Below are 447,780 nucleotides of genomic sequence, written 5' to 3'. Positions count from 1 at the left end.
CGGCTACGTCACCCGGCTGATCGGGCTTGGCCTGGTCGACCTCGACGAAGAGGTCCCGGCGCTGGAGACGCAGTACGAGATCCTGATGACGGACGAGACCGTGCGCGACGCGGAGAAGCACGTCAAGCGGGCGAAGTTCGTCAAACGGACGATCCACGTCTCGCGCCTCGGCGCGGAGTTCTGGCAGGCCTGCGACCCGAGCCTCGGCTGACCCCATGGGGTCGTTCCTCGCCGGCATCGTCGCCGACTTCGCCCAGCACTGGCCCCTCTACGTCTCGATCCCGATCGTCGCGGCCCTGATCGGCTACGGCACCAAGCTCGTCGCCATCCGGATGATGTTCCAGCCGGTGGAGTTCATCGGCGTCAAGCCGTTCTTCGGCTGGCAGGGCATCGTGCCGAAGCGCGCCGCGCGGATGGCGAGCATCGCCTGCGACACGATGACCGAGCAGCTGATCAAGCCGGCCGAGGTCGTCGCGCGGCTGGACGCCGGCCGGATCGCCCAGGAGATCGAGAAACCGCTGCTCGCGGGCGTCGAGGACATCGTGCGCGAGGTCGCCGGGCACTACCAGCCGGGGCTCTGGGAGTCGCTCCCGGTGCGGGTGCAGCGGCTGGTGATCGAGCGCGTCCAGCACGAGTCGCCGCGGATGGTCGCCGCCGTGCTCGACCTGATCAAGTCCGATGTGGACAGTGTGTTCGACCTCAAGGGCATGGTGGTCACCAGCCTGGTCAAGGACAAGCGGCTGCTCAACCGGATCTTCCAGGAGGCCGGCGCGCAGGAGTTCAAGTTCATCGCGCGCTCGGGCCTGGTCTTCGGCGGCGCGATCGGCGTCATCCAGATGATCGCCTGGGTCCTGTTCAAGTTTCCGCTGATCATGCCGGTGTTCGGCCTGTTCACGGGCTGGTTCACCGACTGGCTCGCGCTGCGGATGATCTTCTACCCCATCGAGCCGAAGAAGTACTTCGGCGTCGAGTGGCAGGGCCTGTTCCTGAAACGGCGCAAGGAAGTCGCGGAGGCGTACGGCGAGCTGATCGCGAAGGAGATCATCACCCCGCACAACGTCATCGAGGCGATCCTGCACGGCCCGCTGTCCGACCGCGTCCTCGCGCTGATCCAGCGCCAGCTGGACGACGAACTCGGCAGCGTCGCGCGGCCGCTGGTGGTGTTCGCCGTGGGCAGCCGCAGGTACCAGGACATGAAGCTCTCGATCGCGTCGCAGATCATGAACCGCCTGCCGGAAACGATGCGCTACATCGAGGACTACGCGGCGGACGCGATGGACATCCGCAACGTGCTGGTGTCGAAGATGAAGGAGCTGTCCCCGCACGAGTTCGAGCGCCTCCTGCGCCCGGCCTTCGAGCAGGACGAATGGATCCTCATCGCGACGGGCGCGTTCCTGGGTTTCGCGGTCGGTGAGGCACAGGTCCTGCTCCTGGAGCACTTGGCGGCTTAGGCGTCGTACGCGCGCCTCGCCGCGCCCACCTTCTCCCGGTGCTTGGCCGCCCAAGCGGAGAGGGCGTGCAACGGCTCGTCCAGCTCCGCGGCGTGCTCGGTCATCGTGTACTCCACCCGCGGCGGGACCTCCGGGTAGACCTTCCGCGTCACCAAGCCGTTGCGCTCCAAGCCGCGCAAGGTCAGGGACAGCATCCGCCGGGAGACGCCGTCGAGGGCGCGCTCCAGTTCGCTGAACCGCCGGGGGCCGTCGCCGAGCCGGACGAGCACCCGGATCGCCCACTTGTCGCCCACCAGGTCCAGCACCTCGCGCAGGGAGCACATGTCGGCCGGAGGAGTTTCGGTGTTGTCCATCGTCCTGACCTCGTTCGTAACAGTCGTGTGCCGTCGTACCAGGAAAGTGCCGTCTTCCAGCGGAAACGCCGCCGGTCCACGATCGATTCCGAGCCAACCGAAAGGAAGCGGAGAAATGACGAAGACAGTGCGGTTCGCCGCCGAGGGCGGACCGGAAGTGCTGGAGCTCGTGGACGTCGACCTCGGCGCGCCGGGTCCCGGCGAACTGCGGCTGCGGGTCGAGGCGATCGGGCTCAACCGGGCCGAGGCGATGTTCCGCTCCGGCACCTACTTCGAGCGCCCGGACGAGTTCCCGGCCAAGCTCGGCTACTCGGCGTCCGGGATCATCGAGGCCGTCGGCGACGGCGTCACGGAGTTCGCCGCCGGGGACGCGGTCAGCACGGTCGCGGGCTTCTCGATGCGGAACTACGGCGTCTACGGCGAAGCGGCGGTCGTGCCCGCGTCGGCGGTGCTCCGGCGCCCGGAAGGGCTCGACGCCACCGAAACCGTCGCGCTGTGGGGGCCGTTCCTCACCGCGTACGGCGCGATCGTCGACGAAGGACACGTGCGCCCCGGCGACTTCGTGCTGATCACGGCGGCGTCGAGCAGTGTCGGCCTCGCGACGATCGACGTCGTCAACCACATCGGCGCGATCCCGCTCGCCGCGACGCGCACCGCGGCGAAGAAGCAGCGGCTGCTGGACGCGGGCGCGGCGCACGTGATCGTCACCGGCGACGAGGATGTCGCCGCCCGCACCCGCGAGGTCACCGGCGGCCACGGCGCGGACTTCGTCTTCGACGCGGTCGCCGGCCCCGGCGTGCGCGCGCTGTCCGACGCGACGGCGCCGGGCGGCACGCTGGTCGTCTACGGCGCGCTCGACGTCCCCGAGACGCCGTTCCCGCTGTGGACCCCGCCGACCATGCGGATGTTCAACGCGTTCGAGCTGACCATGAACCCCGAACGCCTCGACCGGGCCGGCCACTTCATCCGGGCCGGCGTCCGCGCGGGCACCTTCCGGCCCCGCGTGGACCGGACGTTCGACCTCACCGACGTCGCCGAGTCGCACCGGTACCTCGAGGCGAACGGCCAGTTCGGCAAGGTGGTGGTCACGGTGGGCGGCTGACAGGCCGATCGAGGTCCACCCGAACGGCCGTACACCTGTACGTATCCCCGCGCTCACCTCGCGCCTCTAATGTGCGTCGGGACTACTACGGGCAGGGGAGCCCATGGCTGAGACAGCGGAACCGTGGCAGCAGGAGATCCGCCTGGCCATGACCATGGTCGGCGGCTCCAGCCTCGCGATCTGGATGGGCGGCGTCGCCGCCGAGACCTCGCAGCTGCTGCGGGAGTCCCGGGGCGACACCGAGGCGGGGCTCTACCGCGGGCTGCTGGACCTGTTGCGCGCCAAGGTGTCGATCGACGTCCTGACCGGCACCAGCGCCGGCGGGATCAACGCGGCCTGCCTCGGGCTGGCGGAGGCGTTCGGCTCGACGCCGCAGGTGCTGCGCGACACCTGGATCGAGACCGGCTCCCTGGAGAACCTGATCCGCGACCCGCTGGAGCGGGAGCCGCGGTCGATCCTGGACGGCGACCGCGTCCTGCTCGGTGACGTGAAGCGGGCGCTGCAGGCGATCGCCGGGTACGGCAAGCCGCCCGCCGAACCACCGGACGTCACGGTGCTGCTCACCGGCACGATGGTCGACGGCGAGACGACCCGGTTCGACGACGCGCTGGGGAACCTGGTGCGCGACACCGAACACCGGATGCTCTTCCGCTTCGAAGGTCCACTGTGGACGAACGGGGTGGAGGGGCCGCTGGCGCTCGCCGCGCGCTCCACCGCCTCGTTCCCCGGCGCGTTCGAGCTGTCCCGGATGCCGATCGGCACCGAGGTCGCCGACGAGCTGCACCCCGACATGACCGCCTACACCGACCTGACCCGGTCGCACTGGCTGACCGACGGCGGGGTGCTGCTCAACAAGCCGCTGCGGCCGGCGCTGCGGGAGATCTTCGAGCGCCCGTCCCACTCGGACGTCCGGCGGCTGCTGCTCTACGTCGTGCCGACCGGCGAACGGGACACCGTCGCGATCGACTGCGACCCGGTGAACCCGCCGCTGCTGTCGAGCGCGATGAGCAGGGTCGTCTCGACGGTGATGAGCCAGTCGATCAGTGCCGAGCTGGAGGAGCTGACCCGGCACAACGACGCCGTCGTCCGCACCCGCGACACCCGCGTCTCGCTGGCCGCGCTCGGGCTGCGCGGCGGCCCGGCGGCGCTGGTCGACCACCGGCTGGCGACGGCGTACCTGGACCGGCGGACGGCCGAGGACGCCGCCGAGCTGGTCCAGGTGGCGACCCGCCGGTACGCACTGTCCGACGTGGACACCGAGGACCGCGAGTGGGCGTCGGGGATGTCGCAGCAGCTGCGCAGTGTCGCCGTCGAGGGGCTCAAGACCGGCATCCCGCCCGAACCGCCGTCGGCCGGCGTGAGCGTGCCCGAGCTGGTCGCCTACCGCACGAGCGCGCTCGACGACGCCGTGGCGACCGGGCTGCAGCTGATCAACGCGGGGTTCCGGCTCGGGCCGGACCCGGCGGAGGCCCAGGTGCTCAACAACGCGCGAGCCGGGCTGCACGCGGCGCGGCGGACGTCGGCGCGGGGCGTGCGGCTGGCGCAGTGGATCGCCGCGCACGACGGGCCCGGCGCGAGCAGCACCCTCGAGGTCTGGATCCGCGAGCTCGCGCGGGAGTGGGCCGGGCTCGGCCGCTCGGACGCGGTCGCGCAGGCCTGGCCGATGGTCGTCGCGGCCTTGCGAGCCGCGGCGCCGACGTTGCGGGCACTGGCCACGGCGAAACCGGACGACGCCGACACGGTCACCACCCTGCTGGACTGGCTGGACCTCGGCACCGGGAGCGACGACGTCGTCCAGGCGCGGCTGCTCGGCCTGCACGTCGCGACGCGCGGGCTGCTCGCCCAGGCGCCGTCGGTCGACCAGCGGGTCGAGCTCGTGCAGGTCAGCGCCGATTCCCGGACGCTGCTGGACCTGAAGCGGCGCCGGTCGGGGGACAAGCTGACCGGGCTGCAGGCGGACTACTTCGGCGCGTTCTACAAGGCGTCGTGGCGGGCCAGCGACTGGATGTGGGGCCGCGTCGACGGCGCCGGCTGGCTGGTGCAGTGCCTGCTCGACCCGGCGCGGCTGGAGACCCTGCGCGACCTCGCCGGACCCGAGGCGTTCCGAGCCGAGGTCGTCACGGCCTTCGGGCCGCTCTGGCGCGCGCCCGACCGGGCCGACAACGGCGAACCCGCCGAGCTGCAGCAGCTCACCGGTCAGCTCGACGCCGAACTGGCGTTCCTCGGGCTGGACTCTTCGCTGAACCCGGTCGGTTTCGGGACCGAACGCCCGATCAGCATGCCGGTGACGGCCATGGTGCTGGCGCGGTCGCGCCAGGCCGAGATCGCCGCCGAGGAGCTGCCGGTCGTCTCCCTCGCGGCGCGGTTCGACCACCAGGACGAATCCGGCATCGGTGCCGCGCTCGCCCAGCTCGGGAGCCCGAAGCGCCAGGGCGACGCGGGCGCACAGCGGGAGTTCCAGGCCTGCCGGGTCTCGGCCGAGCGGCTCGCCGGGGAGCAGGGCACCGCGCGCCTGACCCGGACGGTGGTCGCGCTGGGTGCCGCCACGGTGAACGCCGGCACGGTCGCGTTCCGGCTGCCCGCGGGCTGGCCGCAGACGGTCGCGCGCATCCTGCGGACCGTCAGCCGTGTCGCGGCGAGGATCGCGGGGCACGCGTCACGCGCGGGAGCGGCCGGCTCGATCGTGGCCGCGGCGCTCACCCTGCTGGCCGGGGTGGTGATCGGCGGCAACGGCAGTGTGGTGCTGTCGTGGATCGGCCTGCCCGTGCTCGCCGGCGCGGTCGTCTACCTGGCGACGGCGGTCCTCACGATGGGCCGCGCCCCGCGCCGGGCGTTCACCGTGCTGGGGGCGCTGGCCGTGGTGGCTCTCCTGCTCGCGGCGTTCCTGCCCCCGATCGCGCGGCCGTTCTTCGGCTGGCTCGGCAACGTGGTGGCCGGCTGGCGCCGCGGCGAGGGTGCGGTGTGGTGGCTGGTCGTGTCCGGGCTGCTCATCCTCCCGGCGGTGGTGATGCCGGTGAGCGCCGTCTGGCGGCGGCTCCGGCACCGCCGTCAGGCCTGATGCCGTCACTTTCACGTGAAACCGACGTGAGGTCGGCCACCCGGATTCGGCCCGGCGCCTTGCGATCTTCGCGCCGGGGGTTCATGGTGCGGGTACGTCGTCCACCACGGGTGCGCGACCAGGACGGGCGTGTGCCCCGGAACTTTCCTGATCAAACACGTTTGTGGGACTCCTCACCGGGTACTCCACGTCGCCCCAGGTCATCGCGGGGGTCGTGAGCTGCGTCGCTGGCGGGCGGAAAATTCTCTGTTACGTTTCCTGAGTATGTCCGTAACGCACTTGATCGAATCGCCGACCAAGGCGGACGGCGCGGAGCTGTGGCGAATCGCGCGTGATTCCGCCAAGCTCGATCTCAACTCGCCGTACGCATACATGCTGTGGTGCCGCGATTTCGCCGAGACATCGGTGGTCGCGCGCGAGGACGGCAGGGCGGTCGGATTCGTCATCGCCTACCGCCGTCCCGGCGAGCCCGAGGCCGCGCTCGTCTGGCAGGTCGCGGTCGACGCGTCGCAACGAGGGAAGGGCCTGGCCGGGGCTCTGCTCGACGCGTTGTACACGCGGCTCACGGCGCAGGGGGTGCGCTACCTCGAGACCACCATCACCCCGGACAACGAAGCGTCCATCCGGCTGTTCACGTCGTTCGCGAAGCGCTGGAACGCCACGGTGGAAACCAGCGTGCTGTTCGGCGGGGACGAATTCCCCGAAGCCGGGCACCTGGCCGAAGAGCTTTACCGCATCGGTCCGCTATCGGTACGCAAAGATCCGGGCGAGTAGGAGAAAAGAAACGTCATGAGCATCTTCGAAGAGCTCGAATCGGAAGTACGCAGTTACAGCCGCGGCTGGCCGGTCGTGTTCGACCGCGCGCAGGGCAGCTGGCTGTACGACGAAAGCGGCAAGGGCTACCTCGACTTCTTCGCCGGCGCGGGAGCGCTCAACTACGGGCACAACAACCCGGCGCTGAAGCAGGCTCTGGTCGACTACATCCAGCGTGACGGCGTCATCCACGCGCTGGACATGTACACCGTGGCCAAGCGCGACTTCCTGCAGACCTTCCGCGACAAGATCCTCGACCCGCGGAACATGAACTACAAGGTCGTGTTCCCGGGTCCGGGTGGCGCCAACGCCGTCGAGGCCGCGCTGAAGCTCGCGCGGAAGGTGACCGGCAAGGAGTCGGTCATCAACTTCACCAACGCCTTCCACGGCATGACGCTCGGCGCGCTGTCGGTCACCGGCAACTCGATGAAGCGCGGCGCCGCGGGCATCCCGCTGGTGCACGCCACGCCGATGCCGTACGACGCGTACTTCGACGGCGCCATGCCGGACTTCCTCTACTTCGAGAAGCTCCTCGAGGACTCCGGCAGCGGGCTCAACGAGCCGGCCGCGGTGATCGTCGAAGGCGTCCAGGGCGAGGGCGGCATCAACGCCGCGCGCCTGGAGTGGCTGAAGGGTCTCGACGACCTCTGCAAGCGCCACAACATCCTGCTGATCCTCGACGACGTCCAGATGGGCTGCGGCCGCACCGGCCCGTTCTTCAGCTTCGAGGACGCCGGGATCTCGCCGGACATCGTCTGCCTGTCGAAGTCGATCGGCGGCTACGGCCTGCCGATGGCGCTGACGCTGATCAAGCCGGAGCTCGACGTCTGGGAGCCGGGTGAGCACAACGGCACCTTCCGCGGCATCAGCCCGGCGTTCGTCACCGCCACCGAGGCGATCAACGTCTACTGGAGCGACGACGAGCTCGAGAAGTCGACCAAGGCCAAGGGGGAGCGCATCGCCAGCGCGTTCTCCGGGCTGATCGAGGCCTACCCCGAGGCCAAGCTGGTCGCGAAGGGCCGCGGACTGGCGCGTGGCCTGGAGTTCGAAAACGGCGACCTGGCCGGGCGCGTCTGCGCCGAGGCCTTCGCCCGCGGCCTGCTCATGGAGACGTCCGGTCCGGACGGCGAGGTCATGAAGCTGCTGCCGCCCCTGACCCTGACCGACGACGAGCTGACGCAGGGTCTGTCCATCATCGACGAGTCCGTCAAGGCCGTCCTGAGCAAGTAAGGGAGAACGACGTGCTCGTTCGCACGCTCGACGAGGTGACCGACACCGACGCCGACATCAAGACCGAGAACTGGCGCAGCAAGCGCATCATCCTGGCGAAGGAGGGTGTCGGCTTCTCTGTGCACGAGACCACGCTCTACGCCGGGACCGTCAACGACTTCTGGTACGCGAACCACATCGAGGCCGTGTTCATCACCTCGGGCGAGGGTGAGATCGAGGACCTCGCCACCGGCAAGGTGTACGAGCTCAAGCCCGGCACGCTGTACCTGCTCAACGACCACGACAAGCACCAGGTCCGACCGCGCACCGAGATCAAGTGCGTGTGCGTGTTCAACCCCCCGGTGACCGGCCGCGAGGTGCACGACGAGAACGGCGTCTACCCGCTGATCACCGAGGAATCGTAAGCAGAACCGGAGAGGACACAGGAGGCGAAGCCCGTGACGCTGACGGACACCCGGGTCGACGACCGCTACCCGACCCGGATCACCGGTACGCCGGAACACCTTCCGCGCGTGCACCCCACGGTGTGGGGTACGGAGACCGACGGTCCGATCGACGCCGCAACGCTGGCGAACCACGAGGCCCGCGGCTACACCGTGGTCGACGACCTGCTGTCGGTCGGCGAGGTCCAGGCGTACTGGCAGGAGCTGGTGCGGCTGTCCGCGGACCGCGAGCTGGCCCGGGACGAGCGCGTGATCACCGAGGCGCGGACCGGCGAGGTCCGGTCGATCTTCGACGTCCACGTGCTCTCGGACCTGATCTCGGAGCTGGTGCGCGACCCGCGCGTGCTCGACCGGGCGCGTCAGCTGCTCGGCTCCGACGTCTACGTCCACCAGAGCCGGGTGAACTACATGCCCGGGTTCAAGGGCAGCGGGTTCTACTGGCACTCGGACTTCGAAACCTGGCACGCGGAGGACGGCATGCCGTCCCCGCGCGCGGTCAGCTGCTCCATCGCGCTGACGGACAACTACCCGTTCAACGGCGGCCTGATGATCATGCCGGGCTCGCACCGGACGTTCGTCCAGTGCGCCGGTGAGACGCCGGAGGGCAACTACAAGAGCTCCCTCAAGGACCAGCGGGTGGGCGTGCCGAACGAGGACGACATCACGAAGATGGCGGCCGAGCACGGCATCGACCAGTTCACCGGGCAGGCCGGGTCGGCCCTGTGGTTCGACTCGAACGTCATGCACGGCTCGGGGAACAACATCACCCCGTACCCGCGCTCGAACATCTTCCTGGTGTTCAACAGCGTGGAGAACGCCCTGAACGAGCCGTACGCCGCGAGCGCACCGCGCCCGGCCTTCATCGCGGGCCGCGACGCAACACCGATCTCGCGCTGACTCGCCCCTCCGAGCGGCCAACACACTGGCTTGTGTGTTGGCCGCTTTGGTGTGTCTGTCGGCTTTTCGGGGCCGGCACGGCGAACCGGCGGCAACCCGCCGGTGACTGATCCGGTGCGCTTTGTTACCGTGTCGCCACCGCGCGGGCGTGTGGCCCGCGCGACAGACGTCTTCGCGGACGACCGGCGGGTGCTTCGCTCGGGGTGAGCCCACCCAGCCCGGTCGCTCACGGCGACGGCGGGCGGACCGCGCCCCCTGGCGGCCCGGCCGGAGTTCCACGCACGACCCCGCACCAGCGGATCGGGACCGATGGTGCGGGGTCGTGTCATGTCCGCGGGAAGTCGCACGGGTGTCTCGCCCCCGCTGCGGAATCCGCAGAGCCACGAACTTCCTGGTGAAGGGCCTGCGACGTGCACGACCGGGTGGTATTCGTCAGGTGGCGATCACGGTAAGTTCACCGTGAACCCCGGGGAGGTGGGCGCGAGCATGGCCGAAATCCGCTTCCAGCTGCTCGGGCCCGTCCAGCTCTTCGCCGACGACGTCCCCGTCCCCATCGGCGGGCCTGGCGTCCGCGGCCTGGTCGCGCTCCTCGCCCTGCAGCCCGGCAAGGTCGTCGCGCTCGACGACATCATCGACGCGCTCTGGGGGCACGACCCACCCGCGACCGCCCGGACCATCGTCCACGGCAACGTGTCCCACCTGCGCCGGGTGCTGCGCGAACTCCGAGGGGACGCGAACATCCTCACCACACCGCCGGGCTACCGGCTGGTGGTCGAGCCCGGCCGGATCGACGTCCACCGGGCGCGGGCCCTCCTCGAGCGCGCGTCCGTGGCCAGTCCCGAGGCCGCGGCCGCGCTGCTGGCCGAAGCACTCGCGCTGTGGCAGGGGCCGGTGCTGGGCGGGGTGCCCGAGTCCGTCCGGGCGCCCGAGCTGGCGGAGCTGCGCCGGGCCGTGCACGGCGCCCGCGTCGACGCGGACCTGAACCTCGGCCGGCACGCCGAGGTGATCGTCGAGCTCAGCCCGATCGCCGATCCCCTGGAGGAGCGCACCGCCGGCCGGCTCATGCGGGCGCTGTACCACGCCGGGCGCCGCGGGGACGCGCTCGAGCTGTACCGGACCGTCTCCCGCGCCACCGTCAACACCCTGGGTGTCGAACCCGGCGCCGAGCTCCGCTGGCTCCACGAGCGGATCCTCCACGACGACCTGGCGGCGCCGGTCGAAGAGCACGCGAAGGCGATCTCCCAGCTGCCCGCCGCGGTGCCGAGCCTCGCCGGGCGCACCGACGAGCTGGCCTGGCTCGACGCGCTGGTCACCCGCGCCGAAGCCGGCGAGACCACGATCGCCGTGGTCACCGGCACCGCCGGGGTCGGCAAGAGCACGCTGGTCGTCTGGTGGGCCCACCGCGTGGCGCCCCGGTTCCCGGACGGCGTGCTGTTCGCCTCGCTGCGCGGCTTCGACCCGCACCACCCGCCGCTGGAGCCGGCCGAGCTGCTCACGCAGTTCCTGCTCGGCCTGGGTGTCGAGACCGCGAAGATCCCGGAGCTGCTGCACGAGCGCGTCGCGCTGTACCGCTCGCTGATCGCCGGGCGCCGGATGCTGGTGCTGCTCGACGACGCCCGCACCGCCGAGCAGGTACGTCCGCTGCTGCCGCCGAGCGCGCGCACGATGACGGTGGTGACCAGCCGCTCGCGCCTCGACGGGCTCGCGGTGTCGAACGTGGCCAAGCAGCGCGTGCTCGGCACGCTCGCCCCCGGCGACGCCGTCCGGCTGATCGAGGAGCTGGCCGGGCCGGCGGGCCACAACCACACGCTCGCGCGGCTGTGCGGCTACCTCCCGCTCGCGCTGCGGATCGCCGGGGCCCGGTTGTCGGCGAGCCCGCAGCGCACCGCGGAGGAGCTCGTCGACGAGCTCGGCAACGAGCGCACGCGGCTGGCCGGGCTGCAGGTCGACGGCGCCGACGACGGCGTGCGCGCGGCGTTCGACGTCTCCTTCCGCGGCCTGCCGGACGAGATCGCCGAGACGTTCCTGCAGCTGGGCGGGGTGCCCGGGGTGATGGTCGGGCCGCACCTGATGGCCGCCGTCGCGCAGATCCCGGTGGCCGAGGCCCGCCGCCGGCTGCGCGCGCTGGCCGCGCACAACCTCATCGAAGAGACCGCCCGCGACGCCTTCGTCCCGCACGACCTCGTCTGGCTCTACCTGCGCGAATTGGCCGAGCAGGGGCTCGACGAGAAGGAACGCGAAGCGACGCTCGGCGGGACGATCCGCTACTACCAGGCGGTGACCGACCGGGCGCGGCGCCGGCTCGCCCGCGTCGCCGACCGGCTCGACTTCTCCGGCGTGCTCACCGACGACGTGCTGCCGCCGCTGCCGGGCTTCGCCGAGGCGCAGGCGTGGTTCGCGGCCGAGTGGCCGAACCTGCTGGCGGTGCTCGACGCCGCGTACGCCGCGGGCCGCCACGACGACGTCTGGCAGCTGGCCCTGCTCGGCCACACCTACCGCGTCGCGAGCCCGCTGCTCGACGAGTGGACGCGGATGGCCGACCTCGGCGTCGCCGCCGCGGAGGCCGCCGGCGACGTCGCCGGGCAGTGCTGGCTGCGGCTCGCGCGCACCGAGATCGCGCTGACCTTCGAGCTGCCGGGAGCCGGTCTCGCCGACGCCGAGCGGGCGCGGGAGCTGGCCGCCGGGCTCGGGGACAGCCGGCTCGCCACCGCGGCCGACCTTCAGCTCGGCCGTGCGCTGAGCCGCCTCGGCGACCACGAGAAGGCCGTCGAGCGGCTGCGCCAAGCCGTCGCGGCGGCCGGCGGCGACACCGTGCTGCTCGGGCAGGCGCTCAGCAGCTGCGCGGAGGCGGAGAAGCGGGCGGACCGGTTCCCCGACGCGCTCGGCCACCAGCTCGCCGCGCTGCGGATCGACCGCGAACTGGGCCACGACGACCGGGTCGCCGGCTCGCTCGGCACCCTGGCCGAGCTGAGCCTCCTGGCCGGTGACCAGCTCGCGGCCGAGCGCTACGCCTGGGAGGCGATCGAGCTCGCCGTCGGTCGCGAGTTCGTCACGCGCGAAGGCGCGTTGCGGCTGACCCTCGGGCGCGTTTTACGGGCGAAAGGCGACGTGGACGGCGCGCGGGAACAGCTCGCGATGTCCGTCCGCATTTACGAGCGGGTGCACCCCAAGCTCGTCGGGGAAGTGCGCGGCGAACTCGCCGAACTGCAGTGATGAATGGGCGCGTCCGCCGCGTTTCGACAGGTCAGCGGCGGTGATCCACATTTGTGGGGAAGTTCGCTTGTTGCGAATGGGTCACGGCCCGCGTCGAGCCGGACAATCCTTAGTGGATTCTTAGTGCCCGCCTCCGCCGTCCGCGTAGGTTCGGCGGTGCCGGCGGAGCCCTCGGGGAGGGGGCAGGCTCTGCCGCCGGCGCCAGGCCCCGCGGGGGAAACCCCGGCCGGGGCGGGAGCCGCCGTGAGCGGCTCGTGGCGGGCCGGCCGGCCGAGATGGGGGTAGGCCGGCCGGTCGCCAGGCTCAGCCCACGTTCGCCGTGCAGAGCGCGATCGTCGTCCCGCTGTTCTCCGCGACCTTCTTGCCGTCGACGGAAATGGAACACGCGATATCGTTGTAGGTTTGCGAATTGCGGGTGTCCGCGGTGAGCGTCAGCAAATAGGAACCATTGTTGTAAGAGGCCTGGCCGCGCCAGGCGTCGGTGCTCGCGGGCGCGTTTTCCGTGCGCTGGTCGCTGAGGCTGCCGTAGCGCACGGTCGCGCCGCCGGCGGAGGTCACCTCGAAGACCACGGTGTGCTTGTCCCCGCCCGCCGCGGGCATGTGCAGGCCGGAGGCGCCGCCGCCCAGGAACGTCGAGTAGAGCAGCATCCCGGCGGTCGCGAGCAGCGCCACGACCGAGACGGCGGTGGCGGTGATCGCCAGCCCGCGGTCGCCCACGGTGCCCTTCTTGACCTGGACCAGCCCGATGACGCCCAGGACCAGCCCGATCCCGCCCAGGGGCCACGCGACGAACCCGATGTCCGGGACAAAAGCGATGATCAGGGCAGCTGTCCCGAGCAGCAGGCCGACGATCGCCAGGATGTTCCGTGCGGGTCTCGCGTTCGCTTGACGACGCTCCGTGGCCGTCACCGGCGGCGCCGGCCTGCTGCCGTGGCGCGCGGTGGTCGGCGGGTACTGCGGGTCGGTCATCATGCGTGCCCCTTCGGGTGGGAGTGCGACGACGTTAACCCATAAGTGTCCGCCAGAACGAAATTGTTACATTCTGGAAAAAGTCATTGTCCCACCATTTCGCGTCAGGTATCGGTATTTCCTGACAACGCGCGCAGGGTGTGGCCAGGTGATCAATGGGGAGAATATCGGAGCTCCCACTGTTCGACGCGGACTATCGCGACCTCACGGCCGGTATCGTAAATACCGTACGGACATCCCGACACCGCCGTGAGGCCTACGACGAGTGGCGGGTCGGGTGCGCAGTGCGAACCCCGTATATCGGACTTCTCAGTCGAAAAGACTCACTTCGGGAGTGATTTCGAGGAGCTCGAACACCGGACGGCCGCGCCGGCCGTCGATCGTGGTGGTCCGCACGACCCGCAGCCGCGCGGTCACCGGGTGGTCGAGGTTCTCCTTGATCTGGTCCAGCAGGTCCTCGGCCACCGCGCCCTGGATGGTCCCGCCCGACTCGCGGTCGAGGTAGAAGATCCGGCGCCGGGTGCGCACGCCGTCGAGCCGCCCGCGCACCGTCTCGTAGCCGACGGCCTCCCGCGACTCCCGGAGGCTGCCCTGCAGGATCCGCGCCTGCTCGGTGGTCATGCTGCGGGTGACCTGCTCGCCCGCGGTCGGCGTCAGGGCCATCCCGATGCCGGCGTTCTTCGCGACGGCGTTGACGATGTCGCTGACGGCGTTGCGGACGGTGTCGCGCTGCAGCAGCACGGCGTCGAGCGCGCCGTCGTCCGAGCCGTTGGCCGGCAGGAAGTCGCACAGCTCCTTCACGGCCCGCTCGGACAGCGTTTCGATGCCGTCCACGATCAGCGCGTCGTCGGCGACGTCGAGCTCGGGGAAGCCGAAGAAGATCGCGTTGCCCGCCTGGCCGCGCTGGATCAGCGGCGCCTTGTCCCGGTCGGCCTGCTGGACGATGGTGACCTCGCCCGACGGGTTCCGGATGATGTGCCCGATCTTCGCCGTCGCGTCCTGCAGCGCCCGGCTGATGTCGGAGAAGGTGTAGGCGTCGATGTGCTGCTCGCCGATCACCGAGACGTGCAGCAGCGGCGAGCGGGACGTCCGCTCGAACTTGGCGTTCGCCGCCATCGCCGACGCGCGCGCCAGGTCGTCCAGCCAGGTGCCGCCGGGGATCTCGTCGGCGATGCGCCGGAACTCGTTCCTCACCAGATCATCTCCGGGTAGCCCTTGCCGCCTTCGGCCCAGACCTCGGCCCAGGTGTCCTCGTCGCCGGGGCGGCAGAGGAAGCCGTCCAGCATGCCGCCGACCGGCTGCACCTGGTCGAGGTACATCGCGGGCTGCCCGACGATCACGCCGCGCAGGGTGAGCAGGCCGTAGAGCGCCGAGCGGCCCTCGTCGTCGAGCCGCTTCAGCGCACCCCACTCGTCCGGGATGAGGACGACGTCGAGGCCGCGCGGCGGGTGCGCGGTGCGGGTGACGAGCTCGCCGCCGATCCACGCCCGCCCGGACGGCATGATCCGGCGCGCGACGCCGAGGTAGCTGTTGAGCGCACTGAACAGGATCTCGCGGTCGTTCTGGTGCGGGGCGTCGAAGACCAGGCGCTCGTAGACGTCGGCGAGGTCGCAGGCGTGGCGGCCCGGCGGCAGAACCTGCTGGGGCGTCCAATGGGGGAGCGCCACGCCACCCCTCCTCAGCCTCGCTCACAGTGCGTAGCCGAATTTACCAGGATGGGTGTCAGCCACCGCGCCCAGGCTGGTGCGGGGCCTGCGGCCACTGGTGGGTGGCGTCGGGCAGGTCGTCCGCTTCGGGCCAGGCCGGTTCCTCCTCGACCGGCCAGTCCTCGGCCTGCGGCCCGCGTTGCGGCGGCAGCGGGAGGTGCCCTTCGCGGTGGCCGGCGGGTTCGGGGGTGTCGTCGTCGTAGCGGGACTCTTCGGTCGGCTGGAAGGTCGTGGCCGGGATGAACTGGGTTTGCTCGGCTTCGTGGTAGGGCTCGGGTTCGTATGCGTATTCGGGTTCTTGCCGGGTGGGCTGGGGGCGCTGCGCCGTCCGCGTCGTCCGCAGGACGAGCCACGAGGAGAGCGCGCCGAGGGCGAAGGCGACGATCAGCCACAGCCAGATCTGCCCGAACAGCCACACCATGCTCGCTCACCCCTTCAGACGACGGTGATTTCGACGCGCCGGTCTTCGCCGCCGGTCGCGGGCCGGGTGTCACCCAGCCCGCGCGACGTCACGCGCCCGGCCGTCAGCCCGTTGGACGTGAGGATCCGCGCGACGGCCCTGGCGCGGTCCCGGGAGAGTTTCAGCGCGGCGCTCTCGCCGCCGGGGCCACGCGCGACGTGCCCGGTGACGCGGTACCGGAAGGCGGACGGCGACTTGGCGAGCGCGATCCCGACGTCCCGCGCGGCCTGCTCGCCTTCCGGGGTGAGCCGCGCGGTGTCCGGCACGAAGCTGATGGGCGCCTCGGCGAGCATCCGGTCGATCTCGGCCTGCACGCCGGCCTTGTCGGTGGGCGGCGGCGCGGTCGTGGTGGTGGTCGGCGGCGGGCTCGGAGTGCTGGGTGTGGTCGTCGGCCGTGGTGTTGTCTGACTGGGGCTGGGGGCCACGGGGATGACGTCACCGGAGATCTGCGCGGCCCGCACGCCGTCGACGTTCTGGACGACTTCGAGGGCTTTCAGTGCCTTGTCGGGCGGGAAGCCGCTGAGGGTGGCATCCCGGCCGTCGAAGCTGACCTGGCCTGGGGGCAGCCCCGCGGCGGCGAGCGCGGCCTGCGCGTCGGCGGCGAGGTCGCGCTGGATGCTCCCGGACTGCGCCCAGGTCACGACCCCCGCCAGCAGTGCCGTGACCAGCACCGCGATCGGGATCAGCCGGATCCAGCCACGCCCACCGGACATGAAGCGACTGTAAGCCGGGGCACGCTGGTTGGCGACCCGGGAGACCCATCAGTCCACAAGTTGTCCCCAGCCGAGTCGACTTGTGGACAACTGGCGGAGCGGTGATCGCTTGACCACTTTCCGTCGGATCCTGCCGCTACGCTGGAGACGGGCGGCCCCCCTTGGGAGTGGCGGGGTATGTCTGTTGGGTCACCAGGGGCGGTGTTCGCAGGGGGTGCGTCTTCGGCGGCGGGTGTTCGCGGTGCGGGTGAGTCTTCGGGTGGATGTTCGCGGTTCGGGTGAGTTTTCGTGGCTCTTGCGCCCGGGATCGGGTGTTCGGCAGGGCTCAGGGCCGGTCTTCAGCCGTTATGTGGCGCGGGAGGACTTGACGTTCGCAGTCAGGACGAATCTCGGTGGGTCCGAGCCGAGCCGAGCCGAGCCGAGCCGAGCCGAGCCGAGCCGAGCCGAGCCGAGCCGAGCCGAGCCGAGCCGAGCCGAGCCGAGCCGAGGGCCGAGAGGGCCGAGAGCCGAGAGGGCCAGGAGTCGGGCCCGCAGCGAGAAGCCGCGAGCCGAGAAGCTCGCAGTCGTGAAGCTGAGAAGGCAGGAAGCCGCGAGCCAAGAGGTCCGCAAGCGGCGCCCGCAGCCAAGAAGCCGTGGGCCAGGAAGCCGCGAGCCGAGGAGCCCGCAGCCAAAGAAGGAAACTCAGCTCGCCTGCTGCTGCTGCTGATGCGGCGTGTTCTCCGCGACCTCGAGCACCTCGAGCGGCACCAGCGGCGAAAGCTGCGGCCGCTTCGGCGACAGGCCGTCGCCCATCGACTGGCCTCGCAGCTGGCGGCGGATCCAGGGCAGCAGGTGCACCTTCGTCCACGCCAGGTCCGAGCGGCGCGAGTCGATCCAGCGGCTGGGCACAGCCTCGTCGGGCCACGGCTCGCGCCAGTCGCCCTCCAGCGGGATGCCCAGGACCTCCGCCGACTTCATGGCGATGCGGCGGTGGGCCTCCGGGGAGAAGTGGAGGCGGTCGTCGCTCCAGGCTCGGCGGTCGTGCAGCGGGCCCATCGTCCAGAGGTCGACCATGCGCGCTCCGTAGCGCTCCGCGATGGCCCACAGGTGCGTGTTGTAGATCGCCACCTTGCCGCGCAGCACCGACATCACGGACAGGACCTTGGTGTCGGGGCCGTTGAAGATCAGCACCGGGATCCCGGCCTCGCGCAGCTTCGCGACACCCTCTTCGAACCGCTCGACGACGGCCTCGACGTCGGCGCCCGGGACGATGATGTCGTTGCCGCCGGCGCAGAGCGTGACCAGGTCGGGCTTCAGTTCCAGGGCGATCGGGAGCTGCTCGTCCATGATCTCGTCGAGCATCTTGCCCCGCAGGGACAGGTTCGCGTACCGGAAATCGGACCGACCGGCCGCCAGGATCTCCGCGAGCCGATCGGCCCAGCCCCGGAACGAGCCGTCCGGCAACGCGTCGTTGAGCCCCTCGGTGAAGCTGTCACCGATCGCCACATAGCTGTCGAATCCGTACACGTTGGGTCCCCTTCCCGTCCTGCGGCCGACACACCCCGACATATAGTTGTACACCCCAACTAACGAATCGGGACGCGCCCCCGCGGCGCGCCTGCAGCCACCGTGGGTTCAGCCAGGGGTAACAGTGTCTTCTCTTGTCGGCCTTCTGCGCTTCTGTATTACGCAGTCTTCACCTTCGGCATGCCGTGAAACAGCACACTCGGAGGTAAATCCGGCACCCGATGTGGCGAAGCTCTCCCCCATCAGGGCGTCGAGGGCGTGATCCGGCAGTCTGGACACGTGTCCGAACAACCCCGTGAGTCGCTCGCGCAGATCCTCGGCGGCCGCCGGGGCGCGCTCGACGCCAGCATCCCGCCGGTCGCCTTCGTCGTGGGCTGGCTCGCGGCCGGCCAGTCCATCGCGTGGGGTGCCGGCGCCGCCATCGCGGTCGCCGTCGCGCTCGGCATCTTCCGGTTCGCCCGCGGCGGGAAGATCCGCGCGCTGGTCGTCAGCCTCGCCGCCGTCGTCGCGGCCGCGCTGATCGCCCTGCACACCGGCCGCGCCCAGGACTTCTTCCTGCTGCAGTTGATGTCCAATGTGGCCAGCGCACTGCTCTGGGCGGCCAGCATCGTGATCCGCTGGCCGCTGCTCGGCGTCGTGGTCGGCCTGGTGCTCGGCCAGAAGACGCGCTGGCGCCGTGACCCGGTGCTGCTCAAGGCGTACTCGAGGGCCAGCTGGGTGTGGGTGTTCGGCCAGTACGTCCTGCGCGTGGTCGTCTACGGCCTGCTGTGGTGGTCCGGCCAGGTGATCGCGCTCGGCGTGGCCCGCACGGTGCTGTCGTGGCCGCTCGTCGCGCTGACCGTGGCGGTCAGTGGCTGGGTGCTCTACCGCGCGTTGCCGCCGGAGCATCCCGGGCTGCGCTTGGCCCCCGAAAGCCGGGCGGACGACGTACCCGGGACATAAGGCGGCCCCCGGCGAGGGGGGAGGGTCCGGGGGCCGGTGCCCACGTTACCCGGACTACCCGGGTTCAGTCGACGTTTTGGCGGTTTCACACGGCGTTTTGCTCAATTTCTCAGGGGATGCCCGGGAATACTGGTCTAACCACCCCTTCGCCGAAAGCGTCCACCGCGGCCAGCCAAGCGGCCCCGAGCACGCCATCGGAGCTGGTCAGCACCTCGAGACCGGCCAGCCCGCGCCGCACGAGCGCGCCGACCGGGCTGGTGCCCGTCAAAACCGAGCCGACGAGGACGACGGGGGTCGATTCGCCGGGTTCGCGCGCGGCGAGGGCGTTCGCGACCAGAAGTTCGGCGGCGCGGGCCACGATCCCGGCCGCCGCGGGCTCGCCGGCGTCGTGCGCCGCGCTCACCAACGGGGCGAACCGGGCCAGCCGCACCGGCGCTTCGGCGTTGGCGTTCGTGATGAGCGCCCGCGACGCGGCGAGGCGCTGCGCGTCGGTCCGGACGTCCACTCCGGACGGTCCGAGCGCGGCGGTGAGCACGGCCGCCGGGAGGCCGTCGAGTGACAGGCCGCGCCCGAGTGCCTCCAAAGTGGAACGAACGGCTTCGCGGCCGAGCCAGAACGCCGACCCCTCGTCACCGAGCAGCCAGCCGTAACCACCCGCCGTGCCGGCGAGCCGCCGCTTCCGGATCCGGCCCGCGATCGAGCCGGTGCCGGCGACGAGGACCGTCCCGTCCGGCGCCGAGGTCGCCGACGCGTACGCCACTTCGGCGTCCGCCACGACCCGGACCGTGGTGAGCCCGAGCCGCGCCCACGTGCTTTCGAACACCGCGGACACCGCCGGGTCGCTCAGCTTGCTGACCCCGGCCATGCCGACGACGCAGGCGCGCACGGCGCCGGGGTTGTGCACCCCGAGTGCCTCGGTGATCGTGCCGGCGATCCGGCCCGCGGCGACCTCGGGTGCGTGGGCGTTGGGGTTGGCGCCGTCGCCGCGCCCGGTGCCGAGTACGACGCCGGCGGCGTCGACCAGTGCGGCCCTGGTCGACGTACCGCCGGCGTCGACGCCGATGGCGAAGCTCACCGGGTCTTGGTCACCTTCAGCAGGCCGCGCGGGCTGTCCGGGTCGCCGCCGCGGGCGAGCGACAGGCCGAGCGCGATCCGCTGGATCGGCAGGATCTCCAGGATCGGCGCCAGCTCCTCGACCGTCGGCGCGACGTCGATGCGCAGCGACGCCGGCACCTCCGAGGCGGCCGAGCCGACGGCGAGGACGTCAGCGCCGCGCTTGCCGACGGCCTCGAGGACCTCGTGCATCGCCTGGCCGCCGTGCCCCTTGCTGGTCACCGCGAGCACGGCGGTCTCGCCGTCCACCGCCGCGACCGGGCCGTGCAGCAGGTCCGCGCCGCTGTACGCGCGGGCGGCCAGGTAGCTGGTCTCCGCGAGCTTGAGCGAGCCTTCGAGCGCGGACGCGTAGGAGTAGCCGCGGCCCGTCGTGAGAACGCGGTCCACGAAGCGGTACCGGTCGACCGCGCTCTGGACACCCTCGGCGGCGCCGTCGAGGGTCTGCTGCGCCAGTTCGCCGATCTTCTCGGCGTCGGCCGCCTTGCCGCCGCGCACCGCGTCGATGAGCAGGTAGAGCGCCATCAGCGTGGCCGAGTACGTCTTGGTCGCGGCGACGGCCTTCTCGAGACCGGCGCCGATGTCGACGCCGAGCTCCGACGCCGCGCGCAGCGGCGAGTCGGGCGTGTTGGTGACGGACACCGTCAGCGCGCCCTGGCGCCGGGCCGTTTCGGTCACCTCGATCAGGTCAGGTGAACCACCGCTCTGGCTGACCGTGACGAACAGCACGTCCCGCAGATCGGGCCGGGCGCCGTACAGGGTCGCCGTGGACGGGGAGACAAGACCAGCCGGAAGGCCGAGCAGTACCTCGATCAGGTACTTCGCATACAACGCTGCGTGGTCACTCGATCCACGCGCGGCGAGCAAAGCGAAGCGCGGGGGGCGTTGTGAGATCTTTTCCGCCACCCCGGCGATTTCCGCCTGACGCTCGACCAGTCCCGCCAGGACGTCCGGCTGCTGGGCGATCTCCGCGGCCATGTGCTCGCCGGGCCGTTGTTCGGTCATCATTTTCCTCTCCACCTCCGGCATTATGTACCGGACTCAGGCGGCGTCGGTCAGGTCTAGACCAATGTTAGTGGGGCGGCGGGTTTGGGGAAAAGGGTACGTTTCTTACGGGGACGTGGCGTGTTATGAGGGAAGACATAGGGAGTCGGGCATGTTGGAGACCACCACCACGGGCGAGGCGGGCGTCGTCGCCGGGATGCGCGGGCAGCGCGAGCCCAAGTACTGGGCACTGAAACAGCACCTCCTCGACCTGCTCGACGTGCTTCCGCCCGGATCGCCGATCCCGACGGAACGCGCGCTCGCCGGGGAGTTCACGGTCTCCCGCACCACCGTGCGCCAGGCGCTGGCCGACCTGACCGCCGAGGGCCGCCTGCACCGGGTGCAGGGAAAAGGCACCTTCGCGGCCGAGCCGAAGCTCGCGCAGCGGCTGCAGCTGTCCTCCTACACCGAGGACATGCGCAAGCAGGGCCTGAAGCCGTCGTCCAAGCTCCTGGAAGTCGAAGAGCTTCCGGTCGAGGGCGATCTGGCGAAACTGCTCGGAATCCGGACGGGCGCGAAAATTCTTCGCCTTCGACGGCTTCGACTGGCGGATTCCCAGCCGATGGCGCTCGAGACGACGCACCTGCCGCTCGGCCGTTTCCGCGGGCTGCGCAAGCACGTCTCGGCGGGCGGATCGTTGTACGCCGTTCTGCGTGAGCACTACGGCGTGGAACTCGAACGCGCGGAGGAGACGATCGAGACGTCGCTCGCCGGGCCGCAGGAGGCGGAGATGCTCGGGGCGGACGTCGGCATGCCGGTGCTGATGCTGACGCGGCACTCGTTCGCCACCGACGGTAAGCCGGTGGAGTTCGCCCGCGCGATCTACCGGGGGGACCGCTACAAGTTCGTCACGACGCTGATGCCGTAGCCCCTCGGTTGACGGCGGTCTCCGGGCGCGGTGGAGTGTGCTGGTGACAGCCACCGAAGACACCGGGATCCGGTGGGGGACGCACGCCGCGCGCGGCGTGCTCGCGACGACCATCCTCGGTTCCGGCATGGCGATGCTCGACGGCACGATCGTCAACGTCGCCCTGCCCCGCATCGGCACCGAGCTGGGCGCGTCCGTCGCCGGGCTGCAGTGGATCCTCGACGGTTACATGCTGGCGCTCGCCGCCCTGATCCTGGTCGCCGGCTCGCTCGGCGACCGGTACGGCCGGCGCCGCATGTACCTCATCGGCGTCGTCTGGTTCGGCGTCGCGTCGGGCCTGTGTGCCGCCGCGACGTCGACGGAGATGCTCGTCGCGACGCGCATCCTGCAGGGTGTCGGCGGCGCGCTCCTGACCCCCGGGTCGCTGGCGATCCTCCAGTCCTCCTTCGCGCACGACGCGCGCGCCCGCGCGATCGGCGCCTGGTCCGGCCTCGGCGGCATCGCGGCCGCCGCCGGGCCGCTGCTCGGCGGTGTCCTGGTGCAGGTGTGGTCGTGGCGGCTGGCGTTCCTGATCAACGTGCCGATCGCGGTCGCCGTCGTCCTCATGGCCCGGAGGTTCGTCCCCGAATCACGCGACGAGCAGGCGACCGGGCACCCGGACTTCGGGGCCGCCGCGCTCGGCGCGATCGGCCTCGCCGGGATCACCGGCGCGCTGGTGGAAGCGCCCGGCCGCGGCATCGGCGACCCGATCGTGCTGGTCGCGGGCGTGCTGGGCATTGCCGGGCTCGCGGCGTTCGTCTTCGTCCAGCACCGCTCGCGGGAACCGCTGGTGCCGCCGTCGCTGTTCCGCGACCGGACGTTCACCCTGTCCAACGCGCTGACCTTCGCCATGTACGCGGCGCTCGGCGGCGTGATGATGCTGCTGGTCATGCAGCTGCAGGTGTCGCTCGGCTACTCGCCCACCGCGGCCGGCCTGGCCGGGCTGCCGCTCACGGTGATCATGCTGCTGCTGTCGGGCCGGTCGGGCGCGCTCGCGCAGCGCATCGGCCCACGGACACAGCTGGTGGTCGGCCCGATCGTGGTCGGCATCGGGATGCTGCTGATGCTGCGCATCGCCCCCGGCGCGTCCTACCTCGGCGCCGTGCTGCCCGCGGTCACGGTGTTCGGGCTGGGCCTGGCGACGGTGGTGGCCCCGGTGACCGCGACGGTGCTCGCCGCGGCCCCGGACCGCTACGCCGGGGTCGCCTCCGGCGTCAACAACGCGATCGCCCGCTCCGGCGGGCTCCTGGCGGTGGCGGTGCTGCCCGCCGCGGCCGGGCTGACCGGCGAGGCGTACGCCGACCCGGTGGCGCTGACGGCGGGCTGGCGGACGGCGTTGATCATCTGCGCGGTCCTGGCCGTCGCGGGCGGGCTGATCGCGCTGGGCATCCACAACGGCGTGCTGGAGCCGCCGACGCCCGCGCCTCCGGTGGCGGACGAGTCGCCCCACCTGGGTGAGTGCTTCCACTGCGGGGTCGAGGGCCCGCCGACCCACGTGCGCGGCGGCGCTCCCGCCCCGGCCGCCGGAGACTGACCGGGCAGCTCAGGCCAGGATCTCGGCGAACAGCGCGGGGTCGACGTTGCCGCCGGAGACGATCGCGACCGTGCGGCCGGTGGGCAGCTCGCCGGCGTGGTGCAGGTAGGCCGCCGTCGTCACCGCGCCGCTGGGCTCGGCCACCAGGCGGGCCTTCCGCGCCAGCGTGCGGACCGCGTCGCGGATCTCGTCCTCGGTGACCGTGACCATGGCGTCGACGACCTTCGTGAGGTGCGCGAAGGTCAGCTCGGACGGCTGTGCGCGCAGGCCGTCGGCGACGGTGCGGGCGCGGTCGGCCATCGGCCAGTCGACCTGACGGCCCAGGCGCAGCCCCTCGGCCGTGTCGCCGGCCAGCGCGGGCTCGACGCCGACGACCTTCGCCCGCGGGCAGCGCGCCTTGATCGCGGTGCCGACGCCGGAGGCCAGCCCGCCGCCGCTCACCGGCACCAGCACGACCTCGACGTCCGGCAGGTCTTCGGCGATCTCCAGGCCCGCCGTGCCCTGCCCGGCGATGACCGCCGCGTCGTCGAAGGGGGCGACGAGGGTCAGCCCGCGTTCGGCGGCCAGTTCGTGCGCTTTGGCCTCGTGCTCGCCGATCGGCACCTCGATCACCTCGGCGCCGTAGGAACGGGTGGCCTCGACCTTGATCCGCGGCGCGCTGTCCGGCACGACGATCACCGCGGGCACGCCGAACCGCTGCGCCGCGTACGCGACGGCTTGCGCGTGGTTGCCACTCGAGTAGGCGATGACACCGCGGGCGCGCGCCTCGTCGTCCAGGGTGCCGATCGCGTTGAACGCGCCGCGCACCTTGAACGCGCCGATCGGTTGCAGACTTTCGGGTTTGAGCCACAGGGACTTGTGGGGATCCCACGTTTGGAGCAACAGCGGCGTGCGCACGGCGACACCCTCGACGCGCTTCGCGGCGGCCTCGATGTCAGAGATCGTCACCAGTTCCATGTGCCGAGTATGTCAAGAAACTGTTCGATTTACACTGTCCATAGTAGACAGTCAACGTGGCGCTCCTCACGCCGTGGCAACGCGGGGAGTTTCCCGTGCGCCTTACACGTTGGACAGGGGAGAAGACTTACTACCGGATCGGGATCATGAGCAAGGAGAACGCAGCGACTTCCGAAGTGAAGGAAGAAAAGTCGGGCTTGCGCATCGCGCAGGTGATGGCGGCGGCGCTCGCGGCGGTGACCGCGGCGCTGCTCGGATCGACCCTCGGCGTCGCGGGCACGGTGGTCGGCGCGGGCGTGGCGAGCGTGATCACCACGGTCGGCGGCGAGGTGTACCTGCGCTCGTTGCAGCGCACCCGCGCGGCCGCGCTGAGGGCCCGCCAGCTGGCGACGTCGGGGATCCGCCGCCGGGGCGGTGCCGAGGTGGCCTTGACCGAACAACCGACGGTGCAGCTGCCGAAGCCCGGCGAGGAGGGGCCGCCGGCGGACGAACCGGGCCGGCTGCGCAAACTGCGCTGGCCGTTGATCATCGGCACCAGCGTGGTGGCGTTCGCGGTGGCGATCCTGGCGATGGTCAGCGTGGACGCGGCCACCGGCGGCAAGGTGGCGGGCGGCACGGGCGCAGGCATCGGCAAGATCTTCGGCGGCGGCTCGGGTCAGCCGGACAAGACCCCGGTGACCACCCCGGCAACGTCGACGGACGACACGCAGAACTCGCCGACCCCGACCCCGTCCACGACGGAGTCGAACACCCCGCCGACAACCTCGTCGGAGTCGCCGACCACAACGCCGACGACCCCGAGCACGACGTCCCAGAAGCCGTCGACCTCGGCGGCACCCCCGACCAGCCAGGGCGCGGCTTCAACTCCGACGCCGTAGATCCGTGAAGGCCTCCTTACCGGCCATAAGAGCCGGTAAGGAGGCCTTCACAGGCTTCAGGCCGGGTAAGACCAGGCTGTGACGACGCCTTGAGCAGTGTCCTCCGAGGGGCCGTTGTCGACCGGAGCCAGCCAGGCCGTGGTGAGGGTCACGACCGCCGTGAGGGCCGCGCCGACCAGCATCAACCGGTGCGGCGGCTTCGGCCGGTCGGGGATCTCCACTGGCGTGGGTCCCACGATGATCAGCTCGTCCTTCTTCTGGCGGACCGGCAGGGCGCTGCCACGATCACCATCGCCGACGGTCAACTCGGCGAGCGCTGGGCTTCCGCCCGGCGAAGCTGTCGGCGCGAAGATCGACTCGCGGTTGGCGAGCCAGGTGTTGACGAGGTCGAGCCGCGAGCGGAGGTCGACACGCCGCGCCCCGGTGTCTTCGACCTCGGGAACGGCCCGGCGCCTGAACTCCTCGCGGTCGAGATCGCCTGGGGGCAGGCCGAACCAGGTCCAGGCTAGTTCGACGGCACGCAGCGAGTCGGCGAAGGTGCGCTGCCGGAGTGTCTCGGCGTGGTTCGTCAACTTGTCCGCGGCGACGAGGGCGCTGTGCGCGGCCTCCCGTTCGGCGGCCACCCGACCCTGGGCTCGCTTGATGCGGCCGGTGATCTCGTCGATCACCGTTCGCTCGATCTCCAGCCGGTCACCCAGCAGATTCCCCCGGCAGTACAGACGTGCCATCTGGACCACGACGCAGCCGAGGATCAGGCCGATCACGATGCCGAACAGGACGGCTTCGTAGACCGGCAGATCCGCCTGCCGGGCGAGCCAGGCGACTCGGACGCCGCCGATCATCGCGACGGCCGCGGCCACCCCGACCAGCCCGTAGTAGGCGTGTGAGTACTGCTGGTCGGCTTCGGCGATCTCGTCGGTGGTCGGCGCCGGGCGTTCCGGCCCCGAGCGGCCGTGCCGGAACGGGCGGTTGTAGTCCGCCGCGGCACCGCGGCGGTCGACGCTCAACCGTTCGGCGTTGACGAATGTGCGCGCCGCCCACTCGATGGCCAGCACCTGCAGGCTCACCATGCCGAGCCCGATCGCCCAGCGGAGCGCGTTGTCCGAGCCGCTGGTGAACGACAGGTTCAGCAGCGGCTTCCACAGGAGGATCGCGTCCATCACGCCCAGCAGGGTCGAGGCGAGGATCCGCCATGCTTTCTCCCAGCTGCGCTGGGTGTGCCGCGAGTCGCCTTCGGCACTGCGTTGGCGGGCCAGCTGCTCGTCCTGGTGGTGGATGGCCTGGATCCGCCGCCCGTCGATCTTCTCGCCGTCGGGGCCGGTAACCGGGTCGTTCAGGATCCCGCTGGCGTGTTCGATCGTGTCGACCGCTTCGGCGAGGTGCTTGGCGGCCTCGAGGTCCTGTTCGGCCGCGCGGTCGTCGGTCGGGGCCGAGTACTCCAGCGCCTGCGCGTGGCAGGTCGCGGCGGCGTTCTGGACCGCGCCGGCCGCGGTGTCCGCCAGCGGCCGGTCAAGGTCCGGCTTGCCAGTCGTCGGGTCTATCACGGTGAGGTAGGTAGCAGCGGCCGCCGTCCAGACGCCCTCGTCGGTGGAGCCGAGGGCCATCGCGGCAGGTCTCGGCAGGTCGGTTACGCGAAATGTGCCCTTCGGCAGGCCGGGGTAGGCCGCCAGCGGCACGTCGGGCGTGTCGGTCACGAATTCTCCGTTTCTCAAGAGCGGGCGACGAGCTTGATGACGACCACTCGCTGCGCCGGCGACGTGGCGTCCTGACCAGGCGTGGCGAGTTCGTCAAATCCCACGCCGGACGCCGTGATGTCGCCGGCCGGGATTCCCTGGTCGCGAAGCAGCTGCGCGACGGCTTCGGCGCGCTTCGCCGAGGTGTCGCGCGCGCCGGCGGGGTCGCCGTAGCGGGCGCAATAGCCGGTGACGTTGATCCGGGACTTCCCGTGCTTTTCCCGGTACAGCTGGGCGGCTTGCGCGGCCACCGCTGTCGCGGCCGGGCGGTCGATCAGCTCCGCGCTGTCGGGCGCGAACGCCGCCTCGTCGATTCGGGGATCGTCCGTTTTGACCGGCGGCGGTGGGGGCGTGAACGGGATGATCGGCGGGACCACCGAGGCGTTCGGCCAGGCGCCGGTCGTTCCGTTGTCGTGGATCGGGTCGGCGATTTGCGCGCCGAGGTGATCGGCGAGGGTGGTGGTGAACTTTTCGCGCCAAGATTCGGATCGCGGATCGAGCGGCCGCTGTTCCGCGCCCACCGGGGTCAAAAGGACGATGTGTAAATCGACCCCCTGCAGATCCAGATCTTTCAGCGGGGTCTTCAGCACTTCGTCGACGGCCTGCTCGGGATCCGCGCCGGCACTCAGCGACGAGATCGTGAGCGGATCGAGGGAGCCGGTCAGCACTGTGCTCGTCAGCCAGACCTCGGCCTGCCCGGTCCGCGCGGCCTCGTCCGCGGCGGCGTGCAACGCGGCGTACAAGGAAAAGCCCGTCGGACTGACCGCGGCTTTCCCCATGCGTCCGGCGATGTCCTTGACGATCTTGTCGACATTGGACGCCTGCTGCCGGCCGTCGTCGACCTTTCCGTTCCCGCGGTCGAGGTCCAGCCCGATGTCGTTCGCGACGTTAACCGCCTGCTCGCCGACGGCATAGGCGGTGAGTTTGGCGCCGCCGTCCTTACCGGCCTGGCGAAGGCGATCGCGCAACGCGCGCGGCAGGGCGCCGGGGGAATGGGTGGTCTTTTCCGCCAGCCACACCAGATCCGTGTTCTTGCCCGGCTCCGCGACCTGGTTCAGCACGACCACGATCGCGACGAACAGTAGCACCGCGCCGGCGAAGACCGCCATGATGCGAGCGCCCTTGGAGATCGAGCGTTTCGGCGAGGTGGCCGTCTCGTAGTCGTAGATTTTCACGAATCCTCCGTGCGGCCCCTGTTGCCGTTGCTTCGGGGTTCCGCACGGAGGTCGGTGTTCGGCCGAACGCCGTTACTCCGTGCTTTCTACAAATGGCCCGATCGGGTAAACCCGAAGCGGGTGGGATGAAGATCTGATTTCACCAGTAACAAATGTGCGGGTTCGACCGAACCTGTTCTCTCAGATCAGGTGGGACCGCAGTTCCCGCGCCGCCGCAGCCGGATCCTCGGCCTCCGTGATAGCCCGGACCACCACGATCCTCGACGCCCCGGCCGCCAGCACCTCCGGCAACCTCGGCACGTCGATGCCGCCGATGGCGAACCAAGGCCGGGACGGAGCGGCAGCGGCCACCGAACGGACCAGGTCCAGCCCCGGTGCCGAACGCCCCGGCTTGGTCGGCGTCGGCCAGCAGGGGCCTGTGCAGAAGTAGTCCACGCCCGGCTCGGCAGCCGCGGCCGAAGCCTGCGGGACGGAGTGCGTCGAACGGCCGATCACCACCTCGTCGCCGAGGATCCGGCGGGCCAGGGGCACCGGGATGTCGTCCTGGCCCAGGTGCAGCACGTCCGCGCCGACCGCCAGGGCCACGTCCGCTCGGTCGTTCACCGAGAGCAGTGCTCCGTGGCGGGCGCACGCTTCCGCCAGCACCTCCAGGGCCGCGATCTCGCCCGCGGCTTCCAGGGCGCCCGTTTTGTCGCGCAGCTGAATGATGTCGACGCCGCCGGACAGGGCCGCGTCGGCGAACGACGCCAGGTCGCCGCGGGTCGTTCGGGCGTCCGTGCACAGGTACAGGCGCGCGGTGTCGAGGCGGGCGCGGATCTTGTCACCGGAGAGGGCGGGCATAGCGGCGACCGTACCCGGCCGGCCAAAAGCGCCGTTGCCACGAAAGCCATCCGGCGTGACCGTGGTTGGACTGGCAACGAACGGCACAGTAGGGTGAACGGGTCCGCACGGGAGCCCGAGGCAACGGGCTGAGAGGGAGCTGCCGCTCCGACCGTGGAACCTGATCCGGGTCATGCCGGCGCAGGGAGCGTGATCCCATGACGAACACCTTGGCCGTGGTCGGTGCCGGCGTGATCGGCCTGTCCGCGGCGTGGCGGGCGGCCACGCAAGGCCACGCGGTCACCGTCTACGACCCCGAACCCGTGCGCGGCGGTGCGTCCTGGCTGGCCGGCGGCATGCTCGCCCCGGTGACCGAAGCCTGGCCGGGTGAGGAGGACGTCCTCGCCCTCGGCGAAGAGTCGCTGCGCCGCTGGCCCGCTTTCGCGCGCGACCTCGTCGACGAGGGCGTCGACCCGGGCCTGGCCGAGCACGGGACGCTGGTCGTCGCCTTCGACAGCGCCGACGCCGGTCACCTCGACATCCTCGCCGGCTACCTGCACTCCCTCGGCCGCGCGGCCGAACGCCTGACCGGACGCGAGACCAAGCGGCTCGAGCCCGGCGTCGGTTCCGTCCGAAGTGGACTCCACGTGCCCGGCGACCTGGCCGTGGACAACCGGAAACTGCTCAACGCGCTGTACGCGGCGTGCGTCAACCACCAGGTCCGGTTCGTCCGCGAACGCGTCGGAACGATCCCGGACGCCGACGCCGTCGTGCTCGCCGCCGGCGCCTGGACCGGACGGCTCCACCCGCAGCTCGCCGACGCCGTCCGCCCGCTCAAGGGCGAGATCCTCCGCCTCAAGCCCCGCCGCGGCTGCCTGCCGCCGCCGACCCGCACCGTCCGGGCCGTGGTCGAAGGCCGGCCGATCTACCTGGTCCCGCGCGGCGACCAGGAGCTCGTCCTCGGCGCGACGCAGTACGAAGCGGGCTTCGACCAGGCCGTCACCGCGCGCGGTGTCCGTGAGCTGATCGAGGGCGCCGAGCGCGTCTTCCCGGCGATCACCGAGTACGAGCTGGCCGAGACGGCCGCCGGCCTGCGCGCCGGCAGCCGCGACGCGCTGCCGTACCTCGGTGTCCTGGACGACGGCGTCTACGCCGCGACCGGGCACCACCGCAACGGCCTGTTGCTGGCCCCGGTGACCGCGGACGCCGTGGTCGCCTGGCTCGCGGGGGAGAAGCCGCCCGAAGGCGTCGAAGCGGCTTCGCCCGCCCGCCTGTCCCGGAAGGAGCACGTGTGATGGAGATCAAGCTCAACGGCCGGTGGACGGAGTTCCCGGACGACGCCACCGTGGCCGACGTCCTCGACGCCGCCGGCGGACAGCGGCCCGGGATCGCCGTCGCGGTCGACGGCGTCGTCGTCCGCCGGGGCGACTGGGCCACCACCGCCGTGCCCAAGGGCGCGGCGTTCGACGTGCTCACCGCCGTCCAGGGAGGCTGAAGTGGACGAAGCACCGCTCGTCATCGGCACGCACAAGCTGTCGTCACGGCTGATCATCGGCACCGGCGGCGCGGCGAACCTCGCCGTGCTCGAACGCGCGCTGGTCGCGTCCGGCACCGAACTGACCACCGTCGCGATGCGACGCGCCGACGCCGAAGGCGGCTCCGGCGTGCTCGAACTCTTGAAAAGGCTCGGGATCCAGCTGCTGCCGAACACCGCGGGCTGCCGTACGGCGGCCGAAGCGGTGCTCACGGCGCGCTTGGCGCGCGAGGCGCTTGATACCGATCTCATCAAGCTCGAGGTGCACGCGGACGACCGGACGCTGCTCCCGGACCCCGTCGAAACCCTGGACGCGGCCGAGCAGCTGGCCGCCGACGGCTTCACCGTGTTCGTTTACACGAACGACGACCCGGTGCTCGCGCTGCGCCTGGAGGAGGCCGGCTGCGCGGCCGTGATGCCGCTGGGTGCGCCGATCGGCACCGGCCTCGGGATCCGTAATCCGCACAACATCGAGCTGATCGTTTCGCGAGCGGGTGTGCCGGTGATCCTCGACGCCGGAATCGGCACCGCGTCGGACGCCACGCTGGCGATGGAGCTGGGCTGCGACGCCGTCCTGCTGTCCACGGCCGTCACCCGGGCCAGTGATCCCGAACGGATGGCCGCGGCGATGCGCTCGGCCGTCGTCGCCGGACGCCTGGCCCGCGGCGCCGGGCGGGTGCCGCAGCGCTTCTGGGCCCAGGCGTCGAGCCCGCCGCGCTGACCGCCGGCGCCTTAACACCGAACCCGCACCGGGAACCCGTAAAGTGGACCGAACTTTCCGGCGCACCCGCGCACGGGTGAGGCAGAAGGAGCCAGCCGTGACCACATCGGTCCAGGACACCTCGGGCAGGTTGTACCTCGCGGTGGGCAGGCTGTCGCGATCGCTGCGCCAGGCCGGTGTGCCGGGCCCCGGCCACGGCGCGATCTCCGCACTGGCGACCCTGGTGCACGCCGGTCAGCTCCGGCTCGGCGATCTCGCCGCCAAGGAGGGCGTCGCCGCGGCGACCATGTCGCGGATCATCGCGTCCCTGGTCGAGGCCGGGTACGTCAGCCGCGAGTCCGACCCGGTCGACCGGCGGGCGTGGCTGGCGAAGGCGACCGAAGAAGGCGAGCGGCTCGTCTCCGGCGTCCGGTCGACACGGGTGCAGGAGCTGAACCGGCGGCTGGATCGCCTGTCACCCGAGCACCGCGAAGCGCTGACGACGGCGCTTCCGGCGCTCGAAGCCCTGATCGCCGACGAAGACCGCTAAGCCGGGGGCGGCAGCCGCCGGGTGATCCGGTCGAAGAGCTCTCCCAGCGGCTCGCCGACGTCCCGGCCGAACTCGGTCAGCCCGTAGGTGACCTGCGGCGGTGTCGTCGGCTCGACGCGCCGCCAGATCAGGCCGTCCTCGACCAGCGCCCGCAGGGACTGGGCGAGCATCTTCTCGCTGATCCCTTCGATGCTCTCGCGCAGCTCGAAGAACCTGAGGTCGTTGCTCTGCAACGAGATCAGCACCCAGATGCCCCACCGGCTGGTCACGTGGTCGACCACCTCGCGGGCGGCGCACGCGGTGTGAAACACCTCATACCGCGGCTTGGTCTCGTCCTGGGTGAGCTGCGCGCCTCCGGTCACGTAGGGAGCTTACCCAGAGGTATGTCCTTACCAAAAGTTAGCCCGGCTCCTAGCGTTCCCGAGCACCGAAGACATCGGACGAAGGAGCAGAACATGATCGTGGTGACCGGAGCTACCGGGAACATCGGCCGGCCGTTGACACGGGCGCTGGCCGAGGCGGGGCAGCAGGTGACGGCGGTGTCGCGGCACGCCGCGGCGTTCCCGGACGGCGTCCGCCACGTGGTGGCCGACCTGGCCGAGCCCGCCGGCCTGGAGCCGGCGCTCGCCGGGGCGAAGGCGTTGTTCCTGCTGCTGTCCGGCGACCTGCACGCCGTCGGCGCCGACCCGGCCGACATCGTCCGCACGGCCGCCGCCAGTGGGGTCCGTAAGGTCGTCCTGCTGTCCACGCTGGGCGTGGCGACCAGGCCCTTCGGCACGACACGGATCGCGATGCGCGCGCTGGAGGACGCCGTGCGCGAGTCCGGTGCGGACTGGAGCATCCTGCGGCCGGGCGGCTTCGCCTCCAACGCCCTGTGGTGGGCCGAGTCCGTCCGCACCCAGCGGGTTGTCGCCGCGCCCTTCGGGGACACCGGGGTGCCGGTCGTCGACCCGGTGGACATCGGCGAGGTCGCGGCGGCCTGCCTGCTGGACGACCGGCACACCGGCGAGGTCTACGAGCTGACCGGGCCGGCGGTGATCACGCCACGCGGGCAGACGGCGGCCATCGCCGGCGCACTGGGCTCGCCGGTGCGGTTCCACGAGCTCACCCGCGCCGAGGCCAAGGCCGGCATGACCCGGAGCATGCCGGCTGAGCTCGCCGACGACACCCTGGACATCCTCGGCTCGCCGAGCCCGGCCGAGCTGCGGGTCAGCCCGGACGTCGAGCGGGTGCTCGGCCGGGCCCCGCGCTCGTTCGCCGACTGGGCCGCCGAGAACGTCGCCGCGTTCCGTTAAGCGGCCTGCTCACGTCGCAGCTCGGCGAGCTCCGCGCGCACGGCGCGGAGCTCTTCGAGGATCTCGCGGTTGGCCTCGGCCTGCGTCGCGGCCTGTTTGGCCTCTTCCTCGCGGATGTCCTGCCGCAGCTCGTCTTCCATGCCGCTGACCACGACGGCGATGAAGAGGTTCAGCACCGCGAAGCTGGACACCAGGATGTAGACGACGAAGAAGATCCAGGCCATCGGCGCCTGCCGCATGATCTCCTTCGCGATGTCCGGCCACGCCTCGCCGGTCATCACCTGGAACAACGTGAACAGCGACGTCCCGAGGTCGCCGAAGTTCTCGGGCGAGATGACGCCGAACAGCTTGGTCGCCATCACACCCGCGACGAAGATGATCAGCGCGAGCAGCGCGGCGATCGACGCCATGCCGGGGATCGCCGCGAGCAGCCCGGAGACGACCTTCCGCATCGACGGCACCACGGAGATCAGCCGCAGCACCCGAAGCACGCGCAGTGACCGCAGCACCGCGAACGGCCCGGTCGCCGGGATCACCGCGATGCCGACGACCAGCAGGTCGAAGACGTTCCAGCTGTCGCGGAAGAACCCGCCGCGGTAGGCGTAGAACTTCGCCAGCAGCTCGGCGACGAAGATGCCGAGCGCGATGTGGTCGAGGGTGTGCAGGAGGCCGCCGTAGCCGTCGATCAGCGACGTCGACGTCTCCATGCCGAGGGTGGCCGCGTTGAACACGATCACGGCGATGATGAAGTTCTGGAAGCGGCGGTCCTCGAGGAACTTCGCCACCCGCTGGCGCCCGGTCAAGGCCGTCCCCCGTTGTGGTCAAGGATCAGTAAACGAGGAAAGGGTAACCGGGCGGGTACTCAACGCTCTTCGGGTGCCAGCCGCCAGAAGGCCGAGACCGGGCCGACCTTGGCGCCCATCGGGTACGCGTGCTCGACGGCGTGGGACACGAACCACTTGCCGTAGCGGGCCGCCTCGACCACGGACATGCCCTTCGCCAGCCCCGCGGTCAGCGCCGAGGCCATGGTGTCGCCCGCGCCGTGCGTGTGCTGGGTCGGGTACCGCTCACCGGGCAGCTCCACGAACGTCGAGCCGTCGAAGAGCAGGTCGACGCACTCGGGGTCGGCCTGCAGGTGACCGCTCTTGACCAGGACGTACTTCGGGCCCATGCGGTGCAGCACCACGGCCGCGGTGTGCATGCCTTCGCGGTCCTTCACCGTCATCCCCGTGAGCAGGCGGACCTCGTCGAGGTTCGGCGTCAGCACCGTCGCGCGCGGCAGGAGCTCGTCACGCAGGGCGTGCAGGCCCGCGTCGTCGAACAGCGGGTGGCCGTGCATCGACGCCGCCACGGGGTCGACGACGAACGGGATCTTCTCGTCGCGGCCGATCTCCGCCTTGTCGCACGCGGCCGCGACGGCGTTGATGATCTCCGCGGACGCCAGCATGCCCGTCTTGGCCGCGCCGACCCCCATGTCCGCCGCGACGGCCTCGATCTGCCCGGCCACGATGTGCGGCGGCAGGTCCGCGCGGTCGTGCACGCCCAGGGTGTTCTGCACCGTGACGGCGGTGACGGCGACCAGGCCGTGGACGCCGCAGGTGAGGAACGTGCGCAGGTCCGCCTGCAGACCGGCGGCGCCGCCGGAGTCCGATCCGGCGATGGTCAACGCGGTGGGCGGGCTCGTGGTCATGGGTTTCCCGACTTCTGGTCTAGGCCAATCGGCCGCTTTTCCTTCATCAGCAGTCAACCACGGTGGCACATTGTGTGAGCTACTCACCAGTTACGAGCGAAGGAGCCTGGATGAAGCTCTTCTCGGTGGTACTCCTCACGGCCGCTCTCGCGCTCTCCGGGGCGACCGCCGCCCACGCGGACGGCCCGAAGCTCTCCCACGTCACGACCGTCGGCGTGCACAACACGTACGACCCGGCGGCCTACGACTACCTGGCCCGGGCGCTCGACGCCGGCTCGTCGCTCATCGAGCTCGACGTCTGGCCCGACTTCATCACCCACGAGTGGAAGGTCAGCCACTCGAACCCGTTGGGGAACAGCAACAACTGCGTCGCGGCGACGTCGGCGGCGCAGCTGTACACCGGCGGGAAGAACAAGAACCTGGAGTACTGCCTCGACGACATCCGGATCTGGCTCGCCGCCCACCCGGGCCACCCGCCGCTCACGCTCAAGCTGGAGATGAAGACCGGCTTCTCGGACAACACCGGCATGGGCCCGGACGAGCTGGACGCGACGTTCCGCTCGCACCTGGGCAGCGTCGCGTTCCGCCCGGCGGAGCTGCTCGGGAGTTACGGCACGCTCGACGACGCGGCCAAGGCGGACAACTGGCCGTCCGTGGACGCGCTGCGGGGCCGGGTGATCACCGAGATCATCCCGGGCACGGTGGAGGAGCAGAACCCGACCGACACGCTGCACACGGACGTCGAGTACGCGCGTTACCTGGTCGGGCTCAAGAACGCGGGCAAGCTCGGCGACGCGAACATCTTCCCGACCGTGCACGGCGCGGCCGGTGGTGACCCGCGGGACAAGTACACCGCCGACCTCAAGCCGTGGTTCGTGGTCTTCGACGGTGACGCGAACGCGTGGGTCACCCAGACCGGGCCGGGCTGGTACGACACCAACCACTACTACGTCGTGATGACCGACGGCCAGAACGTCGCGCCGGCCATCGACGCCCACAACCCGACGGTCGAGCAGGCCAACCAGCGCGTCGCGGACCTGGCGAAGCAGCACGCGTCGGTGGTCACGTCCGACTGGACCGGGCTCACGACGGTGCTGCCCCAGGTGCTCGCCAGGGGTTAGACGGTCAGCACGAGCTTCCCGGAAACCCGGCCGGACTCACCCAGCTCGTGCGCCTTCGCGACGTCTTCCAGCGGGAAGGTCCGCTCGACGCGGACCTTCAGCTGACCGGCCTCGATCAGCTCGACGAGGCCGGTCAGCCCGCCGCGGTCCGGTTCGACGAGGATCCGTTCCGTGCGCACGTTCCGTTCGGCCGCCGCCTTTTCGACCCGGTCGCCGACACCGCTGGGCACGCCGATCAGCAGGCCGCCTTCGTTGATCGCGGGCAGCCAGCGCAGGTCGCTCTCCTCGCCGACCAGTCCGAAGTAGACGTCCACATCGGACGCCGTCGCGGCTTCGTCGTGGTAGTCGATCGGCTCGTCGACGCCGAGTTCGCGCAGCAGGTCGTGCTTGCCCGCGCTGGCCGTGCCGAGCACGTGCGCGCCGCGCGCCTTGGCGAGCTGCACCGCGAGGTGGCCGACCCCGCCCGCGGCGGCGTCGACGAACACCCGCTGTCCCGCTTGGACGTTCCCGACGTCGACCAGGCCCTGCCAGGCGGTCAGCCCGGCCAGCGGCAACGCGGCGGCCTCGGCGAACGACAGCCCGGCGGGCTTGCGCACGAAGTGCCGCGACGGCGCGGTGACGTACTCCGCGTAGCCGTTCGCCGGGCGCGGGAACCAGGGCATGCCCAGGACTTCGTCACCCTGCCGGACGCCGGTCGCGCCGAAACCGGTCTCCTCGACGACACCCGCGACGTCCCAGCCGACGGTGAACGGCGGCTCGCCGAGGAACCCGCCGCCGGCGCGCACCTTCCAGTCGACCGGGTTGATCCCGGCGGCGTGCACCCGCACCAGGACCTCCGTGGGCCCGGGTTCCGGCCGCGGTGCTTCGGTGACGGTCAGCACCTCCGGCCCGCCGAGTGCCTGCTGGGTCACGATGCGCATCACTGTCTCTCCTTCGTTCCGGGGTCGGCTCCTATACTCGGATGGGTAGGAACTTTTCGCTAGAAGGCACTTATTCGTAAAGTAGGTACCTGATGGAAACCACCTGTGACCAGGACGGACCCTGGGACGTTTATCTCCGCAGCTGTCCGTGCCGTGACGTGCTGGATCTGCTGGCCAACAAGTGGACGGCCCTGGTGCTGGGCGCGCTGGCCCGCGGCCCGCACCGGTTCGGCGAGCTGCGCCGGGCGGTCGACGGCATCAGCCAGAAGATGCTGACCCAGAACCTGCGCCAGCTGGAGCGCGACGGTTTCCTGACGCGCACGGTCTACCCGACGACTCCGCCGACGGTGGAGTACGCGCTCACGGACATGGGCGGCGAGGTCGGCGCGCACCTGATCGCGCTGAGCGCGTGGTCGCAGGCCAACTTCGACCGCATCCGCGCGTCGCGCCAGTCCTACGACGGCCGGGAGCTGCAGCCGGTCCGCTGATGGCTCACCGGGTTTCGCCGGGCGTTCACCTCTTCGTCTTCGTGGCTCCCTAACCTCCGGGTAACTCATCCGAACCAATTTCCTGGAGGGTTCATGCGGAGACTGTTCTGCCTGGTCACAGCGTTGGTCGCGGCCGCGGGGCTGACGACCGGCGTCGCCGAAGGGGCGGCCAAAACGCCCAAAGTGCTGGTGATCGGGCTCGACGGCACGCGGTTCGACAAGCTCCTGGCCGCCGACACGCCGAACGTGCACGCGCTCGTCCAGCGCGGGTATTCGTCGCGCAGCTCGCTCTACGGCAGCGGGATGGCGCCGACGCTCAGCGGTCCCGGCTGGTCGTCGATCCTCACCGGCGTCTGGCCCGACAAGCACCTGGTCAAGGACAACGCGTTCACCGGCAACAACCTGGCCGCGTACCCGAGCTGGCTCGCGCGCGCCGAGACGGCGAACCCGGCGCTGGACACCTACGCGGCCGTCGACTGGAAGCCGATCGGGGACAAGATCCTGCGGACCGGCCAGGACCGCAAGTACGTCCTGGACGGCGACTCCGCCGGGTACGAGAACACCGACCCGCAGCTCGCGGCGGACGCCGAGAAGCACCTGAAGCAGGACAAGGCCGACGCGTCGTTCGTCTACTTCGGAGAGACGGACGAGGACGGCCACGCCCACGGCGCGGATTCGCCGGAGTACGCGGCAACCCTGCGCTCGGACGACGCGTACCTCGGCCGGCTGCTGGCGGCGATCAGCGCGCGGCCAACCTATGCGTCCGAAGACTGGCTGGTCATGCTGACCACCGACCACGGCCACACCGGCCCGGGCGGCCACGGCGGTGACAGCCCCGAGGAGCGCATGACGTTCGTGGTGGCGGCGGGCGGCGCGGTGCCGCCGGGAACACCCGCGGTGGCGCCGAAGATCGTGGACATCGCGCCGACGGCGTTGCGGCACCTGGGAATTCCGCTTTCCCTGGACGGTTACGCGCTGGGTGCGGTGCCGGTGGACCCGTTCGACTCGGCGATCTTGAAGCCGCGGGTGGACGAAACCGGCGTCCCGGCTTCGGTGCTCGGCTGGACGCACGAGGCGCCGTCGGGCTGGACGGTCCGCAACGCTTCGGCCATGCCCGCGGGTGTGACGGAGTGGCAGGGCTGGGCGTTCACGAACGACGACTTCTGGACGCGCACCGCGCCCGGGCAGGAGCGGGAGGCGAACGTGCGGTCCCGGGGTGTGTTCGCGGTGGCGGACCCGGACGAGTGGGACGACAAGGGCTCACCGTCTTCGTCGGGTACCTTCGATTCTTCCCTGGTTTCGCCGGCTCTCACGGTGTCCGGCAAGTCCATTGTGGACATCAGGTTCGTCTCGCACTACCGCCAGGACGGCACCCAGCGCGGCGCCCTCACGGTCTCCTTCGACGGCGGCCCGGAGAAGCCGCTCCTGGCCTACGGCCCGGAATCCTCGTCCGCAAACCGAGGCGGCGACGTCCTGTCCCAGCCGACAGCGACGTCGGTGGCGGTCCCGGCGGGCGCCCGTTCGGCCCGGTTCACGTGGCGCCTCTACGCGGCGGGCAACAACTGGTACTGGGCGGTCGACGCCCCGCGCCTGACGGCCCGCTGAGCGCGCCGGTGGGGCCGGCTCACGCGCCGGGCCGGTCCCACCAGTGCCGCTGCTCGATGTCGGACCTCCGTCAGGGGTTGGCCCTTCTCCGCAGCTTCGTCGCGAACGTGCTACGTGCGGCCGAGGTGCGGAGTGAACCACCCAGGGCGATCAGTTCGAAGTGCGGGCGCGCCACGACCGCACACCGTCCTGTTCGCCAGCCGCGGAAATCACCGTCCCAAGCGATCTTGGTTGGGTGGGGCCAACTCGCGTTCGGCCAATGTGGCGAGCATCCCGGCCACCGTGTGGTCCGGCGGCGGCTTCAGCAGCCCGCGCTCGCACGTGCGTTGAGCCCGCGCAGCCTGCCATGGCTGGTCGTGAGTGGTAATTCGGGTTAGAACCCTAATTGCCACTCACGACGGGCCGAGCACCCAGAACGGCGACACCGGGCCAACTCCCGCGCCCAGTGGGTAGGACTCCGCCACGCAGCGCTCGATGAACTTCTTGCCCGCCGCCACCGCGTCCGGTACCGAAGCACCCTTCGCCAGCGATGACGTGATCGCCGAGGCCATCGTGTCGCCGCCGCCGTGGGTGTTTTCCGTCTGGTAGCGGGGGCCGCTGAGCGAGATGAACGCGTCGCCGTTCGTCAGCAGGTCCACGCACGTGCTGCCCGTCATGTGGCCGCCCTTGACCAGGACCCACCGGGATCCGAAGGCCAGCAGTGCCTCCGCGGCGGAGCGCTGGGTGGTCGCGTCGGAAACCGAGATGCCCGTCAGCAGGCGGACCTCGTCCAGGTTCGGGGTGATCAGCGTCGCGCGGGGGAACAGCTCCGTGCGGATCGCCTCCAGGGCGTCTTCGCGCAGCAGGGCGTGGCCGGTCATCGACGCCGCCACCGGGTCGACCACCAGCGGGATGTCACCGCCGACTTCGTCCAGCGTCTTGGCCACCGCGCGGATGATCTCCGCCGTGGCCAGCATGCCCGTCTTCGCCGCACCCACGCCCATGTCGGACGCCACCGCCTTGATCTGCGCGGCGACGACGTCGGCCGGGATCTCGGTGAAACCCTGGACGCCCAACGAGTTCTGCACGGTGACGGCGGTCAGCGCGACCAGGCCGTGCACGCCGTTCGCGAAGAACGTGCGCAGGTCCGCCTGGATGCCCGCACCACCGCCGGAGTCGGATCCGGCGATGGTGAGGGCGGTGGGCGGAGTCACGGCTGCACCACGGGCAGGTAGACCTGGCCGCCGGACTCGGTGAACTCCGCCGACTTCGAAGCCATGCCGGCCTCGATGGCCTCCACAGTGGACAGTCCGTGCTCCTCGGCGTACTTGCGGACGTCCTGCGTGATCCGCATCGAGCAGAACTTCGGCCCGCACATCGAGCAGAAGTGCGCGGTCTTGGCGGGCTCCGCGGGCAGTGTCTCGTCGTGGAACGACCGCGCGGTGTCGGGGTCCAAAGACAGGTTGAACTGGTCGTTCCAGCGGAACTCGAAGCGGGCCTTCGACAGCTCGTCGTCCCACTCCTGCGCGTACTGGTGGCCCTTGGCCAGGTCGGCGGCGTGCGCGGCGATCTTGTACGTGATCACGCCGGTCTTGACGTCGTCGCGGTTCGGCAGGCCCAGGTGCTCCTTCGGCGTGACGTAACACAGCATCGCCGTGCCGTACCAGCCGATCTGCGCCGCGCCGATGGCCGAGGTGATGTGGTCGTAGGCCGGCGCGATGTCCGTCGTGAGCGGACCGAGGGTGTAGAACGGTGCCTCGCCGCAGAGCCGTTCTTCGAGCTCGACGTTCTCCTTGATCTTGTGCATCGGCACGTGGCCAGGGCCTTCGATCATCACCTGGACGTCGTGCGAGCGCGCGATGTGGGTCAGCTCACCAAGGGTCTCCAGCTCGGCGAACTGCGCGCGGTCGTTGGCGTCGGCGATCGAGCCCGGCCGCAGGCCGTCGCCCAGGGAGAACGTGACGTCGTACTGGCGCAGCAGCTCGCAGAGTTCCTCGAAGTGGGTGTACAAAAAGGACTCCTGGTGGTGCGCGAGGCACCACGCGGCCATGATCGAGCCGCCGCGGCTGACGATGCCGGTGACGCGCCGCGCGGTCAGCGGGATGTAGCGCAGCAGCACGCCGGCGTGCACGGTGACGTAGTCGACACCTTGCTCGCACTGCTCGACGATGGTGTCGCGGTAGACCTCCCACGACAGCTTTTCCGGTTCTCCGTCGACCTTTTCGAGCGCCTGGTAGATCGGCACGGTGCCGACCGGCACCGGCGAGTTGCGGATGATCCACTCGCGCGTCTCGTGGATCCGCTTGCCGGTGGAGAGGTCCATGATGGTGTCGGCACCCCAGCGGGTGGCCCACACCATCTTGTCGACCTCTTCCTCGACCGACGACCAGACGGCCGAGTTGCCCATGTTGGCGTTGATCTTCACCAGGAAGTTCTTGCCGATGATCATTGGCTCGGACTCGGGGTGCCTGCGGTTGACCGGGATCACCGCGCGGCCGCTCGCGACCTCGGCGCGCACGAACTCCGGTTCGACGCGCTCGCGCGCCGCGATGTACTCCATTTCCCTGGTGACGACGCCTTGTTTGGCCCAGCCGAGCTGCGTGTTGTGCTCCCGGCCGTCGGCCCAGCCGGCCCGCAGCCGGTGCAGTCCACTGTGGACGTCGATGGTGGCTTCCGGATCCGTGTACGGGCCCGAAGTGTCGTAGACGTCGAAGTGTTCCCCGTTGGAGAGGTCGATCCGGCGGGCGGGAACACGCAGTCCGGATTCGGTCTGGTGGTACACCTTGTGCGATCCGGTGATCGGACCCGTGGTGACGGAGACGTGCTTGTTCTCCAGCGTTGTCAACGACTTTCACTCCCTACGCCGGCATTACCCGGTCAGGTTCATGCGGTCGGTGACACCTGGGACAAATCCCCAGTCACCCTCTCAGCCCGCCATGGCGCGAGCTCCCGCGTTGTGGTGTTGTGCCACCGACCATGCCACGCCGGGGCGTGAGACTCAAGTCCGGTCACCTCACCCGACCAGTTCGGCGGGTGTGGCGTAGACGTCGACCATGGCTCCGTTGCGCAGCACGGTGATCGGCAGCGGGGTGCCGATCACTTCGGCGAACAGCTGCCGCTGGATGCCCTGCGCGTCCGAGACGCGGGTGCGGCCGACGGTCAGCACGAGGTCGCCCGCCCGCAGCCCGGCGCGCTCGGCGGGCCCGCCGGAGACCACTTCGCGCACCCGCAGCCCGGCCTCCTGCCCGGTCCGCTCGGCGATGTCGTCGGGCAGTGGCGCGGGCACGCCGACAACGCCGAGGTACGCGCGCCGCACCCGGCCTTCGACGACGAGGGTGTTGATGATCCGCCGCGTCGTCGAGTTGATCGGCACGGCGAGCCCGAGCCCGACCCCGGCGACCGCGGTGTTGACCCCGACGACGCGGCCGGCGGAGTCGGCGAGCGCGCCGCCGGAGTTGCCCGGGTTGAGCGCGGCGTCGGTCTGGATGACGTCCTCGATCACCCGGCCGGCGCGGCCGTGGCGCACCGGGAGCGCCCGGCCGAGCGCGCTGACGACCCCCGCGGTGACCGAGCCGGAGAAGCCGAGCGGGCTGCCGATCGCGACGACGAGCTGCCCGACGACCAGGTTGTCGGCGTCCCCGAGCACGGCGGCGGACGGCGTCTCGTCACGCGCCCGCAGCACGGCGAGGTCGGACAGCGGATCGGCACCGACGACGTCGAAGCGTGCCTCGCTGCCGTCGGCGAAGGTCGCGACGCCTTGTCGTTCGCCGTCGACGACGTGCGCGTTCGTCAGCAGGTAACCGTCGTCGGCGAAGACGACCGCGGAGCCGCTGCCGCGCCCGAGCTGAACCCCGGCGACGTGCGGGGTGACGGTCTTGGCGACCGTGCTGACCGCGCGCGAATAGGCGTCCATCGCCTCGTCCATGAAGTACCTCGATTACACCGTTGCAGATACTTCAAGTGTGCGCCGGTTACCGCGGGAAGTCCGTTCGCTGGTCGAGAACCCCGGACCAGTGACGGTCAGTGGTTCACCGATTCGGACCATGCGCCGGTGAAGGATCGGCGAGACACTGCCTGTCGCTTCTGTAACGGTGCAGAGGCGACATCACTGTGGGGTTGATATGCGCAAACTCATGGTCTCGGCCCTTGCCGGGCTGCTGGTCACCGGCCTGATACCGGCGACCGCGGCGGCGCAGGGGGAGGCTCCCGGCGCGCCCGGCGTCCATCCCAGCTGGCTACCCGCGAACAAGACCGGCTTCGGCACGGCCCACGATCGCGGCAGCAACGTCTGGTTCACGCTCCAGGGCGGCCAGCTGTCCGAGGTCTACTACCCGGACCTGTCCACGCCCAGCGTCCGCTCGATGGACTTCGTCGTCACCGACGGGCGCAGCTTCGCCGTCGCCGGCAACACGACCAAGTCGCAGCAGGTCCGGCGGACCGACGACGACAGCCTCACCTACGAGCAGACCATCACCGATGACCAGCACCGGTGGCGGCTGCGCAAGACCTACGTCACCGACCCGGCCGCGACGACCGTGCTGGTGGACGTCGACTTCCAGTCGCTCACCGGCCGGCCGTACCAGCTCTACGCGGTCGCCGACCCGGACCTGACCAACGACGGCTCCGACGACTCGGCCGCGCGCAAGGGGGACGCGCTCACCGCGTCGGACGCCACCAACGCCGCCGCCCTCACCGCCAAGCCCGGCTTCACGCGCACGAGCGTCGGTTACGCGGGCGCGTCCGACGGCGGCACCCAGCTCGCGAAGACGTTCAAGCTCGCGACCTACGACACCGCCGGCCACGGCAACGTAGTGCTCACCGGGCAGACCGCGGCCGACGGCGTGCGCACCCGGCACGTCACCCTCGCGCTCGGCATGGGCGCGAAGGCGGCCGACGCGCTCGGCAACGCGCAGGCCTCGCAGCGACGCGGTTTCGGCGCCATCACCCGCGCCTACGACCGCGGCTGGGAGCAGTACCTGCGCGGGGTGAGCAAACCGCCGTCGTCGCTGAAGACCGACAGCGAGCGCGACCTCTACAAGGCGTCGATGCTGACGCTGGCCGCGAGCGAGGACAAGCACCACCCGGGCGCGTTCATCGCGTCGCCGAGCATGCCGTGGCGGTTCGGGAACAACGACCCGGAGTGGTCGCCGTCCGGCACCTACCACCTGGTCTGGCCGCGCGACCTCTACCAGATCGCGACCGGCCTGGCCGCCGGCGGCGACACGGCGGCCGCGAGCCGCGCGGTGACCTACATGTTCGGCACGCAGCAGCAGGCCGACGGGCACCTGCCGCAGAACAGCCGCGTCGACGGCGTGCCGTACTGGACGTCGGTCCAGCTCGACGAAACCGCTTTCCCGATCGTGCTGGCCCAGCAGCTCGGGCGCAACGACGTCTGGCCCGGCGTGCGCAAGGCGGCCGACTTCCTGTTGTCCTACAAGGGTCCTGACGGCCAGGCGGCGCCGTGGACCCAGCAGGAGCGCTGGGAGGAGCAGGACGGCTGGTCCCCGTCGACCATCGCCTCGGTGATCGCCGGGCTCGTGTGCGCCGCGGACATCGCGTCGCACAACGGCGCGGCCGCCGACGCCAAGAGGTACCTCGCCGCGGCCGACAAGTTCAAGGCCGACCTGCCGAAGCAGACGATCACCACGAACGGGCCGCTGTCGAAGGACCCGTACTTCGTCCGGCTCACCAAGGACGGCAACGCCAACGCCGGAACGACGTACAACCTCGGCAACTCCAGCGTGACGATGGACCAGCGCGCGGTCACCGACGCCGGGTTCCTCGACCTGGTGCGCCTCGGCATCTACCGCGCCGACGACCCGGTGATCGTCAACAGCGTGCGCGTCACGGACAAGGAGATCTCGTTCACCACGCCGACGGGCCAGTTCTGGCACCGCTACACGAAGGACGGCTACGGCGAGCAGGCCGACGGTTCACCGTGGGACTACACGTTCCCGGCCGGGAGCCGCACGACGTTCGGCCGGCTGTGGCCGCTGCTGGCCGGCGAACGCGGTGAGTACGAACTGACGCTGGGCCAGCCCGGCGCGGCAGCGCGGCGGCTGCGTGACCTCGGCCGCGTGAGCAGCTCGGCGGAGACCATGCCGGAGCAGGTGTGGGACGAGAACCCGCCGTCGGGCCAGACGGGGTTCCCGGCCGGCACCCCGAACACCTCGGCGACACCGCTGGCCTGGACGCACGCGCAGTACGTCCGCCTGGCCCAGGACGTCAAGGCGGGCGCGACCCTCGAAACCCCGCGCGTGGTCCGCTGCCACTTCCTGGGTTGCTGAAAGCCGTGAAGGCCACATTGAGGGACTCAGAGTCCCTCAATGTGGCCTTCACGGACTTGGAGGTCAGATGACGGCGCCGTCGTCTTCCGGGGTGCGTGGGGGGAGCCACGAGAGGCCGGGGACGCCCCACTTGTTGGACTTCAGCATCTTCTTCGCGGCGCGGGCGTGGCGCCCGACGAGCCGGTCGAGGTAGATGTAGCCGTCGAGGTGGTCGGTCTCGTGCTGCAGGCAGCGCGCGAAGTAGCCGGTGCCCTCGACCTCGATCGGGTTGCCTTCGATGTCGGAGCCGGTCACCTTCGCCCACGACGCGCGACCCGTCGGGTACGACTCGCCGGGCGCCGAGAGGCAGCCCTCCCAGTCGTCGTCCGGGTCCGGCATGGTCTCCGGGATCTCCGACGTCTCGAGCTTCGGGTTGACGACGACGCCCTTGTGGCGCACGCCCTCGTCGTCCGGGCAGTCGTAGACGAACACCCGCAGGTCGAGGCCGATCTGGTTGGCGGCCAGGCCGACACCCTCGGCGGCGTACATCGTCTCGAACATGTCGTCGGTGAGGATGCGCAGCTGCTCGTCGAACTCGGTGATCTCCCGAGTCGGGTTGTGCAGTACGGGGTCGCCGGCGATCCGGATGGCGTGGACGGTCACGAGCGGGCAGTTTAGTCGGACCCTTCTGGTAGACCTGCATCAGACCGTGACGCGCCGGTGTCGATGCCCACGTCGGCGTGCGGATCCGTGGTTGAATGACGCCCGCGGAAGAGCTAGGTCATGATCGCCATGTCGCCCGATTGAGAGGGACTCGGATGGACGCCGCGGAGTCGATGGCTGAGCCGCAGCCGTCGCCGCCGAAGCCCGTGCCCGGCCTGACCGAACGCGAGGTCGAGATCCTCGCCTTCGAGCGTCAGTGGTGGCGACACGCCGGGGCGAAGGAGAACGCCATCCGCGAGCGCTTCGAAGTCTCCACCACGCGCTACTACCAGCTGCTGAACAAGCTGCTGGAGAAGCCGGAGGCGATCGAAGCCGACCCGATGCTGGTGAAGCGGCTGCGCAAGACGCGCGCCGCCCGGCAACGCAAACGTGGCGCACGGCGACTGGGGATCGAGCTGAAATGAGCGTGTTTTCGGGAATGTCCCGGCCGATGAAGGCCGCGGGCGTCGCGCTGATCGGTGTCGCGATCATCGCCGCCGTCATCGGCGGGATCTCCGCGTTGAGTGGTGGCGGGTCGAACGAAGCCGGGCCGAGCGGTACGCCCAGCACCCAGCCCGGCACACCGCCGGGCGGGCCGTCGTCGCCGACGTCACCCACGTCGTCGACCCCGCCGCCGTCGACCACGCCCAGCCCGACGTCGTCCACACCGCCCTCACCGGGCCAGCCGACTCCCGGCCAGCCGACGTCGGGGCAGCCGGGCCAGCCCGGCGACCAGCAGACGTCCAACAAGTGGGTCACCGTCCGGGTGTTCAACAACTCGACGATCAAGGGCCTCGCGGCGCGGGCGAAGGACGACTTCGCCGGCTCGGGCTGGAACGTCACCGAGGTCAGCAACTACTCGCAGGGCATCATCCCGGCGACCACGGCCTACTACCGGCCGGGCACCGACGAGGAGGCCGCGGCCAAGCAGCTGGCGCAGGAGTTCGGCTTCAAGGCCGAGCCCCGGTTCCAGGGGATACAGGACGCGAGCCCGGGCGTGATCGTCATCGTGACGAACAACTACGAGTCCGGCCACAAGGGCAGCTGACGAGCCTTTGCCGAAGGGGCGCCACCCGCGGGTGGCGCCCCTTCGCGCTTTTCAGTCCCCGGCCTGGACGTGGGCGTAGGCCTCGAGGGCCGCGAGCTGGGCCGGGTCCAGGCTCGGCCGGACCTTCGTGCGGGCCGTGTCGAGGTGGGCCGCGGTGACCTCGTGGGCCTCCAGAGACTCGCGCATCGCCGTCAACGCCGCTTCGCGGATCAGGGCCGCGCAGTCGGCCGCCGAATAACCGTCCAGAGTGGACGCCACCGCGGCCAGGTCCACGTCGGCGGCCAGCGGGGTGTTCTTCGAGGTCGCCAGCAGGATCGCGGTGCGGGCCTCGGCGTCCGGCGGCGGCACGTAGACGCGGCGCTCCAGCCGTCCGGGCCGCAGCAGCGCCGGGTCGACCAGCTCGGGCCGGTTGGTCGCGCCGAGCACGACGACCTCGCGCATCGGCTCGACACCGTCCAATTCGGTCAGCAGGGCCGCGACCACGCGGTCGGCGACGCCGGAGTCCGACGACTGGCCGCGGCGCGGGGCCAGCGCGTCGATCTCGTCGAGGAAGATCAGCGACGGCGCGGCCTCGGCGGCGCGGCGGAACAGCTCCCGCACCGCGCGCTCCGACTCGCCGACCCACTTGTCCATCAGCTCGGCGCCCTTGACCGCGAACACGTTGAGCGCGCCGGTGCCGGCCAGTGCCCGCACCAGGAACGTCTTGCCGCCGCCGGGCGGCCCGTAGAGCAGCACCCCGCGCGGCGGTGCGACGCCGAGCCGGGCGAACGAGTCCGGGTACCGCAGCGGCCACAGCACCGTCTCGGTGAGGGACTGCTTGACGTCGACCATGTTGCCGACGTCGTCCAGCGTCAGCCCGCCGGTGGCCAGGTTGTCCGAAGTGGACAGCGACACCGGTCGGACGGTGGTCAGCGCCGCCTCGAGGTCCTGCTGCGAGACGCGCGGCTCGTCCTCTTCACGCTGCCGCAGCGCCGCCCGCAGGGCCGCGTCCCGGCGCAGGGCGATCAGGTCCGCCGCGACGAACCCCGGCGTCCGCTCGGCGAGCGCGCCGCAGTCGATGCCCGGCTCGAGCGGGACGTCACGCAGCAGGACGTTCAGCAGCTCACGGCGGGTTTTCGCGTCCGGAAGGGCCAGGCCCAGCTCACGGTCCAGCAGGTCCGCGGCCCGCAGGCGTGGATCGGCGGACTCGGCGCGGGCCGTCGTCGCGACCACGGCGAGGCGGTCGCGGCGCAGGGCCGCGCGCAGCTCCTCGAGCACGATCGTCGCCACCGGCGGCGGGGTGGTCGCGGGCAGCAGCGCGTCGACGTCGGTGATCAGCAGCACGGCGGGGCCCGCGGCGGCGCGGATCGCCTCGCGCAGGCGGGCCACCGCGACGTTCGGGTCCAGCACGGCGAGGTTGGGCGCGGCCACCGGGACGACCTTGACGTCCTCGGCCTGCGCCACCGAACGCACCAGCGTGGCCTTGCCGACGCCTTCCGGGCCGGACAGCAGCACGCCGAGGTGGGTCGGCGCGCCCAGCTTCGCCAGCAGCTCCGGCCGGTGGAAGGCCAGGTCGAACCACTCGGAAAGCTTGCGGGCGGCCGCTTCGCCGCCGATCAGGTCGGCCACCGGCACGGCCGGCTCGGCGACCTCCGCGACCGCCACCTCGTCCTCGACGATCTCGGCGTCGATCCACTCCTCGGCCGCGGTGACGGCGGTGGTGCGGACGAGCGCGGTCGCCGTCCGCGGCGCGGCGGGCTCGGCCGCGGGCCGGGCGCCGTCGCGCCAGACGACCACTGTGGACGGTCCAACCGCGACGGTGCCGGCGGGCTCGGTCGCGGTGACGGTCAGCAGTTCGTTGGTCCAGGTCGCGCCGATGGCCCGCGACAGCTGGCCGCGCAGCCCGGCGGCGTCCGACCCGGGCTGCGGCGCGAGGTCCTGGGGCAGCAGGGAAACGGCGTCCCCGACGGTCAGGACCTTGCCGATCAGGGCGAGGCGCAGCATGTGCGGGCTGACCGAGGTGCTGGCCAGCCGCGACCCCGCGACGGTCACCGTCCGCGCCGCCGACACCTCGGCCGGCGCGACGACGACCTCGGCGCCCTCGGTGACGCCGAGGTTCGACATCGTGACGTCGTCGGTGAGCAGCACCCCGGGCACGCCGGCCTCGTCGGCGGGCGCGGCGAGCGCGGCGCTGACGCGGGCGCCGGTCAGGTGCACCGCGTCCCAGGCCCGCAGGCCCAGCGCGTCGAGGACCTCGGGGTGCAGCCGGACGACACCGCGGCGGGTGTCCAGCGCGGACGGCGTGTGCCGGACGGTCAGCGTGATCTGGGGGTGGCTCACGCCGTTCACCCTAGCGATGCGGAGCGCTCCCACGCGTCGGAGCGGGGGTGATATCCAGCCGGCATCGTGTCGTCCACCTGAGTACGCGTGTCGTCCCGTCAGGTACGCGTGTCGTCCATTCCGATCGAGCCCGGGCGTACCCGGACGGACGACACGCGTACCCCGGTGGACGACACGCGTACCTGGATGGACGACACGGTTACTTGCGGCGCAGGCCGATCTGACGCCAGGAGCGGCGGCGCTGGCCGTCGCCGTTGGCGGAGCCGTTTTCGCGCGGGCCCCGGGGGGTGCGGACGTACTCGCCGTTGCGGGGGAGGCGGACCGCGCGCATCGCGGCGCCCGCGACGCGGCGGCGCAGCGGCGGGCGCAGGCCGAGGCGGCGCTGGGAGCGGGCCCGGCGGATCGCCCGGCGCTCGCGCGGCGGGACCGTCCAGGCTTCGGGGTGCGCGGCCAGCCAGCGGCTGCGGTAGACCGAGTACGGGATGTGCGCCAGGTACAGGATCATCGCGACGATCAGCGCGACCAGCGGGAACTGGATGATCGCCGCCGCCAGCAGGGCGACGCCGATCAGCAGCGGCGCGATCGCCCTCGCCGGGGCCTTGACCGTCTTCAGCGAGAGCGTCGGGATCCGGCTGATCAGCAGGGCCGCGATGGCGATCGTCCACGCCCAGACGACCCACTGGGACGACCACCAGCCGCCGCCCCACTGCAGCCAGGCGACCAGCGGCAGCATCGCGAGCAGGCCACCCGCCGGCGCCGGGACGCCGACGAAGAACTCGCTGGAGTACGGCGGCTGCTCGGTGTCGTCCAGCAGTGTGTTGAACCGGGCGAGCCGCAGGATCATGCAGACGGCGAAGATCAGCGACGCCACCCAGCCGATCCGGTCCGCGCCCGCCTGCCAGACGTAGATGACCAGCGCCGGCGCGACGCCGAAGGAGATGCCGTCGGACAGCGAGTCCAGCTCCGCGCCCATCTTCGACGTCGCGTCGAGCAGGCGGGCGATCCGGCCGTCCAGGCTGTCGAGCACCGCGGCGATGCCGATCGAGGCGATCGCCATCGAGTAGTTCTTCGTCAGCGCGAACTGCACCGCCGACAGCCCGGCGCACAGCGCCAGCACGGTGATGGCGTTCGGCAGCAGCCGGACACCGGGGGTGGTCGTGGTCACGCGGACCATGGGGTCAGCCTTCCGAGCGCGAGGCGGGGAGTTCGGCGATCACCGTCTCGCCGCCGACCGTCCGCTGGCCCTTCGCGACCAGCACCCGGGAGCCCGGCGGGAGGTAGAGGTCGACCCGCGAGCCGAAGCGGATGATGCCGTACGTCGCGGCGGCGCCGACCTTGTCGCCCTCGCGGATCTCGCACAGGATGCGGCGCGCGACGAGCCCGGCGATCTGCACGACGACGAGCTCGTGGCCGTCCTCGGTGCGCATCAGCACGGAGTTGCGTTCGTTGTCCTCGCTCGCCTTGTCCAGGTCCGCGGAGAGGAACTTGCCCGGCCGGTAGGCGACGCGCTCGATCACGCCGTTCGCCGGCACGCGCTGGACGTGCACGTCGAACACCGAGAGGAACACCGACACGCGCATCCGCGGCTCGGCGGGCAGGCCGAGCTCGGCGGGCGGGACGGCTTCCTCGATCAGGGAGACGAGACCGTCGGCCGAGGCCAGCGCGACGCCGTCACGCGGCGGCGGGACCCGCTTCGGCTCGCGGAAGAACGCGGCCATCGCCACGGTCGTGAGCGCGCCGAGGACGCCGAGGCGCTTGGAGAACCGGCGGGCGACCAGCGTCGCGACCGCGCCACCCGCCACGAACGGGCGACCGGCCGGGTGCATCGGCGGCAGCGTTTCGCGGGCGAGCTGGAGGGCGTGGGCGACGGGATTGCCGGCGGATTCCGGCCGGGTGCCGCTCATGGTCGGGTCCCCTGGTTTCGTGTCGTGAGGGCGGGTGACGCCGGGGTTCCGGCGGCCGCGTACGGGCGCCACCACGCTACCGCTGCCCCAGGTGGGGGTCTGGTCGGGTCCGTCCGGGTCCTCCGCGAGGGTGTCCCCGCGATGGGTGGGAGCGACCACATCCCGGTAACGGATGGTCGAAGTCTGCGATAACTCTGGGTAGTTGATGCCGTCTGACCTGTGAGGACCGATGACCGATCGCCGCGATCCCGCCGAAGCCCGGCTCGCCGAGCTGCTCGGTGCGTGGCGCCGGGACGTCGCCGAGGGGCCGTTGCCGTCCCTCGTCGATCCGGATCACGCGGTGGACGTCGTCCTCGAGGCCAAGAGGCAGGCGCTGAGACGAAGCCGGGTGCATGCACCCCCCGACGGCGCATGCACCCGGCCCCGGAACCAGGGCGTGCGAGAAGCGCCGAACGACGTACTTTAGCCGCCGGAACCGTGTTGACCACTGTTCATCAGGCAAACGTTACGAACGATCACCCGAGCGACGGCCGATACCGCTCACGAGCCGCAGGATCGCCAGCAGCGCGACGGCGCCCAGGATGGCCACGCCGAAGCTGGGGAAGTCGAAGTCGAACGACTTCGCCTGGCCGGTCGCAAGCCGGTAGATCAGGCCGCCCAAGGCCGCGCCGACCACGCCGACGAGCACGCTGACCAGGCATCCCTGCCGGCGCCGGTCCCGCCCGCCGACCACGAGGTTGGCGGCCCAGCCGACGAGCGCGCCGAAGATGACCCATGCGACGAAACCCATGGCGGGAGTTTACGCGAGCATACGCACAAGAGGCATTGCACAAGAGTACTTGTACAACTACTCTTGTGCGTCATGACCGACGACATCCGGGAGATCCGGGACTCCAAGGTGCTGGCCGCCATGTCGCACCCGCTGCGCCGCCGGCTCCTGGAGCTGCTGCACCTCGACGGCCCCGCGACGGCGTCGATGCTCGCGGCCAAGACGGACCAGGCGGTGGGCAACGTCAGCCACCACATGAAGGTCCTGTCCGCCGCGAAGCTGGTGGAGGTGGCGCCGGAACTGGCTCGTGACCAGCGAGAACGCTGGTGGCGGCGCAGCGCCAAGACCCTCCGGTGGGCCGCCGAGAGCTTCCCCGGCGACCCGATCGCCGAAGCGGCCGAGGTGCTCGTGCTCGACCACCAGGTGGCGATCGCCCGCGACTGGATCGCCCAGCGTGAGACCTACCCCGAACAGTGGCAGGGCGGCCCGTTCAGCATCGACACGTGGGTGCGGCTCTCGCGTGCGGAGATGGACGAGCTGAACGCGCGGGTCCTGCTGCTGATCAGCGAGTTCGAAGACCGCGTCGAACCCGGTGACGGCGTCGAGCGGCGCCCGGTCTTCTTCGCCGCGCGGGCGTCGCTGGGCCGGCCGTGAAAGGGCTCTGGGGGAGCCGCGACTTCCGCCTGCTGTGGACCGGCGAGACCACCAGCATGCTCGGCAGCATGGTCGCGAGCACGGCGTTGCCGCTGGTCGCGGTGGTCACGCTCGGGGCGAGCACGTTCCAGGTCGCGCTGCTGACGGCGGTGGCCTGGCTGCCGTGGCTGGTGATCGGCCTGCCCGCCGGCGCCTGGGTCGACCGGCTGCCGAAGCGCCCGGTGATGCTGGCCTGCAACACGGTGTCGATGGCGGTGTTCGGCAGCGTCCCGCTCGCCGCCGTGCTCGGGCTGCTGACCATGCCGTACCTGCTGGCCGCCGCTCTCCTCGGCGGGGTCACGAAGGTGTTCTTCAGCCTCGCCTACAAGGCTTACCTGCCTGCGCTGGTCGGCCCCGGTGACCTGCTCGAAGGGAACGCGAAGCTGCAGGGCAGCGAGTCCGCGACGCAGGTCGCCGGGCCGGGCCTGGCCGGGTTGCTGGCGCAGGCGTTCGGCCCGGTCAGCGGGATCCTGGCGGACGCGGTCAGCTTTGGCGTCTCCGTGCTGTGCGTGCGGGCGATCAAGGTGCGCGAAACCGTCGTCCCGGTCGAGCGGACGCCGTTGCGCAGCCAGATCGCCGAAGGCCTGCGGTTCGTCCTCGGCGACCGCTACCTGCGGACGCTGATGACGTTCGGCGCCGTCTCGAACCTCGCGCTCACCGGGTACCAGGCCATCCAGATCGTGTTCCTGTCCCGCACGCTCGGCGCCGCGCCCGGCCTGGTCGGGCTGGTACTGACGGTCGCCGCGACCGGCGGGGTCTTCGGGGCCGCGCTGGCCGGGCGGCTCGGCGCCCGCTTCGGCACCGCCCGCGCGTTCCTGCTGTGCGAGGTGGGCGCGGCGCCGATGCTGCTGCTCGGCCCGCTGAGCGGCCCCGGCCGGGGACTCGTGCTGTTCGTCGTCGCGGAGTTCGGGGTCTGCGCGGGTGTCGTCGCGTCGAACGTGCTGACCACGACGTTCCGGCAGCGCTACTGCCCGCCGGAGCTGTTCGGCCGGATCACCTCGACGACGTCGATCGTCAACTACGGCACGATCCCGCCGGCCGGGGTCCTCGGCGGCGTGCTGGGCGAGGCGATCGGCGTCCGCGAGACGCTCTGGGTGATGTCCGCGGTGCTGATCGCGGCGCTCGCGATGCTGGCGCCGCTGGCTCGGCTGCGCGACTTCCCGGTCACAGCAGCAGGACGTCCACCTCGTCGCCAACCGCTGCCGACGTGACGTCTTCCGGCAGCACGATCAGGCAGTTGGCCTGGGTGAACGCGGCCAGCAGGTGCGACCCCGGCCCGCCGCGTGGGCCGACCTCCCCGGTGACCTCCCGCCCGGCCTGCGTGAACACGCCGCGGCGGTACTGGCGGCGCCCGGCGGGCGAGCTCATCTCCTCGGTCAGCTGGGCCCGCACCCGGCGGCGGGAGACGTCGGTGTGGCCGAGCGCGGCCAGCAGCGCCGGGCGCAGGAACGCCTCGAACGACACCAGCACGCTCACCGGGTTGCCGGGCAGCGTCACGACCGGCACGCCCTGCCAGCGTCCGCAGCCCTGCGGCCCGCCCGGCTGCATCGCGACCTTCGCGAACTCGACACCCTGCCCGGTGAGCGCGTCCTTCACGACCTCGTACGCGCCCGCGCTGACCCCGCCGGAGGTGACCAGCAGGTCGGCGCCGGCCAGCCGCGGCTCGATGACCTTGCGGAACTCCTCGACGTCGTCGACCACGCTGCGGACGACCTCGACCTCGCAGCCGAGCTCGCGCAGCGCGGCGGCCAGCATCACGCTGTTGGACTCGTAGATCTGGCCGTGGCGCAGCGGCGCCGGCGCGTCGATCAGCTCGGTGCCGGTGGAGGCGACGAGCACCCGCAGCGGCCGGTGCACCCGCACCTCGGCGAGCCCGACCGCGGCGGCCAGGCCCAGGTGCGAGTGCCCCAGCACCGTCCCGGCGGGCAGCGCGACGGTGCCGGCGACGACGTCCTCGCCGGTCCGCCGGATGTGCGCGCCTTCGCGGGCTTCGGCGGTGATCGTCACGGTCTCGGTGCCGCCGTCGGTGTCCTCGACCATCACGACGGCGTCCGCGCCCGGCGGCAGCGGCGCGCCGGTCATGATCCGGTGCGCGGTGCCGGGTTCGAGCGTCCCGACGTCGACCCGGCCCGCCGGGATGTCGTCGGCCACCGGCAGCGTCACCGGGGAGGTGGCCACGTCGGCGGCGCGGACGGCGTAACCGTCCATCGCGGAGTTGTCGAACGGTGGCAGGGACACGCCCGCCAGCACGTCTTCGGCCAGGACGAGGCCGGCCGCGGCGGCGAGGGGCAGGGCGGTGGCGGGAGCGGTGCCGAGGAGCGCGGTGATCCGCTCCCGGTAGTCGTCGACGGAGATCACCGGACCATCCTCCCCCCTCCGAGGGGGCGTGCAAGACTCTCGCTCGTCTGAGAGCACGCCAACGGGGAGTACGCATGCAGGTCCGAGTCCGCAACCAGCCTTCGTTCGCCGTCGCCCGGCTGATGCTGGCGCCCGGGGAACCGTGCCAGGTGGAGTCCGGCGCGATGATGGCCACGAGCTACGGCGTGCAGGTCCAGTCCCAGGCGCAGGGCGGCATCATGAAGGGCCTCGGCCGCGCCTTCCTCTCCGGCGAGTCCTTCTTCATCTCCACCTTCACCGCGCCGCAGAACGGCGGCTGGGTCGACGTCGCGGCCAACCTGCCCGGCGACATCCAGGTGATCCCGCTCGACGGCCGCACCGGCTGGGCCGTCACGCGCGGCTGCTGGCTCGCGTCGTCGCACGGCGTGCAGACCGAGACCAAGTGGGGCGGCATGAAGAACCTGATGGGCGGCGAGGGCGGCTTCTTGACGCACGCCACCGGTCAGGGCGAGCTGCTCGTCAGCTGTTACGGCGCGGTCGAGACCATGACCCTGCAGCCGGGCGAGATGGTCACCGTCGACACCGGGCACGTCGTCGCGTACGCCGACACCGTGCAGTACCAGATCCGGAAGGTCGCGACGGGCATCATCCAGTCCATGAAGAGCGGTGAAGGCCTCGTCTTCGACTTCGTCGGCCCCGGCCAGATCATGACGCAGACGCGCAACCCGTCCGCGCTGATCAGCTGGATCATCTCGCACGTCCCGTCCCGCTGATGCGCGTCCAGACCCGGCACACGCCCGGCTTCGGCGTCGCCCGCGTGCTGCTCGACCCGGGCGAGGCCGTGCACGCCGCGCCCGAGACGCTGCTCGCGAGCCGCTTCGGCGTCACCGAGACGGCGGCGGGCCGCGGCGGCGCCCGCGCGGGCAGGACGACGGCGGCCGTCTACACGGCACCGTCCGACGGCGGCTGGATCGACTTCGCGCCGCTGCGTCCCGGTGACGTCTACCCGCTGGAGCTGCGCGGCGGCACGGGCTGGTCGGTGCACCGCGAGGCCGTGCTGGTGCGGCCCTCGGCCGTCCGGCACGACACCGGCTGGGCGCCGCTGCAACAGCTCTTCGGCGCCGACGCGGGATTCCTCGACCACTACAGCGGAACCGGGGCGCTCGTGCTGGCCGCGCCCGGCCCGGTCGACGCGTTCGAGCTCGCCCAGGGCGAGCTGGTCACGGTCCGGCCGGACTACCTCCTGGCCTACCCGGACACGATCCAGTGCCGGCTGCGCGCACTCGACCCTGGCGGGCCGCAGTCGGTGCGCACGGGAGAGGGATTGGCGGTCGACTTCGCCGGTCCCGGGACGGTGCTCGTGCATGCGCGTAACCGTCGCCTTTCGGGCACGTGATCTTCAGACGAATTGCCCATTGCCGGGGGGAATAATTCCGGTAGCGTGATTGTCACTCGCGCCGCTGTCCCTAGCTGGGCCAGCGGATCCTTGTGTGCTGAGGGAGGGCGCCGTGGCTGTCGGCACCGTCAAATGGTTCAACTCGGAAAAGGGCTACGGGTTCATCGAATCCACCGAAGGACCGGACGTGTTCGTCCACTATTCGGCCATTCAGGCTGACGGATTCCGCACTTTGGACGAAGGCGATCGCGTCGAGTTCGAAGTCCAGTCCGGGCGGGACGGCCGGAGTCAGGCCGCGGACGTGCGGAAGGTGTCGTAGTAACCCGAGTTGACCTGTTGGGCGAACCCCCGGCAGCCGCCGAACCTGGGACGTTAGGCTGCCGGGCGTGACAGGCGATGTGTCGGGGGACCTCACCGGTCGCCGGCTGGGCAACTACCGCATCGACGGAGTGCTCGGCAAGGGCGGCATGAGCGTGACCTACAAGGCCACGGACGTGCGCCTGGGCCGGAAGGTGGCGCTGAAGGTCATCGGCGACCACCTCGGTACCGACGCCGAGTTCCGCGAGCGGTTCGTCGACGAGGCGCGCAACACCTCCGCGATCGACCACGCCAATGTCGTGCCGCTGTACGACTTCGGCGAGCTCGACGGCATGCTCTACATCGCCATGCGGATGGTCGACGGCGGTGACCTCGCCGGCCTGATCGCGGGCGGCCCGATCGCGCCCGCGCGCACGCTGACCATGCTCGACCAGGTCGCGGACGCGCTCGACACCCTGCACAACCGTGGTCTGGTCCACCTGGACGTCAAGCCGGCCAACGTGCTCGTGACGAAGAAGGAGACGTCGCGCGAGCACGTGTACGTCGCCGACTTCGGGCTGACGCGCCGCGGCGCGACCGGCCACCGCACCCGCGGCGGCGACTTCCTCGGCTCGCCCACCTACGCGGCGCCGGAGCACCTGCGCGGCGAGCCGCTGGACGGGCGCACCGACCAGTACGCGCTGACGTGCGTCCTCTACGCCTGCCTCACCGGCAGCCCGCCCTTCAAGGGCGACGTGCCGACGGTGATCAAGGGCCACCTCAACGGCGAGCCGCCGGCCATCTCCCGGGCCGTCGCCCTGCCGCCGGCCATCGACGAGGTCATCCGCAAGGGCATGGCCAAGAGCCCGGCGGACCGCTACCCCAGCTGCGTCGAGATGATCGCGGCCGCCCGCCGCGCCCTCGGTGCCCAGGCGACGTCGGACACCCCGCCCGGGCCCCCGGGGACGAATTCGGGTGGAGTTCCCGCGCCGCAGCGCCATGGTCAGGTACAACAAGGGCCGCACCAGACCACGGCACCGCAGGGAGAGGGGGCCCCCGTGCACCCGTACGGAGGACAGCAGCAGCCCGGTTACGGGCAGCAGCCGGGGCCGCAGGGCCCTGGTGGCCCGCCGCCGCAGGGCCCGCCGCCCGGCTACGGCTACCCCCAGCAGGGCCCGCCGCAGGGGATGCCCCAGGGCATGCCCCCGCAGGGCAGGCCGCCCCAGGGGTACGGCTACCCGCAGCAGCAGGGCATGCCGCAGGGCCCGCCGCCCGGTTACGGCCCGCCCGGTGACCCGATGCGCCTGCGCCCGCCGATGCCGGCGGGCGGCGCGGGCGCGTTCGACCAGACGAAGAGCGGCGGCGGCGCCAAGTGGATCTTCATCGTCATCGGCGCGCTCGTGGTGATCGGCGCGATCGTGACGGCGATCATCCTCTTCAGCGGCGGCGACAGCGGCGGTGGCGCCCAGACGACCGCCCCGAACATCCCGGTCGGCCCCGGCGCCTCCCAGGGCAACCCGACGTCCTCGCTCAACGCGCCCCCGACGTCGATCTCCATCAAGCCGAGCTCCTGAATCCGTACGGCGCTGAGCAGGCCTTCTTGCACTCTCCCCCTGAGAGTGCTAAACACGGCATTGGCACTCGACGCCGTTGAGTGCCAGGCGCGCGGTCACCGATCGCGTGCTTGAAGGTCGGGACGGTGAGGCTGAACCCCACCCGGGTCCAGTCGTCCGTCGCGGGCACCGAGCCTGGCCGAGGAAAGAGTCCTGCTGCCGCCGCTGCAAGCAACTGTGACACCAAACAGCGCAGCGCGGCGGTGGCGCCCAATACCGGAGGACCACACCGCAATGGCCAAACTGATCGCGTTCGACGAGGACGCCCGCCGCGGTCTTGAGCGCGGCTTGAACATCCTCGCCGAAGCCGTCAAGGTGACCCTCGGCCCGCGGGGCCGGAACGTCGTGCTCGAGAAGAAGTGGGGCGCGCCGACCATCACCAACGACGGTGTCTCCATCGCCAAGGAGATCGAGCTCGAGGACCCGTGGGAGAAGATCGGGGCCGAGCTCGTCAAGGAAGTTGCCAAGAAGACCGACGACGTCGCGGGTGACGGCACCACCACCGCCACCGTGCTCGCCCAGGCCCTGGTCAAGGAAGGCCTGCGCAACGTCGCGGCCGGAGCCGACCCGATCAGCCTGAAGCGTGGCATCGAGGCGGCCGTCGAGGCCATCATCGAGCAGCTGCACAAGGCCGCCGTCCAGATCGAGACCAAGGAGCAGATCGCTGCTACCGCCTCGATCTCGGCCGCTGACCGCACCATCGGCGAGCTGATCGCCGAGGCGCTGGACAAGGTCGGCAAGGAAGGCGTCGTCACCGTCGAGGAGAGCAACACCTTCGGTCTCGAGCTCGAGCTCACCGAGGGCATGCGCTTCGACAAGGGCTACATCTCGGGCTACTTCGTGACGGACCCGGAGCGTCAGGAAGCCGAGCTGGAGGACCCCTACATCCTCCTCTTCGGTTCCAAGATCTCCACCGTCAAGGACGTCCTGCCGCTGCTGGAGAAGGTCATCCAGTCCGGCAAGCCGCTGCTGATCATCGCCGAGGACGTCGAGGGCGAGGCCCTGGCCACCCTCATCGTCAACAAGATGCGCGGCACCTTCAAGTCCGTCGCCGTCAAGGCCCCGGGCTTCGGTGACCGCCGCAAGGCGATCCTGCAGGACATCGCGATCCTGACCGGTGGCCAGGTCATCAGCGAGGACGTCGGCCTCAAGCTGGAGAACGCCGACCTGTCGCTGCTGGGCAAGGCGCGCAAGGCCGTCATCACCAAGGACGAGACGACCATCGTCGAGGGTGCGGGCGACGCCGACCAGATCCAGGGTCGCGTCAACCAGATCCGCGCCGAGATCGAGAACTCGGACTCGGACTACGACCGCGAGAAGCTCCAGGAGCGTCTGGCGAAGCTGGCCGGCGGCGTGGCCGTCATCAAGGCCGGTGCCGCCACCGAGGTCGAGCTGAAGGAGCGCAAGCACCGCATCGAGGATGCCGTGCGCAACGCCAAGGCCGCCGTCGAAGAGGGCATCGTCGCCGGTGGTGGCGTCGCTCTCATCCAGGCTGCCGAGGCGGCCTTCGCCGGTCTGAAGCTCGAGGGCGATGAGGCCACTGGGGCCAACATCGTCAAGGTGGCCGTCGAGGCCCCGCTCAAGCAGATCGCGATCAACGCCGGCCTCGAGGGCGGCGTCGTCGTGGAGAAGGTCAAGGGTCTGCCGCAGGGGCACGGCCTGAACGCCGCCACGGGTGTCTACGAGGACCTGCTCGCCGCCGGCGTGCCGGACCCGACGAAGGTCACCCGCTCCGCGCTGCAGAACGCCGCCTCCATCGCGGCGCTGTTCCTGACCACCGAGGCCGTCGTGGCGGACAAGCCGGAGAAGGCTTCGGCCGCTCCCGCCGACCCGTCCGGTGGCATGGGTGGCATGGACTTCTGAGTTCGGTCGCTTCACCGGGAAAGCCCGGTCCGCTTCGGCGGGCCGGGCTTTTCTTTGCTCGCTATGGTTTGGTGAAGAACCAGATGGCGAAGGCGCCGACGATGACGACACCGAGCGCGAGCACGCCGAGGCCCCCGAGCCAGGCGGTGCTCGCTTCTTCCGCTTCCAGCGCGACGACGATCGCGCCGATCCCGGTGAGCAGGATCCAGATCGCCGCCGCGGCGGCGGTGTAGAGCACGGTCCGGGTGACGCTCGGGCTGCCGGTGTCGTTGAAGGCGAGCGCGAAGAAGGCGGCGAAGGCGGTCAGCCCCAGTCCGGCGAGCAGGTAAAGCCCGCCGAGGACTCCCACGACGACCTTCGCGGCCGTCCGGCTGGCGGTGTTCCCTTGATCCACGAGCGCGAACCCTAACCCCTCGAACGGGGTTCGCGGAGGTCATTTCGGCCGGTCAGCCCAGGCTGCTACGCCGAACGGCCCGGACGTCCCCTGGCGTCCGGGCCGCTGTTCGGCACACCCCGTGATCGTCCGGCGGGCACCGGTTCCCCCTGCGAATCGGCGCCCGCCCCGGTCAGGAGTCTTCTTCGGGCGTCAGGATCGCGGCCGCGATGTAGATCGGGATGGCGATGCCGACGGAGAGGAAAACGGCGGCGACGAGCCCGATGCGCAGCACGTTCGCGTCGATGCCGAGGTACTGGGACCAGCCACCGCAGACGCCGGTGAGCATCTTGTCGGTACGGCTGCGGCGGACCTTCTTGGTTTCCGGGGTGTACACGCTGTTCGTCATGCACCAATGTTCGCCCGCCGGGGGCGCCGGGCACATCGGGAAGGGCCCGGATCCGGACCCTGAACTCGGCCTCGGGGAAAACCAGGTGCCCACCCGGATCCGGGGCCGGTACACCTTCGGACCAGGGAACACGACAGCCCCGAGTTCACCGAGCAGTACGTCTACCGCACCCATCCGGAAGGTGTGCGCTCCGGACCCGGCGACCTCGACCTCAGCGTCTACTCGCTGCGCAAGTGGGTCCGGCTGGCGCCGAGCGGCAATCCCCCGATCCTGCTGCCGCTGTTCGCGCCGGACGCGGAGATCGTCCGGATCACCGATCTCGGCCAGGAGCTGCGCGCGAACGATCGTTTCCCCGCAGGCCGGCCCGCGGCTTCGACACGAAGTACGCGACGCACATGGTTCGCCTGGGCGTCCAGGTGTCGAGCTGCTCGAGACGGGCCGGATGACGCTACCGACCGCCGAGCCGTGAGGTTCGTGGCTGCGCGATCTCCGACGGGGCAAGCACACGCAGGCCGAAGCCGTTGCAACGGCTCAGGTCGACGAGTTGTCCCCAGGCCGGTCGAGATGTGGACAAGTCGCCACCGAAAACCGGTTTATCCGGCTTTCGTCGGTGGTCGCCGATACGCTGGACACGGGGCTGCCCCCCAGGGAGCGGCGGGGGATGTCTGGTTCCGCTGGGTGGCTTCGCCGGTGCAAAGCAGGTCAGGGCAACAGGGCGCGGACCCTCGCCAGCCGGGCTTCCCAGGCGGCTCGAACTTCGGCCGGGGCGTCGTAGGCGTCCGTCGGCTCCGGGGGCGTTCGCGGGACCGGGAGGTAACCGTCCACAGGGGACAGTGGGTCCGCGCAGACGTCGCCCTCCAGCAAGGAGATCGTGCCCAGGCCGCACGCGAATTCCAGTTCCGGGAGGGCGCCGGCCAGTGCGAGGCCCGCGGCCAGGCCGACGCTCGTCTCCACCGCCGACGACACCACGCACGGCAGGCCGCACGCTTCGGCGACCTCCAGCGCCCGGCGGACGCCGCCGAGGGGGGAGACCTTCAGCACCGCGATGTCCGCCGCTCCGGCGACCGCGACCTTCAGCGGGTCCTCCGCGCGGCGGATCGACTCGTCCGCGGCGATGCGGACCGACACCCGGCGGCGGACCGCGGCGAGGTCGTCGATCGTCGGGCACGGCTGTTCCGCGTACTCCAGGCCGCCCGCCGCCTTGTCGAGGTCGGTGATCGCGCGGATCGCCGTGTCGACGTCCCACGCCATGTTGGCGTCGACGCGGATCGCGCCCGCCGGGCCGAGTGCGTCGCGGACCGCCTCGACCCGGGCGCAGTCGTCCGAGAGCGATGATCGGGTGTCCGCCACCTTCACCTTCGCCGTGCGGCAGCCCGACGCCTTGACCAGCTCGTACGCCTTCTCCGCGCCGACCACCGGCACCGTCGTGTTCACCTCGACACGGTCGCGGACCGGCGCCGGCCAGCCGAGCTCACTGGCTTCGACGGCCGCGTGCAGCCACGGCAGGCTCTCGGCGTCCGAGTAGTCGGCGAACGGGCAGAACTCGCCCCAGCCCGCCGGGCCGGGCAGCAGCACACCCTCCCGGACCGTGATGCCGCGGAAACGGTTGCGCAGGGGAATCGCGTAGACCTTCATCACCGCCGATCATGCCACCGTCCCACCTCGGGTCATCAGCGCGTTTCCCGACAGGATGAGCCGGTGGTCCTCGATTTCCGCCTGCCGGGGCCGGCCGAGGTCACGTTCCGGCCTAGCTGGGCTGGCCCGGGAGGGCTGGGTCCGGTCGGTGCGGTTGCTGACGGAGCTGGGGCACCCCGATGCGGATGACGTGAGAGCCAAGGTGGCGGCTTTGGTGGGCGCGCCGAGCTGAGAGGCGTGGCGGAGCTGAGCGCAGGGGAATGTGGCGCTGTGGCGGCTGCTCTGCTCTGTGCTTGCCGCTGGCTCGAAGAAGTTCTGCGGCGTGTTGGGTCGACGAGGTCGGTGCGCGAAGTCCGAGGAGATCGTGCGGCAGATTTTGTCCGTAGAGGCAGCCGAGAGTCGGCGAGCTGCAGGTTTCGGCGCACGCGAGCCGGCGGGTTGTGTGGCGCGGAGCCCGGCGAGCTTTCGTGCGCGGAAGCCGAGGTCCGCGGTGCGGCGAGCGGTGAGGTTCTGCTCGGGCGAGGTTGTGCGACGCGAAGACCGCTGGGGGCGGGATGGTGTGCGGCGGACCGCCCGCGTGCCGACCCCCAGTGACAGCACGCAAGTCGGTTCCCGCCTTTCACCCAAGCCGATTGCGCTCACTGTTTTGTCGGCGGGCTCACTCCAAGCAGCTCGGCCAGGGCCTCGGCGTTGCGTGGGGCCTCCACCTTGACGTCGTTGTCGAAGTAGACGTGGACGTCTCGCTTTCCGTTGTCGTGCCAGGTACGGATCTTCTCCGCCCACTCGCGCAGTGCGCGGTCCGAGTAGCCGCTGACGTACAGCTCCTCGGCGCCGTGCAGGCGGACGTAGGCGAAGTCGGCCGTCTGGTCTTCCAGGAACGGCCACTTTCCCGCTGTGTCGGCGACCACCAGGGCGATCCCGTGCTCCCGTAGCAGTTCCGTCGCCGCGGGTTCGGTGAAACTCGGGTGCCGGACCTCCAGCGCGTGCTGTAGCGGCCGGTGCTCCCCGGCCTCCAAGTACGGCTTCGCCTTCAGCTTGTCGTCGTGCTTCTTCGCCAGTTCGGCCGCTTCGGTGGTCGTGCGCGGCAGGAGGGCGAAGAAGTTCACGAGCCGGTCGGGGTCGAACGTGAGCCGGGGTGGCAGCTGCCAGAGGAACGGGCCCAGCTTTGCGCCCAGCGCCAGCACGCCGGACGCGTAGAAGTTGGCCAGCGACGCTTCGACGTCGCGCAGCTGTTTCATGTGCGTGATGAAGCGGCCGCCCTTCACCGCGAAGAGGAAGCCGGACGGGGTCTCGTCGAACCACGCGCGGTACCGCTCCGGGCGCTGCAGCGAGTAGAACGAGCCGTTGAGCTCGACCGCGCTCAGCCGCCGCGACAGGTATTCGAGCTCCCGCCGCTGCGCCAGCCCCGGCGGGTAGAAGTCCCCGCGCCAGGGCGGGTAGCGCCAGCCCGACGTCCCGATCCGGATTTCGGCGATCGTTCTCACCGCCTTCCCGCGTTCGGTGATGCCCGCTCGCCGGCACCCCCAAACGCGCCCGCGCGGCCGCCGTCCGGACCAGTGGACCATCGGACGGGACAGCTGACCCAACTTGGCGGACGGACGTCTCACCGGCCCTTTGACGTGTCTGCTCATCGACCCGCCTGACAGTGGTGGCCCCGCCCCGCCGGTGACCGGTCTCCTTCTCGCCCTCTCATGCCCAGGAGGGCTGTCGGTGTGTCGCAGGCGTGCGTCTCGGGCCGGGTGCGCGCGCCGCGCGGGGTGGTGGCTGTGGGTTGCGGGGGTGTGGTGCCGGGTGGCCGCCGAGATCGGGTGCTGGTGTGGGTTGTCGCGGTGGAAAGGGCTGTGGATGTCGCGCGGGCGTACGCGTCGGGTCCGGTGCGCGCGCCGCGCGGGGCGGTGGGTGTGGAGGGCGGCCGCCCGTGTCGGGTGATCGCGGGGGTTCTCATGCCCAGGAGAACCGCCAGTGCCGCGACTGCACCAGATCCGACGCGTACTCGCGCAGGTTGCCTGGCTGGGCCGCGAACGTCGGCAGGCTGAACGCCCGGTGCTCCGCCGCCACCGACAGCGCCCTGGCCTGGTTGCGGGGCGGGGCCGACACCGACAGCTCGATGGCGTCGAACCCCAGCACCACCAGCGTCGCCCCGAAGCGGTCTTCCCAGCTGCGCAGCACCGCCGACAGTTCGGCGACCTGGTCGGTGCACTTGATCATGCCCGTCCAGCCCAGCAGGGCCGGGATGTCCGCGGGCCGCTCGGTTTGGACCAGGCCGAGCCGGTGCGGGGCGCGCGTGGCCAGGATCGAGCCGGTGTTGCCCGCCTCGGCCAGCGGGTCGGAGCGGCGCGGGCTGCGCTTGGCCAGCCCGGGGAACCGCGCGGTGAAGGGGCGCAGGCAGGCGCCGTCGCAGCAGGAGCCGTCCCACCAGCGGTCGAGGACCATGGCCGGGTCGGCCGACGCGACCCGGTGGCCGGCCGGGGCGAGGCGGCCGCGGTCGTCGATCCAGTCCTCGCCGTTCGCCGCGAAGCGCTGGTCGTGCGGGATCAGCACCGGCCACAGCCCGGACCGCTCGAACTCGGCCACGCAGCCCAGGTAGCGCTCGGGCCGGGTCAGGGGCAGGTCGGACACCCACAGCCTGCCGTGCCACGACCCCGGTGGCAGGGTCTGGACCGGCGGCGCGGGGGTACCGGGGCGGAGCGGTGCGATCGTCATGACGTCCCCTCGAACTTGTGTTCGGCTGGTGCATGTCGAACAGTAGTTCGAGGGTCTGACAATTTCCAGCGTCCGGCCCGCTCATCCGTTCGAGTGAATCCGGAAAACCGCAGGTCAGGAAGCTGCACGAGACGTGTGTGGCGGAAGTTGTTCCTGTGACGATGCGCTGGGCCGAACGGGGACGCCGAGGCCGCCGAACGCGAGCGGCGCGCCCGTCGGGGCACGCTGGGAGCCGTGATCGACGACTTCGCGAAGGATTACCTGCACGGCGACCTGCGAGAGATCCGGGAAGTGAAGCTCGACGGCCTGTCCGAGTACGACATCCGCTGACCGCGACCAACCTCTTCGGCCTGGTCAAGCACCGAGCACGAGACGGATGAGGAGATCACCGGCCGCTACCAGCGCGTCTGGGCGCACTCCGACACGACGATCGCCGCGCCGGTCGACGCGCCCCGGCCACGTGTCCCGGTGGCCGTGGCCGGAAGTCATGCTCTTCCACCAGGCGTTCTGGGAGGCCAGACGCGCGGAGGTCGACCGGGCGGCGAGGGCCGCCGGCCCGGTCGACCCATGAGCGTCAGAGCGGCCGGAGCAGGTCGTCCGCGTCCACGATGTGGTACGCGTAGCCCTGCTCCGCCAGGAACCGCTGGCGGTGTGCCGCGTACTCCGTGTCGACCGTGTCCCTCGAGACGATCGAGTAGAAGTGGGCCTGGCGCCCGTCGCCCTTGGGGCGCAGGAGGCGGCCGAGGCGCTGGGCCTCCTCCTGCCGCGAGCCGAACGTGCCGGAGACCTGGATCGCCACCGAGGCCTCGGGCAGGTCGATCGAGAAGTTCGCGACCTTCGACACGACGAGCGTGCGGATCTCGCCCCGGCGGAACTTGTCGAACAGCTCCTCGCGTTCCTTGTTCCGGGTGGAGCCCTGGATCACCGGGGCGTCGAGCTCGTCGCCGAGCATCTCCAGCTGGTCGAGGTACGCGCCGATGACCAGCGTCGGCTCGCCCGCGTGCTTCTCGACGATCGACTTGATCACCGGGGTCTTCGTCTGCGCCGTCGCCGCCAGCTTGTAGCGCTCGTCGGCCTCGGCCGTCGCGTAGCCGAGGCGCTCGGCGTCGGTCAGCGTGACGCGGACCTCGGTGCACTCCGCCGGCGCGATCCAGCCCTGTGCCTCGATGTCGCGCCACGGCACGTCGTAGCGCTTCGGCCCGATCAGCGAGAAGACGTCGCCCTCGCGGCCGTCCTCGCGCACCAGCGTCGCCGTCAAGCCGAGACGCCGCCGGGACTGCAGGTCCGCGGTCATCCGGAACACCGGCGCGGGCAGCAGGTGGACCTCGTCGTAGACGACCAGGCCCCAGTCGCGCGAGTCGAACAGCTCCAGGTGCCGGTACTCGCCCTTGGTCTTGCGGGTGACGACCTGGTACGTCGCGATGGTGACCGGCCGGATCTCCTTCTTCTCGCCGGAGTACTCGCCGATCTCCTCCTCGGTCAGCGACGTCCGCGCGATGAGCTCACGCTTCCACTGCCGGCCGGCGACCGTGTTCGTCACCAGGATCAGCGTCGTGGCCTGGGCCTTCGCCATGGCCGCGGCGCCGACCAGCGTCTTGCCGGCGCCGCACGGCAGCACGACGACGCCGGAGCCGCCGGCCCAGAACGCCTCCGCGGCCATCCGCTGGTAGTCGCGCAGCTGCCAGTCCGCCTCGTCGAGGGCGATCGGGTGCGCTTCGCCGTCGACGTACCCGGCGAGGTCCTCGGCCGGCCAGCCGACCTTCAGCAGCGCCTGCTTGAGCCGCCCGCGCTCGGACGGGTGGACGATCACGGTGTCGTCGTCGATCTTCGCGCCCAGCATCGGGCTGATCTTCTTGTTGCGCGAGACCTCGGTGAGGACCGCGCGGTCGGTGGTCGACATCACCAGGCCGTGGGCCGGGTGGTTGGCGATCTGCAGCCGCCCGAACCGGCCCATGACGTCGACGACGTCGATCAGCAGCGGCTGCGGCACCGGGAAGCGCGAGTACGTCGTCAGCGCGTCGACGACCTGCTCGGCGTCGTGTCCCGCGGCGCGCGCGTTCCACAAGGCCAGGGGGGTGATGCGGTAGGTGTGGACGTGCTCCGGGGCGCGTTCGAGCTCGGCGAACGGCGCGATCGCGACGCGCGCGTCGTCGGCCTGGGGGTTGTCGACCTCCAGGAGCACGGTCTTGTCGGACTGGACGATCAGCGGGCCATCAGTCACAACTACTGTTATACGTGCCTCGCTCCGGCCCGCTCCTGTCGCGGGTCCGCCGGTGGGACGATATGCCGAGGGGATCACTGGAGGGCACGTTGACCACACCACCGTCCGACGACAACCCGTTCCGGACGCCGGACTACGCGACGACGCCGCGGTCCGTGCCGATGCCGGGGGCGCCGATGCCGGGGGCACCGCAGCAGCCGGGGATTCCGCACTGGTTCAGCGTGAAGGTGCGGATCACGCTCATCGCGTGCGTCGTCCTCGCGCTGGCGATCGGCTCGCTGGGCGCGCTGAGCATCGTGTGGATCCACCAGGCCGGGCCGCCGTCGGACGGCGACTGCCTCTACCTGTCGCGGGAGAGCGGCGACAACCTCGCCTACCACCGCGTCGGCTGCGGTGAGAACAGCGCCACGTTCAAGGTCGAAGACAGCTACCGCGGTGCTTTCCGCTGCGGTGGCGGCGACTACGTGCGGTTCCAGATCACCGGCACCGGGTCGAGCACCGAGCGGACCCTCTGCCTGGCCCTGAACGTCGACCCCGGTGACTGCCTGCGCGACGTCGACGACGAGGCCACGGTCAGCAAGGTGAGCTGCACCGACCCCACGGCCCAGGAACGCGTCGAGGTCCTCTCCGGCTACCAGCGCGACGACAAGTGCGAAGGCGCCGACAAGGTCCTGTCCTACGTCGGCCCGCCGTCCCGCACGGTGTGCCTGATCCAGACCGGCGAGAACATCTAGCCGAACCACCGGCCCAGCTCGCCGGGCTCGGCGGCGTAGCCGTCGGGGCGGACCAGCAGCAGCCGGCCGCGGTACCCGGCGTCGTCGGTGGCCGCGCGCACGAAGCCGACCTGGCCCGTGAAGCCGGCCGGTTCCGGGTGGTCGCCGAGGTCGAGGAGCAGGCCGCGGCCGCTGTGCAGGAGCGCGGAGAGCCGGGTCGCGCCGCCGTCCGTCGTCAGGTCGAGGTCCGGGACGCGCCACGCGCCGGGGTAGCCCTGGGCGAGCCCGGACATGAGCCCGCTGAAGTAGCGGTTCCCGTCCGGTGTCCGCATCAGGTCGACGACGATCTCGCGCAGCGCTTCGACGTTCTCGCTGCGGTCCGGCGCCGTGAACACGCGCTGCGCGGCCGTGTGCCGCAGCACCCGCCCGGCCGCCGGGTGGCGTTCGTCGTGGTAGCTGTCGAGCAGCCCGGACGGCGCCGTGCCGCGGACGGTCGCGGCCAGCTTCCAGCCGAGGTTCATCGCGTCCTGGACGCCGAGGTTGAGCCCCTGGCCGCCGAGCGGCGGGTGGATGTGCGCGGCGTCGCCCGCGAAGAGCACACGGCCGTGCCGGTAGCGCTCCAGCTGCCGTGTGGCGTCGTTGAACCGCGAAGCGCCGTACAGCTCGCCCAGGCGCGTCTCGACGCCGTACAGGGCCGTCAGGGCCTTGGTGACCTCGGCGTCCGTCACCGGTGCTTCACGGCCGGGCTGCTCCGCCGTGGCGCCGAAGACGAACCGGTGGGTGCCGTCGCCGAGCGGGGTGAGCATCGCCCAGTACCCGTTCGCCTGGCGCGTCACCTGGCTGAAGTGCGCCACCCGCGGCGGGACGAGGTCGGACGCCGACGCGAGCCGGAGGTGCGCGAGCGTGGCGACGTGGGTCCCGGTGCGGCCGGGGAAGGGCAGGCCGAGCAGCTTGCGGACGGTGCTGTGCGCACCGTCGCAGGCCACCAGCCAGCCGGCCCGGAGCCCGTCGACGGTGACGCCGTCCTCATCGGCTTCGACGGCGCGCACCTCGTGGCCGCGCCGGATGACCGCGCCGTGCTTGACGGCGTGTTCGGCCAGCATCGCCTCGACGTCGTCCTGGCTCCGGTTGAGCACCCGCGGGTGGCGGGTGCGCCAGACGCGGTGGTCCAGCTCGACCGGGAGCCCGGCGAAGTGGCCGTTCAGGCCCTCGGCCGCGCCGTCCGCCGGGTCGAGGCCACGCAGGTCCAGCAGCTCGGCGGTCCGCGGCTGCAGCCCGCCGGCCCGTGGCAGGCCCGGCCCGTCGCGGCGGTCCAGGACGGTCACCGAAACCCCGGCGAGGGCGAGTTCGGCCGCGGTGGTCAGGCCGGCCGGCCCGGCGCCGGCGACAAGGACGTCCATCGTGCACTCCTCAAGTAGACTGAGTGCAAAAGTAGACCAAGTGAAGAAAAGTTAGTAACTGTTTTGATCGGGCAGGAGCGACTGGACGTCGAGGCGGTTCGCCAGCTGGCCCGAGTTGTGCATCAGGTCCGCCACGCGCTGGAGCCGGATGCCGTTGAGCGACACCGGGTACGAGCCGAGGGAGATCAACGACGCCGTCGTCGTGTCGATGTCGGAGAACGTCGGGAGCGAGTCGCGGACGATGGCCGGGTCGGACGCGCTCTGCTGGGCCGCGCCCAGCGCCGTGCGGAACGCCGCGAGCGTGCGCGGGTTGGCCTCCGCGAACGGCTTCGCGGCCGCGTAACCGGACAGCGGGAAGTCGAGCGTCGCCCCGCGGGCGCCGTCGGCGAGGATGTGTGCGCCCAGGTCCTTCTCGGCGCGGGTGATGTACGGCTCGGCCATCAGCGCCGCGTCCGCGTCGCCCGCCTGCAGCGACTGCGGCATCTGGTCGAACGGCACCTGCTTGAACTTGATCTTCGCGACGTCGACGCCCGCGGTGCCCAGCACCGAGCGCGCGGCGAGCGCACCGATGTCGTCGAGCATGTTGACGGCGATCTCCGGGGCCTTCTTGGCCGTCGGCACGGTGTAGTCGGAACCCGGCAACGTGACCAAGGCCATGGTGTTCGGGCCGGACGTGTACGCCTCGCCCTGCAGTTGCAGGGGCTGGCCGCCGGCCGCCGCGCGGAACATCGCGATGTCGCTGGCGAACGTGACGTCGAGGTCGCCGGAGGCCAGCTTGGCCAGGCCGTCACCGGCGCCGAGCTCCACGAGCTGCACCTTCAGGCCCGCCGGGCCGAACTTCCCGGCCCCGACGGCGATGCGCAGCGGGGCCGTGTCGATGGCGTTGCCCACACCGACACGCAGAGTGGTCCGTTCCAATGGCGGTGGCGCGGCCGTCGAACCGGAATTGAACAGGCTGCAGCCCGAAGTCGCCAGCAGCGCCGCTACCAGCGGAATCGTCAGTCTGCGTCTGATCATGAACCTTCACCTACCGCGAGAATCTGGTTCTCGTGCTGGATCGTATGGTCCGCGCCCCATACGATCGCGGGCAGGGCCGTATCGCGCCAGCGCGGCTTTCGGATCTTCATGAAGCGGGCTACCGTTCAGTAGGTTCGAGGTGTCGGTAGGTCCGCGGGTTCCTCCCGCGGTGGAAAAGGAAACCAGGTGACCCGTCGCGACAAGCGTCCCCGCAAGGGTGGCGAGGCGGCGGATCCGCGTCCGGCCGGTGGCCGCTGGCGACTGCGGAACTGGCGCCTCGGCACCAAGCTCTTCGCCGTCCTGCTCATTCCCGCGCTGGCGGTGATCGCGCTCGTCGGCCTCCGGATCAGTTCGGACCTGCGTGACGCGCAGCAGCTCGCGGAGTTCGCCACGCGCGGCCGCGTCGACAGCACCGTCGCCGAAGCCATCCACGAACTCCAGCGCGAGCGCGACCTCACCGTCCGGTTCGTCGCGCAGAACCGCCAGGGTGACACCGCCGACCTCGCCGGCCAGCGCAAACGCGTCGACCAGGCGATCGGGACGTTCGAACGGACGCTGGCCGACAGCAAGCCCCGCCTCGACGCGAAGGCCGCGGACAGCCTGCAGCAGACCGACGACCGGCTGCGCGTGCTCGGCGGCCTCCGGTTCTCCGCGGAGCACTCCGCGTTCCCGGCCGACGCCGTGCTGCGCTCCTACAGCGAGCTGATCTCCGGCCTGCTCGACATCAGCGACTCGGCCGCCGCCGACGTCTCGGACCCCGAGCTCGCGCGGTTGCGCTTGGCGGGCAACGCACTGGCCCGGATCAAGGACCAGATGTCGGTCAAGCGCGCGGTGATGGCGGAGGCGCTCGCCGAGGGCACGCTGAGCCGCGACCGCACGCGCGCGCTGCTCGGCGCGGAAGCCGAGCTCGACGCCGCGCACAACGACTACCGCACCTTCGCGACCCCTGACCAGCAGCGGATGTTCGACGACACGGTGATCGGCCTGGTCGTCGACATCGGCAACGACATCGTCGAATCCGCGCTCACCCGCACCGAAAACGGCCAGAACCTCTCCGGCCTCGACCCGAACCAGTGGGACACCTCGGCGACGCACACGGTGAACCTGGCCCACCAGGTGCAGCAGGCTTTGCTCGTCCAGTTGCAGGAACGCACCGACACCCTCGCGTCGCAGGCCCGCACCGCGGCGCTCTGGGACGGCGGGGCCGTGCTCGCCGTGCTGCTCGTCGCGGGTGTGCTGTCGGTCGTCATCGCGCGTTCCCTGTTGCGCCCCTTGCGGATCCTGCGCCGCACGGCGCTGGAGGTGGCCGAGCACCGGCTGCCGGCGGCGGTGCAGGGCCTGCTCACCGACCCCGAGCCCGCGCCGGAGAACCTCCGCAAGCGCCTCGCCGTCGCGCCGGTGCCGGTGTTCACCCGCGAAGAGGTCGGCCAGGTGGCGCGCGCGTTCGACGCGGTGCACGGCGAAGCCGTCCGGCTGGCGGGCGAACAGGCGATGCTGCGCGAGAACGTCAACGCGATGTTCGTCAACCTCTCGCAGCGGAGCCAGGACCTCGTCGAACGGCAGCTCTCGGTGCTCGACCGGATGGAGGCCGACGAGCAGGACCCGGACACCCTCGCCGGGCTGTTCGAGCTCGACCACCTGGCGACGCGGATGCGGCGCAACAGCGAGAACCTGCTGGTGCTGTCGGGGCACGACTCCGTGCGCGGGGACGACGGCGCGGTCGCGGCCGACGAGATCGTCGGCGCCGCGCTTTCGGAGGTCGAGCACTACCAGCGCATCGAGCTCGGCCCGGCGCCGCAGGTCGCGGTCCGCGGCGAGGCCGTCAACGACCTCGTGCACGTCGTTTCGGAACTGCTGGAGAACGCGACGCGCTACTCCGGCGACGGCACGGTCACCGTGGGCAGCGCCGAAACCCACGACGGCGACTGGCAGATCGAGATCACCGACCACGGCGCCGGCATGCCGCAGGCCGAGATCGACCGGACCAACGCGCGGCTGGCGAACCCGCCGGACGTCGACGTCGAGGTGTCGCGCCGGATGGGCCTGTACGTGGTCGCGACGCTCGCCAAGCGGCACCGCATCGACGTCCGGCTGAGCGCCGCCGACCGCACCGGGCTGGTCGCGACGGTGCTGGTGCCCGCCGCGCTGATCGTCGAACTGCCACCCCTGCCCGCGCCGCCGCCGCCCGCCGAGCCGCCGGCCGCCCCGGAGCCCGAGCTGCTGGCGCCGCTGGCCCCGCTCACGCAGCCGGAACCGGAGCCTGAGGGGCCGGAAGAGCTGACGCCGCCGTCGATCGAGGCCGGCCCGCCGCGCCGCGCACCGGTGGTGGCGCGCGAGCACGCCCCGGAGTGGCCCACCGCGGAAGACGACATCCACCTGGACTTCGACGCTCCGACCGAGCGGATGCCCGCCTACCGCGACGTCCTGTCCCGCTGGTTCGACGCCTCCGCGCCGCCCGAGCAGCCGCGCCGGGCGGCGGAACCGCGCCCGGTCGCCGAGGAACCGCGGCCGGTCGAACCCGAACCGCGGCACGCGCTGTCCTCCGGGCTGCCGGCCCGCGAACCCGCGCCGGTGCCCCCGCCACCGCCGCCCCCGCCGCCGTTCTTCCCGGTGGCCGCCGGGCCGAACCCCGACGACGAGGACACCGACCCGCAGTTCCCGCCCGTCGCCCCGCCGGCCGTGCTCGCGCAGCCGTCCGCCGCGATCGAGCCGGAGTACCAGTGGCCGACGCCCGCGGAGCTCGAGCAGGAGGACGGCGCCGAGGACACCTGGCCGTTCCTGCAGCCCGCGGATTCGGCCGCCAGCCCGGGAGCGGTGCCGGAGCAGCGGCCGATACTCTCTCTTTCCCCGGAAGCGGTGCGCGAACGGATGACGAGCCTGCAGGGCGGCTTCCGGCGAGGGCGGCACGCGAGGGGAGAAGACACCCGGAACCAGTGAAACGGATGAGGCATGAGCTCGAAGACGCCCCTGCTGGAAGTGATCGCGCTGGACGCGGCGGACGCCGAAGGCGCGCAGGCGGGCGGGGCGGACCGCCTCGAACTGGTCGCGGACATGGCCCAGGACGGCCTGACGCCCTCGCTGGAGACGTTGCGTGACGTCCGGTCGGCGACCGACCTCCCGATCCGGGTCATGCTGCGGGACAACGGTTCCTTCGCCGCCGGCGACATCGAGGGCCTGCGCGCCGACACGGCCCGGCTGATCGACGCGGGCGCACGCGAGTTCGTCTTCGGCTTCCTGAACTTCGACAGCGAAATCGACCTCGACGCGTGCGAAGCACTCATCAAGGAGATCGACGGCCTGCCCTGGACGTTCCACCGTGCCATCGACCGTACGCGCGACCCGCTGCGCGCGTACGACCAACTCGCTTCGCTGGGCTGTGACACCGTGCTCGCCGCGGGCCACCCGAACGGCGTCGGCAGTGGTCTGTCGGTGCTGCAACGGCTCGCGCAGCGTGAGACCGGACCGGAGCTGCTCGTCGGCGGCGGCCTGCGCGCCCAGCAGGTGCACCTCCTGCGGGCGGGCGGGGTGCGCGGGTTCCACGTCGGCAGCGCCGTGCGGCCCGGTGGCTGGCAGTCGCCGGTCGACGCTGAATCGGTTCGCAACTGGGTGGAACTCGTCAAGGCCTGATCGAACTGCGGAATTCTGCGGCGGATCGGAGGACGATAACGAGATCCGCCGAACGGCAGTGCGCACTCCGGTAAGCGATTCCCGCTCGATGAAATTGCATTTCGAAAGTGCAGGAGCCGGACGCGGGTTGCGCGTGCAAGTGCACGCGCATCTCCGGGTTATGACCTGGTTGGCGGCTGATTTGCGGCCGAGCCACTGGCTACGGTTGTTCCGCATTTCGCGATCTGGCCATGTTCAGGAATCGTTCTGCAAGTGCAGGAGGCGGCGCTGTGTGCGCGCGTATTCAGTTCAAGACGAGCTCGTTGCGAGACCGGCAAGAACCGAAGAACACGACCGTCCGGTGGATCTCGGCCGCGTGGGGGCGGCTGAATACCCGGGAATACCGGGCCGCCGCGCCGGGAACAAGCCGGAAGGTCGAATCGTGACCAGTGCGATACCGCGGCAGCGCGGAACCGGAACCCCCGAAGACGAGTACGCCCGGCTGGGGCTCGGCGGCTCGCTCGCCCTCACCGGCCTCCTGGCCGCGGTCAAGATCGCGGAAACCGCCACGGGTGTGGTGCTCACCGCCGCCGGCGTACTGCCCGGCGCCAACCCCCCGAAGGAGCGGCCTGAGGCCTGGCCCGGAGGGCAATGACCGGGAGCTGCCAGTAGCGGTGGCTCTCTAGGAGACGGAGGGCTGCCATGACGGGCAGTGACGGCCGGGAGGACCCGCGCGCCGTGCGTGTGGGACTCACCGACGTGCGACGGCTCGAGGAGGCCGTCGCGGAACTCCGGGCCCGGGACTACCGCTACGGCGGCGGGTCCTGCGCCGAGGCGATCGAGGCACGCTTGCCGGACGCGGCGGAGCTGCTGAACGGCACGATGCGGGACGCGGTCCTGGTGCGGCTGTGCACCGTCGTCGCCGACCTGTACAACCTGGCCGGCTGGACGAGTTTCGACGAGGACCGGCCCGCGGCCGCGCTGGCCGCGTTCGCGCGGGCGCTGGAGCTGGCCGTCGAAGCCGGGAACCACGACCTGCAGGCCAACATCCACTACCGCACCGGGCGGCTGCACCTGCACTACGGCGCGGTCGACGCGGCGCTGGCGGAGTTCGCGCGGGGGCGGGAGGCGGCGCTGCGGGCGCGTTCCCCGCGGGCGCAGGCGATCCTGTCGGCCAACCAGGCGTGGGCCTACGCGAAGAAGGCCGACGTCGCCGCGGCGCTGACGTACCTGCGCCGCGCCCGTACCGAGTTCGCGGCCGCCGACGAGACCGAGGTGTCGCCGTGGGCCGCGTTCTTCGGGGCCAACGACATGGCGGCGATGGCCGGCACGGTGCACGGGGAGCTGGCCCAGGTGGTCGACGTGCGGCACGGCCGCGACGGGATCCGCGCGCTCACCGACGCGATCGCCGGTTACGGCCCCGACATGACGCGAAGCCGGGGCCTGACGGTGATCTGGCTGGCCACCGTGCACGCGCTGGACGGCGATCTCGACGTCGCCGCCCGCACCGGGCAGGAGGCCATCGAGCTGGCCGGCGCGCTGCGGTCACCGCGGACACGGCAGCGGCTGCGCACGCTCTCGGCCGCGGCCCGCCGCTTCACCGGCGACGCGCACGCCCGGGAGATCGTCGAGCGCATCGACGAGCTACCGCACTGACATTCCTCCTGGAGCGGCCAGCACGACGCCTCGAAGCGGCCAAGGCGGTGCCCGGAGCGGGATCTCGGCGCGGGTGGCGAACGCCGGAACCGGCATTGCCTGAACTCCGTACCGATATCCCGACACTTCGGACAATAATCGGATTGCCATGAAGAGGTAAACCCGCCGGAAAACGAAAATGGGAACCGCGAAACGGCAGACAAAAGTAGGTTCCTTGCCGCGAGATCGGCTTCTTATGCTTCTCGGCAACCTGCGGCGAGCATTCCGCGCAGGCCCGGTCCCCACCGCCGAGAGGAATTCTCCCATGCGCTTGCGCAAGCTCGTCGCGGCCGCTGTGCCGCTGCCTGCGTTGCTCGGCCTCGCCGTGGCCGTCCCGGCCGCCGCGGCGTCGGAACCCCTGGTCACGCTGGCCGACTCCGCCGCGCCACTGGTCAACAGCGACCGCACCGGTGACGTCGCCGGCGCGCAGCAGATCACCGCGGCGCTCTCGCTGAAACTGCACAACCAGCAGGCGCTGGAAAAGTTCCTCGCCGATGTGCAGAACCCGGCTTCGCCGCAATACCACCACTTCCTCACACCGGCGCAGTTCAATGCCGAGTTCGGTCCGACGCAGGCCGACGTCGACAAGGCCGTCTCATTCCTCGGGAAGGCGGGGGCCACCGGGATCGAGGTTTCCGGCAACCGGCAGGCCGTCACGTTCAGCGGTTCGGCGGCGCAGCTCGAGGCGGCGTTCCACACCCGGATCGGGACCTACCACGACAAGTCGTCCGGCCGGAACTTCTTCGCCAACGACGCCGCGCCGACCGTGTCCGCGGACGTCTCGGGGGTCGTGGCGAACGTCGTCGGCCTGGACAACCACGCCGTGCGGACGCACTCCGCCAAGGCCGCGCAGCCCAACGTCGTCAAGTCCGTCACCCCGCCGATCCTCAAGACCGCCTACGGCACCAGTGGTCTCTCGGCGACCGGCAGCGGCGTGAAGGTCGGGTTCGTCGAGTTCGACGGCTACAAGAAGGCCGACGTCACCAAGTACGACAGCACGTACGGCCTCTCGGCGGGCACGGTGACCACGGTCCCGGTCAGCGGCGCGAACTACGACTCGGCACCCGGTGACGGCCAGATCGAGGTCGAGCTGGACATCGAGGTCGTGCACGCGCTGGCCGCCGCGGCCAACGACTACGTCTACGAGGCGCCCAACTCGAGCGCCGGCGAGCTGGCGATGTACCAGAAGATCGCGTCGGACCACACGGTCAACGTCGTCTCGATCTCCTGGGGCGCCTGCGAATCCGCCGAGGGATCGAGCGCGGCGAACAGCGTCAGCAACGCGATCGCGACCGGCACCGCGGAGGGCATCTCGTACTTCGCGGCGGCGGGCGACGACGGCACGACCGACTGCTACCGCCAGACCGGTTCGACGGCGAAGGCCGTGGACTTCCCGGCGTCCAGCCCGAACGTGACGGGGGTCGGCGGTACGCAGCTGACCGTGACGTCCTCGAACGCCTACAGCAGTGAGAAGGCGTGGAACGACGGCGCGTCCAACGGCTCCACGGGCGGCGGCATCTCGACGGTCTTCACCGCGCCGTCGTGGCAGTCCGCGCAGAGCACGACCAAGCGCAAGGTCCCGGACGTCTCGGCGGACGCGGCCAGCGGCTCGGGTTACTACATCTACACGGCGGGTGCCTGGGAGACGGTCTGGGGCACGTCGGGCGCGGCCCCGCTGTGGGCGGCGTTCGCCACGCTGCAGAACCAGGTCCACGGCGGCGGGCTCGGCAACCTGAACCCGAAGTTCTACTCGATCGGCAACGGTTCCTCGTACGGCACGGGCTTCCACGACGTGACGACGGGCAACAACACCCTGCACGGCACGACCGGCTTCACCGCCGGCACGGGCTACGACCAGGTGACCGGCTGGGGCTCCTTCAAGGGCTCGGGTCTGTCCGGCCTGATCGGCTGAGGTCCAGGTAGGTCCGTGAAGGCCACCTTGAGGGACGCTGAGTCCCTCAAGGTGGCCTTCACGGCTTTTCGGTGGTTTCATTCGCGGCGCGGACGGCTAGCCTGGGGGCATGATCAAGCGCACGGTGCTGGACGCCTCCCGCGAGCTCCTCCGGGAACTCGGCCTCACCACGGTTTTCGGCAACCCCGGAACCACCGAGGTGCCCTTCCTCACCGACTGGCCGGACGACTTCTACTACATCCTGGGGCTGCAGGAGTCCGCCGTCGTGGCGATGGCCGACGCCTACTCCCAGGCCACGCGCCAGGCCGTGCTGGTCAACCTGCACTCCGCGGGCGGTGTCGGGCACGCGCTCGGCAGCGTGTTCACCGCCTACCGCAACCGGACGCCGCTGATCATCGTCGCCGGGCAGCAGGCTCGGGCGCTGCTCCCGCACGATCCCTTCCTCGGCGCGATGGACGCCGCCGAATTCCCCAAGCCGTACGTGAAGTGGTCCATCGAGCCCGCCACCGCCGAGGACGTCCCGGCCGCGCTCGCGCGGGCCTACCACGTCGCGACGCAGGCGCCGTCCGGTCCGGTCTTCGTGTCCGTTCCGGCCGACGACTGGACCGCCACGACCGAGCGCCCGATCGTCTCCCGCCCGCGGATCCGCGGCTTCGCACCGGATCCCGAGTCGATCGCCGAGGCCGCCGCCGCGCTCGCCGCCGCCGAACGGCCGGGCATCGTCGTCGGCGGGGCCGTCGACCAGGACGGCGCGGTAGAGGAGGCCGTCGCGCTCGCCGAACGGCTCAACGCCGGCGTGTGGGTCGCGCCGATGTCCTTCCGGTGCTCGTTTCCCGAGAACCACCCGCTGTTCCAAGGGTTCCTGGACCCCGAGCGCGGCGCGATCTCGGACAAGCTGGCCGCGCACGACCTCGTCGTCGTGCTCGGCGCGCCCGCCTTCACCTACCACGTCGAGCGCGGCCGGGGTGAGGCTCCGCTGCCGCCGCTGCTGATCGTCAGTGACGACGAGCAGATCCTCGCGCGCGCCTTCGAAGGCACCGCCATCCGCACCACGCCGAAGCTCGGCATCCGGGCGCTGGCCGACGCCGTCGGCGAGACGAGCCGTCCCGCGCCCGCGCCGCGGCAGCGGCCCGCGAAGCCGGACGGCAGCGTGCTCACCGGGGCGTACGTCTACGCGACCCTCGCGGACCTGCTGCCGGAGGACGCCGTGGTCGTCGAGGAGACGCCCAGCCACCGCGGTGCCCTGCACGACCACCTGCCCATCACCTCGACCGACATGGGCTTCCTCACGATGGCCAGCGGCACGCTCGGCTACGGCGTGCCCGGCGCGGTCGGCGCGGCGCTCGCCCGGCCGGACCGCACGGTCGTCGGTGTCGTCGGGGACGGTTCGAGCATGTACGGCATCCAGGCGCTCTGGACGGCCGCGCGCCAGGAGCTGCCGGTGACGATCGTGATCCTCGACAACACCGAGTACGCGGCGGTCCGCATCCTGGGTGACGCGATCGGCGGCGCCAAGCTCCCGGGCACCCAGCTGGGCGGGATCGACTTCTCGGCGCTGGCCGCGAGCATGGGCTGCCAGGGCATCGCGATCACCGAGCCGGCGGCGCTGGCCCCGGCCCTGACGGCCGCGCTGGCCGACAAGCGCCCGACGCTCGTGCACGTCCGGGTCGTCCCGGAGAACTCGACGATCTACTGACGGAAACCGGCGGCCACGGCGGGAAACCAACCCCGCCGCGGCCGCCGAGTGTCCGAAGTGGACTTTCCCGTCAGCGCCGGGACCGCGGCCTGGCCGGCTGCACCTTGGCCTGCTCGGCCATCGCCCATTCCGCCGCGTCGGACGCCGCCTTGGCGGCCTCGTCCGGGGTGCCGCCGTGCAGCAGCCGCGCCACTTCGCCGCGCAGCGTCACGAACTCCAGCGATTCGCGGGTCGCGATCTGGTCCCGGTCGGCGGGCAGGTCCACCCGCAGGTCCGCGACGATCGAGGCTGGCGACTTCGACAGCACCAGCACCCGGTCGGACAGGTAGACGCTCTCGTCGATGTCGTGCGTGACGACGAGGATGGTCGTGCCCTGCTCCCGCTGCACCCGCCGGGTGAGGTCTTCGAGCTCGAACCGCGTCTGCGCGTCGACCGACGCGAACGGCTCGTCCATCAGCAGCAGCGACGGGCGGCTGGCCAGCGCGCGGGCGATCGAGACCCGCTGCTGCATGCCGCCGGACAGCTGCCACGGGTACTTCCCGCCGACGTCCGCGAGGCCGACGTGCTCCAGCGCCTCGGCGGCCCGCTGGCGCCGCTCGGAACGCGAGATCGAGCGCCACCGCAACGGGAACTCGACGTTCTTCTGCACCGAGAGCCACGGGAACAGCGACCGGCTGTAGTCCTGGAACACGACGGCGAGGTCGTCCGGCACGCCGTCGACGCGGTCGCCGTGCAGGCTCACCGTGCCTTCGGTCGCCGGGGTCAGCCCGGCGACGCAGCGCAGCAGCGTCGACTTGCCGCAGCCGGACGGGCCGACGATGCTGGCCAGCTGCCCGGCTTCGACGGTGAACGAGAGGTTGTTCACCGCGGTGTGCGCCTTGGCGCCGGAGCCGTACCGGTGACTGACGCCGGACACTTCGAGCATGGTTGACATTGAGGGCCTTTCCACCGTCAGTCGCGGCCGAGGCGGGCCGGCTGCCAGGCCAGCACCCGTCGTTCCGCGGCCAGGAAGATCGTGTTGAAGACGTAGCCGAGGATCCCGAGCAGCACCAGCCAGGACCACATGGTCGGGAAGTCGAAGTCCTGCTGGGCGTTCAGCAATGAACGCCCGATGCCGAAGGAGGAGCCGACCAGTTCGGAGACCACCATCAGGAGCAGCGCGATGGACAGGCTCACCCGCAGCCCGGCGAAGATCTTCGGCGCGGCCGCGGGGAGCACGACCATGCTGATCCAGTACGCCTTGGGCGTGCGGAACGACCGCGCCGTCTCCACCTTGACCTGGTCGACCGAGCGGACGCCGTCGACCGAGTTGAGCAGCACCGGCCAGATCGCGCCGAAGATGATCGATCCGATCTGCATGCCCGAGCTCAGCCCGAACAGCACCACGAACACCGGGATCAGCGTCGGCGGCGGGATCGAGCGGAAGAAGGCGAACAGCGGCCCGAGGTAGTCCATCGCCTTCGCAGACCGGCCGACCAGCACCCCGAGGACGATACCGACCACGGACGCCAGTGCCCAGCCGCCGAGCATGTGACTCAGGCTGGGGACCACGTTGTCGAACACCGCGTCGGTGAGGAAGAGGTGGTCCGCGGGGCCGGAGAACCACAGGTTCACCGCGCGGGCCGCGATCTCCGACGGCGGCGGGAAGAACTTGCTGCCGGCCGCGCGGGCGGCGAACTCCCAGAGCACCACGAGGATCGCGAAGAGCAGCCAGTTGCGCAGGACCGCCGTCGCGCCGCGGACGGCGCGCCTGCCGACGCGTCCGGAAAGGGTCGCCGCGGTCACGCGATCGCCTCCCGGTCCACCGTGCTCCAGCGGAACATCCGCTTGCCCACCTGCTCGAGTCCTTCGTTGATGAGGTAGCCCAGCACGCCGGCCACGACGGTCCCGGCCAGCACGAGGTCGAACCGGGTCGAACCGGTGCTGGCGACCAGGATGAAGTTGCCGAGGCCGACTTCGGAGCCGGCCAGGAACTCGGTGCTGACGACGGCGATCAGCGCGATGGTCGCCGACAGCCGGACACCGGTGAAGATGAACGGCGCGGTGAACGGCAGCGCGACCGACGAGAGGATCCGGAACCGGCTGGTCCCGCTCGCCCGCGCGGTCTCCATCAGCACCGGGTCGATCTCGCTCAGCCCGTAGATGGTGTTGAACATGATCGGCCACAGGGCGGCGTACACCGCGAGGGTGATCTTCGCTTCCGGGCCGGAGCCGATCACCAGCAGCACCAGCGGGATGAGCGCGGCGACCGGGATCGGCCGGAGGAATTCGACGATCGCGGCGGTGGCGTTGCGCAGCACCGGGACGCTGCCCAGCAGCAGTCCGGCGGGCACGCCGATGACCACGGCGATCAGGATGGCGATGAACCAGGCCAGCATCGTCGCGACGACGTCGCGGACGAAGGAGGGGTCACCGAGCAGTTGCCCGACGGTCACGAGGACGACGCTGGGCGGCGGGAAGAACGTCTTGCTGACCAGGCCGGTCTGGACGACGACCTCCCAGAGCAGGAGGAAGCCGACCAGACCGGCCAGGTTGCGGAGCAGTTTGGTCACGACGTCGTCAGCCGGCGCTCGCCTGGGGGGCGATCATCGGTGCGGCCTCGACGGCCGTTGTGATGGCACCCAGCTGGAGCAGGAGGTCGGGGACGCGCTGCATGCGCCGGGCGTCCAGGACCGAGCCGTAACCGGGGATGGTCAGCAGCTTCGCGGTGTCCTGGTCGATCTTCGCGTACTTGACGAGCAGCGGCTCGACCTTCGACCGGTCGGCGATCGCGTCGCGGGTGGCCTTTTGCATCGCGCGCTGGAAGGCGGCGAGGGTCTTCGGGTTCGACTGGACCCACTTCTTGGTGGCGCCGTAGCCGGTCAGCGGGAAGTCCTGGCTGGCACCGGTGTTGATGTCGATCACCGGGGTGGCGCCGACGTTCTTGGCGGCCTGGGTGATGAACGGCTCCGGCAGGTAGGCGGCGTCGACCTGGCCGGACCCCAGCGCGGCCGCGATGTTCGGCAGGGCCAGCGGGACCCAGACGACCTTGTCCGACGGCACGCCGTGGTCCTTCATCACGGACTTCGTCAGCAGGTCGGAGGCCGTGTTCTTGGCCGTGATGGCGATTCGCCTGCCGGCGAGGTCGCCGACCGTCTTCACCGGGGAGTTCGGCACGGTGACGATGGCGTTGCTCTTGGCGTTCACCGAGGAGCCGTCGGCGACGAGCTGCATGTCGGCCGCGCCCGTGCTCTTCGCGATGAAGAACGGCGTGTAGGTGGAGAGCGCGATGTCGGCTTCGCCGGAGATCGACTTGGTCATCGACGCCTGGCCGCTGGCCGCCACGACGGACTTGACCTCAAGGCCCTCGGCCTTGAAGTAGCCGCCGTCCTGGGCGAGCCAGAACGGGCCGAGGTCGGTCGTGGGCAGGATCGACACCGTGAGGTTCGTCTTCTCCAGTCCACCGCCCCCGTTCGACGACGGGGTGTTCGAGCTGTCCGAGCCGAGCGCACTGCAGCCGGTGAGGGCTGTGGCGGCCGCGGCGGTGAGGGCGAGCCCGAGCACGGCGCGGCGAGTCCGAACCCGGCCGCTGCTCACGGCGTTTCCAAGCAAGGCCTGCTCCTTGACGACGGTGACGGTGGGTGTACCGAATCCAGCGGAAGTGCGTGACTGATTGTCCGAGCCACGCGGGCCACTGTAGAGAACGTGACAGCCCGCTCACAACGGGTAGAAGCAATACCCGGGAGAGTGGTGCGCGTCACTCTTTAGGATTCTGGTCTAGACCCACTGCTCCACTCGCCGTAGCTGAATACCCAGCGTAGGGCCAGAAACTGGAAAAAGAGATCACCAGCTGTACGTCTACTGAGCGAACGCTGTGCAACATCCTGCGCGTGTTGTCGGGAGGGTTACATCTTCCCCGGCCGTTCGCTACCCTCTGCACCTGCGGGGAGGATTCAACCTCCGATGTAGTGAGAGAGAGTGCCTGGATGGCCGATCAAGACGACCCGCTTCGGTCTACCAGGACACGCTGTGCTTTTCCTGAGAGATTCGCCCCCGCAGCAGAGACCACAGCCAGGCCGGGCACAACCGCCGCGCCGGTGGGATAAGGCCGACCAGACCGATGCAAGACCAGCGCAGGGACCCGACCGTGATGCTCCAGCTGAACCGATTCCGTCCGGGAGGACGGCGTTCGGGCACCCCCGTCGAAGACGATCTTTTCACCCGTACGGGTAGCGTCTCGCGCTGGGCTCCGACCGACCGGCCGTGGCGCCGGTATGCCAGGAGCGTGCGTACGAGTGGCTGAGGAGAACGTGATGCGCCCTGGCGGGCGCTGGACCGACCAGGGCTTTACGAGCACAAACGATGATGGTGGTGCGGCGGTGCCGAACGAAGACGCCGCGGGGGTGGGAGGGACCCCTGCGCAGTCGCCCGGAGGAGATCCGGGGAAGAAGTCCGGGTTTTTCTCCGGCATGCGTGACTGGCGGCTGCGGTCGAAGCTGGCCGCGGTCCTGATCATCCCGACCCTGACCGCGTCGGTGCTGGGGGCACTGCGCGTGGTCGACGACGCCCAGCAGGCGGCGGAGTTCCAGCGCACGGCCGACCAGGTCGCGTTCGCGGTCAAGGTCACCACGGTGGTGCACGAGCTGCAGAACGAGCGCGCGCTGGCCGTGGCCCGGATCGCGTCGGGCAACACGTTGCTGCAGACGGGCCTGGACTCGGAGATCGCCAAGGTCGACCGCGAGGTCGCCGATCTGAAGAACTCCGCGTCCGGTCTCAAGAACGACGACCAGGCGACGTCCGACCGCTACGCCCGCGGCATCCAGCGCCTCGACGCGCTGCGTCCGCTGCGCGCGGCCTACGGCGCGCAGAACGGCCTGCCGGACATCACCGTCATGACGGCCTACTCCGGCATCATCGACGCGCTGATCGAGCTCGGCCGCGAGGTGACCACCGCGGTCACCGACCGGGACGTGCTCCGCCTCGGCACGAGCACGCAGGCCATCAGCGAGGCCAAGGAGTTCACCGTCCGCTCGGACGCCGACCTGCAGATCGCGGCGTACCGGACGACCTTCCCCGGTGACCTCCTCGACCAGACGCGTGCGTCGGCCTCCAGTGCGGACGCCTCGGTCATCTCGTTCCTGGCGAACGCCGACGACGACCAGCGGCAGCTCTACAACGACACCTACTCCGGCCCGGAGGTCGACGACCGGCGGCGGATCCAGACCAACGCCTTCGCCTTCGCCCAGCAGGGTGACGCACCGAGCATCGACCCGTCGGTGCTGAGCAAGGACAGCACGGTCTCGGCGGACAAGCTGCACGCCGTCGAGTCGAACCTGCTGGCCCAGCTGAAGACCCGCGCGGACGACCTGGCCACCTCGGCCGTCAACTCCGCCTGGATCGGCGGTGCCATCGTGCTCGCCGCGCTGGCCGCCGCGATCGCGCTGATGCTCATCGTCGCCCGCCTGATGCTGCGCCCGCTGCGGGTGCTGCGGAAGAGCGCGCTGGACATCGCGTACACCCGGCTGCCCGAAACCGTGCAGGGGATCCTCGACGACCCGGACCCCGTCGGCGCCTCGAAGCGAGCCGTCCAGCCGGTGCCGGTCACCTCTCGCGACGAGATCGGCGAGGTGGCGCGCTCGTTCGACATCGTCCACGAGCAGGCCGTCAAGATGGCCGCCGAGCAGGCCCTCCTGCGCGAGAACGTCAACGGCATCTTCGTGAACCTCTCGCGCCGGTCGCAGCGGCTGGTGGAACGCCAGCTCGGCGTCATCGACCGGCTCGAGGCCGACGAGCAGGACCCGGACCACTTGGCCAGCCTGTTCGAGCTCGACCACCTGGCCACCCGGCTGCGCCGCAACGGTGAGTCCCTGCTGGTGCTCTCCGGCGCCGGCCTGGCCAAGTCCGTGCCCAAGCCGGTGCCGGCCGCCGACGTCATCGGCGCCGCGGTGTCCGAGATCGAGCAGTACGCCCGGATCGAGGTCGGCATCGTGCCCGACGTCGCGGTCCAGGGCCTCGCGATCCACGACCTCGTGCACGTCCTCGCCGAGCTGCTCGACAACGCGACCTACTTCTCCGAGCCGGAGACGAAGGTCATCGTGCGGGCGGTCGTCACCCGCCGGAAGGCGCTGGCCATCCAGGTCACCGACCACGGTGTCGGCATGAGCGACGAGCGGCTGGCCGAGGTCAACGCGCGGCTCGCCGAGCCGCCGGACCTGGACGTGTCGGTGACCCGGCGAATGGGTCTGTACGTGGTCTCGCGGCTGGCCAAGCGCCACGGCATCGAGGTCCGGCTGCGCGAGAACGAGGACATCGAGGGCGGCGTCATCGCCCGCGTCGTCGTCCCGGCGGAGCTGCTCACCCACCTCCGCCCGGGCCAGCGGCAGCAGACCCAGACGCCGCCGCCGGCGAACCGGTCCGAGACGTCGATGTCGCTGCCGAGCATCCCGGTCCCGTCGATGCCCGACTTCGACCAGACGCAGAGCTACGCGAAGACCCCGCCGCCACCGCCTCCGCCGCCGGCCCCGCCGTCGCACCCCCCGGTGCCGAGCCAGGGCGGGCTGGTCCCGCTGGACCAGCCGATCAGCCTGGACGACCTGGTCAGCGGCGGCCGCGCGGCCGGACCGTTCCTGTCCCCGGAGCTCCCGAAGCCGGAGACGCCCGCGTGGCCGACCGCCGAGGACCTGGCCCCGCTGACGCCGTCGGCGAACGGCGACGGGGCGAGCCACAGCGCGGACACGCAGTTCCAGCCGCTGGTGCTGCCCAAGCGCGAGCCGAAGTACGTGCCGCCGGAGGAGCCGCCCCAGGCGCCGCCCCCGGTCCCGGACGTCGGCCAGTCGGCGCTCGAGGACGATGTACCCACCCGGCGGCTGCCGATCTACCAGTCGGTGCTGTCACGCTGGTTCAGTGAGGGCGACGAAGCGGGTGCGGCCGATCCGGTGCCGTCGCAGGCCGACGCCGGCGACGACCCGATGCTGCCGCCGCTCACCGGCCCCGCCGACGAGCCGCGGTACGAGCAGCCCCACCGGGAGCCCGTCCGTCATCGGGAACCCGTCCGCGAACGGGAGCCGGAGCCCGCTCCGGAACCCGAACGGGTGGACGAGCTGCTGCCGACCGCGGCGACGCGGCACCCATTGCTCCCGCCCGACGACGGCTGGCACAGCGCCTCCGACGAAGGCTGGAACGCGGCTCAGTCGCTGCTCGAGGCCAAGGACGAGGAGATCACCCCGGCCGGGCTGCCCAAACGCGTCCCGAACGCCTACCTGGTGCCGGGGTCGATCAACAGCCCTTCGTCCGACGGACCGGCGCAGAACAACTTCGCGGACAACACCGGTGGCCGACCCGGAACGGGTGTGATCACCCGCTCGGCGTCCACGGCGCGGAGCAGGATGGCAAGCTTCCAGCGTGGGTACACGTCCGGGCGGCACGCGTTGAAGGAACGCACCGACGACGGGCTGGAAGGCAGTGGCGTTCCGATGAATGGCAACACCACAGACAGCAGTGAGGAGTGAAAGTGACACGGGCGGGTGCAATGCAGCCGGGTGGCTCCGCGCAGCCGGGTGGCTCCGCGCAGGCCAAGGCGGGTAATTCCGGCAGCTTCGCTTGGCTGATCACGGATTTCGTGCACCGGGTGCCCGGCGCGGCCCACGCGGTCGTGGTGTCGGCCGACGGTCTGCTCTTGGCGGCCTCCCGGGGCCTCCCGAAGGACCGGGCGGACCAGCTGGCGGCCGTCGCGTCGGGGCTCACCAGCCTCGCGCGGGGCGCGGCCAAGGTGTTCGAAGGTGGCACGGTCGCGCAGACCGTGGTCGAGATGGCCAACGGCTTCCTCTTCCTCATGTCGGTCTCCGACGGCTCTTGTCTCGCGGTGCTCGGGTCGCCCGAAAGCGACATCGGCTTGGTCGTCTACGAGATGACCCTGCTGGTGGAGCGGGTCGGCCAGCAGCTGACACCGGAGATGCGCGCGCAACTGCAGGGCGCAGCGGTCCGCCGCTGAGGACCGGGGAACCGAGGAGAGAGCCGTGGATGACGGGCGCTTGAGGGGCGATGGCCGGCTCGGTGACGACTTCTCCGGCGGGTGGTCCGAGCAGCCGGGACCGGACGACGGCCGGGAGGACTGGCAGTCCTTCCGGGAACGAGTCGACCGCGAGTGGCGGACGCGCCGGGTACAGGCCTCCGACAGCGACCCCGTCCGGGAGCCGCCGAACTGGCTGACCGACAGCAACGCGGGGCAGGAGCCGATCCGGCCCATCCAGGCCGGCAGCAACGAGTACCGCGACCGGCTGCTCGGCGGCCCGGGTGCGGAGCTGTTCGGTGGCGCGAGCGGGCCGCTGTACGACGCGGCGGACTTCGCCGCGTACAGCAACGGCCGCGATCGCGACTACTCGTCGGGACCGGACTCCGGGGAGCTGGCCGCGGCGTTGCCGCGTCAGGCCCACCAGGAGTACGTCGACGAGCCGCCGGCGACCGAGATGGAGACTTCGGGCCTGGTCCGGCCGTACTTCCGGACCAGAGGCCGGACGAAGGCGACCCTCGATCTCGCGATCGAGGCGCTGATCTCGACCAGCGAACAGGGCCGGATGCTCGACCGGGTCCGGGTACCCGAGCACCGGTCGATCTGCGACCTGTGCCTCGACACCCGGTCGGTGGCCGAGGTGGCGGCGCTGCTGCGGCTGCCGCTCGGCGTGGTGCGGGTGTTGATTGGTGACGTGGCGGGGCTCGGGCTGGTGCTGGTGCACTCCAGCAACCAGAACGTGGGCGACCGGCCGAGTATCGAGTTCATGGAAAGGGTGCTCAGTGGGCTTCGGAGAATTTGACTCCGACGCGAACGCGCCGCAGGTGACGGGTCCGACCTCGTCGGCCAAGATCGTGGTCGCCGGCGGGTTCGGTTCGGGGAAGACAACGTTGGTCGGGGCGATCTCCGAGATCGACCCGCTGACCACCGAGGCCATGATGACCGAGGCCAGCGTCGGACACGACGACACCTCGGCCACGCCCAACAAGACCACCACCACCGTGGCGATGGACTTCGGGCGTATTTCCCTGGACTCGGACCTGGTGCTGTACGTGTTCGGCACACCGGGTCAGCACCGGTTCTGGTTCATGTGGGACGACCTGGCGGTCGGCGCCATCGGCGCGGTCGTGCTGGTGGACACGCGGCGGCTCGCCGACGCGTTCCCCTCGATCGACTTCTTCTAGAACCGGAAGCTGCCCTACGTCGTGGCGATCAACTGCTTCGACCGGTTGCTGCACCACCAGATCGAGGACGTCCGGCACGCGCTGACCATCGCGCCGTCGGTCCCGATCATGGCGTGTGACGCGCGCGAGCGCGACTCCGCCAAGCAGGTGCTCATCTCGGTCGTCCAGCACGCGATCGCGCACGATTCGGCGTTGCGCGCGGGATAGCCCGATGACGCCCCGAACCGGATGCGGCCGTTGGGGTGAACTCCGCGTGCTTCACCCACTTCGGGGAGTGCGGCGGCCGTCCGGAGCAGTGCCGAGCGCCGCGGTTTCGGTACCGTCGAGGACGGGGCCGCCCGGCCGGGCCCCTGGAAACCCGGCTGACCTGCGTGAACGTCCCGTCCTCTCGGGTCGTGCCCGCGGTCGCGGAGCGTCCGGCGAACGTGTGGACCCGTCCGGGTCGATGCGGTGCGCAGTCGTGCGCACACGTAGGGTGCGCAGCGGTCATCCGGTGGTCGGCTCGACACCACCGGCGGTGCGAATACGCTTTACGGAGGCGTCGTCGACCGGCCGTGCCGGCCACTCCGGGGTGCGGCGCGCGGCGCCGCACGAGCAAGGAGGGGCAGTAGTGACGGCATCCGGCCAGGGCACATTCGGCTGGCTCATCACGGACTTCGTGCGCCGGGTACCCGGCGCCGCCCACGGCGTCCTGGTGTCCGCCGACGGTCTGCTGCTGGCGCCGTCGGAAGGCCTTCCCCAGGAGCGCGCCGAGCAGCTGTCCGCGGTGGCCTCCGGACTGATCAGCCTGACGCACGGAGCCGCACGCTGTTTCGAAGCGGGCGGGGTCAACCAGACCGTGGTGGAGATGGAGCGCGGGTACTTGTTCCTGATGTCCGTTTCGGACGGGTCGTCGCTGGCGATCCTGGCCGCGCCGACGTGCGACATCGGCACGGTCGCCTACGAGATGACCCTGCTCGTCGAGCGGGTCGGCCAGCAGATCACCCCCGAGCTGCGCGCGCAGCTGCAGGGCGGCGTGCGTGGGTAGGACACGATGAGGATTTCGGGATTCGACGATCCGGACTCCACCGGCTGGGACGCACTGCACCGCGGCACCGAACGTGAGGGTTTCGACTCGCCGAGCAAGTTCGACATGTCGACGTTGTCGACCATCATGCCGCGACGCCGCCCGGCCCAGCCCGCGCCACCTTCGCAGCCGAAACCGGACCCGCAGGGCTACACCGACGAGGACACCCGCGAGTGGGGTTCCTCCGCGTCGTCGGTCGAAGACGACGGTTATGCCGACGGCTACGACCCCGACCAGCCGGAATGGCAGGACGAGGAGTCGTACGAGCCGGAGCCGCCGCCGGTGGAGACCTGGACGCCGCCGCGTGGCGCCGGCCGGTCCCCGGCCCCGCGCCCGCCCGCGCCCCGGCCGCCGGCCCCGCGCCCGCCCGTCGCCCGGCCGCCCCGCGCCCAGGCCGCGCCCCCGCCGTCATGGGCCCCGCCGGTCGACCCGCGGACGGGCTGGACACCCCCGCCGGACCCGGAGACCCGCTGGATCCCGCAGGCCGAGCCGTACGGCTACGAAGAACCGGCCTGGACCGAGCCGGCCGTGCGCGCGGCGAACCCGGTGCGGGTGGGCTCGGCGGGTTCGCGGGTGCGCCCGTACACCCGCACGGGCGGCCGCACCCGGTCCGACCACAACCTCGCGCTGGAGGCACTGGTCTCGACGTCCGACGACGGCCGCCGCTACCGCGGCGTCCGGTCGGTCGAGCACCGCCGGATCTGCGACCTCTGCCTGGACACGCGGTCGATCGCGGAGATCGCCGCGCACCTGCGCCTGCCGCTGGGCGTGGTGAAGGTGCTGGTCGGCGACATGGCCGACATCGGCCTGGTGCTGGTCCACCACACGGAACTGATCCTGGGCGACCGCTCGTCCCGCGACTTCATGGAACGCGTCCTGGCCGGCCTGCGGGCCCTCTGAGGACGCATCTTTCTCGGCGAAAGCTCGGCCCCCGGTGGGTTCGAAGCCGAGCTTTCCCTAGGAAAGATGCGTCTCGGGTGAGCGCTAGTCCTCGACCAGGGCCGCCGACGTGATGCGGTGCAGCGAGTAGCGCTCGTTGTTCTCGCCTTCGAGGATCCCGCCGCCGACGCGGATCGGGCGGACCACGCGCTGGCTGGCGGTGCCGCGGGAGTCGACGAAGCCGATCCAGACCTCGCGGCGTTCCAGCGTGGCGCGGGACAGCAGCTCGAGCGTCGCCGACGTGTCCGCGCCGCCGCCGCGATGGGCCTGGACCGTCGAACCGCGGCGGCGGGCCGTGGCCGCGTCACCCGCGCGCAGGTTGGAGACGATCCGCTCCGCCTGGTCGTCGGTCAGCACCGCCTGCTCACCCGGGTTGCGGCGGGCCGCGCGGGCCTTCGCCGGCAGCCGGCGACCGCCCGGGCGGATGTCGACGACGCGGCCGTCCGGACCCTCCGCGGCCGGGGCGAACCCGGCCCCGCGCAGCCCGGCCAGCACCTCGTGCAGCGGGTCCGGGCTGATCACGACGGTCGGCGCGATCAGCCGCAGGTCGTGCTCCGCCGCGATCGGGTGGGCCAGCACCTCGGCCAGCAGGGCCTCGTCGTCGCACCGCAGGAACGACGCCGCGACCCCGCCGCGCAGCCGTCCGTGCCGCCGCGCGACGTCGTCGATCAGGTAGCTCAGCCCCTGCGGCACCGGCGTCGCCGACTTGGCCTTGAACAGCGCGTGCAGCTCGTCCGCCGTCCGGCCGGTGTCGAGCGCGCGCCGCACCGAGCCTTCGGTGATCCGGTAGACGGTGGCGTGCCCGGCCGATTCGATGTCGGCGACCGCGTCCATCTCGGTGGCCAGCTCGGGCTCCAGCGGACCCGGCGCGACCACCGTCAGGTCGGCCTGCAGCAGCACGCGGTCGACCGGCGCGGGCAGCGCGTCCAGGATCGCCTCGACGGCGGCCGGGCGGTCGTCGGCCAGCAGTGCCCGCGTCGCCGTCGTGACGCCGCCGAGCCCGACCAGGCCGAGCGCGCTCGCCTCGGCCATGGTCCAGCGCACCGTGTCGTCCCGCAGGCGCCCGCCGCGTCGCGGGGCGCGCCAGGCCAGCACGGCGACCAGCTCGTCGGTGCTCTTCACCCCGGCGCCCGCGGGCAGGTCGGCCAGCGCGGTCAGCACCCGGCGCCGCGCGACCGGCGCCAGCGGCCGCCGCAGCTCCTCCGAAAGCGGCGCGACCGGCTTGTCCTTGGCGTCGCGGCCGCCGGCGAGCCCGGGCAGCCGCGGCAGCTCCAGCCACGCCTGCGCGAGCGTCATCCACCGCTGGGCGGTCGGCGACGCGAGCCAGGAGTCGGTCAGCGTCGTCGGTACCCACTCGGGCACGGTCGTCTCGCTGTCCGCGACGAGCCCGGCCCCGACGGCCAGCTCGGCCAGCAGCGTCGCCTGCGTCTCGTCGATCTCGAGGTCCTTGGCCACCTTCTTCAGCTCACGCACGCCGAGGCCGCCCGACTTGAGCACCGGCGGCGGCGACGCCGACCACGCGCGCAGCAGGGATTCGGTGTGGCGCAGGAACTCCATCGCCTCGCCGGCCGCGGCTTCGTCCAAAGTGGACGCCCGGTGCGGGTGCACCGGCAGCTCGGGCTCGGTGAGCGCGCCGGGTGCGAACACCCCGCCGCGCACCGCGATCCCGAGCTCGCGCGGCAGCTCGACGGTCTGGTCGTCGCGCCGCAGCAGCAGCCCGCGGGCGAGCAGCTTCTGCACCGGCGTCCCGGCCTTCTCCAGCGCGAGGTCGATCCCGGCGTCGCGGGTGCGGCCGATCGGCGGACCCGCGGCCAGCGCGTTCAGCACCCCGCGTTCGTCGTCGGGCAGCTCGGCCAGCCGCGCCTCGAGGTCCTCGCCGGCCAGGGCGGGCGACGACGTGCCGAGCCCGGCCGGGAACGGCCCGAGCGCCTCCCGGACCGCGGGCGGCACGCGCAGCGCGTCGTCCGGGCCCCAGGCGAGCACGCGGGCGCGGAGCCGGGCCAGCGGCGCGGTGATGTCGGTGCCGACCAGTTTCGCGACGTCCTCGACCGGCACCGGGTCGTGGTCGGCGCCGGCCAGCAGGCACGCCTCGAGGACGGCCAGGGTGAGCGTGTCGAGGTCTTCGCAGGCACGCGCGACGGAACCCGGCGTGCCGGCCCGGGTGGCCAGCACGGTGCTGTCGGAGGGCGGTGGCGTCGACAGGTCGCGACGCGTGCGGAGGAGCTCCGCGAGCACGTCGTCGGACTCCGCGCGCAGCCAGTCCGCCAAGGAGGTCGCGGGCATAGAAGGCCAGGGTACCGGGCGGTTGGCCGGGGCCGCCCGGGCTCGGGCAGACTGTCCCCCGAGAGCTTCCGGGGGTCCGGGTGGCGGAGCCCCCGGCCGGGGCGAAGCCCCGAGTGTTTCCGGAACAGAGCACGGCTGTGTGGGAGGACGTTGTGGCCAAGGGCGAGAAGAAGCACAAGGGTGTCGACCCGACCTGGCCGGGCGAGGCCGGTGAGCACCCCGTGACCGAACTGGCGGCGGACCGCCAGGGCGCGCTGTCGCCGTTCGGGGACCTCACGTTCCCGCTCGACACGGTGCCCTACGTGCACCCCGAGACCGAGATCAACCGCTGACCCCAGGGGCCGGCCCGGCCTGAAGCAGGCCGCGCCCCGGAGCGGCTCGCAACCGTCCCCACGAGGCCGTGCGGCCGTGACTGTGGGCGGGTCGGCAACCAGCGGCATAGTTACTGGTCAGTACTGGTATCGGGCCTTCGTGAGGGTGGTCACGGGAGTAGGTTCGCTCCCGTCCCAACCGACTTTTCCCACGCGGGGGTAAGTGCCATGCCGGTTCCCGGTCCCGGATATTCGATCACCGTCCGGGTCGAGGCTCCGGCCTCGACCAGTGCGGCCGGTGACCTCACCACGGCCGTCGGGCGGGTCGGCGGGGTGCTGACCGCGTTCGACGTCGTCGAGTCCCACTCCGACTCGATCGTGGTCGACATCAGCGCCAACGCGCTGTCGGAGAACCACGCGAACGACATCACGCAGACGCTCGACTCGCTGCCCGGCGTGAAGGTCCGCAAGGTCTCCGACCGGACGTTCCTGATCCACCTCGGCGGCAAGATCGAGGTCACCCCCAAGGTCGCGCTCCGCAACCGTGACGACCTCTCCCGCGCCTACACCCCGGGTGTCGCCCGCGTCTGCCAGGCGATCGCCGCGAACCCCGAGGACGCGCGCCGGCTGACCATCAAGCGCAACACCGTCGCCGTCGTCACCGACGGCTCCGCGGTGCTCGGCCTGGGCAACATCGGCCCGGCCGCCGCGCTGCCGGTGATGGAGGGCAAGGCGGCGCTGTTCAAGAAGTTCGCCGACGTCGACGCCTGGCCGGTCTGCCTGGACACCCAGGACACCGAGGAGATCATCAAGATCGTCAAGGCGATCGCGCCGGTGTACGCCGGGATCAACCTCGAGGACATCGCCGCCCCGCGCTGCTTCGAGATCGAGAAGCGGCTGCGTGAGCAGCTGGACATCCCGGTGTTCCACGACGACCAGCACGGCACCGCGATCGTGGTCGTCGCCGCGCTGCGCAACGCCTTGCGCGTGGTCGGCAAGAACATCGAGGACTGCAAGATCGTGGTCAGCGGCGTCGGCGCGGCCGGCTCGGCGATCATCCGGCTGCTGCTGCGCAAGAACCCGGGCGACATCGTCGCCGCGGACATCGACGGCATCGTCCACTCCGCCCGCGGCAACCTCGACGACAACCTCGCGTGGATCGCGTCGCACACGAACAAGGACCAGGTCAGCGGCACGCTGCACGAAGCGCTGGCTGGCGCGGACGTGTTCATCGGCGTCTCGGCGCCCAACCTCTTCGGCGCCGAGCAGGTCGCGACCATGAAGGACGACGCGGTCGTCTTCGCGCTGGCCAACCCGGACCCGGAGATCGACCCGCTGGAGGCGCAGCAGCACGCCGCCGTCGTCGCCACCGGCCGCAGCGACTTCCCGAACCAGATCAACAACGTGCTGGCCTTCCCGGGGGTCTTCCGCGGCCTGCTCGACGCGCACGCGCACAACATCGACGACGAGATGCTGCTGGCCGCGTCCGACGCGATCGCCGACGTCGTGGACAGCGGCATGCTCAACGCGTCGTTCATCGTGCCGAGCGTGTTCGACAGCGCGGTGGCGCCCGCGGTCGCCGAGGCGGTGCGCAAGGCCGTCCGCGCCGAGCGCTGAGCCCGTCCCGGGGCTTCCGGCCGGTGGCCCCGGAAGTAGCCTCGGCTGGTGAGTGAACTCAGCCACGTCGACGGGACCGGCGCCGCCCGGATGGTCGACGTCTCCGGCAAGACCGCCACCGCGCGGACCGCGCTCGCCGCCGGAACCGTGCGGACCACCGCCGAGGTGCTCCGGCTGCTGGCGAGCGACGGCCTCCCCAAGGGCGACGCGCTGGCCACCGCCCGGATCGCCGGGATCATGGGCGCGAAACGGGTGCCCGAGCTGATCCCGCTGTGCCACCAGATCGCGCTGTCCGGCGTGAAGGTGGAGTTCGAGCTGGGCGAGGCCGAGGTCGGGATCCGCGCGACCGCCAAGACCACCGACGTCACCGGCGTCGAGATGGAGGCGCTGACCGCGGTGGCCGTGGCCGGGCTGACCCTGCACGACATGATCAAGGCCGTCGACCCGGCGGCGACGCTGGACGAGGTCCGCCTGCTCCGCAAGGACGGCGGCAAGACCGGGACCTGGGAGCGGCCGTGAAGCGCAGTGCGCGGGTGATCGTGGCGTCCAACCGCGCCGCGAAGGGGATTTACGAGGACAAGACCGGCCCGGTGATCGTGGCCTGGCTGGCCGACCGCGGGTACGACGTCCCGGCGCCGGTCGTGGTCGAGGACGGCGACCCGGTCGGGGTGGCGCTGCGGGCCGCGCTGGCCGACGGCGTGGCCGTCGTGCTCACCACCGGCGGCACCGGGATCTCCCCGACCGACCGCACCCCGGACGTCACGCGGGCGGCCCTGGACCACGAGCTGCCGGGCGTCGCGGACGCGATCCGCGCGGCCGGCCTCCCCAAGGTGCCCACAGCGGTCCTCTCGCGTGGTGTGGCGGGAGTTGCGGGGAGGACCCTCATCGTGAACCTTCCGGGCTCCAGCGGCGGCGTGAGGGACGGTTTGGGGGTCCTCGACGGCATCCTGGACCACGCCGTCGACCAGCTGGCCGGCGGCGACCACCCGCGCTCGCCCGCTTCGGGCCCGGCGGTCCGCGTCGCGCGGGCCGTGGTGACCGGCGAAACCCTCTCGGTGGAGGAGCACGCCCGCCTGGTCGAGGACGACGCGGCGGGCGCGGTGGTGACGTTCGCCGGGGTCGTCCGCGACCACGACGGCGGCAAGGGCGTCCGCGACCTGACCTACGAGGGCCACCCGAGCGCGAGCCAGGTCATCGCGGAGGTCGTGGCGGACCTGTCAGCCCGCTGGACCGGCGTCCGGGCCGTCGCGGTCAGCCACCGCATCGGCGCGCTGACCATCGGCGACGTGGCGCTGGCGGTCGCCGTCGCGGCCGAGCACCGGGGCCAGGCGTTCGCGGCGTGCGCGGAGGTGGTGGACGAGGTCAAGGCCCGCCTCCCGGTCTGGAAGCACCAGCACTTCACCGACGGCACCGACGAATGGGTCAACTCGCCCTGACGGGTTCGAGGCGGAAGACCGCGACGCGGTCGGCGGCCGTCACGAGGCCCAGCTTGACGAACATGGGCACACCGTGGGGCACCTCGCGCGGGAAGGCGCGCACGACGTCGCGGCGGCGGCGTTCGGCGTCAACGCGACGACGACGGCGATCCAGCGGCTGATCCACGCCGGTCACCTGACGAGAAAAACCGACGCCGATGATCGGCGCCGGGCGGTGGTGGAGCTGACCGCGCGTGCGGTGGCCCTGCTGGAAGAGGTCTACGGCCCGGTCGAGCGGGCCGGGCGCGAGCTGCTCGAGCGCTACTCGGCGGCGGAGCTCGCGTTCATCGTCGACCTGCTGCGGCGCGGCGAGCGCATGCAGCTCGCGGAGGCGCGCCGGGTCCGGGAGAGATGACACGAACCCTCCACCGCCCGGGGGATTGGCGGTGGAGGGTTCGTGTGTCACGGCTCGAGGCCGGACCTACGCATCACTGCGCGATCGTCACTTGGTGGCGATCTTCTGCCCGACGAGGATCATGTCCGCGTTCGGGATGTACTTCGCGTTCAGGTCCTGCAGCTTCTGGTAGCCGCCCTGGACGTTGAACTGCTTGGCGATCTTCGACAGCGTGTCGCCCGCCACGACGGTGTAGTTGCCCGCCGGGTTCGAGCTGCTCACGCCGGCCGCCTGGGTCGGCGCCGCCTGCTTCGGGGTCGCCTGCTTCGGCGCCGCCGGGGTGCTCTTCTTCGGGGTCACCTTCTTGGGCGTGGTGGTCTTCGCGGTCCGCGGGGCCGTCGACGAACCGCCGCCGCCCTTCTTGCCGCAGACCGGCCAGGCGCCGATGCCCTGGCCCTGCAGGACGCGCTCGGCCACGGCGATCTGCTGCTCGCGGGACGCGCCCTGAGCGCTGCCGGTGCCGCCGTAGGCCTTCCAGGTGCTCTGCGTGAACTGCAGGCCGCCGTAGTAGCCGTTGCCGGTGTTGATGCTCCAGTTGCCGCCGCTCTCACACTGCGCGATGGCGTCCCAGTTCGTCGCCGACGCGGGGGTCGCGGCGATTGCGAGGGGAGCGCCGACCGCGATACCCGCGATGGCGACGCGAGCGACGGTGCGGGTGGCAGCGGACATCTTGCGGTGCTTGCCTCGGTAAGACATCTGAATGCTTCTCAGGCTTCCCTGCGCCTACGAGACTTGTGCTGAGGGTCAGGATCGGGGTCCTGGCGCCGGCCCTCTCAGACCGGCAGACGGCTCCGACGCACGACGCGTCGTCCTCGTCCCCTCGTCCCTGTCCGGAAATGCTTTCGCTCGGGGTATGGGTCCGGGGATCCGTCGGACAGGGCTAGGCGCTACGGATTCCCGGTGTTGCGTTGACTGGTCGGGGCCAGCCGATTAGCGACGGTACGTAACGAAGGCCGTGATCGGAAATTATTCGAGGCGTGACCTACGTCACAGTAACAGCACGCAACCCCTGCCGATACGGGTGTTAGTGCAGGTCAGAGGGCCGTTATCTGCCCGTTTCCTAGCCGAGACAAAACACGGATCGTGAGGCTTGCATCACGTGTTTTGCGTAGCGAATGGCCCATTCGTACCGCCTGGATCACCAATGAAGCGCGCATCTTATGGGGCCTCTCGGCGGTTCGCCAGACTTGACAACGGCGCCTCATGTACCCCACGAGTCACTCCAGTCCCACCTGTTCGAGCGGTTTGCGGCCACGGTCGGAGGCGTCCGGCCCGGCGGGTCGGGCCAGGTCGGACGACGGACTGCGACCAGCCAGGCGAAACGGGTCACCGGACGGGGTGGAGTCGATCTTGTATTGAGCCTCCCGCGAACGCCCGGAAGCGACGACACGCCACGCCGAGGGCTCGGATCCGTGTCGGCGAGCGGTCGGCTGCCGTACCTGAGTGGTCGGCCCGCGTACGGGGCGGGCGAACTCACGTTCCGGGACGAACGGCTCGCGCGACTGGGCGGACGCCTCGCGTGCCCGGGGGTCGGCTCGCGTACTTGGAGGGTCGGCTCACCCGTCGCGAGGGGTGGCGCACCTATCTATAGGGGCGACGCGTCCGACAGGAAGGGGCGAGGCGGCCATCAGGAGGGGCGTCGCGTCCGACAGAGAGGGCGACGCGGTCATCGGGAGGGGGCGGCGCGACCGCCGGGAGGCGCCGCAGTCGCCGGGAGGGCGCCGCGGCTGCCGGGGAGGGTTCGCGGTAGCCGGGAGGAGCGACGCGGCGCCGGGGAGATGCAGCGCGAGTGGAGGGAGGGCGGCGCACCTATCTATAAGGTCGAGGCGGCACCCGGGAAGGCGGCGCTGTCGCCGGGGAGCAGCGCGAGGGCGGCGCACTCATCTTGAGAGGGCGGCGCACGTATGTATAGAAGGCGACGCGGCCGCTCGATAGGGGCGCCGCGTCCGCCAGGAGGGGCGAGGCGGCCATCGGGACGGGCAGTGCCCGTGTCGGGAGACGGCGCACCTACTCCGGGAGGGTGGCGCACCTGTGTATAGAAGGCGACGCCGCCGCCCTATAGACGGCGACACGACCGCCGGGAGGGCGACACCGGCGTCCGGAGGGGCATCGCGCGTGATTGGGAGGGCATCACGTGTGATTGAAGGGACGACACCCCTGTGTATGGGTGTGTCAGCCGCCGGCGAAGGGCGGGAGGACGTCCAGCTCGGCGCCGTCCTTCAGGGGGCGGGTCAGGTCGCGGACCGCGATGCCGTCGAGCAGGTAGCTGACCGCGTCCAGGACCCGCGGCAGCTTCTCCGGGTGGAGGCGGCGCAGCTCGGCCACGGCGTCGGCGACGGTGGCGCCCGAAGGCAGCTGCACCTTCTCCTCTTCCTCACCGGCTGCGGCACGCGCCGCCGCGAAGTACCGGACCACGATGGTCAGGGTCGTCATCTCAGCCGCCGATCGCGCTCATCGGCCGGATCGGCTGTGCGAACCCGGCGTCGTTGATCTCGTGCCCCGCGAGCTTCCCCCACATTGTCGCGCGCCAGGCGTCCGCCACTTCTTCGTCGCGCACACCCGCGCGCAGGAGGGCCCGCAGGTCGGTCTCGTCGTTGCTGAACAGGCAGGAGCGCACCGCGCCGTCCGCGGTCAGCCGGGTCCGCTCGCAGGCCGAGCAGAACGGCCGGGTCACCGACGCGATCACGCCGACGTCGCCGGGGCCGCCGTCGACCAGCCAGCGCTCGGCCGGCGCGCCGCCCCGCGCCACCGGGAACGGGCTCAGCGAGAACGCCTCGCCCAGCATCCCGAGGATCTCCGACGCGGTGATCATCTCGCCGCGGTTCCAGCCGTGCTGGGCGTCGAGCGGCATCTGCTCGATGAACCGCAGGTGGTAGCCCTCGGCGAGGCAGAACTTCAGCAGCGGCACGGCTTCGGTGTCGTTGACGCCCCGCATCAGCACGGCGTTGACCTTGACCGGCGACATCCCGGCGTCGCGCGCGGCGGCCATGCCGTCCAGCACGTGCGAGAGCCGGTCGCGCCGGGTGATCTCCAGGAAGGTCGCGGGGTCGACGGTGTCGAGCGACACGTTGATCCGGGCGAGCCCGGCCGCGGCCAGGGCTGGAGCGCGCTTCGCCAGGCCGATCCCGTTGGTGGTCATGGACAGCCGGGGCCGCGGCTCGAGCGCCGTGATCCGCGCCACGAGGTCCTCGAGACCCGGCCGCAGCAGCGGTTCACCGCCGGTGAGCCGGATGTCGGTGACGCCCAGCGTCTCGACGGCGATCCGCATCAGCCGGACCAGCTCGTCGTCGCTCAGGACCTGCTCGCCCGGCATCCAGTCGAGGCCTTCGGCGGGCATGCAGTAGGTACAGCGCAGATTGCACCGGTCCGTCAGGGAAACCCGCAGATCGGTGGCCACCCGGCCGAAGGTGTCGATGAGTCGTGGGTTCTCGGGTCTGGGCACACGAGAGGAACCTCGTGTACCGGGGACGCGAGGAAACCCGAGATCCACTGCCGTCATTACGCACAGCCTAACTCTGGATCGCGCGAAGTGAGGTGATCGCTAGGATACTTTGCGGAGTGAGTGGTTCAGCGGCCGAACTACTCCTACGGCACACCGGGAGAAGGACGCGTGATGTCGAGCACGACGGAAAAGCCGTACCCGGTCTCCGAAGCGGAACTCTTCCGCTTCGCGGAATTGGGTCGCGAAAGCAGTACTCTGACCGTACTCCGGCACGCGAGGATCGCCGAGCGGATGGGCCTGTCCGGCACCGATCACAAGACGTTCGACCTGGTCGGACAGGCCGACGGACCGCTCACCGCGGGCCGGATCGCCGAGCTCACCGGGCTGTCGACCGGCGCGGTCACGGGTGTCATCGACCGGCTGGAGAAGGTCGGGCTGGTCCGCCGCGTGCGCGACCCCGAGGACCGGCGGAAGGTCCTCGTCGAGGTCGTGCCGGGGGCCGCCGACCGCTACGCGCCCCTCTTCCAGTCGGCCTTCGACGGACTTCGCGAGTTGCTCGCGCAGTTCTCACCGGCCGAGCGAAAAGTCGTCGAGCGTTATCAGAATGTCATGCTCGAACAGCTGCGCACCGAGATCATGCACAATTCGCGCCCCGCATAGCTTTTCCTCAACTGCGGCGATAATGTCTGCGTCATGCCGCAATTTCGGTTGTCCGAGGCAGCACGCCTCCTCGGGGTCAGTGACGACACCGTGCGCCGCTGGGTGCGCGCGGGCCAGCTGACCGCCACCGACGACGCCGCCGGCCGCAAGGTCGTGGACGGCGCCCAGCTGGCCGGGTTCGCCCGTGCCCAGGCGAGCGGCCCCGACGACCCGTCCGCGGTCGGCCGCTCCGCCCGCAACAAGTTCGTCGGGCTGGTCACCGAGGTCGTCGCCGACAAGGTGATGGCCCAGGTGGAACTGCAGTGCGGGGCACACCGCGTGGTGTCCCTGATGAGTACGGAAGCCGTCCGCGAGCTGGGCCTGCGCCCAGGGGTGCTCGCGGTCGCGGTGGTCAAGGCGACCACTGTCGTGGTGGAGACACCGGAAGGAAGTCGATGAACAAGCCCGCTTTTCGGGGGTCCGGGTGGCGAAGCCCCCGGCCCGGGGCGAAGCCCCGGTTGTCACAGCTTGCTCTTGCCGTTGCGGCCGTCGCCCTGTTCGCGGGCGCGTGCAGCAGCTCGGACGAGCCCAGCACGCAGACCGGCGGGTCGTCGGTCACCGCACCCGCGCCCAAGGGCACCGGCGACGCCGGCGGCACGCTGACCGTGTTCGCCGCCGCGTCCCTCACCGAGTCGTTCACCGCGCTCGGCAAGGAGTTCGAGGCCCAGCACCCCGGCGTGACCGTGAAGTTCAGCTTCGCCGGTTCGTCCGGTTTGGTCCAGCAGCTGACCAACGGCGCGAAGGCCGACGTGTTCGCCTCCGCCGACCAGACCAACATGGACAAGGCCGTGCAGGGCGGGGTGATCGACGGCCAGCCGACCGTGTTCGCCACCAACAAGCTCGCCATCGCCGTCGCCCCGGGCAACCCCAAGGGCATCAAGTCCTTCGCCGACCTGAACAAGGCCGGGCTGACCGTGGTGACCTGCGCCGCGCAGGTGCCGTGCGGCTCCGCGACCAAGAAGGTCGAGACGAGCACCGGTGTCACGCTCAAGCCGAAGAGCGAGGAGCAGGACGTCAAGCAGGTGCTGGCCAAGGTCCAGTCCGGCGACGCCGACGCGGGCCTGGTCTACGTCACCGACGCCACCTCGGCCGCGGGCAAGGTCGACAAGGTCGACTTCCCCGAGGCGAGCGGCGCGATCAACAACTACCCGATCGCCGTGGTCAAGGGCGGCCAGAGTGCCCTGGCCAAGGAGTTCGACGACTTCGTGCTCGGCACGGAGGGCAAGACCGAGCTGACCAAGGTCGGGTTCGGCCCTGCGGCGTGACCGTCTCGCGAACGGCCGGCCGGGGCGTTCCCCGGCCGGCCGTTCGCGGGTTCCGTGGGTGCTCGCCGTGCCCGCCACGCTCGCGCTGGCGCTGGTCGTGCTCCCCGTCGTCGGGCTGCTGGTGCGCTCCGACCTCACGCGCTTCCCCTCGCTGATCGTCACGCCGTCGTCGCTGCACGCGCTGCGGCTGTCGCTGATCACCGCCGCGCTGTCCACTGTGGCCTGCGTGCTGCTCGGGGTGCCGCTGGCCGTCGTGCTCGCCCGCGCCCGGTTCGCCGGCGTCCGCCTGCTTCGCTCGATCGTGCTGCTCCCGCTGGTGCTGCCGCCGGTCGTCGGCGGGCTCGCGCTGCTCTACCTGCTCGGCCGCAAGGGCTTCCTCGGCATGCTGATCACCACGCTGACCGGGGAGTCGGTGCCGTTCACCACGACCGCGGTGGTCATCGCGCAGACGTTCGTCGCGATGCCGTTCCTCGTGGTCAGCCTCGAAGGGGCGCTGCGCGGCTCCGGCGACCGCTTCGAGCAGGTCGCCGCGACGCTCGGCGCGCGGCCCTGGACCGTCTTCCGCCGGGTCACCCTGCCGCTGCTGCTGCCCGCCCTCGGCTCCGGCGTCGTCCTCAGCTTCGCCCGCGCGCTCGGCGAGTTCGGCGCGACGATCACCTTCGCCGGCAGCCTCGAGGACGTCACGCGCACGCTGCCGCTCGAGGTCTACACGCAGGCCGAAGTGGACGTCGACAGCGCGGTGGCGCTCGCCCTGCTGCTCATCGTCGTGGCGGTCGTCGTGATCGCCGTCGCGCGCCCGCGCTCGTGGGAAGGCGGCCTGCGATGAGCCTGGCCGCGCGGATCGACGTCGTCCGCGGCTCGTTCGAGCTGTCGGTGGACCTCGACGTGCCCACCGGGACGGTGCTGGCGCTGCTGGGCCCGAACGGTTCCGGCAAGTCGACGGTGCTGGGCTGCCTGGCCGGGCTGGTCGCGCCCCGGTCCGCGGAGATCACCGTGGCCGGGCGTTCACTGGCCGAGCTGGCACCGCACCGGCGGGGCATCGGGCTGCTCTCGCAGGACGCCCTGCTCTTCCCGCACCTGTCCGCAGTGGACAACGTCGCCTTCTCGCCGCGCTCGACCGGCGCCGGCCGCCGCGCCGCCCGCGACCTCGCCTACTTCTGGCTGGCCGAAGTGGACGCCGTCGGGCTCGCCGACCGGCGCCCCGGCCAGCTGTCCGGCGGGCAGGCCCAGCGGGTCGCGATCGCCAGGGCGCTCGCCGCCCAGCCGGACCTCCTGCTGCTCGACGAGCCGTTCGCCGCCCTCGACGTCGACGCCGCGCCCGCCATCCGCGGCCTGCTGCGACGGGTCCTGAAGACCGGCCCCACGACCGTCCTGGTGACGCACGACCCGCTCGACGCGCTCGCGCTCGCCGACCACGTCGCGGTGATGAACGACGGCCGGATCGTCGAACACGGCCCGACCCGTGACGTGCTGTCCGCCCCGCGAACGGCGTTCACCGCACGGATCGCCGGCCTCAACCTGGTTGCCGGCACGGCGGTCGAAGGCGGCCTGCGGACGCCTTCGGGTGACGTCGTTTCCGGCATCCCGGCGTCCGACGTGGTCCAGGGCGAGTCGGCCGTCGCGGTGTTCCCGCCGAACGCCGTCGCGGTCTACCCGCACGACGGCGACCACCGGGGGAGCCCGCGCAACACGGCCGACGCCGTCGTCGCGGCGCTGGAACCGCACGGGCCGGTGATCCGCGTGCGGGCCGAGGCCGGCGGTTGGGCGCACGGCCTCACCGCCGACCTCACCCCGGCCGCCGTGGCCGAGCTCGCGCTGGAGCCCGGCTCGGCGGTGACGCTGTCGGTGAAGGCCGCGACCGTGAGCGTGCACCCGGCCGCGACCTCCTGACCCGGCCGCTCAGCCGTCGTGGTGGTGGCCGCCGCCCGGGTGGACGTCGAACTTCGCCACCTCCGGCGGGTGCACGACGAACGGCCGCATCATGCCTTCGTCCTCGTGGTCGAGGATGTGGCAGTGGTACATGAACTCGCCGGTGCCGCCGCCGAACCGCCCGGCCACGCTCACCCACTGGCCGGGGTTCACGATGATCGTGTCCTTCCAGCCCTCTTCGTACTTCTCCAGCGCGACGTCGGTGAACCCGGTGAGCGGCGCGGTCGTCCGCGCCGACGCCTGGTCGAACGTCGTGGTGAAGGCCCGGCGGAAGAGCGCCTGGAACTCCGTCAGGTGGATGTGGATCGGGTGTGCCGGCCCGCCGTTCGCGACGTGCAGGATGTTCCACACCGCCCACCGGTCGTGGTCGATGAAGATGCCGGTGGTGTCGTCGAACGTCTTCCCGATCATCCGGAACGTCCGCAGCGGCCCGGCCGGGTCCTGCAGCTGGATGATCCCCTCACCGCCGGGGTCGGGGGTGTCCAGCTCCTCGAGGTCCCACATCTCCGGGTGGCCCTCGGTGTTGAGCAGCAGCGCGACCCAGACGTGGTCGTGGTCCTCCGGCAGCGTCGAGCCGTGCACCAGCCGCGTGTAGGACGTCGAGATCTTCTCCGGCAGCCGGAACGGGTCGTGCTTCGCGCGGGCGTCGACGCGGAACTCCATCAGGTCCGGCTCGACCGTGCCGAGCCGCGGGTCGGCGTTGCGCAGCTTGAGCCCGCGGCCCTTGAAGCTGCTGAAGTCGATCAGCACGTCGAAGCGCTCGGCCGGGGCCACGGTCAGGCCGGCCGCGGGCAGCGCCGCGGGCGCGGGCAGCAGGCCGCCGTCGGTGCCGATCAGGCGGACGGCGTCGTTCACCGGCTGGTTGTCCTCGTCGACCAGGTTGAGCGTGTAGAACCGCGAGTTGGCCGCGTTGAGCAGCCGGAAGCGGTACCACCGCGCCTCGACGTCCAGGTGCGGCCAGATCACGCCGTTGACCAGGTTGAACGGGCCGGTGAACGGGATCATCGGGCCGTTCGGCACCACCGGGACCTTGAACAGCAGCTGCCCGGTGAGCGCGCCGGTCGCCGGGTCGGTGTCCAGGTTGCGGTCGGTGATGATCAGCGGGATCTCGTGGTCGCCGTGCGGCAGGTCGAGCGCGTCCTCCTCGTCGTCGCGGATCAGGTACATCCCGGCGAGGCCCGTGTGGACGTTGAAGCGCGTGATCGCCATGGCGTGGTCGTGGTACCAGAGCGGCATCGCGGGCTGGACGTTCTGGTACTCGGTCAGCTGCGAAGTGCCCTTGAGGCCGGCGTTGTGCGCCCAGCCGTCGTTGCCGGCGTTGGTGCGTGCGCCGTGCAGGTGCACCACCGTCCACGACGGCAGGTCGGCGACCCCCTCGATGACCGAGTAGCCCGGGCGGTCCAGCTCACGGCCCGGGCGGCTGGCCGGCGCGTCCGTCACCGGGCCCTGAACGGCGACGAGCGGAAACTCGCCGTCGATTTCGTTCGACCACGAAATCCGCAGTTGTTTGCCGGTGCGCACCTCGATTGTCGGACCCGGGAAATGGCCCGCGTACGTCCACAACGTGCTCGGTGGCAATTGTGAGTGCAACCGCTGGTGCTTCACGACCAGCGGAATGGTGATCACGTCGTGGCCCCAGGAATGCGGCCGGAGCGCCGGCGGAACGCGCAGCGGGTCGAGGAACTTGGTGAGACCCCAGTTCGGCGCGGTGATCGGCCCGGTCGTCGCCGGGCGCTCGATGATTTCGGTCATGCGTTTTCTCCCCCTCGCTGTGCGGGGGCAGGACGAATTGCGCCACGACGTTTCCGCCGGCGACGTGCGAAGTAATTCCCCCGAACCCCCTCGTGTGCCGGGCACGCGACTCCCCTCGCGATACCCGCAATTCCCACTGTATCGCTTTTCGGTGAAGAACGCAGGTGTCTCGCGCGCGTGATAGGTTTCGCCCATGGATGAGCGCCGGTGGACGTATCTCTCCGACATGGACGGCGTCCTGGTGAAGGAGGAGCACCTCGTTCCCGGGGCGGACGAGTTCCTCGCCGAGCTGAAGTCGAACGGCATCGACTTCCTGGTGCTGACGAACAACTCGATCTACACCCCGCGCGACCTGCGGGCCCGGCTGGAGCGCACCGGGCTCGACATCCCCGAGGAGTCGATCTGGACCTCGGCGCTGGCGACGGCGAAGTTCCTCTCGTCGCAGCGGCCGAACGGTTCGGCGTACGTCATCGGTGAAGCGGGCCTGACCACGGCGCTGCACGAGGTCGGGTACGTCCTGACCGAGCGCGACCCGGACTACGTCGTCCTCGGCGAGACCCGCACGTACAGCTTCAGCGCCATCACGCGGGCGATCCGGCTGATCGAGGGCGGCGCGAAGTTCATCGCGACCAACCCGGACGCGACCGGCCCGAGCGTCGAGGGCTCGATGCCCGCCACCGGTTCCGTCGCGGCGCTGATCGAGAAGGCCACCGGGCGCTCGCCGTACTACGTCGGCAAGCCGAACCCGCTGATGATGCGCTCGGCGCTGCGCCGATTGGGTGCGCATTCGGAGTCGACGCTGATGATCGGCGACCGGATGGACACCGACGTGCATTCGGGCATCGAAGCCGGCCTGCAGACGATTCTGGTGCTCACCGGCATATCCACCCGGGAGTCGGCCGAACGCTATCCGTACCGGCCGACCCTGGTGATCGACTCCATCGCCGACCTGATCGGGCGAACCGCGGACCCGTTCGGCGAAGGCTGATCGACGTCGAAACGGAAGCAGGGCTTATCGTCAGCGGATGAGCAACTCCACGTACGTTGTCGGCGACGTGCACGGCCACCGGGATGAACTGGCCGATGCTCTGCGCGCCGAGGGGTTGGTGGACGACGAAGACAACTGGTCAGGGGGCGAGGACCAGCTGTGGTTCCTCGGTGACTTCGTCGACCGCGGCCCGGACGGGGTCGGCGCGATCGACCTGGTGATGCAGCTCGAGAAGCAGGCGGCCGACGCCGGTGGCCTGGTGCAGACGCTGCTGGGCAACCACGAGATCCTCGCGCTCGGCATGTACCACTTCGGCGACGAGCCCGTGCCGTCCGACTTCGGACCGCGCAGCTTCGCCCGCAGCTGGGAGATCAACGGTGGCCTGCTTTCCGACCAGGACCGGCTGACCCCGGAGCACATCGAGTGGCTGGCCGCGCGCCCGCTCGCCGCGCTGGCCGCCGATCACCTGCTCCTGCACTCGGACACGCTGGAGTACCTCGACTGGGGGGATTCGGTCGAGGCGATCAACGAGTCCGCCCGCGAGATCCTCACCGGGTCGGACATCGAGTCGTGGTGGGACGTCTGGCGCCGGATGACGACGCGCTACGCGTTCCGCGGCCCGGAAGGTGAGGAAAACGCCCAGAAGCTGATGGACGCGCTGGGCGGGTCGCGGATCGTCCACGGGCACAGCGTCATCGCCGACCAGCTGGGCATCCACCCGACGCAGATCGACGGCCCGTTCCTGTACGCCGGGGGCAAGGCGCTGGGCGTGGACGGCGGCCTGTTCGTCGGCGGCCCGTGCCTGGTGGTGCCGCTGCCGTACGAGCCGGAGCCGTGATCAGGGGAGCTCGACGATCTCCTTGCCGAGCGGCATCAGGGACACCGGGATCATCTTGAAGTTCGCCACGCCCAGCGGGATGCCGATGATCGTGACGCACAGCGCGATGCCCGTGAAGACGTGCCCGATCGCCAGCCACAGCCCGGCGAAGAGGAACCAGATGACGTTGCCGAGGAACGACGGCGCGCCCGCGTCACGGCGGTCGACCACCGTGCGGCCGAACGGCCAGAGCGCGTAGCGCGCGATCCGGAACGACGCGAGCCCGAACGGGATCGTGATGATCAGGATGCAGCAGATCACGCCCGCGACCAGGTAACCCAACGCCATCCAGAAGCCACACAGCACGAGCCAGATGATGTTCAGCAGCGTACGCATCAGACGTGCAGCTCCCCGCTCACGACGGTCACGGCCTGGCCGGACAGGTGGACCCGGTCGCCGTCCTGGCGCGTCCGGACGATCCCGCCGCGCGCCGACGCCTGCTCACCGGTGAGCTCGGTCTTGTTCAGTCGCCCGGACCAGTAGGGCGACAGGATGCAGTGCGCCGAGCCGGTGACGGGGTCTTCGTCGACACCGACGCCGGGCCCGAAGAACCGGCTGACGTAGTCGACGCCGTCGACGTCCCCCGCGGCGGTGACCAGCAACCGGCCCTTCCAGGTGGCCTTCAGCTCGTCGAGACGGGGCTCGAGGGTCCGGACCGCCTTGGCGTCCGGGAGGACGGCGAAGAGGTTGTCGACCCCGCGACCGGTGCGTTCGATCTCGACGCCGGGGAGGATCGCGGACAGGTCGTCGTCGGTGTCGGCGGGCGGGTCGGAGGGGAAGTCCAGCTCGACCCAGCCGTCGGCGGCTTTCGCGCGCAGCTCACCGCTGAGGGTGGTGTAGACCTGCTCACCGCCGAGGACGTGCGTGGTGGCGACGGTGGCGTGCCCGCACAGCGCGACTTCGGCCGCTGGGGTGAACCACCGCAACGACTTCGGGCCCTCGCCTGTGGTGACCACGAAGGCGGTCTCGGAGTGCCGCATCTCCGCGGCGACCGCCTGCATCCAGGCCGGCTCGGCGGGCGCGTCGAGGAGCACGACCCCGGCGGAGTTCCCGGCGAAGGCCCGGTCGGTGAAGGCGTCGACGATGAAGAAGCGCATGCTTCCACTGTATCCAGGCCTTTTGCCCTGGTGGTGGTGACGCTTTTCTCGCGGGACCAGGGCAACCCCTTAAGGGTCCTTGGGGTCAGGGCTCGCCGATGGTCGGCCGCACGATCTTCTCGCCGTCCGGCCCGCGTTCCGGCTTGAGGTCGAAGAGGTCTTCCTCGAGTTGGATCTTGTTCTTGTGTTCCTTGTCGTCTTCCTTCTTCTTGCCGGCACCGGCCGGCCCCGCGGCGGCTCCCCCTTTGCCCTTCGCCGCGGCGGCCGCGGTAGCCCCGCGCTCAAGCCGTTCGCCGGTGCCCTTGGTGCCGGTTTTGCCGCCCTCACCCGCGGTTTCCTTCGGCCCGCCGGTGGCCCCGCCACCGGAAACCCGCGACCCGGCAAAGCCACTACCGGCCCGCCCGACACCGGACTTGCCCCGCGTGATGTCCCCACCGGCACCGCCGGCCCCGGGCGCACCGCCCGGAGGGATGGCGAGCCCGTCGGGCCCCATTCGCGGAAAGGCGCTGGGCGCCGGAGCCCCGCGGAACCCGGTGTTGCCGCCGCCGAAGCCGCCGATGTTCCCGGTCCCGCTGGCGGTCCCCGGCCCCACGAAGGTGCTGGGCGGCGTCGTCGCCGGAGGTGTGGTGCCGGGGAAGCCGCCGCTGGTCCCGCCGGTACCGCCGACCCCGCTGAAGCCGCCCGTCCCACCGGTTCCGCCGGTGCCGCCGAGGGTGGGGGTGCCGGTGAAGCTGGTGCTGCTGGTGCCGTGGAACCCGCTGGCGGTGGTGCCGTCGCTGGCCCCCAGCTGAGGCGGCGGCGAGTAGGTCGGCTGGGTGCTGGCGGTCTCGTGGTAGGTGCCGTCGAGGCCCTGCAGAACCTGCACGGCCTGCTGGTGCGCGGCATCGGCCTGCTGCTGCTTCGCGGCGACGCCGTTCATCGTGTTGCTCATGCCGACCAGATCGCCCGAGTTGTACTGCTGCTTCGCCTTGTCCATCTCGGCTTGCTGGTTGAACCCAGTGGGCTCGGGCATGTTCGTCTTGGCGTAATGCGCCGCGGCTGACTGCTGGGAGTAATGGTTCGACGCCAGCTGCATCGCGTTGCCGGTCTCCTCGGTATGACCGGCTGTGCTCTGGAAGAACGTGTTCGCCTGGTCGGCCGCCGGTCCCTGCCACTGCCCGCCGGCCGCCGTGGCGGCGTCACGGAACTGGTTCGAGGCGTCAGCCAGCCAGTTGCCGTAGACGTTCGCGACCTTGCTGCGGTCGTTGATGCCCTCAATGTCGAGGTCTTTGTGCACCATGTCGTACAGCACCTCGTGAGGGCTGTTCGCGTAGTTCTCGCCGGGGGCCGGTGCGTCGCCCCGCAGGTTCTGGCCTTGCTGCAGGAGCTTTCCCTGCGCGACCGAGTAGTCCGACGCGGCCTTCTCGGTCAGTCGCTGGCCGTCTCCGCCGTGGCCTTGGAGCTTCTGTTCGGTGGACGCGTAGTAGTCACCCTCGGACTGGCGATGCTGCGCCCGGTGCGGCTGACTCATGACAGGTCTCCGTCTCAGTTCTTCGGCAGTAGTGGCTCGACCTTCGCGGCGATTTCCTCGACCTGCTTGCAGGCGGTCGCGGTGTCCGATCCGGAGCTGATCACCAGCAAGGCCCGTGAGTCCTGCTTGACTTGGAACCGGATCGCGCATTGCCCCGGCGAGTGCTGGGGTTCGCGCTCCTCGACTGCTGGGCGCCCGTTGACGTTCCCGTCACTCGCTTGCTCGGGGTTGGTGACGTTGTCCTTGTAGTTGCCTCCGGCTTGCAAGGAGAGCCCAACGGTCACCCCCGGCGTGTTGCCGGAAGTGTCCTTGGAAGCGCCACAAGTATCTTTCGCGTCCGCGATCGTCGGAGCGGCCTTGGGGAAACCTTGCCCGGTCAAGACCTGGTCGAGAACCGTGCACGGGCTCAGTCCGGCGAAAGGGTTGCCCGGATCGCCGGCTGCGCTGCCCGAGGTGGGCGCGGAGGTTCCCGAGCCAGACTGGCTGGGGTTCGCTTGGCCGCCGACCTGGCTCGTGCATGCGGTCAAGCCGAGGGTGAGGATCAGCGCGGCGGTCGCGACCGAAGTGCGTCGTACGGTCACTACGCCTGCAGCCCCTTGTTGAGTTCGGCGAACGTCATGCTGTGGGTGTCCTCGGTTTCGCGGTAATTCTTGCGAGCGATGACCATCGCTTCACGAGCCTGCTGGACGCCATCACGCATCCGGATGAGGTTGGGGATCAGCGACTCCTCGTCGCCGTCGGCCACCTTCACGTTGAAGTCGGCGACAGCTTTGGCGTATTCGCTGCTGCCCATTTTGGCCGGGTTACCCAAAATGTAGACCTCGTGGATCATCCGGTTGTAGCCGTCGAGGAAGAAGTCGCATGCCTTGATGTAGGCCTGGAAGCCCTCTTCGTTGACCGCGAAGTGGCCGCCCTCGGCCAGCGACTTGAGGTTGTGGCCGCCTTCCGAGACCCGCTTGGCGGCCTCGGAATCCACTGGGCCGTCGACCAGGCCTGAGAGGAAGTTCGAACCGGCGTCGCCGGCCGCCGCTGGTGGGGGTGTGAACGTTCCCGGTGCGCCGAACTGTGAGCCGCCCATGACGCCCTCCCCGTCGTCCTGGGACCACCCAGCGTGGTCCCTCTGCACTGTACTAGTGACGAAGGGCCGGTGTCAGTGGCTCGCGCCACGCGCCTCGTGGAGCCAGGTGCGCAGGTGAGAACCATCCGAAGGGATGAACCGCAACCGCTCCTCGCCGCCGGGGAGCGGGTCGGTGAACATGAGGAAACGGCCGCCGTCGTTGTCGACGAAAGTGGCCGTCCCGACCGGGTGCAGGGCACCTTGACCGTGCCGGACCGACAGCTCGAACGTGCCGTACCGGTGCAGCGGCCAGGCGGAGAACGCGGCGGCCGCGTCGAGATCGCGGCGGGCCATCGACGGGCCGCGGACGAACGTCAGCTCCGCCAGGGGCACCGGCGGGTAGCTCGGCAGCATGCCGACCACCAGGTCGACCAGGCGATCTGGACGGCTCTGGGCAAACAGGACTTCTTCACCCGCAAGTTCCGAAAAGACGCCCAGGCCGTGGCCGATCGTCGCTCGGTAAAGCACCTGCCGTCCGTCCGCCAGCTCCGCCGCTCGGACGATGATCAGGACCTCCGGCTGGGTCCACGACCTCAGGGTCTGCTCGACCTCGATGTCCAGCTTGTCCGGGCCCGCCAGGCCTCGCGCCCGCAGGGACTCCCAGGACGCGGCCGCCAGGCGGTCGTGTTCCTCCAGGGTGTGGCCGGCGCTGCGGATCTCGAACGGGTGCCAGCTCGCCGGGAGACCGGTTCGCCGGACCGCGACGTCGACCTCGTTCAGCCCCAGGGCGAATTCCTCCGGCACAGTGCCGAGCGTAGCGGAACCGGCACCGGGCGCTCAGATGTCCAGCTGCCGCACGCCCGTCTCGCGCTGCGGTACCTGGCTGGCCGTCGCGCGCCCCCGCAGCCGGACTATCTCGTGTGGCTGCAGGCCCACCGCGACGCCGAACGCCTCCACGTCCGGGAAGCCGCCCTGACGCCGGCGCAGCTCCAGTGCCTGGTTCACCCGCTCGGGAGTCATTCCCTGCAGGCGCGCCAGCTCCGGGCCCGCGGCCGCGTTGACATCAACCGGAGGAACAGGCGGCGGAGCCGAAACAACAGCAGGCGGCGGCGCCAGCACCGGCGCATCAACCGGGACGTACGTCTCGACGATGTCGTTCTGCCGCACGTCGCGCGTCGCCAGCCCTAGGGTGAACACGCCCGTCCCGGCCGCTGTCCGCATCGCGACGCCGCCCCGGGCCACCGACAGGATCCGCAGGTCGGTCGCGATCACCGTGCTGCGCTCGTTGAACGTCGTGCCCACCGGGCGCAGCAGCCGGGCCCTGGTGCCGACCGTCAGCAGGTTGTTCGTCCGCCCGTCCGGCACCTCGACGGCGGCCACGACCGAGCCGTTGCCCAGGTCCGTGACGCCGTGGACGTGCGCGGTGCCCTCCCGGCGTTCCAGGTGGTCGTGAGACGGCTCCTCGTACGCCGTCAGCGCGTCGCCGGCCATCGGCGGGACGTCGCACTGGAAGCCGAGCAGCACCGTGCCCGGTTGCCCGGCCGGCAACTCCGGCAACGGTCCGGCCGGGCCGAACAGACCCAGCACCCGCATCGGCTGGCCGACCGGACGGCCGCCGCGGAACAGCCCGGTCAACGCGCCGAAACGCAGCACGCCACGCTCCAAGCGCACCTGTACGTGGAAGCCGGTCAGCTGGTCGTACGCCGGGGCGAGCACCGCGGCGGTACCGAGGAAACGGCTGGTGTCCGGCCCGACCGTGTCGTCCGTGTACAGCTCCAGCGCGTCGCCGGGGCCGAGGTCGGTGCGTCCGACCGCGACGAAGACGTCCTTCAGGAACCCGGCGTCGGTCACCGGCTCGACGTCGCTGGAGAAGAACTTCTTCCGCACCATGATCCCGAGGCGCAGGTTGTCCGCGAGGATCCGGTCGGCCCGCTTCAGCCGCGCGCGGGCGCCGCGGGCCGCCCGACCCGCGCTCACCTGGCCGCCGGGCAGCTCACCGAGGCCGGGCAGGGTGACGCTGGCGTTGAGCGCCTTGCCGAACTCGATCAGCCCGACCCTGACCTCGGTCACGACGTGGCGGCCAGGGTGACGCTGATCGACTGGTCGGCGTTGGTCCGCTCGGACTCGACGCGCATACCGGACTGTGCCGCGCGCTCCTTCAGCCGCGTGAGCACCGCCCGCTGCACCTCCGCGCCGTACGCCTCGTCGACGGACAGCACGAGCCGCTCGGCCTCGGCGGGCGTCAGGCCGGGGCCGTCGACGTGTGCCACCTGGACGCCGTCCGGGCCGTAGCCGAACGCGATCCGCCGGCCCTCCCACGCGCCGACGACGGAGGTGCCGTCGTCGGTGACCTGGGCGCGCAGCCCGGACAGCGCACGGGCCAGCAGGTCGCGGTGCCGCATCCGGGTCCGCACGACGACGACGCCGGGTTGCGCCTGCGTGTGCGCGGCGATGGTGGCGGCGTTGAGCTGGGCCAGCGCTTCGCTGCGCAGCTTGAGCGTGACGCTCATCGGTGATCCCCTTCGAGCAGCGCTTCCAGGACTTCGGTGGTGGCGAACCCGTTCAGCTCGATCGCACCGTCCGGGGCGATCGTCAGTTCCAGGCGGTTCGGGGTGGCGAAGATCGACTCGTCGTACCGGTCGGTCAGGAAGTGGAACCGCTGGTTGACCGAGCCGACCCACGGCCGCGTGGGCTCCGGCCGGTCGGCCAGAAACGGCCCGTCCACCAGCAGGTCCGTCGCATCGAGCAGCGCCGACGGCGGTAGGTCTTCGAGGACGTGGCCGGTGAACGTCATCACGGACAGCCCTTCCGAGCGCACCGCGGAAGCGAACGCGCCCAAGGGTTCCGGCTGGTCGAACGGCTCTCCGCCGAGCAGCGTGACGCCTTCGATGCCCTCGACAGCCAGGACACGCGAAACCAGCTCCTGCCAAGGCAACAGCGTGCCGCCACGGGTCGTCCACGTCTGCGGGTTGAAGCAGCCGGGGCAGCGCACCGAGCAGCCCTGCGTCCACACCGCGCACCGCAGGCCGGGCCCTTCGGCGGCGGTGACGTCGACGATCCGGTGCAGGTTCAGGAGTTCCATTGCGTCTGCTGCTGCGAAGCCGTGTTCTCCGCCTGCGCGGACGTGCGCCGGTAGTCCTCGGTGAACTCCGACGTCTCCGTCTCGGCGCCGAGCAGGTCCTCCAGCAGCGGGATGTAGTCGAGGCACTTCGAGCCGGTCACGCCGTGCGTCTCCGCACTGATCGAGCCGTCCTTGGCGATGGTCACGGTCACCCGGTGCGTCATACGTCGATCGCCCTTCCCCTCGATGGTTCCGGTCGTGGCAGCGGCTCGGGAGCGACGGCCGCGGCGACGGTGTCGTTGTCCGTGGCGGCCACCGCGCGGGTCTCCGCCCACTGCCGGATGGCCAGGATCTCGTCGGCCTGGGTGACCGACAGCGGCACCGTCGACTTCACCGCCCGCACCAGGTCGTCGCGGCGCAGCGGGCGCTTCTCGGCGAACGCGTCGACGAGCCCGGACAGCACGGCCTGCTCGATCTCCGCGCCGCTGTAGCCCGCGCTGACGTCGGCGAGCTCGGCGTACAGCGCGTCGTCGACCTTCAGTTCGCTGCGCACGAAATCGTCCGTGACGCGCTTGTTCAGGTGGATCCGCCAGATCGCGGCGCGTTCCGGCGTCGAGGGCAGGTCGACGAAGAAGATCTCGTCGAACCGGCCCTTGCGGAGGAATTCGGGCGGCAGCGAGTCGACCTGGTTCGCCGTCGCCATCACGAACACCGGCGCCGTCTTCTCCTGCATCCAGGACAGGAACGTGCCGAACACGCGTCGCGCGGTGCCGCCGTCACCGCCGCCGCCCGCGCCCGCGAGGCCCTTCTCGATCTCGTCGACCCAGAGCACGCAGGGCGCGATGCCCTCGGCGGTGCGGATGACCGTGCGCATGTTCTTTTCGCTGGAGCCGACCAGCCCGGCGAAGACGCGGCCGAGGTCGAGGCGCAGCAACGGCAGCCGCCACATGTTCGCGACGCACACCGCGGAGAGGCTCTTGCCGCAGCCCGGGACCCCGGACAACAGCAGGCCCTTCGGCGCGGCCAGGTTGTACGCCGACGCGGCGGGCGTCCAGGTGCCGGTGCGCTTGGTCAGCCAGCGCTTGAGCCGGTCCAGCCCGCCGACGGCGTCGAACCCGGTCTCCGCCGGCACGATGTCGAGCATCCCGGACCGGCGGACGGCCTGGCGCTTCTCGGCGAGGATCAGCTCCAGGTCGCTGGGGTCGAGGCCGCCGCCCTCGACCAGGGCCCTGGCGAAGGCGTTTTCGGCCTCCGGCAACGTCAGCCCGCGCGCGGCGGCGACGATCATGTCCCGGTCGTCGCGGTCGATGCTGATCCGGACGTGCTGGCGGTGCGCGGCGACCATGCCGTCCAGCAGCTCGCCGATCTGGCGCGGGTCGGGCAGCGGGAAGTCGACGACGGTGGCGTCGTGCTCCAGCTCGGGCGGCACGGGCAGCGACGGCGACACCAGGATCAGGCTCAGCGGCACCGGGCGGGTCTTGAACGCGGACGCGAGCTCACGCAGCCGCCGCACGACCTCCGGATCGGGCCGGTGCCCGCCCTCGGAAACCAGCGACGGGTGCAGGTCGGCGAAGACGAAGACGGCGGGCTCGCTCCAGCCGTAGACCCGCTCGAGCGCGGCCGACGCGCTGCGGGTGTCGGCGATCGGCGGACCACCCGCCGGGGCCAGCCCGGTGGTCGACGACCAGACGTACACCCGGCGCGGCGTGCGCAGCCGGGCGCCGTCCTCCGCGACCGCGCGGATCTCCCGCACGACCCGCTGCTCTTCGTGCGTCTCGACGACCAGCAGCGGGTACCGAGCTTGCAGCAACTGGGTCAGCTCGTCGCGAAACCCCTGGCCGGCCATCGATCGCCCCCTCGAAGTCCGTCCGGATGCTACCAGCGGCCGGATCTCGAAACGGCCCCGAGCAGTCGCGACGGAGGCGTTCGGTTCATAGACTCACCTGGCCCGACGAAGACGTCCAAGGGAGCCACCATGCCTGACGCGCCCGCCCTGCCGAGTTACGGTTCGGGGATCTCGGAGGCCCCGCTGCTCGGGGACACCATCGGCGACAACTTCGACCGGACGGTGGCGGCGCACGGCGACCGTGACGCGCTGGTCGACCGGTACGCCGGGCGCCGGTGGACCTACCGCGAGCTGGCCGCCGAGGTGAACGCCCTGGCGCTGGGGCTGCTCGCGCAGGGCGTCGGCAAGGGCGACCGGGTCGGTATCTGGTCGCCGAACCGTGCCGAGTGGACGTTCCTGCAGTACGCGACGGCCAAGATCGGCGCGATCCTGGTGAACATCAACCCCGCGTACCGCTCGCACGAACTGGAGTACGTGCTCAACCAGGCCAGCGTGAAGCTGCTGGTCGCCTCGGACAAGTTCAAGACGTCCGACTACCCCGCGATGGTCGACGAGGTGCGGGAGAAGTGCGCGCGGCTGGAGCACGTCGTGCTGCTCGGCGGCGAGAGCTGGCAGGCGCTGATGGACGCCGGCTGGCAGGGCGACCCGGCTTCGCTGGTTGAGAAGCAGGCCGCCCTCTCGGCCGACGACCCGATCAACATCCAGTACACCTCGGGCACGACCGGCTTCCCCAAGGGCGCCACCCTCAGCCACCACAACATCCTCAACAACGGCTACTTCGTCGGCGAGCTGTGCAACTACACCGAAGCCGACAAGGTATGCATCCCGGTGCCCTTCTACCACTGCTTCGGCATGGTGATGGGCAACCTGGCGTGCACCAGCCACGGCGCCTGCATGGTCATCCCGGCCCCGGCGTTCGACCCGAAGGCGACCCTCGAGGCCGTGGCGGCCGAGCAGTGCACGTCGCTCTACGGCGTGCCGACGATGTTCATCGCCGAGCTGAACCACCCCGACTTCGCGAGCTTCGACCTGTCGTCGCTGCGGACCGGGATCATGGCCGGCTCGCCGTGCCCGGTCGAGGTGATGAAGCAGGTCATCGACCGGATGGGCATGACCGAGGTGTCGATCTGCTACGGCATGACCGAGACGTCCCCGGTGTCCACGCAGACGCGCGCGGACGACTCGGTCGAGCGCCGCGTGTCGACGGTCGGGCGGGTCGGGCCGCACCTGGAGGTGAAGGTCGTCGACCCGGAGACCGGGCTGACGGTGCCGCGCGGTGAGCCGGGCGAGCTGTGCACGCGCGGGTATTCGGTGATGCTCGGGTACTGGGAGCAGCCGGACAAGACGGCCGAGGCGATCGACGCGGCCCGCTGGATGCACACCGGCGACCTGGCGGTGATGGACGACGACGGCTACGTCAACATCACCGGCCGCATCAAGGACATGGTCATCCGCGGCGGGGAAAACCTGTACCCGCGCGAGATCGAGGAGTTCCTCTACACGCACCCGGACATCCTCGACGCGCAGGTCGTCGGCGTCCCGGACGAGAAGTACGGCGAAGAGCTGATGGCGTGGGTCCGCATGCGCGAAGGCGCGGAGCCGTTGACGGCGGAGAAGGTGCGCGAGTTCTGCGAAGGCAAGCTGGCGCGCTACAAGGTCCCGCGGTACGTGCACGTCGTCGAGGAGTTCCCGATGACGGTGACGGGCAAGGTCCGCAAGGTCGAGATGCGGGAGAAGTCGATCACGTTGCTGGGCTTGGAAGCCGCGGCTTCGGCGAAGCACGCCTGAAAGCCGTGAGGGGCACCCTCAAGGACAGATGGTGCCCCTCACGGCAAAGCGCCTCAGGAGACGGCGGCCGCGGCCTCCGCGATCGCCTTCTCGTCCTCTTCGCCGAACGTGTCCTCCAGCTGCTCCGGCGAGTAGTCCAGGTCGATCTGCTCCACCGGCATGCCGCGCGCCGACTCGATCGCGCCCAGGCGCCGCTGTGCCCGGTCGGCCGCGTACCGGATGATCTCCTCCGGGTCGTTGTCGAACGGCACTTCCTCGAACTGGTCCTGCACCCACTGGATCATGTTGAGCGCGTGGGGAAGCAGCTCGCCCATCCGCTGCTGCACGGCGTCCCACAGCGAGTCGTCCGCGGCGACGTGGCGGCGGCAGGTGAACGTGCCCCAAGCCATGTGCCGGCGCTCGTCGTCGCCGATGCGGCGGACCAGTTCCTGCATGCCCGGCAGGATGTCGTGCTGGGTGCAGATCAGCTGCCACGAGTAGTAGCCGGTCAGCGCGAGGCTGCCTTCGATGACGTGGTTGTACGTCACGCTCGCGCGGATCTGGTTGAGCGGGCTCGGATCGTCTTCCAGCGCCCGCAACGACTGTGGCAGCTCCTCGTAGAACAGCTTGCGGTAGTGCGGGTTCTCCGCGACGTACGGGTGCAGGTCCTCGGTCAGCCCGACGGCGTCCATCCAGCGCCGGAACACTTCCGTGTGCTTGGCCTCCTCGAAGCAGAACTGCGTCAGGTACATCTCGTCGCCGAACCGGCCGGTCGACGACATCGCCCGCATGAACGGCTGGATGTCCTCGGTGACGGCTTCTTCGCCGGCGATGAACTGGGCGACCAGGTACGTCGTGCTTCGCTGCTGCTCCGGGTTGAGGGTGTCCCAGCCTTCGCGTTCGTGGCTGAAGTCGATGTCCGCCGGGTTCCAGAACTTCTTGTTGCCCTTGGCGAACAGCCGCAGCGGGAACGAGTCCCAGTTCAGGCCGCCCTTGCGCAGCGAGGAGAAGCCGGTCCGCAGTTCGGCGAGCGTGTCGGTCATCGTGTCACTCCATTGTGGACGAATGGTGGACGAAATGGCGGATGGCGGGAGCCAGCACGGCGGTGACGGCGTCGGCCGCCTCCGCCGCGGAGTGCGTGGGAAGCACCAGGTGCGACAGTGAAAGCCGCACGACGGTCTCGGCGAGCAGGGCGGCCGATGCGGCGGTGAGTCCCGGTTCCAGCTCGCGGTACTGCTCGGCGGCCAGTTCGGCGGCCGCGGTCAGGATCGGCTCGCCCTTGGTCGTCAGCAGCGGCAGCAGGTCCTCACCCGCTTCGGTGCCGAGCGCCGCCGCGACCAGGCGGTTCTCCCGGGCGTGCTCGATCGTGTAGACGACGGCGCAGTGGATGCCGGCCAGCAGGCCGCCCGCCGTCTCGAACCGCTGCCGGATCCCGTCGAGGAACTCCGCCGCGGTCCGCAGCGCCACCGCCTGGGCCAGCGCCGCCTTGTTGCCGAACTCGTTGTAGACGGTCTGCCTGCTGACGCCGGCCTTCGCCGCGACGTCGGCCATCCGCAGCGCGGCGTAACCCCGGTCCGGGAGCAGGTCGCCGGCGGCGTCGAGCAGCGCTTCGCGGAGGGACGCCCTGGTCCGGTCAGTGAAGCTGGTCACACCCTCACCTTGACACAGATCGCTCCGCTGTCAAGACGCTGTACATGATCGGTCTACGTGTAAATCCGTCGGTGGTGGCAGATACGGTGCAGGTGTGGGCATCACGGTGGGCTTCGACCTCGACATGACTCTGATCGACGCGCGGCCGGGCATGGCCGCGGCGATGAACGCGCTCGGCGCCGAGTCCGGCCTGCCGCTGGACGGCGACGCGTTCGCGGCCAACCTCGGCCCGCCCCTCGACGACATCCTGCGCGGCTTCGAGGCGCCCGAGGAACGCATCCCCGGGCTCGTCGACCGGTTCCGCGCGCTGTACCCGGACATGGTCGTGCCGAGCACGGTCGCGCTGCCGGGCGCGGTCGAGTCGCTGCGCGCGGTCCGGGCCGCGGGCGGGCGCACGCTCGTCGTCACCGGCAAGTACGGCCCCAACGCGCAGCTGCACGTGGACGCGCTCGGCCTGGACGTCGACGAGGTCGTCGGCGAGCTGTGGTCCACGCGGAAGGCCGAGGCGCTCCTGGCGCACGACGCGCGGGTGTATGTCGGAGATCACGCCGGTGACGTCCGCGGCGCGCTCGCCGCCCGGGCGGTCGCGGTGGGCGTCACGACAGGTCCGTGTGACCGCGCCCTGCTGCTCAGCGAAGGCGCGGACGTGGTGTTCGAGTCCCTGACGGAGTTCCCGGACTGGTTCGAACGGACTTTCGCGGCCGTGCCTTAGCTCTTGGCGCGCGCTTCCCGGACCAGGGCGATCAGGCCGAGGAGCAGACCCAGCGGCGTGATGATCCCGGCGCCGGCCGAGAGCCAGATCGGCAGGTTCTCCAGACCGGCGGCGAACATGATGAACACCGTCAGGACGGCGAGCATGCCGAGGCCGAAGAGGCCGATGCCGATCCGCATGAGGAACGGTTTACCGGGGGCGGCCACGGCGGCCTCCTTTGTCGCGGTCGTCATGAAGCAGAGGGTATCCGCCGGTATCGACTTCTCCCCAGGGCATGTGGCGAGATACGCTTCCAGAAGCGCGCCCTGGGTACGCCCACCGGGCGCGTTCGTCGTGAGCGGGACAGCAGAAGGACTGGTGAGGGAAGTGCCGACCGGCAAGGTCAAGTGGTACGACGTGGAGAAGGGGTTCGGCTTCGTCACGCAGGACGATGGTGGCGCCGACGTCTACATCCGCAAGGCCGCGCTGCCGCAGGGCGTCGAGGGGCTCAAGGCCGGGCAGCGGCTCGAGTTCGGCGTCGCCGACGGCCGCCGCGGGCCGCAGGCGCTCTCCGTCCGGCTGCTCGACCCGCCGCCGTCCGTCGCCGAGGCGCGCCGTCGCCCGGCCGAGGAGCTGCACGGCCTGATCGAGGACATGATCAAGCTGATCGAGCTGAAGGTGCAGCCGGACCTGCGGCGCAACCGCTACCCGGACAAGAAGAACACCAAGCAGATCGGCGAGATCATGCGCGCCGTCGCCCGGGACCTCGACCCCTAAACCGCCGTCAGGCTTGCGGCTGGTCCAGCCGCAGTCCCCAGACGTCGCTGGGCAGCAGGCCCGATTCGCCGGTGCCCGCGTTGAGCACGGCCGTGTACTTCTGCACGTCGACCGCCGAGATGCGGTCGGCGGGTGTCGGCGGGGTGACCGTGTAGGCGTAGCGGTCCAGCGACGTGAACGGGATCGGGTCGCTCTGCTTGAACTCACCCTGCGGCGTGACGTACTCGTAGACGATCTGCCACGGCGCCCCGGCGACCTCGCCGGGCACCGAGATCTGCACCGGCTTGCCCGGCCGGACCTTCAGCGTCCGTGCCGAGCCCTTGGCGCTGCACGGCTGCGCGAGCTGCTGCGAGTAGTCGCAGGTGAGCACCGGCGTGGTGGTGATCGTGTGGCCGTCGGCGTAGAAGGTGACCTCGGCCGGGCCGGGTGCCGAACAGCCGGTCAGCACCGCGAACCCACCGGCCGCAAGCAGGGCCACCACCCGGGAACGTCGCATGGGCCGGAGCCTACCGGCGGGCCCTCGGGTCCCCGGGCACGCCCTGGGCGGGGAAGCTGCCGGTCGGCTCGGGGCGCAGCGGGCGGTCGCCGCCGAGGCCCGGCACGAGCGAGCCGCCGCGGCGCACCAGGTACGTCTGGGTCATCCCGACCGCCAGCAGGATCGTGATCACCATGAAGCCGATCCAGTAGGTCGGCGGCAGCAGCAGCCCGACCGCGCCGCCGAAGCACCAGGCCAGCTGCAGCACGGTCTCCGAGCGGCCGAACGCCGACGCGCGCGACTCCTCGGGCAGGTCCTCCTGGATCACGGCGTCGAGGCTGATCTTCGCCAGTGCGCTGGCCGTCGCGCCGACCAGGCCGACGATGGCCGCCGTCGCCAGGCCGGGCAGCAGCGTCGCCACCAGCGCGGCGAGCACGCAGCCCGCCACGCAGCCGACGATCACCTGGTCCGGGCTGCCGAAGCTCAGCCGCGAGCCCAGCGCGTTGCCGAGGAACCCGCCGGCCCCGGCCGCGGCGCCGATGATCCCCAGCAGCAGGAGCTGCATGAACGGGCTGTGCCCGGTGCCCTCGGTCTGGGCCTTCACCGCGAACGCGGCGAACATCATCAGGAAGCCGGTGAGCACGCGCACCGAGCCGTTGCCCCACAGCGCGACGACGATGTGGCGCCCCAGCGGCTGCCGTCGTTTCTTCTCGGTCGGGTGCGCCGAAAGCGACGTCGGGACCTCACCCTCGGTCGCCTCGACCCAGGCCGGGATCCGCATCGACTGCACGGCCGCGGCGACGCAGATCAGCGCGGTGAACCACAGCGCGCCCGCGGAGCCGGAGATCGCGTTGATGCCGCTGGCCACCGCGCCGAACACACCGGCGGCGACCAGGCCGAACGTCGTCAGCCGCGCGTTCGTCTTGGACAGCGTGATCTCGGACGGCAGCACCCGGGGTGTCACCGCGGCCTTGAGCACGGTGAACGACTTCGAGAGCACCATCATCCCGAGCGCGGCCGGGTAGAGCAGCCAGTCGTCGAAGTGCAGCGCCATCACGACGGCCATCAGGCCCTGGCCGATCGACGACGCGCACATCGCCAGCCGCCGGCCGCGCTGCACCTTGTCGAGCGCCGGCCCGATCACCGGCGCGACCAGCGCGAACGGCGCGATCGTGATGAGCAGGTAGAGCGCCACCTTGCCCTTGCTCTCGCCGCTGGTCGCGGCGAAGAACAGGGTGTTGGCCAGCGCGATCGCCATCGCCGCGTCGCTGGCGTAGTTCAGCATCACGGCGTAGGTCAGCGAGGTGAGGCCGGACTTTTCGGCGCCGTCGGCCTTCGTCGCGCGCTGGAAGGCGCCGACGGCCTGGCCGGTCAGCTGCCGGCTGCGCATCGCCGCCACCCGCGTGACGGTGATCTTCTTCGGCAGCTTCGGCGTGCCACCCGGGGTGCGCGGTTCCTCACGCGGCGGCAGGGGTTCGGGCTCCGGCGGACGCGGCTCACCCGCGTAGCCACCGGTGTCGTAGTGCTCGTATTCGCCGCTGCCGGGACGCCGTTCCCCCTGGTAGAAGCCACTGGGATCGCGCCGGACCGGCTCGGTGCGGTTCGGGTCGTGGGCCGGCGGGTACGGCCGGGCGCCGCGCGGCGGCGGTGGCTGGTGCCTGGTCGGCGCGGCGGCGGTCGGGGCCTCGTTCGCGTCGGGGACGAACCCGGCGCGCGGCGGCTCGCGCCTGGGCGGCTCGTAGCGGGGCTGTTCCTGCCGCGGCGGTGACGGCGGGACGGGCCGTTCGACGCGAGTCGGGGCCGGGCGGTCGACCCGGGTGGGCGCGGCCTCCTGCCAGGACCGGGCCTGCGCCGCGCCGGGCTCCGGCGTCCAGCGCCGTTTGCTCTTCCGGCCGCGCTGCTGACCCGGCCGGCCGCGAGTGCCGTCGGAGTCGGAGCGGGAGCCGAAGAGTGCCACGTGACCAATCCTGCCTTACCCGGGGGCCGCGCCGCCTGCTCATCCGTGCTTTAGGGGTGTTGCGGGACGAACCTCACCCGGAACGTGACCTGCCACTGCTTGCCGGTGAGCAGGAATTCATCGGTGCCCGGCACGGCGGCGATTCCGTTGAGCACGGCCTCCGGGTCGGTCACTTTGGCCTGCGCACGAAGCTGACCTGCGTCGATCGTTCCGGTGACGTGCCCGTTGGCGGCGTCGATCCGCAGAATGGTGTCGGTGTGCCAAACGTTTGCGTAGACGTCGCCGCCGACGCACTCCAGCTCGTTGAGCTGATCACGGCCGACGTCGACGCTGCCGGTGACGGCGAAGGTCTTCGGGTCGCGGAAGGTCAGCGCCGACGAGCCGTTGCTCATCACCAGCCGTCCGCTGTCCTGGTGGCACAGACCCCAGCCCTCACCCTGGAACGGCACCTGCCGCAGCTCGGCGAGGGTCTTCGTGTCGCGTTCGATCGCGAAGCCGTCCTGCCAGGTGAGCTGCCAGAGCGTCGGGCCGAGGACGGTGACGCCCTCGCCGAACAGCGGCGCCGGCAGCGTGGCCGTCGTCGTGGGTGGTCCGCCGGGCGGCCCCGCGGTCAGCTGCGACTGGCCGGACAGGCCGGTGCTCTCGTAGAGTGTGCCGCCCGCGAACTCGAGGCCTTCGGTGAACGCGGCGGGGTCGTGCGGCAGCGTCGAGACCACCTGGACGGTCAGTTGTTCCGCTCCCGGCGGGGTGCCGGGGGCGTTGGCACAGCCGCCGAGCGCGGCGGCCAGCAGCAGCGTGGTGATGATCGGCGTGCGCACGTTGAACAGCCTGGCACGGGCGCCGCGGGTGCGTGCGGCACAATTGGCCGCATGACTCTGCTGCTGACCCTGGACGACGGCTCCGTGCAGCGCAAACTCGCCGAAGCGGTGGGTTTCGCGCGTGCCGCGGTGCTGGAGGAAGCGCCCGAGGAGCAGATCGGTGCCCACGTCGGCGTCGGCCGGGAGGACGCGGTCTCGGCGAGTCATCTGTTCGAAGCCCAGGTGCCCGGTTATCGCGGCTGGCGCTGGTCGGTGACGGTCGCCCTGGCGGGCGACGACGAGCCGGTGACGGTGAGCGAGGTCGTCCTGGTGCCCGGCCCGGAGGCGCGGATCGCGCCGGCGTGGGTCCCGTGGGAGCGCCGGGTCCGGGCGGGTGACCTGGGCGTCGGCGACATCTTCCCGACGGACGCCAACGACCCCCGCCTCGCCCCGGCGTACCTCCAGTCGGACGACCCGGCGGTGGAGGAGGTGGCGCGCGAGACGGGCCTGGGCCGCATCCACGTCCTGTCCCGCTACGGCCGCGAAGACGCGGCCACCCGCTGGCACAGCGGCGAGTTCGGCCCGCGGTCGGACATGGCCCGCTCGGCGCCGGGGGTCTGCGGAACGTGCGGTTTCTTCGTCCCGCTGGCGGGCTCCCTGCGCGGCGGCTTCGGAGTGTGCACGAACGACATCGCCCCGGCGGACGGCCACGTGGTCGACGTCGAGTACGGCTGCGGAGCGCACTCCGAGGTGGAGGTCGAGGTGACCTCCTCGATCCCGGTGGCCGAGCTGGTCTACGACGACTCCTTGCTGGACTTCGACCCGGCGCCGGTTGAGCCCGAGCCGGCGCCTGCCGCTCCCGCGCCTGCTGCCTCCGACGTCTCCGGCACGGTGGCGCCTCCGACGGTGGCCGAGGTCGAGGCGGTCGCCGTGGTGGAGGCCACGGAAGCGGTGGAGTCCCCGGCCGCCGAGTCCGAGACGGCTCTGGCGGAGTCGGACCTGTCACCGGCGGAGGTCGAGCCGGAACTGGCGGCCGAGCCGCAGACCGAGGAAGCCAAGGTCGCCGAGCCGGACGCGACGGCGGCGGCTGCCGAGCCGGTGGCGGCTGCCGAGTCAGCAACGACGGCGACACCGGAAGCGGAGGCCGCTCCGGTGACCGCCGGGGCTGACTCAGTCGTGGCTGAGCCGGTGACGGCGGAAGCCGAGCCGACTGAGGTCGTCCCGGCGACGGGCGAGACCGAATCCGCTGCCGCTGGATCGGTGGCTGACTCGATTGTGGCTGAGCGGGCGGCGGCGGAAGGCGAGCCGGGTGAGGTTGTCCCGGCGACGGGCGAGACCGAATCCGGTGCCGCTGGGTCGGTGGCTGACTCGATTGTGGCTGAGCCGGTGGCGGCGGAAGCCGAGCCGACTGAGGTCGTCCAGGTGACCGCTGAGTCTGGCTCGGTGGCAGCCGAAGGCGATTCAACGGTGGCTGAGTCGACGGCGGGGGCCGAGTCGGCTGAGGTTGTCCCGGTGGCGGCTGAGTCTGGCTCGGTGGCAGCCGAGCGCGATTCGGCAGTGGCTGAGGCCGGGCCCGAGGTTGACCCGGTGACCGCCGAGAGTGGCTCGGTGGCAGCCGAGAGCGACTCGATTGTGGCTGAGCCGGTGGCGGCGGAAGCCGAGCCAGCGGTTTCGGAGCCAAGCTGGGCCGAGGCGTCTGCCGGGTCCCGGTCGGTTGTGCCTGAGGCCGAGCCGTTGGTGGCTGAGACGATCCCGTCCGCGGCGACCGATGCTGAGCCGCTGGGGAGCTCCGGGACTGAGCAGGGTGCCGTTGCCGAGCAGACCGAAGCCGTTTCGCCGGAAAGCCGGACCTTCGCGGCTGAGCCCCAAGCGGTCGTCGAGCCGGTTTCGCCGGAGGTGGTGGCCGAATCCGTGGTCGCCGACTCGCCGGAGGCTGTGGGCGAGGGTTTGGAGTCGACCCAGCGCGAAGATGCCGATGTGGTCGAGGAACAGTCCGCTGAGCCGGTTTCGCCGGAAGCAGTGGGCGAGGCTTCGGAGCCGACCCAGCGCGAAGTGACCGGTGTGGTCGACGAGCAGTCCGCTGGGCCGGTTTCGCCGGAGGTGGCCGGACCCGTGGTCGCCGACTCGTCGGAGGCTGTGGGCGAGGGTTCGGAGTCGACCCGGCGCGAAGAGACCGAGCCGCAGGCGGCTGACGAGGCCGCCGTCGCCGGCTCTGCAGCCGAAGAGGAGCGGGTTGATGTTGCCGAGTTGCCCGCCTCGACCCCCGAAGCTCGGGAAACCACGGTGGGTGAGGCCGGTGCGGCCGAGCTTTCCGTGGTGACCGCCGAGACGGTCTCGTCCGAGGCCGAGGCGACCGATCCGGCTGTCGGGTCGGCCGCGGCCGGTGACGAGGTCGAGGTGCCGGAAGCTGTGCTGACCGACTCCGTTGTCACCGAGACTGCCGAGCTGCGGTCCGAGGCCGAGCCTGTTCAGGGCGAACTGACCTATGCGGTGGTGACCGAGCCGAAGCAGCCCGCGAGTGCCGATTCGGCCGAAGCAACGGCCGAAGACGCCACCGAGACCGATCACCGCAGCGAACAGTGACGGAGCCGGCGCCTGAGCCGTGCGATCCCTTCGGCACCGCGCGGCTTCGGGACGCGACCCTGCGCTCCTGGCAGGACTCGCCCACCCGGCTCACCGAGGACACCAACGTCGAACGCGACCTGCGCGTCGGGGCCTATCGGGATCGGCTCTTCGTCGAGCTCGCTCAGAACGCCGCCGACGCCGCCATGGCTGCCGGTGTGCCCGGGCGCGTCAAAGCGTCGCTTGTGGACGGTCAGCTTCGGTTTGCCAACACCGGTGCTCCGCTCGACGCTCGTGGGGTTGCTTCCCTCGCGTCGTTGCGGGCGTCGGGGAAGACCGGCGACACTGTCGGCCGGTTCGGGGTCGGGTTTGCCGCTGTGCGTACGGTTTCCGACGAGCCTCAGGTGCTGAGCACCACCGGCGGTGTCGTCTTCTCCGCCGATCGCACCCGGGAAGCCGCTGGGATCGCGGGTGACGTACCTGTACTGCGCCTGCCGTGGCCGACTGAAACCGTTGTCCCAGAAGGTTTTGACACCGAGGTTCGCCTGCCGTTGCGGGACGACGTCGACGGGCAAGCTCTTCTTGGCGAGCTGAGCAAGGACGTCGGCGACCTTCTGCTCGCTCTGCCGTGGCTCGCCGAGTTCGATGTGGACGGTCGCGTTTGGACTCGCACCGCAGATCAGGACGTGGTCGAGATTCGGGGGCCGGCCACGGAAACCCGGTGGCTGACTCATCGCGGTGACGTCGTCTGGGCTGTCCCGGTCGACGCGGACGGCACCCCGATTCCGCTTGAGGAAGACGTTCTCCGCGCACCGACCCCGACCGACGACGGGCTGTCGTTGCCCGCCCGGTTGCTTGCGCCCGTGCCGGTCGAACCGTCGCGACGCCGGGCGCTGCCCGGGCCGGAACTGAAGCAGGCGCTGGAGAAGGCCGCCGGGGAGTACGTCGAACTCGTCCGGCGGCTGCCGCCGGAGCACCGGTTCGCGCTGGTGCCCGTACCGGGGTTCCCGAAGTCCACAGTGGACGCGCAGCTGCGTGAAGACGTCCTGACGGTCCTGTCCAACGAGCCGTGGTTGTCCACTCAGGACGGCCGCGAGGTGTCCGGTCGGCAGGCGCGAGTGCTCGACGTCGACGTGCCCGGCCTGCCTGCGTTGCTGACGGACGTCTTTCCCGGCCTGCTCGACGACGCCCCGAACGTGCTCAAAGCCGTTGCGGTGCAAGTGATCAGCATCGAAGAGGTGCTGGAGACGCTCACCGGAACCAGCCGGGAACCCGGCTGGTGGCGGGATGTCTACAAAGCACTGAACATCGCCTTCGAGTCCCATGCGCTTGCCGCAAGCAGGCTCGACGGCCTGCCCGTGCCGCTCTCCGACGGGCGTACGCTGCCCGGCGCGCGGGGGAGCCTGCTCGTCGACGGCTCGGCCGAGCTGCTCGAGTTGTTGTCCGATGTGGACATTCCGGGGCTGCGGCTCGTGCACCCCGCGGCGTCGCACCCGTTGCTGGAACGCTTGGGTGCCAAGCACGCCGACGCGCGGGAGCTGCTCAACGCCGACCAGTTGCGTGACGCCGTCGAGCGCAGCGTCGAGGACGTGCGGTCCGGTTTGGACGGAACGACCCTCGCCGGTGCGGTCCTCCGGCTCATCGCCGACTGCGGTGACGATGCTCCACAGTGGACCGGCGCGCTCGCGTTGCCCGCCACCGACACCTGGCGTCGCGCGGACGAACTCGTCCTGCCGAACTCGCCCCTCATCGACATCTTCGACGAAGAGGTCTTCGAGGAGGACGGCACGCTCGACGTCCTCGACGAGGACTTCGCCGAGGACTGGCCGTCCGAGACGCTGAAGGCCGTCGGCGTGCTCGACTCGTTCGCGCTGGTGCAGGACGACGAGCCGCACGAACCCGACCACGACCTCCCGGACGAGGAAGCCTGGTGGGACGCGCGGACCGAGCCGCCGTCGACCCTGGTCGCGATCAGGGACCTCGACCTCGTCGCCGACGACTCGTGGCCCGCGGCGCTGCGCCTGCTCGCGGCGCGGCCCGAGACGTGGCACGCCCTGCGCCTGCCCGGCGGGCACGCGGCCTGGTGGATCGCGCAGTACGCCGTGCTCGGCGGCCTGGCGCCGAACGAGTGGCGGCTGCCGGACGCGGACCTCGCCGGGCTCTACGACGAGGTCCCCGACGTCGGCCTCACCGAGGACCTCCTCAAAACCGCCGGTGTGCGCAGGGATCTCACGCTGTCCACAGTGGACGAGGCGAGCGACGTCCTGCGCCGGCTCGGCGACCCGGATCGCACGATCTCACCCGGCCTGATCACGCGCGCCTACGACGCCGTCGTCGAGTCCGGGTTCCAGCCGGCCGCCCCGGACGCCGTCCGGGCCGCGGACGGCTCCGTTGTCGAAGACGCGGTCGTCCTGGACGTGCCGTGGTTCGCCGGGGCGCTCGAACCGGACCAGTACGTCGTCGCGCCCGAGGAGCCGGACAGGCTGGCGGACCTGCTCGACCTGCCGCTGGCCAGCACCACCCCCGCCGAGGTCATCACCGAGGGCGAGTACGCGCCGTGGGCCGAGCTGCCCGCGCTCAAGCTCGTCGCCGACCAGCTCGGGATCCCGCTGCCCGACGGCGGTGTGCTGGTGCACGACCCGCTGACCGTGTCGATCCAGGTCACCGAGCACGACGTCCAGTGGTGGTCCGACGACCGGCTGCACGCGGCCGACACGTCGGAGGGCCTGGCCCGCGCGTTCGCCTGGGCGACCGGGCGCTGGCCGGACCGGCACCTCATCACCGCGCTGCTCGACGACCCGTCGCCGCGGACTCTCCTGGCGTAAGGAACTAGACCCGCTGCGCGGAGCGAGAGCCGCGGCGGGCGGCGGCGCGCTGCCACAGGATGATCGCCATCCCGACGAACCCGAGCACGAACCCGGACAGCGCCGTCTGCACCCACAGCCCCGAAGTCGTGAAGAAGAGCACCACCAGCGCGACAGTCCAGATCGCGGTGCCTACGATCACCACCGGTGTCAGGTCGGTCAGCCTCTTGGGCAGCTCCGGCGTGTGCCGCAACGAGCCCGTAACCTCCGGTGGATTGCTCGGATCACTCACGAGGTGCAGGGTACTCCGCAGCAGCGACAGAATGGGCAGGGCGAATGGCGGAGCAGGAGACGACTCCCACCGGGACGCCGGAGGCGACCGGCACCGGGACGTCCACACTGGACCGGTTCTTCAAGATCACCGAGCGGGGGTCGACCGTCCCGCGTGAACTGCGCGGCGGCCTGGTCACCTTCGTGACGATGGCCTACATCGTGGTGCTGAATCCGCTGATCATCGGCAGTTTCGCGCCGGACGACGCGGCCGCGCACAAGGACCTGCTCGGCGGGATCCTGCCGGTGCCGCAGGTCGCCGCCGTCACCGCGCTGGTCGCCGGGGTCATGACGATCCTGATGGGCCTGGTCGCGAACTACCCGTTCGCCATCGCCACCGGCCTCGGCATCAACAGCCTGGTCGCGGTCACCATCGCCCCGCAGATGACCTGGCCCGAAGCGATGGGCCTGGTCGTCATCGAGGGCGTCATCATCGTCGCGCTCGTGCTCACCGGCTTCCGCACGGCGGTGTTCAAGGCCGTGCCGGCGTCGCTGAAGTCCGCGATCGCCGTCGGCATCGGCGTGTTCATCTGCTTGATCGGCCTGGTGGACGCCGGGTTCGTGCGGCGGCTGCCGGACGACGCGCACACCACCGTCCCGGTCGGCCTCGGCATCAACGGCTCGATCGCGTCGTGGCCGACCGCGGTGTTCGTCGTCGGCCTGCTGATCACCGGCATCCTGGTCGTGCGCAAGGTCAAGGGCGCGATCCTCATCGGCGTACTGTCCTCGACGGTGCTGGCCATCGTGGTCGAGGCGATCGTCAAGGCCGGGCCGTCCAAGGGCACGAACCCGAAGGGCTGGAACCTCGGCTACCCGGCGCTGCCGGACCAGGTGGTCGGCCTGCCGAACCTCTCGCTCGTCGGTGACGTCTCGTTCGGCGCCTGGACGCGGCTGCCGATCATCACCGTCGTTCTGCTGGTCTTCACGCTGGTGCTGGCCGACTTCTTCGACGCCATGGGCACCATGACCGGCCTGGGCAAGGAAGCCGGGCTGATCACGAAGGACGGCCAGCTGCCCAACGTCGGCAAGGCGCTGTTCGTCGAGGGCCTCGCGGGCGCGGCCGGCGGGTTCGGCTCGGCCAGCTCGAACACGGTGTTCGTCGAATCGGCGGCCGGCATCGCCGAAGGCGCCCGGACGGGCCTGGCGAACGTCATCACCGGCGTGCTGTTCATCGCCGCGATGTTCCTGACGCCGCTCTACCAGGTGGTGCCGGTCGAGGCGGCCGCGCCGGCGCTGGTCGTGGTCGGCGCGATGCTGATGGCGCAGGTGCGCGACATCGACTTCACCGACTACTCGATCGCGCTGCCCGCGTTTCTGACCATCGTCGTCATGCCGTTCACGTACTCGATCGCGAACGGCATCGGCGCCGGCTTCGTCAGCTACGTCGTGATCCGCGCGGCCACCGGCAAGGCCCGCCAGGTGCACCCGCTGATGTGGGTGATCGCGGTGGCGTTCGTCGCGTACTTCGCGGTCGGCCCGATCCAGGCGGCGTTCAGCTGATCTTCAGGGCTTTGTCGAGGACGCTCCGGTCACGCTCGAAATCCGCGGCCGGGGCCTCGAACCGGATTGTCACCAGCGCATCACCGGCGCCGAGGCCGACCACGGTCACCCGCCGCGCGACGCCGGCGCGTTCGTAGGTGAAGTCCCATTCCGCGGTGTCCCGTTCGGCGATCGGGGCGTGCTCGGCGACTGTGCCGCCTTGCCGGCCGAGCGTCGCCCGGAGTCCGCTCAACGCGTCTTCCTGCGTGATCGGCACCCGGTCGGTCTCGAGCAGGAGGTCGCCCCGCCGGAAGCTCGCCCGCTCGTGGTCGCGGGTCACGGCCCAGTCCGATGGCACCGGTATCTCGATCGCCGAGTCGGGGGCGTCCCGGTAGACCTCGAGTGCGCCTTGGACGATCGACGGTGGCGGCGTCGACGCCGGCGGCGCGGCCGCCGGCGCTTCGCCGCCACCGCCCCAGAACTGGGCCACCACGATGGCCACGATCGCCGCGCCGACCACGGCCGAGCCTGCCAGTTTCCTGTTCATCGGACCCCCAGGTTCCTCTGTCGGGAAGGACGCGCGGCCCTCTCCCGGGTTGCGGGTTGACGGAGATCACCTGAAGGGATGAAGTTTCGTAAGGTATGCTAACTATATGTCCGGCGACACGCACGAACGCTCCTTGGCGAGCCGTCTGCGTCTCGCGGTGGTCCGGCTCAACCGCCGGCTGCGGGCACAGCGCGTCGGGGACGATCTGACGTTGACGCAGGTCGCCGCGCTGTCCACCTTGCACAAGTGCGGTGCACTGACCCCCGGGCAGCTCGCCGCGAAGGAAGGCGTCCAGCCGCCCTCGATGACGAGGGTGATCGCCGCGCTCGAGGAGATGAAGTTCGTCGAGCGGCGGCCGCACCCGACCGACGGCCGGCAGGCCATCGTCGAGTTGTCCGAGAGCGGGCTGGCCTACGTTCAGCGGGCCATCTCCGTCCGGGAGGCGTGGCTGGACAGGCAATTGGCGGAGCTCGGCGACGAAGAGCGTGAAGTGCTCTCGAAAGCCGCCGAAATCATCGACAGGATGGCGGGGAACTAACCACGGTGACCACCACGGGTAGCGAAACAGAACGATCGATCGAAACCACTGCTACCCGGAAGACGGCACCACCACTGCCGTCCGCGTCACCACCGTCCGAAGTCGTGCCCCAGCGCCGCGGCGGCATGTTCGCCTCCCTGCGGATCCGCAACTACCGGTTGTTCTTCACCGGTCAGGTCATCTCGAACATCGGCACCTGGATGCAGCGCATCGCCCAGGACTGGCTGGTGTTCACCCTCAGCGGCAACAACCCCATCGCCCTCGGTGTCGCGGTCGCGCTGCAGTTCGCGCCGACGCTGTTCCTCTCGCTGTGGGCCGGCGTCCTCGCCGACCGCGTCGACAAGCGGCGCCTGCTGACCTGGATCCAGGCGGTGGCGTGCTCGCAGGCCGTGGTGCTCGGGGTGCTCGACCTGACCGGGCTCGTGGCGCTGTGGCAGGTCTACGTCCTGTGCTTCACGCTCGGCACCACGGCGGCGCTCGAAGTGCCGACGCGGCAGTCGTTCGTCGCCGAGATGGTCGGGCGCGACCAGATCGCGAACGCCGTCGCGCTCAACTCCTCGATCTTCAACATGGCCCGCATCGTCGGACCGGCGATCGCCGGGTTCGCCATCACCTGGATCGGCACCGGCTGGCTGTTCATCGCGAACGCGGCCAGCACGGTCGCCGTCATCACCGGGCTGATCCTGATGAACCCGGCCAAGCTGTTCCGCGTCGCGGCGGTGCCGCGCGAGAAGGGCCAGCTCGCCGAGGGCCTGCGGTACGTCCGCCGGCGCTCGGACCTGATGACGGTGATGGTGCTGGTGCTGTTCGTCAGCACGTTCGGCATCACGTACTTCAGCTCGCTGCCGATCGTCGCGGCGAACGTCTTCCACACCGCCGCCGACGGCTACGGCCTCCTCTCGACGCTCGTCGCGGTCGGCACGTTCACCGGCGCGATCATGTCGGCCCGCCGCGGCACGAAGGGCCGGCCGCGGGTGCGCCTGATGCTGGTGTCGGCCTTCTTCCTGGGCGTGTTCGAGCTGATCACGGCGTTCATGCCGAACTACCTGACGTTCGGCCTGGGCCTGATCCCGCTCGGCTTCGCCACGATGACGTTCCTCAACACGGCGAACTCCCTGGTGCAGACGTCGGTCAGCCCGGAGATGCGCGGCCGCGTGATGGGCCTGTACGTGCTGGTCCTGATCGGCGGCAACCCGATCGGCGGCCCGATGGTCGGCTGGATGGCCCAGGCGTTCGGCGGGCGGTCTCCCTTCTACATCGGCGGCGCGGTCTCGGCGCTGGCCGCGGTGGTCTGCGCGATCGTGCTGATCCGGCGGGGTGGCGTGTCGTGGCCGGTGCGGCGCGGGTTCGGGCTGCGGGTGCTGAAGCGGGCGAAGGTCTAGCGGCCGGCTTGCGCACCCAGCCGGTCGGCTCGCGTACCCGGATCGTCGGCTCGTCAGCGGCCGAGCAGCCCCGAGACCATCGACTCGGCCCACGCCCGAAGCTCCTCGTCGGACTTCCGTGGGGACGTCCAGGCGAGCTCGACCTGCTGGGGTGACGCGTCGCCGAGCCGGATCACCACCCGCGGGTTGTCGACCAGCGCGGGCCTGCCACGGATCCGGTCGGGGAAGTCCCTGGTGCAGCAGTCGTCGCTCGACGCCTGGACGCCGAGGTCGTCCTCGCGGTGTTCGCACTTGCCGCCCTGCTTCGGCACGAACTCGGTGAGCGGCCGCTGGGTGCTCTGGGCCAGCAGGGAACAGAGCTGCCACGCGATCATCGGGGTCGAGGCGTCGACGATGCCGCTGCCGGGGGTCGGCCCGACCGTGCGGGGCGGGATCGAGTCGTCGTAGGACACCTGCGGCAGTGCCGGCCCGGGGGCCGTGACCGCGTTGACGATCCCGTCGCCGAGGTTCTGGGCCAGGGCGCGCAGATCACGGGCCGTCTGGTCCCAGGTGTCCTGGGAAACGGAGATCTCCAAGACCGGTTTCGACCAGCTCGGCGCGCTTGGCCCCAGCAACCGGACGACGACGCTCGCGTCCTTCCCGTACCGCGACTGGTACGAAGTGGCGGGACGGCCGCCGACGGTGACCTGCTCCGGCGCCTCACCGGAGCGGACCAGCGTGCCGTCGCCGAGCTTGGCCGAAACCCGGAGCGTCGTGGTGACGACCTGGCAGCCGAAGATCACGTTGACTTCGCGGAGGACCGGTCCGCCGAGCAGCTTCGCCCAGGTCGGTTCGGGCAGGGACGAGCACAGGACGTGACTCGCCGTGTAGTCGGGCAGAGCGGCGACCATCTCCCCGGTCGGCATCGGCACCGCGCGGACCGCCTCCGCACCCTGTTCCGGCCACGGGCTCGGCAGGGTCGTCGGCGGGGCGGGCAGCGAGACCGGCGGAAACACGATGCGCCACGCCAGCCACGCCCCGCCACCGAGCAAGGTGACGAAGGCGAGGACGGCGACGACGATCAGCGCCGCGGTACGGGTGGAGTTCCCCCTTGTGTTCACGCTGTGACCGTATCGCCACGCACCGACAGAAATGGCCGGTTTCTGCAGTCAGGGTCACTCGAACGAGTGAGATCCGGGTCTCCACGGGAGACCCCTTGTCCGAGTGGTGAGGTTAGGCTAACCTCATACATGTCCGCTTCGTGGTGGGAGCGGCAGTCAGTTCGGGAACGGACGGAGCCCCGACCCTGGGAACCCCAGGCCGGGGCTCCGTTCATCGACGGGTCAGGGCAGTGTCGGGCTGAGCGAAGGGCTCGTCAAGGGGTTCTCACCCGGGAGCGTGGGCAGGCGCTGCAGCGCCATCCCGAAGTACACCCGGTAGGCCGTGCGCACCGCGTCGTCGCCGCTCAGGGGGACCTCGTGGCGGACGCCGTCGACCGTTTCGATCAGCTTGGCGCCCGAGAGCGTCACGCGGCCCTGGGACGTCGGGCGGGAGCACGTCAGCGACCGGGTGAAGTGCGATTCCGGGGACGTCGACTGCCACCACGCCATCGGCACGAAGTCCGCGAGCGGGCGCGGGCGGTGCTCCAGCCGGTACTGCGGCTTCCCGTCCAGCAGGACGTCGACGTCGCCGTACGGCGCGTCCAGCACCAGGAAGTCGCCCTCGGGGTCGGCCTGGGCGTCCACACCGGACAGGCGCAGCGGGTGCCGGGCGAACCGGCCGAAACCGACGTCGAGCAGCCACGGCTCGTCGAGCTCGACGACGACCGCGGCGTGGTCCAGCGGCGGGCCCAGCGAGCCGTCCGGGCGGAACACCTGCGCCGCGTGCAGCGAAGCGTGGTACCCGAGCTCGCACAGCAGGGCGGCGAACAGGCCGTTGAGCTCATAGCAGAACCCGCCGCGGCGGCGTTCCACGATCTTGCCGAACAGCGCCTCCTCGGTGAGCTCGATCGGCTCGCCGAGGTGGACGCTCAGGTTTTCGAAGGGGACCGCCGCCAGGTGCCGTTCCTGCAGGGTGCGCAGCGTCGCGAGGTCGGCCGCCGCGGGCCGTGCGACGCCCAGCCGGGCCAGATACGCGTCAACGTCCATGGCTCAAGCCAAACACCTCGACCGCACTCGAGGTCAAGGGAATTCACCCGCAGACGAAAACGGGGCCCTCCACAGTGGAGGACCCCGTTCGCGAACCGCGTGCTCAGCCGAGCAGCAGGCCGTTGCCGCCGGCGACGGCGTTGTCGAAGCGCTTGCTGATCTCGGCCCAGTTGAAGATGTTCCACAGGGCCTCGACGTACTTCGGCTTCACGTTCTTGTAGTCCAGGTAGAACGCGTGCTCCCAGACGTCGACCAGCAGGATCGGCACGGTCGGCAGGATCAGGTTGTTGTGGTGGTCGCGCAGCTGCTGGGTGATCAGCGTCTTGCCGATCGGGTCCCAGGAGAGCGCGCCCCAGCCGTTGCCCTGGATCGTGGTCGAGACGGCGGTGAACTGCGCCTTGAACTTGTCGAAGGACCCGAAGGCCTCGTCGATCGCGGCGGCCAGCTCGCCGGTCGGCTTGTCGCCGCCTTCCGGCGACAGGATCTTCCACCACACGACGTGGTTGGCGTGGCCGGCCAGGTTGAAGGCCAGCGTCGTCTCGAGACCGACGATGTTGCCGAAGTCCCCGGCGTCGCGGGCTTCCGCGATCTTGTCGAGGGTGTCGTTCGCGCCCTTGACGTAGGTCGCGTGGTGCTTGCTGTGGTGCAGCTCGTTGATCTCGCCGGAGATGTGGGGCGCCAGGGCGCTGTAGTCGTAGTCGAGATCGGGGAGCTCGTAGCGGGCCATTGGCCCTCCTTCTGTCTTCGACACAAGTTTCCGGTATCGAACCTAGTAGCACACACCCCTACGCGGCGAGCGGGGGCGCGTGGTCGTCACTGCGTGGGACGACCGGTTCGACAGTGGCGTACCCGAGGGCGCACCACCCGAAACCGAGCCTGCAACCTGGACCTAACTGGAGGTCAACGGCCTGTGACGACGGTCATTCAGGCGGTGCGGAACTCGTCCAGGCGCTGGGCCAGCTCGTCGAACACCGCGACGTTGCACTCGAACGCCACCAGTGTCTCGTCGATCACCCGGGTGCGCTCGGTGTCGCTCCACGGGGCGTTGTCCAGCTTCGCCCGGTAGGCGTCGCGGAACCTCGGGGCGCTGCCGATGCCCTCGAAGTGGTAGAAGAGCGTGCCCGCGTCGGCGACGTCGTACGTCTTCTCCAGCAGGCGCCGGATGGCCTGGCCGCCCGCGATGTCGCCGAGGTAGCGCGTGTAGTGGTGGGCGACGTACCCGCCGGCCCACGACGACGCCTCTTCGACGCGCGCGACGTACGCCTGCGTCGAGGCCAGGGGCGAGATCGCCGAGCGCCAGCCCGGGCCGGCGAGGTGGGCCAGGTCGAGCTCCAGGTTGGGCAGCCGCCGCAGCTCGTCGAAGACGAACTCGCCGCCCACCGGGTCGGCCGCCATCCGGTCGCTCGCCGCCTCGATCGCGCTGTAGATGAAGTAGTACTGGATCGCCAGCTGGGTGTAGCCGTCCTGCGACAGCTCGCCGCCCAGCAGGGCGCGCATGTACGTCGAGTAGTTCGCCTTCTCGTGCACCTGCAGCGTCGAGGCGCGCAGCGCCGCCGAGAACGGACGGGTGTCCAGGTCCGTGGTCACCGACATGGAGGGCCTCCCGGCGATCGATCTGACACACTGTCAGAAAGAGCCTAAGCCATAAGACGTGGTAAGGCTACCCTAAATCTCTTGCGCGCCGACCGCTCGGAGCACGAACCGGACGGCCGCCTCCACGAAGTCGTCGCGCTGCTCCGGCGGCCCCTCGACCAGGGCGCGGTTGCCCAGCGCGGCGGTGATCATCGCGATCTGCACGTCCGGGTCCTCGGCGGGCCAGCGCCCCAGGTCGACCCCGCCGGTGAGGATCGCGCGCAGCCGGTCGGTGATCGGGTCGGCGTGCGCGCTGATCCGCCGGTACGCCGCGGGCGCCAGCGCCGACGCGAGGGCCGTGCCCGGCGGCATGTGGTACTCGGCCAGCACGCGCAGCTGGAGCCGGACGAACGTGCCGAGCTGGTCCACCGGGTCGGCCTGGGCCTCGACGGCTTCGGTCAGCCGCGTGACGTACCGGGCGGCTTCGTCCTCGACGAAGGCGACGAGCAGGCTCTCCTTGTCCGGGAAGTGGTTGTACAGCGCGCTCCGGCCGACCCCGGCCGCGGCGGCGACCCCGGTGAGCGAGATCGCGTCGAAGCCGCGTTCGTACAGCTGGGCACGCAGGACGTCGAAGACGCGCGCGCGGACTTCGCGTCGGTGCGCCTCCAGCGACCCACCGAGAATCTTCGGCATCGCCCCAGGCTACTGCGCGGATCAGTCGTCCACGGGCCATGTGTGCACGGGCTCGCCCACTTCCGACAGCTCCAGGTACCGCCCGAGCATCCGGGTCAGCGCCTCCTCCCGGTCGAGGCCGCGCTCCTCCGCGCGCACGACGTACTCGCGCTGCCAGGTCGCCCCGGTCCGCCGCGCGAGGCACCGGCGCTCGATGATCCCGAGGTAGCGCTCGCGGGCCTCGTCGGAGACGTCGGAGCGGCGCAGCCCTTCGTGGGCCAGCGGGAGCAGCACGCGCAGCGCGAGCTCGTCCGGCGGGATCCAGCCGATGCCCGGCCAGTACAGCTGCGCTTCGAAGCCGCGTCGTGCGCCGGCGTACAGGTTTTCCTCCGCCGCCTGGAACGACATCTGGCTCCACACCGGGCGTTCGGCCTCGGCGAGCGCGCGCTGGGCGCCGTAGAAGAACGCCGCGTTCGCCACGGTGTCGACGACCGTCGGCCCGGCGGGCAGGACGCGGTTTTCGATGCGCAGGTGCGGCAGGCCGTCGACGACGTCGTAGACCGGGCGGTTCCAGCGCCAGATGGTGCCGTTGTGCATGCGCAGCTCGGTGAGCTTCGGCGCCTGGCCGGCGTCGAGGGCTTCGATCGGGTCCTCGGCGTCGGTTTCCGGGAGCAGGCCGGGGAAGTAGCGGACGTTCTCCTCGAACAGGTCGAAGATCGACGTGATCCAGCGCTCGCCGAACCACACGCGCGGCCGGACGCCCTGGTTCTTCAGCTCTTCGGGGCGGGTGTCGGTCGCCTGCAGGAACAACGGGATGCGCGTCTCCTGCCAGAGCGCCTTGCCCAGCAGGAACGGCGAGTTCGCGGCGAGCGCGATCTGCAGCCCGGCCAGGCACTGCGCGGCGTTCCAGTGCGCGGCGAATTCCTCCGGCGCCACCTGCAGGTGCAGCTGCACGCTCGTGCACGCCGCTTCCGGAAGGATGGATTCCGCATAGCTGCGCAGGCGTTCCGGTTGCTGGCCCGGCAGCGCCGAGCCCTCCATCGCCAGCACGGTCCGTTCGCCGCGCGCGGCGAAGATCTGGTCGTTCAGCGTGGCGTACCGGGATTTGTTGGTGAGCCACTTCTGGTCGAAGTGCTCGTGCTTCAACGTCGGCAGGATGCCGATCATGGCCACCGACGACCCGGTGTCACGGGCCTTCGCCGACGCTGTGCCCAGGTACGCGCGGAGGTCGTCTTCGAGCTGGAGCGCCGAATCGCCGGCCAGCGGCCGCGGCGGCACGTTCAGCTCGAGGTTGTGCTGGCCCAGTTCGGTGGTGAACGACGGGTCGTCGAGCGCCTCCAGCACCGCGGTGTTCGTCATCGACGGGCGCAGCTCGCGGTCGACCAGGTTCAGCTCGACTTCGAGCCCGATGTTCTTGCGCGGGAAGGAGAAACTGCCGTCGGTGAGCATCCGGGCCAACGTGTCGAGACAGCGCTGCACCTTGCGGCGATACCGTCCTCGATCGAGCGTGTTGAACGGTTGTGCCGCCAGGTCCATCCCCATGACCATCCCTGCTTTGCGTCGGCGTGGAACTAGTACGTGTTTCAGGTTCCCGGCGGATAACCGTTTCACAGCGGTTGAATCCGTGCTAGCGGCCAAACTGGTGCTGTCCGTCACCAGGAGTTAACCGACAGCAAAATGAACCCGTTCGTACCAGAGCCGGGTGGACGTTCGGACCAGTGAGCCGCCCGGCAAGCGGATGACACACTGTGCGGATGGCCGTGATCCACACCGATGATCGGGACGACCCGAGACTCGACGACTTCCGCGACCTGTCCACTGCGGACCGCCGCCCGGACCGGCCTGGTGGCAAGGGACTCGTCATCGCCGAGGGCACCGTCGTGGTGTCCCGCCTGCTGGCTTCCCGGTACCCCGTACGGGCTCTGCTGGGCGTTGAACGGCGTTTCGCCGAGCTGGCCGGAGATCTCGCCGGGGCGGACGTGCCGCAGTACGTCACGTCCGCGGAGACGATGGCCGACGTCGTCGGCTTCCACCTCAACCGCGGCATCCTCGCGGTCGCCGACCGGCCGGCGCCGCTGACGGTTTCCGACGTGGTGACCGGCGCCGGCACGATCGCGGTGCTGGAAGGCGTGGGGGACCACGAAAACCTCGGCGCGCTGTTCCGCAACGCGGCCGCGCTCGGCGTCGGCGGCGTGCTGCTCGGGCCCGGCTGCTCCGACCCGCTGTACCGGCGCAGCGTGCGCGTTTCCATGGGACACGTCCTGCGCGTGCCCTTCGGGTACCTGACGGACTGGCCGGGCGGGCTCGACGACCTGCGGGCGCGCGGGTTCGCCGTCGCCGCGTTCACCCCGCGCCCCGGCTCGGTCCCACTGCGTGAACTGCGCGAGCACGCGCCCGGTCCGGTGGCCCTGCTCTTCGGCGCGGAGGGGCCGGGACTGACCGAATCCGCGCTCGCCGCTGCTGATCACGCGGTGCGGATACCCATGCCGGCCGGAGTCGACTCCCTCAATATCGCCACGGCCGCCGCCGTCGCCTTCTACGAGCTGGCGTCGGGTGACTAAGGTGCCACCTAGTGTTTCGGGGGACTCGGGCGGCGTGAAGGGACACCATGGAGCTGCGGATCCGCGGCGAGCGCGCGGTGCTGGCCGGGCCCGGTGGTGAGCAGGCGCGCGAGGTGGACCCGTACAAGCTCGCGATCGGCGGCGATCTGGCGCAGGCGCTGCACGAGTGGGCGCGGGTGGCGTCCGCCGTCTCCGCCGACTCGGGGGAGGAAGCGGCCGCCGTCGTCTCCCAGCGCGGCCGCCAGCTGGCCGGGCGGCTGGCCGCGGTGATGGGCACGGCCGTGCGGTTCGTCGACCCGGTGACCGGCGCCGACACCGTCGTCGAGCCGCCGCCGCGGCGGTCCGAAACGGGGCGGAAGCTGATCCGGACCGTGCTGGGGCCGCCGGGACCGCCCGGGGAACCGACCCCGTGGCTGACCGGGCTGACCATCTCGGCGTTCATCGCCGCCGTCGTCGTGGTGGCGATGCTGGCGCTGGCGACGAGTCTGGAGCGCGAGACCGGCGGCTGGCTCGTGCTGGTGGGGGCGGTGATCGTCACGGTCGGGATCGGGCCCTCGGTGTGGCTGATCCGCCGCACCCCGATCTTGCGCTGGGCGGCCTACGGCGCGGCCGGCGGCGTGCTGATCGCCTGGGTCGGCGTGCTGGTGATCGCCTTCAGCGGCGCCTGACGTAGGTGACCAGCGCGCCCTGGGCCCGGGTCGCGGTCTGGGTGCCGAAGACGTAACCGCGTGACGCGGCGATCTGGCGGACCAGCTCGGGCGAGACGCCGAACGGGCCGGAGAAGAACGTGACGCCGGCCCGGCCGGTGAACTCCTTCGCCAGCCAGGCGACCCGCGTCGAGCGGGGGAAGATCCGGAGCACCCACGCCAGCGGCACGATCCCCGCGACCGCCAGCGGGAAACCGATCGCGAACAGGCGGGTGTCCCCGGTGATCGCCTCGGTCACGCCGCTGCCGCCGACGCAGAGCAGCACCCAGGCCGCCGGGGCCAGGAAGCCGACGAACGACATCCGGAACCTCCGCCCGGGCGGCAGGGGCGCCGCGGGTTCGCGGCGCAGGAGCAGGAGCCGGTCCGTCGAGTCGGCGAACTCGCCGGCCGGGAACAGGCCTTCGCGGCCCGCGATCTCGGTGATCCGGGACGGCGGCAACTTCGCGTGCCGGACGCTCAGCCACAGCTCGTCCCGGCGGTGGAGGTGGTCGCGCAGCCACTGCTCGCGTCCGGGCGCCTCGGTGATCGGTTCGGCCACGGACGGCAGTGCCGGTGCGGGGGTGCCGAACACCAGACCGGGACGGCACTTCACGAAGAGGAAGGAGTCGGTGGTGCGGCCCGTGGCGTACGGGCCGCCGTAGAAGTAGCCGTACCGCGAAGCGACCTCGCCGAGCAGGTCCGGGGACAGTGCCGGCGGGAACGGCACGGCCACCTGCTGGGCGCCCGTGAACGGCGCGTCCAGCCAGTGCAGCCGCGGCGACCGGCCGACGACGACCCGCAGCACGAACAGCGCCGCGACCAGGACCGTGGCGGCGCCCGCGACGAGCAGCAGCGGCGGCCAGGCCGTCCGGTCGAGCAGTCCCCAGGCGCCCGCGGCCGTGATGCTCGCGGCGAACGCCGTGGCCAGCGCGTACTGCATCCCGCGATAGGTGATCCGCTGGGCCGTTCGCGGTCGCAGCTCCTCGTCCGGCAGGCCGGCCCGGCGCAGCAGCATCAGCCGGTCGGTCGGATCGCTCGCCTCCGCCACCACGGTCATCCCGGCGGCCGAGGCGGCCGAGGCGACGTCCGCGCGGGCCAGCTTAAGCCGCCGCAGACTCGCCCAGAACTGCTCCTGCCCGGCGAGCAGCCGGTCGAGCCGGCGCCGGTCGGCGGCGGTGCCCGGACCGCGGTCGAAGTGGGGCGGGAAGAAGCCGGGTGCGAACTCGAAGCGGAGGAAACCCGCCTGGTCGGGAGGGGTTTCGCGGTACCGGCGCCCGAGCGCGGCCTGTCGCACTTCGTGCGCTTGCAGGCCCCACTGCTGCGGGGAGACCTGGACGACGGGCGTGCCGGAAAAGGCGCGGAACCGCAGTTCACCGAGCCGGACCAGGTGCGCCTGCCCGGCCGGTGGTGCCGCTGTCGTCATCGCGCTTCATCACCGTACATGATCGATCCCTCCCTCAGCGTGACATCGTAAAGGAGGCCGGGAGAACGGGGATACTGGCGCGATGGAGCAGCTGGACGCGTTGCGGAAGCTCTGCCTCGCCCTGCCGGAGGCGACCGAGCGGCTCAGCCACGGCTCGCCGGCGTGGTTCGTGCGCGGCAAAAAGACCTTCGTCATGTTCGCCGACGACCACCACGGCGACGGCAGGCTCGCCTTCTGGTGCCCGGCGCCCGCCGGGGTGCAGGAGGAGCTGGTGCGCACCGAGGCGGAGCGGTTCTTCAAACCGCCGTACGTCGGGCCGCGCGGCTGGCTGGGCGTGCGGCTGGACGTTGACCTCGACTGGGCCGAGGTCGAGCGGATCGTGCGGGAGGCCTACCGCGTGGTGGCGCCGAAAACCCTCGCGGCGCTGGTGGACTAACCGCGCTGCGAGCGGACCCCGAGCAGCACGTCCTCCCAGGACGGCACGATCGGATGATTCTTTTTGGCCTTCGGCCGCGCCGGCTCCTCCGCGCTCGCCGTCTCCTCTTCGGGGTCGGCCGGGACGCGGGGGATCTCGCGGGTGTCGTCGTCCGGGTCCGGCTCGGCGGCCGGCAGCTCGGCGTGCTCCGGCGCCACCGAGTCCAGCGTCGGCTGGAACTCCGCGTCGCGGGCCGGGTTGAGCGCGCGGACCGTCCGGGGCGGGCGGTAGGCGTTCGGGTCGAGCAGGACCTCGGCGTTCTCGTCGAGCGCCGTCACCGTGCCACCGTGCGCCCCCGGCGAGAACGCCCAGTGCGCGCGGTTGTCGGAGCGCCCGGCCTTCCAGCGCAGCACGACGACCCAGCGGCCGTCGTCGCCCTTCCAGGAGTCCCAGGTGGCCTGGGAGTAGTCGTGCCCGCGCACGCCGAAGCCGTACGCGACGACCTCGCCGAGCGTCTGCACGTCCGGGCCGTCTTCACGGACCGGGTGCGCGCTCTGCGCGAGCTCGGCGGTGCGGGACCGCTCGAGCAGCACGGGGTAGGCGTAGCGCTCGACGCGCTGCTCCGAGATCCCGGCGCCGCTCGCGACTTGCTGGACTGATTCGCCGGCGCGGATTCGCGCCTGGATCTCGCGTGGCCGCATCTGGCTCTCCAACTCGATTTCGATCTGGCCGAGGCGGGTGATGTCACCCCGCGCCGCCGCGCGCAGTCTCTCATCGGCCGGGAGGAGGAATTGCGTACGGCTCGCCGGGTCTTCGCACACGATGGACTTACCGTCCTCGTGCAACCCGACCACTCGCAGCGTGCGCATTGTTCGCCTTCCCCGATGCTTCACCGTTGTGGGTGCCCACGTTAGAACGGCGCGTCGGCTTGACGTGCGAGGCGCGCCGAGTCTTCACCCAAGTGACCACTCTTCATTTCGTGACTCTCGCATCATCCGTGCCCTGGTCAGCGGCATCCGTGTGACACGCCGACCACGCAAAGTCACGATCGAGTGGATCGCCACGGTCGTCGTTGCCAAGTTTTCACCATCTGGCCCAACGTCGCTGGGCCCTGTGGTTGTTGGGACTGGTGTGACTACTGAGACGCGTGGGACGTCGCGGGGTTGCCGCTCACGAGGGCAGGTGGACGGTCACCGTGAGGCCGCCTCGTTTGCCGGGCTGGGCCTCGGCGGTGCCGCCGTGGGCGTGGGCGACCGAACGGACGATCGACAACCCGAGTCCCGCGTTGGCACGTGTCTCCCGTCCGCGCGTGGCGGAGGTCGGCGGGGCGGCGAGAGCCGGCCGGTCGCTCGACCTGCCGGGTGGCGGGAGGGCGGCGGTGCGAGCGCTGGGCGCTGATCTCACGAAGGCAGGCAGACCGAAGCCGCCGCGTTTGCCGGGTTGGGCTTCGGTGGTGCCGCCGTGGGCGTGGGCGACCGAACGGACGATCAAGAGCCCGAGTCCCGCCTCCGCCCAGCCCGTCCGCGCGCCGGAGGGCTGGGCGAGGCGGCGGGCCGGGTGCTGCGCGCTGATCTCATGAAGGCGGCAGGCGGACGGTCACGGTCAGGCCGCCGCGTTTGCCGGGCTGGGCTTCAGCGGTGCCGCCGTGGGCGTGGGCGACCGAACGGACGATCGAGAGCCCGAGTCCCGCGTTGCGGGTGTCGCCCGTCCGCTCGGCGCCGTTGATCCGGCGGAACGGCTCGAAGAGCGTCGGGACGGCTTCCGGTGGGACCACCGGGCCCGAGTTGCGGACCTCCAGCGCCGGGTCGCCGCGGACCTCGGCGTACACCCAGCCGCCCTTGGCGTTGTACGTGATCGCGTTGACCAGCAGGTTCGTCACCAACCGCTCCAGCAGCACCGGGTCGCCCGCCACCGTGCGCGGCCGGAGCCGGGTCTCCACCTTGACGCCCGCCGACTCCGCCTGGGCCGAGGTGGCCCGGACGACCGACGCGACGACCTGGTCGAGCCGGACCGGGGTGCGCGCGGTCAGGCCGCGGTCGCTGCGGGCCAGCACCAGCAGGCCCTCGATCATCCGCTCGCTGCGCTCGTTGGTGTGCAGCAGGTGCGTGCCGAGTTTCCGCAGCTCCGGCGCGACTTCGGGGTCGGCCATCGCGACCTCGATCAGCGTCCGCTGCACCGCCAGGGGCGTCCGCAGCTCGTGGGACGCGTTCGCGACGAACCGCTTCTGGCTGTCGAACGACTCCGCGAGCCGGTCGAGCATGCCGTCGAAGGTGTCGGCCAGCTCCTTCAGCTCGTCGGGCGGGCCTTCGAGGTTGATCCGCCGGTCGAGTTTGCCCGCTTCGAGCCGCCGCGCGGCCGACGTGATGTCGTGCAGCGGCCGCAGCGCCCGGCCCGCCATCAGCCAGCCGAACAGGACGGCGAGCGCCGCCGTCGCCACGAGCGCGATCGCCGAGTTGACGACCAGGGTGGACAGCGTCGAGGACCGGTACTCGTCCAGCGAGCCGCTGACCAGCCGCACGGCCGTGCCGGCCGGCGCCATGACCGTGTTGTCAGGGATCCCGTACGCCGCGTCGGCCGAGCCGAGGGACGCCGTCGCGAACCGGGCCGGGTCCGGCAGCGTGCCCTGCACCAGCAGGTAGTCGATGACGACGAGGACCAGCCCGGCCAGCAGGAACAGCCCGCCGTACCAGGCGGTCAGCTTCGTCCGGACCGACAGCGCGTTCACGGCGTGCCGAACCGGTAGCCGGCGCCGGGCACCGTCTCGATCACCGGCGGGTCGCCGAGCTTGCGGCGCAACGTCATCACCGCGACGCGCACCGCGTTGGTGAACGGGTCGGCGTGCTCGTCCCACGCCTTGTCCAGCAGGTCCTCGGCGCTCACCACCGTGCCCTCGGCCCGCATCAGCACTTCCAGCACGGCGAACTCCTTCGGCGAGAGCTGCAGGAACCGGCCGTCGCGCGCGGCCTGGTGCCGGGGCAGGTCCAGCACGACGCCGTCGCGCTGCAGCACCGGGGGCAACGCGGGCCGCGCGCGCCGGGACAGCGCCTGCACCCTCGCGACCAGCTCGGCGAACGCGAACGGCTTGGTCAGGTAGTCGTCGGCGCCGAGGCCCAGCCCGGCGACCCGGTCGGTGACGTCGGCGGCGGCCGTCAGCATCAGCACCCGCGCCTCGCCGCCCGCCGCGACGACCGCGGCGCACACCTGGTCGCCGTGCACCTTCGGCAGGTCGCGGTCGAGGACGACGACGTCGTAGCCGTGCACCCCGACCCGCTCGAGGGCCTGTTCGCCGTCGTAACAGACGTCGACGGCCATCGCGAAGCGGCGGAGGCCCTCCGCGACCGAGTCGGCGAGCAGCCGCTCGTCCTCCACCACCAGCACACGCACCCGCCCAGTCTGCCCAGGCGGGCCATAAGCCCCGCATAAGCGACTTCGCTTAGCGCGCCGGAATCCCCCGATCCGTAGACCTGACGACCTGACCGGAGGAAAGGAGCGAGCGATGCGAACACGCCTGACCGTCATCGCGGCGATCGGCGCCGCGGTGCTGCTCGCGGGGTGCGGGGCCAAGCCGGACGACGCGTCGAAGGTGGCCTCGATCTCGGGGCCGTCCTCGTCGGCCCCGGCCAAGGCCGCGGACAACAAGAGCGATGAGGACAAGATGCGCGACTTCGCCAAGTGCATGCGCGAGCACGGCGTCGACATGCCCGACCCGAAGCCGGCCGGGGACGGCGGCGGCATGGCGATCACGCTCGGGGGTGACGCCAAGGACGCGGGGAAGTTCGACGGGGCGCAGAAAGCCTGCAAGAGCCTCATGCCCAACGGCGGTGAGATGAAGCCGCCGAGTCCCGAAGAGCTCGACAAGATGCGCAAGGACGCCAAGTGCATGCGGGACCACGGCATCGACATGCCGGACCCCGACCCGTCCGGCAAGGGCGCCACGCGGATGGGCGGCCCGGGCGACGACCCGTCGAAGTTCGAGGCCGCCGCGAAGGCGTGCGGGATCGGCGTCTCCATGCACGCGGCACCGGCGGAGCCCGCGAAGTGACCATGGAAACCGAACTCAAGCCACGACGCCGTGGCCGCGCCCGCTGGTTCATCGCCGCGGCGGTGCTCGTCGTGGTGGTGGGCACCGGCTCCGCCGTGGTCCTGACGCGCGTCTCCTCCGCCACGTCGGTGCCGGAGGCGGCTCCGCCGTCCGTCGAAACCGCGGAGGTGGCCAAGACCGACCTCAGCGAAGAGGAGGAGGCCGACGGCACCCTCGGTTACGGCGAGGAGTCCTCGGTCGCCGGCCGCAAGCCCGGCACGATCACCTCGCTGCCGGCCGCCGGCGCGGTCCTCACCCGCTGCCAGGCGGTGTACGGCGTCGACGCGAAGCCGGTGCCGCTGTTCTACGGCACGCTGCCGTTCTACCGCGACCTCGCCCAGGGCGCGGCCGACGGTGCCGACGTCAAGCAGCTCGAGGAGAACCTCAAGGCGTGCGGTTACGGCGGGTTCGGCACGCCGGACAAGAAGTTCACCTCGGCGACGGCGGCCGCGCTGAAGAAGTGGCAGAAGGCGCTGGGGCTGGACCAGACCGGCGCGTTCGGCCAGGGCGACGTCGTGCTCGCCGCGGGTGAGCTGCGGGTGTCCGCGCTCGCGGCGAAGCTCGGCTCACCGGCCCAGGGCGAGGTGCTGAAGACCACCGGCACCGTCCGCTCGGTGCAGGTCAAGCTGGACGCGGCCAAGCAGGACCTCGCCCAGCAGGGCGCGAAGGCGTCCGTGACGATCAACGGGAAGACGTCGAAGGGCACGATCACCGACGTCGGGAAGTCCGCGGTCGAGGGCAAGGACGGCGCGGGCCAGGACGACGGCAAGCCCAAGATCACCGTGACCGTCCGGCTCGACGACCCGGCCGTCGCCGGCACGCTCGACTCCGCCCCGGCGACCGTCCGGTTCACCAAGGACGTCCACTCCGGGGTGCTCGCGGTGCCGGTCGGCGCGCTGCTCGCGCTCGCCGAAGGCGGTTACGCCGTCGAGGTCGACGAGAACGGCAAGCGACGGCTCGTCGCCGTCCAAACCGGACTGTTCAGCGGCGGCAAGGTCGAGGTCAGCGGTAACGGCCTGGCCGCGGGCATGCGGGTGGTGACGACGTCGTGACGCCCGTCCTGCGCGTCCACGAGGCCACGCGCACCTACCCCGGCGGGGTCGCCGCGCTCGACGGCGTCTCGCTTTCCCTGGAAGACGGCGAGATGGTCGCGATCGTCGGGCCGTCCGGGTCCGGGAAGTCCACGCTGCTGCACCTGATGGGCACGCTCGACCGGCCGTCCGCGGGCCGGGTCGAGCTGCGCGGCCACGACGTCGCCGAGCTGTCGGACCGGAAGGTCTCGGCGCTGCGCTCGCGCTGGATCGGGTTCGTGTTCCAGCAGTTCTTCCTCGACGAAGGGATGAGCGCGGTGGACAACGTCTGCACCGGCCTGCTCTACGCCGGGGTGCCGCGGCGACGGCGGCGCTCGCGGGCGCTGGCCGCGCTCGAGCGCGTCGGGCTGGGGCACCGGGCGTGGCACCGGCCCGGCGAGCTGTCCGGCGGGGAACGCCAGCGCGTCGCGATCGCCAGGGCGGTCGTGAACAACCCGGCGATCCTGTTGGCCGACGAGCCGACCGGCAACCTCGACACCGGTACCGGCGCGGCGGTGCTCTCCTTGCTCGGCGAGCTGTCCGCGGACGGCACGACGATCGTGGTGATCACCCACGACCGCGAGATCGCGGCGGGCATGCCGCGGCGGATCGAGCTGCTGGACGGGCGCCTGCGCCTCGACACCGGCCTGGTGGGTGCGCGATGACGCTGGTGACGTTGCCGGAACCCGCCCGGCTCAAGCCACCGGACGTCGTCGCGCTCGGCGCCCACGGCATGCGGACGCGCCCGGTGCGTGCCGTGCTTTCCGCGCTGGGCATCGCGATCGGCGTCGCGGCGATGGTCGCGGTGCTGGCGATCCCGGCGTCCGGCGCGCAGGCGCTGCACGACCGGCTGGCCGCGCTCGGTACCAACCTGCTCACCGCCGGGCCTGGTCAGACGTTGTTCGGGGACAACGCGACCCTGCCGGACGACGCCGTCTCGATGGCGAAGCGGATCGGGCCGGTGACGGCGGCGACCGGCACCGGGACGACGTCGGCGAGCGTACGGCGCAGCGACCGGATCCCGGTGGACGAGACGTCCGGGCTCGCCGTCTACGCGGCACGCCCGGACCTGCTCGGGGTGCTGGGCGGGAAGGTGCGGTCGGGGGCGTTTCTGGCGCCGGGCAACCAGAACTACCCGGTGACGGTGCTCGGGGCGCAGGCCGCCGCGCGCCTCGGCATCGACCACGTCGACCCGGCGCGGCCGCCGCAGGTGCTGATCGGCACGGAGTGGTTCACCGTCGCCGGGATCCTCGGGCCGATGCCCCTGGCGCCGGAGATCGAGCGGTCGGCGCTGGTCGGCTGGGACGTCGCGAAGCGGCTCCTCGGCTTCGACGGTCATCCGTCCACTGTGTACGTCCGGGCGAAAGAGTCCGAAGTGGACGGTGTGCGGTCGGTGCTGGGCGCGACGCTGAACCCGCAGGCGCCCAACGAGGTCGAGGTCAGGCGCCCGTCGGACGCGCTCGCCGCGCAGAAGCTCACCGACAACACCTACAGCGCGCTGTTCCTCGGTCTCGGTGGCGTCGCGCTGCTCGTCGGCGGGGTCGGGGTGGCGAACACGATGGTCATCTCGGTGCTGGAACGGCGTCGGGAGATCGGCCTGCGGCGCGCGCTCGGGGCCACGAAACGGCAGGTGCGCGGGCAGTTCCTGGCCGAGTCGGTGCTGCTGTCCGGGCTCGGCGGCCTGGCCGGCGTCGTCACGGGGGTGCTGGTGACCGCGGGGTACGCGCTGAGCCAGGGCTGGCCGGCCGTGCTGCCGGTCGGCGCGCTGGCGGGCGGGGTCGGCGTCGCGGCCCTGGTCGGGGCGGTCGCCGGGGCGTACCCGGCGGTCCGCGCGGCGCGGCTCGCCCCCACGCGGGCCCTCGCCTGAAGACGGCACTTTCACGTGAAAAGCGACGAGGAGGAACCCTCCGGATCACTTTCACGTGAAAGTGCCGCACCGGCGCTACCTTCGCCCGTGCTCTGCACCGGAATTGAGCACGGGGAAAGATTCCCGACCGCGGCCCGCGGCGTTGAATACCGATCACATCGTTGATCGAAGGGCGGCTGCCGTGGTGCGAGTCGAGGCGAACAGACGAGACTTCCTTCGCTGGCTTGCCACGGCGGGTGCGGGGCTCGCCGCCGCGGGGATCACCCCGTCGCTCTTCGCCCAGGAAGCCGCCGCGGCCGGCACGGACGTCGTGGTGGTGCTCGGGGCCACGGTCGTCGACGGCACCGACGCCCTCGCCCGGCCGCACTCGGCGGTCGTCCTCGTCGGCGACCGGATCGCCTGGGTCGGCCCGGCCGCCGAGGTGCCGCACCACGCCGGGGCCACGGTCGTCGACGGCCGCGGGCGCTACGTCATCCCCGGCCTGTGGGACATGCACGCCCACGGCATCGACTACGAGCAGCTGGCGCCGCCGATGTTCCTGGCCAACGGCGTCACCGGCATCCGCGAGATGCAGGGGTACGCCGAGAACCGCGCCACCCGCGACAGGATCGTCCGCGGCGAGCTGCTCGGCCCGCGGATCGCCCTCGCCAGCGCGATCCTCGACGGCCCGGTCAGCCTGCTCGGCCCGCCGATCACCCAGGTCGCGACGCCGGAGGAGGGCCGTGCGGCCGTCCGGACCGCCCTCGCGCAGGGCTCCGACTTCGTCAAGACCTACTTCTACCTGCCGAAGGACGTCTACCTGGCGATCGCCGACGAGTGCCGCCGCGTCGGCCTCCCGTTCGCCGGCCACTGGCCGTACCGGCTTCCCCAGCTCGACGCCGCGAAAGCCGGGCAGCGCAGCTTCGAGCACAACTTCGGCGTGCCCATCCACACGTCCAGCCGTCGTGACGAGATCCTGGCCCGCCTCGACGCGACGCCGTTCGACCCGGACGCGCCGCGCGACTTCTTCAACCTCGCCCGCGAGCTCGACCGGCAGGCGGCCCAGGCCTACGACCCCGCCGTCGCGGAACGCCACTTCGCCGGGCTCAAGGCACTGGACTGCTGGATGAGCCCGACGTTCGCCGTCAACCGCGTGATCTCGCGGCCGTCCGACGCCTACACGCACGACCCGCGGCTCAAGTACGTCTCCCCGGACATCCTCGGCTACTGGGTCGAGCACCTCCCGCTGTTCACGCCGGTCACGTCCGAGCAGATCGCCCAGCAGGAGGTCTACTTCGAAGCGCAGCTGCGGCTGGTCGGCGCCGCGCACCGGGCCGGGGTGGGCGTCATCGGCGGCACCGACTGCCTGAACCCGTACGTCTACCCGGGGTTCAGCCTCCACGACGAGCTCGACTTCCTCGTCGAAGCCGGCCTCTCGCCGCGGCGGGCGCTGCAGACGGTGACGCGCGACGCCGCGCGGTTCCTCGGCCGCGAGTCGACCACCGGCACCGTCACCGCGGGCAAGGTCGCGGACCTGGTGCTGCTCGACGCCAACCCGCTCACCGACATCCGCGCGGTCCGCCGGATCAACACCGTCGTCACGGCGGGCCGGGTGCTCGACCGGGCGCGGCTGGACCGCATGCTGGCCGACGTCGTCACCGCGGCGAAGCAGCCGCGGACGGCCGCGAACAGCAGGTCAGTGGGCTTGCCGGTGCGTGGCTGCTGCTGAGCGCCCGGTAATCTCGGCCGGTCGAAGACCTGGCTGAGGGGGACGCGTGGTGTTGGCGGGGCGGCTTTTCGGGGGTTCCGGGTGGCGGAGCCCCCGGCCCGGGGCGAAGCCCCGGATGTCACAGTGGTCGGGGCGGAAGCTCGCGTGGGTGCTGGCCGTGCTCGAGATCGCGGCCGTCCTGCTGGTGCTCGTGCTGAAGCGGTTCGACGGTCTCGACCTGGAGGTCTACCTGGGCGGCGCGAGGGCGCTGGCCCAGCAGGGCTCGCCGTACGACGCCTGGGTGCCGACCACGCACCAGATCCTGCTGCCGTTCACCTACACGCCGTTCGCGGCGGCGGTGTTCCTGCCGGGCACGCTGCTGCCGTTCGCGGTGACGATGAAGCTGGTCAGCATCGCTTCGATCGTCGCCACCGGCGTGGTCGCCTACCTCTACATCGCGACGCTCAACGGTTCCCTGACCGACCCGTCGAAGGTCCACGGCCGGGCGGTGGCGGCGCTCGTCGCGATCGTCGCGCAGCTGGCCGGCGCCCTGCTCGAGCCGGTGCGCTCGACGCTCGGCTTCGGGCAGATCAACGCGCTGCTCATGCTGCTGGTGGTGCTCGACGTCCTGCTGCCGGGCCGGCGCGGGCGGACGAAGGGCCTGCTGATCGGCGTGGCCGCGGCGATCAAGCTGACGCCGGCGGTGTTCGTCGTCTACTTCCTCTTCCGCCGCGACTTCAAGTCGGCCGCGCGGGTGGTCGCCGGCTTCGTGGCGGCCGGCGCGCTGCTGTGGCTGATCCGGCCGTCGGCGTCCTTCACGTACTGGACGAAGCTCGTCTTCGACGCGGGCCGCATCGGCGGGGTCGACTACGTCGGCAACCAGTCGCTGCGCGGCCTGGTGACGCGGATCGGCCTGCCGGAGACCGCCGGGAACGCCGGGTGGCTGCTGGCCGCGCTCGCCGTGATGGCCGTGGTCGCGGTGGTGATCGTGCGGGCGGCCGAGCCGGTGCTGGGGCTGACGGCGTGCGCGCTCGGCGGGCTGCTCGTGTCGCCGATCTCGTGGACCCACCACTGGACGTGGTGCGTCCCGATCCTGGTGCTGGCCGGGTACTACGGCGTCCGTTCTCGGCGGACCGACCGCGTGGTGACGTGGTGGGCGGGCGCGGTCGTCGTGGCCGGGCTGGCGCTGTTCATCGCCGGCCCGATGTGGTTCGCCCCGCGCCCGGCGTCCTCGGTCGGCTGGTGGCTCGCGACGGAGTCCTACGAACTCTTCGGTCTGGCTCTGCTGGTCCTGGCGGCTTTCGCTGCCCCTCGCCTGAAAGCCGTGAAGGCCACCTTGAGGGACTCAGAGTCCCTCAAGGTGGCCTTCACGGACTAAAGCGGTCGGATCAGCCCAGGCGCTCGACGACGTACTCGATGCTCTGCGTGAGCTTCGAGACGTCGTCCGGGTCGATGGCCGGGAACAGGCCGACGCGCAGCTGGTTGCGGCCCAGCTTGCGGTACGGCTCGGTGTCGACGATCCCGTTGGCGCGCAGCACCTTCGCCACCGCGGCGGCGTCGACCTCGTCGGTGAAGTCGACCGTGCCGACGACCTGCGAGCGCAGCTCCGGGTCCTTCACGAACGGCGTGGTGTAGCTCGTCTTCTCGGCCCACTCGTACAGCCGCGACGACGAGTCCTTCGTGCGCGCGGTGGTCCACTCGAGGCCGCCCTGGCCGTTCATCCACTCGATCTGCTCGGCGAGCAGGAACAGCGTGGCCACGGCCGGGGTGTTGTACGTCTGGTCCTTGCGCGAGTTGTCCAGCGCGGTGGTCAGCGACAGGAACTCCGGGATCCAGCGGTCGCCGCCGCCGATCTCGCCGATCCGCTCGACCGCGGCGGGCGAGGCCAGCGCGATCCACAGGCCGCCGTCCGCGGCGAACGACTTCTGCGGCGCGAAGTAGTAGACGTCGAAGTCCTCGGCCTTGACCGGGAGGCCGCCGGCGCCGGAGGTGGCGTCGATCGCGACGAGCGCGTCACCGGAGCCTTCGGGACGGCGGACCGGGACGGCGACCCCGGTCGACGTCTCGTTGTGCGCCCAGCCGACCAGGTCCGCGCCGGCTTCGTAGGCGATGTCCGGCGCGCTACCCGCGTCGGCCTTGACGACGATCGGGTCGGCCAGGAACGGCGCGCCCTTGGTGACGGAGGCGAACTTCGAGGAGAACTCGCCGTAGGTGAAGTGCTGCGAGCGCTCGCGGACGAGGCCGAACGCGGCGGCGTCCCAGAAGGCCGTGGTGCCGCCGTTGCCGAGGATCACCTCGTAGCCCTCGGGGAGGGAGAACAGCTCGGACAGCCCGGCCCGGACGCGCCCGACGAGCGACTTGACCGGCTTCTGCCGGTGCGACGTGCCGAGGTAGGTGGAGCCGGACTCCGCCAGGGCGCTCAGCTGCTCGGCGCGGACCTTCGACGGTCCGCAGCCGAAGCGGCCGTCGGCCGGCTTGAGGTCTGCGGGGATGGTCAACTCAGCGTCGGTCATGTGGCCAGTCTCTCAGGTCGGGACTGGGCAGGTCGAAGCGGTGCGGAACTGTCCGGTATGTGGAATCACCGCTGTTCCGGGCAGCGGGACGGCGACCGTTTCGCCGGAAATCCGGTTTTCGCCGCCCTCCATGATCGATAGTTTCACCCGCCGGAGGAGGTGATCGCAGGTGCGCCGGACAGTAGGTGTCGTGGCATGGCTGCTGGCGGCCGCCGGGATCGGGTACGGGTTGGCAGCGCACCCGCCGCACGGCGCCGACGTCGCGTACGCCGCGGTGTTCCTCACGCTCTTCCTCGGGGTGACGGTCTACGGCCTGACCCGTCTCCGGCCGCTTCGGCCGGTGCAGCGACGCGCGTCCTTGCGACGCCGGCTGCTGGCCGCCACCGCGGCGGTCTGGACGGTCGCCGTCTTCGCCGTCGGCCTCGAGGTCGTGACGATCGTCGTCAACGGTGGCTGGCTGCCGTGGCTCCTGCCGGTCCCCGCCCTGATCGCCGTGACGGCGCTCGCCCTGTGGCGATCGGACCTCGCCGGCCCGGCGCGGTGCCTGGCGAGCGACGACTGGACGCCGGTCGCGGCCGCGGCCCTCGACGTCCGCGCCGGCGAACCGGTCGACGGCTGGATGGTGCTGCCGGGCGACTGGCGGACCAGGTTCCACCTGCCCGCCGTCCCGGCCGACATCGCCGAGGAGTTGCGTGACCGACGGCGTCTTTGGCTCGCCGGCTGGCCCTCGGACCACCTCGTGGTGGGCCTTCCGGCGGGTGACGGCTGCGCGATCGGCCTCGTGGGCGTCCACCGTGACCGTAAAAACACGGGTCCCAGCGCTCCGGCCCGCCGGTAGCTTTCCTTGCCATGAAGACAGTGCAGCAGAGCTTCCCGGTGCCGCCCGAGGTGCTCTGGAACGCCCTCCCCGCCGGGGTCGCGGCGGTCGGCGGACAGGGTCCGTACTACGAGCCGCACCGCGGGTTCGTGTCCTTCCGCACCGGGATGAGCCTGCTCAGCTGGGGCCAGGAGATCACCGCGACGGTCGCGCCGTCCGGCGGGGGATCGACGCTCACCGTCCAGACCAACCTGAAGTTCGGCTTGTACGACTGGGGCGAGGGCAAGCGCGTCGCCCACCGGTTCTCCGCCGCCGTCGCCTTCTCGGCGGGCACGGCGGCGCTGGCCTGAGGGCCCCGCTCACCTCGACTGGGGGTGTGAGCGGGGCCCCTCCTCAGCGCTCAGCGCCAGCCGTCGACGCCGCCCGGCACCGGCGCGGCCGGGTCGTACGGCGTGCGCGTGAAGACGAACGTCGCCAGGTCGAGGTGGGTCGCGACGCCATCGCCGTCGCGGCCCACCTTGAGCGTCTCGCCGGAGTAGTAGCCGTCGAGGCCGAGGTAGGTGTCCTTGTCCGTCTCGCGGAAGCGCGAGCCCCGGCCGGGCCCCTCGGCCGGGGACAGCAGGAGCAGGCCGTCACCCTGGATCCGCAGGTGGTACGGCGTCGGGCCCCAGTGCCAGAGCCCGGTCAGCGCCAGCAGGGCTGGGTCCACAGTGGACGGTTGCCACTCCGCGGGCAGGCGCGGCTCCAGCTCGTCGGTCATCGTGATGAGGTCCAGGGCCAGCGGCGTGATGCCGACCCCGGACGTCGAGTTCGCCAGCACCAGCGCGCCGGTCCCCGCGACCGGGTCGACCAGGGACGCGGCGAGGAACCCGGGCATCGAGCCGGTGTGCCCGGCCAGCCGGCGGCCCTGGTAGCGCACCAGCATCAGGCCGAGCCCGAACCCGGTGGTCCAGACGTCGGTGTCGTCGACGGTCACCATCGTGCGCATCTGCTCGAGCGTGTCCGGGCTGAGCACGCCGCCGGTGTGGCCGCCGAGGAACGACGTCCAACGGCCCAGATCGGCCGCCGTGGACCACAGCTGCCCGGCGGGCGCCATCGCGCCGGCGTCGGGGCTGGGCTCCGGCAGCAGGACGTCGGCGAAGGGGTGCACGGCGAAACCGTCGGCGTGCGCGCCGACCGGGTGCGGGGTGGTGCGGGTCATCCCGAGCGGGGCGAGGATCTCCTCGTTCAGCACGGACAGCCAGTCCTTGCCGCGGTGGCGGGCGATGAGCTCGCCGAGCACGCCGTAACCGACGTTCGAGTAGTGGAACTTCGCCCCGGGCCGGTGCTTGGTCGCGCCGTCGGCGAGGCTGCCGACGAGCGCGTCCCAGTCGGCGCCGGGGGTGCGCTCCCACCACTGGCCGGGCGACTCGGACGTCAGGCCGGAGGTGTGGGAGAGCAGCTGGGCGACGGTCGCGGCGCCGAACGGCGTGCCCGGGACGTGCCGCTCGAGCGGGTCGTTGAGGTCCAGCAGGCCTTCGTCGCGCAGCCGCATGACGGCGGTGGCGACGAGGGTCTTGGTGATCGAGCCCAGCCGGTACTGGGTGTCGGTGCCGGGCACGTCGCCCCCGACGCGCCCGCGGCTCCCGGACCAGACGATCTCCCCGTCCCGCACCACGGCGGCCACCAGCGACGGAGCCCGGCAGGTCGCCTGCTCGCGGGCGATCCGGCGGAGCAGGGCGTGTTCGGTCGACTCAAGCATGCGGGCATTCTGCCGCGCGACGCTCAGGTGAGCAGGTTCCGGGCCATCGCCGTGGTCACGGCGGCCGTGCGGTCCGACACACCGAGCTTGCCGAACGTCCGGAGCAGGTGCGTCTTCACCGTCGCCTCGCTGATGTGCAGCGCGCGGCCGATGTCCGCGTTCGTGCCGCCCTTCGCGACCAGGCGCAGCACCTCCACCTCGCGCGCCGACAGCGTCTGCGGCTCCGGGTTGCGGACGCGGTTGACCAGCTTGCCCGCCACCGACGGCGCCAGCACCGTCTCGCCGCGTGACGCCGCGCGGATCGCGTTCGCCAGCTCCGTGCGGGACGCGTCCTTCAGCAGGTAGCCGGACGCGCCGGCCTCGACCGCGCGCAGGATGTCCGCGTCCGTCTCGTACGTCGTGAGCACGACGATCCGGCGTGACGGCTGCTCATGCAGGATCCGCCTGGTCGCGCCGACGCCGTCCAGGCCGGGCATCCGCAGGTCCATCAGCACGACGTCCGGCTGCGCGACGCGGTCGAGCGCGACGGCTTCGTCCCCGGAGCCCGCTTCGCCCACGACCGTCAGGTCGGGTTCGGCTTCGAGCATGCCGCGCAGCCCTTCGCGGACGACGGGGTGGTCGTCGACGAGCATGATGCGGATCACGCGGGCACCTCCAGGGTCAGTTCGGTGCCGTCGGCGCCGCTGCGGACGCTCAGCGTCCCACCCACCTGTTCCGCACGGGACCGCATGCCCCGCAAGCCGAACCCGGTGACGCGGTCCGGGTCGAACCCGGCGCCGTCGTCCCGGACGTCCAGCCGGACCGCGTCGTCCACAAGGGACAGCCGGACCACCACCGCGCCGGCCGTCGCGTGCCGCCGGACGTTGTTCAGCGCCTCCTGCGCCCCGCGCAGCAGGACCACCTCGGCGGCCATGGCCAGCGCGGGCAGGTCACTGTCCACTTCGTACCGGACGGCCAGCCCGGTCTCGTCGCCGAGCCGATCGGTCAGCCGGCGGACGGCGTCGACGAGGGAGCCGCTCGTGAGGTCGTCCGGCGCGAGCGCGGCGACCATCGTGCGGGCCTCGGCGAGGTTCTCCCGCGCGGTGCGGGCGGCCAGTTCGGCGTGCCGCCGCGCCGCCGCCGGGTCGGTGTCCACTTCGGACTCGATGGCCTGGGCGAGGGTGACGATGCTGGTGAAGCCCTGGGCCAGCGTGTCGTGGATTTCGCGGGCGAGCCGCTCGCGCTCGGCCGCCGTGCCCGCCTCGCGGGAGAGCCGGGAGACCTCGGCCTGGCTCTCCTCCAGCCGGTCGATTAGGTCGGCGCGTGCCCGGCTCTCCTCGATGACGTGCAGGATGAACTTGCCGGACAGCACCCCGAACACGACGAGGATCGCGGTCATCGGCAGCAGGATGTGCAGCACCGGGCCCTTGAGCCCGTTGTTGACGATCGACGCCGCGGGGCTGAACAGGATCGTCGCCGTGGTCAGCACCGCCGCGGGCCGGAACTCGAGGGTCATGAACAGCAGCGGGCAGGCCATGAACAGGATGAAGCTGGCCGTGGTGTTGGCGAGCACCGCGGTCGCGACCAGCAGCACGACCAGGCCGGCGAACGCCCAGAGCTGCTGCGCGTGCCCGTCGTCGCGGACGATCCCGCGGCCCCAGAACAGGTACACCAGCACGAGCGCGGTGAGCGCCCCGACGGCCACGACGCTGCGGACCGGATCGGTCTCGTCCAGCAGCACCAGGACGGTCGTGGCGACGTACGCCACCGCGAAGAGGATCTCCCAGAGCCAGTTGAACCGGTCCCAGGCGTCGCTCACTTCCCGTCGGTCCACCGGAAGCTCAGCCGCGCCAGCACCAGCCCCGCCACGCACCAGATCCCCAGCACCAGCGCCACCCGAGGCAGTTCCCATGAGCCAGCCATCTCCATTCCGACCGCGCCATCCGGCAGGAACACCGACCGGAAGCCCTGGCAGATCCATTTGAGCGGGAAGAACGACGCGATGTCCACCATGATCTTCGGCAGGTTCGTGATCGGCGTGACGAACACGCCGGAGATGAACTGCAGCACCAGGTACAGCATCTGCACCACGGCCACCGCGCCGGTGGTGGATTTTGCGAGCGAGCTGAGCGCGATCCCGAGCAGCGTGCACGACACGATGCCGAGCACGAACACCCACAGCAGCGTCAGCCACTTCGAAGGCTCGGTCGGCAGTTTCAGCCCGAAGAGCAGCATGCTGACGGCGACCATCAGCACGGTCTGGGCCAGGCTGGACACCGCGACCAGCACCATCTTGCCGATGAAGTAGGACGACGACGGCATCGGCGTGCCGCGCAAGCGCTTGAGCGCGCCGGTCTCCCGGTCGGCCGAGACACCGGTGGCGATGCTGTTGAACGACGTCGAGACGATGCCCGAACCGATCATCCCGGCGGCGAGCAGCTGCCCCGACGTGACGCCGGCCAGCGCGGTCGGACCGTCCAGGATGGACCCGAGCAGGATCATCAGCACGGCGGGCAGGGAGAAGGTGAAGACCACCTGTTCCTTGTGCCGGAAGAACTGCCGCAGCTCGGTGCCGCCGCGGGCCAGGCCCAGCGTGAGTGGGCCGGGCAGGGCGAGGGTGGTCATGCCATGTCTCCGATCAGGTCCAGGTAGATGTCCTCCAGGCTGGGCCTGGTCACGGTGAGGTTCGCCAGCTCGCGCCCGCCCGCGGAGAGCTGGTTGACCAGCTTGGTCGGGTACGCGGTGCGCTCGGTGTGCTCACCGCGCTCGTCGGTCCAGTGCACGGTGGCCTCGGCACTGGCCCGGCCCCCGAGGTTCTGCGGCGTGTCCTGCGCGACGATCTCCCCGCGCGCGATCACCGCGACCCGGTCGGCGAGCGCCTCGGCCTCGTCGAGGTAGTGGGTGGTGAGCAGGATGGTCGTGCCCTCACCGGCGAGGTCGCTGATCAGGGACCAAAAATGACGCCGCGCCTCGGGGTCGAAGCCCGTCGTGGGCTCGTCGAGGAAGAGCAGTTCAGGCCGTCCGATGATGCCGAGCGCGACGTCGACCCGCCGCCGTTGCCCACCGGAAAGCGACTTGACCCGCGACTTGGCCTTCTCGGTGAGCCCGACCTTCTCGATCACCTCATCGGGATCGCGCGGGTCGGGGTAGTACTTCGCGAAGTGCCGCACGGTCTCGGCGACGCTCAGTTCAGCCGCATCATTTGCGGTCTGCAAGACGATGCCGATCTTGGAGCGCCATTCCCGCCCGGCCTTGCCGGGGTCCTCGCCGAGCACGGTGACTTCGCCGCTGGTCCGCTGTCGGTGACCCTCGAGAATCTCGACGGTGGTGGTCTTCCCGGCCCCGTTCGGTCCGAGCAGGGAGAACACCTCACCCGGCGCGATGTCCAGATCAAGGCCGGCCACCGCGAGGTGACCGGGGTACTGCTTGCGCAGGCCGCGCACGCTCACTGCTGTGGTCATGGGTTCAGCTTGGTCCTCGGAGGCGCGGATTCCGACCAACGCGCGGCTGAACCTGGCTGTCAGCCGATCGGTGGACAGAGTTGTCGGCTGGGTTGCTTTGTGTGTCTCTGACCTGGGCTTTTGGCCTGGTTTTGGGTTGGGTGCCGGTGGGCCCGCTCGCGGCTGGTCCGGCGCGAGTGGCCCTTTCGCGCGGTTCTGGTCGCGGCGCGATGGGCCCTTTCGTGGCTCCGATCCCGGCGCGGGTGGCCCGTTGGTGCCTTTTCGGGCGCGAGTGGCCCTTTCGCGTCGCTCCGATCCCGGTGTGAGTGGTCCGTTGGTGCCCTATCGGGCGCGAGCGGCCCTCTCGTGCTGCTCCGACCCCGCTGCGAGTGGCCCGTTGGCGCTCTGCCGTGCGCGTGAGTGGCCCGTTCATTTCGGACCGGGCGCGAGCGGCCCTTTCGCGTCGCTCCGATCCCAGCGCGAGTGGCCCGTTGGTGCCTTTCGGGCGCGAGTGGCCCTTTCGCGTTGCTCCGATCCCAGCGCGATTGGTCCGTTGGCGCTCTGCCGTGCGCGTGAGTGGCCCGTTCGTTTCGGACCGGGCGTGAGTGGCCCTTTCACGAGCGGCCCGCTGGTGTCACATCTGACGCGAACGGTCCGTTCATGCCGTTCCAATCCCGGTACGAGTGGTCGTTGGGGCCCTGCCAGGCGCGAGTGGCCCTTTCGAGCCGGTCCAGCCCGGCGCGGGTGGGCCGTTCGTGCCCCATCAGGCGCGAACGGCCCGTTCGCGCCGTCCCAAACCCGGCCCGACCCCAACCGACCACCTCGACATCACCGATCCGTGGAGCACCTCCCCGGCGCGCCGCCTTGCAAGATCGCTCATGGTTTCCCGTGGAACCACAAAAACGCTGTCATACAAGGAAAATGCACGAACGGCGACCATCCGGTAGCCCCCGCAAGGGTGAATGATCAGCCGCCGTCTTATTGACAAGTTGTCTAACATGACAGAATGCCTCACACGTGGGTGACAGCCAGCGACGGTGTCCGCCTCTCGGTCGAGATCGACGGCCGTGATGACGGCCCCACGGTCGTGCTCGTGCACGGCTATCCCGACAACAGCTCGATGTGGGACGGCGTCAAAGCCGAGCTGCGCGGCAAGCACCGCGTGGTCACCTACGACGTTCGCGGGGCCGGACAGTCGGGCAAGCCGTCAGGACGCTCGTCCTATCGGCTGGACCAGCTGGCCGATGACCTCAAGGCCGTCGTCGACGAGGTGCAGCCGAATGGCAGAGTGCACCTGCTGGCCCACGACTGGGGGTCCATCCAGACCTGGCACGCCGTCACCGGCGATGGCCTGCGCGGACGCGTCGCGTCCTTCACCTCGGTCTCCGGGCCGAGCCTCGACCACGCCGGCGCGTGGTTCCGCGCTCAGCTGACCCGCCCGTCGCCGAAGAAGATCAAGAACGCGCTCACCCAGTTCCTGCACTCCTGGTACATCCTCGCGTTCCAGCTCCCGTTCCTCCCGCCGCTGCTCTGGCGCACCGGCATCATGCCCGCGCAGATCGCCCGGATGGACCCCGGCGCCGCGAAGCCGAGCACCAAGGACGGCGTCAACGGCCTCGAGCTGTACCGCGCGAACATGTTCACCCGGCTGAGCCGCCCGACTCCTCGTAACGCCGACGTCCCGGTGCAGGTGCTGGCCCCGACCGGCGACGCCTTCGTCACGACGCCGCTGCAGACCGAGATCGCCGAATGGGTCCCCGACCTGCGGGTTCGCCGGATCGTCGGGACGCACTGGGTGACCCGCACCAAGCCGAAGGTCATCGCGGACGCCGCCGCCGAGTTGATCGAGTACGCCGAAAACGGCGCCGAGAGCCGCGCTCTCCGGAAGGCGAAAGTCGGACCGAAACAAGGCCGGTTCGCGCACCGGCTGGTCGTCGTGACCGGCGCGGGCAGCGGCATCGGCCGCGCCACCGCGCTCGCCTTCGCCGACGAGGGCGCCGACGTCGTCATCACCGACATCGATCCGAACGCGGCCGCGGAGACCGTGAAACTCCTGCAGGACAAGGGGGTCGACGCCGCCGAGTACACAGTGGACTCCAGTGACGGCCCCGCCGTGCACCGGTTCGCCGAGCGGGTCAAGGCCGAGCACGGCGTGCCGGACATCGTGGTCAACAACGCCGGGATCGGCATGTCCGGATCGTTCCTCGACACGTCCGTCGAGGACTGGGAACGCGTCATCGACGTCAACCTCTGGGGGGTCATCCACGGCTGCCGCGCGTTCGCGCCGATGCTCGCCGAGCGGGCCGAAGGCGGCCAGATCGTCAACCTGGCGTCCGCCGCGGCCTACCTGCCGTCGAAGATCCTTTCCGCTTACGCCACCACGAAATTCGCCGTGCTGACGCTGAGCGTCTGCCTGCGCGCCGAGCTCGCCGCGGACCGCATCGGCGTCACGGCCGTGTGCCCGGGCATCGTCAAGACCAACATCACCAACACCACGCGGTTCGTCGGGGTGTCCGAAGAGGAGCAACGGCGGCGGCAGAAGGAAAGCTCGAAGCTGTACGCGCGCCGCGGATTCGGGCCGGAGGGCGTCGCGAAGGACATCCTGCGGGCGGTGGAGAAGAACACGGCGATCGCACCGTCCACTCCGGAGTCGAAGGTCGCGCTGGTCCTTTCGCGACTGACGCCGGGGCTGCTGCGAGCGGCGGCGAAGCTGGACGTCACCCCTTGACCGTCCGCCGGCCGCGGCGGATGTCGCCGCAGGCCCGCCGCGACGACCTGATCCGCGCCGCGCTCGACCTCTTCGGGTCACGGCCGCCGGAACTGGTCACGGTGGACGACATCGTCGCGGCGGCCGAGGTGTCGCGGCCGTTGTTCTACCGGTACTTCCCCAACCTGCGCGAACTCCAGGTCGAGGCGCTGCGCACCGTCACCGACGGGTTGATCGACGGCCTCGCCGGGCTCGACGAGGGGCCGCCGGAGGTGCGGTTGCGCGCGGCCGTCCGCGGCCTGATCGACGTCGCGGACAACTACCGCGCGGGCTACATCGCCTTGCTGCGCAGTGGATCCGTGATCGCGACGTCCGAAACGGACGCGGCGATCGACGCCGTCCGCAACCGCGCGGTCGCCCTGATCCTCGACGCGCTCGACGTCACGGACCCGTCGCCGTTGCTGCTGCTGACCCTGCGTTGCTGGACGGCGGTCGTCGAAGGCGCGCTGCTGAGCTGGCTCCAAGAACGCACGGTGCCCCGCGAATCCCTGGACGGCTGGCTCGTCGACCAGCTCACCGCGATGCTCGCCGCCACCGACGCGCACGAGCGGGGCTGACCCCGCGTCAGCCCCGCTCGCGGCGGTCAGTGCTTGGTGACCAGTTCCCAGCCTTCGACGTCTTCCGGCGTGCGCGGCGCCGGGCCGACGTACTTGGCCGACGGCCGCACCAGGCGTCCGGTCCGCTTCTGCTCCAGGATGTGCGCGGCCCAGCCGGCGGTGCGCGCCGAGCTGAACATCGACGGCATCATGTGCGGCGGGACCTGCGCGAAGTCCAGGATCACGGCGGCCCAGAACTCGACGTTCGTCTCGATCGGGTGATCCGGACGCCGCTCGCGCAGCTCCTTCAGCGCGGCCTGCTCCAGCGCCGCGGCGACCTCGTAGCGCTCGGCACCCAGTTCCTGGCAGGTGCGCCGCAGCACGCGGGCCCGCGGGTCCTCCGCGCGGTAGACGCGGTGGCCGAAGCCCATCAGCCGCTCCTTGCGGTCGAGGATGCCCTTGACCAGGCCGGCGGCGTCACCGGTGCGTTCGACTTCTTCGATCATCGGCAGCACGCGCGCCGGGGCGCCGCCGTGCAGCGGGCCGGACATCGCGCCGATCGCGCCGGACATGGCCGCCGCGACGTCAGCGCCGGTCGAGGCGATGACGCGGGCGGTGAAGGTCGACGCGTTGAGGCCGTGCTCGGCGGCCGACACCCAGTAGGCGTCCAGCGCCCGGACGTGGGCCGGGTCCGGCTCGCCGCGCCAGCGGACCAGGAAGCGCTCGGTGATCGACTGGGCCTCGTCGACGCGGGCCTGCGGGACGGCCGGCTGGCCGATGCCGCGAGCCGACTGCGCGACGTACGACAGGGCCATCACCGAGGCGCGGGCCAGCTGCTCACGGGCCTCTTCGTCGGTGATGTCGAGCAGCGGGCGGTAGCCCCAGATCGGCGCCAGCATGGCCAGCGCGGCCTGGACGTCGACCCGGACGTCGCCGGTGTGCACCGGCAGCGGGAACGGCTCGGCGGGCGGGAGGCCGTGGCCGAACCGGCCGTCCACGAGAAGACCCCATACGTCGCCGAAGGTCACCTTTCCGGCGAGGTCTTCGATGTCGACGCCGCGGTAGCGCAGCGCACCGCCGTCCCGGTCGGGTTCGGCGATTTCGGTGTGGAAGGCGACAACGCCCTCCAGACCCGGTCGGAAGCCGTCGTCGGGTTGGCCGGACGGCTGTGGCTTGCTGATCGTGGAGGTAGTCACTGTTTCGCGAAACCTTTCGGTGCGCTTTCTTCCCCGGCTGGTCGCGCTGACGGGATACGCACGGAAAGCGCGCGCACCATCGCACGGATGGATAGACCTTGCTCCCTCGATCGCCGGGGGGCAATCGAAAGAAGCGGTGGTTTCGGTCACGATTACGAGAACGATTCAGTCACGCAGGACGTCCGGCCGGAGAATTTTCGCCACCGACTGTGACGAAGCCCAGGTAAATCCTGTGTTTCCGAACCGGGCGCCGCCGTGGTCCGGGTGATAGACCTAGCTGATGCACCTCAGCCCGCAGGAGCGCGACAAGCTGCTGATCCACGTGGCGGCGGACGTCGCGCGGAAGCGGCTGGACCGCGGGGTCCGGCTCAACTACCCGGAGGCGGTCGCGCTGATCACCGATCACGTCCTCGAAGGCGCCCGCGACGGCCGCACGGTCAGCGAGCTGGTCGCCAGCGGCCGGACCGTGCTCGGCCGGGCCCAGGTCCTCGACGGCGTGCCCGAGATGGTCGACTCCGTGCAGGTCGAGGCCACGTTCCCGGACGGCACGAAGCTCGTCACCGTGCACGACCCGATCGTCTGAGGGGGACCTCGATGCGTCCAGGCGAGATCATCCCCGGCGACGAGCCGGTGGAGCTGAACCCGGGCCGCGAGCGCGTCCGGCTGCTCGTGCGCAACCTCGGCGACCGGCCGGTGCAGGTCGGCTCGCACTACCACTTCGCGGCCGTGAACCCGGGCCTCGAGTTCGACCGCGACGCCGCCCGCGGGCACCGGCTCGACGTCCCGGCCGGCACGTCGGTGCGGTTCGAGCCGGGCGTCGAACGTGAGGTCGACCTCGTTCCGCTCGCCGGGGCCCGTCGCGTACCGGGGCTGCGGTCCGAATTTTCGGGAGATTTCTGATGCCGCAGATCGACCGCGAGCGCTACGCGGAACTGTTCGGCCCGACCACCGGCGACCGGATCCGGCTCGCCGACACCGACCTCCTGATCGAGGTCACCGAGGACCGCTCGATGGGCCCGGGCGGCTCCGGCGACGAGGTCCTCTTCGGCGGCGGCAAGGTGATCCGCGAGTCAATGGGCCAGGGCATGGCGACCCGCGCCGAGGGTGCGCCGGACCTGATCATCACCGGCGCCGTCATCCTCGACCACTGGGGCGTCGTCAAGGCCGACGTCGGCGTGCGGGACGGCCGGATCGTCGGGATCGGCAAGGCGGGCAACCCGGACACGATGGACGGCGTCGACCCGGCGCTCGTCATCGGCCCGTCGACCGAAGTGCTGTCCGGCAACGGCAAGATCCTCACCGCGGGCGGCATCGACTGCCACGTCCACTTCATCTGCCCGCAGCTCGTCGACACCGCACTCGCCGCCGGGCTGACCACTTTGGTCGGTGGCGGCACCGGGCCGAACGAGGGCACGAAGGCCACCACCGTGACGCCCGGCGCGTGGAACCTCGGCCGGATGCTGTCCGCCATGGACGGTTACCCGGTCAACGTCCTGTTGCTGGGCAAGGGGAACACCGTCCGGCACGAGGCGCTGCGCGAGCAGCTGGCCGCCGGCGCGGGCGGGTTCAAGCTGCACGAGGACTGGGGCACGACACCCGCCGCGATCGACGCCTGCCTGACCGTGGCCGACGAATCCGGCGTCCAGGTGGCCATCCACACGGACACGCTGAACGAGGCCGGCTTTCTGGAGTCCACTGTGGACGCCATCGGCGGCCGCTCGATCAACGCGTACCACACCGAAGGTGCCGGCGGCGGGCACGCGCCGGACATCATCCAGGTCGTCTCGCTGCCGAACATCCTGCCGTCGTCGACCAACCCGACCCGGCCGCACACCGCGAACACCCTCGACGAGCACCTCGACATGCTGGTGGTCTGCCACCACCTCAACCCGTCGGTGCCCGAGGACCTCGCGTTCGCCGAGAGCCGGATCCGGCCGACGACCATCGCGGCCGAGGACGTCCTGCACGACATGGGCGCGATCTCGATGATGAGTTCGGACTCGCAGGCGATGGGCCGGATCGGCGAGGTGATCATCCGGACCTGGCAGACCGCGCACGTGATGAAACGGCGCCGCGGCGCGCTGCCCGGCGACGGCGCGGCCGACAACCTGCGTGCCCGCCGTTACGTCGCCAAGTACACGATCAACCCGGCCATCGCGCACGGCATGGAGACCGAGATCGGCTCGGTCGAGGTGGGCAAGCTGGCCGACCTGGTGCTGTGGGAGCCGAAGTTCTTCGGGGTCCGGCCGCACGTGGTGTTGAAGGGCGGTTTCCCCGCGTGGGCGGCGATGGGTGACGCGAACGCGTCCATCCCGACGCCGCAGCCGGTCATGGCCCGGCCGATGTTCGGCGCCAACATCGGCGCCGCGCTGAGCCTGCACTTCGTCGCACCATCCGCTTTGGACAGTGGTTTGCGGGAGACCTTCGGCATCACGCGGCCGCTGGTCGCCGTGTCGAACACCCGAGTGCGGACCAAGGCGGACATGGTGCTCAACGACGCCACGCCGGACGTCCGGGTCGAGCCGGACAGCTTCGCGGTGCACGTCGACGGTGAGCTGATCGAGCCGCAGCCGGTGACCGAACTGCCGATGGCCCAACGGTACTTCTTGTTCTGATGGACCTTTCGGCACTCATCCTCGCGGACTCGCGCTTCCCCGGCGGCGGGCACGTTCACAGTGGCGGGCTCGAAGAAGCCGTCGCGCGAAAACTGATTCAGTCCACAAGCGACCTCCCGGGGTTCCTTTCCGGACGGTTGCGGACGGCGGGCCTGCTGGCGGCGGTTTTCGCTGCGGCGTCGGCTCATGCGGCTTCGCGGTCCGTCGCGAGTGGACACTGGGCCCGGCTGGACGCCGAGCTGGACGCGCGGACGCCCTCGCTCGCGCAGCGCGAGGCGTCGCGGGCGCAGGGCCGGGGAACCGCGCGGGCCGGGCGGATCTCCTGGCCGTCACCGGTGCTTTCCTCGCTGCTGGCGGAAACTCCCCGGCCCCACCATCCGATCGTGCTGGGCGCGCTGGTCGGGGTCGCGGGCGGTTCGCCGCACGACGCCGCGATGGCTGTCGCCTACCTGGCGGTGAGCGGGCCAGCCAGCGCGGCGGTGCGGTTGCTGGGGCTGGACCCGTTCGCCGTCAACGCCGTCGTCGCGCGGCTCGACCTGCGGTCGGTGTGCGAGACCGCGGCGGCGGTGGCGGGCGACGACCCGGCGTCGCTGCCGTCACCCGGATCGCCCGGGTTGGATCTGTTCGCCGAGGCGCACGCCCGGCATCACCAGGAAGAGGTGCGTCTCTTTGCCAGCTGAAGGTCACGGCCACGGGCACTTTCACGAGGTCAACTTCGATCCGACGGCCGCCGAGCCCGACCACTACGACGCGGCGCCGACGGCCGGGCGTGCGTACCGGATCGGCATCGGCGGCCCGGTCGGTTCGGGCAAGACGGCGCTGACCGCGGCGCTGTGCCGGGCGCTGGGCGACGAGATCCAGCTCGCGGTGGTGACGAACGACATCTACACGACCGAGGACGCGGACTTCCTGCGTCGCGCGGGTGTGCTCGACCCGGAGCGGATCGAGGCGGTGCAGACCGGCGCGTGCCCGCACACGGCGATCCGCGACGACATCACCGCGAACCTCGACGCCGTCGAGCGCCTGGAAGAGAAGTTCCCGGGGTTGGATCTGGTGATCATCGAGAGCGGCGGCGACAACCTGACCGCGGTGTTCAGCCGCGGCCTGGCCGACAGTCAGGTGTTCGTGGTCGACGTCGCGGGCGGCGACAAGGTGCCGCGCAAGGGTGGCCCCGGCGTCACGACGGCGGACCTGCTGGTGATCAACAAGATCGACATCGCCCACCTGGTCGGCGCGGACATGGACGTGATGACGTCGGACGCCCACCGGATGCGCGGCGAGCTGCCGGTGATCACCCAGTCCCTTGTGGACACTCCGGACGCGCCGGCGGTGGCCGGCTGGGTCCGGTCATTGCTCCCGGTCCGCGCCGGGTGAAGGCCCACGCCCGGCTGACCGCGTGCTTCGACGGCTCACGCACGATCCTGCGCGAGCTGCGTTCGATGGCCCCGCTGACGCTGTTCCCGCGCCGTGGCGGCGGCCGGACGGCGGTGGTCCACCTGGTCAACTCGGCGACGTCCCCGTTGGGCGGCGACGACCTCCTCCTGACGATCCACGTCGGCCCGGGAGCGTCGCTGCGGCTCTCGGGTGTCGCGGCTACTTTGGCGCTGCCCGGCCTGCACGGCGAAGGTTCGCTGTCCACAGTGGACATCTCGGTGGCGGAGGGCGGTTCACTGGAGTACCTCCCGGAGCCGACGGTCATCACCGCCCGGGCCCGGCACACGGCCGTCTTCCGGGCGTCCCTGGCGGACGACGCTTACCTGCACACGCGCGAGGTCCTGGTGCTGGGCCGGGCGAACGAGAAGCCGGGCGCACTCACGACGTCCCAGCAGGTCACGCGCGGTGCGGTGCCGGTACTGCGCCAGACGCTGACGATCGGCGACCCCGCGCTGGACGCCAGCCTGGCCCACCTGGCGGGCCGCCGGGTCCTGGCCACGGACCTGGTGATCGGCGGCCAGGAGTTGCCGGCGGCCTCGGGTGAGTGGTGGTCCCGCACGCCCCTCGCCGCGGGCGGCACCCTCACAACCTCTCTGGCCCCGGACGCGGTCACGGCGTTGGCGCCCCTGTCGTGAGGGGCACCCCATGGACTTAAGAGCCATGAGGGCGCCCCTCACGGCCTGCGGAACCCGGTGTCGCCGTGCTGAGGTCCCGGGCGGACGCGGCTATTGCGAGCGCGGAGTCCGGCATCGCAGAAGTACATGGGCGCAGCGGGCCTCGACGTGCCGCCGCTCGCCGGGGAAGGCCCCCTGCGCCGTCCCCGGCGAGCGGAAGTTGTCGAAGATCGCTCCGCGAAGGCGGTTGCGCGAGCGGGATGCGCTTGTTCTCGATACCGTGCGCCGGCGGGTTCGGGGAGCGAATCCCGCGGAGCCATTGGTAATGAAGATTTTCACAATTTACTCACCCGGGTAGGATCTGGCAATCCCTCGGAAGGAGGAGAGAATCGGTGGCTCGCACGTACGGCGGGGTCGCGCCCGAGCAACGTCGTGCCGACCGTCGTCAGCGGCTGCTCGTGGCCGGCCTCGAGTTGTTCACCTCCACCGGTTTCCGGCACACCAAGATCACCGAGATGTGCGCGCGGGCGGGGGTGTCGACGCGGAACTTCTACGAGGAGTTCTCGAGCAAGGAGGACGTGCTCCGCACCCTCCACGACCAGATCAACAGCCTGGCGCTCGCGCACGTCACCGCGGAGCTCGACAAGGTCGCCGACGCCGACGCGCTCACCCGCATCTCGAAGCTGCTGGACGTCTTCATCGCGACGGTCACCGTGGATCCCCGGATGCCGCGCCTCAACTACGTCGAAGCGGTCGGCGTCAGCCCCGAGCTGGAGGCGCAGCACCAGGTGTGGGTCGACCGCTGGGCGAACTTCATCGCCGCCGAGGCTAGCCGCGCCGCGGAGCACGGCGTCGCGCCCGTGCGGGACTACCGGCTGACGGCGATCGCGCTGGTCGGAGCGGGTACCGGGCTGCTGCGTGAATGGCAGGCGCACGATCCGCCGCTGCCGGTCGAAGAGATCGGCGCGGAGTTCCGCGCGATGATGCTGTCGGCCATCATGCGGCCCGTCAAAATCTTGGACATCGAGGGCAACCGCGGCGCCTCTTCCGACGTTGAAGAGTCGAGCCGGGAGGGGGGCCCGGGGGGAACCCGGCCAACGTGAAGGCCCGCTCACCTGCTGCGGACGCAGGTGAGCGGGCCTTCTCGGACTTTACGCCTGGCGCGGTGCGGGCATCCCCAGCGAAACGGGGCCCGTCTCCTGGCACAGGTCGTGGCAGCTGTTGTCGAGCGTGCAGCACAGCGAACAGATCGGCCCGCTCTGCTTGGCGCAGTCGGCGACGTCCGGCAGTTCGTACGGATCACCGCAGACCGAGCAGGTGTACGTCGCCAGCAGGTCGACGTCCTGCTCCGGCCCGGACACGGTGTTCGGCCGGGCCAGGTAGTACTTCCCGCGCGTCACCACCGCGAGTGTCGGCACTCCCGCGATCGCGATGACCAGCGCGAGCAACGGGCTGAACGCGGCCAGGAACTGTCCGAAGGCACCGAAGTACGCCGCGATCGACACCGCCGAGGCGACGAGCATCGAGCCGAAGCCGACCGGGTTGATCTTGTGCAGGTAGGCCCGTTTGAATTCGATGTACTTCGGCGAGAGCCCGAGCGGCTTCGCGATCACCAGGTCCGCGCACACCGCGCCGATCCAGGCGATCGCGACGTTCGAGTAGAAGCCCAGGATCTTGTTCAGGAAGCCGAACGCGCCGAACTCCATCAGCGCGAGCGCGATCCCGCAGTTCACCAGCACGTACCAGACGCGGCCCGGGTGCTTGTGCAGCACGCGGGAGAAGAAGTTCGCGAACGACAGCGAGCCCGAGTACGCGTTGGTCGTGTTGATCTTGATCTGCGAGACGACGACGAACAGCGCGGCGAACGTCAGCGCGACCGGCCCGAGAGCCGGCTTGACCGCTTCGACGTACGGCGCGATCGGCTCGAGCGCGGCCGTCTTGCCGACGACGCCGAGCGCGAGGAACGCCAGCAGCGCGCCGCCGATCTGCTTCGCGGCCCCGAGGATCACCCAGCCGGGCCCGGCGGCGAGCACCGCGGTCCACCAGGACCGCTTGTTCTCCGCCGTCTTCTCCGGCATGAACCGCAGGTAGTCGGCCTGCTCGCCGATCTGCCCGATCAGCGACAGCGCGACACCCATGCCGAAGCCGAACCCGATCGCCGAGAACCCGGATCCGGCACCTTCCGTGCCGCCGAAGGCCGCGAAGTCGGCGAAGCGGCCCGGCTCGCGGACGAGCACGACGACGAACGGCAGTACCAGGCCGGCGAGCCACAGCGGCTGCGTCCAGGTCTGCATCTTCGCCACCGCGCCCATGCCGTAGAGCGCGAACGGCAGCACGATCAGCGTGGCGATGAGGTAGCCGACGGCCAGCGGGATGCCGAGGGCGAGCTCGAAGGCCTGGCCCATGATCGAGCCTTCGAGCGAGAAGAAGATGACCGTGAAGCTCGCGTAGACGAGCGAAGTGAGCGTCGACCCGAAGTAGCCGAAGCCGGCTCCGCGGGTCAGGAGGTCCATGTCCACTCCGGACTTCGCGCAGGCGGCCGCGATGGGCACGCCGGTCGTGAAGATGACGACGGCGGCGGCGAGGATCGCCAGCACCCCGGAGGTGAAGCCGTAGGAGAGCACGATGCTGGCGCCGATCGCGAAGTCGGCGAGGTAGGCGATGCCGCCCAGCGCCGTCGTCGCGACCACGAACGGTGACCATTTCCGGAACGAATGAGCGGCGAAGCGCAGTGAGTAGTCCTCGCGGTTTTCGTTTGCCGCGAGCGGTGCGTACGTACGTTTCGGGGGAGCCGTTTCGGGGGTGCCTTCTTCGGCGTTCGACAGGATCTCGGTCATGCCTGCCTCCGGGGTGGTGGGGAACGGGCCGAAGATAGGCGCGTCCTTTATCGATCCCGGTCCAGGAGGTAACACGGGCGTAAATGCTTGCTGACGGGCGGTTACGCCCCGATGGCGCGAAGGTCGTGTCGGGAGTCACCGTTCAGTGGGTTCCGTTGCAGCTCGCGAGGCCCTAACGTCACCTGGACCCAAGTGTCAGGGCCCCGACCGGGTACGGAGGTTTGGCGATGATGCCGGAGATCGAGGACAAGGTGGAAGACGCCGTAGTACGCCTGCCCGGGATGCGCGTCGCCTACGACGGCGCCGCGTTCGACGAGTCTGCCCTGGCGGCCACGTGGACCGACCAGTTGCAGGGCTGGCTGAACCAGGCCGTCGCCGCCGGGATCGCCGAACCCAACGCGATGGTGCTCGCGACCGCGGACGCCGAAGGCCGCCCGTCGTCGCGCACCGTGCTGTGCAAGGGCCTCGACGAGCGGGGTGTCGTGTTCTACACGAACTACACCTCGGCGAAGAGCCACGACCTGACGGCGACGCGCTACGCGTCGGTGACGTTCCCCTGGTACGCGCTGCACCGCCAGGTCCACGTCCGCGGCGAGGTCGAGAAGGTCGGCGTCAAGGAGACGGCGGAGTACTGGGCGCAGCGGCCGCGCGGCTCGCAGCTCGGCGCCTGGGCGTCGCCGCAGTCCCGCGTCGTCGACGGGCGCCGCGCCCTGGACACCGCGCTGAACGGCATCGAGCGGCGCTTCGCCGACGTCGAGCAGATCCCGGCCCCGCCGCACTGGGGCGGCTGGCGGATCCGGCCCGACCTCGTCGAGTTCTGGCAGGGCCGCGAGGACCGCATGCACGACCGCCTCCGCTACATGCGCCACGAGGACGGCTGGAACATCGAGCGCGTCGCGCCGTAGTTCGTTTCTTCCGAAGGGCCCTCGCCACGGCGGGGGCCCTTCGGCGTCCGGCGACGAAAATCACGCGCCCCGGGATAGTTAGCCGAGCTAAGCTCGTTGGTTGTGAGTGATCAACCGGGGACGTTGCCGCCCCGCACGGGCGTACGCGGGCTCCTCGGTCGCATCATCGTCGACACCCGGCCGCTGAAGATCCCGGCCTTCCGCCGGCTGTGGCTGTCCACTGTGGTCACCGCGATCGGCACCCAGCTGACCGCCGTCGCCGTGCCCAAGCAGGTCTTCGACATCACGGGCTCGTCGGCGTACGTCGGCCTCAGCGGCCTCGTCGCGCTCGTCCCGCTGCTCGTCTTCGGCCTCTGGGGCGGGGCCATCGCCGACGCCGTCGACCGGCGGAAACTCCTGTTCGTCACGAACGTCGGGGTCGCGATCACGTCCGCGCTGCTCTGGCTGCAGGCGTTCATGAACTTCGGCTCGGTGTGGCTGGTGCTCGGCCTGCTGGCCGTCAACCAGGCGTTCTTCGCGATCAACATGCCGACCCGCGGCGCCGTCGTCGCCCGGCTGGTGCCGGCCGAGCTGCTGCCGTCGGCGAACGCGCTGAGCACCACGATGTCGACGTTCGGTGCCGTGTTCGGCCCGCTGCTGGCCGGGGCGCTGATCCCCGTCCTCGGCCTCTCGACGCTCTACCTGATCGACGTCGTCGCCCTGACGATCACGCTCTTCGCGGTCTGGCGGCTGCCGTCGATCCCGCCGCTGAACGGGCCGTCGCGGCGGGCCGGCGTCCGCGACGTCGTCGACGGCTTCCGGTACCTCGCCGGGCAGAAGATCCTGCTGGCCTCGTTCGTCGCGGACATCATCGCGATGGTCTTCGGGATGCCGCGCGCGCTGATCCCGGAGATGGCCGAGCGCACGTTCGGCGACCCGCCCGGCGGCGGTCCCGCGCTCGGCTGGCTCTACGCGGCGCTGCCCGCGGGCGCGATGCTGATCGGGCTGTTCTCCGGCTGGCTGACGCGCATCCACCGCCAGGGTGTCGCGGTCGTCATCTCGATCTGCGCGTGGGGCGCGGCGGTCGCGGCGTTCGGGCTCGCGCACTCGCTGTGGCTCGCGGTCGTCTTCATGGCGGCGGCCGGCGCCGCGGACATGGTCAGCGCCGTCTACCGGATGGCGATCCTGCAGACCGCGACCACCGACGAGATGCGCGGCCGGCTCCAGGGCGTGTTCACCGTGGTCGTCGCCGGCGGGCCGCGGATCGCCGACCTCACCCACGGCTGGGGTGCCGCCGTGTTCGGCACCGCGGCCACGGCGACCGTCGGCGGGCTGCTGGTGATCGTGCTGGTCCTGGCCTCGATGCTGGTGCTCCCGGCGTTCTGGCGGTACCGGGCGCCGACCGCTTAGGCCGTTCGGACTAAGGTGCGGGCATGCGTAAGCTCGCCGTCGTTTTGGTCGCTTTTGCCACTTTGACCGCCTGCTCGTCCGGATCCCAGCCGGCTCCGGCGCCCCGCTCGTCGTCACCCGCGCCGAAGCCGACGCCGACGCACGATCCGAACGCCACGGCCGCGTCGCTCGACCCGTGCAAGATCCTGCCCGCCGACGCCGTCTCGAAGGCGCTGTTCCTGGACAACCTCACCGCGGTCGCCGGCCCGTCGCAGGACAACGCGGCCAACGGCGGCAAGTCGCGCAGCTGCGAGTACAAGCTCGGTGACAAGGCCGCCGGCGCGCTCGCCGTGACGCGCTTCGAAGGCCGCGAGGGGAAGCCGGCCGAGATGGTCGCGTCGATCAAGAAGGGCAAGGCGGGCGCGCGGGACGTCGCCGGGTTCGCCGACGGCGCGGTCTACTACGTCGACGAGCAGAAGACGGCGACCCTCGCATCGGCGAAGGTCGTGTCCGGGACGCCCGTGCTGATCAACTACACCGGCCCGGCGAAGATGACGCCGGAGCAGATGGCCCCGCTGGTCAAGACCGCCCTCGCGGCGAGCTGATCAGGCCCAGCCGACGAGCTGCAGGCCGGCCTCCGGCAGCTGCTTCAACGCGGGCCGCGTGATCGCGCCGGGTGTGGTGGGTGAGTCGAACCATTCGCCCCGCGTCGACTGGTAGAGCACGGTGGCCCGGTCCGGCGCGGCGGCGGTTTTGCTGATCCGCGGCTCGGACCGCTCGACGAGCTTGGTGAGCTGCGCGCCGCCGCCGCCGAGCTTCAGCCGCGCGAGCACGCCGTGTGCGTCGGTGCCGGTGGCGGCGGACATCAGCGCGGTGGTGGCGTCGAGCGCCGTGACCAGGTGGTAGCGGGTGCCGGCGTCGTCGTAGGTCGCGTAGGCGAGCGCGCCGGCGGAGTCGGTCAGGTAGGCCAGGGCGCCGGCGCGGTGGACGTTCTTCCAGGTGAGCACGCCACCCTGCGGGTCGGGCCACCAGGCTTGGCCGTGCTGGTCGTCCGGCGGCACGACGTCGGCTTCCTTCGTGTTCTGACCGGGCCGGGTGTAGTCGGTGGAGTAGACGGCCTTGCCGTCGTCGAAGTACAGCTTGGTCCCGGCCGGGCCGAACCGCGGGTTCCGGAAACCCGGCACGGCGCCGGTGCGTTCGTAGCGCCGATCGCGCTTGTTCAGCTTGAAGACGTCGACCTCGCCGCCGGTCTCGAGGGTGGCGTAGCGCCCGTCGGGGGAGACGAGGTCGAGCTTGGTGGCCGGCCCGTCGAACCGGGACGGCGAGGTGTCGTGTCCGGGCAGCGGCAGGGTGGTCTTCACGGCGCCGGTGGCGGGATCGGCGAAAACGACGTCGTCGTGCCCGGCCCCGCGCTGGAGCAGCACGACCCCGGAGAGGTCGAGCGGCACCGGATCCGGGGTGGCCGCGGGAGCGGGTGGCGTGCCACTCCCGCACGCCGTCACCAGGAGGGCGAGCAGCACCACGCACCCCATCCGCGCCACCATCGGCTCTCCCGTCGTCCGCGGCTCAGATGCGGCGGGAGAACGTCCGGTTCCCTCGGCTTCACCGGATCATCGGCGCAGGGCGGCCAGTTCCACCGGGCTGTGGGCCGAGAACACCGTCACCTCGTCCTGGTGGTCCTTCACCAGTTCCTGCAGCCGGGCCAGGTTCTCCAGGCGGGCTTCGCGCTTCGTCTGGACGAGGTTCTGGAACACCGTCATGCCCGGCGGGCAGTGCGGGGCGACCGGGTCGAGCTGGCCGTGGAAGAAGTACGCGTCGCCGGCGTGCAGGAGCCAGCCGTCACCCGTGTCGATCGCGACCCCGGTGTGGCCGAGCGTGTGGCCGGTCAGCGGGACCAGCAGGATCTCCTCCGGCAGGCCCTTCAGCGATCGGACCGCCTCGAAGCCGAACCAGGGCTCGCCCGTCTCGTCGTAGGTGCTCCACAGTGGACGGTGGGCGAACTGGGCCGCGCGGTAGCGGTACTTCTCGGCCGCGTTCGACGGGGCCGTCGCCGCCCGGCGCTCCTCGGTGCGGACGTGCACCGCCGCGTTCGGGAAGTCCGCCAGCCCGCCCGCGTGGTCGACGTCCAGGTGGGTCGGCACGATGTGGCGGACGTCGGCCGGGTCGAGGCCGAGCGCCTCGATCTGCGCGACCGCCGTCTCGGCCTGCGAGAGCCGGGCGCCGACCATCGCCAGGAACGGCCGGCCCAGCCACTTGCCGGGCTGGGCGACCCCCTGGGTGCCGAACCCGGTGTCGACCAGGACCAGGCCGTCGCCGGTCTCGATCAGCAGGCAGTGGGCGACGAGTTCCGCCCGCCGCAGCAGCCCGGGCTCGCCGTCGAGCAGCTTGCCGCCCGTGGGGCGCATCGTGCCGCAGTTGAAGTGGTGCACCTTCATACGCTGCTCCTGGTGCTCAGCCGGAGGAACTGGGTCTCGTCGTGCGCGGCGAACACGCTCACCTCGTCGCCGTGCTCCTGAACAAGCTGTCGCAGGCGGGCGTGGTTGTCCAGCCGGGCGCCCTTCACCGTCTCCATGTGGCCCTCGAACCACTTCAGGCCGGGCGGGCAGTGCGGCGCGGCCGGGTCGACCTGGCCGTGGAAGAAGAACGAGTCGCCCGCGTTGAGCAGCCACCCGCTGCCGGTGTCGACGGCGACCCCGGCGTGTCCGCGGGTGTGCCCGCCGAGCGGGATCAGCAGGATCTCGTCGGTCAGGCCGTCCAGCCGCCGGACGGCGCCGAAGCCGAACCACGGTTCCCCGGTGTCCGCATAGGACGTCCACTGTGGACCATGGCTGAACTGGATCGCCCGGTAGCGCCCGCGTTCCGCGGCGTCACGTGGTGACCGCAGGGCCCGCAGCTCCTCGGCGTAGACGTGCACCCGGGCCCACGGGAAGTCGATGAGGCCGCCCGCGTGGTCGAGGTCGAGGTGGGTCAGCACGATGTCCCGGACGTCGGCGGGGTCGAAGCCGAGCGCCCGGATCTGCGTGATCGCGGGCAGGGCGGCGTCCGCGACCGGGTTCGACTGCCGGACGAACCCGGTGCCGAGCCAGGCCTCGCGGTCGACGGCGGCCGGCGTGCCCGTGCCGGTCTCGACCAGCACCAGCCCGGTGGCCGTCTCCAGGAGCAGGCAGTGGCAGACCATGGTGGCGCGGCGGAACAGGCCCGGCCGGCCGTCGACCAGCTTGCCGCCGAGCGGGCGCATGGTCCCGCAGTTCAGGTGGTGGACGCGCATCAGGAGAACTCCCGGTCGAGGGTGGTGTGCAGGTGGGCGGCGACGGCCCGCAGCGGGGCGACGTCGCGGCGGGTGCGGGCCAGCAGCAGCCCGCCTTCGACGGCGGCGAGCACGACGGTGCCCAGCTCGTCGGCGCGGTCCGGCCCGAGTCCTTGCGCGGCAAGGTAATCGGTGAGGATGTCGTGCCAAGCCGAGTAGCCGTCCGCGCAGGCCTCGCGGATCGGCTCGCTCTCGGCGGCGGCGTCCAGCGCGACCGTCGCAAGTGGACAACCGCGCTGGAAGTCCGACTCGGTGAGGAAGTTCGCGAGCGCGTCGACGACCCGGTCGATCGCGGTCGCGACGTCCGGGGCGTCGGTGACGACCGCGCGGAGCAACGCGCCGGTGCGTGCACTGGACAGCCGGACGGCCTCGGCGGCCAGTTGTTCCTTGCCGCCGGGGAAGTGGAAGTAGAGCGACCCCTTCGGCGCACCCCCGGCCGTCGTCAGCTGGGTGAGGCCGGTGGCGTGGTAACCCTGCGAGTGAAACAGGTCGGCGGCGGTGTCGAGCATCCGCTGCCGCGTGTCGGTGCGGCGAACCATGGAAGGGACCGTAGCTCAAACTATGACGACCGGTCTAGTGAGTAACGCTGAAAAGCCGGTCTGCGGCCATCCGGGTGAGGCTGCTGGTCTGACCGAGCGGTAGAGCGCATCATCACTAAGCGTGAGCGAATCCGACTTCGTGGCACTGCCGGGTGGTGTTTGCCGAGAGCTGCCCAGGACCGCCGTCACCTCGCGGCGGCGCATCACCGTGACGCTCGTGCTGCGCCGGCGTTCGTCAATCCCTGACCAGCTCATCGAGGGTCCGGACACTCTCGGACGAGAGCTGTTCGCCGAGCGGCACGGGGCCGACCCGGTCGACGTCGAGATCGTCCGCGCGTCCCTGAAGGGCCTCGGGCTGGAGGCCGGGGAGAGCGATCTCGGTACACGGAAAGTAATCGTTTCGGCTCAGCGCGGGACCCTCGTCCGGGCCTTCGGGACCAAGCTGCACGTCGTCCACGACGGCGAGCGCGTCCGAACGGGTGAGTTGTGGATCCCGGCCGAGCTCGACGGGATCGTCGTCGCGGTGCTCGGCCTCGACGACGGGCCCGGCGAGTTCCTGACCACCCTGGCCGCCGCGGTGCACGCCGAGCCGACCCCGCCGGTGCTCGACCTGGGCGACGATCTCGCGGACGAGGACTGGACCGGGCAGGAACGCGCGGTGCTGGCCGACGTGCTGGCGGACGCGGCGGCGCTGGGCATCAAGGTCGTGCCGCCGCGTCGGTAAGGTCGTCCGCATGGGCAACCCGACCGGTCAGCAGTTCGAGATCACCCGCGGCAACGCGCGCGCCGTCGTCACCGAGATCGGTGCGGGCCTGCGCGCGTTCGAAGTCGGCGGAGTGCCGTACGTCGAGGAATTCCCCGAAGACGCGAAGCCGCCGAAGGGCGCCGGCCAGGTGCTGCTGCCCTGGCCGAACCGGACCAAGGCCGGCAAGTGGACGTTCCAGGGTGCGGAGCAGCAGCTCGAGATCACCGAGGAGGCGCGCGGCAACGCCATCCACGGCCTGACCCGCCACCTCGAGTGGGAGCTGCTCGAGCACGCCGAGTCGTCGATCACCATGGCCGTCGACGTCGCGGTGCAGCCGGGGTGGCCGGTGCCGCTGCGCGCGACGATCACCTACGACCTCGCGCCGCGCGAGCTGACCATCACGCACGAGATCCGCAACGAGGGTGAGCAGCCGATCGGCGTCGGCGTCGGCACGCACCCGTACTTCCGGATCGGCGACGTCCCGACCGACGAGCTGACCCTCACGCTGCCCGCGAGCCGCGTCCGGCCGTACCTCGGCGACGAGCAGATGCCGTATTCGCCGGAGCAGGACGTCGAGGGCACCGAGTACGACTTCCGCAGTGGCCGGATGCTCGAAGGCGTCGACCTGGACACCGCGTTCGGCGGTCTTTCGGCGGCCGAAGACGGGCTGCACCACTTCGTCCTCGCGCACGGCGACCAGCAGCTGCTGGTCTGGACCGGCCCGGACTTCCACTGGGCGCAGGTCTTCACCCCGGACGACCTGGTCGGCCGCGGCCGCGCCGTCGCGATCGAGCCGATGACCTGCCCGGCCGACGCCCTCAACACCGGCACCGACCTGCTGGAGCTGGATCCGGCGGCGTCGTGGTCGGGCAGCTGGGGCATCCGGGTCAGGTGAAGCCGCTTCGCCTGGGCGTCGCCGACGCGGGCGAAGTGCTGACGCTGCAACGCGCGGCGTACGTCACCGAAGCTCGCGCCCACGACGACCTCGACCTGCCGCCGCTGCTGGAAACCCTCGCCGAGACGCGCGCGGCGCTGCTGGGTCTTTCGTGGGGCTTCCGGGACGCGGGCCGGCTGATCGCGTCGGTGCGTTTGACGGTGACGGACCACGTCGGGGTGATCGGCCGCCTGGTCGTGGCCCCCGACCGGCAGGGCTCCGGCCTCGGCGCCTTGATGCTGCGCGCCGCGGAGGACCTGGCTCCGCCCGCGGTGACGCTGTTCCGGCTGTACACGGGCTCGGGCAGCGTGGTTCCCCTGCGCCTGTACGCGAAGCACGGCTATCGCGAAACGCACCGGACGCCCGAGAACAACCACGAATTGGTGCATCTGGAGAAGGCCAGGGTTCCGTAGGCTGCTCCGGTGCAGACGGTGTCGTTCTGGCAGGCCTGGGGGCTGTGGTTCGACGGCCGGTCCGTGGCGGGTTACCAGATGTGGGGCTTGCCGGTGCTCTGGTGGGGCCGGATCGGCAAGCTCGGCCAGTTCACCGGCGGGCTGGTGGCGATCATCGACATCGTGGGCGTCGCCCGGATCACGGCGTGGGGCGAGCGGCTGCGGGCCAGGCCGATCGAAGGCTCTCGCAAGACACTCGCCGAGGCCTGGCGGCGGCGGGCCGACATCTACCGCGACGTGTACCGGGACATCGTCGACGACGTGGCTCGCCGGTCCGCGGCGAGGAAGCCCCACCTGTACCCGCGCGGCGGCCCCAAGAAGCGGCAGCTCGAGCCCGAAGCCCTCCGGGTGAAGCGGATCCTGTGGACCGTCTTCGGCGTCCTGATCGCGGCGGCCTGGGCACTGATCATCTGGTCCGAAATCGCCGGGGGCCCGGCGCCGCAGCGCACCGAGGACGGTCTCGCCTGGTACTGGTGGGTGCTGGCCATCGTCGGCGTGATCGTCTTCGCGTTCACCTGGTACTGGATCCTGATGGCCGTGCTGGCCGGGTTCTCCATGGCGGCGAACCTGCTCGCCCGCGCGTTCCCGCTGGTCGTCTACGGCTTGTTCGTCTGGCCGCCGCTCGTGCTGCTTCGCGGCCCGCAGCCCGATCGGTCGCTGCGCGTCATCGGCGTCTTGCTGGTCGTCGCGGGATTCGGGCTCGATCTGCTGGCGAGCTGAGCCCCGCGTCGCGGCGCCCCGGCCAGTTCGTTAGCGTGGCGAACTATGGCGAAGGCAATTGTCGGGGGCTACGTCGTCCCCATCGACGGTGATCCCATCGACGGCGGCACGGTCCTGATCGACGACGGCAGGATCGTCGCCGTCGGCACCGAGGCCGACGTCGACATCCCGGAGGACGCCGAACTGGTCGACGCGGCCGGCACCTGGGTGCTGCCCGGCTTCATCGACGCCCACGCCCACCTCGGCGTCCACGAGGACGGCGAAGGCTGGGCCGGCAACGACACCAACGAGATGACCGACCCGAACGGTGCCCGCTTCCGCGCCGTCGACGGCATCGACCCGTACGAGCCCGGTTTCGACGACGCGCTCGCCGGCGGGGTCACGAGCGTCGTCATCAAGCCCGGGTCGGGCAACCCGATCGGCGGCCAGACGATCGGCGTCAAGACCTGGGGCCGCAGTATCCTCGACATGATCTTCGCGGAGCACGTCAGCGTGAAGAGCGCGCTCGGCGAGAACCCGAAGCGCGTGTACGGCGAGAAGAAGCAGACGCCGTCGACGCGGCTGGGGGTCGCCGCGATCCTGCGCGAGGCGTTCACGAAGGCCCGCAACTACCAGGCGAAGCGCGACCACGCGGCGTCCGAGGGCAAGCCGCACGAGGTCGACCTGACAATGGAGACGCTGTCGAAGGTCCTCGACGGCGAGCTGTACTGGGACCAGCACGTGCACCGCGCGGACGACATCGTGACGGCCATCCGGCTCGCCGACGAGTTCGGCTACAAGCTGGTGATCAACCACGGCACCGAAGGCCACCTGATCGCGGACCTGCTGGCCTCGCGCGACGTCCCCGTCATCCTCGGGCCGCTGTTCACCACGAAGTCCAAGGTCGAGCTGCGCAACCGCACGCTCCGCTCCGCCGGCATCCTGGCCCGCGCGGGCGTCAAGATCGCGATCACCACCGACCACCCGGTGATCCCGATCAACTTCCTGGTCTACCAGGCGGCGCTGGCGGTCAAGGACGGTCTCGACCCGCACACGGCCCTGCGTTCGCTGACGGTCAACCCGGCTGAGATGCTGGGGCTGGACAGTCGGATCGGCTCGCTGAAGCCGGGCCTGGACGCGGACGTCGTCCTCTGGTCCGGCGACCCGCTGGACGTGATGAACCGCGCCCTGCGGGTCTTCGTCCGCGGCGCCGAGGTGTACCACTTCGACGAGCAGCGGGGCGAAGGCGTATCGGCGGACCGCCGCTACCGCGAGTCCCGCTGACCGTCCCCCAAGCGGACGGACGACACGCCGGTTACCGGGCGGTTCCGGCGTGTCGTCCGTCTATTTTCGTTCATGAGAGCAGGGCGTCGAGGTCGAGTTTGACGGGGAACGGGACGTCGGTCGTGAAGGTGCCGGTGACCGCGGCGGCGTCCTGGTAGCCGAATTCTCCGGCCTGGTGACAGGCGACCAGGGAGACCGGTTCGGTGATGTCGACGATCCAGTAGTGCGGGATCCCTGCGTCGGCGTATTCGTCGTGCTTCACCTGGTAGTCGGTGCGTTTTGAGCCCGGCGACATGACCTCGGCCACCACGGCTACCTCGTCGGCGCGAAGCATGTCGCCGTCCCGACGGACACGGGCGACCGCAGCTCTCTCGACGATCACCAAGTCGGGGCGGCGGGAAAAGCCAGGTCTGCCCGGCGGAACCAGACCGAGGCTCACGTCGGTTTCGGGCACGACGCGGAGGTGGCCCGGCAACTGCCCGGCGAGTTGCTGCCCCAGCTCGAACACGACGATGTTGTGCTCGGTCTTGGGACTGGGCGACATCACGACGCGACCCTCCACGAGTTCGGTGAAACCGGAGTCGGTTTCACCGAGCGCCGCGTACTCCTCGATCGTCAGCAGGTGATCGGGGATCTCCCACCGGCGGGCAGGTTCCGGCTGGGGAAGTGCAGTCACAGCTTCTCCTCACGTCGCCGGAATTGTCTCACGGCCCAAGTTCAACCATGAGTAACCGTATTCTTACTCTTCGTGAGACACCTTTCCCTCGACCGGGTCAAGATCATGACGGGACATCGGTCGTGAAGGTGCCGGTGACCGCGGCGGCGTCCATGTAGCCCTGGCACGCGACCAGCGAGAACGTCGCAGCCGAGCTCGGACGGCCCTGGGGATAGAGTCGGCGGGCCAGCTGAAGGGCCGCCAGCAGACGATTCATGACAGCAGCGCGTCCAGATCGAGCTTGACCGGGAACGGGACGTCCGCCGTGAAGGTGCCGGTGACCGCCGCCGCGTCCTGGTAGCCGCGGCACGCGACGAGCGAGACCGGCTCGTCCAGGTCGATGATCCAGTAGTGCGGGATGCCGGCGTCGGCGTATTCGTCGTGCTTCACGCGGTAGTCGGTGCGCCGGGAACCCGGTGACACGATCTCGATGACCACCGCCACCTCGCCGGCGCGGATCATGGCGTGTCGGGTGATCGCGGCCCGGGCGAAGACCAGCAGGTCCGGGCGGCGGGCGAAGCCGGGTTCGCCGCGAGGTGAAAGGCGCAGGTCCAGGTCACTGCCGAGGACGAAGGCGAGGTCGCGCGGCAACTGCCGTTCGAGCTGTGCCGCCAGCCGGCACGCGGCCAGGTTGTGCCGCCGGCCGGCGCCGGGTGAGGGCACCACGCGGCCTTCCACGAGTTCGGTGAAACCGCGGTCGGTGTCACCGAGCGCCGCGTATTCCTCGACGGTCAGCAGATGGCCAGGCATGCGAAAAACCGTATCCGTACCCGGCGTGCGACACCCCTAATCAGGTCAGGCGTGCTTCAGCTCCCGGGCGATGACCATGCGCTGGATCTGGTTCGTCCCTTCGAAGATCTGCGGCACCTTCGCCTCCCGCATGTACCGCTCCACCGGGAAGTCCCGCGTGTAACCCGCCCCGCCGAGGACCTGGACCGCGTCCGTGGTCACCTTCATCGCGCCGTCCGTCGCGACCAGCTTGGCGATCGACGCCTGCCGCTGGAACGGCATCCCGCGGTCGCGTCGCCGGGCTGCGTCCAGGTACGTCGCGCGCGACGACTCGACCGTGGCCGCCATGTCCGCCAGCAGGAACTCGACGCCCTGGAAGTCGATGATCGGGCGGCCGAACTGGGAGCGGCCCTTCGCGTAGGAAACCGCTTCGTCCAGGGCCGCCTGCGCCAAGCCCACCGCGCACGCCGCGATGCCGAGACGGCCGGAGCTGAGGGACGACAACGCGATTCGCAGTCCCTGTCCCTCCGAACCGATGAGGCGAGAGGCGGGGACCGCGGCGTTGTCGAAGATCAGCTGGGCCGTCGGCGAGCCCGTGAGGCCCATCTTGCGCTCGCGCGGCGCCGCCGAGAGGCCGGGTGTCGAGCCGTCGACCAGCAGGCAGGAAATCTCCTGCTCGCTCGTGCGGACCATCGTCGTGTAGAAGTCCGCCACACCCGCGTGGGTGATCCACGCCTTCGTGCCGTTGACGACGTAGTCCGCGCCGTCCAGACGTGCGCGTGTCGACAAAGCGGCCGCGTCCGAGCCCGCCTGGGTCTCCGACAGGGCGTACGCGCCGAGCAGCCCCCCTTCGAGCATGTCCGGCAGCCACTCGTCGCGCTGCTCGTCGGTGCCCCAGTTCGCCAGGCCGTAGCAGGACATCGTGTGCACCGAGAGGCCGACGCCGACCGTCATCCAGGCGGCCGCGATCTCCTCGAGCACCTGCAGGTACACCTCGTACGGCACGTCGCCGCCGCCCCAGCGCTCCGCGTACGGCAGCCCCAGCAGCCCGGACTTGCCGAGCAGCCGGAACTGCTCACGCGGGAACCGTTCGGCCTCCTCGGCCTCGGCCGCCCGCGGGGCGAGCTCGTCGCGAGCGATCTCGGTCGCCAGCGCGACCAGGTCCTCGGCGTCCGAATCGGGCAGCAGGCGTTCGGCGGGCATGTCGTCCTCCCAGGCAACGGTACTGAAAACAGTACTGTGGGTCCGCTCAGAGTACAGTATGACAGGCCTGGGGTGGCGGGATGACGTAGGAGATAGTGGTCCGATGGAAGCCAGTCGCAGGCCCACCGCGAGGCAGCGCGCCCTGCTCGCCGAGCTCGAGGCGCTCTTCCTCGCCGAGGGCTTCGCCGCGTTCACCCTGGACGACATCGCCGGCCGCCTGCGCTGCTCGAAGTCGACGCTCTACGCCCTCGCGCCCAGCAAGGAGCAGCTCGCCGTCAAGGTTGTCGCCCAGTTCTTCCGCGGCGCCGCGGAGCGGATCGAGGAGCGGATCGCCGGGATCGACGACGCGCCCAAGCTCATCGGGGAGTACCTCGCCGGCGTCGCCGAGCACCTCAACCGGGCGTCGGCGACGTTCATGCGCGACATCGCCGAGTTCGCTCCGGCGCGCGAGACCTACCAGGTCAACAGCCGGTTCGCGGCGCAGCGGATCCGCGCGTTCATCGACAAGGGCGTCGCCGACGGCGTCTTCCGCGACGTCCACGCCCGGCTCGTCGCCGAGATGACCGGGCTGATCGTCGAGGGCATCCAGACCGGCGTGCTCGCGCAGCGCATCGAGGTGTCCGACGCCGAAGCGTTCACCGCTCTGGGTGAGCTGCTGCTCGGCGGGCTGAACAAATAGCGGACAGGAATTGTCACCGCGTTCTCCCTTAAACTCGCCCGGTGATCGTCGTAGGCGGAGAAGCGCTCGTTGACCTCGTCCCGGGTGACCCCTTGGACTCCACTGTGGACGGTGGGCTGCGCGCGCTGCTGCCGCGCCTGGGCGGCGGGCCGTACAACGTCGCGCTGGCCGCGGGCCGCCTCGGCGTCCCGACGGCCTTCCTGTCGCGGGTGTCCACCGACCGCTTCGGCGACGCGATGGTCGAACGCCTGCACGCGTCGGACGTCGACACGTCGCTGCTGCAGCGCGGGGACGAGCCGACGACACTGGCCGTCGTCGCGCTCGACGCCAAGGGCGCCGCGCGCTACACGTTCTACGTCGAGGGCACGGCCGACCGGCTCGTCGCCGACCCCGGCCCGCTGCCGGACGAGACGACCGCGCTCTCGCTCGGCACCCTCGGTCTGGTCCTCGAGCCCGGCGCGTCGGCGTACGAGGCGATGCTCCGGCGCGAGGCCGCGCGCGGGGTGCTGACCGTTCTCGACCCCAACATCCGCGAGGCGCTGATCACCGATCCGGCCGCCTACCGCGCCCGGTTCGCGTCGTGGCTCCCGGACGTCCGGCTGCTGAAGATCTCCGACGACGACGCCGCGTGGCTCACCGAAGGCGCCGACCCGGTCGCCGCCGCGAAGACGTGGGTCGAGTCCGGTGTGGACGCCGTGGTGCTCACCCGGGGCGCCGACGGCGTCGCGGTGATCACCGACGCAGGTGAGCTGGCCCACGTGCCGTCGCGGCGGGTCGAGGTGGTCGACACCATCGGCGCCGGCGACACCGTGCAGGGCGCGCTGCTGGCCTGGCTGACCACCCACGAGGTCTCGGACCTGGCTTCTCTCGACGCGGACGCGTGGCGCGAAGCCCTCGCCTTCGCGGCGAAAGCCGCCTCGATCACGGTGTCGCGCAGCGGCGCGGAGCCGCCCACAACGGCCGATATGGCATCCACCGTGTGAACCTGGTCCCAAAGCGGGTACCAGGGGCAACGTCACCGCTGCGCGGTGCCGGGTTTCTCGACTAGCGTAGAGGGGCATTCTTCATACCCCAGCGGGGCGGTGTGCAGCGAGGCGCCAGTGTTTCCTCGCGTGAACACGTGGCTACCTGTGGAACCTACAGGCGCCGCCGTCCCGTGCCCAACGTGAGAGGGACTTGCATGTCCGACGCGACGACTGCGGGGCAGTCCGGCGGCGAAACCGCGAAGCTGAGCCTTCCGAGTGGCGAGCACGAATTCAAGATCGTCCACCCGGTCGAGGGCGCGCCCGGGATCGAACTGGGGAAGCTGCTGGCGCAGACGGGGTACATCACCTACGACCCCGGGTTCGTCAACACCGGCGCCGCGTCGTCGGCCATCGCCTACATCGACGGCGACGCCGGTATCCTCCGCTACCGGGGTTACCCGATCGAGCAGCTGGCCGAGAAGTCGACCTTCGTCGAGGTCTCCTACCTGCTGATCTACGGCGAGCTGCCGACCGAGGCCCAGCTGGCCGACTTCACCCAGAAGATCCAGCGCCACACGCTGCTGCACGAGGATCTGAAGGCCTTCTTCAGCGGTTTCCCGCGTGACGCGCACCCGATGCCCGTGCTGTCCAGCGCGGTTTCGGCGCTGTCGACGTTCTACCAGGATTCGCTCGACCCGTTCGACGAGCCGAACGTGGAGCTGTCCACCATAAGGCTCCTCGCGAAGGTGCCGACGCTGGCCGCGTACGCGTACAAGAAGTCCGTGGGCCAGCCGCTGCTGTACCCGGACAACTCGCTCGGCCTGGTCGAGAACTTCCTGCGCATGACGTTCGGCTTCCCGGCCGAGCCGTACGAGGTCGACCCCGCCGTCGCGAAGGCGCTCGACCTGCTGTTCATCCTGCACGCCGACCACGAGCAGAACTGCTCGACCTCGACCGTGCGCCTGGTCGGCTCGTCCGAGGCGAACCTGTTCGCGTCGATTTCGGCCGGCATCAACGCGCTGTTCGGCCCGCTGCACGGCGGCGCGAACGCGGCGGTGCTCGACATGCTCGAGGGCATCAAGAACGACGGCGGCGACGTCGCCAAGTTCGTCGAACGGGTGAAGAACAAGGAAAAGGGCGTGAAGCTGATGGGCTTCGGGCACCGGGTCTACAAGAACTACGACCCGCGCGCGAAGATCATCAAGAACACGGCCGACGAGATCCTCGGCAAGCTGAAGGGCGGCGACCAGCTGCTCGACATCGCCAAGAAGCTCGAAGAGACCGCGCTTTCGGACGACTACTTCGTTTCGCGCAAGCTGTACCCGAACGTGGACTTCTACACCGGCCTGATCTACCGGGCGCTGGGCTTCCCGACGAAGTTCTTCACGGTGCTGTTCGCGCTCGGCCGCCTGCCGGGCTGGATCGCGCACTGGCGCGAGATGATCAACGACCCGGCCACCAAGATCGGCCGCCCGCGGCAGATCTACACCGGCCACGCGTCGCGGGACTACACCCCGATGTCGGAGCGCTGAGCCTGATCAGCTGACCGATGGCGCCCCGTCGTGCACTGGCACGGCGGGGCGCTTATCGTTGTCCGCCGTGACCAGAGAAGCACCCGTCGTCCTGTGGTTCCGCCGCGACCTGCGCCTCGGCGACCACGCCGCGCTGCTCGAGGCGTCGAAGCACAGCAAGCACGTCCTCGCGCTGTACGTCCTCGACGAGGCGCTGCTCAAGCCGTCCGGTGACGCGCGGACGGCGTTCCTCTACGGCTGCCTGGAGAAGCTCGACGAGCAGCTGGGCGGCCGGCTGATGCTCGTGCGCGGCGAACCGGCGGCCGAGGTCGTGAAGGCCGCGAAGAAGATCGGCGCGTCGGCGGTGCACGTCAGCGCCGACACCGGCCCGTACGGCCGCCGTCGCGACGCCGAGGTCGCGAAGGCGTTGGCGGACAACAACATCGACTGGGTCGAGACGGGCTCGCCGTACGCGATCATGCCCGGGCGCGTCACCAAGCCGGACGGTGACCCGTACCGCGTGTTCACGCCGTTCCACCGCGCCTGGCTGGCGCACGGCTGGCGCGCGCCCGCCGACACCGGGCCGTCCCTTGTGGACTGGGTGGAGCCGCCCCGCACCTTGAAGATCCCCAAGGCGCCGCGGGTTTCCGCGACGCTGCCCGAACCGGGTGAGCAGGCCGCGCTGGACACCTGGCACGCCTTCCTCGACGACGCCCTCGAGACGTACGACTCCGACCGTGACCGGCCCGATCGGGAAGGCACCACGCGGATTTCGCCGTACCTGCGCTGGGGCTGCGTCCACCCGCGGACGCTGCTCGCGGACCTCGCCGGGAACGACGGCGTCGGCGCGAAGTCGATGCGGGGCGAGCTGTGCTGGCGCGAGTTCCACGCCGACGTCCTGTGGCACCGCCCGGAAACCGCGCGGAAGAACTACGACCGCCGGTTCGACAAGATGAAGCACGACAGCGACACCGAGGCGTTCGAGCGGTGGTGCGCCGGGAAGACCGGCTACCCCATCGTCGACGCCGGGATGCGGCAGCTGCTCGCCGAGGGCTGGATGCACAACCGCGTCCGGATGGTCGTCGCGAGCTTCCTGGTGAAGGACCTGCACCTGCCGTGGTGGCAGGGCGCGCGGCACTTCATGAACCACCTGGTGGACGGCGACCTCGCGTCGAACCAGCTGAACTGGCAGTGGGTCGCGGGCAGCGGCACCGACGCGGCGCCGTACTTCCGGATCTTCAACCCGACGACGCAGGGGGAGAAGTTCGACCCCAACGGCGACTACGTCCGCAAGTACGTCCCGGAACTGCGTTCGGTGCCCGGAAAAGCGGTCCACAAACTGAAGGACCGCCCCAAGGAGTACCCGGAGCCGATGGTCGACCACGCCCACGAGCGCCAGGTGTCCTTGGAGCGGTACGGCCAGATCACGTCGTGATCAGCCGCGCAGGGCCTCCGACAGCTTGATGCGGCTGCCGATGCGCAGCACGCTGTTGCCGTAGATCTTGCCGCCCAGCCAGGTCAGCAGCGCGACCAAGGCGACCGTCAGGCCGAGGGACAACCCGATCTCCCACCCGGCCGCGGCGCCGGTCGCGATGCGGGCCGGCATCAGGATCGGCGAGAGCAGCGGGATCAGCGAGAGGACCTTGGTTCCCGTGCCGTCCGGGTCCTGCAGCAGCAGGTTGAACCCGGCGACGAACCCGATGATCAGCACGATGTTGATCGGCCCGACGACCGACTGCGTGTCCTCCTGTCGCGACACGAGCGAGCCCAGCGCGCCGTAGATCGTGGCGTACAACAGGAAACCGAGCAGGTACCAGAGCAGGCCCCACAGCAGCGCGCCGCCGGCGAAACCGGACAGGCTGAACACGCCGCTGACCGTCGCCGCGATCAGCCCGGCCGTGGCGAGGATGACCAGCTGGACCAGGCCGACCAGGCCGAGCCCGATCACCTTGCCCAGCAACAGCTGCCACGGCCGCACGCTGGCGAGCAGGATCTCCACGACCCGGCTCGCCTTCTCCTCGACGACACCCTGGGCGACCATCGTGCCGTAGGTGATGATGCTGATGTAGAGCAGGAACGCGACGATCAGGCCGACGACCAGCCGCTGCGTGTGGTCGGCCGGCTCCGGCGACAGCGCGTCGTCCTGCACGTGGGTGCCGTTGACCTGCGCCATCACGTCGGCGGGTTCGAGCTGGGCGGCCGAGAGGACGCCGTCGAGCACCTGCTGCTGCGCCACCTGGTCGAGCACCGTGCGCAGCTGGGTGTCCAAAGAGGACTTGTACGTCGCGGTCAGCTTCGCCGCGCTGCCCGAGACGAGCGCGTCGAGGTCACCGTCCTCGACCTTTTGCCGGCCCTCGGCCGGGTCGGTGACCGTGACGACCGAGATCTCCTGGCCCGCCTGCGCCGCCTTCGTCCGGAGCTGCTGGGCGATCCCCGTCGCCTGCCCGGTCAGGCCCACCGTGCTCTTGTCGGCTGCCCCGGCCAGCGCGGCCTGGAACCCGACGTACCCCAGCAGCAGCACCAGCATCACGACGGTGCCGATCACGAACGAGCGCGTCCGCAGCCGGGTGTTCAGCTCGCGCTTCAGCACGAGCCAGACGGCCCGCCGCCCACTCAGCGTCCTCATCGTGGATCCCCCTTCTCGGCCACCGCGTCGCGGAACAGCTCGGTCAGCGTGCGGCGCCGGTGGCTGAACTCGGTGACCGGCCCGGTCGACAGGGCCGCGGCGAGCACGGCCTGGTCGTCGGCGCTCGGTTCGAGGCCGAGCACAGTGGTCGTGTCGTGTTCCTCCAGCACACGCACGCCGGGCAGGCCGGCCGCCCAGCCGGGACGCGCGCCCGGCGCCGTCACCACGAGCTTGCTGCCGGCTTCGGCGGTCAGTTCGCCGACCGTGCCGACGGCGACCATCCGGCCGTTGCGGATGATCCCGACCCGGTCGCAGAGCCGTTCGACCAGGTCGAGCTGGTGGCTGGAGAACACGACCGGCACCCCGGCCGCGGCCTTCTCACGCAGCACCGCGCTCATGACGTCGACGGCGAGCGGATCGAGGCCGGAGAACGGCTCGTCGAGCACCAACACGGCCGGGTCGTGCACCAGCGCCGCGGCCAGCTGGACGCGCTGCTGGTTGCCGAGGCTGAGTTTCTGCACCTCGTCCTTGCGGCGCTCGGCCAGGCCGAGCCGGGTGATCCAGGTTTCGGCGTTGCGGTGCGCTTCGTTCGCGGTCAGGCCGTGCAGCTCGGCGAGGTAGACGAGCTGCTCCAGCACCTTCATCTTCGGGTACAGCCCGCGTTCCTCCGGCATGTAGCCGATGTGCGTGCGGGTTTCGTGCGTGATCTTCTCACCGTTGAACCGGACTTCCCCGCCGTCGGCGGCCAGCACCCCCAGCGCGATCCGCATCGTGGTGGTCTTGCCCGCGCCGTTGCTGCCGACGAAGCCGAACAGCTCGCCGGCCCGGACGTCGAACGAGACGCCGTCCAGCGCGACTTTCGCGCCGTAGCGCTTGGAGATCCCGTCGATCTCCAGGTTCCCCTCACCCATGTGCTTCCCCCTCGTCGAAGTCCTCGGGATCGTCGTCCGGCAGCGACCAGCCGAGCACGATCGGCGGGACCGTGGTGCCGGTGACCAGCAGCGCGGACATCATCATCACGCCGCGGTACGCGCCCTCGGCCTGCCCGGCGACGACCATGGTGTAGAACATCGCGACCAGCATCAGCCCGACGAGCACCAGGTAACCGACGTAGGTGACGCGGTGCCGCCACTCGCGTTCGCGCTCGTCCAGCAGCCGCGAGAAACTGCCGCTCATCCGGCCGGTCAGGATCTTCAGCAGGATGAAGGAGGCGCCGCCGGTGAGCAGCGCGCCCATCCAGAGGCCGAAGTACAGCGACGGCGAAACCAGGGTGAAGACGGCGGCACTGCCGACGAGCACGAGATCGGCGGCGGCCAGGACGACGGCCAGCGCGCGCCGGTGCCGCCGGTCGCGCCAGCCGGGCAACCGCTTGGCGTGCCGCAGTTCGCGTTCGTCCATCCTGTCGAGCTGACGTTCCCAGTAGGCCGCGAGCCGGCCCTGCTGCTCGGTCATCGTCATGCTCCCCCCTCGCGGTAGACCTGGGTGGACAGCGGCATGAACGGTTCGCGGCTGAACACCGCTTCGACCGGCAGGTCGAACACCGAACAGATCCGGAACGCCAGGTCCAGGCTCGGATAGTGGTCGCCGCGCTCGAGCGCCCCGATGGTCTGCGGGTTCACTTCGACGGCGTTGGCGAGCGCGGCCCGGCTCATCCCCCGCTCGGCTCGCAACACGGCCAGCCGGTTGTGGATCGGCAGCTCCTTGCCGCGTCTGACCGGACTCATGAACGTACTGTTGCAAAAACCCAACGACTCGTCAACCTAAGAGAACATCAAGCTTCGGTTGTCCACAGGTCCCCGGTGATGTGGACAGCTCGGCTGCGCGAGTGGCTTTTCGCGGGTTTTGTCCGGGGGGTGCCGGTACGCTGGAAGCGGGGCCGGTCCCCGGAGAGGGCGGGGGGCTGCTGTGGGGTCAGGAGAGGCCGGCCAGCGCCTTGTCGACCAGCTCGGCCACCCGCGGAGTCGCCGCAGCGGCATCCGCCGGGATCAGCGCCAGCCGTGTGCGCCGTTCCAGTACGTCCTCGATGTCCAAAGCTCCCTCGTTGCGGACCGCCCAGACGATCTCCGCCGCCGTGATCTCCGTGCTCGGCGACACCGGGGCCGCGAACTCGGTGTCCAGCTCGCCCAGCGCCGCCACCCGTGGTGCCTCCGTGCCGTACTTGGCCACCAAGCGGGCCGGTGCGTCCACAAGGGACAGATCCTCGCGGCGGGCCGCGCCCAGCAGCGGGAGCCGGGACGTGCGGCAGGGCGTGGTCGGGAGCCCGGCCAGGCGCACCGCCGCGTCGACCGCGTCCTCGGCCATGCGGCGGTACGTCGTGAGCTTGCCGCCGACCACCGTCAGCAGGCCGTCCGAGCCCGCCAGGACCGCGTGCTTGCGGGACAGGTCCGCCGAACGGCCGCCCGTGCCCTCGATCAGCGGCCGCAGCCCGGCGTACGAGCCCGCGATGTCGTCGCGGGTCAGCGGTCGCGACAGGACCGATGAGGCCAGCGACAGCAAGAAGTCCACATCGGACTCGGGAACCGTTGGCACATCGGGCAGAGGTCCCGAGACGGGCTCGTCGGTCAGTCCCAAGTAGACCCGGCCGTCCGGCTGGGGGAGCAGGAAGACGAACCGGTTGGTCTCGCCCGGCACGCCGATGTTGACCGACGTCGTGCCCATCGGCACCGTTCCCGGGGCGAGCACCAGGTGTGAACCGCGCGACGGCCGCAGTTTCACCGAGCCGGTCAGCGTCCCGGCCCAGACGCCGGTCGCGTTGATGACCTGACGGGCGAACAGGTCCAGCTCGTCGCCCGAGACACCGTCCCGGACGCGGACCCGGTCGGCCGCCACGGAAACCGCCGACAGGCGGGTCAGGATCCGGGCGCCGAACGCCGCCGCCGTGCGCGCCAGGCTGATGACCAGGCGCGCGTCGTCGACGAGAGCGCCGTCGTAGGCCAGCAACGCGCCGCGCAGCCCGTGCGGCGACAACCCCGGCGCCAGCGCGAGGGCCTCCGCCGCCGGGATCGTGCGCGGCCGCGGCAGCACCGACGACGGCGTGCGCGCCGCCCGGCGGAGGCCGTCGCCCGCGCGCAAGCCCGCCGCGACCAGCGCCTGCTGCGCCCGGGACGTGCTGGGGTACAACGGGAACAGCTGTGGCATCGCGCGCGTGAGGTGCGGTGCCGTGCGCGTCATCAGGACGCCGCGCTCGACGGCGCTTTCGTGCGCCAGACCCAGTTCGCCGTGCGCCAGGTACCGCAGCCCGCCGTGGACGAGCTTCGACGACCAGCGCGACGTCCCGAAGGCGAGGTCACGTGCCTCGACGAGCGCCACCGACAGACCCCGGGACGCCGCGTCGAGCGCGATCCCGGCGCCGGTGACGCCGCCGCCGACCACGATGACGTCGACGCGTTCGCCCGACGCCAGTTCCGCGAGCTCGCGTTCGCGGCGCCGCGCGTTGAGCGAACCCGACGTCATGGCTTGAGAGCCGCGTCGAGCACGTGGGTGAATTCCGCCATCAGCGCCCCTTCGGAGACGTCCACCGTCGCCGGCCGCAGCGAGAACGCGAAGGACTGGACCAGCAGCAGCACCGCGCGTGACTGGGCCGCCACCGGCGCGCGCCGGATCGAACCGTCGTGGTGGCCGGCCGCCAGCAGCTGGTGAAGCGCTTGCTCGGCGAACTTCTGGGTCGCGCCGAGCCGCTCCACGATGTATGGCAGCACCAGCTCGGGGTCGACGTCGAGCAGTGTGCGGAACAGCGGGTCGGTCGACAATGCGCGGATCCCGGCCGCGGCGATGAGCACCAGCCGCCCGCGGCTGTTCGCCGCGTCCGCGCCGCGTTCGCTCGCGGTGCGCAGCAAGCCGCTGAACTCGCGCGTCATCAACGCGGCGAGCACGCTGCGCACGTCGGGGAACCGGCGGTAGACCGTCATCCGGCTGACGCGCGCGGTGCGGGCGATCTCGGCGAGTGTGGTGCGGCGCACACCGACGGCCAGTACGCAGGTGCGCGCGGCGTCGAGCAGCACGTCATCGGCCACGCGCGTCGCCGTCTGGCGGTTGCGGGTGTCCGCGAGCGCGGACGAACCCGCGCTCTGCATGGTGTGACGTTTAACGTCCATATGTCACACTGTAGTCGTGAACGAGCTGATTGACCACCGTCTCCGACGGTCTTGGACCGCGGAAGCCGCCGACGCCGCCCAGCTTCCCGCGCGAGCGGCCAAGTGGCTTGAACAGCGTATAGGCCAGCTGGCTCCCAGTGCTGCACCAGTGGCCGAATTGACGGTGAAAATACCGTCGTCGAATCTGGCCGAATCTGCAGTGGAGGCGCTGTCCGAGGCCGTCGGAACCGCGAACGTGCTGGTCGACGACGCGGCGCGGCTCGCGCGGGCCACCGGTCTGTCCTACCTCGACTTGCTGCGTCGTCGCTCGGCCGAAGCCGGGTTCCCGGTGCCTGACGCGGTGGTGCTGCCCGCGGACCCGGACGAGGTCCAGGCGGTGCTCGACGCCTGCGTCCAGCACGATGTCGGAGTTGTCCCGTTCGGTGGCGGGACCTCGGTGGTCGGTGGCGTCGCGGCGCTCAGCGGTGAGAAGACGTCGGTGATCGCGCTCGACCTGGTCCGGCTCGACGCGCTGGTGTCGGTCGACACCGAATCGCGCATCGCCGTGCTGCAGGCGGGTGTCCGCGGCCCCGAGGCCGAGCGGCTCCTCGGCGAGCGCGGCCTGACGCTCGGGCACATCCCGCAGTCGTTCGAGCGCGCCACGATCGGCGGCTTCGCGGCGACGCGCTCGGCCGGGCAGGCGTCGTCGGGTTACGGCCGGTTCGAGGACATGGTCACCGGCGTCCGGCTGGCCACCCCGCGCGGCGAGTGGAAGCTCGGCGTCGCCCCGGCATCCGCGGCCGGGCCCGACCTGCGTCAGCTCGCCGTCGGCAGCGAGGGCGCGCTCGGGGTCATCACGGAGGTTTCGCTGCGCGTCCGGCCGGCGCCGGCGGTCAAGCGGTACGAGGGATACGCGCTGCCCGGCTGGGAAGCCGGCGCGGCGGCCGTGCGGGACCTGGCCCAGAACCACGTGCTCGCCGACGTCACCCGGCTGTCCGATGTGGACGAAACCGAGGTGTCGCTCGCGCTGAACGCCGGGCTCAAGACGACCGCGCTGCGGAAGTACCTGTCCGCGCGTGGCGTGCGCCGGCCGTGTTTCCTCATCGTCGGCTGGGAAGGCACCGCGCACGACGTCGCGGTGCGCCGCCGTGAGACGACGCGCCGCCTGAAGGCGCTGGGCGCGGTGCGCGTCGGCAAGGCGCTCGGCGAATCCTGGCGGCACGGCCGGTTCGGCGGCCCGCGGCAGCGCGACGCCCTGATGGACCGCGGTGTGTGCGTCGAGACGCTGGAGACGGCGACCTACTGGTCCACTGTGGACGAACTGCGCGACGACGTCCGGGCCGCGCTCACGGCGTCACTGGGCCGCGCGATCGTCATGTGCCACATTTCGCACGCGTACGAAACGGGCGCGTCGCTGTACTTCACGGTGCTGACCGCGCGCGACGCCGCCGACCCCGTCGGCCAGTGGCAGCGCGCGAAGGCCGCGGCCAGCGAGGCGATCAGCGGCCTGGGCACGATCTCGCACCACCACGCCGTCGGCGTCGACCACGCGCCCTACCTGAGCGCGGAGATCGGCAAGCTCGGTGTGGAAGTGTTGCGCGCGGCGAAGTCGGCCGTCGACCCCACCGGGATCCTCAACCCGGGGAAGCTGGTCTGAGCACTTCGCACGGCACCCCGTGGCCGTCGGCGGCGACGCCTTCGAGCGCCGCCGCGTCGGCCTGCGGGACGTCCGCGGTGCGCACCGGCTTGCCGTCCACGAGCAGTGGGTAGCGGATCGGCGCGGCGCCGACGTAGGTGTGCACCTCGGTCAGCCGGGTGCCGTCCTCGAGCGTGATGTCGGGGTCGGTCAGCCGGGCCAGGTGGTAGCGCGTTCCCCGGCCTTCGCACCGGTCGAGGACCGCCAGCTGGTCCGGCGTCACGAACCAGACGGCGTGCTCCTCGACCCCGTCCATCGCGGTGAGGGTGGCGGGGCGCTGGTCGTCGACCACGCGGAACCCGGCCGCCCACACCGCGGCGAGCCCGCCGCAGCGCGCGTGCGTCACCACGACCGGGCCTTCGAGCCCGAGCCGGCCGCGCAGCCAGGTGATCTTCGACGGGTTCGCGTTCGAGCCGTAGGCCAGCACGGCCATCCGGTCGCGCCAGCCGTCGGGAGCGGTGTCGAGCGGGTGCCCGACGCCGTCGACGTGCACGAACGAGTAGCCCGGCCGGGTGCCCGGGTAGGGCTCGGCCGGGTACTCGTCGTCGGTGAACAGGGTCAGAACGTCACCACGCTGCGCAGGACGTCACCGTGGTGCATGCGCTCGAAGGCCTGCTCGACGCCGTCGACGCCGATCCGCTCGGTGACGAACTTGTCGAGCGGCAGCCGGCCCTGCAGGTAGAGGTCCACCAGCATCGGGAAGTCCCGGCTGGGCAGGCAGTCGCCGTACCAGGAGGACTTCAACGAGCCGCCGCGCGAGAAGAAGTCGATCAGCGGCAGGTCGTTGAGCCGCATGTCCGGCGTCGGCACGCCGACCAGCACGACGGTGCCGGCGAGGTCGCGGCCGTAGAACGCCTGCCGCCAGGTCTCCGGCCGGCCGACGGCGTCGATCACGACGTCCGGGCCGAAGGAGTTGGTGGCGTCCTGCATGGCCTCGACGACGGCTGCTTCGCTGAGTCCGCGACTGTTGACGGTGTGCGTCGCGCCGAAGTCCTTGGCCCACTCGAGCTTCCGGTCGTCCATGTCGATCGCGACGATCGTGGTCGCGCCGGCCAGCTTCGCGCCCGCGATGGCCGCGTCGCCGACGCCACCGCAGCCGATGACCGCGACCGAGTCGCCGCGGGTGACGGCGCCGGTGTTGATCGCCGCGCCCAGCCCGGCCATCACCCCGCAGCCGAGCAGCCCGGCGACGGCGGGTTCGGCGTCGCGGCTGACCTTCGTGCACTGTCCGCTGTGGACGAGCGTCTTCTCGAGGAACGCGCCGACGCCGAGCGCGGGCGACAGCTTGGTGCCGTCGGCGAGCGTCATCGGCTGGGTGGCGTTGAACGTCGAGAAGCAGTACCACGGCTTGCCGCGCTTGCAGGCCCGGCAGGTGCCGCAGACGGCGCGCCAGTTGAGGATGACGTAGTCACCGGGCTCGAGGTCGGTGACGCCGTCCCCGACGGCTTCGACGACCCCGGCGGCCTCGTGGCCGAGCAGGAACGGGAAGTCGTCGTTGATCCCGCCCTCGCGGTAGTGCAGGTCGGTGTGGCAGACCCCGCAGGCCTGCACGGTGACGACGGCCTCGCCGGGTCCGGGATCGGGCACCAGGACCGTCTCCAGCGAGACCGGCTCGCCCTTCGCCCGCGAAACGACCCCCTGGACCTCGTACGGCATGCGAATCCACCTTCCCGGCTGCACTGCTGGTTCCGCCCGCAGCTAATCACGGATCATGCGGGGATGGCGACATCCGCATGAGTGAGGTTCGGTGAGGAGGGCGCAACAAGTTGCGCTTCACGCAACTGTGCTCAGCCACTCGGCGATGACGCCGAGGTCACCGGTCGTGAGGCCGACGCTCGGTGCGACGGTGTGGAGCAGTGCCGGTCCGGGGTGGTGTTCGCCGACCCAGGCGCGGTCCACGTCGGTGGTTTCGTCGTCGATCCAGACGAAGGCGCGGCCCGCGGCCCGCTCGACGATCGGCCGGGTCTTCCAGTGCGGGCCGGGGCCGGTGGCGTCGTCGTCGGGGAAGTCGAGCACCGGGAGCGGCGGCAGGCCGGCCAGCGGGGCCACGCACTCGTTGGCGTCGTCCAGCCAGGTGGTGGCCCAGACGAGGTCGCACCCGAGGGCCAGCAGCCGCGGGCCGAGCCCGGGGTCGATCCGGGGCAGCAGCGGATGGCCGAGGTCGGCGTCCGTGAACGTCCGGTACTCGCCGGAAGTCCGCCCGAAGGGGATCAGCGGACCGTCGACGTCGAGGAACAACAGAGGGCGCGGCATGGCTCCGCAAGTCTGGCACGGGGCCTGGGGAAAGTCCGTGAATGTCGCATTGAGGGACTCTACGTCCCTCAATGCGACATTCACGGCTTAAGCCGGGGTGATGATGTAGGCGACCCCGCCCGGGCCGCCGGCCACGGTGCCGTCCGCGCGGTAGCGCTTCGTGCGCTGCCAGATCTTCTCGAACTGGTCCCGCTTGTAGACGTTGCGCACCCGGTCGTTGCTGCTGGACGCCGGGTCGTTGACGATCACGTCGCCGTCCTTCGTGAAGCCGACCACCACCATGATGTGGCCCGACGTGCCGTAGCCGGCGCCGTCCAGCTCCGAAGCCAGGAACGACTGCGACGTGATCACCGGGATGCCGCGGGCGATGTAGGTCTCCAGCTCGTTCAGCGAGTGCAGCCGCGTGATGTGCCCGCGCAGGCCGCGAGACGCCGCATACGCCGTGTTGAACGGCCAGTTGCCGGTGCCGTCGTAGGCGTGGTCGTAGGTGTAGCGCGCCGCGAACGCGATCGACGGGTCGACGTAGTCCGAGGGGATCCACGCCATCTCCGCCGCCGACGGCTTCTTGCCCCAGTACTCGGCCACCATCTCCGTCGACGTCGGGCTGCACCAGGCTTCGCCGCCCCCGCCGTACTGCGGGAACTGTCCCTTGTGGAGGTTCTGCGCGTACGCCGGCACCTTCAGCTCGATCCCGGTCGCGCGGCCCGGCTTCGTCGTCTGGACGTCGAAGCGGTCCGGCACGGCCGAGGTCATCGCGCCCAGCGACGTCACCGACGGCGTCGCGTTCGAGCCCTTCTCCCGGTAGAGGCTGATCCGCAGCTTGTACGACTTGAGCGTGACGCCCGCCTTCGTGACCAGCGTGTCGACGTCGACCAGGGCGTTCGCGTCGTCCTGGCCGTCGACGCTGGTGCGCAGGATGTCGGCGTCGCCGCTGGCCCAGCGGCCCATCACGTACCAGGCCGTCTCCGCGCCCGTCGACGTTCTGCCCTGCGCCTCGACCTGCAGCCAGGTCTTCGCCGGCGTCTGCGCGTTCCACGACGAGACGAGCTGCGTCGCGCCGAAGCCCTGGCGGTACGACGGCGACGTCCACTGGGCGTATTCGTACGTCTTCGTCGTGCCGAGCTCGGGCTCGGTGTGCTCGACCGTGCCGATCGGGCGCGTGATGCGCAGGCCGTCGCGGGTCAGCGCGAGCCCGGCGAAGCTGCCCTCGTGCAGGCGGCCGCCGGCCCACTCGTGGTAGTCGATCGACTCGTCGTCGCCCGGCCGGCCGGGCGCGGCCTCGGCGACCTGCGCGGTCACCGCCGTCAGCAGCACCACGGACAATATGGAGAACAAACTGCGCACCCGCATCCCGGCTCCCACCGTCGACCCACCAGTAGCCAGGGATTTTCGCCGGTCCGGCCGGGTATGTAAACAGGTACCTACAGGACGGCCTGCGTCTGTGTCACTTTCGCGACCAACCTGCCGTCGTCGTCGTGGACCTCGGTCTCCACCACGACGAACTTGCGGCCGGCGTGCAGTGGTCTGGACGACGCAGTCGCGTAGCCCGAACGCACCGCGCGCAGGAAGTTCGTCTTCGACTCGACGGTGGTCGTGCCCTGCCCGCCCTCAGGCAGGTTGAGGAACGCGCACACGGCGCCGGTCGAGTCGGCCAGCGCCATGAGCGCGCCCCCGTGCAGCGCGCCGCCGAGCGTGCAGAGGCTCTCGTCCCACCTCAGCCGGCTGCGCACGAGCGCGGGCCCGTGTTCCAGTACCTCGACGCCGAGGCGTTCGGAGAACGGCATGGAGCGGTGGAAGAGCTGCGTGCCCTCGGGATCGGTCATGCCCTCGAGCTTGCCGGACACCGGCGCCGCGGGGCGATTACCTCTGGGGTAACGCGCGTCAGCTGAGCGGGTGGACGAGCAGCAGTTCCGTGTTGTGGTCGACGGCCTCGCCGACCCGGCCGAGGTCGACGTGGATGTCGTTGTAGGACAGCTCGCGGTAGAGGGACGCAAGCGCTTGCGGCGTCCGGGCGTCGTAGTCCACGGCGTACGGCGCTTCGGCCTCGATCAGTGTCGTGAACAGCGACAACGTGCCGTCGGCGTTGTCCGCGACCTCGACGATCCGGGCCTGCTGCGGGAAGTCGACGTGGGACGCGGTGTTGATCTCCCAGAAGCTCTGCTTCGGCGTGCCGCCGGCGTGCGCGGTGATCTTGTTGAGGTGCGTGTGGCCGTTGACCCAGGCCAGGACGTTCGGGAAGCGCTTGAGCAGCGCGACGAACGCGTTGCCGTCGAGGCGCGGGTCGAGCAGGTGGCGCGAGTCCGGCAGCAGGTTGCCCATCGAGCCGCTGGTGTGGTGGCTGAACAGGAGGAACAGCTCGTCGGTGACGCTGTGGGTGACCCGGCGGCCGAAGAAGTCGTAGTACGCCGAGCTGCCGCGCTTGAGCGTCGCCTCGACCCAGTTGTACTGCGCGAGCCCGATCGAGCCGTCGGCGAACCCGGCGTCGGTCGTCGTGTCGAGGCTGATGCCGGTGATGCCCGGCGCGATCCGGAACGTGTAGTAGACGGTCTTGCCGTCGGCGTTGTCGGCGCCGAAGCCGTGCCCGACCGGGCCGGGGCCGGTGTTGGCGGTGTCCAGGTGGGCGCGGACGAACTCGCCGGTGCTGAACGGACGGCGGCGCGCGTCCGGCGTGATCTCGCGGATCGTGCCGCTGCCGCCGAACAGCTCGGCGACCGGCACGCTCGAGCCGGGCTTCTGGATGGCCGCGGCGAGCTTCTTCGCGGTGCTCTCGTCCTTGCCGATCACCTTGTGCTTGCCGGTGTACCAGGCGTCGATGCCGGGGATCTGGGCCGGCAGCGAGCCGACGATGCTGTCGTCGTGGTTGCCGAAGGTGCAGAACCACGGCACGTCGAGGCCCGGCGCGGTGAACGTCCCGATGCCCGCTTCGAGCAGGCCGGGCAGCTGCGGGAAGCCCTTGGCGGAGTAGGCGTCGCCGCCGGGGGTGCCCGGGTTCCAGAACGCGCTGTTGCCCGAGCTCTGGACGCCTTCGTAGGCGTTCGGGTCGCCGGAGTTCGGCGTGACGCTGCCGCCGTTGAGCACCTTGAGGAACCAGTCGAGCTCGATCAGCTCGTGGTTGTCGGTGTTGTCGCCGGTGGTGACCATGAGGTCGAACGGCCGTCCGGTGAACGGGCCTTGCCGCACGCTGTTGACGCGTTCGACGAGCGCGCTGGTCGCGACGGTGCCGAGCGCTTCCTGCGGCCGGTGCGCGGAGCCGATGTAGGGGTGCAGGTACTCGAAGCGCGCGGGGCTCTCGGTGTCGGTGATGTGCAGGTCGGTGAACTGCACGAACGCGCTGAGTGCGCGGCGCCGGTCGTCCCGCCCGGCCTGTGGGGCGGCGAGGTCACCGCGGACGACGAGCGGCCAGCCGGGCCCGGCGCTCAGCCGGGAGTAGGTCGCGGTGCCGCCGCCGGTCGCGACCTGCTCGAGGGTCGTCCCGGCGGTGCTGACCGAGCGGGTGGCGGTGAGCCGCAGTGCCCGGTCGAGCGCGTTCGCGGTGGGCGTGCAGAGCAGCAGCCCGAGACCGGCGGCGCCGGCCGTGGCGAAGGTGCGCCGGGTGAGTTCGGCCATGTGATTCGCTCCCCAGGTGTCTCGGTTGCCCAGCACCGTGCCGGACGACGTTGTCCACACGGTGAACATGAAAAACATTCACCGTGACACTTGGGTTCACCTTGTCACAGGGCTTGGGGTGGGTGTACCGCCGAAGGTCGTGGTCATTTCCGCCGCTGGCGGTCTTCCTCAGAGCAGCGCGAACCCGAAGCTCAGGAAGAGCACCATGAGCACGAGCGCCGGGATCGTCGCGAGGATTCCGCAGACCAGGCCGGCGATGCCCATACCGCGGCCGGTGAACCCCGGCCGGGCGCTCTGGGTCACGCCCGCCCACGAGAGCCCGATGGCGAGCAGGCCCATGAGCACGTCACCGAACGGGATCCAGAACCCGAGCAGGGCGAGGATGCCGACCACCATGCCTGCGACGCAGAGCCCGCTGGTGCGCAGGATGGGGTAAGGCGCGGGCATCGCTTGGTACGGCATCCCGTAGTGCTGCGGCAGCGGTACGGGCGCGGACATCGGATACGGCTGCACGGGGCCGGACATCGAGTACTGCTGACTGGGGTCGGGCGGCGGCTGCCAGGCCGGCTGGAACGGGGCGGGCAGCCGTGTCCCGGAATCTTCCGGGGGGACGGATGGGTAAGGGCCGGATGTCGTCATTTCGCACCTCTTCGGTCGGCCTACCCGGAGTCGCCCCGGCGCGATCGCTTGTTACGACCCGGTCAGGCCCGACTCCGTCACCCCGCGCACGAGGTAGCGCTGCAGGAACGCGAACAGCAGCACGATCGGCAGGATCGACACCGCCGCCGCGAGGAAGAGCAGGTTCAGCTGCGGGTTCTGCGACGTCAGCAAACCCGACAACGCCACCTGCACGGTCCACGAATCGGGGGACTGGGCGATGATCAGCGGCCACAGGAACGCGTTCCAGCTGCCGATCACGGTGATCACCGCGATCGCCGCGAAGAACCCCCGCGAGTTCGGGACGACGATGCGCCAGAAAACACCCCATCGGGTGAGGCCGTCCACCCGGCCCGCTTCCTCCAGCTCGCGCGGGAAGTCCAGGAAGTACTGCCGGAAGAGGAAGACGCTGAACGCGCTGAACAGGCCGGGAATCACCAGGCCGCGAAAGTCCGACAGCCAGCCGAGCGTCGAGACCACCACGAAACTCGGCACGAACGTCACCGACGTCGGGATCATCAGCGTCCCCAGCACCGCGTAGAAGACTGAGCGGGAATGGCGGTAGGGGATGCGCGCCAGGCCGTAGCCCGCCAACGAGCACAGCACCAGCAGGCCGACCGTCTGCAGCACCGCCACGATCGCCGAGTTCAGCAGGCTTCGGGCGAAGGGGACGTCGTCCAGGGAGAACAGCTTGGCGAAGTTCTCCCAGTGCACTGTGGACGGGAAGAACGTCCACTGTGGAGCGGTGATCTCCGCGCGGGACGCCAGGCCGTTGCGCAGCAGCAGGTAGAACGGCAGCAGGAACAGCACCGCCGCGACGATCAGCGCCGTCCACCGGATGAACGCCCTCATGACGCACGTCCGAACCGGAGGACGCGGCCCTGCAGCAGCGTCACCAGCGCGATGATCAGCGCCAGGATCACCGCGCCCGCGCTGCCGCGGCCGAGGTCCTGGCCGCCCGAGCCCAGGGACGTGTAGTACAGGTACACCAACGGCGGCCGGGCGAACGGCGGGTAGCCGCGGGCGTCACCCATGATGTTGTAGAACTCGTCGAACGCCTGGTACGCGTTGATCAGGTTCAACAGCAGCACCGCCACCGCCGTCGCGCGCAGCTGGGGCAGCGTCACGTACCGGAACACCTGCCAGCCCGGCTTCGCGCCGTCGAGCCACGCCGCCTCGTACAGGTGGAGAGGGATCCGTTGCAGGGCCGCGATGAACAGGATCATGTAGAACCCGAGCTGCAGCCACAGCCGCGCCGTGACCAGGACGACCCAGTACAGCGGCGGGTGGACCGTGCCCGTCCAGGCGACCGGGTCGGCGCCGAACAGCGACAGCACCGTGTTCGCCAGTCCGTAGCGGACACCCGAGAACAGGGACGTCTTCCAGATCAGCGACGCCACGACGTACGAGCACGCGAACGGCAGGAAGAACACCGACCGGAAGAACGCCCGCGCGAACCGCAGCTGGTTGACGCCCAGCGCCAACGCCAGCGACAGCACGAACGTCAGCGGCACGATGAACAGGGCGAACACGCTGAACGTGCCGAGGCTCGACAGGAACGGCTCGTCGGTGAGCATGTGGCCGTAGTTGTCCAGCCCGACGAACTTCGTCGGCGTGACGGTGTTGCGCGCGTCGAAGAACGACAGGTACGCGCTCCAGCCGATCGGCAGGTACGCGAACACCGCCAGTCCCAGCAGGAACGGCCCGACGAACAGCCAGAACGTGCGTGCGTCTCGCCGCTTCATCCCCTGTGTCATCCAAAAAGACGCTTGAGCTCGGCCTGCGCGACCCCGACCGCGGTCTTGACCTGCGCGGCCGGGTCCGCCCCCTCCTTCGCGATCTTCGCGACCGCGTCGGAGAGTGCCGTGTTCGACTGCTGTGTCCATACCGGACCGCCGACCAGGTGGCTGTTCTCCTTGACGAACCGGGCGGCGTCGGCCGCCGGGCCGGTCTTGAGGCTGTCCGCGCGGTCGGCCAGGCTCTGGCGCGCCGGGACGTGGAAGCCGAACTTCGTCGCGAACTCCAGCTGGTCCTGCGTCTGGTCGACCCACAGCCACTTCACGAACGCCTTCGCCTCGGCGACGTGCGCGCTCTTGGCGTTGACCATCGCGCCGTACGCGCCGACCGGCACCGAGGGCGCGCCGCTCGCGTCGAGCTTGGGGAAGGGCAGCACGCCGAAGTCGTCGTCGAACGCGTCGCGGATCTTCGGCACGTTCCACAGCCCGGTCCACTGCATCGCGGCCAGTCCGTCGATGAACGCGCCGGGGTCCGACCAGTCGGCGGGCGCGCCGAGCAGCAGTGAACCGTTGGTGTTGAGCGTGTGCAGCTTCGCGAGTGCGGTCGCGGCGCGCGGGTCGTCGAAGCCGACCTCGCGGTTGCCGTTCTTCAGGTAGTCGAGGCCGGCCGACCACAGCAGCGGACCGGTGAGCACGCCGACACCGCCGTCGTTGCCCGCGAAGAAGCCCTTGACGCCGTCCTTCGTGAGCTTCGACGCCGCGTCGATCAGCTCGTCGACGGTCTGCGGCGGCTGCACGCCGGCCGCCTGCAGCAGGCTCTTGCGGTAGAAGAGCACCTGCGTGTCGGTGGCCTGCGGGATGCCGTAGACCTTGCCCTCGACGGTCTGCGCGGCCAGCACCGCCGGGCTGAAGTCGCCCTTCACCGGCCCGATGACGTCGTCGAGCGCGACGACCTGGTTCTGCCGCACCCAGTCGATCTTCACCTGCGCCTCGAAGACGTCCGGCACCTTGCTGTTCTGCAGCGCGGTGACGATCTTCGAGTCGTAGTCGCCCGGGTTCCACTGCACGGTGACGGCGGCGCCGGGGTAGGTCGCGGCGTAGCGCTTGACGGCTTCCTGGACGCCGTCCTCGCCGTAGGCGTGGTACCACTGCTGGAGCGCGACCTTCGGCGCGTCCGAGGGCGGCGGCCCGGCCGAGTACGCCGTCGACGGCGGCGGGTCGCCCTGCCGTCCGGTGTTCGACCCGCACGCGGCGACCAGCGCCCCGACTCCCGCGAGCGCGAGAAAACTCCGCCTGTTCTGCATCCCCAGTACTCCTCCGTGAATGTCCGTGAAGGCCACCTTCAGGGACATAGAGTCCCCCAAGGTGGCCTTCACGGAACTAAAGGCTCGCCGGAGATTTACCCGTTAGAGCTGTGAGATGTCGAGCTTTCCCTCGGAGTAGGACGCGCGGATCCGCTTCTTGTCGAACTTGCCGACGCTCGTCTTGGGCACTTCGTCCACGAAGGTCCAGTTCTCCGGCAGCTGCCACTTCGCGACCTTGTCGCTGAGGAACTCGCGCAGCTCCTCGGGCGTGGCGCTCTGGCCCTCCTTGAGCACGACGGCGACCAGCGGCCGCTCGTCCCACTTCTCGTCCGGGATGCCGACGACCGCGGCCTCGGCCACCGCCGGGTGGCCCATGACCTGGTTCTCCAGGTCGACCGAGGAGATCCACTCGCCGCCGGACTTGATGACGTCCTTGGCGCGGTCGGTCAGCGTCAGGTAGCCGTCCGAGCTGATCTTGCCGACGTCACCGGTGCGCAGCCAGCCGTCGTGGAACTTGTCCGGGTCGATATCGGCCCCGCCGTAGTAGGCCCCGGCGATCCACGGGCCGCGGACCTCCAGTTCGCCGACGGCTTCGTTGTCCCAGGGCAGCTCTTCGCCCGAGTCGCCGATCAGCCGGGCCGTCACGGCGGCCGGGAAGCGGCCCTGCGTGTAGCGGTAGCGCCAGGCCTCGTCGCCGGTCGCGGACGCCGGCGGGCGCGCGACGCTGCCCAGCGGCGACGTCTCCGTCATGCCCCAGGCGTGCAGGATCCGGACGTTGTGCCGCTCCTCGAACGCGTGCATCAGCGACGGCGGCACCGCCGACCCGCCGACGACGACCTCGCGCAGGTGCGAGATGTCCTGCGGGTGGGCTTCGAGGTGGGCGAGCAGGCCCTGCCAGACGGTCGGGACCGCGCCGGCGAACGTCGGCTCGACGTCGGCCAGCAGCGCGGCCAGCGGGGCGGGCTGGAGGAACCGGTCCGGCATCACCAGAGTCGCGCCGACCATCAGCGCCGCGTAGGGCAGGCCCCACGCCATCGCGTGGAACATCGGCACGATGGCCAGGGCCTTGTCGTGCTGGGCGAGGTTCATGCTGTCGCTCATGCAGACCTGCATCGAGTGCAGCCAGATCGACCGGTGCGAGTAGACGACACCCTTGGGGTCACCCGTCGTGCCCGACGTGTAACACATCGCGGCCGCGGAGCGCTCGTCGATCTCCGGCCAGTCGAAGGTGTCCGGCTGGCCGGCCAGCAGCTCGGCGTAGGAGTGGACCTGGATGCCGTCGGGGGCCTGCAGGGACGCCGCGTCGCCGTTGGCCACGATGACGTGCCGGACCGTCTTGAACTCCGGCAGCTGCTTGGCCAGCAGCGGGACGAGGGTGCCGTCGACGATGACGACCTGGTCCTCGGCGTGGTTGGCCACGAAGACCAGCTGCTCGGGGAACAGCCGGATGTTCAGGGTGTGGAGCACGGCGCCCATCGCCGGGACGGCCAGGTAGGCCGCGAGGTGCTCGGCGTTGTTCCACATGAACGTGCCGACGCGCTGGTCGCCGGTGATGCCGAGGCTCCGGAGGGCGTTCGCGAGGCGGGCGGCGTTGCGGCCGAGTTCGCCGTAGGTCTCGCGACGGGCTTCTGAACCGGTCCAGGTGACGACTTCGCTCGCCGAGTGCACCGACGTGCCGTGGCGGAGCAGGTTCGCCAGCGACAGCTGGCCGTCCTGCATGGTGCTCAACATGGTCACTCCCGGGGTGTTCGCCGGTGAACGGGGGTTGGGCCGACTCTAGTGCGGATCGGGTGAAGCGGGCATGGTCAACAATGCCTCCGTTCGGTCACGGTCGTCGCCCGATCGCGGGACGACCGAACGGTGATCATGATCATCGGATTTTGGCCCTTTTCCTTGCAGGGAAGGAAATACGCGCGAATTCGGGGCGTAGTGGAAGCTTCACTTCCGGGTGAGTTGGGCCACTCGGGACGCAGAATGGGAGCGTTTCCGCAGGCCGGAGCGGGTTGCCCGGCATCACCTCCAGGGGTAATAAGTGCGTGTCGGTTGCACGACCACGAACCCGGTGGCGTTTACTGGGGCCGTGGTAAGGGACGGCTGGCCAGCGCTTGCAGCAGCAAGCACAGCAAAAAGCCGTCGGCCGCGAAAGCGGAGACCTGAGAGGAAAGGACTACTACGTTGGCTCTGCCTACGTTGACTCCGGAGCAGCGCGCCGATGCACTCGCCAAGGCGGCCGAGGCTCGCAAGGCGCGTTCGGAGCTGCTCGCGTCGATCAAGTCCGGCAAGGAGAGCATCGAAAAGGTGCTCAAGCAGGCCAAGGAGAACAAGACGATCGGGAAGACGAAGGTCACCCAGCTGCTGAAGGCCGTCCCCGGCCTCGGCGCGGTGAAGGTCGCCGCCCTGCTCGAGCAGGCCGGCATCGACCCGGACCGGCGTGCCGCCGGCCTGGGCGAGCGCCAGCGCGAGGCGCTCATCGACGCGCTCAAGTAGCCGTCACCAGGAGCTGACCGCGAGGGGAGTGTCGCTCGTGACACTTCCCTCGCGGATCTCCCGGATCCTGGGACTCTGGAGTCGTGGACGAACTCCCAGTTGCTGATTTGGCCGCTCGCTACCAGCGCGGCGACTTCCTGTTCACGACCGCCCGGCGCGCACTCCTGGCGCAGGGCACCCTCCGGACCGTCACGGAGACGGATCCCCGGCGGCTCGCCTCGGTGATCCCGGGCGTGCTGGCCGAGACCGGCGCCTCGCTGGCGGTCGGCGTCCTGCCGTTCGACACCGGGCCCGACACGAAGGTGCCGGGTCACCTGGTCGTGCCGCGGACCGTCCACCGGTCCGAAGGCGCCCCTTCGCTGCCCCGCGAGGTCCTGGCCGCGCCGTCACACGTGCGCGAAGTGCCCTCGCCCGAGCAGCACATGGCTTCGGTGCGCGCCGCCGTCGACGCTCTTCGTGAGCGTGACCTGCGGAAAGCCGTCCTGGCTCGCGCGCTCGACCTCGAGTTCTCCTCACCGGTGGCCGCCGAGAGCATCGTGCGGAACCTGGCCGTCGGCAATCCCCGGCACTTCACCTACGCGGCCGAGCTGCCTGGCGGCCGGACGCTCGTCGGCGCCACGCCGGAGCTGCTGCTGCGCCGCACCGGGCTGACGGTGTTCTCCAGCCCGCACGCGGGCTCGATGCCGCGCTCGGCCGACCCGGCGACCGACCGAGCCAACGGCGAGGCGCTGCGGACGTCCCGCAAGGACCAGCTGGAACACGCCGTGGTGATCGACTACGTCGTCGAGGCGCTGCGGCCGTTCTGCCGGACGCTGGAGGTCCCCGCCGAGCCGGAGCTGGTGACCACCCCGGCCATCTGGCACCTGCGCACGCCGATCACCGGCGAGCTGGCCGACCCGGACGTCACGGCGCTCGACCTCGCGGCGGCCCTGCACCCCACCCCGGCGATCTGCGGCACCCCGACCGAGGGCGCGCGCGACCTGGTCCAGGAGCTGGAGCCGTTCGACCGCGACTACTACGCGGGCGCCGTCGGCTGGGTCGACGCCGCGGGCGACGGCGAGTGGGCGGTGGCGATCCGCTGCGCCGAGATCGCGTCGACGTCGATGCGGCTCTACGCCGGGGGCGGGATCGTGCCGGCGTCGGACCCGCGGGCGGAGCTGGACGAGACGACGGCGAAGTTCCGGACTCTCCTGACGGCGATGGGCCTCGAAGACTCGCTCAGGTAGACCAGAGGACGCGGAGCAGGACGCCCGGTCTGGAGCGTCCGGTCCGCGGCTTGGAGCATGCGCCGGTGCGCGGCCGGTCGGCCGGCGTGCTTCGTGCCACCCGGCCCCACGAGGCGAGCCTCTCGACCAGGTCGGTCGGGCTCAGCGGCTCGCGGGCTACGTCGAGCGCGTGCTCGTGGTCGACCTTCTGCTCCGCGTCTTCGTCAGGGCACCCAGTGTTCCTCGGTCACCGACAGTTCGTCGGTGGTCAGCACCGCGATCGCCGCCCGGTAGCCGTCCGCGGCCTTCAGGTCCGCCAGCCTCGTGCGGGCCGGGTCCAGGGCCGGGTCGCCTGACGAGACCAGGCGGGCCGGCTCGTCGTAGCGGGAGAACGTGATGCTCTGCAGCGGGATCTTCAGGCCCTTGCCCGTGGCCTTCATCACCGCTTCCTTGCGCGTCCAGTAGACGAAGAACGCTGCGGCCTTCTCCTCGGGCAGCAGGCCTGCGAGGTGCCCGGCCTCGGCGGGGCTCAGGGCGTATTCGATGAGACCGTCGTCGGCCTTGCGGGTGGCCGTCTCGACGTCGAGGCCGACCGGGACCGCCGGGGTGGCCGCGAGGCCGATCAGGTCGCCCGAGTGTGAGATGGACAACGTCAGGTCCGCGCCCGGGATGCGGGGCCTGCCGTGCGGTTTGCCGCAGTCCTCGCAGGTCGCGTCGAACTTCACCGACTCCAGCGGGACGCCGAGGCGCTCCGCGGTGACCGTCTTCGCCAGGACGCGGCCGGTGAGGAAGCGGCGCTTGTCCGCGTCCTGCCGGTACGCCTCGAACCGGCCCTGTTCGACGTCGTCGAGCAGGCGCAGGAACTGCGGCTCGGCGGGCAGGGGCGCTGACCAGCGGACGACGATCTCCATCACAACCCCGATCCTCCCGGGCCGCGCGGCGCTTGTCACGAATCAGGGGACAGGACTGGGGTAATCCCGCTCTCAGGAGGTACCCTCGGACTAAGCGGTCGCTTAGCCAGTGTCGGAGGAGCAGCTCGGATGGATTTCTCACTCAGCACCGAAGAACGTGAAGTGCGCGACTGGGTCCGCACGTTCGTCCAGCGGGAGCTGATCCCGCTCGAGCAGGAGGTCCTGCGCCGCGAGCGAGCGCACCAGCCCGGCCTCACCGGCGAGGAGCTGAAGGACCTCCAGCTGAAGGCCAAGGAATCCGGCTTCTGGGGCGTGTTCACCCCCGAGGAGTACGGCGGCATGGGCCTTTCGGCCGTGATGGCCGCGCTGCTGGAGGCCGAGCTCGGCCGCACCTTCGTGCCGTTCCGCTTCGGTGGCGCCGCGGACAACATCCTGTTCCACGCCAACGAAGAGCAGAAGCAGACCTACCTGCTGCCGACCATCTCGGGCGAGCGCAAGTCCTGCTTCGCGATCACCGAGCCGGGCGCCGGGTCGGACGCCAAGGCCATCCGGACGACCGCCCGCAAAGACGGCACCGACTGGGTCATCAACGGCGAGAAGACCTTCATCACCGGCGGCAACGAGGCCGACTTCACCATGGTCTTCGCCATCACCGACCCCGAGAAGGGCGCGAACGGCGGTGTCACGTGCTTCCTGGTCGACCGCGAGGCCGGCTGGAAGTCCGAGTACATCGACACCATGGGCGAGTGGGGCCCGGCGTCGCTGATCTTCCAGGACGTCCGTGTCCCGGAGACGCAGATCCTCGGTGAAGAAGGCCGCGGTTTCGAGCTGGCCATGCAGTGGATCGGCCAGGGCCGTTACCTGCTGCCGGCGCGCGCGATCGGTTCGTGCGAGCGGCTGATCTCCATGGCCATCGAACACGCAAACACCCGCGAGACGTTCGGGCAGAAGATCGCCGAGCGGCAGGCCATCCAGTGGATGATCGCCGACTCCGGCGTCGAGCTCGAAGCGCTGCGCTGGCTGGTGCTCAACGCCGCCTGGCAGGTCGACCAGGGTGTCGACTCGCGGCACGCGCAGTCGATGGCGAAGCTGTACGGCGGCCAGAAGGCCAACGAAATCGTCGACCGCGTGCTGCAGATCCACGGCGGCATGGGGTACACGCGCGAGCTGCCGGTCGAGCGCTGGTACCGCGAGCTGCGGCTGCTGCGCATCTACGAGGGCACCGACGAGATCCAGCGCCGCACGATCGCGCGCAACCTGCTCAAGGGGCACGTGAAGGTCGGCGGCGTGCTCGGCTGAGGACCCCCGGACGCAGTCGAGGCCGCTTCCCGGATCTCCGGGAAGCGGCCTCGCGGCGTTGGGGCTACTTCTTGTTGCGGATGGCGATCGGTACGCCGGCCAGGTCCTCTTCGTTGCACAGCAGCTTCACGTCGTAGTACGGCGAACCCTGGCGGTCGTCGTAGTCGAGGTGGATGGCCAGGACGTCGAGGGGCTCGCCCAGCCATTCCTGCGCCTGCCGTAGCCACTTGGAGCACCGCTCCAGGGCGGTGGGGAGATCGTCATCGCGGAACTCGACCGGGCGGTAGGGTACGTCCTGCACCTGATCGCGGGGGTGTGCCGGCGTCGGGAGGCCCGGCGCGAGACCCGAGTCGTCCAGTTCCAGTTGGATCGTTTCCTCAGTCACCCTTCGAGCGTCCCCCACCTGCGCCGTCTGGGCAAGGCGTACACAGGTAAAAGCGGCGCTAAACGGACAGCCCCCACTCTTTCGCGACGATTTCCCGGCACCGTGCGAGGTTGCTTACACCGGGCGAGGACGTGCAGCCCAGGGCCCGTGACGCCAGCTCCGCGTAGTGCTCGGCGAGCTGGTCCAGCGCGAGCGGGCCGCGCGGGGAGTACCACCGCGCGACGCCGCTGCACATCTCCAGCAATGCCAGGCGCGTGACCGCCGGGTGTTCGGTGTGGAACACCCCGGCCGCCACGCCTTCGTCGATGGCCGCGGCCCAAAGCCGTTCGTAACCGTCGCGCAGGGCGACGACCGGTGCGCGCGCGGCCGGGGACAGGACGTCGACTTCGTTGTCCACCACGCGGGTTTCCGCCGGACCGACGGCGTGCGCGAGCACGTGCAGCGCGACGAGCGTGCGCAACCGATGCACCGGATCGGGGCTGCCGGCGGTCGCTTCGCGGGCGGCGTCGAGGAGGCGGGTCAGCGCGGTGTGCATGATTTCCGCGAGCAGATCCTCCTTGGTGCCCATGTAGTGGTAGAGGCTCGCCGAGGAGAGTTCCGCCTCCTGGGCCAGATCCCGGATGCCGGTGCCGTGGAACCCCTTGGTGGCGAACAGCTTCACCGCCGCGGCGCGCACGCGTTCGCGACTGCTCACAGCCATGCTTCCGCCTTCGTGTCCCAGGCGCCGGCGCGCAGGTCGGCCACCTTGCGCAGCTCGCCCTTCGCGACGCGCTCCGACGGCGTCAGCGGCAGCTCGTCGGCGAACGCCCAGAACCGGGGAACCTTGAAGTAGGCCAGTTTCTCGGCGCAGAAAGCGGCCAGCGCGGCCGGTTCCGGACGTTCGCCGTCACACACGACGTACGCCTTGATCTCCTCGCCGCGCAGCTCGTCCGGCACCGCGATCACGGCCGCGAGCCGCACCGCCGGGTGCAGCAGCAGCGCGCGCTCGACCTCGTCGGCGGAGACGTTCTCGCCGCTGCGGCGGATCATGTCCTTCGTGCGGCCGACGTAGTAGACGCGGCCCACGTCGTCCATCCTGGCCAGGTCGCCGGTGCAGAACCAGCCGTCGCGGAAGGCCTTCGCCGTCGCCGCGGGATCCTCGTGGTAGCCGTGCATCAGGCCGATCCCGCGGATCAGCAGCTGCCCGGTTTCCCCGCGCGGCAACGGCTTCCCGTCGTCACCGGCGATCATCACCTCGCGGTCGCGGCTCGGCCGGCCGATGCAGCCGGTGCCGACGGTCTCGTCGTGGTCGGCGGCCCCGACCCGGATGTCGCCGCCCGTCTCGGTCATCCCGAACGCCTCGAACCACGGCACACCCCAGCGCCGCTCGAGCTCGGCGTGCAGGTCGTGCGGGATCGCGGACGCGCAGATCGCGCGGACCCGGTGGTCGCGGTCGGCTTCGGACGGCTCTTGGCGCAGCAGCAGCGTCGGCATCAGGCCCAGGCAGTAGAACCACGTGACGCCGTGTTCGCGGACCTTCGCCCAGAACGTGCTGGGGTGGAACCGGTCCAGCACGACGAGCGTGGCCCCGCCGGCCAGCCCCAGCGCGACGTTCCACTGTGGATCGATGTAGTGGAACGGCTGCGCGGTGAGGATGACGTCGTCCTCGCCGACGGCCGGGAAGTCGGTGGCGAGGCTGACGGCGAGCGTCGTCCAGTAGCGGTTCGGCAGCACGCAGCCCTTGGGGGCGCCGGTGGTGCCCGAGGTGTACTGGATGTTGACCGGCGTTTCCGGCACCGGTGTGAAGGCGGCGCTTTCACGTGGAAGTGCCGCCTGGAGCGTGTCCGGGGTGATCACCTCGGCCAGGCTGATCCGGTCGAGCAGCTCGGTGAACTCCGGCGCCGCGACGACCAGCTTCGCACCGGAGTGGCGGAGGACGTGGGCGCCGTCGAACTCGCGGTAGTTCGTGTTGACCGGCACCAGCTGCGCGCCGATCTTGGCCAGGCCGAGCCAGATCAGCGGGAACGCGGGCTGGTTGCGCAGCATCACGGCGACCCGCTCGCCCGGGCCGATCCCGCGTTCGGTCAGGGCGGCGGCGATGCGTGACGTTTCGGCGTCCACCTGAGCGAAGGTGAACCGCTCGCCGGTTTCGTCGAAGATCCACGCCGTGCGCCGCGGCCACAGCTCGGCGGCGCGCGCGACGAGCTGGGCGAGCGTCCCGATCTCGGCCGGCGGCGTCACGTCCGGCTCCGGAAGGCCTCCGTGGACGCGGCGACCGCGGCCGAGTGTTCGGTGATCAGCGCGTGGCTGACCTCCAGCTCCAGCGCGGGCTCGATGTCCGTGCTGGCGTCGAGGACGCGCTTCGCCATCGCCGCGGCGGCCGGCGGGTGCTCGGCGATCCGTTTCGCCCAGCTAAGCGCTTCCGCCTGGAGCTGGTCGGCGGGCACGGCCGCGTTGACCATGCCCAGCTCGGCGGCCTTGCGGCCGTCGAAGCGCGCACCGAGCAGCAGCAGTTCCTTCGCCTTGAGCGGGCCGACGAGCAGCGGCAGCAGGCGCGACGCCGCGCCGGTGACGCTCAGGCCCAGCGAGACCTCCGGGAAGGCGAACACCGCGTCCTCGGCCGCGAGGATCAGGTCGCAGCCGAGCGCGAACTCGGCGCCCGCGCCGATCGCGTAGCCGTGCACCGCCGCGATCACCGGCTGCCGCAGCGCGCGCAGCCGCCGCGTGACGTCCTGGAGCCGGTCGAGCCGCGCCCGCGAATCACCCGCCGGGGTGGGTTCCTTGAGGTCGTGGCCGGCGCAGAAGGCCCGGCCTTCGCCGGACAGCACGACGACGCGCGCGTCACTGCGGGCGGCGGCGTCGAGGGCGGCGAGGAAGTCGTCGACCAGCACGGCGGCGACCGCGTTCAGCCGCTCGGGCCGGTTGAGCCGGATGTGCGCGATGCCGTCCTCGACGGCGAAGTCCACGGTGGGCATGAGGCCGATGCTAGACGTTCGATCGATCGATCGATAGCCTCTGGACCATGCGGGTCGATGCGGTCTACGAAAACGCCCTGGTGTGGACGGGCACGGGCTTGACCAGCGCACTCGCCGTGCTGCACGGCCGGGTCGTCGCGCTGGGAGAGGACGCTCTCGGGGTGTCCGCGCGCCGCCGCGTCGACCTCGGCGGCGGGTTCGTCGTGCCGGGCTTCCACGACGCGCACAACCACATGGCCTGGTTCGGGATGGCGCTCGACGACGTTTCGCTCGGTGGCTGCCGCAGCGTCGAGGAGGTCTACGACGCCGTCGCCGCGCGGGCCGCGACGCTGCCGCCCGGCAGCTGGGTGATCGGCAGCGGGTACGACCAGAACAAGCTCGCCGGCGGGCACCCGGACCGGCACGGCCTCGATCGCGCCGCGCCCGGGATGCTGGTGCGGCTGAAGCACACGTCCGGGCACATGACCGTGGTCAACTCGGCCGTGCTCGATCAGCTGGACCTGACCCACGTGCCGGTCGGCGGCGACGTCGTGCACGCCGGCGGCTCGCCCACCGGCCTGCTGCGCGAGCAGGCCCAGCTGCTGCTGCGGCCGCTGACCTACCCGACACCCGTGGAGCAGGTCGTCCGCGGCCTCGACCGGGCGTCGGAGCGGTACCTGTCCGAAGGCATCACGAGCGTCCAGGAGGCCGGGATCGGCGGCGGGCTGGTCGGCGAGACACCCGCCGAACTGGCCGCCTACCAGCTCGCGCGCGACCGCGGCGTGCTGCGCGTGCGCAGCACCGTGATGGTCGCCGCGAGCGTGCTCCACGACCTGCCCGACGGTGCCGGGTTCGGCCTCGACCTCGGCCTGCGCACCGGCCTCGGCGACGAGTGGCTGCGTGTCGGCCCGATGAAGCTGTTCGCCGACGGTTCGCTGGTCGGGCGCACCTGCGCGATGCACGAGCCGTTCGACGGCGAGCCGGGCAACGTCGGCTACTTCCAGGTGCCCGAGGACGAGATCGCGCGCACGATCCGGCGCGCGCACGACGCTGGCTGGCAGATCGCGACGCACGCGATCGGCGACCGCGCGATCACCGTCGTCCTCGACGCCTATGAAGCCGCGTTGAAGGCTTCGCCGCGCGCGGACCACCGGCACCGCATCGAGCACTGTGCGGTGCTTCAGCCCGCCGAGCTGACCAGGCTCGCGTCGCTGGGGTTGCTCGCCTCACCGCAGGGCCGGTTCGTCAACGAGCTCGGCGACGGCATGCGCGCCGCGCTCGGCGAGGCCCGCGTGCCGTGGTGCTACCGGCTGCGCAGCGTCCTCGACGCGGGCTGCGTGCTCCCGGCGTCGTCGGACCGCCCGGTGGTCGACGGCCACCCGCTGCTCGCCCTCGCGGACATGGTGCGCCGGCGCACGGCGTCCGGCGCGCCTTTCGCACCCGAAGAGGCGTTGACGCCCGAGGAGGCCCTGCGCGCGTACACGTACGGCTCGGCCTACGCGACCTTCGCCGAGCAGGACCTGGGCACACTCGAGCCCGGGAAGCTCGCCGACTTCGCCGTGCTCTCCGGCTCGCCCCTGGACGAGTCCGCTTTGGACGACCTGAGTGTGCAAGCCACCGCCGTCGGCGGCGAACTGCGTTACCAGGCCTGATGTCTCACTTCGTCCGGATGAACTCGAGTGCCTCCTTCGCCAGGGCCGGCCACGGCTGCGGCGAGTCCGCCGCCAGGGCCAGCCATTCCTTCATCGGGGTGCCCTTGTTCGCGTCGAACCGGACGCCGTGCCCGCCTTCGACCAGCTCGTCCACGCGTGCCTTCGGCAGCTTCAGCACCAGCTGCCCGCGGACGAACATCGCGAAGATCCGGCCGTCCGCGCGCAGGGCACCGCGCCCGAACCCGCCGGTCGTGCCGGGTGGCGTGATGCCCGGCTGTCCGGTGAACTCGTCGACCAGGTCCTCGAACTTCTCCTCCGGTGACACCGGCCACCTCCTTCGCGCTCGACCCTAACGACCACCACCGACAGAAACGGGAGGCGAAATGCCCGTCCGCGACGCCGTCTTCGAAGACATCGAGGAGATCTGCGCGCTCATCGAGGAGCACGCCGTCTACGAGGACAACCACGACCTCAAGCTGGACCGCGCCGAGATGAGCGGGCACCTGTTCGGGCCGGACCCGAAGGCCTGGGTGCTGATCGCGACCCCGCCCGACGAGCCCGGGACCGTCGCCGGCTTCGCCTTCTGCAGCTGGAACTTCTCCACCTGGGAAGCCAAGCCGGGGATCTGGCTGGACGACCTGTTCGTGCGCCCGTCCCACCGGCGCTTCGGCCTCGGCAGCGAACTGCTCGACGAGCTGCGCAACCGCACCACCGGCCGCGTCGAGTGGGACATGCAGGCGGGCAACGAGAAAGGCGAGGCGTTCTACGCCCAGCTCGGCGCGGAACCCGTGCCCGGCTGGATCCGCTACCGCTGGCGGCCGTGACTTTCACGAGAAAGTAGGCGGCCCCGTATCGTGTGCGGCATGGGAGATGGTTCGGTCCGGAGGTCCTCGTCGGTCGAGGACTACGTCCGGGTGATCTACGGCCTGGTCGAGCGGGGTGAGGCGGTCACGAACACCTCCCTCGCCGGACGGTTGGAGGTCAGTCCGTCCTCGGCGTCGGGGATGGTCACGAAGCTGTCCCAGCTGGGCCTGGTCACCCACGTGCCGTACCGCGGGATCGAGCTCACGGCCGACGGCCGGCTGCTCGCGCGGTCGGTGCTGCGCCGCCACCGGCTGATCGAGACGTACCTGGTCTCCGAGCTCGGCTACACCTGGGACGAGGTCCACGCCGAGGCGGACGCGCTGGAGCACGCGGTGTCGGACAGGCTGGTCGAGCGCATCGCGGCCAAGCTCGGCAACCCGGTCCGCGACCCCCACGGCGACCCGATCCCGGCCGCGGACGGCAGCGTCGAGGAGTTGTCGGTCCGCATCCTGGACGACCTCGAGCCGGGCGCGGTCGGCGAGATCGTCCGGGTCTGGGACACGGACCCGGAGCTGCTCAGGTACCTGACGGAACACGCGATCAACCTGGGCGAGCGCATCGAGGTCGTGGAGCGCCAGCCGTTCGGCGGCCCGATGGTGGTCAAGGTGGGATCGCCGCCGGAGGTGGCCACCCATGCGATCGGCAAGGAGATCGCGCAGGCCTTGTCGGTCACACTGCGTTAGCCACCGACGGTGAGGCTGAAGCCGTCGCGCGCGGTCTCGTCCGCGCTCTTCCACAGGGTCCCGCGGTTGTTGTTGCCGAGGTGCACGCCGTAGCGGTCGGCGCTCGGCACATCGGTGAACGTGAAGGTGAACGTGCGCACCCACATGCCGTCGACGATCTTCGTTTCTTCGCCGGGGGTGCGGTGCAGCTCGGTGGTCGCCACGACCTTCCCGGTCTCGTCCACGAGCGTGACTTGCGAATCGTTGCTCAGGTCGCCGTAGCCGTCATACCCGTCAGCTGCGGCTTTGGTGCATTTCATGTCGCACAGCAGGGACAGCGTGCCGTGAACGGACGACGGGCCGGAGGTCGTGAACACGATGATCAGGACGGCGGCGAGTACCGCAACGGCCGCAGCGCCGAGCACGATGAAGAGATGCTTGCGGCTGCGGTGCGCGGGTTGCGAGACCGTGTCGGGTTGCGAGACCGGTTCGGGCGGTGGCGGCTGGTAGGTGTTCGGGTCGGCTGTCATTTGTCTGGCTCGCTCTCTGTGCCGTGATTGTGCAGAGAGACGTGTTGATCAGCGCGCGTGTTACGGAAGGTGACCTGCGGCGAGCACGCCTGACGTCGGTGCGCGTACGTCCGGGTGACGTCGTGGAACGGATGTGGTGACACGCTCGCGCCGCCGACCATGGGCGCATGATCTCTCCCTTCCGCTTCGGCGTCGTCGCCGGTTACTCGCCTGATCTGGCTGCCTGGACCGCTCAAGCGAGGCGGGTCGAGGACCTCGGGTTCGACACCCTGCTCGCCACCGATCCCGTCGCCGGGGCCGATCCCTTCGTGCTGCTCGGGGCGGCTGCCGCGGTCACCGGGCGGATCACGCTCGGTACCTACGTGCTCGCCGATCCGTTCCGGGACGCGCGGGCGCTCGACTGGCAGGCGCAGACGTTGCACCGGCAGACCGGCGGCCGGTTCGAGCTCGGGCTCGGCGCCGGGCGGCCGGACGCCGGCACGCACGCCGCCATGCTCGGGCGGGAGTTCCCCTCGCCGGGTGAGCGCGTCACACGGATGGCGGAAACGATCGCGCACCTCAAACGATCGATCGACCGCCCTCGGCTGCTGCTCTCCGCCAGCGGGCCGAAAATGCTGGCGCTCGCCGCGCAAGAAGCCGACATCGTCACCTTCTCCTGGCACCCGGCGACCACCGAGGACCAGGCCCAGTCCATTGTGGATCGATTCCGAGGACTGGCCGGGCCGCGGCTGCCGGAGATCGAGCTGGGGGTGAATCTGATCGCCGTCGGCGAGGAGCCGTCACCACAGGTCGCGCGGTTCGCCGGGCTGGACGTCCCGGAGCTCGTAGCGGCCGGCGCTGTCACCGTGCTGCCATCGGATCCGGGCCGTGCCAGGGAAAAGCTCCGCCACTGGCGGGACCGGTGGGGGATTTCCTACGTCACGGTCAACTCCGGCTACGCGGAACCGTTCGCCGCGATCGCGGACCACGTCAGGACTTCCGGGGCGTTCGCAGGTGGGTGAGAGCTCTTCCGATCTTGCCGAGGCAGGCTTACGCTCCAACTTTCCGTATTCGGGAGTGCTTCGGAGCGATGTGATGACCGGTCAGCGAACACACACGATCGACCGGGGGGAACTGGCGGAACTCGACCGGCTGCTGGCCGCCGGGCCCTTCGCCGTGGCACTGCGTGCGGCGATCCGGGTGCGTGGCCTCGGCCTCGACCGGATCCGCTATCGCTTGCGCGGCAGGGGAACCACGGTCAGCCTGGCCACCCTCAGCCACTGGCAGTCCGGGCGGTGCCGGCCCGAGCGGGCGGAATCGTTGGAGGCGCTGAGAAACCTCGAGGACATCCTGAACGTGCCCGACGGCTCGCTCAGCAAGCTCCTCGGACCACCGCGGGTGCGCACGCGCTTCCACCCGCACCCGCCACCGCTCAACTGAGCGATTTTCCCTTGCCGGTGCTCAAGTGAGCGGATTCGGGGCGGTGCCGCTCAGGTGAGCGGCTAGGCTCGCGGCATGCGAGCTGTGGTCATGGAGGAGTTCGGCGCGCCGCTCGTCGTCCGGGACGTGCCGGAACCGGTCGCGCCGCCCGGTGGCGTGGTCATCGAGGTCGACGCCACCGGCGTCTGCCGCAGCGACTGGCACACGTGGCAGGGTCACGACAGCGCGGTGACGCTGCCGCACGTCGCCGGGCACGAGCTCGCCGGCCGTGTCGTCGCGCTCGGCGAGGGCGTGCGGGGCTGGGCGCTCGGCGCGCGTGTCACCGTGCCGTTCGTCTGCGCCTGCGGCACGTGCGCCCAGTGCGCCCGCGGTGACCAGCAGATCTGCGACCGCGAGTTCCAGCCGGGCGCGACGCACTGGGGGTCGTTCGCCGAGCGTGTCGCGATCGGGCACGCCGAGGTCAACCTGGTCGCGCTGCCTGACTCGCTCGGCGCGGCCGAGGCGGCCGCGCTCGGCTGCCGGTTCGGCACGGCGTTCCGCGCGGTGCTGCGGCAGGGCCGGGTCACCGCCGGGCAGTGGGTGTCGGTGTACGGCTGCGGCGGCGTCGGGATCTCCGCCGTCCTGCTGGCCGTCGCGGCCGGGGCGAAGGTGGTCGCGGTCGACGTCTCGCCGGCCGCGCTGGAGCTGGCGGCGAAGTCGGGCGCGACCCTGACGGTCGACGCGTCGGCGTTCGACGGGCCCGAGGCCGTTGCCGAGCACGTCCGCGACCTGACCGGGGGCGGCACGCACGTCTCGCTCGACTGCCTCGGCTCGCCGTCGACCTGCGCGGCGTCGGTGGGCAGCCTCCGCAAACGCGGGCGGCACGTCCAGGCCGGGCTGATGCCGCCGGCGCAGGGCGTCGCGCCGATCCCGATGCACCGGGTCGTCGGCGGCGAGCTGGAACTGGTCGGGATCCACGGCCTGCAGGCCCACGAGTACCCGGAGCTGCTGCGCGTCGTCGAGACGTCGGGGATCGACCTGGCCGCGCTGATCGGCGCCCGGATCGGGCTCGACGACGTCCCGGCCGCGCTGGCCGCGATGAACGACCCCGTGCCGGCGCGGGCGGGCGTCACCGTGGTCACGTTCGGTGAGTGATCGGCGGCGCCGTGGTCAAGTGATCGGTTCGTAGCTGAACCGCGCTGGCATGTGACATTCAGGTGTGAGAACGTCCAATCACGGCGGTCCAGTGCGAGGGGATTCGGCCGCAGGAGCGCCCCGGTGGTCCGTTGGGACGTCTCCTGCGGCTGTCAACACTGGCACAATCGGCGTAGTGGACGCTCTTCTGCCGCGCCCTCGGGCCGAGCTCGCGCCCGGTGCGGTGCACCTGCCCGACTGGCTCGATTTCGACGCGCAGCGCGAGCTGGTCGCGGCCTGCCGCGGGTGGTCCGGTTACCGCCAAACCCGGCTGCCGAACGGCGGCGTGATGTCGGTGAAGTCCGTCTGCCTCGGCTGGCACTGGTACGCCTACGGCTACTCGCGCACGACTGGCGAGGGCACGCCGGTGCTGCCGTTCCCCGGCTGGCTCGGCGACCTCGGCCGCCGTGCGCTGGCGGACGCGTACGGCGAACCGGCCGCCGGTTACGCGCCGGACATCGCGCTGGTCAACTTCTACGACGCCGCCGCGAAGATGGGCCTGCACCAGGACAAGGACGAGCGGAGCCTGGATCCGGTGGTGTCACTCAGCCTCGGCGACACGTGCGTCTTCCGCTTCGGCAACACGGAGACCCGCGGCCGCCCGTACACCGACGTCGAGCTGCACTCGGGCGACCTGTTCGTCTTCGGCGGCCCGTCACGGCTCGCGTACCACGGGGTGCCGAAGACGCTGCCGGGCACGGCGGACCCGGCGCTCGGGCTGACCGGACGGCTGAACATCACACTGCGGGTGTCCGGCCTCTAGTCCTCTGTGGACTCCGCCTCCGGCACCACGACCAGCCGGACGGCCATCGCGCGCGAGCCCTCCGGGTGTTTTCCCGGCTCGGTGACGTACTTCCAGACCAGGTTCTGGTACTCCTCGACGAACGACGCGACCTGGTCCTTCGTCAGGTGCAGGCCGGAGCGGTAGATCTGGTTCCAGCCGGCCGAACTGTCGTACCCGGCGTACGCCCGCGTCACCAGCCCCAGGTCGTGGCTCATCTTGAGTGCGCCGAGCTTGAGCGCCGCCTCGCGTTCGTCCGGGGTCAGGTTCAGGCCCGGTGGGGTGTAGATGTCCTTCATCAGCGACTTCCACCAGCGTTCACGGCCGCTGGAACGCTCCTCGATCTCCGCGATCAGCTCCAGGTCGGCGAGCTTGCGGAGGTGGTAGCTGGTCGTGCCGGTGCTCTCGCCGAGGGCCTTCGCGACGCTCGTCGAGTTCGCCTCGCCGTGTTCGCCCAGGTAGGACAGGATGTCGCGGCGCACCGGGTTGGCCAGGGCCTTGTAGAAGGCCTTGAGATCCGCGCCGGTGAGGACGCGCCGTTCGGGACGTTCGACCATGACCCGAGCCTACTACAGAGACTGTTTGCAAAGAACCTCTGCAATCGGCTACCTTGGATTCCAGGGGTACGACACTTCGGGGGTTGACGATGCGGAAGGTCTTCTGGGCGGCGGGGTTGTGCCTGCTGCCGTGGATCGCGGTACTGGGGATGACACTGCCGGACGTCTATTCGGCGCAGCACTGGCGCCTGGCGTGGACGGGCTTCGACGCGGCGGAGGCGCTCGGCCTGCTCGTGACGGCCTGGCTGCTCGGCCGCGACGATCCGCGGATGCCGTTCGCCGCGATCGGCACGGCCACGCTCCTGCTGACCGACGCCTGGTTCGACGTCGTCACGGCCGGCGACGACGTCGTGTTCTCGCTGCTCATGGCCGGGTTGGAGGTGCCGCTGGCGCTGGCGTGCCTCTCGGTGGCGCTGCCGCGGCCGGCGGTGCCGGCGCATGTCTGAGCTGAGCCCGCGGTTGCGCGACGAGATCGACGACCAGGTCGCGGCGGCCTTCGACGCCTACCTGGCCGAGCGCCTGGCCGAGCCGGGCCCGCTGCGCGCCGCGGTCCGCGGCCGGTGGCGGTGGCGGTGGTGGGTTCCGGCGGTCACGGCGCTGGCCGGGTTCGCCGCGGCACTGTTGGTCTGCCGCGGCTGGTCGTGAGTGAGAAACAGGGTTAGAACACTGTTTCTCACTCACGAGGCCCGGAAGCGGAGGGTCTGGCCGGGGCGTAGCTGGGCGGCGACGTCCAGGTCGTCTTCGTCGACGACGGCGATCACCGGGTAGCCGCCCGTGGTCGGGTGGTCGGCGTGGAACAGGATCGGCCGGCCCGACGGCGGTACCTGCAGTGAGCCCGGCACGCACGGCTCCGACGGCAGTTCGTCTTCGCGCGCGCGGGAAAGCGGCGGGCCGGTCAGGCGGATGCCGACGCGGTCGGAGTCCGGCGAGACCGTGTACACAGTGGACAGAAGCTCGTCCGGTGCGGTGAACCAGTCGCGACGCGGTCCCGGTGTCACACGCAGAATCGGTGACGTGGGCAGAGCCGCGCGCGGCGCGAGATCGACCGTGGGGAACCCGGGCGGTGGTGGTCCGACCGGCAGCAGCATTCCCGCGGCGAGTGGTGGCGGGCCGAGCTTTCCCAGGGTGTCCGTCGAACGCGAGCCCAGCACCGGCGGGACGTCGATGCCGCCGCGCACCGCGACGTAACAGCGCAGCCCGGTCGACGCCATGCCGAGCGCCAGTTCCTCGCCCGGCCGGAGGGTGATCGGTGCGTTGAGGCCGAAAGCGCGGCCGCCTTTCGCCAACGGGCAGTCCGCGCCGGTCACCGCCACCGTCGTCACCGCCGACGCGCGCAGCACCAGGCCGCCGAGCGTGACCTCCAGGCCCGCGGCGCCCGAAGGGTTTCCGACGAGCCGGTTGGCCAGCCGGAACGAGCCGCGGTCGGCGGCGCCGGAACGTCCGACGCCGAGGGCGGCGTGCCCGGGACGCCCGAGGTCCTGCACGGTCGTCGCGAACCCGGGCCGGACGATCTCGAGCTTCACGAAACCTCCCGGAACCGGACCCGCGTCCCCGGCGGCAGCAGGTTCGGCGGGTCGCGTTCGACGTCCCACACCGGGGTTTCGGTGTGCCCGAGCAGCCGCCAGCCGCCCGGCGACGCGCTCGGGTACACCGCGCTGTACTCACCCGCGATCGCCACCGAACCCACCGGGATGCGCGTGCGGGGTGACGACCGGCGGGACACGTGCAGCCGGGTGTCCAAACCGGACAGATAGGCGAACCCCGGTGCGAACCCGCAGAACGCCGAGACGTACGAACCCGCGCTGTGCCGGACCACGACCTCCTTGATCGACAGCCCGCTCTCGGAAGCGACGTCCGCCAGGTCTTCACCGTCGTAAACCACGGGGATCACGACCGCGGCGGCCGCCGCGACCTGACTGTCCACTGGGGACGCCCGGCGCAGCAGGGCGCCCAGCCGATCGGCGGAGGTCACCGCCGGGTCGAAGCGGACCAGCAAGGTGCGGGCGGCCGGGACCAGCTCCTCGACACCGAGAGGCGGTGCCTGCGTCAACGCCGCCTGGTAGCCGAGGACGTCGTCGACCTCCACGAGCACCGCGCGCCGTCCGCAGGGCAGCAGCCGGACGCTCATCCGGTGAACGCGGCGAGCGGGATACCCGCATCGGTCAGGCCGTCGCGGATCCGCCGGGCCAGCTCCACCGCGCCCGGGGTGTCCCCGTGCACGCACAGGGAGTCCGGGCGCAGGTCGAGCTTGCCGCCGTCGGCCGTGACGACCCCGCCGCCGGTCGCCATCGCGACCGCGCGCTCGGCGACCGCGTCCGGCTCGTGCAGGACCGCGCCGGGCTGCTTGCGTGACACCAGGCGGCCTTCCGCGGTGTAGGCCCGGTCGGCGAACGCCTCCGCGTACGCCACCACCCCGGCTTTTTCCGCCTCCCGCCGCATTTCCGAGTCCGGCAGGCAGAGCAGCGCGAGCGCCGGGTCGTACCGGCGCAGGCCCTCGACGATCGCCGCGGCCTGCTCCGGGTCGGCCGCCGCGGTGTTGTACAACGCGCCGTGCGGCTTCACGTACGTCACGCGGCTGCCGGCCGCGCGGGCGAACGCGTCGAGGGCGCCGATCTGGTAGAGCACCTCGTTCGCCAGGTCCTCCGGCGCGATGTCGAGCGCGCGCCGGCCGAAGCCCGCCAGGTCGCGGTACCCGACGTGGGCGCCGATCGCGACGTCGCGATCGGCCGCCAGTTCGCACACGTGCCGCATCACCGACGGGTCGCCTGCGTGGAAGCCGCAGGCGACGTTCGCGCTGGTGACGATGTCGAGCACGGCTTCGTCGTCGCCCATCTGCCAGGCGCCGAAGCCCTCGCCGAGGTCACTGTTCAGATCCATTTCAGCCCACCCGGTATTCGCTGTCGTGCCGGTCCGTGATGAACATGTACCCCGGCGCGTGGGTGATCGCGTACGGCGGACGTGACGCCATCAGTGCCGCCTGCGGGGTGACCCCGCAGGCCCAGAACACCGGCACGTCGCCGTCGGCCGCGTCCACCGGATCACCGAAGTCCGGCCGGGAAAGGTCTTCGATGCCGAGGGCGCGCGGATCGCCGATGTGCACCGGCGCGCCGTGGACGGACGGCATGGCGCGGGTGATCCGGATGGCGTCGTCGACGCGGTCCTCCGGGATCTGCCGCATCGACACCACGAGCGGGCCGAACAGCCGCCCGGCCGGCTCGCACGGCCGGTTCGTCACGTACATCGCGACGTTGCGGCCCTGCTCGACGTGCCGCAGCGGGACGCCCTCGGCGGCCAGCGCCGTCTCGAACGTGAAGCTGCAGCCGATCGAGAAGGCGACCATGTCGCTGCGCCACAGCCCGGTCGCGTCCGAGACCTCGCCGGCGAGCACGCCGTTCTGCCAGATCCGGTAGCGCGGCAGGTCGGTGCGCAGGTCCGCGCCCTCGGCGAGCCGCGTGCCCGGGTCGCCGGGGTCGGAGACGTCGAGCAGCGGGCACGCCTGCGGGTTGCGGGTGCAGAACAGCAGGACGTCGTAGGCCCAGTCCTCGGGCACGGCGATCAGGTTGGTCTGGGTGAAGCCGCCCGCCCAGCCGGTCGTGGGGCGGGCCGTGCCACGTCGGAAGACAGAACGTGCTTGCTCCGGCGTGAAAGTGGCGGGTTGGTCGAAGGTCGTCATGAGTTCCCCCTCAGTCAACGAGTTCGATCCCTCGGGTTTCGGGCAGGCCGAGCAGGGCCACCGCGGCGATGGCGTAGCCGATCGCGCCGAACACGATCGCACCGCCGGCGCCGAGGAAACCCACGACGGTCGGGAAGATCGCGCCGACAGCGCGGCCGAAGTTGTAGGTGAAGCCCTGGCCGGTGCCGCGCAGGGCCGTCGGGTACAGCTCGGCGAGGTAGGCGCCGAAGCCGCTGAAGATCGCGGACATCGAGAAGCCGAGCGGGAAGCCGAGCACCAGCACGAGACCGTTGGCGCCCTTGGGGATCTGGGTGTAGGCGACGATCAGCCCGGCCGACAGGATCGCGAACGTCAGGAAGGTCTTCTTGCGCCCCATCAGGTCTGTCAGGTAGCCGCCGCAGACGTACCCGACGAAGGCGCCGGTGATGAGGAACGCGAGGTAGCCGCCGGTGCCGATCACGGTCAGCTCGCGCGTCTTCTTCAGGTACGACGGCAGCCAGGTCGAGATCGTGTAGTACCCGCCCTGGACGCCCGTCGCGAGCAGCGCGGCGAAGAACGTGGTGCGCAGGAGGTCGCGGTGGAAGATCTTGACCAGCGTGCCCTTGACGCGCTCGGTCTTGAGGCGTTCTTCGGCGCGGGGCGCGTCCTTGACGCTCTTGCGGACCCAGAGCACCAGCAGCGCCGGGATGACGCCGGTCCAGAACATGATGCGCCAGGCCAGATCGGGACTCGCGATGCTGAAGACGACGGTGTAGACGATCACCGACAGGCCCCAGCCGACCGCCCACGCGCTCTGCACGAACGCCACGGTCCGGCCGCGGTAGCGCGCCGAGGAGTACTCCGCGACCAGCGCCGCGCCGGCCGCCCATTCACCGCCGAAGCCCAGGCCCTGCAGGGCGCGGAAGATCAGCAGCGTCTCGAAGTTGGGCGCGAACCCGCAGAGCACGGTGAAGACCGTGTACATCGCGATGGTGATTTGGAGCGTGCGGACGCGGCCGATGCGGTCGGCCAGCATGCCGGCGCCGATCCCGCCGACGGCCGACACGACCAGCGTCGTCGTGCCGAGCAGGCCGGCTTCACCGCTCGATATGCCGAAGTACGCGGTGATCGCGGCGAGGCCGAGGGGCAGGGTCTGGTAGTCGAACGAGTCCAGGCCGTACCCGCCGAACGCGCCGGCGAACGCGCGTTGGCCGCGTTTCCCCAGCGTGCGGAACCAGTCGAACGGCCGGGCCTCGGTTGCTGTGGCAGTCATGTCGGGCACCTCCTGGCCAGTGTCTCATCGTGGCGTGCCTCACACAGTAAGGATTGTTCAACAATTCCACAAGACTGCAATTGGATCGTCCTCAGTGTGACGGGTACCATCGTCGTCGTGGTCATCGAAGACAGTGACGTCCCGGGCCTGGAAGCCGATCGCGGCCTCGTCAGCCGCAAGAGCACGGCCGAGCGGGTGGCGGGAGTGCTGCGCAAGCGCATCGCGGAGGGCTTCTTCCTGCCCGGCGGACGGCTGTCGGAGCAGGACATCGGCAACGCGCTCGGCGTCTCGCGCAACACCCTGCGGGAGGCGTTCCGGCTGCTCACGCACGAGCGGCTGCTCGCCCACGAGCTCAACCGCGGGGTCTTCGTGCGGATCCCGAGCGTCGAGGACGTCGTCGACATCTACCGGGTGCGCAAGATCATCGAGTGCGCCGCCGTCCGGGGGGTGACGGCCAAGCCCGCGTCCTTTCCGAAGATCCGCGAGAAGGTCGAGATCGGCGACGAGGCCGCGCGCACGGGGAACTGGAAGGACCTCGGCACCGCGAACGTCTGGTTCCACCAGGAGCTGGCCGCGCTGTCGGGCAGCGAGCGCGTCAACGAGCTGGTCAGCAGGCTCATCGCCGAGCTGCGGCTGGTGTTCCACATCATGGCCGAGCCGCGCCGCTTCCACGAGCGCTACCTGCCGCGCAACCACGAGATCCTGGACCGGATCGAGGCCGGCGACGGCCTGGGCGCGGAGCAGCTGCTGATGAAGTACCTGGAAGACGCGGAAGAGCAGCTGGTCGGCGCGTACGCCGAACGCGCGGCGGCGGCCCGGGCGGCGATCGCCGTCGACTGATGGCCGAACGGGCAGGCTTGCCGTCCGGAGGGGCCGAGCCCCAGCCGGAACCGATGGCGCCTGGATAACCTCATCGCGGTTTCGCCGCCGGAACCCCCAGCGGTGGCCGAGACCCAGGCTGCCGGGGCGTGGTTACCCCCCAGGGCCACCCCCGGCAGCTCCGGACGGCACCCTGGGACCCATGCGGATGAACTCGCGAGCGTGGTCCGGCCGCTTCGACGCGGTCCCGTGGGCCGAAATCGCCACCTGGTTCCACGAGCTGGCCGCGGAGCACGCGGAGTTCCGCCCGATGACCGACATCGTCACCAGCGTCCTGGCCCGCGGAGGTGACCGGCACCTGGTCGCGCTCACCGCGATGCACGACCTGGTCGTCACGTCCCGGCCGGTGCCGGCGGACCGGCCGATCGAGGTCGTCGTCGTCCGCTCGCCCGCACCCGGCCACCTTGACGCGGACGCGGTGCCGCAGTTCTGGCGGCTGGTACGCGAAAAGTTCGGCGTGGAGCCGGTCCGGCAGCCTTGAAAGCCGTGAATGGCCCATTGAGAGACTCTAAGTCTCTCAATGGTCCATTCACGGACTTTCGGAACTTAGCCGGCGTAGCGGGCGAAGATCCTCGTGAAGTCCCATGCCTGCTGGGAAACGCCCGAACACGTGTCGTCGTTCGGGTACGCCCCGGGGCACGGGCGGTCGCGGTTCGCGGACCAGAACGTCAACCGGGCCAGGTGGTGCTGGTTCGCGTAGGCCAGGATGGTGGTGAAGTCGTTGAGCGTGACCGTCTCGCTGTTGTCCGTGATGCCGTTCATCGACGAGATGCCCATGTGCCGGTAGGCCGTGTCGTCGTCGTAGCCGTAAGCCGACTTGACGACGTTCTTGAGGCCCTCGGCCGCGCGCTGCGTGAGCGTGCCCATGTTCTGGCCGGCCCCGCCGAAGTCGAACGGCATGATCACCCAGCCGTCGACCGTGAGCCCGGCCTGCGCCGCCCGGTTGACCAGGCTGTTGTCCGGCCCCGACTGCCCGGTGCCGAACGTGACGTACAGCTTGATGCCGGCGTTGTTCGCGCGGATCGTCTTCAGCGCGTCGACCGTGCGCTGCTGCACGGTCGGGTTGCTGTAGGCGTCGGCCTCGATGTCGATGTCGATCGCCTTGAGGCCGTAGGCGCTGATCACCTTCTGGTACGCCGCCGCCAGCTCACCCGCGCTGCCGCACGACGACTCCAGCTTGTTGCCGGAGTAGCCGCCGAACGACGGGATGACGTCGCCGCCGCCCGCGCGCACCGTGGTGATGGTGTTCTGGTCGACGCCGCCGGTCAGCGCGCGCCCGCCGTCCCACTGCGGGTTGCAGTAGCCGTTCGACAGCACGAACGCCAGCGTGAACCACTTGACGCCGGTGGCGTTCTGGATCGTCGCCGGGCTGGGCGGGTTGCCCCAGCCGTTGTAGAGGTACGGCGCGACGGCCATCACGCCCGGCCCGGTCGGCGGCGGGGTCGTGCCGCCGCTCGGCAGCGTCCACTGCTGGTTGGCGCTGGTGGCGCACGTCCAGATCTGCAGCCGCGTGCCGTTCGCGCTCGAGTTGCCGGTGGCGTCGAGGCACTTGCCCGACCCGGTGTTGACGAGGTTCTTCGCCGCGTTGGCCGTCCACTTCTGGGCGGCGGAGCCGTTGCAGTCCCAGAGCTGGATGGTGGTGCCGTTGGCCGTCCCGGCGCTGGTGACGTCGAGGCACTTGCCCAGCGCCTGCAGGGATCCGTCGGACCCGACCGTCCACTGTTGAGCGTTCGAGCCGTTGCAGTCGTAGAGCTGGATCGCCGTGCCGTTCGCGGTGCTCGCCGCGTTGACGTCGACGCACTTGCCGGCGATGCCGGTGATCGGCCCGGTCGCCGCCTGCGCGACACCCGGGGCGAGCACCAGAGCCGACGCTGCTGCTATGAGCGCACCGAATGCTGCGAGTTTCTTCATGCGGGCACGTTCCACTTCTGGTTGGCCGCGCCGGTGCACGTCCAGATCTGCAGCCGGGTGCCGTTCGCGCTGGAGTTGCCGGTGGCGTCGAGGCACTTGTTCGACGCCGACCCGACGATGTCCTTGGCCGCGGTCGCCGCCCATCTCTGGTTGGCCGTCCCGCCGCAGTCCCACAGCTGCAGCTGGGCACCGTCCGCAGTGGACTGACCGGTCACGTCGAGGCACTTGCCCAGCGCGCGGATCGTGCCGTCGGTGCCGACCGTCCACTGTTGCGCGGTCGAGCCGTTGCAGTCGTAGAGCTGGACCGCGGTGCCGTTGGTGCTGCTCGCGCCGGCGACGTCGATGCACTTGCCGCCGAGACCGGTGATCGCGCCGGTCTGGCCGCCACCGCCGCCCGTGCCCTGGTTGCCGGCCCAGGTGAACGTCGCCGACGTGTGGCCGGGCAGGCTGTAGGTGAACGACGAGTTGCCCCAGTTCACCCGCACGCTCTGGGTGCCGGTGCTGGTGTTGTACGCGATCAGCGCCTTCGAGCCGTCCGGGTTCTTCCAGGCGACGTTGCGGACCGTGGCGTTGTCGTTCGAGTCGATCCGGACCGCGCCCGGCTTCACGAACTTCGTCAGGTGGCCCATCGTGTAGTACTCGACGGTGTAATCGACCTGGCCGTTGCGGCCGTCTCCGTTGTGGACGGTCACCAAGCCGGTGCACGTGTCACAGCCGCCGTTGTGCGGGTTGTGCGCCTGGTCCATCGCCAGGCTCCACTTGGTGACCGTGCGGCTCCAGTTGCGCGTGTAGTCGACGATGTTGTTCATGTCCTCGGCCTGCTGGTTCGACACCCAGGTGCCGCCGGAGTGCTCGGTCGAGTACGCGTTCACGCTCGGGTACTGGTTGTGCACGGTCGTCTGCTGCGAGACGTCGCCGCCGTACCCGTGCCACGCCATGCCGCCGAAGTTCGGGTCGGTGCGGATGGCCGCGTCGTCCATCGTGGGCGCCGCGAACGCCTGGTACTGGTCCCAGTTCCAGTCGAGCGCGAGGACCTTTGTGGACAGTCCGGCACTGTGCAGCGCGGGCAGCAGGTTGGTCTTGGTGAAGTAGGCCAGGCCCGCGCCGTTCCAGTTGGTCGACGGGTAGCTCGCGCAGCACGTCGGTTCGTTCTGGACGGTCAGGTAGTTGATCGGCACACCCGCGGCCTGGTAGGCCTGGATGTACTTGACGAAGTACTGCGCGTAGGCCGGGTAGAACTGCGACTCGACCCAGCCGAGCAGGTAGCTGTCGTTGTCCTTCATCCACGGCGGTGCGCTCCACGGCGACGCCATGACCTTGATCTGCGGGTTGAGCTGCAGCGCCTGCTTGGTCAGTGGCAGCACGTCCGCCTGGTCGTGCGCGATGGAGAACTTCGTCAGGTTCGGATCGGTTTGCCCGGCCGGAACGTCGTCGAACGTGTAGCTGTTGCGCGCGATGTCCGACGCGCCGATCGGGTTGCGCAGGAAGCTGATGCCGATGCCGGCGTTGGGGTCGAACAGCTTCTGCATGACCGAGTTGCGCGTGCTCGCGCTGAGCAGGTTGCTGGAGTTGAGCAGCCACGCCGCGGAGTCGGTGAACGACGCACCGGCACCCTCGAACTGCTGGTACGTCGTGTTTTCGTTGACGTTGATGGTCTGGCCGCCGGTGCCGGTGCCCGCGGCGAAGCTGATCGGCGTCTGCTGTTGCAGGCCGCGGGTGACGTTGACGCCCTTGGCGTCGTCGGTCGTGGTGAGCCAGACGTTCACGGTCTCGCCCGCGGCCTGCGCGGGCACGGCGAAGGTGGCGGCGGCGAGTGCCGTCACGCCCAAAAGCGCGGCGAGAGAGCGTTTTCTCATGGGAGTGTCCACTTCTGGTTCGCGCCGGACCCGCAGGTCCAGATCTGGAGCCGGGTACCGTTGGCGGAGCTGTTGCCGGTCGCGTCGAGACACTTGCCGGAGCCCGCGTTGACGAGGTTCTGCGATCCGTTGGCCGACCACTTCTGGGCGGTGGATCCGTTGCAGTCCCACAACTGGACGGTGGTGCCGTTCGTGGTGCCCGCGCTGGTGACGTCGAGGCACTTGCCGAGGGCGCGGATCGTGCCGTCGGAACCGACCGTCCACTGTTGAGCGGTGGTGCCGTTGCAGTCGTAGAGCTGCACGGCGGTGCCGTTGGCGCTGCTCGCCGCGTTGACGTCGACGCACTTGCCGCCGAGGCCGGTGATCCGGCCCGCGTTCTGAGTGGGCGGGGTGGTGGTGCCGCCGGCGAACTGCGTGGCGACCTGCTCACCGAGGCTGGTGGCGTTGTTGTGGTTCTCGATCGGGTTGACGTGCGTGTTCGGGAACACGATGTACGTCACCGGACCCTCGGTGCCGCCGTTGCTCGGGTCGGGGTTGATGCCGAGGTTGACCGCGGTGGCGTAGGACGCCTCACCGATGATGCTGGTCGGGCCGGTGTCGCCGACCACGGCGTAGGTGACCTGATTGTTGTAGATCACCGCCACCACCGAACCGCCGTCGATGCCGTAGTTGCGGTAGTCCCATGTGGACGTCGGCTGCGGCAGTACGATGTAGGGCAGTTGCGCCGCGTTCAGCGGCTGGTCGGTCGAGGTGTGGAACGCCGTGTCCGGGTAGAAGCAGCAGTCGGTCTGCTCGTTGCACTGGGACGTACGGACACCGTCGCAGTCGATGTCCATGTCGGCCTTGAAGAAGACCGCGCCGTTGGCCTGGCAGACGGGCACGGTGGCCGCGCCGCCTTCGTCGAAGGAGTACTTGCCGTTCGAGATCTGCTGGCACGACGTCGTTTTCGCGAGCAGCTGGCTCGCGGACGGCCCGGCTTCGGGAGCGGCCTGGGCCGACCCCGTCGTCAAGCAGGTAAGCGCTATCAGGGCACCGCCCAAGAGCGCGAGGAGCTTTCTCCGCACTGGAACTCTCCTTGGGAAAAAGGGAAAGAGGGCACGACGACCAGGCGGACCGAGCCGGTCCGCCTGGTCGAGGTGGTTAGATCAGGGCGTGGTCCACTTCTGGTTCGCGCCGCCGCCGCAGGTCCAGATCTGCAGGCGGGTGCCGTTCGCACTCGAGTTGCCGGTGGCGTCGAGGCACTTGTTCGCGTTGGGGTTCACGATGTCGTGCGCCGCGCTGATCGCCCACTGCTGGGCGGCGGTGCCGTTGCAGTCGTAGAGCTGTACGACTGTCCCGTCCGCGGTGCCCGCGGCGTTGACGTCCATGCACTTGCCCAGCGCGCGGATCGTGCCGTCGGTGCCGATGGTCCAGTTCTGCGCGGCGTTGCCATTGCAGTCGGTGATCTGGATCGGCGTGAGGTTGGCGGTGCTGGCGCCCGCGACGTCGACGCACTTGCCGCCGATGCCGGTGATCCGCCCGGTGCGCCCGGACGGCGGGGTGCCGCCGCCGGTGTCGTTCGTGACGTGCACGTAGTCGACCACCAGCTGCTGCGGGAACTGAGTGCTGCTGTTGGGGTCGCCGGGCCAGTACCCGCCGACGGCGAGGTTCAGGATGATGAAGAAGTTGTGGTCGTAGACCCAGCGGTTGCCGTTCAGGTCGGCCGGCGTGCGGGTCTGGTAGAGGTTCCCGTCGACGTACCACTTGATCTGGTTGGGCGACCAGTCGACGGCGTAGGTGTGGAAGTCGTCGGAGAAGTTGGGGCCGTTGTAGGCCGCGCCGATGCCGCCGGAACCGGAGTAACCCGGGCCGTGGATGGTGCCGTGCACGGTGTTCGGCTCGAAGCCGACGTTCTCCATGACGTCGATTTCGCCGTCGGTCGGCCAGTTGCCGCCGCCGAGCATCCAGAACGCCGGCCACATGCCCTGCCCGCGCGGGAGCTTCATGCGCGTCTCGAAGTGGCCGTAGGCCTGGCTGAACTTGCCGGAGGTGTTCATCCGCGCCGAGGTGTACTCGCAGCGGCCGTACCAGCAGTTGTAGTTGCCGGGGTTTTCCTTCTTGGCCGTGATCACGAGGTGGCCCTGGCCGTCGAGCTGGGCGTTGTTCGTGCCCGACGTGTAGTACTGGCGCTCGTGGTTGTTGACGTTGTCGCCGGTTTCGAGCTGCCACTTGGAACCGTCGACGGCGGACCCGGCGGGGCCGTTGAAGTCGTCGGTGAAGGTGGCCGCGGCTTCGGCCGCGGGCGCGCTCAGCGCCTGCTGCCCGACGAACAGGAGGGAGGCAGCGGCGAACAGAGCAGCTGCTCTTCGGAACTTGCGGAACGAGGTGGACATCTTTGTCGCCTCTCTCACCGAGGGGACCGGCGTTCCGCGCGCAACACGGGAACGCGGGGAGGGGGAGGTGGCCGCGCGTGCCGGGGCGGCGGCAGGCGTGACCGTGCAGCGCGCTGCCGTCCGCGGTCCGGGGCGGGGTGGGTCGCGGGCGACAACGGGTTGTACCGGGCTTTGTTGTGCTTGGCAACAAAGTATGCATGGTCCAGACAAGTCCGGCAACCATCGGCCGGTCATTTTTTTTCAACCCGAATTAAGGGTGGGTTGGTGACGGGGCCGGGCGGCGCGTGGTGCGGCTGACCTGCGGGAGCCGGGTTCCCGCTCAGCGGGGCACGCCGGTTGTCCACAGGCTTGCCGTGTTGTGGAGAGGCGGGCCGCCGGGGCGGGCTTTGCCGCGGTTTTGTCCGGGGGTCTCGATACGCTGGAGCGGGGATGGACCCCCTGGGAGGGTGGGCCCTGCTCTGGGCCGCGAAGGGCCGGCACCCTGCCGCGAAGGGCCGACACGCCGGCGGGAGTGGCCAAAACGGCGCTCGGAACGCCCAACACGGCGCCTGGTACGCCCAACGCGGCGCCGGAACGGCCAACCCGGCGCCCCGAACGGCCAACACGGCGCCGCTAGGGCCGAGACTGCGAACGGCCAACGCAGCCCCACAAAGGGCCGAGACGGCGCAGCGAAGGGCCGACACGGCGCAGCGAAGGGCCGACACGGCGCAGCGAAGGGCCGACACGGCGCAGCGAAGGGCCGACATGGCGCAGCGAAGGGCCAACACAGCGGCGGGAGTGGCCAGCACGCTGGCGCGGAGGGTCAACGCACTGCCGCGAGGGTCAACACGGCGGCGGGAGTGGCCAACACGGCGCCCGGAACAGCCAACACGCCCGGGGCCGGCGGGTGTGGCCGGCGAGTTGGTCGCTCAGGTGAGCGTGTTGGCCAGTCCGGGCGGTGTGTTGGCCACACCGGTGAGGGTGAGAGTGAGAGCGAGAGCCGGGTCAGGCCGCGTCTGAGTTGGAAGCGCCCGGCTTCGCGATCCGGGATGTCGCGCCCTGCTCCAGCAGGTCCGCCACCGGCAGCGTGGCCGCGCCCGTCGCGACCGCGTCCAGGCCCAGCGAGCCCAGCTGGATCGACGTCTGGCTGAACGGGTGCCGCAGTGCGTGCTCACCGGCGGCGGCACGGATCTGCGGCAGCAGCTGCTCCCCCAGCGCCAGGCCCGCCCAGCCGCCGATCACGATGCGTTCCGGGTTGAACAGGTTGATCAGGTTCGCGATCCCCGCACCGAGGTAGCCCGCCGTGTCCTCCAGGACACGCGCCGCCGTCTTGGACTTCGGGGCCGCCTCCAGCAGGGCCGCGAACTGGGCCTGCTCGTCCTCGCCCGGGACGTCCTTGCCGCGGGCACGGCGGTAGCGCGCGAGCACTCCGCCCGCGCCGATGTAGGCCTCCAGGCAGCCGCGTGCGCCGCAGCGGCAGTCGTGCCCGCCGTACGCGATCGTCGTGTGGCCCCACTCGCCCGCGCTGCTCGTCGAGCCGCGATACGTCGTGCCGTCGGTGACCACCGCCGCGCCGACGCCCGAGCCGATCAGCGCGATCACCGCGTGGCGCGCGCCGCGGCCGGCGCCGAACCACATCTCCGCCTGGCCCTGCGTCTTCGCGCCGTTGTCGACGAACAACGGCAGGTGCACGCCGGCGTCCTGCAGCAGCGCAACGAGCGGGACGGCGTCCCAGCCGACCGTCGGCGCGTGGACCAGCACCCGCTCACCCTGCTCGACCGTGCCCGGTACGCCGATGCCGACCCCGAGCACGGCGGAGTCGTCGATGCCCGCGCTGGCGAACACCTCCCGCAGCCCGGACGTCACCTGCTCGACCGCCGTCGCCGGGTCCGGGGCCGCCGGGAGCGGGTGCTCGACCGTCGCGAGCCGGTTCATCGCCAGGTCGAACAGCTCGACCTTGACGCCGGTTTCGCCGATGTCGACGCCGGCGACGTGCCCGTACGCCGGGTCGACGCGCAGCAGCACGCGCGGCCGGCCGCCGTCCGATTCCACCTGGCCCGCTTCGGTGATGAGCCGTTCCTCGCCCAGCTCGGCGGTCACGTTGCTGACCGTGGCGGCACTCAATCCGGTCAGCTGGCTCAGTTCGTGCCGCGAGAGCGGGCCGTCGAAGTAGAGTTTCGACAGCAGCAGGGAACGGTTGTGCCGCCGCAGATCGCGGACGGTGGTGCGCTTGCTCGCCATGGGCAACCCATCTGAACTCTTAACGGCTACTGACAGGATGCCTGATCACCCTAAGTTGTGGCCATGTATTAACTGGTGAACTAAGTCCCGAACTGGTGGTCGTACACCAGGTGTCTGGCACAATCCCCACCGTGACCCAGGTGGTGCGGCAGACGACCAGAGACCTCCGGCGGCACAATCGTGCGGCACTGCTCTCCACCCTCTACCTCCACGGCCCGGTCAGCAGACTGGAACTGGTAGCTGAATCGGGACTATCGGCCGCCACCGTTACGAACGTCGTAGCCGAACTGATCGCCGACGGCGTCGTCGCCGAGGCCGGATCGGTCGAATCGGACGGTGGCCGCCCGCGGACGCTGCTCGCCGTGCGGCCCGATTTCGGGCACGTCGTCGGGGTCGACGTCAGCGAGACGCACGTCGAGGTCGGCCTGTTCGACTGCGCGCTCGGGACGCTGGGCACCGTGCGCCACCCCCTGGTCGGCACCCGGCTGGACCCGGGCGAGGTGGCCGCGCTGGTCCACACCGGCATCGCCGAGGTGCTCGAGGGCGGCGGGGCGGACGCGGTGTTCGGGGTCGGCATCGGCGTGCCCGGGGCGGTCCGCGACGGCGGGATCGTCCACGCGCCCACCCTCGGCTGGAGCGGCGTGGCCTTCGCCGACCTGATCCGCCCGCACGTCGTGGCGCCGCTGCACCTGGACAACCGCGCCCGCACGCTGGGCCAGGCCGAGAGCTGGCTGGGCGCGGGCCGGGGTGCCGACCGCGCCATCGTCGCCCTGCTCGGCGTGGGGGTCGGGGCCGCGGTCGCGACGGCCGGGCCGTCCCACCCGGGCATCACGACCAGCGAGTGGGGGCACACGGTCGTCAAGGCGGGCGGCGCGGCCTGCCGGTGCGGGTCGCACGGCTGCCTCGAGGCCTACGTCGGCATCGAAGCCGTCGTCCGGCACTACGCCGACCGGGTGGGAAAAGAGCCGGTCATCGGGGACGAAAGTGACGCCGAACTGGCCCGCATCGTGGCCGAAGCCCAGGTCGGCGGCCCCGCCGCGGAGGTGCTGGCCGAGACCGGCGAGTACCTCGGGATCGGCATCGCGAACCTGATCAACCTGCTCAGCCCCGATCGGGTAGTGCTTTCCGGCTCCGCGGGGGCGATCATGGGTCCGGCGATCCTGCCCGCCGTCCGTGACGCGGTCGGCCGGCACGCGCTCGACTACCTGGCCGGGCGCACCGAGGTCGTCCTCGGCCGGCTCGGGCCGGAGGCCGTCGCGCTCGGAGCGGCCACGCTGCCGGTCGCCCAGCTGCTCGCCGCGGGCGGCCGGACCGGCTGAAATCCCTTGCCTCGCAAGGGGTAAACCGCCGGTCGGCCCAAGCTCACGAGTTCTTTCAGTACTTAAACTTAGGCACAAAACGTTACCCGCGTGTTATTGACGTGACCCGAGTCACCCGGGTTGACTCGTGGCGTCGTTCGGTCGCCGGCGGTCGGGGCTCGCTACCAGTCGACACGGAGTAGTCGTCGATGACCAGGAGGAACCGATGCGAGTCAAGCGCTCCATCGTCGCAGCGCTCGTGGCAGTAATGGCCCTGGGGGGCTTGACCGCGTGCGGGGGAGGTGGCACCTCCAGCGCGGGCCAGGGCAACCCCAACGCCGTGCTCAACGTGGGCATGCCGAACGGCCCGCAGTCGGAGAACAACAACCCGTTCCTCGAGACGTCGGCCGCGGCCAACCTCGGGTACCGCTGGACGATCTACGAACCCCTGGTGATGCTCAACCGCGTCAAGCCGCAGGAGCCGGGCAAGCCGTGGCTGGCCACCAAGTGGGACTGGACGGAGAACTACAAGAAGCTGGTCCTGACCATCCGGGACAACGTCAAGTTCTCCGACGGCCAGCCGATGACCGGTGACGACGTGGCCTACACGTTCGGCCTGCTGCGGGACAACAAGGCGCTGAACATCGACGCCGTCCCGTACAAGGACATCACCGCCGCCGGCAACCAGGTGACGCTGAACTTCGACAGCTCCCAGTTCGTCAACCAGGTCAAGATCCTGCAGACGATCGTGGTGCCGAAGCACATCTGGCAGGGCATCAAGGACCCGGCGCTCGACACGATCAAGAACCCGGTCGGCACCGGCCCGTACACGCTCAAGTCGTTCACCCCGCAGACGGTGATCGTCAGCCAGCGTGACGGCTACTGGCAGGAAGCGCCGAAGGTCAAGGAGATCCGCTACACGTCCTACACGGACAACAACGCGCAGGTCTCGGCGCTGGCCAGCGGTGCGGCCGAGTGGAGCTTCGTCTTCATCCCGAACTACAAGGCCGTCTACACGAACAAGGACCCGCAGCACTACAAGCTCTGGTTCCCCGCGCAGCTGGCCGTCCACGGCCTGTGGTTCAACACCGAGAAGGCCCCCTGGAACAGCGCGCCGCTGCGTCAGGCGATCAGCAAGGTGATCAACCGCGACGACATCTTCAACCAGGGTGAGGCCGGCTACTTCTACCCGAAGAACGACCAGGTCACCGGCATTCCGACGCCGGCGGGCGACCCGTTCATCGCGCCGCAGTACAAGGGCCAGACCGTCAAGGTCGACGTCGCGGCGGCCAAGGCGCAGCTCACCGGCGCCGGCTTCACGTTCAACGGCGACAAGCTGCAGGACTCGTCCGGCAAGCCGGTCACCCTCAAGCTCACGGTCCCGTCGGGCTGGTCGGACTACATCACCGACCTGGAGATCATCAAGGACAACCTGTCGCAGATCGGCATCACCGCGACGGTCGACAAGATGAACCAGGACGCGTGGACGAAGTCGGTCGACACCGGTGACTTCGAGGGCCTGATGCACTGGACCAACGACGGTGCGACGCCGTACGACATGTACCGCGACGTCATGGACGGCAACCGCTACAAGCCGACCGGCCAGGGCAACATCAACGGCAACTACGGCCGCTTCAAGAACGACGAGGCGACCAAGGCGCTCGAGACCTACGCCAACGCCGAGGACGACGCCTCCCGCACCGCCGCCATGGCGACGCTGCAGAAGATCATGATCGACCAGCAGCCGATGATCCCGACGTCGGCCGCGAACTCCGGTGGCGAGTACAGCACGAAGAACTGGACGGGCTGGCCCGAGGAGGCGAACCCGTACGCCCCCGCGCAGCCCACCCTGCGCAACGCGCTGGACATCATCCTGCACCTGAAGCCCGCGGCCTGATCGATGGCGGACTCAGGTGTGAAGACCGAACACGGGGACGGCCGCGGCGACACCGCGGCCGCCCCGGCCCCCTCCGATCCGGCCGCCGCCGGGTCGGAGGGGGACACCCCCGGTGCGGTGGTCCTCGAGGCGGAGGGCCTGACCAAGCACTTCCCGGTGCGGCGTAAGGGACGCGCCGGGCTCACCGGCCCGCGCCGCGCCGTCCAGGCCGTCGACGACCTCTCCCTGACGTTGCGGCGGGGGCGCGTCACCGCCCTGGTCGGCGAGTCCGGCTCGGGCAAGTCGACCGTCGCGCGGCTGCTCGCGGGGCTCTACCCGCGCACCGGCGGCGACATCCGGCTGCACGGCGAGACGGTGAACGTGCGGCACGGCAAGGCCTTCCGCGCCTACTGCCGCAAGGTCCAGATGATCTTCCAGGACCCGTTCGCGTCGCTGAACCCGGTGCACACCGTGCGCTACCACCTGACGCGGGCGCTGAAGATCCACGGCCGCGACGGTGAAGACCTGGAGCAGGCGCTGCACGACCTGCTCCTGCGCGTGCAGATGACACCGCCCGAGCGGTACATCGACAAGTTCCCGCACGAGCTCTCCGGTGGCCAGCGCCAGCGCGTCGCGATCGCGCGGGCGCTCGGCGCCGATCCGGAGGCGCTGCTGGCCGACGAGCCGGTGTCCATGTTGGACGTCTCCATCCGGCTCGGCGTGCTGAACCTGTTGCGGGACCTGAAGGAACGGCTGCACCTGGCGATCCTCTACATCACCCACGACATCGCGTCGGCCCGCTACTTCGCCGACGAGACGATGGTGATGTACGCCGGCCGGATGGTCGAAGGCGGCGACAGCGAGACGATCACGCAGCGTCCGGCGCACCCGTACACGCGCCTGCTCATCGACTCCGCCCCCGACCCGGACCGGCTGGTCGGCGGCAGCGCCGAGCTGGACCCGGGTGAGGTGCCGGCCGAGCGCGGGGCCGGCGAACCGCCGAGCCTGATCGACCCGCCGTCCGGCTGCCGGTTCCACCCGCGCTGCCCGGTGGCGATGGAACGCTGCAAGACCGACCTGCCGCCGCGGTTCGAGGTGGACGACGCACCCGGCCACTGGGCCGCGTGCTGGCTGTACGACGGGGCCGCCCGATGAGGTACCTGCTGCAACGGCTGGCCTTCTACCTCTTCACGGCGTGGGCCGCCGTCACCATCAACTTCTTCATCCCGCGGCTGATCCCCGGTGACCCGGTGCAGTCGCTGATCACGAAGAACCAGGGCACGCTCAGCGCCGACGCCATCCAGTCGCTGTACGTCCTCTTCGGACTGGACAAGAACGAGAGCATGGTGACCCAGTACTTCCACTACTGGGCCCAGCTCTTCCGCGGTGACCTCGGGCTGTCGTTCACGTTCTTCCCGACCCCGGTCACCGAGGTGCTCGGCGACAGTCTGCCGTGGACGATCATCCTGGTCGGCATCACGACGATCATCGGCTTCGCGATCGGCACCGGCCTCGGCGTGGTCGCCGGCTGGAAGCGCGGTTCGTGGGTCGACGGGCTGCTGCCGGTGACGACGTTCCTCTCGTCGGTGCCGTACTTCTGGCTCGGCCTGATCGCCCTGACGCTGCTGGCCGGGCCGGGGAGCTTCTTCCCGTCGTCCGGCGGGTACGACCCGGGCCTGATCCCCGGCTGGGACCCCGAGTTCATCGGCAGCGCGATCCAGCACAGCCTGCTGCCCGCGGTCACCATCCTGATCAGCTCGATGGGCAGCTGGATCCTGGGCATGCGCAACATGATGGTGACCGTCGCGTCCGAGGACTACGTCACCGTCGCGCACGCCAAGGGCCTGCCCGAGCGCCGGGTCGCGGTCGGCTACGCGGCGCGCAACGCGCTGCTGCCGAGCGTTTCCGGCTTCGCGCTGGCGCTGGGCTTCATCGTCGGCGGCACGCTGCTGGTGGAGATCGTGTTCTCCTACCCCGGGGTCGGCTTCGAGCTGTTCCAGGCGGTCGGCTCGCAGGACTACCCGCTGATGCAGGGCATCTTCCTGATCATCACGCTGTCGGTGCTGGTGGCGAACCTCCTCGCGGACGTCGCCTACCTCGCGCTCGACCCGCGGACCCGGAAGGCGGGCTGACATGGCGGTACCAGCAGCGGACGTCAAGGCCGCCCAGGCCCTCCCGGTCGACGCCATCGCCGGGCGCGCCAAGCGGCGCCGGTTCCGGTTCCTCACCGGCGGCAAGACGATCACCGGGCTCAGCGTCATCGTGTTCTTCCTGATCATCGCGGTGATCGGCGAGTGGATCGCGCCGTTCGACCCGTCGGCCCGCAGCAACGACCTGCTCGAAGGGCCGTCGGGGCGGCACTGGTTCGGCACCACGCACCTCGGCCAGGACATCTTCAGCCAGGTCCTGGTCGGCACGCGCAGCGTCATGCTGGTCGGCCTGACCGCGGGTGTGGTGGCGACGATCCTCGCGGTCATCGTCGGCGTGACGTCCGGCTACCTCGGCGGGACGCCGGGTGAAGGGCTTTCCGCACTGTCCAACGTGTTCCTGGTGATCCCGGCGCTGCCGCTGATCATCATCATCGGCAGCGCGCTGCCCAGCGGGGGTGACTACCTGGTGGCGGTGGTCATCGGGTTCACGTCGTGGGCGTGGGGCGCGCGAGTCCTGCGGGCACAGACACTTTCCTTGAGAGGCCGGGAGTACGTCGAAGCGGCGCGCGCCACCGGCGAGTCGACGTGGCGGATCATCTTCTTCGAGATCCTGCCGAACCTCACCGCGGTCATCGCGTCGAGCTTCGTCGGCACGGTGATCTTCGCCGTGATGTCGGAGATCACGCTGGCGTTCGTCGGCGTCTCGAGTTTTTCGAACTGGAACTGGGGCACGATCCTGTTCTGGGCGCAGAGCCAGCAGGCGCTGGCCCAGGGCGCCTGGTGGTGGTTCGTGCCGGCCGGGCTGGCGATCGCCGTCCTCGGCACCGCGTTGTCCCTGCTGAACTTCGGCATCGACGAGTTCGTCAGCCCGCGGTTGCGCGGCAGTGGCAAGGCGAAGGTGCGGGACATCCACGGGCGCACCCAGCGCATGCGAGTGGGCTTCACGCCCGTGCTCGGGCGGGAGGAACAGGCATCATGACACCGGTCCTGGAGATCAAGGGCCTCGACGTCGACTACGGCGTCGGCGACGAGGCCGTGCGCGCGGTGCGTGACGTGCACCTCACGCTCAACCGCGGCGAAGTCCTCGGCCTGGCCGGGGAAAGCGGCAGCGGTAAGTCCACTTTGGCCTACGGGCTGACCCGGCTGCTCGCGCCGCCGGGCGTGATCCGCGGCGGCGAGGTGATCTACCACCCCGAGAACGCCGAGCCGTACGACGTCCTGAAGCTGACCCACAAGCAGCTGCGGGACTTCCGCTGGGCCGAGACGTCCATCGTGTTCCAGGGTGCGATGAACTCCCTGAACCCGGTGCACAAGGTCGTCACCCAGCTCGTCGACGTCATCAAGGCGCACGAGCCGGACACGACCCGCGCCGGGCGTGCCGCCCGGGCGAAGGACCTGCTGAAGCTCGTCGGCATTTCGGCCGACCGGCTGGAGGCCTACCCGCACCAGCTCTCGGGTGGCATGCGCCAGCGCGTGATGATCGCGATGGCCCTGGCGCTCGAACCGCGCGTGGTCATCATGGACGAGCCGACCACCGCGCTGGACGTCGTGATGCAGCGCCAGATCCTCGGCCAGCTCGTGGAACTGCGCGAACGGCTGGGCTTCTCGGTCCTGTTCATCACGCACGACCTTTCGCTGCTGGTCGAGTTCTCGGACCGGATCGCGATCATGTACGGCGGCCGGATCGTCGAACAGGCGCCGGCGTCGGCGCTCTACCGCGACGCGCTCCACCCGTACAGCTACGGCCTGCTGAACTCGTTCCCCGCCCTGCGGGGGCCGCGACGCGAGCTCAGCGGGATCCCGGGATCCCCACCGGACACGCGCGGGATGCCCGCCGGCTGCGCGTTCCACCCGCGGTGCCCCAAGGCCTTCGAGCCGTGCGACTCGAAGATCCCCGTGCTGGGCCTGCCCGGCGGGGACACTTCGCGCGAAGTGGCGTGCTTCCTGCACCCCGTCGCCACCCCCTGAACGCCGTCTGCCCTGTCCGGTACCACTGGAGGAGACCTGCCTTGACCGAGACCACAGCCGCGACCGCCGAGCAGCAGGCGTTGATCGACAGCCTGCCGCAGGACTTCCGCTGGGGCGTGGCCACCGCCGCGTACCAGATCGAAGGGGCGGTTTCCGAAGACGGGCGCACACCGTCCATTTGGGACACTTTCTGCCAGGTCCCGTGGGCGATCGACAACAATGACAACGGTGACATCGCCTGCGACCACTACCACCGGATGCCCGCGGACATCGGCCTGGTCGACGAGCTGGGCGCCGACACCTACCGGTTTTCCGTGGCGTGGCCCCGGGTCCAGCCGCGCGGCCGCGGGCCCGTCAACGAGGCCGGCATCGGCTTCTACGACCGGCTGGTCGACGAGACGCTCGGCAAGGGCATCACGCCGTGGCTGACGCTCTACCACTGGGACCTGCCGCAGGAGCTCGAGGACGCGGGCGGCTGGCCGGCACGCGACACGGCGTACCGCTTCGCGGACTACTCGATGCTGGTGTTCGACCGGCTCAAGGACCGCGTCCGGCACTGGACGACGCTGAACGAGCCGTGGTGCTCGGCGATGCACGGGTACGTGCACGGCGTGATGGCGCCGGGTCGGCGTGACTACGCGGCCGGGCTGCACGCGGTGCACCACCTGCTGCTGGGCCACGGCCTGGCGACGCAGCGGATGCGCGAGGCCGCGCCGCCGGACACCGAGTTCGGGATCACGCTCAACATGTGCACGGCCGACCCCGCCACGGACTCCGAAGAGGACGTTCGCGCGGCGCGTCAGGCGGACGGCCTCGGCGTCCGGATCTACCTGGACCCGCTGGTGCGCGGGGAGTACCCGGAAGACGTGGTGGAGGACCTGGCCGCACGCGGTGTGAAGCTGCCGGTGCAGGACGGCGACCTCGAGATCATCTCGACCCCGCTGGACTTCCTGGGCGTCAACTACTACTTCGGCCAGCAGTTCTCCGGCGTCGACGAGCAGGGCAGCGCGGTCGATTCGGACGGCGTCCCGACGTCCCGCACGGTCCCGTTCGGCGAGCCGACGACGGCGATGGGCTGGGAGATCCTGCCGGGCAAGTTCACCGAGCTGCTGACCCGCCTGGGCCGCGACTACCCGAACCTCCCGATGTACATCACGGAAAACGGCTCGGCCTTCGACGACGACCCGGACTCCGACGGTTTCGTCCGCGACGAGCAGCGCACGGCGTACCTGGCCTCGCACATCGCGGCGGTGGCGGCAGCCCGTGAGGCGGGCGCGGACGTCCGCGGCTACTTCGCGTGGTCCCTTTTGGACAACTTCGAGTGGGCGTACGGCTACGCGAAACGCTTCGGCCTGATCCGCGTGGACTACGAGACGCAGGAGCGCACGATCAAGCAGAGCGGCTACTTCTACCGCGACACGGTGCGCCGGGTCCGCGGCCGCTGAGCAACGTCCGTGAATGGCACATTGAGGGACTCAGAGTCCCTCAATGTGCCATTCACGGCTTTTCGGCGGTAAGGCGGGCCCCACCAGGGTGCAGGTGGTGGGCCCCATGGTCCGGACCCGGGGGTTTCCCTAGCTTCGTAGGGGTAGCCGACCCTTGGGGGAGTCATGAGCGTCCGGACGGAGATCAGCCCCGCGCCTCGGAAGACGACCTGGTGGCGGCGGCCCTGGATCGGGCCGCTCGCCCTGCTCGTGGGCGCCTTTCTCGCCTTCTCGCTACCGCCCTATCTCGCCTTCGAGCCGGCGCGGTCGCGGGTGCCGCAGCCGGACGGGTTTCCCGCGCACTACTGGTTCCTCGTCGCGCACGTGATCTTCGGATCGGTTGCCATGGTGGGCGCTGTGCTGCAGATCTGGCCGTGGCTGCGGCGGACGCACCCGGTTTTCCACCGTTACGCCGGCCGCGCGTACGTCTTCGCCGGGGTGCTGCCGGCCGGGACGATGGCGTTGGTCATCGGGTCGCAGAGCCCGTTCGGTCCGACGACGAGGGTCAGTGACGTCCTCTCGGCGCTGCTCTGGCTCGGGTGCACCTTCGCCGGTTGGCGCGCGGTGCGGGAACGGCGGTTCGGCGACCACCGCCGGTGGATGATCCGTAGTGCGGCGATGACGTTTTCGATTCTCGTCAGCCGCCTCATCAGCCCGATCGCGATGGTCGTGCTGGAGCCCCGGATCCCGACCATGTTCGGAGGCAGTGAGCTGGCCTACTCCCAGAGCGTCGCGGCGATCTCGTCGTGGGGCGGCGTCGCGATCGCGCTCGTCTTCAGTCAGTGGTGGCTCGAGCGGAAGCCAGCCAGCGCGCGATGATCGTCCGCTGGATCTCCGACGCTCCTTCGTAGATGCGCGGGGCGCGGACCTCGCGGTAGAGGTGCTCCAGCAGATGGCCACGCCGCAGGGCTCGCGCGCCGTGCAGCTGCACGGCCGAGTCGACGACGAACTGCGCGGCCTCGGTGGCGAACAGCTTCGCCATCGCCGCACGTCCGCCGAGGTTCTGCTCGCCCGCGTCGTACGCGCCTGCCGCCGCGTAGACCAGAAGCCGCGCGGCTTCCGTGCGCGTCGCCATCTCCGCCAGCGCGTGCGCCACCGCCTGTTGCTTGATCAGCGGGCCACCAAAGGCTTCCCGCTCGCCGGTGTAGTCCACAGTGGCGTCCAGCGCCGCCTGCGCCATCCCGACGGCGAACGCGCCGACGCTCGGCCGGAACAGGTCCAGCGTTCGCATCGCGACGGCGAAGCCGCGGTTCTCCTCACCGAGCAGCTCTTCGCGGCGGACTTCGACGCCGTCGAACGTGACCGTGCCGATCGGGTGCGGGCTGACCAGGTCGAGGTGTTCGCCACCGAGTCCGGGACGGTCGCCGGGGACGACGAACGCGCTGACGCCGCGTGCACCGGCGCCTTCCGTGGTGCGCGCGAAGACCGTGTAGAAGTCGGCTTCGGGCGCGTTGGAGATCCACATTTTCTCGCCCGTGAGGCGCCAGCCGTCGCCGTCGGGCTCGGCCTTCAGGGACAGCGCGGCCGCGTCCGAACCGGCGTCCGGCTCGGTCAGCGCGAACGCCGCGACCGCGTCGCCGGCCGCGACGGCGGGCAGCCACTTCGCGACCTGATCGTCCTGTCCGGACTGGAGCACGGGGTAACTTCCCAGTCCCTGCAAGGCCAATGCCGTCTCGGCCTCGGTGCTGACCGTGGCGAGGGTCTCCCGCAGGATGCACAGGTCCGTCGCGGCCGCCTGGCGTGACGGCTTTCCGTCGGCGACACCGGGGAAAAGCCGCGCGAGGAGGCCGAGTGCGCCCATCCCTTTGAGCAGCGGGCGGTTCACCGCACCCTCCACACCGGACTCGGCGAGCGGGCGCAGCTGCTCCTCGGCCAGTTTCCGCACCTGCGAAGCGAAGGCGAGCTGGTCCGTGTCGAGGGTGAAGGTCATGACGAGGCTCCCGGTCGCCAGCGGGCGTGGGCGGTGCCGGTCGGCCCCGACCGGACGAGGTCCAGCCGCGGTTCCGGGCCGTCGCTGCGGCCGGTCTGCGGCTTGCGGTTGCCCGCGGCGAACGGCTTCGGCCACGGCAGCGGGTAGTCCTGCTCGGCCGCCGCGTGCAACGTCCACTGTGGATCGTAGAGGTGTGTGCGGCCCAGGGCGCACAGGTCCGCGCGCCCGGCCAGGACCAGCGAGTTGACGTCGTCGTACGAAGAGATCGCGCCGACGGCGATCACCGCGATGCCGTACTCCTGCCCGATCTCGTTGCGGATCCGGTCGGCGTACGGTGTCTGGTAGCTGCGGCCGTACTGCGGCTTTTCGTCACAAACCACCTGGCCAGTGGAGACGTCGATGCCCGCGGCACCACGGGAAGCGAACGCGCGGGCGATCTCGACGGCGTCGTCGGCGTCGATCCCGCCGTCCGCCCAGTCGGTCGCCGAGATCCGGACGGTCATCGGCCGCTCGGCGGGCCAAGCCGCGCGGACCGCGTCGAAGACTTCGAGCGGGAAGCGCAGCCGGTTCTCCAGTGAACCGCCGTACTCGTCGGTCCGCCGGTTGGTCAGGGGCGAAAGGAAGGACGAGAGCAGGTAGCCGTGCGCGCAGTGCAGCTCGAGGACGTCGAACCCGGCGCGAGCCGCGGCCTCAGTACAGGCGACGAACTCCGCGCGGATTGACGCCATGTCCGTTGTGGACAGTTCGCGTGGAACCTGGTTCCGTTCGGAGTAGGGCAATGCCGAGGGCGCGCAGACTTCCCAGTTGTCCGACGGCAGTGGCTCGTCGATGCCGTCCCACATGAGCTTCGTCGAACCCTTGCGACCGGAGTGTCCCAACTGGACGCCGATCCGGGCGGCCGACTGGGTGTGCACGAAGTCGACGACCCGCTTCCACCCGGCTTCCTGTTCGGCCGTGTAGAGGCCGCCGCAGCCGGGCGTGATCCGCCCTTCGGGCGAGACGCAGACCATCTCGGTCATCACCAGCCCGGCGCCACCGAGGGCCTTGCTTCCCAGGTGCACCAGGTGGAAGTCGCCCGGCACACCGTCCACAGCGGAGTACATGTCCATCGGCGACACGATGATCCGGTTCGACAGCTCCAGTTCACCGAGCCGGAACGGCTGGAACATCGGCGGCCGCGACGTCGTGCCGAGCGAGCCGGCGAACCAGTGGTCCAGCTCGCCCGCGAACTCCGGGTCGCGCAGGCGGAGGTTGTCGTAGGTGACGCGGCGGCTGCGCGTCAGGATGTTGAACGCGAACTGCGGCGGGTCCTGGTGGGTGTACTGCGCGATGTTCTCGAACCACTCCAGGCTGGCCTGCGCCGCGCGCTGTGTCGACGTCACGACCGGGCGTCGTTCCAGCTCGTACGCCTTGAGCGCCTCCGCGACCCCCGGCTGTTCGTGCAGGCACGCGGCCAGCGCGAGCGCGTCCTCCATCGCCAGCTTCGTGCCGGAGCCGATCGAGAAGTGCGCGGTGTGCGCGGCGTCGCCGAGGAGGACGACGTTGCCGTGCACCCAGGTCTCGCAACGCACGGTGCCGAACGTGACCCACTTCGAGTTGTTCGCCAGCACGCCGTGGCCCTGCAGCACGTCGGCGCACAGCTCGCGAATCAGCGAGATCGACTTCTCGTCGCTCTCGCCCGGCTTGAGCGAGGTCGCCGCGATCGAACCGAACGTCCGCTGCCAGACGTCTTCCTGCACCTCGAGGATGAACGTGCTGCCGTCGCGGCCGTACGGGTAGCCGTGGATCTGCATGATCCCGGCCGGCGTCTCGAGGACGTAGAACTTGAAGGCGTCGAACACCAGATCCGTGCCGAGCCAGATGTAGCGGCACCGGCGCGTCTCGACGCTCGGCCGGAAGTGCTCGGCGAACCGCGACCGCACGGCCGAGTTGACGCCGTCGGCGGCGATGACCAGGTCGTAGCCCGAGAGATCCGCCGGTGCCTCTTCGCGGAAGCGCAGCTCGACGCCGAGTTCGGCGCAGCGGTTCTGCAGGATGCCGAGCAGGCGCTTGCGGCTCATCGCGGCGAAGCCGTGGCCGCCCGAGGTGGTGACGGTGCCGCGGTAGTGCACGTCGATGTCGTCCCAGCGGGCGAACTCGGCGCTCATGGCGTCGTGCACCGTGGCGTCGGCGTGCTCGATGCCGCCCAGCGTCTCGTCGGAGAAGACCACGCCGAAGCCGAAGGTGTCGTCGGGCGCGTTGCGCTCCCAGACCGTGATTTCGTGACCCGGGCCGAGCTGTTTCGTCAGCGCGGCGAAGTACAGGCCCGCCGGGCCGCCGCCGATGACCGCGATACGCACGCCGTCCAGGGTATGTCGTCATGCGTACGACCGTCAATAAGGCGAAAGATGGTCTACGGTGTCCGCATGGAACGCATCAACCCGCCGGAGCTGGGCAAGCCGTCCGGGTTCTCGCACGCGGTGGTCGCCGAGGGCCGGGTCGTCTTCCTCGCCGGGCAGACCGCGCTGGACGCGTCGAACAAGATCGTCGGCGACGGTGTCGTCGCGCAGTTCGAACGCGCGCTCGGCAACCTGCTGACGTCGCTGCGCGCGGCCGGCGGCTCTCCTGCGGATTTGTGCAGCGTGACGATCTACATCGTCGACATGGCGGACTACCGGGCGCACGCACGCGAGATCGGCGCGGTCTGGCGGCGCCTCGCGGGCACCGAGTACCCGGCGATGGCCGGCATCGGCGTCGACCGGCTCTGGGACGAGGAAGCGCTGGTCGAGGTCCAGGGTTTCGCGGTCCTCAGCCGAGGTTGATCGCCCGCGAGACGTACGCGCGGGCCGGGTCCTCCAGCCGGGCGTGCAGCTCGAAGAACAGCTCGGCCGCGCGGATGCCCGACCAGTCGTGCGGCAGGAACTCCGCGGGCAGGCCGGGGTCGAGGTACGGCATCCGCCGCCAGCCGGTGAGCACCCGGACGTAGTCGCCGAAGGCCTCCTCGTCGGCGACGGACTTGCGCCGCTGCCAGCGCCGCAGCGCCGGGCCGTGCTCGTCCAGGAACGTCGTGTACAGCTCGTCGAGCCGGTCGAGGTCCCACCAGTCGCGGACCTTCGCCGCGACGTCGCCGAAGGCCAGGTGGTCGGCCCGGAACAGGTCGGCGTACCCGGAGAGGCCGAGCCGCGTCAGGGCCTCCGCGGTGACGTCGTGCAGGTGCGCCGGCGCGATCCAGACGCCCGAGGCGGCGGTGCCGAAGCCCATCCGGGCGAGCTGGGTGCGCAGCAGGTGGCGCTTGTGGCGCTCGGTCTCCGGCACCGAGAACACCGCGAGCAGCCAGCCGTCGGCCGGGGTCGCGCGCTCGCGGCGGAAGATCCGCTCGTCACCCTCGCGCAGGATCTCGCGGGCGTCGTCGGACAGCTCGTACCCGGCTGTCGCGTTGCGGCGCACCGCCTCGAGGATCCTGCGGCGCTTCAGCCGGGAGATCGACGAGCGCACGGCGGGCTCGTCGACCCCGACGGCGGCCAGCAGGTCGATCAGCGAAGCGACCGAGAGCCAGCCGCCCTCGTTGCGCGAATAGAGGCCGTACACCGTCACGATGAGCTGGCGAGGCTGGGCCGCACGGCCGGAGCCGTCCAGTTCGGTTGCCTCGGGTACGGCCGTCATCCGGCCACAATAACAACCGGCCGCCGGGGGCTCCGCTACGATTTCGCCGCGATGCTGCCAGCCACCAAGGGGATCTTCGACCGGCTCACCCGGCGCGGCCGCCTGATGTCCAAGCGGACCTGCGACCGGCAGGGCCATGTGGTGCGCTCCGGGCCGTTCCTGTTCCGCACGCCCACCGCCTGGGAGTACGCCGCCGCCGTCGCCTGCGGCAGCGATCCCGCCGCGCAGCGCTGGCTCGGCTGGCAGCGTGATTCGATCGTCGCCCGGGGGGCCCGCGCGGACGCGCTGCGGGTCGTGCCCGGCACCGGCCCGGACTGGGTGTCGCCCGATCCGCAGTCGATCGACCTGGTGATGATCGACGTCGAGGCCGGCCGCTGCGTCGGCCTGGTCAGCGTGCACACCGGCGAGGACGGCGGCCCGGAGACCGGCGGCTACCTCGCCCCGGACTACCGCGGCCGCGGCATCGGCCGGGTGCTCTTCGCCGCCGGGCTGACCCTGGCGCACGATCACCTGGGCCTGCCGCGGGTGCGGGCGGGCGCCGAGGTGGGCAACGTCGCGAGCGCGCGGTCGCTGCAGGCCGCCGGGCTGGCCCGCGTGGCCGGCCCGCCGACGTACCGGTTGCCCGACGGCCGGGTCACCGAGGCGTGGTGGTTCCAGCACGACGTCCCGCGGGTGACGCGCTGCGCCGGCCCGCAGGCGACGTGGTTCCCGGCGTCCTCGGTGCTCTGACTGCCGGTGCTCCGAAACTTCGGCGGGCGCCGACGCTTCCCTCGCCTACGGTCGCCGCATGACCCAGCTGACCGCTCCGGTGCCCGCCGTTCCCGCCGACGTCCCGATCGGCGGTGTCGCCTGGCTGCGCGCGTCCGTCGCGCGTTTCAGCAACGGCTCCGATCATGCCCGGCGGCGGTCCCTGGCGGTTGATCTGCTCGCCGACGTCGAACCGGAATCGTTGCGGGACAAGGCTTTCGCATGGACGCGGCGGATCATGGCGGACGTCGAAGACGTCGACGTGATGGCCGTGATCGCCCGGCCGGTGCCGGTCGGCGTGCTCGCGGAGGCGCTCGGGCTGCCCGACGTCTCGGCGGAGGTGGCGCTGGTCGCGGCCGCGTACCACCCGCACGTCACGCCGTCGGACGCGGCGGAGGCGGCGATGTCACGGCTGATCGAGGCGTGCGGCGGAGCCACCGAACTCGCGGCCGCGCGGATCGGCCTGCTGGTCCAGGCCTGCGACGCCACGGCCGGCCTCATCGGCAACGCGCTTTCCGCGTCACTGGCCGGAAAACCGGGCGAGCTCCTGGCCGACCCGCCGGTGTTGCGCACCCGCCGCCGGATCGGCGGCGAGGACGTCACGGTCGAACTGAGCGGGACGCCGTTCGGTGCCGGGCCACGGGAATGCCCGGGTCCGGCGCACGCGATCGCGCTCGCCACCGGCGTTCTCGAGGCGCTGCGCGGTTTTCGCCTGACAGAAGCGGAAACGGCGTGGGTGTCGTCGCCGAATCTCCGGATGCCCGCGGTACTGCGGGTGACCCGCGGAAGTTCCGCTGGTGGCCTCTGCTAGAACTACCGCGTTCATTTGTCTGGGGGAAGGCCGGAAATTGCTGTACATGGATGGGCTGCTCGGCTTCGTCACGCTCGGGTTGTGGATCTTCTGTCTGGTCGACGTGATCACCACGGACGAGTCGTCGTGCCGCAACCTGCCGAAGATGTTGTGGCTGCTGCTCGTGGTGCTGGTGCCGCTGGTCGGCTCGATCGTCTGGCTGGTCGCGGGCCGTCCGCAGCAGGTGTCGCGCGCCACCGGCCGCTACGAGCGCAACGCGCCCGCGTTCCCGGAGTACGACCGGCCGGGCCGCTTCGCGGCGACGAGCGCGGACGACGACGAGGAGTTCCTCCGCAAGTGCCGCGAACGCGCGGAGGCACAGCGGAAGCTGGCCCGTGAGAAGGGCAGCGACGACTGAGCCGAGTCGTCCGTCCAGGTACGCGTGTCGTCCGCCTGAGTACGCGTGTCGTCCGTTGTGTCACGCGCGATGGCGGTGGTGCCCGGCCGCGGGCGTACCTGCGTGGACGACACGGGTACCCAGCGGGACGACACGCGTACCTGGATGGACGACACGGGTTGAGTCAGCAGGTGGGGCTTTCGCAGGTGCCGCGTTCGTAGGCCTCCAGCGTCGAGATCACCAGCTTGCGCTCGGCCGGCGTCAGCGGGGCCAGGGCGTTGCTCCAGGCCTGCGCGCCGCGGGCCAGCCAGGCGTCGACGGCCGGGCGCTTGTCCGGCGTGATGCTGACGATCGTGCGGCGGCGGTCGGCCGGGTCCTCGTCGCGGTTGAGCACGCCCTGGCGGCTGAGGTCGCCGACCATCAGGCTCGCCGTCGTCGGCGCGACCTCGAGGCGGCCGGCGAGTTCGGTGACCGTCATCGGGCCGTCGAAGAGCAAGTAGGACAGCAGCGAGAGGTGGCGAGGCGCCAGCGCGCAGCCGTCGAGCTCGTCGGGGACCGGAGTGCGCTTCGCCCGGCCGACCAGGCGCGGCATGAGCAGCAGGAGTTGCCGCACGCCGTCCTCGACACTCAGGCCGGCTTCCGTTGACATCGCACTCCTCCCGTCGGTAGCTTTGTTTGCAAAACAAACGCTTCGATTGCTCCCGAGCCTACCTCGGGGGCACCGATCGAGCGTACCGGCAAGAAACAGGGGTCGAGATGACGTCCGAGGTTCCGGGGTTGGCCGAAGTTCGCGAGATGAACAAGGGGGTCATCGAGGAGTTCCGCGCGAACGCGGGCATCGTCGGCGGCATGTTCGAGGGCAAGAACGTGCTGCTGCTCACGACGATCGGGGCGAAGAGCGGCGAAGAGCGCCTGTCCCCGCTGGCCTTCACCCGCGACGGCGACCGCATCGTGATCGCCGCGTCCATGGGCGGCGCGCCGAAGAACCCGGCCTGGTTCCACAACCTGGTCGCGAACCCGAAGGTCACCGTCGAGATCGGCACGGAGAAGTTCGAGGCGACGGCCACGGTGATCGCCGACCGCGCGGAGCGCGACCGCCTCTACGCGGGCATGATCGCCCACGCTGAGGGCTTCGCCGAATACGAGAAGAAGACGGACCGGATCATCCCGATCGTGGTCCTGGAGCGCTAGGAAACCGACGCCGTCGGGGGCTCGGCGCGGGGTTCGGCGGGTGGCTGTCGACAGCCTCCCGCTCCTCGCGCCGGGCTCCCTTCCGGGCGATCACCCGCTTGCCCGCGTTGATCAGGGGCTTCTCCACCCAGCGGTGGATCAGGTCCGCGATCGCCAAGGCGACCAGGAATACCGTCACGCCGGTGACCGTGCGGTTCACCGCAAGCCCCGGCACCGCCTGGACGACCACGAAATGCACCGGGCCCTGCAGCAGGTAGAGCGAGTACGACCGCTCGCCGACGAAGCGCATCGGGGCCGTGCCCAGCAGCCGGCGCAGCGGGCCCGGGCTGACCAGGACGATCAGCAGCAGCATCGTCAGCACCGCGTAGCCGACCAGCAGGAGCATGTTCTGGTTCGTCTCGTGCCACAGGGTGTCGAAGTTCGTGTGCAGCACCGCGAACGCGGCGACGATCGGGATCGCGGCCAGCGGGTGCGTCAGCGGCTTCAGCGCCGCGTATCCGCGGCTGTAGTGCAGCAGGATCGCCAGCAGGCAGCCGCCGGCCAGGATGAAGTAGTGGATGGTCGAGGTGTAGAGCGCGACGGGCGACGACCCGACCGTCCAGCCGCTGGTCACCGGCACCAGCGCCAGCAGCACGACCATCGCGGTGCCGACCATCAGGAAACTTGCGCTTGGCCGCGCCGATCCCGATCACGACCAGCAGGAACGGCCAGACGAGGCAAAACTTCTCCTCGATGCCCAGCGTCCACGAGCCGCTGAAGAAGTTGTCCGTGCCGTTGGTGAACGACGGCAGGAACTCGTTGAGGAACGTCAGGTAGAACTTCAGCGCGGTCGGGAAGCCGCGGGCGTGGAACTCCCCGCGCAAGATTACGAACGCGACGATGCCGCCGAGGATCACCAGGTACGGCGGCAGGATCCGGAACACCCGGCGGATGTAGAAGTTCGACAGCGAGATCCGGCCGGTGCGGTCCTGCTCGCGCAGCAGCAGCGTGGTGATCAGGAAGCCGGACAGCACGAAGAAGATGTAGACGCCGACCCAACCCGACAGTCAGCCCCAGTTCGGGCCGCCGAAGTGGAAGAAGATGACCATCGTCGCGGCCAGCGCACGCAGGCCGTCGAGCCCGGGGAAGCGCCGGCTGCCGAGGTACTCCTCATGGCTCATCGTGCGCAAGTCGTTCCCCCGTCGGTGTGATCGTCGCGGGCGAGCATATGGCGTCGCGGTGCGTGACCGACCCATGCCGCCAACCTCAGGAAGGCCGGGGCAGGTGCCTTCTGGCGAACGCGATCAAGGCCTTGGCCGCGGGTCCGGCGGGGCCCGGATCGCGCCACGCCAGGGCCAGCACGCCGCGCAGCCGCGGCCGGACGATGTCGAGCACCCGGACGTCGCCCTCGTGGTAGCGGGCGAGTGATTCCGGGACGACCGCGACGCCGAGCCCGCGCAGCGCCAGCTGCACCAGCACGTTCGGATCGGCCGCCTCGAACGCGATCCGGGGTGTCAGACCTTCGGCGGCGAACGCGCCGTCCAAGGCGGTGCGCAGGCCGGTGCCCTTCGGCAACGCCATCAGCGGCAGACCGGCCAGGTCGGCCAGCGCAACCTCCGTCCGGTCGGCCAGGGGCCCCGACGGTGCGGTGACCGCGAGAAACGGCTCGTCGATCAACACCTGCGTCGTGATGCCGGGCGGCGGGTCCGCGGCGAGGCCGACCACCGCCAGGTCGAGCCGACCCTCCCGCAACGCCGTCAGCATCGTGTCGGAGTTGGCCTCGGCCAGGGTGATCTCCACCGCCGGGTACCGCTCGTGGAACCGGGCGAGCAGGTCCGGCAGGCCGACCGGACCCGCCGACGTCACGGCGCCGAGCGCGACCTGGCCGCGGACGAGCCCGGCCAGCTCGTCGACGGCTTCGCGCACCCCACGCACCGCCGCGAGCGCGGCCCGCGCGTGCGGCAGCGCGGCCGCGCCGACGTCGGTGAGCCGGACCGTGCGCCCGGACCGGTCCAGCAGCTCCTGCCCGAGCTCACGCTCGAGCCGCCGGATCTGCGCACTGACCCCGGGCTGGGCGACGTGCATCCGCTCGGCCGCGCGCGTGAAGTTGCCTTCCTCCGCCACGGCGACGAAGTACGCGAGCTGGTGCAGTTCCATAAGCACTGATTCTAGCTTCCAGACAAACCAGATCTTGGACTTCTGATCGTCGCGGGCCGAAGGTGGAAGGAGCACCGAAGGAGGAGTTCACGATGGACGTCACCCCGCTCACCGGCCAGGTCTTCGAGCCCGGTCAGGACGGTTACGCCGAGGAGGTCGCCGGGTTCCAGCTCGCAGTCGCGAGCCGGCCCGCCGTGGTCGTCGGCGCCGAGACCGCCGACGACGTCGTCACCGCCGTCCGGTTCGCCGCCGCCCACGACCTGCCGGTCTCCGTGCAGGCCACCGGGCACGGCCTGACCGCGGGCACCGAAGGACTGCTGATCAGCACCCGCCGGATGACCGGCGTCGAGATCGACGCCGAGGCCGGCACCGCCCGCGTCGAGGCCGGGGTCCGCTGGGGCGCCGTCCTCGAAGCCGCCGCGAAGCACGGGCTCGCCCCGCTCAGCGGCTCGTCCCCGGACGTCGGCGTGGTCGGTTACACGCTCAGCGGCGGCTTCGGCCTGATGGCCCGGAAGTACGGCCGCGCCGCCGACCACGTGCGGGCGATCGACGTCGTGACCGCCGACGGCGAGCTTCGGCACGTCGAACCGGGCTCCGACCTGTTCTGGGCCCTGCGCGGCGGCCGGGCGGCCTTCGGGATCGTCACGGCGCTGGAGTTCGACCTCGTTCCCGTGGCCGACCTGTACGGCGGTGGCCTGTACTTCGACACGGCCGACATCCCTGCCGTGCTGCGGGCCTGGCGCACGTGGTCGGCGGCCGCGCCGGACACGCTGACGACGTCGCTCGCGTTGATCCCGTACCCCGACCTGCCGATGCTGCCGGAACCGTTGCGGGGCAAGCACATCGCGCACGTGCGCGTCGCCTACCTCGGCGACGGCGGTGACGAGCTGGTGGCGCCGCTGCGGGCCGCCGCGCCAGCGCTGATGGACACGCTCAAGCGGATGCCGTTCAGCGACTCCGGGTCGATCGCCGCCGAGCCGCCGAATCCGCATGGCTACCACGGCACCAACGCGACGGTCACCCAGCTCAACAACGCCATGCTCGACTCGGTCGTCGAGCACGCCGGTCCCGGTGCGGACGTCGACACCGTGCTGATCGTCGACCGGCTGGGCGGTGCGCTCGCCCGGACGCCGGAGGTGCCGGGCGTGGGCTGGGACAGCGCGGCCGAGTTCGTCGTGCGAGCGCTTTCGGTGGTCGGCGACGACGGGATCGGCCCGGTCCGGCAGGCCCACGCGAAGCTGTTCGACGCGCTGGCGCCGTGGACGACCGGGCGCCTGCTGCCGTTCGTGTACGGCGAACACGACCCAGCGGAAGTCGCCCGGAGCGTCTATCCGGCCGCCGACCTGCGGAAGCTTCGGGAGCTGAAGCCGGGCTTCGGCTCTTGACATGACGTCAACAGCGGCGTTTCCTGGGACGCGGAACCCGCTCACGCGAGGAGGCGTCCCGATGGCCGCGACCGCTCTCCGCGACGCCGTTCTCGGCGCCGGGCTGCTGGCCGGCAGCGCGAACGTGATCATGCAGCTCTCGCGCGCGCCGGTCGGCTACGGCGTGCTGGAGAGCCGGGTCGACAGCGGGAACCTCTTCCGGCATCCGGCGAAGCGGAAGCGGACCACCCTCACCTACCTCGCCGTCGCCACCATGGGTACCGACGCCGAGCGCGCCGCCTACCGCCGCGGCGTCAACCGGGCCCACACCCAGGTCCACTCGACGCCGGACAGTCCCGTCGCCTACGACGCCTTCGACCCCGATCTCCAGCTCTGGGTCGCCGCCTGCCTGTACAAGGGGTTCGAGGACGTCTACCTCGCGTTCGTGGGCGGCGATCCGGAACGGTTCTACCGCGAGGCCGCGACGCTCGGCACGACCCTGCAGGTCGACCCCGGGATGTGGCCGGGAGACCGCGACGCCTTCGAGGAGTACTGGACTCAGGGCGTCGCGGAGGTCGCGATCGACGACACCGTCCGCCGCTACCTGAACGACCTCGTCGACCTGCGGTTCCTGCCGCCCGCCGCGGCCGCGCTCGGCCGCCCGTTCCACCGGTTCGTCACCACCGGCTTCCTCCCGCCGCACTTCCGCGCGGAGATGCGGCTGACCTGGACCCCGGCCGACCAGCGCCGGTTCGACGCACTCCTGCGCGCGCTCGGCGTGTGCGTCCGCCGCAGCCCCGGGCCGCTGCGGCGGTTTCCGTTCAACCTCTGCCTCTGGGACCTGCGCCGCCGGCTGCGCACCGGCCGCCCGCCGGTCTGACGAAGCACCGCAGCGAGTTGACCGCTTCGCGCGCGGACGCGAAGGTGGGCCGATGAGCAGCGATGAGCTCCGTCACGGCGTCAAGTTGAGCAGCCTCGACCAGGAGGTCTTCCCGGAGGCGGGGGCCACCAAGCGCGACCTGCTCGACTACCTCGAAGCGGTCGCCGACCGGATGCTGCCGGAGCTGCGCGACCGGCCGCTGTCGGTGGTGCGGGTGCTGCGCGGCCAGGAGCCGTTCATGCAGAAGAACCTGCCGAAGTACACGCCGGACTGGGTGGCGCGGACGTCGCTGTGGGCCGACCGCTCCCGCCGTGAAGTCAGCTACGGGCTGGCCAACGACGTCCGCACGCTGGTCTGGTTCGGCAACCAGCGGGCGATCGAGTACCACGTGACGCTCTTCCGCGGCGAGCCGACGACCGGCCCGACGCACCTGGTCCTGGACCTCGACCCGCCGGAGGACGGTCCGTTCACGCTGGCGATCGACGCCGCGAAGCTGGTGCGGGAGGCGCTCAAGGCCGACGGTCTCGACGGCGCTGTCAAGACCAGTGGGTCGAAGGGCCTGCACGTCTTCGTCCCGCTCGCGCCGGGCCAGTCGACCGAGGACATCGCGGCGGCCACCCGGGCCGTCGCGGCCCGGGCCGAGCGCATCGACCCGGCCCGCGGCACGACGGAGTTCGTCAAGGAACGCCGTGACGGCAAGGTCTTCCTGGACTCGACCCGCTCCGGCGGCGGCACGGTCGTCTGCGTCTACAGCCCCCGCGTCCGCCCGGGTGCGCCGGTGTCGTTCCCGGTCCGCTGGGCCGACCTCGACGGGGTCAAGCCGGCCGACTTCACGGTGCACACGGCGCCGGGTCTGCTGGCCGACGGTGACCCGTGGACCGAGGAGATGCCGGAACCGTTCGTGCTGCCCGCGGACCTGGTCGAGGAGGGCCACACGATCCCGATCGCCCGGGTGGCCGCGATGCACGAAGGCAAGCGCCGCGCCAAGGCCGCCCGCGAATCCGGCTGAGGTGCCGCCTAACCGGGGTTAGGCGGCCTGGTTGTGGCTCGGCCAGGCCGTGCTGCGGGTGATCGTCACGATCGCGCTTGGGCGGGTGGCGGGGACTCGGGTCCGGGCCAGCCAGACGACGTCGCGGCCGAAGGACCAGACCAGGGACGCCAGCGCGACGGCCACCGCCGCGAACGTCCACGCCGCCGGCAGGATCTCGGAGACCGCCACCACCAGCACCACGCCCTGGACCGCGGCCACCGTCTTGCGCGCCATGCTCGGGTACAGCGGCGCCGTCAGCCAGGGCATGGCCCAGCTGGCCGCGACGAACGCGTACCGCATCAGGCCGATCGCGAGCACCCACAGCCCGGCCGTTTCGGCCACCTGGACGCACAGCAGCAGGATCAGGAACGCGTCGACCTCCATGTCGAAGCGCGCGCCGAACTCGGACGTCGTGCCGGTGCGGCGGGCGACCTGGCCGTCGACGCCGTCCAGGAGCAGGGCGACGGCGATGAGCCCGACCAGCCAGGCGTGCGGGTGACCGCCGTCGGCGATCAGCTCGGCGGCGCAGCCGACCAGCGTCGCGCGGGCGAACGTGATCCAGTCCGCCGGGCCGAAGCTCCCGCGCCCGGTGCGCCGCAGGCCCCAGCCCGTCAGCAGCACCAGCGCGAGCCCGAACACGAGCCCGGTCGCCCAGGCGATCGGCGCGAGGCCACCGGCGACGGCTCCGGCGGTGAGCACCCACGCCGGCACCGCCGCGCGTAGGAGAAGTCCGTGCTTGATCATCGTCCGCTCCGCGAATTTGCTCATAGGGTGGCGGCGACACCAGCCTCCGGTCGCCTGCTAGGAGAAACACGTGGAACGCGCTTTCTGGGTTCAAAAGCCGGGCGAAGGCGAGATCCGGCCCGTGACGCTGCCCGACCCCGGACCGGACGAAGTCCTTGTGCGCACGCTGTATTCGGGCGTCTCGCGCGGCACCGAGACCCTCGTGTTCCGCGGCGGCGTCCCGGCGAGCCAGTACGACGTCATGCGCGCGCCGTTCCAGGAGGGCGACTTTCCCGGCCCGGTCAAGTACGGCTACCTCAACGTGGGCGTCGTCGAGCAGGGCCCGAGCGAGCTCCGGGGCCGGACCGTCTTCTGCCTCTACCCGCACCAGACCGCGTACGTCGTCCCGGCGAGCGCCGTGACCCTGGTGCCCGACGACGTCCCGCCCGGCCGCGCGATCCTCGCCGGTACGGTCGAGACCGCGGTGAACGCCGTGTGGGACGCGCGGCCGCGGCTCGGCGACCGGATCGCGGTGATCGGCGCCGGGATGGTCGGCTGCAGCGTCGCGAAGCTCCTCTCCGGCTTCCCCGCGACGCGCGTACAGCTGGTCGACGTCGACCCGAAACAGAAAGAGGTCGCCGACGCGCTCGGCGTCGACTTCACGACGCCGGAGGACGCGCTGGGTGACTGCGACCTCGTCGTCCACGCGAGCGCGACGGAAGCCGGGCTCGCGAAGGCCCTGGAGCTGCTCGCGCCGGAGGGTGAGGTCGTCGAGCTGTCCTGGTACGGCGACCGGCGGGTGAGCGTGCCGCTCGGCGAGAACTTCCATTCGCGGCGGCTGACGATCCGCAGCAGCCAGGTCGGGACGGTCGCCCGCCCGGACCGCGACTACGCGCAGCGCCTCGGGGTCGCTCTCGATCTTCTGGCCGACCCGGCGTTCGAAGCGCTGGTCAACGGCGAATGCGTGTTTGACGAGCTGCCGTCCGTGTTACCCCGGTTGGCCGCGAATGAACTTTCCGCCCGCTGCCTCCGTGTCATGTATCAGCCGCAGTAACCACGTCCACCCGAACGCATCGGAGGTCTTGGTGTTCAGCATCACCGTCCGTGACCACGTGATGGTCGCCCACAGCTTTCGCGGGGAGGTCTTCGGACCCGCGCAACGCCTGCACGGCGCGACCTTCGTGGTGGATGCCACCTTCCGCCGCACCGACCTCGACGAGGACAACATCGTCGTCGACATCGGCAAGGCCACGGAAGAGCTCGGGGCGGTGCTGAGCGACCTGAACTACCGCAACCTCGACGACGAGCCGGTGTTCAAGGGCATCAACACCTCGACCGAGTTCCTCGCGAAGGTCATCGCCGACCGCCTCGCCGACGCCGTCCAAGCCGGACGTCTCGGCGAAGGCGCGCGTGGCCTCGAAGGCATCACCGTCTCGCTGAAGGAATCACACGTCGCCTGGGCGAGTTACGAGCGTGCGCTGTGAACAGCATCTACGTGATCCTGCCGGGTGACGTCGACGATCCGGCCGTCCCGAGCGGCGGCAACACCTACGACCGCCGGATGTGCGACGGCCTCACCGCGGCCGGGCTGGACGTGCACGAGATCGCCGTCCGCGGCAGCTGGCCGCGGCCGGACACCGAGACCCGCGCGGTGCTCGGCCACCTGCTCTCGGCGCTGCCGACCGGGTCCGCCGTGCTGCTCGACGGCCTGGTCGCGTGCGGCGTGCCCGAGGTGATCGTGCCGCAGGCGCGGCGGCTGTCGCTGTCGGTTCTGGTGCACCTGCCGCTGGCCGACGAGACCGGCCTGCCGCCCGCGCTCGCCGCCGAGCTGGACGCGCTGGAGCGCGAGACGCTGCACGCCGCGAGCTCGGTCGTCGCGACCAGCCAGTGGGCCGCGCGGCGGCTGATCCGCCACCACGGCCTGGCCCCGCACCGCGTCCACGCCGTGACGCCCGGGGTCGACCCGGCGCCGCTGTCGATCGGCACCGACGGGATGTCGCGGCTGGTCTGCGTGGCCAACGTGACCCCGCGCAAGGGCCAGGGCGTGCTCGCCCAGGCCCTCGAAACCGTCGCCGACCTGCGCTGGACCTGCGAATGCGTCGGCGGGATCCGCCGCGAGACGAAGTACGTCGAGCGCCTGCGCGAACACCGCCTCGGCGCCCGCTTCACCCTCACCGGCCCGCGGTCCGGCCAGGCGCTCGCCACGACCTACCACACCGCCGACCTGCTGGTGCTGCCTTCGCGCGCCGAGACGTTCGGCATGGTCGTCACCGAGGCCCTCTCCCGCGGCGTGCCGGTGCTGACCACCGACGTCGACGCGCTGCCCGACACCGTCGGCGTCGCGCCGGACGGCACGGTCCCCGGGATGCTCGTGCCGGGTGACGACGTCGAAGCGCTCGGGGCCGCGCTGCGCCGCTGGCTGACCGAGTCCGACCTGCGCAAGCGTTTGCGCACCTCGGCGAAGCTGCGCCGCGAGACGCTGACCGGCTGGGACGACACCGCGCGCCGGATCGCCGAGGTTCTCCAGCGGCAGGAGGCAGCCGCATGAGTGCCTACTCGCCCGAGTGGCTGAGCCTGCGGGAGCCCGCCGACGCGGCGGCCCGCGCGCCCCAGCTGCTCGAACCGCTGCGGGACTACCTCACCGACGACGAGGAGGTCGTCATCCGCGACCTCGGCTGCGGCACCGGCTCGCTCGGCCGCTGGCTGGCCGCGCGGCTGCCCGGCACCCAGCACTGGATCCTGCACGACCACGACACCGACCTGCTCGCCCACGCCGTCGCCGGCCTGCCGCGGACCGCGCTCGACGGCAGCCCCGTCGAGGCCGTCACCGAGCAGCGCGACGTCACGGCGTTGCGCGCCGCCGACCTCGACGGGACGTCGCTGGTCACCGCGTCGGCGCTGCTCGACCTGCTGACCAAGGACGAGGTCACGGCGCTGGCCGGGGCGATCGTCGAGGCCGGCTGCGCCGCGCTGCTGATGCTTTCCGTGGTCGGCCGCGTGGAGCTGGCGCCGGCCGACCCGCTCGACGACGAGGTCACCGCCGCCTTCAACGCCCACCAGCGCCGGATCACCGGCGGCCGCCGCCTGCTGGGTCCGGCGGCGCTCGACGTCGCCGCGACCGCGTTCGGCCGGCTCGGCGCGACCGTGCTCCGCGCGGACAGCGCCTGGCGGCTCGGCCCGGACCAGGCCGAACTGCAGGGCAAGTGGCTCGAAGGCTGGGTCGGTGCCGCCGTCGAGCAGGTCCCGGACCTGCTCCCCGCCGCCGACGTCTACCTGCAGCGACGGCTGGAGATGGCCGCCGCCGGCGAGCTGTACGCGGTGATCCACCACGGCGACCTGCTGGTCCTCCCGCCGAGCCTGGAGGTGGCGGCGTGAAGCGCGCGCTGGCCTGGCTGCGCATCCTCGGCGCCGTCGGCATCCTCGCCGTGCTCGTCTGGCAGCTCGGCAGCGGTGCCTTCCTCGACGGCCTCGGCCGGATCGACACCGTCGGCGTCATCGCCGCGCTCGGCATCGGCTTCGCGACGACGCTGTTCAGCGCGGGTCGCTGGCAGATCGTCGCCACCCGGCTCGGCCTGCGGCTTTCGCTGCGGACCGCGGTCGGCGACTACTACCGCGCCCTGTTCCTCAACGGCGTGCTGCCCGCGGGCGTCCTCGGCGACGTCCACCGCGCGGTCCAGCACGGCCGCGAGTCCGGCGACGTGCCGCGCGGCGTGCGTGCCGTCGTCCTCGAGCGCACCGCCGGGCAGGTCGTGCTGATCGGCTCCGCGGTCACCGTCGTGCTGGCCTGGCCGGGGGTCGTGCCGGGTGCGTTCCGCCAGGTCGTGACGCTCTGCGGGGTCGTCGTGGTGCTGCTCGCGGTCGCCGCGGTGGTGGTCGGCCGGGTGGCCGGCGGCCGCTGGATCCACAGCCCGTCGAAGGTGCGCCGCGGCTTCGCCGCCACCCTCGCCGACGTCCGGCTCGGCCTGCTGACCCGCGAGACGTGGCCCGCCGTGGGCTTCCTGTCGGTCGCGACGCTGGCCGGGCACCTGGCCCTGTTCGTCGTCGCCGCGCGGGTCGCCGGGGTGGACGCGCCGGTCGGGCAGCTGCTGCCCCTGATGATCCTCGCGCTGCTCGCGATGGGTCTCCCGCTCAACGTCGGTGGCTTCGGCCCGCGTGAAGGCGTCTGCGCCCTGCTCTTCGGCGCGGCCGGCCTCGGCGCCGCCCAGGGTGTCACCGTCGCCGTCGTCTACGGCGTGCTCTCGCTGGTCGCGAGCCTGCCCGGCGCCGGTGTCCTGCTCGTCCGGAGCGTCGCCGGGTTCCGCCTGGCCCGCGCTCCGCACGCCGGAACGCTCGTTCCCGCCCCGCGCACGGCGGCCGACGTTCCTGTCGAATCGGAGATGGGATTGAAGTCATGACCGCAAGCGAAGCCGTCGAAAACCTGCCGCACCGGGCCGTGGTCGAGCGGGTGGTCGACACCCGGCTCCCGACGCGGCACGGGACCTTCCGCGCGGTCGGCTACCTCGACCGGACCGGCACCGAGCAGGTCGCCCTGGTCCATGGGGAGATCACCGAGCTCGGGACGCTCACCCGCGTGCACAGCGAGTGCCTGACCGGCGACGTCTTCGCGTCTACGCACTGCGAATGCGGCGACCAGCTCGCGGCGGCCCTGGACCGGATCGTCGAAGAGGGCGCCGGCGTGCTGATCTACGTCCAGGGCCACGAGGGACGCGGCATCGGCCTGCTGGCCAAGCTCAAGGCGATGCGCCTGCAGGACGAAGGCCTCGACACGGTCGACGCGAACGTGGCCCTCGGCCTGCCGATCGACGCTCGCGACTACCACTCGGCGGCCGGGATCCTGGCCGACCTGGGGGTCCGCTCGGTGCGGTTGCTGTCGAACAACCCGGAAAAGGCCAACCAGCTCACCCGCTACGGAATCCGGATCAGTGAACTGGTTCCGCTGCTGGTTCCGCCGAATCCGGAGAGCCTCCGCTATCTCCGGACGAAGGCCGAGCGGATGGACCACCTGCTCCCGCACCTGTCAGGCGCGTAGCACCGCCAGGACGGCGGAGAAGCGCTGGACCAGCGTGTCCAGCACGACGTGCCCCTTCGCCGCGCTCGCCAGCGACGGACGGCCGACGACGCCCGACTCCGTGTACGCCCGCAGGCCCAGCGTCAGCAGGTGTTCCCGGTCGGTGACGTGGTCGGCCGTCTCGTAACCGGACCGGACCAGGTGCGGGTGCGCGTGCAGCAGGATCGACGTCTCCAGCTCGCCCGCGTGCATGTCGTCGTCCAGCGACGTCCGCAGGCCGGCCGCGGTGTGCGCGGCCTGCCAGTCGGTGACGGCGGGGAACAGCGCCATCGACCCGTTCGACTCCTGGACCACATTGGACAGTACGTAGTTGCCGCCGTGCCCGTTGACCAGCACCAGCCGGTCCACGCCGGACGCTTTCAGCGAGTCCGCGACGTCGGTGACGACGGCGTGCAGCGTGCGCGCGGAGATGCTGACCGTGCCGGGCCACGCGGCGTGCTCGTGCGAGCAGGAGATCGGGAGCGGGGGCAGGTGCAGCACGGGGTGGACGTCGGCGACGGCCTTCGCGAGCGTCGCCGCGATGACCGTGTCGGTCACCAGCGGCAGGTGCGCGCCGTGCTGCTCGAAGCTGCCGACCGGCAGCACCGCGACCTTCGCGCCCCGCCGCCGCTCGTCGGCCGTGGTCGCGAGCGGGAACAGGTCGGTCATGGCGCGTCCCTTCTCTATGTTGGGTGGCATGAGCGAGCATGCCGCACTACTGGACGTCGCGCGCGAGGCCGTGGCGAAGGCGACCGGGATCATCCGGTCGCGCCCGAACTTTTCCGTTTCCGCGAAAGGCGATCGCGACCTGGTGACCGACGTCGACACCGCGGTCGAGGACGCGCTGCGCGAGTTCCTCGCCGCCGAGACACCCGGGATCGGCATCCTCGGCGAGGAGCGCGGGCGCAGCGGCGACAGCAGTGACCTGTGGTGGGCGCTCGATCCGATCGACGGCACCGCGAACTTCGCGCGCGGAATTCCACTCTGCGGGATTTCGCTGGCGCTCGTGGACGGTGCGCAGAGCACGGTCGCGGCGATCACCCTGCCCTATCTGGGCGTCACCTACACGGCCGCGCAGGGCGAAGGGGCGTTCGCGAACGGGGAGCGGGTCGGCGCGTCCGCCGCGTCCGAGCTGTCGGACGCCATGATCGCCGTGGGTGACTTCGCGATCGGCGAACTCGCGGACGAGAAGAACCGCGCGCGGCTGTTGCTCCTTTCGGACCTGGGCGCGCGGGCGCAGAAGATCAGGATGTACGGCAGCGCGGCGATCGACCTGGCGTGGGTGGCGGACGGAAAGCTCGACGCAGCACTGATTCTGTCCAACAACCCGTGGGACACGATGGCCGGTGTGCTGCTCGTGCGCGAGGCCGGCGGCGCCGTCGTCGACCGCGACGGAAGCGAGCATTCGGTCGATTCCGCCGCGACGATCGCGGTCGGTGCCGGGCTGCGCAAGGAGATCGTGGACGCGCTTGATCGTGCGTATGGGGTTGTTCGTTAGGATTTCGGGGTACACGGTGGGCAGCGCCACGTGCGTGATTGCACTGTCCGCGCAAGGTTTTCGGTTACGTTGGTACCGGTCGGCGGATGAGCCTGGCATGCTGGCCGGATCTCGTGGGCCGCTTCGGAGAATGGTGGATGCTCGTGGAAAGTCGCCGGATCCGCGATCGGTACCGGCTGATCGAGCCGATCGGCGGCGGTGCGATGGGCACGGTGTGGCGCGCGCAGGACGAGATGCTCGGACGCACGGTGGCGATCAAGGAACTCCTGCTGCCGCACGACCACGACGAGGACCGCACCGAAGAAGCGAAGAACCGCGCGATGCGCGAGGCGCGGATCGCCGCCCGGCTGCAGCATTCCCACGCGATCACGGTGTTCGCCGTCCTCGAGGAAGAGGACCGGCCGTGGCTGGTGATGGAGTACCTCGCGTCGAAGAGCTTCGCCGTCCTGATCCAGGACGAGCCGGTCCCGGTCGACGACGCCATCCGCATCGGCGCGCAGATCAGCTCCGCGCTGGCCGGCGCGCACCGCGTCGGGATCGTGCACCGCGACGTGAAGCCGGCCAACATCCTGGTCTCCGACGACGGCACGGCGAAGATCACCGACTTCGGCATCTCCCGCGCGATCGGTGACGTCAAGCTCACCGCCACCGGCGAGATCGCCGGAACGCCCGCGTACCTCGCGCCCGAGATCGCCCGCGGCGAGGACGCGAGCTTCGCGGCGGACGTCTTCTCCCTCGGCGCCACGCTGTACGCCGCCGTCGAGGGCACCTCGCCCTACGGCACCGCGGACAACCCGATCGCCTTGCTCTACAAGGCGTCCAGCGGGGAGATCGAGCCCCCGGTCAAGGCCGAGCGGCTGACCCCGCTGCTGCTGCGGATGCTCGCCACCGAGCCGGACGAGCGGCCGTCGATGGACGAGGTCGAGCGGGAGCTGCGGGCGCTGCTGACCGACGAGGAGCCGGGGGAGGCCGTGCTCGCGGCGACGATCCCGGAGGCCCCGGCCGCGGTGCCCGACATGCCGGCCTCGGCCGCCGTCCCGCCCCCGGCGGGCGAGGTCGCCACGGTGTCACCCGGCGCCCGCAAGGGCATGATCGCCGTCGGTGCGGGCGCGGCGCTGCTGTGCGTCGCGGTCGTCGTGGCGATCCTGCTGGTCGTGCGCCAGAGACCGCCGCAGGACAACGCCGCCCCGCCGGCGTCGTCCACACCGCCCTCCACCTCGGCTTCGGCCCCTCCCTCCACCTCGCCGTCCCCGACGCCCGCGCCCACGTCGGCGCCCTCGACGTCGGCGCCGCCCACGTCACCGACGGTGTCGACGGTGGCGTCCGCGACGACCGCGGCCGACGCCCTGTCCTCCTACTACAAGCTGCTCCCGGGGAACCTCACACAGGCCTGGGGCCTGCTGACCGATCACTTCAAGGCGTCCAAGCACCAGACCTTCCAGACGTACGAGGGGTTCTGGGGCGGGTATTCGCAGGTCAACGCCACGAGCGTCACGGAGAGCGGGCCGGGCCGCGTGACCGCCCACCTCGTTTACATCCTCAAGGGCGGCGGCAGCAAGAGCGAGACGAACACGTTCACCATGGTCCAGGTGAACGGTGTTTGGATGATCGACAGCCAGAGCTGAACCGTTCGGCCACCGCCCGCGTGTGACAGATGAGCCGTCATCGTCGTCGACCGCGCTGGAGGTAGCCGTGCCCGATTCCACCGCTGTGCCCCGGCGCTCGCGATGAGGCCCGCCGACCCGATGGTCTTCATCCTGCCTGCCGCGCCGCCGGGCAGTGACACCTACGACAAGCGCATGTGCCAGACCCTGCCCGCCGTCGGGCAGCCGGTGCTGGAGCTGCCGATCGACGGCGACTGGCCGGAGCCCGACGCCACCGCGCGCAGACGGCTCGCGCGGTCGCTCACGGCGTTGCCCGACCGGACGGTGGTGCTGCTCGACGGCATGATCGCGTCCGGCGTGCCCGAGATCGTCGTCCCGCACGCCCGGCGGTTGCGCTTGGCCGTGCTGGTGCACCAGGCCCTTGCCGACGAGCCCGGCCTCGACCCGGCGCACCGCGCGGAGCTGGACGCGTGCGAGCGCGAGACGCTGCGGATGGCCGGCATGGTCGTCGCGACCAGCCCGTGGCTGGCCCGGCTGCTGATCGACCGCCACGACCTCGACCCGGGCCGCGTGTACGTGGCCAAGCCGGGCACCGACGCGGCGCCGCTGGCCGCGGGCGCGGACGGCGTGTCCCGCCTGCTGTGCGTCGGCGACGTCGCCCGCCGCAACGGCCAGGACGTGCTGGTCGAGGCCCTGGGCGAGGTCGACCACCTGGCGCTGTCGTGCGTCTGCGTCGGCTCCCTTTCCGTTTCTCCCGGCTACGTGGATGAGCTGGGCTGGTCGATCGAGCGCCTGGGCCTGGGCGGCCGCATCACCCTGGCCGGCGACGCGGTGGACCTGGGAGCGGCCTACAACGCGGCGGACCTGCTGGTGATCCCGTCGCGCGGTGGCGCGTCGGGCATGTTCGTCGCGCAGGCCCTGGCCCGCGGCATCCCGGTCCTCGCCACCGAGGTGGGCGGCGTCTACGACGCGCTGGGCGTCGACGCGGACGGCGAGATGCCGGGACTGCTGGTCCCGCCGAACGACCCGTTCGCACTGGCGGACGCCCTGCACCGCTGGTACGCGGACCCGGAACTGCGCCGCGCACTGCGCACGGCGGCGTTGGGTCGCGGGAGCGCGTTGGAGGAGTGGGACGTGGCGGCGCGGCGGCTGACGCACGTGCTGTCGCGGCTGGCGTCGGAGCCGCGCATCGTGGCTTGACCCGGGCAGCGGGTGGCAGTCTGGCCGGATGTGGCCCAGACGCCGGACCTCGTCGCCGACCGAACTCGCGTCCGAGCGAGGCTATCTGGAGCTGGTCGGGCGGCAGCTCGACCTTCCGCTCCGGGACGTCTTCCTCGGCTTCCGCGATGCTCGGCATCCCGGAGATCCCGGCGCGGGCGTCGATCGCCCTGCCGCTGGTCGCCATGGTCACGCTGCTGACCGGGCTGGAGACCTTCTTCACCTGGCGGTCGCGCTGGCTGCTCATGGAGGAAACGCAGTACCGGATGAACCGGCTGCGTGACGAGATGGACTACTACCTGGTCACCACGCCCGCGGCGGAACTCGGCGGGACCGGCTCGACGCCTTCTACGCCGAACAGCAGGACCTGTGGGCCGACGTGAGCCGCCGGTGGGTCGAGTTCCGGAAACACGACCGAGCACCCCAGCCGGAAGTCCGGCCCTCCTGACCGATTCCTTTCGCCGCTCCCGCCGGTCAGAGCATCATGACCGTCGTGACTCCGGACTTCGAGGCCTTCCGGCGCGAGCTGCTGGCGCACTGCTACCGCATGCTCGGCACCCCCGACGAGGCCGAGGACGTCGTGCAGGAGACCTACCTCCGCGCCTGGCGTGCCTACGACCGCTTCGAGGGCCGCGCGTCCCTTCGCAGCTGGCTCTACCGGATCGCCACCAACGCCTGCCTGACCGCCCTCGAGCAGCGGGGACGCCGGCCGCTGCCGTCCGGCCTCGGTGCGCCGACGTCCGACCCGGACGCCCCGCCGATCGCGGCCGAGCCGGGCGACCTCTGGCCGAGGCCGATCCCGGACGCCCTGATCACCCCCGAAGACGAAGACCCCGCGGCGATCATCGCGGCACGCGACGGCGTCCGTCTCGCGCTCATCGCCGGGCTGCAGCTGCTGCCGCCGAGGCAACGCGCCGTGCTGATCCTGCGGGAGGTGCTCGCGTTCCCGGCGTCCGAGGTCGCGGAGATGCTCGGCACCAGCATCGCGGCGGTGAAGAGCACCCTCCAGCGCGCCCGCGCCACTCTCAACACCGCCCCGGACGTGCAGGAACTCACCGAGCCGGAGCAGCGCGAACTCCTGGACCGCTACATGTCGGCGTTCATGAACTCCGACCTGAACGCGCTGGAGCAGGTCCTGCGCGACGACGCCGTGATCGAGCCGGTCCCGTCCCGCACGTGGTTCGCGGGCAAGCGCACCTGCGTCGCCTTCCTGCGGCACGTGATGGGCGAGCCGGGCGAGTGGCACATGACGCCGACCCGAGCGAACGGCCAGCCCGCGGCGATCACCCACTACCGCGGCGAGCCGTACGGCATCGCCGTCCTGACCGCCAAGTCCCAAGGCATCGCGCGGATCACCGTCTTCGGCTTCCCTGACCTGGTGGAACGGTTCGCCGGCGCACCGGCGAACCGAACCGTCACGCCAGGGTGAGCGCGTAGATCTCGACCCGCGGGTCGTTCGGCAGGCTCACCGACTGCAGGGGCTTGCCCGCGTCCAGCGCGGCCGAGATGCCGAACAGCCGCACCGGCGGTCCGTCGACGCCGCTGCCCGCCTTGATGCGGTGCGGCATGTCGAGCACCACCGGGCTGCCCGAGCCGGCCCAGTCGCCGAACGTCGCGGCCAGGTCGGCGCTCGTGCCGTCGGTGTAGTGCGCCGTCAGCGTGGTCGTCACCGGCCCGTTGTGCGACGACCCGACGAGCCGCAGCGAACCGTGCGCACCCGCCGGGAGCAGCAGCGACTGGCCCCGCGCCTCGACGAGGTTCGCCGCGGTGCCTGAAGCGTCCGGCGCCGCGTACGTGACGCCGTCCCAGGTCACCGGGCCCGCCGGCGGCAGCAGCGAGGCGTCGTAGCTCCAGCCGCCGCCGTCGAAGTTGCCTTCGGTGGACGCCGCCACCGTCGCCGTGCCGTCGTGGTTGTAGTCGCGGCCCAGGTCGACCGCGCACTGCGTCCCCGAGGTCACGCACGCCGACGGCGTCCGCACCTCGATCGTCGCCGAGCGGGTCACCGTGTTCGCGCCCAGCCCGGCCACCTTGACCTGCACCGGGTACGTCCCGGCGGCAGCCCCGGCGGGCACCGTCACCGTGATCGGCACCGTCTTCTGCACCGGCAGCCGCCCGGACCAGATCAGGTCGACCGGCTGGACCTTGGCCTTCCAGCCCGACGGCGCGGTCGCCGTCACGGTCACCGGCTGCAGCAGCGGGTTCTGCGCGAGGACGTCCAGGTCGAGGTGCACCTGCTGGGCCGCGCCGGCGGGGATCACCACGGACGTCTGCCGCAGCGACGCGTCGACGTGCCGCCGCAGGTCTCCGACGGCGTTGTTCACCGAAGGCGGCTCTGCAGCGGCCGAGGTTCCCCACGAAGACGGCTTCGACCCGAGTTTGTGCGAAAGCGTTCCGCCGTGCGAAAGAGCGGACCAGTCCAGCGAGGTCTGCCGGACGTCACGGCCGTTGAGCGAGACGCTCTGGACGTACCGGTTGGTGTCGCTCGCCCCCGGCGCGTTCACCGTGAGCGTGCCGCCCTGCGAACGCCCGTACTGTCCGATCCGGACGGTCGCCGACTCGAACTGCGGGCTCGACACGGCGAGGAAGTTCGCGCCGCTCATCGTCGGGTACAGCCCGAGCGACGAGAAGACGTACCACGCGGACATCGTGCCGAGGTCGTCGTTGCCGGTCATGCCGTCGGGGCCGGTGGTGAACAGCGTCATCGCCGCGCGGACCACCGTCGCGGTCTTCGCCGGCGCGCCGACCCAGTTGTACATGTACGGCGCGAGCAGGTCGGGCTCGTTGTTCGGGTTGTAGGTCGGCTTGCCGTAGTAGTCGTACGGGCTGGAGATCCAGTCGTTGCGCGCGGTGCCCGCCGGGTCCGTGAGCAGCTTGTCGTAGACGAAGAAGGAGTCGAGCCGCTTCTGCGTCGCGGGCTTTCCGCCCATCAGCGAGACGAGGCCGGCCGGGTCCTGCGGCACGAGCCACTGGTACTGGTAGGCGCCGCCCTCGTGGAACTGGTGGTCGGCGTCGACCGGGTTGTACGGCGTGAGGAACGTGCCCTCGGTCGTGCGCGGGCGGAACGCCTGCGTCGAGGAGTCCCAGAGGTTCTTGTACCACTGGCCGCGGTCGGCGAACATCCGCGCGTCGGCCTGGTGGTTAAGGCCTTTCGCCATCAGCGCGAGTGCCGCGTCGGCCGCCGAGTACTCCATGGTCGCCGACGCCGGGTGCTCGCAGTCGTTGTCGCCGCCCTTGGCCGCGCAGTCCGTGCCCAGCGTGAGCCCGCTCGGGATGTACCCGCGGTCGTTGTAGTAGTTGACGCCGGAGCGTCCGTTGTACGGCGAATCGGCGGGCGGCGTGCTCGTCGCGTTCTTCTTGAGCAGCGCGTACGCCTCTTCCTCGTGCCCGGCGAGCAGGCCCTTCGACCACGCCTCGACGAGGAACGGCGTCACCGGGTCACCGGTCATGATGTTGGTTTCGCTCTCGGCCAGCGCCCACCGCGGCAGCCACCCGCCGTCGCGCCCGATGGCGACGACCGACAGCGCGACGTCCCGCGCGACCTGCGGTTCGAGCATCTCGAGCAGCTGGTTCTGCGGCCGGTAGGTGTCCCAGAGCGAGAAGTTCTGGTAAGGCGTGTAACCACTCGCGGTGTGCACCTTGCCGTCGAAGCCGGTGTACGCGCCGTCCGTGTCGCCGGCCAGGTTCGGGTGCAGCTGCGCGTGGTAGAGCGCGGTGTAGAACGCCGTCTGCCGCTCGGTGGTGCCGCCGCCGATCTTGATCGCGCCGAGCTTGTCGGCCCACTGCTGGTGCAGCGCGGTCTTCGTGGCGTCGAAGTCGAAGTCCTTGGTCTCCGCCGCCAGGTTCTTCCGCGCGCCGTCGAGCCCGGTGTAGGACAGGCCGACCTTGAGCACGACGTCGTGGTCGGTGGTGGCGTCGAAGCTCGCCCAGGCGCCGTTGCCGCCGGTGCCCGCGGCGTCGCGGCTGCCGTCGGTGCGCGTCGAGCCGCGCCAGGTGCCGTAGGAGCTGAACGGCCGGTCGAAGGTGGCGGTGAAGTAGACGGTGTGCTCGTCGTGCCCGGCGCAGAACCCGCCGGCGCGCACGCGGCCTTCGAGCGTCCGGTCGCCGACGACGTGGATCTCGGAGTCCTTGACGGACTGGTTGGCCTGCCCGGTGTTGAACAGGACGTTCGCCTGCCCGGTCGACGGGAAGGTGTAGCGCTGCCAGCCGGTGCGCGCGGTCGCCGTCAGCTCGGCGTTCACGCCGTACTTCTTCAGGGCGACGCGGTAGTAGCCGGGCTCGGCGTGCTCGTCGTCGTGGCTGTAGGTGGACTTGTAGGCGTCCTTGTCAACGTTGTCGACGGCGCCGGTGGTCGGCATGATCGGCAGCTCGCCCATGACACCGCAGCCGACGCCGGACAGGTGCGTCTGGCTGAAGCCGTAGATCGCGTTCTGCAGGTAGTCGTAACCACCCTGCCCGCCGGTGTCCGGGCTGACCTGCACCATCCCGAACGGCGCGCTCGCCCCGGGGAAGGTGTTGCCGAAGTTCTGCGTGCCGACGAAGGGATTGACCAGGCTCACCGGGTCCGGCACCGGCGCGGCCTGCGCCACCGCGGGCGCCAGCCCGGTGACCACCACCCCCACCGCCACCGCGGCGGCCAACCGTCTGCTCTGCGACCACATGGGCGCACCTCTCAGGATGACAACGTTGTCAGAAGCGGACCTTCGGTCACGTCCTCGGTCCGGTGAGCACCTTTCCACCTCGATGAGCGTTTGAGAAGCCCTCAACCGGCCGCTTCGCGCAGTAACCGGGCAGCGTCACCGACAGCGTTGTCGGCCAGGTTGCCGTACCCGAGTACCAGCGCCGGCTCGCCGGGAGCCACGCGGTAGCCGTCGAGATCCGCCACCTTGACGCCCTTGGCACGCGCGCTTTCCGTCACGTCGGCTGCGTCCCGGTCGAGGTGCAGAACGAGGTGGAGCCCGGCCGCGACACCGGAAAGCCGGGCCGGCCCGAGCGCGTCGACGAGCCGGTCGCGCCGCGCCCGGTACCGCAGCCGCGCGGCCCGCAGGTGCCGGTCGTAGCCGCCGTTCTCGACGAACGCGGCGAGCGCGAGCTGGTCGACGACGGGCGGCGCGTGGCCCGGGAGTGTCCACTGTGGAGGGAGCGCGACCCAGCCGAGCCCGAGCGCCGGGCTGAGCGTCTTGGAGACGGAGCCGAAGAGCGCGACCCGCGTCGGATCCATGCCCTGGACGGTGCCGACGGGCCGCCGGTCGTACCGGAACTCGGCGTCGTAGTCGTCTTCGAGGATCAGCCCGTCGACATCCCGCGCCCAGTCGAGGAGTTCGGCCCGCCGTCGCGGGGAAAGGACGGTGCCGGTGGGGAACTGGTGGGCCGGCGTGACCAGCACGGCCCGCGTCCCGCGCGGGATCCGTCCGGCATCGATGCCCTCGTCGTCGACCGGCACCGGGTCGATCGCCATCCCGGTCGCCGCGGCGGCGCGGTGCAACCGCGTCCAGCCGGGATCTTCGACGGCCAGCCGTGTGACGCCCCGTTCGCGCAGGGCGCGGCAGACGCGGGTCACGCCGTCGGTGACGCCGCCGCAGACCACGACGTCGTCCGTTTCGGCGCCCCGGACCCGCCGCAGGTATCCGGCGAGGGTCGCGCGCAGCCGCGGGTGACCGGCCCGGTCGGGAAGCCCGAAGTCGGCGTGCGGCACGGTGGTGAGCACGCCGCGCACGGCGTCCGCCCACCGCTGCCGTGGGAAGTGCCGCAGGTCGGGCAGCCCGGGGGCGAGGTCGTACCGCGGTGGGGGTTCCTTCCGCGCCGGGGCTTTCGGCGGCGATTCGCTCGCGACGCGGCGTACGCGGGTCGCCGACCCGGTGCGCCCGTCGAGGTAGCCCTCGGCGACGAGCTGGGCGTAGGCCTGGGTGACGACCCACCGCGAGCACCCGAGATCGGCGGCGAGCTGCCGGCTCGGCGGGACGGCGACGCCGTCTTCGAGCCCGCGGATCGCCCGGCGCAGGGCGCGCGTGAGCTGTTCGTGCTTCGGCCCCGGCCCGCTCAGGTCCAGCAGGACGCCCCAATTGGTCTGTGATCCAGCCACGTCATTGGACTGTAGTACCGAACCGATTCTCTTCTAGGTTCGTGGCATGAAGAAGGTGGAACTGGGCCGCACGGGCCGGCCGGTGAGCCAGGTGTCGCTGGGCTGCATGACGATGGGCACGTCGACGGACGAGCAGACGTCCGCCCGCATCCTGGACGCCTACCTCGACGCGGGCGGCGACTTCCTGGACACGGCGAACTGCTATTCGTGGTGGGCGGCCCCGTCGTACGTGGGCGGCGAGAGCGAATCGACGCTGGGCAAGCTGCTGCGCGGCCGCCGCGACCGCGTCTTCCTGGCGACGAAGGTGTCGGCGCAGCCCACGGACCTTCCGGCGGCGCGCGCGGCGATCCGCCCGGACGGCACGACGGACTGGGAAGCGCGGGAGCGCACCTACGAGGGGGCGAGCGCCGCGGTGATCCGGCGTTCGGTGGAAGACAGCCTGCGGCGCTTGGGAACCGACCACATCGACCTGTACTACATCCACGTCGACCTCCGCCGCGAGCCGCTGGAGGAGACACTGTCCGCATTGGACGGTCTGGTCCGCTCCGGCAAGGTCCGTTACACGGGCTGGAGCAACGTCCGCACGTGGCGCCTGGAGCAGATCCGCACGCTGGCGGTGGCGCACGGGTGGTCGCCACCGGTGGCGGTCCAGGTGCAGCACTCGTACCTGCGTCCGAACGGCGCCGACGTCCCCTCCATCGCGGGCGGCGAGCTGCTGGACTGGCTCGCGGCGCATCCGGACGTCTCCCTCGCGGCGTATTCGGCTTTGCTGCGCGGAATCTACGACGACGCGACCTACCGCGAGTCCACTCCGGTCTGGCGTGCGTACGCCGGCCCGGACTCCGAGGCGCGGCTGGCCGCGGTGGCGAAGGTGGCGTCGTCGCTGGGTGCGACGGGCAACCAGGTGGCGCTGGCGTGGCTGCTCCACAAGGGAGTGATCCCGCTGATCGGCCCGCGCACGTGGGAGCACTACGCGTCGATCGCCCCGGCCTTCACCTTGGAGCTGCCGGAGGAGCACATGTCCTTGCTGGACAACGCGTAGGCGAGCAGTGCGGCGACGCTCGGCTTGTGCTCGTCGCGCCGCCGCCAGGTCATGGTGACGGTCGTCGTCTCGCCCGCCAGCGGCACGGCGACCGCCCCCGGGTGGTCGACGACGGCGGGCACGACCCCGCACCCCATCCCGGCGGCGACACACCGGGCGAGCGCGGCGAGGCTGCCGACCTCGGTGTCGACGACCGGCCCGTCGATCCGGTCCAGCATCTCGCGGAAGCCACAGCCCTGCGGGGTGGCCAGGAAGCGGACCCCGCGGAGATCGCCGGGCCGGATTTCGTCCTTGCCCGCCAACGGATGGGCCGGTGGAACGATGACGACAAGGGGTTCTTCGCCGAGCGACGCGCCGGCGAACGCGGGATCGTCCGGCGCGTCCCCGAAGGTGAAGCAGACGTCCATTGCGGACGATCGCACCGCCTGGTAGAGCTCGCCGCGGCCGCCTTCCTTGAGGGAGAGCCGCACACGCGGCCACCGGGCCCGGTAGGCGCTGAGCAGACCGGGCATCCGGTGCGCGCACAGGGTTTCGAGCGCCCCGACGATCAGGTCGCCGTCGGGCTCCCCGCGTTCGTCGTCCACCGCGGCCTTGGCTTCCTCCACGAGCGAAAGCACCTGGCCGGCGTACCCGACCAGCCGCTCACCGGCGGCCGTGAGCCGCAGCCGGCGTCCACGTTCGAAGAGCTTCGACCCGAGGTCGGCTTCGAGGGCCTGGATCTGTTCGGTGACGCTGGACTGCGCGTAGTGCAGTTCGGCCGCGGCGTGGGTGAAGTTGAGCGTCCGCGCGACGACGCGGAAGGTGCGCAGGTGGCGCAGTTCCATGGTTTCCCCCATCGGCGTTCCCGATACCGGCCATCGTAACTCCCTGCTTCCGCCGATGTCACGGAGTGTCCAGGCTGGACCGGTGTCAAGACTCCTCATCGGCCTTTCGCTGGGCTACTTCCTCGTCATGCTGGACACGACGATCGTGACGGTGGCGCTGCCCGCGCTGTCCGCCGATCTCGCGAGCCAGCAATGGATTTCGAACGGCTACACCCTGACGTTCGCGGCGTTCCTGCTGACGGCGGGAGCCTGGTCCGACCGCTTCGGCGCGCGCAAGGTGTTCTTCACCGGCCTGATCTCGTTCGCGGTGCTGTCCTTGGTGTCGGCTCTGTCGGTGTCCGCGCCGATGTTGATCGCCTTGCGTGCGCTCCTGGGCGTCGCCGGAGCGTTGCTCGTGCCGTCGTCGCTGTCCTTGATCGCGGTCGCCCACCCGGAACCCGCCTCCCGCGCGAAGGCGATGGGGGTGTGGGCGGCGTTGAGCGGGACGGGCCTGGTCGCCGGTCCGTTGCTGGGCGGCGTGCTGACCGAGGCGTTCGGCTGGCGGGCGATCTTCCTGGTGAACGTCCCGGTGGCGCTGCTCGCCCTGGCGCTGTCCTCCGCGGCCTCGCCGACCCCGCCCAAGCCCGGCCGGATCGACTGGACCGGCCAGGTGTCCGCGATAGTCGCTTTGTCGACACTGTCGTACGCCCTGGTCGAGCACGCCTGGTGGGTGCTCCTGGTGTCCGCGTTGTCGGCGGTGGTGTTCGTGGCATCCCAACGCCGCCCGGACGCGATGCTCCCGCGCCGGCTCGTCTCCCGGAATTTGCTGGCCGGCGCGATCGTGAACTTCGGACTGTCGGGTGTCCTGTTCGTCCTTTCGCTTTATTTCCAGGAAACCCGCGGTTATTCACCGTCGGCGACGGGCCTGGCGTTTCTCCCGTTGACGATTCCGACGGCGTTCAACCCGATCTTCACCGGCCGTCTGGTGGCCCGGATCGGCCCCCGGGTCCCGGCGGTGTCGGGCTTCCTGCTGATGGCGGCCGGCACGCTCCTCCAGGCGTTCGCGCCCGCGTTGTCGGTGCCGGCGTTGGCCTTGCTGGGTTTCGGGGTCTCACTGGCCATCCCGTCGCTGCTGACCGCGGTGATCGGCTCGGCCCCGCCGGAACTGGCGGGCATCGCGGGCGGTGCGCTCAACGCGTCCCGGCAGACGGGTGCGGTCCTCGGGGTGGCGATTCTCGGCTCGCTGCTGACCGTCACCACGACTCCCGTCGTGCTTGCCGGAGCGGGTGCGTTGCTGCTCGTTTCCTGTTTCCTGTTCCAGTAGTAAACAGTCAACTCCTTGTCGCGCATTCCGGCGTGACGAATCCTGATTGCAGGGCGCGGAAATCCCGCGAAAACCCCGGTCAATCACCTTTCCCCAGGAGGATTCGTCATGTCCTTTCCCAAGAAGCTGGCCAAAATCGGCGGCCCGGTGCTCGCGTTCTGCGTCATCGCGCTGGCTCCGCTGATCGGTTCCACCACGGCCTCCGCGGACGGCGACGGCGGCACCCCGCCCCCGCCGGCCACCAGCACCACCCCGCCGCCCGCGGGCACGGACAGCAACCCCTGGCACGGTTGACGGGCGCCGGGCCGGTCACGAGCGGTTCGTGATCGGCCCGGGAGATCACCGGAACCGGCAGGCGCATTCCAGGGTCGCGCGCTCCGCACGCACTTCACCGGCCTCGGGCAGATCGAGCGCGGCGAATCCGGTTTCGGCCGTGACCCAGTGCGTGACGGCGGTTTCGTGGTCGCCCATCGCGTGCAGCGTTTTCGCGATGCCGTGGTGGGCATGGGCCACATAAGCGCGGTTTCCGTCCCCGGCGGCCAGGTCCAGGGCCGACTTGGCGGCGCTGAGCGCGTCCCGGTGCGCACCCTGCGCGAGGGCGGTCGCGCCGCGGTCGAGGTAGAGCTGCGTCCGCAGGTCGGCGTCGGGCGCGTTCGCCGCCACCTCACGAGCTTTGTCGTGGTAGCGCACGGCTTGCGTGAACCGGCCCAGCCGCCGGTGCACGTTCGCGATGTTGTTCAGCGCGTACGCCTCGACGCAGTGGTCCTCGACCTCGGCGGCGTGTCCGTGCGCCTCCGTGTAACTGGCCAACGCGTCCGTGAACAGGCCGAGTTTCTCCTGTGCGGTCCCGAGGTTGTTCACCGCGTGCGCCAGACCCTGGACGTGGCCGACCTCGCGCAGCATCCGCGCGGCCGCCAAGTGCTGTTCCAGCGCGACGGCGACGTTGCCGTGCTTTTCGTTGAGGTAGCCCAGCATGCTCAGCGCGTGGGCCTCGCCGCGCCGGTCCTCGGTCTGCTCGTACTTCTCCCGCGCCGCTTCGAGGTGGGCGATCGCCTGGTCGTGCTTGCCCAGCTCCATCGTCGGGATCGCGAGCGCGCACAACGTCGCCGCTTCGCCGCGCGGGTCACCGAGCCGGCGCCACTTCGGCAGCGCCCGGGCCGCGAATTCGAGCGCTTCGGCCAGCTGCCCGCGCCGGTCGTTCGCGGTCGCCAGCCGGAGCAGCACGTGCGCCTGGCCGTAGTCGTCACCCGGGTCGACGGTCTCCCAGGCGAGCTCGAGGGTGCCGATCCAGTCCTCGAACTGGTTGGTGGTGTTGAAGTAGCGCCACAGCAGCACCGCCAGCCGCCAGGTGTGCCCGGGCAGGTCGTGCTGGGCGGCGTAGCGGATCGCGGCCACGAGGTTGTCGCGCTCGGCGACGATCCACCGCAACCCCGCGTCGGAGTCGGCGAAGGCCGGCGTCACCGGGGACGACCGGTCCGTCGCGGGCAGCTGGGCCTTGTCGAACGGGTACGCGGCGCCGACCGCGGCCGCCAGCGTGACCAGGTAGAAGTCGAGCAGCCGCACGAGGGCGTGCCGGGGCGCGGGTTCGTTGCCGGCGAACTCCTTGAGCGGGTCGAGCATCAGGTAGCGCTCCGGCGCGGCCTCCTCCAGCAGGCTGACCTCGTGCAGGTCGTCGAGCAGCGACCGGGCCTCGCCGACGTCGCAGCCGGCCAGCGCCGCGCCGCCGGTGACGCCGACGTCCGGCCCGGGCAGGCTGCCCAGCAGCCGGAACATCGCCCGCTGCGGCTCGCCGAGCTGCTGGACGGACACCCGGACGGCGGCGGCGCCGTCGTCCTCGCCCCACGGGCCGCTCTCTTCGAGCAGGTGGAGCAGGTGCTCCAGCGGCCAGCCGTGGTGCCGCCGGAACAACGCGGCCGCCACCCGGATCGGCATCGGCAGGTACCCGCAGCGCTTGACGACCTCGGCCACCGTCGCCGCCCGGCCGCGTACCCGCGGCGGATCGGCCAGCGCGTGGAACAGCTCGACGGCTTCTTCCGGTGCCAACGGCGAAAGCCGCACGGAATCGCCGGTGTCCGCGTCGCCCATCCGGCGGCTGGTGACGACGGCCAGGCAGCCGTCCGCCTCGGGCAGCAGCGGCCGGATCTGCTCCGGCGACGCGGCGTTGTCCAGCACGATCAGCGTGCGCGTGCCCCAGAGCGTCGTCTGGTAGAGCGTGACCTTCCGGCCGACGGTGGCCGGGATCTGCTCGGCCGGCACGCCGAGCTCGACGAGCAGCTCGGTCAGCGCGTCACCGACGCTCGCCGGGGCCACGCCGGGCGTGTATCCGTTGAGCCGGGCGAGGAGCTGCCCGTCGGGGAACCGGTCGCGCAACCGGTGGGCCGCCTCGACCGCCAGCCCGGTCTTGCCGACGCCGGGCGCGCCGCTGACCCAGACCGCGCGCCGCCCGGCCGCGGCCGCCGTTTCGATCGCGGTGAGCTCGGCGGCGCGGCCGGTGAACCCGCCGGGCCGCGACGGCAAGGAGCTCGGCGGTTCGCCGTGCTCCGCCCGCGCGGCGAGGTTGCGCAGCACCGGACCCGGTTCCATGCGCAGCTGGGCGAGGGCGTCACGAGTGCCGTTGAAGACGCGCAGCGCGCCGACCCGGTCGCCGCCGGAGAGCAGGGCACGCATGAGCAGTTCGGCGTGCTTCTGCCCGGCCGGGTCGGAGCGGACGAGCGGCCGCAGCCGGTCACGCGCCGAGCGGTGGTCTCCGGTTTCCAGCTCCAGCTCGGCCAGGTCGCCGACGACGTCGGGCCGGCTCTCCTCCGGGAAGACCACCTCCGGGCCGCCGACGCGGTCGATGTCGATGTCCTCGAGGAACGTCCCGCGCCACAGTCCGACGGCCTCGCGCAGCAGCTCGACGGCCCGGCGCGGATCGCTCGCCCGGACGTCCGCGGCCTCGGTCCGCAACCGCTCGAACCGGACCGTGTCCAGCTGGTCGCCGTCGATCCGCAGCAGGTAGCCCGTCGGCGTCGTCTCGATGGTGACGCCGGTGTCCTGCACGACGTCGCGCAGCCGCTTGATGTACCCCCGCACCAGGGTGGGCTTGGTTTCCCGGCCGGTCCAGACGATCTCGGTGAGCCGGGCGGTCGACACCGGCTTGTTCGCGTTCAGGAGCAGCACGACGAGGACGAACCGCTGCTGCTGGTCACCCAGCGGCACCGGCACGCCGTCGTGCCACGCCTCGAGCGGGCCGAGCATCCGAAACTCCACGCCGCCTCCCGGCCGTCAGCTTGCTGTTCGCTGTTCTCATCGTGCAATCGGCCGTAAGGGTTTCGAAAATCCGCATTCATTGCACATTCGATACACGCGCCCTTGCCAGGCTGCGCCGGTGATTCAGGTGCGTGGGTTCAGGGGCGTGAAGGAGAAACCGGAATGCGGTCCGATGTGTTGCCGTGCTACGTCGTTTGCGACGTTTCGCTTTCGATGGCGGATCACATCGACGAGCTGAACACCGGGCTGCGGGAGTTCCGCGGCGCGGTCCACGCCGACGCGTCGGTCACCGGCCGGATCCTCTGCAGTGTCGTCGGTTTCGGGGAGACGCCGCACGTGGTGCAGTCCCTGCTGCCGATGGACGACCTCGCCGAGCTGCCCGCACCGCGCGCGTGCACCGGCACCGACTTCGGGTCGGCGTTCACGTTCCTGCGGGAGGTGCTCGACCGCGACGTCGGCGGGCTGGAGCAGCACCGCCTGCGGGTCCACCGCCCCCTGGTGTTCTTCCTGTCCGACGGCCAGCCGACCGACCCGGTGACCTGGCCGGCGGCGTTCGCCGCGCTGACCGACCCGGCGTGGGCGCGGTGTCCCCGCGTCGTGGCGTTCGGCGTCGGCGACGCGGACGAGGACGCGCTCGGCCGCATCGGCACGTACCGCACGTACCTCGGCCGGGACGGCGTCCGGCTGGGGACGGCGCTGATCGCCTCGGTGATGCACGTTCTGTCCACTTCCCGTCCACCGGCCGATCGCACGCTGTCCAGAAAGGAGACGTCATGGAAACGCACTGAAGGAGACCACCGTGGAGCCCGCTGAGCTGGTCCAGGAGCTGAAGATCCTCCGCAAGGGCCGCGGCCTGCAGGGCCGGGTCGGGGAACGGGTCGGGCCGTTCCTGCGGTCGGCGTGCGCGGTCTCGGCGGACGACGGCCTGGTGGCGGTCCGCACCAAGGTGGCGAGCCGGCTCTCCGAGCTGGCCGCGCACCTGCCCGAGGACCTCCGCCTGGCGGCGCTGGCGGCCTTCGCGATCACCGTGGAGGCCCGCCAGCCGCTGTACCAGGACCGCGTCCGCTGGGCGGCGAACCGCGTCGACCGCGACCCGCGCACGGTCCGGCGTCGCGTCGACGAGGCGATCGACCTGCTGGCCGAGCTGGCGGCGGGATCGCCTTCGCCGCCGCCGACGCCGTCTTCGTCCGACCGCTGGCACACGGCGTCGCTGACGGTGGCGGTGGCGCTGGACCAGCCGCGGCCGTCCGTGCTGGAGCAACGCCGGATCATCGCCGACCAGGACGGGTTGACCGCGCTGGACCTGGCGATCTCGCTCCCGTCCGGGGCCGAGGACCTGTCGGTGACGGTGCTCTACGGCGGGACGCTGGTCGATCGCGGAATGGAGGCGACCGACCGGTGGGGCTACGGGCTGGAGCTGCCCAAGCCGTTGTCCCGCGGCGAGTCGTGCGAGGTCGCGATCCTGTTCCGGCCGCCGTCGCTGCGGCCGTACGCGGTCTCCGTGCCCCGCCACCCGTGCGAGCGGTTCGACCTGCGGGTCCGCTTCGGCGCCGAGTCTCCCCGGGACGTCCGGGTGCTGGACGGCGTGTTCCAGAGCGACGTCACGGACCCGGGCTACCGCGGCCGCCACCACGAAGCCGATCCGGTGGGGGAGGTGCACCTGCAGTTCCAGAGCCTCACCCCGGGCCTGGCGTACGGCGCCCGGTGGGACTCACTGGGGTAGCCGTTGCTCCTTTGCCCAGGCCGGCGTGGACGCACTGGGCAAGTAACGTGTCCCCGGTGTTGATCAGTGACGTCCGCCCCTGGGGCGGCGAGCGCAGCGACGTCGAACTGAACGGCGACCGGATAGCGGCGATCCGCCCCCACGACCCCGGGGTTCCGGCTTCGGTCGAGGGCCGCGGCCGCCTGCTGTTCCCGTCGTTCAGCGACGTCCACGTCCACCTGGATTCGACGCGCATCGGCCTCCCGTTCCGCCCCCACACGGGCGGCCCGGGCGTGATCGCGATGATGACGAACGACCGCGACAACTGGCGGACGGCGGAGGTCCCGTTACCGGAACGAGTGGCCGGAACCCTCGCCCGGATGATCGCCCACGGCACGACCCGGGTCCGCAGCTACGCCCAGGTGGACGTCGACTGCCGCCTGGAGAAGCTGGACGCGGTCCTGGCCGCGCGCGAGAAGTACGCCGCCCAGGCCGAGGTGCAGGTGATGGCGTTCGCCCAGGCAGGCATCCTCCGCGAACCCGGCACTCTGGAGCTGTTGGACGCGGCAATGCGCTCAGGAGCAACGGTCATCGGCGGCATCGACCCGTGCACCCTCGACAAGGACCCCAAAGGCCACCTGGACGCGGTGTTCGCCCTGGCGGAGAAGCACCAGGCGGAGATCGACATCCACCTGCACGAGCCAGGCCACCTGGGCCTGTTCTCAACGGACCTGGTGATCGAACGAGTCCGAGCGCTGGGCATGCAGGGCAAGGTGACGATGTCCCATGCCTACGACCTGGGCTCGATCTCGGAGTCGGTAAGCCGCCGGGTGATCGACGACTTCGCCGCGTTGGACATCGCGATGACCACGGTGGCTCCTTCAGCCGCCGGCCAACTGCCCCTGCTGGACCTGGTCTCCTCGGGCGTCCGCATCGGCCTGGGCGAGGACGGCCAGCGGGATTACTGGAGCCCGTACGGCAACTGCGACCTCCTGGACCGCACGTGGCAGCTGGCCTTCACCCGAGGCTTCCGCCGCGACTCACACATCGAACTGGCGCTGGCCGTGGCAACGATGGGCGGAGCCTCGATCATGAGCCACGACGTCCCGCGCCTGTCGGGCGTCGACGACCGCCCGGGCCTGGTAGTGGGCGACCGAGCGGACCTGGTGCTGGTGGACGGCGAGACCCCGACAAGCGCGGTGATGGACCGAGGTCGCGACCGCACGGTGCTCCACAACGGCGTCGTGGTGGCCGACGGTCTCGAGGTGCTCAAGGGGTGACGGCTGGATCGGACGTCAGCTCGTGGCCATCCCAGGTGAACCTCGCCGTGGTCACGGCATCGTCGCCGTCGGCGCCCGTGATCAGCTGGTGGATGCCGATACCGCTCAGTTCCGAATAGACGCACCACTCGTGGTCCGACGTCAGCATGAGGTCGAGGTCGAGTGCCGACAGCAGCGCGAACACCTGACCGCGGTTCGTGGCGTCGACCCCGACGAACACCTCGTCGAGAAGGATGACGCGGGGCGCCTCCGGCGCGGCTTGGTAGTGCGCGGCGACGGCGGCGAACAACGGCAGGTGAAGCGCGATCGCCTTCTCCCCGCCCGACAGCGCGCCGTGCAGCTTGCGCGTCAGCAGCTTCCAGCCTTCGCCGTTGGCCCGGTCGACCTTGACCACGAACTGGTGCCACGCCGTGTAGTCGAAGACCTGGGCCAGCTGCTGCTCCCAGCTCGTCGCCGTGTCGTCCGCCTTGGCCTGTTCGATCCGGTCCCGGAAGAACCGGTGCAGTGATTCCCGTTCCGCGTCGTTCAGCCCGGCGGGATCCTTGAGCAGGAGATCGCGGGCCGCTTTGGTGCCGGTCGGCAGATCGGGTGCCACCTGCCAGACCAGGTGCACCGCCACTTTCGACGCCGTCCGCACCCGCTCCAGGCGGGCGTTCATCCCGTCGACGAGCTCGTTCGCCTGCCTGATCCGCGCGGCCAGGTGCCGCCGGGTGTCGCCGGTCAAGGTCTGGTCGAAGAGCCGCCGCTCGCGTTCGGTGATTTCGTCGCGGCTCTGCTCGGCTTCCGTCCGGAGGATGTGCAACAGCTCCGCGGCGCCGACCCGGATGCCGTCGACCACCGCCGTGAAGACCTGCACGTCCTCGTCGGTCTCGAGGTCGAGGTCCGCTCGCGCCTTCAGGGTCTCCCGGCAGGAGTGCACGGATTCCGAGAGCCGGTGCAGCGCGTCGCCGATGTTGGCGGGCGAGTGGGGAATGGCCGGCCAAGCGGCGGCAACCAACCGGGCCGCTTCCAGCGCGGCGCGGACGCCATCCGACGCGGTGAGCGTGGCTTCGAAGGTGGCCAGGTCGTCGAATCCGCTGTCGGCGGGAAATACGCCGGTAGCCAGTTGCCGGAACCGGTGCGCCACGTCATCCCGGTGCGTCCCGGCGAGCTTGTGGGCTTGATCGTCGGTTTCGCGCCGGGCCTTCACTTCCCCGAGCTTGGTAGCGAGTTCGGTGACCGAGAGAGCGGTCCTCCGTTGCTCTTTGCCCAGGTCTCGAGCCTTGGTGCGCAAGGTATCGATCTCGGCCAGAACCTCCCGGTAGTCGACACCGAAGGTGCTGTCGACGGCTTCGAGCGTGGCGGCGAGCCGTTCGTGTTCGCCGGCGGCGTTCGCGGCTTCTTCCTCGCGTTCGGCGGCGATCTCCGCCGAGCGCTGGGCCTGATCGGCCGCGAAAGTGGCGACCTGCCGGAAGGTGACCAGTCTGGCGTGGCTTTCCAGCCAGCCTTCAGCCTGGTCGCGGAACGAGGCAATGGCGGTCGCGAGGGTTCCGAGGGCCGTGCGGTCGGTCGGCAATCCGTGTTCGGCGGCGACGGCGGTCAGCTCGTGGAGCGCCCGGGCCACCTCACGATCGCGCAACGTGACGGCATCGACCCGGTCCCGGACGATCCGTTCGGCCGCCGCGCGCTCCGATTCGCGCCGCACGACGGTCTCCGTAGCAGCCGTCACCGCGCCATGACCGGGACGTGCCGCTCGTTCGTGCGCGACCACTTGGCGGCGGGTCAGCAAGGCAGCCAGTTCCTCGCCCAGCGAGGTCACGGTGGCGTCGTACTCCGCGACCGAAGCGGTCAGCGCGTCGATACGACGCCGGCGTGCTCGTTGGCGGGCGAGGGCGCCGACGTAGGAAGCGTGCTCCTTTTCCCAGCTCCCGCTGAGCGAGCCCAGTCGCCACGATCCGTCCGCGCCGACCGCCACGGGCGCGTCTTCGGGCAGTTCGTCACCGAAAGCGATCGACCTCAGCAGCCGCTCGACGGCGGCCGGCTCGACACCGGCGTCGCGCTCGGCGGTCAGGACGTCGTCGAGCGACCGGCCGGGTACCGGCGGCAGAGCGTCGGGATCGGCGAAAACGTCATGGCCGGCCACGTCGCCCCGCGGCCCGACCCAGGCGTCGAGCAGACCGCTTCCTTCGAGCGCCGCTTCCACGGCCGCGGCCGTCCGCGCCGGCGTCGTGTCCGAGAAGTCGACGAGCCGCCACAGCGGCGCCCCGGTCATCGCCGTCCGGTCGGTCGTCCGCGTCGGCGGCGCGACCGGCGGCAGGTCCTGCTCGGTGCGGAGCCGGTCGAGAACGTCGATCAGGTCGGCACGTTCGCGCCGCGCCGTCGCCAGCGCCGAGCCGGTCGTCGTCTCTCGGCGGGTGATGTCTTCCAAGATCGGCGTGGCGACGGCATCAACCACGGCGAGCAGAGCCGTTTCCGACTCCAGACAGCTCAGGAGGACTTCGGGCTCCGGAAAGGCCAACTCGCGACAGTTCGCGATCCAGGCCAGCAGCTCGGTGCTCAACGTGGCCAAGACGGTTTCGCGTTCGGCAACCGCGTCGGTGAGCTGTTCCTGTGCCTCGGAGAGCCTGGTCCGGGCCGTGTCCAGGTCGGACTCCGCGTGCGTCCGCCGGTCGACGGCACGCTCGTGGCGCTCGAGTGCCTTGCCGACCGCGTCGAGCTGACCCCGCCTGCTCAGCACGGCCGCGGTGAGCAGGGTTCGGGCTTCGCCGGTCTCGGTTTCCAGCCGCGTCGAGACTTCCTCGTACGCGCTCACGAGACCGGCTCGGGTAGCGGCGTTGCGAGCCTCGAGCTCTTGCACACGAACGGCTTCCGCCTGCTGGTGCCCGGCCTGCTCGGCAGCCCGCCGAACCTGCTCGTCGGCCACCGCGGCGTTGCGCTTGCTCGCCGCGTCCAGGCCGAGCCGTTCGGCAGCGGAGCGTGCGTCGGCCGTCCGGCTGCGCAACCGGTCCAGCTCCTGCCCCTGCTTGTACTCCTCGCTCTGCATCAGGCCGGTCTTGCGTGCTTCGGTGGTTTCGATCTCGGTGACCAGCGCGTCTGCGCGTTGCTCGGCGGCATCCTTGAGCCGGGCGGTGGTCTCGTAGCGTTCCGCCGAGTCGCGAGCGGCCTTGGCCAGGTTGTCCAGCTCGGTCGTCGCCGAAATCAAGGCTCCGGAGCCGGCACGGAGGACACGCTGGGCGTAGGTCCGCTGACGGGTGGCCAGGGTGCGGGTCGCGTTGACTTCCTCTTCGAGGGCTTTGAGCCGTCCTCGTTGCGCGTCGAGCCGTTCGAAACCTTCGGCGAGGTCGGCGATCTCCTGCTGTCCCAAGGGCGGCAACGCGCGAGAAAGCAGGTTGGACAGCAAAGCGGGGTCGAGCCGTTGCGACAGCTTCGGCATCCGCAGCTGGAGCAACGCCATGATCAGGGCCTCGAAGCGCTGCTCACTCAGCCCGGGGAACAGTTTCGTCCGGACCTCCGCGCGGTAGTCGCCCGCGTTGCCGTGGACGACGCCGTCGGTGCCGAGGCGCTCTTCCAGGACGCTCTTCGTCAACGGCTGGCCTGCCTCGTTGACGAGGGAGAGCTCGTCGGGAGTGATGCGCAAGCTCGTGGTGAAGTAGTCGGTGTGCACACTGGTGGTGTGCGAACTCGCCTGCAACCGGGCGCCGCACGTGAACCAGCGGTCAGGCTCGCCGGGGAAGCGGAACTCGAGCCAGACGTAACCGACTCTGGTCGTTCCGGTCGCCCCTTCACCCATGAGGTTCCAGTGCATGGTTCGTTCACCGGTGCCGAACGTCGAGAGCCGGTTGGCGCGCAGGCTCGCGTCGAACAGGAACGGCAGCAGCAGCTCCAAGGCCTTCGACTTGCCGCTCCCGTTGGGCCCGCGCAGCAGCAGACGCCCCTCGTGGAACTCGAAAACCTCGTCGTAGTAGCGCCAGACGTTGAGGATCCCGGCCCGGGCCGGGATCCAGCGTGCCGGCCGTGCCGTGATCTCCCCGGAGGCGTGCTGGGGGAGTGCGGTCACCGTCATGGCGTCGTTCCTCCGGATTCGGTGGTCCGGGCATCGCGCACCGCGTAACGGGCCGCGGCCGGAAGCGGCCGCACCAAGCCGGCTTCGTGCTGGGCGAGCCCGAACGCGGTCAGGACCGCGAGAGCGTCGGAGGCGAGCTGGCGGGGTCCGTCTTCGTTGCGGTACGTCTTCGCCCAACGGGGGAAGCGGTCGAGCAGGGCGGCCGCTTCGATCTCCAGCTGTTCCACTGTGGACGGTTCGGTGAGCGATTCGAGGAGCAGCAGGGCCGCGACCTTCGCGGTGCCGGCGTCGTCGGGGAACCGGCTGTCGGTCGCGACCCCTTCGACGTCGACGAAGAGCACTCCTTCAGCGCGTTCCTCCAAGACGAAACCCGCTTGGTCCGCGGCCCGGCGCAGCAGCTGCCGTCCGGTGGGCGAGGCGAGGTAGGCGCGTTCGTCGGCACTCAGGTCGTCGAAGTAGAGCACTGGATCATCGACGATCCGGCGGAACACCGAGTGCCGCAGCCACAGGTTCCGCTGCACCTCCGACCGGGTGGCGGTTTCGTCGTGGGCGCCGGAGGCAAGGCCGTAGCGTCGTTCGCGTGACACCGCGGCCAGCAGCTCGTCGAAGCGCGGCGCCACCTCCTCGACCGGCACCGCGAGCTGCGACGCCCCGACCGGCGCGGCCAGCAGCCGGAGCAGCAGCGTCGCGTCGATCCGGTACAGCACCTTCGCCTCCGCCGAGTCCACGAAGGCTTCGGTCGTCCCGTCGACGACCTCGACAACGCCGTAGGACTCGAGCAGGCGCAGGACGTCGACGAACGCCATGCGTTCGCCGCGGCTGGAGGTCTCGAACGACGGCACGACGTCGTCCGCCGCGGTCGCCCGCCCGACCCGGTCCGCCAGCAGGCCGATCGTGGTCACCGGCACCGCGAGCAGCTCGGCCGCGACGACACACAGCAGCGCGTAGCGGCGGCGGTCGAACGCGGCCCGCCCGGACCGCAGCCGCCGGGCGGGCCTCGTCGGGTCCGTGACGGTCCGCACCTTCACCAGCCGGGCGTACCCGAGCCGCGGCTCGACGGTCAGGGTCCACCCGCAGTAGTAGTCGAACCACTGCCGGATCGGCTCTCGCCGGCGCCTGACCAGGTCGAACGCCTCCGGTTGGCTGAGCTCGGCGATCAGCGGTGTCGCCAGCAGCCGGCGGATGCCGTGCGCGACCTCCTCGCGTTCGGCGGTCACCAGCTGGTTGGTCAGCTTGGTCACGGGCGGCCTCCGGCGCTCCGCCGGACGAGCCGCTGCCCGGCCGTCCGGATCTCCACCTCGTAGTCCGGGCCGTGGAACTGCCCGCGAGGAGTCGTCAAAGTCGCTGTCGAGCCGTCACGCGGCGGGTGCAGGCGGATCTCGATCCTTCCGTCGGAGGTGGTGCTCCGCCGGTCGCCGCCACGACCGGGAGCCGCACCCAGCGCCCGTCCCAGCAGGTCCAGCAGACGTTCGAAAACGCTGTGGTCGAGTGCGCCGAACGAGGACAGCCGGATCGCCCCACCCGTGTCGAGCATGTCCCACGCCGCTTCCAGCTCGGCTCGTTCCGCGCGCGCCTGTTCGGCCCTGGCTGCCCGCACGGCGGCGACGTCACGCACCTTGCCCGTGCGGCTGAACCGTTCGGTGCGCCCGCTCGTTCGCAGCAGCGGGGAAACCTCCACCGGCGGGGCGTCCGCCCACGGCGAGGTCGAGCTGATCAGCTCGGGGTCGGGATGAGCGAGGTGGGCGTGCCGCGCGGAGCTCAGCCCGAAGACGGTCGACCACAGCCGGTGGAGGTCGTCCTGTGCGGGAACCACCGTGAACCACCGGGCGAGCTCACGGAAGTCCGCCACGGCGCTGCTCGCCCGCCGGCGCGACTCCGTGATCCGGTCGAGCACCTGGAGCAGCGCGATGATCGCCTTGCGCGCGACGATGTGCAGCTGCTCGACCCGCGGCTGCGAGCCGTCCACCGGCAGGAACCACGTGCGCAGGCCTTCCCACTTCGCGCGCCGGTGTTCGAGCCAAGGCGGCCCCGGGTCCGTGGCCGTGAGCTGGGGCAGATCGGCGCCGGTCAGCGCGCGTACCTGCATCAACCCGACGCCATGGTCCTCGACCTGCTGGATCCGCACCGCGATGGTGTGCGCCCGGTGTTCGAGGTTGGTGAGGAACTCCTGCAGGTAAGCCACGGTGCTGGCCTTGACCTCGTGGAAGGTCGTGAGGTTCGCGCCGTCCGCGCGCAGGAGCCGTTGCAGCTCGCCGTTGAACTGTTTCGTGTTGCCGCGCAACGCTTCGAGGTGGGCTTCGAGTTCGATCAGCGTGGTGAAGATCCGCCGGTTGGTGCCCCGTTCCAGTTCCCTGACCAGGTCGCCGAGCCGGTCGGCGATCGCGTCGAGCACCGCCGTCTGCAGCGCACCGGTCGCGGCCAGGACGTTCATCGCGTGCACGACGCCCGCGAAGGCGGCTTCGCCTTGTCGCGTCAGGGAATACTGCAGGTTGCGACGTTCGTATTCGCCGGCGGTCCGGTAGTTCTCGGAGTGGTTTTGAACGACGTCGACGAGGTTCCAGTCCCGTAGCTTCCCCAAGGCATCGGTGAGCTCCTCGTCCTCGATCGCTTCGAGCCAGCCGACGGTGCGCAACCGGGCCCGCACGTCGTCGAGCCCCAGCGCGGTTTCCAGCCGTTCGTTGGCCTCGCCGAAGGCGTGCAGGATCGAGACGTACAACCCCGCCCGATCGCCGCTGGTGAAGCGGAACATCTCGGGCGGGACACGGATCGGATCCATGCTGCCTCCCGGTGGTCATCGGTCACGCTACGGGACGGCACCGACAGTTTTCGGAGACTCGGATTCGGTGACCGGTCTTTGTCACTTCGTGGTCCGCTGGACGATTTCATCCAGAAGCGCCATGGCCAAGCGCTCCTCCGGAACGGTTCGCCCGGCGTCGGTGAGGTGCCCGGCCAGCTGCGGATCCCACGGCACGGCGGTGACGCGGCCCACGGGAGGCCCATCGGCCACGGCGGCCAGGTAGTCGTCGCTGCTCATCCGCCAGGGCACCGCACCGGTCCGCGCAACGACGTTGGCGGCGATCCGCAGCCCTTCGCCGTCGAAGTCGCCGTGGTAGTACAACGCCGATCCCGCAGCGGAGAGGCGGTTGAGCAGGAGGATTCCGGCGCTGCTCGGCCACCCCGACGTGCACACCAAGGGCGGGCAGCGCTCGCCGAACCGGTCGAGCGCCACAGCAAGCACACTGGGGTTCTCGAAGACCCACACCTCCGGCGGCGCGCTGGTCAACGCCGTCGTGGCCCGGAGCTGCTGCAGGGTCAGGGGCGCCGCGAGCCCGGCGTCGGCGCACAGTTCGAGGATGCCGCTGACGACGCCGCCCCGCGTCCGCAGCCCGGCCGCGAGGACGGTGGAAGACAGCTGGTCGTCCGCGATCCCAGCTCGTTCCCACAGAGCCCGCCGCTCAGGTGCGTCGACCGGAGGTGAGACGTCGTAGATGGCGACCAGGGCCTTCAGGACGAGGTTCGCGCAGCGTTTGCCCTCGTCCAAGGCATGCGTGTCGCCGAGGACATCGTCGGCGAACTTCGGAAGCGGCTGCCCGGCGGCGGGCAGCCGTGACAGCACCTCAAGGACCTTTTCGAGCTCTTCCCAGGTCCGGGCGACCGACCCGCCGACAAGGCCGCCCCGCCTGATACCTGTCACCCAGTCAGGCAGTACGGGTTGAGCCGAGACGACCGGGTGGCCGGCGAGCCAGTCCCACAGCTCGGCGCGTCGAGCCGAGGCTTCGCGCCGGTCGCCCGCGCGATCGCCGATCGGCCCGACGAGCTGGGTGACGAGGGCGCGGGAATCCTGGCCGGTAGATTCCAGCAGCACTTCGTCGAGCTTGGCCAGGCTGATCTGGACGTGTTCGCCGGGCAGCCGAGCGGACCCGAGCAGATCGGCCAGAGCGGTCCGCTGCGCGAGATCAAGCGGCCCGACCGTGACCCGGCTGACCGGCAAGCCGCCCGACAGCCGTGCGTGCACGGCTTGCCAGAGCGGCATCAAGGCGGTCGGCAGTTCCACGATGCCAATCAGTTTAGGCCGTGGATTCGGGTGGCTATGACGTGCACATGCCCGACCGCTCAGTGCTCAAGATCGTCCTGCGCATCGTTAGGACTCGAGTTCCCAGCTTCGAGTATCTGCTGACCGGAGACGCGGACCTGGAAGCCTCGCTTGAGATCGCCGATCTCGCAATCACCAATCGGGCGGGCGCGGACCTCCTTAACCGGCGTGGTCGAGGCGGCCATCCCCGCCGAAACGCAACTTCCCACCGCAGCCTGCGTGGCGGTGATTCCGGTTCTCGGCATGGCAGTCGCCCGAACACCGCTGGGCCGCTACTTCGTCTCTGGGGACCTCTGGGTTCATGGAACTGATGCGCCATCGCTGGAACCGACTTCAAGACGCCAGCTCAGAGCTGAGGTACGAGGAAATCGCTATCACTTCGAATTGCGCGCAAACCGTCTGAAGAGAACGACGCGGTGTGCCCCCGGCAGGATCAACAAAGGATGGGAACAGGGCTGACCAGCGGTCTCGGAGCGGATGCTTAGTAGTTCAGGCCAATTACCACTTGCAGTAGTCAGATGACGCTCGCGGCCGGCGACGCGCTGGTGCCGTTTCGTCGGTACCAGCGCAGTACGTCGCGGATGACCGCCGCCTGCTGTAGACCAAGGCGTTCAGCTTCGGCGCCGTCAACGAGGTTGATCTCGAAGACAACGTCCAAGGCTTCACCCTTGCTGCTGGCGGCGGGTCCGCTGCTCGAAGTGACTGTCGCGTTCATGCCGCGATTTGGGCAGCGGCGTGTCTCAGTGCTTCGCGGTCGACTTGATCCATGCCGCCCCACACGCCGTAGCTCTCATCAGTGATGAGTGCCGTAATGGCGCAGGTGAGGCGGACCGAGCACAGGCGACAGGTCTCCTTGCAGTCCGTCGCAGCCTTGCTTCCTGGCTCGGCGTTGGTCCAGTCGTGTTCTTGGTCTGCGTTTCGACATGCTGCGTGCACGTGCCACTTCGGTGCACGCAGCGCCATGAGACGGGTCGGGCGCGTTCATAGCGGCGGATCGGTTGCCCGGTCGGGCGGTCCAGCCAGGCCAGTTTCGGCATGTGGTGGCGGGTCAGAACCCGGTGCACCGTGGAGGCGTGCAGGTCGAGGATCCCGGCGATGCGGGCCGGGCCCAGCCGACGGGTCCGGCGCAGGTCGATGATCTGTTGCTCGGTTGCCTCGGGAAGGCGAGTAGGTGAGTGCCGTGGCCTGCTGGAGCGATCGAGCAGGCCGGCCTCGCCGTGCTGACGGTAGCGGCGGACCCATTTGTGCCCGGTGGCGCGGGAGATTCCCAGCTCGGCGGCCACATGGGCGACCGGGCGTCCAGCGGTGACACGGTCGATGAGCAACCGTCGGCCGTGCAGGGTCAACCGGGCATTACGGTGGGACACGAAGACCTCCGTTGTGTTCGGTGATGGCGTCAGACACCAGCACCACACACGGAGGTCTTCGCCTTGATCAACCCGACGCGCCGATCAACCGTCAACAACGTCCATGGTCACTACAGCTAGTGGATGGCAGCGCATGTTGGCACGCCTTGTCGGGTGGCCCGGACCAGGCCAAGCAGGACTGGTAGCGACTGTAATCGTCCGACTTCACACCGTGGCTGGCGGGACCAGGCTCGCCCAACTCGCCGCGAGCACCCTGTACGACGCCCACACGCTGGATGTCGATCGACAACTGGGCCGCGGCGTGGCCCGTCTCCTGGCGATCGAGCACGACCAGCCCCGACCACAACGAGCCGGTCGAGCAAGGCGCGTGGCGTGGGCCGCCGCAGAGTGATGTGCGACGGCATGTCCTCCCGCGTGCTGGCGCTGAACCTGCCGCTGATCGGCGAATCTCCGGCCACAAGGCTGTGCGCCGCCGCACCCGGCGAACCCACCTGGTTGACACCCCGTTCGCTCACGGGGACTTGGACTACTCCCGCGGGCGACGTGTTCGTGTGCGAGAACCCCACCATCGCGGAAGCCGCCGCCGATGCGCTCGGCCCGACCTGTCCACCCCTGGTTTGCACCGACGGGATCGCCTCCGGTGCCGCCCTCGACCTCCTCGCCGAACTCGCTGCCGCCGGCTGCACGATCCACGCACGAGCAGGATTTCGACTTGGCCGGGTTCACCATCGCCGACCAAGTGCTCTCCGTGGCGTCCAGTGCGCTGTCGTGGCGTTTCAACGCGCGAACCTATACCGAAGAGTGCGGCCCGAGCGGTCACCACGACGCCCCCAACGACCTCTTGGCCACTGTCGCCGAACTGCGGGTGGTTTGCGACCGCACACGTTCGCCGGTGCACGAGGAACGTGTGCTCACCCTGCTGCTGTCCGATCTCGTGGCCGGAGCAAGCATCCCCACCAAGGCCCCAGTTCCCAGCGGTATGCCGTCTGACCTGGGTGAATACAGTTCTCGGCTTGCGCAGTGCCGTGATGCGCAATGATGCTCTTGCGGCGCACCGGCTGATGCAGGTCGTGCGCCGCCTGGTCGGACGGCGCGCACGGGCTCGCGCTGGCGTTCCGACATCTGTCGTCGAGTGAGCCTTCGAAGGAGCCTTGTGAGTACCCTCGGTAGCTTCATCTGGTCGATCGCCGACCAGCTTCGGGGACCCTACCGCCCCAACCAGTACGGCAACGTGATCCTCCCGCTCACGATCCTGCGTCGCCTCGACTGCATCCTTGAGCCCGACCTTGAGACGGTCCGTAAGTTGGCGGCGAAGTACGACAACCCGAACCGCCTCAGGATCGAGGTCAAGAAGGCGGCCGGCCAGCCGTTCTACAACACCTCGAACTACTCCTTCGCCAACCTCCTCAAAGACGCCGACGGGCTGGCCGACAACCTGGTCGACTACATCGACCGGTTCTCGCCCGACGTCGACGTGTTCGAGTACTTCGATTTCAAGAAGGAGATCCTCGCCCTGGAGAAGGCGGAACTTCTGCGCGAGGTTCTCACGTCCTTCAGAGCCATCGACCTGCACCCCGACGTAGTCTCCAACGCCGACATGGGCGACGCGTTCGAGTACATCATCCGCAAGTTCAACGAGGCCGCGAACGAGACCTCGGGTGACCACTACACCCCAAGGGACGCGATCCGGCTGTTGGTCGACCTGCTCTTCGCCGAGAAGGACGCCGACCTCGCCGAGGCAGGCATCGTCCGCACGCTGTATGACCCCACGGCGGGCACCGGCGGCATGCTCGCTCTGGCCGAGGAGCACCTGCTCGACCGCAACCCCGACGCGAAGCTCAGCCTGTTCGGTCAGGAGTACAACCCGCAGTCGTACGCGATCTGCAAGTCCGACCTGCTGGCCAGGGGCCACGATGCGACCAACATCGCCTTCGGCAACACACTCACCGATGACGCGTTCACGGGACGCCAGTTCGACTTCTGCATGTCCAACCCGCCATACGGCGTCGACTGGAAGCAGTACGCGAAGGCGGTCACGAAGGAGCGTGACGAAGCGGGCCCCTACGGTCGGTTTGCCCCCGGCCTCCCGTCGACCTCGGACGGGCAGATGTTGTTTCTGCTGCACCTTGCCCACAAGATGCGGGCGCCCGAGGACGGCGGCGGCCGGGTCGGCATCGTCATGAACGGCTCGCCGCTCTTTAGCGGCGCCGCCGAGTCCGGCCCCTCCAACATTCGCAGGTGGTTGCTGGAGAACGACCTGGTCGATGCCATCGTCGCGCTGCCGACCAACATGTTCTTCAACACCGGCATCTCCACTTACATCTGGATTCTCGACAACACCAAGCATCCCGACCGCAAGGGCCTGGTCCAGCTAATCGATGGCACCTCGTTCTGGACCAAGATGCGCAAGAGCCTCGGGTCGAAGAACCGTGAGCTCAGCGAGGCGGACAGGGGCAAGGTGGTGAAGTTGTACGCCGACTTCCTCGATGCCGACCCTGACTACTCGAAGGTGCTACGCAACGATGAGTTCGGCTATTGGACCATCACCGTCGAGCGCACGCTGCTCGACGAGTGTGGCAACCCTGTGGTGGACCGTAAGGGCAAGTCCAAGCCAGATACGAAGAAGCGTGACACCGAGAACGTCCCATTCACCTATGGAGGCTCGACCGCCGGCCCGGCTGGTGAAGTCGAGGTCATCAACGCCTACTTCGACGCCGAGGTGAAGCCGCACGTCCCCGGCACCTGGATCGACTGGTCCAAGGTCAAGACCGGTTACGAAATCCCTTTCACTCGCCAGTTCTACAAGTACGTCCCACCCCGCTCTCTCGCCGAGATCGACACCGACCTGGAAAATCAGGTCGCCAAGATCCTCGACCTCTTGAATGAGGTAGCGAAGTGACGTTTGCCACTACTATTCCCAGTCACTGGCAGAGCGGCAACATTCGTCGATTCGCCGAGATGAAGAGCGGCCACACGCCGAGCCGCTCGGTGTTGGCCTATTGGGAGAACACCGAAATCCCGTGGTTCACACTCGCCGACGTATGGCAGTTGCGTGACGGTAAGCAGATCTACCTCGGCGACACCGCGAACAAGATCAATGAGTTGGGCCTCGCCAACTCGGCTGCGGAGTTGCTCCCCGCCGGCACGGTGGTTTTGTCCCGGACGGCATCAGTGGGTTTCTCCGGCGTCATGCCGAGGCCCATGGCGACCAGCCAGGACTTCTGGAACTGGGTGTGCGGGCCCGAGTTGATCCCCGAGTACCTGAACTACCAGTTCAAGTCGATGACCGCCGAGTTCAAATCGCTCAACATGGGCTCGACTCATCAGACTATCTATCAGAAAGATGCCGCGACGCTTCGGATCGTGGTGCCACCGCTGGAGGAGCAGCGCGCAATCGCCGACTACCTCGACCGCGAGACCGTGCGCATCGACACGCTCATCGAGGAACAGCAGCGCCTGATCGAGATGCTCCGCGAGCGTCGGCGGGCGGCGGTTGAGGAGGCGGTGTCCACTGTCGCTACCAGTGGGGCGCGACTGAAACACGTCATTCGATCGGTTCGGCAGGGGTGGAGCCCGCAGTGCTACTCCTGGCCAGCAGACGGTGTCGAGACTTGGGCCGTGCTCAAGGCTGGAGCGGCAAACGGCGGTCGTTTCCGTCCGATGGAGAACAAGGAGTTGCCTGAGGAAGAGATCCCGCGCCCAGCCATCGTCGTTACTCGAGGTGACCTCATCGTCTCGCGCGCCAATACCCGCGAACTGGTCGGTAGCGCGGCGGTGGTCGAGGGTGACTTTCCGCGGCTCATGCTCTGTGACAAGCTTTACGCCTTCTCGCTCGATGAGAGCCGGGCCGAATCGCGGTTTGTAGCGGCAGTGCTCGGAAGCCGCAGGTGGCGCGATCTGATCGAGTTGGAGGCGACTGGCGCAAGTCACTCGATGCTCAACATCAGCCAGTCCGACATTGTGAACCTGCCGATGTCACTGCCTCCCGTGGATGAGCAGCGCCGCGTCGTCGCGCGCTTAAACAGCGAGACCGCCAAGATCGATCAGCTCATCGCAGAGACCGAGCGGTTCATCGAGCTCGCCCGCGAGCGGCGGGCGGCGTTGATCACGGCGGCGGTGACGGCGCAGATCGACGTACGGGAGATGATGTGATGGCGGACCACCACGAGAACGTCTTCGAGACCGAGATCTGCGAGTACCTGACCGACCACGGGTGGCTGCACTCGACGAACGACAAAGGCTACGACCGGGAGCGTGCGCTCTTCCCCGACGACCTGTTCGCGTGGTTGGAACAGACCCAGCAGGCGGCTTACCAGAAAGCCCTGAGGGCGGCGGGGTCGAAGGCGAAGTTCCTTGATGTGCTGACCACGGCGCTCGGTAAGCCTCTCGAACATGGTGGCGGGACGCTGAACATCCTGCGCAACGGAGTGCAGTACATCGGTGGTGGCCGGTTGAAGATGGCGCAGTTTCGGCCCGAGACCGGCCTGAACGCGACCTCCAACGAGAAGTACGCGGCCATGCGGGTGCGAGTGATGCGGCAGGTGCACTTTTCTACCGCTGACCAGCGCAGTATCGACCTGGTGTTCTTCGTCAACGGGCTCCCGGTCGCCACCGTGGAGTTGAAGACCGACTTCACTCAGTCGCTGGATGAGGCGGTCAACCAGTACCGCAGAAGCCGGAGCCCGCTGACCAACGGTCGGCCGGAGCCGCTGCTGTCGTTCGGGCACCGGGCGTTGGTGCACTTCGCGGTCTCCAACGACTTGGCTGCGATGACCACCCGGCTTGAGGGCGCGAAGACCCACTTTCTGCCGTTCAACATGGGTCACGACAGTGGCGCAGGAAACCCGCCCGGCGCGGGCGGGCGATCGGCGACGGCGTATCTGTGGGAGCGAGTCTGGGAGAAGCACTCTTGGCTCAACATCATCGGCCGGCTGATGATCGTGGAGACTAAGGAGGAATGGGATGTCGCGACCGGAATGTCGGCGCGGCGTACGAGCATGCTTTTCCCGCGATTCCACCAGTGGGAGGCCGTGACGAACATCATGGCCGCGGTGCGCGAGGAAGGGGTGGGGCAACGCTACTTGATCGAGCACTCGGCGGGTTCGGGGAAGACGAACACCATTGCCTGGACCGCGCACCGGCTGGCGCGGCTGCACGTGAACGACGAGAAGGTCTTCGACTCGGTGATCGTGGTCGTGGACCGCACCGTGCTTGACGGGCAGCTCCAGGACGCGATTCGGCAGATCGACGGGTCGGGGAAGATCGTTGCCACGATCAGCCCGGAGGACGTCCGTAAGGCGGGGGCAAAGTCGAAGTCCAGGCTGCTGGCGACCGCGTTGGCGAACGGTGAGCTGATCATCGCGGTGACGGTGCAGACCTTCCCGTTCGCGCTTGGCGAGATCCGGGGGGACAGGGGCCTCAAAGGTAGGCGATTCGCGGTGATCGCGGACGAGGCGCACTCCTCGCAGTCCGGGCAAATCTCTTCCAAGCTCAAGGCCGTGCTGACCGCCGAGGAGGTCAAGGAGATCGAGGAGGGCGGCGCCGTCGACGTCGAGGCGATCCTCGCCTCGGAGATGACCGAGCGGGCGGAGTCGAAGGACATCTCCTACCTCGCGTTCACCGCGACGCCGAAGAACAAGACGCTGGAGCTCTTCGGCCGCAAGGGGCCGGACGGGAAGCCGGTCGAGTTCCACCTCTACTCGATGCGGCAGGCGATCGAGGAGGGCTACATCCTCGACGTGCTCAGGGGCTACCAGTCCTACGACACCGCGCTGAAGATCGCCGGTCAGGCCGAGAGCGGCGACGGAGACGAGGTGGTGGACGAGGCCGCAGCCCGGAAGGGGCTGATGCGGTGGGTGAAGCTGCACCCGACCAACATCAGCCAGAAAGTGCAGATCATCGTCGAGCACTTCCACGCCAACGTAGCCCATTTGCTGGAAGGCAAGGCGAAAGCGATGGTCGTAACCGACTCGCGCAAGGCTGCGGTGAAGTACAAGAAGGCGATCGACGCCTACATCGCCAAGCGGGCCGCTATGGACGCCTCGTATACCTACCGCACCCTGGTCGCCTTCTCCGGCTCGGTGACGATGACCGAGGACGAGGAGTGGGTCTCGGACTGGGGGCCGCAGCCAAGCAAGGACGACGAGTTCACCGAGGCCAACCTGAACCCCGGCGCAGGCTCGGACCTGGCCGCCGCCTTCAAGGGCGCTACGTACAAGATCATGCTGGTCGCCAACAAGTTCCAGACCGGGTTCGACCAGCCGCTGCTCTCGGCGATGTACGTCGACAAGAAACTCTCCGGGGTCGCCGCCGTGCAGACGCTCTCCCGGCTCAACCGCACCCATCGGACCACAGGCGGGGAGCAGAAGCGCAAGACGTTCGTCATCGACTTCGTGAACAAGCCCGAGGACATCCGGACAGCGTTCGAGCCGTACTTCACCAACGCGACCCTGGAGACCGAGACCGACCCGTACGTCGTCTTCCACCTCGCCACCAAGCTCGCCCAAGCTGGGATCTACACGCCAGAGCAGGTGCGCGAGGTCGCCGAACTGTGGGTCACCCGGAAGGGCAACAACGCGCTCTCGGCTGCGATCAGCCCGGCCAAGAACGAGTTCGCCCGCCGCTACGCGGCTGCGATCGAGGCCGACGACAAGGTCACCCTCAACACCCTCGACCTGTTCCGCAAGGACGTCTCCACCCTCGTCCGGCTCTACGACTTCATGAGCCAGATCATCGACTACGGCGACCCGTACATGGAGATGCTCTCGATCTTCCTGCGGCTGCTGGAGAAGGTCATCGCAGACTCATCCTGGACTGCGGAGGTCGACCTCTCCGATGTGATCCTGGTCGGGGTCAAGCACAACAAGGGGGCCGCGGTCGACATCTCGCTAATCGGCGACGGCGAGCTGAAGGGGATCGACGCCGCGGGAACCGGCACCCGAAAGGAGCCGAAGTACGTCGCACTCCAGGTCGTCATCGACAAGATGAACGACCTCTTTGGCGCCGAGTCGTTCACCACGTTCCAGGTTCGCGAGTTCGTGCAGGGACTGGTGCAGCGGCTGCTCGCCTACCCGGACCTGATCAACCAGACCAAGGTGAACTCGAAGAAGCAGTTCATCGAATCGCAGGACTTCCAAGCTGCGGTCACCGAGGCCGTCGTCGACAACCAGGAGGCCCACAACACCATGGCCGACTACTTCTTCAGCGACGGACCCGCCATCAGCGCCGTCATCATGGCCCTCGCGGACGCCTTCTACGAGGCCGCGATCGATCAGCAGACGGAGGTGTGAGAGGGCTGGTCCCGGGCAGGGACAGCCGGCGCCGGAGTCCAGGCAGTATGGGCGGCCGAACCGTCAAACGGCCAACGCGGGCCCTAGACCCCGTAGGAGACCAACGGGAACAGGCGTGACCTGGGGTTCGCGTTTCCGGGTCTACGCCGACCTCACGGGAGGAAAGGGCTGACCTGCGGAAACGCTTGGTCGGGATGGTGCCCCCGGCAGGATTCGAACCTGCGACACCCGCTTTAGGAGAGCGGTGCTCTATCCCCTGAGCTACGAGGGCCTTGCCGACGCAAGCTTAGCTTGCCTCGGGCGGGTGCAGGCGAAGGGGCACGGATGGAGTAGCCCGACCTCCGTCGTCACCCGACTGAGTGGTTCTGATCGCAGCCCTACACCCCCAGGGTGGGCCGATGGCACCTGACCTGGACGGACCAGCAGGTCACCTGGTCGTGTCTGGTTTCGAACTGCTGAACAACAGTAGGTAACCTTCGTTAACGGGACGCGGGGAGCCGCCTCCTACTGGCTGTTGCGGAGGGCTTCGTTGATCAAGCTCATGTTCGCCGACGACGAGGAACTGGTGCGCTCGGGGCTGCGCGCGATGATGTCCGGGGCCCAGGACATCGAGATCGTGGGCGAGGCGAGCGACGGCAGATCCGCGGTGGAAGTCGCGCGCCGATATCACCCTGACGTGGCCCTTCTCGACATCAAGATGCGTGCCCCCGACGACGGCATCCGCGCGCTCCGGGCCATCCTCGCCCTGCCCGATCCGCCCACCGTCGCCATGCTGACCACCTTCGACATCGACGAGTACGTCAGCCTCGCCCTGCGGCTCGGGGCCAACGGCTTCCTCCTCAAGGACATCGACCCCGCGGCCCTCCTGCGCGCGGTCAGGGACCTGGCCCGGGGCGGGGCCGTCCTGGACCCGGGTGTTGCCGCGCGGATGGTTCAGTCCCATCGGGACGAACAACGCGCTGCTCAGCCCGCCCGGAAGCTGCTCGCCTCACTGTCCGAACGCGAGCGCGAGGTCGTCGCGCTGATCGGGCAGGGGCTGTCCAACGCCGAGATCGGCGGGCGCCTTCACCTGTCCGAAGCCACCGTCAAGGGGTACGTCTCCGCCGTGCTCTCCAAGATCGGGGCGGCGAACCGCGTGCAGGCCGCCCTCCTGGCCTACCGCGGTGGCCTGCTCGACCAGTAGATGCTGCTCACGGCGCTGGAGTTCCTCGGGCTCGTCGCCTTCGCGGCGTCCGGCGCGCTGGCCGCCGTGCGGGCCCGGCTCGACGTCTTCGGCGTCGTCGTGGTCGGGCTCACCACCGCGCTCGGCGGCGGGGTCATCCGGGACGTCCTGCTCGGCATCCACCCGCCGACGACGCTGCGGAACTGGCCCTACCTCGCCGTCTGCGCGGTGACGGCCCTCGTCGTGTTCGTCTTCCACCCGCAGGTCGCGCGGCTGCGGCGCGGCGTGCTGCTCGCCGACGCGCTCGGCCTCGGCGTGTTCGCCACCGCCGGGACGACCATCGCGCTCAACGCCGGCGCGACCGTCTACGCCGCGTGCTTGATCGGCATGACGACCGGGATCGGCGGTGGTGCCGTGCGCGATCTGCTGCTCCGGGAAATCCCGCTGGTCCTGCGGAAGGAGATCTACGCCGTGGCCGCGCTGGCCGGCTCGGTGCTCGTCGCCATCGGTCACGCTCTGCGACTGCCGGAGGGGCCGGTGACCGTCGTGGCGGCCGCCGCGGTCGTCGCCGTGCGGATGGTCGCGCTGTGGCGGCACTGGAACGCCCCGGTCGCGCGCGGTCCGGAGTGAGCAAACTCTTTGTGTGTTCTGTGTGTGTTCTTAGGCGAGTCTCAGCACGCTGAGTAAAACTACCGCTATGCGCATCCTTGTGGTGGACGACGACCGCGCCGTCCGTGAGTCGCTTCGGCGGTCCCTGGAGTTCAACGGCTACCAGGTCGAGCTGGCCAGCGACGGTGCGCAGGCGCTGGAAGCCATCATCGCCAACCGGCCCGACGCGATGGTCCTGGACGTCATGATGCCGCGCCTCGACGGCCTGGAGGTCGCCCGCCGCCTGCGCAGCACCGGCGACGACCTGCCGATCCTCGTGCTGACCGCCCGCGACACCGTCTCGGACCGGGTGTCCGGCTTGGACGCCGGAGCCGACGACTACCTGCCGAAACCGTTCGCGCTCGAGGAGCTGCTCGCCCGGCTCCGCGCGCTGCTGCGCCGCGCCATCCCGGACGGCCAGAACGGACAGGAGACGGAGACCCTGTCCTTCGCGGACCTGACGCTCGACCCGGGCACGCGCGAGGTCCGCCGCGGCGGCCGCGAGATCAGCCTGACCCGGACCGAGTTCGCACTGCTGGAACTGTTCCTTTCCTACCCGAAGCACGTCCTCACGCGGGGCCGGATACTGGAGGAAGTATGGGGTTACGACTTCCCGACGTCGGGCAACGCACTGGAGGTCTACGTCGGCTATTTGCGCCGCAAGACGGAGGCCGAAGCGGAGCCGAGGCTGATCCACACGGTGCGGGGGGTGGGTTACGTCCTGAGGGAAACGCCCCCGTGATCGACCCGCCCGCGGAGGAGGACCCGCGCGGCACCCGCTGGGGTACGCGCCGGTTCTCCCTGCGTGGCCGGGTCACGCTGCTCGCCGCGGCCTGTGTCGCCGGTGCCGTCGCGCTGGTCTCGATCGGCGCGTACCTGGTCGTCAGCAGCAACCTCTACCAGCAGCTGGACGACGGCCTCGTCGCGCGCGCCGAGGCGGCGGTCAACTCGCCGCAGGTGCAGACCGAGCTGCGGCAGGTCCCCGGCGCCTTCCTGGCGAGCGCCGACCTGCAGATCGGGCAGCTCAACGCCGCCCCCGACGTCCAGCACGCCGTGATGACCTACCCGCTGTCGAGCTCGGCGCCGCCGTTCGACCAGCGGGAGCTCGACGTCGCCAACGGTGATTCGCCGCAGTCGTTGCGCACGGACTTCCGCACGGACGCCCGGGTCGTCGCGCTGCCGTCCGGGCACGGCGAGGCCATCGTGCTGGCCCAGTCGATGGGCCCGACCAAACGCACGCTGAACGAGCTCGCCCTGGTGCTGTTCCTCATCGGCGGCGCGGGCATCCTGGTTGCCGCCGCGGCGGGCACCGCGGTCGCGCGGGCCGGCCTGCGCCCGGTCGACAGGCTGACCTCGGCCGCCGAGCGCGTCTCCAAGACCGGCGACCTGCGGCCCATCCCGGTCAGCGGCGACGACGAGCTGGCCCGCCTCACCCAGACGTTCAACACCATGCTCGGCACGGTCGCGGACTCGCAGGAACGGCAGCGCCAGCTGGTCGCGGACGCGGGCCACGAACTGCGGACGCCGTTGACGTCGCTGCGCACCAACCTCGAGCTGCTGCTCGCCGCGAGCAAACCCGGCGCGCCGCCGCTGCCGGACGCCGACCGCGTCGACATCGTCGCGGACATCAGCGGCCAGCTCGACGAGCTGACCCAGCTCATCGGCGACCTCGTCGAGCTCGCGCGCCAGGACGAGCCGCGTGAGCGCTTCGAGCGCGTCGAGCTGCTGGAGGTCGTCGAGCGGGCGCTGGACCGGGCGCGGCGGCGCGCGGGCGAGATCAACTTCGACGTCTCGCTGCAGCCGTGGGTGCTCACCGGCGACAACAGCTCGATCGAACGCGCGGTGCTGAACCTGCTGGACAACGCGGTCAAGTTCTCGCCGCCGGACGCGACGGTCTGGGTGCGGCTCTACCCGCTCGGCGACGGCACCGCCGTGGTCGAGGTGGCGGACGCCGGCCCGGGCATCGCCGAGGAGGACCTGCCGAAGGTGTTCGACCGGTTCTACCGCTCGTCGGAGGCGCGGACGCTGCCCGGTTCCGGGCTCGGCCTCGCGATCGTCAAGCACGCGGCCGAGCGCCACGGCGGGGCGGTCTACGCGGCGCGGGCGCCCGAGGGCGGCGCGCTGATGACGATCCGGCTGCCGGGCGCGCCCGGCTGAGGTTGCTGCCACCGCCGTGAGACGGCCAGGATCGGCGCTTGCCGCTTCGTTCATGCCTGGCCGCCGTGGGCGGTGGCGCGCCCGGGGTGGATTGCGGTCCCTTCGCTCATGGTGGTGTTGTTCGGCTGGGGCTTGGTGTTGCCGATCGGGCTCGCCTGGCTGTGACCTGGCGTTTCGAAGTTCACCCGGATCTCCGCACCAGATACCGTGTTGAATCGTGTAGGATTTTGTGTGGTTGGGGAGCGACTCGGGACGGAGTGAACGGTGCTGGCGCGTCAGCGACAGGCGGTGATCCTGGAAGAGGCACGCCGGACCGGTGCGGTCCGGGTCAGTGACCTCGTGACCAGGCTCGGCGTGTCCGACATGACCGTGCGCCGCGACCTGGACGTCCTGGCCGGCCGCGGGCTCGTCGAGAAGGTCTACGGCGGCGCCACTTCGATCGTCGGCAAGAGCACCGACGAACCCGGCTTCGAGGCCAAGTCCGTGCGCCAGCGCGCGCAGAAGGACGCGATCGCCGAACTCGCCGCGACCCTGGTCCGGCCCGGCACCGCGATCGGCATCTCCGCCGGCACCACCACGTGGACGCTCGCGCGGGCGCTCGACGCGATCCCCGGGCTCACCATCGTGACCAACTCGATCCAGGTCGCCGACGTGCTCCGCGGGTCGACCCAGCCGGACCGCACGGTCGTGCTCACCGGCGGGGTGCGGACGCCGTCGGACGCGCTGGTCGGGCCGGTCGCCGTGCACAGCCTGCGGTCGCTGCACCTCGACCTCGTCTTCCTCGGGGTGCACGGGATGTCCGACGGGCCGGGCTTCACGACGCCGAACCTGACCGAGAGCGAGACCGACCGCGCGCTGGTCGAGGCCGGGCGCAAGCTGATCGTGCTCGCCGACCACACCAAGTGGGGCACCGTCGGCATCTCGACGATCGCCGACCTGGACGAGGCCGACGTCGTCGTCACCGACGACGGGATTCCCGACGACGCCAAGGAAATACTCGCCGAAAGGGCAGGGGAACTCATGATCGCCGAGACGGCGGAGACGGTCGAGGCTGAAGAAGCGTGAAGCGCACGTCACGGCACCTGGCCGACGGCCGGGAGATCATCTATTTCGACCAGCCCGGCGCGCCCGAGCGCGTCGCCGAGGACACCCGCGACCTGCCGCCGGTTTCGGCCGCGTCGGAGATCCGGCTCGACCCGCTGACCCACGAGTGGGTCGCGATGGCCGCGCACCGGCAGACGCGCACGTACAAGCCGCCCGCCGACTTGTGCCCGCTGTGCCCGAGCAAGCCGGGAAAACCGAGTGAGATTCCCGAAAGCGACTACGATGTCGTCGTTTTCGAGAACCGCTTTCCCTCCTTCGCCGAGGACGTCGTCGGCGAGCCGTCTACTGTGGACGGTCTGGGGCTGGTGCCGACCGCGCCCGGCCGGGGCCGCTGCGAGGTCGTGTGCTTCACCAGCAACCACGACGGTTCCTTCGCCGGCTTGACGCCGAAGCAGGTGCGGGCCGTGGTGGACGCCTGGGCCGACCGCACCGCCGGGCTGTCCGAAGTGCCCGGTGTGGAGCAGGTCTTCCCGTTCGAGAACCGCGGCGAGGAAATCGGCGTCACGCTGTCCCACCCGCACGGGCAGATCTACGGGTACCCGTTCGTCACGCCGAAGACCGCCCGGATGCTCGACGTCGCCCGCGCCTACCAGGCCGAACACGGGCGCGCGGTGCTCGGCGACGTGCTGGCCGCCGAACGCAAGTCCGGCGCGCGCGTGGTGGCCTCCGGCGAGCACTGGACGGCGTTCGTGCCGCCGGCGGCACGATGGCCGGTCCAGGTGCAGATCGTGCCGCACCGGCAGGTCCCGGACATCCCGGAGCTGACCGACGCCGAGCGCGACGACTTCGCCGACGTCTACCTGGACGTCCTGCGCCGCTGCGATGCGCTGTACGACCGGCCGCTGCCCTACATCGCGGCGTGGCACCAGGCGCCGGTGCGCCAGGACCGCGACCTCGGCTGGCTCCACCTGGAGCTGTTCTCCGTGCTGCGCGCGAAGGACAAGCTGAAGTATCTCGCGGGGTCCGAATCGGGCATGGCGGTCTGGGTGAACGACGCGACACCGGAGCAAATCGCGGAACGGCTCCGCGCGGCGGGGTGACCCGGCCATACTCATCTCCGATGCACAGGTTCGGCTCAGGAACCTCTCAGGACCGTCCCGCAAGGTGATGACATGACCGAGAACGACCCCACCGCGCACGACCCCGCGACCCCGCGGCCCTCCGCGGACGCCCAGCCCGGCCAGGAGGCCGCTCAGGGCGGTTGGGCCGGGAGTCCCTACGGCGAGCAGAACGCCACCGCGTCCGGCAGCTCGTACGGCGACCAGGGCGGCAGCAGTCCTTATGGCGATCAGGGCGTCGCCTCGCCCGAGTCCGGCACGCCGCAGTACGCGGCGCCGGCCGAGCCGTCCTACCACGCGGTCACGGGGGCCGATCCGTCCTACGGGACGCCGAACGCGAACCCGTGGTCCGCGCAGAGTGCGCAGACGCCGCCGCACGGGCAGACCCAGCAGAGCGTCTACCCGCCGCCGAACCCGTACGCGCAGCCCGGCACGTCGATCTACAACACCCCGGCCGCGCCGCCGGCGCAGAAGCGCTCCGGCGGCAAGCTGCTCGCCGGGGTCGCGCTGGTCGCGCTGCTGGTCGGCGGGATCGCCGGCGGAGCCGTCGGGTACCTCACGGGCGGGACGTCGGGCCCGTCGAGCAACGCGCTGGACGCGCCGAAGCCGGCCCAGCAGACCGGCAACGCGCCGGCCGGGTCGGTCGAGTCCGTCGCGCAGAAGCTGTCGCCGAGCGTCGTCGAACTGCAGGTCAGCGGGCAGCAGGGGGCCGGCGAAGGCTCCGGGTTCGTCATCAGCACCGACGGCTACATCCTGACCAACAACCACGTCGTCGAGGTCGCCGCGGGCGGCGGGCAGATCCAGGCCGTGTTCCAGGACGGCAAGAAGGCCGCCGCCAAGGTCGTCGGCCGCGACCCGACCACCGACATCGCGGTGGTCAAGGTCGACGGCGTCGGCAACCTGACCCCGGTCGAGATCGGCCGGTCCGACGACCTGCGCGTCGGCCAGTCCGTCGTCGCCATCGGTTCGCCGTTCGAACTGGCCGGCACGGTCACCTCGGGCATCGTCAGCTCGCTGCACCGGCCGGTGCGGGCGGGCGGCAGCACCGGTGACCAGACCACGGTGATGGACGCCGTGCAGACCGACGCCGCGATCAACCCGGGCAACTCGGGCGGCCCGCTGGCCAACATGTCGGGCCAGGTCATCGGCATCAACTCGGCGATCTACAGCCCGCAATCCGGGCAGGGTGGCCAGGGCCAGGGCGCGTCCGAGGGCGGCAACGTCGGCATCGGCTTCGCCATCCCGATCGACCAGGCCCGGCGCACGGCGGACACGATCATCAAGACCGGCCAGGCCGTGCAGACCTACATCGGCGCGCAGGTCAAGGACGCCCCGCAGGGCGGTGCCGAACTCGGGGCCATCACCCCGGGCAGCCCGGCGGACAAGGCCGGCCTGAAGTCGGGTGACATCGTCACGAAGATCGACGACCGCAACATCGACTCGTCCGACACGCTTGTCGCCGCGATCCGCACCCGGGCGCCGGACGAGAAGGCCACGTTCACCCTCCAGGGTGGCCGCACGGTCGAGGTGACCCTCGGCGGGCAGCCCGTCACCCCCAACTGATCCATTCCAGACGCTCGGCCGCCTCGGCGGCGGCCGAGACCAGCTTCGGCTCGACCCCCGTACACCGGGGCCGGACCCACAAGGCCACGCGCGACCGGATTTCGACGCCGGTCGCGCGTGGCCGCATTCACGGGGCGTCCGGACGGGCTTCTGGCGTGTCCGGCGGGACATCACGCGTGATTGGGGAGGCATCACGCGTGACTGGAGGGGCATCGCGTGTGTCCGGAGGGTCGACGCGTGTGCCCGGAGAGTCGGTTAGCTTGCCTGGAGGGTCGGCTTGCGTGCCTGGAGGGTCGGGTCGCGTGGCGAGTGGGCGCTTCGGGTGGGGAACCAGGCGGTGGCGTAGGGCCGTGAGGATGACGAGCAGCCAGACTGCGGCCAGCGTGAGGGTCAGACCCAGCGCTGGGTTGCCGTCGTGCAGGCCGGGCATGGGGGCAGTGCCGTAGGGGCGCCAGAGGAGCGGGAACGCCAGGATTGCCAGGATGCCGGTGAGGACTGTGCCCGTGACTACCGGGGTTTTCCAAGGGGCGGGTAGGGCTCGGGCCAGGGCGACGCCCAGGAGGGCGGTCAGCGGGGCGATGAGGGCGTCGTTGAGGATGGGGCCGCCCACCAGCCAGCCGACCGTGCCGAACACGTCCGGGCGCAACGGCAGCGCGTATTCGGCGAACAGGACCACGCCCCACGCCAGGGCGGCGAGACCTGGCAAAGCCAAGAGCGCACGGGCGATCTTCACAGCGCCTCCAGTTTCGTGACCCACTTCGTCTGCAGCACCCCGGGCCGGTTCGGCGCGATGATCCGGCAGGGGAAGCCGTGGTCGATGTCGAGGACGTCGCCGTTCAGCTCCAGCGCGAGCAGTGTCAGGTCGTCGGCGGTGTGCTCGCCCGGGAGCACGCTGACGCCGTACAGCCCGGCACGCTCCAAAGAGGACACTCGCACCGCCGTCCCCGGTTGGGATCCGGTGGCTTTCAGCAGCGTCGGCAAGGAGACTCCGCGCCAAGTCGCCGACTGACTCCAGCCCTCGACGCACGCGATCGGCAGCTCGGCGGTCGTCTGCGGGAGGGCGCGCAGCTCGTCGAGAGAGAACGCGGTGGTGCCGCGCGGGGTCACCACCGAGAGCCGCCAGGTTGCCGCTTGCGCGGTCTGCGTGACGCCCGCGGCCACCGCGGTGCGGTTCACCGGCAGGCCCTGCGTGCCCTTGCTCGTCTTCCACGCGAGCCCGGAAACGCCGCGCAGGAAGGGAACCGTGGCCCCGGCCGTGGCGACGACCGCCACCCCGGTCGCCAGGCCCGTGGTGCGGAGGAAGCCGCGCCGCGACAGTCCGGCGGCCGGACGCTCCTCGGCCTCGCCGTTGACCCGGCTCAGCCCGCGGCGGATGACGGGCAGCTTGACCGCGACGTGCACCAGGATCGAGCCGATCGCCAGCCACGCGACCGCGTAGTGGACCTGCGGGAAGTAGAACGTCCACGGGTAGTTCTGCGCGACGTTCAGCAGCCCGGTCGTCAGCTCGAAGAACGCGGAGCCCGACAGCACCAGGATCGACAGGCGTTCCAGGGCGTGCGGCAGTGAGCGGACCAGCGGCCGGCCGAACAGCTTCGGGTAGACGCTCCACAGTTTCGCCAGCAGCAACGGGATCGACGCCACTCCGGAGATCACGTGCAGCCCCTGCGTGACCCGGTAGAGCCCGGCCGGGCGGCTCGGCCAGAAGAACCACTCCGGTGGGTGCTGGATCAGGTGGCTGATCAGGCCCGTCACGAAGCAGGTCGTGAAGGTGACGGCCAGCGCCAGCCCGATCTTCGACGTCACGCGCTCGTTGTGCGCCGCCGCTTTGAACTGTTTCTCGTCGGGGATCGGCAGTTTCACGGCTTCTCCAACCGGGCGAACCAACGGTGACCGTGCCGGGTGGTGCGGTCGACGTGCAGCCCGGCCCGGTTCGCGACCTCGGCGATGGCGTCCGCGCCGACCCAGGCCCAGGTGAACCACGCGACGTCGGCGTGGCCGGGCCGCAGCCGGACGCGCTCGTGCCGCAGGCCGCCACCCGGTGGGTCCAGCTCGACCAGGACGTCGCCGTCCGCGGCGATCAGTTCGGCCGCGCGACGCAGGAGCACCACGGGGTCGCCGCCGATGCCGATGTTGCCGTCGGCCAGCAGCACGTGCTGCCAACGGCCTTCGCCGGGTATGTGGTCGAAGACGTTGCGGTGCAACGCGCTCCCGCCGCGGCGGCGGGTCAGGCGGACCGCCGTGCGCGAGCTGTCGACGCCCAGCGCGACGACGCCGCGTTCGGCCAGTGCGGCGGTGAGCCGGCCGGGGCCGCAGCCGATGTCGAGGGTCGGGCCGCTGCAGGCATCGAGCAGCACTTCGTCGCCGTCGGACGCCTGGGCCCAGCGCTCGACCGGCAGCTCGAACCGTTCGCCGTTCGGCAGTTCGAGCCAGCAGTGGTGGCCGAGCAGGCCGTGGTCGAACTCGTTTCCGGTGCTCGCCGGGGCCGTCATCACGCCACCACCCGGCCGCGGACCGCCGCGACGGCGCGGGCGAACCGGCCGTCCGGGCATTCGAGCGCCACCCCGCGGGCGTCGGTCATGGTGTCCACATCGGACAGTTCGACCGTTTGCTGGGGCTCCAAGCCGCAGGCGACCAGGGCGCGCAACGTGCGGGCGCCGGTGTCGTCACGGGACATCGGGACGCCCGCGAGAACCTGGGCCCGGCGCGGGTCGGCGAGCCCGAGGGCCCACCAGCCACCGTCCGCGGCCGGGCCGAGCACGGAGTCGTGGCCGTGGCGCAGGATCGGCGCGATCGTCGCGGCCAGCGAATCCGGGGTGACCTGCGGGGTGTCCATGCCGATCTGGAGGATCGGCAGCCCCGCGTGCACGGCCGCGGCGTCCGCGTGCGCGTTCGCCAGCCGGGTGCCGAAGTCCCAGCCGCGTTGTGGGATCAAGGTCGCGCGGCGCAGCGCGAGGCCGATTTCGGCACCCCGCGTGGCGGCGCCGAGGTCACCGGTCATCGCGACGACCGGGGCGGCGCCGGGCACCGCGCAGACGGCGTCGAGCGTGTCGAGCAGGGCGGCCGCGGCGATCTCCGCCGCCTGGGCCGGGGTCGCGGGCGGGCAGAGCCGGGTCTTGGCGAATCCCGGCACCGGTGCCTTGGCCACGACCAGCAGCACGAACCGGGCCGTCATCGCGCCAGCACCCGCCCGAAGTCGCGGACCGCGCGCAGCGTGCCCCGCACCGACCCGGACACCTTCGACTTCGTGCCCTTGGCCCGCTCGCCGTAACGGACGTCGAACTCGCGGACCCGCCACCCGGCGCGCTGTGCCTTGATCAGCAGCTCGAGGGGATAACCGAACGCGCGATCCGTGACGCCGAGGCCGAGCAACGCCCGCCGGTCCGCGGCGCGCAACGGCGCGATGTCGCGCACCGGCAGCCCGCGGGTGCGCAGCAGCAGGGACAGCACGACGTTGCCCGCTCGCGCGTGCCACGGCCAGACCCCGGGGCCGGTCGGCACCCGGCGCCCGACGGCCAGGTCGGCGCCGTCGAAGACCGCCGCCACCAGCCGCGGCAGGTCGGCCAGGTCCAGGGAGCCGTCGGCGTCGGCGAAGCACACGATGTCCGCGGTCGCGGCCTCCAGGCCGGCGTGCACGGCGGCGCCGTACCCGCGACGCGGCTCGTGGATCACCTTCGCACCGAGCGCGGCGGCCACTTCGGGAGAGCCGTCTGCCGAGCCGTTGTCGACCACTATCGCGCGATAGTGCGGTGGCAGAGCCGCGAGCACTCCGGGCAGGGCGCCTGCCTCGTCGAGACAGGGGAGGACCACGTCCACTTCCAAGTCAGTCACGCCGCTGACCGTAGGTCTATGGTGGACAGTGGGAAAGCATTGTGCTGCTTACCAAATCATGACATTGACCAACCGGGTGACGAGTTCTTACCGGCTCGTTACGGCTGCCGTCGCCAGGCCGTGAAACCCGGCAAGCGGCCCTAAGGTGGACGGCGATGAGCGAGCCGAATTCGGCAGCCAGGCTCGCCGAGCCGCCTGCCCGCGAACCCGAAGCCCCGGCACCCGATCGACCCGAGCGCCGCGCCCGCCGGGCCGATCTTCTCGCCGTCGCGGCGGCCGTGGTGCTCGTCGCCGCGGCCGCCGCGGTCGGCCTCTACTACAACCGCCCGAACTCCGGCGTCGTCATCTTCGTCAGCGCGCCACCGCTGTTCGCCGACTGGCTGCCGCACGTCGGCCCCGGGTCGGTGTTCGCGGTGCTCATCGCCGCCGCGGTGGTGCTCCACGGCCCGGCTCTGGCCGCTCGCCTGCCGTGGCGCCGCGCCCTCGTCGCCGGCTACTTCGCGTCGCTCGCCTGGATCTTTTCGCTGACCTTGGTCGACGGCTGGACGCGCGGGTTCGCCGGGCACCTCACCATTCCCCAGGAGTACCTGCACGAGGTACCCGGGATCACCGACATCCCGCGGATGCTGCGCGAGTTCTCCTCCCGCATCCTCGACTTCCAGCCGAACTCCTGGACCACCCACGTGTCCGGGCATCCGCCGGGCGCGACGCTGGTCTTCGTCTGGCTGGACCGGCTCGGCCTGCACGGCGGCGCGTGGGCGGCGACGGCCGTCGTGCTCGTCGGCAGCCTGGTGGCGGTGGCCGTGCCCGCCTCGGTCGCCTTGCTCGGCCGGCCGGAAGCGGCTCGCTCGGTGCTGCCCTTCGCCGTGCTCACCCCCGGTGCGGTGTGGATCGGCGTGTCGGCGGACGGCCTGTTCGCCGGGGTGACGGCCACCGGCCTGGCGTTGCTGGCACTGTCCGCGAACGGGTTCGCCCACGGCCGCCGGTACGCCGTCCCCGCCGGGTTGGCCGCGGGTGGACTGCTGGGCTTCGGCATCTTCCTGTCCTACGGCCTGGTGCTGCTGGGCGTGGTCGCGCTGGCCGTGGCCGTGCTCGGACGGCAGTGGCGGGCGGCGGCGCTGGCGATCGTGGCGGCGCTGGCTGTCGTCGCCCTCTTCGCCTGGGCGGGTTTCTGGTGGCTCGACGGCTACCACCTGGTCGTCGAGCGCTACTACCAGGGAGTCGCCCTGGTCCGGCCGTATTCCTACTGGGTGTGGGCGGACCTGGCCGCGGTCGTGGTGGCTCTCGGCCCCGCGGTCGTGGCTGCCCTCCGGCGTGGCCTGACCGAGGCGTTCCTGCCCCGCCCCCGCCGCGCGGTGTGGGCCGACCCGGTGCTCCTCCTCGGCATCGCCGCCCTGCTCGCGATCATCTTCGCCGACGTTTCGGGCCTGTCGAAAGCGGAGACCGAACGGATCTGGCTACCGTTCGGGGCGTGGCTGCTGCCGATGACGGCTCTGTTGCCACGGCCGGGGCGCCGGTGGTGGCTGGCCGCGCAGGCCGCGACGGCGCTGGCGGTCAACCATCTGCTGCTGACGGGCTGGTGAAGACATGACAGGCGATCAGGCCGGGCGCGTGCTCGTGGTCGACGACGACGAGACCGTGCGTGACGTCGTACGCCGCTACCTCGAGGTGGCCGGGTTCACCGTCGACATGGCCGGCGACGGCGCCGAGGGCCTGGCGAAGTTCTCCGCCCGCGAGCCCGATCTCGTCGTCCTCGACGTCATGATGCCCGGGATCAACGGCCTCGAGGTGTGCAAGCGGCTGCGCCAGGTCAGCCAGGTGCCGATCGTCATGCTCACCGCGCTCGGCGAGGAGGAGAACCGGATCGCCGGACTCCAGCTCGGCGCCGACGACTACGTGACGAAACCCTTCAGCCCCAAGGAACTCGCCCTTCGCGTGGCGTCCGTGCTGCGCCGTGCGCGGATGCCCCGGCCGCAGCCCGTGGCCGCGGAACTCGTGGACGGCGACCTGCGGCTGCAGATGACCGCGCGCACCGCGACCATCGGCGGCCGTGAACTCCCGCTCACCACCCGGGAGTTCGACCTGCTGGCGTTCTTCCTCGGCCACCCCGGCGTCGCCTACTCGCGGGCGGACCTCCTGGAGAAGGTCTGGGGCTGGGACTTCGGCGACCAGTCCACGGTGACCGTCCACGTGCGACGGTTGCGCGAGAAGATCGAGCGCGAGCCGGCCAAGCCGACCCGGGTCGCGACCGTGTGGGGCGTCGGCTACCGCTACGACCGGGAGCAACCGTGATCGAATCCGGTGAACCCTTCGCCGACATCCTCGCGCACCTCTGGCACATCCTGCCGCTGGCGCTGCTGTTCGCGCTCCCGGTCGCCGTGCTGGGTGGCGTGGTGCTCTATGTGCTGCGCCGCGGTTCGCTGGCCACCACGCTGACCGTGCTGGTGCTGATCCCGGTGCTCGCGACTCTGGTCGGCGTGCTGGGTGTCAGCGGGTTCATGTTCACCCCGGCGCTGACGACGATGCTGCTGGTCTGCCTGCTCGTCGGGGTGGTCACCGTGCCCGCCGCGATCATCCTCGGCCGGGCCATCGCGCGCCGCAGTGTGTGGGAGCGGGAGGCGCGGGAGCGGGAGCGCGCGGCCGAGGCGTCACGGCGTGAGCTGGTCGCCTGGATCAGCCACGACCTGCGCAGCCCCCTGGCCGGCATCCAGGCGATGGCGGAGGCCCTCGCCGACGGCGTCGTCTCCGAACGCGACGAGGTCGCCGACTACGCCCAGCGGATCAGCGGCGAGACCACCCGCCTGTCCGGGATGGTCGGTGACCTGTTCGAGCTCTCGCGGATCACCGCGGGCGCACTCGAGCTCACCATGTCCGCGGTGCCGCTGCGGGACGTCGTCAGCGACGCCGTCGCCGCCCAGAGCCCGGTCGCCGAGCGGAAACGGGTGCGGGTGCTCGCCAACGCCGAGACGTGGCCGATCGTCTCCGGCAGCGACCCGGAACTGGCCCGGATCGTGCGGAACCTGGTGTCCAACGCGATCCGCCACACCCCGCCGGACGGGACGGTCGCGGTCCAGATCGGCGTGGACGGCGACGAGGCCCTGCTGGCCGTCGACGACTCCTGCGGCGGCATCCCGGACGACGAGATCGGCCGGGTCTTCGACGTCGCCTTCCGCGGCACCCAGGCCCGCACCCCCGAGCGCAGCGGGACGACCACCGGCGGCGGGCTCGGCCTGGCCATCGCCAAGGGCCTGGTCGAGGCGCACCGCGGGAAGATCGGCGTGCACAACCACGGCCCCGGCTGCCGGTTCGAGGTTCGCCTGCCCCTCGCGATGTCGTAGGTCCGGTGACGCCCACATAGGTGGGAGTTCCGCTCGATCCGAGTCCCGGCCGGCGCGGCTGGTCACCTTCCGGTCAGAGGCTGGGCCACTCCGACGAGGCCGCGCCGGCGCCCGCCTTCGTGTCGCCGACCGCCGCCGGCAGAGGTGGCACCGGCTACGCGCCGCCCGGCGGTGGCTGGGACGCGGTCTCGAACTCAAGCTGTGGGTTCGCCTGTTCGCCCGGCCTGAAGATCAGCTACAGCTGCACGTCCCGTTCCGACGAGAGCCCGATCCACGCCTCCGCCGCGGCGGGCACCGATCCGGGCCCGGAGAAGCGGACCGAGTCCGGCGCCGGCACGTCCGGGAACAGCGGCCCGCTGCCGTGGGGGAACTCGCCGGCCATGAAGTCGATCAAGTTCCAGTCGGTCGACGTGCTCGGCGCGATCGTCGGTTCCGGTCCTGCTCGTGCTCGCCGCGTGCGGTGTGCAGACCGCGCCGGGACCCGGCGCGGTCGAAAAGGCCGTGCGCGATGAAGCCTTAGACGGCGACCGGGGTCCGTCCCGGGCCGAGCCGGAGGAACTCCAGGCCGGGGAAGTGCGCCGGGGCGATCACCGCCGACGTGCGCTCGGCTTCGTCCAGCCAGCGTTGCCGGGTGCGGGCCGCTTCGGCCGGGTCGTGGTCGGCGATGAAGTGGACCCGGTCGTCGCGCAGCTGCACCGGCGTGTGGATGACGTCGCCGAGCAGGATCAGCCGCTCGTCGTCCGCCTCGACGTCGAGGACGTAGTGCCCAGGGGTGTGGCCCGGCGCGTGCCGCGCGGTGATGCCGGGGGCCAGCGGGACCGCTTCGCCGTGGATCCCTTCGACGTTCCCGGCCGCGCGCACCGCTTCCAGCCCGACCCGGCTCCAGTCGTCGTGGCTCAGCCGTTCGACCATCGGGTGCCAGTCCGCCGCGCCGTGGACGATCCGCGCGCGGGCGAACGCCGGCGTGCCCTCCGGCGCCAGCCCGCCCACGTGGTCCGAGTGCAGGTGCGTGACGAACACCGTGTCGACGTCCTCGGGTGCCGCGCCCGCCTTGGCCAGTGCGGCCAGGAGATCGCCGCCTTCGCCCATCGGCGGTGCCGGGTCGCCCGTGGCCGGCGTGACGCCGTGCGGGAAGCCGGTCTCGCGCGGGCCGAACCCGGTGTCGACGAGGATGGTGCGGCCCTGGCCGCGGACCAGGAAGGCGCCGATCGGCAGGTGCACGGTGCCGTCCGGGTCGAGGACGTCCGGGTGCTCGGCCGGCTCCAGTCCGGGGAAGAACGGGATCGGGATCCGGCACAGGCCGTCGGTCAGAGCTTCGATCGTGTAGCCGCCCACGGTGATCCGCTGCATGACAGGGACAAGTTCGACGGTCGCCGAGCCATTCCCGTCAGGCCGAAACCGGGTCCCGCAGCTCCGCCGTCGCGAATCCGTCGATGCCGGCGGCGAACCCGACCTCCGCGGTGAACCCGAGCAGCTCCCGGGCCCGTGCGGGGTCGGCGACGACGTGCCGGACGTCCGCGGCCCGGGCCCCGCCGACGACCTGCGGTACCGGGCCGTCGCACGCCCGCGCCAGCTCCTCGGCCAGCTCGCCGACCGTGTGCGGGGTGCCGGAGCAGACGTTGACCGGGGTGATGTCGCCCGCCGGGCCGTCGGCGCGCAGAGCGAGCACGTTCGCCCGCGCGACGTCGTCGACGTGCACGAAGTCGCGCTGCTGACGGCCGTCTTCCAGCACCCGGGGTGCCTCGCCGCGGACCAGCGCCGACCGGAACAGGGACGCGACCCCGGCGTACGGCGTGTTCTGGGGCATCCGCGGACCGTAAACGTTGTGGTAGCGCATCGCCCAGACGCTGCCGCCGGTCTGGCGGGCCCACGCGCCGGCCAGGTGCTCCTGAGCCAGCTTCGTCGCCGCGTACGTGCTGCGCGGGTTCAACGGCGCGTCTTCGGGAACCAGCTGCCACGCCAGCTCGGTGCCGCAGACCGGGCAGCGCGGCTCGAACCGGCCGGCGTCCACATCGGACGGCCGCCGCGGCGACGGTGGGACGACACCGTGGTCCGGGCACGAGTACCGGCCTTCGCCGTAGACGACCATCGACGACGCCAGCACCAGCTTCCGCACCCCGGCCGCGTGCATCCCGGCCAGCAGCACCGCCGTGCCGTAGTCGTTGTGCAGGGCGTACGACGGCGCGTCCGACGGGTCGACGCCGTGCCCGACGACGGCCGCCTGGTGGCACACCGCGTCGACGCCGTCCAGCAGCTCGGCGACGATCTCGGCGTCGGTGACGTCGCCGCGCAGGAACCGGTGCCGTCCGGTGTAGGCCGGTGGTGTGCGGGAGCCGTGCGCCGTCGGGAGCAGGTTGTCGAGCACCACGACGTCGTCGCCCGCATCGGCCAGCTGATCGGCGATGTGGGACCCGATGAACCCGGCTCCGCCGGTGAGCAGTACGCGCATAACGGACACGCTAGGGGCGCGCGCCGGGTGCCGTCGCGACGAGCGCGGTCACGTCACGGAATCGTCAGAACTCACCGGGCACCTCCCGGCGGCGGACCGCCGAAACCGACTACGGTGGGCGCATGGAACGGAGTGCACAACGGCTGGGCCGGGCCCTCGTGGTCATCGTGGACGATCGCGTGGCGCACGGCGAGCACGAGGACGCCACGGGACCACTGGTCACCGAGCTGCTCGAAGAAGCGGGCTTCATCGTCGACGGCGTGGTGGTCGTCGAGGCCGAGACCGTGGGAATCCGCAATGCGCTCAACACCGCCGTGATCGGCGGTGCCGACCTGGTGATCACGGTCGGCGGCACGGGTGTGCTGCCGCGTGACAACACCCCCGACGCCACCGCCGGTGTGCTCGACCGCCCGATCCCGGGCATCAGCGAGGCGATCCGCGCGTCCGGCTTGGCCGCCGGCGCCGTCGACGCCGGGATCTCGCGTGGGCTCGCGGGCGTCTCGGGCAGCACGCTCGTGGTCAACCTCGCCGGCTCGCGCTCTGCGGTGCGGGACGGGATGGCGACCCTGACCTCGCTGGTGCCGCACGTGATCGACGAGCTTTCGGGCCTCGAAGAGGTGTGACCCCTCCGTGCTCGCGTGGCCGGCCCGTTGATGAATCCCGGGTCGGTGCGCGAGCGCGCGGACGGCGGGCCTGAACTTCGCTCTTGAGTTGTCAAGGAACGCCTCGTGGGACACTGGGGGCATGCCGGGCACTGAACGCGACCCCCAGACCAGCAGCGAGCGGCGCCGCCGGGTCGACGAGATCTTCGGGGACGTCCTGCCGGAGACGACCTCCGACGAGCGTGACCCCGACCGGCGCACCGGCCTCCCGGACGACTGGTACCGGGAGAACCGGCCGCCGCACCACGACCGCTGAACCGTTCCGATCCGCGACGTTCAGTCGCGGCGGTGGTTGCCGCCCTGGGCCTGGGCACGCAGCAGGTCGCGGATCTCGATGAGCAGCTCGACGTCGGTCGGCTCCGAGGGGCCCGGCTCCTGGCCGCGCTTGCGCCGCTCCTGCACGTGCTTCACCGGCAGCACGATCACGAAGTAGACGACCGCCGCGACCAGCACGAAGTTGATCGCCGCGTTGATCACGCTGCCGAAGTCCAAGAACGTGGCTTTGTTGTTGTCGAAGATCTGGTAGCCGAGGCCCTGCGCGGCGTCGGTGCCGCCGATCGTGCTGATCAGCGGCTTGATGAGGCCGGTGGTGAACGCCGTGACGATGGCCGTGAACGCCGAGCCGATGACCACCGCGACGGCGAGGTCGACGACGTTGCCGCGCATCAGGAAGTCCTTGAAACCCTTGAGCACTTGTTCTCCTCACGAACGGGGACGGTTGCTCCACCGCCCCGAAGCCTGCCGGGGGATGCCGTCGCCCGTCTCGGCGGGCGCGGGCTAGCGGAGAGTAACCGTTACCGGACGGTCCAGTGAAATCGCCGCCACCCGCGTCGCGATCGCCTCGGGGAGCCGGAGCAGGACGAGCGGTCCCTTGGCCGGACCGGCCAGCGGACGCGCCGCGGCCGGGTCCGGCGACCCGATCGTCACCACCACGGCGCCACTGGCCAGCACGGAGGTGGACGCTCCCGGTTCGGGTGCGGCCACGACGTCGACGCGCTGTCCAGGCCGCAGCAGGTCGGCGACGGCCGAGTCGGCGAGCCGGACCGGCACGGTCGCCGTCGCGGGATCACCCGAAGCGGGGATGGTCGTCGCCAGCCGGACGTCGGTCAAGGATTCACCGGCGCGGACGGCGCCCGCGAGCAACCGTCCCTCGACGGCGTCAAGGGAGATCAGCGCACCCGACGGGCGTGCGTCGCCGGGGAGTTCGGTGAGCCGGACGTCGGACGCGCGAAGCGTGGCGCCAGAGGGTAGGTCGCGGGCCGCGACGACGGTCGGGGTCGTCGGTGCGCCGCGTGCGGAGCCGGGGTGCGCGACCAGCAGTGCCCCGGTCAGGACCAGGCCGACGGCGAGCCAACGGCGGAGCAGCCGTGTGCGCCGGCCCAGCAGCCGGGTGAGATCGAGTGTGCGGAGCTTCGCCAAGACGTCCACAGGTCCTCCTCGGTCGGATCGAGTGCGGCCACGTGCCGCACAAGATCGACGTTAGGAGCCGCGGACGGGCCGCCGGAAGGGCCTCGTCCGCAGCCTGTGGACAACTGGGGTGTTGTGGATAACCCCGGGCTCAGGAAGCCGCGGCGGCGGTTTTCGTCGTACCCGAGGAGGAGGATGCCGCGCCCGAGTCGGACTTGGGCTTCGACTCCGACTTGGTCTCCGACTTCGACTCGGACTTGGTCTCGCTCTTCGCCGGGGCCGCCGTGGTGCTCGACTTGCTCGCCTCACGCGAGTCCGTGCGGTAGAAACCGCTGCCCTTGAAGACGACGCCGACCGAGCTGAAGACCTTGCGGAGCGGCCCGGAGCACTGCGGGCAGACCGTCAGGCTGGGGTCCGAGAACGACTGCACGGCTTCGAACCGGTGGTCGCATTCTTTGCAGGCGTACTGGTACGTAGGCACTGAGGGCTCCTTTGCTGGCACTCATCCGACAAGAGTGCCAACTAGATTGTGCTTGAAAGCATTCCCCGAAAGCAATTCCGCGTTGCTCACATCGGCAGCTCGAGCACGCCTCGACCGGGAGTCAAGGCCCCGCTCATCCGCACGTCGTGAGGTTGCCCGGGCAGCCGGTCGACCAGCTCTTCGTCACGGACGACGGCGAGCAGGTCCGCGCCGGCCGCGGCGAACACCAGCGAGCGATCGTAGTGGCCGGCACCCCGGCCGAGGCGGACACCCTGGTGGTCGACGGCCAGCGCGGGCACCAAGATCAGCTCTGCCGCGCCCACGGCCTCGACACCCAGGCGCTTTCCGGTCGGCTCGAGGATGCCCCGCAGCCGGCCGGGCCGGAGATCGGCCTCGCCGGTGTACTCGGCCCAGTCGAGCGGGCCCGGTTCCGGCCGGATGACCGGCAGCAGGACCCGCGCCCCGCCGGCGGCCAGCGCGTCGGCGAGCGCCGTCGTGCCCGGTTCGGTGCCGAAGGGAAGGTATGCGCACACGGTCGTGGCTGTGACCTTCGACACGGCGCTGACCAGCGCGGACGCCTCCTGGGCGTGCGATTCGGGGGTCTGTCCCGCCCGCGCGCGGGTGAGCCGCGTACGCCACTCCGCCTTGCTCAGGTGCTCATTGCCCAGCGCATGCATGGCCTCACGTTAGGCTTTGCGCCCATGACGGGCGCCGCAACCTCCAAGACGTTCAGAACCGCCATCGTGCCTGCCGCCGGGCTCGGTACACGCTTCCTCCCGGCGACGAAGGCCGTGCCCAAGGAACTACTGCCCGTGGTGGACACACCGGGGATCGAGCTGGTCGCGGCCGAGGCGGCCGCCGCCGGCGCGGAACGCCTGGTCATCGTGACCTCGCCGGGCAAGGAAGCCGTGGTCAAGTACTTCGAGACCCAGCCCGAGCTGGAGGCGAACCTCGAGGCCAAGGGCAAGACCGAGCTACTGGAGAAGGTCCGCCGCGCTCCCGCGCTGCTGGCCGTCGAGACCGCCATCCAGGAGCAGGCGCTCGGCCTCGGCCACGCGGTCGCGCAGGCCGAGCCGAACCTGACGCCCGAGGACGAGGCCGTCGCGGTGCTGCTGCCGGACGACATCGTGCTGCCGACCGGGGTGCTCGAGCGGATGAGCGAGGTGCGGGCCAAGCACGGCGGCAGCGTGCTCTGCGCGTTCGACATCCCGAAGGCCGAGATCTCGCCGTACGGCGTCTTCGACGTCACCGACACCGATGACGAAGACGTCAAGCAGGTGCACGGCATGGTCGAGAAGCCGAAGCCGGAGGACGCGCCGTCGACCTACGCCGCGGCGGGCCGCTACCTGCTGGACCGGGCGATCTTCGACGCGCTGAAGCGCATCACCCCGGGCTCCGGCGGCGAGCTCCAGCTGACCGACGCGGTCGCGCTGCTGATCACCGAAGGACACCCCGTGCACATCGTCGTGCACCGCGGCGGACGCCACGACCTGGGGAATCCGGGTGGTTTCCTGCGCGCCGCGGTCGATTTCGCGCTTGAAACGCCCGAGTACGGTCCATCTTTACGGGCGTGGTTGACGGAACGGATCGGGACAGATCGCCCATGACGGAATCCCTCGACGCGGCGCGGCCCGACGTGGCCGAGGAGGAGGCCGAGTTCCGCTCGGTCGACGCCCAGATCGCGATGACGCTGGACGCCGCCGTCCGGCCCCGGCCGGTGCGGGTGGCGATCTCCGAGGCCCAGGGCCTGCTCTGCGCCGAGGAGGTGGTCGCCGAGCACGCGCTGCCCGGGTTCGACCAGGCGGCGGTCGACGGCTACGCGGTGCGCAGCGTCGACGTCCGCGCGGCCGGGCAGGAGGAGGTCCAGCTGCCGGTGGTCGGCGAGATCGCGGCGGGCTCGCGCCAGCCGCGGCGCCTCCAGCCGGGGCAGGCCGTGCGCGTCGACACCGGCGCGCCACTGCCGACGCTGGCCGACGCCGTCGTGCCGCTCGCCTACACCGACGGGCACCAGGCCAAGGTCACCGTGCACCGCTCGGTGCCCTCGGCGGGGTACGTGCGCCGGGCCGGCGAGGACGTCCAGATCGGCGACGTCGCGGTCCGCAGCGGTGACACGATCGGGTCGGCCCAGGTCGGCCTGCTCGCCGCGGTCGGCCGCGCGAAGGTGCTGGTCTACCCGCGGCCGCGGGTCTCGATCGTGTCGGTCGGCGACGAGCTGGTCGACATCGACCGGACGCCGTCGGTCGGGCAGGTCTACGACGTGAACTCCTACGCCCTGGCCGCGGCCGCGCGGGACGCGGGCGCCGAGGTCAGCCGGGTCGGCATCGTGTCGAGCGAGCCGAAGCGGCTGCGGGAGATCGTCGAAGGCCGGCTGCTGATGTCGGAGATCGTGGTGGTCGCCGGCGGGGCCGGGGGCAGCACCGGCGACGAGGTCCACTCGGCGCTGTCCGACCTCGGCCGGATCGACTCGACGCGCGTCGCGATGCACCCCGGCTCCGTGCAGGGGTTCGGCAGGCTCGGGCCCGACTCGGTGCCGACGTTCCTGCTCCCGGGCAACCCGATGAGCGCGCTGGTGGTGTTCGAGGTGCTCGTGCGGCCGCTCATCCGGGCCGCCCGCGGCACGCGCAACCCGCACCGGCGGATCGTCGGTGCGCGGCTGCTGTCGCCCATCACGTCGACCGAGGGCCGTCGCGGCTTCCTGCGTGGGCAGCTCCTGCGTGACGAGGCCAACGGCGAGTACCTGGTCCACCCGCTCGGCCAGTCCGGGGCGCACCTGCTCGCGTCGCTGGCCGAGGCGAACTGCCTGATCAACGTGCCGGAGGAGATGACCGACGTCGCCGCGGGCGAGCAGGTCCAGGTCACCTTCCTGGCGCAACGGGCCTGATGAACTCCGTGTCGGGCGTCTCCTACCCGGTCGAGAGCAGGCATCCGGGCTGGCCGGCGCGTCTCGGCCCGCTGCGGGTGCCCGCGGGGGAGGTCGCGATCCGGCCGGTCCGGCTGCGTGACGCCGGCGAGTGGAGCCGGATCCGGCTCCGGGACCGCGCGCACCTCGAGATGTGGGAGCCGACCGGCATCGGGCCGTGGCCCGAGCGCAACGCGTTCTGGTCGTGGCCGTCACAGTGGGCGGCGCTGCGGTCGCTCGCGCGGCGGGGGCTCTGCCTGCCGTTCACGATCACCCTGGACGGCCGTCTCGCCGGTCAGATCACCGTCGGCAACGTCGTCCGGGCGTCGCTGCGGTCCGCCTGGATCGGCTACTGGGTCTCGTCCGACGTCGTGCGCGGCGGGGTCGCCACGGCCGCCGTCGCCCTGGTCACCGACCACGCCTTCGTCTCGGCCGGGCTGCACCGGCTGGAGGCCACCGTGCGGCCTGAGAACGCCGCCAGCCTGCGGGTTCTCACCAAGGCGGGGTACCGGCAGGAGGGGCTGTTCGAGCGCTACCTCGACGTCGCCGGCGCCTGGCGGGACCACTACTGCTTCGCGGTCACCCGCGAGGAGACCGGCGCCGGCCTGGTGTCGCGGCTGGTCGCGGCGGGTCGCGCCGACTACGCCTGACGGTGATTACCCGCCCGGGGCTGCGAGCGCGTTACCACATGCTGTGAGATTCACCTAATCCGGTGAGGCATTTCCGTGATCCAACCCGGCGAGCCTCCGTCCGATCTGTTACTCCTGTGACTAGCGTGATTTCAGGTGAAGGATTCGGGGGAGGTGACGGGAGATGCCCAGCTCCGTGATCATCGTCGCGCTCGCCGCGGCATGGCTCGTCGTACTCGTGCCCATGGTCGCGCGCCGGCGGCAGCAGGTCGCGAGGACCGCTGACTCCGCGTTGGCGGCCAGGGTCGTGCGCAGTGGTGGTGGACGCAACGAAGACCGGGAGGAATTCGCCATGTCCGACAATCCCGTGAAGTCCCGGCCCTCGGTCGAGGACGACCTCGCGGAGCTGGAGGCGGACCTCGAACTCGAGGACGACCTCGACGACGAAGAGGAGCCGGAGCCACTCCCGCAGCCGACCCGCGCCGAGCGGCGGGCCGAACGCGCCCGCCCCGGCTACCGGCCGGGCCGCGGCGGCTTCGACCCCGAAGCGGCGGAGATCGCGGCGCGCGCGAAGTACAGCTTCCGGCAGCGCGTCGTCGTCATCCTGCTCGTCGTCGCGGTGGTCACGGCCGCCGTCGCCGGCTTCCTCGTCCCGCTCGTCTGGTGGGGCCACGGCCTCGCCGACGTCGTGCTGGTCGGCTACCTCGTCTACCTGCGCCGCCAGGTGCGCATCGAAGAGGAGATCCGCCAGCGCCGTCTCGCGCGGTTCAACAGCACCCGCGCCCCGCGTCAGCCGTCGAGTCCGGCACCTCGGCCTTCTGTGGAGGACTTCGACACCGAAGAGGAAGCCGACGACGTCGATGCCGTGGAGGTCGTCGAGCCGGTCCGCCGCGAGGTCGTCGAGCGCCGCCCGTCGCCGACGTCCCGCATCCGCCGCAGCGCGGTCGTCGTCGACCTGGACGACGAGGACCCGGCGTTCGAGGAGCTCGACGAGCCCGGGACCGGCCCGTATCGACGCGCGGTAGGCGAGTGACCCCCCGCGTGATGTGCTCGTAGGGCACTGCTAAGCTCTACGAGCACAACCAAGGGGCTGTAGCGCAGTTGGTAGCGCGTCTCGTTCGCATCGAGAAGGTCAGGGGTTCGATTCCCCTCAGCTCCACGCTTTGGAGGCCCGTGCCCGCGGAGGGCGCGGGCTTTTTGCGTGGGCTTCTGTGTCTTCTGGGGGTGCAACCCCCAGACCCCGCCCGGGGGCACGCCCCCGGACCCCCGGTGTGGTTGCGTTGGTGGGGATCCAGCGTTTGGAGGCCCTCTCCGGATCTGGAGAGGGCCTTCCCGTCGTCTGGTCAGACTGTTGATTTGAGCCAGCTTGTCACCTGGGTGAAGTAATCCTGGGCGTTCGGGGCGTAGTTGATCGCGTGGCCGTAGCCGTTCAGGATGTACGTCTGCAGGCGGGCTTCCGGGGCGAAGAACGGGGCTTCGGACGCTCGCAATGCCTCTGGGGATGAGCAGTCGCTCGCCAGGGGGCCGCAGAAGTGGGGGTCGTTGCCCACCACCAACAAGACCGGGACCGTGATCTGCTGGGATGCCGGGATGACCACCGTGGTCATGGCGATCGTGTCCACTGCTTCCGTGGCTGCGAAGACGTCCTTTGTGGACTCGTCGTACGCGATTGCTCCCGGGTCGTTCGGGCCTGGGGTGTGGAAGGCCGTGTAGCGGGTTCCTGGGGACGTTGTCAGGTAACCCGCGTCCAGGCCTCGGCTGCTCAGCTGGGGGTCCAGGGGCGCCGGGATCATGTTCGCCAGTACCGGGATTACCGTGGTGTAGTTCATCCGGTGGGTCATGTCCGTCACCAGGACGCCGTCGACGTCGTGGAACTTGGCTGCCTCGATCATGGCCATGGCCGAACCGATCGAGTGGCCTCCGACGATCACCTTGGGGAACCTGGACCGGATCGATTGGATCACCTGGTGGACCGCGTCTGCTTGGGCCGTTGCCGACAACAGGGCGCTGAGGGGTTTGGAGCTTGCGCCTGTGCCCAGGCGGTCGACCGCCAGTGTTGCCACGCCTGCCTGGTTCATCGCCAGGCGGAACGAGCGGAGCTCCGGGGTGTAGCCGATGTCCCAATAGGACGCGTTGTACGTCCCGCCGGGGATCAGGGCCACCACCGTTTGTGCCTGGGACGGGGCGCACAGGTGGCCGTGCATCTGGCCCAGGGGAACCGGGACGTACAGGTCCTGGCAGTTGATCGTGTCCGCCTGGGCCGGGGTTGGCACGGCGAGCGCCGCTGCGGTCAGCAACAGGGCAGCACAAAGGCGGCGGAAAGCTGGGCGAAGCAAGGAGAACTACCTCCAACTAGCGACGGACTGCCGTCATCGGCAGGCTTTCGGGGTAGGCGGCCGAGGTGAACTTCACGCGCACCGGACGGTCCGACACCGGGACCAGCCGCCAGCGTGCGGCCACCGTGGCCACCGTGATGACGATTTCGTTCTGGGCGAAGACGTTCCCGATGCACTGGCGCGAACCCGCCCCGAACGGAACGAACGCGCCCTTCGGCGGCTGCTTCGCCCGGTCCGGGGACCAGCGGTCCGGGTCGAACCGCTCCGGGGCTTCGAAACTGGCGGCGTCGTGGTGCAGGGCGTGCGGGCTGACGATCACCTCGGCACCCTCCGGGAGCCGCGTGTCGCCGAGGTCGACCTCCGTGAGGGTGCGGCGCATCAGCATCCAGAGCGGGTACTGGCGCAGCACCTCGTCGACCACCTGCCGGACGTAGGTCAGCCGGAACAGGTCGTCGCCGGTGATCGGACGGGCGCCGAGCACCTCGTCGAGCTCGGCGTGCACCCGCTCTTCCACCTCCGGGTGCCGGCCGAGTTCGTGGAACGTCCAGGCCAGGGCGAGCGCGGTCGTCTCGATGCCGGCCGTGAGCAGGGTGAGCACCTCGTCGCGCGCCTGCTCGTCGGTCATGCCGCCCAGCAGCAGCATCGACAGCAGGTCGCCGCGGTCGACGCCTTCGGTCCGCCACTCGCGGATCACCTCCAGCACGATCGCCTGCATCCGGGTGATCGCTTCGTCGAACCGGCGGTTGCCGGGGATCGGCAGCTTTTCGACGAATTTCGGCGACAGTGCGCGAATCATTCCCTGCTGAATGATCAAATAGATGGACCGGCGGGCTTCGGCGATGGCCTCTCTCCCCAGCTCGGTGGAGAACAGGGCCTCGCCGACGATCGTCACGGCGAGACCTTGCAGGTCTTCGTCGATCATCCGGACTTCGCCCGGCTGCCACGAGCCGGCGAGGTCGGCCGCCGCGCGGCGCATGGTTTCCACGTACCCGGCCAGGCGGTCGCGGTGGAACGCCGGCTGCATCAGCCGCCGCTGCCGCAGGTGGAAGTCACCGTTCGAAAGCACCAGGCCGTTGCCGACGAACGGCCGGAACTTGTCGAACATGGCGCCCTTGCGGAACTTCGGCCCGGACGTGACCAGCACTTCGTGGCTCAGCCGCGGGCTGGTGACGAAGTAGGTGGGCGAGGGGCCGAGGTAGATTTTGACGACCTCGCCGTGTTCGTGCAATGCGTCGGTGAATGCGAAGCGTCGCCGCAGGAGCGCCGGGGTGTGCCCGAGAAAAGGCCACCGGCCCGGTGCGACCGGGACGGTCATGAGGACTCCTCGTTACGCCATTGTGTGGATTCCGCCAACGAGACGGCCTACGGTAGGCGCGTCCGGCCGAGTGTGACAGTGCCCGATCGGGTGGTCTGCCGTCATGCATATGGCGCAGCGAACGAACCGCGAGGGATCGCTAAACTCGTCGCCATTCCCGATGTGACTAGAAGGTGTTCTCTGTGACACGATCACCGGAATGGGTGCCACCGGGTGTCGATATCTCCGTGCCGAGCATGGCTCGCACGTACGACTTCATGCTGGGCGGAGGACACAACTTCGCCGTCGATCGCGCGGTGGGGGTGCAGATCGAGCGCGCGATGCCCGGCCTGCGCGAGGCCGCGCGCGTGAACCGCGCGTTCCTCGGACGGGCGGTGCGGTTCATGGCCGACCGCGGGATCCGGCAGTTCCTCGACGTGGGCTCGGGGATCCCGACGGTGGCGAACGTGCACGAGGTGGCGCAGGCCTGCGACCCGGAATGCCGTGTGGTGTATGTGGATCGCGACCCGGTGGCGGTCGCGCACAGCGAACTGATGCTGGCCGGCAACGATCACGCCGCGGTCGTGCAGGCCGACATGCGGGACCCGGAGAAGATCCTCGAGTCGCCGCAGGTCCGCGGCCTGCTCGACCTCGACGAGCCGGTCGGGGTGCTGATGTTGCTGATGCTGCACTGGATTCCGGACGAATCGGATCCGCTGGACCTGGTCGGCCGTTATCGCGCGGCGATGGCGGACGGCAGTTTCCTCGCCATCACCCACGTCACCGGCGACCACCAAGGCGACAATCTCACCGATGCGACCGACGTGATCAAGGAAAGCCGCAGCCCGGACCAGGTGACTTTGCGGACGCACGCACAAGTGACCGAGTTGTTCGCCGGTTTCGAAATCGTCGAACCCGGTCTGGTCGGTTGCGGCGAATGGCGGCCGGCCGGTCCGGCGGACATTTCGGACGCCTCCGACATGAACATGCTGGTTTACGCGGGAATCGGCGGAAAGAAATCAGCCGGGCACCGATAGTGACCAATTCAAGCACGCGTATTACAGGGCAGGGCTGAGCACATGCCGAAACCCGACCACCGGCCGGACCGGCCTTCGGTGACGTTCGACCCGGCGCGCGGACGGAACCTGCTCGCCCGCAAATGGGCGTACCTGCTCAGCGGCGTGACCGTCGTGTCGCTGGGCCGGGAAGGGCTCGAACGGGAACTGCGCGAGCTGCTCGACGCGTTCTGCGGGATCCTGCGGGGCAAGGCCGCGGACACCTCGTCCGCGGGACGGATCGGCGAACGGCTGGCCGCGTTCGGGTACGTCGGCGAGCCGGGCCTGCGGTGCACGCTCGAAGTCCTGGGCAAGGGCCTGCCGACCCTGCCGGAGCTCCAGCCGCCGGACCGCTACACCGAGCGGATCGTGCTCGGCCTGGGCGCGCTCTCCTGCGGGTTCCTGCTCGCGCACGAACGCAGCGTCCTCGACCAGCAGGAGAGCATGCACCTGTCGCTGCTCAAGGCGGTGCGGGACGCGCAGTGGAACCTCAAGGAGAGCGAAGCGCGCTTCGACGAGGTGGTCACGTCTTCGGCGAGCGGCATCGCGGTCGTCCGGCTCGACGGCCGCATCGTGCGGGCCAACACCGCGCTCGCCGAGATGCTCGGGCATCCCTCCGGCGAGCTGACCGGGGCCGGGCTCTACGACCTCGTGCACCCGGATTCCGTCGAAGTCTTCCGCGAAGCCATGCAGACGCTGCTCGAAGACGGCGGCCGCGAGCGGGTCCGGCAGTCCCTGCGGCTGCTGCGCAAAAACGGTGACGTCGCGCGCATCTCGCTCACGGCGTCCCTGCTGCGGGACGCTGACGGCCGGCCCGGGCAGTTCGTCGTGGTGGTCGAGGACGGCACCGAGCTGATGCTGCTGCAGGGCGAGCTGAGCCGGCAGGCCCTGCACGACGTGCTGACCGGCCTGCCGAACCGCCAGTACTTCGGCACCCACCTCGAAGCCGCGCTGCGGCGCGCGGACCCGGTCCACGGCGTCACATTGCTCCACGTGGACCTCGACGCGTTCGGCATGATCTGCAACAGCCTCGGCCGCCGCGTCGGCGAACAGGTGCTCGTGCACTTCGCGCAGCGGCTGAAGGCCGTCGTGGCTCGCGAGCGGGCCATGATCGCCCGCTTCCACAGCGACGAGTTCGGCATCCTGATCGAGAACACGGCGATGACGCCGGACATCAACACCATCGTGCGCGCCATCAACGACGAGCTCGCCGAGCCGTTCTTCGTCGAGGGTCACGGGCTGGCGCTCTCGGCCAGCGCCGGGGTCGTGCACCGGCCGGTGAAGGGCATCGAGCCGGCCGAGCTGCTGCGGGCGGCGGACCAGACCTTGCGGCGGGCCAAGGCCCGGCGGCGCGGCCAGTGGAAGATGTTCGACCCGGTGGCCGACGCCGCGGACCGGCGGGCGCAGGGGCTCGCCGTCGGCATGGCCGGGGCGTGGGAGAACGGCGAGATCTCCGTGCGGTACCGGCCGATGGTGCGGCTGGCGGACGGCGGCCTGGCCGGCGTCGAAGCCCGGCTGCAGTGGGACCGGCCCGGAAGGCCGCCGCTGGCCCACGACCGTTGTGCGGCGCTCGCCGAGTCGACCGGGCTCGTGCTGCCGCTGGGCGACTGGGCGATGCGGATGGCGAGCCGGCAGGGCGAGTGGTGGCACCAGCGCCTGGACTTTGGGCTGCCGGTGGTCGCCGGCCTGACCGAGCACCAGGCGACGGACGAGGCGCTGGGCACCCGCGTCACCGGCCTGCTGGCGGACTCCGGCCTGCCGCCCGAGCAGCTGATGATCGGCGTCCCGGCCGGTGCGCTGGGGACGTCCGGGGTCGTCGAGAACCTGACCGCGCTGGCCGGGCTCGGCGTCCGCGTGCTGCTCGACGAGTTCGGCCTGGGGCCGGACGACCTGCGAGCGGTCGAGGACCTCCCGGTCGGCGTGGTGCGGGTCGCCCGGCGGCTCGCCGAATGGCAGGCGTGGACGGACTCGACGTTCCTCGGCGCGCTCGTGCCCCTGGTCCGGCAGGTCGGTGCCACGCTGGTCGTCGACGGCATCGACACCGAGGTCCAGGCGAACTGGTGGCGGGACGCCGGCGCGGACCTGGCCACCGGGGACTACTTCGGCACCGCCGGCGAGGCGGGCACGGTGGTGGAGCACTTCGTCGGGGCCTGAGCCTTCCAGCGGGTGAGCGCCACGGCGGCCAGCACGATCACCATCCCGCCGACGATCCTCGGGCTGAGCGGCTCGCCCAGGACGAGCGCGCCCAGGGCCACCGAGACCACCGGGAGCAGGTAGCCGACGGTCGCGGCCGCCGTCGGGCCTTCGTCGGTGAGCACGCGGTAGTTCAGGTAGAACGTGACGCCGGTGCCGAAGACGCCCAGGATCGTCACCGCGAGCACCGCCGTCAGGTTCAGCTCGGGCGCGGGGCCGGCCAGCGGGAGCGCGACGGCCGTCAGCGCGGTCGCCGTCGTCAGCTGGGCGGCCGACAATGCCATCGGGGCGCCGTTCGGTGGGAGTTTCCTGGCCATGTAAGCGAACGCGATCGCGTAGCTCAGTGCCGCGCCGAGGAGCGACAGCGCTCCGGCGCTCAGCAGGCCGGACTGCTGCCAGGGCGCGAAGATCACGACGATGCCGGCGAACCCCAGGATCAGCCCGAGGATCCGGGCCGCGCCGAGGAGGCGTTCCGTGCCCAGTGCCGCGCCGATCAGCACCGACCACAGCGGTGTCGTCGCGTTCATCACGCCCGCCACGCCGGAATCCACCGTGCGCTCCGCGATGCCGAACAGCGCGAACGGCACGGCGTTGCAGAAGAACGCCGCGACGAGCAGCCGGCCCCACGTGGCACGGTCGCGCGGGAGGCGCTGGCGGCCCGCGACCGCCAGCGCTAGCAGCGTCAACGCGCCCAGGGCGCAGCGGATCAGCGTGAGGTGGACAGGGCTCAGCCCGGTCAGCGCCAGCTTGATCCACAGGAAGCCCGAGCCCCACAGCAGGGCCAGTGTTCCGATGCGCACGCTTTCCTCCGATCTCCTCCGTTCACGGTGCCGGAGGTGATCTGTCAGGACAAGTGAAGAGTTCTGGACTGATCTTTAAGAGGTCCTACAGGGTTCCAGAGGCGGTCGCCGAACAGGGACAGGGCCGCGGGCAGCAGGACGCCGCGGACGACCGTCGCGTCGAGCAGGATCGCGAAAGCCATGCCGAGGCCCAGCATCTTGTACTCGATCGCCGCGAGGCTCAGGAAGATGCTGAACACGCCCGTCATGATCAGCGCCGCGCTCGTCACGACGCCGGAGCTGCTCGCGGTGCCTTCGACGATCGCCTCCTGCGGCGGGCTGCCCGCCTGACGGCGTTCGCGGACCCGGCTGAGGATGAAGATGTGGTAGTCCGTGCTCAGCCCGAACAGCAGCACGAACAGGAACATCGGCAACCAGCCGAGCACCCCGCCGTACGGTGTGAAACCCAGTAGCGGCGCGAGAAAGCCGTCCTGGAAGACCAGCGTGAGGACGCCGTAGGCCGCGCCCACCGACAGCAGGTTGAGCAGGATCGACACCGCCGGCACCACCACCGACCGGAACACCAGGAGCAGCAGCACGAACGCGAGCAGCAGGATGAACCCGAAGACGTAGGGCGCCCGGGCGAGAACCTGCGCCGTGAAGTCGTGCGCTTCGGCGGTCCGGCCCGCCACCGCGTAGTGGACGCCGTCGAGCAGCCCGATCGTCTGGGGCAACAGGGTTTCCCGCAACTCCGTGAGCGTGCGGTCGGCGACTTCGTCGTTGCCGGTGCCGCCGAGCGGGACGCGCACGACGAGCGTGTCGCCCACCGGAACCACGATCGCCGGCTTCGGCGTCCGGGCCGTGAGTGCGCCGACCGCCCGGCGAACGGCGGGGGTGTCGGCCGGGCCGCGGTCGCTCCAGACGACGACGTGCGCCGGCATGGTGACACCCGGGAAGGCGGCCTGGACGCGCGCGGCCGCGTCGATCACCGGGACGCTGCGCGGCAGGCTTTCGGTCGGTGCCGGGTCCTGCAGCCGGATCCCGGCCGCGGGCAGGGCGAGCAGGACCAGCAGCCCGGCGGCGATCCCGGTCCACACCGCCGGACGCCGCGTCACCGTCGAAGCGACTCCGGCCCAGAAGCGCGAGCGGGTGCCGCGCTTGCCCAGCCACGGGATCCGGAGACGGTCGACGCGGGTGCCGAGCAGCGAGAGCGTCGCGGGGAGCACGGTCAGCGACGCCAGCACCGCGAGCCCGACCACGAGGATCGTGCTCACGGTCAGGCCGCGGAGGTTGTCGAGCCCGGTGAACCACAGGCCCGTCACGCACAAGGCCACGGTCAGCCCGGACACGGCGATCACGTGCCCGGACGTCCGCGCGGCGATCCGGATCGACTCGCCGACGCCGTGCGCGCGTTCCTCCCGGACCCGGCGCAGGAAGAACAGCGAATAGTCGACGCCGACCGCCATGCCGATCAGCAGGGTCATCGAGGAAGTGGCGCTGTTGACCGGAATCCAGTTGTCCACTGCGGACAGTAACCCGAACGTCGCCAGCACCGTGGTGCCCGCCAGCAGTACCGGGATCGCCGCCGCGACCAGTGAACCGAACACCGCCAGCAGGATCAGCAGGGTGAGCGGGAGCGAGCGCGTCTCGGACCGTCCGATGTCCTCCTTGATGCTCTTGTCGACCGCGCCGGACACACTGAGGTCGCCCGCTTGCGCGAGCCGGGCGTCCGGATGCCGGGCGGCCACCGCGTCGACGGCCGCGGTCGCCGTCGCGAGGTTGGCCCGGATTTCCGGGCCGGCGCCGAGGATCCGGAAGGTGACCAGGCCGGACCGGCCGTCGGCGGAGATCTGGGCCGGATCGTCCAGCGGGCCTCGGATGTCCGCCACCGCACCGGACGCGGACAACGTCGTCATCAGGTCGGCGACGGCCGGGGAATCCCGTGGTACCAGGACGTTCTCCCAGAACGGTTCCCGGGAATCCTGGTGGTCGAGGACTCCTTGACCGGTGCCGGCGGCGCCGGCGGGGCTCGAGCGCGCGTCGGTGCCGGGTGCGAACGTGCCGATGACCCAGGCGAGCGCGACGAGCGCCAGCCAGCCGAAGATCGCCGCGGCGCGGTGGTGTGACGACCAGTGCGCGACGCGTTCGACCACGGGCGTGCCTGCAGGCAGCATGAACTAAGGTCCTTCCGTGAAGGAGTGATCCGACGAGAGCTCGCCTTCGGGCGAGTGGGTGCTTCTTCCTCCTGGGCCGCCGAGTTGCCGCTCGGCGGTCCAGGGCCTCAGGTCAGTCGACCTCCTTGAGCACGTGCTCGATGGACCGCAGGCGGTCCTGGACGTCCCGCAGCTGCCGCTCGGTCTCCTCCTGCGTCCGGACGGCTTTCTCGGCCAGCGACCGGAATTCGGCCTCCCGGGCCAAAGCCGCCTTGGCGCGCCAGGTCGAGGCCAGCTGCACGATCGCGACCGTGAGCACGACGGTGATCAGGACGAAGACCCCGGTCACGCCGATGATCTCCTGCCACTGGTGCCAGTTCATGTCCGTGCCTCCTCGCCGTCCCCGCGGACGGACTCCGGTGTGGTCAGCGTCGGCACGGCGGCCGCGATCGCCGCCGGTGTCAGCACGACGGAGAACGGGGTGAGCTCGTAGAAGCGCAGCGTCTTGCCGTCTTCGCCCACCTCGAAGCTGGCCGTGACCAGGCCCGCGGCCTCGAGCTTGCGCAGGTGCACCTGCAGCAGCGCGCGGCTGATCCGCAGCTCGCGCGCCAGCTCGCTGACGTAGGCGCGTTCGGCCAGCAGGGCCGCGACGATCCGCAGCCGGTGCGGGTTCGCCAGGGTCCCCAGCAGCCTTACGAGCTCGTCACCGGTGGGCTCGGTCACGGCGTCCTCCACATGCAAACAAAAGCTAGCAGGTGGCGGCGCGGCGGGCCATCAGGGTGATCCCTGACCTACATCGGGTGTTCCATCCAGACGTTCGGCTCGACGTAGGTCGCCGTGTCGTAGGCCGTCGTCGCGTACACCGGGGCGATGCCGCCGGGGATGAGGTTCTCGCCTTCCTGCAGCTTGACGCCGGTCCACTCGCGCCAGTCGGCCAGTGAACCCGCCAGCGTCACCGCGAACGGGCAGACCTTGACGACCCGGGCGCCCAGGCGTTCGTGGGTGCGCAGCCAGCGGTCGGCCGGCAGGCCGTCCGGGCGCCGGCGGGCCGCGTACTCGGGCATCGGGACGGCCGGCTCCTGCTCCTTGCCGATCGGGCGGACCGACACGATCAGCTTGCGCAGCCCCGTTTCCGCGGCCCGCGCCTTCAACGCCTTGAGCATCGGCGCGGACAACCCGCTGCCACGCAGGTGGGGCGCGATCACGACTTCCAGAGCGCACAACGCGTTCGGCGCGCGACCGTCCATCACGTCCTGGGCCGCCCACTCGATGGCCTGGTCCCAGCCGTGGTCCGGTAGTTCCGTGCGGTCCGCCGCCGGGAACGCCAGCGGGACCGACAGGGCGCGGGCGATCGGGACGCCGTCGTCGTCCAGCGCGATCAGGAAGTAGCGTGCCCAATGCCGCAGGAACCGCTCGCCGGTGATCATCCGGCCGCTCGCGCCCCGGTAGATGAACTGGCCACCGACGTCACCGAGGTTCAGCGCCGGTTCGAGCAGGTCGGGACGTCCGGCAAGATCCACCACGCGCATGCGCCCAGTCAAGCGGAAACGATCATCGCCGGGATAGCGGCAACCGGGCGACACTCAGCGGACGGGCAGGGCCCTCCGCCGCCGGGTCAACGCCGAGGGGTCGAGGTTCGCCTTCGTGCCGGCGTCGTGGCCGTCGAGGTAGCCGCTGCCGGACAGCCGCCGGGGCGCGGCCGAGCGCAGGTCGCCGTACTCCTCGTCGAACCGGTGCTGGACCAGCGCCGAGCGGTCGCGGACCACCAGCTCCGCCGAGCGCGCGCCGGGCGCGGCCGTGCGGACAGCCTCCTCCTCGGCCAGCGAAAGCCGCTCGTGGACCGCGCGCGCGAAGCCGTGCAGCCACGTGCGCCGGTACGCCGCCAGCGACTCGCCGGGGAAGAAGCCGCCGGGCCGGACGCGGGTCAGCTGGGTGCTCGCCTGCAGCAGGAGGCTGGTGAACAGCAGCTCGACGCGGCCGAGGTCGGACTGGTAGCCGAACACGGTGACGCTCTCGACCTTCTGGCCGACACGGTGCAGCAGGGTCCGGCAGCGCAGCGGGTAGGCGACCGAGGTCAGCAGGCTCGCCTTGTCGCGGCTGTATGGGTCGTTCATCGGGATGGTGAGCGTGCCGATGTCGTCGACGCTCGCGCCGGTCTCCGCGAGCATCGCCTGGTCGATGCCGTACCGGGCGACGAGCTCGGCGGCCTTCTTGTTGTACGCCTCGGCTTCCGCCTCGGTGACCGCCGGGTCCTCGGCCTTGGCCAGGAGCTTGCGGATGCGCTCGAGCTGCGGGTCTGACTCGGACATGGCGAGAGCTTATTCGATCAGGTGTTCGGACGTGCGCACCGGGTCAGCGCGTGTCTCCGCCTGGGCGCACCAGCCCGGTTTCGTAGGCCACCACCACGGCCTGCGCGCGGCTGGAGATGCCGAGCTTGGTCATCAGCCGGTTGAGGTGCGTCTTCACCGTCGCTTCGCTGACGCGCAGCTCTGCCGCGATCCACCCGTTCGTGACGCCGGTGCCGACGAACCGCAGCACCTCGAGCTCGCGTTCGGTCAACGCCGACAGACGCGCGGTGGGCAGTTCCGGCGGGGTCCGGGTGAACGCCTCGACGAGCCGCCGCGTGATCGTCGGGCCGAACAGCATGTCGCCGCGGGCGACGGCGTGGATGCCGGCGACCAGCGTCTCCGTCGGGCTGTCCTTGAGCAGGAATCCCGCCGCGCCCGCGCGCAACGCCGTGTAGACGTACTCGTCGAGGTCGAACACGGTCAGCATGAGCACGCCCGGCCGCGGCGGCACGGCTTCGGCGAGGATCCGCTCGGTCGCCTTGACGCCGTCGAGGCCGGGCAGCCGGATGTCCATCAGGACGACGTCCGGCCGCAGCGCCGCGGCCTTCTCGACGGCCTCGAGACCGTCACGCGCCTCACCCGCCACGTCGATGTCCGGTACCGCGCCGAGCAGCGCGGCGAACCCCGCGCGGACGAGGTCCTGGTCGTCGACCACCAGCACGCTCGTCACTCGGGCTCCTGCGGTTGGGTGGCGGGCCGTGGGTACGGCAGCGTCAGCACGACGGCGAACCCGGCCGGGTCACGGGGACCGATCTCGATCACGCCACCGTACATCCGGGCCCGTTCGCGCATGCCGATCAGGCCGTGCCCGCCCGGGTTGGGCGGCTCGGACGGCCCGCCGCCGGGGTCCGTGACGCCGAGGACCAGGTGCTCGGTGCCGTAGTCCAGCGTCAGCTCGGCCGTGGCGCCGCCGTGTTTCAGCACGTTCGTCAGCGCCTCCTGCGCGACGCGGAACGCGCACAGCTGCTGGCCGGGCGGCAGCGTGCGGGCCTCGCCGGTGACGCGGAGGTCGACCGCGATCCCGGCCTCGCGGACCCGGGCGGCGAGGGTCCCGAGGTCGCCGAGCCCGGGTTGCGGCCGGTACCCCTCGAACGGGTGCTGCGGCGGGCGAAGGACGCTCAGGAGGCGTCGCAGCTCGTCGAGCGCTTCGGTCGTGGTACCGGTGATCGTGTCCAGTGCGGCCCGGGCGGTGTCCGGCGCCGACTCGAAGACGTACCGCGCGAGGTTGGCCTGCACCGAGATCACCGAAAGGTGGTGCGAGACGACGTCGTGCAGCTCGTGCGCGATCCGGACGCGCTCCTCCGCGACGGCCAGCTCCGTGTCGCGCTCGGCGTTGCGGATCCGGTGGCTGCGGACGTAGGCGGTGCGCCCGAGCGCCGCGACGCCGACCGCGAGCAGCAGCGAGAGCAGCGTGTCGCCGACCGGGGAAACCGGGCTGCCGAACAACATCGACGTCTCGTACGCGATCAGGCCGAGCACGGTGACGGCGAGCGCGTCGCGGAAGCGGCGGTGCGCCCAGACCGTGTAGGCGGCGATGATCACGCTGAGCTGCCCGAGCTGCGAGCGGAAGCCGAGCGCGTAGAAGACGCCCATCAGGGCCACGCAGGCGATCAGGGCCGGGATCGGGAACCGGCGGCGCAGCGCGAGCGGCAGCGCGCTGACGGCGGCGAGGACGAGCCCGAGCGGACGCGCGTGGGCCCCGAAGGGGTCGCCCAGCTCGGTGGCGCCGGCGAGCTGGTAGGTCGCGACGAGCACCGCGAGCACGGCGTCGACCAGCCGTGGCCGCGCCCGGAGTACTCCCAGCAGGGCCGTCACGAGGGAAAAGTCACCGGTGTACCGCCAAGGTTTACCCCGGCTACGTCGCCGGTTGCTTCCGCCGCGTGGTCGCCCGCCACTAGCGTCGGGCGCTGACTCGGCGGAGAGGGTGCCCCACCGGGGCCGGGGGAGGTCTCCGGAGCCCCCTCTCCGCCGGGCGTCACCCGAGGTACGCGTCGAGCGTGACGGCCAGCGCCGATTCGGGCGACGGCGCGAAGCTCGCGCCGGCCAGCCCGCCCCAGAGCCACAGCTGCGCGAGGCCGTGCAACGCGGCCCAGAGCGACGCGGCGACCAGCCGCAGGTCGGCACCGGACCGCGCGAGCGGCGTCGGCACCGCCGCCACCAGCACGGCGAAGGTGTCGAACACCGCGCTCGCCGCCGCCGAGAGCGCCTGGTCGGTCGCGTCGACCAGGTCGCGGCGGAACATCAGCTCGAACATCGCCGGGTTCGTCAGCGCGAAGTCGACGTAGCTGTGGCAGGCGGCGGTCAGCCGTTCGCGCGGCGACGTCTCAGGCAGCTTGTCGCCGCGGGCGAGCAGCTCGGCGTACCCGCGGGTGGCCACGGCGGAGAGCAGCTCGGCGCGGCCGGAGAAGTGGCGCAGCGGCGCGCCGTGGGACACGCCCGCCGCCTTCGCGATCCCGCGCAGCGTCACGGCGTCGACGCCTTCGCCGGCCAGCAGCTCGGACGCGGTGTCGATCAGGCGTTGCCGGGTGCCCATGCCTCGTCCAGGGTCGTGTCTCGGGTCAGCTCCCGGGTCATCGGGAGCAGGTCGGGGCGCTTCGGGAAGAAGCCGTCGCCGGGCTGGCGGCCGACCAGCCGGTTGCGCGTGCGCGAGACGGCGACCGGCAGCACCTCGCGCACCACCCAGCTCAGGTCCGCGCGCCAGCCGCCGCCGGACGGCGTGCCGGGCAGCGGCGCGAGCCAGCCGGGGTCGTGGTCGACGCCGAGCAGGCCGAGGACGTAGGCGGCGAGCCGGTGGTGCCCGTGCGTGGACAGGTGCAGCCGGTCGGCGCCGAAGTAGCGCGAGTCGGTGACGGCCTGGTCCGGCCACAGGTCGACCAGCTGCGCGCCGTAGCTGACGGCGGCTTCGCGGATCGCCTCGTTGAGCGCGACGATCCGCGGCCGCATCCGCGCGCCGAGCGGCATCCGGTTCGAGATGTCGCTGAGGGTGAAGGTGACGACGGTGGGCGAGATCTCGGTGCAGGCGCGGATGGCGGCGTCGACCCGCCGGGCGACGGTCCGCGCGTCCCAGCCCCGGCTCATGACGTCGTTGCCGCCGCCGAAGAGCGCGATCAGGTCGGGTTCGAGCCTGGCCGCGGCGGGAACCTGCTCGGGCACGATCTGGTCGAGCCGCCGCCCGCGGACGGCGAGGTTCGCGTACCGGAAGCGCGGATCCTCTTCGGCCAGGCGCGCGGCGACGAAGTCCGCCCAGCCGCGGTACTGGTGCCGGCCGGGGTACGGGTCGTCGAGACCCTCGGCGCAGCTGTCGCCGAGGACGACGAAACGGTGGTAGCTCATTCCCGATCTCCGTAACCCGTGGTTCACCTTGTGGACACTGTCTATCAAACTCCCGTAGACGCTGTCTACATGGGGCGCGTGGGCTGACGGGTGGGACGGGTGTCCTGGGAGCTGGGTCAGGCGAGCCGGGCGCGGTGGGCGGAGACCGCCGCGCGGCGCGGGTCAGAGGCCGGGAGCAGCTGCAGCAGCGTGTCCAGGACCTCGAAGTCGTCGGCGCCGCAGGCCGTCTCCCAGAAGGACCACAGGACCGCCGGGTCGGTGCTGTTCAGGGCCACCTGGCGGACCTGGGCCGTGAGCGTCTCGCGCTCCTCGCGGATCGCCGGGGCCTCGGACTCCGGCAGCAGCGGGCCGCGGAACGCCCGCAGGACGTCGGACGGGGAACCGGTGCGCAGCGCCGACCGGGCCCGGACGAAGTCCGCGTCCACCTCGGCCGCCAGACGGTACGGGCGGGTCTGCACCACCGACGCGCCCAGCTGGGAGCGCAGGCGGTGGATCTCCGCGCGGACCGTCACCGGGTTGCCCGTCTCGCCGTAGAGCTGGAGGGCCAGGCGCTCCGCCGAGAGGCCGTTCGGGTGCAACGCCAGCAGCGTGAGGATCTCCGCGTGGCGCAAGGTGAACGGCACGTCACGACCGTCCACTGTGGTCGAACCGGCGCCGTCGGCCAGGTACTCGAGGCGCAGCCGGGGGCGGTGGTCGCCGGTGCCGCCCGACCGCAGCCGGAGGAGGTAGCCCTCGGCCAGCGGCTCCACCGTCGCGAGGCGGCCGTCGGGGAGGGCGACGGTGCCGCCGCCGCGCCGGACGTCCACTGTGGACGGCAGCAGGCACGCCTGGGCCGCCAGTACCCGCCCACCCGCCGAAAGCAGGCCGCCGGGGCGGCCGCGCAGGGCCTCCAGGTGGGGCATGTTGACCCGCCGCAGCCGTTCGTCGCGGACCGCGAGCTGGGCGCGCAGCTGTCCTTCGGCGAGCTGTGCCGTGGCCGTGACCAGGGACAACATCGCCGGGTGGACCGTGCGCAGCGGGCCGCTGACGTCGATCGAGCCGAGCAGCACGCCGGTCTCGGGGTCGCGCACGGGCGCCGCCGCGCACGTCCACGTGTGGTAGCGCCGGACCAGGTGCTCGGCCGAGTAGATCTGCACCGGCTCGCCGGTCGCGAGGGTGGTGCCCATGGCGTTCGTGCCGATCGCCGACTCGCTCCACCGGGTGCCTTCGGAGAGGCCGACGTGGTCGGCGCGCACCAGCTGGTTCGCGGCGCCCTCGCGCCACAGGATCAGGCCTTCGGCGTCGGTCACGATCATCACGTGCTCGGCGTCGTCGGCGATGCTCACCAGCATCTGCCGCAGCACCGGCAGCACGGGCGCGAGCGGGTGCGCCTCCCGCAACGCCGTCAGCACGTCGACGTCGTAGACGAACGGGGCCTCGCCCTCGTCCGGGTCGACGTGCGCGGCCAGCGACCGGTCCCAGGACGCCGAGACCACGGAGCGTGGCGGACGCGGCCCCGGAACCCCGGACAGCACCGCCGCGCGGACGTGTTCGAGCAGCCGCGCGTACGACTCCGGATCGCGCAGCATCTCGGGCTCGGGCGCCTCTGCCACGTTCTTCAGAGTAGAGACCCAGCTCACAGCGCTGCAACGTCCGTGCAACGTTGCCCGGCCTACGTTCGGCGAGCCCGAGAAGAGCCGTCACTCCGAGCAATGAGGCAGGGAAGATGGTCCAGTACGCCGCACCGAACACCGAAGGCAGCGTCGTCAGCTACGAATCGCGCTACGACCACTACATCGGCGGCGAATACGTGCCGCCCGCCGGCGGCCAGTACTTCGAGAACCCGACTCCCGTCACCGGGAAGACCTTCTGCGAGATCGCCCGCGGCACCGCCCCGGACGTCGAGAAGGCCCTCGACGCGGCCTGGGGCGCGGCCCCCGCGTGGGGCAAGACCTCGGTCGAGGAACGCGCCGGGATCCTGCTCAAGATCGCCGACCGGATGGAGCAGAACCTCGAGAAGATCGCGGTCGCCGAGGCGTGGGAGAACGGCAAGGCCGTCCGCGAGACGCTCGCCGCCGACATCCCGCTGGCCATCGACCACTTCCGCTACTTCGCCGGCGCGCTGCGCGCCCAGGAGGGCGGCATCTCGCAGATCGACGAAAACACCGTCGCCTACCACTTCCACGAGCCGCTCGGCGTGGTCGCGCAGATCATCCCGTGGAACTTCCCGATCCTGATGGCGGTCTGGAAGCTCGCCCCGGCGCTGGCCGCGGGCAACGCGATCGTGCTCAAGCCGGCCGAGCAGACCCCGGCGTCGATCCACGTGCTGATGTCGATCATCGGCGATCTGATCCCGCCGGGCGTGCTGAACATCGTCAACGGCTTCGGCGTCGAGGCCGGCAAGCCGCTGGCCTCCAGCAACCGCGTGCGCAAGGTGGCCTTCACCGGCGAGACGACGACCGGGCGCCTGATCCTGCAGTACGCCAGCGAGAACATCATCCCGGTGACCGTCGAGCTGGGCGGCAAGAGCCCGAACATCTTCTTCGACGACGTCGCCGCGCAGAACGACGCCTTCTACGACAAGGCGCAGGAGGGCTTCACGCTCTTCGCGCTGAACCAGGGTGAGGTCTGCACCTGCCCGTCGCGGGCGCTGGTCCAGAGCGGCATCTACGACAGGTTCATGGGTGACGCCGTCGAGCGCGTCCGCAAGATCAAGCAGGGCCACCCGCTCGATACGGACACGATGATCGGCGCGCAGGCGTCCAACGACCAGCTCGAGAAGATCCTGTCCTACATCGACATCGGCAAGCAGGAAGGCGCCGAGATCCTGGTCGGCGGCGGCCGCAGCGATCTCGGCGGCGACCTGTCCGGCGGTTACTACGTCGAGCCGACCGTGTTCGCGGGCGACAACAAGATGCGGATCTTCCAGGAGGAGATCTTCGGCCCGGTCGTGTCGGTGACGAAGTTCGCCGACTACGACGACGCCATGAAGATCGCCAACGACACGCTCTACGGCCTTGGCGCCGGTGTCTGGTCCCGCGACGGCAACACCGCCTACCGGGCCGGCCGCGACATCCAGGCGGGTCGGGTGTGGGTGAACAACTACCACGCCTACCCGGCCCACGCGGCCTTCGGCGGTTACAAGGCGTCCGGCATCGGGCGGGAGAACCACAAGATGATGCTGGACCACTACCAGCAGACGAAGAACATGCTGGTCTCCTACTCCGACCAGGCGCTCGGGTTCTTCTGATGGACGTCCGGCGGGTGGACCTTACCGAGGAATCGGCCGACCTGCTGCGCAAGCTGGTCGCCGTCCACGGTCAGGTGATGTTCCACCAGTCCGGCGGCTGCTGCGACGGGAGCGCGCCGATGTGCTACCCGGTGGGCGAGTTCAAGACCGGCCAGTCCGACGTGCACCTTGGTGATCTGGTCGTCGACGGCATCGACGACGTGCCGGTGTGGATGTCCGGGCCGCAGTTCGAGTACTGGAAGCACACCCACCTGACGATCGACGTCGTCCCGGGACGCGGGAGCGGGTTTTCCCTGGAGGCGCCCGAAGGCGTGCGCTTCCTGATCCGCTCCCGCCTGCTCACCGACGAGGAGGTAGCGGCGCTCGGCTGAACGCCGCGAACAACGCCGTGGCGAGCACCAGCCCCTCCCGGGCGACCGGGGCGAGCAGGTGCTCGTCCGGCGCGTGCTGCAGGCACCCCGGGTAGGAGTGCGGCAGCCACAGCGTCGCCAGGCCGAGGACGTCGGTGAAGACGTGGTTGGGCAGGCCGCCGCCGAAGTTCGGCAGGACCGCGACGGGCGTCGCGGCGGCCTCGTCCAGCGCGGCCTTCGCCCAGGCGACCCACGGGTCGTCGACCGGGGTGCGGCTGGCGCGGAAGTCGCCGCCGACGCTCACCTCGACCATCGGAAAGCCTTGCGCCGCAAGGTGTTCTGTGACGGCGTCAGGGATCCTCTCGACGTCCGTCCCGGCGACGTACCGCAGCTGCAGGACCGCGCGGGCGCGGCCGGGGATCGCGTTGACCGGCCGGTCGACGTTGCCCGCGTCGAGCGCGAGGACCTCCAGGGTGTTCCAGCCGTAGAGCCGTTCCGCGGCGGTCAGCCCCGGCGCGCCCCAGCCCTCGTCCGGCACCGGGTCGCCGGGCGTGTTCGCGACCTTGAGACCGTCCAGCGCCGTGCGGACGCTGTCCGGCAGTTCCGGCGGCAGCAGCTCGGGCACCTGGACGCGGCCGTGGCCGTCGACCAGGCTCGCGATCGCCCCGGCGAGCGTGGTGGCCGGGTTGCGCAGGATCCCGCCCCAGTTCCCGGAGTGGTAGGCGTCCGGGCGCAGGTCGACGTCGAGGGCGAACCGGACGGCACCGCGCGCGCCGAGGAAGAGCGTCGGTGTGGCGGCGTCCAGGCGCGGGCCGTCGGAGGCGATGAGCACGTCGGCTTCGAGCAGGTCCCGTTGCTGCTCGGCGAATTCCGTGAGGCCGGGTGAGCCGATCTCCTCGCCGGTCTCGAAGAGGAACTTGAGGTTGAAGCCGAGCTTTCCCTGGCCGGCCAGCAGGAGCCGCAACGCCGTCAGGTTGATCAGGTGCTGGCCCTTGTTGTCGGCGGTGCCGCGGCCGTACCAGCGGTCGCCTTCGGCGGTCAGCGTCCACGGGCCGCGGCCTTCACCCCACACACCGGCCTCTCCTACTACATCGGCGTGGCCGTAGCAGAGGAGCGTCGGCAGGCCGGGGTCCTCGGTGCGGACGCCGACCAGGAACGGGCCGCCGGCCGGGTCCGGGTTGGCGTGCTGGGAGACGTCGCAGCCCAGGGCGGTGAGTGCGGGCGTGAGGACGTCGTCGAGGTAGGCCTGGATCGCGGCGCGGCCTTCGGGGGCGTCGCTCACGGTGGGGTAGGCGACGAGCCGGGCGAGCTCGGTGAAGAAGGCGCCGGAGTCGACGTGGGCGCGGGCCTGGTCGAGCAGTTCCATGACCGCCAGCCTAGAGGGGGAAAACAATACGAACGATCGTGCTATCTTCGAGGCATGAACGTCGACAGCGTTTACGTGGGGGAACCGAGCGTCCTGGGGTACCGACGCGAGCTGCCGGTGCTGAGCGGGATCACCAAGGCGCGGGTCACGGCGCCGGAGCTGAAGCTCACCGACCTGAACCTCGACGGCGACCGGCAGGCCGACCTCACCGTGCACGGCGGCCCCGACAAGGCGGTCTACGTCTACCCGGCCGAGCACTACGCGGCCTGGCGCGAGGACGGCTTCGAGGTGTCGACGGCCGACTTCGGCGAGAACGTCTCCCTGTCCGGGCTCACCGAGGACGACGTGCGGATCGGGGACGTCTGGGCCTGGGGTGACGCGCTCGTGCAGGTCTCCCAGCCGCGGTCGCCGTGCTTCAAGCTCGCGATGAAGACCGGGCGCAAGGACATCACCCCGGCGATGATCGACTCGGGGCGCTCCGGCTGGTACCTGCGCGTGCTGCGGCCGGGCACCGTGCCGACGTCGGGCGCGGTCGAGCTGGTCGAGCGCGCGGACGCGCCGACGGTCGCCGAGGTGTACGTCATCTCGTTCGCGAACTACGGGCAGCTGCCGCCGGAGCACGTCGGCGCCGCGCTGGACTTCGCTGACCGAGTGCTGGCGACGCCCGCGCTGGCCGGGCAGTGGAGCGCCGGGATCCAGTCCACTGTGGACCGCTGGCGGGCGCGCCGTGCCGGTTGACGGGCGGCTGGCCCGCGGTGACGCGACCCGCCACCTGGTGCTCCGGCGGGCGGTGGACGTCGCGTCGGTCGACGGCCTGGACGGGCTGTCCCTCGGGCGGCTGGCCGGCGAGCTGGAGCTGAGCAAGAGCGGCGTGTTCGCGCTGTTCGGCTCCAAGGAGGACCTGCAGCTCGCGACGGTCGAAGCGGCGTTCGAGATCTTCCGCTCGCACGTCGTGACGCCGTCTCTCGACGTCGCGCCGGGGCTCCCGCGGCTGCGGGCGATCTGCGAGAACTGGCTGGACTACTCGGAGAAGCGCGTCTTCCCGGGCGGTTGCTTCTTCTTCAACGTCGGCGCGGAGTTCGACGCGCGCCCGGGCCGGGTCCACGACGCGGTGGCCGCGGCGAGCGGCTCGTTCGCGGACTTCATCCGCTCGACGGCGCTCGAGGCTGTGGCCCTGGGCCACGTCGACACGGACCCCGAAGTCCTGGCTTTCGAACTGCACGCCCTGGGCCGCGCGGCGAACGCGGATTCCGTCCTCACCGGCACCACCACCCCCTACGCCGTGGCCCGCCGCGCGATCCGCGCCCACCTGGGGCCGAAAAGTCGTGAATGTCGCATTGAGGGACTCTAAGTCCCTCAATGCGACATTCACGGACTTGGGGCTACTTCCAGTCGACCTGGGGGCTGCGGTAGAAGTTGATGCCCTGCAGGACCCAGCGGGGGGACTGTTTTGCCAGGCGGAGGCGGTAGGCGTCCCAGTTGTGCGTGGCCTTCGGGGACCAGCCGATCTCCGCGATGCCCGGCAGGCGCGGGAACGCCATGTACTCGATGTCGTCGCTCGTGCGGATGGTCTCCGTCCACAGTGGAGCTTCGACGCCCGCGACCTGGCTTTCGCCGACGCCGTTCACCAGCGAGGCCGGGTCCCAGTTGTAGCCGTCGCGCACCTCGACCAGCGCCGCCCAGTCCTGGCCCAGCGGGGTCGACTCGTCGTACTTCATGTCCAGGTAGGCGTAGTTCGCCGGTGACATCAGGATCTTGTTGCCCCGGGCCGCCGCGGCCGCGACGGACGCGTCCTCGCCGCCGAAGTCCCAGTACTGCGGGATGGCCGAAACCGGCGGCGACGCCTTGGCGATCTCGTGCCAGCCGGTGATCTTCTTGCCGTACTTCGCGACGATCGGCGCCACCTTCTGCTCGAAGGTGATGTAGTCCGCCGGCGGCGTCGCGTGGGCCTCGTCGCCGCCGATGTGGAGGTACTGGCCCGGGGTGATGGCCGACAGCTCGCGCACGACGTCGTCGACGAACTTGTACGTGATCGGCGACGAGATGCACAGCGAGCTGTAGCCGACTTCGGTGTCGGTGCGCACCGGGACGGCCTTGCCGTCGCAGTTCAACTCCGCGTAGGTCGACTGCGCCGCGTTCGTGTGGCCCGGCATGTCGATCTCCGGGATCACCGTGATGTGCCGCGAAGCGGCGTACGCGACGATGTCCTGGTACTGCTTCTGGGTGTAGTAGCCGCCCGGGTCGCCGTCGACCGCCGTCTTGCCGCCGATCGTCGCCAGCTTGGGCCAGCTCTTGATCTCGATGCGCCAGCCCTGGTCGTCGGCCAGGTGCAGGTGCAGCGTGTTGAGCTTGTACTGGGCGATCTGGTCGATGTACAGCTTGACCTGGTCCGGCTGGAAGAAGTGCCGCGCGACGTCGAGCATCGCGCCGCGCTCGCCGAAGCGCGGGTAGTCGAGGATCGTGCCGCCCGCGACGGTCCACGTCCGGTGCTGCACGCGCTTCGCCTCGATCGCCGACGGCAGCAGCTGCCGCAGCGACTGGACGCCCTCGAAGAGACCGTCCGCGGTGTTGGCGCTGAGCTCGACGCCGTCGCGCGCGACCTTCAGCTGGTAACCCTCGGTGCCGATCCGGGCGTCGTGACCGAGTTCGAGCGAGATCGCGGGCAGGCCCCAGGCGCGCGGCACGACCGGCAGCGGGTAGCCGGTGGCCGGGCGCAGCAGGCCGCGCAGGTAGTCCGCGACCTGGCCGGCGCCGCGGCCGGCGCTGATCACGGTGAACGGCGTGAGCCGGAAGTCCGACCGAGGATCGGCCTTCGCCGACACCGGCGCGGGAACGACGTCGGTCACGCTCCGTTCAGGGGCCGCTGGAGCGGCTTCGGCGGTGGCGGCGGGCAGGCCGACTGCCGTCAGACTCACGACAGCCGCGGTCACGACGGCTCTGGACAAGCGCATCAGGGCACCTCCGGTCGGGGACTCCCTCACAAAGGTACAGACCAGCCGGTGTATTTGGAACGGTACTTTACGAAGTGCGCAGCGCGGCCCGGAGCGCGTCCAGCACGGCGGGGTCCTCGATGGTCGACGGCACGGCCTCGTCGCGGCCGTCGGCGATCGCGCGCATGGTCTTGCGCAGGATCTTCCCGGACCGCGTCTTCGGCAGTGCGTCCACAATGGACACGTCGCGGAACGCCGCGACCGGCCCGATGTCCCGCCGCACCAGCGCCACCAGTTCGTCGCGCAGCTGGTCCTCCGGCGTGTCGACGCCCGCCTTCAGCACGACGAACCCACGCGGCAGCTGCCCCTTGAGCTGGTCGGCGACGCCGATCACGGCGCACTCCGCGACCGCCTGGTGCGAGGCCAGCACCGCCTCCATCGAACCCGTCGAAAGCCGGTGCCCGGCGACGTTGATGACGTCGTCGGTGCGGCCCATGACGAACAGGTAGCCGTCTTCGTCGAGGTACCCGGAGTCGCCGGTCAGGTAGTAGCCGTCGTAGCGGGAGAGGTAGGCCTCGCGGTAGCGCTCGTCGTCGCCCCAGAGCGTGGGCAACGAGCCCGGCGGCAGCGGCAGCTTGATCGTGATGGCGCCTTCGCGGCCGGCGGGCAGCTCGTCGCCGGCCTGGTCGAGGATCCGCACGTCCCAGCCGGGCACGGGCTTGGTCGCCGAGCCGGGCTTGACGTCCATCGGCTCCAGGCCGCGGAGGTTGGCCGCGATCGGCCAGCCCGTCTCGGTCTGCCACCAGTGGTCGATCACCGGCGTGCCCAGCTTTTCGTGCGCCCAGTGGTAGGTCTCCGGGTCGAGCCGCTCGCCGGCCATGAACAGCGTCCGGAACTGCTTGAGGTCGTACTTCTCCAGCTCCTTGGCGTCCGGGTCGACCTTCTTGATGGCCCGCAGCGCGGTCGGCGCGGTGAACAGCGCCTGGACGCCGTGCTCGGCGATGACCCGCCAGAACGCGCCCGCGTCCGGCGTCCCGACCGGCTTGCCCTCGTAGAGCACGGTCGTCGCGCCCGCCAGCAGTGGCGCGTAGACGATGTAGGAGTGCCCGACGACCCAGCCGACGTCGGAGGCCGTCCACCAGACGTCGCCGGCGTGGACGTCGTAGATCGCGTTCATCGACCAGGCCAGCGCCACCGCGTGCCCGCCGGTGTCGCGGACGACGCCCTTCGGCTTCCCCGTCGTCCCGGACGTGTAGAGGATGTAAAGCGGATCGGTCGCCTTCACCGGTACCGGATCGGCCGGCGACGCGTTCGCCGCCAGTTCCCGCCAGTCGACGTCCCGCGCGGACAGCTCGGCCGGCGCCTGGTCGCGCTGCAGCACGACGACGTGGTCCGGCTGGTGTTCGGTCAGCTCGAGGGCGGCGTCGATGATCGGCTTGTACTCGACGACGCGCGTCGGCTCGATCCCGCAGGACGCGGCCAGGACGACCTTCGGCTTCGCGTCCTCGATCCGGGCCGCCAGCTCCTTCGGCGCGAACCCGCCGAAGACCACGGAGTGCACCGCGCCGATCCGCGCGCAGGCCAGCATGGCGATCACCGCCTCCGGCACCATCGGCAGGTAGACGATCACCCGGTCACCGCGCGTCACCCCGAGGGAACCCAGCGCACCGGCGAACCGCGCGACCTCGTCGCGGAGCTGCTCGTAGGTGTAGGTGCGTTGCTGTCCGGTCACGGGGGAGTCCCAGATGAGCGCGTCCTGGCCGCCGCGGCCGTCCTCGACGTGGCGGTCCAGCGCGTTGTAGGACGTGTTCAGCTCGGCGTCCGGGAACCAGCGGTAGAAGGGCGGGTGGGAGTCGTCCAGGGCCTGTTCCGGGGGCTTCGTCCAGCTGATCGTCCTGGCCGCTTCCAGCCAGAACGCCGCCGGCTCGGCCAGGCTTCGCCGGTAGGCCTCGGAGTACGCGCCCATTGCCGCTCCTTCGCGTCGAACGTCCCGCCTGCCCCCATCATGACCCGGGGACGGCGGGCACGCCGGATTCGAGCGCCGGAAAGACCCGGCAACCCAACGGTGGCCGGGAGCGTCCTAAGCTGGACCGCGGGGAAATGCCCGCGTGACGGTAAGAAGTGAACACGGACAGTGAGGGGAGCCCGGCGGTGAACGGACTCGCGAGCGCGTTGCTCTCGCTGGCCCATTCCTTGTTCGGCCCGGGCTTCTGCCCCGGCGACTGGGTATGGGCGACGAGTGCGGCCGGCGCGCTCGTGGCGCTGCTTCCGCCGATCGGGGCGCTGGTCGTCTCGATCATCCGGAAGGGCACCGGCAACCGGTACGACCTGACGACCCTGTCGGTGTTCGGCGCGATCGGCCTGATCAGCACGCTCGTGCTGCCGTGGCTGCTGTCGAACGGCGTGTCGGGCGTCTACCGCATGGTGTTCGCCGGGGAGAAGTCCGGGCTGTCCGCGACCGAGGTCTCGACGCTGAAGGGGCCCGGTGGCTGCTGGGTCGACTCCCAGGTGAACTACCTGGGCGGCCGCCAGACCGTCTTCGACGTGCTTTCCTCGCAGAGCACCGGCGCCGACGACCTCCCGTTCTTCGTGTACCTGGTGGCTTTCGTCGTGCTGCCGGCCGGGTCGCTGCTGTTCGTGATGCTGCAGGGGCGCACGGCCTTCCGCCGCGGTCCGAAGTGGCCGTCCCGGTTCTTCTGGATCCCGTTCGTCGCGATGGTGCTGTTCAGCGTCGGCATGGAGGCGAACACCGCGCTGCACTTCTGGCTCGGGTTCCTGCCGTTCAGCGTGCTGGGCCTGATCCCGGTCGCGATGGTCGGGCCGCCGCCGTGGTCGGTGATCAACCGGCCGGACGTGCCGCCGCGGCGCGACCAGGAGCCCTACCGCCCGCCGCAGCAGCCGCCGTCGCAGGTCCAGCCGCGGCCCACCCCGCCGCCTCCGCCGCCGCCCCCGATCAACAAGCCGTACCCGAAGACGGCGCTGGCGTCCGCGCCCGAGCCGCCGCCGATGGCGGGTGCGCTGGCCGCGGCGCCGGGCCCGATCCCGCCCCCGCCCGGCTCGCGCAACGCCGGCGGCAGCCGCTACCGGCGCGTCAAGCAGCTCGGCGCCGGTGGTTTCGGCACGGTCTGGCAGGCCGTCGACACCCAGCTCAACCGCACGGTCGCGCTGAAGATCGCGCACGCGCCGGACCGCGACACCGCCGAGCGCATGCAGCGCGAGGCCCGCGCGCTGGCCGTGGTCAGCCACCCGAACTGCGTCAAGGTGTACGACCTGGCCGAGGAGCCGGACGGGCTCGCGCTGGTCATGGAGTACCTCGAGGGCCGTCCGCTGGCCGAGCTGGTCGACGGCCAGGGTCCGCTCGACGACATCGCGGCCGGCCGCCTCTGGGCGACGATGGCGGGCGCGCTCGCCGCGGCGCACGAGAAGGGCGTCCTGCACCGCGACATCAAGCCGTCGAACGTCATCCTCGACCCGAGCGGCCTGGCCCACCTGATCGACTTCGGCATCGCCCGCAGCCAGGGCGATTCGAAGATGACGGCGACCGGCATGATGATCGGCACGCCCGACTTCGTGGCCCCGGAGCAGGCGATGGGCGCGACGGCGTCGCCGGCGTCGGACGCCTGGCAGCTGGCGGCGACGATCAGCTACGCGCTGTCCGGCCAGCCGCCCCGGGGCACCCGCGAGACCCCGATGGCGGCGCTGATGGCGGCCGCGCGGGCCGAACCGGTGACCCGGCTGCCTCAGCGCAGCGCGCACGCGCGGCTGCTGGCGGCGTCCCTGGACCCGGAGCCGCGCCGCCGCCCGACGCTGAACGCCGTGCGGCGTGAGGTGGAGGGCTGGCTGTCGCGCGCGGGCAAGTCCGCGGACGGCCCGGTGACCCGGGTGGTGCCCCGCCAGCACCACCGCTAGCCCGGCTTCACGGCCGAGAAGATCACCAGCTGCTTCGGCTCCAGCCGGACGTCCACCTGCTCGAAGCCCGCCTTCGCCAGCCGGGCCGGGAACGTGCTCGCGTCGACGACGTTCATCGTGTCGCCGAGGTGCAGCAGGCGGAAGCGCAGGTTGAGCTGGCCGTCGCTGCCGCAGTACGTGCCGCCCGGGCGCAGGACCCGTGCGGCTTCGGCGAAGATCGCGTCCTGGAGGCCGGCGGTCGGCACGTGGTGCAGCATCGTGAAGCAGACGACCGCGGAGAACCGGCCGGACTCGAACGGCATCTCCGCGCCGCTGCCCTCGACGACGTCCGCGCGGTCGCCGTACTTGGCGCGCAGCAGCTCGGTCGACGCGGGGTCGATCTCCAGGACCGTCAGCTTCGGCACCGCGTCGAGCAGCACCTTCGTGGTGGCGCCGAACCCGGGCCCGATCTCGAGGACGTCGTCACCCAGTTCCCGTTCTGCGAGCCACGGCGTCAGGCGCTCCTCGACGGTGGCCGCCCACTTCTCCGAGCTGCAGATCTTGCGGTGGATCAGGTTCATCGGCATGGCTTCGACGTTAGGGAGGCACGGTGCTGGCCGGTAGCCGATAGGCTGCCATCCGATGTCGCAAACCGGCCAACCCCGCGCCATGCTGCTCGGCCAGGTGCCGCTGCCCGCGAGCACCTGGTTCCCGTGGCACCGGCACGAGATGCACCAGCTCGTCTGGGCCGCCGGCGGCGTCATCGCGGTCAAGGTGGGTGACGCGGGCTGGGTCCTGCCGCCGACGCGTGCCCTGTGGATGCCCGCCGGCGTCCGGCACCGGACCGGCGCGCTCGGGCGGGCGGCGCTGCGCGGGATCTACGCGCACCCGGACCGCAGCCCGGTGTCCTGGCCCGAGCCGCGACTGGTCGCCGTGCGGCCGCTGCTGCACGAGCTGCTGGAGTACCTGACCGGTGACGGCGTGGCCCCGGACGCCCGGCTGCGCGCCGAAGCCGTGGCCTTCGACCTGCTGGAACCGTTCGACGTCGTGCCGATCGTCGTGCCGTCGCCCGCCGACCCGCGAGCCCGGGACGTCGAGGCCGCGCTGCTGGCCGACCCGGCCGACCCGCGCGGCCTCGCCGAGTTCGGCCGGGCCGTCGGCGCGGCCGAGCGCACGCTGGCGCGGATCTTCGTCCGCGAGTGCCGGATGCCGTTCGGGACGTGGCGCACCCAGGTGCGCCTGCGTGCGGCGTTGCCGTTGCTGGCGCGGGAACTGCCCCTGGAGACGGTCGCGCACCGCGTCGGCTACAGCTCGGCGAGCGCGTTCGTCGCCGCGTTCCGGCGCGCGGTCGGCGTCACGCCGAGGGCGTACTTCGCGGGCTGAGCGCTACCGCCAGGACGGCAGCCAGCGCTCGGCCTCCCAGTGGCCGTTCGTGATCGCGATGCCGTTCAGGATCGGCCACAGCCAGGCGAAGTTCGCCACCACGAGCCCGACGTACAGGCTGACGACGAGCAGACCGGTCCCGTGTCTTTCGAACCCGCGTTTCGCGCTGCCCAGGATCTGGCCCAGGCACAACGTCAACCCGAGCACGAGGAACGCGGCCAGCGGCGTCGCGTAGAAGAAGTACATCTGCCGGTCGATGTTCGTGTACCAGAAGACGTACCCGCCGAGGTAGCCGACCAGCACGGCGGCGTAGCGCCAGTCCGCGCGGAAGATCGAGCGCCACGCCGACCACGCGAGCATCGGGATGGCCAGCCACCACATCGCCGGCGTCCCGATCAGCATCGTCGCGCTGACGCAACGGGACTCGCCGCAGCCGGTCACGTCGCCGTCGTAGCTGTAGAGCATCGGGCGCAGGCCCATCGGCCACGTCCAGGGTTTCGACTCCCACGGGTGCGGGTTGTCCTTGGGCGTGACCAGGGTTTCGTGGAAGTGCAGGACGTTCGCCGAGTAGTCGCCGAGCGAGCGCAGCGACGCCGGGACCCAGCCCCAGACGCCGGGCGCGATGTCCTTGATCTCGGTGTAGTGCCGGTCGGTCGCCGTTTCGCTGGCGAACCACGCCCAGTACGCGCCGAGGTACATCACGAGCGGGATGAGCAGGATCGCCCACAGCGCGGGCGCCACGTCCCGGCGGATCGTGCCCAGCCAGGGCCGCTCGACGCCGGCCGCGCGCCGCGCCGCGACGTCGAAGCCGACGCACAGCAGCCCGAACGCGACGATGTAGTACAGCGCCGACCACTTGACGCCGAAGGTGAGCCCGATCATCAGCCCGGTCGCGAACCGCCACCAGCGGAAGCCGAGCTTGGGCCCCCACACCGACTCGTTGACCCAGCCCTCGCGCACGGCCGTCGCGAGCCGGGTGCGCACCTGGTCGCGGTCGACGAGCAGGCAGGCGAACGCGGCGAGCACGAACAGCGCGATGAAGATGTCGAGCATGCCCATCCGCGACTGCAGGTGCAGGACGCCGTCGCTGATCACGAGGATGCCGGCGATGGCGCCGAGCAGCGTCGAGCGGGTCAGCCGGCGGGCGATGCGGATGGTCAGGAAGATGATGAGCGTGCCGGCCAGCGCGGGCATGATCCGCCAGCCCCAGCCGTTGTAGCCGAACAGCCACTCGCCGATCGCGATCAGCTGCTTCGCCAGCGGCGGGTGGACGACCAGCTCGTAGCCGTAGTTGTCCTCGTAACCGCCGTTGCGCAGCACCTGCCACGCCTGCGGGACGTAGTGCTTCTCGTCGAAGACCGGGCTGCCCTTGTCCGTCGGGCTGCCGAGGTTCTGCAGCCGGACGATGCCGCCGATCACGGTGAGCACGAGGGTCACGACCCAGGCGCGCAGCCGGTCGTCCGGCATGCCGCGGCCGAGCAGGGTCGTCTCGCGGTCGGTCGGCGGCCGGAGCGCCTCGGCCGGGCCCGGCCGGACGCTTTCGTCGTCGGGACGGGTCAGCACGGCGGTCACGGGGCGATCCTACGGGCGGGACAGGGCGTGCGTCGTCCGGATCGGCTGACCAGCCTAGGCTGGCCCGGTGAGCTCATCGGTGACAACCGGCCGCCTGGTCCTGGCCGCTACCCCGCTCGGCGACGTCCGCGACGCCTCGCCGCGCCTGGCCGAGGCACTGGCCGACGCCGACGTCGTGGCCGCTGAGGACACCCGCCGGTTCCGCTCGCTGGCCGCGGCGCTGGAGGTCACCCCACGCGGCCGCGTGGTGAGTTTCTACGAAGACGTCGAGACGGCCCGCCTGCCCAAGTTGCTCGAATCGTTACGCGCGGGCGAGACGGTGGTGCTCGTGACGGACGCCGGTATGCCCAGTGTGTCCGATCCGGGCTTCCGCCTGGTGGCGGCGTGCGTCGAAGCTTCGATCCCGGTGACGTGCCTGCCCGGCCCGTCGGCGGTGACGACGGCGCTCGCCCTGTCCGGTTTGCCGTGCGACCGCTTCTGCTTCGAGGGGTTCGCGCCGCGCAAGCCGGGCGAGCGTTCCAAGTGGTTGTCGACGTTGGTCTCCGAGCCGCGCACGGTGGTGTTCTTCGAGTCCCCGCACCGGCTGGCCTCGTTGCTGGCGGACGCGGTATCGGTGCTGGGCACGGACCGCCGGGCGGCGGTGTGCCGCGAGCTGACGAAGACGTACGAAGAGGTGAAGCGGGGGTCTCTCTCGTCGTTGGCCGCGTGGGCCGAGGAGGGCGTGCGCGGCGAGATCACGGTGGTCCTCTCGGGCGCCGAGCCGCGCTCGGTCTCGGTGGCGGACCTCGTCGCGGAGGTGGCTGATCGCGTGGCCTCGGGCGAGCGGTTGAAGTCCGCCGCGGCGGAGGTCGCGGAGGCCACGGGAGTGTCCAAAAAGGAGCTGTACGACGCGGTCCTGGCGGCGCGGAAGTCCTGAGCCGGTGTCTTCGCCCATTTCGCCTGAGCTGCGTGCCGCGTTGCGCGCACTGGGGAAGGTGCGGGACGAGAAGCCCGGCGGCGGAGACCTCGCCGCCTGGCGGGAGCGGATCGCGGAAGCCCTGGAGGCGCCGGCGCCGTTGGTGATCTTCCCGGAGGACCGCCGCCGTGCGGCGGCGGAGGCCGTCGAAGCCCGAGCTCAGGCGGCAAGGATCCGCGCATCGCGGCCGCCCGGGTGACGTGCTCCGGGCCGGTGAGCACTGCGCCGAACCGCCGCCGTTCACTTCGGGTCAAATGTTCTTTTTGCGGAGCTTGTGGCGGGTGAGATCAAGATTGAGCCGTTCGGCCGCTACCGCCGGAGTCGATCATCGGCGATCGTTCCCCGTGGGCGCGGCCCGGAATGTCCGGCCGCGGAGTGAGGGGTCTTTCGCGTGTCTGCTGTCGTGCGTTATTCCAGGCCGAGATTCAGAACCGGTGTCGCCGTCCTGGTACCGGCCGTGGCGTTGGGGATCATCCCCGCCACGGCCGTCGTGCGTCCGGCCTCGGCCGAGGCGGCGACCCTCGCGGCGGCACCCGGCGCGCCCGCGGTCTCCTCGTCGACCTACCCGGCCGGCGCGTTCGGCGGCGGCCCGGGCGTGCCCGGTGACTTCACGTTCACGCCGGCCGGCACCGGGTCCCCGGTCGGCCACTACGTCTGGCGACTGGACAACGCGGTCTCGCCGAGCTGCGACGGCGTCGAGGCCGGCACGGTGCAGCCGAAGGTGCCGGGCGGTGCCGCCACCGCGGCCATCGCACCCGCCAGTTCGGGCTCGCACGTGCTGAGCGCGTGGGCGTGCGACAGCGCGAAGACACCGTCGGCGCGGACCGACTACTCCTTCTCGGTCAAGGACGCCGCGGCTCCGGTGGCCGCGTGGCAGTTCGAGGGCGACGGCCGCTCGCAGTTCGCCGGCCTGCGCTACGCGGGTGCCGGTTCGGCCCCCTTCGCGCCGGGCAAGCTCGGTCAGGCGGTGCCCGTGAGCGGCCTGCCCGGCGACTACCTGGCGACGAGCGCGCGGGTCCTGGACCTCGGCAAGTCGTTCTCGGTATCGACGTGGGTCAACGCGGCCGACCTGGGTGAGCGGCGGGTGGTGCTGTCCCAGGACGGTGCCCGGACGAGCGGATTCGCCCTGCAGTACCTGGAAACCGGCAAGTGGGCGTTCAGCCTGAGCGGCTCGGACGTCGCGAACCCGGTCGTGCGGTCGGCGGTCTCGACGGCGGCTCCGGCGACGGGCGTCTGGACGCACCTCGCCGGGGTCTACGACGCGGCGGCGCACACGGCGACGCTGTACGTCGACGGCCAGGCCCAGCAGACGGTTCCGGCCACAGCTTCGGGTGGGGCAGGCCCGCTGGTCCTCGGCGGCGGCCTGGCAGCGGGAGCGAGGGCGGACCTGTTCCACGGGTCGATCGACGAGGTGGCGGCCTTCGGACGCGCCTTGTCCGCCGCCGACGTCACCACGCTCTACAGCCAGAACGGCGTCCCGGCGGGACTTTCCGCCACCCGCGAGTACACATTGGACGGTGACACGGCCGACGCCACCGGCGCCGACGGCACGTTGACCGGGGCGAACCTCGCCTACGGTCCGGGCTACTCGGATTCGCCGGGCCGGTCCGCGACCGACGACTCGATCGGCCACGGCCGGGGCCAGGCGCTGGCGGGTACCGGCGCGGCGACGTCGTCCCCGGTGGTGGACACCGCGGGAGGCCTGGCGGTTTCGGCCTGGGTGAAGCTGGACAAGCCCGGCTGCTACACCTTCGCCGCCCAGGGCGGCGCTTCCGGCGACGCGTTCAGCCTCGGTGCCACGTCCGACAGCCTCGAGTTCGGGCTGAGCACCACCGGGGGCCGCTGGCGCTGGGCGAAGACGTCCATCACCCCGCACCTCGGCAAGTGGACCCACCTGACGGGCGTCCACGACGTGCTCGCGGGCAAGGAACGGCTGTACGTCAACGGCACGCTCGCCGCGGAAACGACGATCCCGGCCGGCACCACGTGGCGGTCGACCGGCCCGTTCCGGATCGGTGCCTTCGCCGGCTCGATCGACCAGGTCCAGGTGTGGGACCGCGCGGTGCCGGCCGCCGAGGTGGCCGGCCTCGCCAACACCGCCGTGCTGCGGGCGAACTACCAGCTCGACGGCACCACGACGGACGCCGTCAGCGGCGTCACGGCCACCCCGGGCGGCAGCTTCCAGCTGACGACCGACGACGAGGGCGCGAACGTCGCCCGCTTCCCGTTCGACGGCGCCGCCCAGGTCGAAGGGCCGCGCCCGCAGAACTTCCGCAGCGACCGGAGCTTCACCGCCGAAGCCTGGGTCAAGCACACCTGGACCGCGGCGGACGTCGAACGGGAGAAGCAGCGCGACCCGGCCGACCCCGCGGGCGTGGACAAGGCCGGCCGCACGGCGCTCGGGGCGAACAGCGCGTCGACCTCGCCGTACCTCCTGGGCTACCGCGGCGCGCAGGACGCGAACGGCGCGTGGCAGCCCAGGTGGAGCTGGACGCTGGGGACGACCCAGGTGACGGCGGACGGGGACGCCGAGCCGGGCGTCTGGACCCACCTCGCCGGGACGTACGACGCCGTGACGCACCAGGCGTGCCTGTACGCGACGACGGACGGGTTCCAGTTCAGCCCGGAGTGCGTCGGCAACGTCACCGGCTGGAACGGCGCGAGCGACCTCGAGGACCTCTTCCTCGGGCGTGGCCGCTTCAACGGTCAGGACAGCGGCTACTGGTACGGCGACCTGCGCGGTGTCCGGGTCTACAGCGGTGTGCTCGACCAGCCGCACATCACCGTCGACGCCATCCTCGACCACCCCTAGGTCAGCAAGGCGGTCACCGCGGCGTGCGCCTTCGCGGCATCGGGCGCATCCCCGGTGATCACGTCCGTGTAGACGAACGACTCGCCGATCCGCACCAGGAGGTAGGCCAGATCCGGCACCGGCAGCGGCGGCACCAGCCGCCCTGCCGTGACCTCCCCGGACAGCAGCGACTCCAGCTCTGCCGTCGTCCGCCGCTGGCACACGCTCGCTCGCGTCGTCAAAAGCCGCAGCGCCCGCTCAGGTTCCCGGCGCAGGAAGTCCCGGAACGGCGGTGAGTCGTTCGCGAACCGGACGTACCCGCTCACGAAGTCGGCGACCCCGGCCGCCCCGCGGCCTGCGCACGTAGGCCACAACCGGGCGATCGACGCCGAAGACAGGGACCACAGGATCTCCCCGAGCAGGAGGTCCCGCGACCCCACCCGCCGGTGCAGCGTCGCGCGGCTGATCGACAGCGCCTCGGCCAGTTCGCCCATGTCCACGCGCCGACCGGCCAGGAACCAGTCGCGGGCCAGGTCGAACGCCGCCGAGTGAGACATATGTCAGAATGTCTCACATCGAGCAGTGAACAGCCAGGAGGGACGGCAGCATGCGTGCAGTGCAGGTGACCGAGTTCGGCGGGCCCGAGGTGCTCACGCCGGTCGAACTGCCGGATCCCGTCGCCGGGCCCGGTGAGGTGCTGATCGACGTCGACCGGATCGGGGTCAACTACGCCGACACCCACCAGGCCGAGAACTCCTACCTCGCGCCGTCGAAGCTGCCGCTCGTGCCCGGTGGTGAGGTCGTCGGGCGCACGAGCGAGGGCAAGCGTGTCGTCGCGCTGCTCAACGGCGGTGGCGGGTACGCCGAGAAGGCCGCCGCGCCCGAGGCGACCACCTTCCCGGTGCCCGACGGCATCGACGACCTGACCGCGCTGTCCATGCTGGTCCAGGGCGCGACCGCGTGGGTGCTGCTCCGCAAGAACGCCCACCTCGAGCCGGGCGAGTCCGTCGTCGTGCACGCGGCCGCCGGCGGGGTCGGGACGATCGCCGTGCAGCTCGCCAAGGCGTGGGGCGCGGGCCGCGTCATCGCCACCGCCAGCAACGACGAGAAGCGCGCGCTCGCCATGGAGCTCGGCGCCGACGTCGCGGTCGACTCGCGCGCCGGGGACATGACGGCGACGCTGCTCGAGGCCAACGGCGGCCGCCGGGTTGACGTCGTGCTCGACATGGTCGGCGGCAAGACGACCGACCAGAGCATCGCCGCGCTGGCGGCGTTCGGCCGGCTGGCGTTCTACGGCATGGCCGGGCGCGAATCGCCGAAGCCGGTCGACCTGCGCAACGTCCTCGGCCACAGCACCACGATCAGCGGCATGTGGCTGCCGCACGTCTTCCGCCTGCCGGGCAACGTCTTCGGCACGGCGCTGACCGAGCTGTTCGACCTCGTCCTCGCCGGCAAGCTCAAGGCGATCCCGGGCGGCGAGTACTCGCTGTCCGACGCCCGCGGCGCGCACGAGGCGCTGCGCTCGCGCGGCACGGTCGGCAAGCTACTGCTCGACCCCGCCAAGTAGCGGGCCGGCCAGGAGTGCCTCCAGCGGCGCCGCCTTGTGGAGGCACTCCTGCCACTCCGCCTCCGGGTCCGAATCCGCCGTGATGCCGCCGCCGACGCCCAGGGAAATCGCGCCCGCGGCGATCTCGAACGTGCGGATCGCGACGTTCAGCTCCAGCCCCGCCGCCGGGGAGACCAGCCCGATCGCTCCCGTGTAGACACCGCGGCCGCACGGCTCCAGCGCGGCGATCAGGTCCAGCGCCCGGATCTTGGGCGCGCCCGTCACCGAACCCGGCGGGAACGTCGCGGCCAGCAGCGAAGCGTCGGACACCGAAGGGCCCAGCACTCCCGAAACCGTCGACTCCAGGTGCCACACCCCCGGCGCCGGGCGCACCCGCAGCAGCGACGGCACCGTCACCGAACCCACCTCGCACACCCGGCCGAGGTCGTTGCGCACCAGGTCCGTGATCATCACGTTCTCCGCGACGTCCTTTGCGGACTGACGCAGCAGAACCGCGTTGCCGTCGTCCGCGGGTCCGCGCCGGGGGAGCGTTCCCTTGATCGGCGTCGACCGCACCGAACGGCCGTAGCGGGCCAGGAACAGCTCCGGCGAGAACGAGACCACCGATCCCCAGCCGCCCGCCAGGAAGGCCGCGCGGCGGGGGGCCAAAGTGGACACCCCGGCGGCGAACAGCGCAGCCGGGGACCCCGAGAAAGACCCCGTGAAACGGCTGCAGATGTTCGCCTGGAACAGCTCCCCGGCCTCGATCGCGTGCACGCACGCCTTCACCGCGTCCCGGTGTTCCGAAGGCAGCGGACGCCGGAGCGGTCCCGCCGCCCAGGAGAGCGGCGGAGCGGGCGCGGCCAGCCGGGACTCCATTGTGGACACCGACGGCCCGCCGCCGTCCAGGGACTCCAGGTAGCACTCGCCGGAGGCGGACCACCGCAGCACGTGGTCCGCCCAGCCCCACGCCGACGGCGGCAGCGCACCCGATCGCCGCGACGGGTCCGCCGAGTCGTACGACAGGTACCCGAACCAGCCGCCGCCGAGCACGCCCGCCGGGGCGTCCACCGGCGCGGGCCAGGTCACGGGCCCGGGAGACACCTGAAGCGAGGGCGCGATCACCGCCCGTGACCCGAACCACTCGCCCGACAGCATCGCCGGCGGCGGCAGCCCGCGGGAGCGCGCGAAGGCCGTCAGCACCAGCAGCGCGCGCGACGGCGTCACGTTCGTCCGAAGTGCCCTGCTGGTCACGCGCATGGGCACATTGTCACCGGGCCTACAGCAAAAGGTCGCCCAATGTGAACGGATACACGACGGCGTTCTGCTCGACCGGCCCGGCGATGCCTGGCACGTCCGGCGCGCACGCGTGCTGGTGCACGCCGAGCCGCGAGTGGAACCAGCCGGCCCGGCCCGGGATGCCGTTGTGGCGGATCAGCCACAGCACCACCTCGGAGTCGGCCCAGCGGTCCGGGTGCAGCCGGTGCTGCCAGCAGTCGTGGTCGGCGTAGATCAGCACGCGCTCGATCCGCGCCGCGTGCCGGACGTGCTTGATCCACGCCTTGATGAACCGGTCGTCGACGCTCGGCGCCGCCACCTCGAGCGCCGGCGCCAGCGAGCCGGGCGAGAACGCGCCGAGCCGGCTCGCGGTGCGCACGAAGTGGTCGGCCTGGTCGTGCACCGCGCCGGGCCGCGCGTAATGCCGGCCGCCGACGTGCAGGCCCGCCTCCTGGGCGTCGTGCAGGCTCCGCTCCGCGGCCAGGCTGGTCCAGTTGACGTTCTCGCTGATCGTCACCGAGACGAACCGGGCCTGCGTGCCGCGCACGGCCTGCCAGTCCGTCACGCGCTCGCGGTGGGACAGCGAGATGCCGAGTTCGGCTTCCGGCTCCGTCACAGTCCGCCCCCGGCGCGTTGGATGAGAGCACACCATACGTCGCCGGAGGCCGACCCGCAGTTACACCACACCGGTTGATCAGGCGTTTTCACCTCGGGCGGGCGCCGCCCCCGGTTCCGGTGACGCGTCCGCGTCCCGCCCACCAATGCCTTGGACGGCATCCGTAGGCTAATAAGGTATGAGCACCCCAGTGTTGACTGCGGTGGCCTGGCCCTACGCCAACGGCCCCCGCCACATCGGCCACGTGTCCGGATTCGGCGTCCCGTCCGACGTCTTCTCCCGCTACCAGCGAATGGCCGGCAACCGGGTGCTCATGGTGTCCGGCACGGACGAGCACGGCACGCCGATCACCGTCCAGGCCGACAAGGAAGGCCTCACCTCCCAGCAGACCGCCGACAAGTACACCCGCCAGATCGGCAACGACCTGCAGGGCCTCGGCCTGTCCTACGACCTGTTCACGCGGACCACCACCGGCAACCACGCCGACGTGACGCAGCAGATCTTCCTGGCGCTGCACCGCAACGGCTACGTCGTGCCGAAGACCACGCGCGGCGCGATCAGCCCGTCCACCGGCCGCACGCTGCCCGACCGCTACGTCGAGGGCACCTGCCCGATCTGCGGGTACGACGGCGCGCGCGGCGACCAGTGCGACAACTGCGGCAACCAGCTCGACGCCGCGGAGCTGATCAACCCCAAGTCGCGGATCAACGGCGAGACGCCGAAGTTCGTGGAGACCGAGCACTACTTCCTCGACCTCCCGGCGTTCACCAAGACTCTCGGCGACTGGCTCTCGACCAAGACCGACTGGCGCCCGAACGTCCTCAACTTCACCAAGAACCTGATCGACGACATGCGGCCCCGGCCGATCACCCGCGACCTCGACTGGGGCGTGAAGATCCCGCTCGACGGCTGGCGCGACCAGCCGATGAAGCGGTTCTACGTCTGGTTCGACGCGGTGATCGGGTACTTCTCGGCCAGCGTCGAGTGGGCGCGGCGCTCCGGGAACCCGGACGCGTGGCAGGAGTGGTGGAACAACGCCGACGCGCGGTCCTACTACTTCATGGGCAAGGACAACATCACCTTCCACGCCCAGATCTGGCCGGCGCTGCTGTTCGGCCACAACGGCGAGGGTGACAAGGGCGGCGAGCCCGGGAAGTACGGCAAGCTGCACCTGCCGGACGAGATCGTCTCCAGCGAGTTCCTCACCATGAGTGGCTCGAAGTTCTCGACCTCGCGCGGGCGCGTCATCTACGTCGAGGACTTCCTGCGCGACTTCGGCCCGGACACGCTGCGGTACTTCATCTCGGTCGCCGGCCCGGAGACCCAGGACACCGACTTCACCTGGGACGAGTTCGTCCGCCGGACCAACTTCGAGCTGGCCAACGAGTGGGGCAACCTGGTCAACCGGTCCATCTCGATGGCGCACAAGAACGTCGGCTCGATCCCGCGCCCGGAGGCCCCGGCCCCGGCCGACGAGGAGCTGAAGGCGCTGTCGCGCAAGGCGTTCGACACCGTCGGCGGGCACCTGGCCCGGTCGCGCTTCAAGCAGGCGGCCGGCGAGGCGATGCGCGTCGTCACGGCGGCGAACAAGTACCTGTCGGACCAGGAGCCGTGGAAGCTCAAGGACGATCCGGCCCGCCGGGACAGCGTGCTGCACACGGCGCTGCAGGTCGTCAGCGACGCCAACACGCTGCTGACGCCGTTTCTGCCGCACTCGGCCCAGAAGATCCACGAGGCCCTCGGCGGCACCGGCGTGTGGGCCGCGCAGCCGGAGCTCAAGGAGGTCGAGGACCTCGACATCGCCGGCCGGGTCAACCCGATCCTCACCGGTGACTACGCGTCGGAGCAGGCGAAGTGGGAGTCGAAGCCGATCGAGGTCGGCACCCCGCTCGCCAAGCCGTCGCCGCTGTTCACGAAGCTCGACCCGGAGCTCGGGGAGAACGGCCCCGAGTGGGCCCCGATCACGAAGTAAGAGGTACGCGAGTTGGGTGACGAGAAGCGCGAGCTGCCGCCGGTCCCGGACCGGCTCCCGGTATCGGTGGTGGACGCGCACACCCACCTCGACGCGTGCGGCGCGGTCACCGCGGCCGATGTCACGGCCATGGTCGACCGCGCCGAGCGCGCGGGCGTCGCGCGCGTGGTGACGGTCGCGGACGACCTCGCGTCCGCGCGCTGGGCGGCCGAGGCCGCCACGTGGGACCGGCGGGTGTGGGCCGCGGTCGCGATCCACCCGACCCGGACCAAGGCCTTCGGCGACGCCGAGAAGTCCGAAGTGGAGCGCCTGGCGTCGGCCGAGCGCGTCGTCGCGGTCGGCGAGACCGGCCTCGACTACTACTGGGACTACTCACCGCACGACGCCCAGCAGGAGGCGTTCCGCTGGCACATCGACCTCGCGAAGCGGCTGGGCAAGCCGCTGATGATCCACGACCGCGAGGCCCACGAGGACGTGTTGCGCATTCTGGCCGAAGAGGGTGCGCCGAATGCCGTAATCTTCCATTGTTTTTCCGGGGACGCGGAAATCGCGCGCCGCTGCCTCGACGCGGGGTACGTGCTTTCGTTCGCGGGGACCGTCACGTTCAAGAACGCGAAGGGCCTCCACGAGGCGGCGCGGCTCTGCCCGCCGGACAGTTACCTCGTCGAGACCGACGCGCCGTTTCTGACCCCCCACCCGTTCCGTGGGCGGCCGAACGAGCCGTACGGCGCCGCTTACACCGTCCGTCACCTCGCGGCGCTCAGGGGCGAAGCTGTCCACGAAGTCGCCGAATCGGTCCGGACCACTGCGGAGCGGATCTACCGACTCCCCAGTGTCACAACGGGTTGAACGCATTGCGACAACCGGGTTCCTTGATCGCCCACCTGATGGAGTGACTCAGATCACGACACTCCGGGGGGTGTTTGCGCAACCCGGCGGGACCCGTTACTGTCCCGTGATCGTGCCGGTCGGTACTGCACCATGCAGTTGCCGGCTGTTACGCCCTCAGTCACGTCAGTGCACGTCGGGGAAGCGGAACCGGGTTGGTACGACCGGGACCGTGACGATGGCGCCGGCTGCGGGCCCAGACGTAAAGACGCCGCCCCGAACGGCGTCTTGGGAAAGGGAACGACCCGGTGACAGGTAGCAGACAGGCTGGAGCACGCTCCGCCGCCGTCCTCGACCGCAATTACTTCGAGGACACCGCGTACGGCCAGCTCGACTTTTCTGACGACCCGAACATCACGCAGCAGGACATCCTCGCCGCGCTCGGCCCCGACGCCGACGCGATGATGGCCGAGATCGACGTCGACGTCGACGAGCTGATCCGCCTCATCAACGCGGAGACCACGTACCTGCCGCCGATCGTCATCCCGGACGAGTTCGAGGCGGACCGGACCGCGTCCCCGCAGGCCAAGAAGGCCGCGATGGACGAGAGCATCCGGGCGACCTCCAAGGTCTGGAAGCGCCGCTTCCTCAAGGGCGCCGTCCTCAGCGTCATGATCAGCGTCGCCGGTGGCGGCGCGGCCGCGCTGGCGATGAACAAGAGCGTCACCGTCGACGTCGACGGCCAGCAGACCACCGTGCACTCGTTCGGCGACACCGTCGGCGAAGTGCTGGAGGACGCGGGCCTGTCCGTCGGCGCGCACGACTCGCTCTCCCCGTCCCCGCAGGCCGAGGTCGGCGACGGCGGCGTCATCAAGCTCGAGCGCGGCCGCCAGCTGAAGCTGGTCGTCGACGGCGCGGAGCACACCTCGTGGGTCCGCGCGACGCACCTCGGTGACGCGCTCACCCAGCTCGGCATGAAGCAGGCCGAAGAGGCCGGCACCTGGATGTCGATGCCGAAGGACGGCGAACTGCCGCTCGACGGCGCGACCGTCCAGATCAAGACCCTCAAGCACATCACGCTCTACGACGGCGCGAACGAGCCGAAGCAGGTCACCACGACCGCGGTCACGACGAAGGAGTTCCTGGGCGAGTACAAGCTCACCCTGGGCCCGGAGGACGCGGCCGAGGGCGGCCTGGACGTCAAGCTGACCGACGGCGCCGAGGTCCACATCAGCCGGACCGGCGTGTCGATGGTGAACCAGAAGGAGACCATCGACCCGCCCGAGCAGAAGGTCGACGACCCGGACCTCGACAAGGGCAAGACCCAGGTCGAGGACCCGGGCACGCCGGGCGAGAAGATGGTGACCTACAAGGTCACGCAGAAGAACGGCAAAGAGGTCTCGCGCCAGTCGATGTCGGAGCAGGTGATCACTCCGGCCAAGCCGAAGATCATCCACGTCGGCACCAAGAAGGCCGCGACCCCGGACATCGGCGACGGTTCCGCGTGGGACCGCATCGCGCAGTGCGAGTCGGGCGGCAACTGGGCCATCAACACCGGCAACGGCTACTACGGCGGCCTGCAGTTCGACAAGCAGACCTGGAACGCCTACGGCGGTTCCCAGTACGCCGCGCTGCCGAGCCAGGCTTCGCGTGAAGAGCAGATCGCGATCGCCGAGAAGGTCAAGGCCGGACGCGGCGGCAGCTACAGCGCCTGGCCGGTCTGCGGCAAGAAGGCCTGATTTTTCTTTCTTCCCGAAACGGCCCCCGCCTCCCGGCGGGGGCCGGTTCGCGTGCGGGACGAGGCATCACCCGTGATCCCCGGGGCATCACACGTGTCCCAAGGGCATCACGCGTGTCTGCCGAGTCATCACGGCGATGCCCGCCCAATCACGCGAGATACCCGCCTGATCACGCGAGTTCCGCCTCCAAGCACGTGAGTCACGGGTCTGATCACGTAGGTCGACTGCTCAAACACGCGAGTCGACCCTCTGGGTACGTGAGTCGACTGGCCGGGTGCGTGGTCGATGCCTCCGGGCGGGCGTGCGGGGTTGCCGGACCACGCTGGGTAAGCTCACCCGGTGGTTGAACTGCTGGGACCTGCCGAGATCCGCGGGCTGGCGGCCGAGCTCGACGTGCGGCCGACGAAGAAGCTCGGGCAGAACTTCGTGCACGATCCCAACACCGTCCGGCGGATCGTCGAGCTCGCGCACGTCGGGCCGGACGATGTCGTGCTCGAGGTCGGGCCCGGGCTCGGCTCCCTGACCCTCGGGCTGCTCGCCGCCGGGGCGCGGGTCGTGGCCGTCGAGATCGATCCCAAGCTCGCCGAACGCCTTCCGAAGACCGTCGCCGAGCGCGGGCCGGATGTCGCGGGGCGGCTGGACGTCGTCGAGGCCGACGCCATGCGCGTCGCGAGCGGCGACCTGCCCGTCGAGCCCACTTCGCTCGTGGCCAACCTGCCCTACAACGTCGCCGTGCCGGTGGTGCTGCACCTGCTCGCCGAACTGCCCTCCCTCAGGTCCGGGCTCGTGATGGTCCAGACCGAGGTCGCCGACCGGATGGCCGCGGGCCCGGGCAGCCGGATCTACGGCGTCCCGAGCGTCAAGCTCGCCTGGTACGGCCCGGCACGCAAGGTCGCCGCCGTGCCACGCTCGGTGTTCTGGCCGGTGCCGAACGTCGACTCGGCGCTCGTCGCCTTCGAGCGCGGTGACGCGCCGGCGTCCGAGGACCGGGATCGGCTGTTCGGCCTCGTGGACGCCGCGTTCTCACAACGCAGGAAGACCCTCCGCGCCGCGCTCGCCGGCTGGGCGGGGTCGGCCGAGCGGGCCGGCGAACTGCTGGTCGCCGCCGGTATCGACCCGAAGACCCGCGGCGAGCAGCTGGACGTGCACGCCTTCGCCCGGCTCGCCGCCGTTCGCTGACGCGTCCACACGGGTCGCGTCGCGGCCGCGTGAAAATACGCCCTCCGTGGTGCTGATCCCGCGATTCGGACACCTCCAGTCGTGTGATCTGGCCCAGCAGGCTTGCTTTCGCTCCTCGGGATCGGTTTTACTCAATACGTCCATCCCGAGCGACTGAGAGACCTGGCTCGCCGAAGTCGCAGCAACCACCCTCCGCAGGGCAGGTGCTACCGCCAGGACCGATGGAGGCCGTCCCGATGAAGAGGGTTGCTCGCCCGCTGCTGCTGACCAAACGCCGCGTAGTCGACGAGGGTCGCCGCTCCGTGACCGCATGTCGACGCTCCAACTGAGCTTGATCGACCCGTCACACCTCTTCTTCATGCACCGTCCATAGAGGACGGACACTCGCTTGCGGCCGGACGCGTACAGCAACGCGCCCCGTTTTCTGGAGCCTTCGTGATCACCGTCGAAAACCTGTCCAAGTCCTTTGCCCTCAACGGAAATCCGGTCGTCGCGCTGCGCGACGTGAGCGTCGACGTCCAGGCCGGCTCACTGTTCGGCGTGGTCGGCCCGGCCGGGTCCGGCAAGTCCGTCCTCGCCCGGTGCATCGCGCTCCAGGAGCGGCCCGACCGCGGTGTCGTCCGGCTCGACGGCCTCAACACCGGCACCCTCGACGGCCGGCGGCTGCGCGAGATCCGCCGCCAGCTCGGCGTTGTTGGCACCAAGCCGGAGCTGATCGCCGAGCGGACCATCGCCGGCAACATCGCCTCCCCGCTGGAGCAGCTCGGCGTCGACGGCCCGCAGCGCCGCAGCAAGGTCGGCTCGCTGCTCGACCTCGTCGGCCTGACCCCGCGCGCCGCGCAGCGTCCGGGCGAGCTGACCGCCGGGCAGCTCCGTCGCGTCGCCGTGGCGAAGGCGCTGGCCGCGGCCCCCGCGGTGCTGCTCGCCGACGACCCGACCGCCGGCATCGACCCGGAGGAGGCCGGCGCCGTGCTGACCGTCCTCGACCGGGCGCGCGCCGAGCTGGGCGTCACCATCGTGGTCACGACGCCGGACGCGAGCGTCGTCCGCCGCGTCTGCGACGACGTCGCGGTGCTCGAAGACGGCACCGTCGTCGAGCGCGGCACCGTCCTCGACCTGGTTTCTGACCCGACGAGCCGCACCGCGCAGGCGCTGCTGCCGGCCATCGAGACGACCCGCTCGCAGGCGTCGCGCTACGACCGCTCGGTCGACGTCGTGCTGGTCGGCTTCGCGTCGGTCGGTGCGCTGCTGCCCGAGGCCGCGGGCCGCTTCGACGTCGAGTTCGCCACCATCGGCGGCGGCCTGACCCGGATCGGCGACACCCCGGTGGGCCGGTTCCGCCTGGGTGTCCGCGGCGAGCGGGCCGACGCGGCGCTGGCGTGGGTCGCCGAGCGCGGCGGCCACGTGACGCACACCGCGCGTGGCCCCCAGGGCGTCGCCGCAGCCTGACCCGAAGTGCCGTGAATGGCCCATTGAGGGACTTAGAGTCCCTCAATGGGCCATTCACGGCTTTCAGCGGGTGCCGCGCGGGAGCAGCAGGAGGGCGGCGAGGGCGGCCGTGGCGACCAGGGCCGCCGCCCAGGCCGCAGCCGTCGTGTAACCGTGGACGATCGCCGCCGACGTGGTCAGCCCGGCTGCCGCCGCGGTGGCGATCGTGTTCAGCGTCGCCGTCCCCAGGGACGCGCCGACCTGCTGTGACGTCGTGACGAACGCCGACGCGGCCCCCGCGTCCCGCGCGCCGACGTCCCGGGTCGCGACGTTCAGCACCACCGGCATGCACAGCCCGGCGCCGAGGCCCAGCAGCAGCTGCATCGGCAGGATCACCGCGGCGTACGAGGCGTCCGGCGTCAGCCGGACGGCCAGCAGCAGCCCGCAGGCGAGCACGAGCAGCCCGCCCGCCAGCAGCGGACGCGGGCCGAACCGCGCCAGGAGCCGTCCGGACAGCTGGGCCGACGCGAAGAGGTTCGCGCCCAGCGTCGGCAGGAACGCCAGCGCCGCGGCGAGCGCGCCGTACCCCATCACCACCTGCAGCTGGTAAGTCAGGAACAGGAACATCCCGAACGCGCCGAACGACGCCGTCCCGACGGTCAGGTACGCGACGGCGCGGGCGCGGTCGCGCACCACCGCGAGCGGCAGCAGCGGGTGCGGGTGCCGGGCCTGCCGGACGACGAACGCGCCGAGCAGCGCCACCGCCAACGCGAGAAAACCCAGTACGGTCAACGAGTTCCAGCCGGACGTGGCCGCTTCGGACAGCGCGTGCACGAGTACGACGACCCCGCCGCAGCTGAGTGCCGCACTGGTCCAGTCCAGCTTCGTTTCGCGGTGCCCGGCCGTGGCCGGCACGGCGAACCAGGCGCCCAGCCCGGCGACCACGGCGAGGGGCACGTTAATGTACAGCGACCAGCGCCAGTCGAGGAACTCGGTCAGCGCGCCGCCGAGCGTGAGACCGAGCGCGGAGCCGGACATCATGATCGCGCTGAAGATCCCGTACGCCTTCCCGCGTTCGCGCGGGTCGGTGAAGGTGAGTGTCAGCAGGGACATCGTCGACGGCGCGAGCAGAGCGGCGAACACGCCCTGGGCGGCGCGCGCGGCGATCAGCCAGCCGGCCGACGGCGCCGCGCCGCCGAGCGCGGAGGCCACGGCGAACCCGGCGACGCCGACGAGCAGCGTCGTGCGGCGGCCGAACCGGTCGGCCATCCGCCCGCCGAGCAGGAGCAGGCCACCGAACGCCAGCGTGTACGCGGAGATCGTCCACTGGCGGCCGGTGTCGGACATCCCCAGCGCGCGTTGCGCCGAGGGCAAAGCGATGTTCACGACCGTCGTGTCGAGCACGACCATGAGCTGGGCCAGGCCCAGCGCGGCGAGCGCGAGCCAGCGGCTCGCGGCACGCGCTGGCGCGGTTGTGGTCATGGGGAACCCCCGAGGTAAGCTGTGGATGCATTGCTTGTCGGCCGACAAGCAATGCCGAAGGTAAGTCATTGCTAGTCGGCCGTCAAGTAAGTTGAGAGGTGGGGCATGGCCGGGCGGCGCACCGACACGCGCGAACGGATCCAGCGCGTCGCGCTCGAACTGTTCGCCGAGCAGGGCTACGAGGGCAGCTCGCTGCGGGAGATCGCCGAGCGGCTGAACGTCACGAAAGCCGCGCTGTACTACCACTTCCGCACGAAGGAGGACATCGTTTCGAGCCTCCTCGAGGACTGGGGAACCGCGCTCGACGACCTCCTCGAGCGTGAGACGCGCCCGGCCGAGCTGCTCACCGCGTACGCCGGGCTGGTCGAGACCCGGTTCGGCCCGGTGATGGGCCTGGTCCAGCGCAACACGTCGGCGTTGAAGGCCATCGCGGCCGGCGCGGGCCTGGCCGATCGGATGCTGCGGCTGCACGAACGGCTCCGCGGCGGTTCGGCCGACCCCGAGTCGGACCTGCGGGCCCGGCTCGCCCTGGTCGCCGTCCAGCTCAACAGCGGCGAGGGTGGTCCGGGCACGCCGGCCGACGTCGCGCTCGCCGTCGCACTCGACGTCCTTTCTCCTGACGGGAAGCCGGCCGGTGCGGGCACGTAGGCTGGTCGGGTGCTCGCTGTAGTTCCGCCCCCAGTCACCGTCCGGGTTCCGGCCAAGGTCAACCTGCACCTGGCGGTCGACGACCTGCGTGAAGACGGTTACCACGAACTGGTGACCGTGTTCCAGGCCCTGTCGCTGACCGACGAGGTGACCGTCGCGGTCACCGAGGAGCCGGGCCTGGAGATCTACGGCGAAGGCGAGGGCACGGTCCCGACCGACGCCACCAACCTGGCCTGGCGCGCCGTCGAAGCGCTGGCCGCGCACGTCGGCCGCACCGGAGAGCCGAAGGTGCGCGTGGTGCTGCGCAAGGGCATCCCGGTGGCCGGCGGCATGGCGGGCGGCAGCGCCGACGCGGCGGCGACGCTCGTCGGGCTCGCTTCGCTCTGGAACCTCGAAATCACCCGTGACGAGCTCGCGGAGATCGCCGCCGGCCTGGGCAGCGACGTCCCGTTCGCGCTCTACGGCGGCACGGCGCTGGGCACCGGCCGGGGCGAGCAGCTCGTCCCGGTGCTGTCGCGTCACACGTTCCACTGGGTGCTGGCCTTCGACCAGCGCGGCCTCTCGACGCCGAAGGTGTTCGGCGAGCTGGACCGCCTGCGCGCGGAGGGCAACCCGCCGCGGATCGGCTCGCACACCCCGGTCGTCGAGGCGCTGGCCTCGGGTGACCCGCGTCAGCTGGCGCTGCTGCTGGGCAACGACCTCCAGGCGGCCGCGGTGTCGCTGCGCCCGGGGCTGCGCCGCACCCTGCGCGCGGGGGTCAACGCGGGTGCGCTCGCGGGCACGGTCTCCGGTTCCGGCCCGACGTGCGCGTTCCTCTGCGAAGACGCGCAGACGGCGGTCGAGGTCGCGGCCGAGCTGTCGGGCGCGGGGGTGTGCCGCACGGTCCGCGTGGCGCACGGCCCGGTCCCGGGTGCGCGGGTGGTCGGCGGCGACGACGCGCCGCGCCCGGCCTCGCCGCGGGTGCACGCGTGAAGCGCGCCGAGTTCGCGTTTCCGGGACCGTTGCGGGACAAGCTCGTCGCGGCCATCCTCGACGGCACGAAGACGACGACCTCCGCGCTGCTCGCGGGTTACGAAGCCGACGGCGAGGTGCCACCCGTGGCCGGCGAGCGCGAACTGGTGGTCGACTCCGGCGACCAGGGTGTCGCGATCATCGAGATCCGCGAGGTGCGGATCCTGCCACTGTCCGAAGTGGACCTCGCGCACGCGGTCGGTGAGGGCGAGGGCTTCACCACCGTCGCCGAATGGCGTGCGGACCACACCTCCTTCTGGCACACGGCCGAAGTGCGCGCCGAGCTGAAGGATCCCGAATTCACCGTGGACGACACGACCCCGATCGTGGCGACCCGGTTCACCCTTGTGGAAAGGATCGGCTGAGCGCATGGCCAACCTGGTCAACCTGGAGGCGGTGAGCAAGTCCTACGGGGTGAAGCCGCTGCTGGACGGCGTCTCGCTGGGCGTCGCGGCCGGGCAGCGCATCGGTGTCGTCGGCCTCAACGGTGGCGGCAAGACCACGCTCCTCGAAGTCCTTTCCGGACTCGCCGAGCCGGATTCCGGGCGGGTGAGCCACGTCGGCGGCCTGCGGATGGCCGTGGTCACCCAGCGGACGGAGCTGCCGGACGGCAGCAGCGTCGGCGAGGTCGTGCTCGAACGCTACGGCGCCGAGCACGAATGGGCCGCCGACGCGCGCGTCCGGTCCATTGTGGACGGTCTGGGCATCACCGCGATCGGGCTCGAGACGCCGACCGCCAACCTTTCCGGCGGTGAGCGGCGCCGGGTCTCCTTGGCCGCCGCGCTGACCGGGGAGCTCGACCTCGTCGTGCTCGACGAGCCGACCAACCACCTGGACGTCGAAGGTGTCCAGTGGCTCGCCGACCACCTGCTGACCCGGCGGATCGCGGTCGTGGTCGTCACCCACGACCGGTGGTTCCTCGACACCGTCGCGAGTGTGACCTGGGAGGTCGCCAACGGCCGCGTCGAGAGCTACGAAGGCGGTTACGCCGACTGGATCTTCGCGCGCGCCGAGCGGGCGCGGCTGGCCGCGACGGCCGAGGACAAGCGGCAGAACCTGGCGCGCAAGGAACTCGCGTGGCTGCGCCGCGGGCCGCAGGCGCGCTCGTCCAAGCCGCGCTACCGCATCGACGCCGCCGAGGCGCTGATCGCCGACGTGCCGCCGCCGCGCGACACCGTCGAGCTGATGGCGTTCGCGAAGCGACGGCTCGGCAAGACCGTGCTGGAGCTGGAGGACACGACCTACCAGGTGGGTGACCGGACGCTGCTCGACCACGTCACCTGGCGGGTCGGCCCCGGCGACCGGATCGGCCTGGTCGGCGTCAACGGATCGGGCAAGACGTCGCTGCTCAAGCTGCTCGGCGGCGACGTCGAGGGGTCGACCGGGCGCCGGATCCAGGGCAAGACCGTCGCGCTCGCGCACCTGCGCCAGGAGCTCGACGACCTGCCCGCGGACCTGCGCGTGCTGCAGGCGATCGAGCAGGTCGCCGGGCGCGTGGTGTTCGGCAAGCAGGAGATGACGGCGTCGCAGCTGGGTGAGAAGCTCGGCTTCCCGCAGGCCCGCCAGTGGACGCCGGTCGGCGACCTCTCGGGCGGCGAGCGGCGCCGGCTGCAGCTGTGCCGGCTGCTGATGGCCGAGCCGAACGTGCTGCTCCTCGACGAGCCGACGAACGACCTGGACATCGACACCCTGCAGCAGCTGGAGGACCTGCTCGACGGCTGGCCGGGCACGATGATCGTGGTTTCGCACGACCGGTACCTGGTCGAACGCGTCTGCGACACGATCGTCGCCCTCTTCGGCGACGGCCGCATCACCCACCTGCCGGGCGGCATCGAGGAGTACCTGAAGCGCCGCGCCCTGGCCAAGGAACCGGCGGCCGCGCCGGGCCCGACGGCGGCGAAGACCGAGGCCAAGAAGTCGGCGGCGGACCTGCGCGCGGCCCAGAAGGACCTGGGACGCCTGGAGCGCAAGCTCGACCAGCTGCATGCGAAGGAAGAGAAGCTCCACGCCGCGCTGCTCGAGGCGGCGACGGACCCGGTGAAGCTGATGGAGCTGAACGCCCAGCTGAAGGGCGTCCAGGCCGAGGTCCAGGACGTCGAGGCGCGCTGGCTGGAGACGTCCGAGCTGCTGGAGTGAGGGTGCTCGGGCCGCGCGACTCCCCGGGCAAGACCCTGGCAGGAGAGGTGGCAGGCCGGGGTCTTGACCATGGCGCGGGTCGTCGAGCGCACGTTCTCGACCCCACCGGCAGCACATCGTCAAGATCGCGTGGCGGTACCACCCTGCGTGGGCAGCGGCAGGTCGACGGCTGGCTTCGGGGGCCGGTTTCCGCGTTGGTCGGCGGATGTTGACAGCGAGACAGTAATCTCTGGCCATGAGCAGGTTCGTGGACACGCTCGTCGCCACCGCGGCGGGGCGAGGTCAGCAGCGTGGCATGGTCACCGGGGAGCCGAAGGAGCCGGTGCGGCGGACCTGGGCGCAGGTGCACGAGCAGGCCCGGCGGATCGCCGGTGGCCTGGTCGCCGGGGGGTTCGAGCGGGGCGGGGCCGTGGCGGTGCTGGCCGCCGCGCCGGTGCTGATCGCGCCCACCGTGCAGGCCGTGTGGCTGGCCGGGGGCAGCGTCACCATGCTGCACCAGCCGACGCCGCGGACCGATCTCGCCGAGTGGGCCGAGGACACCGTGCGGGTGCTCGGGATGATCGGGTCGGACCTGGTGCTGCTGGGTGAGCCGTTCGACCAGCTCGCGCCGGTGCTGGCCGAGAAGGGCATCGGCTTCAAGCTGATCAACGAGCTGGCCGGCGCCGAGCCGCTCGCCGACGTCGTCGGCACCGACGAGGGCGAGACCGCGCTGCTGCAGCTGACCAGCGGGTCGACCGCCGACCCGAAGGCCGTGCGGATCACCTACGGCAACCTCTACTCCAACGTCAAGGCCATGGTCGACCGCGCGGAGTTCGACTTCGACACCGACGTGATGGTCTCGTGGCTGCCGACGTTCCACGACATGGGGATGGTCGGCTTCCTGACCGTGCCGATGACGTTCGGCGTCGAGCTGGTCAAGATCACCCCGGTCGAGTTCCTGACCGGGCCGCTGATCTGGCCCGCGCTGATCACGAAGTACAACGGCACGACGACGGCCGCGCCGAACTTCGCCTACGCGATCGTCGGCCGCCGGATGGCCCGCGTCGAAAACGACGACGAGTACGACCTGTCCAAGCTGCGGATCGCCCTCAACGGCGCCGAGCCCGTCGACGAGTCCGCCGTCCAGACCTTCGTCGACGCCGGTGCCCGGTTCAAGATGCCCGCCGAGTGCGTGTTCCCGGCCTACGGCATGGCCGAGGCGACCCTCGCGGTGTCGTTCGCGCCGCTGTTCACCGGGCTCACCCTGGACGTCGTCGAGGCCGACGCGCTGGAAGCCGGCAACCGCGCGGTCCCGGTCCCCGAGGGTGACGAGCGGCGCGGCACCGACGGCGTCCGCTCGTTCGCGGTGCTCGGCCGTCCGCTGGACGGGCTCGAGGCGGAGATCGTCGACGAGAAGGGCGAACGGCTCGGCGAGCGCGAGGTCGGCGAGATCCGGCTGCGCGGCGAGGCCGTCACGCCCGGCTACCTCACCATGGACGGCCCGCTCGACACCCAGGACGCCGACGGCTGGCTCAACACCGGCGACCTCGGTTACCTGGTCGACGGCCAGATCGTCATCTGCGGCCGCCGCAAGGACGTCATCATCATGGGCGGCCGGAACCTGTACCCGACGGACATCGAGCGCGCGGCGACGTCGGTCGAGGGGGTGCGCGCGGGCAACGCGGTGGCGGTGCGGCTCGACGCGGGCAGCCGCCGCGAGCGTTTCGCCGTGGTCCTGGAGTCGAAGCTGGCTGGGGACGCCGAGGCCGAGAAGAACCTGGTGAAGCAGGTGTCGGCCCGGGTCCGCGACGCCGTCGACATGCGGCCGTACGCGGTGGTCGTGCTGCCGGCGGGCAGCCTGCCGAAAACGCCGTCCGGCAAGGTCAAGCGGGCGGCGACGGCCACCCAGTTCGCGGACAAGATCAAGAAGAACGCGGACGCGTAGCTCCAGCGTCCCAATGCGGCGTTCGGTGCGTCAGACGCACCCAACGCCACATTGGGGCGTTCGGGGTCAGCGCTGCTGGAGGTGGTCCGCCAGCTCGGCGGGCGGGGTGGCGCGTTCCGCCGTCGCCTCGTGCTCGGAGCGAGCGCCCGGGAGGTCCGGCGCGCGGCCCGTCCGGGCGGCGAGCTGGTCCTCCACCGAGTCGAGGAACTCGTCGACCTCGCGCTCGTCGTACCCGCGCTTGCCGATCAGGGGCTTCGAGAACATCACGTGGTGCACTTCGGCGGCGGTCAGGTCGTCCTCCTCGGCGAACGTCTTGGCGACGCGCCGGACGAACTCGTCGACCTCGTGCTTGGCGTAGCCACGGCGGCCGATCGGGGCGTTACCGAAGGTGACCTCGGCGAGGTCTTCGGCGGTGAACGACATGGAACTCTCTCCGATTCCGGGGTTGGCGGTGCGAACTCCGTTCACCGTCCTAACCCGTGAACAGGCTCCCCGGAAGAGTCTGACCCCAAGCTCACCCCGACGGGCACCCTCGCGCCCGCCATCGAGTGAGCGGGACTACCGAGCGCCATGTGGCGGGTTTCACACCGCGACCTGGGGGTTCAGCTCCGGCCGAACCACTTCCGGGTGCCCTCCGGCCGCCGTTCTTCGGCCACCGGCGGCGGTGGCGGGTTCCGCAGCAGGACCAGCGCCGCTTCGGCCTCGTCGAGGAAGAGGTCGACCTGGGCCTGGTCGTAGCTGCGCGCGCCGAGCGGCATGATCGTGAACTCGACGTAGTGGATGTCGTCGGGCGTCAGGATGTTCCGCCCGGCCAGCGCTTCGGCGATGAGGTCGAGGAAGGCGTCCACCTGGTCCTCGTCATAGCCGCGACGGCCGAAGCGGGGCTTGCCGAACGCGATCGCCCGGACTTCGTCAGGGGTCATGGCTTCACCTTGCCACCCGTGTCAGCCTGCGTGAAAGGTGTTCTGCGCGGCCGCGAGGCCGGTCTCGACCAGCGCCTCGGTCGCGTCCGCGCACCGGTCGACCTCGAACGGGAGCTCCTTGCGCTCGACCGTCGAAAAGTCCTTCAGCACGAAGTCCGCCGGGTCCTGGCGACCCGGCGGGCGGCCGATCCCGAACCGCACCCGGTAGTACTCGCGGGTGCCGAGCGACTTCGTGATCGAGCGGAGCCCGTTGTGGCCGTTGTCGCCGCCGCCGAACTTGAGCTTCAACGCACCGAAGTCGACGTCCAGCTCGTCGTGCACCACGACGACCCCGGTCGGCGGGATCTTGAAGAACTTCGCGGCGCCGACCACCGGCCCGCCCGAGAGGTTCATGAACGAGCGCGGCTTCACCAGCACGACCCGGCGGCCGCCGAGACGGCCTTCGAGCACTTCCGCGCCGCTCTTGTGCGCCTTGAACTTGCCGCCGATCCGGCCGGCCAGCTCGTCCAGCACCATGAACCCGACGTTGTGCCGGTTTCCGGCGTACTGGGGCCCGGGATTGCCGAGGCCGGCGAGCAGGATCAGCTCGCCGGCCCCGGGCAGGTCTTCGGTCATGCGGAAATGCTATTCGGCGGCTTCGGCCGACTCGCCGCCCGCCTCGGTGGCGGAGTCCTCGTCCTCGGCCTCTTCACGCTGCGGCTCGTTGACGGCCACGACGAGGGAGTCCGGGTCGGTGATCAGGACGGCGCCCTGGGGCAGCTCGACCTGGGAGGCGGTGATCTGGGTGCCGATCTCGGCGCCCTCGATCGAGACCTCGAACTGGTCCGGGATGTGCAGGGCCTCGACCTCGACCTGCAGGGTGTCGACGTCCTGGTTGACCAGGCCGCCGGGGCCGGGGTTGCCGGTGACGACGACGGGGACGTCGACGACGATCTTCTCGCCGCGCTTCACGACCAGCAGGTCGACGTGCTCGATGTAGTTCTTGAGCGGGTGCACGACGATCGTCTTCGTCAGCGCGAGCTCGTCGGAGCCCTCGATGGCGAGGGTGATGACGGCGTTGGAGCCGTTCTCACGCACGACGCGGGCGAACTCGATGGCCGGCAGCGCGAAGTGCCGGGGGTCCGAGCCGTGGCCGTACAGGACGGCGGGGATCTTGCCGGCGCGACGCGTGCGACGCGCGGCGCCCTTGCCGAACTCGGTGCGCGGCTCGACGGACAGACGTACCTCGGACACGGTGTGGCACTCCTTCAAATCACGAACATGGTGCGGTGAACAGCATGCTGCGGCGGGGATGCGGTGGTCTTGTCGTTCAGGTGGTTGCGTTCGGCGGCGAGATTTCCGGGCGTGCACGACAGCCGGGAGGGCTACTCGAGCCGCCGCGTCGATCACGCCGGGCACCCTGGAAGGGCCCCGCCTCGCCGAGACAACCTCAAGAGTGTAAACCAACCTCATCACGGTGGGTTGCGGCGGGTGCCCGGACCAGGCTAGAACCCTCCTAGCGCCCAGGATGTGACGACACAAATCCGGTGGCGGGACTCCGCCTGCCGAGGTGTGCTCGGCGGAGCGGAAGAGCAGGGGGGCGAAGATGCGGGCTCGAGGCACGGTGGTGGCCGTGTTGCTGTTGAGCGGGCTGCTGGCCGGTTGTCAGGTGGCGGTCCCGGGCACGCCCGGTGTTTCCGCGGCGGACCAGGAGAAGGCGGATCAGCGCGCCGCGCAGCGCACGGCGGTCGACGCCGCGCTGGCGGCGCTGGAGCAGGCGCCCGCGCTCGCGTTGAAGTCGACGGTCAAGGGCGCCGCACAGCAGTTCCGGATCACCCGCGGCGGCAGCGCGGTCGGCGCGCTGCCGCTCGAGGGCGGCGTCGTCCAGGTGACGGCCGCGGCCGGGCAGTTCTACCTGCAGGCCGACGCCGGCTACTGGAAGGCGCACGCGATCGACGAGGGCGCCCAGTTCGGCACGAGCTGGGTGCGCTCGCTCGGCTCCGAGCTGCCGATGGACCCCGCGGCCAAGCTCGCCCCCGCCGCCCTCGCCGGCGCGCTGCGCAAGGCGATCGCCGGGATGGACCAGACGCGCGAGCCGGTCAAGGCCAAGCTCCCGGACGGCACCGAGGTCTTCCAGCTCGGGGCCGCGCCCAGCGTCGTGCGCGTCACGACCGCCAAGCCGAACCGCGTCGTCAGCTTCGCGCCGGCGCTGCTCGACCCGCAGGCCGGGCCGAAGTTCGGCACCGAGTTCCAGGTCGCCCCGCTCACCGGGGACGCGATCAAGACGTTCCACACCGACCTCGACAACACCGTCGGCGGCCTCGGCCAGCCGTTCGAAGGGCTGGTGCAGGCGAGCGCCGTCGTCACCAACGACAACCTCGACTGCAAGGACTTCGTCGGCTCGTGCACCACGACGGTGGACGTCTCCAACAGCGTCGTCGGCACGCCGGCTCCGGGGGAGAAGAGCACCGTGCACCTCAACCTTTCGGTCGAGGTGAGCGCCGACTCGCTCGGCTCGCAGACGTGCACGGCGGCGGCCGACGCCGAGCCGTACGCGACGGTCAAGATGTCCTGCACGGTCACCTTCCGGCTCCCGAACCGCACGGCCAGCTACCAGGTGCTGTCCAAGCCGAGCGCGACGGCGGAGGTCCGCGCGGCGCTCGACGTCAACGCGGTGAAGCAGAAGCTGGCGACGGAGTTCGCCGCGCTGGGCGGCTGACCTGGACACCTACCCGGCGGTGCGTTGCTTCCGTTGAAGTAGGTGATCTTCCGTTCCTACCATCGGCTGCGTACAGCCGAGACGAACGGAGAAACAGACATGGCCAAGCTGGTCATTTTCGGGGGGACCGGGTACGCCGGGGGCAAGATCGGCGCCGAGGCGCTGCAGCGCGGGCACGAGGTGGTCGGGGTCGCGCGGAACCCCGGTTCGGCGCCCGAGGGCGTCGACGAGCGGCAGGGCTCGCTGCACGACGAAGAGTTCGTGGCGGGGCTCGCGAAGGACGCCGACGTGTTCGTGGTCGCCACCCCGGCGCGCGCGATCGACGGCAAGAAGCTGATCGACGCCGTGCCGTCGCTGGTCCGGATCGCGCGCGAGAACGGCGTCCGGCTGTCGTTCGTGGGCGGCGCGGCGAGCCTGCTGGTCGCCGAGGGCGGCCCGCGGCTGTTCGACACTCCCGAGTTCCCGGACGAGTACAAGGACGAGGCCGGCAACCACGCCGAGGTCCTCTCCCTGCTGCGCGAGCAGCCCGAGGACCTCGACTGGTTCTACGTCAGCCCCGCCGCCGAGTTCGGCGCCTGGACCCCCGGTGAGCGCAAGGGTGAATTCCGCCTCGGCGGCGACGTCCTGGTGACCGACGAGAACGGCAAGTCGCACATCGGTGGTGACGACTTCGCGATCGCGTACGTCGACGAGATCGAGCAGCCGAAGCACCGCCGGGCGCGGTTCACCGTCGCCTACTGACGGCTTTCGGGGGTTCGGGTGGCGAAGCCCCCGGCCCGGGGCGAAGCCTCGGTTGGGCGCTGAAGTTCCTTCAGCACGGGCGCGAACGTCTCGAGCATCGGTTCGAACACCGTGATGTACGAGAAGCCGTAGCGCTCGCGCCGGGCTTCCAGCTGCCCGGCGATCTCCTCGACCGTGCCCAGCAGGAGCTGGGGCGCGTCGAGGAGTTCCCGGGCGTCGGCGACGGCGCTGCGCTCGGTCAGCTCGTGCCACGCCTCGGCGGCCTTTTCGCGGTCGTCGGTGACCTCGACGTGCTGGACCAGCATGTTGTACTCGGGGTCGCGGCCGGTGTGCGACCGGAAGAACCGCACCCGTTCGTCCATCGCCTCGGCGTTGTCGAGCTTGAAGGTGCCCGGCGGCTTCCCGGGCTGCTGCCGGAGCCCGCCGAATCCGACGACGTCGGCGTGCTCGGCGGCCAGCTTCAGGACGCCGTCGCTGTTGCCCGCGATGAGCACCCGCGGGTGGTCGATGCCCTCGTCCTCGAAGTGTTTCCGCAGGTGGCCGAGGCTCTGTTCGAGGTAGGCGATGCGTTCGGACGCCTTGTGCCACGGCAGCCCGGCGGCGTCGAACTCGGCTTTCATGTGCCCGGCGCCGAGCCCCAGATCGAGGCGGCCGTCGAGCAGCAGGGCCGTCGAGGACGCTTCGCGCGCGAAGAGCGCGAGGTTGTAGAAGGGCACATTGGACACGAGGGTGCCCAGGCGCGGCCGTTCGGTGACGGCGGCCGCCATGGCCAGCACCGGGAACGGCGCGAACCGGCCGGTGCCGAGGTGGTCGGGCACGGTGATGACGTCGTAGCCGAGTTCCTCGGCCCGCCGGCACTTGGCGATCCAGGCGTCGCGGCTGCCGATCTCGCGGAAGCTGACGCCGAACTTGAAGTTCCCCATGCCGGCGACGCTAGCGCCGGAAACCGCCGCCGGGCGCGGAGTTCGCGCCCGGCGGACGGATCAGGCGTTGCCGTCGAAGAGGGACGTGACCGAGCCGTCTTCGAAGACCTGCTGGATGGCCTCCGCCAGCATCGGGGCGATCGACAGCACCGTCAGGCCGTTGAACCGCTTCTCCTCGGGGATCGGCAACGAGTTCGTGACGATGACCTCGCGCGCCTTGCACTGCGAGAGCCGCTCGGTCGCCGGGTCCGAGAGGATGCCGTGGGTCGTCGCGATGACGACGTCCGCCGCGCCCTCGTCGATCAGCGCTTCGGTGGCCTTCACGATCGTGCCGCCGGTGTCGATCATGTCGTCGATCAGCACGCAGAGCTTGCCCTCGACCTTGCCGACCACGCGGTTGGCCACGGCCTGGTTCGGCTTGTCCGGGTCGCGCGTCTTGTGGATGAACGCGATCGGCCGGTCGCCCAGCGTCTGCGCCCACTTCTCGGCCAGCCGCACGCGGCCCGAGTCCGGCGAGACGACCGTGATGTCGGCGTCGCCGTAGGTCTTCTTGATGTGGTCGGCCAGCACGGTCTGCGCCATCAGGTGGTCGACCGGCCCGTCGAAGAAGCCCTGGATCTGCGCGGTGTGCAGGTCGACCGTCATGATCCGGTCGGCGCCCGCGGTCTTGAACAGGTCCGCGATCAGCCGGGCCGAGATCGGCTCGCGGCCCTTGTGCTTCTTGTCCTGGCGCGCGTACGGGTAGAACGGCATCACGACGGTGATCCGCTTCGCGCTCGCCCGCTTGAGCGCGTCCACCATGATCAGCTGCTCCATCACGTACTCGTTGATGGGCGTGGTGTGCGCCTGGATGACGAAGGCGTCGGTGCCGCGGACGGACTCCTCGAACCGGACGAACAGCTCGCCGTTGGCGAACGTGTGCGCCGTCTGCGGGGTGATCGTCACGTTGAGGTGCTCGGCGACCTCTTCGGCGAGCTCCCGGTGCGCCCGTCCGGAGAAGAGCATCAAGTTCTTCTTCGGCGTACCTGACTTCGGACTCATGCTGGCGACTCCCCGTCGGTTCCTGCTGCTGAATCGGCGTCGAGGGCGGCCTGGGCCGCCTCCGCCGCGGGCGTACCCGGCCGGCGCCGGATCGCCCAGCCTTCGATGTTGCGCTGCGGCGGCGCCGACACCGCGAGTGTGCCCGGCGGGACGTCCTCGCGGATCACGGCACCCGCACCACTGTAAGCGCCGTCACCGATCCGCACCGGGGCGACGAAGGTGTTGTCGGCACCCAACCGGACATGTGACCCGATAACGGTCTTGTGCTTGTTCACCCCGTCGTAGTTCACGAACACGCTGGAGCAGCCGATGTTGCTGTTCTCGCCGATCGTGGCGTCGCCGACGTAGGTCAGGTGCGGCACCTTCGTGCCGGCGCCGATGTCGGCGGCCTTCGTCTCGACGAACGCGCCGAGCTTGGCCTTGACGCCCAGCTTCGTGCCCGGCCGCAAGTAGGTGAACGGGCCGACGTTCACGCGGTCGCCCAGCTCGGAGTCGGAGCCGTGCACCCGCACGACGGAGGCACCGGCCCCGATCGTGACGTTCGTCAGCGTGCTGTCCGGGCCGACCGTGCTGCCCTCGCCGACCGACGTCGTGCCCTTGAGCTGCACGCCCGGCTCGATCACGACGTCACGCGAGAGGGTTACGCCGGCGTCGATCCAGGTCGAGGCCGGGTCGACGACCGTGACGCCCTCGCGCTGCCAGCGGCGGACGATCCGGCGGTTCAGCTCGGCGCCGAGCACCGACAGCTGGACGCGGTCGTTGACGCCTTCGGTCAGCCACGGGTCGTCGACGACCAGCGCGCCGACATTCAGCCCGTCGCCGTTCGCGATGCCCAGGACGTCGGTCAGGTAGAGCTCGCCCTGCGCGTTGTCGGTCGACAGCCGTGAGAGGCCGTCGCGCAGCACCGCGGCGTCGAAGGCGTAGACGCCCGAGTTGATCTCGGTGATCTCCGCCTGCTCCGGGGTGGCGTCCTTGTGCTCGACGATCCCGGTGACGTGGCCGGCGTCGTCGCGCGTGATGCGGCCGTAGCCGGCCGGGTCGTCGACCACGGCCGTGAGCACGGTGACGGCGTTCTTCGCCTCGGTGTGCTCGGCCAGCAGGGTCGAGAGCGTCGCGGTGTCCAGGAGGGGGACGTCGCCGTAGCTGACGATCACGGTGCCGGTGAGGTCGGCGGGCAGGGTCGCGAGGGCGCAGCCCACGGCGTGGCCGGTGCCCTTCTGCTCGTCCTGCACGGCGGTGCCGACCGCGCGGCCGAGGTTCTCCGCGACGGCGGCCAGCTTCTCGCCGACGGCCGCGCGGCCGTGGCCGACCACCACGACGAGGTGCTCGGGGTCCAGGCCGGCGGCGGCCCGGACGGCGTGCTCGACGAGGGGCCGCCCGGCGATCGGGTGCAGCACCTTCGGCGTCGAGGAACGCATGCGGGTGCCTTCACCCGCGGCCAGGATCAACGTGCTCAGCGGGCCGGTCAACGACGCTCCCAACGGTTACCAGCATGTGGCTTCTGTCGGGCACCGATCCTAACTGTGCTCGTCGGGGTCCCACGCGGGGTCGGTGGGAAGGCCCTCGCTGGTCCACGCCGCGGCCGGGTCGGCGGCCATCGAGTTCGCCGACGCCACCTGGTTGCCGCCGCCGCGTTTGGCCTGGTACATGGCCGCGTCCGCGCGGGCGAGGACCTGCTCGCCCCGCTCCTGCGGGCGCAGGGAGACGAGCCCGATCGACAGCGTGACGCCGTGCGACAGGTGGTGCGGCAGGCCGGCGACGGACTTCACCGCGCGGCCGAGCGCCATCTTCGCCGCGGACGCCGGGGTGCCCGGCAGCAGCACGATGAACTCGTCACCGCCGTAGCGCGCCACCAGGTCGTCACCGCGCAGCGCGTCACGCAGCGTGCTCGCGACGACACGCAGCACGTTGTCGCCTTCGGCGTGCGACTGCTTGTCGTTGACACCCTTGAAGCCGTCGAGGTCGACGAGCGCGACGGCGAGGGGCTGCGCGTCGGCCGAGGACGCGAGCTGCCGCAGCTTCTCGTCGAGCGCGCGCCGGTTCGGCAGGCCGGTGAGCGGGTCCTGCAGGGCCTGCTGGGTGATCGCGCCGTGCTCGGCCGAGAGCCGTTCGTGCTCGCGGCGGGCGTTCAGCGTGGCGATCTGCGACTCGCGCAGGCTCCACATCTCCGACTCCAGCCGGGTCGCGTAGTCGATCAGCGACTGGCTGGCGCCGGACGCGTAGTCCGGGCTGGTGTCGAGGCGGGCGAGCTCGCGGGCGATGTTCAGCCGCATCGACGGCTGGGAGCCGTCCTCGCCGAGGGACTCACGGGCCGAGCGGAGCACGTCCAGCGCGTCTTCACGCCGGCCGGCCTTGTCGAAGCAGCGGGCGAGGGCGATCGTCACGATCTCGCGTTCGCCCGGGTAGCCGATGCCCTCGTGGAGCCCGCGGAGCCGGTCGATCTGGTCCTCGCTGGGCCGGTGCAGCGCGAGCGCGGCGGCGAGCACGCCGACCTGCTCGACGGCTTCGACGCCGACCCGGCGCGGGAACAGCGACTCGCTGTAGGGCCCTTCGATGGCCATCGCCATCGACGCGGCGGTGCGGAACTTGTCGGCGCTCTCGTCGTACTCTTCGATCCGCTCCAGCCGCAGGCCCCAGCCGAGCAGCATCTTCACCCGGTTCAGCAGCTGCAGGGTGATCTCGTGCGGGGTCGCGCTCTCGCGGATCGCGGACGCGGCGCGGCTGCTGACCTCTTCGGCGGCTTCGTAGACACCCAGCTGGTTGAGCACGATCCAGCAGTCGTTCAGCGTCGACCACAGCATCCGGTTCCAGGTGCGCTTGCCGACCTGGCGGTCCGGGATCGCGGAGTCGTCGAGGATGGCCAGTGCGCGGGCGATCTCGGTGAGCGCGGCGTCCTCCTGCGCGGCGAGCACGAGGCGGCGCCCGCGCAGCGCGTGCGCGTCGGCCCGCAGCAGCGCCAGGCCGTGACGGCGGGTGTGCGCGAGCATCTCGTCGAGCCGGGGCTCCGCTTCGGCGGCGAGGCCCTTGGTGATCAGCCGGGCGGTGGCGGAGGAGCGCAGCAGCTGCGCGACCAGCAACGGCTCACCGCGGCGCTGGGTCTCGTCGAGCAGCTCGTCCATCTGCGCGACGATCTCGAGCTGGTGGGGGTAGTCCGAACGCTGGACCGCGGCGGTCAGCTCACGCGCGCGTCCGACGAGCCAGGCGTCGGACATCTCGATCAGCGTGGGCCGCCTGGCCGCTACCGGGTCGGTCGCCTCTTCGGTCAGCGCCAACCTCCCGGTGTCGTGGTTCGGGGTCCTCGGCTTGGTGTTTCCGCTGCTCCGCCGCCAGGATTCGAACCTGAACTGTCAGAACCAAAATCTGAAGTGCTGCCGATTACACTACGGCGGATTGCTCCTGGTCAGGATAGCGACGATCGGGTGTCGTCCGCGCGGGGGATGCGTTACCGGCCAGTCCGCCGGGTACTCCGGTTCCGAAGGACTGGTGAGAGTTCAGGCACTCCCCAGTCGCCGGAACCTCCTGTACCGTAACTTACGGCATCGTAGGTTAGGCGACCCTTTGCAGGGCACCGCGCAGGAAGAAGTGAAGCGTATGACGGCCACGCTCGACCGTTCGCAGCCCACCGGGGAGCCTTCGGCTCCCAAGGGGCCCAAACCTGTCACCGAAGGCACCCGCGGAATCGGCGTGCAGCTTTCGGTCTACTTCGGCGTGATCGCGCCGTTGGTGGCACTGCTCGTCGCGGTGCCGTTCGCCTGGGGCTGGGGACTGAGCTGGGTCGACGTCGGCATCTTCGTGGTGTTCTACGCGATCAGCGGGCTCGGCATCACGGTGTCGTACCACCGCTACTTCACGCACGGCTCGTTCAAGGCCAAGCAGTGGCTGCGCGTGGTCATGGCCATCGCCGGCAGCATCGCGCTGCAGGGCCCGGTCATCACCTGGGTCGCCGACCACCGTCGCCACCACGCGTTCTCCGACCGCGACGGCGACCCGCACTCCCCGTGGGCGTTCGGCACGTCGCCGTGGGCCATCGCCAAGGGGTTCTGGCACGCGCACATGGGCTGGCTGTTCGAGCGCGACCAGACGAACGCCGAGCGCTTCGCGCCGGACCTGGTGAAGGACCCGGCGATCAAGAAGGTCGACGACCTGTTCTGGCTGTGGGCTCTGGTCAGCCTGGCGCTGCCGGCCCTCATCGGCGGGCTGGTGTCCTGGTCGCTGTGGGGCGCCGTGACGGCGTTCTTCTGGGCCGGCCTGGTGCGCATCTGCGTGCTGCACCACGTGACCTGGTCGGTCAACTCGATCTGCCACATGATCGGCGAGCGCCCGTTCGCCGCGCGCGACAAGTCCGCGAACTTCTGGCCGCTGGCGATCTTCTCCTTCGGCGAGTCCTGGCACAACCTGCACCACGCCGACCCGACGTCCGCGCGCCACGGCGTGAAGCGCGGTCAGATCGACATCTCGGCGCGGCTGATCTGGATCTTCGAGAAGTTCGGCTGGGTGCACGACGTGCGCTGGCCGACCCCGCAGCGGTTGGCCCGAATCGCCACGGAGAAGAGCTAGCCTCACTGTAGGGTCTGGCAAGTGGCGGGGAGACGACGTTCAAAGCGTGAGCAGCAGGTCACCGGGGCAAGACCGGCCGCCCCGGTGACCCGCGTCCGGATGACCGGCACCGAACGGCGTCAGCAGTTGTTGAACGTGGCGCGGGCGTTGTTCGCCGAAAAGGGTTTCGACGGCACGTCGATCGAGGAGATCGCGCACCGCGCCAACGTGTCGAAACCGGTGGTGTACGAGCACTTCGGCGGCAAAGAGGGCATCTACGCGGTGGTCGTGGACCGCGAAACGCAGCTGCTGCTGGAACGCATGGTGTCGACCCTCCACGGCGGCCACCCGAGGGTGATGCTGGAACAGGCGGCGACGGCGTTGCTGTCGTACGTGGAGGATTCCCACGACGGCTTCCGCATCCTGGTCCGCGACTCGCCGGTGGCGAGTTCCACGGGCACGTTTTCCACGGTGCTGAACGACATCGCGAGCCAGGTCGAGCACATCCTGGCCCAGCAGTTCGCAGCCCGCGGCTACGACGAAAAGCTGGCGGCGCTGTACGCCCAGGCGCTGGTGGGCATGGTGGCGTTGACCGGCCAGTGGTGGCTCGACGCCCGAAAGCCGAAGCGCGACGAGGTCGCGGCGCACCTCGTCAATCTGGCTTGGAACGGGCTGTCCCATCTGGAGGACAAGCCCAAGCTCCGGCTGCGCTGAGTCCAGGACTTCACCAGAGTTCGGTCGACTTAGCCACCCGGGCGCGGAACTCCCGCGCGTCCTTCGGTGGCAGCGCGTGGGCGACGGCGTGCAGGACGCGCCGTATCTCGGCCGGATCGGGGCAGCATTCCGGCACCCCGCAGCCGTACCTCGGGTCCCAGAGCCGGTGCATCGGATCGCGGACGAACCGGGCCCAGGCCAGGAGTGCCTCGGCGGCGGCGCCCGGGTGCAGCCGGGTCCGTTCGAGGCGTGCGATCACGGCTCGTCCGCGTGGCGAAAGGCCGGGCGGCGACGGGATCGGTTCGGTCGATCGGCGAGGGGCCTCGGCGCGCAGCCGGGCGGGTGACCTACGCGGCATCGCCCTTTCGAATGGTCGGCATGTCTTCCATCATCGCAGCTGCCCGGCCTGGTGCAGGTGGTCGAAGATGAGCTTGTCCACCGCCGACACCCGGTCGCGGTCCGCGTAGCCGAGCCAGGTGATTTCCTCGATCTCGCTGCTCGCCGCCAACGTTCCCGTGTACGAAGCCGTGAAGCACGTCATCCGGACCAGCACGCCCGCCGCCTTGCCGTCCGCCTGGGCTTCGAAGACGCCGGCCGGCTGGATCGTCGGCTCGTTGATCGCGACGGTGACCTCTTCGCGGATTTCGCGCACCAGGGTCTGCTCGTCCGTCTCGCCCGGCTCGCGCTTGCCGCCGGGGAGGTAGTAGGCCTGCTTGCCGCGGGAGCGCGTGCTCAGGATGCGGCCGTCCACCAGGTGCAGCCAGGCGATCTTGTCGATCACGCCAGCCCCGCCAGTGCCTCGTCGGTGGTCACGACCGTGCCCAGGCGCGGGAAGATCTTCGTGATCGCGTTCTCGTGCGAGATGTCCGACAGGGCCGTCATCGCGTCCGAGACCGCCACCGTGTCGTAACCGTGGTCCGAGGCCGCGCGCAGGGTCGACTCGACGCCGAACTCCGTGGCGATGCCGCCGAACACCACCGTGCGGACACCCTTGCCGCGCAGGTACTCGTCCAGGTCGGTGCCGGCGAAGCCGCCGATCGTGAACTTGGTGACGATCTTGTCGTCCTGCGGGTCGAACACCAGCTCGTTGCCCGGCGGGTTGTCCGGCCGCGACACCTTCACGATCACGACCGGCGCGCCCGCCGCGCGGAACGCCTCCCGCAGCCGCAGGGCGTTCGCCAGGACCGTTTCACCGGTGTGCGGCGTGGTCGGCAGCGCCACGATCCGCTCCTGCAGGTCGACAAGCACGAGGGCGGTCGTGGCCGGATCGATCTTCGTCATGCCCCGATCCTAGGCAGTAGGCTCTCCGGACATGGGGAACAGCAGGGAAATAGTGGTGACGGGCGGCGGCACCGGCATCGGATACGCCGTGGCGGAGGCGTTCGCGCGGGCGGGTGACCGCGTCACGATCACCGGACGCCGGGAGCAGGTGCTCACCGAGGCGGCGACGCTGCTGGGCGCGCGGCCGGTCGTGTTCGACGCGGCCGATCCGGCGGCCGTCGAGACCGCACTGGGCGAGTTGCCGGACCGGGTCGACGTGCTCGTCAACAACGCCGGCGGCAACACGGACTTCGCCGGCGAGCAAGGCGAAGGCCTCGCCGGGTTCGCGGCCGCGTTCGAGCGGAACCTCCGGTCCAATGTGGTCAGTGCCGCGCTGGTGACGCACGCGCTGCGCGACCGCCTCGCCGACGGCGCGCGGATCGTGACGATCGGCTCGATCGCCGCCCACACCGGCGCCGGTTCGTACGGCGCCGCGAAGGCCGCGGTCGAGGCGTGGAACGTCAGCGTGGCGCAGGAGTTCGGCCCGCGCGGGATCACCGCGAACGTCGTCGCGCCGGGACTGATCGGCGAAACCGAGTTCTTCCACGGCAAGCTCAGCGACGGCCGCCGCGAGCGGCTCGTCGGCAACACGCTGAACAAGCGCCCCGGCACACCCGAGGACGTCACCGCCGTGGTGACGTTCTTGGCGAGCCCCGCCGCCGGGCACGTCACCGGACAGGTGGTGCACGTCAACGGCGGCGCCTACCTCGGCAGCTGAGCCGCCGTCGATCCCCGGCCGCGACGCCGGAAGGCCGGCGGGCGCAGGTCGAGCCGGTATCGGGTAGCTGGAAGCCGGTCCCCGGACGCCAGGTCGGCGGTGGCGTCCGGGGACCGGCGCGGTGCTGCCGCGGGAACGCTTTCTTCGGACCGCGTCCAACACTCGTCGGTGGCGGGCGAAAACTCGTGGTGCACACCATGTTCCGCGATCGCCTCGCGGCACGACAGTGTTCCCGGCACCGGCCGGGTGTGTCTTTTGCACGCCTCAGGCGGGCGTGACCTTCAGCAGCTTGTCGTTCGTCCCGTCCGACGTCGTCACGTACAGCGCGCCGTCCGGGCCGCTGCGGACCGCCCGCAACCGGCCGAACTTGTCGTCGAACTCGGGCGGCAGGGAGACGTCGAGGACCTTGCCCGCGGCGTCCAGGTGGAACAGCAGCAGCTTCTGCCCCTTGAGGGCGACGACGACGAGCGCGCCGTCGTTGCGGCCCCACTGGGCGCCGGTCAGGAACGCGTCGCCGCTGATCGCCTCGGTGATCTTGCCGGACGTCCACAGTGGACTCACCGCGTCCGGGAAGCGCTTGAGGTCGGTCATCGGCACGCTCTCGTCGTAGCTCGAGTCCGTGCCGCCCTTCGACGGGTCCCAGCCGTAGTTCGCGCCCGGCTTCAGCAGGTTGACCTCGTCGTCGAACGTCGGGCCGTGCTCGGCGGTGATCACCTGGCCGCTGCCCGGGCGGATCGCCACGCCCTGCAGGTTGCGGTGGCCGTAGGTGTAGATGAGCCGTTCGCGCGGGTCGGACGAGGTGATGAACGGGTTGTCCGGCAACGGTTTCCCGGTCTTCGCGTCCAGCCGCAGCACCTTGCCGCCCAGGGCGTGACGGTCCTGCGAGACGGTCGACTTCGCCGTGTCGCCGGTGCCGACCAGCAGGGCGCCGTCCGGCGCGAACGTCGGGCGGCAGCCGGAGTGCCGGCCGCTCGGGTTGACAGGCAGCCCTGTGAGCAGGTCCTTGACCTTCGTCGCGCTCGCGCCGTCGTCGGCCAGCTTCCAGGTGACCAGCCGGATGTCGACGGCCTTGCCGCCCTCCTGGTGGTCCTGGCAGGTGATGAACTCGCGGCTGGTCGTGAAGTCCGGGCTGATCACCATGCCGAGCAGCCCGCCCTCACCCTGCACGAGAACATCCGAGAAGTCGGCCTTGACGTCGGTGACCTTCCCGTCGCGGACCAGCGCGAGCTTGCCCGGCCGCTGCGGCACGAGGTAACCGCCGTCGGGCAGGAAGCCGATGTCCCAGCCGTGCTCGAGGCCCGCGGTCACCGTCTCGACCTTGAACTTCCCGCCGGCCGCCGCGGGCGTGGACGCGGGTGGCGGGACGCTCTGCACCGGGGCGCTCGACGCCCCCGAACAGCCCGCGACCAGCAGGGACACCACACCGAGGAGACCCAGCACACACCGCATAACGGCTCATCCTGCCATCAAGCGGTGAAATCGCCGTTCGCTGCGGCGCGCGTGAGGAAGTCCAGGTCCGCGTCGCCCGGGAGGTAGTGCCCGGTGCCCGGAACGAGGTCGACGACGGCGTCCGGCGCCACGTTCTCGAGCCGCCGTTTGGTCGTCGCGGAGTCGACCATGACGTCGTCCGCGCCGGCGACGGCGTACACCGGCATGGTCAGCCCGGCCAGCGCGGCGTCGTCGAACGCCGGGAACGGGCCGGTGCGGTAGCGGTAGTTCGCCGCCACGAGCAGCTGGTGCTCGACGACCGGCGACGATCCCGCGTCACCGAGCACCCCGGCCACGGACTTGCGGCGACCCCATTCGCCCAGCATCGCCAGGAGCACGGCCTTGACCATGAACCCCTTCTTCATCGGGCCGAGGCCGATCGGGGACCGCAGCGCCAGCGCCGTGACGCGCCCGGGCCGCCGGGTCGCGTAGTCGAGGGCGAGCCAGCCGCCGAGCGACGACGTCAGGAAGGCCGCCGACGTCACCCCGAAGTGGTCGAGCACGGCGTCCAGCCACGTCGCGTACCGGTCGGTGCCGATGGGCGGGCGTGTCTCGGCGCTCAGTCCCGGCTCGCCGATGACGTCGACGGCGTACACCCGGAACCGCTCGGCCAGCGCCGGGAGCCGGTGGGCCCACTCGCCGGAGTTGCTGCCGGAACCGTGCAGCAGCACCAGGGCCGGGGCGCCGGCTGGGCCGGAGACGAGCACGAACGTCTCGCCCTCGGGGGTCGGCACCCGCACCTGCTCGTGGGGGACGGGCCACGCCTCCAGGACGTCGAGGTAGCGCTCGCGCAGTAGCCGAGCGCCGGCTTCGGACTTGTATATCGTCATGCAAAGTACTTTAACCTTCCCTATCAAGCGGTTAAATAGGGAAGGTTAAGTCCCTGGTCGGACCAGACCGGACTCGTAGGCGAACACCACCGCGTGCACCCGGTCGCGCAGCCGCAGCTTGCCCAGGATCCGTCCCACGTGCGTCTTCACCGTCGTCTCGCCGATGTACAGCTTCGCGGCGATCTCGCCGTTGGACAGCCCGCGCGCGATCAGGCCCAGCACGTCCTTCTCGCGCTCGGTCAGCACGCCGAGCTTGGCGACGTCCACCGGGTCACGGTCGTCGTCCAGGTAGCGGTCGAGCAGCCGCCGGGTGACCGACGGCGAGACCATCGCGTCGCCACGCAGCACCCCGCGGACCGCGACGAGCATCTCCTCCGACGGCGCGTCCTTCACCAGGAACCCGCTGGCCCCGGCGCGCAACGCGGCGTAGGCGTACTCGTCGAGGTCGAACGTCGTGATGATCAGGACGCGCACGTCCGGCAGCTCCGCGCAGATCCGCCCGGTCGCCGTGACGCCGTCGAGCACCGGCATCCGGACGTCCATCAGGACCAGGTCCGGCCGCAGCTCCCGCGCCTTCTCGACGGCTTCCGCGCCGTTCGCGGCCTCGCCGACGACGGTGAGGCCATCCTGGCTTTCGACGATCATCCGCAGGCCGACCCGCACCAGCTCCTGGTCGTCGCAGAGCAGCACCCGGACGCTCACGGCCCGACCACCAGGCTCGCGCGCACCCGGTAGCCGCCGTCCGGGAGCGGCCCGGTCGCCAGCTCGCCGTGGTACATCTCGACGCGCTGGCGCATCCCTTCCAACCCCCGGCCGGACGACGGCAGCACCGGCGAAGGTGCCGCTTCGCCGCCGGTGTTCGTCACCTCGATCCGGGTCTCGCGGGGCCCGAAGGCGACTTCGACGCGGCCGGTCGCGTCGGCCGGGGCGTGCTTGATCATGTTGGTCAGTGCCTCCTGGACGATCCGGTACGCCTGCAGCGCGGCACTCGCGGGCAGGCCGCCCGGGTCGCCGGTGACGTCGAGAGCCACCTCGCGCCCGGACTGTTCGACGAGCTCCCGCAGCTCCGCGACCGTCGGCTGCGGGCTGCGCGCCGCCTGGCCGGCGTGCAGGACTTCGAGCAGCCGCCGCAGCTCGGCGAGCGCGTCGCGGCCGGTGCGGCCGATGGTGTCGAGCGTGCGGTCGACGACGGCGGGATCGCGGTGCCGGGCCAGCTTCGCGCCTTCGGCGTTCAGCACGATCACGCTCATGCTGTGCGCGAGGACGTCGTGCAGCTCGCGGGCGATCCGCGTGCGTTCCTCGGCGGCCGCCGCGCGGCTCTGGGCGTCGGCCCGTTTCCCCTCTTCCGCGGCGAGCTGTTCCTTGGTGCGGAAGAACTCCCCGAGCGCCCAGGCGGCGATGTGCAGCGGGAGCGTCCCGACGATTGTGATGGTCGGGTTGTCGGAGTAGGTGCCCCAGGTGAAGCCCCACAGGAGGTCGAGGGCGACGACGCAGGCCGCGATCAGCACGCCGAACCGCCGGTCGCCCAGCTTCACGAGAGTGAACAGCACCACGGCCATGCTCAGCTCGGCGCGGCCGCGGTCGAACGCCCAGAGTTCGTTCGTGTAGACCACGGTGGCCCCGGCGATGATCAGCACCGCGGCGATCCGCGGGTGGCGCCGGCGCACCAGCAGCGGCAGCAGGAACAGCATCGGGATCGCGCGGGCGCTCCACGGCGCGGGACCGTTCCAGTTGGGCGCCAGGAAGAGGAACACGGCGTACAGCGGCAGGTCCACCGTCCACCGGTGCCTTCGCACCCACATCACCAGTCGTTCCACGGACCGAACGTAACGCGGGGGCCGGGCCGGTGGCGTCATTCCTCCGGCCGGACCTTGTCCTCCTTCGGGAGGACAAGCCGGGCCGCGCCGGCGGATCCGCGGCCACCCCGGCGGTTCCTAGCGTCGGGATCATGTCGATCACCAGCGAATTCCTCCGCCACCCGATGCTGACGGGCGCGATCGCGGCCAGCTCGCCGCGGCTCGCCGAGACGATGACGGCCGGCCTCGGCCTGGAACACGCGTCGCGCGTCGCCGAACTGGGGCCGGGCACCGGCGTCTTCACCGAAGCCGTCCTCGCGCTGCTTCGCCCCGAAGCGCGCTTCACGGCCGTCGAGATCAACCCGCGTTTCGCGGACGCCCTGCGGGACCGGTTGCCGCAGGTCGACGTCGTGACGGGCTCGGCCGAGCACCTGCCGCCCGACCGGTTCGACGTCGTGGTTTCCGGCCTGCCGTGGACCGCGATGACCGCGGACCGGCAACGGCGCATCCTCGACGCGGTCACGGCTTCGCTCGCCGCGAACGGCCGGTTCACGACGTTCGCGTACGCCCACACGGCCTGGACACCACCCGCGCGACGCTTCGCTGCTTCACTGCGAAGCCGCTTCGCCGTCGTAGAGCGGACTTCGGTCGTCTGGAAGAACCTGCCGCCGGCGTTCGTCTACCGCGCGGCGCTGCCGGTGAGCGTGGGGAGGACCTGGCGTGGACAGCCTGCTGCGGCCCCTGCTTGACGCGCCCGCGGCGGTCGTCTACCTGGTCTGCGGCCTGCTGATCACGGCGGAAACCGCGCTGCTGCCGGGAATCGTGCTGCCGACGCTGTCGGCGTTGCTGCTGATGGGTTTCCTCGCCGAGCGCGGCACGCTCCACCTGGGACTCGCCTTCGCGGTGGCCGTGGTGGCGGCCGTGCTCGGGGACCAGCTCGCGTACTTCGAAGGACGGCGGTGGGGACGACGGCCGGCGCGCCGCGCCGGCCAGGATCGCTGGGCCCGCGCGGAATCGGCCGTCGCGCGTTACGGCGTCCCGGCGGTGATCGCCGGGCGCTGCCTGGTCGGCGTGCGGACGCTCATGCCGCGCGTCGCGGGATCAGCGGCGATGCCGTACCGGCGGTTCGCGGCGGGCAGCGTGTGCGCGGCCGTCCTGTGGGCGGGCGCGGAACTGCTGGCAGGTCACTTGACCGCGCTGGTCGTCTGAAGCAGGGCTGCGGCGGTTTCGGCGTCCGCGGGCAGGAACGTCTCCAGCTTCAGCTCCGACACCGTGACGTCCGCCGCCGTCGCGAACGTCGTGATCGCGGTGATCAGCCGCAGCTCGCCGACCGAAGTGGACAGCCGGACCGGTACCGCGAATCCCAGGTGGTCCGGGGCCGGCGGGGGTGCCGGCGGCAGGTACGTCTCGAGTTCGGCGAGCTGCGCGGCCAGCCGGGTGTCGGGGGTGCGGGCCAGGTCGTTGCGGATGCGCTCGAGGATGTGGCGCGCCCAGTCGTCGAGGTTGCGCACGCGCGGCGCCATGCCCTGCGGGTGCAGCGCGAGCCGCAACGTGTCCACCGGCTCCTCCAGGAGTTCCGGCGCGACGCCCTCGGTGAGCAGGCCGAACGCGTCGTTGCTCGCGACCAGCACGCCGTAGCGGTCGACGACGATGGCCGGGTAGGGCCGGTGGCCGTCGAGCAGCCGCCGCAGGCCGTCGAGCACCGGCTTGATCGCCGGGTCGTCGAGCTTCGTCTCGGGATACGACGGCGCGAAACCGGCGGCGTAGAGCAGGCCGTTGCGTTCGCGCAGCGGCAGTTCGAGGGACTCGGCGACGCGCAGCACCATCGCGCGCCCGGGCAGCGAGCGCCCGCTCTCCATGAAGCTCACGTGCCGCTGCGTCGTCCCGGCCCGCAAGGCCAGGTCGAGCTGGCTGATGTGGCGCCGCACGCGCCAGTCCTTGAGCGCCGTTCCGAAGTTCACCCGCCCATCATCTCGGCCCGCGCCATTCCCCGCGAGGAATTGAGCGCATACCGCGGGCGCGGCGAGGCTGGCGGCATGACGAACTACGGCCTGGTCGTACCGACCTACCAGCCCATCCTCGACGCCGGGCGGACCGCGCCCGAGCTGGTCGAGACCGCCGTCGAGGCCGAACGGCTCGGCCTCGACTCCGTCTGGGTGGGCGACACGCTCGCCCGCGCCCCGATCGACGCGCTGACCATCCTGGGCGCGTTCGCCGCGCGCACGTCCCGCGTCACGCTCGGGACGGCGTCGCTGCTCCCGGCGTTGCGGAACCCGATTCTCACGGCGAACCAGCTGCTCGGTATCGACCTGCTGAGCGGCGGACGGCTCACGGTGGCGGTCGGTGCCGGGTTCACCGGGCGGAGCGAGCCGGAGTTCGCGTTCGCGGGTGTCCCGTGGGCGCGGCGCCGGGCGCGGCTGGACGACATCGTCGCGCTGTGGCGGGCCGCGTGGAGCGGCGCGTCGTCGTTCCACGGGCCGGTGCTGGACTACGACTCGCTGCCCGTCTTCCCGGCGCCGTCCCGGCCGGGTGGTCCGCCGGTGTGGCTGGCGGCGCACACCCCGGCGGCCCTGGAGCGCGCCGGACGCCGGTACGACGGCTGGCTGCCCTACCCGCCGGACCCGGCGGACTACGTCTCGGGGCTGGCCACCATCCGGTCGTCGGCGGTCCGCCCGGTGACCCCGGCGCTGTTCGCGACGGTCCTGATCGAGGACGACGCCGAGCGCGGGCGGGTGCTGCTGGAGGAGTACTGCCGGCGCAACTACGGCATGCCGCCGGAGTTCGTCCAGCGGATCCAGATGCAGGTCACGGGCACGGTCGCGGAGGTGGCCGCGCAGCTGCGCGCGTACGACGGGGTGGAGCACGTGCTGCTGCGCGTCGCGAGCACCGAGCCGAAGGTCTTCGACGAGCAGCTGCCGCGGCTCGCGGAGCTGGCGGAGCACCTCCGCGGCCAGCGGTGACCGGAAATGTGTCGGGGGTGGCACGTAGGCTGGGACCGTGACCGACGCTCCACTGTCCGGACTCCTCACCGCCATCCTGCCCGACCCGGCCCTGCGCGGAGTGGTCGAGCGCGCCGGTGCGCCGCTGCTCGAACTCCAAGGGCCGATCGCCGCGCGGCAGCTCGTCGCCGCCGCCCTCGCCAGTGACGACGGTGCCGGGAAACCCGTGCTCACCGTGACCGCCACCGGCCGCGAGGCCGACGAGCTGACCGCGGCGCTGGGCGCCCTCCTCGGTAAAGGCCGGGTCGCCGACTTCCCCTCCTGGGAGACGCTGCCCCACGAGCGGCTCTCACCCCGCGCCGACACCGTCGGGCGGCGCCTGGAGGTGCTCCACCGGCTGAAGACGGGCGACGACGACCTGCGCGTCGTCGTCGCCACCGTCCGGAGCCTGATCCAGCCGATGGCCCCCGGCCTGGGCTCGCTGGCCCCCGTCGACCTGGTCGTCGGCGAGGAGCAGAGCTTCGACGCCCTGCTGGAACGGCTGGTCGAGCTGGCCTACACCCGCGTCGACATGGTCGAGAAGCGCGGCGAGTTCGCCGTCCGCGGCGGCATCCTCGACCTGTTCGGCCCGACCGCGCAGCACCCGGTCCGGATCGAGTTCTGGGGCGACGAGGTCAGCGAGATCCGCGCGTTCGCCGTCTCCGACCAGCGGTCGCTGCCCGGCGAGATCCCGCGCGTCACCGCGCCGCCGTGCCGTGAGCTGCTGCTCACCCCGCCGGTCCGGGAGAAGGCCGCGGAGCTGGCGAAGACGTACGAGGCCGACGCCCACCTGGCCGAGATGCTCACCAAGCTGGCCGACGGCATCCCCGTCGAAGGCATGGAGGCGCTCATCCCGGTGCTCTGCGAAGGCGAGCTGGAGCTGCTCACCGACGCGATGCCGGTCGGCGCCCACGTGCTGCTCACCGACCCGGAGAAGATCCGCGCCCGCGCCGCCGACCTCGTCCGCACCGGCCAGGAGTTCCTCGAAGCCTCCTGGACGACGGCCGCGGCGGGCGGCCAGGCCCCGATCGACCTCGGCGCGTCCGCTTACCGCGGGCTCGACGAGATCGCGTCCCACGCGCAGGACACCAAGCGCGCCTGGTGGACGCTCACCCAGCTGACCAGCGAAGACCCCGACGTCTACCGCGTCTCGATCGAGTCCGCGCCGGCGTACCGCGGCGAGCTCGAACGCGCGACGACGGACCTGCGCGCGCACATCGCGTCGGGCGGCACCGCGGTGCTCGTCGTCGCCGGCCACGGCACCGCGTCGCGCGCGGTCGAGCAGTTCTCGGCCGCCGACGTCCCGGCGACCCTGGCGGGCGACGGCCTGGTGAGCGCACCGGCACCGGGCGTCGTCACGGTCACCTGCGGCGGCCTGACCGACGGCTTCATCTCGCCGGAGCGCGCCCTGGTCGTGCTCACCGAGGCGGACCTGACCGGCCGCGGCTCCGGCGCCGGAACGTCCACAAAGGACCTCACGACCAAGATGCCGTCCCGGCGGCGCAACGCCGTCGACCCGCTGGCGCTCAAGAACGGCGACTACGTCGTGCACGAGCAGCACGGCATCGGCCGGTTCGTCGAGATGGTGCAGCGCACCGTCGCCGGCGCGACCCGCGAGTACCTGCTGCTGGAGTACGGCTCGTCCAAGCGCGGGCACCCGGGCGACCGCCTGTTCGTGCCGACCGACCAGCTCGACGAGGTGTCCAAGTACGTCGGCGGCGAGCTGCCGACGCTGAACAAGCTCGGCGGCTCGGACTGGAAGAACACCAAGGCACGGGCCAAGAAGGCGGTCAAGGAGATCGCGGCCGAGCTGGTGCAGCTCTACGCCGCGCGCCAGGCCGCGCCCGGGCACGCGTTCGGCCCGGACACGCCGTGGCAGAGCGAGCTCGAGGACGCCTTCCCGTTCACCGAGACCAACGACCAGCTCGCCGCGATCGACGAGGTCAAGAGCGACATGGAGCGCGGGGTCCCGATGGACCGCGTGATCTGCGGCGACGTCGGGTACGGCAAGACCGAGATCGCCGTGCGCGCGGCCTTCAAGGCGGTGCAGGACGGCAAGCAGGTCGCGGTGCTCGTCCCGACCACGCTGCTCGCCCAGCAGCACCTCAACACCTTCACCGAGCGGATGCAGTCGTTCCCGGTGAAGATCCGCGGCCTGTCGCGGTTCTCCGCCAAGAGCGAGACCGACGCGACCCTGGAGCAGCTGGCCAGCGGCGAGATCGACATCGTCATCGGCACGCACCGCCTGCTGCAGACGGGCATCCGCTACAAGGACCTGGGTCTCGTGATCGTCGACGAGGAGCAGCGTTTCGGCGTCGAGCACAAGGAGCACATCAAGTCGCTGCGCACGCACGTCGACGTCCTGACGATGTCGGCGACGCCGATCCCGCGCACGCTCGAGATGTCGCTGGCCGGCATCCGCGAGATGTCGACGATCCTGACGCCCCCGGAAGACCGGCACCCGATCCTGACCTACGTCGGCTCGTACGACGACAAGCAGGTCGGCGCCGCGATCCGCCGTGAGCTGCTGCGTGACGGCCAGGTCTTCTACGTCCACAACCGCGTTTCGTCGATCGAGAAGGCCGCGCGGCACATCCGGGAGCTGGTGCCGGAGGCGCGGGTCGTCACCGCGCACGGCCAGATGAACGAGGACAAGCTCGAGAAGATCATCCAGGGCTTCTGGGAAAACGAGTACGACGTCCTGGTGTGCACCACGATCGTCGAGACCGGTCTCGACATCTCGAACGCGAACACCCTGCTGGTCGAGCGCGGTGACCTGCTCGGTCTCGCGCAGCTGCACCAGCTTCGCGGCCGCGTCGGGCGCGGGCGTGAGCGCGGGTACGCGTACTTCCTGTACCCGCCGGAGGCGCCGCTGACCGAGACGGCCCACGACCGTCTCGCCACGATCGCCCAGAACACCGAGCTGGGCGCGGGCATGGCGGTCGCGATGAAGGACCTGGAGATCCGCGGTGCGGGCAACATCCTGGGCGCGGAGCAGTCCGGCCACATCGCGGGGGTCGGCTTCGACCTGTACGTGCGGCTGGTCGGCGAAGCGGTCGACGCGTTCCGGAAGCACGCGGGTGCCGAGCCGACGGAGGACGAGGAGATGGCCGACGTCCGCGTCGACCTCCCCATCGACGCCCACCTCCCGCACGACTACGTGCCGGGCGAGCGGTTGCGCCTGGAGGCTTATCGCAAGATCGCGGCGGCGCCGGACACCGCGGGCCTGGACGCGGTGCGCGAGGAGCTGATCGACCGCTACGGCCAGCCGCCGGCGCCGGTCAACCGGCTGCTGGCGGTGGCGAGGTTCCGGCACACGTGCCGCGCCGCGGGCGTGACGGAGGTGGCCGTCCAGGGCAACACCATCCGGTTCGCGCCGCTGCCGTTGCAGGACTCGCAGATGGTGCGGTTGAAGCGGCTGTACCCGAAGGCGATGTTCAAGGCCGTGACGAACACGGTGTCCGTCCCGAAGCCCACGGAAGGTCCCGCGGGCGGCCGGATCGGCGCCCCGACGCTGCGCGACGAGGAACTGCTTGACTGGTGCACGAAGCTGTTGACGCAGCTGACGAAGAAACCGGCGCCGGTTTCGTAGCGGGGGCACGGGAAAGGGCGGCGTTGTCCGGGAAACGCCGCCCGGCGGTCAGCCGACTTCGCTGAACATCGGCGGCATCGGCTCCGCCAGCCCCATCCGCACCTGCTCCACCGGCACCGGAACCGCTCCGGCGCCCGCCATCGGCAGCGGCCGTGGCCTGCGCGGTTTACGTGCTCCCGCACCACCACCGCGTCCCGGGTACACGAGCAGTCCGCGTGCCGGGTCCGGCACCGCGTCCAGCGCCGCCGTCACGACCGGCAGCGTCCGGAACGCGTCCCGGCTTTCCTCGGAACGGAATTCGATCTCCAGTACGACGCCCCAGCGGTGTTCGTGCCACACCCACTGCTCGGCGCCGTTGGTCAGTGCTGCTTCGGTCAGTGCGTCACCGCGGGCGAGGCGCCACAACGTAGCCGTGGACTCGCCATCGAAGACCTCGATGGTCAGCCAGTGGTCCATGTCATGGACGTTACGCCCGCCGACACCGCACCGGTGTTGCGTTTCGGGTGCGATGGTGTGAGAGGGTATGCGCTGTGATGCGGATCATGGGGCGCCCTCGCGCGCTGGTCGCGGTTGTTGCCGGAGCTGTTCTGCTCGCCGGGTGCGGCACGGGCCCCAGTCAGGTCGGCAGTGCCGCGATCGTCGGTGACACCTCGATCTCCATCGACCAGGTGCAGAACCTGATCGACAAGGCCGTCCGCGAGCACCCGTACGCGCAGAAGCTGGCCTCCGAGCACAAGCTCGACCTGCTCGGCCGGGCGTTCGTCGGCCAGCTCGTGCTGCACGAGCTGCTCATGAAGGCCGCGCAGCAGGAGGGCATTTCGCCCAACTACGGGCAGATCGACGCCCAGCTGGCGAAGGACCCCCTCACCGGCCCGGTGCCGGCGAACTCGGCCAACGAGGCCCAGGCGGTCAGCCAGGTGGCGACCCGGGCGCGGGACCACCGCGAGGAGCTGACCGACGCCAACCTCGCGCAGGCGCTGGCCGACAAGACCATGCCGAACCTGGCGGTCACGTTCGACTACACGTCGATCGGTTCGCTCCCGACTTCCGACGGCCAGGAACCGCCCCAGGGTCCCGCCGCGCAGAAGGCGGCCTACGACCTCGGCCGGCAGTTCGCCGCCGACCCCGCGGCCGCGACGAAGCGCATCGGCGGCGACAACCAGTACGAGCAGTCGCTGCGGCAGCAGGCGGCCTCGCAGGGCCAGAACGTCGACTCCATCCCGCCGCTCACCGGGCTCGGCGTCGTGCTGCCGGCGGCGCAGGCCGGGGTGCTCGCCGCGACCCCGATCTTCGGCTCCGCGGCCGGCACCGTCGCGGTCTTCCCGTACCCGAACCAGCAGGGCACGTGGTTCGTCGCCGTCGTCCGGCAGCGCGCGGACGACAAGCCGGTCGCCACGGAGCAGCCCCAGTCGCTCGACCCCGCCACCAAGGGCGCCATCGGCATGCGGCAGCTGCAGCCGTACTTCGACCGGCTTGGTGTGCGCGTCAACCCGCGCTACGGCGTGTGGGACGTCGTCGGCCTGACCGTCGTGCCGAACCAGGACGCCGCCCAGGGCCTCGTGCTGTCCTCGGGTGCTTCCAAGCAGCAGTGACCACCGGCGTCGTCGTGGTCATCCGCGGGGCGACCCTGTCCGCCGCGGCGCTGAAGATCCTGCGCGAGTCCACCGCCGTCTACGCGGCCACGGACGTCGACCCCGAGGTGTTCGGGGTCCCGGCCGTGACGTCGGCGTCGTCGCTGAAGGACATCGTGCTGCTCGCGACGTCCCGCGACGAGCCCGCCGCGTCGCTGCTCATCGCGACCGGCGCGCGGGTGATCGACACCCCGGTCCCGCCGCTGGTCGAGGCCGCGGACGTGATGGACCGGCTGCGCTCGCCCGGCGGCTGCCCGTGGGACGCCGTCCAGACGCACGAGTCGCTGCGGCAGTACCTGGTCGAGGAGACCTACGAGCTGCTGGACGCGATCGAAGACGGTGATCGCGAGGCCCTGCGCGAGGAACTCGGCGACGTGCTGCTCCAGGTGCTCTTCCACGCCCGCGTCGCCGCCGAGGACGCCGACGACCCGTTCGGCATCGACGACGTCGCCGCGGCGCTCGTCGAGAAGCTGGTCGGCCGGCACCCGAACGTCTTCGCCGACGCCGACGAGGTGCGCACGGCCGAGCACCAGGAGCTCAAGTGGGAAGAGCTGAAGCAGCGCGAGAAGCAGCGTAAGTCCATTGTGGACGGTGTGGCGCTCGGTCAGCCCGCGGTCGCGCTGGCGGGCAAGCTCGGGCAGCGCAGCGGCCGCGCCGGCATCCCGCTCGACCTCTTTCCTGAGGGCACGAACGCCGCCGCGCAGCTGTTCCGCATCGCCGCCACGGCCCGCCGCGCGGGCGTCGACGCCGAAGGTGAGCTGCGGGCGCTGGCGAAGGAGTTCGCACTCGAGATCCGCGCCGCCGAGCAGGCCGCGCGCGACGCCGGCCTCGAGCCGACAACCCTCGAGGCGGACGGCTGGCGCAAGTTCTGGCCCACCCGCGACTGACGCCACTTTCCCCGGAAAAGATGCGTCCGAACCCGTCGTCCACGTATCTTTCTCGGCGAAAGCTCGTGTGACGCAGCACACAGTCGGGTGAGAACCGAATCCGATCATCCGGCGTCTTCCCTGGTGTGAGGACGAAGCCACTGGAGGACGCTGACGAGGAGCACCTCGTCCGGCGCACGGCCAAGGGCGACCGCGCGGCGTTCGAGGAGCTCTACCGCCGCACGTCGCCCTGGCTGGCCGTGCGCCTGCGCCGCCGGTGCGCGGACGAGCAGGTCGTCGCCGAGGTCATGCAGGAGACGTACCTGGCCGTCTGGCGCGCGGCGGGGTCGTTCGCGGGCGCCGCGACCGGCGGCTCCGCGGTCGGCTGGGTGTGGACGATCGCGGTGCGGCGGCTGGTCGACGCGTTCCGCCGGCGGGCGCACCACGCGCAGCCGCCACCGGTGATGGCGCTCGACGCCGCGCCGGTGCCGGGCGCCGAGGAAGAGGCGCTGGCGGCGGCGGTCGGCGACGACGTCGGTGACGCGCTGCGCGACCTCGCGCCCGAACTGCGAGCGGTGCTGCAGGCGATGGTGCTCGACGGGCTGACCGTCCGGGAGACCGCCGTCCTGCTCGGACTGCCGGAAGGAACCGTCAAGACCCGGGCCCGCCGGGCGCGGATCGCGATGCGGGAGGCACTGTCATGAACCATGCGTCGGACCGGCTCATCACCGGGTACGCGGCGGGTGACGACCTCCCCGGTGACCAGCTCTGGGGCCTCGAAGCGCACCTCGAGGCCTGCGCGCAGTGCCGGGCGAGGCTGGCCGCGCTGACGCCGATGCAGCCGGTGGTGGACCTGGTCTGGTCGCGGCTCGCGGTGGACATCGAGCTGCCGAGCGCACCCGCGCACCCGCGTCCGGTCCGGCATCCGAAGCGGCGGTGGCTGTCGACCTGGGTCACCCCGGTGATGGTGCCGTGGCTGGCGATGATCGTGCTGCTCACGCTGCTCGCGGTGGTGTTCGACCAGGTCTGGCACACGGTGTTCGACGCGACGGCGGTGCAGCTGTTCGCCCCGGTGCTGCCGGTGCTGGGGGTCGCCGCGTCGTGGGCGCGGGGGCTCGACCCGGCGTACGAGGTCGTCGTCTCGACCCCGCGGGCCGGGCTGTACCTGATCGCGCGGCGGACGGTGGCGGTGCTGTTCGTCGTGCTGCCGGTGCTCGGCGTCGCCGGCTGGCTGACCGGGACCGGCGTCGCGCTCTGGCTGCTGCCGAGCCTGGCCTACACCACCGGCACGCTCGCGCTGGGCGGGCTGATCGGGGTCACCCGGGCGGCGTACGCGCTGATCGCGGCTTGGGTCGCGCTGGTGGTGCTGCCGTCCGTGGTGACCCAGCAGCAAACGTTTGCGCTCACGACCGGCGCGGTGCCGGTGTGGGCGGCGGTCTTCGCGCTGACGACGGTGGTGGTCGCCCTGCACAAGGGCGCCTTCACCCGGCTCGGCGTGGGCAACTAGGGAGGAAGAAATGCGTGCTGTCGGGGCCGCCGAGATCGCGCCAACGGCCTACGCCTGGGAGATCCAGGCCGAGGGGCTCAAGGTGCGGGTGGGGCGTCGGAAGATGGCCGTGGACGGGGTCGACCTGTCCCTCGGCAAGGGGGTGCACGGCTTGCTCGGGCCCAACGGCGCGGGCAAGACGACGCTGATCCGGGCACTGGCGACGGTGCTCCGGCCGGCGGAAGGCCGGTTGTCGTTGCTCGGTGCACCGGCCGGGGAGCGCACCGGGCAGCGCGGCCTGCGCCGCCGGATCGGCTACCTGCCGCAGAACTTCGGGTACTACAAGCGGTTCACGGTCCGCGAGTTCGTCGAATACCTGGCGTGGCTCAAGGAGGTGCCGAAGGCCGGCATCCCGGGTGCGGTGCAGCGCGCGGTGGAGCGGGTCGGGCTGGCCGACCGCGCCGACGACCGGATGAAGACGCTGTCCGGCGGCATGGTCCGGCGCGTCGGGATCGCCCAGGCGATCGTCAACGACCCGGACATCCTGCTGTTCGACGAGCCGACGGCCGGCCTCGACCCGGCGCAGCGCGTCCGGTTCCGCGAGCTCGTCCAGGAGCTGGGCCAGGACTCGTGCGTGCTGATCTCGACGCACCTGGTCGAAGACGTCGCCACGGCCTGCTCCGACGTCGTGCTGTTCGACGCGGGCAAGCTGGTCTTCCAGGGCACCCCCGGCGAACTGGCCGCGGCCGGGACGCCGGACCACGTCGGCGACAGCCCGATCGAGCGCGGGTATTCGGCGCTGCTGAACCACGAGCCGGGCAAGGGGGCGTGGTGATGGTCTTCCGCATCGAGCTCCGGCGCACCATCGCGCCCTGGGCCGGGCTGGCGCTGGTCGTCGTCGCGCTCGGGTTCCTGTTCCTGCTGTCCGGCCCGTGGTGGAAAGTGCCGGCGCCGTGGACGGGGAACACGACGACCACCGCGCTGTGGCTGCGGTTCCTGCTGGTGTTCCTGTGGCCGATCGCCGTCGGCGCCGGGGCGATCCAGGGCATGCGCGACAGCCGCTCCGGCATGGTCGAGCTGTTGTCCACGACGTCCCGGCCGGGCCGGCACCGGGCGCTGCGGCTGGCCGGTGCCGTGGGGGCGCTGAGCGCGCTCGGGGTCGTGGTGGTGTTCGCCGTCGGCCTGGCCGAGGTGCTCGGGCACGGCGGGTTCGTGTCCGCGAGCTTCCTGCCGGTCCTCTTCGTCGGCCTGCTCGCCGTCATGGCGGGGAGCTGGATCGGCCTGGCGATCGGGCGGCTGCTGCCCCACCCGCTGACCGCGCCCGCGCTGGCCGTGCTGACGATGGCCGTGTCGGTGCTGGCCTGGACGTCGCTCGAGGGGAGCGCGGCGGTCTCGTACAGCCGATTCGGACTGCTGACGCCGGTTCTCGGGGAGCCACGGGGCATGCTGACGACAACCGCGACCTCGGTGGACCTCGGGCAGGTGATGTGGTTCGCGGGCCTCGCGGCGACGGGCTTCCTGCTGCTGGCCGCGAATTCCGCGCGGGCCCGGGTCCTGGGCCTGCTGCCGGCGGTGGCCGGGGCGGCGATCGCCCTGCCGGTCTTCCCGGCTTCCGCCGACGGGCTCCTGGCCGCGGACAGCATCGCTGAGAAGCTCTGCGACGGCCCGATCTGCGTCAGCCGGGCGCACGAGGACAGGCTGGCCGCGCTGGCCGGGCCGGGGCGGGAAGCGCTGGCGATGCTGGCGAGGCTGCCCGGCGCGCCCACCCGGATCGAGGAGCGGACGTCACCGACCCCCCTCGCCGACCCGCCCCCTCGTGATCCCGGTGTCGTCTACCTGGACTTCCAGCTCAACGACGACCTGCTCACGGCGGACGCGAGCGCCCTGCGGGCGGCGGTGCTGTCGGGCGCCGGGCTGCCCGCGTGTGTACGGCCGAGTTACGGCGATCTGTCCGATCTGGGCGGCCGCATGATCGCGGCGGCGTACTTCACCGGCGAGCTGAAGCAGCTACCCGAGTACGACGGCGGCTGGTTCCGCCAGGAGTCCGGGCGGCTCGATCAGGCGTGGCAGAAGTTCCGCGCGCTCCCGGCGGACGTCCAGTTCGCGCGGATCGTCGCGCTCCGGCACGTACTGCTGACCTGCCAAGGCGACCCGCTCGACACGCTGGTGCCGGGAGCGCTGCGATGAGGTGGGCGACGCTGTACGCCCGGTCGAGACAGCTCCCGGCGGCGTTCGCGGCGCTGGTGGTGGCCACGGCCGTGCTGTGGTTCGTGGCGCGCGGCTCGTGGTCGCCGGTGCCGGTCATGCTGACGCTGACGGCGGGGATCGCGGTGGCGGCGATCGGGCTCAGCGGCCAGGACCCCGACCTCGACCGGACCGCGGCGCTGCCGTGGCCGGTCCGCCGGCTCGCGCACCTGGCGCTGATCGGCCTCGCGGCCGGTGGTGCGGTGCTGGCGGTCCAGGAGCTGGGCCCGGCCGTTGTCGACTTGTTGATCATCCTGCGCGACACGGCGGGCCTGCTGGGCCTGGCCGGCCTGGCGGCGACGCTCGCGGGCGGCCAGTTCGGCTGGACGCTCCCGCTGCTCTGGGCGGCGATCACCCCGTTCGTCCAGAACGACGGCTCGACGACGAGTCACATCGTGGGGTGGATGCTGCAGCCACCGGGCGCCCCCGCCGCCACGTGGACGGCGGCGGCCCTGGGGGCGGCGGGAGTGGTGGCCTACACGGGTTGGGGTGGTCGCCGCTAGCGGGTTTCCCTCGGCGGCTCAACCGAAAGCCGCCGTCGGGCGTGGATACGGCAGCCGGACGCGGATGCCGCATGACCGGTTCCGCCGAGTCACGGGGAACTCCGCCCCCGGAAAGGAACTTCGTTGCGCGTACTCAAATCCTTGCCGGCCGTCGCCGCGGTCGCCGCCACCCTGCTCACCGGAACCACCGCCGCCCAAGCGGCCGGGATGGCTGGACCATGACCTACGGCGCCACCCAGACCAAGGGGGTCGTCACCTGGACCGGCGGCCGCACGATCTACATCTCCGGCTCGCTCCACGCGGCGAGCGGCCTGCGCCGGGTCTGCTAATGGGGCGTCAACGGCAATAACGACACTGGCACCGCGAAGTGCCATTCCGCCAACGCCGGCGAGACCGTCACCTGGCAGGACGACCCGCTCTCCAGCAACATCCCGGGCGGCGTCCAGAAGGTCTACGCGATCCTGTCCATCGACGACTACGTCGGCGTCCACCAGGTGTGGTGCACCCGCGCCGCCTGCGGCACCCTGTCGTGACCCGGCGGTGCGGGCACCCCCAGTGCCCGCACCGCCGGCCGTCAGACGTTGCGGATGTTCGTTTCCAGTTCCAGCGGTTCCCGGTCCCAGTCCTCGACGCCGAAGGCGAGGATCCGCTCCGGGTGGATGCGGATCACCGCGTCGTCGAAGTGGTTGTCCGGGAGGTTGACGCCGACCAGTGCCTCGGCGCGGCCGCGGATCTCCAGGCAGCGGACGCGCCACGGGTTCGTCGACGGGAGGTCGTCGACGACGAAGGCGACCCGGTCGTTCGTCGCGATGTTGCGGAACTTCTTGCTGGTGCGCAGGTTGTGCCCGGTGACGTCGACGGTCTTCTCGTCCGGGTTGTAGCGGAAGCCGACCGGGTTGACCTGGAGCTTGCCGTCGGGCTGGGCCGTCGCCAGCCGGCCCAGGGGCTGGCCGGCGAGGTACGCGAGCTCTGCTTCGGTGAACATGCGCCCAGCATTCAACTTCAAGCGAGCTTGAAGTCAAGCGAAGACGCCATCCGCGAACACGAGCTTCGTGAACCGCTCGCCGATGCGGCGGTGGGCCGCGGGGTCCGGGTGCAGGTTGTCCGGCAGCGGGAACTCCGCGAAGTCCGCTTCGCCGTACAGCGCGCGGCCGTCGAGGTAGTGCAGGTCCGGATCGCGGCGAGCCGACACGATCCGCGCCAGCTCGCTCCGGACGACCTCCAGCGTCAGCTTGCCCGCGGCCGTCTCGGCGGGGTCACCGGTGGCCCGGAACCGCACCTGCCCGGCGGCCAGCGCCTCGTGGTCGAAGTCCCCGGGCCCGGGCGTCTGCTCGTGGATCGGGCAGAGGATCGGCGAGACGACCAGCAGTGGCGTGTCCGGGTGGCCGTCGCGGATGGTGTCGAGGAACCCGTGCACGGCCGGGCCGAACGCGCGCAGGCGCATCAGGTCGGCGTTGACCACGTTGATGCCGAGCTTGACGCTGATCAGGTCGGCCGGGGTGTCCCGCAGCGCGCGGGCGGTGAACGGGTCGAGCAGCGCGTTGCCGCTGAACCCGAGGTTCACCAGGTCCACACCCGCGGCGGTCGCGGCGAGCGCGGGCCAGGTGGCCGACGGGCTCGCCGCGTTCGAGCCGTGACTGATCGAGCTGCCGTGGTGCAGCCAGACCCGGCCGGGCGACGGCGCGGCCTCGACCGGCGCGTCGGTGCGCAGGGCCACCAGCTCGGTGATCTCGTTGTGCGGCAACCAGATCTCGACGTCCTTGGGGTCGGTGCCCAGCCCGGCGAACCGGACGGCGCCGGCCGGCCCGTCGGCCGGCGAGCCGTTGCCGGTGAGCGGGTCGACGGTCAAGGTGCGGCCGCCCTCGACCACGCCCGACTGTGCGAGCCGGCCGTCGACGAGCAGGTCGTAGACGCCGTCCGGGCGCGGCGGGGCCCCCGCGTAGACCAGCTTCGTGGGCCGGGTTTCCAGCTCGACGACGTCGGCCCGGGTCCGGAACCGCAACCGGACGCCCGCGGGCTGCGCCTCGGCCATCGCGAGGCGCGGGTCGGTGTTCTGCTCCCGGGCCCGCGCCGGCAGCCGGTGCGGCACCAGGCCGAGTTCGGTGGTTTCGAGTTCGAGGGCGCCGCGAACCAGTGAGGCGGTGACGGGTGTCGTGATCAAGAGGTCGGCCAATCGCGAAGAAGGGTGTCGAGCACGGCGAGGATCCGGGTCCAGGACTCCTGCGAGGCGGGGGAGCTGTGGTCGAAGCCGCCCTGGGACTCCAGGTCGACGTACCCGTGGAAGACACTGCCCAGCAGCCGGACGGCGTGTGTGTCGTCCGGCCCGGTGAGGTCGTAACCACGCAGGATCGCGCGCATCATCTGAGAATGCCGGCCCCCGGCGCTCGCGGCGGCGGTCTCCGGATCGAGCCGGAACTGCGCGGCGGCGTACCGGCCCGGGTGCTCCCGGGCGTAGTCGCGGTAGACGTCGGCGAAGGCCACGAGCGCGTCGCGACCCGCCCGCCCGGCCAGCGCGGCGGCGGCCCGGTCGGCGAGCTCCTCCAGCGCGAGCAGGGCGATCTTCGTCTTCAGGTCGTGCGCGTTCTTGACGTGCGAATACAGGCTCGCGACCTTGACGTCGAACCGCCGCGCCAGCTCCGACGGCGTCACCTGCTCGAAGCCGGCTTCATCGGCCAGCTCCGCCCCGGCGCGCACGACGCGTTCCGTGGTCAGCCCAGCTCGAACCATGACTACACTCCCTTTTGCCTAAAGCGAGTGTAGATCAACCTAAAGGCTTTAGGCAAACAGGGCGTCACCCCAGGAGCCGGTCGACGAAACGCCCGGCGGCACCGCGAAGTGCGCCGAGCCGGTGTGCTGGACGTACTCCATCATCGCGTCCTTCGCCGACAGCGCCTGCTGCATCGGGACGTACTGCTTGCGGGTGTCCCGGTTGAACGCCAGGAAGAACAGCCCGGCTTCGAGGTGCCCGACACCGTCCGAGCCGTCGACGAAGTTGTAGCCGCGGCGCAGGATCCGCGTCCCGTTCAACGCCTGGTGCGACGCCAGCCGGACGTGGGCGTCCTCCGCGATCAGCTTCTCGCCGCCCGCGCCGCCGACTTCCAGATCGATCTCGTCGAACTCGTTCTGCTGACCCAACGCCGCCCCGACGCCCTTCGTGCGGCCGATGATCTTCTGCTGGCCGTCGAGCGTCTCGCGGTCCCACGTCTCGATGTGCATCCGGATCCGGCGGGCCACCAGGTAGCTGCCGCCGGCCATCCAGGCCTGCCCGTCGGCCGCCGTGGCCCACACCTGGTCGCGCAGGTAGTCCGTGTCCTCGGATTTGATGTTGTTCGTGCCGTCCTTGAAGCCGAACAGGTTCCGCGGTGTCTGCTGCGCCCGCGACGTCGACGAGCTGCGGCCGAAGCCGAGCTGCGACCAGCGGACCTCGGTGACGCCGAAGCCGAGCCGCACCAGGTTGCGCACCGCGTGCACGGCGACCTGCGGGTCGTCCGCGCACGCCTGGATGCACAGGTCGCCGCCGCTGCGGGCCGGGTCGAGCTTGTCCTTCGGGAACAGCGGCAGGTCGATCAGCTGCGGCGGCCGCTTCGACGCCAGGCCGAAGCGGCCGTCGAACAGCGACGGCCCGAAGCCGATGGTCAGCGTCAGGTGCGACGCGGGCAGGTCGAGAGCCTCGCCGGTGTCGCCCGGCGGGGCGAACTCGCCGCCGCCGACCGCGCCGTTCGCGACGACCTCCTGGCCCGCCGTCATCCGGCGGGCCGCGTCGGTCCACGTCTTGAGCAGCTGCCGCAGTTTCTCGCGGTCGGTGGTCGTCACGTCCAAGGCGGCGAAGTGCAGGTTCGCCTGGGCCGGCGTGACGATCCCGGCCTGGTGCTCGCCGTGGAAGTCGACGGTGTTGACCGACGCCTCGGCGTTGCCACTCGTCGCCTTGTCGATCCCGATGCCCGCCGCGGCCCCGGCTCCGGCGAGCGCGACACCCGCTCCCGCCAGGCCGAAGAGCTTCCGACGGGAGACGCGGGTGCCGTCTTCGGTCACTTGGACACAACCTCCGCAACCTTGCTCAGCGGCTCGCTCAGCGCGTCGACGGCACTGGCGAACGCCTTGATCTCGTCCTGGGACAGCTGGTTGTAGAGCTTGTAGCCGTCCCCGGCGCGGGTCTTGTCGAGCAGGCCCTGCACGTTCGCGAACTCCTTGTCCAAAGTGGACACGAGGGCGGCGTCACGCTCCTGCAGCAGCGGCCGCAACGAAGCGATCGCGCCCTTCGAGCCGTCCACGTTGGCCTGAAAGTCCCACAGGTCAGTGTGCGAGAAGGTCTCTTCCTCGCCGGTGATCTTCCCGGTGGCGACCTCGTCGAGCAGGCCCTTCGCGCCGTTCGCCAGGTCGAGCGCGGTCAGCTGCAGCGTCTTCGACTTCGCGACGAGGTCCTTGACGTCGGTGAGCAGCTTGTCCGCGATCTGCGCGCTGTCAGGCTTCAGGCCGGTGACGTACAGGTCCTTCTCGAGCCGGTGGAACCCGGTGAACTGCTGACCCTGCTCGAGGTCGGCCTCGCGGACGTCGATGGCCGGGTCCAGGTCGCCGAACTTCTCGGCGACCGGCTCGATGCGCTCGTAGTAGGTCCGGGTGCGCGCGTACGCGGCCTTCGCCTCGTCGACCTGGCCGGCCTTGACGAGGTCGACGAACTTGCCCGTCTCCTCCTCCAGCGCGGTGGTGTTGTTCGCGACGTAGTCGGCGTAGCTCTTGGTGGCTTGGGCCTTCTGGGCGCCGGCGTCGGTCTGCTTCGCCGCGCCACCGGTGATGGTGAAGTCCCCGCGGATGCCGTTGCCGGCCATGCCCGGCTTGCACGCCGTCTGGTACTTGCCGGCGTCGGAGGCTTCGACGATCAGGCGCCGGTTGAGCCCGGGCGCGATGTTCTCGACCTCGCCGACGATCCGGTCGCCCTCGGCGTAGAGGTAGAACTCGGTGACCTTGGTGCCCTTGTTGGTGATCTCGAAGGTCACGTTGCCCGCCGCGGCGGTGTTGGCGGAGACGGTGCACGCGCTGTCGGACGCCTCGACCTTGATCGGGCCGCCGGCCGTGGAGGTCTCGTTCCCGGTGCTGCCCTGGCTGTCGCACGCGGCGAGCGTCACCAGCGCGGCGGCGCCGGCCACCAGGGCCAGCGGGGTTCTGCGGGTCTTGCGCACGGTCACTCCTTCGAGGCGGCCGCGGCGGCGGGGGCCGGCGCGGTCTTCTTGCTGGGCTTGAGGAAAAGGGGCAGCACGACGGCGACGTAGGCGACCCACGCGACGGCCTGCAGCACGGTCGTCTGCTGCGAGTAGTTGAGGATGCCCTTGAGCAGGGCGCCGTACCAGGACGTCTCCGGCAGCACGTCCGAGGCGTCGAAGGCGAGGGTGTTGATGCCCGGCAGGAACGCGGCCTCCTGCAGGTCGTGCAGGCCGTAACCGAGCACGCCGGCGGCGACGAACACCAGCAGCACGCCGGTGATCGTGAAGAACTTCGACAGGTTGAACCGGACGGCGCCGCGGTAGAGCAGGTAAGCCAGCACGATCGCGACGAGGATGCCGACGGCGAACCCGACCAGCGGCTGCACGGTGTTCGACTGCGCGGTCTGCACGGCGGAGTAGAAGAACACCGCGGTCTCGAGGCCTTCGCGGCCGACCGCGAGGAAGGACAGCAGCAGCACGGCCATCGGGCCGACGTCCAGCGCGTCGTCCATCTTCCCGCGCAGCTCGGCGGCGATGCTCTTGGACGCCTTGCGCATCCAGAAGATCATCGCCGTGACGAACACGACGGCGACGATCGACAGGCTGCCGCCGAGCAGCTCCTGGTGCTCGAACGACAGCTGGGCGGTCGTGTAGGTGAGCACGGCGCCGACGGCGACCGACAGCAGCACCGCGGCGCCGACGCCGGGCCACACCCAGCGCAGCGCGTGCCGCCGGTCGGTCTTGACCAGGAAGGCCACGAGGATGCTGACGACCAGCGCGGCCTCCAGGCCCTCACGCAGCCCGATCAACGCGCTCGAGAACAACAACGGTCCGCCTCCTGTTTTCGTCCGCCCCCGTGAAGTTTTTAGGTAAGGCTCACCTGTAAGTCCAGTGAGCGCACGTCCGGGAGAGGCGGCGGAACCGGGCAAAAGGGACCGGCGGGTGAAGTTAGGTTAGGGTAACCGCAGGTCAGCGTGCTGCGCGTCGACTCGATAACAAAATCTGTGACGTCGCTGGCAGCGGACCGGTTTTTACCCTGCGTTTGCCTGGTCAGGCGACCGAGGTCCCTCTTGAGTGGCTCCGTAACCTGTTCGGGTGGCCGATACCGCTCAGCCGACCGTCACACCTCCGGACTCGCCGCCCTCGGGCGGTCCACCGAGGCGCTATCTCGGCCGGGCGGCTCTCGCGGTGGTGCTGGTGGTCGCCGGCGTGGTCCTGGTGCTCACCATCGGCGTCCGGAACCCCAACGAGCCGCAGTTGGTGCCGCCACCGGTCCAGCCGGCGCTGGCCATCCCGCAGCAGCGGCCGCAGCCCGGCGCGGAGTCACCGCGGGCCGGGCTCGCCGCGCCGGTCGACCGGCCGGCGGTGTCCGACCAGGCCGAGCTCGACGCGTGGGCGGCCAGGGTCGCGGACAAGACGCACATCCCGGCGCGCGTGGTTTCGGCGTACGGCCGGGCGGAGATGTGGATGCAGCGGCAGAAGCCGACGTGCCACCTCTCGTGGGCGACGCTCGCGGGCATCGGCCGGGTCGAGGCCGAGCGCGGGAAGTTCGACCTCTCGGCGATCCGGCCGGACGGCCGCGTGGTGATGCCGGTGGTCGGCCCGCCGCTGGACGGCTCACCCGGCGTCCCGGCGGTGCACGACACCGACGGCGGCAAGCTCGACGGCGACAAGTCGTGGGACCACCTGATCGGCCCGCTGCAGTTCCCGCCGTCGACGTGGAAGAAGTACCAGGAGCGCGCCAACGGCGACGGGGGCACGCCCGACCCCCAGAACGTCGACGACGCGGCCTTCACGGCGGCGCGCTACCTGTGTTCCGGCGGCGACGACCTGGGCACGCCGGCGGGCTGGTGGCGCGCGGTGCTGTTCTACAACTCGGCCGTGACGTACGGCCAGGACGTCTTCAGCGCGGCGGACGCCTACGCGGAGGCGAGCGTCGCACCCTGAGCGGCAACGGGCAGGCGGCCAAGACCTGCCCGGTGCCGCTCAGAGCTCGCGGTCGGCGAACAGCGGCGTCACGGCCATCAGCACCAGCAGCACCAGCCCGGCGTACGCACCCAATGTGGCGAAGATCGACATTTCCGGTTCCTCCCTGTTCGGTCTGGAACCAGCTTCTCCCGGCGAGGGGTGTTCGCGGATCGGCCGAGGGGCCCGCGAACATCAGCCGAAAGTACGGTCGTCCGGCCCTGGTCGTCGTCCTTCCGGAGGACTTCAGTCCCGGAGAGCGATGTGCGCCTTGACCTCGCTGATCGCTTCCAGGTACTCCGGCACCGGGTTCATCGCCGAAGCGATCTTCAGCTGCGCCAGGGACTCGACGAACCGGCCGAGGCGCTGCAGGGTGCGGCCGAGCAGGAACCGGGCGTAGTGGTCCGTCGGATCCAGCTCCAGCACCCGGGTCAGCGCCTGCTCGGCCCGACGCAGCTGCGCCGAGTGGAAGTACGCGCGGCCGGCCAGCAGGTGCACCGACGGCTTGTCCGTTTCGGATTCCAGAAGCGGTTGCAACGCCTTCAGCGCGTCGAGCGGGCGACGGCGGCCGACGAGCTCTTCGGCCTGGCGGAAGGCATGGAACCGCGACTCCTCGGGAGGCTGCGAAGCAGCTGCGGCGTCCGTCATGGTCACTCCGACTTTACCTCGGGAGAGGGGCTAACACACGCCCGTGAACGGGACGTGATGGACTCTGGCGCCATGAGCAGCGGGTACCGGGGCCTGGCGCCCTACCTCTACTACGCCGACGCCACCACGGCGCTCGCCTGGCTGACCAGGGTCTTCGGGTTCACCGAGGAGGTCCGCTTCTGCGACGCCGCGGGCGAGGTCTTCCAGGCGACGCTCCGCGCGGGCGAAGCCCGGATCCAGATCGCGGGCGTCGGCCCGGGCTACTGGCAGGCCAAGGGCGTCGACAGTCCGGTCGGCCAGCTCAACATCCTGTACGTGGACGACGTCGACGCCTGCCACGAGCGGGTCGAGGCGGCGCTCGGCGAGGAGGGCGAGCTCGAACCGCCGCAGGACCAGCCCTACGGCGCGCGGGTGTTCACCGTCGCCGATCTCGGCGGCAACAGCTGGACGTTCTGGCAGCAGACGTCCGACACGGTCGAACTGCCGCCGGGCTGGCAGGCGGTCCGCGCGGGCGGTGAGTCCTCCAACGAGTGAACTGCGTCGACGGCTAGGCTGGCCGTGTTACCACCGCCGACGTTCGCTTTCCCGCGGAGGCGGCATCAAGCACAGGCACGACGCACCGAGGAGCATGGCGTGGCTCTCATCGAGCAGGTAGGCGCGCGCGAGATTCTGGACTCGCGTGGCAACCCGACCGTCGAGGTGGAGGTGGCTCTCGACGACGGCACCCTGGCGCGGGCCGCGGTCCCGTCGGGTGCGTCCACCGGCGAACACGAAGCGGTCGAGCTCCGCGACGGCGACACCGGCCGCTACAACGGCAAGGGCGTCGAGCGCGCGGTCGCCGCGGTGCTCGACGAGATCGGCCCGGAGATGGTCGGCATCGAAGCCGTCGACCAGCGGATCGTGGACCAGAAGCTGGTCGACCTCGACGGCACGCCGGCGAAGTCCCGCCTCGGCGCGAACGCCATCCTCGGCGTCTCGCTGGCCGTCGCGAAGGCCGCCGCCGAGTCGGCCGAGCTGGAGCTCTTCCGCTACCTGGGCGGGCCGAACGCGCACGTGCTGCCGGTCCCGATGCTGAACATCCTCAACGGCGGTTCGCACGCGGACAGCAACGTCGACGTCCAGGAGTTCATGATCGCGCCGATCGGCGCGGAGACCTTCCGCGAGGCCCTGCGCTGGGGCGCCGAGGTCTACCACTCGCTGAAGTCGGTGCTGAAGGGCCGCGGCCTTTCGACCGGTCTGGGCGACGAAGGCGGCTTCGCGCCGAACCTGGCGAACAACCGCGAGGCGCTCGACCTGATCCTGCAGGCCATCGAGAAGGCCGGCTACGCGCCGGGCCGCGACGTCGCGCTCGCGCTGGACGTCGCCGCGACGGAGTTCTTCGCCGACGGCGCGTACACCTTCGAAGGCAGCAAGAAGAGCGCCGAGCAGATGTCGGCGTACTACGCCGAGCTGATCCGCGACTACCCGATGGTGTCCATCGAGGACCCGCTGAGCGAGGACGACTGGGACGGCTGGGTCACCCTGACCGCCGAGATCGGCGAGAAGGTCCAGATCGTCGGCGACGACCTGTTCGTCACCAACCCGGACCGGCTCGAGGAGGGCATCACCCGCCGCGCCGCCAACGCGCTGCTGGTGAAGGTCAACCAGATCGGCACCCTCTCCGAGACGCTCGACGCGATCTCGCTGGCCACGTCGTTCGGCTACAAGTCGATGATGAGCCACCGCTCCGGGGAGACCGAGGACACGTTCATCGCGGACCTGGCGGTCGCCACCGGCGTCGGCCAGATCAAGACCGGTGCCCCGGCCCGCGGCGAGCGGATCGCCAAGTACAACCAGCTGCTGCGCATCGAGGAGACCCTCGGTGACGCCGCCCGGTACGCCGGCGAGCTGGCCTTCCCGCGGTTCAGCGCCGAGGGCTGAGCATGGCGGACCGGGGGAGGGCACCACGCAGCCGGGGCGGCAGCCGCGCCGCCGGTGGCGGTGCCACGCGGGTCGGCGGGTCTTCACGGGCTCGCCGCCCCGAGGCGGCACGGGCCCGACGCACCGGCGACGCGGAGACGACCAGGGCCCGGCTCCGCCGGGGTCTGGCCCAGAAGCGCGCGTCGGGTGCGGCGAAGGTGCTCGGCATGTCCACCACCCGCCGCGCGGCGGTGGTGGCGATCGTGGTGTGCGCGCTGGCGTTCACCATCGCCGTGCCGCTGCGCACTTACCTCTCCCAGCGGACAGAAATCCGCCAGCAGCAGGCCCAGCAGGCGTTGCTGCAGCAGACGGTCGCTCAGCTCCAGGGCCGCAAGGCCGAGCTGAGCGACCCGGCGCAGATCGAGGCGGAGGCCCGCCGCCGGCTCCGGTACGTCAAGCCGGGCGAGACGCCGTACATCGTCCAGCTGCCGGAGGACAAGGCGCCGGACACGGTCCCGCAGTCGGGACAGCAGCAGATCCCGGACGGCTCCTGGTACGACAACCTCTGGAACCAGGTCTCCGGCGGTTAGCGTTACGCCACATTGGGGCGCTCGGGGTCCGGCTCGGGTGGTGAGCCTCACGCATTAACCTTGAGCACGTGAACAGCACGCAGCAGCACCGGTTCGAGCCCGTCACCGACGCCGACCGCGAGATCATCGCGGAGCAGCTCGGGCGGCCGCCGCGGGCGCTGCGGGCCGTGGCCGCGCGGTGCCCGAGCGGGCACCCCTCCGTGGTGCAGACCAGCCCGCGGCTGGAGAACGGCACGCCGTTCCCGACCCTCTACTACCTCACGTGCCCGAAGCTGAATTCGATGATCGGCACCATCGAGGCGTCCGGGATCATGAAGGAGATGACCGAGCGGCTCGCCACCGATCCCGAGCTGGCCGCGCAGTACCAGCGCACCCACGAGACGTACCTCGCCGAGCGGGACGCGATCGAGCCGCTCGGCCACCAGGTCACCGCCGGAGGCATGCCGGGGCGCGTCAAGTGCCTGCACGTGCACGTCGCCCACTCGCTCGCGGTCGGTCCCGGGGTGAACCCGTTCGGTGACGAGACGCTGGCGCTCCTCAAGGCGAACGGGTGGCCCACGGGAGAGTGTGCCGAGTAACGAACGCGGGCGGTGAGGAGATAACTGGTCTGGGTGAGCTAAATCCCCGGTCCGGGAAGATCCCGACTCCCGAAGGGGTGAAACCGCGCCCCGGGTACGGCAGGCTGTCACCCGAGGGTGGGGACCGGTCCGGCCAGGAGGGTTTCGAGTCATGCGCGTGCGGCGACTGCCTGACGCAGTCGGGAGCTACACCCGAAGATTCGGGATCCGCCACCGCAGCGCGTACCCGCTGATCACCGGGGTCCTCGCGGTGATCCCGGCGCTGGTGGCCGGGGCGGTCACGCTCGGCTGGCTCGGCGGGAGCGGTGACCACACCCGCGACGCCGCGCTCGGCCAGGGCTACGACCCCGGACACGCCGCCCTCCAGCAGATCGCCGTCGACGGCACCCTCCCCGGCGCGCCCATCCCGCTGCCGCTGCCGGCCTACGAGCTCCCCGACGGCCCCCTCGGCGTCCCGGCCACCGCGCTCGCCGCGTACCACAACGCCGCCGACATCCTCGGCCGCGAGCAGCCCGCGTGCCACATCGACTGGGCCCTGATCGCCAGCATCGGCCGCATCGAGTCCAACCACGCCCGCGGCGGTTACGTCGACGCGAACGGCACCACGCGCGAGCCCATCCTCGGCCCCGAGCTCAACGGCCAGGGCGGCTTCGCCGCGATCCCGGACACCGACCAGGGCCTGCTCGACACGGACCCGGTGTGGGACCGCGCGGTCGGCCCGACCCAGTTCATCCCGGGGACCTGGCGCGGCTACGCCTCCGACGGCAACGGCGACGGCAAGTCCGACCCGAACAACATCTTCGACGCGGCCCTGGCCACCGGCCGTTACCTCTGCTCGGGCGGCTTCGACCTGACGAACCCGGACCAGCTGCGCGGCGCGATCTACCGCTACAACAACTCCGACACGTACGTGAACACGGTGATCCTCTGGGCCGAGGCGTACCGCAGCGGCATCATGCGGATCCCGGACAGCACGGTCCCGATCGGCGCGCCCAACGCGGCGCTGGGGCCCCCGCCGCCGTCGGTCCCGCCCCCGCCGGTCCCCACGACGACGGCGAGCGCTCCGCCGACGACGACCACGCCGGGCGGCACGTCGACCGTGCCGACGACGTCGAAGCCGTGCGCCCCGCCGACGACCACGCCGACCACGACGACGGAGATCAGCGTCACCACGGTCCCGTCCCCGACGACGACTCCGCCCGGCCCCAACACCACGCCCAGCGATCCGACGACCACGCCGACCCCGAGCTGCGGCGCGGTCGTCACCTCGGTCAGCACGTCGACCACCCTGACCACGACCACGCTGACACCCACCAGCTGAGGAGCCCGTGGCAGCTAGGGTGATCTCATGCCTCGTGTTGCCGCGATCGACTGTGGGACCAACTCCATCCGTCTGCTCGTCGCCGAGCTGACCCCGCGCCACGACGGCACGGTGGACCTGCGCGACCTGCACCGCGAGATGCGGATCGTCCGGCTCGGCCAGGGTGTCGACGCCACCGGCGAGCTCGCTCCGGAGGCCCTGGAGCGGACGAGGGCCGCACTAGCCGACTACACGATCGCGGCCCGCCGCAAGGGCGCCGAGAAGGTGCGCATGGTCGCCACGTCCGCGACCCGCGACGCGAGCAACCGCGACGAGTTCTTCCGCATGACCCGCGAGACCCTCGGCACCGAGGCCGAGGTGATCAGCGGGGACGAGGAGGCCCGGCTGTCGTTCACCGGCGCGGTCGGGGAGCAGGACCCGGACGACGGCCCGTTCGTCGTGGTCGACGTCGGCGGCGGCTCGACCGAGCTCGTCCTCGGCACCTGGGACGGCCGCAAGGCCGAGGTGCTCGCCGCGAAGTCCGTCGACATCGGGTGCGTCCGGATCACCGAGCGCGCCCTCAAGAGCGACCCGCCGACCGCCGAGGAGATCACCGCCGCGCGCGACCTGGCCGGGAAGGTGCTGACCGAGGCGTTCGACGTCGTCGACGTGTCGCGCGCTCGCACGTGGGTGGGCGTCGCGGGCACGGTGACCACGCTGTCGGCCATCGCGCTCGGGCTGCCGGAGTACGACAGCGAGCGCGTCCACCTGTCCAAGCTCGGCCCCGCGGACATCGACCGGCTCGCCTCGGAGCTGCTCGCGGCCGACCACGCCACCCGCGCGGCCAACCCGGTGATCCACCCGGGCCGGGTCGACGTGATCGGCGGCGGCGCCGTGGTGGTCCAGACCCTCGCCGAGCAGTTCGCGGCCCGCGGCGGCCCGACCGAGCTGGTGGTCAGCGAGCACGACATCCTGGACGGCATCGCCCTTTCACTCGTCTGATCCGCTGCTTCCGGGCCCAGGATCGAACGCCGGGGCGCTCAGCAGCCGCCGATCTCCTTCGCACCCCGGGTGCGCGAGGAGCCGCTGCCGAGCAGGTTGTTCCAGTGGACGAACGGGGGCTCCTCGCGCTATCCGCATGCCTTGGCGGCCTGCGGCGCCGAGCGCGGTCGGCTGCCGAAGAGCGCCACATCGTGGGTGGTGCTCACCGCCGACACGCGCGGACCGCCGACACGGTTTAGCGCCGGCGCGGCCGGTCCAGACCAGTCACAACCAGTAACTTCGCGGTGACGCACTCTCGGTAGTGGTCCAGGCCACTTCCGTCCGTTGGCATGCCTGAAAGAGCTTGTGCCGCAACGGAATCCGCGACCCACCCTCGGTGAGCGACCGATGACCCGGCGTCCGCGCTGGGCCGTCCGGAGTATCCGAATTCCAACCTTTGTTGTGCTCCAACCAGGTGGTCCTGACGGTCGTCACACATTTGCAACACCGCAGTCCTGTGATCGGCTTCGCCGCCCCCGATAGCGTGCGTCCCATCTTTCGGACAGCCGGATAGTGGAGGGGATCATGCGTCGTTCGCGCAGGCTCTGGGGAAGTTCCGCGGTGGTGACCACGCTGGCATTGGTGCTCGCCGCCTGTGGCGGCGGGTCATCAGGTGACTCCGCGGGCGCGGGCGGGACGAATCCGGACGGCTCGGTGAGCATCTACGGCACCGAACCGGAGAACTCGCTGGTCCCCACCAACACCAACGAGCTGGGCGGCACCAAGGCGATCCAGCCGATGTTCGCCACCCTGGTCGGCTTCAAGGGAGCGGACGCACAGCCGTTCAACCTGATGGCCGACTCGATCACGACGACCGACTCCAAGGTCTACGACATCAAGATCAAGCAGGGCTGGAAGTTCCACGACGGCACCGAGGTGAAGGCGCACAACTTCATCGACGCCTGGAACTACGGCGCCTACGCCCCGAACGGGCAGCTCAACACCGACTTCTACTCGAACATCCAGGGGTACAAGGACGTCCACCCCGCGGACGAGAACGCCAAGCCGGCCACGGACAAGATGTCCGGTCTGGTCGCCAAGGGCGACTACGAGTTCCAGGTGACGCTGGACGCGCCGTTCTCGGTGTTCTCGATCAAGGTCGGGTACACCGCCTTCGCGCCGCTGCCCGACTCGTTCTTCAAGGACCCGAAGGGCTTCGCGGCGCACCCGATCGGCAACGGCCCGATGAAGTTCGTCTCGCGGTCGCCGAACCAGGACATCAAGCTCACCCGCTTCGACGACTACAAGGGTGACGACAAGGTCCACTTCAAGGACCTCGACATCAAGATCTACTCCAGCCAGGAGACGGCCTACCAGGACCTCCTGAGCGGGCGCCTCGACTTCATGGAGGCGCTGCCGCCGTCGGCCGTCGCGGGCGGCAAGTACAAGGCCGACCTCGGCGACCGCCTGGTCACCGGCCACCTGCTCGGCATCAGCACCATCGCCGTGCCGTACTACGTCCCGGGTTACAACAACCTCGAACTGCGCAAGGCGATCTCCATGGCGATCGACCGGGCCCAGATCACCAAGACCGTCATGAACGACACCTACGTGCCGGCCGACGGCTACATCTCGCAGGGCATCCCGGGCGCTCGCGCCGGTGTCTGCCAGTTCTGCAAGTACGACCCGGCCGCGGCGAAGGAAGCCTTCGCGAAGTCCGGCTTCAAGGGCAAGCTGACCATCGCGTCCAACGCGGACGGCGGCCGCAAGGAACCGCTGGTCGCGGCGTGCAACAGCATCAAGAACACCCTCGGCGTGGAGTGCGACTTCGTGCCGGCCACCGACTTCGGCCAGTGGCGCAGCATCGTGAACGGCAAGAAGCTGACGGGCATGGGCCGGTCGGACTGGTCCGCGGACTACCCGTCCATCGAGGACTTCCTCAACCCGATCTACAAGACCGGTGGGTCCTCGAACGACTCCGACTACTCGAACCCGCAGGTCGACGCGGCCCTCGCCCAGGCCGACGCCACGGCCGACAAGGACGCCGCGGTCAAGCTGTACCAGCAGGCCGAGGACCTGATCGCGAAGGACCTGCCCTCGATCCCGGTGTGGGACGAGAAGGGTGTCGCGGCGAAGTCGAAGAACCTCAAGTCGGCGGCCCTGGACTTCCGCCGCATGCCGGACTACCCGTCCATCGAGGTCCTGAAGAAGTAGTGCCGCGCTGATCTGCCGCAACCACCACCACGGCGTGGGGGGGGGGGGGGGGGGGGCCCCCCCCCCCCCCCCCCCCCCCCCCCCCCCCCCCCCCCCCGGCGCGCACTAGGAACTCGTCATGATCCGTTATGTCCTCCGACGGCTGCTCCAGCTGATCCCGGTCTTCTTCGGCACCACGTTCCTGATCTACGTGCTGGTCTGGGCGGTGCCCGGCGACCCGTTCGCCGGCAAGTGCGGGCAGACCGCCTGCCCCCCGGCGTTCGTCGCCCAGATGACCGAGAAGTTCCACCTGAACGACAACCTGTTCGTCCAGTACTTCAAGTACCTCGGGAGCCTGTTCACCGGCGACTGGGGCGAAACCTTCAACGGCACCTCGGTCGGCGAGCTGATCGCCACCTCCTACCCGATCACGCTGCGCCTCGCCGTGGTCGCGGTGGTCATCGAAGCCGTCATCGGCCTCGCCGCCGGTGTGCTGACCGGCCTGCGCGGCAAGGGTTTCCTCGACAACCTGGTGCTGGTCTCGACCACGTTCCTGATCTCGCTGCCGGTGTTCGTCACGGCGATCGTGCTGCAGCTGGTCCTGGGCACCAACGGCCTGGGCCTGATCGAGGCCAGCGTGTCGGACAACCCCGGCATCGGCGAGCTGATCGTGCCCGGCATCGCGCTCGGCAGCCTGTCCATGGCCTACGTCGCCCGGCTGTCGAGGACGAGCATCGCCGAAAACCGCCGCGCCGACTACGTCCGGACGGCGATCGCGAAGGGCCAGCCCACCCGCCGCGTCGTCGGCGTCCACCTGCTGCGCAACTCGGTGATCCCGGTGCTGACGTTCCTCGGCACCGACCTCGGCGCCCTGATGGGCGGCGCGATCGTCACCGAAGGCGTGTTCAACATCAACGGCCTGGGCGGGCTCATCTTCCGCGGCATCCAGAACCGGGAGAGCGCCACCGTCGTCGGCGTGGTCGTCCTGCTGGTGCTGGTGTACCTGCTGATGAGCCTGATCGTCGACCTGCTCTACGCCGTTCTCGACCCGAGGATCCGCTATGACTGACCCGAACCTGGTGGGCGGCGGCGGGGCCGACGCGGCCGAGCTGTCCCGCGTCGACGACTCCGCCGCCGGCACGCAGAAACCCCGCAGCCTGTGGGCGGACGCCTGGCGCCAGCTGCGCCGCAAGCCGGCGTTCGTCGCGTCGGCCGTGATCATCCTGGTCATCGTGGTGATCGCGATCGCTCCCGGCCTGTTCAGCTCGCGCAACGCGGGCTTCAGCGATCTGGCGCACGCCAACGAAGGACCGTCCGCGGACGCCTGGTTCGGCTACGACAACCAGGGTGCCGACGTCTACGCACGCACGATCTACGGCACCCGCGCGTCGCTGCTGGTCGGGGTGTTCTCGACGCTGCTGACCGTCCTGTTCGGCTCGCTCGTCGGCATCCTCGCCGGCTACTACGGGCGGTTCGTCGACAGCCTGCTGTCGCGGTTCGGCGACATCTTCGCCGGCCTGCCGTTCGTGCTCGGCGCCATCGTCATCCTGACGACGTTCAACGCGCCCGGCACGAACCCGGGCGCGGTCACGATCATCGTCCAGGTGGTCTGCTCGATCGCCGTGCTGAGCTGGCCGGTGGCCATGCGCATCATGCGGTCGGCGACGCTGGTGGCCAAGCAGCTCGACTACGTCAAGGCCGCGCGCGGCCTCGGCGCGAGCACGCCGCGGATCATCTTCCGGCACCTGCTGCCGAACACGCTCGCGCCGGTGCTGGTGTACGCCACCATCGCGCTCGGCGCGTTCATCGGCGCCGAAGCGACGCTGGCCTACCTCGGCATCGGCGTGCGCGCGCCGGTGATCTCGTGGGGTGTGATGATCAGCGACTCGCGGGACTACTTCCGCAGTGACCCGCACATGCTGCTGTTCCCCGGTGCCTTCGTCACCCTGACCGTGCTGGCCTTCGTGATGCTGGGTGACGGCATCCGCGACGCGCTCGATCCGAAGTCGAGGTAGATCCCCTTGTCCGACAACGAACTCCTGCTCGAAGTAGAGGATCTGCACGTCGAGTTCCGGACGTCCGACGGCGTGGCGAACGTGCTCAACGGCGTCGGCTACTCCGTGCACGCCGGGGAGACGCTGGCGGTGCTCGGCGAGTCCGGCTCCGGCAAGAGCGTCACCGCGCAGACCGTGATGGGCATCCTCGACATGCCGCCCGGCGTGATCACCGGCGGCGCCGTGCGCTGGCGCGGCGAAGACCTGCTGACGGCGTCCGAGGACCGCCGCCGGGAGGTGCGCGGCAGCGAGATCGCGATGATCTTCCAGGACGCGCTCTCCGCGCTGAACCCGGTGTTCACCGTGGGGTTCCAGATCGAGGAGCAGCTGCGCGTGCGGCTCGGGATGTCCAAGAAGGACGCCCGGAAGCGCGCGATCGAGCTGCTGGACATCGTCCGGATCCCGGCCGCCGACCGGCGGATCAAGGACTACCCGCACCAGTTCTCCGGCGGGATGCGCCAGCGCGCGATGATCGCGATGTCACTGGCGCTGGACCCGGACCTGCTCATCGCCGACGAGCCGACCACCGCGCTCGACGTCACCGTGCAGGCCCAGATCATGGACCTGCTGGGCGAGATCCAGGCGGAACGGCAGATGGGCCTGGTGCTCATCACGCACGACCTCGGGGTGGTCGCCGAGGTCGCGGACCGGATCGCGGTGATGTACGCGGGCCGGATCGTGGAGCAGGCCGACGTCGTCGAGCTGTTCCGCGCGCCGGCCCACCCCTACACCGCCGCGCTGATGGACTCCCTGCCCCGGCTCGACCTCAAGGGACAGACACTGGAGACCATCAAGGGCCTGCCGCCGAGCCTGCTCGACGTCCCGCCCGGCTGTCCGTTCCACCCGCGGTGCAAGCGGGCCGAAGACCGGTGTTCGTCGGAAGTCCCGCCCTCGCGCGGGATCGGCTTCGGCCGGACGAGCGCGTGTCACTTCGCCGAAGAGGTGGTGAACTCCCGTGCCTGAACCGATTCTCTCGGTCACTGACCTGAAGAAGTACTTCCCGGTCCGCACCGGCATCCTGTTCAAGCGCACGGTCGGCCAGGTCAAGGCGGTCGACGGCGTCTCGTTCGACCTGATGCCCGGCGAGACCCTCGGCGTCGTCGGCGAGTCCGGCTGCGGCAAGTCGACGCTGGCGCAGGTGCTGATGCGCCTGGAGGAGCCGACCGGCGGCACCGCGCAGTTCGAAGGCCGCGACATCTTTTCGATGCGCGGCAACGAGATGCGCAAGCTGCGGCGCGAGATCCAGATCGTGCTGCAGGACCCGTACACGTCGCTGAACCCGCGGATGACCGTCGGCGACATCGTCGGCGAGCCGTTCGAAATCCACTCCGACGTCGCGCCGAAGGGCTCGCGGGCGAAGAAGGTGCAGGAGCTGCTGGAGGTGGTCGGGCTCAACCCCGAGCACCTCAACCGCTACCCGCACCAGTTCTCCGGCGGGCAGCGCCAGCGCATCGGCATCGCGCGGGCGCTGGCGTTGCGGCCCAAGGTGATCATCTGTGACGAGCCCGTGTCCGCATTGGACGTTTCGATCCAGGCGCAGGTGATGAACCTGCTGGGCGACCTGCAGGACGAGTTCGGGCTGTCGTACGTCTTCATCGCGCACGACCTTTCGGTGGTGCGGCACCTGTCCAACCGGGTCGCGGTGATGTACCTCGGCAAGATCGTCGAGATCGGCACGGACGAGGAGATCTACGAGCGACCGTCCCACCCGTACACCCAGGCGCTGCTGTCCGCGGTACCGGTCGCGGATCCGGCGGTGCGCGGGCAGCGGCAGATCATCCGGCTCGAGGGCGACGTCCCGAGTCCCCTGGATCCCCCGTCCGGCTGCCGGTTCCGGACGCGGTGCTGGAAGGCGCAGGACCGCTGCGCCGAGGAGGTCCCGGAGCTGGTGCCCCGGACCGACGGTCACTTGTCAGCTTGTCACTTCGCGGAGCAGAAGTCGGTTGTTCCATAACGTACGTTTGGCCGTTGTTTACGCAATGTCCGATCTATACGGTGCAGGAACCGCTTTCCGAGGAGGAGAAACGTGAAGAGACCCAGGCTTCTCGCCGCGGCGCTGGCCGTTCCGTTGTTCGGGGCGATCACCGCGGTGGCGGTCCCGGTCGCGTCGGCGCAGCCCGCGCTGGCCGGCCCGGCGACCGAGTTCACCGTGCTCGCCAAGGACGTCCAGAGCGTCGCGAGCGCGCAGAAGGCGATCCGCGACGCGGGTGGCACGGTGCTGGAAACGAACTCCGCGGTCGGCCTGATCAAGGCCAGCGCCCCGGCGTCCGGTTTCACCGAGCGCGTCTCGGCGAACCGGTCCGTGTTCGGCGCGGCCAAGGCGCAGGTCATCGGCTCGGTGCCGAAGGACGGCAAGAAGGCCAAGAACAACAACGTGGAGAAGGAAGGCCGCGGCGCCGCTTCGAAAAAGAACGCAGCCGCCACCAAGGCCGTCGGGATGGACCCGCTGGACGACCAGCTCTGGGGCCTCAAGTCCGTCCGATCGGACCTCTCGCGCACCAAGCAGCCGGGCAGCAAGCAGGTCAAGGTCGGCATCATCGACACCGGCGTCGACGGCACGCACCCGGACATCGCGCCGAACTTCGACGAGGCCGACTCCCGCAACTTCGTCAAGGACATCCCGTTCGACGTCAACGGCGTCGAGGTCGACGGCCCGTGCGAGTTCCGCGGCTGCGTCGACCCGGTCAACCACGACGACGGCGCGCACGGCACGCACGTCGCCGGCACGATCGCCGCCGCGGCCAACGGCTTCGGCGTCTCGGGTGTCGCGCCGAACGTGTCGCTGGTGAACATCCGCGCCGGCCAGGACTCGGGGTACTTCTTCCTGCAGCCGACCGTCGACGCGCTGACCTACGCCGGCGACGCCGGCATCGACGTGGTCAACATGTCGTTCTACACCGACCCGTGGCTCTACAACTGCACGGCGAACCCGGCCGACTCGGCCGCGGAACAGGCCGAGCAGCGCACGATCATCGAGGCGACGCAGCGCGCGTTGAACTACGCGCACAAGAAGGGCGTCACGATGGTGGTCGCGCTGGGCAACCAGCACACCGACCTCGGTGCGCCGCAGCCCGACACCACGAGCCCGGACTACCCGGCCAACACGACGCACCCGCGTCAGGTCGACAACGCCAGCTGCCTGAGCCTGCCGGTCGAGGGCAACCACACGATCGGCGTGAGCGCGTTCGGGCCGTCGCAGGCGAAGGCGGACTACTCGAACTACGGCACCGAGCAGATCTCGGTTTCCGCGCCGGGCGGCTACTTCCGCGACGGTTTCGGCACGCCGTGGTTCCGCACGGTCGAGAACGAGATCCTCTCGACGTACCCGAAGAACGTCGCCCTCGCCGACGGCAACATCGACGCGGCGGGCAACCTGACGCCGGCCGGCATCGCGGCGGGCGTGGAGAAGGCGACGGCGCCGGACGGCCGGGTCGGCTACTACCAGTGGCTGCAGGGCACGTCGATGGCGACGCCGCACGCGACGGGTGTCGCGGCGCTGATCGTCTCGCAGTACGGCAAGAAGTCCCACGGCGAGTTCGGCCTGGACCCGGACAAGGTCCAGCGCGTCCTCGAGGGCACGGCGTCGCAGATCGCCTGCCCGGTCCCGCGGACGGTCGACTACCTGGACGAGGGCCGCGACGCCACGTTCACCGCGACGTGTGCGGGTGACCCGTCGTTCAACGGCTTCTACGGCCACGGCGCCGTCGACGCCTACACGGCGGTGACCCACGGGTCGCAGTACCTGAAGTAGTCCTCGCGCGAACGGCCCGCTTCCCGGTTGGGAGGCGGGCCGTTTTCGCGCCAACCTTTTGGCGCGTTCGCGCGTGTACTGCCCGAGGCGAGGGGAGGGGTCATGGACGAACCGACGGAGGCCGAGGTCAGGGCGGCCAGGAAGTGGCTGGCCAAGCGCGGCGTCGAGGTGGAAGAGCCGACGACGCTGCTGGCGCTGCGGCTGGGCGCCCGCGCCGGCGCGCGGCCGCCGGGGTCGGGGCCGTGGGTGGCCTTGCTGGTGGTCGTGGCGGTGGCCGGCAACTTCGCCCTCGGATTCCTGCCGCACGCCCTCGGCCTCCGCTATTCCGACCTGCCCGAAGGCCGGTCGTTCTTCGCGCTGTACGCCGTCTTCGTGGTGGGCGCGTGGCTTGCGGTGCGGCTGGCCGACCGGCGGGCCGTGGCCCACCTGGCCGGCCGGGGGATCGACCGGCCGCGACCCTCTTGGCGGGCGTCGCTGAGCGGCTGGAACCTGGCCTCGATGGTGCTCACCTTCGGTGGTGGCGCCGTGCTCGCCGTCGTGATGGCCGTGACGACGTCGAAGCCGCACTGGGCGCTGAGCTGGCTCGGGCTCCTGGCGCTCGGGGCGGTCGTGGTGGCGGCGATCCTCACCGGTGTGCTCCGGCGGCCGGTCATCGCCGAAGACGAAGCCTCGCTCGCGGTCGACAGCCTGCTGCGCGGCGAGGACCAGTACCGCGCGCTCCCGGCGCTGTTCGCGTACCCGGCGATCTTCGACCCGCTGGTGTCCGGTGGGCAGCCGCGCGAGTTCACACCGTGGCTGGTCGGCTATTTCGCCCTGGCGGCGGCGACCGAGGCAGTCGGCTTATACGTGCAGTACCGGCGCCGAAAGCTCCCGGCGGGCGACTACGGCACCGTGGCGGCGGTCCGCGGTGCCTGACGTGGGCCCAACCTTTTGGCGCGTTCGTGCGTGTACTGCCCGAGGCGAGGGGGAGGGGTCATGGACGAACCGACGGAGGCCGAGGTCAGGGCGGCCAGGAAGTGGCTGGCCAAGCGCGGCGTGAGGGTGGCCGAGCCGACGACGCTGCTGGCGTTGCGGCTGGGGGCCCGCGGCGGAGCACGGCAGCCGGGGTACTGGGCGTGGCGGGTCGTGATGCTCGTGGTGGTGGGGCTCGCCGCCATCGTCACGCAGTTCTTGGCGCTCTGGCTTCACACGCCTTTAGGCGGCGCGTATTTCGTGGGCTTCGCCGCCGTGGTGCTGCTCATCCGGAGCTCGGTGCGGCGGGCCGACCGCCGGGCCGCGGCCTGGCTGGGCGACCGGCGCCTGGACGTGCCACGGCCGTCGTGGCGGGAGTCGCTGGGCGGCTGGTACCTGGCGTCGCTGGTGATCACCTTCGGCGGGGGCGCTCTCCTGGCCGTCGTGATGTGCGTGACGACGTCGTGGGTCTGGGCGGTGGGCTGGCTCGTCCTGCTCGCGCTCGGAGCGGTGGTGGTGGCGGTGGTCCTCGCCGAGGTGGTCCGGCGGCCGGTCATCGCCGAGGACGAGACGTCGCTCGTGATCGACGGCGTGGTGCGGACCGAAGACCCGTTCCTGGCCATGCCGGCGCTGTTCGCGCTCCCGGTGCTCTTCGACGTCCTGACGGGCCGGCAGCCGCACGAGTACACGCCGTGGCTCGTCGGCTACGTCGTTCTCGCTTACGCGACCCTGCTCGTGAGCCGCTACACGCGGTACCGGCGCCGGAAGCTCCCGGCGGGCGACTACGGCACCGTGGCGGCGGTCCGATGATCATGGTGACGGCCAGGGAGCAGGACGCGGCCCGGCTGTGGCTGGCCAAGCGCGGGCACCCGGTCGGCAGGCCGACGCCGCTGGTGACGGCGCTGGTCGGGACGCGGCTGCCGTTCAGAGGCCGCCGTTCCTGGCGGTTCATCGTCTACGCGGTGGTCGCCGTGGCCGCTGGGGGGCTGTATTCGCTGTCGTTCGGGCGCTGGATGACCGAGACGTCCGCGGTCTACTTCGCCTACTTCGCGGTGGGGCTCTCGTTCGCCGACGGCATTCGCCTGCGGGAGCGGGAACTCCGGGAGGACGTGCCGTCGGCGCACGCGCCGGATCCGTGGCGGCGCGTGCTGAGCGGCTGGTACCTCGCGTCTCTCGTGGTCGCGTTCGGTGGCGGGGTCGCGCTGGCCGTCACGATGTACTTCACGACGGGGGCCCGGACGTACGCGGTGAGCTGGCTCGGGCTGCTCGTCCTGAGCGCGCTCGTCACCGGCTGGGTGCTGGCCGGCCTGCTCCGCCGTCCGCTGGCCGCCGAAGACGCCGCGTCCCTGGCCGTCGCCCGGGCCGTGCGGGCAGAGCAACTCGTCGCCGGAACGCCGGTGCTGGCGGTCTTCCCGCTGGTGACGGACCTGCTGCTGGCGAACCACCAGCCGCCGGCGCTCACGCCGTGGCTGGTCGGCTACATCGTGGCGGCCGTGGTCCTCCAGGTGGTCAGCTGCTTCATGAACCTGCGCCGGCACCGCACCCTGCCACCGGGCCACTACGGGACACCTGCCCTGGCCCAGCCCGACCGGTGACACAGCATTGGGCACGGGGTGACCGGGCTGATCCTTGCCGGTCTCCTGGTGTTGCTGTGCCCGGAGTGCGAGTTGCGCTCGCTGCTGGGTGACGCCGAGTCGGAACTGGGGCTGCGCGGCGGTGGCCGACGCCCTGGCCGAAGGGCAGGGCTTGATCGACATCGCGGGCGAGCTTGGGGCGAAGCGGCGGACCTGCGGCCAGGTGAACTGCCGGCCACACCGCAGAACGGGCACGCCGAGATCGTCGCGAGCCATTACGAAGCCGCGTCGGCCAGCGGAAAGCGGGCAGCGAAGGGCGGGCTCACATACGCCGGGCGCGAGTACCAGAAGCACATGGGACCGAACCAGCTGCCGGTGGTTCCGGGCAAGGAATTCGACAGCGCCGGGCAGGCGATGCTGGACCGGATCCTCACCGATCCTTACGCGGACTACCAGCCAGTGACGACCGGTGGGTTCGCCGGTGGCTTCCGGCTCGTCGGAAACGAAGTGGTGAACGGTAGATTCATCGGCGCGACGTTCGATTCCAGTGGCGAGTTCAGGTACTTCGGAGTTTATTGATGACAACGGACGGCGATCAGCGATCCACCCCAGACCCGCGTGGCCGGCGGTTGAGCGGTGTTCGGTACTTGATTCCCGCTGGTGCTTCACCGGCGGCCGAGGTCGGCGACGGCCCCGTCCAGGAGGTTGCCCACGGCGTCGTCTTCGCGTTCGAAGACGGGAACGAGCTGCTCGCACGGTGGCAGATGGACGGCGAGGACGAGTTCCTCCAGCTCGGCTCGGTCGCCGAGCAGGAGGAAGGGGCTCTCGTCGAGACAGTCGATGTCCGCGCGCAGCCGGAGTGGCAGCCGCTGCTCGGCCGGAAGATCATCCGGGTGGGGACCGCCTGGCACGTGCCGTGGGAGGGGCGTCCGCCGGCCCGCTGGTCGCTGCGGGTGGAGTTCGAGGGCGGCCGGAGCGTCGTGGTCGCCCTCGGGGAGATCCGGGACGGCATCGCCGCTTACCTGCCGACCTCCGTCGTCGTTCTCTTCGAGCCGGACCAGGCCCACGCTTACGTGGTGCCGTCCAGTGAGACGTCCGCATGGGGCGGCGACTGTCCCTGAGCCGCACTCGGTGGGGCCTGGTCACGTGGCCGGGCCCCACCGCAGGGCTAGCGGTTCGAGGCCTTCTTGACGAACTTCGCCAGGTCCTTCGACTGCTGCACCCGGCTCGGCTCGTGGACGTACATCATGTGCCCGGCCGGGTAGTACGCCGTGTCGATGTTGTCACGCAGTTCCTCCGGGATCTGCAGGTGCGCCAGCACGTGCTCGGACGCGAAGTACGCCGTCGCGCCGTCGTAGTGGCCGAACGCCACGTGGACCTGCAGGTGCGGGTTGGCGCGCATCGCCGCGCTCACCGAGTCGACGACCGAGACCGACCGGCCCTCGAACTCCTTGTAGGACCACGCCTTGAACGTGTCCTCGTGGATCAGCTCGTACGGCAGGTCGTTCTCGTACCCGAGCTCGGCCCGCACGTAGTGGTTGAACGCCGCCGCGTACGCGCCGATGATCCGGGAGATCGACGGGTCGTCGCTCATGTGCTCGCGGCCGCCGTCCGGCTCCCACGTCGTGAACCGGCCGTCCATCCGGCCGACCGTCAGGCCGCGGTCGCGCAGCAGCTCGGTGAAGAACCGGACGTGCTCGATCCGCAGGTTCACCCGGTCCACATAGGACTCGGTCAGCCCGGTCAGCGACGCCAGCGTGGCCACCGCGTCGGCCCGGTCCTGAGTGGACAGCCGGGCGCCGCGCGCCAGCGCCCACGGCAGGTCCTTCGCCGCGAAGTCCTCGGCGTCGGCGAGCACGTCGTCGAGCGGGCGTTCGCCGTGCAGGCCGTGGTAGTGCGCGATCGCCGCGTACGTCGGCACGTACAGCGTGTACGGCAGGTCGTTGCCCTCGGTGAACTGCAGCGTGCCCAGGTCGAGCACCGACGAGATGAGCAGCAGGCCGTTCAGGTAGAGGCCGTGGCGGTCCTGCAGGTGCGCGGCCAGCCCGGCGGCGCGCAGCGTGCCGTACGACTCGCCGGCCAGGAACTTCGGCGACAGCCAGCGCTCGTGGCGCGACACCCAGAGCCGGATGATCTCGCCGACCGACTCGATGTCGCCCTTGAAACCGTGGAAGTCCTTCGTCTCGCCGCCTTCGGCCGCGCGCGAGTAGCCGGTGGACACCGGGTCGATGAACACCAGGTCGCTGTGCGCCAGCAGGGTCTCGGGGTTGTCGTCCAGCCCGTACGGCGGCGGCACCAGGTCATCGACGTCGCCCGAGAGCACGCGTCGCGGCCCGAGCAGCCCCATGTGGAGCCAGATGCTCGACGAGCCGGGCCCGCCGTTGAAGGCGAACGTCACCGGCCGCGAGCCGGGGTCGGCGTCGTCGAGGGTGTAGGAGGTGATGAAGACCTCCGCCTTCGGCTTGACCCCCTCGGACTTGCCGTCCTTCACGACCTCCTTGCGGAGGACGATCCGGCCGGCTTTCGCCGTGTAGGCCAGCTTCTTCCGCTTCACGGTCAGCGTGTGCCGGGTCGTGACGATGTCGTCGGCCGGCTCGGCCGGGATCTCCTGGGTTTCCGGAGCTGTCTTCTCGGGAGCCTCTTCGGGGGTCGTGTCCGCCATGGCTCCAACCTAGTTGTGGCAGGGTGACCTGGTGCACACCGGGGACTGGCCGACGACCGTCGCCGACGCGCTCGCCGTGCAGGAACGGCTGCGCGGCCTGGTCGACGTCACCGACGACTGCCCCGAGCTGCCGCCGACGGTGACCGGGCTCGACGTCGCCTACGACGACGCCGACGGGATCGCCGCCGCCGTCGTCACCCTGGAGACCGCCGGGCTGACCGTCGTGGAGGAGCGGACGGTCCGCGCGAAGGCCGTCTTCCCGTACGAGCCGGGGCTGTTCGCCTTCCGCGAGCTGCCGCCGCTGCTGGCCGCGCTCGAGCGGCTGGACCACGAGCCCGACGTCCTGGTCTGCGACGGCCACGGCCTCGCGCACCCCCGGCGCTTCGGCCTCGCCTGCCACCTGGGCGTGCTGACCGGACGGCCCGCGTTCGGCGTCGGCAAGACCCGGTTCGTCGGCTCGCACGACGCGCCCGCGGCGTCCCGGGGTGCTTCGGTGCCGCTGGTCGACGCCGGGGAAGTGGTCGGCGCGGTGCTGCGCACCCAGGACGGCGTCAAGCCGGTGTACGTCTCGGCCGGGCACCGCATCGACCTGGCCCACGCCTGCCGGCTGACCCTGGCGCTCGCCCCGCGCTACCGGCTGCCGGAGACCACGCGGCTGGCCGACCGGCTGTCCCGGGTGGCGCTGCGATGAGGACGCTCGCCCAGCTCGACGCCGCCGTCTCCGAGTGCCGGGCGTGCCCGCGGCTGGTGGAGTGGCGCGAAGGCGTCGCGGGCACGAAGGCGGCGTTCCGCGGTGAGGAGTACTGGGCGCGGCCGGTGCCCGGCTTCGGGCCGGCGGACGCCACGCTCGCCGTCGTCGGGCTGGCGCCGTCGGCGCACGGCGCGAACCGCACCGGCCGGATGTTCACCGGCGACCCGTCGGGTGACTTCCTCTTCCGGGTGCTGCACGAGGTGGGCCTCGCGTCGCAGCCGACGTCGACCGCGATCGGCGACGGCCTCGAGCTGTACGGCACCCGGCTCGTCTCGCCGGTGCGCTGCGCCCCGCCGGAGAACAAGCCGACGCCGGCCGAGCGCGACACGTGCCGGGCGTGGCTCGCGGAGGAGCTGACGCTGTTACGTCCGACACTGCGCTCGATCGTGGTGCTCGGCGCGTTCGGCTGGCAGGCGTTACTGCCCGTGCTCGCCGCGGCCGGCTGGCCGGTGCCGTCGCCGCGTCCCGCGTTCGGGCACGGCACGGTCCTGAAGCTCGGCGACCTGCGTATTTTCGGCTGTTATCACGTCTCACCACGCAATGTCCAGACCGGGCTCCTGACCCACACGATGGTGGCGGACGTCTTCCGCGCCGCGACCTCGGTGACGGCCTCGGACTGAATCGTTACGGAAGGTGCAGCGACGCTGGTCACAGCCGGATGGGGTCCCCGCGCAAGGTCCGTGTGAAGGTGCCACTATGAGGTCATGGCTGCTGCGAAGTCGAAGTCGGAACCGACTCGGATCCTCGTCCTCGGTGGTGGGTACGTCGGGCTCTACACGGCGTACGGCCTCCAGAAGATGCTCCGGGCCAACGAGGCCTCCGTGACCGTCGTTGACCCGCAGCCCCACATGACCTACGCGCCGTTCCTCCCGGAGGCCGCGGCCGGCGCGATCGAGCCGCGGCACGTGGTCGTGCCGCTGCGCCGCGTGCTGAAGCGCTGCCACGTGCTGACCGCGCGCGTCACCAAGATCGAGAACGACAAGAAGTCCGTGACGGTCGAGGCCGCCGACGGCCACATCGAGCAGCTCGGCTACGACGTCCTCGTGGTCGCGCTCGGCGCCGTCGCCCGCATCCTGCCGATCCCGGGCCTGGTCGAGCAGGGCATCGCCTTCAAGACCATCGGCGAGGCGATCTACCTCCGCAACCACATCATGACCAAGCTGGACGAGGCCGCGAGCACGCTCGACCCCGAGCTGCGCAAGCGCCTGCTGACGTTCACCGTCGTCGGCGGCGGGTTCGCCGGCATCGAAGCGCTGGCCGAGCTCGAGGACATGACCCGGTTCGCGGTCGAGAACTACTACCCGAACATCCAGCCGGCCGACGTCCGCTGGGTGCTCGTCGAGGCCGCCGGGCGCATCCTGCCCGAGGTCCGCGAGACGCTCGGGGTGTACACGGTCGAGCAGCTGGAGAAGCGCGGCATCGAGGTGTACCTGTCGACCGCGGCGAAGTCGTTCGAAAACGGTCACGTCGTGTTGTCGGACGGCACCGAGTTCGACACCGACACGCTCATCTGGACCGCCGGCGTGAAGGCCAACCCGGTGCTGGCCAACTCGGACCTCCCGCTCGACAAGCGCGGCCGCCTCGAGGCGACGGCCGCCATGCAGGTCGTCGGTCACCCGGACGTGTGGACCGCGGGCGACAACGCGGCCATCCCGGACCTTTCGCGCACCGAAGAGGACCCGACGGCGACGTGCCCGCCGAACGCGCAGCACGCGGTGCGCCAGGCGAGGCTGCTGGCGAAGAACATCATCAAGGTGATCCGCGGCGGCAAGCCGAAGGACTACTACCACAAGAACCTCGGCGCGGTGGCCAGCCTGGGCCTGCACAAGGGCGTGGCCGACGCGCTGAACCTGAAGATCAAGGGCTTCCCGGCCTGGCTCTTCCACCGCGCGTACCACCTCAAGGCGATGCCGACCTGGAACCGCAAGATCCGCATCCTGTTCGACTGGATCCTGGGCGGCCTGTTCCGGCGCGAGGTCATCTCGCTGGGCCAGATCAACAACCCGAAGGACGAGTTCGCGCGCGTCTCGAAGTCCTGAGTTTTCGGTGGGGAGGGCCCCTGTCCGCTTCGGCGGGCAGGGGCTCTTTGCGTTGGCGGTTAAGGGTCTTTTGGGGCAGTTGCAGGGAAATGACCGACTGTGTGCCGGTGAGCGACATGGTCTGGACAACTGGGCCAGTGAGCGGGTATCCCTTTCTTCACTACGAAGAATAAGTCGGCGAACCTCCCCCTCGCCGACAGAGATCCGATCACTCCGTACCGCCCGTCCCCACGGTCCCAGGAGCTCCCATGCGCTTTTCCCGCACCAAAGCGGCACTCGTCGCGGCGTTGCCCGCCGTGCTGAGCGTTGCCGTCCTCGCCGGCACGCCCGGCACCGCGGCCGCGGCCGGCGGTGCCTTCCCCGCCCACTACGCCGCTCCCTACCTGCAGATCAGTGACGCCGACGCCGGCCAGATGTCCGCCGACACGAACGCCACCGGCACCAAGTTCTTCACGCTCGCGTTCCTCACCCCGCAGTCCGGCTGCACCCCGGTCTGGGAGGCGAACGGCACCGGCGTCGGCTCGTTCAAGACGCAGATCAGCGCGCTGCAGGCCGCGGGCGGTAACGTCATCCCGTCGTTCGGCGGCGCCGAAGGCGGTGAGCTGGCCCAGACCTGCACGAACACCGCCAGCCTGACCGCGGCGTACGCGAACGTCGTCAACACCTACGGCACGCCGCGCCTGGACTTCGACATCGAAGGCGGCGTCCTCGGCGACACGGCGTCCAACCAGCGCCGCAACTCCGCACTGGCCGCGTTGCAGCAGCAGAACGGGGCGGTCCAGGTCGACTACACGCTGGCCGTCGACCCGACGGGCATCCCGGGGAACGAGCTCGACCTGCTGCGCGACGCGAAGAACAAGGGCGTCAAGGTCAGCGTCGTCAACCTGATGGTGATGGACTTCTACGACGGCCAGCCGGTCCTGGGCGACGCCCTGTCCGCGGCGCGCGCTTCGGCGTCCCAGCTGGCGAGCCTGTACGGGATCTCGACGTCGGCGGCGTACGCGATGATGGGCCTGACCCCGATCGCCGGGCGCAACGACGACGGCGCCCAGTTCAGCCAGTCCGACGCCCAGCAGCTGGAGACGTTCGCGGCGCAGAACGGCGTCGCGGAACTGTCGTTCTGGGAGCTCCAGGACTACGACCGCGCGACGGGCTACGCGTACTCGAGGATCTTCAACGCGATCACCGGCGGCGGCACCACGCCCCCGCCCCCGGCGGGCGGCACGATCACCGGCTACGGCGGCAAGTGCGTCGACGTGGCGGGCGCGTCCTCGGCGAACGGCACGACGGTCGACCTGTACACGTGCAACGGCACCAACGCCCAGCAGTGGACATCGACGTCGGGAACGCTCCGAGCGCTGGGCAAGTGCCTGGACGTCAACGCAGCGGGCACGGCGAACGGCTCGAAGGTCCAGCTGTACGACTGCAACGGAACGGGCGCCCAGCAGTGGACCCACACGGGCAACCAGCTGGTGAACCCGGCATCGGGCAAGTGCCTGGACGCAACAGGCCCCAGCTCGGCGGACGGCACCCCGCTGCAGATCTGGACGTGCACGGGCAGCGCGAACCAGTCCTGGACGCTGAACTGAGTCCTGTGAGTCCTTAGTGGACACGAGGCCGGACCGGGCGACCCTGGTCCGGCCTCGTGGCTTGCGCGGGGCGCGGATCGCCTAGAGTGTGCGGTGCCCCCGTAGCCCAACTGGCAGAGGCAGTCGACTTAAAATCGACAAAGTGCGGGTTCGAACCCCGTCGGGGGCACGAATGGGTAACGATCGACGCCCTTGACGTGGCTTTCGAGTCTGCGTTCAAGCTCGCTTGAAACATTTCCTTCGCCTCAGCGATACCCAGGGAACTGGGACTGCGCTGAGGCCGGAGGGTACATCGATGGGGCGTCGTCGAGGGTTTTTCGCCGAGATGCAGTATCAGGCGGCCAAGGCGCAGAAGGAGCGGGCGCGGCAGGCCGCGGCCGCCGAGCGTGAGCGGGTTCGACTCGAACGGGAAATGCATCGCGCCCAGGCTGCCGCTGCGATGGCACGCGAGCGCATGGCTCGCGCTGATGTGCAGGCAGCGGCCCAGGCGGAACGTGAACTCAAGCGCCTCCACATCGAAGCTCAGCAATCGAAGGTTGAGTCGCTCAACGCGGACCTGCAGGAAGAGTTGGCCGCGATCGACGGCATTCTTGAGTCGACACTGGCTGTCGATGATTACGTCGATCTGGAAAACCTTCGCCGGGTCGCCGAACACCCGCCGTTCCAGTCGGCGTACCAGACGGCTTTGGCTGCGCCGGCGCCGATCAGTGCGCCCCCGGAGCCCTACTTCCAGCCGCCTGCGCCTCCGGCCGGCATCTCGGCGGTTTTCGCCAAGAAGAAGCACGCTGCTGCGACAGCCGCTGCTCAGGCCCAGTTCGGCCAGGTGCACGCGGCCTGGCGAGCGGCCGTCGCCCAGATTCCGCAACGGCAGCTGGCCGCGGCGCAGCAGCACCAAGCCGCGGAAGGTGAGCGCTTGAGGCGGCTTGCCCACGACCGTAGGCGGTATGACGCCGAGTGTGCTGAACGGCAGCGGATCGTCGATGCGGAAAACGCCCGCCTCGATGACCTGATCAACCGGCTCGCGGACAATGAGCCCGAGGCGGTCGACGAGTACATCGGAATCGTGTTCGGCAACTCGATCTACCCGGACGTCATCGCCGCCAACAGCGATTTCGACTTCTCGTACAGCTCGGAGTTGCGTGAGCTGTCCATCACGGTCGTGTTCCCGTCGCCCGAGACGATCCCGAAGACCAAGCTCTTCCGGTACGTGCGCGCCAGTGACGAGATCGCGGAAACCGCGCTGACGCAGAAAGACGTGACGACCCGGTACGTCAACTTGCTCAACAACATGACGTTGCGAACCCTCCACGAGGTGTGGGAGTCGGACCGGGCAGGGAAAATCGACAGCATTTCCCTGGTCGGAGGTGTCAACCACGTCGATCCCGCCGTCGGCCAGGATGTGTTCGTCCGACTCATCGCGCTGGCCGTGAGCCGCGAAGACTTCCTGCAGATCGATCTGGCCCGGATCACTCCGTCCGAAACGCTGAAGCACCTTCGCGCTGTCGTGTCCAAGACTCCGCACCGGCTGACCCCGATCGACGACAAGAAGGGTGTTCGTCGATGAGTTCCTCCGTCAGCGGGGCGGCGACACGGTGAACGGGCTCCGATTCGTTCCGCCGCCGGGATGGCCGCCTCCTCAGCCCGGGTGGGTGCCGCCTCAGGGGTGGCAGCCGCCCGCGTCCTGGCCACCTGCGCCTCCCGGCTGGGAGTTCTGGGTGGCCGACGGGCCGAGCGACCCTGAAGATCATGCCGCTGCGGAATCGCAAGTGCAAGCTCCACCCGCTGCCGTCACTCCGCCGCCTCAGACAGTTGAGGTGCCAAGGGAGCCCGATCAGCAAGAGGTAGCGTCTGCTCGGCAGGAGCTTGAAGCCGTTCGTGAACAGATCGGTCAGGCAAGAGAACAACTCGTCGAACTCAACGACTCGATCTTGCTCCAGCAGGTCGGGATCTACGAGTACCACCACCCTCTCGAGAACGCTGAACAGTTCAAGGAGGCGCTGGCCGCGATCCGGCAGGAGGTGAAGGAGTTCGTCAAGAACGGCGCCGCCATCCTCGCTGCCGATCGGTTCGCCTACAACAACTCGCTGGCGCAGGGCCGGAAGATGACGGCCGACTTCTCGAAGCTGATGCTGCGGGCGTACAACGCCGAGGCGGACAACTGCGTCCGGTCTGTTCGGGCCGGCACGGTGGCCTCGGCGAAGCAGCGTCTCGACAGATCGGTCGAATCAATCGTGAAGCTCGGCAAGATGATGGAGATGCACGTCGCTCCTGAGTACCACCTGCTTCGCCTGCGTGAGATCGAACTGACCGGCGACTACCACTTCAAGGTGCAGGAGGAACGCGAAGCGGCCAGGGCCGAACGCGAACGCCTGCGGGAAGAGAAACGCGCGGAAGCAGAACTGCAGGCCGAACGTGACCGGCTGGAGAAGGAGCGCGATCACTACGCCAACGCTCTGGCAAAACTTGCCGAGCAAGGCAAGCAGGAGCAGGCCGACGAGCTGCGTCAGCGGCTGACCGCCATCGACGATGCGATAGCCCAGAACGACTACCGCATCGCCAACATCCGGGCAGGGTACGTTTACGTCATCAGCAACATCGGTGCGTTCGGCGAGAGCGTCGTGAAAATCGGGATGACCCGGCGCCTCGAACCTCGGGATCGCATCATGGAACTCGGTGACGCATCGGTCCCGTTCCCCTTCGACACGCACCTCCTGCACTTCTCGGAGGACGCGATCGCGCTCGAGAACGAGCTGCACAAGATGTTCGCCGACCGCCGGCTGAACCAGGTCAACCTGCGACGGGAGTTCTTCTTCATCACGCCGCAAGAGATTCGCGCGGTTCTGGCCGAGAAGCTCGGGAACATCCTCGAGTTCAACGAGACACCCGAAGCGTCGCAGTACTTTCAGAGCCGCGCGTCCTGGCCGGAGGAGAGCCGGAGGTAGACCGGTCAGGCTGCTGACCGCTCGCTGGCCGGGCGGCGGCGCAGGGTCGCGTTCCGCAACGCCGGCGGTACGAAGTCCTGGTCCAACGCGCTCACGTTCGTTCCCGGCGGGACGATTTCGTCGATGCGGTCCAGGATTTCGTCCGGCAGCACGACCTCCAGCCCGGCCAGCAGGTCGTCCAGGTGGGCCATGGTGCGGGGGCCGATGATCGCGCTCGTCACTCCGGGGTGGGAAATGGCGAAGGCCATCGCCAGGTGGGTCAGCGGCATGCCCGCCGACTCCGCCAGGGGGATCAGCTGCTCCACCACGTCGATGCGGTGCGCGTCGTTCAGGTGCTTCAGCACGCCCGCTCGGCGCAGGGTGTTCTCCTGGCCACGGCGGACGCGGCCGGTGAGCATTCCCTGTCCCAGCGGGCCCCAGACGAGGGTGCCCATTCCGTGGCGTTGCGCGGTCGGGAGGACTTCGCGCTCGATGCCCCGGCTCAGGATCGAGTACGGCGGCTGCTCCGTGTGGAACCGCTCGAAACCGCGGCGGGACGCGGTCCACTGGGCCTCGACGAGGTCCGACACCGGCATCGCCGACGTGCCGATCGCGCGGACCTTGCCGCTGTGGATCAGGTCGTTCAGGGCCGAGAGCGTTTCCTCGATGTCCGTCGACGGGTCCGGGCGGTGGATCTGGTACAGGTCGATGTGGTCGGTCTGCAGGCGGCGCAACGAGTTCTCGACCGCGGTCATGATCCAGCGGCGTGAGGTGCCCTGGTGGTTGGGGTCGTCGCCGGTCGGGCGGCTGAACTTGGTCGCCAGGACCACGTTGTCGCGGCGGCCCTTCAGGGCCTGGCCCACCACGTCTTCGACGTCGCCGTAGGCGTCGGCCGTGTCGACGAAGTTGATGCCCGCGTCCAGGGCCTTGTGGATGACGCGGATCGAGTCTTCGGGGTCGGGGTTGCCGATGGACGTCGCGAACATCAGGGTGCCGAGCGCGTACGGGCTGACCTTGATGCCGGTGCGGCCGAGGGTGCGGTACTGCATGGGAGGTGCTCCTGGAGGTAGTCTGGACGTAAGCGGAAAGCTCTTCCGCTAATATACGGAAAGGCTTTCCGTTTATGCAACCGCGCAAGCTGCGCGCCGACGCCCAGCGCAACGTCGACGCCCTGCTCGAGGCCGCGAAAAACGTCTTCGCCACCTCGGGGGTGGACGCTCCCGCGAAGGAGATCACCGATCTGGCCGGGGTCGGCGTCGGGACGCTCTACCGGCACTTCCCGCAACGCGCGGACCTGGTCGTGGCCGTGCTGCACCGGGGGATCGACGTCTGCGCCGCCGCAGGGCCGGAGCTGAGCGCCGCTCATGAGCCGGAGGTGGCGCTCGCGAAGTGGCTCGACCGGTACACCGCGTTCGTCGGGACCAAGCGCGGGCTCGCGACGGCCCTGCATTCGGGGGATCCGGCGTTCGACGGCCTGCCCGGGTACTTCATGGAACGGCTCGAACCCGTGCTCGCGGCGCTGCTCGACGCCGCGGTCGCGACCGGGCGGATCCGCGCCGACGTCAGCGCGAGGGACCTGATGCACGCCATCGCGCTGTTGTGCCAGCCCGTGCGCGGCGAGGAGATCGAGTACAACCAGCGCATGGTCGCCGTGCTCGCCGACGGGTTGCGCCGGACCTGACTCCGGGGCCGGGGAAAGATCGGCGGATTCCGGTTAAAAGGTCACTTGAGCCACTGATTTCGTGGTTCCTTCGTCGTCGCATTCTGCACTTTTCCGACGTCCAGATGCGGCCTTCCGCGACACATTCGAGTTAAGGGGGATACCAGAAGTAGGCACTGTGAGGTCTGTGTATGCTGCGGTATCGCTTGACCGGGTGATCACTCACTCGAATCGGTGGCCGTCGTGATCGGGGCTTGGTCTCACGCGGTCCCCCACGTCGTGGTTCGGGCTCGGATAGGAGATTTATGCAGGTCAGGTCAGCTTTCGTGCGTGGCGGGATCGCGGCTCTCGCCGCGGCCGCCGCGGTCATGGTCGGGTCCCCGGCCGCTCTCGCCGACGACGGTGCCGCTCACGGCCGGGTCGACGCGAACGGTGGCACCGTCGGCTACCGGCTCAACCTCGGGAAGGGCGGCGACTACATCGCCGAGCTGTTCTCGATGAAGCTGTCCGACGGCAGCACGCTGAAGCTCTACTGCGTGCAGATCACCGTCGGCCTGCGCACCGACGTCGACATGGTCGAGCGCCCGTGGAACAAGTACCCGGCCAAGGGGCCGTTCAACGAGAACAGCGCGAAGATCAACTGGGTGCTGCACCACGGCTACCCGGGCACCGGTCTCGACGCCCTCGGCAGCGCCCTGAAGAAGGCCGGTGTCACGGTGCACGACGGCGTCTCCGAGCGTGAGGCCATCGCCGCCACGCAGGCCGCGGTCTGGCACTTCAGCGACGGCGTGAACCTCGACGCCACCAAGCCGCTGGCCGAGGAGAACTCGGCCGACGCCAACGCCGACGTCGCCGCCCTCTACGCCTACTTCACCGGTGACCAGAACAAGGGCCTCGACGCGCAGCCGAAGCCGACCCTGAACATCGCCGCGGACAAGACCGAGGGCACTGCGGGCAGCAAGATCGGCCCGTTCTCGGTCGCGACCTCCGGTGACATCACCGCGCTGACCAGCCAGCTGCCCGACGGCGTCAAGCTCACCGACGCCGACGGCAAGGAGCTGAAGGCCGCCGACGTCAAGGACGGCACCAAGCTGTACGTCGACGTCCCGGCCGGCACCAAGCCGGGCAAGGGCGGCTTCGAGCTCAAGGCCAGCGGCGAGCTGGACACCGGCCGCCTGTTCGTCTCCGAGAACTACGCGCGGCAGCCGGCCCAGTCGCTGATCGTCGCCGACTCGGAGAAGACCGAGGTGACCGCGAACGCGGCCGCCAGCTGGACCGAGGTCGCCCCGGCGACCACGCCGGCGCCGACCACCCCGGCCGGTTCGAACGGCGGTGGCGGCGAGCTCGCCAACACCGGTGTCGACGCGGCCGTGCCGTTCACCGTCGGCGGCCTGCTGCTCGGTGGCGGCGCGCTGATGCTGCTGGTGAACCGTCGCCGCAGCCGTGCGTGAATGAACTGAGCTGAACCCGGAACGGGGCCGGTCCACTGTGGACCGGCCCCGTTTTCGTACCCGACGAACGGATTGCGATCTTCGGGGCAAAACCGGCGAACCGCGCACGCGGTGGTCTAGACTTTTTCGCCGACCGGCGAAGGGACCAGACCATGCGCGGTACGACCGTTCCGCCCGGGACGCCCGGCCTCCCACCGCGGGCGGGGGAGCTGCCGATGCACCGGCTGGAGCTGCCGGCACCGGACGCGGTGCCCTTCGCCGTCGGGACGTTCGACACGATCGGGCCGCTTTCGCGCGCGGAGTTCCCGCACCGGCACACCTTCCACGAGCTGGTCCACGTCACCGGCGGCACCGGCAAGCACGTCGTCGACCTGGCGCGCTGGCCGGTGCGGCCGCCGCAGCTCGGGGTGATCGCCGCGGGCCAGGTGCACCACTGGGCCGGTGTGCGGGGCCTGACCGGGCACGTCGTGCTGTTCACCGACGACTTCCTGCTCGACTACCCGGCCGACCGCGACCGGCTGCGGCGGCTGGGCGAGCGGCCGTGGCTGGAGCTGGACGACCGCGCCGACGCCGACGTCACGCGGCTCGTCACCGAGCTGGAGGCGGAGTACCACCGCGGCGCGGCCTCGGTCGTGCGGGCGCTGCTGCACGTCCTGGTCGTGCGCGTGGGACGGCTGCCTGGGACGCCGGCGGCGCCGCCCGCCCGGGCCGGCGCGGTGGCCGCGGAGTTCGCCCGGCTCACCGGACGCGCCGACCTGGGCCTGTGGTCGGTGAAAGCGCACGCCGAGCGCATCGGCGTCACGCCGGAGCACCTCACCGAGGCCGTCAAGGCCGCGACCGGCCGCACGGCCGCGCAACTGGTGCGCGAGGCACGGATCCGGGAGGCCAAACGGTTCCTGCTGCGGACCGATCTGACGGTCCGGCAGGTGGCGAGCCGGGTCGGGTTCGCCGATCCGGCGTACTTCTGCCGGTTCTTCCGCCGCGAAACCGGCTCGAGTCCCGGCGATTTCCGGCGGGCGGGCGAGAAGCACCACGACTGACCGGTCCAGTCCATCGCCCGCGACCCGGTGCGCTGCTTACCGTCGAGGCATGGACGAAGAGACGAAGCTGAGCCGCAAAACGGTGCTGCGGGCCGCTCTGGCCGCCGGCGTCGCGGCACCCGTCGCGTTGCTCGGCGGCCCCGCGCTCGCCCGTACCGCCGCCACGAGCGGACAGGTCCCGGCGCTGACGCCGTCGTGCCACGACGACGACGATCCGACGCCCGAACAGATCGAAGGCCCGTACTTCAAGCCGAATTCGCCGGAGCGGACCTCGCTCGTCACGCCGGGCACCCAGGGCACGCGGCTGACGTTGACCGGGTACGTCTTCGGGCTCGCCTGCCTGCCGGTGGACCGCGCGCTGCTGGACTTCTGGCAGGCGGACGTCAACGGCGCCTACGACAACACCGGCTACACCTTCCGCGGCCACCAGTACACCAACGCCCAGGGCGCGTTCACGCTGTCGACGATCGTGCCCGGCCTCTACCCGGGTCGCACCCGGCACATCCACGTGAAGGTCCAGGCGCCGGGCCGGCCGATCCTGACCACGCAGCTGTACTTCCCGAACGAGCCGCGCAACAACACCGACTCGATCTTCGACGCGCGGCTGCTGATGACCGTGCGGGACAACGGGAGCGCCAAGGAGGCCGCGTTCGACTTCGTGCTGAACGTGCCGCAGAACCCGCCGACGTCGACGGTGACTTCGACGCCGCCCGGCGGCACGACCTGGGCGGCGGGCACCGGCTACGCGGCCGGTGCCCGCGTCACCTACGGCGGCCGGGATTACGTGTGCTTACAGGGGCACACGGCCCAGCCGGGCTGGGAGCCGCCGAACGTCCCCGCGCTGTGGCGGGCGGCCTGAGGCTCCCGGCGTGGGTCGTGAGTGCGTAACAGAGGTGATAAACAGGGACGCCCAC

The 447,780-nt window shown here is 70.8% G+C and carries 433 protein-coding genes, 4 tRNA genes, 6 pseudogenes and 3 riboswitches (1 of these 446 only partly in view); of the genes and pseudogenes, 236 read left to right on the top strand and 207 right to left on the bottom strand.

What is annotated here, in order from left to right:
* Window positions 1-211, top strand: the 3' portion of a protein-coding gene (locus tag ACGFMK_RS02215) for an Abi-alpha family protein (protein WP_392757103.1). The gene continues 587 nt to the left of window position 1, outside the view; the window shows 211 of its 798 coding nt (coding positions 588-798); its start codon lies off the left edge, out of view; its stop codon occupies window positions 209-211.
* A gap of 4 nt (window positions 212-215) precedes the next feature.
* Entirely contained in the window at window positions 216-1,451 is a 1,236-nt protein-coding gene (locus ACGFMK_RS02210; protein ID WP_392757101.1) for a DUF445 domain-containing protein, read from the top strand.
* On the opposite strand, the gene ACGFMK_RS02205 is transcribed toward ACGFMK_RS02210, so the two are convergent.
* Entirely contained in the window at window positions 1,448-1,804 is a 357-nt protein-coding gene (locus tag ACGFMK_RS02205; protein WP_392757097.1) for a winged helix-turn-helix transcriptional regulator, read from the bottom strand. The genes ACGFMK_RS02210 and ACGFMK_RS02205 overlap by 4 nt on opposite strands.
* A 115-nt stretch (window positions 1,805-1,919) precedes the next feature.
* On the opposite strand from ACGFMK_RS02205, the gene ACGFMK_RS02200 reads away from it, so the two are divergent.
* From ACGFMK_RS02200 to ACGFMK_RS02170, 7 genes are all read left to right on the top strand, one after another.
* Window positions 1,920-2,906 (top strand): zinc-dependent alcohol dehydrogenase family protein, encoded by a 987-nt coding sequence (locus tag ACGFMK_RS02200; protein ID WP_392757095.1) that lies wholly within the window; start codon window positions 1,920-1,922, stop codon window positions 2,904-2,906.
* A gap of 103 nt (window positions 2,907-3,009) precedes the next feature.
* Entirely contained in the window at window positions 3,010-5,964 is a 2,955-nt protein-coding gene (locus ACGFMK_RS02195) for a patatin-like protein (protein WP_392757093.1), read from the top strand.
* 219 nt (window positions 5,965-6,183) lie between these two features.
* A complete protein-coding gene (gene ectA, locus ACGFMK_RS02190; RefSeq protein WP_392757574.1) occupies window positions 6,184-6,738 on the top strand; it encodes a diaminobutyrate acetyltransferase in 555 nt (184 codons plus the stop codon).
* A 15-nt stretch (window positions 6,739-6,753) separates the two neighbouring features.
* Window positions 6,754-8,007: a diaminobutyrate--2-oxoglutarate transaminase gene (gene ectB / locus ACGFMK_RS02185; RefSeq protein WP_392757090.1), complete on the top strand. Its 1,254-nt coding sequence runs from the start codon at window positions 6,754-6,756 to the stop codon at window positions 8,005-8,007.
* 11 nt (window positions 8,008-8,018) lie between these two features.
* Entirely contained in the window at window positions 8,019-8,411 is a 393-nt protein-coding gene (locus ACGFMK_RS02180; protein WP_392757086.1) for an ectoine synthase, read from the top strand.
* 33 nt (window positions 8,412-8,444) lie between these two features.
* Window positions 8,445-9,347, top strand: coding sequence for an ectoine hydroxylase (thpD, locus tag ACGFMK_RS02175; RefSeq protein ID WP_392757083.1), 903 nt, complete (start codon window positions 8,445-8,447; stop codon window positions 9,345-9,347).
* A gap of 486 nt (window positions 9,348-9,833) precedes the next feature.
* Window positions 9,834-12,560: a BTAD domain-containing putative transcriptional regulator gene (locus ACGFMK_RS02170; protein ID WP_392757081.1), complete on the top strand. Its 2,727-nt coding sequence runs from the start codon at window positions 9,834-9,836 to the stop codon at window positions 12,558-12,560.
* A 303-nt stretch (window positions 12,561-12,863) separates the two neighbouring features.
* On the opposite strand, the gene ACGFMK_RS02165 is transcribed toward ACGFMK_RS02170, so the two are convergent.
* From ACGFMK_RS02165 to ACGFMK_RS02140, 6 genes are all read right to left on the bottom strand, one after another.
* Window positions 12,864-13,532 (bottom strand): DUF4190 domain-containing protein, encoded by a 669-nt coding sequence (locus ACGFMK_RS02165; protein WP_392757078.1) that lies wholly within the window; start codon window positions 13,530-13,532, stop codon window positions 12,864-12,866.
* A gap of 306 nt (window positions 13,533-13,838) precedes the next feature.
* A complete protein-coding gene (locus ACGFMK_RS02160; protein WP_392757075.1) occupies window positions 13,839-14,723 on the bottom strand; it encodes a hypothetical protein in 885 nt (294 codons plus the stop codon).
* Window positions 14,720-15,196 carry a DUF6932 family protein gene (locus ACGFMK_RS02155; RefSeq protein WP_323324303.1) on the bottom strand — a complete coding sequence of 159 codons (477 nt, stop codon included), beginning with the start codon at window positions 15,194-15,196 and terminating at the stop codon, window positions 14,720-14,722. Before ACGFMK_RS02155 ends, ACGFMK_RS02160 begins: the two co-directional genes overlap by 4 nt.
* A 55-nt stretch (window positions 15,197-15,251) precedes the next feature.
* Entirely contained in the window at window positions 15,252-15,656 is a 405-nt protein-coding gene (locus tag ACGFMK_RS02150) for a hypothetical protein (protein WP_392757072.1), read from the bottom strand.
* A gap of 14 nt (window positions 15,657-15,670) precedes the next feature.
* On the bottom strand, window positions 15,671-16,408 hold the full coding sequence (locus ACGFMK_RS02145) for an OmpA family protein (RefSeq protein ID WP_392757069.1): 738 nt from the start codon (window positions 16,406-16,408) through the stop codon (window positions 15,671-15,673).
* Between the two features lie 681 nt (window positions 16,409-17,089).
* Complete coding sequence (locus ACGFMK_RS02140) at window positions 17,090-17,914, bottom strand: SGNH/GDSL hydrolase family protein (RefSeq protein ID WP_392757067.1); 825 nt, start codon at window positions 17,912-17,914, stop codon at window positions 17,090-17,092.
* A 279-nt stretch (window positions 17,915-18,193) separates the two neighbouring features.
* Between ACGFMK_RS02140 and ACGFMK_RS02135 the strand changes: the two genes are divergently transcribed.
* The gene (locus tag ACGFMK_RS02135; RefSeq protein ID WP_392757063.1) at window positions 18,194-18,856 is read left to right on the top strand and encodes a DUF3159 domain-containing protein; all 663 of its coding nucleotides are present in this window, start codon (window positions 18,194-18,196) and stop codon (window positions 18,854-18,856) included.
* A gap of 109 nt (window positions 18,857-18,965) precedes the next feature.
* Here the strand turns inward: ACGFMK_RS02135 and ACGFMK_RS02130 are convergent, their stop codons facing one another.
* Both ACGFMK_RS02130 and ACGFMK_RS02125 read right to left on the bottom strand, forming a co-directional pair.
* On the bottom strand, window positions 18,966-19,931 hold the full coding sequence (locus ACGFMK_RS02130) for an N-acetylglucosamine kinase (RefSeq protein WP_392757060.1): 966 nt from the start codon (window positions 19,929-19,931) through the stop codon (window positions 18,966-18,968).
* Window positions 19,928-20,974, bottom strand: coding sequence for an SIS domain-containing protein (locus tag ACGFMK_RS02125; protein WP_392757057.1), 1,047 nt, complete (start codon window positions 20,972-20,974; stop codon window positions 19,928-19,930). The genes ACGFMK_RS02130 and ACGFMK_RS02125 overlap by 4 nt, the downstream gene beginning before the upstream one ends.
* A 148-nt stretch (window positions 20,975-21,122) precedes the next feature.
* Here ACGFMK_RS02125 and ACGFMK_RS02120 point away from each other — a divergent pair, with 148 nt between their 5' ends.
* A complete protein-coding gene (locus ACGFMK_RS02120; RefSeq protein WP_392757052.1) occupies window positions 21,123-21,878 on the top strand; it encodes a GntR family transcriptional regulator in 756 nt (251 codons plus the stop codon).
* A gap of 43 nt (window positions 21,879-21,921) precedes the next feature.
* Window positions 21,922-23,451 (top strand): MFS transporter, encoded by a 1,530-nt coding sequence (locus ACGFMK_RS02115; protein ID WP_392757045.1) that lies wholly within the window; start codon window positions 21,922-21,924, stop codon window positions 23,449-23,451.
* A gap of 9 nt (window positions 23,452-23,460) precedes the next feature.
* Here ACGFMK_RS02115 and ACGFMK_RS02110 read toward each other — a convergent pair whose 3' ends face one another.
* A complete protein-coding gene (locus ACGFMK_RS02110; protein WP_392757042.1) occupies window positions 23,461-24,408 on the bottom strand; it encodes a threonine/serine dehydratase in 948 nt (315 codons plus the stop codon).
* Between the two features lie 146 nt (window positions 24,409-24,554).
* Here ACGFMK_RS02110 and ACGFMK_RS02105 point away from each other — a divergent pair, with 146 nt between their 5' ends.
* Window positions 24,555-25,286 (top strand): hypothetical protein, encoded by a 732-nt coding sequence (locus ACGFMK_RS02105; protein ID WP_392757039.1) that lies wholly within the window; start codon window positions 24,555-24,557, stop codon window positions 25,284-25,286.
* Between the two features lie 56 nt (window positions 25,287-25,342).
* Here the strand turns inward: ACGFMK_RS02105 and ACGFMK_RS02100 are convergent, their stop codons facing one another.
* The 3 genes from ACGFMK_RS02100 to thiE form a co-directional block, all read right to left on the bottom strand.
* The gene (locus ACGFMK_RS02100; RefSeq protein WP_392757036.1) at window positions 25,343-26,980 is read right to left on the bottom strand and encodes a hypothetical protein; all 1,638 of its coding nucleotides are present in this window, start codon (window positions 26,978-26,980) and stop codon (window positions 25,343-25,345) included.
* A gap of 14 nt (window positions 26,981-26,994) precedes the next feature.
* On the bottom strand, window positions 26,995-28,194 hold the full coding sequence (locus ACGFMK_RS02095) for an OmpA family protein (RefSeq protein WP_392757033.1): 1,200 nt from the start codon (window positions 28,192-28,194) through the stop codon (window positions 26,995-26,997).
* Between the two features lie 180 nt (window positions 28,195-28,374).
* Window positions 28,375-29,034 (bottom strand): thiamine phosphate synthase, encoded by a 660-nt coding sequence (thiE, locus tag ACGFMK_RS02090; protein ID WP_392757030.1) that lies wholly within the window; start codon window positions 29,032-29,034, stop codon window positions 28,375-28,377.
* Between the two features lie 97 nt (window positions 29,035-29,131).
* Window positions 29,132-29,238, top strand: a riboswitch (TPP riboswitch).
* Here thiE and thiO point away from each other — a divergent pair.
* The 4 genes from thiO to ACGFMK_RS02070 all read left to right on the top strand — a co-directional run bounded on the left by thiO (window position 29,232) and on the right by ACGFMK_RS02070 (window position 31,797).
* Window positions 29,232-30,308 carry a glycine oxidase ThiO gene (thiO, locus tag ACGFMK_RS02085; RefSeq protein WP_392757026.1) on the top strand — a complete coding sequence of 359 codons (1,077 nt, stop codon included), beginning with the start codon at window positions 29,232-29,234 and terminating at the stop codon, window positions 30,306-30,308. Its footprint overlaps the riboswitch before it by 7 nt.
* A complete protein-coding gene (gene thiS / locus ACGFMK_RS02080) occupies window positions 30,308-30,508 on the top strand; it encodes a sulfur carrier protein ThiS (protein ID WP_392757023.1) in 201 nt (66 codons plus the stop codon). Before thiO ends, thiS begins: the two co-directional genes overlap by 1 nt.
* 1 nt (window position 30,509) lies before the next feature.
* Window positions 30,510-31,268: a thiazole synthase gene (locus ACGFMK_RS02075; RefSeq protein ID WP_392757020.1), complete on the top strand. Its 759-nt coding sequence runs from the start codon at window positions 30,510-30,512 to the stop codon at window positions 31,266-31,268.
* A 97-nt stretch (window positions 31,269-31,365) separates the two neighbouring features.
* Window positions 31,366-31,797, top strand: coding sequence for a MarR family transcriptional regulator (locus ACGFMK_RS02070; protein WP_323324287.1), 432 nt, complete (start codon window positions 31,366-31,368; stop codon window positions 31,795-31,797).
* On the opposite strand, the gene ACGFMK_RS02065 is transcribed toward ACGFMK_RS02070, so the two are convergent.
* Entirely contained in the window at window positions 31,794-32,159 is a 366-nt protein-coding gene (locus tag ACGFMK_RS02065) for a winged helix-turn-helix transcriptional regulator (protein WP_392757016.1), read from the bottom strand. The genes ACGFMK_RS02070 and ACGFMK_RS02065 overlap by 4 nt on opposite strands.
* A gap of 93 nt (window positions 32,160-32,252) precedes the next feature.
* Here ACGFMK_RS02065 and ACGFMK_RS02060 point away from each other — a divergent pair, with 93 nt between their 5' ends.
* The gene (locus tag ACGFMK_RS02060) at window positions 32,253-33,092 is read left to right on the top strand and encodes an SDR family oxidoreductase (protein ID WP_392757011.1); all 840 of its coding nucleotides are present in this window, start codon (window positions 32,253-32,255) and stop codon (window positions 33,090-33,092) included.
* On the opposite strand, the gene ACGFMK_RS02055 is transcribed toward ACGFMK_RS02060, so the two are convergent.
* Both ACGFMK_RS02055 and thiD (ACGFMK_RS02050) read right to left on the bottom strand, forming a co-directional pair.
* Window positions 33,089-33,895 (bottom strand): ion transporter, encoded by an 807-nt coding sequence (locus ACGFMK_RS02055; RefSeq protein ID WP_392757008.1) that lies wholly within the window; start codon window positions 33,893-33,895, stop codon window positions 33,089-33,091. The genes ACGFMK_RS02060 and ACGFMK_RS02055 overlap by 4 nt on opposite strands.
* Window positions 33,896-33,954: 59 nt before the next feature.
* Window positions 33,955-34,782 (bottom strand): bifunctional hydroxymethylpyrimidine kinase/phosphomethylpyrimidine kinase, encoded by an 828-nt coding sequence (thiD, locus tag ACGFMK_RS02050; protein WP_392757005.1) that lies wholly within the window; start codon window positions 34,780-34,782, stop codon window positions 33,955-33,957.
* Window positions 34,783-34,892: 110 nt separating this feature from the next.
* Between thiD (ACGFMK_RS02050) and ACGFMK_RS02045 the strand changes: the two genes are divergently transcribed.
* Window positions 34,893-35,903 carry a phosphatidylinositol-specific phospholipase C domain-containing protein gene (locus tag ACGFMK_RS02045; protein WP_392757001.1) on the top strand — a complete coding sequence of 337 codons (1,011 nt, stop codon included), beginning with the start codon at window positions 34,893-34,895 and terminating at the stop codon, window positions 35,901-35,903.
* Here ACGFMK_RS02045 and ACGFMK_RS02040 read toward each other — a convergent pair.
* A complete protein-coding gene (locus ACGFMK_RS02040) occupies window positions 35,900-36,823 on the bottom strand; it encodes an NADP-dependent oxidoreductase (RefSeq protein ID WP_392756998.1) in 924 nt (307 codons plus the stop codon). The two genes, ACGFMK_RS02045 and ACGFMK_RS02040, sit on opposite strands and share 4 nt — an antisense overlap.
* A gap of 92 nt (window positions 36,824-36,915) precedes the next feature.
* Here ACGFMK_RS02040 and ACGFMK_RS02035 point away from each other — a divergent pair, with 92 nt between their 5' ends.
* A complete protein-coding gene (locus ACGFMK_RS02035; protein WP_392756995.1) occupies window positions 36,916-37,311 on the top strand; it encodes a winged helix-turn-helix transcriptional regulator in 396 nt (131 codons plus the stop codon).
* A gap of 93 nt (window positions 37,312-37,404) precedes the next feature.
* Window positions 37,405-38,916, top strand: coding sequence for an alkaline phosphatase family protein (locus ACGFMK_RS02030; protein ID WP_392756992.1), 1,512 nt, complete (start codon window positions 37,405-37,407; stop codon window positions 38,914-38,916).
* Between the two features lie 392 nt (window positions 38,917-39,308).
* Here ACGFMK_RS02030 and thiD (ACGFMK_RS02025) read toward each other — a convergent pair whose 3' ends face one another.
* The 3 genes from thiD (ACGFMK_RS02025) to ACGFMK_RS02015 all read right to left on the bottom strand — a co-directional run bounded on the left by thiD (ACGFMK_RS02025) (window position 39,309) and on the right by ACGFMK_RS02015 (window position 42,820).
* Window positions 39,309-40,109: a bifunctional hydroxymethylpyrimidine kinase/phosphomethylpyrimidine kinase gene (gene thiD, locus ACGFMK_RS02025; RefSeq protein ID WP_392756990.1), complete on the bottom strand. Its 801-nt coding sequence runs from the start codon at window positions 40,107-40,109 to the stop codon at window positions 39,309-39,311.
* Window positions 40,106-41,740, bottom strand: a complete 1,635-nt coding sequence (gene thiC / locus ACGFMK_RS02020) for a phosphomethylpyrimidine synthase ThiC (RefSeq protein ID WP_392756987.1) — start codon at window positions 41,738-41,740, stop codon at window positions 40,106-40,108. The genes thiD (ACGFMK_RS02025) and thiC overlap by 4 nt, the downstream gene beginning before the upstream one ends.
* Window positions 41,734-41,858: riboswitch (TPP riboswitch) on the bottom strand. Its footprint overlaps the gene before it by 7 nt.
* A 50-nt stretch (window positions 41,859-41,908) precedes the next feature.
* On the bottom strand, window positions 41,909-42,820 hold the full coding sequence (locus tag ACGFMK_RS02015) for a S1C family serine protease (protein WP_392756982.1): 912 nt from the start codon (window positions 42,818-42,820) through the stop codon (window positions 41,909-41,911).
* A 196-nt stretch (window positions 42,821-43,016) separates the two neighbouring features.
* On the opposite strand from ACGFMK_RS02015, the gene ACGFMK_RS02010 reads away from it, so the two are divergent.
* On the top strand, window positions 43,017-45,182 hold the full coding sequence (locus ACGFMK_RS02010) for a glycoside hydrolase family 15 protein (RefSeq protein WP_392756979.1): 2,166 nt from the start codon (window positions 43,017-43,019) through the stop codon (window positions 45,180-45,182).
* 63 nt (window positions 45,183-45,245) lie between these two features.
* Here the strand turns inward: ACGFMK_RS02010 and ACGFMK_RS02005 are convergent, their stop codons facing one another.
* Complete coding sequence (locus ACGFMK_RS02005) at window positions 45,246-45,824, bottom strand: peptide deformylase (protein WP_328448169.1); 579 nt, start codon at window positions 45,822-45,824, stop codon at window positions 45,246-45,248.
* Between the two features lie 155 nt (window positions 45,825-45,979).
* On the opposite strand from ACGFMK_RS02005, the gene ACGFMK_RS02000 reads away from it, so the two are divergent.
* A complete protein-coding gene (locus tag ACGFMK_RS02000) occupies window positions 45,980-46,288 on the top strand; it encodes a DUF3263 domain-containing protein (protein WP_323324274.1) in 309 nt (102 codons plus the stop codon).
* Window positions 46,285-46,911, top strand: coding sequence for a LytR C-terminal domain-containing protein (locus ACGFMK_RS01995; RefSeq protein WP_392756974.1), 627 nt, complete (start codon window positions 46,285-46,287; stop codon window positions 46,909-46,911). The genes ACGFMK_RS02000 and ACGFMK_RS01995 overlap by 4 nt, the downstream gene beginning before the upstream one ends.
* A 51-nt stretch (window positions 46,912-46,962) precedes the next feature.
* Here the strand turns inward: ACGFMK_RS01995 and ACGFMK_RS01990 are convergent, their stop codons facing one another.
* The 3 genes from ACGFMK_RS01990 to ACGFMK_RS01980 form a co-directional block, all read right to left on the bottom strand.
* Window positions 46,963-49,230, bottom strand: coding sequence for an AAA family ATPase (locus tag ACGFMK_RS01990; RefSeq protein ID WP_392756970.1), 2,268 nt, complete (start codon window positions 49,228-49,230; stop codon window positions 46,963-46,965).
* A gap of 199 nt (window positions 49,231-49,429) precedes the next feature.
* Window positions 49,430-50,404: a CDP-diacylglycerol--serine O-phosphatidyltransferase gene (gene pssA / locus ACGFMK_RS01985; RefSeq protein WP_392756967.1), complete on the bottom strand. Its 975-nt coding sequence runs from the start codon at window positions 50,402-50,404 to the stop codon at window positions 49,430-49,432.
* 4 nt (window positions 50,405-50,408) lie between these two features.
* Entirely contained in the window at window positions 50,409-51,134 is a 726-nt protein-coding gene (locus tag ACGFMK_RS01980; RefSeq protein WP_392756964.1) for a phosphatidylserine decarboxylase, read from the bottom strand.
* Between the two features lie 229 nt (window positions 51,135-51,363).
* Here ACGFMK_RS01980 and ACGFMK_RS01975 point away from each other — a divergent pair, with 229 nt between their 5' ends.
* Window positions 51,364-51,600 carry a hypothetical protein gene (locus ACGFMK_RS01975; protein ID WP_392756962.1) on the top strand — a complete coding sequence of 79 codons (237 nt, stop codon included), beginning with the start codon at window positions 51,364-51,366 and terminating at the stop codon, window positions 51,598-51,600.
* A gap of 39 nt (window positions 51,601-51,639) precedes the next feature.
* On the opposite strand, the gene ACGFMK_RS01970 is transcribed toward ACGFMK_RS01975, so the two are convergent.
* On the bottom strand, window positions 51,640-51,924 hold the full coding sequence (locus ACGFMK_RS01970; protein ID WP_392756959.1) for a GlsB/YeaQ/YmgE family stress response membrane protein: 285 nt from the start codon (window positions 51,922-51,924) through the stop codon (window positions 51,640-51,642).
* Between the two features lie 72 nt (window positions 51,925-51,996).
* Here ACGFMK_RS01970 and ACGFMK_RS01965 point away from each other — a divergent pair, with 72 nt between their 5' ends.
* Entirely contained in the window at window positions 51,997-52,557 is a 561-nt protein-coding gene (locus tag ACGFMK_RS01965; protein WP_392756957.1) for an ArsR/SmtB family transcription factor, read from the top strand.
* On the top strand, window positions 52,554-53,807 hold the full coding sequence (locus tag ACGFMK_RS01960; protein ID WP_392756955.1) for an MFS transporter: 1,254 nt from the start codon (window positions 52,554-52,556) through the stop codon (window positions 53,805-53,807). Before ACGFMK_RS01965 ends, ACGFMK_RS01960 begins: the two co-directional genes overlap by 4 nt.
* Here ACGFMK_RS01960 and glp (ACGFMK_RS01955) read toward each other — a convergent pair.
* Complete coding sequence (glp, locus tag ACGFMK_RS01955) at window positions 53,761-54,954, bottom strand: gephyrin-like molybdotransferase Glp (protein ID WP_392756949.1); 1,194 nt, start codon at window positions 54,952-54,954, stop codon at window positions 53,761-53,763. The genes ACGFMK_RS01960 and glp (ACGFMK_RS01955) overlap by 47 nt on opposite strands.
* A gap of 74 nt (window positions 54,955-55,028) precedes the next feature.
* Between glp (ACGFMK_RS01955) and ACGFMK_RS01950 the strand changes: the two genes are divergently transcribed.
* The 5 genes from ACGFMK_RS01950 (at window position 55,029) to groL (ending at window position 60,102) form a co-directional block, all read left to right on the top strand.
* Window positions 55,029-55,706, top strand: a complete 678-nt coding sequence (locus ACGFMK_RS01950; protein ID WP_392756945.1) for a TIGR00266 family protein — start codon at window positions 55,029-55,031, stop codon at window positions 55,704-55,706.
* Window positions 55,706-56,329 (top strand): AIM24 family protein, encoded by a 624-nt coding sequence (locus ACGFMK_RS01945; protein WP_392756943.1) that lies wholly within the window; start codon window positions 55,706-55,708, stop codon window positions 56,327-56,329. The genes ACGFMK_RS01950 and ACGFMK_RS01945 overlap by 1 nt, the downstream gene beginning before the upstream one ends.
* A gap of 112 nt (window positions 56,330-56,441) precedes the next feature.
* The gene (locus tag ACGFMK_RS01940; protein WP_005164266.1) at window positions 56,442-56,648 is read left to right on the top strand and encodes a cold-shock protein; all 207 of its coding nucleotides are present in this window, start codon (window positions 56,442-56,444) and stop codon (window positions 56,646-56,648) included.
* A 67-nt stretch (window positions 56,649-56,715) separates the two neighbouring features.
* Window positions 56,716-58,200 carry a serine/threonine-protein kinase gene (locus ACGFMK_RS01935; protein WP_392756937.1) on the top strand — a complete coding sequence of 495 codons (1,485 nt, stop codon included), beginning with the start codon at window positions 56,716-56,718 and terminating at the stop codon, window positions 58,198-58,200.
* A gap of 273 nt (window positions 58,201-58,473) precedes the next feature.
* A complete protein-coding gene (gene groL / locus ACGFMK_RS01930; protein ID WP_247058577.1) occupies window positions 58,474-60,102 on the top strand; it encodes a chaperonin GroEL in 1,629 nt (542 codons plus the stop codon).
* 61 nt (window positions 60,103-60,163) lie between these two features.
* Here the strand turns inward: groL and ACGFMK_RS01925 are convergent, their stop codons facing one another.
* Together ACGFMK_RS01925 and ACGFMK_RS01920 are read right to left on the bottom strand one after the other, a co-directional pair.
* Complete coding sequence (locus tag ACGFMK_RS01925) at window positions 60,164-60,496, bottom strand: hypothetical protein (RefSeq protein WP_392756933.1); 333 nt, start codon at window positions 60,494-60,496, stop codon at window positions 60,164-60,166.
* A 172-nt stretch (window positions 60,497-60,668) separates the two neighbouring features.
* Window positions 60,669-60,884 (bottom strand): PspC domain-containing protein, encoded by a 216-nt coding sequence (locus ACGFMK_RS01920; protein WP_323324260.1) that lies wholly within the window; start codon window positions 60,882-60,884, stop codon window positions 60,669-60,671.
* Window positions 60,885-61,067: 183 nt separating this feature from the next.
* Here ACGFMK_RS01920 and ACGFMK_RS01915 point away from each other — a divergent pair.
* Window positions 61,068-61,169 (top strand): annotated as a pseudogene (locus tag ACGFMK_RS01915) (DNA polymerase beta superfamily protein); the annotation flags it as partial.
* Between the two features lie 417 nt (window positions 61,170-61,586).
* Here the strand turns inward: ACGFMK_RS01915 and ACGFMK_RS01910 are convergent.
* The 4 genes from ACGFMK_RS01910 to ACGFMK_RS01895 all read right to left on the bottom strand — a co-directional run bounded on the left by ACGFMK_RS01910 (window position 61,587) and on the right by ACGFMK_RS01895 (window position 67,443).
* On the bottom strand, window positions 61,587-62,519 hold the full coding sequence (locus tag ACGFMK_RS01910; protein WP_392756929.1) for an o-succinylbenzoate synthase: 933 nt from the start codon (window positions 62,517-62,519) through the stop codon (window positions 61,587-61,589).
* Between the two features lie 638 nt (window positions 62,520-63,157).
* Window positions 63,158-64,003, bottom strand: coding sequence for a DUF72 domain-containing protein (locus ACGFMK_RS01905; RefSeq protein ID WP_392756927.1), 846 nt, complete (start codon window positions 64,001-64,003; stop codon window positions 63,158-63,160).
* A gap of 457 nt (window positions 64,004-64,460) precedes the next feature.
* Window positions 64,461-65,222 carry a DUF4253 domain-containing protein gene (locus ACGFMK_RS01900; protein WP_323324256.1) on the bottom strand — a complete coding sequence of 254 codons (762 nt, stop codon included), beginning with the start codon at window positions 65,220-65,222 and terminating at the stop codon, window positions 64,461-64,463.
* Between the two features lie 574 nt (window positions 65,223-65,796).
* Entirely contained in the window at window positions 65,797-67,443 is a 1,647-nt protein-coding gene (locus tag ACGFMK_RS01895) for a DNA repair helicase XPB (RefSeq protein ID WP_392756923.1), read from the bottom strand.
* 89 nt (window positions 67,444-67,532) lie between these two features.
* Here ACGFMK_RS01895 and ACGFMK_RS01890 point away from each other — a divergent pair, with 89 nt between their 5' ends.
* Entirely contained in the window at window positions 67,533-68,177 is a 645-nt protein-coding gene (locus ACGFMK_RS01890; RefSeq protein WP_392756920.1) for a hypothetical protein, read from the top strand.
* Here the strand turns inward: ACGFMK_RS01890 and ACGFMK_RS01885 are convergent.
* Together ACGFMK_RS01885 and ACGFMK_RS01880 are read right to left on the bottom strand one after the other, a co-directional pair.
* Window positions 68,174-69,556, bottom strand: a complete 1,383-nt coding sequence (locus ACGFMK_RS01885; RefSeq protein WP_392756917.1) for an FAD-dependent oxidoreductase — start codon at window positions 69,554-69,556, stop codon at window positions 68,174-68,176. The two genes, ACGFMK_RS01890 and ACGFMK_RS01885, sit on opposite strands and share 4 nt — an antisense overlap.
* A 51-nt stretch (window positions 69,557-69,607) precedes the next feature.
* Complete coding sequence (locus ACGFMK_RS01880; protein WP_392756913.1) at window positions 69,608-70,573, bottom strand: ABC transporter substrate-binding protein; 966 nt, start codon at window positions 70,571-70,573, stop codon at window positions 69,608-69,610.
* 186 nt (window positions 70,574-70,759) lie between these two features.
* Here ACGFMK_RS01880 and ACGFMK_RS01875 point away from each other — a divergent pair, with 186 nt between their 5' ends.
* The 6 genes from ACGFMK_RS01875 to mdlC all read left to right on the top strand — a co-directional run bounded on the left by ACGFMK_RS01875 (window position 70,760) and on the right by mdlC (window position 79,482).
* Window positions 70,760-73,510: a nitrate- and nitrite sensing domain-containing protein gene (locus ACGFMK_RS01875; protein ID WP_392756910.1), complete on the top strand. Its 2,751-nt coding sequence runs from the start codon at window positions 70,760-70,762 to the stop codon at window positions 73,508-73,510.
* A 12-nt stretch (window positions 73,511-73,522) separates the two neighbouring features.
* Window positions 73,523-74,200, top strand: coding sequence for a copper homeostasis protein CutC (locus tag ACGFMK_RS01870; RefSeq protein WP_392756907.1), 678 nt, complete (start codon window positions 73,523-73,525; stop codon window positions 74,198-74,200).
* A gap of 421 nt (window positions 74,201-74,621) precedes the next feature.
* Window positions 74,622-74,834: a hypothetical protein gene (locus tag ACGFMK_RS01865; protein WP_392756904.1), complete on the top strand. Its 213-nt coding sequence runs from the start codon at window positions 74,622-74,624 to the stop codon at window positions 74,832-74,834.
* Window positions 74,835-74,881: 47 nt separating this feature from the next.
* Window positions 74,882-75,835, top strand: a complete 954-nt coding sequence (locus ACGFMK_RS01860) for a hypothetical protein (RefSeq protein WP_392756901.1) — start codon at window positions 74,882-74,884, stop codon at window positions 75,833-75,835.
* 304 nt (window positions 75,836-76,139) lie between these two features.
* Window positions 76,140-77,786, top strand: a complete 1,647-nt coding sequence (locus ACGFMK_RS01855; protein WP_392756898.1) for a protease pro-enzyme activation domain-containing protein — start codon at window positions 76,140-76,142, stop codon at window positions 77,784-77,786.
* Between the two features lie 109 nt (window positions 77,787-77,895).
* Window positions 77,896-79,482, top strand: coding sequence for a benzoylformate decarboxylase (gene mdlC / locus ACGFMK_RS01850; protein ID WP_392756895.1), 1,587 nt, complete (start codon window positions 77,896-77,898; stop codon window positions 79,480-79,482).
* A gap of 70 nt (window positions 79,483-79,552) precedes the next feature.
* On the opposite strand, the gene ACGFMK_RS01845 is transcribed toward mdlC, so the two are convergent.
* From ACGFMK_RS01845 to ACGFMK_RS01830, 4 genes are read right to left on the bottom strand one after another with little or no spacing between them, the layout of a single operon-like run.
* The gene (locus ACGFMK_RS01845) at window positions 79,553-80,416 is read right to left on the bottom strand and encodes an ABC transporter ATP-binding protein (protein WP_392756892.1); all 864 of its coding nucleotides are present in this window, start codon (window positions 80,414-80,416) and stop codon (window positions 79,553-79,555) included.
* 17 nt (window positions 80,417-80,433) lie between these two features.
* The gene (locus ACGFMK_RS01840; protein ID WP_392756888.1) at window positions 80,434-81,267 is read right to left on the bottom strand and encodes an ABC transporter permease; all 834 of its coding nucleotides are present in this window, start codon (window positions 81,265-81,267) and stop codon (window positions 80,434-80,436) included.
* Window positions 81,264-82,034 (bottom strand): ABC transporter permease, encoded by a 771-nt coding sequence (locus tag ACGFMK_RS01835; protein WP_392756886.1) that lies wholly within the window; start codon window positions 82,032-82,034, stop codon window positions 81,264-81,266. Before ACGFMK_RS01835 ends, ACGFMK_RS01840 begins: the two co-directional genes overlap by 4 nt.
* A gap of 7 nt (window positions 82,035-82,041) precedes the next feature.
* A complete protein-coding gene (locus ACGFMK_RS01830; RefSeq protein WP_392756884.1) occupies window positions 82,042-83,073 on the bottom strand; it encodes an ABC transporter substrate-binding protein in 1,032 nt (343 codons plus the stop codon).
* A gap of 701 nt (window positions 83,074-83,774) precedes the next feature.
* On the opposite strand from ACGFMK_RS01830, the gene ACGFMK_RS01825 reads away from it, so the two are divergent.
* The 6 genes and pseudogenes from ACGFMK_RS01825 (at window position 83,775) to ACGFMK_RS01800 (ending at window position 90,619) form a co-directional block, all read left to right on the top strand.
* On the top strand, window positions 83,775-86,969 hold the full coding sequence (locus ACGFMK_RS01825) for a nitrate- and nitrite sensing domain-containing protein (protein WP_392756880.1): 3,195 nt from the start codon (window positions 83,775-83,777) through the stop codon (window positions 86,967-86,969).
* Between the two features lie 20 nt (window positions 86,970-86,989).
* Window positions 86,990-87,451 (top strand): roadblock/LC7 domain-containing protein, encoded by a 462-nt coding sequence (locus ACGFMK_RS01820; RefSeq protein ID WP_323325667.1) that lies wholly within the window; start codon window positions 86,990-86,992, stop codon window positions 87,449-87,451.
* Window positions 87,452-87,476: 25 nt separating this feature from the next.
* A complete protein-coding gene (locus ACGFMK_RS01815; protein WP_392756878.1) occupies window positions 87,477-88,271 on the top strand; it encodes a DUF742 domain-containing protein in 795 nt (264 codons plus the stop codon).
* Window positions 88,252-88,860: pseudogene (locus ACGFMK_RS01810) on the top strand (ATP/GTP-binding protein). Before ACGFMK_RS01815 ends, ACGFMK_RS01810 begins: the two are co-directional and overlap by 20 nt.
* Before the next feature lie 403 nt (window positions 88,861-89,263).
* The gene (locus ACGFMK_RS01805) at window positions 89,264-89,680 is read left to right on the top strand and encodes a roadblock/LC7 domain-containing protein (protein WP_323324241.1); all 417 of its coding nucleotides are present in this window, start codon (window positions 89,264-89,266) and stop codon (window positions 89,678-89,680) included.
* 6 nt (window positions 89,681-89,686) lie between these two features.
* The gene (locus tag ACGFMK_RS01800) at window positions 89,687-90,619 is read left to right on the top strand and encodes a DUF742 domain-containing protein (protein WP_392756874.1); all 933 of its coding nucleotides are present in this window, start codon (window positions 89,687-89,689) and stop codon (window positions 90,617-90,619) included.
* Between the two features lie 84 nt (window positions 90,620-90,703).
* Here the strand turns inward: ACGFMK_RS01800 and ACGFMK_RS01795 are convergent, their stop codons facing one another.
* Window positions 90,704-92,941, bottom strand: a complete 2,238-nt coding sequence (locus ACGFMK_RS01795) for a helicase-associated domain-containing protein (protein WP_392756871.1) — start codon at window positions 92,939-92,941, stop codon at window positions 90,704-90,706.
* A 152-nt stretch (window positions 92,942-93,093) separates the two neighbouring features.
* Between ACGFMK_RS01795 and ACGFMK_RS01790 the strand changes: the two genes are divergently transcribed.
* The 5 genes from ACGFMK_RS01790 to ACGFMK_RS01770 all read left to right on the top strand — a co-directional run bounded on the left by ACGFMK_RS01790 (window position 93,094) and on the right by ACGFMK_RS01770 (window position 96,699).
* Complete coding sequence (locus ACGFMK_RS01790; RefSeq protein ID WP_328618583.1) at window positions 93,094-93,273, top strand: hypothetical protein; 180 nt, start codon at window positions 93,094-93,096, stop codon at window positions 93,271-93,273.
* Between the two features lie 207 nt (window positions 93,274-93,480).
* The gene (locus ACGFMK_RS01785) at window positions 93,481-94,869 is read left to right on the top strand and encodes an NAD-dependent malic enzyme (RefSeq protein ID WP_392756868.1); all 1,389 of its coding nucleotides are present in this window, start codon (window positions 93,481-93,483) and stop codon (window positions 94,867-94,869) included.
* A gap of 48 nt (window positions 94,870-94,917) precedes the next feature.
* The gene (gene moaC, locus ACGFMK_RS01780; protein ID WP_323324237.1) at window positions 94,918-95,388 is read left to right on the top strand and encodes a cyclic pyranopterin monophosphate synthase MoaC; all 471 of its coding nucleotides are present in this window, start codon (window positions 94,918-94,920) and stop codon (window positions 95,386-95,388) included.
* On the top strand, window positions 95,385-96,305 hold the full coding sequence (locus tag ACGFMK_RS01775) for a molybdenum cofactor biosynthesis protein MoaE (protein WP_392756864.1): 921 nt from the start codon (window positions 95,385-95,387) through the stop codon (window positions 96,303-96,305). The genes moaC and ACGFMK_RS01775 overlap by 4 nt, the downstream gene beginning before the upstream one ends.
* A gap of 73 nt (window positions 96,306-96,378) precedes the next feature.
* On the top strand, window positions 96,379-96,699 hold the full coding sequence (locus ACGFMK_RS01770) for a MarR family winged helix-turn-helix transcriptional regulator (RefSeq protein ID WP_392756861.1): 321 nt from the start codon (window positions 96,379-96,381) through the stop codon (window positions 96,697-96,699).
* An 87-nt stretch (window positions 96,700-96,786) separates the two neighbouring features.
* Here ACGFMK_RS01770 and ACGFMK_RS01765 read toward each other — a convergent pair whose 3' ends face one another.
* From ACGFMK_RS01765 to moaA, 3 genes are all read right to left on the bottom strand, one after another.
* Window positions 96,787-97,434 (bottom strand): transglycosylase family protein, encoded by a 648-nt coding sequence (locus tag ACGFMK_RS01765; RefSeq protein WP_392756858.1) that lies wholly within the window; start codon window positions 97,432-97,434, stop codon window positions 96,787-96,789.
* 1,476 nt (window positions 97,435-98,910) lie between these two features.
* Window positions 98,911-99,171 (bottom strand): MoaD/ThiS family protein, encoded by a 261-nt coding sequence (locus ACGFMK_RS01760; protein ID WP_392756855.1) that lies wholly within the window; start codon window positions 99,169-99,171, stop codon window positions 98,911-98,913.
* A 1-nt stretch (window position 99,172) separates the two neighbouring features.
* Window positions 99,173-100,180, bottom strand: coding sequence for a GTP 3',8-cyclase MoaA (gene moaA / locus ACGFMK_RS01755; protein ID WP_392756852.1), 1,008 nt, complete (start codon window positions 100,178-100,180; stop codon window positions 99,173-99,175).
* 171 nt (window positions 100,181-100,351) lie between these two features.
* Here moaA and ACGFMK_RS01750 point away from each other — a divergent pair, with 171 nt between their 5' ends.
* Genes ACGFMK_RS01750 through ACGFMK_RS01730 form a run of 5 tightly spaced genes read left to right on the top strand, consistent with a single transcriptional unit; the run spans window position 100,352 to window position 104,034 of the window.
* The gene (locus tag ACGFMK_RS01750) at window positions 100,352-100,840 is read left to right on the top strand and encodes a MarR family winged helix-turn-helix transcriptional regulator (protein WP_392756849.1); all 489 of its coding nucleotides are present in this window, start codon (window positions 100,352-100,354) and stop codon (window positions 100,838-100,840) included.
* 33 nt (window positions 100,841-100,873) lie between these two features.
* On the top strand, window positions 100,874-101,278 hold the full coding sequence (locus tag ACGFMK_RS01745) for a helix-turn-helix transcriptional regulator (RefSeq protein ID WP_323324229.1): 405 nt from the start codon (window positions 100,874-100,876) through the stop codon (window positions 101,276-101,278).
* Window positions 101,279-101,337: 59 nt separating this feature from the next.
* Window positions 101,338-102,144: a molybdate ABC transporter substrate-binding protein gene (modA, locus tag ACGFMK_RS01740; protein WP_392756845.1), complete on the top strand. Its 807-nt coding sequence runs from the start codon at window positions 101,338-101,340 to the stop codon at window positions 102,142-102,144.
* Between the two features lie 58 nt (window positions 102,145-102,202).
* Window positions 102,203-102,970: an ABC transporter permease gene (locus ACGFMK_RS01735; RefSeq protein ID WP_392756840.1), complete on the top strand. Its 768-nt coding sequence runs from the start codon at window positions 102,203-102,205 to the stop codon at window positions 102,968-102,970.
* Window positions 102,967-104,034: a sulfate/molybdate ABC transporter ATP-binding protein gene (locus ACGFMK_RS01730; protein WP_392756838.1), complete on the top strand. Its 1,068-nt coding sequence runs from the start codon at window positions 102,967-102,969 to the stop codon at window positions 104,032-104,034. Before ACGFMK_RS01735 ends, ACGFMK_RS01730 begins: the two co-directional genes overlap by 4 nt.
* Before the next feature lie 9 nt (window positions 104,035-104,043).
* On the opposite strand, the gene ACGFMK_RS01725 is transcribed toward ACGFMK_RS01730, so the two are convergent.
* Window positions 104,044-105,825, bottom strand: coding sequence for a multicopper oxidase family protein (locus tag ACGFMK_RS01725; RefSeq protein ID WP_392756835.1), 1,782 nt, complete (start codon window positions 105,823-105,825; stop codon window positions 104,044-104,046).
* Window positions 105,826-106,018: 193 nt separating this feature from the next.
* Here ACGFMK_RS01725 and ACGFMK_RS01720 point away from each other — a divergent pair, with 193 nt between their 5' ends.
* Window positions 106,019-106,813 carry an HAD-IIA family hydrolase gene (locus tag ACGFMK_RS01720; protein ID WP_392756833.1) on the top strand — a complete coding sequence of 265 codons (795 nt, stop codon included), beginning with the start codon at window positions 106,019-106,021 and terminating at the stop codon, window positions 106,811-106,813.
* 37 nt (window positions 106,814-106,850) lie between these two features.
* Window positions 106,851-107,651 (top strand): metallophosphoesterase, encoded by an 801-nt coding sequence (locus tag ACGFMK_RS01715; protein ID WP_392756830.1) that lies wholly within the window; start codon window positions 106,851-106,853, stop codon window positions 107,649-107,651.
* Here ACGFMK_RS01715 and ACGFMK_RS01710 read toward each other — a convergent pair whose 3' ends face one another.
* The 11 genes from ACGFMK_RS01710 to ACGFMK_RS01660 all read right to left on the bottom strand — a co-directional run bounded on the left by ACGFMK_RS01710 (window position 107,652) and on the right by ACGFMK_RS01660 (window position 116,261).
* Entirely contained in the window at window positions 107,652-108,026 is a 375-nt protein-coding gene (locus ACGFMK_RS01710) for a YccF domain-containing protein (RefSeq protein ID WP_392756826.1), read from the bottom strand.
* Window positions 108,026-108,787: a PhzF family phenazine biosynthesis protein gene (locus ACGFMK_RS01705; RefSeq protein ID WP_392756823.1), complete on the bottom strand. Its 762-nt coding sequence runs from the start codon at window positions 108,785-108,787 to the stop codon at window positions 108,026-108,028. Before ACGFMK_RS01705 ends, ACGFMK_RS01710 begins: the two co-directional genes overlap by 1 nt.
* 85 nt (window positions 108,788-108,872) lie before the next feature.
* Window positions 108,873-110,297, bottom strand: a complete 1,425-nt coding sequence (locus ACGFMK_RS01700; protein ID WP_392756821.1) for a hypothetical protein — start codon at window positions 110,295-110,297, stop codon at window positions 108,873-108,875.
* Between the two features lie 14 nt (window positions 110,298-110,311).
* Window positions 110,312-110,878, bottom strand: coding sequence for a DUF3558 family protein (locus ACGFMK_RS01695; protein ID WP_392756819.1), 567 nt, complete (start codon window positions 110,876-110,878; stop codon window positions 110,312-110,314).
* A complete protein-coding gene (locus ACGFMK_RS01690; protein WP_392756817.1) occupies window positions 110,878-111,375 on the bottom strand; it encodes a hypothetical protein in 498 nt (165 codons plus the stop codon). The genes ACGFMK_RS01695 and ACGFMK_RS01690 overlap by 1 nt, the downstream gene beginning before the upstream one ends.
* A gap of 72 nt (window positions 111,376-111,447) precedes the next feature.
* Window positions 111,448-112,158 (bottom strand): ESX secretion-associated protein EspG, encoded by a 711-nt coding sequence (locus ACGFMK_RS01685; RefSeq protein WP_392756812.1) that lies wholly within the window; start codon window positions 112,156-112,158, stop codon window positions 111,448-111,450.
* A 33-nt stretch (window positions 112,159-112,191) separates the two neighbouring features.
* Window positions 112,192-113,424: a hypothetical protein gene (locus ACGFMK_RS01680; RefSeq protein ID WP_392756810.1), complete on the bottom strand. Its 1,233-nt coding sequence runs from the start codon at window positions 113,422-113,424 to the stop codon at window positions 112,192-112,194.
* Window positions 113,421-113,864 carry a hypothetical protein gene (locus tag ACGFMK_RS01675; RefSeq protein WP_392756807.1) on the bottom strand — a complete coding sequence of 148 codons (444 nt, stop codon included), beginning with the start codon at window positions 113,862-113,864 and terminating at the stop codon, window positions 113,421-113,423. The genes ACGFMK_RS01680 and ACGFMK_RS01675 overlap by 4 nt, the downstream gene beginning before the upstream one ends.
* Window positions 113,861-114,436 carry a 4Fe-4S single cluster domain-containing protein gene (locus tag ACGFMK_RS01670; protein WP_392756805.1) on the bottom strand — a complete coding sequence of 192 codons (576 nt, stop codon included), beginning with the start codon at window positions 114,434-114,436 and terminating at the stop codon, window positions 113,861-113,863. Before ACGFMK_RS01670 ends, ACGFMK_RS01675 begins: the two co-directional genes overlap by 4 nt.
* A complete protein-coding gene (locus tag ACGFMK_RS01665; RefSeq protein ID WP_247058476.1) occupies window positions 114,424-114,627 on the bottom strand; it encodes a DUF2997 domain-containing protein in 204 nt (67 codons plus the stop codon). Before ACGFMK_RS01665 ends, ACGFMK_RS01670 begins: the two co-directional genes overlap by 13 nt.
* An 8-nt stretch (window positions 114,628-114,635) precedes the next feature.
* Window positions 114,636-116,261 carry an AAA family ATPase gene (locus ACGFMK_RS01660; RefSeq protein ID WP_392756801.1) on the bottom strand — a complete coding sequence of 542 codons (1,626 nt, stop codon included), beginning with the start codon at window positions 116,259-116,261 and terminating at the stop codon, window positions 114,636-114,638.
* Between the two features lie 129 nt (window positions 116,262-116,390).
* Here ACGFMK_RS01660 and ACGFMK_RS01655 point away from each other — a divergent pair, with 129 nt between their 5' ends.
* On the top strand, window positions 116,391-118,049 hold the full coding sequence (locus ACGFMK_RS01655; RefSeq protein ID WP_392756798.1) for an AMP-binding protein: 1,659 nt from the start codon (window positions 116,391-116,393) through the stop codon (window positions 118,047-118,049).
* A 53-nt stretch (window positions 118,050-118,102) separates the two neighbouring features.
* On the opposite strand, the gene ACGFMK_RS01650 is transcribed toward ACGFMK_RS01655, so the two are convergent.
* Together ACGFMK_RS01650 and ACGFMK_RS01645 are read right to left on the bottom strand one after the other, a co-directional pair.
* A complete protein-coding gene (locus ACGFMK_RS01650; RefSeq protein WP_392756794.1) occupies window positions 118,103-119,071 on the bottom strand; it encodes a R2-like ligand-binding oxidase in 969 nt (322 codons plus the stop codon).
* Window positions 119,072-119,075: 4 nt separating this feature from the next.
* Complete coding sequence (locus ACGFMK_RS01645) at window positions 119,076-119,678, bottom strand: TetR family transcriptional regulator (protein ID WP_392756788.1); 603 nt, start codon at window positions 119,676-119,678, stop codon at window positions 119,076-119,078.
* A gap of 94 nt (window positions 119,679-119,772) precedes the next feature.
* Between ACGFMK_RS01645 and ACGFMK_RS01640 the strand changes: the two are divergent.
* Window positions 119,773-120,387, top strand: a pseudogene (locus ACGFMK_RS01640) (HAD family hydrolase); the annotation flags it as partial.
* Here the strand turns inward: ACGFMK_RS01640 and ACGFMK_RS01635 are convergent.
* Window positions 120,387-120,623, bottom strand: a complete 237-nt coding sequence (locus ACGFMK_RS01635; RefSeq protein WP_392756786.1) for a hypothetical protein — start codon at window positions 120,621-120,623, stop codon at window positions 120,387-120,389. The pseudogene ACGFMK_RS01640 and the gene ACGFMK_RS01635 sit on opposite strands and share 1 nt — an antisense overlap.
* 133 nt (window positions 120,624-120,756) lie before the next feature.
* On the opposite strand from ACGFMK_RS01635, the gene ACGFMK_RS01630 reads away from it, so the two are divergent.
* On the top strand, window positions 120,757-121,146 hold the full coding sequence (locus tag ACGFMK_RS01630; protein ID WP_323325665.1) for a cold-shock protein: 390 nt from the start codon (window positions 120,757-120,759) through the stop codon (window positions 121,144-121,146).
* A gap of 7 nt (window positions 121,147-121,153) precedes the next feature.
* Here the strand turns inward: ACGFMK_RS01630 and ACGFMK_RS01625 are convergent, their stop codons facing one another.
* Genes ACGFMK_RS01625 through ACGFMK_RS01615 form a run of 3 tightly spaced genes read right to left on the bottom strand, consistent with a single transcriptional unit; the run spans window position 121,154 to window position 124,396 of the window.
* Complete coding sequence (locus ACGFMK_RS01625) at window positions 121,154-121,642, bottom strand: DUF2771 family protein (protein ID WP_392756784.1); 489 nt, start codon at window positions 121,640-121,642, stop codon at window positions 121,154-121,156.
* 10 nt (window positions 121,643-121,652) lie between these two features.
* A complete protein-coding gene (locus ACGFMK_RS01620; RefSeq protein ID WP_392756782.1) occupies window positions 121,653-123,578 on the bottom strand; it encodes an MFS transporter in 1,926 nt (641 codons plus the stop codon).
* A gap of 50 nt (window positions 123,579-123,628) precedes the next feature.
* Complete coding sequence (locus tag ACGFMK_RS01615) at window positions 123,629-124,396, bottom strand: glutaminyl-peptide cyclotransferase (protein ID WP_392756780.1); 768 nt, start codon at window positions 124,394-124,396, stop codon at window positions 123,629-123,631.
* A gap of 51 nt (window positions 124,397-124,447) precedes the next feature.
* Here ACGFMK_RS01615 and ACGFMK_RS01610 point away from each other — a divergent pair, with 51 nt between their 5' ends.
* On the top strand, window positions 124,448-126,958 hold the full coding sequence (locus ACGFMK_RS01610; protein WP_392756778.1) for a DUF3027 domain-containing protein: 2,511 nt from the start codon (window positions 124,448-124,450) through the stop codon (window positions 126,956-126,958).
* Complete coding sequence (locus ACGFMK_RS01605) at window positions 126,955-129,762, top strand: sacsin N-terminal ATP-binding-like domain-containing protein (protein WP_392756776.1); 2,808 nt, start codon at window positions 126,955-126,957, stop codon at window positions 129,760-129,762. The genes ACGFMK_RS01610 and ACGFMK_RS01605 overlap by 4 nt, the downstream gene beginning before the upstream one ends.
* A gap of 4 nt (window positions 129,763-129,766) precedes the next feature.
* On the opposite strand, the gene ACGFMK_RS01600 is transcribed toward ACGFMK_RS01605, so the two are convergent.
* On the bottom strand, window positions 129,767-129,994 hold the full coding sequence (locus ACGFMK_RS01600) for a DUF2530 domain-containing protein (protein WP_392757569.1): 228 nt from the start codon (window positions 129,992-129,994) through the stop codon (window positions 129,767-129,769).
* An 83-nt stretch (window positions 129,995-130,077) separates the two neighbouring features.
* On the opposite strand from ACGFMK_RS01600, the gene ACGFMK_RS01595 reads away from it, so the two are divergent.
* On the top strand, window positions 130,078-131,571 hold the full coding sequence (locus ACGFMK_RS01595; protein WP_392756774.1) for an NCS2 family permease: 1,494 nt from the start codon (window positions 130,078-130,080) through the stop codon (window positions 131,569-131,571).
* Here the strand turns inward: ACGFMK_RS01595 and ACGFMK_RS01590 are convergent.
* Window positions 131,564-132,097: a hypothetical protein gene (locus tag ACGFMK_RS01590; RefSeq protein WP_392756772.1), complete on the bottom strand. Its 534-nt coding sequence runs from the start codon at window positions 132,095-132,097 to the stop codon at window positions 131,564-131,566. The two genes, ACGFMK_RS01595 and ACGFMK_RS01590, sit on opposite strands and share 8 nt — an antisense overlap.
* Before the next feature lie 106 nt (window positions 132,098-132,203).
* Here ACGFMK_RS01590 and ACGFMK_RS01585 point away from each other — a divergent pair, with 106 nt between their 5' ends.
* The gene (locus ACGFMK_RS01585; RefSeq protein WP_323324195.1) at window positions 132,204-132,635 is read left to right on the top strand and encodes a MarR family transcriptional regulator; all 432 of its coding nucleotides are present in this window, start codon (window positions 132,204-132,206) and stop codon (window positions 132,633-132,635) included.
* Between the two features lie 125 nt (window positions 132,636-132,760).
* Complete coding sequence (locus tag ACGFMK_RS01580; RefSeq protein ID WP_392757566.1) at window positions 132,761-134,017, top strand: MFS transporter; 1,257 nt, start codon at window positions 132,761-132,763, stop codon at window positions 134,015-134,017.
* A 53-nt stretch (window positions 134,018-134,070) separates the two neighbouring features.
* Here ACGFMK_RS01580 and ACGFMK_RS01575 read toward each other — a convergent pair whose 3' ends face one another.
* From ACGFMK_RS01575 to ACGFMK_RS01550, 6 genes are all read right to left on the bottom strand, one after another.
* Entirely contained in the window at window positions 134,071-135,117 is a 1,047-nt protein-coding gene (locus tag ACGFMK_RS01575; RefSeq protein WP_392756769.1) for a hypothetical protein, read from the bottom strand.
* A 222-nt stretch (window positions 135,118-135,339) separates the two neighbouring features.
* The gene (locus tag ACGFMK_RS01570; protein WP_392756767.1) at window positions 135,340-136,143 is read right to left on the bottom strand and encodes an arylamine N-acetyltransferase; all 804 of its coding nucleotides are present in this window, start codon (window positions 136,141-136,143) and stop codon (window positions 135,340-135,342) included.
* Between the two features lie 103 nt (window positions 136,144-136,246).
* Complete coding sequence (locus ACGFMK_RS01565; RefSeq protein WP_155540693.1) at window positions 136,247-136,870, bottom strand: superoxide dismutase; 624 nt, start codon at window positions 136,868-136,870, stop codon at window positions 136,247-136,249.
* Between the two features lie 197 nt (window positions 136,871-137,067).
* On the bottom strand, window positions 137,068-137,736 hold the full coding sequence (locus ACGFMK_RS01560) for a heme oxygenase (biliverdin-producing) (protein ID WP_392756764.1): 669 nt from the start codon (window positions 137,734-137,736) through the stop codon (window positions 137,068-137,070).
* 72 nt (window positions 137,737-137,808) lie between these two features.
* Window positions 137,809-138,408, bottom strand: coding sequence for a TetR/AcrR family transcriptional regulator (locus tag ACGFMK_RS01555; RefSeq protein WP_392756762.1), 600 nt, complete (start codon window positions 138,406-138,408; stop codon window positions 137,809-137,811).
* A 21-nt stretch (window positions 138,409-138,429) separates the two neighbouring features.
* Complete coding sequence (locus ACGFMK_RS01550) at window positions 138,430-139,929, bottom strand: glutamate-cysteine ligase family protein (protein WP_392756759.1); 1,500 nt, start codon at window positions 139,927-139,929, stop codon at window positions 138,430-138,432.
* Between the two features lie 212 nt (window positions 139,930-140,141).
* On the opposite strand from ACGFMK_RS01550, the gene ACGFMK_RS01545 reads away from it, so the two are divergent.
* Entirely contained in the window at window positions 140,142-140,948 is an 807-nt protein-coding gene (locus ACGFMK_RS01545; protein ID WP_392756756.1) for a TrmH family RNA methyltransferase, read from the top strand.
* Window positions 140,949-140,995: 47 nt separating this feature from the next.
* Window positions 140,996-141,616: a DUF2537 domain-containing protein gene (locus ACGFMK_RS01540; protein ID WP_392756753.1), complete on the top strand. Its 621-nt coding sequence runs from the start codon at window positions 140,996-140,998 to the stop codon at window positions 141,614-141,616.
* Here ACGFMK_RS01540 and ACGFMK_RS01535 read toward each other — a convergent pair.
* Window positions 141,603-143,057: a hypothetical protein gene (locus ACGFMK_RS01535; RefSeq protein WP_392756750.1), complete on the bottom strand. Its 1,455-nt coding sequence runs from the start codon at window positions 143,055-143,057 to the stop codon at window positions 141,603-141,605. The two genes, ACGFMK_RS01540 and ACGFMK_RS01535, sit on opposite strands and share 14 nt — an antisense overlap.
* Window positions 143,058-143,139: 82 nt before the next feature.
* On the opposite strand from ACGFMK_RS01535, the gene ACGFMK_RS01530 reads away from it, so the two are divergent.
* Window positions 143,140-143,493 (top strand): MmcQ/YjbR family DNA-binding protein, encoded by a 354-nt coding sequence (locus ACGFMK_RS01530; RefSeq protein WP_392756748.1) that lies wholly within the window; start codon window positions 143,140-143,142, stop codon window positions 143,491-143,493.
* On the opposite strand, the gene sepH is transcribed toward ACGFMK_RS01530, so the two are convergent.
* From sepH to ACGFMK_RS01510, 4 genes are all read right to left on the bottom strand, one after another.
* Window positions 143,490-144,341: a septation protein SepH gene (gene sepH, locus ACGFMK_RS01525; RefSeq protein WP_392756746.1), complete on the bottom strand. Its 852-nt coding sequence runs from the start codon at window positions 144,339-144,341 to the stop codon at window positions 143,490-143,492. The two genes, ACGFMK_RS01530 and sepH, sit on opposite strands and share 4 nt — an antisense overlap.
* 301 nt (window positions 144,342-144,642) lie before the next feature.
* Window positions 144,643-144,876, bottom strand: coding sequence for an ATP-binding protein (locus tag ACGFMK_RS01520; RefSeq protein WP_392756743.1), 234 nt, complete (start codon window positions 144,874-144,876; stop codon window positions 144,643-144,645).
* A gap of 169 nt (window positions 144,877-145,045) precedes the next feature.
* Window positions 145,046-146,197, bottom strand: a complete 1,152-nt coding sequence (locus ACGFMK_RS01515) for a sensor histidine kinase (RefSeq protein WP_392756741.1) — start codon at window positions 146,195-146,197, stop codon at window positions 145,046-145,048.
* A complete protein-coding gene (locus ACGFMK_RS01510) occupies window positions 146,194-146,856 on the bottom strand; it encodes a response regulator transcription factor (RefSeq protein WP_323324182.1) in 663 nt (220 codons plus the stop codon). The genes ACGFMK_RS01515 and ACGFMK_RS01510 overlap by 4 nt, the downstream gene beginning before the upstream one ends.
* A gap of 112 nt (window positions 146,857-146,968) precedes the next feature.
* On the opposite strand from ACGFMK_RS01510, the gene ACGFMK_RS01505 reads away from it, so the two are divergent.
* The 6 genes from ACGFMK_RS01505 to ACGFMK_RS01480 all read left to right on the top strand — a co-directional run bounded on the left by ACGFMK_RS01505 (window position 146,969) and on the right by ACGFMK_RS01480 (window position 153,555).
* Window positions 146,969-147,514, top strand: a complete 546-nt coding sequence (locus ACGFMK_RS01505) for a hypothetical protein (protein WP_392756739.1) — start codon at window positions 146,969-146,971, stop codon at window positions 147,512-147,514.
* Between the two features lie 2 nt (window positions 147,515-147,516).
* Complete coding sequence (locus tag ACGFMK_RS01500) at window positions 147,517-148,605, top strand: peptidoglycan-binding protein (protein ID WP_392757563.1); 1,089 nt, start codon at window positions 147,517-147,519, stop codon at window positions 148,603-148,605.
* A complete protein-coding gene (locus ACGFMK_RS01495) occupies window positions 148,602-149,288 on the top strand; it encodes an ABC transporter ATP-binding protein (protein ID WP_392756736.1) in 687 nt (228 codons plus the stop codon). The genes ACGFMK_RS01500 and ACGFMK_RS01495 overlap by 4 nt, the downstream gene beginning before the upstream one ends.
* Window positions 149,285-150,490, top strand: a complete 1,206-nt coding sequence (locus tag ACGFMK_RS01490; protein ID WP_392756733.1) for an ABC transporter permease — start codon at window positions 149,285-149,287, stop codon at window positions 150,488-150,490. The genes ACGFMK_RS01495 and ACGFMK_RS01490 overlap by 4 nt, the downstream gene beginning before the upstream one ends.
* Before the next feature lie 181 nt (window positions 150,491-150,671).
* On the top strand, window positions 150,672-152,198 hold the full coding sequence (locus tag ACGFMK_RS01485) for an amidohydrolase family protein (protein ID WP_392756731.1): 1,527 nt from the start codon (window positions 150,672-150,674) through the stop codon (window positions 152,196-152,198).
* Window positions 152,199-152,313: 115 nt separating this feature from the next.
* Window positions 152,314-153,555 carry a glycosyltransferase 87 family protein gene (locus tag ACGFMK_RS01480; RefSeq protein WP_392756728.1) on the top strand — a complete coding sequence of 414 codons (1,242 nt, stop codon included), beginning with the start codon at window positions 152,314-152,316 and terminating at the stop codon, window positions 153,553-153,555.
* Between the two features lie 10 nt (window positions 153,556-153,565).
* Here the strand turns inward: ACGFMK_RS01480 and serC are convergent, their stop codons facing one another.
* On the bottom strand, window positions 153,566-154,690 hold the full coding sequence (gene serC / locus ACGFMK_RS01475; RefSeq protein ID WP_392756725.1) for a phosphoserine transaminase: 1,125 nt from the start codon (window positions 154,688-154,690) through the stop codon (window positions 153,566-153,568).
* Window positions 154,691-154,880: 190 nt separating this feature from the next.
* Here serC and ACGFMK_RS01470 point away from each other — a divergent pair, with 190 nt between their 5' ends.
* Together ACGFMK_RS01470 and ACGFMK_RS01465 are read left to right on the top strand one after the other, a co-directional pair.
* Window positions 154,881-155,528 (top strand): hypothetical protein, encoded by a 648-nt coding sequence (locus ACGFMK_RS01470; RefSeq protein ID WP_392756722.1) that lies wholly within the window; start codon window positions 154,881-154,883, stop codon window positions 155,526-155,528.
* An 11-nt stretch (window positions 155,529-155,539) separates the two neighbouring features.
* A complete protein-coding gene (locus tag ACGFMK_RS01465) occupies window positions 155,540-155,857 on the top strand; it encodes a hypothetical protein (protein WP_392756720.1) in 318 nt (105 codons plus the stop codon).
* 50 nt (window positions 155,858-155,907) lie between these two features.
* Here the strand turns inward: ACGFMK_RS01465 and ACGFMK_RS01460 are convergent, their stop codons facing one another.
* From ACGFMK_RS01460 to ACGFMK_RS01440, 5 genes are read right to left on the bottom strand one after another with little or no spacing between them, the layout of a single operon-like run.
* Window positions 155,908-157,248: a serine hydrolase domain-containing protein gene (locus ACGFMK_RS01460; protein ID WP_392756717.1), complete on the bottom strand. Its 1,341-nt coding sequence runs from the start codon at window positions 157,246-157,248 to the stop codon at window positions 155,908-155,910.
* A gap of 23 nt (window positions 157,249-157,271) precedes the next feature.
* Window positions 157,272-157,892, bottom strand: coding sequence for a response regulator (locus ACGFMK_RS01455; RefSeq protein ID WP_392756714.1), 621 nt, complete (start codon window positions 157,890-157,892; stop codon window positions 157,272-157,274).
* Complete coding sequence (locus ACGFMK_RS01450) at window positions 157,889-159,046, bottom strand: sensor histidine kinase (protein WP_392756710.1); 1,158 nt, start codon at window positions 159,044-159,046, stop codon at window positions 157,889-157,891. The genes ACGFMK_RS01455 and ACGFMK_RS01450 overlap by 4 nt, the downstream gene beginning before the upstream one ends.
* A complete protein-coding gene (locus ACGFMK_RS01445; protein WP_392756707.1) occupies window positions 159,043-159,852 on the bottom strand; it encodes an ABC transporter permease in 810 nt (269 codons plus the stop codon). Before ACGFMK_RS01445 ends, ACGFMK_RS01450 begins: the two co-directional genes overlap by 4 nt.
* Window positions 159,849-160,688 carry an ABC transporter ATP-binding protein gene (locus tag ACGFMK_RS01440; RefSeq protein WP_392756704.1) on the bottom strand — a complete coding sequence of 280 codons (840 nt, stop codon included), beginning with the start codon at window positions 160,686-160,688 and terminating at the stop codon, window positions 159,849-159,851. Before ACGFMK_RS01440 ends, ACGFMK_RS01445 begins: the two co-directional genes overlap by 4 nt.
* A 1,000-nt stretch (window positions 160,689-161,688) precedes the next feature.
* Here ACGFMK_RS01440 and ACGFMK_RS01435 point away from each other — a divergent pair.
* Together ACGFMK_RS01435 and ACGFMK_RS01430 are read left to right on the top strand one after the other, a co-directional pair.
* Window positions 161,689-163,395, top strand: coding sequence for an SDR family oxidoreductase (locus tag ACGFMK_RS01435; protein WP_392757560.1), 1,707 nt, complete (start codon window positions 161,689-161,691; stop codon window positions 163,393-163,395).
* A 20-nt stretch (window positions 163,396-163,415) separates the two neighbouring features.
* Complete coding sequence (locus tag ACGFMK_RS01430; protein ID WP_392757558.1) at window positions 163,416-163,991, top strand: TetR/AcrR family transcriptional regulator; 576 nt, start codon at window positions 163,416-163,418, stop codon at window positions 163,989-163,991.
* 26 nt (window positions 163,992-164,017) lie between these two features.
* On the opposite strand, the gene ACGFMK_RS01425 is transcribed toward ACGFMK_RS01430, so the two are convergent.
* Window positions 164,018-165,166 carry a citrate synthase 2 gene (locus ACGFMK_RS01425; protein ID WP_392756700.1) on the bottom strand — a complete coding sequence of 383 codons (1,149 nt, stop codon included), beginning with the start codon at window positions 165,164-165,166 and terminating at the stop codon, window positions 164,018-164,020.
* A 280-nt stretch (window positions 165,167-165,446) separates the two neighbouring features.
* Between ACGFMK_RS01425 and ACGFMK_RS01420 the strand changes: the two genes are divergently transcribed.
* The 7 genes from ACGFMK_RS01420 to ACGFMK_RS01390 all read left to right on the top strand — a co-directional run bounded on the left by ACGFMK_RS01420 (window position 165,447) and on the right by ACGFMK_RS01390 (window position 170,932).
* Entirely contained in the window at window positions 165,447-165,749 is a 303-nt protein-coding gene (locus ACGFMK_RS01420; protein WP_328448361.1) for an urease subunit gamma, read from the top strand.
* Between the two features lie 11 nt (window positions 165,750-165,760).
* Window positions 165,761-166,066 (top strand): urease subunit beta, encoded by a 306-nt coding sequence (locus tag ACGFMK_RS01415; RefSeq protein WP_392756696.1) that lies wholly within the window; start codon window positions 165,761-165,763, stop codon window positions 166,064-166,066.
* Window positions 166,066-167,781 carry an urease subunit alpha gene (locus ACGFMK_RS01410; RefSeq protein ID WP_392756690.1) on the top strand — a complete coding sequence of 572 codons (1,716 nt, stop codon included), beginning with the start codon at window positions 166,066-166,068 and terminating at the stop codon, window positions 167,779-167,781. The genes ACGFMK_RS01415 and ACGFMK_RS01410 overlap by 1 nt, the downstream gene beginning before the upstream one ends.
* Window positions 167,781-168,461, top strand: coding sequence for an urease accessory protein UreF (locus tag ACGFMK_RS01405; protein ID WP_392756687.1), 681 nt, complete (start codon window positions 167,781-167,783; stop codon window positions 168,459-168,461). The genes ACGFMK_RS01410 and ACGFMK_RS01405 overlap by 1 nt, the downstream gene beginning before the upstream one ends.
* On the top strand, window positions 168,451-169,155 hold the full coding sequence (gene ureG / locus ACGFMK_RS01400) for an urease accessory protein UreG (RefSeq protein WP_392756682.1): 705 nt from the start codon (window positions 168,451-168,453) through the stop codon (window positions 169,153-169,155). The genes ACGFMK_RS01405 and ureG overlap by 11 nt, the downstream gene beginning before the upstream one ends.
* A complete protein-coding gene (locus ACGFMK_RS01395; protein ID WP_392756677.1) occupies window positions 169,152-169,850 on the top strand; it encodes an urease accessory protein UreD in 699 nt (232 codons plus the stop codon). Before ureG ends, ACGFMK_RS01395 begins: the two co-directional genes overlap by 4 nt.
* A 371-nt stretch (window positions 169,851-170,221) precedes the next feature.
* A complete protein-coding gene (locus tag ACGFMK_RS01390; RefSeq protein ID WP_392756673.1) occupies window positions 170,222-170,932 on the top strand; it encodes a TetR/AcrR family transcriptional regulator in 711 nt (236 codons plus the stop codon).
* A gap of 48 nt (window positions 170,933-170,980) precedes the next feature.
* On the opposite strand, the gene ACGFMK_RS01385 is transcribed toward ACGFMK_RS01390, so the two are convergent.
* Window positions 170,981-172,666: a purine-cytosine permease family protein gene (locus ACGFMK_RS01385; protein ID WP_392756670.1), complete on the bottom strand. Its 1,686-nt coding sequence runs from the start codon at window positions 172,664-172,666 to the stop codon at window positions 170,981-170,983.
* Window positions 172,667-172,893: 227 nt separating this feature from the next.
* On the opposite strand from ACGFMK_RS01385, the gene pdxH reads away from it, so the two are divergent.
* The 3 genes from pdxH (at window position 172,894) to ACGFMK_RS01370 (ending at window position 175,544) form a co-directional block, all read left to right on the top strand.
* Entirely contained in the window at window positions 172,894-173,571 is a 678-nt protein-coding gene (pdxH, locus tag ACGFMK_RS01380; RefSeq protein WP_392756667.1) for a pyridoxamine 5'-phosphate oxidase, read from the top strand.
* A gap of 123 nt (window positions 173,572-173,694) precedes the next feature.
* Window positions 173,695-174,960 (top strand): MFS transporter, encoded by a 1,266-nt coding sequence (locus ACGFMK_RS01375; RefSeq protein WP_392757555.1) that lies wholly within the window; start codon window positions 173,695-173,697, stop codon window positions 174,958-174,960.
* A 23-nt stretch (window positions 174,961-174,983) separates the two neighbouring features.
* Window positions 174,984-175,544 carry a DUF3558 family protein gene (locus ACGFMK_RS01370; RefSeq protein ID WP_392756661.1) on the top strand — a complete coding sequence of 187 codons (561 nt, stop codon included), beginning with the start codon at window positions 174,984-174,986 and terminating at the stop codon, window positions 175,542-175,544.
* Here the strand turns inward: ACGFMK_RS01370 and ACGFMK_RS01365 are convergent, their stop codons facing one another.
* From ACGFMK_RS01365 to ACGFMK_RS01350, 4 genes are all read right to left on the bottom strand, one after another.
* A complete protein-coding gene (locus ACGFMK_RS01365) occupies window positions 175,545-176,483 on the bottom strand; it encodes a hypothetical protein (RefSeq protein WP_392756657.1) in 939 nt (312 codons plus the stop codon). It abuts the gene before it with no gap.
* 66 nt (window positions 176,484-176,549) lie between these two features.
* Window positions 176,550-177,374: an MBL fold metallo-hydrolase gene (locus ACGFMK_RS01360; RefSeq protein WP_392756563.1), complete on the bottom strand. Its 825-nt coding sequence runs from the start codon at window positions 177,372-177,374 to the stop codon at window positions 176,550-176,552.
* Window positions 177,371-178,207: an MBL fold metallo-hydrolase gene (locus tag ACGFMK_RS01355; protein WP_392756548.1), complete on the bottom strand. Its 837-nt coding sequence runs from the start codon at window positions 178,205-178,207 to the stop codon at window positions 177,371-177,373. The genes ACGFMK_RS01360 and ACGFMK_RS01355 overlap by 4 nt, the downstream gene beginning before the upstream one ends.
* Window positions 178,207-178,785 (bottom strand): TetR/AcrR family transcriptional regulator, encoded by a 579-nt coding sequence (locus tag ACGFMK_RS01350; protein ID WP_392756336.1) that lies wholly within the window; start codon window positions 178,783-178,785, stop codon window positions 178,207-178,209. The genes ACGFMK_RS01355 and ACGFMK_RS01350 overlap by 1 nt, the downstream gene beginning before the upstream one ends.
* A gap of 121 nt (window positions 178,786-178,906) precedes the next feature.
* Here ACGFMK_RS01350 and ACGFMK_RS01345 point away from each other — a divergent pair, with 121 nt between their 5' ends.
* Genes ACGFMK_RS01345 through ACGFMK_RS01325 form a run of 5 tightly spaced genes read left to right on the top strand, consistent with a single transcriptional unit; the run spans window position 178,907 to window position 182,899 of the window.
* A complete protein-coding gene (locus tag ACGFMK_RS01345; protein WP_392756242.1) occupies window positions 178,907-179,509 on the top strand; it encodes a protease pro-enzyme activation domain-containing protein in 603 nt (200 codons plus the stop codon).
* Window positions 179,510-179,519: 10 nt separating this feature from the next.
* Window positions 179,520-180,425: an aldose 1-epimerase family protein gene (locus tag ACGFMK_RS01340; protein ID WP_392756123.1), complete on the top strand. Its 906-nt coding sequence runs from the start codon at window positions 179,520-179,522 to the stop codon at window positions 180,423-180,425.
* Window positions 180,392-180,877 carry a GNAT family N-acetyltransferase gene (locus ACGFMK_RS01335; RefSeq protein ID WP_392756059.1) on the top strand — a complete coding sequence of 162 codons (486 nt, stop codon included), beginning with the start codon at window positions 180,392-180,394 and terminating at the stop codon, window positions 180,875-180,877. The genes ACGFMK_RS01340 and ACGFMK_RS01335 overlap by 34 nt, the downstream gene beginning before the upstream one ends.
* A gap of 9 nt (window positions 180,878-180,886) precedes the next feature.
* The gene (locus ACGFMK_RS01330) at window positions 180,887-181,636 is read left to right on the top strand and encodes a hypothetical protein (RefSeq protein WP_392756046.1); all 750 of its coding nucleotides are present in this window, start codon (window positions 180,887-180,889) and stop codon (window positions 181,634-181,636) included.
* 45 nt (window positions 181,637-181,681) lie between these two features.
* Window positions 181,682-182,899: an amidohydrolase gene (locus ACGFMK_RS01325; protein ID WP_392756038.1), complete on the top strand. Its 1,218-nt coding sequence runs from the start codon at window positions 181,682-181,684 to the stop codon at window positions 182,897-182,899.
* Between the two features lie 70 nt (window positions 182,900-182,969).
* Here ACGFMK_RS01325 and ACGFMK_RS01320 read toward each other — a convergent pair whose 3' ends face one another.
* The 4 genes from ACGFMK_RS01320 to ACGFMK_RS01305 form a co-directional block, all read right to left on the bottom strand.
* Window positions 182,970-183,575: a Uma2 family endonuclease gene (locus ACGFMK_RS01320; RefSeq protein ID WP_392756033.1), complete on the bottom strand. Its 606-nt coding sequence runs from the start codon at window positions 183,573-183,575 to the stop codon at window positions 182,970-182,972.
* A gap of 103 nt (window positions 183,576-183,678) precedes the next feature.
* Window positions 183,679-183,831, bottom strand: a complete 153-nt coding sequence (locus tag ACGFMK_RS01315) for a hypothetical protein (RefSeq protein WP_392756030.1) — start codon at window positions 183,829-183,831, stop codon at window positions 183,679-183,681.
* Entirely contained in the window at window positions 183,828-184,364 is a 537-nt protein-coding gene (locus tag ACGFMK_RS01310; RefSeq protein WP_392756028.1) for a Uma2 family endonuclease, read from the bottom strand. The genes ACGFMK_RS01315 and ACGFMK_RS01310 overlap by 4 nt, the downstream gene beginning before the upstream one ends.
* A 45-nt stretch (window positions 184,365-184,409) precedes the next feature.
* Window positions 184,410-185,546 (bottom strand): acyl-CoA dehydrogenase family protein, encoded by a 1,137-nt coding sequence (locus tag ACGFMK_RS01305; RefSeq protein WP_392756025.1) that lies wholly within the window; start codon window positions 185,544-185,546, stop codon window positions 184,410-184,412.
* A gap of 103 nt (window positions 185,547-185,649) precedes the next feature.
* Between ACGFMK_RS01305 and ACGFMK_RS01300 the strand changes: the two genes are divergently transcribed.
* From ACGFMK_RS01300 to ACGFMK_RS01285, 4 genes are all read left to right on the top strand, one after another.
* Window positions 185,650-186,225, top strand: a complete 576-nt coding sequence (locus ACGFMK_RS01300; protein ID WP_392756022.1) for a TetR/AcrR family transcriptional regulator — start codon at window positions 185,650-185,652, stop codon at window positions 186,223-186,225.
* 41 nt (window positions 186,226-186,266) lie between these two features.
* Complete coding sequence (locus ACGFMK_RS01295) at window positions 186,267-187,208, top strand: carbohydrate kinase (protein ID WP_392756020.1); 942 nt, start codon at window positions 186,267-186,269, stop codon at window positions 187,206-187,208.
* Window positions 187,209-187,405: 197 nt separating this feature from the next.
* Complete coding sequence (locus ACGFMK_RS01290; protein WP_392756018.1) at window positions 187,406-188,722, top strand: citrate synthase; 1,317 nt, start codon at window positions 187,406-187,408, stop codon at window positions 188,720-188,722.
* Window positions 188,723-188,789: 67 nt separating this feature from the next.
* Complete coding sequence (locus ACGFMK_RS01285) at window positions 188,790-190,136, top strand: cryptochrome/photolyase family protein (protein WP_392756016.1); 1,347 nt, start codon at window positions 188,790-188,792, stop codon at window positions 190,134-190,136.
* Here the strand turns inward: ACGFMK_RS01285 and ACGFMK_RS01280 are convergent, their stop codons facing one another.
* The 6 genes from ACGFMK_RS01280 to ACGFMK_RS01255 form a co-directional block, all read right to left on the bottom strand.
* Window positions 190,137-191,327 (bottom strand): ABC transporter permease, encoded by a 1,191-nt coding sequence (locus ACGFMK_RS01280; protein ID WP_392756014.1) that lies wholly within the window; start codon window positions 191,325-191,327, stop codon window positions 190,137-190,139.
* Window positions 191,324-192,238: an ABC transporter ATP-binding protein gene (locus ACGFMK_RS01275; protein ID WP_392756012.1), complete on the bottom strand. Its 915-nt coding sequence runs from the start codon at window positions 192,236-192,238 to the stop codon at window positions 191,324-191,326. Before ACGFMK_RS01275 ends, ACGFMK_RS01280 begins: the two co-directional genes overlap by 4 nt.
* Entirely contained in the window at window positions 192,231-192,785 is a 555-nt protein-coding gene (locus ACGFMK_RS01270; RefSeq protein ID WP_392756009.1) for a hypothetical protein, read from the bottom strand. The genes ACGFMK_RS01275 and ACGFMK_RS01270 overlap by 8 nt, the downstream gene beginning before the upstream one ends.
* Window positions 192,782-193,051, bottom strand: coding sequence for a helix-turn-helix transcriptional regulator (locus tag ACGFMK_RS01265; RefSeq protein WP_323324097.1), 270 nt, complete (start codon window positions 193,049-193,051; stop codon window positions 192,782-192,784). The genes ACGFMK_RS01270 and ACGFMK_RS01265 overlap by 4 nt, the downstream gene beginning before the upstream one ends.
* Before the next feature lie 187 nt (window positions 193,052-193,238).
* The gene (locus ACGFMK_RS01260; protein WP_392756007.1) at window positions 193,239-194,780 is read right to left on the bottom strand and encodes a glycerol-3-phosphate dehydrogenase/oxidase; all 1,542 of its coding nucleotides are present in this window, start codon (window positions 194,778-194,780) and stop codon (window positions 193,239-193,241) included.
* Complete coding sequence (locus tag ACGFMK_RS01255; RefSeq protein WP_392757552.1) at window positions 194,777-195,340, bottom strand: TetR/AcrR family transcriptional regulator; 564 nt, start codon at window positions 195,338-195,340, stop codon at window positions 194,777-194,779. The genes ACGFMK_RS01260 and ACGFMK_RS01255 overlap by 4 nt, the downstream gene beginning before the upstream one ends.
* Window positions 195,341-195,437: 97 nt before the next feature.
* On the opposite strand from ACGFMK_RS01255, the gene ACGFMK_RS01250 reads away from it, so the two are divergent.
* Window positions 195,438-197,057 carry an FAD-binding oxidoreductase gene (locus ACGFMK_RS01250; RefSeq protein WP_392756005.1) on the top strand — a complete coding sequence of 540 codons (1,620 nt, stop codon included), beginning with the start codon at window positions 195,438-195,440 and terminating at the stop codon, window positions 197,055-197,057.
* Here the strand turns inward: ACGFMK_RS01250 and ACGFMK_RS01245 are convergent.
* From ACGFMK_RS01245 to ACGFMK_RS01195, 11 genes are all read right to left on the bottom strand, one after another.
* A complete protein-coding gene (locus ACGFMK_RS01245) occupies window positions 197,035-197,589 on the bottom strand; it encodes a gamma-glutamylcyclotransferase family protein (RefSeq protein ID WP_392756003.1) in 555 nt (184 codons plus the stop codon). The genes ACGFMK_RS01250 and ACGFMK_RS01245 overlap by 23 nt on opposite strands.
* Before the next feature lie 65 nt (window positions 197,590-197,654).
* Window positions 197,655-198,752, bottom strand: a complete 1,098-nt coding sequence (locus ACGFMK_RS01240) for an S-(hydroxymethyl)mycothiol dehydrogenase (RefSeq protein ID WP_392756000.1) — start codon at window positions 198,750-198,752, stop codon at window positions 197,655-197,657.
* 117 nt (window positions 198,753-198,869) lie between these two features.
* Window positions 198,870-199,349, bottom strand: a complete 480-nt coding sequence (locus ACGFMK_RS01235; RefSeq protein WP_392755997.1) for an HAD domain-containing protein — start codon at window positions 199,347-199,349, stop codon at window positions 198,870-198,872.
* An 87-nt stretch (window positions 199,350-199,436) separates the two neighbouring features.
* Window positions 199,437-200,699 carry a peptidase C39 family protein gene (locus ACGFMK_RS01230; RefSeq protein ID WP_392755994.1) on the bottom strand — a complete coding sequence of 421 codons (1,263 nt, stop codon included), beginning with the start codon at window positions 200,697-200,699 and terminating at the stop codon, window positions 199,437-199,439.
* Window positions 200,700-200,770: 71 nt separating this feature from the next.
* Entirely contained in the window at window positions 200,771-201,172 is a 402-nt protein-coding gene (locus ACGFMK_RS01225; RefSeq protein ID WP_392755992.1) for a PaaI family thioesterase, read from the bottom strand.
* Between the two features lie 58 nt (window positions 201,173-201,230).
* The gene (locus tag ACGFMK_RS01220) at window positions 201,231-202,955 is read right to left on the bottom strand and encodes a TIGR03767 family metallophosphoesterase (protein ID WP_392755990.1); all 1,725 of its coding nucleotides are present in this window, start codon (window positions 202,953-202,955) and stop codon (window positions 201,231-201,233) included.
* A 168-nt stretch (window positions 202,956-203,123) separates the two neighbouring features.
* Entirely contained in the window at window positions 203,124-203,480 is a 357-nt protein-coding gene (locus ACGFMK_RS01215; RefSeq protein WP_392755987.1) for a DUF4190 domain-containing protein, read from the bottom strand.
* A gap of 165 nt (window positions 203,481-203,645) precedes the next feature.
* Complete coding sequence (locus ACGFMK_RS01210) at window positions 203,646-204,464, bottom strand: carbohydrate ABC transporter permease (RefSeq protein ID WP_392755984.1); 819 nt, start codon at window positions 204,462-204,464, stop codon at window positions 203,646-203,648.
* Window positions 204,461-205,357, bottom strand: coding sequence for a carbohydrate ABC transporter permease (locus ACGFMK_RS01205; protein ID WP_392755981.1), 897 nt, complete (start codon window positions 205,355-205,357; stop codon window positions 204,461-204,463). Before ACGFMK_RS01205 ends, ACGFMK_RS01210 begins: the two co-directional genes overlap by 4 nt.
* A gap of 8 nt (window positions 205,358-205,365) precedes the next feature.
* On the bottom strand, window positions 205,366-206,652 hold the full coding sequence (locus tag ACGFMK_RS01200; protein ID WP_392755979.1) for an ABC transporter substrate-binding protein: 1,287 nt from the start codon (window positions 206,650-206,652) through the stop codon (window positions 205,366-205,368).
* 102 nt (window positions 206,653-206,754) lie between these two features.
* Window positions 206,755-208,383 (bottom strand): long-chain fatty acid--CoA ligase, encoded by a 1,629-nt coding sequence (locus ACGFMK_RS01195; protein ID WP_392755976.1) that lies wholly within the window; start codon window positions 208,381-208,383, stop codon window positions 206,755-206,757.
* Window positions 208,384-208,827: 444 nt separating this feature from the next.
* On the opposite strand from ACGFMK_RS01195, the gene mihF reads away from it, so the two are divergent.
* The gene (gene mihF / locus ACGFMK_RS01190) at window positions 208,828-209,139 is read left to right on the top strand and encodes an integration host factor, actinobacterial type (protein WP_026468624.1); all 312 of its coding nucleotides are present in this window, start codon (window positions 208,828-208,830) and stop codon (window positions 209,137-209,139) included.
* A gap of 83 nt (window positions 209,140-209,222) precedes the next feature.
* Window positions 209,223-210,365, top strand: coding sequence for an isochorismate synthase (locus tag ACGFMK_RS01185; RefSeq protein WP_392755972.1), 1,143 nt, complete (start codon window positions 209,223-209,225; stop codon window positions 210,363-210,365).
* Between the two features lie 203 nt (window positions 210,366-210,568).
* Here the strand turns inward: ACGFMK_RS01185 and ACGFMK_RS01180 are convergent, their stop codons facing one another.
* A complete protein-coding gene (locus tag ACGFMK_RS01180) occupies window positions 210,569-211,255 on the bottom strand; it encodes a 4'-phosphopantetheinyl transferase family protein (protein WP_392755969.1) in 687 nt (228 codons plus the stop codon).
* Window positions 211,256-211,384: 129 nt separating this feature from the next.
* On the opposite strand from ACGFMK_RS01180, the gene ACGFMK_RS01175 reads away from it, so the two are divergent.
* A complete protein-coding gene (locus ACGFMK_RS01175) occupies window positions 211,385-212,554 on the top strand; it encodes an acyl-CoA dehydrogenase family protein (RefSeq protein ID WP_323324054.1) in 1,170 nt (389 codons plus the stop codon).
* 64 nt (window positions 212,555-212,618) lie between these two features.
* Here ACGFMK_RS01175 and ACGFMK_RS01170 read toward each other — a convergent pair whose 3' ends face one another.
* Genes ACGFMK_RS01170 through ACGFMK_RS01155 form a run of 4 tightly spaced genes read right to left on the bottom strand, consistent with a single transcriptional unit; the run spans window position 212,619 to window position 215,893 of the window.
* Window positions 212,619-212,939, bottom strand: a complete 321-nt coding sequence (locus tag ACGFMK_RS01170) for a hypothetical protein (RefSeq protein ID WP_155540761.1) — start codon at window positions 212,937-212,939, stop codon at window positions 212,619-212,621.
* Between the two features lie 58 nt (window positions 212,940-212,997).
* Window positions 212,998-213,639, bottom strand: a complete 642-nt coding sequence (locus ACGFMK_RS01165) for a TetR/AcrR family transcriptional regulator (RefSeq protein ID WP_392755965.1) — start codon at window positions 213,637-213,639, stop codon at window positions 212,998-213,000.
* Window positions 213,630-215,159 carry an ATP-dependent acyl-CoA ligase gene (locus ACGFMK_RS01160; RefSeq protein ID WP_392755963.1) on the bottom strand — a complete coding sequence of 510 codons (1,530 nt, stop codon included), beginning with the start codon at window positions 215,157-215,159 and terminating at the stop codon, window positions 213,630-213,632. The genes ACGFMK_RS01165 and ACGFMK_RS01160 overlap by 10 nt, the downstream gene beginning before the upstream one ends.
* The gene (locus ACGFMK_RS01155) at window positions 215,156-215,893 is read right to left on the bottom strand and encodes an enoyl-CoA hydratase/isomerase family protein (RefSeq protein WP_392755960.1); all 738 of its coding nucleotides are present in this window, start codon (window positions 215,891-215,893) and stop codon (window positions 215,156-215,158) included. The genes ACGFMK_RS01160 and ACGFMK_RS01155 overlap by 4 nt, the downstream gene beginning before the upstream one ends.
* A 47-nt stretch (window positions 215,894-215,940) precedes the next feature.
* Between ACGFMK_RS01155 and ACGFMK_RS01150 the strand changes: the two genes are divergently transcribed.
* Complete coding sequence (locus ACGFMK_RS01150) at window positions 215,941-217,524, top strand: amidohydrolase (RefSeq protein WP_392755958.1); 1,584 nt, start codon at window positions 215,941-215,943, stop codon at window positions 217,522-217,524.
* Window positions 217,525-217,528: 4 nt separating this feature from the next.
* On the opposite strand, the gene ACGFMK_RS01145 is transcribed toward ACGFMK_RS01150, so the two are convergent.
* Window positions 217,529-217,849, bottom strand: a complete 321-nt coding sequence (locus ACGFMK_RS01145) for a hypothetical protein (protein ID WP_392755955.1) — start codon at window positions 217,847-217,849, stop codon at window positions 217,529-217,531.
* Window positions 217,850-217,907: 58 nt separating this feature from the next.
* On the opposite strand from ACGFMK_RS01145, the gene ACGFMK_RS01140 reads away from it, so the two are divergent.
* Window positions 217,908-218,348, top strand: coding sequence for a GNAT family N-acetyltransferase (locus ACGFMK_RS01140; RefSeq protein ID WP_392755952.1), 441 nt, complete (start codon window positions 217,908-217,910; stop codon window positions 218,346-218,348).
* 39 nt (window positions 218,349-218,387) lie between these two features.
* Entirely contained in the window at window positions 218,388-219,071 is a 684-nt protein-coding gene (locus ACGFMK_RS01135; protein WP_285476768.1) for a metal-dependent transcriptional regulator, read from the top strand.
* On the opposite strand, the gene ACGFMK_RS01130 is transcribed toward ACGFMK_RS01135, so the two are convergent.
* A complete protein-coding gene (locus ACGFMK_RS01130) occupies window positions 219,068-219,580 on the bottom strand; it encodes a hypothetical protein (protein WP_392755948.1) in 513 nt (170 codons plus the stop codon). The two genes, ACGFMK_RS01135 and ACGFMK_RS01130, sit on opposite strands and share 4 nt — an antisense overlap.
* 170 nt (window positions 219,581-219,750) lie before the next feature.
* Between ACGFMK_RS01130 and ACGFMK_RS01125 the strand changes: the two genes are divergently transcribed.
* From ACGFMK_RS01125 to ACGFMK_RS01110, 4 genes are all read left to right on the top strand, one after another.
* Window positions 219,751-220,581, top strand: a complete 831-nt coding sequence (locus tag ACGFMK_RS01125) for an LLM class flavin-dependent oxidoreductase (protein ID WP_392757550.1) — start codon at window positions 219,751-219,753, stop codon at window positions 220,579-220,581.
* A 73-nt stretch (window positions 220,582-220,654) separates the two neighbouring features.
* The gene (locus tag ACGFMK_RS01120) at window positions 220,655-220,999 is read left to right on the top strand and encodes a transcriptional regulator (protein WP_392757548.1); all 345 of its coding nucleotides are present in this window, start codon (window positions 220,655-220,657) and stop codon (window positions 220,997-220,999) included.
* Window positions 221,000-221,074: 75 nt separating this feature from the next.
* Complete coding sequence (locus tag ACGFMK_RS01115; RefSeq protein WP_392755945.1) at window positions 221,075-222,133, top strand: zinc-binding dehydrogenase; 1,059 nt, start codon at window positions 221,075-221,077, stop codon at window positions 222,131-222,133.
* A 175-nt stretch (window positions 222,134-222,308) separates the two neighbouring features.
* The gene (locus ACGFMK_RS01110) at window positions 222,309-222,935 is read left to right on the top strand and encodes an alpha-ketoglutarate-dependent dioxygenase AlkB family protein (protein ID WP_392755943.1); all 627 of its coding nucleotides are present in this window, start codon (window positions 222,309-222,311) and stop codon (window positions 222,933-222,935) included.
* Here ACGFMK_RS01110 and ACGFMK_RS01105 read toward each other — a convergent pair.
* Window positions 222,932-223,510 (bottom strand): ArsR/SmtB family transcription factor, encoded by a 579-nt coding sequence (locus ACGFMK_RS01105; protein WP_392755941.1) that lies wholly within the window; start codon window positions 223,508-223,510, stop codon window positions 222,932-222,934. The two genes, ACGFMK_RS01110 and ACGFMK_RS01105, sit on opposite strands and share 4 nt — an antisense overlap.
* An 89-nt stretch (window positions 223,511-223,599) precedes the next feature.
* On the opposite strand from ACGFMK_RS01105, the gene ACGFMK_RS01100 reads away from it, so the two are divergent.
* Both ACGFMK_RS01100 and ACGFMK_RS01095 read left to right on the top strand, forming a co-directional pair.
* Entirely contained in the window at window positions 223,600-223,956 is a 357-nt protein-coding gene (locus ACGFMK_RS01100; RefSeq protein ID WP_392757545.1) for a hypothetical protein, read from the top strand.
* Window positions 223,949-224,155, top strand: a complete 207-nt coding sequence (locus ACGFMK_RS01095) for a hypothetical protein (protein ID WP_392755939.1) — start codon at window positions 223,949-223,951, stop codon at window positions 224,153-224,155. Before ACGFMK_RS01100 ends, ACGFMK_RS01095 begins: the two co-directional genes overlap by 8 nt.
* Window positions 224,156-224,187: 32 nt before the next feature.
* Here ACGFMK_RS01095 and ACGFMK_RS01090 read toward each other — a convergent pair whose 3' ends face one another.
* From ACGFMK_RS01090 to ACGFMK_RS01070, 5 genes are read right to left on the bottom strand one after another with little or no spacing between them, the layout of a single operon-like run.
* Window positions 224,188-225,033, bottom strand: coding sequence for a biotin-dependent carboxyltransferase family protein (locus ACGFMK_RS01090; protein ID WP_392755936.1), 846 nt, complete (start codon window positions 225,031-225,033; stop codon window positions 224,188-224,190).
* On the bottom strand, window positions 225,030-225,638 hold the full coding sequence (locus tag ACGFMK_RS01085; protein ID WP_392755933.1) for an allophanate hydrolase subunit 1: 609 nt from the start codon (window positions 225,636-225,638) through the stop codon (window positions 225,030-225,032). Before ACGFMK_RS01085 ends, ACGFMK_RS01090 begins: the two co-directional genes overlap by 4 nt.
* The gene (locus ACGFMK_RS01080) at window positions 225,635-226,387 is read right to left on the bottom strand and encodes a LamB/YcsF family protein (protein WP_392755930.1); all 753 of its coding nucleotides are present in this window, start codon (window positions 226,385-226,387) and stop codon (window positions 225,635-225,637) included. The genes ACGFMK_RS01085 and ACGFMK_RS01080 overlap by 4 nt, the downstream gene beginning before the upstream one ends.
* A 1-nt stretch (window position 226,388) precedes the next feature.
* Window positions 226,389-227,183, bottom strand: coding sequence for a putative hydro-lyase (locus tag ACGFMK_RS01075; RefSeq protein ID WP_392755927.1), 795 nt, complete (start codon window positions 227,181-227,183; stop codon window positions 226,389-226,391).
* A gap of 10 nt (window positions 227,184-227,193) precedes the next feature.
* Window positions 227,194-228,435: an MFS transporter gene (locus ACGFMK_RS01070; RefSeq protein WP_392755925.1), complete on the bottom strand. Its 1,242-nt coding sequence runs from the start codon at window positions 228,433-228,435 to the stop codon at window positions 227,194-227,196.
* A 117-nt stretch (window positions 228,436-228,552) separates the two neighbouring features.
* Here ACGFMK_RS01070 and ACGFMK_RS01065 point away from each other — a divergent pair, with 117 nt between their 5' ends.
* Complete coding sequence (locus ACGFMK_RS01065) at window positions 228,553-229,275, top strand: GntR family transcriptional regulator (RefSeq protein ID WP_392757543.1); 723 nt, start codon at window positions 228,553-228,555, stop codon at window positions 229,273-229,275.
* 181 nt (window positions 229,276-229,456) lie between these two features.
* Entirely contained in the window at window positions 229,457-229,795 is a 339-nt protein-coding gene (locus ACGFMK_RS01060; protein WP_392755923.1) for a hypothetical protein, read from the top strand.
* Between the two features lie 65 nt (window positions 229,796-229,860).
* On the opposite strand, the gene ACGFMK_RS01055 is transcribed toward ACGFMK_RS01060, so the two are convergent.
* The 5 genes from ACGFMK_RS01055 to ACGFMK_RS01035 form a co-directional block, all read right to left on the bottom strand.
* Window positions 229,861-231,225, bottom strand: a complete 1,365-nt coding sequence (locus ACGFMK_RS01055) for a ricin-type beta-trefoil lectin domain protein (RefSeq protein WP_392755920.1) — start codon at window positions 231,223-231,225, stop codon at window positions 229,861-229,863.
* Entirely contained in the window at window positions 231,222-233,081 is a 1,860-nt protein-coding gene (locus ACGFMK_RS01050; RefSeq protein ID WP_392755918.1) for a ricin-type beta-trefoil lectin domain protein, read from the bottom strand. The genes ACGFMK_RS01055 and ACGFMK_RS01050 overlap by 4 nt, the downstream gene beginning before the upstream one ends.
* Window positions 233,078-234,091 (bottom strand): RICIN domain-containing protein, encoded by a 1,014-nt coding sequence (locus ACGFMK_RS01045; protein ID WP_392755916.1) that lies wholly within the window; start codon window positions 234,089-234,091, stop codon window positions 233,078-233,080. Before ACGFMK_RS01045 ends, ACGFMK_RS01050 begins: the two co-directional genes overlap by 4 nt.
* Before the next feature lie 135 nt (window positions 234,092-234,226).
* A complete protein-coding gene (locus tag ACGFMK_RS01040; protein WP_392755914.1) occupies window positions 234,227-235,453 on the bottom strand; it encodes a family 16 glycosylhydrolase in 1,227 nt (408 codons plus the stop codon).
* A gap of 984 nt (window positions 235,454-236,437) precedes the next feature.
* The gene (locus ACGFMK_RS01035) at window positions 236,438-237,673 is read right to left on the bottom strand and encodes an ROK family protein (RefSeq protein ID WP_392755912.1); all 1,236 of its coding nucleotides are present in this window, start codon (window positions 237,671-237,673) and stop codon (window positions 236,438-236,440) included.
* A 131-nt stretch (window positions 237,674-237,804) separates the two neighbouring features.
* Here ACGFMK_RS01035 and ACGFMK_RS01030 point away from each other — a divergent pair, with 131 nt between their 5' ends.
* From ACGFMK_RS01030 to ACGFMK_RS00995, 8 genes are all read left to right on the top strand, one after another.
* The gene (locus tag ACGFMK_RS01030) at window positions 237,805-238,992 is read left to right on the top strand and encodes an ROK family protein (RefSeq protein ID WP_392755910.1); all 1,188 of its coding nucleotides are present in this window, start codon (window positions 237,805-237,807) and stop codon (window positions 238,990-238,992) included.
* A gap of 205 nt (window positions 238,993-239,197) precedes the next feature.
* Window positions 239,198-240,868, top strand: a complete 1,671-nt coding sequence (locus tag ACGFMK_RS01025) for an ABC transporter substrate-binding protein (RefSeq protein ID WP_392755908.1) — start codon at window positions 239,198-239,200, stop codon at window positions 240,866-240,868.
* A gap of 117 nt (window positions 240,869-240,985) precedes the next feature.
* Window positions 240,986-242,002: an ABC transporter ATP-binding protein gene (locus tag ACGFMK_RS01020; RefSeq protein ID WP_392757540.1), complete on the top strand. Its 1,017-nt coding sequence runs from the start codon at window positions 240,986-240,988 to the stop codon at window positions 242,000-242,002.
* On the top strand, window positions 241,999-242,979 hold the full coding sequence (locus ACGFMK_RS01015) for an ABC transporter permease (protein WP_392755906.1): 981 nt from the start codon (window positions 241,999-242,001) through the stop codon (window positions 242,977-242,979). The genes ACGFMK_RS01020 and ACGFMK_RS01015 overlap by 4 nt, the downstream gene beginning before the upstream one ends.
* Window position 242,980: 1 nt before the next feature.
* On the top strand, window positions 242,981-243,976 hold the full coding sequence (locus ACGFMK_RS01010) for an ABC transporter permease (RefSeq protein WP_323323993.1): 996 nt from the start codon (window positions 242,981-242,983) through the stop codon (window positions 243,974-243,976).
* On the top strand, window positions 243,973-244,965 hold the full coding sequence (locus ACGFMK_RS01005; RefSeq protein WP_392755904.1) for an ABC transporter ATP-binding protein: 993 nt from the start codon (window positions 243,973-243,975) through the stop codon (window positions 244,963-244,965). Before ACGFMK_RS01010 ends, ACGFMK_RS01005 begins: the two co-directional genes overlap by 4 nt.
* 41 nt (window positions 244,966-245,006) lie before the next feature.
* Entirely contained in the window at window positions 245,007-246,410 is a 1,404-nt protein-coding gene (locus tag ACGFMK_RS01000; RefSeq protein ID WP_392755902.1) for a GH1 family beta-glucosidase, read from the top strand.
* A gap of 165 nt (window positions 246,411-246,575) precedes the next feature.
* On the top strand, window positions 246,576-247,268 hold the full coding sequence (locus tag ACGFMK_RS00995; RefSeq protein WP_392755900.1) for a DUF2306 domain-containing protein: 693 nt from the start codon (window positions 246,576-246,578) through the stop codon (window positions 247,266-247,268).
* On the opposite strand, the gene ACGFMK_RS00990 is transcribed toward ACGFMK_RS00995, so the two are convergent.
* Window positions 247,225-248,379 (bottom strand): acyl-CoA dehydrogenase family protein, encoded by a 1,155-nt coding sequence (locus ACGFMK_RS00990; protein ID WP_392755898.1) that lies wholly within the window; start codon window positions 248,377-248,379, stop codon window positions 247,225-247,227. The two genes, ACGFMK_RS00995 and ACGFMK_RS00990, sit on opposite strands and share 44 nt — an antisense overlap.
* On the bottom strand, window positions 248,376-250,718 hold the full coding sequence (locus ACGFMK_RS00985; RefSeq protein WP_392755896.1) for a bifunctional salicylyl-CoA 5-hydroxylase/oxidoreductase: 2,343 nt from the start codon (window positions 250,716-250,718) through the stop codon (window positions 248,376-248,378). The genes ACGFMK_RS00990 and ACGFMK_RS00985 overlap by 4 nt, the downstream gene beginning before the upstream one ends.
* A gap of 66 nt (window positions 250,719-250,784) precedes the next feature.
* On the opposite strand from ACGFMK_RS00985, the gene ACGFMK_RS00980 reads away from it, so the two are divergent.
* A complete protein-coding gene (locus ACGFMK_RS00980; protein WP_392755894.1) occupies window positions 250,785-251,180 on the top strand; it encodes a RidA family protein in 396 nt (131 codons plus the stop codon).
* Here the strand turns inward: ACGFMK_RS00980 and ACGFMK_RS00975 are convergent.
* Complete coding sequence (locus tag ACGFMK_RS00975) at window positions 251,167-252,021, bottom strand: PaaX family transcriptional regulator C-terminal domain-containing protein (protein ID WP_392755892.1); 855 nt, start codon at window positions 252,019-252,021, stop codon at window positions 251,167-251,169. The two genes, ACGFMK_RS00980 and ACGFMK_RS00975, sit on opposite strands and share 14 nt — an antisense overlap.
* A gap of 51 nt (window positions 252,022-252,072) precedes the next feature.
* Here ACGFMK_RS00975 and ACGFMK_RS00970 point away from each other — a divergent pair, with 51 nt between their 5' ends.
* From ACGFMK_RS00970 to ACGFMK_RS00960, 3 genes are read left to right on the top strand one after another with little or no spacing between them, the layout of a single operon-like run.
* Entirely contained in the window at window positions 252,073-252,750 is a 678-nt protein-coding gene (locus ACGFMK_RS00970; RefSeq protein WP_392755890.1) for a GNAT family N-acetyltransferase, read from the top strand.
* A gap of 58 nt (window positions 252,751-252,808) precedes the next feature.
* Entirely contained in the window at window positions 252,809-253,579 is a 771-nt protein-coding gene (locus ACGFMK_RS00965) for a hypothetical protein (protein ID WP_392755888.1), read from the top strand.
* 37 nt (window positions 253,580-253,616) lie between these two features.
* Complete coding sequence (locus ACGFMK_RS00960) at window positions 253,617-253,976, top strand: PLDc N-terminal domain-containing protein (RefSeq protein ID WP_392755886.1); 360 nt, start codon at window positions 253,617-253,619, stop codon at window positions 253,974-253,976.
* A gap of 163 nt (window positions 253,977-254,139) precedes the next feature.
* On the opposite strand, the gene ACGFMK_RS00955 is transcribed toward ACGFMK_RS00960, so the two are convergent.
* On the bottom strand, window positions 254,140-254,604 hold the full coding sequence (locus tag ACGFMK_RS00955; protein WP_392755883.1) for a MarR family winged helix-turn-helix transcriptional regulator: 465 nt from the start codon (window positions 254,602-254,604) through the stop codon (window positions 254,140-254,142).
* A 146-nt stretch (window positions 254,605-254,750) separates the two neighbouring features.
* On the opposite strand from ACGFMK_RS00955, the gene ACGFMK_RS00950 reads away from it, so the two are divergent.
* Window positions 254,751-255,146 (top strand): nitroreductase family deazaflavin-dependent oxidoreductase, encoded by a 396-nt coding sequence (locus ACGFMK_RS00950; RefSeq protein WP_392755880.1) that lies wholly within the window; start codon window positions 254,751-254,753, stop codon window positions 255,144-255,146.
* Here ACGFMK_RS00950 and ACGFMK_RS00945 read toward each other — a convergent pair.
* The 3 genes and pseudogenes from ACGFMK_RS00945 to ACGFMK_RS00935 all read right to left on the bottom strand — a co-directional run bounded on the left by ACGFMK_RS00945 (window position 255,118) and on the right by ACGFMK_RS00935 (window position 257,282).
* Entirely contained in the window at window positions 255,118-255,801 is a 684-nt protein-coding gene (locus tag ACGFMK_RS00945) for an acyltransferase family protein (protein WP_392757583.1), read from the bottom strand. The two genes, ACGFMK_RS00950 and ACGFMK_RS00945, sit on opposite strands and share 29 nt — an antisense overlap.
* 97 nt (window positions 255,802-255,898) lie before the next feature.
* A pseudogene (locus ACGFMK_RS00940) lies at window positions 255,899-256,159 on the bottom strand (acyltransferase family protein); the annotation flags it as partial.
* Between the two features lie 232 nt (window positions 256,160-256,391).
* A complete protein-coding gene (locus ACGFMK_RS00935) occupies window positions 256,392-257,282 on the bottom strand; it encodes a LysR family transcriptional regulator (RefSeq protein ID WP_392755878.1) in 891 nt (296 codons plus the stop codon).
* 92 nt (window positions 257,283-257,374) lie between these two features.
* Between ACGFMK_RS00935 and ACGFMK_RS00930 the strand changes: the two genes are divergently transcribed.
* The 3 genes from ACGFMK_RS00930 to ligD all read left to right on the top strand — a co-directional run bounded on the left by ACGFMK_RS00930 (window position 257,375) and on the right by ligD (window position 260,535).
* The gene (locus ACGFMK_RS00930; RefSeq protein WP_392755874.1) at window positions 257,375-258,667 is read left to right on the top strand and encodes an FAD-binding oxidoreductase; all 1,293 of its coding nucleotides are present in this window, start codon (window positions 257,375-257,377) and stop codon (window positions 258,665-258,667) included.
* A gap of 61 nt (window positions 258,668-258,728) precedes the next feature.
* Window positions 258,729-259,526 (top strand): oxygenase MpaB family protein, encoded by a 798-nt coding sequence (locus ACGFMK_RS00925; RefSeq protein WP_392755871.1) that lies wholly within the window; start codon window positions 258,729-258,731, stop codon window positions 259,524-259,526.
* A gap of 52 nt (window positions 259,527-259,578) precedes the next feature.
* The gene (ligD, locus tag ACGFMK_RS00920) at window positions 259,579-260,535 is read left to right on the top strand and encodes a non-homologous end-joining DNA ligase (protein ID WP_392755868.1); all 957 of its coding nucleotides are present in this window, start codon (window positions 259,579-259,581) and stop codon (window positions 260,533-260,535) included.
* 18 nt (window positions 260,536-260,553) lie between these two features.
* Here ligD and ACGFMK_RS00915 read toward each other — a convergent pair whose 3' ends face one another.
* Window positions 260,554-261,300, bottom strand: a complete 747-nt coding sequence (locus ACGFMK_RS00915; RefSeq protein WP_392757537.1) for a CDP-alcohol phosphatidyltransferase family protein — start codon at window positions 261,298-261,300, stop codon at window positions 260,554-260,556.
* A 70-nt stretch (window positions 261,301-261,370) separates the two neighbouring features.
* Here ACGFMK_RS00915 and ACGFMK_RS00910 point away from each other — a divergent pair, with 70 nt between their 5' ends.
* From ACGFMK_RS00910 to ribA, 6 genes are read left to right on the top strand one after another with little or no spacing between them, the layout of a single operon-like run.
* Window positions 261,371-262,333, top strand: coding sequence for a zinc-binding alcohol dehydrogenase (locus ACGFMK_RS00910; protein ID WP_392755865.1), 963 nt, complete (start codon window positions 261,371-261,373; stop codon window positions 262,331-262,333).
* A 31-nt stretch (window positions 262,334-262,364) separates the two neighbouring features.
* On the top strand, window positions 262,365-262,763 hold the full coding sequence (locus tag ACGFMK_RS00905; protein WP_392755862.1) for a 6-pyruvoyl tetrahydropterin synthase family protein: 399 nt from the start codon (window positions 262,365-262,367) through the stop codon (window positions 262,761-262,763).
* Window positions 262,760-263,827, top strand: a complete 1,068-nt coding sequence (locus tag ACGFMK_RS00900; RefSeq protein ID WP_392755860.1) for a glycosyltransferase family 4 protein — start codon at window positions 262,760-262,762, stop codon at window positions 263,825-263,827. Before ACGFMK_RS00905 ends, ACGFMK_RS00900 begins: the two co-directional genes overlap by 4 nt.
* Window positions 263,824-264,654 (top strand): SAM-dependent methyltransferase, encoded by an 831-nt coding sequence (locus ACGFMK_RS00895; RefSeq protein ID WP_392755857.1) that lies wholly within the window; start codon window positions 263,824-263,826, stop codon window positions 264,652-264,654. Before ACGFMK_RS00900 ends, ACGFMK_RS00895 begins: the two co-directional genes overlap by 4 nt.
* A complete protein-coding gene (locus ACGFMK_RS00890; RefSeq protein ID WP_392755854.1) occupies window positions 264,651-265,673 on the top strand; it encodes a YbhN family protein in 1,023 nt (340 codons plus the stop codon). Before ACGFMK_RS00895 ends, ACGFMK_RS00890 begins: the two co-directional genes overlap by 4 nt.
* On the top strand, window positions 265,670-266,308 hold the full coding sequence (gene ribA / locus ACGFMK_RS00885) for a GTP cyclohydrolase II (protein ID WP_392755851.1): 639 nt from the start codon (window positions 265,670-265,672) through the stop codon (window positions 266,306-266,308). The genes ACGFMK_RS00890 and ribA overlap by 4 nt, the downstream gene beginning before the upstream one ends.
* On the opposite strand, the gene ACGFMK_RS00880 is transcribed toward ribA, so the two are convergent.
* Window positions 266,297-266,995 carry a creatininase family protein gene (locus tag ACGFMK_RS00880; RefSeq protein ID WP_392755849.1) on the bottom strand — a complete coding sequence of 233 codons (699 nt, stop codon included), beginning with the start codon at window positions 266,993-266,995 and terminating at the stop codon, window positions 266,297-266,299. The genes ribA and ACGFMK_RS00880 overlap by 12 nt on opposite strands.
* A gap of 28 nt (window positions 266,996-267,023) precedes the next feature.
* Here ACGFMK_RS00880 and ACGFMK_RS00875 point away from each other — a divergent pair, with 28 nt between their 5' ends.
* The 5 genes from ACGFMK_RS00875 to ACGFMK_RS00855 all read left to right on the top strand — a co-directional run bounded on the left by ACGFMK_RS00875 (window position 267,024) and on the right by ACGFMK_RS00855 (window position 272,075).
* Entirely contained in the window at window positions 267,024-267,824 is an 801-nt protein-coding gene (locus ACGFMK_RS00875; RefSeq protein WP_392757535.1) for an inositol monophosphatase family protein, read from the top strand.
* Window positions 267,825-267,961: 137 nt separating this feature from the next.
* A complete protein-coding gene (locus tag ACGFMK_RS00870; RefSeq protein ID WP_392755847.1) occupies window positions 267,962-269,449 on the top strand; it encodes a serine/threonine-protein kinase in 1,488 nt (495 codons plus the stop codon).
* Between the two features lie 39 nt (window positions 269,450-269,488).
* Window positions 269,489-270,628 carry a glycosyltransferase gene (locus ACGFMK_RS00865; RefSeq protein ID WP_392757532.1) on the top strand — a complete coding sequence of 380 codons (1,140 nt, stop codon included), beginning with the start codon at window positions 269,489-269,491 and terminating at the stop codon, window positions 270,626-270,628.
* 146 nt (window positions 270,629-270,774) lie between these two features.
* The gene (locus tag ACGFMK_RS00860) at window positions 270,775-271,029 is read left to right on the top strand and encodes a hypothetical protein (protein WP_392755844.1); all 255 of its coding nucleotides are present in this window, start codon (window positions 270,775-270,777) and stop codon (window positions 271,027-271,029) included.
* A gap of 101 nt (window positions 271,030-271,130) precedes the next feature.
* Entirely contained in the window at window positions 271,131-272,075 is a 945-nt protein-coding gene (locus ACGFMK_RS00855; RefSeq protein ID WP_392755842.1) for an RNA polymerase subunit sigma-70, read from the top strand.
* On the opposite strand, the gene ACGFMK_RS00850 is transcribed toward ACGFMK_RS00855, so the two are convergent.
* Together ACGFMK_RS00850 and ACGFMK_RS00845 are read right to left on the bottom strand one after the other, a co-directional pair.
* A complete protein-coding gene (locus ACGFMK_RS00850; RefSeq protein ID WP_392755839.1) occupies window positions 272,062-275,304 on the bottom strand; it encodes a GH92 family glycosyl hydrolase in 3,243 nt (1,080 codons plus the stop codon). The genes ACGFMK_RS00855 and ACGFMK_RS00850 overlap by 14 nt on opposite strands.
* Before the next feature lie 101 nt (window positions 275,305-275,405).
* Window positions 275,406-276,725 carry a PLP-dependent aminotransferase family protein gene (locus ACGFMK_RS00845; protein WP_392755836.1) on the bottom strand — a complete coding sequence of 440 codons (1,320 nt, stop codon included), beginning with the start codon at window positions 276,723-276,725 and terminating at the stop codon, window positions 275,406-275,408.
* A gap of 46 nt (window positions 276,726-276,771) precedes the next feature.
* Between ACGFMK_RS00845 and ACGFMK_RS00840 the strand changes: the two genes are divergently transcribed.
* Window positions 276,772-277,767 (top strand): aldo/keto reductase, encoded by a 996-nt coding sequence (locus ACGFMK_RS00840; protein WP_392755833.1) that lies wholly within the window; start codon window positions 276,772-276,774, stop codon window positions 277,765-277,767.
* Here the strand turns inward: ACGFMK_RS00840 and ACGFMK_RS00835 are convergent.
* Window positions 277,695-278,603 carry a LysR family transcriptional regulator gene (locus tag ACGFMK_RS00835; protein ID WP_392755830.1) on the bottom strand — a complete coding sequence of 303 codons (909 nt, stop codon included), beginning with the start codon at window positions 278,601-278,603 and terminating at the stop codon, window positions 277,695-277,697. The genes ACGFMK_RS00840 and ACGFMK_RS00835 overlap by 73 nt on opposite strands.
* 70 nt (window positions 278,604-278,673) lie before the next feature.
* On the opposite strand from ACGFMK_RS00835, the gene ACGFMK_RS00830 reads away from it, so the two are divergent.
* Window positions 278,674-279,894 carry an MFS transporter gene (locus ACGFMK_RS00830; RefSeq protein WP_392755828.1) on the top strand — a complete coding sequence of 407 codons (1,221 nt, stop codon included), beginning with the start codon at window positions 278,674-278,676 and terminating at the stop codon, window positions 279,892-279,894.
* Between the two features lie 108 nt (window positions 279,895-280,002).
* Window positions 280,003-280,188, top strand: a complete 186-nt coding sequence (locus tag ACGFMK_RS00825) for a hypothetical protein (protein ID WP_392755826.1) — start codon at window positions 280,003-280,005, stop codon at window positions 280,186-280,188.
* A gap of 45 nt (window positions 280,189-280,233) precedes the next feature.
* Here the strand turns inward: ACGFMK_RS00825 and ACGFMK_RS00820 are convergent, their stop codons facing one another.
* Complete coding sequence (locus ACGFMK_RS00820; protein WP_392755823.1) at window positions 280,234-283,143, bottom strand: tetratricopeptide repeat protein; 2,910 nt, start codon at window positions 283,141-283,143, stop codon at window positions 280,234-280,236.
* 162 nt (window positions 283,144-283,305) lie between these two features.
* Between ACGFMK_RS00820 and ACGFMK_RS00815 the strand changes: the two genes are divergently transcribed.
* From ACGFMK_RS00815 to ACGFMK_RS00805, 3 genes are read left to right on the top strand one after another with little or no spacing between them, the layout of a single operon-like run.
* The gene (locus ACGFMK_RS00815) at window positions 283,306-283,956 is read left to right on the top strand and encodes a hypothetical protein (RefSeq protein ID WP_392755821.1); all 651 of its coding nucleotides are present in this window, start codon (window positions 283,306-283,308) and stop codon (window positions 283,954-283,956) included.
* Window positions 283,943-284,866, top strand: a complete 924-nt coding sequence (locus ACGFMK_RS00810; RefSeq protein WP_392755818.1) for a hypothetical protein — start codon at window positions 283,943-283,945, stop codon at window positions 284,864-284,866. The genes ACGFMK_RS00815 and ACGFMK_RS00810 overlap by 14 nt, the downstream gene beginning before the upstream one ends.
* A gap of 56 nt (window positions 284,867-284,922) precedes the next feature.
* Window positions 284,923-286,125, top strand: a complete 1,203-nt coding sequence (locus tag ACGFMK_RS00805; protein ID WP_392755816.1) for an amidohydrolase family protein — start codon at window positions 284,923-284,925, stop codon at window positions 286,123-286,125.
* Here the strand turns inward: ACGFMK_RS00805 and ACGFMK_RS00800 are convergent.
* The 7 genes and pseudogenes from ACGFMK_RS00800 to ACGFMK_RS00770 form a co-directional block, all read right to left on the bottom strand.
* Complete coding sequence (locus tag ACGFMK_RS00800; protein ID WP_392755814.1) at window positions 286,115-290,167, bottom strand: TIGR02680 family protein; 4,053 nt, start codon at window positions 290,165-290,167, stop codon at window positions 286,115-286,117. The genes ACGFMK_RS00805 and ACGFMK_RS00800 overlap by 11 nt on opposite strands.
* Entirely contained in the window at window positions 290,164-291,408 is a 1,245-nt protein-coding gene (locus ACGFMK_RS00795; RefSeq protein ID WP_392755811.1) for a TIGR02678 family protein, read from the bottom strand. The genes ACGFMK_RS00800 and ACGFMK_RS00795 overlap by 4 nt, the downstream gene beginning before the upstream one ends.
* On the bottom strand, window positions 291,405-292,943 hold the full coding sequence (locus tag ACGFMK_RS00790) for a TIGR02677 family protein (RefSeq protein ID WP_392755809.1): 1,539 nt from the start codon (window positions 292,941-292,943) through the stop codon (window positions 291,405-291,407). Before ACGFMK_RS00790 ends, ACGFMK_RS00795 begins: the two co-directional genes overlap by 4 nt.
* A gap of 81 nt (window positions 292,944-293,024) precedes the next feature.
* Entirely contained in the window at window positions 293,025-294,221 is a 1,197-nt protein-coding gene (locus tag ACGFMK_RS00785) for a TIGR02679 family protein (protein WP_392755807.1), read from the bottom strand.
* A gap of 553 nt (window positions 294,222-294,774) precedes the next feature.
* A complete protein-coding gene (locus ACGFMK_RS00780) occupies window positions 294,775-294,975 on the bottom strand; it encodes a hypothetical protein (RefSeq protein ID WP_392755805.1) in 201 nt (66 codons plus the stop codon).
* The gene (locus ACGFMK_RS00775) at window positions 294,972-295,223 is read right to left on the bottom strand and encodes a WhiB family transcriptional regulator (protein ID WP_392755802.1); all 252 of its coding nucleotides are present in this window, start codon (window positions 295,221-295,223) and stop codon (window positions 294,972-294,974) included. The genes ACGFMK_RS00780 and ACGFMK_RS00775 overlap by 4 nt, the downstream gene beginning before the upstream one ends.
* Before the next feature lie 5 nt (window positions 295,224-295,228).
* Window positions 295,229-295,627 (bottom strand): annotated as a pseudogene (locus tag ACGFMK_RS00770) (helix-turn-helix domain-containing protein); the annotation flags it as partial.
* Window positions 295,628-295,730: 103 nt separating this feature from the next.
* Between ACGFMK_RS00770 and ACGFMK_RS00765 the strand changes: the two are divergent.
* The 6 genes and pseudogenes from ACGFMK_RS00765 (at window position 295,731) to ACGFMK_RS00740 (ending at window position 302,916) form a co-directional block, all read left to right on the top strand.
* Window positions 295,731-296,018, top strand: a complete 288-nt coding sequence (locus ACGFMK_RS00765; RefSeq protein ID WP_392755800.1) for a TIGR02679 domain-containing protein — start codon at window positions 295,731-295,733, stop codon at window positions 296,016-296,018.
* Window positions 296,018-296,275: pseudogene (locus tag ACGFMK_RS00760) on the top strand (DUF2399 domain-containing protein); the annotation flags it as partial. The gene ACGFMK_RS00765 and the pseudogene ACGFMK_RS00760, both read left to right, overlap by 1 nt.
* Window positions 296,214-296,666, top strand: a complete 453-nt coding sequence (locus tag ACGFMK_RS00755; RefSeq protein ID WP_392755798.1) for a DUF2399 domain-containing protein — start codon at window positions 296,214-296,216, stop codon at window positions 296,664-296,666. The pseudogene ACGFMK_RS00760 and the gene ACGFMK_RS00755, both read left to right, overlap by 62 nt.
* A 114-nt stretch (window positions 296,667-296,780) precedes the next feature.
* Window positions 296,781-298,526, top strand: coding sequence for an N-6 DNA methylase (locus ACGFMK_RS00750; protein WP_392755796.1), 1,746 nt, complete (start codon window positions 296,781-296,783; stop codon window positions 298,524-298,526).
* On the top strand, window positions 298,523-299,779 hold the full coding sequence (locus ACGFMK_RS00745; RefSeq protein ID WP_392755794.1) for a restriction endonuclease subunit S: 1,257 nt from the start codon (window positions 298,523-298,525) through the stop codon (window positions 299,777-299,779). The genes ACGFMK_RS00750 and ACGFMK_RS00745 overlap by 4 nt, the downstream gene beginning before the upstream one ends.
* Entirely contained in the window at window positions 299,779-302,916 is a 3,138-nt protein-coding gene (locus tag ACGFMK_RS00740) for a type I restriction endonuclease subunit R (RefSeq protein ID WP_392755792.1), read from the top strand. The genes ACGFMK_RS00745 and ACGFMK_RS00740 overlap by 1 nt, the downstream gene beginning before the upstream one ends.
* Window positions 302,917-303,111: 195 nt before the next feature.
* On the opposite strand, the gene ACGFMK_RS00735 is transcribed toward ACGFMK_RS00740, so the two are convergent.
* Window positions 303,112-303,187, bottom strand: a tRNA-Arg gene (locus tag ACGFMK_RS00735).
* Between the two features lie 258 nt (window positions 303,188-303,445).
* Here ACGFMK_RS00735 and ACGFMK_RS00730 point away from each other — a divergent pair.
* The 4 genes from ACGFMK_RS00730 (at window position 303,446) to ACGFMK_RS00715 (ending at window position 306,883) form a co-directional block, all read left to right on the top strand.
* Window positions 303,446-304,099 (top strand): response regulator transcription factor, encoded by a 654-nt coding sequence (locus tag ACGFMK_RS00730; RefSeq protein WP_003087851.1) that lies wholly within the window; start codon window positions 303,446-303,448, stop codon window positions 304,097-304,099.
* Window positions 304,100-304,708: a trimeric intracellular cation channel family protein gene (locus ACGFMK_RS00725; RefSeq protein WP_392755789.1), complete on the top strand. Its 609-nt coding sequence runs from the start codon at window positions 304,100-304,102 to the stop codon at window positions 304,706-304,708. It begins immediately after the preceding gene.
* A 67-nt stretch (window positions 304,709-304,775) separates the two neighbouring features.
* The gene (locus tag ACGFMK_RS00720) at window positions 304,776-305,468 is read left to right on the top strand and encodes a response regulator transcription factor (protein WP_392755787.1); all 693 of its coding nucleotides are present in this window, start codon (window positions 304,776-304,778) and stop codon (window positions 305,466-305,468) included.
* A complete protein-coding gene (locus tag ACGFMK_RS00715) occupies window positions 305,465-306,883 on the top strand; it encodes a HAMP domain-containing sensor histidine kinase (protein WP_323323906.1) in 1,419 nt (472 codons plus the stop codon). The genes ACGFMK_RS00720 and ACGFMK_RS00715 overlap by 4 nt, the downstream gene beginning before the upstream one ends.
* 50 nt (window positions 306,884-306,933) lie before the next feature.
* On the opposite strand, the gene ACGFMK_RS00710 is transcribed toward ACGFMK_RS00715, so the two are convergent.
* Window positions 306,934-307,068: a hypothetical protein gene (locus ACGFMK_RS00710; protein ID WP_392755785.1), complete on the bottom strand. Its 135-nt coding sequence runs from the start codon at window positions 307,066-307,068 to the stop codon at window positions 306,934-306,936.
* Window positions 307,069-307,147: 79 nt separating this feature from the next.
* Here ACGFMK_RS00710 and ACGFMK_RS00705 point away from each other — a divergent pair, with 79 nt between their 5' ends.
* The 3 genes from ACGFMK_RS00705 to ACGFMK_RS00695 all read left to right on the top strand — a co-directional run bounded on the left by ACGFMK_RS00705 (window position 307,148) and on the right by ACGFMK_RS00695 (window position 310,608).
* Complete coding sequence (locus ACGFMK_RS00705; RefSeq protein WP_392755782.1) at window positions 307,148-307,948, top strand: DeoR/GlpR family DNA-binding transcription regulator; 801 nt, start codon at window positions 307,148-307,150, stop codon at window positions 307,946-307,948.
* Window positions 307,945-309,027, top strand: coding sequence for a galactose-1-phosphate uridylyltransferase (gene galT / locus ACGFMK_RS00700; protein WP_323323902.1), 1,083 nt, complete (start codon window positions 307,945-307,947; stop codon window positions 309,025-309,027). The genes ACGFMK_RS00705 and galT overlap by 4 nt, the downstream gene beginning before the upstream one ends.
* A 72-nt stretch (window positions 309,028-309,099) precedes the next feature.
* Window positions 309,100-310,608, top strand: a complete 1,509-nt coding sequence (locus ACGFMK_RS00695) for a trypsin-like peptidase domain-containing protein (RefSeq protein WP_392755780.1) — start codon at window positions 309,100-309,102, stop codon at window positions 310,606-310,608.
* A 127-nt stretch (window positions 310,609-310,735) separates the two neighbouring features.
* Here the strand turns inward: ACGFMK_RS00695 and ACGFMK_RS00690 are convergent, their stop codons facing one another.
* The 5 genes from ACGFMK_RS00690 to ACGFMK_RS00670 are packed head-to-tail and all read right to left on the bottom strand — an operon-like array spanning window position 310,736 to window position 314,421.
* Entirely contained in the window at window positions 310,736-311,341 is a 606-nt protein-coding gene (locus tag ACGFMK_RS00690) for a hypothetical protein (protein WP_392755778.1), read from the bottom strand.
* Entirely contained in the window at window positions 311,338-312,468 is a 1,131-nt protein-coding gene (locus ACGFMK_RS00685) for a molybdopterin-dependent oxidoreductase (RefSeq protein ID WP_392755776.1), read from the bottom strand. Before ACGFMK_RS00685 ends, ACGFMK_RS00690 begins: the two co-directional genes overlap by 4 nt.
* On the bottom strand, window positions 312,465-313,097 hold the full coding sequence (locus ACGFMK_RS00680) for a methyltransferase domain-containing protein (RefSeq protein WP_392755773.1): 633 nt from the start codon (window positions 313,095-313,097) through the stop codon (window positions 312,465-312,467). The genes ACGFMK_RS00685 and ACGFMK_RS00680 overlap by 4 nt, the downstream gene beginning before the upstream one ends.
* A complete protein-coding gene (locus tag ACGFMK_RS00675) occupies window positions 313,097-313,780 on the bottom strand; it encodes a DUF2064 domain-containing protein (protein WP_392755771.1) in 684 nt (227 codons plus the stop codon). Before ACGFMK_RS00675 ends, ACGFMK_RS00680 begins: the two co-directional genes overlap by 1 nt.
* Window positions 313,777-314,421, bottom strand: coding sequence for a glycosyltransferase family 2 protein (locus tag ACGFMK_RS00670; RefSeq protein ID WP_392757529.1), 645 nt, complete (start codon window positions 314,419-314,421; stop codon window positions 313,777-313,779). Before ACGFMK_RS00670 ends, ACGFMK_RS00675 begins: the two co-directional genes overlap by 4 nt.
* 170 nt (window positions 314,422-314,591) lie before the next feature.
* Between ACGFMK_RS00670 and ACGFMK_RS00665 the strand changes: the two genes are divergently transcribed.
* Genes ACGFMK_RS00665 through ACGFMK_RS00655 form a run of 3 tightly spaced genes read left to right on the top strand, consistent with a single transcriptional unit; the run spans window position 314,592 to window position 317,774 of the window.
* The gene (locus tag ACGFMK_RS00665) at window positions 314,592-316,019 is read left to right on the top strand and encodes a hypothetical protein (protein WP_392755768.1); all 1,428 of its coding nucleotides are present in this window, start codon (window positions 314,592-314,594) and stop codon (window positions 316,017-316,019) included.
* A gap of 4 nt (window positions 316,020-316,023) precedes the next feature.
* A complete protein-coding gene (locus ACGFMK_RS00660) occupies window positions 316,024-316,728 on the top strand; it encodes a response regulator transcription factor (RefSeq protein WP_392755766.1) in 705 nt (234 codons plus the stop codon).
* Window positions 316,725-317,774, top strand: a complete 1,050-nt coding sequence (locus tag ACGFMK_RS00655; protein WP_392755763.1) for a sensor histidine kinase — start codon at window positions 316,725-316,727, stop codon at window positions 317,772-317,774. Before ACGFMK_RS00660 ends, ACGFMK_RS00655 begins: the two co-directional genes overlap by 4 nt.
* 235 nt (window positions 317,775-318,009) lie before the next feature.
* Here ACGFMK_RS00655 and ACGFMK_RS00650 read toward each other — a convergent pair whose 3' ends face one another.
* The 3 genes from ACGFMK_RS00650 to ACGFMK_RS00640 form a co-directional block, all read right to left on the bottom strand.
* Window positions 318,010-318,168, bottom strand: coding sequence for a hypothetical protein (locus tag ACGFMK_RS00650; RefSeq protein ID WP_392755760.1), 159 nt, complete (start codon window positions 318,166-318,168; stop codon window positions 318,010-318,012).
* A 122-nt stretch (window positions 318,169-318,290) separates the two neighbouring features.
* A complete protein-coding gene (locus tag ACGFMK_RS00645; protein WP_392755758.1) occupies window positions 318,291-319,124 on the bottom strand; it encodes an MBL fold metallo-hydrolase in 834 nt (277 codons plus the stop codon).
* A gap of 37 nt (window positions 319,125-319,161) precedes the next feature.
* Window positions 319,162-320,223, bottom strand: a complete 1,062-nt coding sequence (locus tag ACGFMK_RS00640) for an NAD-dependent epimerase/dehydratase family protein (RefSeq protein WP_392755755.1) — start codon at window positions 320,221-320,223, stop codon at window positions 319,162-319,164.
* 122 nt (window positions 320,224-320,345) lie between these two features.
* Here ACGFMK_RS00640 and ACGFMK_RS00635 point away from each other — a divergent pair, with 122 nt between their 5' ends.
* On the top strand, window positions 320,346-320,846 hold the full coding sequence (locus ACGFMK_RS00635; protein ID WP_323323880.1) for a molybdenum cofactor biosynthesis protein B: 501 nt from the start codon (window positions 320,346-320,348) through the stop codon (window positions 320,844-320,846).
* Between the two features lie 121 nt (window positions 320,847-320,967).
* Window positions 320,968-321,141 (top strand): hypothetical protein, encoded by a 174-nt coding sequence (locus tag ACGFMK_RS00630; RefSeq protein ID WP_323323876.1) that lies wholly within the window; start codon window positions 320,968-320,970, stop codon window positions 321,139-321,141.
* Between the two features lie 20 nt (window positions 321,142-321,161).
* Here the strand turns inward: ACGFMK_RS00630 and mscL are convergent, their stop codons facing one another.
* The 4 genes from mscL to ACGFMK_RS00610 form a co-directional block, all read right to left on the bottom strand.
* Entirely contained in the window at window positions 321,162-321,578 is a 417-nt protein-coding gene (mscL, locus tag ACGFMK_RS00625; protein ID WP_323323874.1) for a large-conductance mechanosensitive channel protein MscL, read from the bottom strand.
* A gap of 84 nt (window positions 321,579-321,662) precedes the next feature.
* A complete protein-coding gene (locus ACGFMK_RS00620) occupies window positions 321,663-322,313 on the bottom strand; it encodes an SAF domain-containing protein (RefSeq protein ID WP_392755750.1) in 651 nt (216 codons plus the stop codon).
* Between the two features lie 130 nt (window positions 322,314-322,443).
* Window positions 322,444-322,773 carry an FmdB family zinc ribbon protein gene (locus tag ACGFMK_RS00615; protein WP_323323870.1) on the bottom strand — a complete coding sequence of 110 codons (330 nt, stop codon included), beginning with the start codon at window positions 322,771-322,773 and terminating at the stop codon, window positions 322,444-322,446.
* A gap of 86 nt (window positions 322,774-322,859) precedes the next feature.
* Window positions 322,860-323,450 carry a 5-formyltetrahydrofolate cyclo-ligase gene (locus ACGFMK_RS00610; RefSeq protein WP_392755748.1) on the bottom strand — a complete coding sequence of 197 codons (591 nt, stop codon included), beginning with the start codon at window positions 323,448-323,450 and terminating at the stop codon, window positions 322,860-322,862.
* A 24-nt stretch (window positions 323,451-323,474) separates the two neighbouring features.
* Between ACGFMK_RS00610 and ACGFMK_RS00605 the strand changes: the two genes are divergently transcribed.
* The 5 genes from ACGFMK_RS00605 (at window position 323,475) to ACGFMK_RS00585 (ending at window position 327,460) form a co-directional block, all read left to right on the top strand.
* Window positions 323,475-324,380 carry a UTP--glucose-1-phosphate uridylyltransferase gene (locus tag ACGFMK_RS00605; RefSeq protein WP_323323866.1) on the top strand — a complete coding sequence of 302 codons (906 nt, stop codon included), beginning with the start codon at window positions 323,475-323,477 and terminating at the stop codon, window positions 324,378-324,380.
* Complete coding sequence (glp, locus tag ACGFMK_RS00600; RefSeq protein WP_392755744.1) at window positions 324,377-325,654, top strand: gephyrin-like molybdotransferase Glp; 1,278 nt, start codon at window positions 324,377-324,379, stop codon at window positions 325,652-325,654. The genes ACGFMK_RS00605 and glp (ACGFMK_RS00600) overlap by 4 nt, the downstream gene beginning before the upstream one ends.
* The gene (locus tag ACGFMK_RS00595; protein ID WP_392755741.1) at window positions 325,654-326,322 is read left to right on the top strand and encodes a GNAT family N-acetyltransferase; all 669 of its coding nucleotides are present in this window, start codon (window positions 325,654-325,656) and stop codon (window positions 326,320-326,322) included. The genes glp (ACGFMK_RS00600) and ACGFMK_RS00595 overlap by 1 nt, the downstream gene beginning before the upstream one ends.
* A 163-nt stretch (window positions 326,323-326,485) precedes the next feature.
* Window positions 326,486-327,334: a gephyrin-like molybdotransferase receptor GlpR gene (gene glpR / locus ACGFMK_RS00590; protein ID WP_392755739.1), complete on the top strand. Its 849-nt coding sequence runs from the start codon at window positions 326,486-326,488 to the stop codon at window positions 327,332-327,334.
* 53 nt (window positions 327,335-327,387) lie between these two features.
* Window positions 327,388-327,460: transfer RNA gene (locus ACGFMK_RS00585), tRNA-Ala, on the top strand.
* A gap of 184 nt (window positions 327,461-327,644) precedes the next feature.
* Here the strand turns inward: ACGFMK_RS00585 and ACGFMK_RS00580 are convergent.
* Together ACGFMK_RS00580 and ACGFMK_RS00575 are read right to left on the bottom strand one after the other, a co-directional pair.
* Window positions 327,645-328,598 carry an alpha/beta hydrolase gene (locus ACGFMK_RS00580; protein WP_392755737.1) on the bottom strand — a complete coding sequence of 318 codons (954 nt, stop codon included), beginning with the start codon at window positions 328,596-328,598 and terminating at the stop codon, window positions 327,645-327,647.
* Window positions 328,599-328,653: 55 nt separating this feature from the next.
* The gene (locus ACGFMK_RS00575) at window positions 328,654-329,952 is read right to left on the bottom strand and encodes a cytochrome P450 (protein WP_392755734.1); all 1,299 of its coding nucleotides are present in this window, start codon (window positions 329,950-329,952) and stop codon (window positions 328,654-328,656) included.
* 182 nt (window positions 329,953-330,134) lie between these two features.
* Here ACGFMK_RS00575 and ACGFMK_RS00570 point away from each other — a divergent pair, with 182 nt between their 5' ends.
* Both ACGFMK_RS00570 and ACGFMK_RS00565 read left to right on the top strand, forming a co-directional pair.
* Complete coding sequence (locus ACGFMK_RS00570) at window positions 330,135-330,968, top strand: SAM-dependent methyltransferase (protein ID WP_392755732.1); 834 nt, start codon at window positions 330,135-330,137, stop codon at window positions 330,966-330,968.
* Window positions 330,969-331,010: 42 nt separating this feature from the next.
* A complete protein-coding gene (locus ACGFMK_RS00565; protein WP_392755729.1) occupies window positions 331,011-333,140 on the top strand; it encodes a putative bifunctional diguanylate cyclase/phosphodiesterase in 2,130 nt (709 codons plus the stop codon).
* On the opposite strand, the gene ACGFMK_RS00560 is transcribed toward ACGFMK_RS00565, so the two are convergent.
* From ACGFMK_RS00560 to ACGFMK_RS00510, 11 genes are all read right to left on the bottom strand, one after another.
* A complete protein-coding gene (locus ACGFMK_RS00560; RefSeq protein WP_392755727.1) occupies window positions 333,083-333,979 on the bottom strand; it encodes a DMT family transporter in 897 nt (298 codons plus the stop codon). The genes ACGFMK_RS00565 and ACGFMK_RS00560 overlap by 58 nt on opposite strands.
* Window positions 333,980-334,023: 44 nt before the next feature.
* Complete coding sequence (locus ACGFMK_RS00555; protein WP_392755724.1) at window positions 334,024-336,132, bottom strand: MMPL family transporter; 2,109 nt, start codon at window positions 336,130-336,132, stop codon at window positions 334,024-334,026.
* A gap of 112 nt (window positions 336,133-336,244) precedes the next feature.
* Window positions 336,245-336,493 (bottom strand): hypothetical protein, encoded by a 249-nt coding sequence (locus ACGFMK_RS00550; RefSeq protein ID WP_323323775.1) that lies wholly within the window; start codon window positions 336,491-336,493, stop codon window positions 336,245-336,247.
* Window positions 336,490-336,834 (bottom strand): ArsR/SmtB family transcription factor, encoded by a 345-nt coding sequence (locus ACGFMK_RS00545; protein ID WP_392755721.1) that lies wholly within the window; start codon window positions 336,832-336,834, stop codon window positions 336,490-336,492. The genes ACGFMK_RS00550 and ACGFMK_RS00545 overlap by 4 nt, the downstream gene beginning before the upstream one ends.
* 68 nt (window positions 336,835-336,902) lie before the next feature.
* On the bottom strand, window positions 336,903-337,640 hold the full coding sequence (locus ACGFMK_RS00540) for a Long-chain-fatty-acid--CoA ligase (protein ID WP_392755720.1): 738 nt from the start codon (window positions 337,638-337,640) through the stop codon (window positions 336,903-336,905).
* Window positions 337,641-337,694: 54 nt separating this feature from the next.
* A complete protein-coding gene (locus tag ACGFMK_RS00535) occupies window positions 337,695-338,420 on the bottom strand; it encodes a DUF2786 domain-containing protein (protein WP_392755718.1) in 726 nt (241 codons plus the stop codon).
* Between the two features lie 43 nt (window positions 338,421-338,463).
* Window positions 338,464-339,129: a response regulator gene (locus tag ACGFMK_RS00530; protein ID WP_392755715.1), complete on the bottom strand. Its 666-nt coding sequence runs from the start codon at window positions 339,127-339,129 to the stop codon at window positions 338,464-338,466.
* On the bottom strand, window positions 339,126-340,274 hold the full coding sequence (locus tag ACGFMK_RS00525; RefSeq protein WP_392755712.1) for a sensor histidine kinase: 1,149 nt from the start codon (window positions 340,272-340,274) through the stop codon (window positions 339,126-339,128). Before ACGFMK_RS00525 ends, ACGFMK_RS00530 begins: the two co-directional genes overlap by 4 nt.
* Window positions 340,275-340,434: 160 nt before the next feature.
* Window positions 340,435-340,992, bottom strand: a complete 558-nt coding sequence (locus tag ACGFMK_RS00520) for a TetR/AcrR family transcriptional regulator (protein WP_392755710.1) — start codon at window positions 340,990-340,992, stop codon at window positions 340,435-340,437.
* Window positions 340,971-341,792 (bottom strand): SGNH/GDSL hydrolase family protein, encoded by an 822-nt coding sequence (locus tag ACGFMK_RS00515; protein WP_392755709.1) that lies wholly within the window; start codon window positions 341,790-341,792, stop codon window positions 340,971-340,973. The genes ACGFMK_RS00520 and ACGFMK_RS00515 overlap by 22 nt, the downstream gene beginning before the upstream one ends.
* Before the next feature lie 116 nt (window positions 341,793-341,908).
* Window positions 341,909-343,384 (bottom strand): GAF domain-containing protein, encoded by a 1,476-nt coding sequence (locus tag ACGFMK_RS00510; RefSeq protein ID WP_392755707.1) that lies wholly within the window; start codon window positions 343,382-343,384, stop codon window positions 341,909-341,911.
* A gap of 113 nt (window positions 343,385-343,497) precedes the next feature.
* Between ACGFMK_RS00510 and ACGFMK_RS00505 the strand changes: the two genes are divergently transcribed.
* Both ACGFMK_RS00505 and ACGFMK_RS00500 read left to right on the top strand, forming a co-directional pair.
* Window positions 343,498-345,021, top strand: a complete 1,524-nt coding sequence (locus tag ACGFMK_RS00505; RefSeq protein ID WP_392755705.1) for an aldehyde dehydrogenase family protein — start codon at window positions 343,498-343,500, stop codon at window positions 345,019-345,021.
* The gene (locus tag ACGFMK_RS00500; protein ID WP_392755703.1) at window positions 345,021-345,392 is read left to right on the top strand and encodes a DUF779 domain-containing protein; all 372 of its coding nucleotides are present in this window, start codon (window positions 345,021-345,023) and stop codon (window positions 345,390-345,392) included. Before ACGFMK_RS00505 ends, ACGFMK_RS00500 begins: the two co-directional genes overlap by 1 nt.
* Here the strand turns inward: ACGFMK_RS00500 and ACGFMK_RS00495 are convergent.
* Window positions 345,361-346,737 carry a M20 family metallopeptidase gene (locus ACGFMK_RS00495; RefSeq protein ID WP_392755701.1) on the bottom strand — a complete coding sequence of 459 codons (1,377 nt, stop codon included), beginning with the start codon at window positions 346,735-346,737 and terminating at the stop codon, window positions 345,361-345,363. The genes ACGFMK_RS00500 and ACGFMK_RS00495 overlap by 32 nt on opposite strands.
* Before the next feature lie 54 nt (window positions 346,738-346,791).
* Between ACGFMK_RS00495 and ACGFMK_RS00490 the strand changes: the two genes are divergently transcribed.
* Window positions 346,792-347,475 (top strand): MOSC domain-containing protein, encoded by a 684-nt coding sequence (locus tag ACGFMK_RS00490; RefSeq protein WP_392755699.1) that lies wholly within the window; start codon window positions 346,792-346,794, stop codon window positions 347,473-347,475.
* Window positions 347,465-348,088 carry a TetR/AcrR family transcriptional regulator gene (locus tag ACGFMK_RS00485; protein ID WP_392755697.1) on the top strand — a complete coding sequence of 208 codons (624 nt, stop codon included), beginning with the start codon at window positions 347,465-347,467 and terminating at the stop codon, window positions 348,086-348,088. The genes ACGFMK_RS00490 and ACGFMK_RS00485 overlap by 11 nt, the downstream gene beginning before the upstream one ends.
* A gap of 31 nt (window positions 348,089-348,119) precedes the next feature.
* On the opposite strand, the gene ACGFMK_RS00480 is transcribed toward ACGFMK_RS00485, so the two are convergent.
* Together ACGFMK_RS00480 and ACGFMK_RS00475 are read right to left on the bottom strand one after the other, a co-directional pair.
* Complete coding sequence (locus ACGFMK_RS00480) at window positions 348,120-349,688, bottom strand: beta-N-acetylhexosaminidase (protein ID WP_392755695.1); 1,569 nt, start codon at window positions 349,686-349,688, stop codon at window positions 348,120-348,122.
* A 67-nt stretch (window positions 349,689-349,755) separates the two neighbouring features.
* Window positions 349,756-351,633 (bottom strand): propionyl-CoA synthetase, encoded by a 1,878-nt coding sequence (locus ACGFMK_RS00475; RefSeq protein ID WP_392755692.1) that lies wholly within the window; start codon window positions 351,631-351,633, stop codon window positions 349,756-349,758.
* A gap of 185 nt (window positions 351,634-351,818) precedes the next feature.
* Between ACGFMK_RS00475 and ACGFMK_RS00470 the strand changes: the two genes are divergently transcribed.
* A complete protein-coding gene (locus tag ACGFMK_RS00470) occupies window positions 351,819-353,576 on the top strand; it encodes a protein kinase (protein ID WP_392755689.1) in 1,758 nt (585 codons plus the stop codon).
* On the opposite strand, the gene ACGFMK_RS00465 is transcribed toward ACGFMK_RS00470, so the two are convergent.
* Window positions 353,573-354,142, bottom strand: a complete 570-nt coding sequence (locus ACGFMK_RS00465; RefSeq protein WP_392755686.1) for a class I SAM-dependent methyltransferase — start codon at window positions 354,140-354,142, stop codon at window positions 353,573-353,575. The two genes, ACGFMK_RS00470 and ACGFMK_RS00465, sit on opposite strands and share 4 nt — an antisense overlap.
* Before the next feature lie 82 nt (window positions 354,143-354,224).
* On the opposite strand from ACGFMK_RS00465, the gene ACGFMK_RS00460 reads away from it, so the two are divergent.
* Window positions 354,225-354,938 (top strand): AraC family transcriptional regulator, encoded by a 714-nt coding sequence (locus ACGFMK_RS00460; protein ID WP_392757527.1) that lies wholly within the window; start codon window positions 354,225-354,227, stop codon window positions 354,936-354,938.
* Window positions 354,939-354,941: 3 nt separating this feature from the next.
* On the opposite strand, the gene ACGFMK_RS00455 is transcribed toward ACGFMK_RS00460, so the two are convergent.
* Complete coding sequence (locus ACGFMK_RS00455) at window positions 354,942-356,510, bottom strand: dolichyl-phosphate-mannose--protein mannosyltransferase (RefSeq protein WP_392755685.1); 1,569 nt, start codon at window positions 356,508-356,510, stop codon at window positions 354,942-354,944.
* Window positions 356,511-356,589: 79 nt separating this feature from the next.
* Here ACGFMK_RS00455 and rsmI point away from each other — a divergent pair, with 79 nt between their 5' ends.
* The 3 genes from rsmI to ACGFMK_RS00440 all read left to right on the top strand — a co-directional run bounded on the left by rsmI (window position 356,590) and on the right by ACGFMK_RS00440 (window position 360,277).
* Window positions 356,590-357,426 (top strand): 16S rRNA (cytidine(1402)-2'-O)-methyltransferase, encoded by an 837-nt coding sequence (rsmI, locus tag ACGFMK_RS00450; protein ID WP_392757525.1) that lies wholly within the window; start codon window positions 356,590-356,592, stop codon window positions 357,424-357,426.
* Between the two features lie 4 nt (window positions 357,427-357,430).
* Window positions 357,431-357,664 carry a hypothetical protein gene (locus ACGFMK_RS00445; protein WP_392755682.1) on the top strand — a complete coding sequence of 78 codons (234 nt, stop codon included), beginning with the start codon at window positions 357,431-357,433 and terminating at the stop codon, window positions 357,662-357,664.
* Window positions 357,665-357,922: 258 nt separating this feature from the next.
* Window positions 357,923-360,277: a LamG-like jellyroll fold domain-containing protein gene (locus tag ACGFMK_RS00440; RefSeq protein WP_392755679.1), complete on the top strand. Its 2,355-nt coding sequence runs from the start codon at window positions 357,923-357,925 to the stop codon at window positions 360,275-360,277.
* On the opposite strand, the gene ACGFMK_RS00435 is transcribed toward ACGFMK_RS00440, so the two are convergent.
* Complete coding sequence (locus ACGFMK_RS00435; RefSeq protein WP_392755676.1) at window positions 360,274-360,813, bottom strand: QsdR family transcriptional regulator; 540 nt, start codon at window positions 360,811-360,813, stop codon at window positions 360,274-360,276. The two genes, ACGFMK_RS00440 and ACGFMK_RS00435, sit on opposite strands and share 4 nt — an antisense overlap.
* Before the next feature lie 50 nt (window positions 360,814-360,863).
* Between ACGFMK_RS00435 and ACGFMK_RS00430 the strand changes: the two genes are divergently transcribed.
* Window positions 360,864-361,823 carry a zinc-binding alcohol dehydrogenase family protein gene (locus ACGFMK_RS00430; RefSeq protein WP_392755674.1) on the top strand — a complete coding sequence of 320 codons (960 nt, stop codon included), beginning with the start codon at window positions 360,864-360,866 and terminating at the stop codon, window positions 361,821-361,823.
* Here ACGFMK_RS00430 and ACGFMK_RS00425 read toward each other — a convergent pair.
* Window positions 361,800-363,062, bottom strand: a complete 1,263-nt coding sequence (locus ACGFMK_RS00425) for an aminodeoxychorismate synthase component I (protein WP_392755672.1) — start codon at window positions 363,060-363,062, stop codon at window positions 361,800-361,802. The two genes, ACGFMK_RS00430 and ACGFMK_RS00425, sit on opposite strands and share 24 nt — an antisense overlap.
* 19 nt (window positions 363,063-363,081) lie before the next feature.
* The gene (locus tag ACGFMK_RS00420; protein ID WP_392755670.1) at window positions 363,082-363,696 is read right to left on the bottom strand and encodes a glycoside hydrolase family 25 protein; all 615 of its coding nucleotides are present in this window, start codon (window positions 363,694-363,696) and stop codon (window positions 363,082-363,084) included.
* A 178-nt stretch (window positions 363,697-363,874) separates the two neighbouring features.
* Here ACGFMK_RS00420 and metG point away from each other — a divergent pair, with 178 nt between their 5' ends.
* The 5 genes from metG to ACGFMK_RS00395 all read left to right on the top strand — a co-directional run bounded on the left by metG (window position 363,875) and on the right by ACGFMK_RS00395 (window position 370,863).
* Window positions 363,875-365,668: a methionine--tRNA ligase gene (gene metG, locus ACGFMK_RS00415; protein WP_392755667.1), complete on the top strand. Its 1,794-nt coding sequence runs from the start codon at window positions 363,875-363,877 to the stop codon at window positions 365,666-365,668.
* 12 nt (window positions 365,669-365,680) lie between these two features.
* A complete protein-coding gene (locus ACGFMK_RS00410) occupies window positions 365,681-366,517 on the top strand; it encodes a TatD family hydrolase (protein WP_392755664.1) in 837 nt (278 codons plus the stop codon).
* Between the two features lie 287 nt (window positions 366,518-366,804).
* Window positions 366,805-368,235, top strand: coding sequence for a transglycosylase family protein (locus tag ACGFMK_RS00405; RefSeq protein ID WP_392755662.1), 1,431 nt, complete (start codon window positions 366,805-366,807; stop codon window positions 368,233-368,235).
* Window positions 368,236-368,574: 339 nt separating this feature from the next.
* Window positions 368,575-369,414, top strand: a complete 840-nt coding sequence (gene rsmA / locus ACGFMK_RS00400; RefSeq protein WP_392755660.1) for a 16S rRNA (adenine(1518)-N(6)/adenine(1519)-N(6))-dimethyltransferase RsmA — start codon at window positions 368,575-368,577, stop codon at window positions 369,412-369,414.
* Between the two features lie 137 nt (window positions 369,415-369,551).
* Window positions 369,552-369,642, top strand: a riboswitch (SAM riboswitch).
* A gap of 207 nt (window positions 369,643-369,849) precedes the next feature.
* A complete protein-coding gene (locus ACGFMK_RS00395) occupies window positions 369,850-370,863 on the top strand; it encodes a methionine ABC transporter ATP-binding protein (RefSeq protein WP_392755657.1) in 1,014 nt (337 codons plus the stop codon).
* Window positions 370,864-370,926: 63 nt separating this feature from the next.
* Here ACGFMK_RS00395 and ACGFMK_RS00390 read toward each other — a convergent pair whose 3' ends face one another.
* Complete coding sequence (locus tag ACGFMK_RS00390) at window positions 370,927-372,324, bottom strand: DHA2 family efflux MFS transporter permease subunit (protein WP_392755654.1); 1,398 nt, start codon at window positions 372,322-372,324, stop codon at window positions 370,927-370,929.
* A 105-nt stretch (window positions 372,325-372,429) separates the two neighbouring features.
* Here ACGFMK_RS00390 and ACGFMK_RS00385 point away from each other — a divergent pair, with 105 nt between their 5' ends.
* From ACGFMK_RS00385 to ACGFMK_RS00365, 5 genes are all read left to right on the top strand, one after another.
* On the top strand, window positions 372,430-372,972 hold the full coding sequence (locus ACGFMK_RS00385; protein ID WP_392755652.1) for a TetR/AcrR family transcriptional regulator: 543 nt from the start codon (window positions 372,430-372,432) through the stop codon (window positions 372,970-372,972).
* A 9-nt stretch (window positions 372,973-372,981) separates the two neighbouring features.
* A complete protein-coding gene (locus ACGFMK_RS00380; protein WP_392755650.1) occupies window positions 372,982-373,944 on the top strand; it encodes a 4-(cytidine 5'-diphospho)-2-C-methyl-D-erythritol kinase in 963 nt (320 codons plus the stop codon).
* Window positions 373,941-374,348, top strand: coding sequence for an ASCH domain-containing protein (locus ACGFMK_RS00375; protein WP_392755647.1), 408 nt, complete (start codon window positions 373,941-373,943; stop codon window positions 374,346-374,348). The genes ACGFMK_RS00380 and ACGFMK_RS00375 overlap by 4 nt, the downstream gene beginning before the upstream one ends.
* A 4-nt stretch (window positions 374,349-374,352) precedes the next feature.
* Window positions 374,353-376,119, top strand: coding sequence for an ATP-binding cassette domain-containing protein (locus ACGFMK_RS00370; RefSeq protein WP_392755645.1), 1,767 nt, complete (start codon window positions 374,353-374,355; stop codon window positions 376,117-376,119).
* A gap of 235 nt (window positions 376,120-376,354) precedes the next feature.
* Complete coding sequence (locus tag ACGFMK_RS00365) at window positions 376,355-378,043, top strand: fatty acyl-AMP ligase (protein WP_392755643.1); 1,689 nt, start codon at window positions 376,355-376,357, stop codon at window positions 378,041-378,043.
* 66 nt (window positions 378,044-378,109) lie between these two features.
* Here the strand turns inward: ACGFMK_RS00365 and ACGFMK_RS00360 are convergent, their stop codons facing one another.
* The 4 genes from ACGFMK_RS00360 to ACGFMK_RS00345 all read right to left on the bottom strand — a co-directional run bounded on the left by ACGFMK_RS00360 (window position 378,110) and on the right by ACGFMK_RS00345 (window position 380,199).
* Window positions 378,110-378,466, bottom strand: a complete 357-nt coding sequence (locus ACGFMK_RS00360; RefSeq protein WP_392755641.1) for a DivIVA domain-containing protein — start codon at window positions 378,464-378,466, stop codon at window positions 378,110-378,112.
* 179 nt (window positions 378,467-378,645) lie between these two features.
* Complete coding sequence (locus ACGFMK_RS00355; RefSeq protein WP_392755637.1) at window positions 378,646-378,966, bottom strand: DivIVA domain-containing protein; 321 nt, start codon at window positions 378,964-378,966, stop codon at window positions 378,646-378,648.
* Window positions 378,967-378,987: 21 nt separating this feature from the next.
* Window positions 378,988-379,581 carry an aminoacyl-tRNA hydrolase gene (gene pth, locus ACGFMK_RS00350; RefSeq protein ID WP_392755636.1) on the bottom strand — a complete coding sequence of 198 codons (594 nt, stop codon included), beginning with the start codon at window positions 379,579-379,581 and terminating at the stop codon, window positions 378,988-378,990.
* Window positions 379,582-379,590: 9 nt separating this feature from the next.
* Entirely contained in the window at window positions 379,591-380,199 is a 609-nt protein-coding gene (locus tag ACGFMK_RS00345) for a 50S ribosomal protein L25/general stress protein Ctc (RefSeq protein ID WP_392755633.1), read from the bottom strand.
* Between the two features lie 370 nt (window positions 380,200-380,569).
* On the opposite strand from ACGFMK_RS00345, the gene ACGFMK_RS00340 reads away from it, so the two are divergent.
* Entirely contained in the window at window positions 380,570-381,664 is a 1,095-nt protein-coding gene (locus ACGFMK_RS00340; RefSeq protein ID WP_392757522.1) for a hypothetical protein, read from the top strand.
* 99 nt (window positions 381,665-381,763) lie between these two features.
* Entirely contained in the window at window positions 381,764-382,405 is a 642-nt protein-coding gene (locus tag ACGFMK_RS00335; protein WP_392755631.1) for an NAD(P)-dependent oxidoreductase, read from the top strand.
* Here ACGFMK_RS00335 and ACGFMK_RS00330 read toward each other — a convergent pair.
* The 5 genes from ACGFMK_RS00330 to ACGFMK_RS00310 form a co-directional block, all read right to left on the bottom strand.
* Window positions 382,399-383,328: a TIGR03621 family F420-dependent LLM class oxidoreductase gene (locus ACGFMK_RS00330; protein WP_392755629.1), complete on the bottom strand. Its 930-nt coding sequence runs from the start codon at window positions 383,326-383,328 to the stop codon at window positions 382,399-382,401. The genes ACGFMK_RS00335 and ACGFMK_RS00330 overlap by 7 nt on opposite strands.
* Window positions 383,329-383,388: 60 nt before the next feature.
* Entirely contained in the window at window positions 383,389-384,369 is a 981-nt protein-coding gene (locus ACGFMK_RS00325; protein WP_392755626.1) for a ribose-phosphate diphosphokinase, read from the bottom strand.
* A complete protein-coding gene (gene glmU / locus ACGFMK_RS00320; RefSeq protein ID WP_392755624.1) occupies window positions 384,366-385,838 on the bottom strand; it encodes a bifunctional UDP-N-acetylglucosamine diphosphorylase/glucosamine-1-phosphate N-acetyltransferase GlmU in 1,473 nt (490 codons plus the stop codon). Before glmU ends, ACGFMK_RS00325 begins: the two co-directional genes overlap by 4 nt.
* Before the next feature lie 48 nt (window positions 385,839-385,886).
* A complete protein-coding gene (locus ACGFMK_RS00315) occupies window positions 385,887-387,641 on the bottom strand; it encodes a diguanylate cyclase domain-containing protein (RefSeq protein ID WP_392755621.1) in 1,755 nt (584 codons plus the stop codon).
* A 46-nt stretch (window positions 387,642-387,687) separates the two neighbouring features.
* Window positions 387,688-387,759: transfer RNA gene (locus tag ACGFMK_RS00310), tRNA-Gln, on the bottom strand.
* 201 nt (window positions 387,760-387,960) lie between these two features.
* Between ACGFMK_RS00310 and ACGFMK_RS00305 the strand changes: the two genes are divergently transcribed.
* Window positions 387,961-388,926, top strand: coding sequence for an acyl-CoA desaturase (locus ACGFMK_RS00305; RefSeq protein ID WP_392755619.1), 966 nt, complete (start codon window positions 387,961-387,963; stop codon window positions 388,924-388,926).
* A gap of 99 nt (window positions 388,927-389,025) precedes the next feature.
* Window positions 389,026-389,619: a TetR family transcriptional regulator gene (locus ACGFMK_RS00300; RefSeq protein WP_392755616.1), complete on the top strand. Its 594-nt coding sequence runs from the start codon at window positions 389,026-389,028 to the stop codon at window positions 389,617-389,619.
* A gap of 10 nt (window positions 389,620-389,629) precedes the next feature.
* Here the strand turns inward: ACGFMK_RS00300 and ACGFMK_RS00295 are convergent, their stop codons facing one another.
* The 3 genes from ACGFMK_RS00295 to ACGFMK_RS00285 form a co-directional block, all read right to left on the bottom strand.
* Entirely contained in the window at window positions 389,630-389,878 is a 249-nt protein-coding gene (locus ACGFMK_RS00295; RefSeq protein ID WP_392755614.1) for a hypothetical protein, read from the bottom strand.
* 129 nt (window positions 389,879-390,007) lie between these two features.
* On the bottom strand, window positions 390,008-390,400 hold the full coding sequence (locus ACGFMK_RS00290) for an NUDIX domain-containing protein (protein WP_392755612.1): 393 nt from the start codon (window positions 390,398-390,400) through the stop codon (window positions 390,008-390,010).
* Window positions 390,397-390,900, bottom strand: coding sequence for an isochorismatase family protein (locus ACGFMK_RS00285; RefSeq protein WP_392755609.1), 504 nt, complete (start codon window positions 390,898-390,900; stop codon window positions 390,397-390,399). Before ACGFMK_RS00285 ends, ACGFMK_RS00290 begins: the two co-directional genes overlap by 4 nt.
* A gap of 31 nt (window positions 390,901-390,931) precedes the next feature.
* Here ACGFMK_RS00285 and ACGFMK_RS00280 point away from each other — a divergent pair, with 31 nt between their 5' ends.
* On the top strand, window positions 390,932-391,657 hold the full coding sequence (locus tag ACGFMK_RS00280; protein ID WP_392755606.1) for an SDR family NAD(P)-dependent oxidoreductase: 726 nt from the start codon (window positions 390,932-390,934) through the stop codon (window positions 391,655-391,657).
* Between the two features lie 264 nt (window positions 391,658-391,921).
* On the opposite strand, the gene ACGFMK_RS00275 is transcribed toward ACGFMK_RS00280, so the two are convergent.
* The 4 genes from ACGFMK_RS00275 to ACGFMK_RS00260 are packed head-to-tail and all read right to left on the bottom strand — an operon-like array spanning window position 391,922 to window position 395,777.
* Entirely contained in the window at window positions 391,922-393,106 is a 1,185-nt protein-coding gene (locus tag ACGFMK_RS00275; protein WP_392755603.1) for a PQQ-dependent sugar dehydrogenase, read from the bottom strand.
* Window positions 393,107-393,123: 17 nt separating this feature from the next.
* Window positions 393,124-393,975 (bottom strand): alpha/beta fold hydrolase, encoded by an 852-nt coding sequence (locus ACGFMK_RS00270; protein WP_392755600.1) that lies wholly within the window; start codon window positions 393,973-393,975, stop codon window positions 393,124-393,126.
* Between the two features lie 45 nt (window positions 393,976-394,020).
* Complete coding sequence (locus ACGFMK_RS00265) at window positions 394,021-394,677, bottom strand: response regulator (protein WP_392755597.1); 657 nt, start codon at window positions 394,675-394,677, stop codon at window positions 394,021-394,023.
* Entirely contained in the window at window positions 394,674-395,777 is a 1,104-nt protein-coding gene (locus ACGFMK_RS00260; protein ID WP_392757519.1) for a sensor histidine kinase, read from the bottom strand. Before ACGFMK_RS00260 ends, ACGFMK_RS00265 begins: the two co-directional genes overlap by 4 nt.
* A gap of 146 nt (window positions 395,778-395,923) precedes the next feature.
* Here ACGFMK_RS00260 and ACGFMK_RS00255 point away from each other — a divergent pair, with 146 nt between their 5' ends.
* Both ACGFMK_RS00255 and ACGFMK_RS00250 read left to right on the top strand, forming a co-directional pair.
* Window positions 395,924-396,520, top strand: coding sequence for a class I SAM-dependent methyltransferase (locus ACGFMK_RS00255; protein ID WP_392755594.1), 597 nt, complete (start codon window positions 395,924-395,926; stop codon window positions 396,518-396,520).
* Window positions 396,492-396,980, top strand: coding sequence for a DedA family protein (locus ACGFMK_RS00250; RefSeq protein WP_392755591.1), 489 nt, complete (start codon window positions 396,492-396,494; stop codon window positions 396,978-396,980). Before ACGFMK_RS00255 ends, ACGFMK_RS00250 begins: the two co-directional genes overlap by 29 nt.
* Here the strand turns inward: ACGFMK_RS00250 and ACGFMK_RS00245 are convergent.
* Window positions 396,956-397,732 carry a helix-turn-helix domain-containing protein gene (locus tag ACGFMK_RS00245; RefSeq protein WP_392755589.1) on the bottom strand — a complete coding sequence of 259 codons (777 nt, stop codon included), beginning with the start codon at window positions 397,730-397,732 and terminating at the stop codon, window positions 396,956-396,958. The two genes, ACGFMK_RS00250 and ACGFMK_RS00245, sit on opposite strands and share 25 nt — an antisense overlap.
* 75 nt (window positions 397,733-397,807) lie before the next feature.
* Here ACGFMK_RS00245 and ACGFMK_RS00240 point away from each other — a divergent pair, with 75 nt between their 5' ends.
* Both ACGFMK_RS00240 and mfd read left to right on the top strand, forming a co-directional pair.
* Window positions 397,808-398,731, top strand: coding sequence for an LLM class flavin-dependent oxidoreductase (locus ACGFMK_RS00240; protein ID WP_392755586.1), 924 nt, complete (start codon window positions 397,808-397,810; stop codon window positions 398,729-398,731).
* Between the two features lie 52 nt (window positions 398,732-398,783).
* Window positions 398,784-402,341: a transcription-repair coupling factor gene (mfd, locus tag ACGFMK_RS00235; RefSeq protein ID WP_392757516.1), complete on the top strand. Its 3,558-nt coding sequence runs from the start codon at window positions 398,784-398,786 to the stop codon at window positions 402,339-402,341.
* A gap of 48 nt (window positions 402,342-402,389) precedes the next feature.
* Here the strand turns inward: mfd and ACGFMK_RS00230 are convergent, their stop codons facing one another.
* Entirely contained in the window at window positions 402,390-402,797 is a 408-nt protein-coding gene (locus ACGFMK_RS00230) for a hypothetical protein (protein ID WP_323323659.1), read from the bottom strand.
* Window positions 402,798-402,883: 86 nt separating this feature from the next.
* Here ACGFMK_RS00230 and ACGFMK_RS00225 point away from each other — a divergent pair, with 86 nt between their 5' ends.
* The 7 genes from ACGFMK_RS00225 to ACGFMK_RS00195 all read left to right on the top strand — a co-directional run bounded on the left by ACGFMK_RS00225 (window position 402,884) and on the right by ACGFMK_RS00195 (window position 409,071).
* Window positions 402,884-403,933 (top strand): hypothetical protein, encoded by a 1,050-nt coding sequence (locus ACGFMK_RS00225; protein ID WP_392755584.1) that lies wholly within the window; start codon window positions 402,884-402,886, stop codon window positions 403,931-403,933.
* A complete protein-coding gene (locus ACGFMK_RS00220; RefSeq protein ID WP_392755581.1) occupies window positions 403,930-404,859 on the top strand; it encodes a MazG family protein in 930 nt (309 codons plus the stop codon). Before ACGFMK_RS00225 ends, ACGFMK_RS00220 begins: the two co-directional genes overlap by 4 nt.
* Window positions 404,860-404,984: 125 nt before the next feature.
* Window positions 404,985-405,542, top strand: coding sequence for an RNA polymerase sigma factor (locus ACGFMK_RS00215; RefSeq protein WP_392755578.1), 558 nt, complete (start codon window positions 404,985-404,987; stop codon window positions 405,540-405,542).
* On the top strand, window positions 405,539-406,345 hold the full coding sequence (locus ACGFMK_RS00210; RefSeq protein ID WP_392755576.1) for an anti-sigma factor family protein: 807 nt from the start codon (window positions 405,539-405,541) through the stop codon (window positions 406,343-406,345). The genes ACGFMK_RS00215 and ACGFMK_RS00210 overlap by 4 nt, the downstream gene beginning before the upstream one ends.
* A 10-nt stretch (window positions 406,346-406,355) precedes the next feature.
* Window positions 406,356-407,159, top strand: a complete 804-nt coding sequence (locus ACGFMK_RS00205) for an ABC transporter ATP-binding protein (RefSeq protein ID WP_392755573.1) — start codon at window positions 406,356-406,358, stop codon at window positions 407,157-407,159.
* Window positions 407,159-408,511, top strand: coding sequence for a hypothetical protein (locus ACGFMK_RS00200; RefSeq protein ID WP_392755571.1), 1,353 nt, complete (start codon window positions 407,159-407,161; stop codon window positions 408,509-408,511). The genes ACGFMK_RS00205 and ACGFMK_RS00200 overlap by 1 nt, the downstream gene beginning before the upstream one ends.
* Window positions 408,508-409,071, top strand: a complete 564-nt coding sequence (locus ACGFMK_RS00195) for a hypothetical protein (RefSeq protein WP_392755569.1) — start codon at window positions 408,508-408,510, stop codon at window positions 409,069-409,071. Before ACGFMK_RS00200 ends, ACGFMK_RS00195 begins: the two co-directional genes overlap by 4 nt.
* 574 nt (window positions 409,072-409,645) lie before the next feature.
* On the opposite strand, the gene ACGFMK_RS00190 is transcribed toward ACGFMK_RS00195, so the two are convergent.
* The 6 genes from ACGFMK_RS00190 to efeU are packed head-to-tail and all read right to left on the bottom strand — an operon-like array spanning window position 409,646 to window position 415,096.
* Window positions 409,646-410,056 (bottom strand): PPOX class F420-dependent oxidoreductase, encoded by a 411-nt coding sequence (locus ACGFMK_RS00190; RefSeq protein ID WP_392755566.1) that lies wholly within the window; start codon window positions 410,054-410,056, stop codon window positions 409,646-409,648.
* A gap of 33 nt (window positions 410,057-410,089) precedes the next feature.
* Window positions 410,090-411,232 (bottom strand): SGNH/GDSL hydrolase family protein, encoded by a 1,143-nt coding sequence (locus ACGFMK_RS00185; RefSeq protein ID WP_392757513.1) that lies wholly within the window; start codon window positions 411,230-411,232, stop codon window positions 410,090-410,092.
* The gene (locus ACGFMK_RS00180) at window positions 411,229-411,798 is read right to left on the bottom strand and encodes a TetR/AcrR family transcriptional regulator (RefSeq protein ID WP_392755564.1); all 570 of its coding nucleotides are present in this window, start codon (window positions 411,796-411,798) and stop codon (window positions 411,229-411,231) included. Before ACGFMK_RS00180 ends, ACGFMK_RS00185 begins: the two co-directional genes overlap by 4 nt.
* 48 nt (window positions 411,799-411,846) lie before the next feature.
* Window positions 411,847-413,103: an iron uptake transporter deferrochelatase/peroxidase subunit gene (efeB, locus tag ACGFMK_RS00175; protein ID WP_392755561.1), complete on the bottom strand. Its 1,257-nt coding sequence runs from the start codon at window positions 413,101-413,103 to the stop codon at window positions 411,847-411,849.
* The gene (efeO, locus tag ACGFMK_RS00170; RefSeq protein WP_392755557.1) at window positions 413,100-414,254 is read right to left on the bottom strand and encodes an iron uptake system protein EfeO; all 1,155 of its coding nucleotides are present in this window, start codon (window positions 414,252-414,254) and stop codon (window positions 413,100-413,102) included. The genes efeB and efeO overlap by 4 nt, the downstream gene beginning before the upstream one ends.
* On the bottom strand, window positions 414,251-415,096 hold the full coding sequence (gene efeU, locus ACGFMK_RS00165; protein WP_392755555.1) for an iron uptake transporter permease EfeU: 846 nt from the start codon (window positions 415,094-415,096) through the stop codon (window positions 414,251-414,253). The genes efeO and efeU overlap by 4 nt, the downstream gene beginning before the upstream one ends.
* 370 nt (window positions 415,097-415,466) lie before the next feature.
* Here efeU and ACGFMK_RS00160 point away from each other — a divergent pair, with 370 nt between their 5' ends.
* Window positions 415,467-416,216: a murein transglycosylase gene (locus tag ACGFMK_RS00160; protein ID WP_392757507.1), complete on the top strand. Its 750-nt coding sequence runs from the start codon at window positions 415,467-415,469 to the stop codon at window positions 416,214-416,216.
* Window positions 416,217-416,480: 264 nt separating this feature from the next.
* Here the strand turns inward: ACGFMK_RS00160 and ACGFMK_RS00155 are convergent, their stop codons facing one another.
* A complete protein-coding gene (locus tag ACGFMK_RS00155) occupies window positions 416,481-416,882 on the bottom strand; it encodes a tetratricopeptide repeat protein (protein WP_392755552.1) in 402 nt (133 codons plus the stop codon).
* Window positions 416,883-416,954: 72 nt separating this feature from the next.
* Here ACGFMK_RS00155 and ACGFMK_RS00150 point away from each other — a divergent pair, with 72 nt between their 5' ends.
* From ACGFMK_RS00150 to ACGFMK_RS00070, 17 genes are all read left to right on the top strand, one after another.
* Window positions 416,955-417,416, top strand: coding sequence for a VOC family protein (locus ACGFMK_RS00150; protein ID WP_392755549.1), 462 nt, complete (start codon window positions 416,955-416,957; stop codon window positions 417,414-417,416).
* Between the two features lie 99 nt (window positions 417,417-417,515).
* On the top strand, window positions 417,516-418,802 hold the full coding sequence (gene eno / locus ACGFMK_RS00145; RefSeq protein WP_247018364.1) for a phosphopyruvate hydratase: 1,287 nt from the start codon (window positions 417,516-417,518) through the stop codon (window positions 418,800-418,802).
* Between the two features lie 206 nt (window positions 418,803-419,008).
* On the top strand, window positions 419,009-419,371 hold the full coding sequence (locus ACGFMK_RS00140; protein ID WP_392755545.1) for a septum formation initiator family protein: 363 nt from the start codon (window positions 419,009-419,011) through the stop codon (window positions 419,369-419,371).
* A gap of 68 nt (window positions 419,372-419,439) precedes the next feature.
* Window positions 419,440-419,949, top strand: coding sequence for a DUF501 domain-containing protein (locus ACGFMK_RS00135; RefSeq protein ID WP_392755542.1), 510 nt, complete (start codon window positions 419,440-419,442; stop codon window positions 419,947-419,949).
* 151 nt (window positions 419,950-420,100) lie between these two features.
* Complete coding sequence (locus tag ACGFMK_RS00130; protein WP_392755539.1) at window positions 420,101-421,270, top strand: lytic transglycosylase domain-containing protein; 1,170 nt, start codon at window positions 420,101-420,103, stop codon at window positions 421,268-421,270.
* A 27-nt stretch (window positions 421,271-421,297) separates the two neighbouring features.
* Window positions 421,298-422,251 (top strand): exopolyphosphatase, encoded by a 954-nt coding sequence (locus ACGFMK_RS00125; protein ID WP_392755537.1) that lies wholly within the window; start codon window positions 421,298-421,300, stop codon window positions 422,249-422,251.
* 564 nt (window positions 422,252-422,815) lie between these two features.
* Window positions 422,816-424,444 (top strand): ABC transporter substrate-binding protein, encoded by a 1,629-nt coding sequence (locus ACGFMK_RS00120; RefSeq protein WP_392755534.1) that lies wholly within the window; start codon window positions 422,816-422,818, stop codon window positions 424,442-424,444.
* Window positions 424,445-424,562: 118 nt separating this feature from the next.
* Entirely contained in the window at window positions 424,563-425,492 is a 930-nt protein-coding gene (locus ACGFMK_RS00115) for an ABC transporter permease (RefSeq protein ID WP_392755531.1), read from the top strand.
* Window positions 425,485-426,438, top strand: a complete 954-nt coding sequence (locus ACGFMK_RS00110; protein ID WP_392755528.1) for an ABC transporter permease — start codon at window positions 425,485-425,487, stop codon at window positions 426,436-426,438. Before ACGFMK_RS00115 ends, ACGFMK_RS00110 begins: the two co-directional genes overlap by 8 nt.
* A gap of 6 nt (window positions 426,439-426,444) precedes the next feature.
* Window positions 426,445-427,440 (top strand): ABC transporter ATP-binding protein, encoded by a 996-nt coding sequence (locus ACGFMK_RS00105; protein WP_392755525.1) that lies wholly within the window; start codon window positions 426,445-426,447, stop codon window positions 427,438-427,440.
* A complete protein-coding gene (locus ACGFMK_RS00100) occupies window positions 427,433-428,431 on the top strand; it encodes an ABC transporter ATP-binding protein (protein WP_392755522.1) in 999 nt (332 codons plus the stop codon). Before ACGFMK_RS00105 ends, ACGFMK_RS00100 begins: the two co-directional genes overlap by 8 nt.
* 72 nt (window positions 428,432-428,503) lie before the next feature.
* The gene (locus ACGFMK_RS00095; RefSeq protein WP_392755520.1) at window positions 428,504-430,228 is read left to right on the top strand and encodes a S8 family serine peptidase; all 1,725 of its coding nucleotides are present in this window, start codon (window positions 428,504-428,506) and stop codon (window positions 430,226-430,228) included.
* A 102-nt stretch (window positions 430,229-430,330) separates the two neighbouring features.
* The gene (locus ACGFMK_RS00090) at window positions 430,331-431,143 is read left to right on the top strand and encodes a hypothetical protein (protein WP_392755517.1); all 813 of its coding nucleotides are present in this window, start codon (window positions 430,331-430,333) and stop codon (window positions 431,141-431,143) included.
* Between the two features lie 60 nt (window positions 431,144-431,203).
* Entirely contained in the window at window positions 431,204-431,989 is a 786-nt protein-coding gene (locus ACGFMK_RS00085; RefSeq protein ID WP_392755514.1) for a hypothetical protein, read from the top strand.
* Window positions 431,986-432,774, top strand: a complete 789-nt coding sequence (locus tag ACGFMK_RS00080; RefSeq protein ID WP_392755511.1) for a hypothetical protein — start codon at window positions 431,986-431,988, stop codon at window positions 432,772-432,774. Before ACGFMK_RS00085 ends, ACGFMK_RS00080 begins: the two co-directional genes overlap by 4 nt.
* Window positions 432,775-432,792: 18 nt before the next feature.
* Entirely contained in the window at window positions 432,793-433,332 is a 540-nt protein-coding gene (locus tag ACGFMK_RS00075; protein ID WP_392755508.1) for a hypothetical protein, read from the top strand.
* A 68-nt stretch (window positions 433,333-433,400) separates the two neighbouring features.
* Window positions 433,401-433,874: a hypothetical protein gene (locus ACGFMK_RS00070; protein ID WP_392755505.1), complete on the top strand. Its 474-nt coding sequence runs from the start codon at window positions 433,401-433,403 to the stop codon at window positions 433,872-433,874.
* Window positions 433,875-433,921: 47 nt separating this feature from the next.
* Here the strand turns inward: ACGFMK_RS00070 and ACGFMK_RS00065 are convergent, their stop codons facing one another.
* Window positions 433,922-435,415, bottom strand: coding sequence for a S10 family peptidase (locus ACGFMK_RS00065; protein WP_392755502.1), 1,494 nt, complete (start codon window positions 435,413-435,415; stop codon window positions 433,922-433,924).
* A gap of 31 nt (window positions 435,416-435,446) precedes the next feature.
* Here ACGFMK_RS00065 and ACGFMK_RS00060 point away from each other — a divergent pair, with 31 nt between their 5' ends.
* The 7 genes from ACGFMK_RS00060 (at window position 435,447) to ACGFMK_RS00030 (ending at window position 442,736) form a co-directional block, all read left to right on the top strand.
* The gene (locus ACGFMK_RS00060) at window positions 435,447-436,106 is read left to right on the top strand and encodes an endonuclease V (RefSeq protein WP_392755499.1); all 660 of its coding nucleotides are present in this window, start codon (window positions 435,447-435,449) and stop codon (window positions 436,104-436,106) included.
* Entirely contained in the window at window positions 436,103-436,786 is a 684-nt protein-coding gene (locus ACGFMK_RS00055) for a uracil-DNA glycosylase (RefSeq protein WP_392755496.1), read from the top strand. Before ACGFMK_RS00060 ends, ACGFMK_RS00055 begins: the two co-directional genes overlap by 4 nt.
* A gap of 84 nt (window positions 436,787-436,870) precedes the next feature.
* On the top strand, window positions 436,871-438,205 hold the full coding sequence (locus ACGFMK_RS00050; RefSeq protein WP_392755493.1) for an NAD(P)/FAD-dependent oxidoreductase: 1,335 nt from the start codon (window positions 436,871-436,873) through the stop codon (window positions 438,203-438,205).
* Between the two features lie 248 nt (window positions 438,206-438,453).
* Window positions 438,454-439,794, top strand: coding sequence for a ricin-type beta-trefoil lectin domain protein (locus ACGFMK_RS00045; RefSeq protein WP_392755491.1), 1,341 nt, complete (start codon window positions 438,454-438,456; stop codon window positions 439,792-439,794).
* A gap of 95 nt (window positions 439,795-439,889) precedes the next feature.
* A tRNA-Leu gene (locus ACGFMK_RS00040) sits at window positions 439,890-439,963 on the top strand.
* A gap of 126 nt (window positions 439,964-440,089) precedes the next feature.
* Window positions 440,090-441,358, top strand: coding sequence for a hypothetical protein (locus ACGFMK_RS00035; RefSeq protein WP_392755489.1), 1,269 nt, complete (start codon window positions 440,090-440,092; stop codon window positions 441,356-441,358).
* Window positions 441,359-441,509: 151 nt separating this feature from the next.
* Window positions 441,510-442,736, top strand: a complete 1,227-nt coding sequence (locus tag ACGFMK_RS00030) for a DUF4041 domain-containing protein (RefSeq protein ID WP_392755487.1) — start codon at window positions 441,510-441,512, stop codon at window positions 442,734-442,736.
* A 5-nt stretch (window positions 442,737-442,741) separates the two neighbouring features.
* Here the strand turns inward: ACGFMK_RS00030 and ACGFMK_RS00025 are convergent, their stop codons facing one another.
* Window positions 442,742-443,764 (bottom strand): aldo/keto reductase, encoded by a 1,023-nt coding sequence (locus tag ACGFMK_RS00025; protein ID WP_392755484.1) that lies wholly within the window; start codon window positions 443,762-443,764, stop codon window positions 442,742-442,744.
* A 74-nt stretch (window positions 443,765-443,838) separates the two neighbouring features.
* Here ACGFMK_RS00025 and ACGFMK_RS00020 point away from each other — a divergent pair, with 74 nt between their 5' ends.
* The 4 genes from ACGFMK_RS00020 to ACGFMK_RS00005 all read left to right on the top strand — a co-directional run bounded on the left by ACGFMK_RS00020 (window position 443,839) and on the right by ACGFMK_RS00005 (window position 447,725).
* Complete coding sequence (locus ACGFMK_RS00020; protein ID WP_392755482.1) at window positions 443,839-444,396, top strand: TetR/AcrR family transcriptional regulator; 558 nt, start codon at window positions 443,839-443,841, stop codon at window positions 444,394-444,396.
* Between the two features lie 284 nt (window positions 444,397-444,680).
* Window positions 444,681-445,826 (top strand): thioester domain-containing protein, encoded by a 1,146-nt coding sequence (locus tag ACGFMK_RS00015; protein ID WP_392755479.1) that lies wholly within the window; start codon window positions 444,681-444,683, stop codon window positions 445,824-445,826.
* A 152-nt stretch (window positions 445,827-445,978) separates the two neighbouring features.
* Window positions 445,979-446,866: an AraC family transcriptional regulator gene (locus tag ACGFMK_RS00010; RefSeq protein ID WP_392755476.1), complete on the top strand. Its 888-nt coding sequence runs from the start codon at window positions 445,979-445,981 to the stop codon at window positions 446,864-446,866.
* Between the two features lie 49 nt (window positions 446,867-446,915).
* The gene (locus ACGFMK_RS00005) at window positions 446,916-447,725 is read left to right on the top strand and encodes a carbohydrate-binding protein (protein ID WP_392755473.1); all 810 of its coding nucleotides are present in this window, start codon (window positions 446,916-446,918) and stop codon (window positions 447,723-447,725) included.
* The last annotated feature ends 55 nt before the right edge of the window (window positions 447,726-447,780 follow it).

This window comes from Amycolatopsis sp. NPDC049252, assembly GCF_043197175.1.
Taxonomy (GTDB): domain Bacteria; phylum Actinomycetota; class Actinomycetes; order Mycobacteriales; family Pseudonocardiaceae; genus Amycolatopsis.
Note: the sequence above shows the minus strand (reverse complement) of the source record. Positions and strands in the feature narration are given on the sequence as shown.

What these genes read in the sequence shown, in the direction of transcription:
- ACGFMK_RS00965 (WP_392755888.1), top strand. Translation starts at nt 252,809, where the DNA reads ATGACCCAGCTGACCGCTCCGGTGCCCGCCGTTCCCGCCGACGTCCCG.
- ACGFMK_RS02060 (WP_392757011.1), top strand. Translation starts at nt 32,253, where the DNA reads ATGATCGTGGTGACCGGAGCTACCGGGAACATCGGCCGGCCGTTGACA.
- ACGFMK_RS01650 (WP_392756794.1), bottom strand. Translation starts at nt 119,071, where the DNA reads ATGACCGACACGCTCGCCGAACTGCGGACCGGCTTCTCCTCGCTGCGC.
- ACGFMK_RS00835 (WP_392755830.1), bottom strand. Translation starts at nt 278,603, where the DNA reads ATGGGGGAAACCATGGAACTGCGCCACCTGCGCACCTTCCGCGTCGTC.
- ACGFMK_RS00725 (WP_392755789.1), top strand. Translation starts at nt 304,100, where the DNA reads ATGCTGCTCACGGCGCTGGAGTTCCTCGGGCTCGTCGCCTTCGCGGCG.
- ACGFMK_RS01920 (WP_323324260.1), bottom strand. Translation starts at nt 60,884, where the DNA reads ATGACGAACAGCGTGTACACCCCGGAAACCAAGAAGGTCCGCCGCAGC.
- ACGFMK_RS01860 (WP_392756901.1), top strand. Translation starts at nt 74,882, where the DNA reads ATGACGGGCAGTGACGGCCGGGAGGACCCGCGCGCCGTGCGTGTGGGA.
- ACGFMK_RS01845 (WP_392756892.1), bottom strand. Translation starts at nt 80,416, where the DNA reads ATGTCAACCATGCTCGAAGTGTCCGGCGTCAGTCACCGGTACGGCTCC.
- ACGFMK_RS01355 (WP_392756548.1), bottom strand. Translation starts at nt 178,207, where the DNA reads ATGCGCGTCCACCACCTGAACTGCGGGACCATGCGCCCGCTCGGCGGC.
- ACGFMK_RS01675 (WP_392756807.1), bottom strand. Translation starts at nt 113,864, where the DNA reads ATGAGCGTCACGCTCAAGCTGCGCAGCGAAGCGCTGGCCCAGCTCAAC.
- ACGFMK_RS01105 (WP_392755941.1), bottom strand. Translation starts at nt 223,510, where the DNA reads ATGGTCGAACGTCCCGAACGGCGCGTCCTCACCGGCGCGGATCTCAAG.
- ACGFMK_RS00130 (WP_392755539.1), top strand. Translation starts at nt 420,101, where the DNA reads ATGCGCGTGCGGCGACTGCCTGACGCAGTCGGGAGCTACACCCGAAGA.
- ACGFMK_RS00860 (WP_392755844.1), top strand. Translation starts at nt 270,775, where the DNA reads ATGCTCGGCATCCCGGAGATCCCGGCGCGGGCGTCGATCGCCCTGCCG.
- ACGFMK_RS00385 (WP_392755652.1), top strand. Translation starts at nt 372,430, where the DNA reads ATGGCCGGGCGGCGCACCGACACGCGCGAACGGATCCAGCGCGTCGCG.
- ACGFMK_RS00645 (WP_392755758.1), bottom strand. Translation starts at nt 319,124, where the DNA reads ATGCAGCGGATCACCGTGGGCGGCTACACGATCGAAGCTCTGACCGAC.
- ACGFMK_RS00765 (WP_392755800.1), top strand. Translation starts at nt 295,731, where the DNA reads ATGGTCACTACAGCTAGTGGATGGCAGCGCATGTTGGCACGCCTTGTC.
- ACGFMK_RS01655 (WP_392756798.1), top strand. Translation starts at nt 116,391, where the DNA reads ATGCCTGACGCGCCCGCCCTGCCGAGTTACGGTTCGGGGATCTCGGAG.
- ACGFMK_RS00535 (WP_392755718.1), bottom strand. Translation starts at nt 338,420, where the DNA reads ATGTCCGAGTCAGACCCGCAGCTCGAGCGCATCCGCAAGCTCCTGGCC.
- ACGFMK_RS00360 (WP_392755641.1), bottom strand. Translation starts at nt 378,466, where the DNA reads ATGTCGTTCACCGCCGAAGACCTCGCCGAGGTCACCTTCGGTAACGCC.
- ACGFMK_RS01365 (WP_392756657.1), bottom strand. Translation starts at nt 176,483, where the DNA reads ATGGTGGCGCGGATGGGGTGCGTGGTGCTGCTCGCCCTCCTGGTGACG.
- ACGFMK_RS00475 (WP_392755692.1), bottom strand. Translation starts at nt 351,633, where the DNA reads ATGGGCGCGTACTCCGAGGCCTACCGGCGAAGCCTGGCCGAGCCGGCG.
- ACGFMK_RS00210 (WP_392755576.1), top strand. Translation starts at nt 405,539, where the DNA reads ATGAACCATGCGTCGGACCGGCTCATCACCGGGTACGCGGCGGGTGAC.
- ACGFMK_RS01155 (WP_392755960.1), bottom strand. Translation starts at nt 215,893, where the DNA reads ATGCCCACCGTGGACTTCGCCGTCGAGGACGGCATCGCGCACATCCGG.
- serC (WP_392756725.1), bottom strand. Translation starts at nt 154,690, where the DNA reads ATGACCGACGCTGAGTTGACCATCCCCGCAGACCTCAAGCCGGCCGAC.
- ACGFMK_RS00970 (WP_392755890.1), top strand. Translation starts at nt 252,073, where the DNA reads ATGCTGCCAGCCACCAAGGGGATCTTCGACCGGCTCACCCGGCGCGGC.
- ACGFMK_RS00695 (WP_392755780.1), top strand. Translation starts at nt 309,100, where the DNA reads ATGACCGAGAACGACCCCACCGCGCACGACCCCGCGACCCCGCGGCCC.
- ACGFMK_RS00225 (WP_392755584.1), top strand. Translation starts at nt 402,884, where the DNA reads ATGGGGCGCCCTCGCGCGCTGGTCGCGGTTGTTGCCGGAGCTGTTCTG.
- ACGFMK_RS00010 (WP_392755476.1), top strand. Translation starts at nt 445,979, where the DNA reads ATGCGCGGTACGACCGTTCCGCCCGGGACGCCCGGCCTCCCACCGCGG.
- ACGFMK_RS00800 (WP_392755814.1), bottom strand. Translation starts at nt 290,167, where the DNA reads ATGACGGTGACCGCACTCCCCCAGCACGCCTCCGGGGAGATCACGGCA.
- ACGFMK_RS00025 (WP_392755484.1), bottom strand. Translation starts at nt 443,764, where the DNA reads ATGCAGTACCGCACCCTCGGCCGCACCGGCATCAAGGTCAGCCCGTAC.
- ACGFMK_RS01700 (WP_392756821.1), bottom strand. Translation starts at nt 110,297, where the DNA reads ATGAGTCAGCCGCACCGGGCGCAGCATCGCCAGTCCGAGGGTGACTAC.
- ACGFMK_RS00200 (WP_392755571.1), top strand. Translation starts at nt 407,159, where the DNA reads ATGGTCTTCCGCATCGAGCTCCGGCGCACCATCGCGCCCTGGGCCGGG.
- ACGFMK_RS00780 (WP_392755805.1), bottom strand. Translation starts at nt 294,975, where the DNA reads ATGAACGCGACAGTCACTTCGAGCAGCGGACCCGCCGCCAGCAGCAAG.
- ACGFMK_RS01825 (WP_392756880.1), top strand. Translation starts at nt 83,775, where the DNA reads ATGCGCCCTGGCGGGCGCTGGACCGACCAGGGCTTTACGAGCACAAAC.
- ACGFMK_RS00975 (WP_392755892.1), bottom strand. Translation starts at nt 252,021, where the DNA reads ATGACGGCCGTACCCGAGGCAACCGAACTGGACGGCTCCGGCCGTGCG.
- ACGFMK_RS01140 (WP_392755952.1), top strand. Translation starts at nt 217,908, where the DNA reads ATGCCCGTCCGCGACGCCGTCTTCGAAGACATCGAGGAGATCTGCGCG.
- ACGFMK_RS01270 (WP_392756009.1), bottom strand. Translation starts at nt 192,785, where the DNA reads ATGACGATGACCGAGCAGCAGGGCCGGCTCGCGGCCTACTGGGAACGT.
- ACGFMK_RS00280 (WP_392755606.1), top strand. Translation starts at nt 390,932, where the DNA reads ATGGGGAACAGCAGGGAAATAGTGGTGACGGGCGGCGGCACCGGCATC.
- ACGFMK_RS00115 (WP_392755531.1), top strand. Translation starts at nt 424,563, where the DNA reads ATGATCCGTTATGTCCTCCGACGGCTGCTCCAGCTGATCCCGGTCTTC.
- ACGFMK_RS01310 (WP_392756028.1), bottom strand. Translation starts at nt 184,364, where the DNA reads ATGCCTGGCCATCTGCTGACCGTCGAGGAATACGCGGCGCTCGGTGAC.
- ACGFMK_RS01180 (WP_392755969.1), bottom strand. Translation starts at nt 211,255, where the DNA reads ATGGAGATCGTCGTCCGCTGGTCAGCGCCCCTGCCCGCCGAGCCGCAG.
- ACGFMK_RS00515 (WP_392755709.1), bottom strand. Translation starts at nt 341,792, where the DNA reads ATGAGCTACCACCGTTTCGTCGTCCTCGGCGACAGCTGCGCCGAGGGT.
- ACGFMK_RS01370 (WP_392756661.1), top strand. Translation starts at nt 174,984, where the DNA reads ATGCGTAAGCTCGCCGTCGTTTTGGTCGCTTTTGCCACTTTGACCGCC.
- ACGFMK_RS02035 (WP_392756995.1), top strand. Translation starts at nt 36,916, where the DNA reads ATGGAAACCACCTGTGACCAGGACGGACCCTGGGACGTTTATCTCCGC.
- ACGFMK_RS00180 (WP_392755564.1), bottom strand. Translation starts at nt 411,798, where the DNA reads ATGGTTCGAGCTGGGCTGACCACGGAACGCGTCGTGCGCGCCGGGGCG.
- ACGFMK_RS01230 (WP_392755994.1), bottom strand. Translation starts at nt 200,699, where the DNA reads ATGCGGGTGCGCAGTTTGTTCTCCATATTGTCCGTGGTGCTGCTGACG.
- ACGFMK_RS01625 (WP_392756784.1), bottom strand. Translation starts at nt 121,642, where the DNA reads ATGCGACGTTCCCGGGTGGTGGCCCTGCTTGCGGCCGGTGGGTTCGCG.
- ACGFMK_RS01325 (WP_392756038.1), top strand. Translation starts at nt 181,682, where the DNA reads ATGGCGAAGGCAATTGTCGGGGGCTACGTCGTCCCCATCGACGGTGAT.
- thiS (WP_392757023.1), top strand. Translation starts at nt 30,308, where the DNA reads ATGGAGATCAAGCTCAACGGCCGGTGGACGGAGTTCCCGGACGACGCC.
- ACGFMK_RS00665 (WP_392755768.1), top strand. Translation starts at nt 314,592, where the DNA reads ATGAGCGAGCCGAATTCGGCAGCCAGGCTCGCCGAGCCGCCTGCCCGC.
- ACGFMK_RS01135 (WP_285476768.1), top strand. Translation starts at nt 218,388, where the DNA reads ATGGGAGATGGTTCGGTCCGGAGGTCCTCGTCGGTCGAGGACTACGTC.
- ACGFMK_RS00925 (WP_392755871.1), top strand. Translation starts at nt 258,729, where the DNA reads ATGGCCGCGACCGCTCTCCGCGACGCCGTTCTCGGCGCCGGGCTGCTG.
- ACGFMK_RS02040 (WP_392756998.1), bottom strand. Translation starts at nt 36,823, where the DNA reads ATGCGCATCGTGACCCAGCAGGCACTCGGCGGGCCGGAGGTGCTGACC.
- ACGFMK_RS00080 (WP_392755511.1), top strand. Translation starts at nt 431,986, where the DNA reads ATGATCATGGTGACGGCCAGGGAGCAGGACGCGGCCCGGCTGTGGCTG.
- thiD (WP_392757005.1), bottom strand. Translation starts at nt 34,782, where the DNA reads ATGACCACGAGCCCGCCCACCGCGTTGACCATCGCCGGATCGGACTCC.
- ACGFMK_RS00065 (WP_392755502.1), bottom strand. Translation starts at nt 435,415, where the DNA reads ATGGCGGACACGACCCCCGAAGAGGCTCCCGAGAAGACAGCTCCGGAA.
- ACGFMK_RS01670 (WP_392756805.1), bottom strand. Translation starts at nt 114,436, where the DNA reads ATGGAACTCCTGAACCTGCACCGGATCGTCGACGTCACCGCCGCCGAA.
- ACGFMK_RS01560 (WP_392756764.1), bottom strand. Translation starts at nt 137,736, where the DNA reads ATGTCGGTGACCACGGACCTGGACACCCGTCCGTTCTCGGCGGCGCTG.
- ACGFMK_RS00505 (WP_392755705.1), top strand. Translation starts at nt 343,498, where the DNA reads ATGGTCCAGTACGCCGCACCGAACACCGAAGGCAGCGTCGTCAGCTAC.
- ACGFMK_RS01580 (WP_392757566.1), top strand. Translation starts at nt 132,761, where the DNA reads ATGTTCGCCTCCCTGCGGATCCGCAACTACCGGTTGTTCTTCACCGGT.
- ACGFMK_RS01660 (WP_392756801.1), bottom strand. Translation starts at nt 116,261, where the DNA reads ATGGCCGGCCAGGGGTTTCGCGACGAGCTGACCCAGTTGCTGCAAGCT.
- ACGFMK_RS01535 (WP_392756750.1), bottom strand. Translation starts at nt 143,057, where the DNA reads ATGACGACAGCGGCACCACCGGCCGGGCAGGCGCACCTGGTCCGGCTC.
- ACGFMK_RS00195 (WP_392755569.1), top strand. Translation starts at nt 408,508, where the DNA reads ATGAGGTGGGCGACGCTGTACGCCCGGTCGAGACAGCTCCCGGCGGCG.
- ACGFMK_RS00520 (WP_392755710.1), bottom strand. Translation starts at nt 340,992, where the DNA reads ATGGGCACCCGGCAACGCCTGATCGACACCGCGTCCGAGCTGCTGGCC.
- ACGFMK_RS01130 (WP_392755948.1), bottom strand. Translation starts at nt 219,580, where the DNA reads ATGACAGCCGACCCGAACACCTACCAGCCGCCACCGCCCGAACCGGTC.
- ACGFMK_RS01900 (WP_323324256.1), bottom strand. Translation starts at nt 65,222, where the DNA reads ATGACGATCGCACCGCTCCGCCCCGGTACCCCCGCGCCGCCGGTCCAG.
- ACGFMK_RS00930 (WP_392755874.1), top strand. Translation starts at nt 257,375, where the DNA reads ATGGACGTCACCCCGCTCACCGGCCAGGTCTTCGAGCCCGGTCAGGAC.
- ACGFMK_RS00945 (WP_392757583.1), bottom strand. Translation starts at nt 255,801, where the DNA reads ATGGTCGGCACCGCGATGGTCGTGCTGCTGGCGCTGGTGCCGGTGACC.
- ACGFMK_RS01205 (WP_392755981.1), bottom strand. Translation starts at nt 205,357, where the DNA reads ATGAAGCGGCGAGACGCACGCACGTTCTGGCTGTTCGTCGGGCCGTTC.
- ACGFMK_RS00365 (WP_392755643.1), top strand. Translation starts at nt 376,355, where the DNA reads ATGAGCAGGTTCGTGGACACGCTCGTCGCCACCGCGGCGGGGCGAGGT.
- ACGFMK_RS00480 (WP_392755695.1), bottom strand. Translation starts at nt 349,688, where the DNA reads ATGCGCTTGTCCAGAGCCGTCGTGACCGCGGCTGTCGTGAGTCTGACG.
- ACGFMK_RS00425 (WP_392755672.1), bottom strand. Translation starts at nt 363,062, where the DNA reads ATGCGCGTGACCAGCAGGGCACTTCGGACGAACGTGACGCCGTCGCGC.
- ACGFMK_RS00635 (WP_323323880.1), top strand. Translation starts at nt 320,346, where the DNA reads ATGGAACGGAGTGCACAACGGCTGGGCCGGGCCCTCGTGGTCATCGTG.
- ACGFMK_RS00335 (WP_392755631.1), top strand. Translation starts at nt 381,764, where the DNA reads ATGGCCAAGCTGGTCATTTTCGGGGGGACCGGGTACGCCGGGGGCAAG.
- ACGFMK_RS00015 (WP_392755479.1), top strand. Translation starts at nt 444,681, where the DNA reads ATGCAGGTCAGGTCAGCTTTCGTGCGTGGCGGGATCGCGGCTCTCGCC.
- ACGFMK_RS00895 (WP_392755857.1), top strand. Translation starts at nt 263,824, where the DNA reads ATGAGTGCCTACTCGCCCGAGTGGCTGAGCCTGCGGGAGCCCGCCGAC.
- ACGFMK_RS01260 (WP_392756007.1), bottom strand. Translation starts at nt 194,780, where the DNA reads ATGACGTCGGGTTCGCTCAACGCGCGGCGCCGCGAACGCGAGCTCGCG.
- ACGFMK_RS00305 (WP_392755619.1), top strand. Translation starts at nt 387,961, where the DNA reads ATGACGGCCACGCTCGACCGTTCGCAGCCCACCGGGGAGCCTTCGGCT.
- ACGFMK_RS02000 (WP_323324274.1), top strand. Translation starts at nt 45,980, where the DNA reads ATGGACGCCGCGGAGTCGATGGCTGAGCCGCAGCCGTCGCCGCCGAAG.
- ACGFMK_RS00285 (WP_392755609.1), bottom strand. Translation starts at nt 390,900, where the DNA reads ATGACGAAGATCGATCCGGCCACGACCGCCCTCGTGCTTGTCGACCTG.
- ACGFMK_RS00950 (WP_392755880.1), top strand. Translation starts at nt 254,751, where the DNA reads ATGAACAAGGGGGTCATCGAGGAGTTCCGCGCGAACGCGGGCATCGTC.
- ACGFMK_RS00610 (WP_392755748.1), bottom strand. Translation starts at nt 323,450, where the DNA reads ATGCATGCGCTGGGCAATGAGCACCTGAGCAAGGCGGAGTGGCGTACG.
- ACGFMK_RS01235 (WP_392755997.1), bottom strand. Translation starts at nt 199,349, where the DNA reads ATGCCGCGCCCTCTGTTGTTCCTCGACGTCGACGGTCCGCTGATCCCC.
- ACGFMK_RS02195 (WP_392757093.1), top strand. Translation starts at nt 3,010, where the DNA reads ATGGCTGAGACAGCGGAACCGTGGCAGCAGGAGATCCGCCTGGCCATG.
- ACGFMK_RS01420 (WP_328448361.1), top strand. Translation starts at nt 165,447, where the DNA reads ATGCACCTCAGCCCGCAGGAGCGCGACAAGCTGCTGATCCACGTGGCG.
- ACGFMK_RS00090 (WP_392755517.1), top strand. Translation starts at nt 430,331, where the DNA reads ATGGACGAACCGACGGAGGCCGAGGTCAGGGCGGCCAGGAAGTGGCTG.
- ACGFMK_RS01210 (WP_392755984.1), bottom strand. Translation starts at nt 204,464, where the DNA reads ATGAGGGCGTTCATCCGGTGGACGGCGCTGATCGTCGCGGCGGTGCTG.
- ACGFMK_RS02105 (WP_392757039.1), top strand. Translation starts at nt 24,555, where the DNA reads ATGAGCAAGGAGAACGCAGCGACTTCCGAAGTGAAGGAAGAAAAGTCG.
- ACGFMK_RS00370 (WP_392755645.1), top strand. Translation starts at nt 374,353, where the DNA reads ATGGCCAACCTGGTCAACCTGGAGGCGGTGAGCAAGTCCTACGGGGTG.
- ACGFMK_RS01460 (WP_392756717.1), bottom strand. Translation starts at nt 157,248, where the DNA reads ATGCTTGAGTCGACCGAACACGCCCTGCTCCGCCGGATCGCCCGCGAG.
- ACGFMK_RS00300 (WP_392755616.1), top strand. Translation starts at nt 389,026, where the DNA reads ATGACCGGCACCGAACGGCGTCAGCAGTTGTTGAACGTGGCGCGGGCG.
- groL (WP_247058577.1), top strand. Translation starts at nt 58,474, where the DNA reads ATGGCCAAACTGATCGCGTTCGACGAGGACGCCCGCCGCGGTCTTGAG.
- ACGFMK_RS01820 (WP_323325667.1), top strand. Translation starts at nt 86,990, where the DNA reads ATGCAGCCGGGTGGCTCCGCGCAGCCGGGTGGCTCCGCGCAGGCCAAG.
- ACGFMK_RS02150 (WP_392757072.1), bottom strand. Translation starts at nt 15,656, where the DNA reads ATGGTGTGGCTGTTCGGGCAGATCTGGCTGTGGCTGATCGTCGCCTTC.
- ACGFMK_RS00660 (WP_392755766.1), top strand. Translation starts at nt 316,024, where the DNA reads ATGACAGGCGATCAGGCCGGGCGCGTGCTCGTGGTCGACGACGACGAG.
- ACGFMK_RS00990 (WP_392755898.1), bottom strand. Translation starts at nt 248,379, where the DNA reads ATGACCTTCACCCTCGACACGGACCAGCTCGCCTTCGCTTCGCAGGTG.
- ACGFMK_RS01410 (WP_392756690.1), top strand. Translation starts at nt 166,066, where the DNA reads ATGCCGCAGATCGACCGCGAGCGCTACGCGGAACTGTTCGGCCCGACC.
- ACGFMK_RS00150 (WP_392755549.1), top strand. Translation starts at nt 416,955, where the DNA reads ATGAGCAGCGGGTACCGGGGCCTGGCGCCCTACCTCTACTACGCCGAC.
- ACGFMK_RS01635 (WP_392756786.1), bottom strand. Translation starts at nt 120,623, where the DNA reads ATGACGACCGCGACAAAGGAGGCCGCCGTGGCCGCCCCCGGTAAACCG.
- ACGFMK_RS02110 (WP_392757042.1), bottom strand. Translation starts at nt 24,408, where the DNA reads ATGGAACTGGTGACGATCTCTGACATCGAGGCCGCCGCGAAGCGCGTC.
- ACGFMK_RS01555 (WP_392756762.1), bottom strand. Translation starts at nt 138,408, where the DNA reads ATGCCGAAGATTCTCGGTGGGTCGCTGGAGGCGCACCGACGCGAAGTC.
- ACGFMK_RS01445 (WP_392756707.1), bottom strand. Translation starts at nt 159,852, where the DNA reads ATGACCACCCTCGCCCTGCCCGGCCCACTCACGCTGGGCCTGGCCCGC.
- ACGFMK_RS01720 (WP_392756833.1), top strand. Translation starts at nt 106,019, where the DNA reads ATGGATGAGCGCCGGTGGACGTATCTCTCCGACATGGACGGCGTCCTG.
- ACGFMK_RS00140 (WP_392755545.1), top strand. Translation starts at nt 419,009, where the DNA reads ATGTCCACCACCCGCCGCGCGGCGGTGGTGGCGATCGTGGTGTGCGCG.
- ACGFMK_RS01980 (WP_392756964.1), bottom strand. Translation starts at nt 51,134, where the DNA reads ATGAGCGGCACCCGGCCGGAATCCGCCGGCAATCCCGTCGCCCACGCC.
- ACGFMK_RS01315 (WP_392756030.1), bottom strand. Translation starts at nt 183,831, where the DNA reads ATGAATCGTCTGCTGGCGGCCCTTCAGCTGGCCCGCCGACTCTATCCC.
- ACGFMK_RS01730 (WP_392756838.1), top strand. Translation starts at nt 102,967, where the DNA reads ATGAGCCTGGCCGCGCGGATCGACGTCGTCCGCGGCTCGTTCGAGCTG.
- ACGFMK_RS00935 (WP_392755878.1), bottom strand. Translation starts at nt 257,282, where the DNA reads ATGGAACTGCACCAGCTCGCGTACTTCGTCGCCGTGGCGGAGGAAGGC.
- ACGFMK_RS00020 (WP_392755482.1), top strand. Translation starts at nt 443,839, where the DNA reads ATGCAACCGCGCAAGCTGCGCGCCGACGCCCAGCGCAACGTCGACGCC.
- ACGFMK_RS00755 (WP_392755798.1), top strand. Translation starts at nt 296,214, where the DNA reads ATGCGCTCGGCCCGACCTGTCCACCCCTGGTTTGCACCGACGGGATCG.
- ACGFMK_RS00825 (WP_392755826.1), top strand. Translation starts at nt 280,003, where the DNA reads ATGTCCTTTCCCAAGAAGCTGGCCAAAATCGGCGGCCCGGTGCTCGCG.
- ACGFMK_RS01490 (WP_392756733.1), top strand. Translation starts at nt 149,285, where the DNA reads ATGACGCTGGTGACGTTGCCGGAACCCGCCCGGCTCAAGCCACCGGAC.
- thiO (WP_392757026.1), top strand. Translation starts at nt 29,232, where the DNA reads ATGACGAACACCTTGGCCGTGGTCGGTGCCGGCGTGATCGGCCTGTCC.
- sepH (WP_392756746.1), bottom strand. Translation starts at nt 144,341, where the DNA reads ATGCGCACGCTGCGAGTGGTCGGGTTGCACGAGGACGGTAAGTCCATC.
- ligD (WP_392755868.1), top strand. Translation starts at nt 259,579, where the DNA reads ATGAGCAGCGATGAGCTCCGTCACGGCGTCAAGTTGAGCAGCCTCGAC.
- ACGFMK_RS00240 (WP_392755586.1), top strand. Translation starts at nt 397,808, where the DNA reads ATGACGAACTACGGCCTGGTCGTACCGACCTACCAGCCCATCCTCGAC.
- ACGFMK_RS01115 (WP_392755945.1), top strand. Translation starts at nt 221,075, where the DNA reads ATGCGAGCTGTGGTCATGGAGGAGTTCGGCGCGCCGCTCGTCGTCCGG.
- ACGFMK_RS02045 (WP_392757001.1), top strand. Translation starts at nt 34,893, where the DNA reads ATGAAGCTCTTCTCGGTGGTACTCCTCACGGCCGCTCTCGCGCTCTCC.
- ACGFMK_RS00995 (WP_392755900.1), top strand. Translation starts at nt 246,576, where the DNA reads ATGAGCGTCCGGACGGAGATCAGCCCCGCGCCTCGGAAGACGACCTGG.
- ACGFMK_RS01760 (WP_392756855.1), bottom strand. Translation starts at nt 99,171, where the DNA reads ATGACGACCCTGACCATCGTGGTCCGGTACTTCGCGGCGGCGCGTGCC.
- ACGFMK_RS00640 (WP_392755755.1), bottom strand. Translation starts at nt 320,223, where the DNA reads ATGCGCGTACTGCTCACCGGCGGAGCCGGGTTCATCGGGTCCCACATC.
- ACGFMK_RS00495 (WP_392755701.1), bottom strand. Translation starts at nt 346,737, where the DNA reads ATGGAACTGCTCGACCAGGCCCGCGCCCACGTCGACTCCGGCGCCTTC.
- ACGFMK_RS01405 (WP_392756687.1), top strand. Translation starts at nt 167,781, where the DNA reads ATGGACCTTTCGGCACTCATCCTCGCGGACTCGCGCTTCCCCGGCGGC.
- ACGFMK_RS02200 (WP_392757095.1), top strand. Translation starts at nt 1,920, where the DNA reads ATGACGAAGACAGTGCGGTTCGCCGCCGAGGGCGGACCGGAAGTGCTG.
- ACGFMK_RS01060 (WP_392755923.1), top strand. Translation starts at nt 229,457, where the DNA reads ATGCGGATGAACTCGCGAGCGTGGTCCGGCCGCTTCGACGCGGTCCCG.
- ACGFMK_RS01225 (WP_392755992.1), bottom strand. Translation starts at nt 201,172, where the DNA reads ATGACCGATCCCGAGGGCACGCAGCTCTTCCACCGCTCCATGCCGTTC.
- ACGFMK_RS01570 (WP_392756767.1), bottom strand. Translation starts at nt 136,143, where the DNA reads ATGGACGTTGACGCGTATCTGGCCCGGCTGGGCGTCGCACGGCCCGCG.
- ACGFMK_RS01480 (WP_392756728.1), top strand. Translation starts at nt 152,314, where the DNA reads ATGTCACAGTGGTCGGGGCGGAAGCTCGCGTGGGTGCTGGCCGTGCTC.
- ACGFMK_RS01300 (WP_392756022.1), top strand. Translation starts at nt 185,650, where the DNA reads ATGGAAGCCAGTCGCAGGCCCACCGCGAGGCAGCGCGCCCTGCTCGCC.
- ACGFMK_RS00120 (WP_392755534.1), top strand. Translation starts at nt 422,816, where the DNA reads ATGCGTCGTTCGCGCAGGCTCTGGGGAAGTTCCGCGGTGGTGACCACG.
- ACGFMK_RS00390 (WP_392755654.1), bottom strand. Translation starts at nt 372,324, where the DNA reads ATGACCACAACCGCGCCAGCGCGTGCCGCGAGCCGCTGGCTCGCGCTC.
- ACGFMK_RS00500 (WP_392755703.1), top strand. Translation starts at nt 345,021, where the DNA reads ATGGACGTCCGGCGGGTGGACCTTACCGAGGAATCGGCCGACCTGCTG.
- ACGFMK_RS01945 (WP_392756943.1), top strand. Translation starts at nt 55,706, where the DNA reads ATGCGCGTCCAGACCCGGCACACGCCCGGCTTCGGCGTCGCCCGCGTG.
- ACGFMK_RS01795 (WP_392756871.1), bottom strand. Translation starts at nt 92,941, where the DNA reads ATGCCCGCGACCTCCTTGGCGGACTGGCTGCGCGCGGAGTCCGACGAC.
- ACGFMK_RS00870 (WP_392755847.1), top strand. Translation starts at nt 267,962, where the DNA reads ATGCTCGTGGAAAGTCGCCGGATCCGCGATCGGTACCGGCTGATCGAG.
- ACGFMK_RS01745 (WP_323324229.1), top strand. Translation starts at nt 100,874, where the DNA reads ATGCCGCAATTTCGGTTGTCCGAGGCAGCACGCCTCCTCGGGGTCAGT.
- ACGFMK_RS02210 (WP_392757101.1), top strand. Translation starts at nt 216, where the DNA reads ATGGGGTCGTTCCTCGCCGGCATCGTCGCCGACTTCGCCCAGCACTGG.
- ACGFMK_RS00575 (WP_392755734.1), bottom strand. Translation starts at nt 329,952, where the DNA reads ATGACCGTCCCGGTCGCACCGGGCCGGTGGCCTTTTCTCGGGCACACC.
- ACGFMK_RS01095 (WP_392755939.1), top strand. Translation starts at nt 223,949, where the DNA reads ATGTCTGAGCTGAGCCCGCGGTTGCGCGACGAGATCGACGACCAGGTC.
- ACGFMK_RS00085 (WP_392755514.1), top strand. Translation starts at nt 431,204, where the DNA reads ATGGACGAACCGACGGAGGCCGAGGTCAGGGCGGCCAGGAAGTGGCTG.
- ACGFMK_RS00155 (WP_392755552.1), bottom strand. Translation starts at nt 416,882, where the DNA reads ATGACGGACGCCGCAGCTGCTTCGCAGCCTCCCGAGGAGTCGCGGTTC.
- ACGFMK_RS01715 (WP_392756830.1), top strand. Translation starts at nt 106,851, where the DNA reads ATGAGCAACTCCACGTACGTTGTCGGCGACGTGCACGGCCACCGGGAT.
- ACGFMK_RS01150 (WP_392755958.1), top strand. Translation starts at nt 215,941, where the DNA reads ATGCGGGTCGATGCGGTCTACGAAAACGCCCTGGTGTGGACGGGCACG.
- ACGFMK_RS01350 (WP_392756336.1), bottom strand. Translation starts at nt 178,785, where the DNA reads ATGGTTCGCCGCACCGACACGCGGCAGCGGATGCTCGACACCGCCGCC.
- ACGFMK_RS01885 (WP_392756917.1), bottom strand. Translation starts at nt 69,556, where the DNA reads ATGGACGTCCTTGTCGCCGGCGCCGGGCCGGCCGGCCTGACCACCGCG.
- ACGFMK_RS01750 (WP_392756849.1), top strand. Translation starts at nt 100,352, where the DNA reads ATGTCGAGCACGACGGAAAAGCCGTACCCGGTCTCCGAAGCGGAACTC.
- glp (WP_392755744.1), top strand. Translation starts at nt 324,377, where the DNA reads ATGACGGAATCCCTCGACGCGGCGCGGCCCGACGTGGCCGAGGAGGAG.
- ACGFMK_RS01080 (WP_392755930.1), bottom strand. Translation starts at nt 226,387, where the DNA reads ATGGATCTGAACAGTGACCTCGGCGAGGGCTTCGGCGCCTGGCAGATG.
- ACGFMK_RS01550 (WP_392756759.1), bottom strand. Translation starts at nt 139,929, where the DNA reads ATGGGGATGGACCTGGCGGCACAACCGTTCAACACGCTCGATCGAGGA.
- ACGFMK_RS01035 (WP_392755912.1), bottom strand. Translation starts at nt 237,673, where the DNA reads ATGGCGAGCAAGCGCACCACCGTCCGCGATCTGCGGCGGCACAACCGT.
- ACGFMK_RS01870 (WP_392756907.1), top strand. Translation starts at nt 73,523, where the DNA reads ATGAGCTCGAAGACGCCCCTGCTGGAAGTGATCGCGCTGGACGCGGCG.
- ACGFMK_RS01765 (WP_392756858.1), bottom strand. Translation starts at nt 97,434, where the DNA reads ATGTCTTACCGAGGCAAGCACCGCAAGATGTCCGCTGCCACCCGCACC.
- ACGFMK_RS00330 (WP_392755629.1), bottom strand. Translation starts at nt 383,328, where the DNA reads ATGGGGAACTTCAAGTTCGGCGTCAGCTTCCGCGAGATCGGCAGCCGC.
- ACGFMK_RS01995 (WP_392756974.1), top strand. Translation starts at nt 46,285, where the DNA reads ATGAGCGTGTTTTCGGGAATGTCCCGGCCGATGAAGGCCGCGGGCGTC.
- ACGFMK_RS00125 (WP_392755537.1), top strand. Translation starts at nt 421,298, where the DNA reads ATGCCTCGTGTTGCCGCGATCGACTGTGGGACCAACTCCATCCGTCTG.
- ACGFMK_RS00230 (WP_323323659.1), bottom strand. Translation starts at nt 402,797, where the DNA reads ATGGACCACTGGCTGACCATCGAGGTCTTCGATGGCGAGTCCACGGCT.
- ACGFMK_RS01165 (WP_392755965.1), bottom strand. Translation starts at nt 213,639, where the DNA reads ATGGCTGTGAGCAGTCGCGAACGCGTGCGCGCCGCGGCGGTGAAGCTG.
- ACGFMK_RS00255 (WP_392755594.1), top strand. Translation starts at nt 395,924, where the DNA reads ATGTCGATCACCAGCGAATTCCTCCGCCACCCGATGCTGACGGGCGCG.
- ACGFMK_RS01085 (WP_392755933.1), bottom strand. Translation starts at nt 225,638, where the DNA reads ATGAGCGTCCGGCTGCTGCCCTGCGGACGGCGCGCGGTGCTCGTGGAG.
- ACGFMK_RS00840 (WP_392755833.1), top strand. Translation starts at nt 276,772, where the DNA reads ATGAAGAAGGTGGAACTGGGCCGCACGGGCCGGCCGGTGAGCCAGGTG.
- pth (WP_392755636.1), bottom strand. Translation starts at nt 379,581, where the DNA reads ATGACCGAAGACCTGCCCGGGGCCGGCGAGCTGATCCTGCTCGCCGGC.
- ACGFMK_RS00055 (WP_392755496.1), top strand. Translation starts at nt 436,103, where the DNA reads ATGAGGACGCTCGCCCAGCTCGACGCCGCCGTCTCCGAGTGCCGGGCG.
- ACGFMK_RS01705 (WP_392756823.1), bottom strand. Translation starts at nt 108,787, where the DNA reads ATGCGCTTCTTCATCGTCGACGCCTTCACCGACCGGGCCTTCGCCGGG.
- ACGFMK_RS00050 (WP_392755493.1), top strand. Translation starts at nt 436,871, where the DNA reads ATGGCTGCTGCGAAGTCGAAGTCGGAACCGACTCGGATCCTCGTCCTC.
- ACGFMK_RS01415 (WP_392756696.1), top strand. Translation starts at nt 165,761, where the DNA reads ATGCGTCCAGGCGAGATCATCCCCGGCGACGAGCCGGTGGAGCTGAAC.
- ACGFMK_RS01970 (WP_392756959.1), bottom strand. Translation starts at nt 51,924, where the DNA reads ATGGGTTTCGTCGCATGGGTCATCTTCGGCGCGCTCGTCGGCTGGGCC.
- ribA (WP_392755851.1), top strand. Translation starts at nt 265,670, where the DNA reads ATGACCGCAAGCGAAGCCGTCGAAAACCTGCCGCACCGGGCCGTGGTC.
- ACGFMK_RS01120 (WP_392757548.1), top strand. Translation starts at nt 220,655, where the DNA reads ATGACCGGTCAGCGAACACACACGATCGACCGGGGGGAACTGGCGGAA.
- ACGFMK_RS00540 (WP_392755720.1), bottom strand. Translation starts at nt 337,640, where the DNA reads ATGCGCGTGGTGGATCTTGCCGGACGTCCCGACCTGCTCGAACCGGCG.
- ACGFMK_RS00815 (WP_392755821.1), top strand. Translation starts at nt 283,306, where the DNA reads ATGCGGTCCGATGTGTTGCCGTGCTACGTCGTTTGCGACGTTTCGCTT.
- ACGFMK_RS00355 (WP_392755637.1), bottom strand. Translation starts at nt 378,966, where the DNA reads ATGACCCCTGACGAAGTCCGGGCGATCGCGTTCGGCAAGCCCCGCTTC.
- ACGFMK_RS01340 (WP_392756123.1), top strand. Translation starts at nt 179,520, where the DNA reads ATGGGCAACCCGACCGGTCAGCAGTTCGAGATCACCCGCGGCAACGCG.
- ACGFMK_RS01505 (WP_392756739.1), top strand. Translation starts at nt 146,969, where the DNA reads ATGCGAACACGCCTGACCGTCATCGCGGCGATCGGCGCCGCGGTGCTG.
- ACGFMK_RS01005 (WP_392755904.1), top strand. Translation starts at nt 243,973, where the DNA reads ATGACACCGGTCCTGGAGATCAAGGGCCTCGACGTCGACTACGGCGTC.
- ACGFMK_RS00790 (WP_392755809.1), bottom strand. Translation starts at nt 292,943, where the DNA reads ATGGATCCGATCCGTGTCCCGCCCGAGATGTTCCGCTTCACCAGCGGC.
- ACGFMK_RS01440 (WP_392756704.1), bottom strand. Translation starts at nt 160,688, where the DNA reads ATGACCACAGCAGTGAGCGTGCGCGGCCTGCGCAAGCAGTACCCCGGT.
- ACGFMK_RS02125 (WP_392757057.1), bottom strand. Translation starts at nt 20,974, where the DNA reads ATGATGACCGAACAACGGCCCGGCGAGCACATGGCCGCGGAGATCGCC.
- ACGFMK_RS00275 (WP_392755603.1), bottom strand. Translation starts at nt 393,106, where the DNA reads ATGCGGTGTGTGCTGGGTCTCCTCGGTGTGGTGTCCCTGCTGGTCGCG.
- ACGFMK_RS00680 (WP_392755773.1), bottom strand. Translation starts at nt 313,097, where the DNA reads ATGACGGCCCCGGCGAGCACCGGAAACGAGTTCGACCACGGCCTGCTC.
- mdlC (WP_392756895.1), top strand. Translation starts at nt 77,896, where the DNA reads ATGATCAAGCGCACGGTGCTGGACGCCTCCCGCGAGCTCCTCCGGGAA.
- ACGFMK_RS01590 (WP_392756772.1), bottom strand. Translation starts at nt 132,097, where the DNA reads ATGAACAGGAAACTGGCAGGCTCGGCCGTGGTCGGCGCGGCGATCGTG.
- ACGFMK_RS00850 (WP_392755839.1), bottom strand. Translation starts at nt 275,304, where the DNA reads ATGTGGTCGCAGAGCAGACGGTTGGCCGCCGCGGTGGCGGTGGGGGTG.
- ACGFMK_RS01305 (WP_392756025.1), bottom strand. Translation starts at nt 185,546, where the DNA reads ATGCCCGCCGAACGCCTGCTGCCCGATTCGGACGCCGAGGACCTGGTC.
- ACGFMK_RS00595 (WP_392755741.1), top strand. Translation starts at nt 325,654, where the DNA reads ATGAACTCCGTGTCGGGCGTCTCCTACCCGGTCGAGAGCAGGCATCCG.
- ACGFMK_RS01010 (WP_323323993.1), top strand. Translation starts at nt 242,981, where the DNA reads ATGGCGGTACCAGCAGCGGACGTCAAGGCCGCCCAGGCCCTCCCGGTC.
- ACGFMK_RS01385 (WP_392756670.1), bottom strand. Translation starts at nt 172,666, where the DNA reads ATGACCGAGATCCTGTCGAACGCCGAAGAAGGCACCCCCGAAACGGCT.
- ACGFMK_RS00880 (WP_392755849.1), bottom strand. Translation starts at nt 266,995, where the DNA reads ATGACCGACCTGTTCCCGCTCGCGACCACGGCCGACGAGCGGCGGCGG.
- ACGFMK_RS00430 (WP_392755674.1), top strand. Translation starts at nt 360,864, where the DNA reads ATGCGTGCAGTGCAGGTGACCGAGTTCGGCGGGCCCGAGGTGCTCACG.
- ACGFMK_RS00630 (WP_323323876.1), top strand. Translation starts at nt 320,968, where the DNA reads ATGCCGGGCACTGAACGCGACCCCCAGACCAGCAGCGAGCGGCGCCGC.
- ACGFMK_RS00605 (WP_323323866.1), top strand. Translation starts at nt 323,475, where the DNA reads ATGACGGGCGCCGCAACCTCCAAGACGTTCAGAACCGCCATCGTGCCT.
- ACGFMK_RS00955 (WP_392755883.1), bottom strand. Translation starts at nt 254,604, where the DNA reads ATGTCAACGGAAGCCGGCCTGAGTGTCGAGGACGGCGTGCGGCAACTC.
- ACGFMK_RS00460 (WP_392757527.1), top strand. Translation starts at nt 354,225, where the DNA reads ATGCTGCTCGGCCAGGTGCCGCTGCCCGCGAGCACCTGGTTCCCGTGG.
- ACGFMK_RS00855 (WP_392755842.1), top strand. Translation starts at nt 271,131, where the DNA reads ATGACCGTCGTGACTCCGGACTTCGAGGCCTTCCGGCGCGAGCTGCTG.
- ACGFMK_RS01290 (WP_392756018.1), top strand. Translation starts at nt 187,406, where the DNA reads ATGTCCGACGCGACGACTGCGGGGCAGTCCGGCGGCGAAACCGCGAAG.
- pdxH (WP_392756667.1), top strand. Translation starts at nt 172,894, where the DNA reads ATGATGCCGGAGATCGAGGACAAGGTGGAAGACGCCGTAGTACGCCTG.
- ACGFMK_RS01280 (WP_392756014.1), bottom strand. Translation starts at nt 191,327, where the DNA reads ATGAGGACGCTGAGTGGGCGGCGGGCCGTCTGGCTCGTGCTGAAGCGC.
- glpR (WP_392755739.1), top strand. Translation starts at nt 326,486, where the DNA reads ATGCCCAGCTCCGTGATCATCGTCGCGCTCGCCGCGGCATGGCTCGTC.
- ACGFMK_RS01025 (WP_392755908.1), top strand. Translation starts at nt 239,198, where the DNA reads ATGCGAGTCAAGCGCTCCATCGTCGCAGCGCTCGTGGCAGTAATGGCC.
- ACGFMK_RS00740 (WP_392755792.1), top strand. Translation starts at nt 299,779, where the DNA reads ATGGCGGACCACCACGAGAACGTCTTCGAGACCGAGATCTGCGAGTAC.
- ACGFMK_RS01910 (WP_392756929.1), bottom strand. Translation starts at nt 62,519, where the DNA reads ATGAAGGTCTACGCGATTCCCCTGCGCAACCGTTTCCGCGGCATCACG.
- ACGFMK_RS01725 (WP_392756835.1), bottom strand. Translation starts at nt 105,825, where the DNA reads ATGACCGAAATCATCGAGCGCCCGGCGACGACCGGGCCGATCACCGCG.
- ACGFMK_RS02030 (WP_392756992.1), top strand. Translation starts at nt 37,405, where the DNA reads ATGCGGAGACTGTTCTGCCTGGTCACAGCGTTGGTCGCGGCCGCGGGG.
- ACGFMK_RS01540 (WP_392756753.1), top strand. Translation starts at nt 140,996, where the DNA reads ATGGAGCTGCGGATCCGCGGCGAGCGCGCGGTGCTGGCCGGGCCCGGT.
- ACGFMK_RS01430 (WP_392757558.1), top strand. Translation starts at nt 163,416, where the DNA reads ATGTCGCCGCAGGCCCGCCGCGACGACCTGATCCGCGCCGCGCTCGAC.
- pssA (WP_392756967.1), bottom strand. Translation starts at nt 50,404, where the DNA reads ATGGTCCGCGTGACCACGACCACCCCCGGTGTCCGGCTGCTGCCGAAC.
- ACGFMK_RS00550 (WP_323323775.1), bottom strand. Translation starts at nt 336,493, where the DNA reads ATGAACTGGCACCAGTGGCAGGAGATCATCGGCGTGACCGGGGTCTTC.
- ACGFMK_RS01595 (WP_392756774.1), top strand. Translation starts at nt 130,078, where the DNA reads ATGGCGGAGCAGGAGACGACTCCCACCGGGACGCCGGAGGCGACCGGC.
- ACGFMK_RS00260 (WP_392757519.1), bottom strand. Translation starts at nt 395,777, where the DNA reads ATGTGGGTGCGAAGGCACCGGTGGACGGTGGACCTGCCGCTGTACGCC.
- ACGFMK_RS00205 (WP_392755573.1), top strand. Translation starts at nt 406,356, where the DNA reads ATGCGTGCTGTCGGGGCCGCCGAGATCGCGCCAACGGCCTACGCCTGG.
- ACGFMK_RS01545 (WP_392756756.1), top strand. Translation starts at nt 140,142, where the DNA reads ATGGCCGTGATCCACACCGATGATCGGGACGACCCGAGACTCGACGAC.
- ACGFMK_RS00005 (WP_392755473.1), top strand. Translation starts at nt 446,916, where the DNA reads ATGGACGAAGAGACGAAGCTGAGCCGCAAAACGGTGCTGCGGGCCGCT.
- ACGFMK_RS01050 (WP_392755918.1), bottom strand. Translation starts at nt 233,081, where the DNA reads ATGAGAAAACGCTCTCTCGCCGCGCTTTTGGGCGTGACGGCACTCGCC.
- ACGFMK_RS00190 (WP_392755566.1), bottom strand. Translation starts at nt 410,056, where the DNA reads ATGTTCACCGAAGCAGAGCTCGCGTACCTCGCCGGCCAGCCCCTGGGC.
- ACGFMK_RS02010 (WP_392756979.1), top strand. Translation starts at nt 43,017, where the DNA reads ATGCGCAAACTCATGGTCTCGGCCCTTGCCGGGCTGCTGGTCACCGGC.
- ACGFMK_RS01800 (WP_392756874.1), top strand. Translation starts at nt 89,687, where the DNA reads ATGAGGATTTCGGGATTCGACGATCCGGACTCCACCGGCTGGGACGCA.
- ACGFMK_RS00980 (WP_392755894.1), top strand. Translation starts at nt 250,785, where the DNA reads ATGGAACGCATCAACCCGCCGGAGCTGGGCAAGCCGTCCGGGTTCTCG.
- ACGFMK_RS01565 (WP_155540693.1), bottom strand. Translation starts at nt 136,870, where the DNA reads ATGGCCCGCTACGAGCTCCCCGATCTCGACTACGACTACAGCGCCCTG.
- ACGFMK_RS01015 (WP_392755906.1), top strand. Translation starts at nt 241,999, where the DNA reads ATGAGGTACCTGCTGCAACGGCTGGCCTTCTACCTCTTCACGGCGTGG.
- ACGFMK_RS01855 (WP_392756898.1), top strand. Translation starts at nt 76,140, where the DNA reads ATGCGCTTGCGCAAGCTCGTCGCGGCCGCTGTGCCGCTGCCTGCGTTG.
- ACGFMK_RS01880 (WP_392756913.1), bottom strand. Translation starts at nt 70,573, where the DNA reads ATGATCAGACGCAGACTGACGATTCCGCTGGTAGCGGCGCTGCTGGCG.
- ACGFMK_RS01610 (WP_392756778.1), top strand. Translation starts at nt 124,448, where the DNA reads ATGACTCTGCTGCTGACCCTGGACGACGGCTCCGTGCAGCGCAAACTC.
- ACGFMK_RS01055 (WP_392755920.1), bottom strand. Translation starts at nt 231,225, where the DNA reads ATGAAGAAACTCGCAGCATTCGGTGCGCTCATAGCAGCAGCGTCGGCT.
- metG (WP_392755667.1), top strand. Translation starts at nt 363,875, where the DNA reads ATGAGCACCCCAGTGTTGACTGCGGTGGCCTGGCCCTACGCCAACGGC.
- ACGFMK_RS01200 (WP_392755979.1), bottom strand. Translation starts at nt 206,652, where the DNA reads ATGCAGAACAGGCGGAGTTTTCTCGCGCTCGCGGGAGTCGGGGCGCTG.
- ACGFMK_RS01215 (WP_392755987.1), bottom strand. Translation starts at nt 203,480, where the DNA reads ATGTCCGGCCCCGTGCAGCCGTATCCGATGTCCGCGCCCGTACCGCTG.
- ACGFMK_RS01950 (WP_392756945.1), top strand. Translation starts at nt 55,029, where the DNA reads ATGCAGGTCCGAGTCCGCAACCAGCCTTCGTTCGCCGTCGCCCGGCTG.
- ACGFMK_RS02170 (WP_392757081.1), top strand. Translation starts at nt 9,834, where the DNA reads ATGGCCGAAATCCGCTTCCAGCTGCTCGGGCCCGTCCAGCTCTTCGCC.
- ACGFMK_RS00555 (WP_392755724.1), bottom strand. Translation starts at nt 336,132, where the DNA reads ATGCTGCCTGCAGGCACGCCCGTGGTCGAACGCGTCGCGCACTGGTCG.
- ACGFMK_RS01975 (WP_392756962.1), top strand. Translation starts at nt 51,364, where the DNA reads ATGACCGATCGCCGCGATCCCGCCGAAGCCCGGCTCGCCGAGCTGCTC.
- ACGFMK_RS01500 (WP_392757563.1), top strand. Translation starts at nt 147,517, where the DNA reads ATGGAAACCGAACTCAAGCCACGACGCCGTGGCCGCGCCCGCTGGTTC.
- ACGFMK_RS01710 (WP_392756826.1), bottom strand. Translation starts at nt 108,026, where the DNA reads ATGCGTACGCTGCTGAACATCATCTGGCTCGTGCTGTGTGGCTTCTGG.
- ACGFMK_RS00035 (WP_392755489.1), top strand. Translation starts at nt 440,090, where the DNA reads ATGGGGCGTCGTCGAGGGTTTTTCGCCGAGATGCAGTATCAGGCGGCC.
- ACGFMK_RS00915 (WP_392757537.1), bottom strand. Translation starts at nt 261,300, where the DNA reads ATGATCAAGCACGGACTTCTCCTACGCGCGGCGGTGCCGGCGTGGGTG.
- ACGFMK_RS02205 (WP_392757097.1), bottom strand. Translation starts at nt 1,804, where the DNA reads ATGGACAACACCGAAACTCCTCCGGCCGACATGTGCTCCCTGCGCGAG.
- ACGFMK_RS02165 (WP_392757078.1), bottom strand. Translation starts at nt 13,532, where the DNA reads ATGATGACCGACCCGCAGTACCCGCCGACCACCGCGCGCCACGGCAGC.
- ACGFMK_RS00565 (WP_392755729.1), top strand. Translation starts at nt 331,011, where the DNA reads ATGCCGAAACCCGACCACCGGCCGGACCGGCCTTCGGTGACGTTCGAC.
- ACGFMK_RS01530 (WP_392756748.1), top strand. Translation starts at nt 143,140, where the DNA reads ATGGAGCAGCTGGACGCGTTGCGGAAGCTCTGCCTCGCCCTGCCGGAG.
- ACGFMK_RS00110 (WP_392755528.1), top strand. Translation starts at nt 425,485, where the DNA reads ATGACTGACCCGAACCTGGTGGGCGGCGGCGGGGCCGACGCGGCCGAG.
- ACGFMK_RS02015 (WP_392756982.1), bottom strand. Translation starts at nt 42,820, where the DNA reads ATGGACGAGGCGATGGACGCCTATTCGCGCGCGGTCAGCACGGTCGCC.
- ACGFMK_RS01360 (WP_392756563.1), bottom strand. Translation starts at nt 177,374, where the DNA reads ATGAAGGTGCACCACTTCAACTGCGGCACGATGCGCCCCACGGGCGGC.
- ACGFMK_RS01175 (WP_323324054.1), top strand. Translation starts at nt 211,385, where the DNA reads ATGGATTTCTCACTCAGCACCGAAGAACGTGAAGTGCGCGACTGGGTC.
- ACGFMK_RS01195 (WP_392755976.1), bottom strand. Translation starts at nt 208,383, where the DNA reads ATGTTGAGCACCATGCAGGACGGCCAGCTGTCGCTGGCGAACCTGCTC.
- ACGFMK_RS02145 (WP_392757069.1), bottom strand. Translation starts at nt 16,408, where the DNA reads ATGTCCGGTGGGCGTGGCTGGATCCGGCTGATCCCGATCGCGGTGCTG.
- ACGFMK_RS00270 (WP_392755600.1), bottom strand. Translation starts at nt 393,975, where the DNA reads ATGACGATATACAAGTCCGAAGCCGGCGCTCGGCTACTGCGCGAGCGC.
- ACGFMK_RS00435 (WP_392755676.1), bottom strand. Translation starts at nt 360,813, where the DNA reads ATGTCTCACTCGGCGGCGTTCGACCTGGCCCGCGACTGGTTCCTGGCC.
- ectB (WP_392757090.1), top strand. Translation starts at nt 6,754, where the DNA reads ATGAGCATCTTCGAAGAGCTCGAATCGGAAGTACGCAGTTACAGCCGC.
- ACGFMK_RS01585 (WP_323324195.1), top strand. Translation starts at nt 132,204, where the DNA reads ATGTCCGGCGACACGCACGAACGCTCCTTGGCGAGCCGTCTGCGTCTC.
- ACGFMK_RS02120 (WP_392757052.1), top strand. Translation starts at nt 21,123, where the DNA reads ATGTTGGAGACCACCACCACGGGCGAGGCGGGCGTCGTCGCCGGGATG.
- thiE (WP_392757030.1), bottom strand. Translation starts at nt 29,034, where the DNA reads ATGCCCGCCCTCTCCGGTGACAAGATCCGCGCCCGCCTCGACACCGCG.
- ACGFMK_RS00045 (WP_392755491.1), top strand. Translation starts at nt 438,454, where the DNA reads ATGCGCTTTTCCCGCACCAAAGCGGCACTCGTCGCGGCGTTGCCCGCC.
- ACGFMK_RS00465 (WP_392755686.1), bottom strand. Translation starts at nt 354,142, where the DNA reads ATGCCGATGAACCTGATCCACCGCAAGATCTGCAGCTCGGAGAAGTGG.
- ACGFMK_RS01690 (WP_392756817.1), bottom strand. Translation starts at nt 111,375, where the DNA reads ATGGGCGGCTCACAGTTCGGCGCACCGGGAACGTTCACACCCCCACCA.
- ACGFMK_RS01785 (WP_392756868.1), top strand. Translation starts at nt 93,481, where the DNA reads ATGCCGGTTCCCGGTCCCGGATATTCGATCACCGTCCGGGTCGAGGCT.
- ACGFMK_RS01040 (WP_392755914.1), bottom strand. Translation starts at nt 235,453, where the DNA reads ATGTCCACCTCGTTCCGCAAGTTCCGAAGAGCAGCTGCTCTGTTCGCC.
- ACGFMK_RS01465 (WP_392756720.1), top strand. Translation starts at nt 155,540, where the DNA reads ATGAAGACAGTGCAGCAGAGCTTCCCGGTGCCGCCCGAGGTGCTCTGG.
- ACGFMK_RS00720 (WP_392755787.1), top strand. Translation starts at nt 304,776, where the DNA reads ATGCGCATCCTTGTGGTGGACGACGACCGCGCCGTCCGTGAGTCGCTT.
- ACGFMK_RS01265 (WP_323324097.1), bottom strand. Translation starts at nt 193,051, where the DNA reads ATGAGTCCGGTCAGACGCGGCAAGGAGCTGCCGATCCACAACCGGCTG.
- ACGFMK_RS00325 (WP_392755626.1), bottom strand. Translation starts at nt 384,369, where the DNA reads ATGAGTCCGAAGTCAGGTACGCCGAAGAAGAACTTGATGCTCTTCTCC.
- ACGFMK_RS01100 (WP_392757545.1), top strand. Translation starts at nt 223,600, where the DNA reads ATGCGGAAGGTCTTCTGGGCGGCGGGGTTGTGCCTGCTGCCGTGGATC.
- ACGFMK_RS00875 (WP_392757535.1), top strand. Translation starts at nt 267,024, where the DNA reads ATGAGCGAGCATGCCGCACTACTGGACGTCGCGCGCGAGGCCGTGGCG.
- ACGFMK_RS00775 (WP_392755802.1), bottom strand. Translation starts at nt 295,223, where the DNA reads ATGGCGCTGCGTGCACCGAAGTGGCACGTGCACGCAGCATGTCGAAAC.
- ACGFMK_RS00490 (WP_392755699.1), top strand. Translation starts at nt 346,792, where the DNA reads ATGAACGTCGACAGCGTTTACGTGGGGGAACCGAGCGTCCTGGGGTAC.
- ACGFMK_RS01965 (WP_392756957.1), top strand. Translation starts at nt 51,997, where the DNA reads ATGACCGACGACATCCGGGAGATCCGGGACTCCAAGGTGCTGGCCGCC.
- ACGFMK_RS01075 (WP_392755927.1), bottom strand. Translation starts at nt 227,183, where the DNA reads ATGACGACCTTCGACCAACCCGCCACTTTCACGCCGGAGCAAGCACGT.
- ACGFMK_RS00675 (WP_392755771.1), bottom strand. Translation starts at nt 313,780, where the DNA reads ATGACGGCCCGGTTCGTGCTGCTGGTCGTGGCCAAGGCACCGGTGCCG.
- ACGFMK_RS01070 (WP_392755925.1), bottom strand. Translation starts at nt 228,435, where the DNA reads ATGACTGCCACAGCAACCGAGGCCCGGCCGTTCGACTGGTTCCGCACG.
- ACGFMK_RS01220 (WP_392755990.1), bottom strand. Translation starts at nt 202,955, where the DNA reads ATGGCCGAACTCACCCGGCGCACCTTCGCCACGGCCGGCGCCGCCGGT.
- ACGFMK_RS01240 (WP_392756000.1), bottom strand. Translation starts at nt 198,752, where the DNA reads ATGCCGTACGAGGTCCAGGGGGTCGTTTCGCGGGCGAAGGGCGAGCCG.
- ACGFMK_RS01275 (WP_392756012.1), bottom strand. Translation starts at nt 192,238, where the DNA reads ATGGGTGAGGGGAACCTGGAGATCGACGGGATCTCCAAGCGCTACGGC.